The organism is Streptomyces sp. CA2R106 (genome assembly GCF_037034245.1).
In the GTDB taxonomy this organism is placed as follows: domain Bacteria; phylum Actinomycetota; class Actinomycetes; order Streptomycetales; family Streptomycetaceae; genus Actinacidiphila.
Map to the genome: position 1 here is coordinate 397,868 of NZ_JBAGKC010000001.1, position 323,835 is coordinate 721,702.

A 323,835-nucleotide genomic window follows, 5' to 3' on the forward strand; every position below is an offset into this window, starting at 1 on the left:
CGAGGCGGTGGAGCGGCGGGTGCTGGAGATGCTGCGGCACCCGACCGAGTCGCCGTACGGCAACCCGATCCCGGGCCTGGAGGAACTGGGCGAGACCGCGGAGGCGGACCCGTTCCTGTCCGAGGGGATGGTCAGCCTCAGCGAACTGGAGCCCGGCACCGCGGGGGCCAGCGTCGTCGTGCGCCGGATCGGCGAGCCGATCCAGACCGACGCGCAGGTGATGTACACGCTGCGGCGGGCCGGTGTGCAGCCGGGCGCCGTGGTGAGCGTGACGGGATCGGCCGGCGGCGTCCTGGTCGGCAGCGGCGGCGAGGCCGCGGAGCTGGACACCGAGGTCGCCTCCCACGTCTTCGTCGCGAAGCGGTAGGCGGACCCGCGCGGGAGTGCCCGGCCTGCACCCCCGCCCGGGCGCCCCTCCGCCGTACAGCGCACCGACCGGTGCGCTGTACGGCGTTTCGGCATGCCCGCAGGCAGGGTCCGGTGCCCAGTGGCATGGCGGAGGCCCCGGCGCCGCCACGCGGCACCGGGGCCCATCCCTCCCCTCGCCCCTCCCCACACCCGAAGGACCCGGGACCCCGAGCTTCCCGAGACCTTCCCGCGACCCGCTTCCCCTGCACGCCGCGTCCCGTCCAAGTCCTCCCCTCGGCCCACCCGGCCAATCCTTGAGCGCTGTCACTCGAACGAGCGGTGTTGGGTGCGCAAGCCCCATGTTCGAATAGAAGTTCGATAGCGTGGTGTGCGCAGGGATCAGGACAGCGCGGAAGGAGGTGCGGGATGGCCACACGGCACGACGTCACGGGAGCGGGCGGTCTGCGGCTCGCGGCATGGGAGTACGGCACGTCGGAACCGTCCGGGCCGGCCGGGTCGCCGGGTGCGGGCGGGCCCGGCCGGGTCGGCGCAGGTGCCGGTGCCGGTCGGCCCGCGGAGGCGGACCCGCGCCCCGCGGTGCTCCTGCTCCACGGCCTGCTCGGCCGGGCCTCGCACTGGGCCGCCACCGCCCGGCGCCTCGCCCCGCGCTGCCGGGTGGTCGCGCTCGACCAGCGCGGGCACGGCGACAGCGGCCGGCCCGCCGGCCCGGCCACCCCCGAGGCCCACGCGCAGGACGTCCTCGCCACCGTCGAACAGCTCGGCCTCGGCCCGGTCACGCTGGTCGGACACGCCATGGGCGCGCTGACCGCCTGGCAGTGCGCGGTGCTGCGTCCCGACCTGGTCGCGGCCGTCGTCCTGTGCGACATGCGCGCCTCGGCCCTGGGCGAGGCGGGCCAGCGGGAGTGGGCGCAGTGGCTGGCGTCCTGGCCGCTGCCCTTCGCCACGCTCGACGACGTACGCCGGTGGTTCGGGGTCGAGGACCCGTGGGCCGATCCGCCGGACCCGGTCCGAGGGGACTTCTTCGCCGAGGTGATGAGCGAACGGGCGGACGGCTGGCGGCCGGTGTACGAAGCGTCGCACCTGCTGTGCACCCGCGACCGCTGGATACGTGACGCCCACTGGGACGAGCTGGCCCAGGTCCACTGCCCGGCGCTCGTCGTCCGCGGTCCGGCCGGGGAGCTGGGCCGTGCCGAGGCGCAGGAGATGGTCCGCGTCCTGCCGCGCGGGCGGTACGCCGAGATCGCCGACGCCGGCCACCTCGCCCCGTGGGAGCAGCCCGAGGCCTGGGCGGAGACGCTGGAGCGCTTCGTCGGGGAAGCCGTCGCCGAACGGGAGGCCGCGGGCTCGGCGTGACCTTCGGCTCGGTGTGACCGCCGGCTCGGTGTGGCCCCCGGCTCGGCGTGACCCCCGGCTCGGTGTGGTCCCGGCTCGGTGTGACCCGGGGCGCGCTCTGACCTGGGGCGCGGGGCTGCCCGGCCCCGGTCGGACCGCCCGTCTGCGGGCAACGGCTGCCCGGGTGCGGTACTCGGGCCGGGGCTGCCCAGAGCGGCTGGGCCGGGGCAGGCGCCGGGCGAGCCCTGCCTGTGGCACGGCTGTGACGGGCCTGTGAGCAGTTGTGATGTCTGCGTGTGGCGCGTGTGGAGCTGTACGTGTCCGCCGGTGAGGAGTGCGGGCGGGACGGGGGTTCGGACTGCGCGTAGCCGTTCGGCTGCTGGTAGCTTGCGGTCCGCGGGGTTCCAAATCGCGACATGGGGGAGTGCGGATGCGCTGTCGGAGTCGTATGAGTCGTCGAAGTCCAGCTGGTCCTGAGGGCGGTCGAGGGACCGGCCAGAGCCGGTCGACTGCCGGTGGTCCGCGCCGCCGGTTGGCCGCGGCCGGGTACGCGACGTCGGCGACCGCCGCCGCCGTGGTCGCCGCGGCGCTGATGCTGACCGGGTGCAGCGGCGGCGGCAGCAGCACGGACGCCAAGAAGGAGCCGACCGCGAGCCGGACGGCAAGCCTGCCGCCGGCGCCGGCGCAGGCGCCGTCGGCCAGCGCCGCGGGCAGCAGTACGCCGAGCGCGACCGGTTCGGCGACCGCGAGTGCGAACGGCGACGACGTCGGGGGCGCCTCCACGGACTCCACCCAGACCGTCGAGGGCGTCTGGCTCGCCACCGTCGACGGGGTGAAGGTCCAACTGGTGCTCGGCAAGGGGAAGGCCGCCTTGACCAGCGACCATATGTGCGGGGGCAGCTACACCGACAAGGGCGGCGTGCGCCTGACGATGACGTGCATGGACGGCGACAAGGAGCGGACGTCCGGGCAGGGCGAGATGGCCGCCGACGGCAAGACGCTCACCGTGCAGTGGAAGAACGGCCAGAGCGACACCTTCACCCGAACCGGTCTGCCCAGTAGCTGAATCGGAGGCGCCGCGTCCCGGCCGCGGTCGCGCTGTGCCCCGTGCGTGACGTTCCCGTGGCGATGTCCACGTTCGGCAACAATGCATCGGTGGCTTGGGGCAGGTGCTGCATTCGTTGCCCTCGTTTGCTAGCGTCCCGTCTGGCGAACGAGGTGTTCGCCACGTTTCCTACAACGGGGAGGGACGCTCATGGCAGGCATGCACGGCGCCGATATCGGTCAGCTGACCACGCTGGCGGGCAAGTTCGGGACCGAGGCCGGCAACCTTTCGACGCTGATCAACCACCTGCACTCGGCGACCAACAGCAGCACGGACTACTGGAAGGGCCCGAACGCTGAGAAGTTCCGCAGCGAGTGGACCCAGCTCAAGCCGACCTTCGAGAAGTTCGTGACGACGCTGCAGGAAGCGCAGAAGTCGGCGCAGAACAACGCGACCGCGATCTCGAACGCCACCGGTGGCGGCGGTCACTAAGCAGTCGGCGCGCGGCACGGTCGAGGCACCGTGCTGATGCCCGAGGGCCGGGTGCTCGGAGCATGCTCCGAGCACCCGGCCCCTTTTCGCTGTGCCGGCCCGGCGGCTACGCCGGCTGGGCCGCCTGGATCTGCATGATCGTGCCCCCGCGGATCAGCACACCGCGGCCGAGCGGGCCGCCGCCGATGTCCCGCGGCAACCGGACGTTGAACAGGTCGCCCTCGGAGCCGGTCTGCGGCGACAGCAGCAGCCCGTTGCGCGACTTGCGCGCCTCCACCACGAAACCGCGGTACTGCGAACTCATCGAGTCCGACGACCCGGCCGCGATCAGCGCGTGGTCACCGTCCATACCGCTCTTGACGACCTCCTCCAACGCCGTCTCCAGCATGCTCTCGTAGAGGAGTTCGCTGTCGTCGACGACGACCACGAACTTCTCCCCGGCCGCCTTCGCGGTCAGCTCCGTCAGCTCGTCCGCGGTCGACTCGGTGCCCGTCAGCAGGCCCAACACCCCAGGTGCGTCGGCCAGTTCGCGCAGCGGCGAGCGTCGCGGGGTGACCAGCACCACCGGAGTGCCGTTCGCGAGCAGCGACCGGGCAGCCGTGATCAGCGCCGTGGAGCGGCCCGACTTCGGCGGCCCGGCGATGACGAACCCCGGCCCGGCCTCCTCCAGGTCGATGCCGACCGGTGCCAACTCGTCGCCGCCCACGCCCATCAGCGCCCACAGCGGCGAGGACGGCCGGAAGTCCGGGTCGAGCGCCATCGCGTCGGTCAGCGTCATCCGCGGCGGCAGCGCGTCCACCCGCATCGGCCGCTGCGGCCGGGGCAGCCGCCCGACCCGGCCGATCCGCTCGGTCGCCTGCCGGCCGATCCGCTGCAGCACCTCCACCTGCGCCTGGCCGGCCGGGTCGGCGGCCAGCAGTGCCACCTGGTTCTCCTGCACACCGTGGTCGGTGGGGCGCAGCGCCCGCCCGGACGGCATGTTCTTCGGCACGTCGCGCGGGGCGAGCCCGCCGTTGCCGTAGTCGTTCGGGTCGGCCATCCGCAGCACCAGCTTGTCCGGGAAGACCGAGGAGATCGCCCCGAGGAAGCCGGAGCGGTCCGAGGTCATCACGACCTTCAGCCCGGCCGATCCGCCCTCCCGGAAGATCCGCATGGCGCCCTCGATCAGCTTGCCGTAGTTGTACGACTCGAAGGTCGAGGTGAAGCCCTCCCAGTTGTCGAGCAGCAGCACCATCCACGGCAGCCGCTCCTCCGGGGTGGCCGCCATCGCCCGCTGCTCGGCGGCGCTGGAGGCGCCCTTGACGGCCAGGAGCTGCTGCCGCCGCGACACCTCCGCCGACAACCGGTCCAGCAGCCGCGACAGCCGCTCGGGCTGGTCGCGGGTGACGACGGCGCCGCAGTGCGGCAGTGCCACCAGCGGCAGCAGCGCGTTGGCGCCGCAGTCGATGGCGTACAGGTGCACGTCGGTCGGCGCGGTGTCGCGGGCGAGCGCGCCGGCGATCGTCCGCAACGCGGTGGAGCGGCCCGAGCGCGGGCCGCCGGCGATCAGCACGTGCTCGCCGTGCACCAGGTCGACCGCGAGCCGGGCGCGGGCCTGCTGCGCGGGAAGGTCGGTGATGCCGTAGCCGATGGGCGGCACATCGCCGGACCCGGCGGCGGCCGGCGGCGGCAGTTCCTCGGTGACGATCCGCTCGGGCAGCGGGTCCAGCCACGGCTTGCGCGGCGCGGGGAAGTTGAGCAGGTCGGACGCGTCGCGGATGGCGTCCACCAGCACCGCGAGGTCGGTGACCATGGTGCCGTCGTCCGCCTCCGCCTGCCCGCCGCGCGGCATCGGGCGGCCCAGCGACTGCCAACCCAGCGGTACCACCGCGGCCTTGGCGCGCTCCTGGCCGACCGCCGGGCGGCGGCCACCGATCCGCGCGGACTGCACGCCGACCAGCGACTGGGCGCCGGAACGCACATAGGCGCGGCCGGGCGTGGACTTGGCGATCGCCCCGGAGTCGGGCGCGTCGATGACGTCCCGGGACTCGTCGGCGTCGGTGACGCGCAGCGCGATCCGCAGGTTGGTGTTGGCGCGGATGTCGGCGCTGACCACACCCGCGGGCCGCTGCGTGGCCAGCACCAGGTGCACGCCCAGCGAACGGCCGCGGCGGGCGATGTCGACCAGACCGGCGATGAAGTCCGGCAGTTCGGCCACCAGGGAGGCGAACTCGTCGATGATCAGCACCAGTCGGGGCATCGGCTCCAGGTCGGGCCGCATCCGCCGCGCGTCGTTGTAGTCCTCGATGTCCTTGGTGGCCGCGTTGAACAGGATCGTCTCGCGGTGGTGCAACTCCGCGGCGAGCGAGGCGAGTGCGCGCTCGGTCAGGTGCGCGTCGAGGTCGCTGACCATGCCGACGGTGTGCGGCAGCCGCGCACAGTCCTGGAAGGCGCTGCCGCCCTTGTAGTCGATCAGCACGAAGTTGAGCGCGTCGGGCCGGTTGGCGACCGCGAGCGAGGCGATGATCGTCTGGAGCAGCTCGGACTTGCCCGCGCCGGTGGTGCCGGCGACCAGCGCGTGCGGCCCGTCCTTGCGGATGTCCAGCACGAAGGTGCCGTCCGCGCCGACGCCGATCGGCGCCGCCGTGGTCGAACCGCCGCGCTGCCAGATCCCGGCCACCTGCTCCCCGACCGGGTCGGGCATGCCCAGCAGGTCCAGCAGCCGCGCGGACGTCGGCAGCGCGCTGTCCGCGTCGTCGCGGCTGACGTCGCGCACCGGTGCCATCGAACGGGCCACCAGCTCGCACCACTCCGGGCCGACCTGGTCGGCGAGCACCTCGCCGAGGCGCTCCAGCCCGCCGCCGCGCAGGTGCAGCCGGCTGGCCGCGTGCGGCGACCAGCACACCGCGAGCCGCACCTCTTCCGGCAGCAGCCGCTCGTCCTCGTCGACGCACAGCGCGAACATGCCGAACTGCGGTCCCTCCTGGAGGAGTTGCGGCACGCCCGGCATCCGGCGCAGCAGCCGCGCACCGTCCAGCACCACCAGGACGAACGGGTCCGGCCGCAGCCTCCCGCCCTGGTTGGCGAGGGTGTCGGCCTTGCGCCGGCCCAGCTCCTGGAGGAGTTCGTTGACCCGGCGGCCGGCCGCCTCCTGGTCGGTGCCGATCAACGCCACGCAGTCCTGGCCCTGTTGGGGCGTCAGGTGCGGCAGCCAGTGCGCCCAGTTCCAGGACCGCGCCGCGTCGGGCGCGGAGGACAGCACCACGATCGACAGGTCCCGCGGACTGTGCAGCACCGCGGCCTGCGACACCAGCCAGCGGACGGTGCCCAGCGCCCGGGCCCGCTCACCGGCGATACCGACCACGCCGATCTCCGGGACCGGCAGCGGCAGCGGCACGTCGTACACCAGCGGCGGCTCCGGCGGCACGGCGTCCTCGGCCGTCCGGCCCTTGGGGCGCAGCTCGATGTCGGCGGGCATGTCGGCGACGCCGATCCGCAGCCGCAGCGCGTCGGGGTCGGTGAGCCGCCGCTCCCACAGCCGGCGGCGCGGGCCGGTCGCGAAGAGCAGGATCTCGGCGGCGTCCGGGTAGTTGGCCCGCCGCTCGCGCTGGTCGGAGAGCCGGGCGTTCTCCAGGCTCTCCTCGTACTCGGCCATCGCGGCCTTGTAGCTCTTCGCCGCGTCCTGGTTCTTGCGCTTGCCGGCGCGGTTGTCGCTGATCCACTGGCCGACCATCATCACCGGGCTCATGGCGCAGAACAGCAGCATGTAGATCTGGTGCACCATGAAGTACATCGTCACGCCGACCACAACCGGCGCGATGAGCGTGAGCACCTGGAAGCGGGCCCGGTCGGTCTTGGCGTCCTTCTGCGGTACGTACAGCAGCTGCCGGGGCGGCGGCGCGGTCAGCCGCGGCGGCCGGTTGTACGCGAGTCCGCCCTCGCCCATCGGCGACAGGTGGGCGTCCGGCGCGCTCGGCCGGTCCAGCACCAGCACCGAGTCGCCGGCCTTGAGCTGTGCGCGCAGCGGCCACGGCCGCTCCGCCTCCACCGGCTCGTTCTCCAGCGTCAGGCCCGCGCCGGGCGCGCCGGTCAGCAGCACGGTGCCGTCCATGGCCACCGAGACCCGCGCGGCGGCCGGCGGGATGGACGGGTCCTGCACGGCGACCGTGCTGTTCGGCGCCGAGCCGATGGTCGCGGTGCCGACACCGAGCCGCGCCACCCGGCCCGCGCCCGGCCCGGCGCACACCCGTACCTCGTAGCGCCCGGACGGCTCGCCGGTGCGCATGAACGGGCCGATCGAGTCGTCGACGGTGACGCGCATGCCGTCGCGCAGCACGGACTGCGCCTGCGCCTGCGGGTCGCAGGGCACACCGTCCGCCCACAGCACCGGCACGGCGGCGGGTGCGGGGTCGGCGGGCCGGCCGGCCCACCCGCCGGCCGCGTCGGGCCGGCCCCCGTTCTGGTACTGCCCGGGGAACTGGACGACCACGCCCCCGCCGTGCCCGGCCGGTTCGTGGGCCACCGCGCCCACGGACTGCGCCAGCGCCAGTGCGACGTCGCCCGCGCTCGCGGAGTCGTCGGCCGTGATCAGGACGTCCTGCGCGTCGACGCCCTGCTGTACGACCGTCACGGTCACGCGCATGGCTGTGCCCCTCCCCGTAGGCCCGGACCGGGCCCTGCATTCGCTGTGCCTGTTCCCATTAACCGTCCACTGCTGCCACGAGGCTATAGGCCCGCGGAAACCCCGGGTAAGCCCCGTCGGGCAGCGGAGGGGGCACGGCCGGGCATGCCCGGGTTTCCGCGGGGTACGGCGGCGGCGCCGACTTCCGCAGCACGGAACCGTTCCGCCGCCCTGTGCGATCCTCATTCCTGACACGGGGCCCGGGCCGGGAGCACCCAGGTCGCACGGGCGGGGCCGCCCGCGCGGCGCGAGCGGTCGGCGAACCGGGGCGAAGTACACACGGGAGGAGAAGCGGATGGGGTTTTCCGGGATAGATCCGGACGGCCTGCAGAAGATGACGAGCTCGTTCAAGAGCGACAAGGACCTGCTGCGGTCGACCGCGTCCTCGTACAAGTACCAGTTCGAGGAAAAGGGACTCGACTCCTCTTCTCTCACCCAACTCATCGGCATCTGCGGCTGGCTGGACGACCAGATGCCGATGCTCACCCGCCGCTACCACCTGGCCATCGCCGCGGACAAGCCGTACCCGGACCACAAGGGCATGGTCAGCATCGACGACAGCATGGTGAACACCACCGCCCAGTCGCAGAAGGACGGCAAGGCGCTGGCGGACAAGTACAACGACGCGCTCAAGAAGGGCGACGACCCGTCCGAGGACCTGTTCGCCGATCTGAGCGCCCATTCCGACGACCCGGACTACCTCAAGGCGTTCTACAACCAGCTCGGCTCGAAGAACCTGCTCCAGCTCACCAACGACATGGCCGACGACAACTTCTACGGCCGGTACGGCGACCACCCGGACGAGGCCAAGCACGACCGCGACGTCATCGCCAAGACCTTCGGCACCTTCACGAAGGTCGCCTACGAGGGTCAGACCGCCCAGCAGAAGCAGGCGAGTTGGAGCAAGTGGTTCGACAACTTCAAGGACCCGCGCGGTGTCTTCCGGGCCGACTACCTCACCTCGCTGCTGCCGGGCGGCTCGCAGGACAAGGACTACCTCGTCGCGCTCGGCGACCGCGTCTTCGACAAGGACCCGTCGAAGAACGGCAGCGAGTTCATGAACAGCTCCGGCCTCGACAAGGGCGTCTTCGCCGACGACCACTACACCCAGCTGTTCAACGCGATCGGTAAGAACGCCGAGGCGTCGGGTGAGTGGATGGACCACAACTACGACACGATGCAGACGATCATCTATCCGCACGGCCCCTGGGACCTCGGCCAACCACCCGCCCGTGCCCAGGCGTTCGCGGACCTGATGTCGGCCGGCACGATCGACCTCAAGGCGACGAACCGGCCGCTCGCGGAGAAGCTCACCGCCCGCATCATGATGGACAACTACCGCCACCAGAACGGCGATTCCAGCAAGATCCATCCTTACGACCCGATCGACGTCTACTACGGCAAGCTGGTCACCGCCAACTGGAGCGACATGGTCTACGGGATCACGTCGCCGAGCGGCAACAAGCTGTGGGGCGCGGACGCCACCAAGGGCGGCTTCACCGAGAAGATGTCGCAGTGGGACCAGAAGGCGTTCCTCGACGGGCAGGACCCCGGTCGCCCCGGCCTGGAGGTGGGCGCGCCGCTGTGGCAGGCGCTGCTCAACGAGTCGGCGCGCAACCCCACCGTCGCCGGCCAGGAGAGCGCGCTGTTCGACGCCTTCCGGACCCAGATCACCAACGAGGTCGGCAGCGCGAAGTCCGACACCACCGAGCACGCCCAGGACTACCGCGCCATGCAGCGCGGCATGATGATGAAGGCGTACAGCAGCGCGTTCGAGTACGCCAAGGGCTCGATCGAGACGGACGCCGACGACTGGGCGGAAAGCGTCAACAGCGCCCGCGACACGATGATCGACTGGGCGGCTTCCGCGGTGGAGGCCGGTGCCACCGGTGGCAGTAGCGCCATCATGGAGCTCGGCACCGAGAAGGCCACGGAACTCGGCGGCACGGCCAAGGACCTGATCATCGACTACGCCAAGAACGCTATTCACGTGGACCCGGAGGACGCACCGGGCCTGGCCGCCAAGTACAAGCAGATCAACGATTCCGAACTCGACGTGAGTTGGCAGAACGAGTACCAGAAAGAGGCCAACGCCCAGCTTTCGGGCGGTGGTTTCTCGTCCGACGTCACCGCGCCCGTCACGATCCACCCGAGGAACGGGCCGGCGAAGACGTACACCGGCGACCCGAAGGGCTACATCAAGGCGCCGGCCGACAACTTCCTCGCGTCCGACGGCACCGTGATGGACATCGACAAGATGACGACGCGTCAACGCACCGCGTACACCAACTGGTTGATGGACCCGGCGATCGTCAACCACGTGGATTCCCGGGGCTTCACGCAGGGGCAGCAATTCCAGCACCTGGCGGAGTGAGCCGGCCGCGCGCAGACGGCCGCCCGGTGGTGCGCCGGGCGGCCGGTGGCCCGCTCAGCGGACGAGTCAGCCGCTCTTGCCGACGGGCTCGATCTTCAGCGCGTCGAGGAAGGCCCGGAAGTCGGTGACGGCCTGCGGCTGCTCCTTGACGGTGCGGTGGTCCAGCACCGGGCTGTAGGTGATTTCGGCGGCCTCGGACTGCCAGGCACACGTCGTGATGGTGCGGCCGGCCCCCGTGGTGTCGGCGCACTGGACCTGGCCGTCCTGCTTCCCGGCCGGGTAGCTGGTGATCTTCTGGTCCTTGTCGACCCCCAGGAGATTTTTCGTCTCGCTCTCGGAACCCGGGCCGGTTCGAGTTCCGTCGTCGGCGGTGAAGTCCGGCGGGTCGAGGCGGACGGTGATCACCGCGGCCCGGCCGCCGGCCGCGCGGTAGGTGAGGTGCGCCTCGCCCTTCGCGGGGTCGGTGTTGACGCTCGACAGCGCCGTCCACTCGGTGTCGCCGTCCTTCGCCTCCGTGTACGCCCCGAACGCCTTCGGGATCACGGCGGTGTGCTTCACCGGCTTGCTGTCGCCGCCGTTCGCGGCGACCGCCCACCACGTGATGCCGCCGGCCACCACGACCACGGCGCCCACGACGGCGAGCACCCTCCTGCGGCGCCTGGCGCGCTCGCGGGCGGCGGGGTCGGGCACGGAGATCGGGGTGAGTGCGATGTCGTTGTCGTTGTCGGCGGTGTTGTTCGTCACGTGGTCCTCGTCCTCCTGCGGGGGCTGGCAGATACGATAGAGGCCGAAGGGTCGCGAACACACGGGGGAGAACACGATGGGGAGCAACGACAGCAATCCGCAGGCGACCGTGCCGAATCCGGCGATCACCGACCTGCAGAACCTGAAGACCCAGCTGATCCGGGACCTCGGCACCCTCAAGGAGCCGTTGAAGACGACGTGTTCGGACATGGGCGGCGGAAACGTCTGGGTCGGCACCGCGGCCGACACCTGGGGCGCCGATGTCAAGGGCCGGCACGGCACGATCCAGACGCTGCTCGGCCGGCTCGTCCCGGTGATCGACGCCGAGATCAAGAAGCTGCCGGAGAAGGTCACGCCGGGCGACGCCAAGATGTACAACATGGATCGTTTCCGGTAGTTCCGATCGTTCCGAAACAGGGCAGCGGGACAACGGACCGGCGGCACAGTCGACCGCCGGCGAACGGACCCCGTTTCGTTCTGTTGCCATGCTGTATGCGGGTTGTCACGGGCCACGCCTTGAGGGCATTTGTTGCCCGCTGATAGCGTGCGGTGACTTGACATCGGCCTGCGGGGTCGTCGCCGGACGGGAGAGCGACGGAACTGCCCCGGGTGGCCGAAATGGCTGATGCGAAGCGCCGGCTCGGGGGCAGTGAAGTGAAAACCAGGGAACGTTCCGCCGCGGGCGGCGGCAGTGGCCGTCAGTCCGTTCCCGCACCCAACTTGAACGGACCCGCCGTCGGCAGCCGGCTGCCGGTCGCGCCGCGCGAGCGCAAACCCGCGCTGGCCGCGCTGGCGGTGCTGCTGATCCTGGTGGGCGCGCTCGGCGCCACCGTGATGGTGCTGCGCGCGGGCAACAAGGTGTCGGTCGTGGAGGTCACCGCCGACGTCGCGGTCGGCGACAAGATCCCGCTGTCGGCGATGCGCGAGGTCATGGTCGCGGACGGCACCGACGTCAAGTACATCCGGTGGAACCAGCGCCAGGACCTCGCCAGCAACTGGCGCGCCGCGACCAACCTGACCAGCGGGTCGATCGTCGTCAACTCGATGATCACCCAGAAGTCCGAGGTGCTCGCGGCCGGCAAGACGCTGGTCGGCCTGTCCCTGAAGAAGGGCCAGTTCCCCAGCGGCCTCGCCGACGGGCTGACCGTGGCGGCGTACCTGGTCGGCAACGACGTCAAGTCCTCAGGCGACTCGTCGGGTTCGTCGGGTTCGTCCGGCAGCACCGGCGGCGCCGAGCCGATCAGCGGCAACCTCGTCATCAAGGACATCGACACGGGCAGCAACAGCAGCTTCGGCGACGGCAGCGAGACCATCACGGTCATCGCGGACGCCGCCGACGCCGGTGCGCTGGCGACCGCCTCCGCGGCGGGCGACGTCTCCCTCGTGCTCGTCCCCAGCAAGCACTGAACCAGCGGCGCGGACCAGGCACGGACGAGGCAGACAACATGGCACTGATCGCAATCGCAGCGGACAAGGGCTCCCCAGGCGTCACCACCACGGCACTGGCGCTGGCCGCCGTATGGCCGCGCCGCGTGCTGCTGGCCGAGGCCGACCCGGCCGGCGGCGACCTCGTCTACCGTTCGACGGGCGCGCACGGCGGGGTGCTCAACCCCAACTCCGGCCTGCTGTCGCTGGCCGCCACCGCCCGGCACGGCCTGGCCGCCGAGCAGTTGTGGGACCACGCGCAGCCGCTGGTCGGCGGGCTCGACGTGCTCGTGGGCCTGGCCGGGCCCGAACAGGCCGCGGGACTGTCCGGGTTGTGGCCAGTGCTCGGCCAGGCGTTCGCGACGCTCGCCGAGTCGCCGAACGGCGCCGCCGACGTGATCGCCGACTGCGGCCGCCTCGGCCCGGACTCGCCGAGTCTGGAACTGCTGCCGCACGCCGCGCTGGTGCTGCTCGTCGCCCGTAGCGCGCCCGAGAACCTGGCCCGGGTCAGGGACCGCGCCGGCACGCTGTCGGCGAAACTGCACGGCTCGCAGCGCGGTGCCGCCGCGCTCGGCTACCCGCCGATCGGCGTGCTGCTCGTCGCCGACACCGGGCACAGCGCCAAACTCGCCGCGCAGGTCAACGAGATGCTGGTGGCGTCGCAGATCTCCGCCCGGGTGGTCGGCACCCTCGCGGACGACCCGGCCGGCGCCGAGATGCTCAGCGGCCGGCGCCGCGGCCGCCTCGACAAGTCGCTGCTGATCCGCTCGGCCCGCCAGGTGACCGCCGACGTGCCGCAGCGGTACGGGGTCCTGCGATGAGCGAGGTCGACCACTCGCTGGTCAAACGCTTCCGGCAGGAGGCGGGCGACCGCATCGCCGAGCAGCGGCGGCTGGACCAGGTGGCGGCCCGTACCGCGATGTCGCCGGAGGACGAACGGCACTTCGCCCGGGCGATCATCGCCCAGATACTCGAGGCGTACGCGCGCGCCGAGATCGCCGTCGGCCGCACCCCGCCGGACGCCCACGCGGAGGAGGCGTACGCCGCAGCGGTGCACGCCGCGCTCTTCGGCGTCGGCCGGCTCCAGCCGCTGCTGGACGACCCCGAGGTCGAGAACATCGACATCAACGGCTGCGACCAGGTCTTCGTCGGCTACTCCGACGGCCGGGAGTTGCAGGTCGAGCCGGTCGCGGAGACCGACGAGGAACTCATCGAGCTGATCCAGGTGCTCGGCGCCTACTCCGGTCTGTCCTCGCGCCCGTTCGACACCGCCAACCCGCAGCTCGACCTGCGGCTGCCCGACGGCTCCCGGCTCTCGGCCGTCATGGACGTCACCCGCCGGCCCGCGCTGTCCATCCGCCGGGCGCGCCTGGGCAAGGTCTTCCTCGCCGACCTGATCGGCAACAACACCGTCACCCCCGAGGTCGGCTCGTTCCTGTCCGCGGCGGTCCTCGCCCGCAAGAACCTGATGATCGCCGGGGCCACCAACGCCGGGAAGACCACGCTGCTGCGGGCCATGGCCAACGTGATCCCGCCGCACGAGCGCCTCATCACCGTCGAACGCGCCCTGGAACTCGGCCTCGACCAGTTCCCCGACCTGCACCCCAACGTCGTGGCGTTCGAGGAGCGGCTGCCCAACTCCGAGGGCTTGGGCGCCATCTCGATGGCCGAACTCGTCCGCCGCAGCCTGCGCATGAACCCCTCCCGGGTGATCGTCGGCGAGGTGCTCGGCGACGAGATCGTCACCATGCTCAACGCCATGTCGCAGGGCAACGACGGCTCGCTGTCCACGATCCACGCCAACGGCTCCGCCGAGGTCTTCAACCGCATCTCCACCTACGCGCTCCAGGCGCAGGAGCGGCTGCCGGTGGAGGCGTCGCAGATGCTGGTGGCCGGCGCCATCGACTTCGTGGTCTTCATCCAGCGCCGCAACGACTTCCAGCGCGGTGGCACCCTGCGCCGCGTCGTGACCTCCGTCCGCGAGGTGAACGGCGTGGACGGCCGGGTCCTTTCCAGCGAGATCTTCGCCGAGCACCCGGACGCCGGTGTGGCGCTGCCGCACGCGCCCATCTCCTGCCTCGACGAACTGCTCGCCCACGGTTACCAGCCCACGGGGGTGTGGCGGTGATGTCCGGCTTCTTCTCGATGACCGCGTTCTACGGGCTGCTCGCCGGGGCGGTGGGCGGCGGCGGCATCGCGCTGTTCATCGCGGCGATGCGCGGCTGGGCGCCGAAACCGACCGCCCCCGGGCAGTCCGGCGCCGAACGCGCCTCGGAGATCGGCCGGTTCCTCACCCAGCGCGGCTCCATCGCGATCGTGGTCGGCCTGGCGGTCCTCGCCGTCACCCGCTGGCTGGTGCTCGGCGCGGCCACCGCGGTGCTCGTCTTCGCCTGGGACCGGCTCTTCGGCGGGGCCTCGGAGGAGCGCGCCGCGATGAAACGGGTGGAGGCGCTGGCCGGTTGGACGGAGTCGCTGCGCGACACCATCGCCGGCGCGGTCGGCCTGGAGCAGGCCATTCCGGCCTCCGCCCGGGCCGCCGCACCCGCGCTGCGGGTCCATCTGGAGTCCCTCGTCGACCGGTTGCGGGCGCGCTGGCCGCTGCCCGACGCGCTCCAGATGCTCGCCGACGAGATCAACGACGCGTCCGCCGACATCATCATCGCCGCCCTCATCCTCAACGCCCGGCTGCGCGGCCCCGGTCTGCGGGACGTGCTCGGCGCGCTGGCGAAGTCCTCCCGCGAGGAAGTGGACATGCGCCAGCGGGTCATGGCGCAGCGCGCCAGCACCCGGCGCAGCGTGCAGATCGTGGTCGTGGTCTCCGTGGTGTTCGTGCTGGGCCTGGCCGTCTTCAACCGCGGCTTCGTCAAGCCGTACGGCACGCCCGTCGGGCAGTTGATGCTCGCCATCGTGTGCCTGCTGTTCGCGGCCGGGTTCTGGTGGCTGCGCAAGCTGTCGAAGATCGAGACCCCGGACCGGTTCCTCGTGCACGCCCCCGAGCGGGTCGCCCAGCAGCCGGTCGTCGGACAGTTCCCGTCCGGCCCGCAGGGCGCGGTCGGCCGGCAGGGTCCGCCCGGCGGGCAGAGCGGACCGTACGGCGGCGGACCCCAGCAGGCGCCGGGCGCGGCGCGGGGCGGGTACCGCGGAGCGGGGGCGCCGGGCACCACCGCCGGACCGGGCGGGCCGGGTGGACCTGCCGCCCCGGCCGCACCTGCGGCACCGGGGAGCGCGGGGGCACCGGGCGCACTGGGTGGTCCGGGCGCGCCGGGCTCGCCGGGTTACGGCGCCCAAGGGCCGCAGGGCACACCGGGTTACGGCGCCCAAGGCGCCCAAGGTGCCCAGGGCCCGCAGGGTTACGGAGCGCAGGGCCGTCCGGCCGTGCCGGGACAGGGGGCCGGCAACCGATGACCACCACCATCGTCTTCGCGTGCCTGGTCGGCGGCGTCTTCGGCCTGGGCGTCTTCGCCCTGGTCCGGGCGCTGACGCCGACCCGGCGCAGCGCGGTCTCCACCATCGCGCAGATCGACGCGCTGCGCGCCGCCGGCGTCACCACCGACAGCGCCGCCGCCACCGACGCGGCCGAGGGCTGGCGCGCCCGGCTCGGGCAGCGGATCGCGGCCTTCTACCTCCAGCAGGGCTGGGAGCAGCGCTCGCTGCGCGCCGACCTGGCGGTGCTGGACCGCAGCTGGGAGGCGTTCCTCGCCACCAAGACGGTGCTGGCCGCGGCCGGTGTCGTCTTCGGCCCGGCGGTGTTCGCGGTCGCGGCGGAGGTCGGTTTCGGCGTCAACCCGATCATCCCGGTCTGGCTGGCGCTGCTCTTCGCCGCGGTGTTCTTCCTGCTGCCGGACCTGGAGGTACGGCGCGACGCCGCGACCAAGCGCAAGGACCTGCGGCGGGTGATCGGCGCCTACCTCGACCTGGTCGCGATGAACCTGGCCGGCGGTCGCGGTCTGCCCGAGGCGCTGATGGCCGCCGCGGAGATCAGCGACGGCTGGGCGCTGATGCGTATCCGCAACTGCCTCGCCGACGCCCGGATCACCGGCACCAGCCAGTGGGTCGCGCTGGGCCGGCTCGGCGACGAACTCGGCATCGAGGAGTTGCAGGACCTCGGTGTCACCCTCGCGCTCGTCGCCGACGACGGTGCGAAGGTCCGCGACTCGCTGGCCTCGCGCGCCGAGACGATGCGCCACCGCGAACTGTCCGAGATCGAGGGCCAGGCGGGTGAGCAGTCCCAGTCGATGCTGGTCGCCCAGATGCTGCTGGCCGCCGGCTTCCTCGTCTTCCTGATCTACCCCGCCGCGATGCGGGTCTTCCAGGTCTGATCACCACCGTGCCGCCCCACCGACGACCGTTCCACCGAGAGGACCGAGCCATGAACCGCATGGACAAACTGACTTCCTTCGACCCCGGCCTGAGCTTCCTCCACACCTACCTGCGCGCCCGGATCGACCGCGTCCGCAACGAGGACGACCTGTCCCGCGGCGCCTCGGCCGTCGAGTGGGTGGTGATCTCCGCGATCGTGGTGGCCATCGTCGCCGCGGTCGGCGTCATCATCAAGAACGCCCTGAACAGCAAGGCCAACGGCGTCAGCAACTGCATCGCCAACACCAACGGCGACAACGGCTGCTGATCGGCGGACCGGGGGAGAGCAGCGATGGGACGGACGACCCGCAGCCTGCGCCGCGCCGTGCGCCGCAGGCTCGACGCGGCGCACGGCGACAGCGGCGTCGGCAGCCGCGCGGCGGCGCCGGGGCGGGCCGGCGGCGACCGCGGGATGACCGCCATCGAGTTCGTCCTCCTCACCCCGGTGCTGTTCTTCATGATCTTCGCGACGGTGCAGTTCGGCATGTACTACTTCGCCGATCACGTCGCGCAGGCCGCCGCCCGGGCGGGCGCCCGCAAGGCGCGGGACGAGGCCGCGACCGGCGAGGACTGGTCCGGTGACGCGAGCAAGGCCGCGAGCGACTACATCAGCCAGCTCGGGCCGGAACTGCTGATCGACCCGCAGGTCTCGCCGAGCCGTGACCCGCAGGACGCGGAGACGGTCCAGGTCCGGGTGACGGCGACGGTGCCCAAGGTCTTCCCGCTGCCCGGTTTCTCCTTCAGGGTGAACGAGACGTCGTCGGGTCCGGTCGAGCGGTTCGTGCCGGACAACGGGGGATGAGGGGAATGGAGTTCGCGCGCAGAGCACGCGCCGCGGCCGCCCGGCGGGCGCGCGGCGACGGGGGGCTGTCCACCATCGAGGTGGTCATCCTCGCCCCGATCATCATCATGTTCGTGCTGATGCTGGTCGCGTTCGGCCAACTCGTCGACGGGCGCGGGGCGGTGGACGGCGCGGCACGCGACGCCGCGCGCGCCGGATCGATCGAGCACAGCCGCTCGGAGGCGATGCAGCAGGCGGTCAAGGCCGCGCACGACGACCTCGACGGCACCTGCACGGCGCCGGCGACGGTCACCGCGGTCGGCGACACCAGCTTCCAGCCCGACACCCTCTTCACCATTGAGGTCACCTGCACCGTTCGGGGCCTGAGCTTCCTCGGGCTGCCCATCAACAAGACCGTCACCTCCACGTCGGCGTCCCCGCTCGACCCGTACCGCAGGTCGGCGACATGAGGACGGCGACGGACGTGACGACGGCGGAAGTGACGACGGCAGCGACGGCGCAGGCGGCGACGACGGCCACGGTGAAACGGCTGGGTGCGACCGCGGCCGGCCGTACCCTCACCGCCCGGCTGCGGGCGCTGCGCGGCGACGACCGCGGCTCGGGCGCCGCCGCCGTGGTGATCTTCGCGCTGGTGTTCATGGCACTCGCCGCCTTCGTGGTGGACGGCGGGCTGTCCATCGCCAAGCGCGAGCGCGCCGCCGACATCGCCGAGCAGGCCGCGCGGTACGCCGCCCAGGACATCGATGTGGCCGCGCTGCGCAACGCCCAGGCCAGCGGCGCCCAGCCGGTCATCAACTACCAGCAGTGCACCGCCCGGGTGCAGCAGTTCGCCCGCGACGTCAACCTGCCGGCCGCCGACTGGCGCCGCTCCGGCTGCCCGACGCCGCCGACCGGGCCCGACCGGGTCGAGGTGGTGGTGTACGTGACCTACAGACCGATCCTCAGCGGCTTCTTCTACCACGACTCGATCACCGTCGAGGGCCGGGCGGACGCCGTGTCGATCACCGGCCCCTGACCGCGAGCGCGGCAGGCGAAGCACGCACCGTCGTACGTACGACAAGGACCCGTAGCACCACCGAAGGCAGAGGAAGCAGCCATGGCACGCACGACCGCCACGGGACGTAACCGGGCACAGCACGGCGGGGGAGCGCCCCGACAGCCGCGCAGGCAGCGTACGTTCGGTGACCTGCTGCGGGCCTTCGGGGCGTTCCTGGCGCTGCTGGTGCTGGTGGTGGCGGTGCCCGCGGCGCTGCTGGTGTACATCGGCTCGCCCTTCCCGCACCACTTCGACTCCGAGGTGCTGCAACAGCCGATCACCTCCGAGACGTTCGTCAACACGCTGGCGGTGCTGGTGTGGGTGGCGTGGGCGCAGTTCACCGCGTGCGTGCTGGTGGAGGCGAAGGCGGCGGTGTCCGGGGTCGGCATGCCGACGCGCGTGCCGGGCAGCGGCCCGAGCCAGCTGCTGGCCCGCCAGTTGATCGCCGCGCTGCTGCTGATCGGCGTCAGCACCGCGGGCCTGGTGCCGGGCCTGGCCCAACTCGGCCAGCAGCACTCGATGGAGAGCCAGGCGCGGCCCGGGGTGGCCGCCACCGCCCAGGCGACGCCCGGCCAGCAGACGACCCACCAGACCGCCGTGCAGCACCAGACCGGGACGGGCGGATCCAGCGCGCAGGGCGGCGGGCAGTCCACGCAGCAGGCCACGAAGTTCTACCGGATCAACCCCCCAGAGGGCCGCCACCACGACTCGCTGTGGGAGATCGCGCAGCGCCACCTCGGCGACGGCCGCCGCTACAAGGAGATCTACCAGCTCAACAAGGACCGGGTGCAGCCCGACGGTTCGCAGCTGTCGCAGGCGAGCCTGATCCGGCCCGGCTGGGTGCTGGAGATGCCCGCCGACGCGCACGGCGGCGACCTCGTCGAGATGCCGGTGGCCGCCCCGCACACCGCGCCCGACATCCTGCACTACGCCCAGCACGGCGGCGCCAAGGACACCGCGGCCGAGGGCGCGCACGCCGCGCACCAGACCCCGGCCGGGGAGCAGGGCGGCTCCGGCGGTACGGGCGGCTCGGGCGGCGGCGCCCACCAGGGTGCGGCGGCCGGTGCGAGCGAGGTGGTCACCGGAATGTCGGCCTCGCACGGCTTCGACCTGTCCGACGCCCTGATCGGCGCGCCGCTGCTGGCCGCCGGGCTGCTCGCCGCGCTCGGCCGGCGGCGCCGCACCGCACTGTGGCAGTCGCTGTCCGCGGGCGCGCTGCGCACCCCGCGCACCCCCACCGGCGCGGAGGCCGACGTCGCCGACGCGCTGCGCATCGGCGCCGACCAGGACGCGGTCGACTTCCTGGACCGGGCGCTGCGTTCGCTGTCCGCACGGCTCGACGCGGACGGCCGCAAGCTGCCGGTGGTGTACGCCGCCTGGCTCACCGACGACGCCCTGCACCTCCAACTGGCCTGGCCGGACGGCGAACCGCCGGCGCCCTGGCACACCGGGCAGGACGAGACGTTCTGGCAGTTGGAGCGGGCCGCGCTGGTCGACGACGTGGACTCCTCGGCCGCGGCGCCCTACCCCGGGCTCGCGGTGCTCGGCACCCTGGACAGCGCGCGGCTGCTGCTCAACCTGGAGGCGGTGCCCGGGATCGTGGCGCTCAGCGGCGCCGCCTCGGACCGCGAGGCCGTACTCGGCTCGGTGGCCGCGGAGTTGGCGACGAACGGCTGGTCGGACCGGATGACGGTGACGCTGGTCGGCTTCGCCCAGGACCTCACCGCGCTGGCGCCCGCCCGGGTGCGGCACATCGCCACGGTCGCCGAGGCCGTGGAGCTGATGGCCGCGGAGACGCGGCAGCGCGTCGGCGCCCTGCGCACCGCGGGCCAGGACAGTGTGCTCACCGGCCGTACCGGCCGCGCCCAGCACACCCAGTGGGCGCCGCATCTGGTGCTGCTGGCCGCCGAGCCCACGCCGGAGGAGGCGGAACGGCTGGCGGAACTGGCCGCGGACTCCGGGCGGTTGGGCATCGGCTACCTGATCGGCTCCAGCCGCAACGACCTGCCGGGCGCGGCATGGGAGTTGGAGATCACCCCGGCGGGGCGGCTGCTCGCGCCGCTGCTCGGCCTGGACATGAAGGCCCAGCTGCTGCCGAAGGCGCAGTACGAGTCGGTGCTGCGGCTGTTCGCGGAGGCGGGCGGCGACGACCCGGGCCCGGACGCGCCGCCGTTCCTGGTGGACCTGAGCGACCAGGGCCGGCCCGGGGTGTACGCGCGGCTGCTCGGCCCGTTCGAGGTGGTCGGCATCGACGCGCCCGACCGGGAGCGCAGCGGTCTGCTGCACGAGGCGCTGGCGCTGCTGCTGCTGCACCGCGAGGGCGTGCACCCGCGGGTGCTGGCGTCCGCGCTGTGGCCGCGCGGGGTCACCGAGGATGTGCGGGACGCGCTCATCGGGCGGCTGCGGGAGTGGCTGGGCACCGACCCGGACGGCGGGGAGCGGCTGACCATCGACACCACCGGGCGGATCGTGCTGAGCACGTCGGTCGTCTCGGACTGGGACGTCCTCCAGACGCTGCACCACGAGGCCACCGAGGGGCGGGCGGCCGGCGACCCGGTGGCCCGCCGCCGGCTGCTCACCGACGCGCTGTCGCTCGCCCGCGGGCGGCTCTTCGAGGACCGTGCACCGGGCCGCTACGCCTGGCTCGGCCACGAGATCGTGGACGCCCAGCACCCGGTGCTGGTCGCGGAGATCGCGCTCGCGCTGTCCTCGCTGCACCTCGACGCGAACAAGCCGAAGGCGGCGGTCGCCGCGATCGAGACCGGCATGGCGATCTCGCCGGACGACGAGCGCCTGTGGCTGGCCTACCTGCGGGCCGCCAACGCCACCGGGGACGCCGGCCGGCTGGAGGCGGCCGCCTCGGCGCTGTTCGCCCGGGCGGCGGAGACCGGTCCGGGCCGGGGCATGCCGCCGCGGGTCGAGGCGCTGCTGGACGAGCTGATGCCGACCTGGCGGGGCAGCATCGCCAACTGACGTGCGGGGGCGGGCCGGTGGGCCGGCCCGCCCCGGGGTCCGGTGCGCGGCCGGTCGGTGCGCGGCCGGTTCAGGGCACCGCCACCGCGCTGAGGATCTCCGGCAGCCGGTCGAGCAGCCGGGGCGCGGTGAACCGCAGGCTCGCCACCGACAGCGCGGCCGCGTACACCGCGCCGAGCGGCAGCACCGTCCACAGCAGGGCGTGGTGGCCGGTCAGGTGCAGCGCGAGATCGAGGCCGAGCACCGGCAGGCAGAACGCGGACGCGACCACGGAACCGCCCAGCGCGTTGAACGCCACCATCGAGCCGTTGCCGGGCGCGGCGTTCCCGAACGCGTTGTCCTGCGTGACCGCGTACGGGAAGCGGACACTGGCGTAGCCGCCGGTGGAGATCAGCGCGCCGAGGAACGCGTAGGCCATGCCGAGCACTTCGGGGATGGTGCCCGCCCGGCCCAGCAGGAGCGCGGTCGCGTACGTCACCACGGTGACGTACGGGAGGGCGACGGCCGTGAGCATCAGGGCCCGGCCGCGCAGCTCGGCCTCGGCCTCCTTGCGGGTGGCGGTGGTCGCGACGACGGTCCAGAACGCGGAGTGGTCCATCCCGAACTGGTTGTACATCTGCATGCCGAGCAGTCCGGCGGTCCACAGGCACTGGTAGACCGAGCCGTGCTGGACGACCGCGACCAGCGGCAGCAGCAGGCCGACCGCCAGCCCGGTCGCCCAGGACGCGCGCAGCTTGGGGTCGCGCCCCACGTAGCGGAACTGGCGCTCCATCACGGTGGCGGTGCGGCCGGAGAGTATCCGCTCGGGCAGCAGCCGCGACAGCAGCGGGCGGCGGCCGCCCTTGCGTTCGGTGCCGCCGGCCGCGGGCTGGAGGGTGGAGGAGTCCGGCGACATCATCAGCCGGTCCAGCGAGCGGTACCACCAGCGCAGCAGGACCGCCAGCAAGGCCGCCGCGAGCGCGAGTTGGGCGGCGGCCTGCCCGTAGGCGCCGGTGGAGACCGAGCGCACCGCGTCGACGGCGGAGGCCGGCGGGACCCAGCGCAGCACCGAGGCGACGGAGGTGACCCGGTGCAGGCCGTGGTGGGAGGAGAGCGAGCTGAGCGCGAGGTTGGCCAGCTGCGCGCCGACGGCCACGACCAGCCCGCTGAGCAGGGCGAGGTCGCGGCCCTTGCGGCTGGTCAGCAGGCGGGTGTTGGCCGCCGCGACGCCCCGGGAGGCGGCCGCGCACACCGCCAGCAGCAGGACGACCGCGGGCACCGCGACGACGACGGCGGCCGCGCCGTGCGCGAGGGCCGCCACCGAACCGGCGCCGATCAGCAGCGTGAACAACGGGCCCGGACCGACCAGGGACGACACCAGCAGCGCGGTGACGAGCGGTCGGGGCCGCAGCGGCAGCATCGCCAGCCGGGTCGGGTCGAGGGTGTCGTCGCCGCCGAAGAAGAACAGCGGCATCACCGTCCAGCCGATGGCCACCGCCGTGACGAGTGTGGTCGCGGCGGCCGGTGCGTACGCGTCGCCGCGCAGTGCGATCATGCCCGCGCCGTTGGCGAGCGCGCACAGCAGGGCGAGGCCGACACCTAGGCACCAGCTGACGGTGCGGCCGGTGGACTGCCGGACCCCGTTGCGCAGCACAGCGAGTTTGAGGCGGACGAAGGTCGCGGTGACAGGGGCGGCACGGTCCGCGGCGCGGTCTGCGGCACGGTCTGCGGCGGGGGGAGCGGGGGAAGGGGCGGCAGGCGCGGCGGGGGATGCGCCGGCAGGGGCAGCGGTGGGCGCGGGTTCTGACGGGGCGCCGGGCCGGGTGCCGGTCGGGGCGATGCGCGGCGCCTCGGGAGGCAGGGGCTGCGGCAGCGGGGCGCTGGTGGCACGGGCGTCGTCGCGGGTCACTTCGCGCCCCCGCCCAGCCAGTCCAGGTCCCCGCCGGAGCCGCGGTCGGCGCCGACCAGTGACAAGAACGCGTCCTGGAGCGTCGCCGCCTCGCCGCGCACCTCGGCGAGCGCGCCGTGCGCCACGATCCGGCCGGCCGCCATCACCGCGACCCAGTCGCACAGGCTCTCCACCAGCTCCATCACGTGGGAGGAGAACACCACGGTGCCGCCGGTGGCGGTGTAGCGCACCAGCACCCCGCGGATCACCTGCGCAGACACCGGGTCGACGCCCTCGAACGGCTCGTCCAGGAAGAGGACTTCGGGGTTGTGCAGCAAGGCCGCGGCCAGGCCGATCTTCTTCCGCATACCCGTCGAGTAGTCCACCACGAGCTTGTGCTGCGCGCCCGACAGGTCGAGCACGTCCAGCAGTTGGGTGGCGCGCAGGTCCACGTCCTTCACCGGCAGCCCGCGCAGCCGCCCGGTGAACGTGAGCAGTTCGCGGCCCGACAGCCGCTCGAACAGCCGCAGCCCCTCCGGCAGCACGCCGATCCGCGCCTTCACGTCGACCGGGTCGCTCCACACGTCGCGGCCGACGATCCGCACCAGCCCCTCGTCCGGGCGCAGCAGCCCCGTCACCATCGACAGGGTCGTGGTCTTCCCCGCCCCGTTCGGCCCCACGAGACCGGCGAAGCGGCCGGCGGGCAGCTCCAGGTCGATGCCCGCGACGGCCTCCTGGTCACCGAACCGCTTGCGCAGGCCGCGCACCAGCAGCGCGGGCGGCGGCCCGGCCGCAGCACCCGCACCGGGCCCGGCTCCGTAAGCGGCCCCGCCCGCCTGGGCGGACCGGTCCCCGTAATACGACGGCAGCCGGCGGCTGTCCGCCTCCGGCCCCGCACCGCGCTCCTCGCCCATCGCACCGCACCTCTCGCTCCCCGTCCACCGACCACCGATCCCCGTCCACGGCCACCGCACGCCGCGCCGGCTGCCCGGCCGCGCCGTCCCGTGTACGGACACCCTATGTGCGACCACTGACAGTGACGGCTGGTCGGGTCGTCGCAGGGACGGCTACGGGTACGGCCGTGGAAGCAGCCGCGCACGCCGCGGGAAGAACCGCCCGTAGCGGGCCATTCCGTGCGGTGACCGTTCGACGTCCCGTCAGGCGGGTGACTCACGGTCATCGGCCGGGCGCCGACGCCGTTCAACGCACCGCGCGGGCCTCCGCCGCCGCGCGCCCGCACGCGTACGCCAGCGGACTCAGCAGCGCGCCGATATCCGGCAGCCACCGGTTCGCGGCCGTCGGGCGGCGCACCCACTGTGCGCGGCCGCCCCTGCCCATCCGGGTCGGCGGGGCCGCGACCCAGTCGCCCTCGCCGCGCACCGTCAGGTCGAGCGCGCCCGGCGGCCAGCCGAGGGCGGCCAGCAGTCCGGGCGCCTTCGCGCGCGCCCCGGGCAGCACGAAGAACGCCATCCGCCCGGTCGGCGCGGCGATCACCGGGCCGAGATCCACGTCCATCCGCTCGGTCCTGGCCAGCGCGTGGCAGCCCGCGCTCTCCGGCACCTCCAGCACGTCGAAACCGCGGCCGGTGGCCAGCAGCACCGACGCGCGGGGCTGCCGGTCCCACATCCGGCGCACCTCCGAGGCACTGCCGCTCGCCCGGACCGCCCAGTCCGCCCGGGCCGGGTGCGCGCCCGGGGAGGGGCACGCCGCCGAGGCACACGAACAGCGCGGTGCGCCCCCCGCGTCGGCCTCCAGCCACGTGCCGGGCAGTACCTCCCAGTGCCGCCACCGCGCGTACGAGACCGCCGCGTCGAGCAGGTGCGTGCCGCTGAGCTGGCCCGGCAGCGGGAGGGCGTCGTCCACGCGCTGCACAACTGCCCCGCGGGGCCGCGGTTACGGGGCACCGGCCGTGGCTCACCGCCGGGCGCACGGAAGCATCCGCGGGGGCGCGTACGGGCGCCCCGGGCCGGAACCGGGTATCAAACGAAGGAGCACCGGCCGACCGCGGGCACACCCCGGCCCGGCCCGGCGCCACGAGCCGGCCGAAACGGGTGAATTGCCGCCAATGCGGGGTTCATCGGCGGAGGTTGGGGAAGAAACACTCACTAAGGACGACAAGGGGGGATCGATGGCCGCACGACCACTCGTGGCGCGGCAGCCGAACGAGAGGCTCCAGGCACTGATCCAGGAGGCCGGCTGCTCCAACGCCGGCCTGGCGCGCAGGGTGAACATGTGCGGGGCCGAACACGGCCTCGACCTGCGGTACGACAAGACGTCCGTGGCCCGCTGGCTGCGCGGCCAGCAGCCGCGCGGACGCGCCCCGGGCATCGTCGCGGAGGCGCTCGGCCGCAAGCTCGGCCGCGCGGTCTCCATCGAAGAGATCGGCATGGCCAACGGGCGGAACCTCGCCACCGGCATCGGCCTGCACTTCGCCCCCACCGTGCTCGGCGCGATCGAGCAGGTCTGCGAGCTGTGGCGCAGCGACGTCGGCCGGCGCGACTTCCTCACCGGCTCCACCGTCGCCGCCTCCGCGCTCGTCGAGCCCAGCCGGGACTGGCTGATCACCCGCCCCGACCAGGGCGTGGCGCGCAACGGCGGGGCCCGCGTGGGCATGTCGGACGTCGAGGCGGTCAAGGCGACCACCCAGGCACTCACCGACCTCGACCACCGCTTCGGCAGCGGCCACGTCCGCCCGGTGGTCGTGCACTACCTCAACAGCGTGGTCTCCGGGCTGCTCGCCGGCAGCTACCGCGAGTCGGTGGGGCGCGAACTGTTCTCCGCCGTCGCCCGGTTGACGGAACTGGCCGGCTACATGGCGGTCGACACCGGCCAACCCGGCCTCGCCCAGCGGTATTACATCCAGGCGCTGCGGCTGGCCCAGGCGGCCGGCGACCGTGCGTACGGCGGGTACATCCTGGCCGCGAGCATGAGCCACCTCGCCGCCTCGCTCGGCAACCCCCGCGAGATCGCCCAACTCGCCCGCGCCGCCCAGGAAGGCGCCCGCGGCCAGGTCACCGCCACCGCCGAGGCGATGTTCCACGCCGCCGAGGCACGCGGCCACGCCCTGCTCGGGGACGCCCGCACCTTCGCCACCGTCGCCGGGCTCGCACTGGAGGCCATGGACCGCTCCGACCCGGACCAGGACCCGGCGTGGATCGCGCACTTCGACCGCGCCTATCTGGCCGACGAGTTGGCGCACTGCCACCGCGACCTCGGCCAGGCCGACGCGGCCGCCCGCCGCGCGCAGGAGGCGCTGGCCGCCCACCCGGCCGGCCGGGCCCGCCGCCGCGCCATCGACCTGCTGCTGCTCGCCGACACGCAGGTACAGCAGCGCGAACTGGACGCGGCCTGCCACACCGGGGAGCAGGCCGTCACCCTGCTCTCGGGCCTGCGCTCCAACCGCGGCGCGGAGTACCTGGACGACTTCCGCCGCCGGCTGGAGCCCTTCGCCGCCGAACCGGTGGTGCGCGCCTTCCACGCCCGGCTGGACGAACTGGAGGCGGCCTGAAGGTGAAATAGCGGCACCGCCGGCCGGTGTGCACCGAATCGTTACCGGACCGACACCCCGGGCCCACACGTCGGCCAAAGCGCTGCGCAGGCCCGCCCGGGCCGACCGCGGCGCCGCCGGCCGCCCGCCCGCCCAAGTGTGAGGTGACGCTCACCCGTTCGGGTGCGTGGGCGGCACCTGGCGGGACCCGGTAGCGTGGGCCGACGGTTTGCACGGTAGGCCAGAGTCAGGAGTGGGGCGGCGATGCACAGCAGCGGACGCGGCGAGGATTCGCCCGAAGCGTACCGGGGCGTCGTACTCCCCGCGGGCCGGCAGCAGCCGCCGCTGTCGTACGGCGAGCACGTCCAGCCGGCCGGCGGCACCCCGTGGGGCGCGCCCGACGGCCAAGGCGCGGTCCCGCCCGGCGCGGTGGAGCCGGCCGACGCGACGCAGATGCTGCCGCCGTACCCGGGCGGCGACCCGCAAGGCCCGCACGCCCCGCACGGCCTGCCTCCGGCCGGTCCCGGCCCGATGCCGCTGCCCGCGGCCCCGGGCGCCCCCGAACCGGCGGACGCGACGCAGATGCTGCCGCCCTACCCCGGCGGCGACCCCGTACCGCAGATGCCGCCGATGCCGCCCCAGGCACCTCCGGCGCACCAGCCGCACCAGCCGCAGCACCAGGCCCCGCCGGCCGCGCACATAGCCGACCCCGGCGCGGCCGACGCGACCCAGGCACTGCCTTTCTTCCAGGACCACCAGGACCCCCAAGGCCCCCAGGGCCAGGGCGGTTACGACCAGCAGGGGTACGGCCAGGCGCCGTACGGGCAGCCCGCCGGTTACGACCAGTACCCGGCCGCCGGCGGCCCCTCGTATGGCGGCCAGGAGCAGCCCCCCGTCCAGTACGGCGGGTTCGAGGAGGAGCCGCCCGCGTCCGGCCCCGGGCACGACAGCGACTACGACCACCTCTTCCGCAACGACGTGCCGAGCCCGGCGCCCATGCGGCCGCGCATCATCCAGCCGCCGGACCGCGGCCAGCCCGCCCGCCCCGGCTACCCGCAGGGCCCCGCCGGCGGCCCGCAGGACCCCGGTTACGGCGCCGAGCGCGGCTACGGCTACGACGACGGCGGCCGCAAGCGGGGCCTGTCGCCCAAGGCGCTGATCGGCATCGTGGTCGCCGGGTGCGTGGTGGCCGGCCTGGTGGTCGGCGCGCTGCTCAGCTCCGGCGGGGGCGGCGGCAACACCGGCACCGTGGCCGACTCCTCCAGCGCCACGCCGCAGGCCGGCACCTCCGCGGACGCCCAGCCCGGCGCCACCGACACCGTGGACGCCGTCGCCAAGCAGCAGGCGTCCGCGCTGGACTCCCTGCTGAGCACCAGCGACGCCAGCCGCAGCTCCGTGGTGAGCGCGGTCGCGTCGATCCGCGGGTGCAGCGATCTGTCCGGTGCCGCGAGCGACCTGAACACCGCAGCCACCAAGCGCAAGGCCCTGGTCACCCAGCTCGGCAAGCTCCAACTGGACAAGCTCGCCGACCACGAGGCGCTGAGCACCGCGCTGACCAAGGCGTGGCAGGCGTCCTCCGCCGCTGACACCCACTACGCGAACTGGGCCGGCCAGGCGCAGAAGAACAAGAAGGTCTGCCACGGCGGCCACGCCAAGAACACCACGGAGACCTCCGCCGGCGACCGCGAGAGCGGCACCGCGACCGCCGAGAAGAAGAAGGCGGTCAAGCTGTGGAACGCGATCGCCCAGAAGTACGGCCTCACCCAGCGGCAGTACACCCAGCTCTGACGGCTCTGGTGGCTCTGACGGCTCTGACGGCTTTGACGGCTTTGACAGGCGCTGATCGCGTAGGCCGCCCGGGGGCGGACCGCCTCAGTCGCCGTCGCGCGGCAGCGGGGCGTACGACGACGGCTTGAGCGTCTTGGTGACGTTCACGAAGCCCGACTGCGCCTGCACCAGGCGGCCTTGGCGGACCTGCTGGTAGACGATGTCCGCGTTGACCATCCTCGGGTGGTCGGGGACGCCCAGCAGGTCGGCGTCGGTCCAGCCGAGGTCGGGGGTCAGGCCGCCGGTCGACAGCTTCGTGGTGGCGTCCATCGCCCGCCGTACGCTCGCCGCGTCGATCTTCGTGCCGTCGTCCATCGCGCGCACCACCTTGGTGAAGACCTGGTAGGCGATCCACGTGGTCTGCACCCCGGGGTCGGCGACGTCGATCGTGTCGTCGCCGAAGGCGTACTTGGTGATCACCGACTTCATCTCGTCCCACTTCGGGTCGGACGCCGGCGGGTACCAGTCGGCGATCTTCGCGCCCTCCAGCGGGCTCTTGGCGCCGCCGCTGGCGTCCACCACCGACTGCTGCACGCTGCCGATCACCGAGGACAGCTGCACCTTCGGCTGCTCGTCGCCGACCCGGCGCAGGGAGTCGAAGAAGGTGCTGGTGTGGTCGCCGAGGACCGCGGACACGCAGGTGGTCGCCTTGTCGTCGCCGACCGCCTCGGTGGCGGCGTCGGTGTAGTCGGTCGAGGTGTCCTTGGCGAGGATGTCCTCGACCGGTTTCCTGCCGCCGGCCCCGAGCCCCTGGTCGAGGAAGATCGGGAACTGGTCGCCGGTGATCGAGTCCGGCCGTACCAGGGCGACCTTCTTGCAGGTCTGCGCGAGTTGCAGCCCGCTGCCGGCCAGCAGCGCGGGCAGCCCGCCGTTGACCGGGTAGGACATCAGGCTCTGGTACTCGTCCTCGGTGATCCCGTAGCCGCCGATGTAGGGGATGTCGTCGCCCTCCAGCGCCGAGACGAAGCTGCTGCCCTCCTCGCTGTACGACCCGACGACGGCGACCGCGCCCGCGTCTGCGGCCTTCTTCTCGCAGTCGGTGACGGCGACCGCGTCGTTGCGCTCGTTGCAGGTGAGCACCTTCAACTTGCGGCCGTGCAGCCCGCCCTGGTCGTTGACGTAGGTCTCGACCGCCTTGGCTATGCCCAGCATGCCCGGCATGTTCGTGGCACTGGTGCCCACCGGCGCCCATGTCATCACCACGATCGGGCCCGATGAGCCACCCGAGCCGCCTGGGATGACGCCGCACCCGCTGACCAGCGCGGACACGGCGAGCAGCGGGACGGCGGCACGTCGCAGCGCGCCCGAGCGGCGGTCAGTCATATCAGGAGAAGATTCCGCTTCCGTCCCAACTCGGGGGTGCCCGGATGCCAATGAGCGGCCACTTTCAGGTGAATTACAGGTGTCGCCGGCCGGGTGCGTACGATCGTGCGCTGTGCAAGGTTCGGAGAAGTCTTCCCGTCGTGCCCGTCACTCCTCCACGATGGGTGGCATGCCCCTCAACGACATGCCGTGGTGGCGCTGGCGCAGCAATGTGCGCTCGGCGCTGCACATGATCAGCGACCCCGTCTTCCAGATGGAGGTGTGGCGGACCGGACGCGAGGGATACGGCGATGTCACCGACGCCGTCTACCGCCTGGTCGAGGACACCTGGCTGGACAACTGGTCCGCCGAGAAGTACGTGGGCACCATCTTCCGCGACGCGCAGGAGGCCGCGCTCGTGGACGTCGCGGTGCTGCGGGTGCTGAAGATCCTGCACCAGGTGGGCGCCGACGCCCCCGCGGTCGCCTACCTCGACCACCCGGCGTGGCCGGAGGCGGTCACCGCCGCCCGCGAGGCGCACGTGCGGATGGCGTCGTCCGACGGCGAGGACCCGGACGCCCCGCCGCGCACGCTGGAGATCCTGGCGATCTACAACCGGACGGCGTGACGGCCCCTCGCGGGATCGGCCCCCGGGGACTGTCCTCCGGGGATCGGCCGCCTGGGATCTTCCTCCGGGGATCGGCCTCGGGTGGTCGGCGTGATCAGGTCCGTGTGCCGGACAACGGCTCCGCCGGGCGCCGCGCTGTGCCAGGCTGGCGGCGTGAACGAACAGCAGTCGCAGCCGCCGCAGTACGTCCTCACGCTGTCGTGCCCCGACAAGCAGGGCATCGTGCACGCGGTCTCCAGCTACCTCTTCATGACCGGTTGCAACATCGTCGACAGCCAGCAGTTCGGCGACCAGGGCACCGGGCTGTTCTTCATGCGCGTGCACTTCTCCGCCGAGCCCGAGGTGACCGCCGACAAGCTGCGGGCGAGCTTCGCGGCGGTGGGTGACGCCTACCACATGGACTGGCACATCGACCCCTCCGCGGAGCGGATGCGGATCGTGCTCATGGTGAGCAGGTTCGGGCACTGCCTCAACGACCTCCTCTTCCGCGCCAGTACCGACGCGGTCCCGGTCGAGGTCGCCGCGGTGGTCTCCAACCACACCGACTTCCGCGCCCTCGCCGAGTCCTACGGCGTCCCCTTCCACCACATCCCCGTCACCAAGGACACCAAGGCCGAGGCCGAAGCGCGGCTGCTGGAGATCGTGGCGGCGGAGGGCGTCGAACTGGTCGTCCTCGCCCGCTACATGCAGGTCCTCTCCGACGACCTGTGCCGGCGGCTGTCCGGGCGGATCATCAACATCCACCACTCCTTCCTGCCGAGCTTCAAGGGTGCCAAGCCCTACCACCAGGCCCACGACCGCGGGGTGAAGCTGATCGGCGCGACCGCGCACTACGTGACCGCCGACCTCGACGAGGGTCCGATCATCGAGCAGGAGGTCGAGCGGGTCGGCCACGAGGTCACGCCGGAGCAGCTGGTGGCGATCGGCCGGGACGTGGAGTGCCAGGCGCTGGCCCGCGCGGTGAAGTGGCACAGCGAGCACCGGGTGCTGCTCAACGGCCGCCGGACCGTGGTGTTCGCGTAGCGGGAGCGGCCAGGAGGACACGAGGAGCTGAGATCATGTCCTCCTGAGGACCTGAGGACCTGAGGACTTCGGGCCGCCCTACATCCGGGACAGCGAGGCCGTCGCGTACAGCACGTCCCGGACGGCCGCGCGGTCACCGGCTGAGCCCGCCGCCACATCCTCGGGCACCACATGCCCCGTGGCGAGCCGGCAGAACTCCTGGTTGTCCATGACCACGTGCGCCACCTGGTGGTCGGCCGAGGGGACCGCGCCGGGCGAGTCGAGCGCCAGCAGCCATTCACCGCCGCCCTCGCCCTCGATCTCCAGCTTCAGCGAACGCCCGGGTGAGCCCGCGGCGACCAGCCGGGACGGCGAGGTGGCCAGCCCGGCTCTGCGCCGCGCGGCGAGCACATCCGGCAGCTTGTCCGCGGTCAGCCGGATGATCCGCCGCAGATGGCTGCCGGCGGGCGGGCCGTAGGGGTAGTCGACCGCCTCGGCGATGTCCGCGGCGTGCGTCCAGCACGCGAAGGCGCGGTCGACGAAGGCGTCCTGGAAGGGCAGCTCGAAGTCGCCGTAGTCCACCGGCAGACCGGCGACCCCTTCGCCGGCGAAGGCGACCGTGCGCACCAGGCGGTGGCTCTGCTCGCGCCAGAGCAGGCGCAGTGTCGCACCCGGCAGGTGCCGGTGGGCGGCCCAGTGCGCGTCGGTGCGCTCGACGGGCGAGCGGGGCAGCTCGACCTCCTCGGCGGCGCCGTCCAGGCGCACCGGGCGCGGGCGGTCCAGGCCGTACCGCTCGGTGGCGTCCTCGGCGGCGGTGTCGACGCCCTGCTGCGGCAGCCCGAGGGCGCGGCCGACCAGCCCGTCCACGGCGATCAGGTGCGCGATGACCTGCCCGACGGTGAACTGCCGGGTCACCGGGGCGCCGTCGAACCACTGCAACCGCACCGGCTCGGTCCAGTAGCCGTCGCCCAGGTCGCGCAGCAAGGCGTCGAGCCGGGCGGTCTCCGCGTCATAGGGCCCGGCCCACTCCGGCACCGGGATACGCGCCGGGCGCCGCCCCAGGCACCCTTCGAGCACCCGGGCCCGCAGCAGCGGGTCGAGGTCCAGCGACTCGTCCTGGTGCAGCAGCCCGACCGCGTTCCGCAGCCGCAGCGCCTCCTCGGCGCAGGCCGCGCAGTCCGTCAGGTGCACCTCGACCGCGAGGGTCTCGTCGCGCGAGCAGGCGGCCAGGGCCCAGGCGCCGAGCAGTGACTTGAGGGTGCCGTGGTCGTACGGCTGCGGCATGCGGACGCTGGTCATGGACGAGGCCGTTCCGGGGCTGACACGTGGGAGAGGGAGTTCGGCCGGGGCGGCCGGCGCGTCGGGCGGCTCGGAGACCTCCGGGGATTCGGCCGGCAGCGCCGAACCGCAGGAGGGGAGCACGGCCTCGGCCTCGGCGGAGCCCCCGGCGGCGGCCTCGGCGGTGGAGTCGGCCGGCTGCCGCCCGTAGGACAGGCCGCGTCGGGGGTCCTGCTGTTCGCGCTGGGCAGGGACTCGGGGGAGGCGCTCATCGCCGCCCGAGCCGTTGCCGTCGCGGGCGTCGTCGTCGGGCGGCCCGTCGCCGTCGCGGTACATCGGCCCGCTCACCGATCGCCCCGCGCGCCGTCCGCGTCGAACGGCGGCTCGGGCGGGTTCTCGGGCTCCATCGCGGTGGACAGCAGTTGGAGGCCGAGCCGCAGCCGCCGGCGCGCCTCGTCCTCGCTCACCCCGAGGTCGGCCGCCGCGGCGCGGTAGTCCAGCCGCTCCCGGTAGGCGAGTTCGAGCGCCGTACGCAGCGGGGCGGGCATCGACGTCACGATGAAGTCGGCGCGGGCCGCGGTGTTCGCCTCGCGCACGCGCGCTTCCACCACATCGGGGTTGGCGCTGCCGCCGTGCTCGTACTGCCGCAGTCGGTGCACCGCGTGGCGCTGGGTGAGCGCCGCGATCCAGGACCGCAGCGACCCGTACCGCGGTTCGTAGGCGTCCGGGTTCTCCCAGACGTACCCGAACACCTCGCGGGTGATCTGGTCCGCGGCCCGGTCGTCGTCGGTCACCCGGTGCGCGAGTCCGTGGACGAGGGAGGCGTAGCGGTCGTACAGCTCACCGAGCGCCGCCTCCTCGCCCCGCGCCAGCCGCTGCTGCATCTTGCGGTCCCAGCGCGGCGGTGCGGGTGTCGCCATGCCCTGGCCCCCTTGCTCCGTCCGGCCCGTACGCTGCCTGCTCTGCCCTGTCTCGCTCTGTCCGGTCCTGCTCGGTCGTGCCCGGCCTGCCCGGGCCGTGCTCGGCCCGGCTCCGCGCCGTCGTGCGCCGTATCCACGGCGGGGCGCGGGCACCTGCCGGTCCGACGTTACCCGGCACCCGGGAGGGTGTACGCGGCTTTGCACCAACCTGACACCGGATGTGACCGCTCCTGTCCGTCTGTTATCCGGGTGTGACCAGAAGATTGCGGGGTCACGACCGGGAGCGGGCATAGGGTCGTAGGACGGGAGAATCCGAGTCGACGGCGAGGCGAGGTGGGTACCGGTGCTGGTGACCCAGGCCGAGCGGGACGGCTGGGCGGTGGTCACGGTCGCGGGGGAGATGGACCTGACCTCGTCGCCCGCGGTCCGGCAGAAGGTGCACGAGGCGGTCGCCGACGGCCGGCGCAGTCTGGTGCTGGACCTCGCCGGCGTACGCTTCTGCGACTCCAGCGGGGTGGGCGTGCTGATCGGCGCCCGCCGGCTCATGCGGTCGTGCGCGGGCCGGCTGCGGATCGTGCTGCCGCAGGAGGGTGCCCAGCCCGGACCGGCGGGCGGGGCCGAGGCCGCCGCCGGCCACGGTGGGGAGGCGCACGTCAACCGGGTGCTGGCCGCGCTCGGCGTACGGCGGCTTTTCGAGGTCTACCCGGACCTGGACGCGGCGACCGACGACACCGCCCGGCCGCTGTCCGCCTGAACCGGAATCGGCCCTGAACCGGGCCGGACCCTGAACCGGGCCTGGGCGCCGGAGCGGCGGGAAAACCGGTGCACCCGCGGCGCGGGGTGCCCGAGGATGGGCCCATGACCCGACTCACCTTCGTACGCGGCGACATCACCGAGGCGCCGGTCGACGCGGTGGTCAACGCCGCGAACTCCTCCCTGCTCGGCGGTGGCGGCGTGGACGGCGCCATCCACCGCAAAGGCGGGACCGAGATCCTGGCCGCCTGCCGCGACCTGCGGGCGTCGCGCTACGGCCGCGGCCTGCCCACCGGCCAGGCCGTCGCGACCACCGCCGGCCGGCTGCCCGCGCGCTGGGTCATCCACACCGTCGGGCCGGTCTGGCAGCCGGACGAGGACCGCTCCGGACTCCTCGCCTCCTGCTACCGGGAGTCGCTGCGCGTGGCCGACGAACTCGGCGCCGCCACCATCGCCTTCCCCGCCATCTCCACCGGGGTCTACGGCTGGCCGATCGACGACGGCGCCCGCATCGCCGTACAGACCGTGCGCGCGACACCCACCTCCGTCACCGAGGTGCGCTTCACCCTCTTCAGCGAAGTCGCTTACGAGGCATTTGTCACTTATGAGTAGTGCATGGGCGAGGCTGGGGCGGTGATCACGGAGCGTCCGCGGCGGGTTGTGTCCGATGCGTGACTTGTCAGGCGGTGGAGTCCGGGTGGTCCTCGGGTAACCTCCATCGGGTGCGCGTACGTTCCAGGCTTCCGCAGGAGGCTGCTCCGACCATCCGGAGCGGTGACGTGCCTGGCTGCGCGTCTCCCGGCCGGGGTCGGGGCGCAGTATGCGGTACGTCGGCCCTCCCGCGGGTGAATATGCCCGAAGCGCTTGTCGGTCAACCGGTCATCCGGCCAAGCTTGGTGACGCCTGTGTCACATACGGTGACGGCAGGCAGGCGCGAGGCGTCGGGTCAGCCGGTTCGGATGGTGTGAGCAGTGCAGATGCTTCAGATGCAACTGGAGGTCGGGGTCGACCCGGCGGAGGTCGGGCGCGCCCGGCGCTGGGCGCGGTCGCGACTGGTGGGCTCCGGGATAGGAGCCGACGAACCGGTCGCCGAGACGCTGCTCCTGCTCATCTCCGAACTCGTCACCAACGCCGTGGTCCACACCGGCTGCCCGGCGGTGCTGCGCATGCTCTTCCCAACCGCGCCCGCCGCCCCGGTACGGGTCGAGGTCGCCGACGCCAGTGTCCTTCCGCCCGCCCCGCGCCACGCCGACCGTGACGAGACCGGCGGCCGCGGCCTCGAACTCGTCGACGGCCTCGCCGACCGCTGGGGCTGGCACCCCGAAGGCGCGGGCAAGCAGATCTGGTGCGAGGTCGACCGCTCCACCGCCGGCGCGCTCCTCACCTGACCTGGCTCGCCCCGCCCCGCCCCACCCCGCTCCTCCACACCAACCGCCCGGCCCCAGACCGCCCTTCAGCCGCGCGACGCCGCCCGGAACGTGCGCCGGTACGCCGTCGGGGACACCCCCAGCGCACTGTGGATGTGCTGCCGCAGCGACGCCCCGGTGCCGAACCCCGCCTGCCGCGCCACCTGGTCCACCCCGAGGTCGGTCGACTCCAGCAACTGCCGCGCCATCTCGATCCGCTGCTGCGTCAGCCACTGCCCCGGGCTCATCCCCACCTCCTCCCGGAACCGCCGCGTGAACGTCCGCACGCTCATCGCCTCCCGCTCCGCGAGCTGCCGCAACGTCACCGGCTCCGCCAGCCGCTCCAGCGCCCACACCCTGGCCCGCTCGGTGCCCGCCAACTGCGGCTCGGGCAGCGGCCGCCGCACGTACTGCGCCTGACCGCCCTCCCGGTGCGGCGGCACCACGGTCCGCCGGGCCACCCCGTTCGCCACCGCGCTGCCGAAGTCCCGCCGAACGATGTGCAGGCACAGGTCGATCCCGGCCGCCACCCCCGCCGACGTGAGCACGTCGCCGTCGTCCACGTACAGCACGTCCGGGTCCACCCGCACCCGGGGGAAGAGCCGTTGGAAGTGGGCCGCGCTGCTCCAGTGCGTGGTCGCCGGCCGCCCGTCCAGCAGCCCCGCCGCCGCCAGCAGGAACGATCCCGTGCAGATCGACACCACCCGCGCGCCCGGCCGGATCGCGTCGAACGCCGCCACCAGCTCGTCGCCGAGCCGACCCTCCTCGTAGACCTCGCCCCACTCGTGCGACGCGGGCACCACCACCGTGTCCGCCTCGGCCAGCGCCTCAACGCCGTGCTCGACGGTGATCGCGAAGTCCGCGTCCGTCCGCACCGCGCCCGGACGCACGCTGCACGTCACCACCTCGTACAGCCCCGCGCGGCCCGGGTCCTGCTCCGGACGCCTCGCGGCCCCGAAGATCCGCAGCGGGATGCCGAGTTCGAACGGGATCACGCCGTCGAGCACGAACACCGCCACCCGGTGCCGCCCGCTGTCCCCGAAGACCCGCGCCCGCCCCGGCGCCGGAGATATCGCCATGGCCCGATCCTTTCACACCATGGCCCTCGGGCCACTCGTCGCCGGGGAACGCGCCTTCGACACTGAGCAACGTGACGCAGACATCCCGCACTTCCGCGACCGTGGCAGCGACCACGGCACCCGCCCCGCCCGCAGGCGGCGCCGGACCGCGCCGCCGCGCCCGCCCGCACCGTGCCTGGACCGTCGCCGCCGTCACCTTCGTGACCATCGTCGGCTCCGCCGCGTTCGCCTCCCTTCCCGGACTCCTGATCGACCCGCTGCACAGCGAGTTCGGCTGGTCGCGCGCCACGATCGGCTTCGCGGTCTCCGTCAACCTCGCGCTGTACGGGCTGACGGCGCCGTTCGCCGCCGCGCTGATGGACCGCTTCGGCATCCGGCGCGTCGTCGCCTGCGCGCTGCTGACGATCGCGCTCGGTGCCGGACTCACCATCTCGATGACCCAGGCATGGCAACTGGTGCTGTGCTGGGGCGTCCTGGTGGGCCTGGGCAGCGGTTCGATGGCGCTCGCGTTCGCCGCGACCGTCGCCAACCGCTGGTTCGTCGCCCGCCGGGGTCTGGTCACCGGCATCCTCACGGCCGGCGGCGCGGCCGGCCAACTGGTCTTCCTCCCTCTCCTGTCGTGGATCACCGAGCACCACGGCTGGCGTCCCGCCGCCGCGACGGTCTGCCTCGCGGCGCTCGCCGTCGTGCCCTTCGTCTGGCTGCTGCTGCGCGACCACCCCGCCGACGCGGGCGTGGCTCCGTACGGCGCGGCGGAGTTCGTCCCCAAACCCGCACCGGTCACCGGGGCGGCCGGGCGTGCGCTGCGGGCCCTTCTCCACGCGGCACGCGGCGGTACCTTCTGGCTGCTGGCCGGCAGCTTCGCGATCTGCGGTGCGTCGACCAACGGCCTGGTGAAGACCGACTTCGTGCCCGCCGCGCACGACCACGGGCTGCCCGTGACGACCGCGGCGTCCCTGCTCGCCGTCATCGGGATGTTCGACATCGCGGGCACGGTGGCCTCCGGATGGCTCACCGACCGTCTGTCGCCGAGGCGGCTGCTCGCGATCTACTACGGACTTCGCGGACTGTCGCTGATGTTCCTCCCCATGCTGTTCTCGGACACCATCCATCCCTCGATGGTGCTGTTCATCGTCTTCTACGGCCTGGACTGGGTGGCGACGGTGCCGCCGACGGTCGCGCTGTGCCGTGAGCACTACGGCGAGAACAGCGCGATCGTCTTCGGCTGGGTGCTCGCGGCGCACCAGATCGGTGCGGCCCTGGTCGCCTACCTCGGCGGGGTGGCGCGTGACGCGCTCGGCTCCTACGACGTCGTCTGGTACACCTCCGGTGCGTTGTGCGCGGTGGCCGCGCTGATGTCCCTGGTCGTCCGCCACCGGCCGGTCGCCGCGCCCGTGGTGGCGGTTACTGTGTGAACGCCCCGAATTTCAGTTCTAGTTCCGATTCGTGCCGAGTTAACCCGCTTGGCCGAACGCCGTGCGCGGGGCCTGCCCGGCGCGGGCCGCGCACACCCCGCTTACCGCGCGCGTGCGGCCGCGCGCGCGATACGGCGGGCGTCGATCGCCATCTCCCGGAACATCCCGCTGATCGGATTGGTGAACCCGGTGAAGTACAGCCCGGGCGCGTTCGCGGGCGTCCTGGCCCCGTGCACCACCGGACGGCCGCGGCCGTCGAGCACGCCGAGGTGGCCCACGAGCGGTTCGAGGCCCCGCCGGTAGCCGGTCGCGGCGATCACGGCCTCCGGCTCGATCCCGGAGCCGTCGGCGAGCTTCACCGTCCCGCCGTCGAACTCGGCGACGGCCGCGACGGGTTCGACCCGGCGCGATCGGACCGCCGCGATCAGGCCGACGTCCTGCACCGGGATGGAGCCCTCGCGCACCCGCGAGTACAGCCCGGTCACGGGTCGGGGCAGACCGTACGCCGACAGGTCGGGGACGCCGGCCTTCGCGACGTACGGCGCGAGGCGGTCCACCAGCCGCGTCGGCAGCCGCCGGCAGACGATGCCGCTGGCCTGCGCGGGCCAGCCGAACGTGGAGCGGCGCAGGATGTGCGGCACCGTCCGCACCGCCAGCCGCACCCGCCCTGCCCCGCCCTCCGCCAGGTCGACGGCGATCTCCGCGCCGGTGTTGCCCACGCCGACCACGAGCACGTCCCGCCCGGTGTAGGGGGCGGCGTTGCGATAGCGGGAGGCGTGCAGAAGATCACCGGGGAAGGTGTTCCGTCCCGGCCAGTCGGGTATGTACGGACTGTGGTTGTGGCCCGTCGCCACCACGACCACCGCCGAGGACAGGACGCGGCCCCCGGTCGCGGGCAGTTCCCAGCCCCCGTTCTTGCGCACCACGCGGCCGACTTCGATACCGGTCGCGATCTCGAGTTCGTGGTGTTCCGCGTAGGACTCGAGGTAGCGCACCACGTCGTCGCGGCTCACCCAGCGGCCGTAGCGGCGCGGGATGGGCAGCCCCGGCAGAGCGGACAGCCGCCGTGTGGTGTGCAGGTGCAGCCGGTCGTAGTGGCCGCGCCAGGACGCCCCCACCTGTTCCGCGCGCTCCACCACGAGCGGCCGCAGCCCCTGCTGACGCATGGCCGCGGCCGCGGCCAGTCCGCCGGGTCCGGCGCCGATGACGATCGCGTCGGGTGCGGCGGTGGGTGGGGGGACCCGGTCGGTGGCGGTCGTGGGGTCGGCCATGGGGGCACTCCTGGAGCCTGGGTACGTCTGTCGGGAGCAAGGCGGTGACAGCCGGCAGGTGCGTTCCTGCGGGCGGGTGCGAGCGTAACCCCCGATGCCGGTCGAGCGGCATGGGGCGTTCCCCCCAGCCCACCTGCCCCCTTGCCCACCTTCCCTATGGCGCCTGCCACTTGGCCCGCACCGGAGCCCCGGTCCCGGGCGCCGCCTGGGCTTCGTCCGGCCGCTGCCGCGCGCGTACGGTGCGCGGAACGCGACGACGCGGGCGCCAGCGGCCTCCCCCGAGACCTCGTGGCGCCCGCGTCGGGGCGTGGTGTTGCGGCAGGACTGGCGCGTGCGGGCCGAACGCCCGTGGCGGCGGCCGGCGTTGAGCCGCGGCTACTTCGGCGGTTTCTTCCCGGTGACACCGAGGTGCACCAGCAGCGCCAGGTTCGGCTTCAGGTCGGCCTGCTTGACGCCGGACCCGGTGAAACCTTTCTGGTGGGCGGCGACGGCGGCGAGCATGGCCACGAGCGAGCCGGCGACGGCCGGTGCGCTGACCTGTTTGTCGACCCTGCCCTTGCTCTGCAGCTCCTTGATGGACTCGGTGAGCGAGCCCGTCACGGAGTTGAGGATGCGGGTGCGAATCCGGTTGAAGCGCTTGTCGCCTTCGGCGGCACCGAGGTCGATCACCCGCAGGATGGCGTCGTTCCTCCGCCAGAAGGACAGGAAGCCGTCGACGAGTTCGTCCGCGGCCTGCGCGCCGGACTTGCCGACCCAGGAGCGGCCCGCGACCAGTTCGGTCAGGCTCGCCCCCTCCTTGGCCATTTCGTCTGCGAGTTCGAGGACGGCGCCTTCGACGTCGGGGAAGTACTGATAGAACGTTGCGGGGGAGGTGCCCGCCATCCGGGCGACGTCAATCACCTTGACATCCCGGTACGGCGACGTGCTGAGCATCTCGCCGAGGCAGTCCAGCAGCTTCTGCCGCGTGGCTTGCCCGCGGCGGCCCGCAACACGGCCGTCGACGGTGCGAACTTGTCCTGTCATGCCGTCAGTTTACCGACCCGTGATCGGCGCGCGATTTGGCGGCGTGCAAACGGGGACGCACTCGTTCCGCTTGGCGAACCTCCAGTTCAACGGCGCTTTCTCGCGCCCCGGGAGCCTCATCGAAGCGCGGCGGTATTGTGGCAAATGGGTGTTTTGAACCCCCGGAGTCGGGCGCTCGAATAATTGACCATATGTTCGAATTGAAGCGCGCGTAGTGGGGAAGATCACTGATGACGGTGGCGCCGACAGCATGTCGCGGACACGCCGCGGGCCATCGCGCGGAGAGGAGAGGAACTGATCATGTCGGCATTCGGAGAAGGCGCCCCCTGCTGGGCTGACGTTTCACTGCCCGACCTCGCCGCGGGCCGGTCCTTCTACGGCGAGCTGCTCGGCTGGACCTTCCAGGACCAGGGCGAGGAGTTCGGCCACTACACGATGGCCCTGCGGGACGGCGTCAAGGTCGCCGCCCTGATGGAGCGGAGGGAGCCGTCGGTGCCCCCCGCCTGGGGCGTCTTCCTCGCGGTCGCCGACGCCGCCGCTGCCACCGAGAAGGTCAGGGCGGCCGGCGGCCAGGTCGCCTTCGGGCCGGACCCGGTGCCGGACGCCGGAGTGATGGCCGGCGTCGTCGACCCGGGCGGCTCCTTCGTCGGACTCTGGCAGCCCGGCGGACACGAGGGCTTCGGCCTGGTCGGCAAGCCGGGGGCCTACGCCTGGTCGGAGAACCACACGCGGGACACCGGTCCCGTCGACTCCTTCTACGAGGAAGTGTTCGGATTCGAGTCCCAGCAGGTCGGTGACGGCGCCCACTTCGACTACAAGGTGTGGTCCGTGCCCGGCGCCGAGAACCCCTCGCTCGGCCGGCTGGGACTGGGCGGCCCCGCCGAGGACGCCCCGGTCGGCTACCAGGTCTACTTCGCGGTCGGCGACTGCGACGACGCGGCGGCCACGGTGCGCCGGCTGGGCGGCCGTGTGCTGGTCGAGCCCACGGACTCGCCCTACGGCCGCACCGCGATCGTCGCCGACGACCAGGGAGCGCGGTTCGCCGTGATCGACCCGGAGCGGCGGTCGGACGCCATACCCGGCCGCTAGCACCCCGCCGCAGCCCCCGCGTGCCCGCCCGCCGGAGCCGGCCCGGCGCGGCGGATGGCCGCCGTGTGCGCGGGAGCGGATGATAACGACTTCGCTTACCGGGCGTGTCGTGAAGGCCGCGGGTTCGCAACCGGCGCCCATCCCAGGAAGAATCGGGTCCGTACCCTGGCACGGGAGCCAGCGACCGGCCGGACGAGGCCGGGAAGCACGGGGAACGGCCCGCGGACACCGCGGGCACGGGGAGGTGGCAGGGCAAGTGGTGGAGCAGCTTACGCAGCATGACCCGAGACGGATCGGCCCTTTCGAGGTGCTGGGACGGCTCGGCGCCGGCGGCATGGGGCTGGTCTATCTCGCCCGCTCGGCCTCCGGTCGGCGCGTGGCGATCAAGACCGTGCGCGCGGAGCTCGCCGAGGACCAGCTCTTCCGGGTGCGCTTCACGCGTGAGGTCGAGGCGGCCCGCGCGGTGTCCGGGTTCTACACCGCCGCCGTCGTCGATGCCGACCCGCGGGCCGCCGTGCCCTGGCTCGCCACCGCGTACGTCCCCGCGCCCTCGCTGGAAGAGATCGTCAACCAGTCCGGCCCGCTGCCCGCCCAGGGCGTGCGCTGGCTCGCCGCCGGGATCGCCGAGGCGCTCCAGTCGATCCACGCCGCGGGCCTGGTGCACCGGGACATGAAGCCGTCGAACGTCCTGGTCGTCGAGGACGGGCCCCGGGTGATCGACTTCGGCATCGCCTCCGGGGTGTCCAACACCCGGCTGACGATGACCAACGTCGCCGTCGGCACCCCCGCCTACATGTCGCCCGAGCAGGCCCGCGACTCCCGCAGCGTGCGCGGCGCCAGCGACATCTTCTCGCTCGGCTCCACCCTGGTCTTCGCCGCGACCGGGCACGCGCCCTTCCACGGGGCCAACCCGGTCGAGACCGTCTTCATGCTGCTGCGCGAAGGCCCCGACGTGACCGGCCTGCCCGAGGAGCTGCGCCCGCTGATCGAGTCCTGCATGCGGATGAAGGCCGAGGAGCGCCCCACCCCCGCCGACCTCCAGGCGCAGCTCGCCCCGCACCTGTTCTCCTCCGGCGGCGACGACACCGGCACCGCCTCCGCCTGGCTGCCGCCCGGCGCGGTCGCCCTGATCGAGGACCGGCACCGCAGCCGGATCGGGCCGGTGCAGAACGGCGGCCGCCCCGCCCGCCAGCCCGGCGCACAGGTCTCCGGCCCGCAGGTGCCCGTGCCGCCGCGGGCCCCCGGCGGCCGGCCGCCCGTACCGCCGGCGGCCCCGCAGGGCCCCGGGCAGCAGCAGTCCGGGCTGCTGCCGCCGCCGCCCACGTCGCCGCCCCGCCCGCAGCAGCCGCCCCGCAGCCCCGCTCCGCAGCACGCGGCCGCGTCCGTCCAGCTCGCCGGGTCCGCGCCGATCGGGCCCGGGCTGCGGCTAACGCGGGCGGCCGACCTCAAGGCCACGGCCGGGCCGGTGCCCGGCACCGAGTGGGTGCGCCCCCGCGGCGGCAGCCACCAGCAGGCGGAGGCCCCGCCCGCGTCCGTGGCCGGCATGCCGCGGCCGGCCGGCCCGCCGGGGGAGTGGCGGCCGTGGCGGTTCCGGATGTCGAACGACGTGTGGGGCACCCCCGTCGTGGCCGGCGGCCTGCTGTACGTCACGTCCTTCGAGGTGCACGCCCTCGACGTGGCCAGCGGGCGGCGGCAGTTCAAGACCCGGGACGTGGCCTGGACGATGGCGGTCGCCGGCGGCCGCATCCACGCCTCGGACGGGCCCAGCCTGTTCGCGCTCGGCGCGACCGACGGCGGCGAGCGGTGGCGTACCCCGATCGACGGCTGGGTGTACGCCGCGCAGGCCGACGCGGGCACTGTCGTGACCGGCATCCGCGGCGGCGTGGTGCAGGCGTGGGACGCCGAGCGCGGCACCCTGCGGTGGGAACGGGCCGGCGCGCAGACGGAGTTCGAGTCCCCCGACGCCGGGCCGGCCATCGCCGACCGGGTGGTCTACTACCAGGGCGGCGGCCTGCTGCACGCGGTGGACGCGCTCAGCGGCGCGGAGCTGTGGTCGTATCCGGTGGGCGAGCCCGGAGCGGCCGGTTCCGTGGTCACCCGGCCGGTGGTCGCCGACGGCGTCGTCCACCTGACCGCCGGCACCCGCGTACTGGCCCTCGACGCGCGTAACGGCGCGGAGCGCTGGCACTTCGAGGCGCCCGCGGTGATGTTCGCACCGCCCGCGCACGTACCCGGCCCGGGCCCGACCGGCGGCGGGATCTACGTCGCCGACCACCTCGGCACGGTGTACGCGCTGGACCCGGCGGACGGCCGGGACCGCTGGCGGGTCGCCACCGAGCCGCGGCAGTCCCTGGAGCCGGTGGTGGTCGCCGCCGGCGGGGTCCACCTCGGCGCGGGCAGCGCCCTGTACACGCTGGACGCGGTGAGCGGGGCGCCGCGCTGGCGGTTCGCCGCGCAGAACGAGATCACCGGGTCGCCCGCGGTCGCCGACGGCCGGGTGCACTTCGGATCGAAGGACCACTGCCTGTACACGGTGGACGCGCAAGGCGGCCAGTTGCGCTGGCGGCTGGAGACCGGCGGCGAGATCACCGGCTCGCCGGTCACCGCCGACGGCGTGGTCTACGCCTGCTCCAAGGACCGCTGCGTGTACGCCCTGGACGCGGCGAAGGGCACCGGTTCGAGCTCCCGCCGGGCCTGAGGCTTCCGGCCTGACAGCCTGACTGCCGGGCCGCCTGACCGGTTACCGCCTGACCGTGCCGAGCCCGCGCAGCAGCCCGCTCACGGCTCGGGCACCTCGTCCCGGGACAGCGGCTCGCCGGACGCCACCGCGTCCGGCGGGAGCTCCTGATCCGGGCTGCCGTAGCGGGCGCGCCGCAGCCCCGAGAACAAGAAAGCGCCGGCGAACAGCAGCAGCCCGCTGCCGACCGCGATGCCCGCACCCGAGCCCAGCCCGCCACCCCCGGTGGCCGGCCCGCCCGGGAATTGCGCCTGCCGCACCATCCACAGCACCGTGACACCCAGCACCAGGCACCCCGCCAGCCCCACGGCCACCCACGACTGGGAGAGCACACCCAGCAGCGTCAGCAGCGCGGCGAAGCCCATGGGCAGGAAGAGGGAGCCGAGCAGGGCCGCGTCACGATCGGTGACGCCGACCCCCGTGAAGAGGTCGTCGACCCGGATGCCGGACCCGTGACGGCCGTCGTACCAGGCTCGGAAGGGGCACCAGACGGCGGCCGCCGCTCCTGCGAGCGCGAGCAGTGACCCCAGGATGTTGCGGACCATCGGGGTGCCACCGCCTCGTGTCGCTCACTCGGCCCCCACGTGGCCGACGGTACGCCGGGCGCGGCAGCCGTGCCAGGCGAGCGGGCGGCGGGGCGGCACAGGCGCGGGCGGGGGCGGTACACGCAGATCGGAACCCGCAGGTCGGACACGCGGCCCGGCGCCCGCAGGCGGGCACACGCAGGCGGGCACACGCAGGTCGGCCGCAGCGCCCCCTCCGCGCTGCGGCCGACCTGCCGCCCGGGCAGTGAGCCGGCCCCCTGAGCCGGCTCGTGCTGCCCCCCTTCCGGGCGGTTCCCCCTTTTTCTCTCGCAGGCCTGGAGACCCCCATCCCCAGGCTTACGGGACCATGTCCGCGTCGGGCGGCCAGCCCCGGCACCCCGTTTCCGTACCGGGCGGGGCGCCTCGCGCGGATCAGTTCGCGGGCTCGGACTCGGTGTGCCAGTTGTTCGGCTTGACGAGAGCGGGCTTCTTGGGCGTGGACTCGTCCGCCAGCAGACCGTCCACCGCGTCCTCGGTCGTGCCCTCCGTGTGCCAGTTGTCCGGGTCGACCGCGGCGGCGGTCGGCGCGGTCGGCGGTACAGGATCAGTCGACTCGGTCTGCTGGTTGTCGGTAGTCATGGTCGTTCTCCTGCACTTGGGGACTGCTGTGGTGAAGCCCACCCGGCGACGACCCCCGTGCATCACCGGGCGGGCGGCTCGTGCGGTGAATCGAATCGTGGCAGGCGCCGATAATCAACCGATAAACGGTATCGACGAGTTGCCGTTCAGATGGATGTGCCCACCGTTCCAGCCCGCCCCTGGCGCCACTTCGGCCCCGGTCGTCCGGACGGCCGCCGCCGGCCGGGACAGCCCCGCCGCTCCCGCAGCGGTCAGCCCGCCATCCGGATCACCGACGGCGCGGAGTCCTCACCGAGCAACTGCCGTACCTCGTCGGCCTCCGGGGAGCCGAGCGCCGCGTACATACCCAGCGCGTCGTGCCAGCACGCGTGCGCCCGGACGAGCTGGCCCATGTCGGCGAGCGCGCGGCCGAGGACGGTCAGGACGTTGGCGGTGCGCCACTCGCCGCCCACCTCGCGCTGGATGACCAGGGCCTGTTCGGCCGCGGCGGCCGACTGGAGGCTGCGCCCGGCCGCGCGGTGCGCCTCGGCCAGCCGGTACAGCGTCATGCCCTCCCAGAACTGCTGCCGTGCGTCGCGGAAGATCTCCAGCGCCTCGTTGAGCCGCGCCACCGCGTCGTCGGCGCGGTCGGCCGCGGTCAGGGCGACGGCGACCGCGTACAGGCCGTTGCCGAGGCGGAATCCGACGTTCAGGTCGCGGTAGATGGCCAGCGCCTGCCGGCTCGTGCTGACCGCCGCGTCGGGGTCGCCGAGGCTCAACTGGGCCCGGGAGAGGTTGCTCAGGGCCGACGCCTCGCCGTGCCGGTTGCCGTCCGCGCGGAACGCCTCCAGGGCGGCTTCGTGGTACTCGGTGCAGTCGTCGAAGCGCTGCGCCTGGTGCGCGATGATGCCCCGCAGGTTCGGCGCGTAGCAGCAGGTGACGGGGTCCTCGGCGGCGAGCCCCACCACCATCGCGCGCCGTGCCTCCTCGTCCGCGGCGGTGAACCGGGCCGTCATCCGCAGCAGTTGGGCGACGAGCACCCGGGCCCGGCCCTCGACCAGCGCGTCCCCGCAGGTGTTCGCGGTGGCCACGACGGCGTGCGCGGCCTGCTCGTATTGGCGCGCGTAGATCCCCGACTCCATCAGGTCCTGGGCCGCCCACAGCAGGTCGGCGGCCTTGCGCATCAGGCCGCCGCAGCCCTCGCCGGCCGACTGCTCGACCGCCGCGAGCAGCACCTGCGCCTCGGCGAACAGCCACTCCAGCCCGGCGTCGCGGGAGTCGAAGGACAGGCCCGGGCGCGAGGTGCCGGCGAGGTGGTCCAGCACCCGGTCGCCGGGGTTCTCCAGCGCGTAGACCGCCTCGGCCGAGGCGAGGTAGAAGTCCAGCAGCCGGGACAGCGCCGAGCAGCGCGCCTGCTCGGTCTCGTCGCGCTCGGCGCACTCGCGGGCGTACAGCCGCAGCAGGTCGTGGAAGCGGTAACGCGCGGGCGCGGCCGACTCGATGAGGCTTATGTCGACCAGCGTCTCCAGCAGCTGCTCGGCTGTGTACGGGTCGAGGTCCAGGACGGCGGCCGCCGCGTCCAGCGAGATGTCCGGGCCCTCGGGCAGCGACAACAGCCGGAAGGCGCGGGCCTGTTCGGGTGACAGGTGCCCGTAGCCGAGGGCGAAGGTGGCCTTGACGGCGAGGTCGCCCGCCCGCAGCTCGTCCAGCCGGCGCCGCTGGTCGGCGAGTTTGCGGGCCAGTACGGACACCGTCCAGGTCCGGCGCGCGGCCAGCCGGGCGGCGGCGATCCGGATCGCCAGCGGCAGGAAGCCGCAGGCGCCCACCACCGCGAGCGCCGCCTGCCGTTCGCCGGACATCCGCTCCTCGCCGACGATCCGGCCGAAGAGCCGCAGCGCCTCCTCCGGCGACATCACGTCGAGGTCGACCAGGTGCGCGCCCTCCAGGTCGACCATCCGCATCCGGCTGGTGACCAGGGCCGCGCAGCCCGGCGTACCCGGGAGCAACTGCCGGATCTGGGCGGCGTCGTAGGCGTTGTCGAGCAGGGTGAGGACGCGGCGGCCGTCGAGGGTGGAGCGGTAGAGCGCGGCGCGCTCGGCGAGCGAGTCGGGGATGGCGGGGTTGGGCACGCCCAACGCCCGCAGGAACGCGCCGAGTACGGCCTCGGGCTCGGCCGGGCGCGGCTCGGTGCCTTGCAGGTCGACGTACAACTGCCCGTCGGGGAAAGCGTCGCGGACGGCGTGCGCGACGTGCACGGCGAGCGTGGTCTTGCCGACGCCGCCGATCCCGGCCACGGCGGAGACCGCCATCACCCCGCCGTCCCGCCCCTGTTCGGTGGCGAGTGTCAGCTGGCTGCCCAACTCCGCGACGGCGGCGCGGCGGCCGGTGAAGTCGGGGACGCTCGCCGGGAGTTGCGCGGGCCGGGCGACCTCGGGCGGCGCGGCGACCTCGGTGGCCGGCGCGGCCAGGTCCGGGTCGGCCTCCAGGATGCGCTGGTGCAGGTCGCTGAGCTCGGCGGAGGGGTCGATGCCGAGTTCCTCGGCGAGCAGGCGGCGGGTGTCGGCGTAGACGCCGAGCGCCTCGGCCTGCCGGCCGCTGCGGTACAGCGCGAGCATCAGCAGGATGCGCAGCCGCTCGCGCAGCGGGTGCTGGGCGGACAGCGCGGTGAGTTCGGAGACGGCGTCGGCGTGCGCGCCCAGTTCCAGGTCGAGTTCGAGACTGGTCTCCGACAGGCCCACCAGCCACTCGATCAGCCGGGAGCGCTGCGTCTCCGCGTACGGTCCGGGCAGGCCGGCCAACGGCTCGCCGTGCCACAGTTCCAGCGCGGACTTCAGCAGGCTGCGGGCCTTCTCCGGGTCGGTCGCCCGGATCTTCTCCGCGCCGGCCGCCAGGCGTTCGACGACGGCGTAGTCCAGGTCGTCCGGTCCGACCCGCAGCGCGTATCCACCCGAATCGGTGACCAGCGACTCGGGGCCGAGCGCCTTGCGCAGCCGGAAAGCGTACGAACGAAGCGCCGCGAGCGCGGTGTTGGGCGGGTTCTCCCCCCACAGGGCGTCCAGCAGCTCCGGTGCGGAGGCGGTACGGCCGCCGCGCAGCAGCAGTGCGGCGAGCACGGCCCGCTGCTGTGGTGCCCCGGTGGCGATCGGCTCGTCGCCGCGCCAGGCACGCACCGGGCCGAGAACCGCGTAGCGCAGGCCGCCCGGTTCCGTGCTGCTCTCCATCGTCTGCCCCCTGGATCGCCCATGCGCACCGGCCGGGCGCGTCCCCGGGCCTGGCGCTCCGCGCGTATATCTATCGTTCATCGCTGGACGGAACAGTTCTCTGCATGACATGCGGAGCCGAGAGTTCGGCCCCGTCCGTGCCAGTTTGCCGTGTCGGGCGGCCGAGGTCACCCCGTGCATGGCGCCGATCCGGCCTTGGGCCGAATGTTGGGCCGAATTCGAGGTTCTGTCTGTGCGTGCGCGGAGGTTGTGTTGTGTGGGACGGGTTCACACCTGTGTGTGTCCTGCGAGCGGATGGGTGACGAGGACGTGCGGGTGTCCGGAAAAAACGATTCGGCGGATTCCCCGGTTTTGGCCGGTTTGCGCGGGGAAAGATCATCTGTGTTCGGTGCGGTGCTCTCCTGGCCGTCGCTGCACAGGACATCCACGCTCCCGGGGACGGGACCCGTACCGCCCGCACCCTCCGGGACGGACACGGTGACCCGCGGTGGCGGGAAGCACAGCCGGCCCCGGCGCGGGCGCGGCGGTGGTTTCCGCGGCACCCCGGGTGAGAACGGGCGCCTGCCCGGCCCGCTGCTGCGGCAGCGGGCGGAGCAGCAGCCGCAGGGCATCCCCGCACTGCCCTACGGCGACCTTGCGCCCCTGACCGGGACTGCCGGGTGCAGCTTCGCCGAGCTGGACCGCCGGGCCCGGGCCGTCGCCGCGCGACTGGGCCGTGCGCTCCAGCCGGGCAGCCGCGTCCTGCTCGTGTACCCGCAAGGGCCGGACCTCGCGGGCGCGTTCCTCGGCTGCCTGTACGCGGGGATGGCCGCGGTGCCGCTCGTGCTGTCCGCGCCGGGCGCGACCAAGTCGGTGGCGCACGCCGCGCTGCGCTGCGACCCGGCGATGGTGCTCACCGGCACCGACACCTGGACACCGCTCGCGGTGGACCGGACGCGGGTCGAGGTGGTGGAGGCGGACGGGCTGCATGTCTCCGGCGAGCCCGCCTGGCGGCTGGCGCAGCACTGGCGGCCGGTGGGTGTGCTGCGCGGTGCGCCCGCCTACTACCGCTACCACGACGACGGCGCGGTCGGCGGCCGGATGGAGTCGGCGATGTCGCACGCCGATCTCGCCGAGGTGATGGACGAGTTGGCGCAGGCCGTACGGCTGGGCACCGACGAGGAGAACGTCGGCTGGATCGCCGCGGTGCACGGGGTGGAGGACGCCGTGTGGCGCATCCTGCTGCCCATTCGCGTCACGGTGTAGCGGCCGCGTGCCCGTGCTCCCGCGTTCCCGCGTGCCTGCCCGCGTGCCCGTGGCCCGGGCTCGGATACGGGTGCGGCGCCGCGCGGGGTGCGGAGTGCGCGGCGCCGCGGAAGGCGGGCGGCAGGAAGCGGGAAGGGGCCGGCGGTGCCGACCGCTGGCGGCCCTATGCCCGGCCGAGCCAGATCGGGTTGGTGAGGGCGGCGGCGGGTCCGGGGAGCCCGGAGGTGTCGCCGGACCCGGCGGGGTGGCGCACCTCGGCCCGTACGTAGGAGGAGTAGGACGCGGTGGTGGTCCACTCCAGGACCCCGGAGGCGGGCAGGGCCTGGGTGACGGTGGGGCCCTCGTCGGTGAGCAGGCGCAGTACGCAGTCGGCGGGCACCCCGCCGACCTCGAGGCGGACGGTCACATCGGCGTCGTCGGCGACCGCCAACCGCTCGCCGATGCCCGCGTGTTCGCCGTGCGGGCCGGATGCGGAGAAGGCGAGCCGGACGTCGGCGTTCTCGGCGATCCAGGAGTGGCCGGCGCGGATGCCGGCCTGGAGCGAGCGGCGGTCGAGGCCATCGGCGAGCACCACGGTCTGCGGCAGGCCGACGACGTCGGGGTCGCGGTGCGCGTCGGAGTTGCCCATCGCGGGCACCCACTGGCCGTCGCCGCGGCGGGCGGCGCCGGTGAGGAGGTTGTCCCAGGTGAGCAGGGACGCCTCGTCGTCGGCGGTCCAGGGGCCGTTCCAGACCTCGATGGCGTCCACGTTGTCGTAGCCGAACTTCCACTGGCTGGCCAGGCTGGTGCCGTACGGGTGGGCGGGCACCACGATGCCGCCGGCCCGGCGGATCTGCCGGGCGAAGCGGTCGAAGGCGTCGTCGCGCGCCCGGTAGCGCCAGTCGATCCACTCGCCGCCGTCCACGCCGATGGCGAGGTAGTGGCCGTTGCGGGTGGTGATCTCCTCGCCGGTCAGGATGAGCAGGTCGTCGCCGGCCAGCGGGCCCAGCAGCGGGTGCGCGGAGGAGGTGTTGTGGTCGCTGGAGTTGATGAAGTCGAGCTTCGCCGCCCGGGCGAGCGCGGCCAGTTGCTCCAGGGTGCGCTTGCCGTCGGAGTGCACGGTGTGCAGGTGGCAGTCGCCGCGGTACCAGCCCCGGCCGCGGCCGGGGACCTGCTCCGGCGGGTAGTCGGGCGCGGGGGTGGTGCCGGGCTCGCCCGGGGTGAGGGTGACGGTCACCGAGTAGTCCAGGCCCTGGGGCGCGACCGTGTACGGGCCGAGCACCACGTGCCAGGTGCCCGCCTCGACCGGGCCGGCCAGGTAGCCGGGCGTCGCCTGCTCCGCGCTGATCGAGAACTCCGTGCGCGCGCCGCCCGACCAGCCGCGGAAGCCCCGCCCGCCCACGTCGGTGCCGCGCTGGTCGAAGATGCCGATGTCGCAGGCGTTGCCGAGGACGCCGGCCGGCACGGCCGGCCGGTCGTAGGTATACGACACGTCGATCTGCCGTATCCCGCCGGGCACCTTCAGCGGCAGGTACACGAAGTCGGCGGTGCCCGTCGGCAGATGGCCGCTGAGCGTACGGGTGACGGCGGCCGCGGCGCCCCGGCCGGGGCCGGGGTCCGCGCCGGAGTCCGAGGCGGCGGCGAAGTCCACGGGGGCCAGCGTAAGGACGCCGGCCGCACCCGCGCTCGCGGAGAGCTTCAGTACATCTCGTCGGTCCATGGCCTCCACGGTCGCGCCCCCGGGTGACGCGCGCGTGGCCGCGCCCTGTGCGGACGGGGGCGGAAAGCCGAGGGAACGGTGGGGCGGCTGGGCCGTACGGGTGAGGGCGGGCGGTTGCAAGTGCATTCCGGCGGACCGCCGTACGTGGGCTGTCCGCCGGCGCCGGACGGCCACGGTCGGCGCCGGTCCGGCGGGTGTCCGGCGGGGGTGAATTCGCGGCGGCGCCGCCGCCCGGTTCCTCGCGGTTCACCGTGCGGCCCGCGCGGGGGTGGTGAAGTCCTCTGCGAAGCACGTGAGTTGCGGTCCGAGGAGCGGCAGAGGGGACGACGGTGGGCGGTCGCGCAGGGGCACAAGGGGCACAAGGGGCACACATGAAGGCGCGGCTCGGGCTGCGGGCCGGCGGCGCGGCGGTCGCCGCGCTCGGCGCACTGGCCGGCAGCCTGGCGGGAGCGTCGGCGGCTGCCGCACAAGGCGGCGGCCTGCCGTACTCCCGGGTGGAGCAGGTGGCGCGCGGGGTGACGTACGGCCAGTTCTCGGTGGACGGCGGGAAGGGCGCCGTGACCGGCTACTTGCTCACCGTCGACCTGGCGGAGCCGCGGGTGCGGGTGGACCTGCTGACGCCGGGTGCGGTGGCCGAGCGCGCGCCGGTCTCCCAACTCGCCGACTCCGCCCGGGCGGTGGCCGCGGTCAACGGCGACTTCTTCAACATCACCGAGGAGCACGCCGGGGTCGCCCCCACCGGTTCGTCCGACGGGCCGGAGATCTCCGGCGGCCGGGCGCTGAAGGCGGCGGTGCCCGACGCGCAGCGCTTCGGCCCGGCGATGCCGCCCGGCGGGACCACCCGGGACGTGCTCGGCGTCGGGGTGGACCGCAGGGCCCGGCTGGACCGGCTCACCCTGGCCGGCAGCGTCCGCACCGCGCACGGCAGTTACCCGCTCGGCGGCTTCAACCAGTACGCCCTGCCCGAGGGCGGCATCGGCGCGTACACGGCCGGCTGGGGCACCGTCTCCCGCGAGCGCGCCGTCTGCGGCTCCGACACCTCCCGCGCCGCGGCGTGCAGCACCGACACCTACGAGGTGACCGTCCGCCACGGCCGGGTGACCGCCGCGGCGAACACCCCCGGGCAGGGCGCGATCGCCCCGGGCAGCACCGTGCTCGTCGGGCGGGACGCCGGCGCCGACACCCTGCGCGCGCTGCGCGTCGGCGACCGCGCGGACGTCGCCGAGCACCTGGCCCCGGCCGCCTCCCATGTGCCCTACACCTTCGCGGTGGGCGGCTTCACGGTGCTGCGCGACGGCGACCCGCTGCCCGGGCTCGACACCAAGACCGCCGCGGTCCGTACCGCCGCGGGCTTCGGTGCCGGCGGCCGCACGCTCTACCTGCTCGCCCTCGACGGCACCGCGGCCGCCGACCCCGGCCTGACCGTCGCCGAGGTCGCCGACGTGATGCGGCGGGCCGGCGCCGACGACGCGGTCAACCTCGACGGGGGCGGCTCCACCACGCTGGTCACCCGCGGCCCCGGCGACCCGGACGCCATCGTGCGCAACAACCCCTCGGGCGTCGCGGAGCGCCCGGTGGCCAACGCCGTCGGGGTGTTCAGCACCGCCCGGAGCTGAGCCCGGCGGGACACCGGAGGGACCCGGTCAGGGACACCGGCAGGACCCCGGCAGGACCCCGGCGAGGCACTGACAGGACACGAGCGGCGACCCGCGCACCCGGGCGCCGCCCGCCCCGCCCTCACCGGCTCTCCACCGCCCGCTCACCGCCGCTCCACCGCCCCCGCACAGCTCCCGCATGGCCCCTCCACCGACCGCCTGCCACACGCCCCGACCGACCCACACGCCTCACCTCCCTCACCCCGAACCACCGCAAACCCCGGAAAACGTCGGAAAAGACGGCCCATCGCGGACAAGCCCGCACCTACCCTCGGCCCCCCTTCCGCTCTCGGTTTCGTCGGATATCGTGCGGCGCAGCACGGATCGGATCGGGGGATGTTCGAAGGAGAGCGCTTTGACCGCTGTCTGGGGACGCGCGCAGCAACAGGACTTCCGCAGCCGGGTACGCGGCTGCCTGCTCGGTGGCGCGATCGGCGACGCGCTGGGCGCCGGCGTGGAGTTCGAGTCGCTCGACGCCATCCTCGACAGCCACGGCGCCGACGGGGTCACCGACTACGTCCCCGCGTACGGCAGGCGCGGCGCGATCACCGACGACACCCAGATGTCGCTGTTCACCGTCGAGGGCCTGATCCGCGCCCAGGTCCGCCGGGACACCGGCGCCTGGCACCCGCCGACCGACATCCACCGCGCCTACCTGCGCTGGGCGGCCACCCAGAACGAGTGGGGCCCCGACGAGCGCCGCCGGGACAGCGGCTGGCTGGCCCGCGAGGAGTGGCTGTACGCGCGCCGCGCGCCCGGCGGTGCCTGCCTCAGCGGCCTGTCCGACGACCGGATGGGCACCCTGGAGGAGCCGAAGAACCCCGGCTCCAAGGGGTGCGGTGCGGTGATGCGCTCGGCGCCGTTCGGCCTGCTGGTCGGCTGGGAGCCGCAACTCGTCTTCCAGCTCGCGGTCGAGTGCGCCGCGCAGACCCACGGCCACCCCACCGGGCAGCTCGCCTCGGGCGCCTTCGCGGTGATCGTGCACGGCCTGGCCCGCGGCGAGGCGCTGGACGGCTCCGTGCAGCACGCCCTCGCCCTGCTGGGCACCCGCCCCGGCCACCAGGAGACCACCGACGCCCTCCAGGGCGCCCTGGGAGCGGTGCGGCAGGGCATGCCGTCCCCGCAGCGCGTCGAGGCGCTCGGCGAGGGCTGGACGGCCGAGGAGGCGCTCGCGATCGGGGTGTACTGCGCGCTGGTCGCCGAGGACGTCCGGCACGGGCTGCTGCTGGCCGTCAACCACTCCGGCGACAGCGATTCCACCGGGTCGATCTGCGGCAACCTGCTGGGCGTCCAGCACGGCGAGACCGCACTGCCGCCGGCCTGGACGGCGGAGCTGGAGGGACGGGCCACGATCCTCCAACTCGCCGACGACTTCGCCATGGAGATGACCCAGTCCCCGGCGCTGCACGGCCCCGCGGGCGCCAGCCCGGCCTGGCTGGACCGCTACCCCGCCTCCTGACCGCTCTCCGGCCGTCCTGACGGCCCCCGTTGCCTCCGGTGCTCCCGGTCCGCCCCAGTCGCCCCCGCCGCCCCTGCCACCCCGCCTGTCGCGCCCTGCGCGGCCGCCGTCCGGGCCCACCGCCCGCATCGTGGAAAGTACCTGGACACCACAACGATTCTTCGTAGGCTGCACGCCATGACGACCAGCCTCCGCGGAGCACTCCCCGAACTCGCCGGCCGCGCACGCTCGGTGGGTGCGTCGCCGGTACGCGAGATCCTCGCGCTGACCGCGCGCCCGGAGGTGATCTCCTTCGCCGGCGGGCTGCCCGCGCCCGAGCTGTTCGACGCCGAGGGGCTGCGCCGGGCGTACGACCGGGTGCTCGCCGAGCGCCCCGGCACGGTGCTCCAGTACTCCACCAGCGAGGGCGACCCGGCGCTGCGCGGCGCGATCGCGGCACGCCTGGTCCGGCGCGGACTGCCGACCGACCCCGAGGAGCTGCTGGTGACCGGCGGGTCGCAGCAGGGGCTGAGCCTGATCGCCACCGCCCTGCTGGAGCCGGGCGACACCGTGCTGGTGGAGAACCCGACCTACCTCGCCGCACTCCAGTGCTTCGGCTTCGCCGGTGCCCGGGTGGTCCCGGTGCCCACCGACGCCGACGGGGTGCTGCCCGACGCGCTGGAGGAGCTGGTCGTGCGCGAGCGGCCCAAGCTGCTCTACCTGGTGCCCAACTTCCAGAACCCCACCGGGCGTACGCTCCCCGCCGACCGCCGCCGCGCGGTCGCCGGGACCGCGGCGCGGCACGGGCTGTGGATCGCCGAGGACGACCCCTACGGCGAGCTGCGCTTCGAGGGCGCGCACACGCCGCAGATCGCGTCGTACGAGGCCGCGGCCGACCGCACCGTGCTGCTGGGCAGCTTCTCCAAGGTGATGGCGCCCGGGCTGCGGCTGGGCTGGCTGCGCGCCCCGGCCGGATTCCGCCGGGCCTGCGTGATCGCCAAGCAGGCGGCCGACCTGCACACCTCGACCGTCGACCAGGCGGCGGTGGCCCGCTATCTGACCGACAACGACCTGGACGCGCACCTCGAACGGGTGCGCGCGGCCTACCGTACGCGGCGCGACGCGCTGCTGGCCGGGCTGCCGGACGCGCTGCCGGCCGGCTCGGCCTGGAACCGCCCCGAGGGCGGCATGTTCGTGTGGGTGCGGCTGCCCGGCGGCCACGACGCCACCGCGCTGCTGCGCGTCGCGGTCGGCCACGACGTCGCCTACGTGCCCGGGGCGCCGTTCTTCGCCGCCGACCCGGACCCGGGGGCGCTGCGGATGTCGTTCACCACCCACACCCCGGCGCAGATCGCCGAGGGCCTCGCGCGGCTGGCCGAGGTGTTCCGCACCCCCGCCTGACGCGCCGCGCGGGGCCGTGCCACGGCCCCGCGCCCGTGCTCTCCCTCCCTTGCGGCCGCCCGGAACTCCCGCGTTCCGGGCGGCCGTTCCGTCGTGCCGCGCCGCCGGGGCGCGGGAATGCGGACGTCCGGCGAAGTGCCCGCTCATCGTCGGTTCGGCAGACGGGTCGTCACAATGCCAAGTTTGGCAAAGAAGAGGTAAAATCGTTCGGCTTTCTGACCTGGGTTCAGGTTCGTGAACGACGGAGCCCTTGACCGGTTCGCCGCAGCAAGGGTTCAATCCCCGAAGTCCCCACTCCCGCAAGGGGGCGACCCGCCCGAGCGAGCGGTACGGCGAAGTGCCTCACGTTCACCAGGCGGACCCCCGGGAGGGGACATGAACAGTCTCGACTGGACCGTTCTCATCGCGTACTTCGGCGTGATGGTGGCGATCGGCCTGTGGTCCCACAATCGCGTCGACGACGTCGGCGACTACTTCACGGCCGGCGGCCGGATGCCCTGGTGGCTGTCCGGCATCTCGCACCACATGTCCGGCTACAGCGCGGTGATGTTCACCGGCTACGCGGGCATCTCCTACCAGTACGGCTTCACGTCCTACGCCACCTGGGCCTTCCCGATCGCGATCGGGGTGGGCCTGGGCGCCAAGCTCTTCGCGCCGCGGCTGAACCGGATGCGCTCCCGGCTGCACGTCGCCTCGCCGCTGGAGTACCTGAAGGACCGGTACAACCTCACCACCCAGCAGGCGCTGGCCTGGTCCGGGGTGCTGCTGAAGATCGTGGACGTCGGCGCCAAGTGGGCCGCGATCGCCACCCTGCTGTCGGTCTTCACCGGCATCACGATCACCCAGGGCATCGTGATCACCGGCGCGATCACCGCGGTCTACTGCACGGTCGGCGGCCTGTGGGCCGACGCGCTCACCGAACTGGGGCAGTTCGTCATCCAGTTGATCGCCGGGCTGGCCATGCTGGTCGCCACGCTGCGGCACATCGGCGGGATCAGCGGCGTCTGGAACGTCTGGGACGAGCCCGAGCTGCACCACCACGGCCACCCCACCGCAGGCCCGTACACGACCGTCTTCCTGCTCGCGTACCTGTTCATCAAGACCTTCGAGTACAACGGCGGGATGTGGAACCAGGCGCAGCGCTACATGGCGACGCCCTCCGCCCGCGCGGCCACGCGCTCGGCGATGCTCTCCTCGGCGCTGTGGCTGGTCTGGCCGCTGGTGCTCTTCTTCCCGATGTGGGTCGCGCCCCTGCTGGTGCACGCGAACAAGGCCGACGCGTCCGACTCCTACGCGCTGCTGAGTGAACGGCTGCTGCCGCACGGCCTGCTGGGCCTGGTGGTGGTCGGGTTCTTCTCGCACACCATGGCGATGTGCTCCTCGGACGCCAACGCGATCTCCGCGGTGATCACCCGGGACATCGCACCCGCGGTCGCCAAGGGAGCCCGTACCTGGAGCGACCGGATCGGGCTGATCGCGGCGCGCACCACCACGCTGGTCTTCCTCGGGCTGTCCATGGCGGTGGCGACGCAGGTGAACTCGCCCACCTTCAAGGACATCATCACCGTGGTGATCAAGTGGGTGGCCGGGCTGGTCGGGCCGATCGCCATCCCGTTCATGCTGGGCCTGATGACACGCTTCCGCAGGTCCGGCCCCACCGCGGCGCTCACCAGCTGGGCGCTGGGCCTGCTCGCCTTCTACCTGCTCAACTACCCGGTCAACGACGCGGTGTCGGGCGGGGTGCCGCTGCAGTACCAGATCGCCGGCCCGGTCGCGGTCTCGCTGGTGCTGTTCGTGGTGATCGGCTGGATCAAGCCGGAGGACACCCCGGAGCGGGACGCGCTCATCGCGAAGGTGGACGCCGAGGGAGCGGCGGAGCCCGCCGAACGGCCCGCGGAGTCAGGGGGGTTCGGCGAGTTCGGTACGCCCGCCGCGAAGTGACCTGCCGCACATGGAGCGAGCCCTCTCGGCCAGGACGGCGGCCAGTCGAGAGGGCCCCTCTGCGGTGTGAGCGACGCGTGCGCGGACGGCGTCAGCGCAGGTCGAACGCTCCGCCGTCCACGTCGGCGACGAAGGACGTCCACTCCTGCGGGGAGAAGGTGAGCACCGGACCCTGCGGGTCCTTCGAGTCACGGACCACCACGGCTTCCACGGCGGGCGACTTGACCTCGACGCAAGCGCCGTTGCCCGTCGAACGCGAGGACTTGATCCAGGCGGGGGTGCTGCCCAGCTTGATAGCCATCTCTGCTCCGGTCTGTACTGGTGAGGACGGCGCGGTAGCCACGCCACTGACTGACGTCTTCGACGCTACCGGTCAACTTCAGCCAGAGGAGGGGGCGTTCACCCATCCGGATGGCATATCCCCGGCAAAGGTTCCGCAGTGACTGGGCAAGGGCGTATTCTGCCTCCCCACCACCTCGCCATCATGCGTAGCGCGCGGCCGCCTCGGTGATGAAGGCCCGGGTCAGCTCGGCGCTCAGCGCCTGCGCCCGCAGATGCTCGTACATCACGCTGTACGCCTGGACGTCGGTGTCCTTCTCCAGGTACAGGTCGCTGTTGACGCCCTCCAGGTACACCACGGTCGCGTCCGTGGTGTCGGTGAACTCCAGGACCGCGAACTGCCCGCTCAACCCCGGGTGCGCGCCCGCGTCGAACGGCAGCACCTGCACGGTGACGTGCGGCAGGTGGCTGAACTCGACCAGCCGGAGCAGCTGTTCGTGCATCACATGGTCGTCGCCCACCCGGCGGCACAGCGCGGCCTCGTCGATCACCGCCCACATCCGCAGCGGCGCCTCCGGGTCGGTGATCCGCTCCTGGCGGCGCATCCGCACGCTCACCCGCTTCTCGACCTGCTCGCCGGACGCCTCGGGCAGGTTCCCCGCGATCATCGCGGCGGCGTACGCGGGCGTCTGCAACAGGCCCGGCACCACCTGGGGTTCGAAGACCCGCAGGCTCGCCGCCTCGGTCTCCAGCCCGATGTAGACGCTGTACGGGATGTCGCCGAAGGCATGCCACCAGCCCTGCTGCCGGGACTCCTTGGCCATCTGCATCAGCGAGTCGACGATCCGCACGTCCTCGACGCCGTAGACGCCGCACAGGTCGCGCACGTCGCGCTGGCTGATGCTGCGGCGGCCGTTCTCGAGTCTGCTGATCTTCGACTGGGAGACCAGCAGCCGGGCCGCGACCTCCTCGGCCGTCATCCCCTTCTGCTCGCGGAGCTTGCGCAGCTCCGACCCCAGCCGGCGGCGCCTGACGGTGGGGTTCACGTTCGCGACCACAGGGACTGCACCTCCACGCTGAACCGTACTGATGGTCAGCAGCCTGCCACCACCGGTCATCACCGCGCTGGCGAATGGACGGACAACCTTGCAGTCATGGCACGCTACTTGGCGCGGACACGGCGGCGCACGGGGCGGTGGCGGAACCGGAACACCTCCGGAACGCCGCCACCCCGCGCGCCATGTCACCCCGCGATGTGCACGGGTAGCGACAAGTTGTGTACTCTGTGTCGTGTGAACGACATATGCTGTCGGCCTGTTGCCGGTCGGATCACCGGGCTCCGGCCCGTGCCATCCCGCTGTGCCCCGCGGAGCGCTGTGCTTGGGCCGGCGGCCGCTTGGGCTGTGCCGCCACCCCGTTCTGCACGTCCATGACGGCGTGCGCCACGAGACCGCCCATCGGGTCGTACCTGATCAGGTCACGCAGACGCGATCGCGACGACCGGCCCTCGTTGCCCGGGTACAGGTGCTTGCCGAGGCCCACGGCATGGGCGAGCGCGGCGAGCGCGGCGGTCCGCGGGTCCGGCGGTACGCCGGTGCGGATCGCGTTGTCCAGCCGGGCCCTGATCTCCCGGCTGACCGCGCTGTCGGTCGCCTGGTACCGCGTGGTCGGCAGCACCCCGCACATCTGACCCGGTACGGCGTGCACCATGCCGCACCGCTCCAGGTGTGCGAGATACGTCTGGCGCAACCCCAGCCGGGGCCCGCCGATCCAGTGGACGGCCCGCACCGGACTGCCACGGCGTCGCAGCAGTTCGAGCGCGGAGTCCAGAGTCGGATCTCCTGTCGGCCGTGGGTGCACCACGGCTATACGATCCCCGTCAGGGGCTATCCGTCCGGCCAGGGCCAGCTCGACGAGCTGGGCCCCGGCGAGGCCGAGGTCGAGCGACTGCGGCTGCGCCGTGGTCCCGGTGGTCGGGTCCAGGGCGAGCAGCAACAGCTCTTCCGGAATTGTTCTGCGGCTCTTGCCCATCCATGCCTCCCCGCGTGGATGAATGACAGGGTGACGCCTCTCACACGGGCCTGTCGAGAGTGCCTTTTCCATATCGACGGGAACCGGGTGGTATGTCGTTCTCGTCTACGGGGGGGGATGGGGTGTCGCAGACGGACCGCGTCCTTCTCGCGGGACACTTGCCTGTGTAGTCCAAGACCGCTAAGGGCACAAGGTCTGCGCGTTTTTGCCCGAGTGTGTGCATGAGTCATCACGATGTGTGGAGGAGGTCTGCGTGGCGGGCGACGCCCCCGGCAGGGAGCAGCAGCACGAGACGTCGGGGGAGCCGGGTATCCGCCCGGCCAAAGATCCGAGGCTGGCGGTGTTCCGACTGCCTCCGGAGGCTGCGGAGGCGCGGGTGACCGAGGGCGGCGCGGGGCGCCCGGCCGCGGAGGGTGAGGCCGCAGCCCCAGGTGCGCACACGCAGGACGACATCGACGACGCCGGATCGGAGCCCCGTCCGCACCCCGACGCCGACAGCGGGCCCGCGGCGTCGGCGGATCGGGCGTCCGGACGTACGCCGACGGGCGCCGCGGCTACGACAGATGACGTAGCCGACGTGGACACCGCGACCGATCCTGCTCCCCCCGCCGCGCCTCCTGCGCCCCGTACGGCACAGGAGAAGCACGGGAAAACGGAACCGAATCGTGACCGGAATGAAGGGGCCGGGGAGGCTGCCGGGACTTCCGGTACGGGCGGGTCGGATGGGGTTGGGCCCGGTTCGGGCGAACCGGAGGCGGAACCGGGCGAGGCCGCGGACGAAGCGGCGGACGGGGCTGCCGACGAATCGGCGGACGGGGTCGTCGGGGAGGACACCTCCGAAGACGCCCGCGTCGAGGAGGACGGTTCATCGGACGCCGAGGCGGATGAGGACGCCGAGGCCGCGACCGCGGAGAGCGGTGCGGACGAGACCGCTGCTGCCGCTGCCGAGGACGAGGGCGGTTCCGCCGACGCGGACGGCGCCGCTGCCGCCGCTGCCGAGGAGCCCCCCGCCGGCACCGCGCCCGAGGCCGCCACGGAGTCCGCCGCGGACTCCGATGCCGATGCCGAGGCCCGCCCCGTCACACGAACGGATGCCGAGGGCTCCCGGAAGGACGGCGCCCAGGACGGTGAAAGCCCGTCTGGCGACGAGGACGCCCCGAAGCGCCCCGGCCCGACCGTGAAGCCCCTCGTCTCGGACATCCCCGCGGAGTGGCCCGAGGGCCCCCAGGGCGGCCGTCAGAGGCCCTCCGGGGACTCCACGGTGGTCTTCGGCACCCCCGGCCGTCCGACGCGCGCACAGGCCGCTCCGCCGCCCCCGCCGCTGCCTCCTGCCGTGCCCGCCAAGCCGGCCGGGAAGCCGGCCGACGCACCGGCCGCCGAGCCGTCCGCGAAACCGGCCGGGCAGCCCGCGGACGAGGGCGGTGCCTCCGACGGCGCCACCGTCCGCGAGCCGGAGGGCCCCCAGGGCACCCGCCGCATGCCGCTGCCGCTGCCCCCCGACAAGCAGCCGCTGAAACTGCTCGCCGAACTGACCAACACCCCGCCGCCGCCGGAGACCCCGCTGCGCACGGTGCTGCGCCGGTTCAAGATCTGGACGCCGCTGGTCGTGCTGCTCGCGGTCGTCTTCGTGGTGGTCCAGGCGGTGCGCCCGCTGCCGTCGCCGCACCTGACGCTGACCGCCTCCCCGACGTTCACCTTCTCCGGCACTCCGCTGACCCGGACCATGCCGTGGCCGTCCGAGGGCCAGTCCGTCGCCGAGGTGGAGGGGCTGGGCTCGCTCGGGGTGCACGGCAAGCAGACGCCCGTGCCGATCGCCAGCCTCACCAAGGTGATGACGGCGTACGTGATCCTGCACGACCACCCGCTGAGCGGCAGTCAGGGCGGGCCGACGATCACGGTCGACGCCCAGGCGGCGAAGGAGGCCGGTTCCGACGACCAGTCGACGGCGCCGGTCAAGGAGGGGCAGCGCTTCGACGAACGGCGGATGCTGCAACTGCTGCTCATCCCCTCGGGTAACAACATCGCCCGCCTGCTGGCCCGTTGGGACGCCGGCACGCAGGAGGCGTTCGTCGCGAAGATGACCGCGACGGCCAAGCGGCTGGGCATGGCGCAGACCACGTACACCGGCGCCAGCGGCATCGAGGAGACCACGGTCAGCACCTCGGTCGACCAGCTCAAGCTGGCCCGCGAGGTGATGAAGAACGACGTGTTCCGCTCGGTGGTCGCGCTGCCGAACGTGGACATCCCCGGCGTCGGCCGCATCTACAACAACAACAACGACCTGGTGAAGGTCGGCGTGGTCGGCATCAAGACCGGCTCCAGCACCCCGGCCGGGGGCGCGCTGATGTGGGCGGCGCACAAGACGGTCGACGGCAAGCAGCAGTTGGTGCTGGGCGTGGTGCTCCAGCAGCGCGGCGGCACCACGGTGGACGACAGCCTCCAGACCGCGCTCACCCGCAGCCAGGCGCTGATCGAGTCCGTGCAGGGCGGCCTCGGCTCGGCGACGGTGGTCAAGAAGGGCACGGTCGTCGGCACCGTGGACGACGGACTCGGCGGCAGCACGCCGATCGTCACCACCAAGGACCTCACCGCGATCGGCTGGGCGGGCATGAAGCAGGAGCTGACGCTCACCGCGGCCGACGGCGGTGTGCCGCACCACGCCGCGGCCGGCACCGAGGTGGGCACGCTCAGCCTGGGCACCGGCGCGGCCCGTACGACGGTGCCGGTGGCGCTCGGCAGCGACCTGTCGGAGCCCGGCTTCGGCGCGAAGCTCACCCACTTCTGAGCAGCGCCCGCGCGAACGTCCCCCGCCCCGCCGGTGACTGCCGGCGGGACGGGGGACGTCGCACGTCAACGGGCCGCTCGCGTACGGCCGATACGGCCGACCGGGCCGCCCCCGCTCAGCCGAGCGGCCTGAACCGGCGCAGCCGCAGGCTGTTGGCCACCACGAAGACCGACGAGAAGGCCATCGCCGCCCCCGCGATCATCGGGTCCAGCAGCCCGGCCGCGGCCAGCGGGATCGCCGCGAGGTTGTAGGCGAACGCCCAGAACAGGTTCGCCTTGATGGTGGCCAGGGTGCGCCGCGCCAGCCGGATCGCGTCCGCCGCCACCCGCAGGTCGCCCCGTACGAGGGTCAGGTCGCCCGCCTCGATGGCGGCGTCGGTGCCGGTGCCCATCGCCAGTCCGAGGTCCGCCTGCGCCAGCGCGGCCGCGTCGTTGACACCGTCGCCGACCATTGCCACCACCCGGCCCTGCTCCTGCAACCGCCGTACGACGGCCGCCTTCTCCTCGGGCAGCACCTCCGCGTGGACGTCCGCCGCGGCGATCCCCACCTGCGCGGCCACGGTGTGCGCGACCCGGGCGTTGTCCCCGGTCAGCAGCACCGGCCGCAGGCCGAGCGCGCGCAGCCGTCCGACCGCCTCCTGGCTGCTGGGCCTGACCGTGTCGGCGATGGTGAGCACCGCCCTGGCGCGCCCGTCCCAGCCGACGGCGACCGCGGTGGCGCCGCCCTCCTCCGCGGCGGACGAGGCCGCGGCCAGCTCCGCCGGCAGTTCCTGCGCCCACGCGCGCAGCAGCCGTGCGCGGCCCACGAGTACGGCGTGACCGTCGACGACGCCCTGCACGCCGAGCCCCGGCACGTTGGCGAAGTCCGCGACGGCCGGCAGGGCGCCGAGCCGCTCGGCGGCACCGGCCGCGACCGCGCGGGCGACCGGGTGCTCCGAGGCGTGCTCCAGGGCGCCGGCCAGCCGCAGCACCGCCTCCTCGTCCTCACCGGCCGCGACATGGACGCCGGTCAGCGCCATCGCGCCGCTGGTGACCGTGCCGGTCTTGTCGAGCACCACCGTGTCGACCGCCCGGGTGGACTCCAGCACCTCGGGGCCCTTGATGAGGATGCCGAGTTGGGCGCCGCGCCCGGTGCCGACGAGCAGCGCGGTGGGCGTGGCCAGGCCGAGCGCGCACGGGCAGGCGATGATCAGCACGGCGACCGCCGCGGTGAACGCCGCCGTCGCCCCCTCGCCGAGTGCGAACCAGACCGCGAGCGTGCCGAGCGCCAGCACGATCACCGCGGGCACGAACACCGCGGAGATCCGGTCGGCGAGCCGCTGCGCCGCGGCCTTCCCGCTCTGCGCGTCCGCCACCAGCCGGCCCATCCGGGCGAGTTGGGTGTCGGCGCCGACGCGGACGGCCTCCACCACGATCCGGCCGCCCGCGTTCACCGTCGCGCCGGCCACCGGGTCGCCCGGGCCGACCTCGACCGGCACGGACTCGCCCGTCAGCAGTGAGGCGTCGATGGCGGAGCCGCCCTCGCGCACCACCCCGTCGGTGGCGACCTTCTCGCCCGGCCGCACCACGAAGCGGTCCCCGACCGCCAACTCGCCGATCGGCAGCCGGACCTCGGCGCCGTCGCGGAGCACCGCCACGTCCTTCGCGCCGAGTTCGAGCAGCGCGCGCAGGGCGGCACCGGCGCGGCGCTTGGCGCGGGCCTCGAAGTAGCGTCCGGCGAGCAGGAAGGCGGTGACCCCGGCGGCCGCCTCCAGGTAGATCTGGCTGCCGCCGTCGCCGCGGGAGACGGTGAACGCGAAGGGGTGGCTCATGCCGGGGTGGCCGGCCGTACCGAAGAACAGCGCCCACAGCGACCAGCCGTAGGCCGCGAGGGTGCCGACCGACACCAGGGTGTCCATCGTGGCGGCGCCGTGCCGGGCGTTGGTGAGCGCGGCGCGGTGGAAGGGCCAGCCCGCGTACACCACCACGGGCGAGGCGAGGGTCAGCGCGAGCCACTGCCAGTTGGTGAACTGCCACGCGGGCACCATCGACAGCAGTACCACCGGCAGGCCGAGGACGACCGCGGTGGTCAGCCGCTGGCGCAGCGTGGTGAGCTCGGTGTCGGGGGCGGCGGCCGGGTCGCCGCCGTCCGCGGCGCGGGGACCGGCCGTGGGCGCCGGGGCGGCAGGGGGCGGCGGCAGTTCGGCGGTGTACCCGGTGGCCTCGACCGTCGCGATGAGGTCGTCCACCGCCACACCGCCCGCGTACTCGACCCTGGCCTTCTCGGTCGCGTAGTTGACGCTGGCGGTGACCCCGTCCATCCGGTTGAGTTTCTTCTCGATCCGGGCGGCGCAGGACGCGCAGGTCATGCCGCCGATCGCCAACTCCACCCGGTTCTGCGCGGGTCCGCTGTGCGGGTGTGCCGTACTGGTTGCCACTGCTCGCTCCCTGCTGCTCCTCGGCTCGTCGTCCGGCCGGCCCGTGCGGCGCTTCCGGCGCTCCCGGTGCTTCCGGCGCGGGGCCGGCCCGCCGGTGGTGCCGTCCGCTCAGGCGCGGCCGACCAGTTCGTAGCCCGCCTCGTCCACGGCCGCGCGCACCGCCTCGTCGTCGAGAGGCCGCTCGGACGCGATCGTCAGCAGGCCGCTGCTCGCCACGGCGGTCGCGGAGGTGACACCGGGGATCGCGCCGACCTCCTTGCTCACCGCGGACTCGCAGTGCCCGCAGCTCATCCCGGACACCGAGTAGACGGCCTCGCTCATGCTGTGCTCCTCCTCCACGGGTACGCGTCACACGTACCGCAGGTGCGGCCGCGGTCTGTCGCGCGCGGCCCGGCGGGCGGATCGTCCGTCCCCACCACCGTCAACCTTATACCCCCTAGGGGTATTCCCAGCGGCTGGTGCGGCCCGGGTCGGGTACTGAGATCTTCCGCACTCCGCCCGGCCCCCCCGGCCGGGTCCGCCGCGGGCGGCCCTACCCTGGAGGCGACGGCGCGTATCCCGCCAGGGAACGCGACCCACTCACCCGCCAGGAGGCGACGTCGTGCTGCGCACCATGTTCAAGTCCAAGATCCACCGGGCCACCGTGACCCAGGCGGATCTGCACTACGTGGGTTCGGTGACCGTGGACGCCGATCTGATGGACGCCGCGGACCTGCTGCCGGGCGAGCTCGTGCACATCGTGGACATCACCAACGGCGCCCGACTGGAGACCTATGTGATCGAGGGCGAGCGCGGTTCGGGCGTCATCGGCATCAACGGTGCCGCCGCCCATCTGGTGCACCCCGGCGACCTGGTGATCCTCATCAGCTACGCGCAGGTCGAGGACGCCGAGGCCCGCGCGCTACGCCCGGCCGTGGTCCATGTCGACGCCGGCAACCGGATCACCGGACTCGGCAGCGACACCGCCGAGCCCGCTCCCGGTACCGACGCCCTGCGCCCCCCGCACGCCGTCGCGCACCTCTGAGCCGGACCGCGTGCCCGCGCACGTGTCCGCGCGCGGAGTCTCGCTTCAAGCCGCGGTGACCACCGCGGCGCCGGAGACCGGACCGGACACCGGACGTATCTCCAGCCGGACGCCGCGCGCCGCGGCCGTCCACTGGGCGCGCAGCCGCGCCAGCTCCGCGAGCTGCTCGGCCGTCCACGGCCGGTCGCCGTGCGCCTGCACGTAAGCGCGCAGCGCGGCGTTCGCCTGATCGAGAGTGCCCCCAAACATGTGATCCACCCTAGACCGCGCCACTGACAATGCCGAACCGATTGACCACCGGGCGTACCCGGTGTGCGCCGGCGCGAAACCGTCCGCCCTGCCGTGACCTGGCACGAACGGCGCACGCCGGCGCAGGGTGCGATGCTGAGTGTGAGGGAGTACACAGCGGCCGGATCAGCTGCATATCCCACGAAACCGGACACCCTGCGCATTCCGTACGAGCTTCCCGCGGGCCCGGCCGGTGGCGCGGACCACAGTGCGCGGGCATACCTTCACGCATACGTTGAGGCCCACGACCACGCCCACGGAGGACCGCACCATGCTCACCAACGACTATGTGCCCGGCGCACCGAGCTGGATCGACCTCGGCAGCCGCGACACCGCGCGCGCCGCCGCGTTCTACCGCGCGCTGCTGGGCTGGGAGTTCCGGCCGGCCGGTCCCGACGCGGGCGGGTACGGCGTGTTCGAGCTCGACGGTCAGAGCGTCGCCGGCCTCGGCCCGATCACCGACGAGGGCGCCGCCTCCGCCTGGACGCTCTACTTCGAGACCGCCGACGCCGACGCGACCACCAAGGCCGTCGAGGAGGCGGGCGGCAGCGTGCGGTTCGCCCCGCTGGACATCGGCGGGGGGACCCGTATCGCCGGGTACTGCGACCCGTCCGGCGCCGAGTTCGCGGCCTACGAGCCGGGCGCCGTCAAGGGCCTGGACCGCACCGGCGCGGGCGGCCTGTGCTGGGCCGAGCTCTACACGACGGACGCGGCGCAGGCCACGGGCTTCTACCGCACCGTCTTCGACTGGGAGACCACGGACATGCCGCTGGCCGGCAACACGGGCGTCTACACGGTGGTGGCCCGCTCCGGCGGTGGGCAGGCCGGTTCGCACGGCGGCATCATGCAGCTCACCACCGAGCAACTGCCGGACGGCCTGTGCTACTGGCAGCCGTACTTCGGCGTCTCCGACACCGACGGGGTGGTGGCCGCCGCCTCCTCGCACGGCGCGACGGTGCTGATGCCCAGCACATACGTCGCCGGCATCGGCCGGATCGCGCTGCTCAGGGACCCCGAGGGGGCGTTCTTCGCGGTGCTCCAGCCGGACCCGCGGGCGGCCTGAGCCGGACCGTACCGGCGGCGCCCACCCGCCCGGCGCGGCGCCGCTCAGCTGTCCGCGGGCGGCCACGCGGCCAGGCGGCGCGCGCTGTCGAAGCGCAGCTCGCGCCCGGTCCGGGGGTCGGTGAACTCCAGGGTGCGCGCGAGCAGTTGCAGCGGCCGCGCATACGGGTCGGCCGGGTCCTCGGGCAGCACCGCGGGGTAGATCGGGTCGTTGAGCAAAGGCAGACCCAACGCGTGCATGTGCACGCGCAGCTGGTGGGTGCGGCCGGTCAGGGGCCGCAGCCGGTAGCGGCCGAGCCCGCCGCGGTGCTCGGCCAGCTCCACGGTGCTCACCGCGTTCTCCGGCCCCGGCACCTCCCGCGCCGCCATCTCCCCGCGCTCCTTGACGATGCGGCTGCGGACCGTGGCGGGCAGCGCGACCAGCGGGTCGTACGGCGCGACCGCCTCGTACTCCTTGCGGGTGCGGCGGTCCCGGAAGAGCGTCTGGTAGGCGCCGCGGTCCTCGGGGCGTACGACGAACAGCACCACGCCCGCGGTCAGCCGGTCGAGCCGGTGCGCGGGCGTGAGGTCGGGCAGGCCGAGGTCGCGGCGCAGCCGGGCGAGCGCGGTCTCCGTGACATGGCTGCCGCGCGGGGTGGTGGCCAGGAAGTGCGGCTTGTCCGCGACCACGATCCGCTCGTCGCGGTGGAGCACCTCGACCGGGAAGGGCACCGCGGGCTCCGGCGGCCGGTCGCGGTGGAACCACACGAAGGCGCCGGGCACGTACGGGGTGGCCGCCCGGACCGGGCCGTCCGCGGTGACGAAGGCGCCCGCCGCGAGCATCGCCTCGATCCGCTCCCGGCCGACCGCGGGCCCGTAGCGGGCCAGCAGGTAGCCGCCGACGGTCGTCCAGGGCGGCTGCTCCTGGCCTCGCCCCTGCCCCGTGGCGCCGTCCGCCGCGCCGGGCCCCGGCAGCCGTACCCGGACCGGGTCGATGCCCTCGCGCTGCTCCAGGGGTGCCACGGGTGCCCGGCGGCCCGGCCTGCGCGCCATGGTGACTCCCCGCTTCTACCGTCCTGACCGGGCGGTTTCCCAGTCGGCCCGCCCGTTGCGCACTGCCAGGCTACGACGTGCGCGCCGGGCGGCGGGCTCGGCTGGGGTACGGGCGCCTGGGAGTCAGCCCTCCCCGCCGTCGGCGATCTCCCGCAGCCGGTCCAGGTGTCCGCCGCGCTTCTCCCATGCCGCGAGGGCCGCCTCGATCTGGTCGTGGGTGGCGTCCGGCTTCCCCTTGACCACCACGACCATCTCGGTGTTGGGCGACAGCGCCACGATCGCGGTGTCCAGGGTGACGCCCTCGGCGAGCGCGCGGGAGATCCGCACCGGCAGCTCGCCGCCGGCCTCCGGCCGGACGTGCCGGGTGTAGTAGCGGTTGTTGGGGGAGTCCGGGGGCAGCGGCTCGCCACCGTCGAGGATGTGCTCGATCGAGCCCTGGCCCCACTCCAGAATGCGTTCGATGTCGCGCAGGGTCGCCGTGACGCTCTGGAACTCGTGCCCGCGCTCGATCGTCTGGATGACGGTCCGCTTCACGCCGATCGAGTCCCCGAGACGTACCTGGCTGAGTCCCTTGCGCTTGCGTGCTGCCCGGATGACACCGCCCAGCCGCAACCAATCTCCGTCCATGGCCCACATCATGCCGCACTGCACGCAACCACGCAGCCATCTTCCGAGCCCTCGACCTGCGGCCGATACGGCCGGAACTCGCCCATTGGTTGCGCGAGATGGCGGCACGGAAGCTCGTGCGAATGTACCCGAGTCCCACGCCAAAGCTCTTAAGGCTCTTATTTTTGATCTTCTTGGCTTGCGGGCGGGGCGGCGGGCGGATACTTTCGAGACGTGAGACCGAACGGCGCGGCAATCAGGGCACTTCGCACTGCTCGGAAGATGAGCCTTCGGCGGATGCAGGCCCTGACCGGCCTGGACCGGGGCCATCTCTCCCGGCTGGAGCGCGGGTTGGCCGGCGCCAGCGACGAGACGATCCTGCGCTGCGCGCGCGTGCTCGACGTCCCGGTCGCCGCCATCACCCACGAGGACCGCTGACCGCGGGCGGGTTGACGCCTGCCGGGCCCCGCCCCGGGCGTCCCCGTCCCCGACCCGTCCCCTGCCACGGCGGCCCGCCCCGCTCAGTCCGTCAACTCGCCCAGCTCCACCGTCAGTCCGTACTCCCGCAGCCGGGCCAGCTGCGCCTCGGTCGCGTTGTCGCCGACGATCAGCAGGTCCAGGTCGCTGAGCGGGCAGACCGGCGCGAGATCGGTGCGGCCGAGCTTCGTGGAGTCGGCGAGCAGGATGTGCCGGGTGGTGGCCCGCAGCATCCTGACCTTCATCTCGGCTTCCTGGATGTTGATGTTGGTGACACCGGTGTCGGGGTGGATGCCGCTGCACGACAGGAACGCGGTGTCGGCGTGGATGTGCTCCAGGATGCGCCCGCCCATCGGGTCGACCAGCGACCGCTGCAACGGGCGCAGCGTCCCCCCGGACAGCACCACCGTGAAGCGCGGGATGGCCGGTTCGAGCTGGTGGGCGACGCTGGTGCTGTTGGTGAACACCATCAGGTCGGTCAGGTCGCGGCGCGCGACCAGCTCGCGGGCGAAGAACGTCGTGGTGGTGCCGGCGTCCACCACGATGGACTGGCCGCTGCCGACCTGCCGCGCCGCCGCCTTGGCGATCGCGGCCTTCTCCAGCGCGGCCGAGCCCAGCGACTGCTCGTAGGACGGCTCGTTGCCGCTCTCCAGCGGCGCGGCCCGGGCGCCGCCGCGGACCCGGCGGATCAGGCCGTGCTCCTCCAGGGCGTCCAGGTCGCCGCGGACGGTGACCACCGAGACGCCGAACGCCTCGGCGAGGGCCGCGATCCGTACGAAGTCCTGCTCCTGGACCAGCGTGAGCATCCGCTCACGGCGGACCTCGGCCGGCATCGGCTCATGGTTGTTCGTCACGCCTGGCCCTTCCGGTCCGCGAGACCGGCAGGCAGCAGGTCGCGGTGTGCTTCGGTCATCTCGTCGCAGAGCTGTGCGATCGCGGCGAGCGGGAGCGTCGCCGCGGTGTTCGGGTCCAGCATCGCAGCGTGCCGCACATGGCGGGGTTCGCCGTCCAGCGCGGCGCGCACGGTCAGTTCGGCGACGTTGACGTAGGCCCGGTTGAGGGCGGCCAGTTGCGCGGGGTAGCGGTCGATCGGCGCGGCCGTGATCCCGGTGGCGTCGACGTCGGCGGGCACCTCGACGAAGCACTCGGTCGGCAGCGCGGGGATCAGCCCCTCGTTGGGGAGCGTGAGGTTCACCCGGCGCGGCTCGCCGGTGATCAGCGCGCGCAGCACCTCGGAGGCGATCTCCGGGTCCTGCCAGCGCGTCAGCATCGGCCGGCCCTGGGCCAGCCCGCGGCGGATCTCCTCGTACGCGTGCAGCCGCTGGCCCAGCCGCCCCAGCTCCTCGCCGACGGGGATGCCCAGCCGGGCCACCTCCTCGTCGTGGCGCAGGAACCAGGGGACGTACTCGGCCGCGTGCTCGCTGGACTCGGTGGGGAAGTAGCCGAACCGGCGCCACATCTCCATCCGCACATGCCGGCCCAGCTCCGGGTCGGCGCGCACGGCGGCCTCCAGCTCCGGGTAGAGCGACCGGCCGCCGGCCTCGAAGCGCAGCACGAACGCCTGGTGGGTCAGGCCCGCGGTCTGGAAGGTGAGGTCCTCGAAGTCGCGGCCGACCACGTCGGCGAGGTAGGCGTGGGTGTCGCGCACGGCGTGGCACAGGCCGACCACCCGGCTCATGCCGGTGACCTCGCGCAGCGCCCACAGCGTCATCACCAGCGGGTCGGTGTAGCTCAGCAGCCAGGCGTCGGGGCACTGCTCGGCCATGTCCTGGGCCAGGCCCACCATGACCGGGATGGTGCGCAGCCCGCGGAAGATCCCGCCGATGCCGATGGTGTCGGCGATGGTCTGGCGCAGCCCGTGCCGGGCGGGGATCTCGAAGTCCCGCAGCGCGGTGTCGTAGCTGTCGACGTTGAGCTGGCAGACCACGTGGTCTGCGCCGTACAGCGCGGCCCGGCGGTCGGTGTACGTCTCGATCACGGCGCCGGCGCCGGCCTCCGCGTCCAGCTGCCGGGCCAGGGTGAGCGCGGTGTCCAGCCGGTCGGGGTCGATGTCGTGCAGCCGGATGCGCAGCGTCCCGGCCAGGGCGGGGACGAGGAACAGGTCGGACAGGATGCGCCGGGTCATCTTCACGTTGCCCGCGCCGGTCAGCACGATGTCGGTCATGCTCCCGTCCTCCTCCGGCTGTGTCGTCGGTGTGTGGCGTGGTCGTGGTGCGGTGGGAAAGCGGTGTGGTGCGAAAGCTGTGCGGTGCGAAAGCGGTGCGGTGCGAAAGCGGTGCGGTGGGAAAGGCGGCATTCAGGGTACGCCGAGCGGGGCGCCGGCCATGCGGTCCGCGTCAGGGACCGCGGCCGGCGCCCCGGCCGGTCAGCCGACGGTGATGCGGTCGATGTCGGGTGCCCAGTCGCCGGGATTGGCGATGGTGACGGTGTTGGCGCTGCCCGCGGCCAGGTTCAGGGTCGCGGTGGCGGTCGCCGTGGTCTGCCAGTCGGCGGTCGGGGTGACGGTGACGCTCACCGGGGTGCCGCCGTTGGCGCTGATCCGGAAGGTACGGGCGACGGCGCTGGTGTAGGCGACGGTCACCTTGGTGGCACCGCCGCTCCCGCCGGCCACGCCGTTGAACGTCAGCGTGGCGCCGTTGCCGACGTATCCGACCTTGCGGCCGCCGGAGCAGCCGGTGCAGTCGGCGACGGTCGCGCCGCCGGCCAGGGTGTTGCCGGCGGCCTCCGCCTCGTACGAGGTGGCGCCGCCGTTGCCGCCGCCGGTGGAGCCGGAGCCCACGGCGATCGAGCCGAGCCCGAGCCAGCCGTCGGCGTTCTGGGTGGCGTTGGCGAACCGCAGCGGCTTGGCGGCCGAACTCACCGCGGACAGCGGGTTCACCACGTCCATCACCAGCTGGTACGAGCCGGCGGCCACGGACGAGGTGTCCACGCTGGTGTCGAAGTACTCCGGGTAGCCGTAGTCCAGGTACGTCGGGTCGCTGCCCTTGTTCCAGTCCGGGTAGGCCCGGATCTTCAGCGGCATGACCTTCGTCAGGTCCCAGGAAGTGTCCCAAGTCTTGACGACGTTCCCCGAGGAGTCCTTCAGGCCCAGCCGTACGGTCCAGGGGTGGTAGATGGGCGCCACCCCGTCGTTGGAGATCTTCACGCCGATCTTCGTGGTGCCCGACACGGAGTTGTCGTAGTACGCGTCCGGCACGGTGAAGTCGTAGCCCATCTCGCGGACCGCGGCCCCCACGTCGGCGTCGCTCGCGCTGTAGGACGTGCTGCCCTGGTCGAGCTTCCAGGTGGTGTGCTCCATCTCGATGCACGCCTTGATGTCGTCGTTGTCGCCGCTGGCGCCGGTGCCCCAGGTGCCGAAGACCGAGCCCTGGATCTCCGGGCGCACCTCACCGCCCATGGAGTCGGTGATCCACTTGTTCTCCACGCCCTCGTTCAGGGCGTACTGGAGCTGCGAGTAGTCCGCCCCGCCCATGGACTGCGGCAGGGTGATGCCCGCCAGCGGGCTGCCCTCGCGGTAGCAGAACGAGTCGTCGTGGTAGCCGACGTCGAGGTTGTTCGCGGCGCCGCCGCCCGACGTCGGGTAGCGGACCTCGATCTTGGTGGTGTGGAACGCGTTCGCGTACGCCTTGACGATCAGTGCGGCGTTGGCGTCGGTGGCCATGAAGTCCGCGTAGCCGCCGGTGCCGTTCTCCGGCCAGGTGTGCCACTCGCCCCAGTAGCCGATCAGGCCCATCTGGATGAAGCCGATCCGCGGGTCGCCGTCGTACTTGGCGCCGAACGCCGCGATGAACGTCTGGAGCGAGCTGAGCAGGTACGCGTTGTTGTAGTCCGGGCTCTGGGTGTTCCAGTACGTGTCGTTGTTGGTCGGCACCTTGCCGTTCCAGCACGCGGGCATGCCGTTGGTCGGGTTGCCGTCGGGGTAGTCCAGGTAGAAGCGGATCGCGGCGGTGTTCCCGTACGACGCCGTCTCGTTGAGCATCTTCTCCACCGGCGACCAGTCCAGCTTGGTGCAGTCGCCCGCGTCGGTCATCACCGCGTTCAGCGGGAAGTAGCTCCAGGTCAGGCTGTGCGGGTAGCCGGTGTTCTGGTCGCTGCCCGCGTTGTAGTACACGGCCAGGCCCTTGTCGGGGTTGTCCAGGGGCCCTGCCGCGTACGTGAGCTGGTGGTCGGTCAGGGACGGGTCCGGGGAGGCGGGCGCCGCCGGGCGGGCCGGGGCGCCGCCGGCGACCGGCGTGGCCGCCGCCGCGCCGTGGGTGCCGGTCAGAGCCGCGGCCAGCAGCGCGAACAGCGCCGCGAGCGCCATCGCCAGGCGCGCCCTGGTGGCCCCGGTCGGTCTCGTGCGTAGGTGCATCGTGTCGACCTCCGTTGGTCGATCGCAGTGAACATCGCAGTGAACGGGGCGCACCGCCGCGGTGCACGGCGCGCCCTGGTGCCATCCGGCCCGACCCCGGAAGAATCGCCCCCTGTTACCTGACGGCCGTGAGTTCACAGCCGCCAGCTCGCAGTCATAACCTCACAGCCGTAAGGCGGCGGCCGTCAGCTCACGGCCGCCATCTCACGGCCGTCAGTCCCCCTGGCGCAGCGCGGCCGCCGTGAAGTCCACCTCCTGCGACCCGATCGCGAACCGGTAGCGGTCCAACTGCCGGACCGCGGGCCGCGACCCGAGGAAGTCGGCGAGCGCCGCACGCTCGGTGTCGCCCAGCCACGCCGGCGGGTCGGAGGTGGCCCGGAAGTCGCAGACGTGCGCGAGGTCCACCAGCATCCGGCGCTGGGCCGCGGTCAGCAGGCTCTGCTTGTCGCGGAAGTAGGCCGCGTCCGGGTCAAGCTCGACCAGTCCCTTGAGCCACAGCCGGTTCACCGAGGCGACCAGGGCGTTCTCCGCGGTCGCGTCGGAGGGGTCCTCGGTGGCGTAGTTGGTCCAGAACGGCGCGACGTCGGGCCCCACCCGGATGCCGTCGCACACCCCCAGCGAGGGCAGCACCGGCGCGCCCGAGCCGAGCAGGTAGACGTCGTCGCCCGCGGTCTCGCGGATCAGCCGCATCGCGTCGCGGTAGGCGCTCTCGCGGCCCACCGAGGGGTCGTGGCGGCGCGCGGTGATGGCGGCGGCGTTGACGAAGTCCAGCTTGAGGTAGCGGAACCCCCAGCCCACCACGGTCTCGATGATCTGCCGCAGGTGCTCGCGCGCCTCGGGCAGGGTGACGTCCAGCGCGTGGTACGGGCCGCCCCAGTTGTAGCCGGCCGGCACCGGGGTGCCGTTGGCGTCGGACAGGAACAGGTGCGGCCGCTCCCTGACCACGCGCGACTCGGGCCGGGCGATGAAGGGCGCTATCCACAGCCCGGCGGTGAGCCCGGCGTCGTTGATCCGCGCGGTCAGGTCGGCCATCCCCGAGGGGAACTTGGCGTTCGGCTCCCAGTCGCCGACGATCCGCTCCCAGCCGTCGTCGACCTGGAACACGTCGAACGGCAGCCCGGCCAGCCCCGCGAGGTTCGCGTGCAGGGTGCGCTCGTCGATGTCCTCGTAGTACGCGTACCAGCTCGACCAGACGTTGCCGGCCCGGCGGCCGGTGCGGCCCAGGTGCTCGCCGAGCAGTTCGGCGTAGCGGGCGAAGACCTCCAACTCGGGGCCGTAGCCGCAGAACCAGGGGGCGCCGTCGCCCTCGTACCAGCCGGTGACGGTGTCGCGGTCCACGCTCAGCCGCGGCACGTCCAGGCCGAGCGAGCCGAGCAGCAGGACGTTGCCGTCGCCCGCGGTGAGCGCGGTCACCGCGGCGGAGTGGTGGCGGCCCTCCTCGTCCCAGACGGTGTCGTCGGCGGTGAGGCGGCGGATCGGGTTGGCGATGCGCAGCGGTGGTTCGTCCATCGCGCGCCAGCCCGAGGGGCTCCAGGAGTTCCAGCCGTGGCGGTAGACCTGGGCGTCGGGCAGGCCGTGCAGCAGGGCCACCCGGCCCGCGGGCAGCAGCAGGCCGCCCGGCACGGGCTGCGGCGGGCCGCTGAGCTGCGCGGGGATGTGCAGTGGACCGAGGTCCAGGAGGTGGGGCATGGGGTCCCTTCACTTCGGGGGAGGGCCGGGGCGCCGTGGTCGGGACGGCGGCCCCGGCCCGGTCACGGGTGCGTCGTGGCAGCGGAGATCAAGGTGCGGTCAGGGCTGGGAGAAGTACCCGTCGACGGCCTTCTGCGCCTTCTTCAGCGCGGCGGTGGCGTCCGACTGGCCGAGCCAGACCCGCTCCAGGTCGGTCTGGACCTCCTGCGTGACCTGGTCGGCGTGGTCGGTGATGGGGTAGGTGAAGGTGCCGCCCGAGGCGGCGGCCTCGTCGGTGAAGACCTTCACGTCCTGCCCGGCCTTCTGGTGCGTGGCCAGCGCCTTGGCGCTGTCGGTCTTGATCGCCGGGAAGACCACGCCCTTGGCGGCGATGATGTCCTGGCAGCCGGTCGAGCCGAGGAACTTCACCCACTGCCACGCCTGGTCGGGGTGCTTGGTGCCGGCGTAGATCGCGTCGGACAGCCCGTTGATGAAGGTCTTGCGGCCCGTCGGGCCCACCGGCAGCGGCGCGAACGCGAACTTCTGCGTGGCGGTGGAGCCCAGGTAGGTGTTGATGTTCCACGAACCGGTCATCGTCGTCGCGGCCTTGCCGGCGTTGAGGACCGCGTCCGGGCCGAGGCTGGAGTTCTTGTCGTACGCCGGGGCGTAGCCCTTCTTCGCCAGGCTCGCCATCCAGTCGATGGTCTTGGCCAGCGCCGGGTCGTCGTAGTGGTACTTGGTGCCGAACGGGTTCTTGTCCAGGAAGGTGAAGCCCGCCTCGGCGGCGAGGTTGCCCCAGCTGCTCTGCCCGGTGGAGCCGTCGTCGTAGGTCAGCTCGATGCCGTAGGTCTTGACGTGCTTCTTGTCGAACTTCGGGTCCAGGCCGTTGCGGCCGCTGGTGTCGACGGTCATCTTGGCGATGAACTTCTCGAAGGTGCCGCCGTCGTCGGGGTTCCAGGTCAGCTTGGCCAGGTCCGCCGCGGTGTAGCCGGCCTTCGCGGCCAGCGTGGTGTTGTACGCGATCGCCTCGGTGTCCCAGTCCTTGGGCAGGCCGTACCGCTTGCCGTCCTTGACCCAGGCGTCGGCCAGGCCGCTCTGGTACTGCGACAGGTCGACGTGGTCGGCGGCGACCTGCTGCGAGATGTCCAGGATCTGGTTGTTCTTCACCAGGTTCGGGTAGTAGGCGACGTGGTCGGTGAAGACGTCCGGCGCGTTGCCCGCGGTCATCTCGGTGGTGAGGTTGGTCCAGTACTGGCCCCACGCGGTCTGGGTGATCTTGATCTTGATGTCCGGGTTGGCCTTGGTGAAGGCCGTCGCGCACGCCTGGTAGGCGGGCAGCTGGGAGCTGTCCCACAGTGCGTAGTTGAGGGTCACCGGGCCGTTGCCACCCCCGGAGGAGTCACTGGAGCAGGCCGTCAGACCGACGGGGAGGGCGGCGGCGAAGAGGGCGACCGCGACACGGACGTTGCGTCTCATGGAGATTCGTTCCTTCCTTACTTGATACCGGTGAAGCCCATGGACTCCACCAGCCGCTTGCCGAAGAAGATGAGAAGCAGTGCCACGGGCACCACGGTCAGCACGGACGCGGCCATCAGCCCGGTCCAGTCCGGTGCGGTGTTCGGCGACTGCTGGAGGAAGATCCCCAGCCCCGCGGTCAGCACCCGGGTGCTCGGGTCGGGCCCGACCAGCAGCGGCCAGAGGTAGTCCTTCCAGGCCCAGACGGCCGTGATCAGGCCGATGGTGAACAGCGGCCCGCGGCTCATCGGCACGATCACCCGCCAGAACTGCAGCCACCGGCCCGCGCCGTCGATGGTGGCCGCCTCCTCGATCTCGCGCGGGATCGACAGGAAGAACTGGCGCAGGAAGAACACCGAGAACGGCGTCATCAGCAGCGTCGGCGCGACCATGCCGGCGAACGAGCCGAGCCAGCCGAGGTTCTTCATCAGCGCGAAGTTCGGCAGCAGCGTGAAGATCGGCGGGACCATCAGCGACAGCACGAAGAGCGTGAAGAGGAACTCGCGGCCCCGGAAGCGGAGCCGGGCGAGCGCGTAGCCGGCCATCGCGCAGCAGAACGTCTGGACGGTGGCGATCAGCGCGCAGTAGATCAGCGAGTTGCGCAGGTAGAGCAGGAAGTTCAGCTGCGCGCCCGACCCGCCGGCGGCCTGGTTCTGCGCCAGGCTGGTCAGGCCGATCACCCGGCGGAAGTTGATCAGCGTGGCGTGGTGCGGCCACAACCCGGTGTTGTCGGAGAGCAGTTGGTGCGCGGGGGTCAGCGCGGTGCGCAGCATCCAGTAGAACGGGAAGACCGTCAGCAGCAGCGCCACGACCAGGACGGTCCAGGCGAGCACCCGGCCGGGGTGCAGGCGCGGGACGGTGGAGCGTTGGGGCATCGTCGGTCCTCCTAGGCCAGGTCCGAGCGCGATGCGCGCAGCAGCCGCATCTGCACCATGGTCAGCACGCCGAGGATGAGGACCAGCGTCATCGCGACCGCGCTGGCGTAGCCCATTTCGAAGTGTTTGAAGGCCAGTTCGTAGATGTAGTAGTAGATGACCCGGGTGGAGTTGACCGGGCCGCCGGGACTGGGCGTGATCGCGACCGTGTCGAAGATCTGGAACGAGCCGATCACTGACACCACCAGCACCAGCGCGAGCACCGGCCGGATCAGCGGCAGGGTGAGCCGGAAGAACATCCGCAGCTCCCCGGCGCCGTCCAGCAGCGCGGCCTCGTAGATCGGGTCGGGGATCTGCAGCATGCCCGCGTACAGCAGCAGCGCGGTGTAGCCGGTGTACGCCCAGGTGTTGGTCAGCGCGATGGTCGGCATCGCCCAGGTGGTCGAGGTGAACCAGCCGTGGGTGCCGATGCCCACCGAGCCCAGGACGTGGTTGACCAGGCCGAGGTCGGCGTCGAACAGCCACAGGAAGAGCAGCCCGACGGTGACGTTCGGCACCAGCCAGGGCAGCAGCAGCATCACCCGGATCGCCACCGAGCGGGTCAGCCGGAACATCAGCCCGGCCAGCACCACCGCCAGCACCGTCTGCCCGCCGACGTTGAGGACCACGTAGTAGGCGCTGACCTTCAGCGAGTTCCAGAACAGCGGGTCGTGCAGCAGCCGCGAGTAGTTGGCCGTGCCCACCCCGTGCGGGCTGGAGAGCAGGTTGTAGTCGGTCGTGGAGAAGTACGCACCGCGGATGGCCGGGTACACGTAGAACACCGCGAAGCCGATCAGCACCGGCGCCAGGAACAGCAGCGCGACCGGCCCGTCCCCGAGGCGCCGCGGCCCGTGCCGCGCCTTGCGCCCGGTGCGGCCCGAAGCCGCGGCTCGCGCCTCCCGCGCTGTGCCCGCCCGTTCGCGGGTCTGCGACGCACCACCGGCCACGAGGACTCCTTCAGTACGACTTTCCATAACTTTCTCTTCTCATCGCTTGGAGAGAAGTAACGACCCTCCGTCCAGGCTTGTCAAGGCTTCGGACAGCAACGATGGCCTGCAACCGCTCGCCTTGACTTTCTAAAACTTTCCATCGATGCTCCCTGCGGGGAAGTTCGCGGCACCCACGCGAACGTGCCCGGCCGCACCCCGGAAACCGGGGTACGACCGGGCACGTGGGCTCGGTTGCGGTCGGCTCGACCGCGGGGGCGGACGGGTCAGCAGGGCCCGCCCACGTACAGCGCCACCGCGTCGCCGGCGCCGATCGTCGCGGTGAACTTCCCGTCGGAGCCGACGGAGTAGGAGGTGCCGCTGTGCTGGGCGTCGCAGTACGTGCCCGCCGGCAGCGACGTGGTGAAGGTCGACGTGAGCGAGCCGCTCTCGTGGTTGATCGCCACGAAGCCCTTGCTGCCGCGCCCGAACGCGATGGCGTTGCCGCCGTCGTCCCACCAGTTCGTCACCGCGGTGCCGGCCACCGCGTTGCGGAAGCCCACCATGTGCGCGATCTGCGGCCAGGCGTGCTGGCACTTCCAGCCGTCGCTGTAACAGGCGCTGACCTGCCCGTTGTTCGGCGGGCCGGCGTCGGTGTCGGAGAACTCGTAGCCGGAGTACACGTTCGGTGAGCCGTACGGCCAGGCCAGCAGGAAGACGTTGGCCAGCGTGTAGGTGGCGTTGTCCTTGTAGCTGAGGGTCGAGCCGTTGCGCTCGGTGTCCCAGTTGTCCACGAAGGTACGGGCGTCGGCGCTGGGCAGGTAGCCCGCGCCCCACGACGGGCCCCACTGGCTGAGGTAGGAGAGCTTCTCCGAGGTGAAGATCCGCTTCAGGTCGTACGCGCCCTGGAACTCGTCGACATCGCCGGTGCCTTCGTACTCGGTGGGCTGGACCGCCTCCCCGGCGCCGTAGATGACCTCCTGCGCCCAGTAGGCGTTCGGGTTGCTCAACTTGGCCTTGATCGCGGCCAGGTCGCTCGCGGCGATGTGCTTGGCCGCGTCGATCCGGAAGCCGTCGACGCCCAGCGACAGCAGGTGGTTGAGGTAGGCGGCGATGGTGGAGCGGACGTAGTCGCTGCCGGTGTCGAGGTCCGCGAGCCCGACCAGCTCGCAGTTCTGCACGTTCGAGCGGTCCTGGTAGTTGCTGATGTCCTGCCGGCAGGTGTGGAAGTCCTGGTCCTCGTAGTAGCCGGGGTAGTTGTACTTGGTGTACGAGCTGCCGGCGGTGCCCGTGCCGGAGCCGGCGGACATGTGGTTGACCACCGCGTCCGCGATGACCTTCACGCCCGCCGCGTGGCAGGTGCTGACCATCTTCTGGAACTCCGCCTCGGTGCCGAGCCGGTTCTGCAACTTGTAGCTGACCGGCTGGTAGGAGGTCCACCACTGGCTGCCCTGGATGTTCTCGGTGGCGGGGGAGACCTCCACATAGCCGTAGCCGGCCGGGCCGAGCTGGTTGGTGCAGGCGCCGGCGACGCTGTTCCAGTTCCACTGGAAGAGCGTCGCGGTGACGTCCTTCGTGCCCGGCGGTGTCGCGCTCGCCGGGGTCTGCGCGGCGGCGACCAGCCCCGCCGCGCAGACGACCGCGGCGAGGACGCCGTTGAGGACCCGGGATCTCATGGGCGGCTCCTTCAGTCGGTGGGCACACCGGTGCCCTGTGAAGGCGGCCACGCGCCAGGCCGCCGGCGAGAGGGGAGCCCGGGGCAGCCGGGCTCCGCGCAGGAGCTTGCTGCCGCCACACCCGTCACGTCAATGTCCCTGACAAAAGATTTCTGCGGCTTGCCGAAAGAGCTTGCAGGGTGGGCGGGGGCGGTTCGCCGGGCCGCCCTTACGACGCTCGGGCCGTAAGGGCGGCGGCCGTACGGCCGGTCAGCCGGTGTTCGCGGCCCGGTGCTGCCACCGCCGGGTCGGTCACGTCCTGGGCGACGACGGTCAGGGTGCCGTTGTAGCCGGCCTGCTGCGCGACTTCTTCAAGGGCGACCCGGAACTGTCCTTCGCCGACGGGGCGGCCGCTGGCTCGCCTCCGAACGCGACTACGTCGGCCCCGAGTTGATGGCCTTGGCCGCGGCGATGTACGACGTGAACCCCGGCCTGCGGTCGCTGGGCGGCGGATGCTGCGGACACTGATGGCGTCGGGGCGCCGTCCTATCGTGGGCTGATGAGCCCACAGCACAGTGAACGCCGCGGGGACGAGCGGCATACGGACGAGCAGCATAAGGACGGGCGTTGTACGGACGGACGCCGTACGGATGAGTGTCGTACGGATGAGCACAGTACGGACGGGATCGGCGAGCAGCGCGACGGGACCGGTGCGAGGGGCGGGCCGGCTCGCGACGGGCGCCGGATCGACCGGCCGGCCGACCTGGACGCGGTCCGCGACTCGTACGACAAGGTCGCCGACAACTACGCCCGCATGGTGCGCACCACCGGGCTCGGCGACATCCGCCGCCACCCGTGGCTCAAAGCGGCGATCGACGCCTTCGCCGACTCCGTGGGCGATCTCGGGCCCGTCCTCGACGTCGGCTGCGGGCCCGGCACCGTCACCGGCTACCTCGCCGAGCGCGGCCTCGACGTCTCCGGGGTGGACCTGTCCCCGCGGATGGTCGCCAACGCCCGCCGGCTGTACCCGCGCTGCCGTTTCGAGGTCGCCTCGGCCACCGAACTCGACCTGGCGGAGGCGTCGTTCGGCGGCCTGCTCGGCTGGTGGTCGCTGTTCAACCTCCCGCGGGCGATCCTCCCCCAGGTGTTCGCCCACTTCGCCCGGGCGCTGAAGCCCGGCGGGTACCTCATCACCGCGACGCACGTCGGCGACGAGGACGCGGCGCGCACCGAGGCGTACGGCGGCGTCCCCGTCCGCTGGACGACCCACAAGTGGCGGCCGGCGGACTACGTGCGGCTGATCGAGGAGGCCGGGCTGCACCCGGTCGCCGAACTGCGCCTGCCCGCGGACGAGCAGGTCGGTCCGGGGCTGGTGGTCATGGCCCGGCGCCGGCGGTAGGGGCCCGGCGCGTGTGGCGGGGGAGGGGCGCGGGCGCGCCGGGCGGTGGGTGGTGGACGCGCCGGGCGATGGGCGGTGGGTGGCGGGCGTCCGGGCCGAGGGCGCCGCCGCGGCGTTTCAGCCCTGCACGGTGGGCCGTACGACGACCTCGCTGACGTCGACGCCCTCGGGCTGCCCGATGGCGTAGCCGATCGCCGAGGCGACCGCGGTCGGCGGCATCGCGATCTCGTCGCGCTGCCGCACCAGATCGGCCGCCGCTTCGGGGGACGCCCCCTTGCCCACGCCCTCGGTGTGGGTGAAGCCGGGCGAGACGAGAGTGACGCGCAGGTCCGGGCCCGACTCCTGGCGCAGGCCCTCGGTGAGTACCTTGACCGCCGTCTTGGTGGCCGCGTACACCGCCTGGGGGCTCTTGACGACGTAGGCGGCGGTCGAGCCGACGTTGACGAAGTGGCCGGAGCGCTGCCGGCGGAAGACCGGCAGGGCGGCGCCGATACCGTTGAGCAGGCCGGTGATGTGGGTGGCGACCATGGCGTCCCAGTCGTCCTGGCGCAGGTCGTCGAAAGGGGACACGGCCATGGTGCCGGCGTTGGAGACCAGGACGTCGAGGCGGCCGTGGCGGTCGACGGCGGTGTCCGTCAGGCGGCGCAGGTCCTCGCGGCGGGTGACGTCGACGACGACCCCGACGGCGCTGTCGCCGCTCGCCGTGATGCCGTCCACGACGGCCTTCAGCCGGTCCGCACGCCGGGCACCGAGCACCAGCTTGGCGCCCCTGGCGGCCAGGTGGACCGCCGTCGCCTCGCCGATGCCGCTGCTGGCGCCGGTGATCGCGATGACCTTGCCTTCGATGCCCTCGATACCCTTGATGCCCTCAATACGCTCAATACCCGACATGATCGGTGTCCTCTCGCGGGCCGGGCCGCGAGCGGTCCGGCGTCGTGGCGCCGCCGAGCCGTAAACGGGGGCGCCTCCGGTTGTGTAAGCTAAGCGGGGACGCCTCCACTTGGCAAGTCGAGGCAGTGGAAGAAGGGGACGGCAGGCAGGATGACCAGCGAAGGAGCACGGCCGCTGCGGGCCGACGCGCGGCGGAACCGGGAGAAGATCCTCGACGCCGCGGTACGCGTCTTCACCACCGAGGGGCTGGACGCGCACCTCGAGCGCATCGCCAAGGAGGCGGGCGTCGGCAGCGGCACCCTCTACCGCAACTTCCCCACCCGGGAGGCGCTGATCGAGGCGGTCTACCGCAACGAAGTGGCCCGCCTGTGCGACGCCGTCCCCGAGCTCCTGGCCCGCCACCCGCCCGAGCAGGCGCTGCGCGTCTGGACGCGCCTCTTCCTGGACTACGTCACCGCCAAGTACGGCATGATCGACGCGCTGCGGGCCATGGTCGCGACGGGCGCCATGCCCTACGGCCACAGCCGCGAACTGGTCCAGGCCGCGGTCGCCCAGCTGATGGACGCGTGCGTACAGGCCGGGGTGATCCGTACGGACATCCGCCCCACCGACCTCAGCACGGCCCTGGAGGGCATCGCCCTCACCTCGGCGGGCGCCGAACACCGCGAACAGGCCGAGCGCCTGCTCGACCTCACCCTGGACGGCCTGCGCATATCCCCCGGCGGCGCCTGACCCCTGGACGGCCGCCCGGGCGGCCGCCTCATGGGCGGCCCGTCGTCGGCGGCGATGTGCCCCAGGCAGGATTCGAACCTGCGACACCGGCTTTAGGAGAGCGACAGGGTTCATGATCTCGGCTGTTTGACGGTGCCGGGTGGTGCTGGCCTTGCTGGCCAGCACCACCCAGCGGGTCGCGGGGTCCGGCCCCCACCGGATGTTGTCAGACCGTCCGCTCACGCAATGCTCACGCTCGGGTGGGTCCGTTCCGGTCGCGATCGGACTCTTGGTCTGCGGGAACCCTGAACGGTGAATTCCCCTTCTCCGGCTCCGACGCGGATGAGTGTGGCTGCAGATCGGCAAGCTTGGGTTGGCCGGTCCGCGTCGCCGATAACGTTTCGCGCATGGTTCAAGTCATGGTGGCACTTCTGACAGTGGCCGGCTCGGCATCAACGATCGGTGGCCTGGTGTGGGGTGTTCGGAAGCTCATAGATGAGCGTAGACAGCTTGTGATCAAGCTGTCCGAGATCAAGCGCATCAATAGCGACACGTCGCTGACCACCCAGGAGAGATCGGTTCAGAAGGAAGCTGTTCTCCCCAACACGTCCAGTTGGGGAGACGTTGAATACATCCGGGATTGGATTCGTCTCTTCATCCTCGAACAGGCTGTGTCGGGTTTGGGCTGGCCGGCGGCGCTTACGGTCGGGGGTGTGGTGCTCTCAACTGCGGCCAGTGTCTGGAGCATCTGGGCCTGATGCCCTTGGGCATCGGCCCCATCGGCACCGGCATGTTGCTTATCCGGATGAGCTGACGGGAGAAGACCTCACTTGTCGACGGCGGATCGAGTTCGCCAGTGCGCAGGTGGAGGGTTACGGCGCACCGGCAGCTCCTCCCCCTGTATGCAAGACCCAGTCCTCGCGGGCGGTGGTCAGTTCGGGGAGGACGGTGTTCTCGAAGTAGTCGGCCTGGGTGCGGATCTGGGTGGCGAAGCGGGCGAGGTCGGTGGGGGTGAGGCCCTCGAAGTCCCACGCGTCGACGATCGTGAGGCTCGCGGTGGGAACCTGCTCGTGCGGGTGCGGGGCGTAGGGGTGGCAGGCGATCTGGGCGGCGAACAGCGCGCTGGTCGACTCGCGGTAGCGGGTGCCGTTGATGTCGATGTCGAGGGTGGCGGGCGGAAGGACCGGGTCGACGGGGAGCATCGTGTAGTGGGCGTAGCCGCGCAGGTAGTTCACGGCTTGGTCCAGCGTGATGCCGGTCTGGCTGGGGTTGTCCATGGACCAGTCGGGCTGGTGGCCGGTCAGAGTGATGCCCTCGACTGTGGTGACGGTCCAGGTGGTCGGCGGGGTCGGTTCCGGCGGCCGCGCGGTGGGCTCGGGGGAGGTGCTGGTGGGCTTGGTGAGCAGGATCGTGGGGCTCATGGGCGACAGCTCCTGTTTGGGCATACGGAAGTTGGTGGGTCAGCGGGTGGGGTTGCGGAGGGTGTGGAGGTGTTCGATGGTTTGGGCGGGGGTGAGGGCGAGGTCGCGCAGTTCGTCGTACTGCCGGCTGAGGTGCTCGATGTCGTCGGGGTCATCGGTGATGTGGTCGGTGAGGGTGCCGTGCACGTACGCGAGGGTGGCGCCGACGCGGAAGGACAGCAGCTGCACGGGCCCGCGTAGGTCGTGGGGGCCGGCGTGGAGCGGGAGGAGTTGGAGGGTGACCGCGGGCTCGTGGGCCGTGGTGATGAGGTGGTCGAGTTGGCCGTCCCAGGTGGCCTTGTTGCGGGCGCCGCGGTGGAGGACGAGTTCGTCGAGGACGGCGCGGTAGCGGACCGGATGGGGTGTGGTCTCGGTGAGGCGGGCTTGGCGTTCACGGAGTTGGTTGATCTGGGCGGCGAGGACTTCTGGTGACTGTGGGTGGGTGGTGGCGAGGTGTTCTTCGGCGTAGGCGGGGGTTTGGAGGAGGGCGGGGATGGTGGTGAGGGCGTATGCGCGGATGCTGGTTGCGGCTGCTTCCAGGGCGGTGAGTCCGCCGGCCGCGCGTTTGGCTTCGCGCTTGGCCAGCAGCCACAGTCCGGCGAGCAGTTCCCCGGTGCCGTAGAAGCGGTCGAGGGTCTCGGCGACGAGCATGTTGCCCAGCCGCCCGCCGGTTTCCAGGCGGTGGAGGTAGGACTGCTCGTAATGGCACCGGTCAGCCAGCTCGACCAAGGACAGGCCGGCCTTCGCGCGCAGGAACGCGAGATGGTGGGCATACAAGGCGCGAGCGCTCACCTGGCCGGAGGCGATCGCGGCGCGGAAGGCGGCGAGTCGATCAGCGCTGGTGGTCACGGGGTCCACGACGGGCGTCGTGTCGGTGGTCACGGGCGGGCCCCCGTACCGGAAGCGTGATGAGCAGCCCACTCGGCACGGATGTCGTTGAGCTGGGGAATGACGACACCGTCGAGCCGGTCGGCCACCGCGCGCAGGCCCTGGATGACCTCGGCCAGACCCGCCGGGTCGAGATCGGTCATCCAGTACTCGCCGGCGACACGCACCGTGGCAACCGGGAGGGCCAGTTCGGGAGCTGGAGTGTAGGGCGCGCAGGTGATGCTGGAGGACATGACCTCCAGTTCCTCGGGGGCATCGCTGGGGTTGCCGGGCGAGTACGCCTGCAGGGCCTGCCCGGGGAACTCCCTGTAGTGGCAGACGTCCGCAAGCCGCGTGGCCAACTCCTCCGCCGGCACATCCTGTTCGCTGGGGTCCTCGGCGGCCCAGTCCGGCAGGTAGCCGGAGACCTGCTCGCCAGCGGTCGTGGTGATCACCCACTTCCGCGCCGGGCTGGCGGCGCCATCGGGCTCGGTGGTGGGTAAGGCGGCGGGTGAGGGGACCGTGGACTTCATCGTGCGGGGTTCTTCCTGTTCGTGGTCGGGCGGTGGAATCGGGTGGCGGCGTCGAGCACGCGTCCGTCGGGCGGCCGGTCCCGCTCGGCGAGGAGCGGACCGAAGGCCATGAGGAGCGCGGACGGCAGGACCGGGTCGGCCAACTCCCAGCTGTGGGACCCGGGGTGCCCGGCGAACTCGCTGCACGCCTCGTCGCCGTCGGCGGTGGTGACGGGGCAGTCGGGAAGCAGGACGGCGAGGCAAGGCTCGACGCCGTCACGCCAGGCCGCCCAGACGGTGCCGGTGTCCGGGCCGCGCAGGTTCAGCACCACGCCGTGGTGGACGCGACCGCGGTGGGCCTGGAGCGTGCAGACCAGCAGCTTGCCGACGTCGTCCGCGCTGTACACCAGCCCGTCCCAGGCCGGAGGCACGCTGTTGGCCATGCCCAGTGCCGCGATGACGAGGCCGGGCGGCACGAAGGAGCGTCGGCCGCAGGTGAAGCCGCGAGGGTGACGGCTGGGCATCCGGATCGACTCCTTCGTCGGATCACTGCGCACGGGGGTTGGGTGGGGCCCGCTCCGGCCACGGGCAGGTGCCGTGAGTCCGTCACGCCCGCGGGGAGTTGGGGGCGTGGATGCCTGCTTGACTCGGCGTGGCCGGAGCGGGGAAGGGGCCGCTCCAGCGGCACAGGTGCCGCTGCCGCCCGCACGGGGACGGGAGTGCGTACGGGCGACGTGGGTGACGCCTGCGGGCATGCCGCTGAAGCGGAGCAGAGGGGCGTTACGGCTACCCGTGTGGGTCTGCCGTTGCCGTGCTTCCGTGGTCGGTCACCACGGTCATCGCGCGGCAGGCGCGGGCACTGCTCGACAGCTCAGAAGAGGAGGTCGGACCAGAAGGTGCGAGGTTCCTCTTCGTAGCTGGATCTCCGTTGCCTTCGTGATGATGAGGACGTGCCGTTGACGGAATGGTCCGAGCGACAGAAACAGTCGTGCCTTCGCTGCCCGCGCGAGCACGCGGGCGCGAGCGATGCGACATCGAGTGTGGGGGGTCCCACAACTCGTCAGGGCGCACCGGCGGGGCTGCCGGTAACAGCAGCCGGAGTTGGGCCCAGACGACCTTGCCCTTCCCGTGCGGCACCAGGTGGTAACCCCAAGTACCGTGGCTGAGCGCGGCGACGAGATGCAGTCCCCGGCCGTCTTCAGCCTCGCCGGACAAAATCCGAAGGGTGGGCGGTTGGTCGCTCTCATCGTGCACGGTGATGTGGAGGCTATCCCGGCTGGCGCGCAGCGCGAGCGAACACTCGCGGACGCGTCGCCCATCAGTCCGCGACTCCGGCGGGCGGCAGAAGCCGCCCGCGTGCCGCACAGCGTTGCCGGTCAGCTCGGACACGATCGTCAGCACGTCCGCCACGACCTCGGGGACTGCGCCCCATCTCTCAAGGACTTCCCGCGCGTGAGCCCTGGCGTACCGGACGGCGGACGGCTCGCAGGTGAGATTCAGCCTGCTCCAGTGGATGCTGCTGGGGTTCAAGGTCACACCTCCTGACGCGTGAAAGCGCGGCGCCGGAGTTCGGCGTCGGCCTCTTGCCTGCTCTACGCAACCGTGTGTGCACGCAAAGCGGTACTGCACGGGGAGGTGCGGGGCATGAAAGCCATGAAAGCCCGGAGCGTCGCCGACGCTCCGGGCTATGACCTCGTAGGAGTGGCTCTCGTGCACGTTCCGCGACGGCTCTATACGACGGTGCCTTTGCGGGCGGCGACCTGGCGGGCGCGCTCGTGCAGGGCCCGTACGGGGCGGGCGGTGCGGTGGGTGCGGATCATCGTGCGCATCGTGTCGAAGTGTTCGTCGCCGCGTGCGGAGGAGACCTGTTCGTAGTCGCCGAGGAAGGCGGTCCAGGTGGCGCAGGCGGCGTCGAGGTGGCCGAGTTCGGACTGCCGCGCGGCGAGGAGGCCGTTGGCGTGGACGCGTCCTTGCCGTTCCTGCTCGGGTTGGGTGCGCAGGCAGTCCTGCATGGCCTTGATGGAGCCGGGCAGGTCGCCGAGGTGGTACAGGACGGTGCCGGTGTGGAAGAGGTACGCGGACAGGTCGTATCCGCCGACGGCGTCCTTGCGGGAGTCGGCCTTGGACAGTGCGGTCTCGGTTTCGGCGAGCCGGGAGAAGGCGGTACCGCGGTCTCCGGTCATGGCGGCGGAGGCGGCCTGCTGGCCGGCGAGGAAGGCGTGCAGCCGGGGGCCTGCCTTGGGGGAGGCTTCGGCTGCGGCGTCGGCGAGTTGGAGCGCTTTGGTGCCGTGTCCGAGGTTGCCGGCTTGCAGGCTCATCCCGCGCAGGGTGCGGCAGTAGGTGATGTGGTCCTCGGCGGCGCCGGCCAGGGCGAGCGCTTTGACGTAGTAGCGCTGGCCGAGGCCGTGCTCGCGTTCGTACATCGCCATCCAGCCGGTCAGGTAGACCAGGTCGGAGGCGGCCGAGAGCAGGTCCGCGCGGACCGCGGAGGTCGCATCCGCCCGCAGGTACGGCGCGACGGTGTTCACCAGGAAGGCCGCGGCCATGGGGCGTGCGTGGCCGCCGCCGAACAGGTCGAGGATGTCGGCGATCCGCTCGGTCATCGACCGGACGGTCTCCACCTCGCCCGCGCCGACCCGGGCCGTGCGCCGGGCGGTCGCGGCCCGGTCGGAGCCGGCGAGTTCGGGGTATCCGGGCACGACGAGGGCGGCGGAGTACAGCGCCTTGGTCAGCACGCCCCGGCGGGAAGGGTCCATGTCCGCCTTTCCGAGTTCGAGGAGATCGTCAACAGTCTCTCCGCTTCCGGGGTTCGAGGAAGGGCCGATATCCGCCAAACCGGCCTCGGCAGGCGTGACGGGCCGCTTCAGCTTCCGGGCGAACGCCTCGACGATGATCGGCCGCACCTTGGCGCGCGGCATGGTTCCGCTCACCCAGTGGCTCACTGCGCTCTGGTCGTAGTGCAGCGACAGGCCGGCCTCCTGGCCGGCGCGGTTGACCGCCCGGGCGCACTGGGTCAGTGACCAGTCGGCCTCGTCGAGCAGTGCCGCCAGACCGGTGTTGCGTGGAGTCTGCTGAGCCATCCCGGTCAACTCCTGCGAGATCCGCGGGTTTTCAAGGGTTTCATGCTCGCCCACCGCTTTCACGGTACCGCTCAGCGTAGCCGCACGGTTGCCTGGTGCGTACAGCAGACGTCCACCGGGCCGCTTCGCCCGGCCGGTCGGCCTTCGGCTCCCGGTTTTCCGCGCATCGATCACGGGCGCCGTCGGCGTCGGTCCGTTCGCCGGGCGGGGTCCGCTGTCAGGATGCCTGCCATGGGCGCCGCCCCGGCGTCACCGTAGGAGGAGTACCCGCACATGTCCGCAACACCCGTTCCGCAGGCGCTGATCCTGGCAGGCGGCCAGGCCACCCGCATGCGCCCCTACACCGACGACGCCCCCAAGGCGATGGTGCCCGTGGCCGGCGCACCCATCGTCGGCTACCAACTCGTGTGGCTCGCCCAGCACGGCATCACCTCCGTGACGATCAGCGGTGGCTACAAGCACGAGATGATCAGCGACTACGTCGGCGACGGTGCCCGCTTCGGCCTGAAGGACGTCCGCTACGCCATCGAAGCCGAACCGCTCGGCCGGGGCGGGGGGTTGAAGTTCGCCGCACGCCACCTGCCGGAGCCCGAGGCGCCGTTCTACGTCCTCAACGGCGACGTCATCAGCTCCTTCTCCCTCACCGAGTTGTCCGACTACCACGAGGAGAACCACGGCGCGGTCACCGTCGCGCTGTCGCCGTACCGCTCCAACTGGGGCGTCGCCGACCTCGTCGACGGCAACCGCATCCGGGGATTCAGGCAGTCACCGGAACTGCCGTACTGGATCAACGCAGGCATCTACGTCTTCAACCCCGACGTCGTGCCCATGCTCCCCGACCTGGGCGACCACGAGGACAGCACCTTCCCCGAACTCGCCCGCGACGGCCGCCTCGTCGGCTACCGCCTGTCCGGCTACTGGCGCGGCATCGACACCGTCAAGGACGTCATCGAAGCCAGCCGCGAAGTCCGCGCCACCGGCGGCCTCCTCCCGCCCGAACTCCAGACCACTTCGCCCGAGAACTAACGCCAGAACCGAGGAACACCGGCATGGTGATCAACGCCAACGACGTCGTCGGCACCCACCACATCCTGTTCGTCACCTTCGACTCCCTCCGCTACGACGTCGCTCGCGCCGCCCTCCATGCCGGTCAGACCCCGCACCTCGCGGCCCTGTTACCCGGCGGGAAATGGGAGGAGCGGCGCACCCAGGGATCGTTCACCCTGCCCGCGCACATGTCCTTCTTCGCCGGCTTCCTGCCCGTGCCGTCCGGCCCCGACCGGCCCCACCGGCTCTTCGCCTGCCAGACCCCACGCGGCACCACCATCGGCCCACGCACATATGTCTTCGACGCACCCGACATCGTCACCGGCCTGGCCGCCGCCGGATACCGCACCGTCTGCATCGGCGGTGTCGGCTTCTTCTCCCGGCAAACCCCGCTCGGCAGCGTGCTGCCCGCCCTGTTCCAGGAGAGCCACTGGAATCCGGACACCGGCCCCGACAGCCCCGACTCCACCCGCCACCAGACAGACCTCGCCCTCAAAGCCCTGCACAACCGCGACCCGGCCCAGCCGCTCTTCCTCTTCCTCAACATCTCCGCCACCCACACCCCCACCCACGGCTACCTCCCCGGCGCCACCACCGACTCCTGGGAGAGCCAGTGCGCCGCCCTCGCCTACGCCGACACTCACCTCGGCCGCCTCTTCCGCGCCCTCCCCGATGCCGGACCCTGGCTCCTCGTCCTGTGCGCCGACCATGGCGATGCCTTCGGCGAGGACGGCCACCACGGCCACGGCATCACCCACCCCACCGTCTGGAACGTCCCCTACGCCGAGCTGCTCCTGCCCGGCCGAGCCGGAGACACCGTGTGAGCGGCCACGGGCTGCATACGCCTATGTCGGCTCTCTCGGCGTCAGCGACGGCGAGTGCGCTCGTTCGTAGGTGCCTGGGCTTCTCCTCGGATGGCGGGTTCCGGCGCCCAGACGGTCCGGCTGTTGGCCGCGGTGGTGCGGGCCTTGGCCGCGTTTGTGCGGCGGTTGGGGGCGGTGGTGAGGCGCCAGGTGAGGACTTCGGCGGGCGAGTGCGCGGTGTCGAGTTCGCGTTCGGCGGCTATCTGCTGGAGGAGGGTGGGGAGGTGGTGGCCGGCGGTTTCGGTGTGGGCGAGGGTGGTGGCCAGGGCGGGCCAGGCGGGGTCGGCCAGGATGCGGTCGGCGTGGTCGGGGACGGCCTGGCGGACAGTGGCTTCGAAGCGCTGTGTGGTCTGGGGGCGTGGGGTGCTGCGGGTCAACTCGGTCAGGACGGGGGCTGCGGCCTGCTGGTAGCTGCTGCGGAGGTAGAGGACGGTCTGCTGGGCTGCGGCGGCTTGTTGCTGGTAGCCGCGTTGCTGGTACCAGTGAGCGGCGGCTGCGGCGGTGTGGATGAGGGCGAAGAGGACGGCGACGGCGAGCCCGCCGGCGTCGGATGAGGCGTAGATGAGGTCTTTGGCGGCGTTGCGCAGGGCGGTGGCCTTCTGGTGGTCGGCGCGGATCGCGGAGCGGCGGGCCCGGTTGAAGTCGGTCGCGGCGGCTTTCAGTTCGGCCTTGGCCCCGGGTGGTGCGGCTAGGGCGGTGTTGTGCAGGAAGGTGCTGAAGGCGGCGAGGTGGGCTTGGGCCGTCGCGTCGTCGTCACTGTTGAGGATGGCGGCTGTCTCGCGTAGAGCGGTGTCGGCCTGTCGCCAGATGTCCTCGGTGCGGGCCCGGGGGTTCTTGGGCGACCGAGGGACGGGGTGGGTGAGGGTTTCGCGGATGCGGCCGATGGACAGGTCGGGGGCGAGCTTGGAGCCGCCGAAGTAGACCGGTTCGCCGTGGGTGTTGGTGTCGTCGGGGGCGGCGAGGCTGTAGCCGGTGACTTCGCCGGTTTGGGTTCCGATGCGTAGGTTGACCTTGATGCCTAGGTTGCCGAGGACGTCGAAGTATTCCTGCTCGGTGCGCACAGCAGCCAGTACGGCGTAGGCCTGGTCACGCAGCCACTCCCGGCTGGTGACGGTGTTGCCCATGCGTTCGGCCTTGGCCTGCTCGGCGCTGGTAGGGGTCTTGGGCGCGGTCAGGTCACCGGACTTGAGCTGCCGCAGTCCGAACTCCGCCTCAATCAAACGGCACTCCTTCTGGGCGCGCCAGCCGTCCCGGTTGGTGCGGGCTCGGCGGCCGTCGGCGCGTACGGAGACCGCGGCGATGTGGATGTGGTCGTCCGCGTGGCGTACGGCGATCCACCGGCAGGCCAGGTCGTCGCCTTCGGGAGCGATCCCGGTGGCAGCGACGATACGACGGGCGACCTCAGCCCATTCGCTGTCGGTGAGATAGCGGTCGCCAGGCGCGGTGCGCACGGGGCAGTGCCACACGTGCTTGACCGGCATCTTCCCGGTCTCCTTCGCGCGCAGTCGGGCGTGCAGATCAAGGCGATCTGCCAGGCGCGCGATGGTGGCGTCGGGGTCGCGGCCAGGATCGGGAGCACCGGCGGGGTCCCACGCGGCGACGATGTGTGCGTCCGTGTGCTCGTCTCGCCGGCCGGGGCCGAACAGGTAGTAGAGCAGTCCGGTGGTGTGGGAGCCGGTGGAGACGTCGGGGACCATCAGGCCGCCCCGTCCTTGCTGACGAACCCGTCGAGCAGGATGAAGGCGTTCTCGACGGCTTCCTCGACACGGTCCAGGACGCGTTCGGTGTGATCGGGAATGGTGCCGGAGTGGATTGCGTGGGTGATCTGGTTGAGGTTGTTGCCAGTCCGGCGTAGCTGCGCGATCAGCCGCTCGACGTTCTCGACGATCGGGCGGGCCGGATCGTCCTCCGGGCTGCCGGTGGCGGTGTTGCCGAGGGCGTGGGCGTACGCGGCGTCACCGACGTACCCGGCGAAGTACTGACCGCGCTCATGCGCGGCGGCGTCGATGACGCGTTCGGCGGTCGGCGTGAAGCGGATACTGCGTACACGGTCGCGGGTCTCCTTGGCGCGCTTGCGGTAGAGCGGTGCGGGCAGCGGCGGGTCATTCGGCTCCCGCCCGGACAGCGGCTCGCTCTGCGCGGCTGTGGGGGCAGGGTGGCCGCAGGACGGACACACGGTGGCGACCGGGTGCGGTGGGTTGTCCTGGGTGAGGCCGCGCTCGGCCTCACCCATACGGTCCGGCGCCCCCTGGCGATGGTTCTCCTCCGCCCCGGCCGGGGCGGAGGCAAGCGCGGACGAAACCCGATAGGAGTTTCGACCGCTCCAGCTTGCTCCGTCTGAACGGCCGGTGGCCGTCTGGCTGATCCGCGTGAAGATCCCCGGCTTCTTCTGGGGCTGCTCCATGGTCGTACGGCTCCTGAACGTGGTTGCGGCGAAGCGGCGTGGGGGTGTGTGACTCGTCCCACCCGTTGCATGGCTGGTCAGCCAGGTACGGGTCGGGTCGGTGGTGCGGGTCGACTCGTCACGGGGAAGTGACCCGTCCCCGCGCTGATCTGCGCGGGGACGGGTGGTACGGGTCGGTGCGGGTCACCGCCCGGTAGGGGATGCCGGTTCGGGGCGGGGGCAGTAGCGGGCCCAGGCGTCGGTGAACTGGTGGCGGGTGAAGCCCCGGCGCTGGGTGTCCCCGGGGAAGCGGCGGTTGGCCGCGCTGATCCCGTAGTCCTTCAGGAGCAGTTGCAGGCCCCGCGGGGTGAGGCCGCTGGTGCCGTACTCCCGCCACGGGCCCTCCGGGTCCGCGTTCAAGGCGCTGAGCAGGGACTGCGTGGACAGGGCGTCGGGGTTCCCGTATCCGGCGAAGGCGGCGCGGATGTCGGTGAGGATGCGGGTCTTCAGCCCGGTGTCCTGGTCCTGGCCCTCCTCGTGGGCGGTCATCACCCGGCACGCCGCCCGCGCCCGATCCGGCCATACGCCGCCGGCCAGGTCGGCGACGGCCACCAGCGGCTCCCAGGTGTCCGCCGCCCGGTCCTCCACCGGCATCACCGGCTCCCACCCGGCCGCCGGATCGGTCAACGGCACCAGCCACCCCGCCAACCGGTCGCGCAGCGCGTGCAGGATCGGGGTGTCCCGGCGGGCACGGAAGGGCCGCACGCTTTCCCCCGGGCCCCGGCGGCGCATCCGCACCACGACCGCCCGGTCCATGATCGTGTCGGGCAGGTCCCCGATCCCGGCCAGTGCCGCCATCGCGAACGTCGCGAACTTGGTCGGCTTGTGCTCCGGCCCGACGACCCGGGTGGTGGGGCGGTTGCGCTGGTGACCGGAGTTGAGCAGGCCGCGCATCTCCTCGTTCTTCTCCGCCACCTTCACGCTGCCGAAGATCGTGTCCGCCTCGTCCACCAGCAGCGTCGGCGGCCGTTCCGTGATCGACCGGAAGATCGCCGCCGGGGTCGAGTTCACCGTGATGAACGGGTCGTGGACGGTGTCGTGGAGGACGTCCAGCAGCCGCGACTTCCCGCACCGCTTCGCCGGACCCACCACCGCCAGACGCGGCGCGTGCTGCCACGCGGGCTGGAGGTGGGTGGCTGCTATCCACAAGGTGACCGCGTCCAGGGCCTCGCTGGACGGCATGATCACGTACCGGGCGACCGCTGACCGCACCTCGGTCAGCAGGTCAGCGCCCTCCGTCGCCGGGACACTGCCCTCCAGACCAACCGGACCGACCGGCTGACCGGGCCCGGTGACCGGCTCCCGGTCAGTGACCGCGGTCACCCGGTCACCCACCCCGGCCGGTTGACCGGGCGTCGCGGTCAGCCGGTCAGACGCGTCCGCCGCCCGGCCAGCGGCCGACAAGGCACGCGCGGTCAACCGTTCACCGGAAGACGGCGAACCGGCCTCCCGGACAGGGTGCGCGGCGGCGTGCTGCGCCTGACCGGGTACCGCGACCGGAGGCCACGCCGTTTTCGGGGATGCGCTGCTGACAGTGGGGGTCGTAGGCTGCATGGTGAATCTCCTCGACCGGCGGCGCCGGGCTGGCAGGCCCGACACCGCCTGGGTTGATCGTTCATGGCGTACAGGGGAGTTCGCTCGGCCCTCGGCGTGGCAACCGCCGGGGGCCAACTTCTCGGGGTGAATCGCTGCGGGCGGGCACAGGCCCGGCAGCGACCGGGAACACTACGTCCAGCGTGTGCCGCCGTCCATGGGATTGTGCTCACCGGACACAGTTTCCGAACGGGTGGCCGCCTTCAGGCGGCCTCGCGCGCGGCGTCGGCGACTCCGAGAACCGCGTGCAGGTCGGCGGTCACCACTCGGTAGGCATTTCCCAACCGCAGCACTCGGCACGGATACAGTCCGCGCCGGGCGAGTTCGTATCCCTTGCTGCGGCCGAGTGCTAGAGCCCTATTGCTGGTCTCCAGGTCGATCGCGGCGGGAAGGGAGAGAAGTTCCGCTCGGCTCATCCCTGTCGTGAGGCGGCTCTGGTCCTTGTTCATGTGCTGCTCCATTCGTCGAAGCGGTCGTCGGCGGGCACGGAAAATGCGCCTGCTCCGGACTACGACGATGAGGATGCGCCAAGCTAATGTGTCGCCATGACACAAGATGACGTTGCAGAGTGGCACGTCCAGGTTGCCGCCACCGTGGCGGCAGAAGTGCGACGGCGGCGGAAGGAGTTGGGCATGAGCGCCCAGGACCTGGCCGACGCTTGCGAGGAGATCGGCTATCCGATCCCCCGCAATGTGCTCGCCAACATGGAGTCCGGCCGCCGCACCATGATTCCCGTGCCGGACGTCATGGTGCTGGCCGAGGCCCTGCACACGCACCCGATCTGTCTGCTCTTCCCCATCGGCTACACGGCGACGGCGCCCATGCTGCCCGACCGCGACCGGGTGGACACCTGGACGGCACTGAGCTGGTTCACGGGCGAACTGGATTCAGGCAATGAGGAGTTGCTCCGGATCTACCGCCTCCACCACGCGGCCTTGGACAGCGCCGAACGTGCCCGCGCAAAGGCCCTCCACCACCGTCGCCAAGCCGCTGCCACTCAAGACCCCGGTGAACGCGCGGAGGCCCTCCGCTCCGCCGAGCAGTACGAGAGACGCGCTGCTGACGATCACGCCTACCTCGGCCGCCTGCGCACTGTCCTTCGCGAGGACGCGCTTCTCCCGCCGTTCCTTCCCCCCGAACTGGCCTTCATCGACGCCGAGTCGACCACTCCGCGAGACCGTGAGGAGAACGATCAATGAAGGGCTCCACCTACCGCCGCTGCTACTGCCGCGATTCCGAGACCGGCAAGCCACTCGGCAAGTCCTGCCCGAAACTCGCCACCCGCAAGCACGGCACCTACTCCATTCGCCAGGAGCTGCCGCAGCGTACCGACGGCTCCCGCCGCGCTTTCAACCGTGCCGGCTACACCACCCTCAAGGAGGCGCAGACCGACCTCGACCGGATACGCGCCCTGCTCGGCGTGCCCCGCGCCGACGACCCCGAAGGCATCGAGCAGATCACCGACCTGCTGGAGCAGGTAGCGGACGAGAAGGCGCCGATTCCGGACGCCGAAGAGGTCCGCCGACGCTTCCGGTCCGGCCAGGACCTCACCGGTCGCCTCACGGTGGGGGAGTGGCTGGACCTCTGGCTCCGGGGCAAGAAAGGGCGCCAGAGCGCGATCAGCCGTGACGAGAGGTGCATTCGGGTCCACCTGAAGCCGAGGATCGGCAATCTTCGCCTGGACCGGCTCCGGGTCGCGCATCTGTCGGAGATGTTCGAGGCCATCGCGGACGCCAACGTCGAGATCGCGGAGAGCAACGCGGCCCGGCATCGAGCGATTAACGACCTTGCCCGAGTCCCCTGGAAGGGGGCTGAGAACCGCGCACGCCGCAAAGACATGAAGGCCGCCATCGCAACGATGCAGCCGTTCCGTCACACGGTCGGCCCCTCCACCTGCCAGCGCATCCGATCCACGCTCAGGGCCGCGCTCAACTCCGCCATCGCCCAGCAGCTCATCACGTTCAACCCGGCGGCCCACGTCGAGTTGGCGGCCGGTAAGCGGCCCAAGGCGCAGGTGTGGTCCGAGGAGCGGATCGCGCACTGGGAGCGCACGGGCGAGAAGCCCTCTGCCGTCATGGTCTGGACACCTGAACAGACAGGTGCGTTCCTCGACCACGCGGCAGGCGATCGGCTTTACGCCCTCTTCCACCTCATCGCCTTCCGGGGCCTGCGGCGCGGCGAGGCGTGCGGTCAGCTCTGGACCGACACCAAGCTGGCAGCCTCCCTCATCACCGTCGCCAAGCAGCTCGTCGTCGACGGCTGGGAGGTATACGAGGACGATCCGAAGACAGACGCCGGTGCACGGACGATCGCCCTGGACTCGGAGACGGTCGCTGTTCTGGAACGGCACCGCGAACGGCAGGACAAGGACCGAGAGGAATGGGGCGCCGGGTGGGTCGAGACCGGTCGGGTCTTCACGTGCGAGAACGGTGCCTGGCTCCACCCGGCCAAGGTCACCCGTCGCTTCAATGAACTGCGTGAGGAGATCGGGTTGCCGCCGATCCGACTCCACGATCTGCGGCACGGCGCGGCGACCCTGGCCCACGCGGCGGGAGCCGACCTTAAGGACATCCAGGAGATGCTCGGGCACTCCTCGATCACCATCACGGCGGACACGTACACGAGCCTGCTGCCCGAAACCGACCTGGCCATCGCTGAGGCTGCGGCCCGCCTCGTACCGCGAGCCCGACCCCTGTCCGACGGGGGCAAGGCGGCAGGTTCGGCGCCGCAGAGCAGGGGGGATGCAGACGGACCCGGCGGGGATGACGTGCCGGACGGTGCTGATCATTTGGGGGGAGTATCGGAGATCATCGAGCCGTCCGCTCACGCAAACGGCCCCGGACGATGAGTCCGAGGCCGCGTAATCGACCGTCGGGCCGACGAAGATGCAGGTCAGAGCAGGTCTGACTCTGTGCCCCAGGCAGGATTCGAACCTGCGACACCGGCTTTAGGAGAGCCGTGCTCTATCCCCTGAGCTACTGGGGCAGTGCTCGATCGCTAGGGTAGCGGATCGGGGGTCCGGCGGGCGCCGCAGGTTGGGGTGGCGGGTCGGACGGCGGGCCGGGATACGGCGCGGCCGGTGCCCGTGCCGCGCTCGTGCGCGGTTGCGAGCCCACCGGAACGCAAGTCCTGCCGCGCGCACGGCATTCGGAAGCCGTCGGCGTCGGAGTGCGTGGTGTCGTCGCTCGTGCCGAGCAGCCGTCGCAGGCGGTCCGCGGTGGTCATGACGCGGTGATGATGACCGCGATGACGAAGCCGGAGAGGACCAGCAGCGCCGACATGAGGACGGCGGGGCCCACGATGCGGCCCAGCGGGCGGCCCTCACGCATCCGGGCCTGCCGGGAGCGCCACTGGGCGTAACCGGCGATGGTCACACCGCCCGCCAGGGCCACGAGGTAGCCGGCCATGGCCAGCCGCAGGGCGCGCGGGGTGACGTCGGTGAGATGGACGACGGCGAACGCGGCGGCCAGGAAGGCCAGCGCCGTACGGGACCACGCCAGCAGGGTGCGCTCGTTGGCGAGGGAGGCCCGGTAGTCGGGCTCCTTGCCGCGCGTCCACCAGGCAGTGGAGCGCGAGGCGGGTTCCCCCTCGGGCTCCTGGTGCTGGGGCGTCATTGTCCGCTCCCGACTTTCCACACCTGCGGAGCGCACCGCCCGGCACCCCGCGCGCATGCGGGCAGCTGCCCGATCGCGTCACCCACCGCACTCCACCCCGCCCTCGACCGCCGCTGACAGCACGCTCCCCAAGATCGCCGAGAGCGCGACGGCCCGCCATCCGGCAGACCCGGATGAGTGAGCGGCAACACCCAGTCCGCCCCCCGCCTGCGAACGGGCCAGCCCTGTTCGTGCGGGCGAACGCGCCACCCCGGCTCGCCGGGCGGCGGCGCGCGCTATGCGTCGTAGTCGACGGTGAGGCGGTCGGAGGCGGGGAAGGACTGGCAGGTCAGGACGTATCCGGCGTTGACCTCGGCCGGCTCCAGGGCGAAGTTGCGGCGCATGTCGGCCCGGCCCTCGGTGATCTTCGCGCGGCAGGTGCCGCAGACGCCGCCCTTGCAGGCGAACGGGAGGTCGGGGCGGGTGCGTTGGGCGCCGTCCAGGATCGTCGTGGCGGTGGGCAGGGCTGTGGTCGTGGTGCGGCCGTCGAGGACCAGGGTGACCTCGCTGACCGGACCCTTGGCGGTGGCGTCCGCGTGGCGCAGCGGCGTGATCGGCTCGTCGTCGGCGAAGAACAGCTCCTGGTGGACCCGCTCGTCGGGTATGTGCAGGCCGGCGAGCAGCTGCCGGGCATCGGTGACCATGCCGTGCGGGCCGCACAGCCACCAGTGGTCGACGCTGGGGACGTCGACCAAGCCCGCTATCAGCGCGGCGAGCCGCTGCCCGTCCAGCCGTCCGGAGAGCAGGTCCGCCTCGCGCGGCTCCCGTGACAGCACGTGCCCGAGCTGGAAGCGCGCCGGGTGGAGGTCCTTCAGGTCCGCCAGCTCGTCGGCGAACATCACCGTGTCCGTACGCCTGTTGCCGTAGAAGAGGGTGACCTGCGAGACGGTGTCAGCGGCGAGCACGGACTCGGCGATGGACAGCATCGGCGTGATGCCGGAACCGGCGGCGACGAGCACATGGTGGCCCGGGGTGCCGAGGTCGGGGGTGAACGCCCCGGTCGGCGCCATCACCTCGACCATGTCCCCGGGGCGTACCTCGTGCACCAGCCATGAGGAGAACAGGCCGTCCGGCACGACCCGCACCCCGATGCGCGGCGGCTCGCCCGCGGGCGAGCAGATCGAGTACGAGCGCCGCTCGTCGCGCCCGTCGACCGTCCGCCGCAGCGTCAGCGACTGGCCCGGCCGGTGGGCGAACTCCTCCGCCAGCTCGGCGGGTACCTCGAAGCCGACGGCCGCGGCGTCCTCGCACAGCGGCCGCACCTCGGCGACGCGCAGGGTGTGGAACGCGGGGCGCCGCCTGGCGCGCGCGGTGCCGCCCGCCGCCGCAGCGGTGGCGGCCGCAGCGTCCGTGGTGGCCGCAGTCTCCGCGGCGGCCTCGGTGGTGGGAGCCATCACAACTCCTTGACGTGTTCGAAGGGTTCCAGGCAGCCGTCGCAGCGCCACAGCGACCGGCACGCGGTGGCCGAGAACGCCGATGTCTGCCGCGTGTCGTTGCTGCCGCAGCGCGGGCAGGGGACGGCCTGCCGGGTGGCGCCGAGCACCAGCGGCACCGGGCCGGCCGGCCGCCGCGGCGCGGGACCCGGCGGCGCGATGCCGTGCTCGCGCAGCTTGCGCCGGCCCTCGGGGCTGATCCGGTCCGTGCTCCACGGCGGGTCGAGCACCGTACGGATCTCGACGCGCGCGAACCCGGCCGCCCGCAGCCGCGCCGCCACATCGGCCCGCATCTCGGCCAGCGCCGGGCAGCCGGAGTACGTCGGGGTGAGGCTGGCGACCACCGTGCCGTCCTCGGTGGTGCGCACCTCCCGCAGTACGCCGAGGTCGGCCAACGTGAGCATCGGCAGCTCGGGGTCGGGGACCTCGGCCGCGATCCGGCGCGCCCGCTGCTCGTCGAGCCGGGTGGAGGCGCTCACCACGCCGCCCCCGGGTGGGCGCGGGCCACGCTCTGCAACTCCTCCAGCAGCGGAGCCAGATGGACGGTGTGCTCGCCGCGCCGCCCCCGGTAGGGCGCCGCGGGCCGCTCGGGCAGCTCCAGACCGGCGGCAGCGAGCACCTGGCGCAGCACCTCCGCCGTCTCCTCGCGTACGGTGTCGCCGGCCGGGGCACTCGCGGCGAGGACCTCCTCGAGGTAGGGCGCGAGGTCCGCCAGCGCGGCCCGCATCCTGAGGTGCGACTCCTCGGTGCCGTCGCCGAGCCGCACCACCCAGTCCGCGGCGTACTGCCGGTGGTAGGTCAGCTCGGGCACGGCCTTGGCGGCTATGGCGGCGAGCACCGGATCGGCGTCGCCGGTCAAGCGCGCGAGCAGCGCCAGCCGCCAGGCCGACAGGACCAGCAGCCGGGTGACGGAGAACGCGAAGTCCCCGTTGGGCAGCTCGGCGAGCGCCACGTTACGGAAGTCGGCCGGCCCGCGGAGGTACGCGTACGCGTCCTCGCCACGGCCGGTGCCGTCGACCTGCCCGCAGCGGGCGTACAGCATCCGCGCCTGTCCGAGCAGGTCCAGGCCGATGTTCGCCAGCGCGACCTCCTCCTCCAGCTCCGGCGCCCGGGTGCACCACTCGGCCAGACGCTGGGCCGCGACCAGCGCGTCGTCGCCCAGCGCGAGGCACGTGGCGGCGAGCGTGTCCGCGTCCACACCGTCCGGCAGTGCGGTGTCCACGCCGTGCAGCGGGTCGGCGAACCCGGTGCCGAACGCCCAGCGGGCGTCCGCGCCGCCATGCTCCTCGGTCAGCGAGAGGTAGACGTGGTCGTCGTCGGCCGTCTCGGTGTGCTCCATGGAGTCTGCCTCCTTCACTGCGCGGGCGCGCGGTCAGATGTGGGGAACGTCGTCGGGGATGTCGTAGAACGTCGGGTGCCGGTAGACCTTGTCGGCGCTCGGCGCGAAGAACGGGTCCTTCTCGTCGGGCGTGGACGCGGCGATGTGCGAGGAGCGGACCACCCAGATCGACACCCCCTCGTTGCGCCGGGTGTAAAGGTCGCGGGCGTGGGTGAGCGCCATCGTGTCGTCCGCGGCGTGCAGCGAGCCGACATGCACGTGGTTCAGCCCGCGCTTGCCCCGCACGAACACCTCGTACAGCGGCCAGCCGCCCTTGGCGGCGGGTGCCGGGCCGCCGGTCCCCGTACTCGCCGAGGCTTTGGTGCCGGCAGCGTCCGTTGCGCCGGCGCCCGTGCCGCTTCCGGCGGGCCGGTTGTCGTCCTTGGTGCCGCTCATGCCGCCGCCCCTTCCCGTGTCCCCGCGTCCGCCGCCGCGGAGCCCGCCGCCCGGGCGGCCTGCTTCGCGGCATGGGCCGCGGCCGCCTCGCGCACCCAGGCGCCTTCCTCGTGGGCAGTCGTGCGCCGCTCCACCCGCTCGGCGTTGCACGGTCCGTCGCCGGCTATCACGCGCTGCAACTCCGACCAGTCGGGTGTGCCGAAGTCGTGCCGCCCACGCTCCTCGTTCCACCGCAACTGCGGGTCGGGCAGGGTGACACCGAGCTTCTCCGCCTGCGGGACGGTCATGTCGACGAACCGCTGCCGCAACTCGTCGTTGCTGTGCCGCTTGATCTTCCACGCCATGGAGGCGGCCGAGTTCGGCGAGTCGCCGTCGGGCGGGCCGAACATCATCAGCGACGGCCACCACCAGCGGTCCACCGCGTCCTGCACCATGGCGCGCTGCGCCGGGGTGCCGCGCATCATCGTCAGCAGCAGCTCGTAGCCCTGGCGCTGGTGGAACGACTCCTCCTTGCAGATCCGCACCATCGCCCGCGCGTAGGGGCCGTACGAGCTGCGGCACAGCGGCACCTGGTTGCAGATCGCGGCGCCGTCCACGAACCAGCCGATCACGCCGACGTCCGCGAACGTGGGGGTCGGGTAGTTGAAGATCGACGAGTACTTCTGGCGGCCGGCGACCAGCCGCTCGGTCAGGTCGGCCCGGTCGGCGCCGAGGGTCTCGGCCGCGGAGTACAGATACAGCCCGTGGCCGGCCTCGTCCTGCACCTTCGCGAACAGGATCGCCTTGCGCCGCAGCGACGGGGCCCGCGTGATCCACGCACCCTCGGGCTGCATGCCGATGATCTCCGAGTGCGCGTGCTGCGCGATCTGCCGGACGAGCGTGCGGCGGTACCCGTCCGGCATCCAGTCCCGCGGCTCGATCCGCTGGTCCCTGTCGATCGTCGCGTCGAAGCCGGCCTGGAGACGCTGCCCCTCGGCGTCCCCCTCCTGCGGGCCCCGGCCGTCGTCCTGGTCCGCGGCGCGCGCGGGTACTGCGGTCATCGCTACCTCCCAACCGACCATTCGTTCGGTTTCGAGTCTCGCCGATCGAGGCCGCCCGCGCAAGCACGGAACGGCGGGCCTGTGGACAAGTGCGGGAGCTGTGGAAAACCGCGTCGGCGGGCGGCGCGGGGCGGACGGTCGTCGGGGTGGGGCCGGGGGTGGGGTCCGCGGGAATAGCGCGGTGTGGTGGAATGTTCGTGTGGTTGAACAATCAACCAGATGGGACGGTGGGAGAGCGATGCAGTTCGGAATCTTCACGGTCGGCGACGTCACGACCGACCCGACCACAGGTCGCACGCCGAGCGAGCACGACCGGATCAAGGCGATGGTCGCGATCGCGCTGAAGGCCGAGGAGGTCGGGCTCGACGTCTTCGCGACCGGCGAGCACCACAACCCGCCGTTCGTGCCGTCGTCCCCGACCACCATGCTCGGCTACGTCGCCGCGCGCACCGAGCACCTGATCCTGTCCACGTCCACGACCCTCATCACCACCAACGACCCGGTGAAGATCGCCGAGGACTTCGCGATGCTCCAGCACCTGGCCGGCGGCCGCGTCGACGTGATGATGGGGCGCGGCAACACCGGCCCGGTCTACCCCTGGTTCGGCAAGGACATCCGCGAGGGCATCCCGCTGGCCGTCGAGAACTACGCGCTGCTGCACAAGCTGTGGCGCGAGGAGTCCGTGGACTGGGCGGGCCGCTTCCGCACCCCGCTGCAGTCCTTCACCTCCACTCCTCGGCCGCTGGACGGCATGCCCCCGTTCGTGTGGCACGGCTCCATCCGCAGCCCGGAGATCGCCGAGCAGGCCGCTTACTACGGTGACGGCTTCTTCGCGAACAACATCTTCTGGCCCAAGGACCACTTCAAGCGGCTGATCGGCCTGTACCGCGACCGCTTCGCGCACTACGGCCACGGCACACCCGAGCAGGCGATCGTCGGCCTGGGCGGCCAGGTCTTCATGCGGAAGAACTCCCAGGACGCGGTGCGCGAGTTCCGCCCGTACTTCGACAACGCGCCCGTCTACGGCCACGGCCCGTCGCTGGAGGACTTCACCGAGCAGACCCCGCTGACCGTCGGCTCGCCGCAGGAGGTCATCGAGAAGACGCTGGCCTTCCGCGAGTCCTTCGGCGACTACCAGCGGCAGCTGTTCCTCATGGACCACGCGGGCCTGCCGCTGAAGACGGTGCTCGAACAGCTCGACATCCTCGGCGCGGAGGTCGTCCCGGTGCTGCGTGAGGAGTTCGCGAAGGGGCGCCCGGCGCAGGTGCCGGACGGGCCCACCCACGAGGCTCTGGTCGCCCGCCGCGACCAGGGTGGCCAGGACACCGCGGGCGCCGCGGCCGACAACAAGGAGGTGCGCGCATGACGAAGCAACTGGTGGTGGTCGCCGCGGGCCTCGGCAAGCCGTCGTCCACCCGGCTGCTCGCCGACCGCCTCGCGGACGCCACCACGCGCCACACCGACGTGGACGTCCGGGTGATCGAGCTGCGCGAACTCGCCAACGACATCGCGCAGAACATGGTCACCGGCTTCCCGTCGCCCCGGCTGCGCGACGCCATAGAGGCGGTCACCTCGGCCGACGGCCTGATCGCCGTCACCCCGGTGTTCACCGGCTCCTACAGCGGACTGTTCAAGTCCTTCTTCGACGTCGTCGACAAGGACGCCCTCGCCGGTCTGCCCGTCCTGATCGCGGCGACCGGCGGCACCGCCCGGCACTCCCTGGTGCTGGAGCACGCGATGCGGCCGCTGTTCGCCTACCTGCGGGCCGTGGTCGTGCCCACCGCGGTGTACGCCGCCTCCGAGGACTGGGCCTCGGGCGGCGACGGCGCGCTGGCCGCCCGCGTCGACCGCGCCGCCGGCGAACTGGCCGCCCTCCTGGGCGCGCGCCCGGACCGCCCGGCGTCCCCTGCCGGCGGCATCCCGGGGGAGCGGGCCGCGGCGGACGACATGGAAGTGGTGCCGTTCGCGCAGCAGCTCGCGGCCCTCGCCGTCGACAAGTGACCTCACCGACGGCTGCCCCGTGGCAGGTCACCCACGCGTCTTCGTAAGAGTGACCTGCCGGGCGCCTGGTTGACCGCCCCCAGTGCGGCGGGCAACGCACCGGCACACGCACGCTCCCGTACGCGCTAAGCGGCGCTGCCCGTCGGCCCGCCCGGTCGGCGGCGGTCGTCGAGGAACTCCACGACCGCCAGCGCCCCGAGCGCCGCCAGCGCGATCCAGAAGACGACCATCCCGGTCGGGTACGACCAGAGCACCAGTACGGCAGCCGCCGCCAGGACCACCAGCCAGTGCAGCAGGTGGCGGTACCGGTGCACCCAGGACCCCACCGGCACGGCCCGCACCCCGGCGGCCTGCCTGACCGCCGCGATCCCCGACTCCCACGCCGCCCTGACCCGTACCGCCCACCGGCCGCCGCCGCTCACCCAGGCACCCAGGGCGACGACCACACCCAGCACGACCAGCATGAGCACCGCCTCCCGCAGGAAGCGCACCATCTGGTCGTAGACCGTCCCTGCCGCCTGCTGGTCGATGTTCGTCGGCAGATGGTCGAGGTAGACGATCCGGAACACCGACAGCGCGACACCGAGCGCCGCGATGCCCGCCGCGACCGCCAGCGCCGCCGTCACCACCGCACGCCGCCTGCGGGCCGCCAGCAGCACCCCGCCGCCGGCCAGCAGCAAGGTGATCCAGGGCAGCCAGTTCCCGGCCAGTTGCAGTATCCGGAAGCCGGTCCTGGCCCGCTGCACATCCGCCGACTCCAGCAGCGTGTACTCCACCCGCACCTGCGGGATGTGCGACGCCACTGTGAGCCCGCCGTCCACCAGCCGCTTCTTCACCTGCTCGACGACCGGCGCCAGGTTCAGCTCCACCGCGTCCCCCCGCACCCGCACCGCGCTGCCGGTGTCCCCGGTGAGGACGCCGATGAAGGCCGTGTGCGCCTGGCGGTTGAGCTGCACCCACAGAGTCCTGAACGCGTCACTCGCCACGAACGACGCGACCGTCTGGCGCACAAGGCTCCTGACACCCTCGGTGATCGGACCGCCCAGCGCCCCCAGTGCCGCCTTGACGCCGGGCCGCTTGTCCGGCGCCACCTCCGACAGCAGGGTGTCGATGTCGATCCGCTGCATGATCGCGTCGGTGACATTGGCGGTCACCGCCGCCTGGACGTCAGGCTTCGACGCCAGCGGCGCGACCGTCTGCACATAGCGGCCGGTGTCCGCCATGTCGTCCGCCACCCACACGGCGACCACACTCAGCGGCGCGATCAGCGCGGCCAGGGTGATCAACACGGCCGAGATCGCCGACCGCAGCCTGTGGTGTGCCGGAAGGCGTGCCCGCAGCGCGTCGAGCGCCGCCAGCTCCTCCGCGTCGAGGGGGACCCGGCCGTCGTCTCCGGAGCGCGCGCCGCCCACGTCGCCGGCCATCCGTACGCTCCTTCGCCGCCTCGCCGAACCACTCGGCCCCCGCACCCTCCGCCTTCAGAAAACGGCCTCAGCGCGCTCGCCGCGCGCGCTGTTAGTGCGTACGTGAACTGCCGCGGCCGTCCCCGTACGGGTGACCTGCGCGTCGATCACGCACATCAGCGGATCGAATGCCCGCACACCCGGCGTACCTGGCACGCCTGCACCCTTGCTGCCTCGCTATGGCCCGATCTCGCCATACACGCGGATGCGCCACCACGCCCGTCGAGCCGCGCCATCCGGGTGACAGCGGGTTATGCGCGCGGAGTCGCCGGTTAAAGATCGTTTTGTCGATGCCGTAGGTCCGGCGAAGTCCGGTTCGCGCGGCAGGGTCACACGAAGGGCACACCGGTGCACGTGCGTCTGCTGCTCAGGGCATGCGGGAGTGCGGCGGGAGCGACCCCCTCCGCGCGGGGCGGGTGCATCGCGCCCGTGCGTCCCCTGACCCGCGGGCCGCTCGCGCGCCGCACCGGCCACCGCGCGGCCGACCGCTCCGTGACCGTCATCGCCACCCGGGACGGTCGCCCGATGGCGGTCGCGGGTGATCCCCGCGTCCTCGCCCCGGCCGTAGGCCGCAGGACCGGGGACGCAGGAACTGCCGCCGCGCCCGGGACGGGGCCCGGGCGCGGGCGGCTCCCCGGACCCCTCGCAGCACCGGCCGCGGCGCCCAGTTGGGCCCCGTTGCCGCGCCCCGCCTGACACCGGCACGACCGGCGCCGTGGCAGGGTGCCGTCACTCTCCCGCGTGGCAGCCATCCGGAGCTCCGCCTAGCGTGGAAGCAACCCCGGGGGGTGCGCATTCGCGCTAAGGAGACCACCTCATGGCCCGTGGCACCGAGGACAGCTCCACGGGCTCGGACGTGGAGGGCGGCAGCCAGCGCCGCCGACGTCCGAGCCTCGTCGACAGTCCGAACCACCGCTGGTGGGTACTGAGCGTCATCGCCCTCGCACAGCTGATGGTCGTCCTGGACGCGACCATCGTGAACATCGCGCTGCCGTCCGCCCAGACGGCCCTGGGCTTCAGCAACGGCAACCGGCAGTGGATCGTCACCGCCTATGCGCTCGCGTTCGGCTCCCTGCTGCTGCTGGGCGGCCGGCTCTCTGACCTCATCGGGCGCAAACGGATGTTCCTGATCGGCCTGGTGGGCTTCGCGGTCGCGTCCGCCATCGGCGGCGCCGCCGGGAGCTTCGAGGTGCTGGTCGCCGCCCGCGCCCTGCAAGGCATGTTCGGCGCGATGCTCGCGCCCGCCGCCCTGTCGCTGCTGACGACGACGTTCACCGACCCCAAGGAGCGCGCGAAGGCGTTCGGCATCTATGGCGCGATCGCCGGTGCGGGCGGCGCCGTCGGCCTGCTGCTGGGCGGCCTGCTCACCGAGTACCTGAACTGGCGCTGGTGCCTGTACGTCAACCTGTTCTTCGCCCTGATCGCCTTCGTCGGCGGCTCACGGCTGCTGCACGCGGGCGGCCCGCCGGACCGCCCCGCCCTGGACCTGCCCGGCACGCTCCTGGTCTCCGGCGGCCTGTTCTGCATCGTCTACGGCTTCTCCAACGCCGAACGCCACCAATGGGGCGCGACCAGCACCTGGGGCTTCCTGGTCGCCGGGGGCCTGCTCCTGATCGCCTTCGTGTGGTGGCAGGGACGCGCCCGCCAGCCCCTGCTGCCGCTGCACGTGGTGGGCGACCGCGACCGCGGCGCGTCCTTCCTCGCGATGTTCATCTCGGGTGCCGGCATGTTCGGCGTGTTTCTGTTCCTGACCTACTACCTGCAGCGCACCCTGCTGTACTCGCCGGTGAAGACCGGCCTGGCGTTCCTGCCGATGGTCGCCGTCATCATGATCGTGTCCGTCACCACGACGAACGCCCTCGTGCCGCGCTACGGCGCGAAGCCGATCGTCCCGACCGGCATGGCGTTGGGCGGCGGCGCCATGGTGTGGCTGACGGCGCTCGACGCGCACAGCACCTACGCCGCCCATGTGCTGCCGCCGCTGCTCCTGCTGGGCGCGGGCCTGGGCATGATCTTCGCCACCGGTATGAACCTCGCCACCGCGGGGGTGAAGCCCCGTGACGCGGGCGTGGCGTCGGCGATGGTGAACACCTCGCAGCAGGTGGGCGGTTCCATCGGCACCTCGCTGCTCAACACCCTGGCGCTCAGCGCGGCCACCAGCTACGCGTCGTCCCGGCGCCCCTCGGCGGGGGTCGCGGCCCAGGCCCAGCTGCACAGCTACTCGGTGGCCTACTGGTGGTCGGCCGGCTTCTTCGCGGTCGGCTTCGTGGTCACCTTGCTGCTGTACCGGCGGGGCGTGCCGGCGAGCCTTTCCGACCCGACCGCCCAGGGCGGCGCCCCGATGTGACCCGGCCGCACCGTATCCACATCGCGGAACGCCGCCGCAGGCCGATGGTGCGTACAGCTACCGTTTCTCCATGGCAGCGAACGGCAAGGACACGACCGGTTCCACGCCGCCGGTGGTCGCGGCACTCGACGCGGTCAGCGTCCGCCGATACACCACCGGCCAGGTGATCCTCGACGACATCGACTGGACCGTGCGCTCCGGTGAGCACTGGGCGCTGCTGGGCGCCAACGGAGCCGGCAAGACGACCATGCTCCGGCTGATCGGCGCCCTCATGCACCCGACGACGGGCTCGGTCGAGGTGCTCGGCCACCGCCTGGGCCAGGTCGACATGCGCGAGCTGCGCGCCCACATCGGCCTGGTCTCCTCCGCGCAGAAGGTGCCGCAGGACGCCACCGCGCACACCGTCGTACTGACCGGCCACACCGGCACCGTGCAGCCGCTGTGGCGCAAGTACGACGACGAGGTGCGCGAACGCGCGCACACCCTGCTGTCGGAACTGGAGATCAAGGAACTCGCCGACCGCGCCTACGGAGTGTGCTCGGGCGGCCAGCGGGCGCGCATCCTGGTGGCCCGGGCCCTGATGGCCGACCCGTCGCTGCTGCTGCTCGACGAACCGTTCAACGCGCTCGACCTGCCCTCCCGCGAGGACCTGATCGACGCCATGCACCGCCTGGCGGCCACACGCACCTCGCTGGCCACGATCACTGTGACCCACCACCTGGAGGAGCTGTCGCCGGCGATCGGCCACGTGCTGCTCCTCAAGGAGGGTCGTGTGCTCACCTCCGGCGACGCCGAGCAGGTCCTCACCGCCGAGCGGATGACCGAGTGCTTCGGCCGCCCGATCGAGGTCAGCCGCCACGAGGGCCGGTGGCTGGCCCGCTCAGGGCGCCGCTGACGGCTTGTACGGCCCCGAGAGGCATCCCCGGGCCCCTTTCGGGACGAAAGAGCCGCAGGAGCCCGCTCAGGCGCTTTCTGACGGCCTTTCAGCGCCGCCAGGGCAGGTCGGCGCCCGGCGGGTGGTGCAGTCCGTCCGCGATGATCCGGGAGATCTCGCCGAGCTGCTCCACCTGCTCCGGGCTCAGCCGGTCGAAGATCGCCGCGCGGACCGCCGCGACGTGGCCGGGGGCGGTCCGCACCAGCTCCTGGTGGCCGGCGTCGGTCAGTACGGCGAGCTGGCCCCTGCGGTCGGAGGGGCAGTCCTCGCGCCGCAGCCAGCCGTTGCCCTCCAGGCGCGAGACCGCGTGCGACAGCCTGGAGCGGGTGATCTTGGTCCGCTCGGCGAGCTCGGTCATCCTCATCCGGCGCTCGGGCGTCTCGGAGAGTGTGGCGAGAAGCGCGTAGTACATGTGCGGCATGCCCGCGTCCCGCTGGAGCTGCCGGTCGAGATGGTCCTCCAGCAGGGTCGTCGCCTGCAGGAACGCCCGCCAGGTCGCCTGCTCGTCTTCGGTCAGCCACTCCATGGACACATCATAGGGGAACTTCGTTGAATGTTCAATAAAATAGCTCGATCAATGTGATGCGCGTCACTTTGGCGCGGGAAATATCCGGGGATCAACTCCCCGTTTAACCAGGCGTACGGAAACGGGGACAGCCTCCGTTTCGGCGTCGGGCCGCTCGGACCGGCGTACACCGTGCAACACCAGGACCGGATCGCCGGAAGGAGCTTGGCCGTGACGCTCGACCTCACCACCACCGCCGCTGCCAAGCCGCGCGCCGCGAGGCTGCGTGCCGACGCCACCCGCAACCGCGAGCGGATCGTGAACGCCGCCCGCGAGGCGATCGTGGAGTTCGGCCCCGACGTACCCCTGGACGAGGTGGCGCGCCGCGCCGGCGTCGGCAACGCCACGCTCTACCGCCACTTCACGGACCGCGCCGAACTCGTCCGCCAGGTCGCCCTGGCGGTGATGGCCCGTATCGCGCGGCGCGCCGAGGACGCCCTCGCCGAGGAGTCCGACGCGCTCTCGGCACTCCAGCGCTTCGCCTTCGAAGCGGCCGAGGAGCGCATAGGTGCCCTGTGTCCCATGCTGTCGTCCGCGTTCGACCGCAAAGATCCCGCGGTGGAGCCCGAAGCGCTCCGCATGGAGCACGCGATCACCGAGATCCTGGACCGGGCCCAGCGCTCGGGCCAGGTGCGCGGCGACATCGCGGTCGGCGACCTGACGGTCGCGCTGACGCAGCTGACCCGGCCGCTGCCGGGCAGCGGTTGCGTCGGCTTCGACCGCTTCGTCCGACGCCACCTGCAACTCTTCCTCGACGGACTGCGTGCTCCGGCGCGCTCGACGCTCGAGGGCACCGCCGCGACCCTGGAGGACCTGCAAGGCTGCCATTAACCGTTCGCCCGCGCCCACAGCGGGCACTACCGTTGGCGACTTCGCCTCGTGCCGATCGCTTCGTGGATCGCATCAACCAACGGCCGACAGCACGGCGGCCGACCGGGCGTCGAAGAAGACCGCTCGTCCCCGCATGAACACCCTTGTACGCCGGACCCGGGCCCCTGGATGCCGATCCGGCCCCGGACCGCTTGCTGACAAACGTCCCCACGTCCTGTCACTCCGCAACTCGTTTTGTGAGACCACTCATGTCTGAACAGCTCCAACCCGATCCGAAGCGCTGGACAGCGCTCATATTCATCGCGCTCGCCCAGCTGATGGTGGTGCTCGACGCGACCGTCGTGAACATCGCGTTGCCGTCCGCCCAGAAGGCGCTCGGCATCTCCAACGGCGACCGCCAGTGGGTCATCACCGCGTACACCCTCGCCTTCGGCGGTCTGCTCCTCTTCGGCGGCCGTATCGCCGACCTGTGGGGACGCAAGAACGCCTTCGTCGTCGGCCTGCTCGGCTTCGCGGCCGCCTCCGCCATCGGCGGCGCCGCGGTCAACCCGGCCATGCTCTACGGTGCCCGCGCCCTTCAGGGCGCCTTCGGCGCGCTCCTGGCGCCCGCCGCCCTGTCGCTGCTCGCGGTGATGTTCACCGACGCCAAGGAGCGCGCCAAGGCGTTCGGCGTCTACGGCGCCATCGCCGGTGCAGGCGCGGCGGTCGGCCTCATCCTCGGCGGCGTCCTGACCCAGTACCTGAACTGGCGCTGGGTGCTCTTCGTCAACATCGCGTTCGCCATCGTCGCTGTCATCGGTGCCGTGCTGTACGTCCACGAGCCCGCCACCGGGCGCAACCGCAACCGGCTCGACATCCCGGGCGTCGTCCTCGCGAGCGCCGGCCTGATCTCCTTGGTCTACGGCTTCAGCCGTGCCGAAACCGACGGCTGGACCTCGGCTGTGACGCTGGGCCTGTTCGTGGCAGCTGTCGTGCTGCTGGCCGGCTTCGCCTACCTCGAGGGGCGCGTCAAGGCGCCGCTGCTGCCGCTGCGCGTCGTCACCGACCGCAACCGCGGCGGTATCTACCTGTCGCTCGGCCTGGCCGTCATCGGCATGTTCGGCCTGTTCCTCTTCCTGACCTACTACCTCCAGCAGGTCCAGGGATACTCGGCGCTCAAGTCGGGCTTCGCCTTCCTGCCGATGGTGGCGGGCATGATCGTGGGCTCCACCCAGATCGGCGCGCGCCTGATGCTGCGGGTGCGCCCGCGGCTGCTGATGGCGCCCGGCTTCCTGGTCGCCGCGATCGGCATGGCGATCCTCGCCCAGATCAAGGTCGACTCCAGCTACGCTGAGGTGCTGCTGCCCGGTCTGGTCCTCATGGGCCTGGGCATGGGTACGGCCTTCATGCCGGCCATGAGCCTGGCGACCTACGGCGTGCGGCCGGAGGACGCCGGCGTGGCGTCCGCCATGGTCAACACCTCGCAGCAGGTCGGCGGTTCCATCGGCACCGCGCTGCTGAACACCCTGGCGGCCAGCGCGACCACCTCCTGGGCCACCAGCCACATCCACACGGCTGCCGACCGTAAGAACCCGCTGCTGATCAACGAAGGCGCGGTGCACGGCTACTCGGTCGCCATCTACGTGGCGATGGGCATCCTGCTGGCGGCCTCCGCGATCGCGTTCACCTTCCTGAACGCCGGGGTCCAGAACACGGGCACCCGTGCCGGCAGCGACGACTCCGTCGAGGACATCCCCATCCCGGTCGTCGCACACTGACGCCCGACCAGGCACCCTAGGGTGCCGAACCACGAACGGCAGGTCCCCGCAGCCCCGGATTTCCGGAAGCCGCGGGGACCTGCCGTTCGTCGTGCGCAAGGAGGACGCCGACCGCGTACGCGTGGCGTCCTCGTGCTCAGCCGAACTGGACGGAACGCTTGGCGAGCCCCATCCAGAAGCCGTCGATGACGCTGCGCTGGCTGCCGAGTTCGGCCTCCGCGGCGCCCAGGGTGACGAACAGCGGCGCGAAGTGCTCGGTCCTCGGGTGCGCCAGCCGCCCGGAGGGGGAGGTGCGTTCGAAGTCCAGCAGCGCATCGACGTCCTGGGCGCCGAGCGCCCGGTGCCCCCAGTCGTCGAACTCGGCCGACCAACTCGGCGGTCCGCTGCCCGCATGCCGCAGCGCGGCCAGATTGTGCGTGAAGAAGCCGCTGCCGACGATCAGCACGCCCTCATCCCGCAGCGGCGCCAGCCGGCGCCCGACCTCCATCAGCTTCTCCGGCTCCAAGGTCGGCATCGACACCTGGAGCACTGGGATGTCGGCTTCCGGGAACATCTCCACCAGAGGCACGTAGGCCCCGTGGTCGAGTCCGCGGTCCGGCACGTCCTGCACCGGCCGGCCGGCGCCACGCAGCAGCTTGCGCACATCGTCGGCGAGCGCCGGGGCGCCAGGGGCGTCGTACGTCACCTGGTAGTAGTGCTCGGGGAAGCCCCAGAAGTCGTACACCAGGGGCACGCGGCTGATCGCGCCGATCGCCAGCGGCGCCTCCTCCCAGTGCGCCGAAACCATGAGGATGGCCTTCGGCCGGGGCAGATCGGCCGCCCAGGCGGCGAGTTGGCCCGGCCACACCGGGTCGTCCGCCAGCGGCGGCGCGCCGTGCGAGAGGTAGAGCGCGGGCATGCGCTCAGGGGTCGCCGTGGTCATCGCGCCTCCTTGAAGTTTCAAGCGTCTGCCTCGACGATATCCGATGCGGTTGAGAGTTCAAAGAATCTCGTCGGCTGGCGCCCCGGGGGGCCGGGCGCCGGGGGCGAGCTGTCAGGTGAGCCGCTTCTCGAACCACGCCACGTCGTGATAGACGCCGAACTTGCGGCCCACCTCCTCGTACACGCCGACCTGCCGGAAGCCGAACCGCTCGTGGATGCGCAACGAGGCGTCGTTCGGAAGGGCGATGCCCGCGTACGCCCGGTGCACGTCCTCGCCCGCCAGCGCCTCGAAAAGGCGCCCGTAGAGCAACGTCCCGATACCGCGCCCGCACGCATCCCGCGCCAGATAGATGCTCGTCTCCACCGACGTCGCATACGCCGCCTTCGGCCGGAACGCGCTACTGGTCGCGTAACCGAGAATCCGTCCGCCCGAACCGGGTAGCCGAGCAACCATCAGCCGATGAGGGCCGTCTTCCGGATGGGAGAGCAACCACGGGCGGCGCTCGCCGGGCGTGACGGGAGTGACATCGAACGTGACGGCCGTCTCGCGGACGTAGTGGTTGTAGATGTCCGTCAGAGCTGTCAGATCGGCCTCGCCGCCTGGCCCGACCTGCACGTCCATACGATCTGCCACCGTGCGGCCTCTCTGTGTGGCGAAACAGGGTACTGCATGATCATAAAAAACGGGTGGCGACATGGGAATTGTGTCCGTATTCCAGTCGTTATCCAGAGTGGACGGGGCAGTCGCAGAACTGAGGAAGCCGCGCGACGCGGAAACCGGCGAGGCGGCTGAGCCCATCCGACAAACAGACCGACCGCACCTTCGAAAGGGAGCACGCATGGCAACCCGTGCCGTCGCCCGTCGTCAAGCAGGTGGGACCAGCAGCGTTCGCGCCGCAGGCGGGGAAGTCGCCGACCGCGACCTCGTCGGCATGTACCTCGACGAGATCGCGCGCACCCCGCTGCTCGACGCCGCCCGGGAGGTCGAACTCTCCCGCGACATCGAAGCGGGCGTCTACGCCGAGCGCATACTCGCCGCCGACGCCGACCTTCCCGCGTCCGCGGGCAGCGACGCCAAGCGGGAGGAACTCGAAGCGCTCGTCGCCGCAGGCGAACGCGCCAAGGACATCTTCATCCGCTCCAACCTGCGCCTCGTCGTCGCCGTGGCCCGCCGCTACCCGCGCAGCGGCCTGCCCCTGCTCGACCTGATCCAGGAGGGGAACGCCGGCCTGGTCCGCGCGGTCGAGAAGTTCGACTACGCAAAGGGCTTCAAGTTCTCCACCTACGCGACCTGGTGGATTCGCCAGGCCATCACCCGCTCCATCGCCGACCAGTCCCGCACCATCCGGCTGCCCGTCCACCTCGTCGAGGAACTCGGCCGCATCCGGCGCGTGCAGCGCGAATTCAACCGCGAGAACGGCCGCGACGCCGAACCCGCCGAGATCGCCACGGAACTCGGCTCCACCCCCGAGCGGGTCTCCGACGTCCTCGACTGGGCACGCGACCCGGTGTCGCTGAACATGTCGGTCGATGCCGAGGGCGAGACCGAATTCGGCGACCTCGTCGAGGACGGCGCCGCGCCCTCGCCCGAGGACTCCGTCCTCGTCATGCTGCGCCGCGAGGAACTCGACGGCCTCATCGACCGCCTCGACGACCGCACCGCGTCCATCATCCGGGCCCGCTACGGCATCGTGGACGGCCGCGAGCGCACCCTCACCGAGGTCGGCAAGGAACACGGCCTCACCCGCGAGCGCATCCGCCAGATCGAGAAGCACGCCCTGGCCGACCTGAAGCGCATGGCCCGCGCCACCGGACTGGACTACGAAGCGGCGTAACCACCACCGTCACGCACCGCGTGACCCACAGACCCGGACCCCGGTGCATCCCCCCCGCGCCGGGGTTCGGCCTGTCCTGCTGCCCGCGGGCGGGCCCTGAATGAGACGCTGCCTGCCATGAGCGACGACCGCGCCGGCAACGACGAAGAACCCGACGCACCGGAAAAGCCCGGCCACCGTGGTGAACACCCCGGTGAGCCGCACCACACCGGTCTCGGAACCCGCCTGAACTGGCTGAGAGCCGCCGTCCTCGGCGCCAACGACGGCGTGGTCTCCACCGCCGGCATCGTCGTCGGCGTCGCCGGAGCCACCGACTCCCGTTCCGCGCTGCTGACCGCGGGCCTCGCTGGGCTGCTCGCCGGCTCGCTGTCGATGGCAGCCGGCGAGTACGTCTCCGTCAGCACCCAGCGCGACTCCGAACGGGCGGCCCTCGCCGTCGAACGCGAAGAGCTCGCGACGACTCCCCAGGCCGAACTCGCCGAACTCACCGGCCTGCTCGAAGAACGCGGTATCACTCACGACCTCGCCCAAGAGGTCGCCGAACAGCTCACCGCCCGCGACGCGCTGGGCGCCCACGCCCGCGTCGAGCTGGGCATCAATCCCGACGAACTCGCCAACCCCTGGCATGCGGCATGGGCGAGCTTCGTGTCCTTCACCGTCGGTGCCCTGCTGCCCCTGCTCGCCATCGTGCTGCCCCCGCAGGGCTGGCGCCTGGCCGTCACCGTCGTGTCCGTGGTCGTCGCGCTGGTCGCGTGCGGCAGGATCAGCGCCGACCTCGGTGGCGCTCCGGCGCGACCCGCTGTCCTCCGCAATGTTGCGGGCGGTGTCATCGCCATGGCCGTCACCTACGCCGTCGGCACACTCCTCGGCGCCACGGGAGTCTGACACCCACCCAGACGTGGGCGTGCGCGCGTGTCGGTACGCCACCTACCGACGCGGCCACCGCGGGCCGACATGAAGTTCAGCCGCGTGAGTCCTCCGCGCCGGGACTGTCCAGCCGCCCGGTACGCAGGAAGTTCTCCAGGCACTCCAGATACGGCGAGATGTCCATGCCCTGCTCCAGCAGCCACGCATCGGCGTAGTACTTCTCCACGTAGCGTTCTCCCGGATCGCACAGCAGCCCGACGACGCTTCCGCGCTCGCCGCGCTCACGCATCTGGGAGATGATCCGGAACGCGGCCCACAGACCGGTTCCCGTCGACGCGCCCGCGCGCCGCCCCAGGAGCCTCTCCAGGACGCGGACAGCAGCGACCGAGGCCGCGTCCGGGACCCGCATCATCCGGTCGATCGCGCCCGGCACGAAACTCGGCTCCACCCGCTGCCTGCCGATCCCCTCGATCCGCGAGCCGGCCGCGGTCGTCACGTCCGGATCGCTGTCCCGCCAACCTGGGAAGAAGGCCGAGTTCTCAGGATCAGCCACGCAGATGCCCGTCGTCGCCTGCGCGTACCTCACGTAGCGGGCCAGCGTCGCCGAAGTTCCTCCCGTCCCCGCCGTCGCCACGATCCAGGTCGGGATCGGATGGCGTTCCGACGCCATCTGCCTGAAGATCGACTCCGCGATGTTGTTGTTGCCCCGCCAGTCGGTCGCCCGCTCCGCGTAGGTGAACTGGTCCATGTAGTGGCCGCCGGTCTCCTTGGCCAGCCGGGCGGCTGCCTCGTACACCTCGCTCGGGTTGTCCACCAGGTGGCACTTGCCCCCCTGGAACTCGATCAGGTCCACCTTCGCCCGTACTGTCCCGCGGGCCATAACGGCCACAAAGGGGACACCGATCAGACGGGCGAAGTACGCCTCCGAGACCGCCGTCGAGCCGCTCGAAGCCTCGATCACCGGGCGCCCCGGCCTGATCCAGCCGTTGCACAGGGCGTAGAGGAACAAGGACCGGGCCAGCCGGTGCTTGAGTGAGCCCGTCGGATGAGTCGACTCGTCCTTCAGATAGAGGTCGACGCCCCAGTCCGCCGGGAGCGGAACTGACAGCAAATGGGTATCGGCGGACCTGTTGGCGTCGGCATGGACTTTCGCCACAGCAGTGCTCAACCAGCGACGGTACTGGTGGTCGCTTCGGTCGATGTCCAGCACCTGCGCGGGCCCGCTTCGGGGCGGGGACGCTGGGGACGGAGCCGGCTTCTGCTTCGGAGTGTCCATGAGGCCAGGTATATCCGTCCGAATGCCCCAAACGGACACTTGGGGTATCTCTACGCGCCCTCTTGGGTGGGCGCTGCTCACGTGAGTCCCGCGCAGAGCCGTATCCTGGTGCCATGACCACAGGCGACGAGACCGGAAGCGAGCCGTTGCCGTCGGGCTCCCGGCCGGAAGTCGGCTCCTCCTCGGACGGCCCCTCTTCGGGCGGCGCGTCAACGCCTGCAGGTGCCGGCTTCGTCTTCGACGATCCGCTCGACCGGCCGTCGGCCGACGACACCGACCGCGGCTGGGGCGATGCACCCGCGGACACGGCAGACGACGACTTCACCCGGTTCCTCAACGAGAAGCCGCCGCACCACATCTGAACCAGCCCTGACCCGCCGCCGGAGGTGCCGATCCCCCCGGCCGCCCCGGACAGGCGTCCGTGCCACCGCTTGGTCTGGTTGACGCGCTCAGCGGACGTCGGTGTGCGGTTGTGGCTGTGCTGAGCGGCATCCGGGGCCACCTCGTCGCATGGCGTTTCGCTGAGCGCGCCGGTCCGAAGTGCCTGGGCGTCCGCCGTGGGAACAGCGGCCTTTTCGGGGCGGTCGAGGTGCGGACAATCGAGGTGCGCACGGTCGCTGTCCCGCACGGTCTTCTGCGAAAGGACCAGGACCCAGCGCGGTCCCTCGTATCGAATGCTTCGGCGAGGCGATTGACGTGCCCGCCTGCCACTCAGTTCGCGACAGTTCTGAACGCGGGCGAGTCGGCCGGGGCGACGGTGATCCCGTCCATGTGTCGGGGAATGCCGATCACCCTGAACCCGAGCAGAAGTGCCAGGGTGCTCCTCTCGCGCCGCTGTGGAGAACCGACACGCGTCATGGAGAGCGCCCGCGAAAGAAGCGGTACGACGGTCCTTCGCGAAGAGATTCAGCACAGAGCCACCCCCAACGGAGACGCCGCGGCTGCTCCTGACAGTGCCGCTGCCGTACGGCGGGACACGGCCAGCACGATCAGCGCGCCGTTGCCCACACCGGCGCCCTCCGGCGGGGTGGAAGCCGTCTGCCGCGACTGAGCCGGACTGGGCGGTACCGCTACGACCGTCACACGTGACGCCACCACCCGGGCACCGGCGAGCACGTCCACGCGCGCGCCAGGGCGCAGAAGGGCGGCCGCCTCCGAGTCGGCGATCCGTACGGGCGCCCGCACCAGTTGCTCAGCGGGCCTTGGAGGCGAGGAGGTCGCGGTCGACGGAGTTCCGCGTGGCGCGGCCCGCTCGTGTCGCGGGGAGGTGCCGTGAGTCGAGAGCACGGCGGCCAACACCGCCAGCACACCCAACCCCGTGGCAAGGTGCCGGCGCATGCGGCGCAATGCCGCGCCGAACCTTCCTCCACCGCGTCCGCCGGCGCAGACCGGAGGAAAGTCCGGCACAACGATGCGCGGTGGCGCGTACGGTCGAGGCGTATCCGACGAGGGCTTGGAATAGGGCTCGTCGGGAACGCATGCGGGGGAATCCGTGGGAGAGTTGGGGAAAGGCACGCTCGACACCGTCCTACGTGGAAAGAGGGCGCCGACCGAATCGAGCCGGCCCCTCCACGATGACGCATTTCCCGCAGCGCTGTTTCGACCCCTGTGGACAACTGGTGTCCGGTGGAAAACCGACTTCGTGACGTCTTCCAGCTTGCCGCCGATGAAGAGCGACGACTGCGGGATCGGGGCGCCGCCGTACGCGGCGAGGTCTGCCCGGTCCCGGTCCATGTTCCGCACGGGCACAGGCCGGCACAGCCCGACACAGGCCAGGAGCACCGGGTACACCGGGTACACCGGGTACACCGGGTACGGGCCGGGGATGCTGAGGTACCGGGTTCAACCATGTCGCGCGCTGGGGCTACCTTTTGGGCGGAGGTGGCCATGCTCGAAGTTCTCGGACTCGATCAGCCGGCCGAAGCGCTGTACTTCGCCCTGGTCGACAACCCGCCCCTGCCGATCGAGGAACTGGCCCGCAGGACCGGGCTGGAGCCCGACGTGGTCGCCGGGGCGCTGGTCCGGCTGGAGGACGGCGGGCTGATCTCCCGGCTGCCGGGCACCCCGACCGGGTACACCGCGCTTCCGCCCGGCCACGCGCTGGAGGTGCTGCTGCTGGCCAGGGAGCGGGACATCCAGCAGGTGCGGGCGCTGATCGAGCGGCTGGCCGAGCGGCACCGCGACGCCCGGCGCGACCGGGACTCCGCCTCGCTGATCGAGGTGATCACCGGCCGCGACGGCGTGGCCCGCTGCGGCCAGCAGTTGTTCCACCGCGCCGAGCGCGAGCTGCGCGGCATCGACGCGCCGCCTTACGCCGAGACCCGCGACGGCACCCGGGTGAACTCCGCGACGGTGATCGGCGGCCGCAGCGTGCGCAGCCGCTTCCTGCACGGCCGCGACGCGTTGGACGTGCCCGGCGCGATGGAGCGGGTCGAACTGGACATCGCCGCGGGCGAGGAGGTGCGCTTCCTGCCGCAGGCGCCGATGAAGCTGATCATCGCCGACGACCAGGCCGCGCTGATCCCGCTGCTGGCCACCCCGCAGGTGCTGGACTCCTGCATCCTGGTGCACCCCTCGGCGCTGCTCGACGCGCTCTCGGCGCTCTTCGAGTCGCTGTGGGCGCAGGCCCAGCCGTACATGCCGGACCGGCCGGCGTCGGTCGGGCCGAACGAGTTCGTCACGGAGGAGGAGCGGCGGATCATCTCGATGCTGGCGATGGGGATGGCCGACGAGACCATCGCCCGCCATCTGGGCATCGGCCACCGCACGGTGCAGCGCCGGGTGCAGGCGCTGCTCACCCGGCTCGGCGCGGCGAGCCGATTCCAGGCCGGGGTGCTGGCCGCCAGCCGCGGGTGGTGGCGGCCGGAGCCGCCGGGAGCGCCGCGGGACCCGGCCGGCTGAGCAGCAGCCGTCCGGGCCCCGCGAACCGCCCGTGGCCGGGCGGGTGTTGCGTGATCGGGAACGCCCGACGGACCCGAGTGTCCCGAGGCCCGAGCGCTCGACGGACCGGGCGTTCAAAGGTGCCCGAGTGCTCAGCGGACCTGAGCTTTCAGCGGACCTGAGCGCTCAGCCGACCGGCGCGCTCACAGGTGCGGCAAGGTGAAGTCCGCGCTCACCGCCCCCTGGGCCACCACCCGTACGGTGCTGGTCGCGGGCCGGTAGCCGGCGGCGGCCACGATCACCGTGAGCGGGTTGTCCTTGGCCGGCAGCCACAGTGCGTACCTGCCGTCCGTGCCCGTGGTGAGGGTGAAGTCGCCCTGCGCGGAGTCCACTTCGACCACCGCGCCGGCCAGCGGCGCGGTCGTGCCGTCGGCAGCGCGGCCGGTGACCGTGCCGTCGAGCAGCCCCCAACCGGCCGGCGCCACCACGGACATGGTGACCGGCAGCGACGGCGACCCGTACGGCGTGTCGCTGTCGACCAGCAGCGCCGCCCGGTGGTCGCCGAGGTCCGCGGAGGTCAACGCACTGGCGTCCAGGGTGATTTTGACGGTGACCGAGCCGCCGGCCTTGACCGTCAGCTTCTTCGCCGAGGCCGCCAGCCACGGCACGTCGCCGTGTGCCTGGCCGTAGCCGGCCAGCTCCTGCACGGTCGCCTGCGGGATGTTGCCCGCGATCACGCCGCCGGTCACGTACCAGCCCGGCGCGGACGATGCGCCCAGCAGTGGCTGCGCCAGGTTCGGCAGCGCGGACCAGGAGTCGTCGGTCGGGTCGTACAGGTGCACCTCGTTGGTGAGTGCCGAGGCGCTGATCACCTGGCCGCCGGCCGTCAGCAGGTTGCCGCCCGCCGCGGTGCCGGTGCCGCCCCAGAAGTCGAACGGGGCGTCGGCGACCCGCTGCCAGGAGCCGGTGCCGGGGTCGAGTTTGTAGGTGTGGGCGGTGTCGGTGGGGGCCCCGTCGGCCGGCTGGTAGGCGCCGCCGGCGCAGTACGCGATGCCGTCGGCGGTGCCGCAGGAGGAGAAGGAGATCGGCTCGGGGTAGGGGGCGCCGGCCGACCAGGTGTCGGTGGCCGGGTTGTAGACCTGCACGTCGTTGTAGCCGCAGCCGAGCAGGTCGCAGCCGCCGACGAGGTAGAGCTTGTCGCCGATCACCAGCGAGCCGGGTGCGCCGTAGGGGTGCGGCAGGTCGGCGATCTGCGACCAGGTGTCGGTGGCGGGGTCGTAGACCTCGCCACCGGCGATGGCCGCGCCCGAGGCGTCGCGGCCGCCGGTGACGTAGAGCTTGCCGCGGATGACGCCGTAGGCGGGGTAGATCCGGCCGGTGGTCGGGCTGCTGAGCGCCTTCCAGGTGCCGGTGGCCGGGTCGTAGGAGGAGAAGTCCTTGCTCCAGCGGCCGTCGGCCGTCTCGCCGAGCCCGGTGTAGAGCACGCCCTGGTCCACGGCGGTGAGCCCGCCGTAGACGGCCGTGGGCAGGTCGGCGAGCGGCTGCCACGCCTGGTCCGCGGCCGGCGCGGTGGCGGACGGGCCCGCACCGCCGCTCGCTCCGGCGGTCGTGCCCGCCTTCGTACCGTCCTTCGTCCCGTTCTCCGCTCCGGCCTTCGAAGGTGCTGCCGTGAACAGCCCGTTGGGGGTCATCGCCGACGCCGTGCGGCGCACGGCGGGTCCCGCGGCGGCCGGCTTCGCCGTGCCGAGGTCCTGCTCGCCGAGCGAGAAGGTGGCCGGCGAGCCGCCGGTGTTCTTCACCTGGACCCGCACGGTCCGGCTGGCCCCCCACGGCACGTCGGCGGCCACCGACGAGACGGAGTAGCGCAGTTGGGCCGGGTGCAGTGCGAAGTCCGCGGTGGTGACGGCGTTCGCGGTCACCTTGGCCTTCGCGGTGACGTCCGGGTAGCCGAAGCCCGGTAGCCCCGCGGTGAGTTGCTGCTTGCCCGCGGCGGCGAACAGCCAGTACACGCCGTCCGGGACGGCAGGGTCGCCGGGGGAGGCGACGGTGTGCACGGCGTCCGAGGGCGCGTCCGCGGAGGAGACGGTCGCGCCGACCACCCCGTCACCGGTGTTGGCGTCGGTGACCTGCCCGGCCAGCAGCCCGCCGGGGCGGGTGACCAGCGTCGGGGTGCCGACGGCCACGTTGTCGATCTGCCAGATGCCGGTCAGCGAGCCGGTGAAGTGGAACCGCAGCCGCACCGAGGACTTCCCGGCGTACGCGGTGAGCGGCACCGTCTCGTGCGCGGGCCCGCCCACGACATCGGTGTGCTGCCACAGCGTGGTCCACGTCGACCCGCCGTCGGTGCTGGCGTCCACCGACGCGGTGAGGTCCTCCACCCGGTACAGCGCGGGCAGCGCGGTGTCGAACTGCAACTGCGGGTCCTTCTCCGCGCTGAAGTCGTACGAAGGGCTGATCAGTTCGGTGTCGGCGTCCTTCCAGCCCAGGGCGTAGTCGTCGACCTCGGCGAACCGCCCGGTGCCGCCCGTCTGGTTGCCGCGGTTGAGCGGGTCGTCGAACTGCCAGCCGCCCGCGTCGGTGTTGTTCTTCACCGTCCAGCCGTCAGGGGTCGTGGAGTTGGCGAAGGACTGGAGCCCGCCGCCGTGGTACGCGACCTGGTAGCCCGGTGGCAGCGCGCCGGTGGTGTTCAGGGGCAGCGACAGGTCCGCGGTCTTCGGCCCCGCGCCGACCGCCACGGTGGCGTCGGCGGTCTTGTAGCCGGGGTAGAGGGCAGTCGCGTGCAGGGTGTAGGTCCGGTTCATGGGGACCTTCACCGTGTAGTGCCCGGTGGCCGGGTCGGTGAAGACCGTGCCGGGGACCCCGTCGAGGGTGACCTTCGCGTACACGCCCCAGCCGTGCCCGCCGCCGTCCTTGACCGTGCCGGACAGCGCCTGCGAGGGCACCGCGGCCAGCGCCGCGTCCTTGGTGAGCACGTCCCCGTCGGCGAGGTCCACCGTCCCGCCGTCGTCGTCGGCGTAGCCGAACGCGGTGACCGTCAGCGGGTAGGAGCCGGCCGGGATGCCCAGCGTCCAGCGGCCCTTGGCGTCGGTGGTCGCCTTGTACTGCCCGAGCGAGACCGTGGCCCCGGCGATCGGGTCCTTGGTGGCCGAGTCAGTGACGGTGCCGCCCACCGTGCCGTGCGGGCCGGGCCGGAAGGCCGAGGTGCCCTCGGGCGTACCGAGTCCGGTCGGCCCGTCGTACCCGGGCTGCGCCTGGCAGGTGTAGGCGGGCGTGCACTGCGGGGTGGTGCCGTAGCCGCACAGTGAACTGTCCGCGCAACTGGCGTTGTCGCCGCGGGTCACGTCGTTGAGCGACCCGGACCGCTCGTACGGGTACGACGACGGGTACGTGCCAGTGACAGGGGTGCCGGCCAGTGCGTACACCCCGGCGATGATCGGCGCGGAGGCGCTGGTGCCGCCGTAGACGTTCCAGCCCACGTCGGAGAAGGAGTTGTAGACCGCGACGCCGGTGGCCGGGTCGGCCACCGCGCTGACGTCGGCGACCGAGCGGCCGGCGCAGTCGACCGCCGACTGGGCCGGAGGCTTGGGCTCGACCGCGGAGCAGCCGGAGCCGCCCGCGCCCCAGTGCGGGCCGGCCGCGCCCTGCGTGACGCCGTTCCACACCGACTCGTCCCAGCCGCGGGAGCTGGAGTCGCGCACCAGGGAGGTGCCGCCGACCGCGGTCACGTACGGCGAGGACGCCGGGTAGCTGACGCCGTAGCCGTCGTCGCCCGAGCTGAAGACCACCGCGACACCGGGGTGGTCGAAGTACGCGGAGTCGTACGCCAGATCGTCGGTGCTGTCGCCGTAGCCGCCCCAGGAGTTGGAGACGTACTGCGCGCCGAGCCCGACCGCGGTGTTCTCCGCGGTGCCCAGGTCGTCCGAGCCGGCCGAGTCGGCCTCCACCAGCAGGATGTGGGCCTGCGGGGCGACCGCGGAGATCATGTCGAGGTCGAGCGCGATCTCGGACGCCCAGCCCTCGTCGGAGGCGGGGTAGCCGGCGCCGCCGTACTCGTCCACCTTGCGGAAGCAGCCGTCGGTGCTGGTGCAGGCGGGCAGGCCGTACTGCGCCCGGTAGACCGCGAGGTCCGACTCGGCGTCGGGGTTGTCGTAGGCGTCGACCACCGCGATGGTCGCGCCCGCGCCGCCGTCGGCCGGCAGGTCGTACGCGTCGCGCAGGTCGGCCGGTGCGAAGCCGTCCGGGGCCGCGGCGGCACCCGAACTGTCGCGCCGCACGCCGAGGGAGGGGGTGCGGTCGGTACGGCGCAGCGCGAAGCAGCTGAAGTGGCCCGGCTGCGGGGTGCCGCAGGCCGGTTCGGCGCCGACCGAGCCGGCGCCCGTGCCGGAGCCGGAGCCGGAGTCGGAGCCGGCGCTGGCGCTGGCGCTGGAACCGCCGGCGGTGCCGCTCCCGGCGGAGGCCGGAATGGCGACGGCCTGCTGGGGGAGCAGCACCGCCAGGACTGCGAGGACGGCGAGGAGCGCGGCGGCCGCTGCCGCGGCGGCGGGGCGCGGCCGGGCGGTGGCCGGCCGGTCGGGTATGGGTCTGACTGGCAAGGGGACTCCCGGAGGTGGCGGGGGAAGCCGGCAACGTTGTCGGAGGGGGTGGTGTGGGGGGAGTGGCCAGCACAAAAATCCAGCGCGGGTGATCCGCCGGTCAATGCGGGTCCTTGGCGGCTTGCCGCCGTGTCGTGTTCGCGCCGGGAGCGCTCCCACGACCGGACGCGCGCCGCGCGGCCGGTTGGCCGCGTGGACGGGAGGGCGTCCGGGGAACCGCCTCGGGGTGTCCCGTCGCATTGTCGCATCTTCGTGAAGATCGGCGAAAGTTTCGAGAATTTAGCCCGACGCCGAGTGCGCCATTCGCGAACCATGGATCGCGTCCGCCGTGGCTCGTCTGTCTAATCCGGCCATTGATCAGGGACATTGGCGCGGCCGCGCTGCCGAACTGGCGGCGACTCTTTCGTAAATCATGCCGAAAGTGTTGACAGTCCGATGGGCCGGTTCAACACTGTTCGCCGTCACCGCGGGGCGCCCGTCGCTCCGTCGGGGCCGTGCTGCCTGACCCCCACGCCTTCACAAGGAGGAAGCACGCACATGATGAACCGGACACATGAAGCCCCCGCGGGCGGCGCCGTCGCGCCCCGCCCGGACGGCCGCAAAGCGGGCCTGTTCCGCCTGCTGCTCGGCACTCTGTGCGCCGCCGCGCTCGTCGCCGCGGCCGCGATGATCCTGCCGGGCACCGCCAACGCCGACACGATCATCACTACCAGCCAGACCGGCACCAACAACGGCTACTACTACTCGTTCTGGACCGACGGCGGCGGCTCCACCTCGATGAACCTCGGCGCCGGCGGCTCCTACGGCACCTCCTGGAGCAACAGCGGCAACTTCGTGGCCGGCAAGGGCTGGGCCACCGGCAGCCGCCGCGCCGTCGACTACTCCGGCAGCTTCAACCCCTCGGGCAACGCCTACCTGTCCCTGTACGGGTGGACCACCAACCCGCTCGTCGAGTACTACATCGTCGACAACTACGGCACCTACCGGCCCACCGGCACCTACAAGGGCACCGTCACCAGCGACGGGGGCACGTACGACATCTACGAGACCCAGCGGGTCAACGCCCCCTCCATCATCGGCACCGCGACCTTCAACCAGTACTGGAGCGTCCGGCAGTCCAAGCGCACCGGCGGCACCATCACCACCGGCAACCACTTCGACGCCTGGGCGAGCCACGGCATGAACCTCGGCACCTTCAACTACATGATCCTCGCCACCGAGGGCTACCAGAGCAGCGGCAACTCCAGCATCACGGTGGACAGCGGCGGCGGCACCACTTCCGGCGGTACGAGCACCGGCGGCACCACCGGCGGCACCACCGGTGGGGGCGGCGGCAGCGGCTGCACCGTACAGTTCACGGCGGGCGAGCAGTGGAGCGACCGCTACAACCTCAGCATCGCTGTCAGCGGCTCCTCCGCCTGGCGCGTCACCGTGAACGTCCCCACCCCCGAGAAGATCATCGCCACCTGGAACATCAGCGCCTCCTACCCTGACGCCCAAACCCTCGTCGCCACCCCCAACGGCAACGGCAACACCTGGGGCATCACACTCCAGACCAACGGCACCTGGACCTGGCCCACCGCCACCTGCACCACCGCCTGACCGCTGCCGAACCCTGTCGGACCCCGGCAACTCCGCCTCCCCCGCCCGGATTCCACGGGTGGGGGAGGAACCGGCGAACGGGCGCGGGAGTTCGAGCGGGCCCAGGAACCGTGGACCGGCTGCCGGTCCGGCCGCTGAACCGGCGGCCGGACCGGCCGTCGGTGCTCAGACGCCCGCGCGGACGCCCGCGCGCTCGCCCGGCGGACGGAGTCAGGGAAGCTCGATGCCGGCGTCCTGCCCGCCGAGGGGATCGACGCACAGGCAGTCCCGCTCGCTGCTCTCCGGCAGCGCCCCGACCACGTCGAAGAGGACATCACGCATCCGCCCGACATTCGCCGCGAACACTTCGAGGACCTCCTCGTGCGAGACGCCCTCGCCGGTGTCCGCGCCCGCGTCCAGGTCCGTGACCAGCGTCAACGAGGTGTAACACAGACCGAGTTCTCGGGCGAGAACCGCTTCGGGATGCCCCGTCATCCCCACGACCGACCAGCCCTGCGCAGCATGCCACCGGGACTCCGCGCGCGTGGAGAACCGCGGGCCTTCGACGACGACCAGTGTTCCCCCGTCCACGGCCTCCCAACCGCCGGCCCTCGCGGTGGCGATCGAGGCGCGCCGGCCGACAGGGCAGTACGGGTCGGCGAAGGTCACGTGCACCACGTTGGGTGTCCGGCCGTCGGCACGGGTCTCGCCGTCGAAGTACGTCTGAAGCCGGCTCTTGGTCCGGTCGACCAGCTGGTCGGGGACGAGGAGTGTGCCGGGCCCGTACTCGGTCCGCAGGCCCCCTACCGCGCAGGGCCCGAGTACCTGGCGTACGCCGACCGACGCCAGGGCCCACAGGTTGGCGCGGTAGTTGATGCGGTGCGGCGGCAGGTGGTGCTTGCGGCCGTGCCGGGGGAGGAACGCGACCCGGCGTCCGGCGACCTCGCCGACGAACAGGGAGTCGCTCGGCGCACCATAGGGCGTATCAACAGTGACTTCCGTCACATCATCGAGAAACGAGTAGAACCCTGATCCCCCGATGACGCCGATCTCCGCCAGAGTCTGCGCGCCGCTGTTTTCGACCATGGGGAGCAGCCTAATCGGGCCGAAGACGCAACGAACCCCCGCTGTGTGGACAGCGGGGGCCGTCGGAGCCTTACGAGTGCCGGGCTCGTGCCGGGGCGCCGGTCAGGCGACCGACGCGCTGCTCGACGACGACGAGGAGGAGCCGGAGGCAGGCGTGCTGCTCGAGGTGGACGGCTTGCTGCTGTCGGTGGACTTGGTGTCCGAGGTGCTGCTCTTGGGCGCCGGGGTGCTGCTCGACGAGGAGCCGCGGCTGTCGGTCCGATAGAACCCGGAGCCTTTGAAGACCACGCCCACTGCCGAGAAGACCTTGCGCAGCCGTCCGCCGCAGTTGGGGCACTCGGTCAGCGCGTCGTCGCTGAACTTCTGCACCGCCTCAAGGCCCTCGCCACACTCGGTGCACTGGTACTGGTACGTCGGCACTTGCTCCTCCTGGCACTCTCACTTGTTGAGTGCTAACGACGCTCAATAGTGCAGTATTTCCCGCCGTCAGTCCACTGAGACCGGCGGACGGTGACCGATCCCACCCGTCGCCTTCGCTCCTGCGGGGGGAGGGGCCAGGCGCCCGCGCAGCCCGATCAGCACCGCGAGCGCGGTCACCGTGCCCACCAGTGGCACCGCGAAGCCGGCCGACGAACCGTGTGCGTCCGTCAGCAGGCCTGCGACGGTCACCGCGATCGCCTGACCGAAAGCGACCGCCCCGGTGAGCCACGTGAACGCCTCGGTCCGCGCCGACCGGGGCACCAAGGTGTCGACGAGTGAGTACGCCGTCACGATCGTGGGCGCGATGAACAGACCCGCGATCAAGGGCAGCACACTCAGCGGCGCCAGGGAGTGGGTGGCCCAAAGAGGGCCACAGGCCGCCGCGAGACCCATATAGGCGGCGAGGAGCCGAGTGCGGGGTGTACGGCGCCAGGACACGGCACCGTAGATCGCCCCGGACACCATGTTGCCTGCCGCGAAGGCGCCGTAGAGCACACCGTTCAGACCCGGCCGATCGATCTCCTGGGTGAATGCGGCGAGCGACACCTGCATGCCCCCGAACACTGCCCCGACACCCAGGAAGGCGATCGCCAACGCCTGCACCCCAGGGAGCGACAACGCGGAGGCGTGCTTGACGCCGCCGTCCGCCGACGACCGGTGCGGCTGCGGCTCGGAGCGGCGCTGGGCGGCGAAGAGCGCGCCACCGACCAGAGTCAACCCTGCTTCGGCGACCAGGCCGGCCGCTGGGTGGACGGAGGTGCACAGCGCGGTCGCGATGACCGGCCCCACCACGAAGGTGAGCTCGTCCGTCACGGACTCGAAGGCCGCCGCAGTCTGCATCAGGGGCGACGCGGGGTCATCCAGGGCGACGGACCAGCGGGACCGCACCATGGGCCCGATCTGCGGGACCGTGGCGCCTGCGGGCACGGCGGTAAGGAGCAGCGCCCAGGCGGGCGCCCCGGACACCGCGAGTACGACCACGGCGAGCACGGACAGCGTGTGCAGGGCGGCCCCGGGCAGCAGGACCGCGCGCTGGCCGTAGCGGTCTGCGAGACGGCCGCCCTGAGGCGCGCACAGGGCGCTCGCGGCTCCGGTGATGGCTGCTGCGGCGCCCGCCATCCCGTAGGAGCCGGTCGCGTGCCGGACGAGCAGCACCATGCTGATGGTCAGCATCGCGAACGGCTGCCGTGCGGCGAATCCCGGCAGGACGAACGCCCATGCTCCAGGAGTGCGAAGCAGCCCGCGGTACCCGGTGCTGCGAGCCTTCTGCGCGGTCCGCGCATCGGGCGTCGTCCGCGCAGCTGTGGCCAGGGGCTTCAGGGAAGGCGAGGAAGGCAGGGGGGACGACGAAGATGTCGGCACCTTGGATGCCACGTTCCGGACTTTCTGCCGCCTGGTAGCGCGTGCGCACCATAGGAGGCGCTCGCGCCGAGGACCGTCCGCTCAGCGCGGGCACCCCGCGCCGGTCCTGCGTCAGGCAGGGGTCGTACTCGACAAATACCTCCTCATCATACGTAGCCGCGACCTGTCCTCCTGCGCCTCGAGGTCACCCGCCGCCGCTCAGCCAACCCGCCAGCTTGCCGCCGCGTCCGACGGCGCGAAGGCGGTCCTCTGTCGCATCGCGCACCGGGTCGGTGGCTACGACGAGCAGCTCGTCACCCCTGCGCAATATGGTCGCCGGCTGCGGAACGAAGCTCTTGCCGTCGCGCACCACCAGCGTCACGGCGGCGCCCTGCGGCAGCCGCAGCTCGCCGACTTCGACGCCGTGCATCTTCGAGCCGCCAGGGATCGCGACCGACAACAGGTGCCCTTGCAGACGTTCAAGGGGTGCGGACTCGATGCCGAGATCGGCGGCGTCGGCTCCGTCGGTGTCGCCGAGGTGCAAATGCCGGGCGACCCAGGGCAGCGTCGGTCCCTGCACCAGGGTGTAGATGATCACGAGGACGAAGACGATGTTGAAGATCCGTTCGCTGTCCGCGACGTCGGCGACCATCGGGATGGTCGCCAGGACGATGGGCACGGCGCCTCTCAGGCCGGCCCATGACATCAGCACCTGGTCACGCCAGGAGACACCGAACGGCAGGAGGCTGACGGCCACCGAGGCAGGCCGCGCCACCAGCGTCAGGAACAGCCCGATGATGATCGCGGGCACGATGTCGTCACCCAGTTCGTGGGGTGTCACCAGAAGCCCGAGCAGGACGAACAGGCCGATCTGCGCGATCCAGCCGAGTCCCTCGGCGAAGCCCCTCGTGGCGGGGCGGTGCGGCAGCTTGGAGTTACCCAGGATCAGCGAAGCGATGTAGACGGCGAGGAAGCCCGACCCGTGCACCATGGCGCCGGCGGCGTACGCGGCGACCGCGATGGCCATGACGGCGATGGGGTAGAGGCCGGACGCCGGCAGGGCGACGCGCTTGAGGCCGTACGCGCCGATCCAGCCCACCGCGAGGCCGATGGCGGCACCGATCGCCAGCTCCAGCGCTATCTCGCCGAGCAACCGGTACCAGTGCTCGACGGGACTGGTTGAGGAGAACGCCACCACAAGGATCACCACGGGGGCGTCGTTGAAGCCGGACTCGGCCTCCAGGACGCCGGTCACCCGAGTGGGAAGCGAGATGTTGCGCAGGACGGAGAACACCGCCGCGGCATCCGTCGACGACACCACGGCGCCGACGATCAGCGCCTGTCGCCAGCCCAGCCCGACCAGGTAGTGTGCGGCGGTCGCGGTGACGAACACGCTCGCCAGCAATCCGACGGTGGCCAGGACGGATGCTGCCGGGACCGCGGGCTTGATCTCCTGCCACTTGGTGCCGAGACCGCCCTCGGCAAGGATCACCACCAGTGCCGCGTAGCCCAGCACTTGGGTGAGCTGGACATTGTCGAAGGTGAAGCCGAACAGGCCGTCCTGTCCGATGATCACGCCGATGCCGAGGTAGACGAGCAGCGTCGGCAGGCCGCTTCGTGAGGCCAGCCGCACGGCGACCACGGCGACCAGCAGGACCGCGGCGCCGATCAGCAGGATCTCGTTCAGGTGGTGGACAGTCAGGGGCCCGGTCCTTTCAACTTCGTTGCCTTACCTAATAATTTACCCTCCCTTGACATTCCCTGGTCCGCTGTATGGTCACCCGGACGCCCGGTCTCCCGGCCACAGCCCGTGCGCCTATGGTTGCCCTTGCACAACCAGCACTTGATCATCCGGTCCACCCTGCCCTCGAAGGACAGCGATGCCCGCACGGAAGAAGTCCCGCCGCCTACGCATCATCGTGATTGCGGTCGTGCTCCTGCTCGTGGCGGGCCTCGGCTACGGGTCGTACTGGAGCGTCAGCACAGTGCGCGCCTCCTTCCCGCAGACGTCGGGTTCCCTGAAGCTCAAGGGCCTGTCCGCACCGGTCGACGTCGACCGGGACGCCAACGGCATTCCGCAGCTGTACGCGGACACCCCCGACGACCTGTTCCGCGCCCAGGGTTACGTACAGGCGCAGGACCGCTTCTACGAGATGGACGTACGCCGTCACCTCACCTCGGGGCGGTTGTCGGAGATGTTCGGCAAGAGCGAGGTCGAGACCGACGCTTTCCTGCGCACCTTGGACTGGCGCGGTGTCGCGCAGAAGGAGTACGACACCGAACTCGACGCCACCACCAAGGAGTACCTCCAGGCGTACACCGACGGTGTCAACGCCTACCTGGCGGACCACAGCGGCGCCTCGCTGTCCCTGGAGTACGCCGCGCTGTCGTTGAGCAACAACTACAAGCCGGAGCCCTGGACACCGGTCGACTCCGTGGCGTGGTTGAAGGCCATGGCGTGGGACCTGCGCGGCAACATGCAGGACGAGATCGACCGCACCCTGATGACGAGCCGCCTCAGCCAGGCGCAGATCAAGCAGCTCTACCCGGATTACCCTTACAGCCGTAACCAGCCGATCGTCGAGGCGGGGACGGTCGACCCGACCACCAAGACGTACACCCCGGCGGATTCGGCCGACTCGCAGGACTCCACGAGTTCCAGCAGCCCCCAGAACATCAGCAGCTCGGTCGACACCCAGCTCGCCGGTATTTCTCAGATCATCGACCAGATGCCTACGTTGCTCGGCCCGACCGGCAGCGGCATCGGTTCGAACTCCTGGGTGGTGTCCGGCAAGTACACGACGACGGGCAAACCGCTGCTTGCGAACGACCCGCACCTTGCGCCGCAGCTGCCGTCCGTCTGGTACCAGATGGGACTGCACTGCCGCACATTGAGCAAGTCGTGCCCCTACGACGTCACCGGCTTCACGTTCTCCGGAATGCCCGGTGTGATCATCGGCCACAACCAGGACATAGCGTGGGGCATGACCAACCTGGGTGCCGACGTGACCGACCTCTACCTGGAGAAGGTCACCGCCAAGACGTACCTGTTCGACGGCAAGCAGGTGCCGTTCACGACGCGGCGCGAGACGATCAAGGTCGCCGGCGGCAAGTCGCGCACGATCACCGTCCGGGAGACGAACAACGGTCCGGTGATCTCCGACCGCAGCGACGAACTGCGTACGGTCGGTGAGACCGCGCCTGTCACGGACCCCCCAGGCGGCGTCAACAGCGGCTATGCGGTCGCTTTGAACTGGACCGCGCTGCAGCCCTCGAAGACCATGGACGCGGTGTTCGAGCTCGACAGGGCGACGAACTTCACCCAGTTCCGTGCCGCGGCCGCGGACTTCGCCGTACCGTCGCAGAACCTCATCTACGCCGACACCAAGGGCAACATCGGCTACCAGGCGCCGGGCAAGGTCCCTGTGCGCGCCTCCGGTGACGACGGCACCTACCCCGTGCCCGGCTGGGACTCGCACTACGACTGGAAGGGATACATCCCGACCAAGGCGATGCCGTACGAGTACAACCCGCCGAGCGGTTACATCGTCACCGCGAACCAGGCCGTCATCGACCAGAGCAAGTACCCCTACCTGCTGACGGACGACTGGGACTACGGCACACGCAGTCAGCGCATCAACGACCTCATCGCGTCCAAGATCAAGGACGGCGGCAAGATCTCCATGGACGACATGCAGTCCATGCAGAACGACGACAGCAGCGAGATCGCCAAGCTGCTCGTGCCCTACCTGCTGAAGATCAACATAAAGAACGACAAGGGCAGCTATGTGCGCGACGCACAGAAGCTGCTCGAGGGATGGGACTACAACCAGGACTCCGACTCGGCTGCCGCCGCCTACTTCAACGCGGTGTGGCGCAACGTCCTGAAGCTGGCCTTCGGCAACAAGCTGCCCAAGGAGCTGCGGCCCAAGGGGCAGTGCCTGAGAGTGCCGCCCGTCGGGGCGACGGGGCCCGTCGACGACCTCGACGGCAAGCCGAAGACAGTCGAGGAGTGCGGCGAGCGGGACGCCGACGAGGCGCAGCCCGATGGCGGCGACCGCTGGTTCGAGGTGGTCCGCAACATCCTCCAGGAGCCGAACAGCCAGTGGTGGACGATGTCGACCACCGCGTTCTACGGCGTCGACCAGGACACGTCGCACCGCAGCGACCGCGACCAGCTGCTGCAGCAGGCCATGAAGGACGCCCGCTACGAACTGACCGCCAAGCTCGGCAAGGACATAGACACCTGGAGCTGGGGCCGGCTGCACAAGCTGGAGCTGAAGAACCAGACACTGGGCACCGACGGCCCCGGCATCCTGAAGACGATACTGAACCGCGGACCCTGGCAGCTCAGCGGCGGTGAGGCCGCCGTCGACGCCACCGGCTGGAACGCCGCCGGCGGGTACGACGTCGAGTGGGTGCCCTCCATGCGGATGATCGTCAACCTCCAGGACTTCGACAAGTCCCGGTGGATCAACCTCACAGGAGCCTCGGGCCACGCCTTCAACGCCCACTACACCGACCAGACGAGTCTGTGGGCGGCCGGGAAACTGCTGCCCTGGTACTACTCCGACAAGCGCGTGGACAAGGCCTCCAAGGCGAAGATGGCGCTCACGCCGTAGCCGCGCTGCCGGGGTGACGGAACCGGGAGACACCCTCAGGGGTGATGGCAGCGTCGACGAGGTGGTCGTGCGGCTCGAAAGGAACCGTGTCGACCACCTCGTGCGCGTACAGCAGCACTGCGAGTGCGGGGTGGACGTCAGCCGCGGCCAAGCGCTGCAGCACCCGGTCGTATGATCCGCCGCCGCGGCCCAGGCGCACCCCGCGCCGGTCCACGGCGAGTCCGGGCAGCAGCACCGCGTTCGCCGCGGTGATGGCCTGGGGGCCCAGAAGGTCTCCGGTGGGCTCCAGAAGACCCCGTGAGGCCCTCGCAAGGCTGTCCCGGCCCTCGTAGCAGGCCCAGTCGAGGTCGTTGTCGGGCTGGAGCACCGGGAGCAGCACGCGTGTGCCATCGGCATGGAGGGCGTTGATCAGATCATGTGTTCCGGGCTCGGCGCCGGTGGAGACGTAGGCGGCGATCGTCCCGGGGCTTGCCAGTGGTGCCCAGTCCCGTACCCTCTGGGCAAGCGCCGCGCCTGCCGCCCGGCGTTCACTCGCGGTCAATGCGCGCCTGGCTTCCAGGATTCGTGCGCGCAACTCGGCCTTGTGCATCGGAACGCCGGTCATACTGTGACCGAATTCTGGGTAAGGCCATCAACCGCAATCAACTCTTTCTTCATCTTCTCCACATTCTTCGTCGCTATGGTGCACGGCATGACGAGTACACGTACGCGGACCCGGATCTCCAAGGCTGTCATCCCGGCGGCCGGACTCGGCACCAGGTTCCTGCCTGCCACCAAGGCCACCCCCAAGGAGATGCTGCCGGTGGTGGACAAGCCGGCGATCCAGTACGTCGTGGAGGAGGCGGTCGCGGCACAGCTCTCCGATGTGCTGATGGTCACCGGGCGCAACAAACGGCCGCTGGAGGACCACTTCGACCGCAACTACGAACTCGAAGAGGCGCTCAGCCGCAAGGGCGACGATTCCCGGCTCGCCAGGGTGCGTGAGTCCAGCGACCTCGCCACCATGCACTACGTACGCCAGGGCGACCCGCGGGGTCTGGGGCACGCGGTGCTGTGCGCGGAGCCACACGTAGGGGACCAGCCGTTCGCGGTGCTGCTCGGCGACGACCTCATCGACCCGCGCGACCCGCTGCTGCCTCGGATGATCGACGTCCAGGAGCAGTACGGCGGGAGCGTCGTCGCGCTCATGGAAGTCGACCCGAGCAGCATTCACCTGTACGGGTCGGCCGCCATAGTGCCGACGGCTCACTCCGACGTGGTGCGTGTCACCGACCTGGTGGAGAAGCCGAAAGCCGCACACGCGCCGTCGAACTACGCCGTGATCGGACGGTACGTACTCGACCCCGGTGTTTTCGAGGTCCTCAAGAAGACCCAGCCCGGCCAGGGCGGCGAGATCCAGCTCACCGACGCCCTTCGCGAGTTGGCCCACCAGGAGACGGTTGCCGGCCCCGTGCACGGCGTCGTCTTCACCGGCCGCCGTTACGACACCGGCGACCGAGGTGACTATCTGCGTGCGATTGTCCGACTGGCATGCGAACGTGAAGACCTGGGCCCCGACTTCAGGGCCTGGTTGCGTTCGTACGTCGATGAGGAGATGCAAGAGTGAGTCACGGAGTCGATCGTCTGTGGTCCGTCGCGGAGCACCTGGACAACATCCTGGGGCAGCTCTCACCGCTGGACCCGATCGACTTGCAACTCCTCGACGCCCAAGGGTGCGTACTGGTCGAGGACGTGACGGTGCCCACGTCGCTGCCACCGTTCCCGAACAGCTCCATGGACGGTTACGCCGTACGAGTGGCCGACACCAAGGCGGCGACACGGGAGCACCCTGCCGTGCTCGAGGTGATCGGCGACATCGCCGCGGGCAGCGGTGAGCCGCCCGCTGTGGGCCCGGGACAGGCGGCCCGCATCATGACCGGCGCCCCGCTGCCCGAGGGAGCAGAGGCCGTCGTCCCCGTCGAGTGGACCGACGGCGGCACAGGCGGCGGACCGGTCGACTCCATGACGGCCTTCGGCGACGACCCAGGAGGCGCCAGCGGTGAGGTCCGCGTGCACAGGGCTCCGGAAGCGGGTCAGTTCGTGCGGGCCCGCGGCAGTGATGTCACAGCCGGCGAGTTGGCGCTCGCGGCGGGCACGGTCCTCGGAGCACCACAGATCGGGCTCCTGGCGGCGATCGGCCGCGGAACGGTCACCGTCCGGCCGCGCCCCAGGGTCGTGATCGTCTCCACAGGCAGCGAATTGGTCCAACCGGGTGAGGAGTTGACCCCGGGCCGTATCCACGACTCCAACAGCTTCGCGCTCACCGCCGCCGCCAGAGCCGCCGGTGCCATCGCGTACCGGGTCGGGGCCGTCGCCGACGAGGTCGAGACGCTGCGCGCCACCATCGAGGACCAGCTCATCCGCGCCGACGTCATCGTCACCAGTGGTGGCGTCAGTGTCGGCGCCTACGACGTCGTCAAGGAAGCACTGACGTCATTGGGAGGTTCTTTCGGCGACGACGCGGAGGATGCCGCCGGGCACGTCGACTTCCGAAGGCTCGCCATGCAGCCGGGCAAGCCGCAGGGATTCGGCCGGATCGGCCCCGAACGCACTCCTCTCCTTGCGCTGCCGGGCAACCCGGTGAGCGCCTATGTGTCGTTCGAGATGTTCGCGCGACCGGTGATCCGCACTCTCATGGGCGCGGTTGACGTTCACCGCCGGGTCGTACAAGCGGCTTGCACCACCGCGATCGAGGACTCGCCGGACGGTAGGCGGCAGTTCCTGAGGGCGCAGTACGACAAGCGGTCCGGGACCGTCACTCCTGTGGGTGGTGCGGCGTCCCACTTGGTCAAGGCACTCGCGTACGCCGATGCGCTGATCGTCGTACCGGAAGAGGTCACCTCGTTCGCCGCGGGCAGCGAAGTCGACGTGGTCGTCCTCGACTAGCACTGGCATCCTGGCTTGCGGGCCAACGCGCCGCGCCCCGCTGCAGGCCGATACGGTGTCTGCGCAAGCGACCGCACCAGGAGAACGATGAGCAGCGCTCAGCAGCACCTCAGCCACGTCGACGAGGCAGGCGCAGCCCGTATGGTCGACGTCTCCGCGAAGGACGTCACCGCACGTACCGCGCGTGCCACGGGACGCGTCCTGGTTGCGCCCCGGGTTGTCGAACTCCTGCGTGCCGACGGGCTGCCGAAAGGCGATGCGCTCGCCGTCGCAAGGGTCGCCGGCATCATGGGCGCCAAACGCACCCCCGACCTCATCCCGTTGTGTCACCCGCTGTCGCTGTCCGGTGTGACGATCGACCTGGAGGTGACCGACCAGGCGGTCGAGATCACCGCGACGGTCAGGACGACCGACCGCACAGGTGTCGAGATGGAGGCGCTGACCGCTGTCACGGTCACCGCGCTCACCATCGTCGACATGGTCAAGGCCGTCGACAAGGGCGCCGTTGTCACTGATGTCCGCGTCGAGGAGAAGACCGGCGGCAAGTCCGGTGACTGGCGGCGGTCATGAGTGCACACGGTGCCGACCGGCCAGGTGGCCGCCCGCGCGCCTTGGCCGTCACCGCGTCGAACCGCGCCGCAGCGGGCGTGTACGAGGACCGCGGCGGCCCCTTGATCGTCGCGGCACTGACCGAGTGGGGTTTCGCCGCGGAGGGCCCCCGGGTCGTGCCCGACGGGGAACCCGTGCGTGAGGCGCTTGCCGCCGCAGTGGAAGCCGGTTACGACGTGGTGATCACCACCGGCGGCACCGGGCTCTCGCCGACCGACCGCACCCCCGAGGCCACCCGGACACTGCTCGACTACGAGGTGCCGGGCATCGCCGAGGCGATCCGTGCCGCTGGTACGCGCAAAGTGCCCACCGCGGCGCTCTCCCGTGGCGTCGCAGGGGTCGCGGGGCGCACCCTGGTGGTGAACCTTCCCGGCTCCACCGGCGGGGTGAAGGACGGGCTCACCGTCCTCGCACCGCTTGTCGCACATGCCGTCGACCAGATCCGCGGCGGCGATCACCCTCAAGAGCAGCCGGATCGCCACTCAGGCGACGATCCGCATTCCGTCACTGGGAGACCGAGCTGAACGGGTCCTGGCCGGCCGAGTTGGTGGACGGTGACATCACCCTCCGCCCGATCCGGATGCGCGACCAGCGCGCATGGCGTGAGGTCAACCGGCGCAACCGCGACTGGTTGCGTCCCTGGGAGGCCACCGTGCCGCCCGCACCGCCGGGGCAGGTCGTGCAGCGTCCCACGTACCGTCAGATGGTCAGACACCTTCGCCGTGAGGCGAACGCGGGGCGCATGCTGCCGTTCGTCATCGACTATCAGGGGCGGCTCGCGGGTCAACTGACCGTCGCCGGAATCACCTGGGGCTCCATGTGCTCGGCGCACATCGGCTACTGGGTGGACGAGGCGGTCGCCGGTCGCGGTGTGATGCCGACGTCCGTCGCCCTTGCCGTCGACCACTGCTTCCGGCGGGTCGGACTGCACCGGGTGGAGGTGTGCATCCGGCCCGAGAACGGCCCCAGCCGCCGGGTCGCCGAAAAGCTCGGCTTCCGGGAGGAGGGCCTGCGTCCGCGCTATCTGCATATCGACGGCGGATGGCGCGATCACCTCGTCTACGCGCTCACTGCCGAAGAGGTGCCCGACGGCCTCCTCAACCGGTGGCGGCAAGCAAGGCCGAGCACATCCCAAAAATAAGACTATTGTTCGAAAGTAAAGGCGATGGGGTGCTGATCGCACAAAAATCTCGATCTATCAGCCAGATCGTGCGACACACCGGGCCGAATTGCCAATGGCGTGTCTCGATCGCCCCTACGGTGTAGCTCGTGAGCAGTAGTGGCCTCATCTACGCAGTCATCGTCGGGGCCTGGGCTGCCTACCTGGTGCCGATGTGGCTCCGTAGGCAGGACGAGCTCAACGAAGCGCGTCCGACGGAACGCTTCAGCACCGCCATCCGGCTGCTGTCCGGGCGTGCGGCGATGGAGCGGCGCGTCGCCAGGGCGCGCGGTGAGAACGTCGAGCCCGACGCCGATGCACCGGACGACGACGCCGACCCGGATGAGCAGCCGGACGTGTCGGTCGACGTCCGGGGGCTGGCCGTGCCTGCGACCGAGGTGCGACGCCCGGTTGCCCGTTCCGCACCGCAGGCAGGCCCGGTGGCCGGCCCGGGCGGCGGGAAGGACAAGCGCGCCCAACTGCTCGCACGCCGCCGCCGCATCACCACCTCGCTCTTCCTCGCCTTCACGGCCGGCGCCATCGCCGCTGCCGTCGGCGGGGTCGAGCTGCTGTGGGTCCCGGCGATTCCGGCGGTCCTGCTGACCGTCTACATCGGCCAGATGCGCCGCCAGGAGCGCCGCCGCTACGAGGTGCGCCTCGACCAGCGGCGGGCTGCCGAGGCTGCGCGACGCCTCAGGGCACCGCGACCTGCCGCCCAGGTGACGGACCGCGGCCTCGAAAGCGATGAGCGCCCCGTGCCCGCGCCCAAAGCGGCCCGTCCGGCTCCGCCGCCGGCGCCCGCCCCGGCGCCCTCGCCCCGTTCCGCCGACCGCCGCGCCCTGGTGGAGCAGACCGACCACGCCGAGTGGGTCGACCAGCAGCGCGCCCAGCAGTCCGGTGAGGACGGTTGGGCGCCCGTTCCGGTGCCGTTGCCGACCTACGTGACAGCTCCTGTCGCTCCCCGTACGTCGGAGGGTGTCGACCTCGGTGCTCCCGGCACCTGGAGTTCGGCCCGTTCCGGTACGACGCCTGGCGACGCCGCGGCTGCCCGGGAGCCCCATGAGCGCCGCGAAGGCCAGCAGTCCAAGGGGACGGCTGAGCCCCGCCCCCAGCAGTCTCCGGCGCGCCGCCCGCGCAGCTCCCGGACGCCGCTGTTCGACCAGTACGCCGATCCCGACCGCCCGCGCGCCGCCAACGAGTGAACGTCGTGGACCAGCCGATAACCGGTTCACGACCACCCTCTGCGGGGTGCTAGAGTTTTCCTCGTTGCAAGGGCCTGTGGCGCAGTCCGGTAGCGCACCTCGTTCGCATCGAGGGGGTCAGGGGTTCGAATCCCCTCAGGTCCACAACAACACAACTGCTCTTGGGCTGACTTGGGAGTGGTTGGAGAGATCCCGACCGATCATGACGATCGGTCGGGATTTCATCGTTTCCGGGTTATTGCGGGCGGGCTCTCAACCCCGTTGACGGCTCTGCCGAGGTGGTGGATGTGTCCAGCGCCGGCTGCCGAGCAACACCCGAACCGCTGCTCTTCAGGGCATGGCGAGGAATACCCCCTGGGGGCGGGACCGCAGTTGCACCGTGGTGAACCGCCGCTTGGCCACGGGCTCTTGTCCGCTCGTGACTCGCGGCTTGCGGCTTTCGAGACGTTGAGCAGGCGTTGATGTGCTCCGTCGTCAGGATGTCCACGCGCCACACGGACGTCCGGGGCGGGGCTCGCAGGGCCGCAGCTTCGTGGACGCTCCGGAGTTCGGCCTTACGTGTTCGCGTACCGTATCGGCGATTTTGCGCACGGTGATCGACCGAGAGTCACCTTGGACGATCTCCGTCGAGCCCCCGTCCGGAGCCTCAGGCGGCCCCCTGACGGCCGCACCGGGTCCGCATGGGAAAATCCCCGATGTCGGTTCGCGAGGCCCGCAGGAGCCGGCTCGGTGGTTTTGGCTGTATCGCCGTCGCTGTCGCGGGCTCGTGCCGAGCACGTGGCTCAGCCGACGGAACGTTGACTGATGACGACCGATGCCGAGGAACAGAGCATGCCCCCGAGCGCGTTCGAAGACGGAGATCCGCGCCGCAGGCTCCTGGATGTACTGCGCTGCCCCCTTTGCGGCGGTGGGCTCCATCTGTCGGCGGGCGCTTTGAGGTGCGGCCGGCGGCACACGTTCGACATCGCGCGGCAGGGCTACGTCAGCCTCCTGACGGGAGACATGCGCGCCGGCACGGCGGACACCGGGCCGATGGTCGGCGCCCGGGAAGCGTTCCTCGGGGCAGGGCACTATGCGCCGCTGGCCCGCGCCGTGGCCGGCGTCGCTTCCCGGTGGTGCGGCACACACGGCACCGTCCTGGATGCGGGCGCGGGAACCGGCTACTACCTCGCCGCTGTTCTGGACGCCGCCGCGGAGACGGTGGGGCTCGGTCTGGACGCTTCCAAGTTCGCGTTGCGGCGGGCTGCTCGTGCACACCCGCGGGCGGCGGCCGCCGTGTGGGACGTGTGGCGTGAGCTTCCGGTGCGCTCCGGGGCGGCGGATGTGGTGCTCAATGTCTTCGCGCCGCGTAACGGTTCCGAGTTCCGGCGTGTTCTGCGTCCGGAGGGCGCGCTGGTGGTGGTCACCCCGACGTCTCGGCACCTGGCCGAACTCCGCGGCGCGGCGGGTCTGCTGGAGGTCGACGCGTCGAAGGAGGACCGTCTCGCGCGTACGCTCGACGCCCACTTCACGTTCGAGGGTGGCGGCGCGCAGGAACTGGAGTACCGCCTGAGCCTGACCGCCCAGGAAGCACACGACCTCGTCTCCATGGGTCCTTCGGCCCACCACGTGCGGCCTGAGGAACTGGCCGGCCGTATCGCGGCCATGGGTGAAGCCGTCGAGACGACGGCTTCCTTCGCGGTGGCCGTCTACCGACCGCGGTGAACCGGTGGCGGCATGGCCCCAGACGGTGGCGGCTTCGCGGTGTGACCCGAGCCACGTCGGGCGGGGGAAATATTCGGCGCCAGGCGGGAGCTTGAGAGTTCAAGATCTTGCGAGGGAGTGGCGATGACGGTCAACGCTGGCGCGGCAGTGGCCGCCGCCACCATCCGTACCAAGGTGCGGATTCCGCTGCGGTTCTCGGACGGGTGGGGGACGGGCGCCGATGTGTACACCTTCACCGGTCTGGTCGACGGCAAGGAGCATCTCGCGCTGGGCTTGGGTGATTACCGCACTGCCGAGGTGCCCGTGGTGCGTCCGCACTCGGAGTGCATGACGGGAGACGTGTTCGGCTCGGAGCGCTGTGACTGCGGGCCGCAGTTGAGGGAGTCGGTGGAGCGGATCGCCGCTACTGGCGGCTACTTGCTCTACCTGCGGCAGGAAGGGCGCGGTATCGGGCTCTACGCGAAGCTCGATGCCTATGCCCTGCAGGATGGCGGCCTCGACACCTATGAGGCGAACCTCGCGCTCGGGCGGGCCGAGGACGAACGTGACTACTCCGCTGCCGCGCAGATGCTCGCGGCCTTGGAGGTCGGGGGCATCAGGCTGCTGAGCAACAATCCCGACAAGGCGCGGCAGCTCGCAACCCTGGGTGTCGAGATCGTCGAGCAGATCCCGACCGCTGCCCACGTCTCGGTCTCCAACGTCAGGTATCTGCGTGCGAAGGTCGAGCACACCGGGCACACGATCGCGTTGCCGGCGTGACGGTCGGGCACGAGTCGACGACGGGGTGTGAACGACCGGAATGCGTGCATGGCGCGCTCATGTGTCGGCATTGCGCGAAGAAACAGCCTGATGGGGGCTTGACGGTTGCCTGGAGGGGACGTGATACGGCCCACGATCGAAACGGTGGCGTTTCGATTGCGGGCCGTCTACCCTCTTAGGTGTACGACATCGTTTCGAAGCGCGTTCGTTCCGTGCGGCGAGTCCGTATGATCGGCGCGACCGACCACGCAGGGAGGAGAGGGCATGTCGCCGGAAGCCGGCGCCTCTACGCGGCGCAGCCGCTTGACTCCCGAACGTGAGCAGGAGTTGTACGAGGCTGTGGTCGACCTGTTGCGCGAGGTCGGCTACGAGGCGCTGACCATGGACGCCGTCGCGGCCCGTACCCGCTCCAGCAAGGCCACCCTCTACCGCCAGTGGAAGGGCAAGCCGGAACTGGTCGCGACCGCGCTTCGGCAGTGCAAACCGGTATCCCTCGCGGATATCGACACCGGTTCCCTTGCGGGCGACCTCCACGAACTCGTGCGGCTGCACGACGAGGGCGAGGTCAAGCGCGACCAGGAACTGATGCGAGGACTGTCGCACGCGGCGTTCCAGAACATCGAGCTTTTCCGCGCCCTGCGCGAGCTGCTGATCGAACCGGAGCTGGCCAGCTTCGCCGAACTGGTGCAGCGCGCGGTGGACCGCGGCGAGCTGGACGCGAACAACCCGGCGCGTGACTTCGTGCCGCACATGCTGTTCGGGGGAGCGCTGACCCGCGCCATCATCGAAGGCGTCGACCCCGACCCGGAGTACAGCCACAGATACATCGACGCGGTGGTCGTCCCCGCGCTCGGACTGTCCTGAGCCGAGCGGCACGATGGGCGGCCGGTGAAGTCCGTCCGGCCGCTGACCTGACCGCATCCGCACAACCGAATTATTCGTACCTCCATACCGACTTGCCACGCTCCACCTGACACGCCGCTCTCGTCGTCGGGCTGGTTCCACACGCCCAAGTCCGCCCCCTCCTGACGGGAGCTCATGCCTCCATGGCCACATTCCTCTACAAACTGGGCCGGTTCTCCTTCCGGCAGCGGCGCTACGTCGTCCTGCTGTGGGTGGCGCTGCTCGCCCTGGCCGGCGTCGGAGCAGTGACCGCGAAGTCCGCGCCTGCCGACAACTTCACCGTCCCGGGCACCGAGGCGCAGCAGGCCTTCGACCTGCTTCACGAGCGTTTCCCGGGTACCAATGCCGACGGTGCGTCCGCACGGATGGTCTTCCAGGCGCCGAACGGCCAGAAGATCACCGCGGGACCGAACAAGGCGGCGGTCGAGAAGGTCGTCGAGGATCTGAAGAACAGCCCGCAGAAGGCGACCGTCGCGGACCCGTTCACCGCGAACGCCGTCAGCAAGGACGGCACCACGGCCTACGCGTCCGTCACCTATGTCGCCAAGTCGACAGAGATCACCGACGCGACCCACACCGCGATCGAGGACGCGGCGCAGCACGGTCGTGACGCCGGGCTGACCGTCGAGACGGGCGGTACCGCGCTCCAGGCATCGCCGGAGACCGGAAACAGCGAAGTCATAGGCATCGGCATAGCGGCGGTCGTGCTTTTGATCACGTTCAGTTCTCTGGTCGCCGCCGGGCTGCCGCTTCTGACCGCCATCATGGGTGTCGGGGTCGGTATCGCGTCCATCACTGCCTTGGCGACGACGCTCGGCCTGTCGAGCACCTCGTCGACGCTCGCGTCGATGATCGGCCTGGCGGTCGGCATCGACTACGCGCTGTTCATCGTCTCGCGTCACCGCCATGAACTCATGGAAGGCCGGGACGGCGAGGAAGCGGCCGGCCGGGCGGTCGGTACGGCGGGTTCCGCCGTGGTGTTCGCCGGGCTCACGGTGCTGATCGCATTGGCCGGCCTCGCGGTGGTCAACATCCCGATGCTCACCAAGATGGGGCTGGCGGCGGCCGCCACTGTCGCGCTTGCCGTGCTCATCGCGCTCACCCTCATCCCCGCGCTGCTCGGCTTCGCCGGCACCAAGGTGCTCACCCGCAAGGTGCGCAAGGGCCGTACCAGCGCGAGCGACAAGCCGAACATGGGCACGCGCTGGGCGCGGCTGGTCGTGCGGCGCCGAGTGCCGTTCCTGGTCGCAGCGGTGGTGGCACTGGGCCTCGCGGCCATTCCGATGAGCCGGATGGAACTGGGGCTCCCGGACGACGGTTCGCAGCCGGTGAGCACGACTCAGCGCAGGGCGTACGACATGCTGTCGGAGGGCTTCGGGCCGGGCTTCAACGGGCCGCTGACCGTGGTCGTCGACGCCGCGCACAGCAAGCAGCCGGAGTCCGCCGCGCAGGAGATCAAGCGGACCATCGAGGGCTTCGCCGACGTCAAGACGGTCACGGACCCGGGGTTCAACAAGCAGAAGGACACGGCGACGCTCACCGTGGTGCCCGCGTCAAAGCCGAGCAGCACGCAGACCGAGGACCTGGTGCACACCATCCGCGGTCATGCGGAGGACTTTGCCGACTCCACGGGTGCCAAGGTGCTCGTCACCGGTACCACCGCGATGAACATCGACGTCTCGCAGCGGCTGAACGACGCACTGGTGCCGTATCTGGCGCTGGTCGTGGGGTTGGCGTTCCTGCTGCTGATGATCGTGTTCCGGTCGGTGCTCGTGCCGTTGAAGGCGGCCCTCGGCTTCCTGCTGTCGGTGCTCGCCGCGCTCGGTGCGGTGGTGGCCGTCTTCCAGTGGGGCTGGCTGTCCGGTCTCCTGGGTGTTCAACAGACCGGACCGATCATGAGCATGATGCCGATCTTCATGGTCGGCGTGGTCTTCGGGCTGGCCATGGACTACGAGGTGTTCCTGGTCACCCGGATGCGCGAGGCGTATGTGCACGGCGAGTCGCCGCGGCAGGCGGTCGTCACGGGCTTCACCCATGGTGCGCGGGTGGTGTCGGCGGCCGCGGTCATCATGATCAGTGTGTTCGCCGGGTTCATCGGATCGTCGGAATCGATGATCAAGATGATGGGCTTCGGGTTGGCGATCGCGGTCGCGTTCGACGCTTTCATCGTGCGGATGACGATCGTGCCCGCGGTGCTCGCGCTGCTGGGCCGGTGGGCTTGGTGGCTGCCCGGCTGGCTCGAGCGCGCGCTGCCCAACGTCGACGTCGAAGGTGAGCAGTTGCGCAAGAACCTCGCCGAGCGCCCGAGCCTTGTCGCGTCCTCGGACGACGACGAGGACCTGGAGGGCGTGCGGGTCTGACGGCCTTGCCGCCGTAGTGCACTGAGCCATGGGCCCGGTAGGTCGATACGGCCGACCGGGCCCATGCTTGTGCGCGGGGACGATGGCGTCATGTCACCCGCGCGGGTGACTTCACGTCAGGGTCGGCTGCTGCGTGCCGCGTTCGAGGTCCAGCAGCCACCGCTTGCGGGTGAGGCCGCCGCCGTAGCCGGTGAGGCTGCCGTCGGAACCCACGACGCGGTGGCAGGGCACGATGATGCTGATCGGGTTCTTGCCGTTGGCCAGGCCGACCGCGCGGGAGGCGGTGGGGTTACCCATCGCCGCGGCCAGCTCGCCGTAAGTGGCGGTCTGGCCGTACGGGATGTCGCACAACGCTGCCCACACGCGCTTCTGGAAGGGCGTGCCTGCCATGTTCAGTGGGAGGTCGAAGGCGCTGAGGTCGCCGTCGAAGTAGGCGGCGAGCTGCTCCTCGACACGGTCGAACGCCGGCAGGTCGGCGCGCGGGCCGAAGCTCTCCGACGGTGGTCGGTGCCGTTGGTCGGTCATATACAGGCCGCTGAGTTCACCCTCCCGGGCGACGAGCGTCAGCAGACCGCAGGGGCTGTCCACCACGGTGTGAACGGTGGATGCCGTCGGTTTTATGGTCGCGGTACTCATTGGTGTGGTGCCTTCTGTGACTCAAGCGCTGCGAACGGCGGGTGGGTTTGCGGAAACTGCGATGGTCGGGTGGTCGTCGGCGGGGAGGACGTTGATCGGGTGGCTGCCCGTCGCCCACAGGTACTGCGTCGCGTATGCGCGCCATGGTTGCCATGCGGCGGCGTGGCGTGTCAGTGCGGCGGGGGTGGTCGGCAGGCCGAGGTTGTGGGCCGCGTTCCTGATGCCGAGGTCGGTCGGGAGGAACGCGTCGGGGTCCCCGAGCGCGCGCATGGCGATGCTCTCCACCGTCCATGGCCCGAAGCCGGGAAGGGCCGTGAGACGGGCTCTGGCGCGCTGCCAGTCGCTGCCCACGTCCAGGTCGAGCTCGCCGTCCACAAGGGCCCGTAGCAAGGCTGTGAGGGTGTCTTTCCGGGTCCGCGGCATCGCCAGGGACTCGGGAGCGCGCTCGATGAGCGTCTCGGGTGACGGGAACAGGTGGGTCAGGCCGCCGCCGGGGTCCGCCACGGGCTCCCCGTACGCCGTCACGAGGCGCCCCGCGTGGGTGCGCGCCGCCGACGTCGAGATCTGCTGCCCGAGCACTGCGCGTACCGCGAACTCCGGTCCGTCGGCGACACGCGGCACCCTGCGGCCGGGCGCCTTGGCGACCAGGGGCGCAAGGAGCGGGTCGGAGGAGAGCAGCGCGTCCACGGCGAGGGGGTCGGCGTCCAGGTCGAGCAGTCGGCGGCAGCGGCTGATTGCCTGGCCCAGATCGCGCCAGTCGGTGAGGGACAGCAGGCAGCCGATGTGGTCGGGGTGGGGCCGCAGCGCGACCGTACCGGGGCCGTGCGGCAACCGCAGAGTGCGCCGGTACGCGCCCCCGCGCCACTCCTCGACACCGGGGACCGCGGTGGCCGCGAGGTGGCCGAAGAGGTTGTCCGGGTTGAGCGGTCGGCGGAACGGCAGCCGTAGGGAGATCGAGCCCGCGGTGGCCGCCGGCCGGCCCTTGGCGACCCTGGCACGCAACTCGCCGGGGGACAGGGCGAACACCTCCCGCACGGTGTCGTTGAAAGTGCGGATGCTGGCGAAGCCTGCCGCGAACGCCACGTCGCCCATCGGCATGGCCGTCGTCTCGATGAGCAGCCGAGCGGTCTGCGCGCGCTGCGCCCTGGCCAGCGCCAAGGGGCCCGCGCCCAGTTCGGCGAGCAGTTGGCGCTCGACCTGCCGTGCGCTGTAGCCGAGGCGGGTCGCGAGGCCCGGCACACCCTCCCGGTCGACGACGCCGTCGCTGATCAGCCGCATGGCGCGGGCCACGAGGTCGGCTCGCTCGTTCCATTGCGGCGAGCCGGGGCTCGCGTCAGGGCGGCAGCGCTTGCAGGCGCGGAACCCGTCTTGCTGGGCGGCCGCCGCACTGGGGTAGAAGGTCATGTTCTCGGCCTTCGGCGGTACGGCGGGGCAGCTCGGCCGGCAGTAGATACGCGTGGTCAGCACCGCGGTGAAGAACCACCCGTCGAAACGGGAGTCCTTCGACTGCACGGCGCGGACGCAGGCGTCGAAGTCCGTATGCACACGACCAGTGTCGCCCCTCGTCAGGGCGTCGGTCTGGCAGAAATCCGACACTGACCTTCGGGCGGTCGACCGGCGCGGCCCCGTATGCGGCCCGCGTATCCCAGTCCCAGGAGGCGGACCGCGCTGGAGATGCTAGTCCGCCACCTTGCTCTCAGGTGTGTGGCGCAGGTCCTCGTACTCGGGATGCTTGCCGATCCAGCCGTCGATGAACGGACAGATCGCCAGGACGCCGAGCCCGCGGGCGCGCGCGTCGTCCAGGGCTGCCCGGGCCAGCGCCGAGCCGACGCCGCGACCTTCGTACCCTTCCTGCACCTCGGTGTGGACGAACGCGATCACCGAGTCGCCGCGCAGATAGGAGGCGACACCGGCGAGGTTGTCGCCGGCGCGGGCCTCGTAGCGGTGGGCGGCGGGGACGTCGATGACGGTGAGGTCGCTGTCGGCGGCCCGGCTCATGAGCGGTAGCCCTCCACGGTCGAGGAGGGCCGTACGCGGGCGCCCCCAGGGTCCTCGCCGGCCTCGGTCAGGGCGCGGCGCTGGCGCAGCAGGTCCCAGCACTGGTCGAGTTCGCGCTCCAGGGAGGCGAGCCGCTCGCGCTGGTCCCCGCCCTCGTCGCCTTCTTCCGCGAGCAGGTCCCGCAGGGCCTTCTCATCGGAGACCATCTTGCTGATGCGGCCCAGGATGGCCTGCTCGGCATTGGCGTCATGAGGCTGTTGCACGGGGCACCTCCTGATTGATGGGCCCTATCCACTCTCTCAGGTCGTACGGTACGACGCTCGCGGGGCCGGGTCAGGCCTCCTGGCCGGCGGGGTCGGGGTCGGGATGCTCGCCGACCGCCGGATCGGGGTGGCTGCGCATCCAGGTGTCGATCTCCGCGCGCACCCTGCGGTCCATGGCGAGCGACATCTCCGCGTCGACGATGTTCTTGGCCAGCGGGCGAAGGCGGTGCAAGGACTCGGTGATGCGGTGGGCGTCGTCAGGTGTCAAGGCGCCCAGGTCGCCGATGACGTGCGTTTTGATCACCTGGGTGAACAGGTCGGCCATGGCGTCGACGTGGCTGCGTACCTCGCGGCCGGCGGCCAGCACCGCCGACAGGGGCACTCCTTCGTGGACAAGTGCGGCCGAGGCGTCCAGCAGGCGGCGGCTGACATGCACGACGTACTCGCCGTCGACCGCGATGTAGCCGATCTCCAGGGAGTTGGTCAGGTTCTCCGGGCTGATGTCTTCGCCGAAGTAATCGGCGAGTTCCTGGGGGCTGAGCCTTACCGGTGTCTCCTCCGACCAGGGGGAGGTGAGGGCGCCTTCCAGCCCGAGGCGTTCGGCGACCCCGTCCAGGGTGCGGCCCTGCTCCCAGGCGGCGATCAGCTCGGCGATGCCGCCCAGGGTGTGGCCGCGTTCCAGGAGGGCGGAGATGGTGCGCAGCCTCGCGAGGTGGTCCTCGGAGTACCAGGCGATCCGCCCTTCGCGGCGCGGGGGTGGAAGAAGGCGCCGCTCGCGGTAGAACCGCAGCGTCCTGACGGGGATGCCGGCTGCTTCGGCCAGTTCCTCGACGCGGTACTCGCGCGGCCCGGTCTCGTTGTCGTCCACGTGGTCAGCCTAGGGTGCGCGGAAAACGCCCTGAGCAGCCCTCTCGCCTTCTGTTGCCCGGCGGCGGTGTTCCTGGACGGGATCACACCCTGCGGGCGTCCAGTCGGCGTGCAAGGCGCGCTTCGGGGGTTTTCCGCGGCGATCCGGGCGGGCGAAATCCGGACCTACCCCTACCGGAGGTAACGGTAGGTGCCCTACAGTCCAACTGTGCCAGTGATTGCTGGCGCGATTGGCGACGTGGGAGGCGGTGCCATGGACGACGACATCGAGCACGTGCGGGTGGCGGTGATCGGGTCCGGCTTCGGCGGCCTGGGGGCCGCGGTCAGGTTGCGTCGGGAGGGGATCACCGACTTCGTGATCCTCGAGCGCGCGGACGCGGTGGGCGGCACCTGGCGCGACAACAGCTACCCGGGCTGCGCCTGCGACGTACCGTCGCACCTGTACTCGTTCTCCTTCGCCCCGAACCCCGACTGGCCACGGGCCTTCTCCGGTCAGGAGCACATCCGCGCCTACCTCGAACGGGTCACCGACACCTTCGGGTTGCGGCAGCACCTGCGCTTCGGCGCGGAGGTGCAGCTGGCGCGCTGGAACGCCGAGGCGCGGCACTGGCACCTGAAGACGGCCCGCGGCGAGCTGACCGCCGATGTCGTGGTCTCCGCGACCGGCCCGCTGTCCGACCCGAAGATCCCCGATGTGCCCGGCATCGAGAGCTTCCCCGGGAACGTGTTCCACTCCTCGCGCTGGGACCACGACTTCGACCTCAAGGGCAAGCGCGTCGCCATGGTCGGCACCGGTGCTTCGGCGATCCAGATCGTGCCGTCGATCCAGCCGGAAGTAGGGAAGCTGACTGTCATCCAGCGCACCCCGCCGTGGGTGATGCCGCGGGTGGACCGTCCGATCGGTGCGGCGGAGCGGTGGCTGCACGGCACGGTGCCCGGTACCGCCAAGATGCGCCGGGCGGTGCTGTGGCTGATCCGGGAGTTCCAGGTCGGCGCGTTCGTGAAGCAGCCGAAGCTGATGAAGGCTGCCGAGCGGATCGCGCGCGGACACCTGAGGCGGTCCGTCAAGGACCCTGGGCTGCGCGCTCGCCTCACCCCGGACTACACCATCGGATGCAAGCGCATCCTGCTGTCCAACGCCTACTATCCGGCGCTCGCGCAGCCCAACACCGAGGTGGTCACCTCGGCGCTCGCCGAGGTGCGGGGGTCGTCGGTGGTCACGGCCGACGGCACCGAGCGCGAGGTCGACGCGATCATCTTCGGGACCGGGTTCCACGTCACCGACATGCCGATCGGCGACCGCGTCATCGGCGCGGACGGCCTCAGCCTGAAGGAGCACTGGAAGAACGGCATGGCCGCCCTGCGCGGCTGCACCGTCGACGGCTTCCCGAACTTCCTGTTCATCATCGGGCCGAACACCGGCCTGGGGAACAGTTCGATGATCCTGATGATCGAGTCGTCCCTCAACTACGTCGCGGACTACATGCGCACGCTGGAGCGTTCGGGCGCCGCCGCCCTGGATGCGAAACCGGCGGCGGTCGCCGCGTGGAACGAGGAGATGCAGCGCCGTGCGGCGCGCACCGTGTGGAACACCGGTGGCTGCAAGAGCTGGTACCTGGACGCCAACGGCCGCAACACGACGGCCTGGCCGGGCACCACGGCGGAGTTCCGGCGCGCCACCAAGCAGTTGAAACTCTCCGAGTACGACCTACTGGCACCCGCGGGCCGGCCGATCGCCGGGTCCGCTTCCGGGCGAGCTGTGGAGGTGGCGTCATGACGACGCTGTACGAGGCGGTCCAGCCGCGCAGGACCCTGACCGCGGTATCCGCGGACGGGACCCGCCTGAACGTCGAGGAGTACGGTCGCAGCGACGCGCCCCCGGTGGTGCTGGCGCACGGGTGGACGTGCTCGACGCTGCTGTGGGCGCCGGTCGTGCGCGCCCTGGCGTCGGACTTCCGGCTGATCGCCTACGACCAGCGAGGCCACGGCCTCAGCGGCTCGTCCGCGGTGCGCGAGGGCTACGACACGAGCATGCTGGCCGACGACCTGGAAGCCGTACTGGAGACGACCTTGTCGAAGGGCGAGCGCGCGCTGCTCGTCGGCCACTCCATGGGCGGCATGACGATCATGGCGGCCTCCGACCGTCCCGCCGTGCGCGAGCACGCCGCCGCGGTGCTGCTGGTGAGCACCGGCGGCAGCCGGCTGGTCCGCACGACGCAGGTGCTGCCGCCGCGACTGAGCGCCCGCTGGCTGCGTGACGTACTGCACCGCCAGATCCTCGTCTCCAGGCTGCCTCTGGGCCCGGTGACGCCGGCTGCCAAGGCGGCGCTGAAATACGGGGTGATGGGCCCGGGGTCGTCACCCGAACAGGTGACGTCCTGTGCGCGCATGGTGCACGCCTGCCGGCCGCGGCAGCGTTCCGAGTGGGGCAAGGTGCTGGCCGCGCTGGACCTGGACACCCAGGTGCCCAAGTTGACCGCGCCCACCGCCGTCATCGTCGGAACTGTCGACAAACTGACTCCCAAGGTGCACACGTACCGCATCGCCGCCGCGCTGCCGCACTGCGTCGGGGTGACCGAGCTGCCCGGCCGCGGCCACATGACGCCGCTGGAGGACGCGGGCAGCGTGGAAGCGGCGATACGTGGCATGGCGTCCGATCACCTGACGGGCGCCGCGGCGCCCGAAGGTGTGGAGGCCGGCCGGGTGGCGGCCGACGGCGTGGAGGAGAAGAGCGCATGAGCGCAACGTCGTTGAACGGCCGGGTGGTGGTGGTCACCGGCGCGGCGCGCGGCGTCGGTGAACTGCTCGCCCGCAAACTCGCCGCGCGCGGCGCCCGGCTGGCGCTGGTCGGCCTGGAGCCCGACGAACTGAAGAACGTCGCCGCGTCACTGGGAGGAGAGGCCGCCAGTTGGACCGCCGACGTCACCGACCGGGCGGCGATGGCCGAAGTGGCCGCGGAGGCCCGCGCACACTTCGGGCGGATCGACATCGCCGTCGCCAACGCGGGCGTCGCCACCGGAGGGCCGTTCCTCGAGTCCGACCCCGACGCCTTCGATCGGGTGATCCAGGTCAACCTGCTGGGCAGCATCTCGACCGCGCGGGCGTTCCTGCCGGCGCTCGTCGACTCGCACGGCTATTTTCTGCAGATCGCATCACTCGCGGCGATCACCCCCGCACCCTTGATGGCCGCCTACTGCGCGAGCAAGTCGGGGGTCGAGGCGTTCGCGCACAGCCTGCGCGCCGAGATGGGCCCCAAGGGTGTCAAGGTCGGAGTGGGGTACCTGAGTTGGACCGACACCGACATGGTGCGCGGCGCCGACGAGGACGACGCCCTGCGTACCATGCGTGCGCGGCTTCCCTGGCCGACGAACCGAACGTATCCCCTGGAACCGGCGGTTGACCGGCTGGTCGCCGGGATCGTACGGCGCTCGCCTCACGTGTACGCGCAGTGGTGGCTGCGCGGCATGCAACCGGTGCGCGGCTATCTTCCGTCGGTGATCGGCGGCGCGCTGGGGCAGCGGGAGATGCGCCGGGCCGGCGCGGCGCTGGACCGCGCGCCGGGGGCACGGCGCGGACTGGTCGGCAAGGGAGGCGCCGCGGACGAGTCGGCGAGGACGTCCGCCCACACCGCTCCGTAGCTGTAACCGCGCGCTGACCTGAGGTTATTTGTCCAGGATGCGAGGGGTGTCCGGTCATGTAACTCTTGTCGAGGCCCCATTCCCCAACTCCACAGGAGGAGTCACCATGGGTGCTTTCGATCAGTTCAAGGACAAGGCTGAGGACTACGCCGAGCAGGCCAAGGGCGCGCGTGGCGACCGGCGGGACAAGTCCGCCGATGCTCAGAACCCCGAGCAGGCCCAGCGCGGCATGCGCCAGGAGGCGCAGGAGCGCCGTTCCGACCTCGAGGACCAGGTGTCGCGTCGCATGGGCCGCGAGTCCGAGGACGGCAGCCAGGACGACCAGGCCTGACGTTCTTGAGCTGACACCGGCGTCGCGCAGCGCGCGGACGCCGTGACACGGAAGGGGCGCCCCCTGCGGGCGCCCCTTCTGCGTTGCCGGTCCGCACCCTAGGAGCGCGGGGGCAGCGGCGGGCGGGCGCGGTTGGGGCGGGACGACAGGTCGGGCGGTACCGCCGCCGGGTGTTCGCCGAGCAGCGACAGTGCCTCGCGGACGGCGACGGCGAGTTGGCCGTGCCTGCCTTCCGCCCAGTCCAGCGGGGTGCGCAGGCACTCGATGTCGGGTGCGACGCCATGGTTCTCGATGGACCAGCCGTAGGCGTCGAACCAGGCGGCGTTCATCGGGACGGTGATGACGGTGTTGTCACCTAGGCGGTGGCGGCCGGTCATCCCGACGACGCCACCCCAGGTGCGCAGGCCGACGACCGGGCCGAGCCGCAGCAGTTTGAACGCGGCGGTGATCATGTCGCCGTCTGACGACGTGGCCTCGTCGGCGACCGCGACGACCGGGCCGCGCGGGGCGTTGCCCGCGTAGGACACCGGTTGGGCGTTGCGGGTGACGTCCCAGCCGAGCACCGTGCGAGTGAGCTTCTCGATGACCAGTTCGCTGATGTTGCCGCCTGCGTTGCCGCGTACGTCCACCAGCAGGGCGTCGTAGGCGACTTCCTTGCGCAGGTCGCGGTTGAACTGTGCCCAGCCCGAGCCGCCCATGTCGGGGATGTGCAGGTAGCCGCAGCGGCCGCCGCTGAGGTGCCGGACGACGCTGCGCCGTTTGGCCACCCAGTGCTGGTAGCGCAGCGGACGGTCGTCCACGAGCGGCACCACGGCGATGCGGCGGGGCGCGCCGCGGCCGCCGGGCGGGGAGAAGGTGAGTTCCACGCTGGTGCCGCCCGCGCCCGACAGCAGGGGGTACGGGCCCGCTTGGGGGTCGACGCGGCGGCCGTCGACGTGGGTGAGGACGGCACCCTCGCGGATACCCGTGCCGGCCAGCGGCGAGCGCGCCTTGGAGTCCGACGACTCGCCGGGCAGGATGCGGGCGACCGCCCAGTCGCCTTCCTTGGTGCGCTGGAAGTCGGCGCCGAGCAGCCCGATGGGCCGCTGGTAGTGCGGGGGGCCTTCGTTGCGGCGGGCGGGCTGCACGTAGGCGTGCGAGGTGCCCAGCTCGCCGAGCACCTCGCGCAGCAGGTCGGCGAACTCGTCCGGTGTGGCGACGCGTTCGACCAGCGGCCGGTACTGGTCGAGGACCGCGGGCCAGTCGACGCCGCACATGTCCGGTGCCCAGAAGAAGTCGCGGATGAGGCGGCCGGCCTCCGCGTACGACTGGCGCCACTCGGCGGTCGGCTCCACCTCGTGCAGGATGCGGCGCATGTCGACGTAGACGGTGGAGTCGTCGTCGCCCCGTTCGTTGGCGGGCAGCACGGCGAGTTCGCCCTCGTCGAAGACGGCCAGGCGCTGGCCGTCGCCGCTGACGGCGTACCAGTCCATGTGGCGGACCAGCTCGACGCGCTTGGACTTCCCGAGGTTGAAGTACTCCAGGCTCGGGCGGGCCGACGGGTCGGTCGGATTGACGAACGTCTCGCCGAGCGCACCAGAGATCGGCCACCGGAGCCACACCAGACCGCCCTGGACGGGCTCCAGAGCGCTGTACTTCGACGCGGGGACCGGGAAGGGCGTCACCCGGCTGGGAAGCCCCTCAGCCTCCACCACGACCGGTCCGTCGCTGCCGCCCTCGCCCGGGTCCAGGCCGCTGCCGACGGGGCTGCCGTCGACCCGCAGCGCGAACGGCGAGGGCGTCGCGGAGTTCAGCGGCACCAGGTAGGGGCGGCAGCCCAGGGGGAAGGACAGGTCGCCGGTGTGCACGTCGTACACCGGGTCGAAGCCGCGCCACGACAAGAAGGCCAGGTAGCGGCCGTCCCGGGTGAAGACCGGCTGCTCGTCCTCGAAGCGGCCGTTGGTCACGTCGATGATGGTGTGGTCGGTGAGCCGGGCGATCTTGATGGAGCGCAGCGAGCGCCCGACGCCTGGATGCGACCAAGTCAGCCACGCGGAGTCGGGGGAGAAGGCGAGGTCGCGGACCGGGCCGTTGGTGGAGCGGACGAGTTCGTCGACGGTGCCTGTCGCGACGGGCGGGCGGGGCGGACCGTACTCGTCGTCGGGGTCGCCCTCGCCGGTCGCCACCAGCAGCAGCCGCCCGTCGTGGGCGGCGACGGCGAGGACGGCGCCGTCGGGCGAGGAGACCAGTTCCGTGACGCGCCCCAGGCGGCCGACCGCCAAGCGCGCGTGCGGGGTGTCGGGCGCGTCGCCGAAGGGGCTCGGGCCTGTGGTGCCGTCGGCGCCGTCGCCCCGGTCGCCGTCGCCGCCGGCAGGGGCGTAGGACAGGGGGCCCGCATCACCCGGGCGGGTGACTTCGCCCGGCGTCACCTTTGCGCCCGCCGACCCACCCGCACGGGTGAGGTCGCTGGTCCAGCGGACCGCTCCGGTGACGGCCGGCCCGCCGACCGGGACGACATCGGCGGCGATGTCGCCACTGACGCCGTTGCGCGGGGCGAAGACGAGGTCGGCCGCATAGTCGCCGGGGATGTCGCCGACGCTCTCGGGGCCGCGGGTGAGGGCGCGGGAGGCGTGCCCCGGCAGGTGGGCGAGTTCGATGCCGTCCTCGCCCTCGATGTCGGTGACGTAGGCGACCAGGCCGGTGTCGCCGAGCATCTCCGGCAGCCGCACCCGGGCGCCGGGGACGTCGCTGATGGTGCGGGCGGGGCCGTCGCGGTGGGTGAGCCAGTACAGGCTGCCGCGCACGCAGACGGCGCTGGCGCGTCCGGTGCGGTCCATGGCGAGGCCGTCGAGGTTGGAGGCGGCCGGCACCTGGTAGGGGCGGCGGCCGCTGCGCGGCCCGCCCAGGCGCACATCCAGGCGGCGGGGGGCGGCGTCGGCGGACAGGTCGTCGACCAGCCACAGGGCGCCCGCGCACTGGTAGACGACGCGGCTGCCGTCCGTGGCGGCGGACCGGGCGTAGAAGTCCGCGTGGTCGGTGTGGCGGCGCAGGTCGCTGCCGTCGGGGCGGCAGGAGTACAGGTTGCCGATGCCCTCGTGGTCGGAGAGGAACGCGATGCGTCCGGCGACGAACATCGGTGACGACAGGTGACCGTCGAGTTCGGCCACCAGGCGCTCGCCGTGCAGCCACAGGCGGCCGGTGGCACCGCCGCGGTAGCGCTTCCAGGCGTGCGGTTCGTGCGGCGGGGTGCCGGTGAGCAGCAGGGTGCGCCGCTCCCCGTCCTCGCAGTCGTGCACGGCGATGTCGGAGACCGGCCCCCAGGGCAGCGGGGCGCCGGGCTCGTGCTCCGTCGGCACGCTGTGCGCCCAGGTGTGATAGGCGAACGGCTGGCCGTGTGAGGAGACCGCGAGGATGTGGCCGTCAGGCGTCCAGGAGCACACCCGGGTGTCGGAACTGCCCCAGTAGGTGAGGCGGCGCGGGGAGCCCCCGTCCACGGGGACGACGTACACCTCGGGGTCCAGGCTGCGCCAGGTGGTGAAAGCGATGGAGGCGCCGTCGGGTGAGATGCGGGGCACGCCGACCCGGGTGCGGTCGGCGGTCACCCGCCACGCGCGCCCGGGAGCGCTGCCCGGCGGCCCGAGCGGGGCCACCCAGATGTCGTCCTCGGCGGCGAAACTGAGCAGGTCGCCGTGCAGGTGGGGGAACCGGAGGTACGCGCCGTCGCTCACCCCTCCCATGGTTCGGGGCGCCCGCGGGGCGGGCAACTTTTCACGCCGCCGCGCGCCCCCGCCCTGCACCAGTACGCCCCACACGGATACCGCGCGCCCGGGCGCGGGCCGCCTCGCGCCCGGCGCCCGGACGCACTTGCGCTCACGCCGTGGCGCGAGCCGCCGCGCGCCCCGCCGTACGCCCCGAGAACAGGCAGCCGCCGAGGAACGTGCCCTCCAGGGACCGGTAGCCGTGCATCCCGCCGCCGCCGAACCCGGCCGCCTCGCCGGCCGCGTACAGGCCCGCCAGAGGCTCGCCGCGGCCCGCCGCGCCCTCTTCGCCGCCGGGGGCGGCTCCGGCCAGCACACGGCCGTCCAGATCGGTTTCCAGGCCGCCCAGCGACTTGCGGGTGAGGATGTTGAGCCGGACCGCGATGAGCGGGCCGGCCTTGGGGTCGAGCAGGCGGTGCGGGGCGGCAGTGCGCACCAGTTTGTCGCCGATGTAGTTGCGGGCACCGCGGATCGCGGTGACCTGGAGGTCCTTGGTGTAGGTGTTGGCGATCTCCCGGTCGCGGGCCTCGATCTCGCCGCGCAGCGCGGCCTCGTCGATGAGGCCGTCGCCCGTGATCGCGTTCATGCCGCGCACCAAGGCGCCCAGGTCGCGTTCGACGACGAAGTCGACACCGTGCTGCTTGAACGCCTCGACCGGCCCCGGGGCGCCCGGCAGCGCCCGCTTGAACACCTCGCGCACGCTCTTTCCGGTCAGGTCCGGGTTCTGCTCGGAGCCCGACAGCGCGAACTCCTTCTCGATGATCTTCTGGGTGAGGACGAACCACGTGTACTCGTGCCCGGTGCTCATGATGTGTTCCAAGGTGCCCAGGGTGTCGAAGCCGGGAAAATACGGCACCGGCAGGCGCTTGCCGGTCGCATCCAGCCACAGGGAGGACGGGCCGGGCAGGATGCGGATGCCGTGCCGGGCCCAGATCGGGTTCCAGTTCTCGATGCCCTCGGTGTAGTGCCACATCCGGTCGCCGTTGATGAGGCGGCCGCCCGCGGTCTCGGTGATGCCGAGCATCAGGCCGTCGACGTGCGCGGGGACGCCGGACAGCAGCTTGGCGGGTGCGGTGCCCAGACGCTTCGGCCAGGCGGCGCGCACCAGGTCGTGGTTGCCGCCGATGCCTCCGGATGTGACCACCACGGCCTGGGCGCGGAGTTCGAAGTCGTCCACGACCTCGCGGGAACTGGCCACGCCGCGGGCCACGCCGCTCGGCGCCAGCACCTCGCCCGCCACGCCGTCCACGGCGCCGTCGGTCTTCGTCAGGGACGTCACCCGGTGCCGGAAGCGCAACTCGACACGGCCGCGGGCGACCGCGTCGCGCACCCGCTGCTCGAAGGGCGCGACGACACCCGGGCCGGTGCCCCAGGTGATGTGGAAGCGCGGCACCGAGTTGCCGGGGCCGGTCGCCAGGAAGCCGCCGCGTTCGGCCCAGCCGACCACCGGGAAGACCCGCAAGCCGCGGTCGTGCAGCCAGGCGCGCTTCTCGCCGGCGGCGAAGTGCACGTAGGCCTCCGCCCAGCGGCGCGGCCAGTGGTCCTCGGGGCGGTCGAAGCCCGCGGTGCCGAGCCAGTCCTGCCAGGCGAGGTCCGCGCTGTCCTTGATGCGCATCCGGCGCTGCTCGGGGGAGTCGACGAAGAACAGCCCGCCGAACGACCAGAAGGCCTGCCCGCCCAGGGACGCTTCCGGCTCCTGGTCGAGGAGGATCACCTTGCGGCCCGCCTCGGCCAGTTCCACCGTGGCCACGAGTCCGGCCAGCCCCGCGCCCACCACCACGACGTCCGCGTCCAGCGCCATCGGCCCGCTCCCTCGGTCATCCTTACTCGCCGGTAGAACCTCAGGGGAGCACGTTACGCGACCGTGTCGGCGCGGCAAGGGGTTGCGTACGAACCGGTTCCCCGGCCTCCCCGGCGAGCAGCACCAAGGCGGCGGACAGCCGCCCCGACAGCAGGTGAATGTGCGTTCACCCTCCCGCCCCCTTCGCGCTGCCGCGCCCCGCACCCCATGCGAACTCACCCGTTCAGGTGACTGCGCCTCGCCGCCCGGTGCCCGCTGCCCAGCGTCTGCGACCTCACCTGTACGGCCCCAGCAGTCACCCGTACGAGCAGTCGAAGCACCATGGCACGTCAATAAGCGGTTCTGTACATCACTTGACGGCATGTCAACGACAGGTGGTCGGAGTGCGCGACATCGCCCGCGCCCGCCCGCCGGAGCAACGCGACCCTGAGCTGGGGGTCTTGCGGAGCCTGTGCCCGGGTTGTGTTTCAAGCATTGACAGGGATAGGGAGGCTCCTCACTATGGGAGCGCTCCCACGTTAAGAGCGTGTAACTGCACCACGCACCAACGGCACCACCTCCCATGACCTTTCGACGGAGTGTCGAGGGTCCATCCCCCCAATGGAGGGTCGTTCGCATGGCAGTTCCGATCATTCGAAGGAGAACGGCCGCACTGGCCGCAGGGGCGCTCGTCGTCGCCTCCGGCGCTGTGGCGGCGGCGTTGAGCAGCACCACCGCCCAGGCGGCGTCCAGCGCCTGCTCGGTCGACTACACCGTGTCGTCCCAGTGGGACAGCGGCTTCACCGCGTCCGTGACGGTCACCAACAACGGCGCGGCGGCCACGAGCTGGAAGGTCGGCTGGTCGTTCGCCGGCAACCAGAAGGTGACGCAGGGCTGGAGCGCGGACATCAGCCAGAGCGGCGCGGCCGTCACCGCGTCGAACCTGTCGTACAACGGCGCGCTGGCCGCCAACGGCACGGTCAGCTTCGGCTTCAACGGGTCGTACAGCGGCACCAACGCGGTGCCCACCGCGTTCACGCTGAACGGCGTCGCGTGCGGCACCGGCAGCGGCGGCACCACCGGCAGCACCACTGGAGGCAGTACCACTGGCGGTAGTACCACCAGCGGTAGCACCACTGGCGGCACCACGACCACCCCGCCGACGGGCGGCGACGGCCAGCGGGTGGACAACCCGTACGTGGGTGCGAAGGGGTACGTCAACCCGGAGTGGTCGGCGGAGGCGTCCGCCGACGGCGGCTCGGCGATCGCCGGCCAGTCGACCGCGGTCTGGCTGGACCGGATCGCCGCGATCGACGGTGCCGACGGCGCCATGGGCCTCAAGGACCACCTCGACGAGGCGGTCGCACAGGCGGGCGGCCAGCCGCTGACGGTCGAGTTCGTCATCTACGACCTGCCCGGCCGTGACTGCTCCGCGCTCGCCTCCAACGGCGAGCTGGGCCCGGACGACCTGTCGACGTACGAGACGCAGTACATCGACCCGATCACGTCGATCATGTCGGACCCGGCGTACGCGAACCTCCGGATCGTCAACATCATCGAGCCGGACTCGCTGCCGAACATCGTCACCAACGCCAGCGGTGAGGCGGGCTCGACGGCCGCCTGCGCCACCATGAAGGCCAACGGCAACTACGAGAAGGGCGTCGGGTACGCGCTCGCCAAGCTCGGCGCGCTGCCGAACACCTACAACTACATCGACGCCGGCCACCACGCGTGGCTCGGCTGGGACAGCAACTTCGTCCCCGCCGCGCAGGAGTTCCTGAAGGCCGCCACCACCAGTGGCGCGACCGTCCACGACGTGCAGGGCTTCATCACCAACACGGCGAACTACAGCGCCACCGTGGAGCCCAACTTCAAGGTGACCGACAGCGTCAACGGCACGACCGTGCGGCAGTCCAAGTGGGTCGACTGGAACAACTACGTCGACGAGCAGTCGTACGCCACCGCCCTGCGCACCGAACTGGTCAGCGTCGGCTTCGACAGCAATATAGGGATGCTGATCGACACCGGCCGCAATGGCTGGGGCGGATCGGCGCGGCCCACCGGGCCGGGTGCCACCACCAGCGTCGACACCTATGTGGACGGCGGCCGGATCGACCGGCGCATCCACGCCGGCAACTGGTGCAACCAGTCCGGCGCCGGCATCGGCGAGCGCCCGACCGCGGCCCCGGCCGCAGGGCTGGACGCCTACGTGTGGATCAAGCCCCCGGGTGAGTCGGACGGTTCGAGCAAGGCCATCGCCAACGACGAGGGCAAGGGCTTCGACCAGATGTGCGACCCGACCTACGGCGGCAACGCGCGCAACGGCAACAACCCGACCGGCGCCCTGCCGGACTCGCCGCTCGCGGGCCACTGGTTCTCGGCACAGTTCCACCAACTCCTGCAGAACGCCTACCCGCCGCTGTCGTAGCCTCCTGACCGTCCTCGGCAGGTAAGGCGGCGAATCCCCCCACCAGGCCCGCGGTGGGGCCGCTCCCGGGTCACCACGACCGGGACGGCCCCGCCGCGGGCCCGCTGCGTGCCGCCCGCCGCCGGTTCGTACGATCGGGGGGTACGGGGCAGGTGTGCGGGGGTGTGTTCCGGGAGGGCACGGAGGATGAGCGGCGACGGCGCGCAGGACGCGTACGGTGGGCACGAAGGCGCGGACGGCGCCACGACGGTGCATGGGGCGGTCGCGGACGGCTGGGAGCCGGTGCGGGAGACCTTCGCGGAGAACTTCGGGCGGCGCGGGGACGTCGGGGCCGCCGTGGCGCTCTACTACGACGGCCGGCCGGTGGTGGACCTGTGGGCCGGGCGTACGGGCTTCGACGGCGGCGGGCCGTGGCGGCGCGATACCGCGCAGGTCGTCAGGTCGGCGGGCAAGGGGGTCGGGGCGGTGTGCCTGCTGCTGCTCCACCAGCGCGGGCAGTTGGACCTCGACGCGCCCGTGTACACGTACTGGCCCGAGTTCAAGGCGGCGGGCAAGGACCGGGTAACGGTGCGGGACGTGCTGGCGCACCGGGCCGGGGTCCCCGCGCTGGACACGCCGCTCACGCCGCAGGAGGCGGTCGACGGGGTGTCGGGGCCGCGGGCGGTCGCCGCCCAGGCGCCGCTGTTCTCGGTGGGGCGCGAGCACGGCTACCACGCGCAGACGTTCAGTTGGCTGGTCGGGGAACTGGTGCTGCGGGTCAGCGGCCGGAGCATCGGCCGGTACGTCGCCGAGGAGCTGGCCGGGCCGCTCGGCCTCGACCTGTGGATGGGACTGCCCGACGACCAGGCGCACCGCGTCGGCCGGATCGGCCCCGTCAGCACTCCCGAGCCGCCCGCGTCCGGCGGGCTGCGCGCCCGCCCCAAGCGCAGCGTCAAGGACGCCTACGGCGACCCCGAGTCGCTCACCAGCCGGGCGTTCGCCGCGATCACGCCGCCGCCGGACGAGAACGACCCCGGCTACCGGGCCGGCGAGCTGGCGGCGTCGGGCACCATCACCACGGCGCGGTCGCTGGCGCGCTGCTACGCGGCGCTGCTCGGCGACGTGACGGCCGAAGCGACAACCGAAGCGACAACCGAAGCGGCGGACGGCGGGGCCGGCGGCGGCTTGGCCACGGGCGTGGGGCGGCGGCTGTTCGACCCTGACACCCTGGCGGCGGCGCGCACCATGGAGGCGGACGGGCCGGACCGGGTGCTGGTCGTCAACACCCGCTTCGGGCTGGGCTTCATGCTGCACGGGCCGGCCTCGCCGCTGCTGGCCGCGGGGTCGTTCGGGCACCCGGGGCGCGGCGGGTCGCTCGGTTTCGCGGACCCGGAGAGCGGGATCGGCTTCGCGTACGTCACCAACGGGCTGCAGCGCAACGTCACCGCGGACCCCCGGGCCCAGGCTCTGGCCAGGGCGGTTCGCCAGTGCCTACGCTGAACGGGTGACTGGACGCTTTGACGGGTACGGCGTGGTGGTGACCGGGGCGGCTCGCGGCATCGGTGAGGCGACGGCGCGCAGATTCGCCGACGAGGGAGCGGGGGTGCTCATCGCCGACCTGGACGGAGTGGCGGCGTCGCGTACGGCCGCTGCGATCCGGGCGGACGGCGGCCGGGCGGAGGCGGTGCGCTGCGACGTCGCGGAACGCGCCTCGGTGGACGCGGCGATCACCCGCGCGGTCGACGTGTTCGGCACCCTGGATGTCCTGGTGAACAACGCCTACTCGTGCGGTGAGCACCATGACGACTTCACCCTTGAGACTGACGAGTCGTGGCAGCACGACCTCAATGTCACCCTCGGCGGTGCGATGAGATGCTCGCGCGCCGCTCTTCCGCACCTCATGAACGCGCCCCGGCGGCGCGGCGCGATCGTCAACATCGGTTCGGTCAACGGCTTGTCGTACTTCGGCAACCACTCCTACAGCGCGGCCAAGGCCGGCCTGGTGTCACTGACCCGCACCCTCGCGGTGCATGCGGCGCCGGACGGGGTGCGGGTCAATCTCGTGGCGCCCGGCACGATCCGCACCCCGGCGTGGGCGGGGCGCGAGGCATCGCTCGCCAAGGCCGCGGAGGTGTATCCGCTGGGGCGGATCGGTGAGCCGGCCGACATCGCCGCGGCCGTCGCGTTCCTCGCGTCGCGGGACGCCTCCTGGATCACCGGGGTCACCCTCCCGGTGGACGGCGGCATCCTGCCCAGCAACCCGGGTTTCACGAACGCCCTCGCGGACGAGTAGGGCAGCACCTCGGCATCTGAGCACGTCAGCACGTCTTCCCCTCTGGTCCTCAAGAGGACTTGAGGACCAGAGGGGAAGAGGTCATGACCTGATACCGGTCAGATCCAGGAGTCCAGCCACATCCTGGCCTGCCAGGAGTGGTAGGGGATCGTCATGCCCGTGTAGATCGGGAAGAAGTAGATGAAGTTCCAGATGATGAGGAGTACGAGGGTGCCGGCGCCGACGGCGCCCCACATGCGTCTGGTCTCGGTGGCTTCGCGTGGGCCGAGGAAGGCGCCGATCATCATGGTGACCGCGAGGCAGAGGTAGGGCACGAAGGCGACGGCGTAGAAGTAGAAGATGGTGCGGTCCTGGTAGTGGAACCAGGGGAGCAGGCCGGCGCCCGCGGCGCAGAGGATCGCGCCCGCGCGCCAGTCGCGGCGGGCGATCCAGCGGTAGAGCAGGTAGACGAGGGCGAAGCAGGCCGACCACCACAGCAGCGGGGTGCCGAGGGCGAGGATCTCGCGGGCGCAGCCTTCGGTGGCGGTGCAGCCGTCCTGCCCGATCTTCGGGGACTCGAAGTAGTACGAGACCGGCCGGCCCAGGACCAGCCAGCTCCAGGGGTTGGACTGGTAGGGGTGGTAGGTGTGCAGGCCGACGTTGAACTTGTACACGTCGTGCTCGTAGTGCCAGAGGCTGCGCAGCGGGGCCGGGATGAAGGACCAGAGTCCGCCGCGGCCGTCGGCCCAGTGCCGGTCGTAGCCGTCGCTGGACAGGAACCAGCCGGTCCAGGTGAGCAGGTAGGTGACCACGGCGATCGGCAGCATCGTGAGCACCGACCAGCCGAAGTCCTTGCGCAGGACGGCCAGGTAGGGGCTGCGGGAGCCGGCGACGCGCCGTGAGCCGACGTCCCACAGCAGCGTGAGGATCATGAAGAAGGCGAGGAAGTACATGCCGTTCCACTTGCTGGAAGCGGCGAGGCCGAGGAGCACGGCCGCGGCGACGCGCCAGGGGCGCCAGCCCATGCCCTGGCGGGAGCCGACGGTGTCGTCGGGCCCGGCGAAGCCGTCACCGTCCACCGGGAGGGCCGCGGCCAGGCGGGCGCGGGACCAGTCGCGGTCGACCAGCAGGCAGCCGAACGCGGCCAGCGCGAAGAACATGATGAACAGGTCGAGCAGCGCGGTGCGGCTCATCACGAACTCGAGCCCGTCGACTGCCATCAAGGTGCCCGCGATGCAGCCGAGCGCGGTGGAGCGGAACAGCCGTCGACCGATCCGGCAGAGCATGAGCACCGCCAGGGTGCCGATCACGGCCGTCATGAAGCGCCAGCCGAAGGGGTTCAGACCGAACACCCACTCGCCCGCGCCGATCAGCCACTTGCCGGCGGGCGGGTGCACCACATAGCTGCCGATCTTGGACAGCGGGATGACCTGCGGGTGCGCGAGGATCTGCGGGTTGGAGACCTTGCCGTCCGGCCACGTGCCCTCGTAGCCGTACTTGATCATCGACCAGCCGTCCTTGGCGTAGTACGTCTCGTCGAAGACGACTGCGCGCGGGCTGCCGAGGTGCCAGAAGCGGAGGCCGCCCGCGAGGACGGCGACCAGGAGGGGGCCGAGCCAGCCGGACCACTTCGCCGCCAGGTGGGCCAGGCGCGGGCTCAGCCCGAGCCGTTGCCAGATCCTGGTCCCGGGTTCGGGGAACGGGGGGACCAGGCGCTCGCGGGTGTCGGTCCGGGGCGTTCCGACGTGCCCGAACCCCCGCAGCCGCCGCGCCCACGCGCTCGGCTCCGCCGTTGCCCGGACGCCCTTTTGCGCACGGTCCTGCGCCACGGTCTCACTCGTCACCGGGCCATCGTAGGGAAAGCGTCTGAGATTGCGATGAGCTGTACGCACCGGGAGGCGGCTTTGTCCGGTAATCCGAGCGCGCGATCCGTGTGCGTGATCCGCGCGCCGGTCCGTCTGCCGGTCCGCGGGGCGGGCCGGCGGGCCGGGCCGCGTACGCGGCCGCACCTAGACTCGGTCCGTGACCAGCTCCTCCGAAGATCCGTCCCAAGATCCCTCCGAAGGCCCCTCCGAAGGCCCGTCCGAAGACCGGGCCGAAGACCCGTCCGAAGGCCCGGCCCACCCCGTCGCCCGGCCCGAGGCCGCCCCCGGGCAGGGCCTCCTGGTCCTGGCCGGCACCCCGATCGGCGACGTCGCGGACGCCCCGCCCCGGCTGGCCGCCGAACTCGCCGCGGCCGACGTCGTGGCGGCCGAGGACACCCGGCGGCTGCGCCGGCTGACCCAGGCGCTCGGCGTGGAACCGGCCGGCCGCGTGGTGTCGTACTTCGAGGGGAACGAGGCGGCCCGTACCGGCGAACTGGCCGACGCGCTGGAGGGTGGCGCGCGGGTGGTGCTGGTGACGGACGCGGGCATGCCGTCGGTGTCCGACCCGGGCTACCGGCTGGTGGCCGCCGCCGTGGAGCGCGGGGTGCGGGTGACGGCGGTGCCGGGGCCGTCGGCGGTGCTGACCGCGCTGGCGGTCTCGGGCCTGCCGGTGGACCGGTTCTGCTTCGAGGGCTTCCTGCCGCGCAAGCCGGGGGAGCGGCTGACCAGGCTCAAGGAGGTCGCGGCCGACCGCCGCACGCTCGTGTACTTCGAGGCGCCGCACCGGATCGACGACACCCTGGCGGCCATGGCGGAGGTGTTCGGCGCCGAGCGGCGCGCCGCGGTGTGCCGGGAGCTGACCAAGACGTACGAGGAGGTGCGGCGCGGCCCGCTCGCGGAGCTGGCGCGCTGGGCCGCCGAACGGGTGAGGGGCGAGATCACCGTGGTGGTCGAGGGCGCCCCCGCCCCGGACCCGGGCGACGTGGCACCCGAAGAGCTTGTACGGCGGGTCGCGGCCAGGGAGGCGGCCGGGGAGCGCCGCAAGGAGGCGATCGCGGCGGTCGCCGTGGAGGCGGGCGTGCCGAAGCGGGACGTGTTCGACGCGGTGGTGGCGGCCAAGCACGCGAAGACGTGAAGGCGGGCGGAGTCCGCCCCCTTAAAGAACCTGCGGATACGAGCCCGCCTCCTTAAAGAACCTGCGGACACGGGTCCGCCTCTTAAAGAACCCGCGGGTACGAGCACGCCGGTGACGTATACGGCGCGCACCCGGCGTGCGGCCCGGCTGACACGAAGGGCCGGGCAAGACGACCCCGCCGATCTCCCACAAACACGCCAAATCTGACCCAAGTCTCGTCCCGGAGTGCTGCGGCCGGGCCCGGCCGGGCGTTCGCTGGTAGGTGGGAAGTCCCGGTCGGGCAGGGTGCCCGGCGGGCCCAGGAGTTGCCATGAGCGACACCGTCGGAAGCGGAAGCGGAAGCGGAAGCGGAAGCGGAATCGGAAGCGGGCCCGCAGACGGGCGTACGGCCGGGTGGGCTGCCGGGCGCACGGACCCGGCCAACGTCAGGGAGGCGTACTCCTTCGCGTGCATGCGCTGCGGCCACGGCTGGGAGCAGGCGTACGAGATCGAGCACCATGTCGACACCTCGGGCCGCCCCTACGTGACGTACCTGGCCGACGGCGCCGCGGTCCCCTCGCCGCTGACCCGGCCCAGCTGCGGGAACTGCGGCGGCCACCTGGTGCGCATCATGCGCGCCGGCCAGGTCGACGAGGCGGTGTCGCGCTGGCACGCGCACACGCACGCGTCGAGCTCCGGGCACACGCCGAGCTCCGCGCACACGTCGAGCGCCCTGCACACGTCGGCCGCCGCACACCCGCAAGCGAAGCAGGAGCAGCCGCCCGCCGCACCGCACGCGCGCCACTGGTCGCTGCTCGCGCTGCTGCACCGCGGGCACGCCGCCCCGCCGCGGACCGCCCGCCGCGCGGCTCCCTAGGATCGGACGCATGCCGACGAAGAACAACGCCGAGCCCGCGCCCGCCCCCGAGCCGCTGCGCGTCCCGGTCGCCGACTCCCACACGCACCTGGACATGCAGTCGGGCACCGTGCAGGAGGCACTCGAGGCGGCCGCCGCGGTAGGGGTGCGGACCCTGATCCAGGTCGGCTGCGACCTGGAGGGCTCGCGCTGGGCGGCGCGCACCGCGGCGCAGTACGAGCAGATCTGGGCGGCGGTGGCGCTGCACCCCAACGAGGCGCCCCGGATCGTGCACGGCGACCCCGACCACTGGTCGCGCCAGGGCGACCGGGAGCCGGGCGGGACGGCGGCCCTGGAGGCGGCGCTCGACGAGATCGACACCCTGGCCGCGCTGCCGCAGGTGCGGGGCGTGGGCGAGACCGGGCTCGACTACTTCCGCACCGGGCCCGACGGCGCGCAGGCCCAGGCGCACTCCTTCCGCCGGCACATCGCGATCGCCAAACGGCACCGCAAGGCGCTGGTCATCCACGACCGGGAGGCGCACGACGACGTACTGCGCATCCTCCAGGAGGAGGGCGCCCCCGACACGGTGCTCTTCCACTGCTTCTCCGGAGACGCGGCCATGGCGCGGCTGTGCGCCGAGCGCGGCTACTACATGTCCTTCGCCGGGAACGTCAGCTACAAGTCGGCGCAGAACCTGCGGGACGCGGTGGCCGCCGCACCGCTGGACCTGCTGCTGGTGGAGACCGACGCGCCGTTCCTCACCCCGGTGCCGCACCGCGGGCGGCCCAACGCGCCCTACCTGATCCCGGTCACCCTGCGCGCGATGGCCGCGGCCAGGGGCGAGGACGAGGACACCGTGGCGGCGGCGGTGGCCCGGAACACGGCGCGGGTCTTCGGGTACTGACGGCTGCGGATAGCCTTGCGGGTGTGAGTACGACAGACCCCGAAGCGCCCGGCGCCCTGCTCGGACCGGCCGACGTGCGCGCGCTGGCCACCGCGCTGGGGGTGCGGCCGACCAAGCAGCGCGGCCAGAACTTCGTGATCGACGCGAACACCGTACGGCGGATCGTGCGCACCGCGGAGGTCGGGCCGGACGACGTGGTGGCGGAGGTCGGGCCGGGGCTCGGGTCGCTCACGCTGGCACTGCTGGAGACCGCGGGCAAGGTCACCGCCGTCGAGATCGACGACGTGCTGGCGGGCGCGCTGCCCGCGACCGTCGCCGCGCGGCTGCCGGCGCGGGCCGGGGACTTCACGCTGGTGCACAGCGACGCGATGGCCCTCGCCGAGCTGCCCGGCCCGCCGCCGACCGCGCTGGTGGCGAACCTCCCCTACAACGTGGCGGTGCCGGTGCTGCTGCACATGCTCGCCACCTTCCCGAGCATCCGCAGGACGCTGGTGATGGTGCAGGCCGAGGTCGCCGACCGGCTCGCGGCGACGCCCGGCAACAAGGTGTACGGGGTGCCGTCGGTGAAGGCGAACTGGTACGCGGAGGTACGGCGCGCGGGCTCGATCGGGCGCAACGTCTTCTGGCCCGCGCCGAACGTGGACTCCGGCCTGGTGTCCCTGGTGCGGCGCGACCCGCCGAAGACCACGGCGACCCGGGCGGAGGTGTTCGCCGTGGTGGACGCGGCCTTCGCGCAGCGCCGCAAGACGCTGCGGGCCGCGCTGTCCGGGTGGGCCGGGTCGGCGGCGGCCGCGGAGGCGGCCCTGGTCGCCGCGGGGGTGCCGCCGCAGGCGCGCGGCGAGGCGCTGACGGTGGAGGAGTTCGCGGCGATCGCCGAGCACCGCGCGGTGTGACGGCCCCGCGCCCCCGGACCTGCCCCGGACCCGACCCGACCCGCCCCGACCCGCCCCGCCCGACGCGAACTTCGAATGTCGTACGAACCGAGGAGAATCTGATCGTGACCGCCGTGACCGTCCGTGTGCCCGCCAAGGTCAACGTGCAGCTCGCCGTCGGCGGGCGGCGGCCGGACGGCTTCCATGACCTGGCGAACGTGTTCCTCGCGGTGGGCCTGTACGACGAGGTGACCGCGGCGCCCGCGGACGGGCTGACGGTCACCGCGCAGGGGCGGGACGTCGAGGGCATCCCGCTGGACCGTACGAACCTCGCCGCGCGGGCCGCGATCGCGCTCGCCGAGCTGCACGGCATCGAGCCGGACGTCCATCTGCACATCGCCAAGGACATCCCGGTGGCCGGGGGGATGGCCGGGGGCAGTGCCGACGGGGCGGGCGCGCTGCTGGCCTGCGACGCGCTGTGGGGGCTGGACACGCCGACCCCGCAGCTGCTGCGGATCGCGGGGGAACTCGGCAGCGACGTGCCGTTCCCGCTGCTCGGCGGCGCCGCGCTCGGGGTCGGGCGCGGGGAGCGGCTGACCGCGCTGGAGGTCAGCGGGACGTTCCACTGGGTGTTCGCGCTGGCCGACGGCGGGCTGTCGACGCCCGAGGTGTACCGGGAGTGCGACCGGCTGCGCCGGGCGGGCGGCAGCGGGGACCTGGCCGGCGAGGTGGCCGAGCCCGCCGCGGACCCGGCGCTCGTGGCCGCGCTGGCCGCGGGGGACCCGCACGCGCTCGCCCGGGTGCTGGTCAACGACCTCCAGGACGCGGCGCTGTCCCTGCGTCCGGCACTGGCCGACACGATCGCCGCAGGGCGCGGGGCCGGGGCGCTGGCCGGGATCGTCTCCGGGTCCGGGCCGACCGTGGCCTTCCTCGCCGCGGACGAGGCGGGCGCGGTGAAGATCGCCGACGCGCTCGGCACGTCCGCGCGGATCGCCGCCGCTCCGGCTCCGGGCGCCACCGTCCTCCCGTGACCGGCCCGGGGGCATGTTCCTCACCCGCATTACCCTTGACCCCGCTGTCCCCGCACCCATAGACCCCCGCATCCCCCGCCTCTCACCGCCCCGCACCCATAGACCCCCCGTACCGTCCCCAAGGAAGAGCCGTCCGTGGCCGTCAACCTCGTCAATGTCGAAAGCGTCAGCAAGACCTACGGGACGCGCATGCTGCTCGAAGGGGTGTCGCTCGGGGTCTCCGAGGGGGACCGGATCGGGGTGGTCGGCCGCAATGGCGACGGGAAGACGACGCTGGTGCGCATGCTGGCGCGCCTGGAGGACCCGGACTCGGGGCGCGTGACGCAGCAGGGCGGCCTGCGGCTGGGCGTGCTCACGCAGAACGACTCGCTGGACCCGGCCGCGACCGTGCGCCAGGAGATCGTCGGGGACCGCCCGGACCACGACTGGGCCGGGGACGCGCGGATCAGGGACGTGCTCACCGGACTGTTCGGCGCGCTGGACCTGCCCGGCTTCCAGGACGGCCTGGACACCGTGATCGGCCCGCTGTCCGGCGGCGAGCGGCGCCGGATCGCCCTGGCGAAGCTGCTCATCGGCGAGCAGGACCTGATCGTCCTCGACGAGCCCACCAACCACCTGGACGTGGAGGGCATCGCGTGGCTCGCCGGCCACCTGCGGGCCCGCCGCGCCGCACTGGTCTGCGTCACCCACGACCGCTGGTTCCTGGACCAGGTCTGCACCCGGATGTGGGACGTGCAGCGCGGCAGCGTCTACGAGTACGAGGGCGGCTACAGCGACTATGTGTTCGCGCGCGCCGAGCGGGAGCGGATCGCCGCCACCGAGGAGGCCAAGCGGCAGAACCTGATGCGCAAGGAGCTGGCGTGGCTGCGCCGCGGCGCCCCCGCGCGCACCTCCAAGCCGCGGTTCAGGATCGAGGCGGCCAACGCGCTGATCGAGGACGTGCCGCCGCCGCGCGACAGCGCCGAGCTGATGCGGTTCGCCAACTCCCGGCTCGGCAAGACCGTGTTCGAGCTGGAGGACGCGACGATCACCGCGGGCCCCAAGACGCTGCTGGAGCACATCACCTGGCAGCTCGGTCCGGGCGACCGGATCGGCCTGGTCGGGGTGAACGGCGCGGGCAAGACCTCGCTGCTGCGCGCCCTGGCCGAGGCGGCGGCCAGCGACGGCGAGCGGCAGCCGGCCCGCGGCCGGGTCGTGGTGGGCCGCACCGTCAAACTCGCCTACCTCTCCCAGGAGGTGGCCGAACTCGACCCCGCGCAGCGGGTGCTGCAGTCGGTGGAGTCGGTACGGCAGCGGGTCGACCTCGGCAAGGGCCGGGAGATGACCGCGGGCCAGCTGTGCGAGCGGTTCGGCTTCGGCAAGGAGAAGCAGTGGACGCCGGTCGGTGACCTGTCCGGCGGTGAGCGGCGCCGGCTGCAGATCCTGCGGCTGCTGATGGACGAGCCGAACGTGCTCTTCCTCGACGAGCCGACCAACGACCTCGACATCGAGACGCTGACCCAGCTGGAGGACCTGCTCGACGGCTGGCCCGGCTCGATGCTGGTGATCAGCCACGACCGGTACTTCCTGGAGCGCACCACCGACCGGGTGTTCGCGCTGCTCGGCGACCGTACGCTGCGGATGCTGCCGCGCGGTGTGGACGAGTACCTGGAGCGCCGGCAGGCCCTGCTGGCGGCCGCGGCGCCGCCGCCCGCCGGGCAGAAGCAGGCGAACCGGCCCCCGGGCGGCGCCGGTTCGGCGCCGGGTGCCGCCGCAGGTTCCGGCGCGGCCGCCGGTGCGGGCGCCACCGCCCGCGACACCCGCGCGGCGAAGAAGGAACTCCAGCGCGTGGAGCGGCGGTTGGACAAGGTCGGCGAGCGCGAGGGCGAACTGCACGCCCAGATCGCCGAACACGCCACCGACTTCGAGAAGGTCGCCGCGCTCGACGCGGAACTGCGCGCGCTGCGCGAGGAGCGGGAGGACCTGGAGACGCGCTGGCTGGAGCTGGCCGAGGACGCGTAGCCGGGCGCGCGGGGTGCCCGGGAGCGGGCCGGAGTTGCCGCATCGGTGGGGGACGTGTAGCGGGCTGATAACGGAACAGCGGCGGCCCGCGGCGTCAAGTGGGCCGGGTGATAGAAAGAGTTTCCGCTCCTCCGAAGCGCATTCGCCCGAAGTGCGTCCGCCCGGACCGCGGCCGTCGCCGCCGTGTCCGTTCGGACCGTACCGGAGCGGATGGCTCGCGCTTCGCGCCCCGCACGCCCGCAGCCCGCACGCCCTTTCGCCCGGCCCGAAGAAGGACCTGCTGATGTCGCAGCCGCCCCCGCCCCCCGGCAACCCGCCCCCGTACGGGAGTTCCGGCGGGGCAGTGCCGCCGCCCCCTTCGCAGCCGGACAACCCCTACGCGTCGCCGCCGCCCCCGGGCCAGAACCCGTACGCGGCGCCGACCCAGCCCGCGTTCCCCCAGCAGCAGGCGCCTCAACCCCCGCCCCCGGCGGCGCCCGCCCCGGGCTACGGCTACCCCGGCCCGCCGCCGCAGCAGCCCGCCGCCGGCCAGGGCTACGGCCAGCCCGGTTACGGCCAGCAGCCCCCGCCCGGCCAGCCCGGTTACGGCCAGCAGCCCCCGCCGGGCCCGTACGGCTACCCGCAGCAGGCCCCGCCGCCGCAGTACGGCCAGCAGCCCTACGGCGGGCAGCCCCCGTACGGCATGCAGCCGGGCGGGCCCGGCACCGGCGGGTCGAAGAACAAGCTGTTCGTCATCGTGGCGGCCGTGGTGGCCGCGGTGCTGGTGATCGGCGGCGGCGTGTACCTCGCGACCAGGGGCGGCGGCAAGGACAACCCGGACCCGCAGGCCAGTTCCAGCGGCCCCAGCGGCGGTCCGACCACCGCGGCGCACAAGTCCGAACTGGACTTCAAGTGGGACAAGGACGCCGACACCGTCGCGGAGAAGGACAACCTCAAGGACTCGCTGGGCATCTGGTTCACCGACAAGTACGTGGTGAAGAACCAGATCGGCAAGGTGGTCGGCTACGACGCCGCCACCGGCGCCCAGGCGTGGACGATCCCCGCGGCGGGCGGCTCGGACTGCACCGCGGCGCGTGACTCCTACCAGGACATGACCGCCATCCAGTACGGCGCCAAGTGCGACAAGATCATGGCGATCGACCTGGCCACCGGCAAGTCGCTGTGGACGGCGACGCTGCCCGGCACCACCTCGACGTTCACCTACGCCGAGATGGCCGTCAGCGGCGACGCGGTCGGCATCACCTGGGGCGAGGGCTCCGTCGGCTACAAGCTCAGCGACCAGACGAAGCTGTGGCAGGCCGGCGACGGCGACAGCGGCGACAACTGCCGCGACTCCGGGTACGCCGGCGGCGCGCAGTTCGTCGCGGTCCTGGACTGCGACTACGACGCCGCGTACAAGGTGCAGGTCGTCGACCCGGCCAAGTCCGGTGCCCCGAAGTGGACCTGGAACGCGCCCGACGGGCTGCGGGTGAGCGCGGTCGTCTCCACCGACCCGGTGGTGGTGCTGCTCGGCACCGAGGACACCACCTACACCGACGTGGCCTCGCTCGTCGACGGCAAGCTCCAGTCGCGGGTCTCGCTCGGCACGAAGAAGTACCACGTCGACGACGACGGCATCGAGGTGCAGTCGGTGCACAACGTGCTCGTCGACAAGGACACCGTCTACCTGACGCTCGACGGCGCCACCTCCGGCTCCGGCAACGTGCTCAGCGGCATCGCGGCGTTCAACCTGTCGGACGGCAAGCAGAAGTGGGTCGCCAAGCCGACCGGCAACTACGACATCACCGGCATCGGCTTCCAGGACGGCAAGGTCCTCGGCTACGAGGAGCCGCAGTACGACAAGGCGGGCCGGCTGGTCACCCTCGACCCGTCGAGCGGCGCGATCAGCACCTACGCCACGCTCGGCAGCGACGCCTACCAGCGGCTGGAGTCCGTCGGCGACTCCCGCTACCTGGTGTGGCACGACGGCGTCCTCTACCTCGCGTCGAAGACCGTCTACGCCGGCGAGTCCGGCCAGAAGTACCTGGTGACGTACAGCTGACCGAGGCGCGCCCGGCTCGTCCGGGCGCGCCGGCCGACCGGGTGTTCCCGCGGCGGCCCGTGCTTCCGCACCACGGGGTGCGGTTGGGACCGGCCCGGTCGCGGTATGGACTGGGGACCGGTACCGGCGGCCGTGGGGGCCGCGGGGGGATGGGGGAGACCCGAGATGGGTGTACGGCTCGTCGTGGTCGACGACCACCGGCTGCTGGCCGAGGCGCTGGCCTCGGCGCTGAGGCTGCGCGGGCACCGCGTGCTGGCCGCCGCGGCGCCGGCCGCGGGCGCTGCCGACCTGGTGCTCAGCAGGACGCCCGAGGTCTGCCTGTTCGGCACCGCGGCGCCCGCGGAGCCGGGCGCCTTCGACACGGTCGCGCGGATCAAGCGGGAGCGGCCGACGGTGGCCGTGGTGGTGCTGGGCCCGGTGCCCGACCCGCGCGGCATCGCCGCGGCCTTCGCCGCCGGCGCGTCCGGCTACGTCCGGCACGACGAGCGGATCGAGGGCGTCGAGCGGGCCATGGCCAAGGCCAGGACCGGCGAGGTGGCGGTGGCGCAGCAGCTGCTCCAGGGCGCGTTCGCCGAACTGCTCAACCCGGCCCGGCAGCCCGACGACGAGGGCGCCCGGCTGCTGGAGATGCTCACCCCGCGCGAGGTCGAGGTGCTGGTGCGCGTCGCCGAGGGCGAGGACACCCGGGTGATCGCGGCGGGCATGCGGATCGCGCCGAGCACCGCCCGCACGCATGTGCAGCGGGTGCTGATGAAGCTGGGCGTGGGCTCCCGGCTGGAGGCGGCGGCGCTGGCGGCGCGGACCGGGCTGCTGGAGCGCGCGGCGGACGACCCCGCGCGTTGAGCGCGCCCGGCGCCTGAGCCCCGGCGCCCGCGGCTCCCGGACCCGAAAGGCCCGCACTCAGCACGCCCGCGCGGCCCGTCACGCCCGGAAACCCGTACGGCCCGGCGCCGAACGCCCCCTGCCCGTCGGTCGTTTCGCCGTTTTGCGTCGTGATCTGTTCGGCTTTGTTTGGTTGTGCCCCGCGGTGCCCCGCCCCGAGCCCACGCGCCCATGAAGACGAACCTGTGTGAGTTCATCGGCCCCTGGCATTGACTGTGCTGTTGTGTTGTGATTCATTGTGTTCGGTTCTGTTGGAAGCGTTGAGTGATCGTGGCAAGAGGTGCCGTAGGTGAAGAAGACGTCGACCAGGCTCGCGGACGGCCGTGAGCTGATCTATTACGACTCGACCGACGCCGTGGTCCGCGACGCCGTCGACCACCGCCCGCTCGACCCGGTGGCCACCACCTCCGAGACCCGGTTCGACCGGCTGCTCGGCGACACCGTGGCCATCGCCTCGCACCGGCAGGGCCGCACGTACCACCCGCCGGCCGACCAGTGCCCGCTGTGCCCCTCGCGCGAGGGACGGCAGACCGAGATCCCCGACAGCGACTACGAGGTCGCGGTCTTCGAGAACCGCTTCCCGTCGCTCGCCGGCGACAAGGGCCGCTGCGAGGTGGTGTGCTTCACCTCCGACCACGACTCGTCGTTCTCCAAGCTCACCCCCGAGGCCGCCCGCCTGGTGCTGGACGCGTGGACCGACCGCACCAGCGACCTGTCCCAGCACCCCGGCGTCGAGCAGGTCTTCCCGTTCGAGAACCGCGGCGAGGAGATAGGCGTCACCCTCGCCCACCCGCACGGGCAGATCTACGGCTACCCGTCCGTCACCCCGCGCACCGCGCTCATGCTGCGCTCGCTGGCCGAGCACCGCGCCGAGACCGGCCGCAACCTCTTCGACGACGTGCTCGCCGACGAGCGGGCCGACGGCAGCCGGATCGTGCTGGCCGGCGAGCACTGGACGGCCTTCGTCCCCTACGCGGCGCACTGGCCGTACGAGGTGCACCTCTACCCCAACCGCCGGGTGCCGGACCTGCTCGGCCTCGAGGAGGACGCGCGCGCGGAGTTCCCGCACGTGTACCTGGAGCTGCTGCGCCGCTTCGACCGGATCTTCGGCCCCGACCAGCCGCCCACCCCGTACATCGCCGGCTGGCACCAGGCGCCGTTCAGCGCGCCCGACCGCCGGGAGTTCGCGCTCCACCTGGAGCTTTTCACCATCCGGCGGACTTCGGGCAAGCTGAAGTTCCTGGCGGGCTCCGAGTCCGGCATGAGCGCGTTCGTCAACGACGTGCCGCCGGAGGCCGCGGCCCAGCGACTGCGAGAGGTGGCCACCAAGTGACCGAATCCACCGGGACCCCGCGCCCCAAGAAGCTGCTGGTCACCGGAGGCGCCGGCTACGTCGGCGGGGTCGTGGGCGCCTACCTGCTCGACGCCGGCCACCAGGTGACGGTGCTGGACGACCTGTCCACCGGCGTACGCGAGGGCGTGCCGGAGGGCGCGGAGTTCGTCGAGGGCCGCATCCAGGACGCGGGCAAGGTGCTCGACGGCTCCTATGACGCGGTGCTGCACTTCGCCGCCTCCTCCCAGGTCGGCGAGTCCGTCGCCAACCCGGAGAAGTACTGGCGCAACAACGTGGCCGGCACCCTCGAACTGCTCGCCGCCATGCGCACCGCCGGGGTCCGCAAGCTCGTCTTCTCCTCCACCGCCGCCACCTACGGCGAGCCGCAGACGGTGCCGATCACCGAGGACGCGCCGACCGCCCCGACCAACCCCTACGGCGCCACCAAGCTCGCCGTCGACCACATGATCACCGGCGAGTGCGCCGCCCACGGGCTGTCCGCGGTCTCGCTGCGGTACTTCAACGTGGCCGGCGCCTACGGCCGGCAGGGCGAGCGCCACGACCCCGAGTCGCACCTCATCCCGCTGGTGCTCCAGGTCGCCCAGGGCCGCCGCGAGTCCGTCGCCATCTACGGCGAGGACTACCCGACGCCCGACGGCACCTGCCTGCGCGACTACATCCACGTCGCCGACCTCGCCGAGGCCCACCTGCTGGCGCTGGACAAGGCACCGGCCGGCGAGCACCTGATCTGCAACCTCGGCAACGGCAACGGGTTCTCCGTCCGCGAGGTCATCGAGACCGTCCGCCAGGTCACCGGCCACCCGATCCCGGCCGTCTCGCAGCCGCGCCGCCCCGGCGACCCGGCGGTGCTGGTCGCCTCGGCCGACCGCGCCCGCGAGCGCCTGGGCTGGCAGCCGAGCCGCGCCGACCTGGCCGGCATCGTCCGCGACGCATGGAACTTCGCTCAATCGCTCGGGGAGGGCGACATACGATGACCGACTCCGCACTGCCGGACGCCGCCGCGTTCGAGGCCGCGTTCAAGGACACCTTCGGGCGCGCCCCCGAAGGCGGGTGGGCGGCGCCCGGCCGGGTCAACCTGATCGGCGAGCACACCGACTACAACGACGGCCTCGCCATGCCGTTCGCGCTGCCGCACATCACCCGCGCCGCGGTCGCCCGCCGCGACGACGGCCTGCTGCGGCTGCGCTCGGCGGACATGGAGGACGGCGTCGTCGAACTCGCCGTCGCCGACCTCGCCCCCGGCACCACCCCCGGCTGGGTCCGCTACCCGGCCGCCGTGCTGTGGTCGCTGCGCCAGGCCGGCCACGACGTCGGCGGCGCCGACCTGCTCTACGACAGCAACGTCCCGGTCGGCGGCGGCCTGTCCTCCTCCGCGGCGCTCCAGGTCGTCACCGCCCTGGCGCTCACCGAACTGCACGGGGTGCGGGGCATGTCCCGGCAGGACCTGGCGCTGCTGTGCCAGTCCTCGGAGAACACCTACGTGGGTGCGCCCGTCGGCGTGATGGACCAGACCGCCTCGGCCTGCTGCACCGACGGCCACGCGCTCCACCTGGACGTGCGCGGCCTCGGCCAGCGGCAGGTGCCGCTGGACCTGGCCGCCGCGGGCCTGGCCATGGTGGCGGTGGACACGCGCGTCAAGCACGCGCACGCCGACGGCGCCTACGGCGAGCGCCGCGCCGGGTGCGAGGCCGCCGCCGCGGCGCTCGGCCTGCCCGCGCTGCGCGACGTGCCCTTCGAGGGCCTGGCCGACGCGCTCGCGGCGCTGCCCGACGACCGGCTGCGCCGGCTGACCCGGCACGTGGTCACCGAGAACCAGCGGGTCGAGGAGGTGCTCGCGCTGTGCGACGCCGGCCGGGTGCGCGAGATCGGCCCGGTGCTCACCGCCGGCCATGTCTCGCTGCGCGACGACTTCCAGGTCTCCTGCCCGGAACTCGACCTCGTGGTGGACACCGCGCTGGCCGCGGGCGCGCTCGGCGCCCGGATGACCGGCGGCGGCTTCGGCGGCTCGGCGATCGTGCTGCTCGAAGCGGGCGACCTGGAGCGGGTCACCGACGCGGTGGCGGCGGCGCTCCCGCAGTCGCGGCACTTCGCCATCTCCCCGTCGGCGGGGGCCCGCCGCCTCTGGTAGCGGGGGGAACGCGCGGAACCCGGGAGCGCGCGGAACGCGGGGAACCCGGGGAACACAGAGCACGCGGGACACGCCCTGACACGTGGACCGCGCACACGGGCGGGCGGCACCGGTCGGCTGACGGCGCCGCCCGCCCGTGCGCGCCGCCCGGACCCGCGGGCGGTCAGCTCCTGCGGTGGCCGATCAGCCGCGGCCGCTGCTCCAGGCCGGACAGGCCGTTCCAGCTGAGGTTCACCAGGTGCGCGGCCACCTCGGCCTTCGGCGGGCGGCGCGCGTCCAGCCACCACTGGCCGGTCAGCGCGACCATGCCGACCAGGGCCTGCGCGTACAGCGGGGCGAGGGTGGGGTCGAAGCCGCGCTGGTCGAACTCCTGGCCGAGGATGTCCTCCACCTGCGTGGCGATGTCGCTGATCAGGGAAGCGAAGGTGCCGGTGGACTGCGCGACGGGGGAGTCCCGGACCAGCACCCGGAACCCGTCGGTGTGCTGCTCGATGTAGTCGAGCAGGGCGAACGCGGCCTGTTCCAGGAGTTCGCGGGGGTGCCCGCCGGTGAGGGCGCCGGTCACCATGTCGAGCAGGCGGCGCATCTCGCGGTCGACCACGACCGCGTACAGCCCCTCCTTGCCGCCGAAGTGCTCGTAGACGACCGGCTTGGAGACCCCCGCCTGGTGCGCGATCTCCTCCACCGAGGTGCCCTCGTACCCCCGTTCGGCGAAGAGCGTCCGACCCACGCTGAGGAGCTGCTCGCGCCGCTCCTTCGCGGTCATCCGCACCCGCCGGGCGCGCCGTGCCCCCGCCGCCGCACCCGGGTGCCGGGCCGTTCTTCCGTCCTCGCCGTCGCTCACCTGGTCATCATGCCGCTGCGTCGACGTCCTGGCGGTCCGGCTCCTGGCGGCGGGCGGCGATCCTGGCAGCGTCCGGCCATCGGACGTCGGAGGCCCAGCCGGCGAGTTCGAACCACCGGATCAGCCGGGCGCTGGAGTCGACCTGGCCGCGCAGCACGCCGTGCCGGGCGGAGGTGGGGTCGGCGTGGTGCAGGTTGTGCCACGACTCGCCGCAGGACAGCACGGCCAGCCACCACACGTTGCCCGAGCGGTCGCGGGACTTGAACGGGCGCTTGCCGACCGCGTGGCAGATGGAGTTGATCGACCAGGTGACGTGGTGCAGCAGAGCCACCCGGACGAGTGACCCCCAGAAGAACGCGGTGAACGCGCCGTACCACGACATGGTGGCCAGCCCGCCGACCAGCGGCGGCAGCAGCAGCGAGATCGCCGTCCACAGCCAGAAGTCGCGGGAGATCCGGCGGATCGCCGGGTCCTTGATCAGGTCGGGCGCGTACTTCTGCTGCGGGGTCTGCTCCTCGTCGAAGAGCCAGCCCATGTGCGCCCACCACAGGCCCTTGAGCAGCGCGGGGACGGTCTCGCCGTACCGCCACGGGCTGTGCGGGTCGCCCTCGGCGTCGCTGAACCTGTGGTGCCGACGGTGGTCGGCGACCCAGCGCACGATCGGGCCCTCGACGGCCATCGAGCCGGCGATGGCCAGCGCCACCTTCAGCGGGCGCTTGGCCTTGAACGAGCCGTGGGTGAAGTGCCGGTGGAAGCCGATGGTGATGCCGTGGCAGCCGAGGAAGTACATGACGACCATCAGCCCGACGTCCAGCCAGCTCATCCCCCGTCCCCACGCCAGGGGGACCGCCGCGGCGAGCGCCACGAAGGGGATGCAGATGAAGAGCAGCAGGGTGATCTGCTCGATGGACCGCTTGCTCTCGCCGCCGCGGGTGGCACTGGGCAGCGGCGATCCCTGTCCTGCGGGCCCGGGTTCCCGGGCCTCGGTGATCACGTCCGTCTGTGTGGTCATATGCGTCCCTTGTGCAGAGGAGGGGGACTGAAAGGGGCTGGTGGGAGAGGTTGTCGGAAAGTCGCTTGCACGGCGCGGGGGCCGCGTGCCGCACAACCTACGCCGCCGTAAGTATTGCAGCGGCGCCCGGCGGGCGACAGGACCGGTCGGGTAAGGGTTACCTTCCCTCGCGGGGTCCTGAGAATGGATCTTTACCCCACAACGGCGTCGCGTCCACCCCGTGTCGTACGGCATGATGGGTGCGGTACGGCCCGGTGGGCCCCGACTGCGGGGCTGCCGCGTCGAGTTGATCCGCCGTGGTGTAATTGGCAGCACTGGGGCTTTTGGTGCCTTAAGTCCGGGTTCGAGTCCTGGCGGCGGAGCGGATCGGGAGAAGTCCCCCACCCCTCGGTAAGCTGCGGTTGTCCGCCACCCGAAGCCCACAAGCCGAGGAGTCTCCGCGTGAGCCCCAACCGCCCGGCTGCCGTCGTCATCCTCGCCGCGGGTGAGGGCACCCGCATGAAGTCGGCCACCCCCAAGATCCTGCACTCGATCTGCGGCCGTTCGCTGATCGGGCACGCCGTCGCCGCGGCCCGCGCGCTGGACCCCGAGCACCTGGTGGTCGTCGTCGGCCACGGGCGCGAGCAGGTCACCGCGCACCTCGCCGAGCAGGACCCGCAGGCGCTGACCGCCGTGCAGGAGGAGCAGCTCGGCACCGGCCACGCGGTGCGCGTGGGCCTGGCCGAACTCACCCGGGGCGGCGGCGCCGTGGACGGCACCGTGGTGGTGACCTACGGCGACGTGCCGCTGCTGACCGCCGAGACGCTGGCCGACTTCACCGCCGCGCACCGCGCCGAGGGCAACGCCGTCACCGTGCTGACCGCCCAGGTGCCCGACCCGACCGGCTACGGGCGGATCGTGCGCGGCTCGGACGGCCAGGTCACCGCGATCGTCGAGCAGAAGGACGCCACCGAGGCGCTGCGCACGGTCAAGGAGATCAACTCCGGTGTGTACGCCTACGACGGGCGGCTGCTCGCGGAGGCGCTGGGCAAGCTCACCACCGACAACGCGCAGGGTGAGGAATACCTCACCGACACCCTGGCGATCCTGCGCGACGCCGGCCACCGGGTCGGCGCCTACGTCGCCGCGGACCACCACGAGATCGCCGGGGTCAACGACCGGGTGCAGCTCGCGCGGGCCCGCCGGGCGCTCAACGACCGCCTGCTGGAGGCGGCCATGCGCGCCGGGGCCACCGTCGTGGACCCCGCCAGCACCTGGATCGACGTCACCGTCACCCTGGAGCCCGACGCGCTGGTGCACCCCAACACGCAACTGCTGGGCGCCACCAGCATCGCGGCGGGCGCCGAGGTCGGCCCGGAGTGCACGCTCACCGACACGTCGGTGGGGCCGGGTGCGAGGGTCACCCACGCGGTCGCCGACCACGCCGAGATCGGCGCCGGGGCGTCCGTCGGCCCGTACGCCTACCTGCGGCCGGGCGCGAAGCTGGGCGCGAAGGCCAAGGCGGGCACGTACGTCGAGATGAAGAACGCCTCCATCGGCGAGGGCACCAAGGTGCCGCACCTGAGCTACGTGGGCGACGCGACCATCGGCGACCACACCAACATCGGCGCCGCCACCGTCTTCGTGAACTACGACGGCGAGCACAAGCACCACACCGTCATCGGCAGTTACTGCAAGACCGGCGCGGACAACATGTTCGTCGCCCCCCGGGTGATCGGCGACGGCGTCTACACCGCGGCCGGCTCGGTGATCACCAAGGACGTGCCCTCCGGTTCGCTGGCCGTCGCCCGCGGCCAGCAGCGCAACATCGAGGGCTGGGTGGCCCGCAAGCGCCCTGGCAGTGCCGCTGCGCAGGCGGCCGAACGCGCACAGCAGCAGGGCGAGGAGCCCGGCGCACAGGACTGAGTGAGGGTCGTCTCATCGGCCGGACGTGAGGTGCACAGGTGCGCCGGATGGGGCGTACCGTGTGTGGTGCACACAATTCCGCCAGCCCGTCCGACACTGGGCGGCGCTGTGCCGAACACCAGTCGAACACCAAGGAGACGGTGCAGTGACCGGGATCAAGACGACCGGTGAGAAGAAGCTGATGCTCTTCTCCGGCCGCGCCCACCCCGATCTGGCGGAGGCGGTGGCACACGAGCTGGGGGTCGAGCTCGTGCCCACCCGGGCTTTCGACTTCGCCAACGGCGAGATCTACGTGCGGTTCGAGGAGTCGGCCCGCGGCGCCGACTGCTTCCTGATGCAGAGCCACACCAGCCCGATCAACCAGTGGATCATGGAGCAGCTCATCATGGTGGACGCGCTCAAGCGCGCCTCCGCCCGGAGCATCACCGTGATCGTGCCCTTCTACGGTTACGCCCGGCAGGACAAGAAGCACCGCGGCCGCGAGCCGATCTCGGCCCGGCTGATGGCCGACCTGTTCAAGACCGCGGGCGCCGAGCGCATCCTCACCGTGGACCTGCACACCGACCAGATCCAGGGCTTCTTCGACGGCCCGGTGGACCACATGATGGCGCTGCCGGTGCTGGCGGACTACGTCGGCGCGAAGGTGGACCGCGCCAAGCTCACCGTGGTCTCCCCGGACGCCGGTCGGGTGCGGGTCGCCGACCGCTGGTGCGACCGGCTGGGCGCGCCGCTGGCGATCGTGCACAAGCGCCGCGACCCGGACGTCGCCAACCAGGTGAAGGTCCACGAGGTGGTCGGCGACGTCAAGGGCCGGGTGTGTGTGCTGGTCGACGACATGATCGACACCGGCGGCACCATCTGCGCCGCCGCGGACGCGCTGTTCGCCAACGGCGCGGAGGACGTCATCGTCACCGCCACGCACGGGGTGCTGTCCGGTCCGGCCGCGGACCGGCTGAAGAACTCCAAGGTCAGCGAGTTCATCTTCACCGACACGCTGCCGACGCCGGCGGAGACCGACCTCGACAAGATCACCGTGCTGTCGATGGCGCCGACCATCGCCAACGCGGTGCGCGAGGTCTTCGAGGACGGCTCGGTCACCAAGCTCTTCGAGGACGCGCACTAGTCCGTCGCCGCTGCACAGCGTCGTCCCGCCTGCCGGGCGCCCGCGGATTTCGCTCCGGGCCCTTCCCACCGTTACGCTGTCGAGGTTGCTCGGCGAGGGAAGGGCCCGGACGCATGTCCGCCGCACCTCCGTTATCGACGCGCTCCTCGTGCAGGATCGGCCCGTCGCGGCCGGGCGACCGTACTGCCCGCCCTTACGAGGAGCCGATTCCCATGGCTGAAGTGAAGATCCCCGCCCAGGTGCGTACCGAGTTCGGCAAGGGCGCCGCCCGCCGGGTGCGCCGCGCCAACCAGGTCCCCGCGGTCGTCTACGGCCACGGCGCCGACCCGCGGCACGTCACGGTCCCCGGCCACGAGCTGCTGCTCGCGCTGCGCACCCCGAACGTCCTGATCGCGCTGGACATCGACGGCTCCTCCGAGCTGGTCATCCCCAAGGCCGTACAGCGCGACCCGCTGAAGGGCTTCATCGAGCACGTCGACCTGCTGGCCGTCAAGCGCGGCGAGAAGGTCACCGTCGAGGTGCCGGTCACCGCCGAGGGCGAGCCGGCCCCGGGCGGCAACCTGCTGGAGCACGTGCTCAACACGCTGTCGGTCGAGGCCGAGGCGACCCACATCCCCGAGGCGTTCACCGTCTCCGTCGAGGGTCTGGAGGCGGGCGCGTCCATCCTGGCGAAGGACGTGGCGCTGCCGAAGGGCACCTCGCTGGTCACCGAGGAGGACGCCGTGGTGATCCAGGTCGTCTCCGCGCAGGCCGAGGCGCCCGCCGAGGGCGAGACCGAGGCCGAGGGCGAGGGTGCCGCCGAGGCGCCCGCCGCGGACGAGAGCTGAACCAGATCGCGTCGGCCGCCGTCGTACCTCCGGGTGCGGCGGCGGCCGTTTGCGTGCGGTGTCCATGCGGCGTCCATGCGGTGTGTAAGGACCGCCGGCCAGGGTGTGCGCCCCTTACGGTTCTACGGTGTACGGCGACTGCTTTCGGAGATGTGGATGAGCGACAGCACAGGGCCCTGGATGGTGGTGGGCCTGGGCAACCCGGGGCCGGAGTACGCCGGCAACCGGCACAACATCGGCTTCATGGTGGCGGACCTGCTCGCCGAGCGGATGGGCGGGAAGTTCAAGCGGGCCCACAAGGCGCAGGCGCAGGTGGTCGAGGGCAGGATCGGGCCGCCCGGTCCGGCGAGCGCGCGGGTGGTGCTGGCCAAGCCCATGTCGTACATGAACCTGTCCGGCGGGCCGGTCACCGCGCTCAAGGAGTTCTACAAGGTGCCGACCGACCGCATCATCGCGGTCCACGACGAGCTGGACATCGACTACCCCACGCTGCGGCTCAAGCTCGGCGGCGGTGACAACGGGCACAACGGCCTGAAGTCCATCACGAAGTCGCTCGGCGCGAACTACCTGCGGGTGCGGGCCGGGATCGGCCGTCCGCCCGGGCGGATGGACGTGGCGGCCTTCGTCCTCAAGGACTTCTCCTCGGCCGAGCGCAAGGAGCTGGACTGGTTCGTGGACCGGGCCGCCGACGCGGTCGAGGAGCTCGTGACCGAGGGGCTGGAGCGCGCGCAGAGCCGCTACAACAACTGACCCCCGTACCGGCCCCGGCCCGGCCGCCGTCGCACACGGCGGCCCGGCCGGACCGGAGGGGGAGCGGTCAGGGTTCAGACGGTGGTCGGCTCCAGGAACTCCAGCCGGTTGCCGACCGGGTCCTCGGTGTGGAACCGCAGGTGTCCGGGCAGGTCGTAGTCCCATACGACCGGCACGCCGTGCTCCTTGAGGGTGGCGGCGAGGTCGTGGATGCGGTCGACGCGCAGGCCGGGGTGCGCCTTGCGGGCCGGCCGGAACTCCTCCTCGATGCCCAGGTGCAGCACCGCGCCGCCCGCCGAGAACCAGCAGCCGCCGCGCCCGGCGAGCACGGGGGGCTTGGCCAGTTCGGTCATGCCGAGGACGCCGGTGTAGAAGGCGCGCAGCCGCGGTTCGCTGCCGGGCGGCGCGGCCAGTTGGACGTGGTCGAGGCCGACGATCACCGGGCGGCCTCCGGGGCGCCGGCGCGGGCGATGGCGAAGATCCGGCGGAACGGGAAGACCGTGCCGTGCGGGCCGGCCGGGTACGCCTTGCGCAGCAGGTCGCGGTACTGGGCGACGAACTCGCGGGCGGCGGCCGGGTCGTCCTCCAGCGCGGTGAGCACCGGGCGCAGCGCGGTGCCCTTCGTCCAGTCCAGCACCGGGTCCTCGCCCTGGAGCAGCTGGACGTAGGTGGACTCCCAGGCGTCCACGTCGGTGCAGCCGATCTCGGTCAGGCGCTCCAGGTACTCCGCGGGGGAGAGGATGTGCACGTAGCGGCGGCCGTGTCCTTCGAGGCGGGCACGCCAGCGCGGGGTGTCGCACAGCTCGGCGAGCAGGGCGTGGCTGGGCGCGGTGAAGTTGCCGGGCACCTGGAAGGCGAGCACGCCGCCGGGGGTGAGGTGCGCCAGCCAGGAGGGGAAGCGGTCGGCGTGCCCGGGCACCCACTGGAGCGCCGCGTTGGACACGATCAGGTCGAACGGCTCCTCGGGTGTCCACACCGCCGCGTCTGCCCGCCGGAAGTCGAGTGCGCCGCCGCCGGGGGTCGGGCCGGCGTGTTCGCGGGCGGCTTCGAGCATGTCGGGCGAGCTGTCGAAGCCGGTGATGTGCGCGCCGGGCCAGCGGTCGGCGAGCAGTGCCGTCACGTTGCCCGGCCCGCAGCCGATGTCGGCGATCCGGGGCGCGTCGCCGCCGGGCACGTCGGTGATCCGGGCGAGAAGATCGAGGAAGGGGCGGGTGCGATGGGTGGAGTGCCGGAGATACTGGTACGGGTCCCACGTCGGAGCTGCTGGCATCGTTCGTACTCCCTGGATGGTGCGGAGCCGGCGAAAACGGAGAGCAAGGTTCTGCCCTTCACCTTCAGACTGCTCCCAGAGATATCTTGATGTCAAGAGACTTCATGTCGACAGACCTACTACACTGAGCGCATGGAGGACGAGGTCGACCGGCTGGTCGCTGCATGGCGCCGAGAGCGCCCCGACCTCGACGTGGAGCCGCTCGAGGTGCTCAGCCGGGTCAGCCGGCTCGCCCGGCACCTGGACCGCGCCCGGCGGATCGCCTTCGCCGAACACGGGCTGGAGCCGTGGGAGTTCGACGTGCTGACCGCCCTGCGCCGGGCCGGCGAGCCGTATCAGCTCTCGCCGGGGCAGCTGCTGACCCAGACCCTCGTCACCTCCGGCACCATGACCAACCGGATCGACCGGCTCGCCAAGAAGCAGCTGGTCGAGCGGCGGCCCGACCCCAACGACCGGCGCGGCGTGCTGGTCCGGCTCACCCCGCAGGGCCAGGACCGCGCCGACCGCTCGCTGGCCGGACTGCTCACCCAGGAGCGCGCGATCCTGGGCGACCTCACCGACCGGCAGCGCGTGGAACTCGCCGGGCTGCTGCGGCAGCTAACCGCGCCGTTCGACAACGTCCCCGGCTGACGGCAGCAGCTCCACCGGCCCCACCCCGGCCCGCCGGGCCAGCGCGACCGCGGCGAGCGTGGAGTGCACCCCGAGCTTGCCCAGCACGTTCTGCATATGGGTGCGGACCGTGTGCGGAGACAGGAACAGCCGCTCGGCGACCGCCTTGCGCCCCAGCCCCGCCACCATGCAGCGCAGCACCTCCTGCTCGCGCGGCGTCAGCGACTCCACCAGCTGCTCGCTCTCGGTACGGTGCCGGCGCGCCGCGGTCAGCTCCCGCAGCACCCCGGTCAGCAGCGCCGGCGGCAGGTGCGTCTCGTCGCGCAGCACCCCGCGGACCACCGCGAGCAGCCGCGACAGCGAGCAGTCCTTCGCCACCCAGCCGGACGCGCCGGACTGAAGGGCCCGCGCGGCGCGCACCGGGTCGTCCCGCTCGGCGAGCACCACGGTACGGGTCCCCGGGTAGGCGGCCCTGATCCGCTCCACCAGCGCGAGGCCGTCGAGCACCGGATCACGCGGCTCCAGCGGCCGCGGCTGCGACGGCACGGCCGGCGGCACCGCCGCCAGCGTCACCGGCGGGGGCTGACCCGCGCCGAGGTCCGCGTCGACCAGCAGGACGTCGTAGCGCCGCCCGTCGGCGGCCGCCCGGTCCAGGCAGCGCTGTGCCGCGGCACCGCTGCCGGCGGCGGACACATCGACGTCGGGCTCGGCCGCGAGCGCGGCTGCGAGCGACTCGGCGAAAATACGATGGTCGTCGACGACGAGGACCCGGATACGACCCACGGACACCACTCCCGATTCACGGCGCTCCCCCAAGTGGCGGTGGGCAACCGCCTCGCGTGGAGCCCGGCGCCCGGGCACGGACCGCCGTCCCTGCCCGGGCGCCGGACCCCGTGCGTCTCGCCCCCTGATACCCGCCGGCCCCCACCGGCGTTGTTGAAAAGCGTAGGGGCTCATCCGGGTTATGGAGCCGCCTTGACCGAAGTTACCGGTCGGCATTTTTAGCTACGCGCGTCACCCGGGAAAGGCGGAGTGCCGCTGGTCGCGGCCCCGCCCCGCCCCGCCCGCCGTCCGGGCCGGTGCGGGGCGAGGCCGCGCGCCGGGCGGTCAGCCGGTGTTGCGCAGCCCCGCGGCCACCCCGTTGACCGTCAGCAGCAGGGCGCGGGCCAGTAGCGGGTCCGGCTCCTCACCGCGGGCGGCCGCCGCGCGCTGGCGGGCCAGCAGGGTCACCTGGAGGTAGGAGATCGGGTCCAGGTACTGGTCGCGGATGTGGAACGTCTGCGCCAGCTCCGGGCTCCCGGCGAGCAGTTCGGACTCGCCGGTGAGCCGCAGCACCTCGCGCACCGTCAGCTCGTGCTCCGCCTCGATCGTGGCGAACACGTGCTTCAGCTCGTCGGGCACCAGGGTGTCGACGTAGTGGCGGGCGATCCGCAGGTCCGTCTTGGCCAGCGTCATCTCGACGTTGGACAGGAAGTTGCGGAAGAAGTGCCACTGGCCGTGGGCCTCCTCCAGCACCGCGTCCAGGCCCGCCTCGCGCGCCGCCTTCAGGCCGGAGCCGACACCGAACCAGCCCGGCACGATCTGCCGGGACTGGGTCCAGCCGAAGACCCACGGGATGGCCCGCAGCCCGTCCAGCCCCGCGCCGGAGTCCGGCCGGCGGGACGGGCGCGAGCCCAGGTGCAGCTCGCCGAGCTGGTCGACCGGGGTGGAGGCGAAGAAGTACGGCGGCAGGTCCGGGTCCTCGACCAGCTCGCGGTAGGCGGTGTGCGCGGCGTCGGAGACGATGTCCATCGCCGCGTCCCACCGCGCCAGCGCCTCGTCGGACTGCCGCGGCGCGGTGTGCAGCGCCGACGCCTGGAGGGTGGCCGCGACCGTCAGTTCGAGGTTCTCCCGGGCGAGCGAGGGGATCAGGTACTTGTCCGAGATCACCTCGCCCTGCTCGGTCACCTTGATCTCGCCCTCCAGGGTGCCCCACGGCTGGGCGAGGATCGCGGTGTGCGAGGGGCCGCCGCCGCGGCCGACGGTGCCGCCGCGGCCGTGGAAGAGCCGCAGCCGCACCCCGTGCCGGTGCGCGACGTCGCGCAGCCGGCGCTGCGCGCGGTGGATCTCCCACTGCGAGGTGGTGATGCCGCCGAACTTCGAGGAGTCGGAGTAGCCGAGCATGACCTCCTGCACGTCGCCGCGCAGCGACACCAGCCGCCGGTAGGAGGGGTCGGAGAGCATCTCGTCGAGCAGCTTGTCGGCGATCTTCAGCTCGTCGGTGGTCTCCAGCAGCGGCACGATGCCGATCTTGGCGACCCCGGCGTGCAGGTCGATCAGCCCGGCCTCGCGGGCCAGCACCGCGGCGGCGAACACGTCGTCCGAGCCCAGGCACATGGAGATGATGTACGACTCCACGACCTCCGGGCCGAACCGCTCGAACGCCTCGCGGATGGTGTGGAAGACGCCCAGCGTCTTCGCGCCCGCCGCGTCCAGCGGTGCCGGGCTCGGCGCCAGCGGGCGGCGCGAGCGCAGCTCCTTGGCGAGCAGCTTGCGGCGGTAGTCGCGCGGCATGTCGGCGTACCGCCAGGACTCCTCGCCCAGCCGGTCGAAGAGCTGGCCGAGCGCGTGGTGGTGCGCCTCGGCGTGCTCGCGCACGTCCATGGTGGCCAGCTGGAGGCCGAACGCGGCCAGCGTGCGGATCGTCCGGTCGGTGCGGCCGTCGGCGATCAGGCCGCCGCGGTGGGCGCGCAGCGAGTCCTGGATCAGTTGCAGGTCGGTCAGCAGCTCGGTGCTGCCCAGGTAGTCCCGCCCGGGCACGTGGGCGGTGCCGCCGGCCAGCCGCTCGCGGGTGTTGACGAGCTTCTGCCGGATGCAGGTGGCCTTGAGCCGGTAGGGCTCCTCGGCGTTCAGCCGCTTGTAGCGCGGGCTGATCTCCGGCAGGGCCACCAGGTCGTTGGAGAGCGAGTCCAGCAGCTCCTGGCTGGCGCCGGAGTTGCGGATGGAGTTCGACAGCGCGCCGCGCAGGAAGTCGACCAGCTCCAGCGCGTCGGTGATGCCGTGCTCGTGCTGGAGGATCAGCACGTCCCACGTCACCTCGGGCGTGACGTTCGGGTTGCCGTCCCGGTCGCCGCCGATCCAGGTGCCGAAGGTCAGCGGGCGGGTCTGCGGCGGCAGCGGCACACCGACCCGCTCCAGCTCCGCGGCCAGGTCCTCCAGCACGTCGCCGACCGCGACGGCGTGCAGCTCGTCGAGGTAGTAGATCGCGTTGCGGGCCTCGTCGGCCGGCTCCGGGCGGACCACCCGCAGCTCGTCGGTCTGCCACAGCAGGTCGATGTTCTCGGCCAGCCGCAGGTCCGCGCGCCGCCGGTCGCCGGAGGAGACCGGGGCCTCGTCCAGCAGCTCCGCGATCCGGCGCAGCTTGTTGAGCACCGAGCGGCGGGCGGCCTCGGTGGGGTGCGCGGTGAAGACCGGCCGCACGTTGAGGTTGCGCACGCTCTCGCGCACGTGCTCCGGGTCGCCGTCCTTGAGCAGGTCGGCGGTCTGGGCGAGCAGGCTGCCCTCGTTGGCCCGGCGGGCGCGCAGGTCGCGGCCGCGGTGCACCTGCTCGGTGACGTTGGCCAGGTGGAAGTAGGTGGAGAAGGCGCGGACCAGCTTGGCCGCGGTCTCCAGATCGGTCTCGCCCAGCAGGGCGGCGGCGGCCTCGCCGTCGCTGCGGGTCAGTGCGCGTACCTTCTCGACCAGGTCGAGAAGTTCCTGGCCCTCCTGCCGGACGAGCGTGCCGCCCAGCAGCTCGCCCAGGCGTCGGATGTCGGCGCGCAGGGCGGTGCTGCTGGCCGGTGGGGTGTCGGCGCTGCTCACAGGTGCGGCTCCTTGTGCAGTGGAATGGGCGACGGCTTGGGATACGAGTGGGTACGAACTCGGGGTACGGGGACTCGCGGACCGCGCTGTCCGACCGCTCCAGGATAGGTCTCGGGGCACTCGGCGAGACGGCCGGCCCATCAGGCGGACACTCGGGGCGCCCGGGCTCCACCGCCCGCTCACCGCCTACGCTGGACGCCATGAGTACGACGGGGGCGCGCGTACCGGGCGAGGAGGCCGAGCCGGGACAGGCACGGGCCTGGTCCGGCCTGTGGTGGTGGACCAGGCGGCGCAGTGTCGTGCTGGACGTGTCGCTGGCGGCGGCCTCGGCCCTGGAGTCTGCCTTCGAGGGCGCCGAGTTCACCGCGAAGGTCGGCATCCCCACCGGACTGGGCGCGCTGGTCGGGCTGCTGGTGGGCGCCACGCTGGTGCTGCGCCGCCGCTGGCCGATCGCGGTGGTACTGGTGGCGATCGCGGTCACCCCCGCGCAGACCGGCCTGATCCTGTCGCTGGTCGGCTTCTACACCCTGGCCGCGTCCGAGGTGCCGCGCCGGCTGACGGCCCTGCTGGCCGGCATGTGCGGCCTGGGCACCATGCTCGTCGCGTTCGTGAGCATCGAGTCCAGCGTCCGGCACTCCAGCAGCCGGCTCGGGCTGCCGCTGGTGCTGGCCATCTCGATCCTGGTCGCGGCCGGCCTCATCGCGCCGCCGGTGCTCTTCGGCCTGTACGTACGGGCCCGCCGCCGGCTGGTGGAGAGCCTGCGGGACCGGGCCGACGGCCTGGAACGCGAGCTGGAGCTGCTGGCCGAGAAGGCCGCAGAGCGGGCCGAGCGGGCCCGCGCCGCCGAGCGGGCCCGGATCGCCCGGGAGATGCACGACGTGGTCGCGCACCGGGTGAGCCTGATGGTGGTGCACGCGACCGCATGGAAGTCGGTGGCGCTCAAGGACGGCCGGAAGGCGTCGGAGAGCGCGGAGCTGGTGGGGGAGATGGGGCGGCAGGCGCTGACCGAGCTGCGGCAGATGCTCGGGGTGCTGCGCTCGGAGCCGGGGCCGTCCGCGGCGCCCCCCGCCGCGCCGCCCGTGGCCGGTGCGGTGGCCGGTGCGATGGCCGGTGTGGATGGCGGCGCCGACCACGAGGCCGACACCGGGCCGAGCCTGGCGGAACTCGCGCAGCTCGTCCAGGAGTCGAGGGCGGCCGGGATGGGCGTCGAGCTGGCGGTCGAGGGCGAGCAGCGGCCGTGCGGGCGGCGGATCGAGGCGACGGTGTACCGGGTGGTGCAGGAGGCGCTCACCAATGTGCGCAAGCACGCGGCCGGGGCGACGGCGCAGGTGCGGCTCGCCTACCGCGAGGCCGAGGTGGCCGTCCTCATCGTCAACGGCCCGGCCGAGCAGGCCGCCGCGGCGATCCCCGGCGGCGGGCACGGGCTGACCGGCATGCGGGAGCGGGTCACCGCCCACGGGGGCGGCTTCGCCGCGGGCCCCACGCCCGACGGCGGCTTCCGCGTCTCCGCGATGGTCCCGACGGCGGGCTGACGCGGCACGGCGGTTGGTGCGGCGGCTCATGCAGCGGTTCGTATGGCGTTTCCCCGCGGCACCCGGGCGGGGGCGCGAACAGGTGGACCGCGGTGCGGGTCGGGAACGGCGGGCCGTGGTGCGCGTCAGGGGCGGCCGGTGAGGTCCGAGAGGGTCGCGCGGATGTGCGCGAGGTGCGCGCGGACCTCGTCGCGGTGCAGTTCGTGCTCCCGCAGCACCCGCTCCGCGTCCCGGCGCACCCGCTCCTCATGGCTGCGGGCCTCCGCGATCAGCGTCTCGGCCCGGGCCTCCGCCTCGGCCTGCTGCGTCCGCAGCGCCGCCTCCGCGTCGGCCCGCTCCTGCTGCGCCTGCGCCAGCCGCCGTTCGGCGTCGGCGAGCAGGCCGGACAGCCGGCTGTCGATCACGGCCTGCTGCTCGGCGAGGTCCTGCTCCATGCCCGCCGTCCGCTCGCGCTGCTCCGCTTCGGCGGCCGCCCGGTCCCGGTCCACCTGCTGCCGCATCGCGTCGAGCGCCGCACCGGCCTCGCCCCGTACGGCGTCGGCCTCGGCGCGGGCGGCGCCCAGGATCTCCGCGGCGCGCCCGCACGCCTCGTCCAGGACCTGCTGGGCCTGGTCCTCGGCGGCGGCCAGCCGGGCGGACGCGGCCGCGCGGGCCTCGTCCTGGAGGGTGCGGCGGGCGGTGTCGGCGGCGTCCTTCGCGTACTGCGCCTCGACTTCGGCGCGTTCGCGTACCGCGGCGGCCTCCTCCTCGACCATCTGGAGCAGTTCCTGCGCGCCGGCGCCGAGCCGGGTGAAGTCGGTCGGCCCGAGCGCGGCGACCTGGCGGCGCAGGGCCTCGCACTCGGCCTCCATCTCGTTGGCGAGGACGGTCAGCCGGGCCGCCCGCTCCCACGCGGCGTCGCGGTCCTCCGACAACTCGTCCAGGAACCGGTCCACCTGGTCCGGCCGGTAGCCCCGGCCGCGCGCGGCCGCGAACCCCTCCCGCTCGCGCGGTCGCGCCGGACTCTGCGTCGATGCGGACGTATCACTGCTCATGGCCACTGCCCCTCGCGACGTCGGGCCGTTCCCGTGTTCCCATTTATCGCTTATGACCGAATTGTACGGTCCTCGACACTCCGACGGTCTCCGCCGCCCGGACTGTCTTCTACCCCGGAAACACGGACGGGCCGGGTGGAAGGCGCACCTTCCACCCGGCCCGCACGAAACGGCCGCGAACGGGCCACCTCAGCGACCCGCTCCCCGCCCTGCGCGAACGGCCCCTACAGCAGCCCGTCCCACATCTGCTCGATCAACACCGACCACCAGTTGTCCGGCGAGGCGATAGCCGCCGGGTCCTGCGCGGCCAACTGCGCCTGGAAGTCCACCGTCCAGTGCCCGGCCTGCTCCGGCGTCAGGCCGATCCGCAGCCGCCACATCCGCCCGAGCAGCGCCATGCAGCGGGCGAACTCCGGCAGGCTGGAGTTGACGAACTGCGGCGGCGCCGGCTGCCCGCCCGGGCCCGCCTCCAACGGCACCGCGACGATGTGCGCGGTGCCGTACTGCACACACAGCTGGCGGCCGAAGTCGTTGCCCATCACCAGGTACGAGCCGGCGTCGGCGGCCGGCTGCACCCCGCGCTGCGCGGCCAGCTCGGCGAGCGTCGGCACCGGCTGGCCGGGCTGGGCCTGCGCCCAGAAGAACGGCGAGAAGTCGGTCGGCAGCCCGGCCCACACCAGCGTCTGGGCCACGATGTCCGGCACGCCCTGCCGGGAGACCGCGCGCTGGTCGAACCGGAACACGCCCTGCGGGCCGAACGCGCCCGCCACCTCCTGGCCGATCACGTCCAGACCCACCGGCGGCACCCGCAGCACACTGTGCGGGTCGGGCATCGGCACCCGCTGCGGCTGCGGGCGGGCGGGCGCGCCGGCCACCTGATGCAGCTCGCCCTGGTGGGTGAGGAGGTGCTGCACACCCTGGCGGCGGCTGGCGTGGTCCCGCCCGTACGGCGCGGTGTGGCTGATCCGCACCTGCGGCCAGGTCTCCCGGATCATCCGGGTGCAGTAGCCGCCCGGCAGGTCGCAGGACTCCAACTCGGTGTGGAGTTCGAGCACCTGCTCGGGACGGATGCCCAACGACCGCAGCTCGTGCAGGATCTGCCACTCCGGGTGCGGGGTGCCCGGTGCCGAGCGCCGGATGAGCTGCTGCTCGCTGCCGTCCTGGCCGCGGTAGCGCAGCACCGCCATGTAGCCGGGGCCGACCGTGGGCACCGCGCCCTGCTGCGGATAGCCGTATCCGGGCGGTGCGGGCGGGCCCATCGCCGGGCCGCTCATGCCGGGCGGCGGCGGGGGCGGGGTGCCCATGCCGGGCGGCGGCATGCCGGGGCCGGCGAGCATCGTGGCCGCGTAGTGCGGGTCGTTGCCCGCCGGGGGCGGTGGGGTGGCCGGGCCGGGCGCGGGCGGCGGTGCGCCCGCGCCGGGGGGCGGCGGGGGCGGCGCGCCGGCGCCGGGCGGGGGCAGGGTGGGGCCGGCGAGCATGGTGGCCGCGTAGTGCGGGTCGCTGCTCGCGGGCGGGGGAGTGCCGGCGCCGGGGGCGGGCGGGGGAGTGCCGGCGCCGGGCGGCGGGGGCGGGGTGCCCGTGCCGGGCGGGGGCGTCCCGGGGCCGGCGAGCATCGTGGCCGCGTAGTGCGGGTTGCCACCCGCGGGGGGCGGCGGGGTGCCCTGACCTGGCGCCGGGGGACCGGAGTACGGCGGGGGCGGCGGGGTGCCCTGGCTCGGCGCGGGGGGACCGGAGTACGGCGGCGGGGGCGGGGTGCTGTGAGCCGGCGCGGGGGGTGGGGGCGGGGTGCCCTGGCTCGGCGCGGGGCCGCGGCCGGGCGGCATGGCCCGCGACGTCTCCAGGTCGGCGATGTCGGCGGCGCCGGGACTCAGTGGGGCGGGGCCGGCCGGGCCCGCCAACCCGCTCGGCGGCGGCAGCGGCACCGACGGGCCGCCGGGCGGCGGGAACTCGGAACCACCGATGGTGTGCGGCACTCCCGGCCGGGGTGGCGCGGGCGGCTCCTGCTGCTGGGGGGCGAGCATGGTGCGCGGCAGCCCGCTCCCGCCGGGCAGCAGCTCCGTCCTGGCCTCGGCACCGGCCGGCTGGCGGTCGGGCAGGTCGGCGTCGCTGATCGGCGGCGCGAAGACGGTCTCGGGGACCGGGACGGACTGGCCCTCACCGGAGTCGCTGACCGTCTTGCCGGCCCAACTGCCGCCGCCCGAGCTCTGCGCGGGCACCGGGGCCGGAGCCGGAGCGTCGGCCGCGGAACCGGTGTTCGGAGCACCGCTGTCGTCGGGGCGGCGGTAGTCGACGCGGCCACCCGACGACGGAGCAGGCGCGGGCGCGGACGCGGGCTCGGGTTCACCCGCCGCGGGGGCGGCGTCGGCGGGCGCCGGTGCCGGGTCGGCCGAGGCACCGCTGGCGGACCCGGACCCGGACCCGGACCCGGACCCGGATTCGGACCCGGAGCTGGACCCGGACGTCCGGCGGTCGGGGATGCCCATCCGGTCGGCGGCGTCCTGGAGCCACTGCGGTGGGCTGAGCAGGAACGAGGTCGCCTCGAGGTCGACTCGCTGGGGCGGCTCGGGCACCGCGTCGTTGGCCACCTGGCCGTACTCCTCCTCGTAGCGGCGGATGACTTCGCCGATGGGCAGGGCCGGCCACAAGGTGGCCTCGCCGCTGTCCCGGGCGATCACCACGCGGACCGCTCCGTCGTCGGAGGACGGGCCGTCCTCCCGGGCCTCGGACCAGACCACGAAGCCGAGGTCGAACTCGCGGACGTGGACCTCGCGGGCCGCGTACGCGGGGACGTCCGCGTTGACCCAGCGCTCGGCGCGCTCCTGTGCCTGCGCGAAAGTGACCATGTGTCTCACCCCTCCACGGACGCGGCGCTGGCGAAGCCGCCGTCGACCATCAGATTCGCGACCGTGTCCAACTCGGGCGGATTGCCGACCAGTCTCAGCAGGAAGGCGTCGAGCGAGTCGCCGCAGGGCAGCAGCAGCTCGGCCACCCGCTCGGCCGGGGTGGCCCAGCGGTCGCCGTCGCGCGCGTCGTCGTAACCGAGGAACCAGACCGAGCCGGCGCCCTCGCCCTTCACCCGCACCGCGAGCAGGCCGCCCTGGATGTAGCCGATCGCCAGGTAGTCCTTGGTGAGGTGGTCGCGCAGGCACTTGTTCACGTACACCAGGTCGTTGGTCGCCGCCTCGTCGCGGACGGTGAAGAACGGCTGGTCGAGCAGCAGGCCGAGGTCGGGGTCGAGGGCGACGCCCTTGGGGGCGCAGCCGCCGGCCGCCTTGAGGAAGGTGCGGTAGGAGCCGGGCAGGCGGTACCCCAACTCCTCCTCGACGTCCCGCACTTGCTGCTCGGTGACCGCGACCGGCTCCTTGGGCAGCCCGAAGTGCACCGGGCGGGTCTCCTGGAGCGGACGGGTGCCGCGCTTGGCGTGGTCGGCCACGGAGGCGGCCAGGCCGCCGTGGTGCCGCAGCAGCGCCTTGACCTCCACCGGCACCAGTTCGAGCCGGCGGCTGCCGTGGACGTGGTGCCAGGTCCAGCCGTGCGGGGTGGCGACCGGCGACAGGCTGCCCCATAGTTCGTGGCCGGAGGCGTGCAGCGCCGCGTTGGCGGACACGTAGTCCGTCAGGCGCAGTTCGTCCACGCCGAAGCCCTCGGGCGGCTCGGCTATCTCGGCCGCCGCGCGGGCGTACGGCGAGAAGTCGGGGTAGCCCGCGTCGTCCACCCACACGCCTTGCGGGTGGCGGGCGGCCCGGATCGGGTCGGGAAAGTGCACGACCTGTCCGGCGTAGGCCGCGTTGGGCGGCGCGGTGCGCGCGGCGGCTGCGGGTCCGGGAGGTGATCCCAGCCCTTGCGGGCCTGTGGTCATGGCGATTGCCCCCTGCTGCGTCTGAGCTGATGACGACAGCCTAGGGGGTCGTGCAAGAGCCCCGCGGGTCCCGTCCTCGCGCCTGTGGACAACTCGCTCCCCGCGCCCGGTTCGCCCCGATCGCCCGCTTCGGCGCAGCCAGCTGGGGCGGACCGGGACAGACCGGGGTGGCCGCGGGGCTGCCTGCGCGGCCTGTCCGCCCCGGCCCGGGGTCACTTCGTGCCGGCCGCCGCCCGCAGCTTGTCGACCTGCTTGCTCGCGATCTCCGCCCGCAGCGCCGCGGTCTTGTGGTCCGCGCGCACCGTCTCGAAGGCCGCCACGAAGTCGCCGACCCGGACCACGGTGACCAGCGCCATCCCGGAGGCGCCGAGCGCGGGGTCGGAGACGGTGTAGGTCACCTGCTGGTCGCCGAAGGTGCCGCCGACCGCTGCGGACGCGGCGACGCTCTTGACCGTGAAGGCGGACGTCCGGCCGTTGCGGGTGACCTTGTAGCCGGAGCAGTGGGCGACCGCGGCCGACAACTGGTCGAGCACCTGCTTCGCGCGCCCGGCCCGGTAGGAGGCCACGACCTCCAGCGAGATCGTCTTCGCGCCCGCCTCCGCGGCCGCGGTGTCGGTGACCAGCGCGCCGGTGTAGACGGTCCTGGCGAGCTTCGGCTCCAGGCTCCACTGGTCGGCCACCGGCTGGCACGCCGCGGGATCGGTGGTCTGCTCGGCGCCCAGCAGCTGGCTGTCATCGGTCGCGGGCACCACCTTGAGATGGTTCACGTCCTTCGCGGTGATCACCGAGCCGGTGAGCTTCTTGGACGCCGCGCTGCCGCTGTCCTTGCTCTTGCCGCCGCCGCAGGCCGCGGTGAGTGCCAGCGCGGGCACCAGGACGGCCACGGGCAGCACCCTGCGGCTACCGGTCAGTAGGCGACGGCGTGGGCGTATCCGCATCTATGGCTTCCCCTGTGTCGTGTGCGGGCCCGGCGCCGCGGCGCCGCCCTTGCCCGCGCGCCGCGTCCGGTCCGTGGCGTCCCGGCCCGGCCCTCGCGGGCGTCCGCCCGCTGCCGCGCGACTCTACGGCACCGGGCCCGCCCCGCCGCCTATGGCGCTGCTCACAACACGGTCACCGCACGGTCACGATGAAGCCCCGTCAGCCCGGCGCCGCGCGAACCGCCCCGCGCCCGCGGCGCCGTACGGACCCCCCGCGGCGGCGCACCCGTTCCCGCCGCACGGCCGCCTCGTGACGGCGACGGCGCGGCGGCGGATGTGTGCGCTCCGTGTTCGAAGCACGGCGGTGACGTCACAGGACGGTGACATGGCCCACACAGAAGGGTCGCCACATCGTGATCCGCTTCCCTCCCGGATGGCGTCTTTGGCACTCTGATCCGGCAGACGGGGGAGCTGCCGCCTTGGGGCGGGTGAACGACGGAACGGGGCAGGATATGACAACTCGGCTACCAGCGGCGGACACCGCCGACCCCAGGCTGAGCTGGAGCGCTGCCCGCGACGGGATGGCGGCCCCGGTGCTGCGGCACCGCCGGGACGGCATCCTGCCCGCGATCGCGGCCGCGCTGTCCATCCGGGACGAGGTGCTCACCTGCACCGGCGCCAAGGGCGAGCAGCCGCCCGTGCTCCACCCGATCGTGCAGGACTTCCTGGACGCCCTCCCGGTCGCCCAGCGTGAACGGTTCACCGGCCGCTGCCCGGAACCGGTGCTCCTCTCACGGCACTTGACGGCGGTCGAGGCGAACCGCAGCAAGCGGGCCTCGCGCCGGCCGCTGACTCAGGGCGAGGCGCGCAAGGCGCTGCGCGGCGCCAAACTCACCGCGCGCCGCATACGCGAGGACGGCGACCCCGCGCACGGCAGCTACGCACCGCCGTGCCGCTCCTGCGCGCCCCTGCTCGCGCACTTCGGGGTGCGGCCCTTCGATCCCGCGGCGGCGGGCGCGTGAGCGCGGGCACGGCGGGCGGCACCCGCTTCCCGATGGGCGTCGACGCCGCGCTGCGCACGGCCGGCTGGCAGCCAGGGCGCTGGGACATCAAGCAGGCCGAGGTGTGGGCGGACCGGCTGCGCGGGCACCTCTCGCCGGGCGGCCACCGGCACGCGGTCTTCCCGGCGGCGGTCGAGGCGTGGGCGGAGTTCGGCGGTCTGGAGATCCCGCCCGCGGCCGGCCCCGGCCGCCAGGTGGCGCCTTCCGCCGTCGTCGTCGACCCGCTGCGCGGCCTGCACCTGGCCCGTACCTTCGGCGACCTCGGGCGGGCGCTGGAGACCGAGATCAGCCCGCTCGGCGAGGAGCCGGGGTCCGGCGCGCTGCTGGCCATCGACCCCGACGGGCGGGTCTACGCGGTGGACCACACCGGCGACTGGTACGTCGGCCCGGACGTCGACCGGGCGCTGGCCGCCCTGCTCGGCGGGGCACGCCCGGTGCGCCTGACGATGGGCTGAAACCCGTACGACCCGGCCCCGCGTGCGGCCCGCACCGCCGGCACCTCCCGTGCTGTCGGCGCCTCCCGCACCGCTCACACCGCGGTGAAGCCGCCGTCCACCGGCAGGATCGCCCCGTGGATGTGCGTCGCCTCGTCGCTGGCGAGGAAGGCCACCGCGGCGGCCACCTCGTCCAGGCGGCCCATCCGGCGGGCCGGGCTGGCCGCCAGCAGGGGTGCGATGACGTCCGCGTGGGCGGCGTTGCCCTCGGTCTCGGTGGGGCCCGGGGCGACCGCGTTGACCCGTACGCCGCGCGGACCGTACTCCGCCGCCCAGGACTTGGTCAGCGAGTGCACCGCTGCCTTGGTCATGCTGTACAGGGCGGAGTCGGCCATGCCGACCGAGCCGTTGATGGAGCCCATGTTGACCACCGCGCCGCTGCCGCGCTCGGCCATCGCCGGCACCAGCAGCCCGGTGAGCTGGAAGGGGGCCTTCACGCTGACCGCGAAGGCGGTGTCCAGGGTCGCCTCGTCGGTCTGCTCGGTGGGGAGCAGGCCCAGCAGCTGCGCCGCGTTGTTGACCAGGATGTCCAGCCGGCCGCCGGCCGCCTCCAGTGCCGCGTCGGCCAGGCTCCGCACGGCCGCGCCGCCGGCGGCGAGGTCGGCTGCCACGAACACCGCCCGGCCGCCGGCCGCCTCGATCTCCTCCACCACCGCCTCGCCGCGCTCGGCCCGCCGCCCGCTGAGCACGACCAGCGCGCCCTGCGCGGCCAGGGTGCGGGCCACCTCCGCTCCGATGCCCGAGGTCGAGCCCGTGACCAGGGCGGTCCTGCCGTCGAATCGCCGTTCCATGACCTTCTCCTCCTGGGTGCCGCTGTCGTGTGGCGCGCCCGGGGCTCCGCGGTGTCCGGCGGTGCTCCCTGGCGGCGTGGTCGAGAGTGGCACCCAGAAAATGGACCAGCAAGTCCACAAATGGCGCCGTGCTGTGCGACGCTGGAGGCATGACGCAGCAGCCGGTGAAACTCACCGCGAAGGGCCGGGCCACCCGGCAGCGCATCGTCGAGGGCGCCGCCGCCGAGATCCGCGCCCGGGGCGTGGTCGCCACCACCCTGGAGGACGTGTGCCGGGCGACCGCGACCAGCAAGAGCCAGCTCTTCCACTACTTCCCCGACGGCCGTGAGCAGTTGATGTACGCCGTCGCGCAGTACGAGGCGGACCGGGTGCTGCACGACCAGGAGCCGTTCCTGAGCGACCTGACGTCCTGGGCGGCATGGGACGCCTGGCGCGAGGCGGTGCTGGCCCGCTACCGCGAGCAGGGCATGACCTGCCCGCTGGGCACGCTGATGACGCAGCTGACCCGGACCACGCCCGCCTCCCGCGAGGTCACCGCACGGCTGCTCCAGCAGTGGCAGCGCAAGCTCGCCGACGGCATCCGGGCGATGCGCGAGCAGGGCGCGACCGCACCCGGCACCGACCCCGAACAGGCCGCCGCGGCGCTGCTCGCAGGTGTCCAGGGCGGCGTGGCGATCCTGCTCCAGACCGGCCGGACCACCCACCTCGAAGCCGCCCTCGAGCTGGGCGTCTCGGCCCTGCGCGCCGACTCCTGACGGGGCGTCGGAGCAGGTCCGCGCCACCGACCCTGAGCCGCATGTCCCCCTCGGGTAGCAGACCCCTAGGGGGACACACCTACTTGCGGCGCCCGCCGGTTCGTACCGCCGGATGACGATCGCGCCGTCCGCGCTGTCTACCGTCGAAGGGCGGGCTGGAACCCCCTCGCCGTCGCGGCGGGGTGGGGATAACCCCACCCCGCGAACGGATAGTTCCACCATTGTCCGCCGACACCGGCTCCGGCAGGCTCAAGGGCATCAGGCGACCGGTGCCCGGCGCACCGCGACCGACGGCCGCGCGGACCACGACGGCCGCGCGCACCAGCGAGAACAACCAACGGGAGACAGAAGTGACGACGGCTACGACGGTTCCCACAGCCGGGGGCAGCGGAGAACGCACGGCCGTTGCCGCCGCGGGCCGGGCAGTGACGAAGGCGTACGGCTCCGGTGAGACCCGCGTGGTCGCGCTGGACGCGGTGGACGTGGACATCGCCCGCGGCCGCTTCACCGCGATCATGGGCCCCTCCGGCTCCGGTAAGTCCACCCTCATGCACTGCCTGGCCGGGCTCGACACGGTCAGCGAGGGCCGCATCTGGATCGGCGGGACCGAGATCACCGACCTGAAGGACAAGAAGCTCACCCGGCTGCGCCGGGACAAGATCGGCTTCATCTTCCAGTCGTTCAACCTGCTGCCGACGCTGAACGCGGCGGAGAACATCACGCTGCCGATGGACATCGCCGGCCGCAAGGTCGACCGCGAGTGGATGGACCGGGTGGTGGAGACCGTCGGCCTGGCCGGGCGGCTCAAGCACCGCCCGACCCAGCTGTCCGGCGGCCAGCAGCAGCGCGTCGCGGTGGCCCGGGCGCTGGCCGCGCGGCCGGAGATCATCTTCGGCGACGAGCCGACCGGCAACCTGGACTCCCGGGCCGGCGCCGAGGTGCTCGGCTTCCTGCGCCGCTCGGTCGACGACCTCGGCCAGACCATCGTGATGGTCACCCACGACCCGGTGGCCGCCTCCTACGCCGACCGCGTGCTCTACCTCGCCGACGGCCGGATCGTGGACGAGATGGCCGACCCGACCGCCGACTCGGTGCTGGAGCGGATGAAGTCCTTCGACGGTCGCGGGAGGACCTCGTGACCGTCTTCAGGACATCGGTGCGCAACTTCTTCGCGCACAAGGGCCGGATGGCCCTGTCCGGTGTCGCGGTGCTGCTGTCGGTGGCGTTCATCTGCGGCACCCTGGTCTTCACCGACACCATGACCGCCACCTTCGACAAGCTCTTCGGCAACTCCGCCTCCGACGTCACCGTCAGCGCCAAGGAGGTCAAGAACGCGCAGGACACCGGTATCCCGGACACCCTGCCGGCCTCCCTCCAGGCCAGGCTCGCGCACGTGACCGGGGTCGCCGCCGCGGTGCCCGACGTGACCAGCGAGGAAGTCACCGTCGCCGACGCGCACAACAACAAGATCAGCCCGTCCTCCGGCGCCCCGACGATCGTCAGCAACTGGGACACCACCGAGACCAAGGCGGTCGAACTCAGCTCCGGCCACCTGCCGGCCACCGACCACGACGCGGTGATCGACGCCGACACCGCCAAGGCCAAGCACCTGAGGATCGGCGACACCCTGCGCGTCATCGCGCAGCCTGGCGAGTTCAAAGTCACCATCACCGGCATCGTCTCCTTCAAGGAGACCAACCCGGGCGCCGCGGTGGTCTACACGGACACCGCCGTCGCCCAGGCCAAGCTGCTCGGCCGCACCGACGCCTACACCGGGTACGGCCTGACCGCCGCCAAGGGCGTCACCAACGACCAGCTCAAGGCGAACGTGAAGGCCGCGATCGGCGGCAACTACACGATCGACACCGCGGCCGAGACCGCCAAGAAGGAGAAGGACCAGGTCGGCGGCTTCCTGAACTTCATGAAGTACGCGATGCTCGGCTTCGCCGGGATCGCGGTCCTGGTCGGCGTCTTCCTGATCGTCAACACCTTCTCCATGCTGGTCGCCCAGCGCACCCGGGAGATCGGCCTGATGCGGGCGCTCGGCTCCAGCCGCCGCCAGGTCAACCGGTCGGTGCTGATCGAGGCGGTGATGCTCGGCACCGTCGGCTCCGTGGCCGGTATCGGCGGCGGCATCGGCCTGGCCGTCGGGCTGATGAAGCTCATGGGCAAGGCCGGTCTGAAGCTGGACAGTTCGGAGCTGACCATCAAGGCCACCACCCCTGTCGTCGGCCTGGTCGTCGGCGTCGTCGTGACGGTGGTCTCGGCCTACATCCCGGCCCGCCGCGCCGGGAAGATCTCCCCGATGGCCGCGCTGCGCGACGCCGGGACCCCGGCCGACGGCCGGGCCGGGAAGGTCCGGGCCGCGCTCGGTGTACTGGTGTGCGCCGCGGGCGCGTTCGCCCTGGTCGCCGCCGCGCACACGGACAAGGCGTCCTCCGGCGGCGGCCTGCTCGGGATCGGCGTGCTGCTGTCCCTGGTCGGCTTCGTGGTCGTCGGCCCGCTGCTGGCCGGCGTGGTGGTGCGCGCCGTCAGCGCGGTGGTGCTGCGCTTCTTCGGCCCGATGGGGCGGCTCGCCGAGCGCAACGCGCTGCGCAACCCGCGCCGTACCGGCGCCACCGCCTCCGCGCTGATGATCGGACTGGCGCTGGTGGCCGGGATGTCGGTGGTCGGCTCCTCCATGGTGGCCTCCGCCACCGACCAGCTCGACAAGTCGGTCGGCGCGGACTTCATCGTCGAGGTCGGGGGCGGCGCCTCGCAGCCCATCACCCCGGCCGCCGCCAAGGCGATCAAATCGGCGAAGGACCTCGACCACCTCACCGAGTACACCCTCGTCAGCGCCACCCTCACCACGCCGTCCGGCAAGCAGGTCAAGGAGAAGCTCAGCGCCGCGGACCCGACCTACCCGCAGGACGTACAACTCGCCACCACCCAGGGCAAGCTCCAGGACGCCTACGGCAAGGACGCGATGTCCGTGCCGGAGGGCTTCGCCAAGGACAACCACGTCAAGGTCGGCGACGTGCTGACCGTCGCCCTGGTCGGCGGCCGCACCGCGCACCTGAAGGTCGCCGCCGTCACCAGCGACGACACCGCCCTGGAACACGGCAGCCTGTTCACCAGCATCGACACCGCGCGCGCCTACCTGCCCGCCGACAAGATGCCCGGCGACTTCATGATGTTCGGCAAGGCCGTCTCCGGCAAGGAGAAGGAAGCGTACGCATCCCTGAAGGCGAAGACGCACGCCTACCCGCAGATCGACGTGCGCGACCAGGCCGACTACAAGCACCTGATCAAGAGCCAGGTCAACCAGCTGCTCTACATGATCTACGCGTTGCTGGCGCTGGCGATCATCGTGGCGGTGCTCGGCGTGGTCAACACCCTGGCGCTGTCGGTGGTGGAGCGCACCCGGGAGATCGGCCTGATGCGGGCGATCGGCACCTCCAGGCGCCAGCTGCGGCGGATGATCCGACTGGAGTCGGTGGTCATCTCGCTCTTCGGGGCGCTGGTGGGCCTGGGCCTGGGCCTCGGCTGGGGCTCCACCGCCCAGCAGGTGCTGGCCACCCAGGGTCTGCACATCCTGCGCATCCCGTGGAGCACCATCGTGATCGTCTTCCTGGCGTCCGCGGTGGTGGGCCTGCTGGCCGCGCTGCTGCCGGCCTTCCGGGCCGCGCGGATGAACGTGCTGAACGCGATCGCCACCGACTGAGCGACCCGGCGGCGACCCGCCGGCCCGCACCCCGGCCGGCACCCCAAGCGGCGGCCCCGGACACGCGAACCTTCCTCGCGTGGCCGGGGCCGCCGTGTCGTGCGCGTCTGGGCGGTCAGGACGTGAAGTAGCCGGTGATGTCGGCCAGCAGGTTGACGCTGCCGGCCGAGTTGTAGAAGTCCAGCTTGCCGTCCGTCACCGGGACCACCACCAGGTTGGGGATGGTCTGCCCGGCGGGGAAGTTGAGGCTGGAGGTGTCCGGCCGGGTCGCGCCGTCGGGGTAGACGATGACGTGCCCGGTGGTGGTCGGGCTGACCGCGGTGACGTTCATGACCACCGCCGTCACCCCGCTCGCGGGCAGCCCGCCGTGCCCGGCGAGCGCCAGCGTGAGGGTCTTGCCGCCGGCGAGAGCGCCCTTGGTGCCGCCGGTGCCGTTGCGGGTGTCCATCAGCCGGGTCGGCCCGGTGGAGTGGAAGAGCGAACCATCCGTCGACGAGGTGTAGTAGCCGGTGATGTCGGCGAGGACGTTCACGCTGCCCGCCGAGTTGTAGAAGTCGACCTTTCCGTCGACCACCGGCACCGTCACCAGGTTGGCGATGGTGGTGCCCGCCGGGAAGTTCAGGCTTGAGGTGCCCGGCTGGGTGGTGCCGTCGGGGTAGACGATCAGGTGCCCGGTCGCGGTGGGGCTGACCGCGGTGACGTTCATGACGACTGCCGTCACCCCGTCCGCGGGGATACCGGTGGAGCCGCCGGTGACCTGGAGGGAAACGGTTTTGCCCGCCGCCACCGGACCGGTCACCCCGCCGGTGCCGTTGCGCGTGTCCATCAGCCGCGCGGGCCCGACCGGGGCGAACCGGGAACCACCGGTCGACGAGGTGTAGTAGCCGGTGACGTCGGCGAGGACGTCCACGCTGCCGGCCGAGTTGTAGAAGTCCACCTTGCCGTCCGCCACCGGCACCACGACCAGGTTCGCGATCGTGCGGCCGGCCGGGTAGTTGAGGCTGGAGGTGCCCGGCTGGGTGGTGCCGTCGGGGTAGACGATCAGGTGCCCGGTGGTGGTGGGGCTGACCGCGGTGACGTTCATGACGACCGCCGTCACCCCGCTGCTGGGCACCCCGCCGCTGCCCGCGACCTGGAGGCTGATCGTCTTCCCGGCGCCGACCGCGCCCTTGGCGACCCCGGTGCCGTTGCGGGTGTCCATGATCCGGGTCGGGCCCGCCGGGGTGAACGTCCCGGCCGGCGGGGTGACCGCCGAGGACGCCGTGACGTCGCTCGCCTTGACGTACCCGAGCCGGTGGTTGAAGCGGATCGGGTAGTAGACGGTGCTGCCCACCACCCGCGTCTGGTCGCCCGGCGCGCTCTGGTCGATGTTCTTCGCGTAGTAGTAGTCGGCGTTCACCGGGTCGTCGGCGACGTAGGACTGGCCGGCCGGGATCGTGTAGCCCAGCGGTGCCACGATCTGGGTGGCCTGGCTCGCCACGTCGGCGATCACCGAGGGGTACGCCGACGCCTCCGGGTAGGCCCGCCCGTACACCGGGACCGCGCTGCTGCCGGCCGGGGTGACCACATGCCGCGCGGTGCTGCCGTTCGCGACGGCGAACCGGCCGCCGGGGTTGTAGAACCACGCCTTCTGGCCGCCGTACCAGATCGCCGTCCAGTCGCCCTGGACGCCGGCCACCACGAAGGACTGCCCGGCGACCGCCTTGTCCGTGAGGTCGGCCGCCTGCGTGGTGCCGTTGGCGACCTTGTCGGCCGCCAGCACCGGGTCGCCGATCAGCGCCGCCGTCGTGGACGGCGAGGTGCGCAGGTAGACGAAGCTGGTCGGCTGCGCCGTGCACGGGTCGGGGCTGCACCCGGTGACGGCCGGCTCGTTCGCCGAGGTGAACGGCGGGTCGATGGTGATCTCGCCGCCCACCACCGGGGTGCCGCCGCCACCAGGGGTCGCGCCCAGCAGGTCCAGGTAGTGCGACCAGTTCCAGTACGGGCCCGGGTCCCAGTGCATGCTGGTCAGCTGGGCGGTCTGCGGCGAGGGCACGTCGTCGTGGCCGAGGATGTGCTGGCGGTCCAGCGGCACGCCGAACCGGTTCGCCAGGTAGCGCACCAGCGCGGCCGACGACTCGTACAGCGACTCGCTGTACCAGGACGCGCCGGAGATCGCGATGCCCTCGTGCTCGATGCCGATCGAGTGCGCGTTGACGTAGTAGTTGCCCGCGTGCCAGGCCACGTTCTTGGTCTGCACGACCTGGGTGACCAGGCCGTCGGACGAGCGCACGATGTAGTGCGGGGTGGCGTACTGGTTCGGGTCCTGGAATATCCCGAGCGCGCTGCTGTAGCTGCCCTCGGTGTCATGGATCACGATGTACTTGATGGTGTTGCCGTCGGCCGGGCGGTTCGCCAGGTCGTAACTGCCGTACTTCGACTTGTCGCTCGGGTCGGTCTGCGCGTAGGCGGCCGGCACGTAGTTGCACGTCAGGCCGGACGGGCACTCAGGCGTCGGGTTCGCCGCGGCGGCGGCGGGCGCACCGGCGACCTCGGTGGCGGCCCGGGTCTCCTGCGCGGCCTCCGCGGTCGCCGACGGCAGCCCGAGGTCCGCCAGCTCTGAGGTCTGCGGCGCCACGGACGGCTCGGCCGCGAGCGCGACCTGCTGGCCGTCGGCGGTGGTACGCGTCACGCCGGCCCGCAGCGTGCTGTAGACGCGGTCGGCGTACTGCCCCGCGCCCTGGGCGTCGGTGGACTGGCTGAAGCGCGCCACGGCGCCGTACCAGGCCCCCGGGTCGGCCGGCAGCGCGCCGGCGAGCTGCCGCTCGTAGTGCGCGAGGAGCGCGGCGCCGCCGCGGACGCTCTGCGCCGCGTCGGTGCGCAGCTTCGCCTGGGAGGCGCCGGTCAGCTTCGCCGCCGCGTCCAGGGTGCGGTAGGCGGCCGTCGGGCCGCTCGCCTCCTGGGTGGCGGCCTTGGCGCGCGTGGCGGCCGGGGCGGAGCTGCCGCCCGCGCCGCGCTCGTCGGTGTCCGGCGCCGTGCCCGCCGCCTGGAGGGCGGCGGTGTCCACATGGGTCAGGCCCATGACGTTGTAGTTGCCCGTGGTGCTGGGCGCTCCGGCGTGCGTGTCCCACAGCGACTGGTGGTACGCCACCGCCATGAGCAGGCCCTGCGGTACGTGGAACTCCTGCGCGGCGCGCGCGAAGTCCTCCTGGAGCGTCCCGTGCGCGGCACCGGACGTGCTGCCCGCGGCCCTGCCGCCGCCCGGCTCGGCCTGCGCGGCCCCCGCCCCGGACAGCGACAGCGACAGCGCGCCCGCCACGAGCGCGGCCACCGCCGCGCTGCGTGCCCCCCGTGACCCTCTTCGGTGTCCCTGATCTGACTTCCTCAAGGTCCCTCCCCACCGTGTTCGGTTGTCCGGGCCCGGTCTGCCGGGCCCGAAGCTACGCAACGTAGCAGGCCCCTCCCTCAGGACGGCGCCGACGGCAGCGGTCGGGCGGTGGCTGTCACCGGTACGTCGTACGCTGGAAGGACCCCCGGCCCGTGCGACGTGTCGGGCGCTTCGCGTTGCTCTGCTCACCTTTCGGGACGGAACCCTGATGAGTCTGAACGGTCTGGTCGACGTCGTCGTCGAGGACACCGCTCTCGCCGAGGCGGTCGAGTCCGCCGCCGCGGGCAACCGGCCGCAGGTCGACCTGGTCGGCCCGCCCGCCGCGCGCCCCCTGGTGGTCGCGGCGCTGGCCGCCCGCGCGCGCCGTACGGTGCTCGCGGTCACCGCCACCGGCCGCGAGGCCGAGGACCTGGCCGCCGCGCTGCGCTCGCTGCTGCCGCCGGACACGGTGGTGGAGTACCCGTCCTGGGAGACGCTGCCGCACGAGCGGCTCTCCCCGCGCAGCGACACCGTGGGCCGCCGGCTGGCGGTGCTGCGGCGGCTGGCGCACCCGGACGCGGACGACGTGGCGGCCGGCCCGGTCCAGGTGGTGGTCGCACCCATCAGGTCGGTGCTCCAGCCGCAGGTCAAGGGGCTCGGCGACCTGGAGCCGGTGGCCCTGCGCAGCGGCGGCACCGCGGACCTGGACGAGGTGGTCGACGCGCTCGCGGCGGCCGCCTACGCCCGGGTGGAGCTGGTCGAGAAGCGCGGCGAGTTCGCGGTGCGCGGCGGCATCCTGGACGTCTTCCCGCCGACCGAGGAGCACCCGCTGCGGGTGGAGTTCTGGGGCGACGAGGTCGAGGAGATCCGCTACTTCAAGGTCGCCGACCAGCGCTCCCTGGAAGTCGCCGAGCACGGCCTGTGGGCGCCGCCGTGCCGTGAACTGCTGCTCACCGAGGAGGTCAGGGCGCGCGCGGCGGACCTGGCGGCCGAGCACCCCGAACTGGAGGAGCTGCTCGGCAAGATCGCCGAGGGCATCGCGGTCGAGGGCATGGAGTCGCTGGCCCCGGTGCTGGTCGACGACATGGAGCTGCTGCTCGACGTGCTGCCGGCCGGCGCGATGGCGGTGGTCTGCGACCCGGAGCGGGTGCGCACCCGGGCCGCTGACCTGGTGGCGACCTCCCGGGAGTTCCTGGAGGCGTCCTGGGCCGCCTCCGCGGGCGGCGGCGCCGCGCCGATCGACCTGGGCGCCGCCTCCCTGTGGTCCATCGCCGACCTGCGCGAGCATGCCCGTACGCTCGGCACCCCGTGGTGGTCGGTGAGCCCCTTCGCAGCCGACGAGGAGGGCGCGGCCGCCGGGGCGTACGGCGACGCGGCGCGGGGCGCCGAGCCGGAGTTCGGCGACACCCTGCGGCTGGGCATGCACGCACCGGAGCTGTACCGCGGGGACACCGCCCGCGCGCTCGCCGACACCAAGGGCTGGCTCGCCGACGGCTGGCGCGCGGTCTACGTCACCGAGGGCCACGGCCCGGCCGCGCGCCTGGTGGAGGTGCTGGGCGGCGAGGGGATCGCGGCCCGGCTGGACCCGGAGCTGGCCGGCCCGGCGCAGCTGGCGCCCTCGGTGGTGCACGTGGCGACCGGTTCGCTGGAGCACGGCTTCGTGGACACCGCGCTGAAGGTCGCGGTGCTCACCGAGACCGACCTGTCCGGGCAGCGCTCCACCGCCAAGGACATGGGCCGGATGCCCTCGCGCCGCCGCAAGACCATCGACCCGCTCACCCTCACCGGCGGCGACTACATCGTGCACGAGCAGCACGGCGTCGGCCGCTACGTGGAGATGGTGCAGCGCACCGTCCAGGGCGCCACCCGCGAGTATCTGGTGGTGGAGTACGCCCCGGCCAAGCGCGGCCAGCCCGGCGACCGGCTCTTCGTCCCCACCGACCAGCTCGAACAGGTCACCAAGTACGTGGGCGGCGAGGCGCCCTCGCTGCACCGGCTGGGCGGCGCGGACTGGACGAAGACCAAGGCGCGGGCGAAGAAGGCCGTCAAGGAGATCGCCGCCGACCTGATCCGGCTGTACTCCGCGCGGATGGCCGCCCCCGGCCACACCTTCGGCCCCGACACGCCCTGGCAGCGCGAGCTGGAGGACGCCTTCCCGTACGCGGAGACGCCCGACCAGCTCACCACCATCGCCGAGGTCAAGTCGGACATGGAGAAGTCCGTGCCGATGGACCGGCTGATCTGCGGCGACGTCGGCTACGGCAAGACCGAGATCGCGGTGCGCGCCGCGTTCAAGGCGGTCCAGGACGGCAAGCAGGTGGCGGTCCTGGTGCCGACCACCCTGCTGGTGCAGCAGCACATGGGCACCTTCACCGAGCGCTACTCCCAGTTCCCGGTCAACGTCCGCGCCCTGTCCCGCTTCCAGAGCGAGACCGAGGCGAAGGCGGTGCTGGAGGGGCTGCGGGACGGCAGCGTGGACCTGGTGATCGGCACCCACCGGCTGTTCTCGTCGGAGACGAAGTTCAAGGACCTCGGCCTGGTCATCGTGGACGAGGAGCAGCGGTTCGGCGTCGAGCACAAGGAGCAGCTGAAGAAGCTGCGGGCCAATGTCGACGTGCTCACCATGTCGGCCACGCCGATCCCGCGCACCCTGGAGATGGCGGTCACCGGCATCCGCGAGATGTCCACGATCACCACTCCGCCCGAGGAGCGCCACCCGGTGCTCACCTTCGTCGGCCCGTACGAGGACAAGCAGATCGGCGCCGCCATCCGGCGTGAACTGCTGCGCGAGGGCCAGGTGTTCTACATCCACAACCGGGTGGAGTCCATCGACCGGGCCGCCGCGCGGCTGCGCGAGATCGTCCCCGAGGCGCGGATCGCCACCGCGCACGGGCAGATGGGGGAGTCGCAGCTGGAGCAGGTGGTGGTCGACTTCTGGGAGAAGCGCTTCGACGTCCTGGTGTCCACCACCATCGTGGAGTCCGGGATCGACATCGCCAACGCCAACACCCTCATCGTGGAGCGCGGCGACACCTTCGGGCTCTCCCAGCTGCACCAGCTGCGCGGCCGGGTGGGCCGCTCCCGGGAGCGCGGCTACGCGTACTTCCTGTACCCGCCGGAGAAGCCGCTCACCGAGACCGCGCACGAGCGGCTGGCCACCATCGCCCAGCACACCGAGATGGGCGCGGGCATGTACGTCGCGATGAAGGACCTGGAGATCCGCGGCGCGGGCAACCTGCTCGGCGGCGAGCAGTCCGGGCACATCGCCGGGGTCGGCTTCGACCTGTACGTGCGGATGGTCGGCGAGGCGGTCGCGGACTACCGCAACGCGATGGAGAACGGCGGCGCGGCCGAGGAGGAGCTGCTGGAGGTGAAGATCGAGCTGCCGGTCGACGCGCACGTCCCGCACGACTACGCGCCGGGCGAGCGGCTGCGCCTCCAGGCGTACCGCTCGATCGCCGCCGCCACCAGCGAGGCGGACATCGCGGCGGTGCGCGAGGAGCTCACCGACCGCTACGGCAAGCTGCCCGAGCCGGTGGAGAACCTGCTGCTGGTCGCCGCGCTGCGGATACTGGCCCGCAAGGTCGGCGTCAGCGACATCACCCTCCAGGGCGCCAACATCCGCTTCGGGCCGGTGGAGCTGCGCGAGTCCCAGGAGCTGCGGCTGAGCCGGGTCTACCCGCGCTCGGTGGTCCGGCAGGCCACCAAGCAGGTGCTGGTGCCCCGCCCGGCGACCGCCCGGATCGGCGGGAAGCCGGTGGTGGGCCGCGAACTGCTCCAGTGGACCGCGGAGTTCCTGACCACGGTGCTCGACAACTGACCGGCCGCGCGAGGGCGGCTACTTCGTGCCCGCGGCCAGCGCCAGTACGACGTAGCCCTGGTCCTCGCCGACCAGGGTGTAGGTCGCGGCCGGGTGCAGCTGCTTGGCGTACGTCAGCGGGTCGCCGGCCCAGCCGGAGGTGTTGTCGAGGGCGATGTACTGCGGGGTGACGCCCTCGGTGTCGCCCACCCAGTACACGGTGGTGCGGTGCACCAGGTGGCTGATCGGGCCGACGTTCGCCTCCACGGTGGCACCGTCGGGGATCTTGTCGAGGGTGTGCTCGATCGCCTTGGTGCGGGCGTCGACCTTGTAGGTGGCGGTGTGGGCGAGCGACTCCAGGGGGAGCGTCATGGTCAGCGCCAGGGCGGCGCCGGCCGCGGCCGCCGGCAGCCCGGAGGCGTAGGAGCGAAGCCAAGGGCGCGGGCTGCGCCGGGCGGAGGCGGCGGCGTCCACCAGGGCCAGCATCACCACGGGCATCAGCACGGCGCTGTAGTGCCAGTCGGTGCCCCAGTAGTGGTCGTCGTGGGAGACGAACCGCCAGCCGATGGTGGGCAGCGCGGCCAGGATCAGCGGGGAGCGCAGCGCCAGCAGCCCGGAGGTGGGCAGCAGAATCCACAGCAGGGTGTGCAGGGCGGTGTCGAACGGGATGTGGCCGGGCATCGGGGCGCCGTTCCCGTTGAGCTTGTTCCAGTAGTCGTAGCCGCCGGTGGAGTTGAACGCCGGGATGATGACGGCGAAGGCGAGCGCGGACATGGCGACGCCGAAGCCGGCCAGGCCGAGCGCCCAGGGGCCGAAGCGCAGGGAGTCGGGCAGCGGCCCGCCGTGGGAGCCGTCTGCGCCGCTGCCGTCCCGGCCGCCGTCCGTGCTGCCGTCCCGGCCGTCGTCCTCGGCCGCGCTCGCCGTCGCCTCCGGGACGCCGCCCGGCGCGGTGCCCGACCCCGTGTCCGGCGCGTGCGCACCGCTCCTGGTGCGCCACCACACGATCACGCCGATCGCGGCGGCCGTCACCCCCATGTCCTCCTTGACGAAGACCAGTGGCACCGCCCACCACATCGCCGCCGCCCACCTCCTACGCAGCACCGCCTCCAGGGAGAACGCCAGCAGCGGCATCGCGAAGGCGATCTCGTGGAAGTCGAACTGGACGGCCTTCTGCACCCCCCACGACAGGGCGTACGCCACCCCGACCGCGATCCCGCGGCCGCGCCCGAGCAGCAGCCCCGCGACCCGCGCCACGGGGATCACCGACACCGCGAACAGCAGCGCCTGTGCGACCAGCAGCGTCACCGGGGTCGGGAAGACCCGGTAGAAGGGCGCCAGCAGCGCGGTGATCGGGCTGAAGTGGTCGCCGAGGATGTTGAACCCGGGGCCCTTCAGATCGGCGACCGGCGCGTGCAGGTGGGCGTAGGACTTGACGGCCTGCTCGAAGATGCCCAGGTCCCAGGACATGGTCAGCAGCTGCCGGTAGCGGGTCACCGACAGCGCGGTGTAGGCGGCGAAGAAGACGACCGCGAGCACGTACGGGTCCGCCCCGCCGCCGGACAGGTGCTGCCGCAGCCGGGCGGCGGCACCGGTCCGCGCCTCGCCGGGCGCGGCGCTGTCGGCCCCCTGCGCCGGGATGACCGCCTCGGCCCTGTCCATGGTCGTCCTCCAGCGGCAGCGGGGTGGGTCGGGTCTGCCGGAAAAGATACGGGACGACGCTGTGCCGGCGCCGCCCCGCGCGCTCGCGAGCGCGCCCTTGAGCAATGCCGCGGGAAGTTGTCCACAGGTCCGGGGCCGGCGGGGGACGGCCGCGCGCCGCGGCCGATACGCTCACAGGGTGTTCGCCGGAAGGGTGGGCGCACGGGCGCACCGCTGCCCGTGCGGCGGCGGACGTCGAGCGACCCCGCCCGCCGTCCGTGACCCGACGAACCAGGAGCAGCCACATGTACGGCCCAGGTCCGGTGCCGCAGCGGCCCAAGCCCGCCGCCCCCGCGGTCGCCGTCGTGCTGCGGGTGATCCTCACCGCCGTGCCCGTGATCACCCTCGGCTTCCTCGCCTGGGTCTCGATGCTGTATCTGGCGGTGCTGCGCAAGCGCTTCGCCGACTGGCTGGTCCTCGCGGTGACGGCCGCCATGGCCGTGCTCGCCGTCGTCTGCTTCGGGGTGTCCCAGGATGACGACGACATGGCCTCCGACCTCGGCGCCACCCTCATCCTGATCTGCATGTTCGGCGGCGCGGTGTACTTCCTGATCGCCGACATCGTCCGGTACAGCGCCGCCCGCCGCAGCCTGCCCGGCCCGGCCGGCTATCCGCCGCAGCACCCGTACGCGACCGGCTTCGGCGGCGCCGGCCCGATACCGGCCCCGCACGCGCAGGGCTACCCGGCCCACCAGTCGTACCCCGGTCCCGCCGTCGGCACGGCCGTCCCGCCGCCGACGAACCGCCCGAACACCCCGCCCCCGACGCCCGTGCCGACGCACGTCCCGACCCCGCCGCCCGCGCCCCGCATCGACCAGGTGCGGGCCGAGCTCGACGAGCTGAGCGACTTCCTGCGCAAGGAGCGCGACGCCGGCCAGGACAGCGGTGAGGGCGGGGCGGCCAGATGACCGGTCGGCTCATCGCCGGGCGGTACGAACTGGCCGCGGTCATCGGCCAGGGCGGCATGGGCCAGGTGTGGACCGCGTACGACCGGCGGCTGGACCGCAGGGTCGCGGTCAAGCTGCTGCGCCCCGACAAGGTGGCCGGCGGGGAGAACGTGGCCGAGCTGCGGCAGCGCTTCGACCGCGAGTGCCGGGTCACCGCCCAGGTCGACCACCCGGGCCTGGTCACCGTCCATGACGCCGGCGCCGACGGCGACGAGCTGTACCTCGTCATGCAGTTCGTGGAGGGCATCGACCTCGGCGCGCACCTGGCCGGGCACACGCCCTACCCGTGGCCGTGGGCGGTCGCCGTCGGCGCGCAGCTGTGCGCGGCCCTGGCGGCGGTGCACGCCGTCCCGATCGTGCACCGCGACCTCAAACCGCGGAACGTGATGATCAGGACCGACGGCACCGTCACCGTGCTCGACCTCGGTGTCGCCTCCGTGATGGACACCGACACCACCCGGCTGACCCACACCGGCACCCCGATCGGCAGCCCCGCCTACATGGCGCCCGAGCAGGCGATGGGCGGTGCGGTCGGCCCGCGCACCGACCTGTACGCGCTCGGCGCGGTCCTGCACGAACTCCTCAGCGGCGAGGTGCCCTTCAACGCCCCCACCGCGCTGGGCGTGCTGCACGGCCACCTCTACGAGCCCCCGACGCCGCTGCGCCGCATCCGCTCCCAGGTGCCCGAGCCGCTGGAGTCCCTCGTGCTGCGGCTGCTCGCCAAGGACCCCCAGGACCGCCCGCAGGACGCCCAGGACGCCTTCCGGCAGCTCGCCGCCCTGGTGCCGCCGCCCGGCGGGGACCGCGCCGCGCCGCTCGGCCCGATGGACCCGACCCGGCCGTTCCTGCGCCCGCACGCCCCGTGGCCGGACCGGCCCGCGCCCGCGCCGCTGCCCGAACGCCCCGCCCACCCGCCCGCGGTGGCGTCCGCCGGCCCGGACCTGGCCACCGCCGTCGACGAGGTGCGCCGGCTGCTGGCCGCGGGCCGGATCACCCAGGCCGTCGACGTGCTCGGCGCCCTGCTGCCGGCCGCCGCCGAGAAGCACGGGGAGCACTCCACGGTGCTGCGCAGCCTGCGCCGGCAGTACGCCGCCACCTTGATGGAGGACGGCCAGTACCGCCGCGCGCTGCCCGAACTGCGCCGCCTGTCCCAGGAGTTCGCCTCGCAGTACGGCGGCGCGGACCGCACGGCGCTTCAGTACCGCTACGAAGCGGCGCAGTGCCTGGAGCAGTTGGGCGAGGCGGCCACCGCGCTGTCGGAGTACCGCGTCCTGCTGCCGTACTTCGAGAGCTGGGCGTCCGCCGACCCCGGGCCGCCGCTGGAGATCCGGCGGCGGATCGCGCACCTGCTGCTGTCCGTCGGCGACCGGCGGGCGGCCCACGACGTGCTGACCCGCCTGCTGTACGACGCCGAGCGGGTGCGCGGCCCCCACCACCCCTTCCCGGCGGAAGTCCGCCGTACCCTCGCCTGGTTGGGGCATGTCCAGGGGTAAGGGACATGGTGGCAGGGGCGGTTGGCGCCCCGACGACTTCTTCGAAGGTGTGTGATGGGGATACGTACGACGCAGGCGCTGCTGGCCTGCACCGCGGTGGCGGCCGCGACGCTCTCGGTCGCCGGATGCAAGGCCACCACCCAGGGCGCGGACCCCACCGGCGGCACCACCGCCACCGGCAGCGCCGCCACCAGCGCCGCCCCCGGCAGCGCACTGGCCGCCGCGGACGCCCTGACGGTCAAGGGCCGCGCCCCGAAGACCGGTTACTCCCGCGAGCAGTTCGGCCCCGCCTGGGCGGACGTGGACCACAACCACTGCGACACCCGCGACGACATACTGACCCGCGACCTCACCCAGCGGACCTACCGGGTCGGCACCAAGGACTGCATCGTGACCGGCGGCACCCTCGCCGACCCGTACACGGGTACGCGGATCGTCTACAAGCGCGGCGCCAGCAAGGTGGACATCGACCACGCGGTGGCGCTGTCCGACGCCTGGCAGAAGGGCGCGCAGCAGTGGTCCAAGGACCGCCGCGAGCAGTTCGCCAACGACCCGCTGAACCTGCTCGCCGTCGACTCGTCCACCAACCGCCGCAAGAGCGACGGCGACACCGCGACCTGGCTGCCGCCGAACACCGCCTTCCGCTGCCCGTACGTGGCCCGCCAGGTCGCGGTGAAGAAGAAGTACGGGCTGTGGGTCAGCTCGGCGGAGAAGGCGGCCATGCGCAAGGTGCTCGGCACCTGCCCGAAGGAGGCACTGCCCGCCGGCTGAGCGGCGGCCGGACGGTGGAGCACAAGGCGCCCGGCGGGCGAGGCGGTGACCTCCCGGCGTGGATCACGTTGTGCACAGTGCTGGATATCGGCCGCAGTTGGTCAATATCCTCGTGCCCGATCATCCGTCACGCCAGGAACGCGAGACGCGGGACGCGGGGACGACCTCCCCGCGGCGCTCCGCCGTCACCCGCCGGGAGGCACACATGGTCCGCCGCCGCACCGCCGCCGTCTCCACCGCCGCAGTCGCACTGCTGCTCGCGTCGCCCGCCCTGACCGCGTGCGGGTCCGGGCCCAACCGCACGGGCGCCGCCGCGGTCGTCGGCGACCAGCGGATCGCCGTCTCCAGCGTGCAGGCGCGCGTCGCCGACCTGCGCACGGCCGCGAGCGGCGACCCGCAGGCCGCCCAGGCCGTGGCCGCCGCCACCCAGTTGCCCACCCAGGTGCTCAACGTCATGGTGCAGAACCAGGTCGTCGACAAGGCGCTCGCCGGCAAGCACCTGACGGTGACCGCGGGCGAGGTGCAGCGGGAGTACGACGCGGAGGTGCGGCAACTCGCCGGCGGCAGCCGCAAGAGCTACGAGGCGGGCATGCTCGCGCAGTACGGCACCCCGCCGGACCAGATCGACAGCTACCTGCGCGAGAAGATCGGCATCACGAAGATCATCTCGGCGCTCGGCTACCAACCCGGCAGCGACGGCGGTGAGAAGGCGCTGGAGGACTACATGGTGACGACCGCCAAGTCCCTCCATGTGCACATCAACCCGCGGTACGGCGCCTGGGACGGCAAGAGCGCGTCCATCGGCAAGGTCAAGAACCCCTGGGTGGTCGACAAGACGCCGGTGGCGGGCACCGAGGACACCGCCGCGGCCACCGGCCTCGCCTGACGGGCCGCCCGCCGTCCGCCCGGCGCCGCGAGGTACGTTCGTGGGGTGACCGAAGAACCCCACGCCGTGCCCGCCGGACGCCTGGTGCTGCTCACCATGAGCCACCGGGTCGCGCCCGGCCTGCTGTCCTGGCCCGCCTGGCAGGTGCTGCGCGCGGCCGACCGCGTGCTGTGCGCCGACCCGGAGCACCCCCAACTGCCCTACCTGCGGCAGGCCGGGATCGCCGTCGAGACGGCGACGCCCACCGGGCAGCAGCTGGTGGACGCCACCGCGGGCGGCCGCACCGTGGCGTACCTGCCGCCCGACGCCGGCGCGGACCGGGCCGTCACCGACGAACTGGCCCGGTTGGGCGGCTCCGGCCGCGTCGCGATGCCCGAACTGGAGCTGCTGCCCGGGTCGTACGACCTGCCCGGCGCGCGCCTGCTCGACCTGGTGCAGGTGATGGACCGGATCAGGGCCGAGTGCCCGTGGAGCTCGGTGCGCACCCATGAGGACCTCGCCCCGTACGCCGTCGAGGAGGTGTACGAACTCGTCGAGGCGATCGAGGAGGGCGACCGGACCGCGGTCCGCGAGGAGTTGGGCGACGTGCTGCTCCAGGTCGCCTTCCACGCGGCCATCGCCGCGGACGACCCCGAGGACCCGTACGACATCGACGACGTCGCCGCCGGCCTGATCACCAAGCTGGTCCACCGCCACCCGCACGTCTTCGGCGACGAGACCGCGCACACCCCGCAGGAGGTGCGGGAGATCTGGATGCGGCGCAAGCACGCGGAGAAGGGGCGGCAGTCCGTCACCGAGGGCGTGCCGCTCGCGCAGCCCGCCCTCGCGCTCGCCGCGAAGCTCGCCGCCCGGGCGGGCGCGGCGCGGCTGCCGCTGCCCGCCGCGCCCGAAGGGCCCGTGCCGGACGGCGAGGAGGCGCTCGGCGCGCAGCTGCTGGCGCTGGCCGCCGCGGCCCAGGCGGCCGGCCTCGACCCGGAGCGCGCGCTGCGGGAGGCCGCCCGCCGCTACCGGGCGGCGACCCAGGAGGCCGAGACGGCACGGGCGGCGCAGGAGGCGGCGGGACCGCGGGACCGTACCGCCGAGAGCGGCTGACGCCGGTGCGCGTGGACGTCCCCTACGCCTGGCCGGCGGACGAGGCCGAGGCGCTGGCCCTCCAGGCCCGGCTGCGGCCGCTCGCCGACCACCGCGGCCCCGGCCCGGCCGCACCCCGCCTCGTCGCGGGCCTCGACGTCGCCTACGCGGGCGACGGGCGCGGCACCGGCGACCTCGTCGCGGCCGCCGTCGTGGTCGTCGACAGCGCCACCCTCGAGGTGGTCGAGCGCGCCACCGCCACCGCGGCCACCACCTTCCCCTATGTGCCGGGCCTGTTCGCCTTCCGCGAGCTGCCCGCCCTCGTCGCCGCGCTGCGCGAGCTGACGGCCGTCCCCGACCTGCTGCTGTGCGACGGGCACGGCCGGGCGCACCCGCGCCGCTTCGGCCTCGCCTGCCACCTCGGCGTGCTGACCGGCCTGCCGACCGCGGGCGTCGCCAAGACCCCCTTCACCGGCCGCCACGACCCCGCCGCCCTCGCCGGGCACCGCGGCGCCCACGCCGACCTGCTCGACGACGGCGAGGTCGTCGGCCGCGCGCTGCGCACCCGCGCCGGCGTCAAGCCGGTCTACGTCTCCACCGGCCACCTCATCGACCTGCCCACCGCCTGCGCCCGCGTCCTCGACCTCGCCCCCCGCTACCGCCTCCCGGAGACCACCCGCCAGGCCGACCACCTCAGCCGCGAGGCGCTGCGCGCGGCGACGGCTGGCTGACGCGCCCGGTTCAGTTGCCCTGCCCGGTCCCGTCGCCGCGGGGCTGCCGCCGGAGCCTGGTCAGGTCGGCGTCGATGACGAAGGGCACCGCGACCTTGAGCCGGTCGTGGTGGATGCCGGTGATCGCGTAGGAGGCGGTGGCGGGGTCGATCTCGTAGACGTACACGACGGGTGCGCCGTCGTTCTCCTCCACCCGCCAGAAGTGGCGGATGCCGGCCTTCGCGTACTTCCTCGGCTTGATGTCGCGGTCGCGGTCGACGGACTCGGGCGAGACGACCTCGATCGCCAGCAGGATCTGCGCGGGGTCGAAGGACGTCTGCCGCAGCTGGTTCAGCGCGGAGTACGGCACGACCATCAGATCGGGTTCCGGCCGGTCCCGCCCGTCCAGCGTGACGGTCATCTCCCGGACCACGTCGTACTCGTCGGGCGCCTGGTCCAGCAGCGTGGTCTCCAGGAGCCGGAGCACGGCCATGTGGAAGTAGGTCTGCGGAGTCACGAAGAACAGCCCTCCGTCGATCATCTCGGTGTGTGACGGGAGGCCCGGAATGCTGTCCAGGTCATCCGCGGTCCACCCACCGGACGGAGGCATGGGCCACGTGAAGCCCGTGCTCTGATCGCCTTCGGCTGCGGTACTCATCAGCGCTCCCATGCGACGGATTGTGGCGCGTACCAGAAGCGTACCCAGACGAAAAGAAGAGCGATCGCTCGAAAGGGTGAATCCCTCCTCGGGGAACCGCTCTGACCTGCGGTGACGCGACCGCGGCAGGGGCGTCCGCCCGGGTCGTACCGGGGCGCGCCGGCTGACGGGCACCCCGGTAGCGTCAGGGGGTGAGCGATATGACGCGGCCGTCGCCGGACCTGTTCTCGTGGGAGTTCGCCACCGACCCCTACCCCGCGTACGCGTGGCTGCGGGAGCACGCGCCGGTGCGCTGGACGACGCTGCCGAGCGGCGTGGAGGCGTGGCTGGTGACGCGGTACGCCGACGCGCGGCAGGCGCTGGCCGACGGGCGGCTGAGCAAGAACCCGGTGCACCACGCCGGGGAGGCCGGGGCGAAGGGCCGGACCGGCATCCCGGGGGAGCGGACCGCCGAGCTGACGACGCATCTGCTCAACATCGACCCGCCCGACCACACCCGGCTGCGCCGGCTGGTGTCGAAGGCGTTCACCCCGCGCACCGTGGCGCTCTTCGAACCCCGGGTGCGCGAGCTGACCGACGGCTTCATCGACGCCTTCGCCGGCCGCGGACAGGCCGACCTCATCCACGAGTTCGCCTTCCCGCTGCCCATCTACGCTATCTGCGACCTGCTCGGGGTGCCGCGGGAGGACCAGGACGACTTCCGGGACTGGGCCGGGATGATGGTGCGTCACGCCGTGCCCGGCCAGGGCGGCGGACCGCGCGGCGGGGTGGCCCGGGCGGTGAAGCGGATGCGCGCCTACCTGGTGGAGTTGATCCACCGCAAGCGCGGCGACCTCGGCGACGACCTGATCTCGGCGCTGATCCGGGCGAGCGACCACGGCGAGCACCTGACGGAGAACGAGGCCGCCGCAATGGCGTTCATCCTGCTCTTCGCGGGCTTCGAGACCACCGTCAACCTGATCGGCAACGGCGTGCACACCCTGCTCGCCCACCCCGCCCAGCGCGCCGCCCTCCAGGACGCGCTGGCCGCCGGCGAGACCGACCTGCTGGAGACCGCGGTCGAGGAACTGCTGCGCTACGACGGCCCGGTGGAGATGGCCACCTGGCGGTACGCCACCGAGCCGCTGGAGATCGGCGGCAGGGCCGTGGCGGCGGGCGACCCGGTCCTGGTGGTGCTGGCGGCGGCCGACCGCGACCCGGCCAGGTTCACCGCGCCGGACACCCCCGACCTCGCCCGCCGGGACAACCCGCACCTCGGCTACGGCCACGGCATCCACTACTGCCTGGGCGCTCCGCTGGCCCGGCTGGAGGCGCGCACCGCGTTCGCCGCGCTGCTGACCCGGCTGCCCGACCTGCGGCTCGCCGTCGATCCGGCCGAGCTGCGCTGGCGCGGCGGCTTGATCATGCGCGGGCTGCGTACGCTGCCGGTGGAGTTCACCCCGGCGGCGCCGCAAGAGAAGTGACGCCGCGTCAGTGCCGTGATCGCGACGTGATGAGCGCTACATCGACTTGTGACGCATGGCCAAGGCCGCTACGTTCTGCGGTCAACGCAAGGACGTTCACGGCGCGGCCCATGGCACGACGCGTGGCCGGGCGCAGCGAACGGCCTACGGCTTGAACGAAAGGCGACCGCATGCTCTCGTCCGGTAACGGCCGGCACCGACGCCCCCGGCAGGCCCCGGCGGCAGTGGTGACCGTGGCAACCGCCGCCGCGACAGGTGTCGGCATCGCGCTTCCGCTGATCAGCGCGGGCTCCGCCCAGGCGGCCAGCGCGAGCACCTGGGACAAGGTCGCCCAGTGCGAGTCGGGCGGGGCGTGGAGCGCGAACACCGGCAACGGGTTCTTCGGCGGCCTGGCGATCACCCAGGCCACCTGGGACCAGTACGGCGGCGACGCCTACGCCAGCCGTCCCGACCTCGCCACCCGCGACCAGCAGATCACCGTGGCCGAGAAGGTCCTCGGCGACCTCGGCGCCAACGCCTGGCCGGGCTGCGAGATCACCACCGGCCTGCTCCTCGACACCTCCACCCCCGACGTGGACCCGAGCACCACCCCGGCGCCCGACCCCTCGGGCCCCACCGGCATCCAGCCCAGCGCCGGTTCGACCACCGCGCCGACCGACTCCGGCACGGCGACCGCGACACCCACGCCGACCACGACCGACGGCTCGACCGCCCCCTCGGACCCGGCCACCCCCTCGGACCCGGCCACCCCGTCGGACCCGACCGGCTCCGGCACCCCCAGCGCCACCCCCACCCCCACCACCACCGACGGTTCGGCCACCACCGGCTCCGGCCGGCACGGCAAGCCGTACGACCCGACCGACGAGGAACTGGCGGCTAAGGACCGGGCGACCCGGACCGAGGTGCTCTCGACCGTCGGCGCCGCGACCGGCAGCGGCGCCAAGAGCGGCCACCGCGCCAAGTCGTCCGGGAACGCAGGGGACGCAGGGGACGCAGGGTCGGGCGGATCGGGCGGGAAGGCCGCCGGCGGTTACCGGGTCGGCTCCGGCGAGTCGCTCTCCGGCATCGCCTCCGCCGAGCACGTCGCGGGCGGCTGGCGGGCGCTGTACGAGGCCAACCGCGACCTCATCGGCGACGACCCCAACCTCATCAAACCGGGACAGATCCTCAACCTCGCGTGAGGCAAAGGCGCGTGGCGGCCGGAAGACAAACCGGACGTATCAACTCCCGGCCGCCGCCGCCGATGTGACAAGGGTCTCCCGCCCCGCGGCGGGCGGCTGTCCGTCAACTCGCGAATGCCACCCTTCCGACCTGGGCCGATGTCCACCGGCCGAGCGCGCGGGCACAGTTGGCGCTCAGCATCGGAATGTTTGAAGAACCCGCCGCGGTGTGCTTACCGTCTTACCGCTCGCCACAGCGGGCCCCGTCCGGAGCGGAACGCCGAGTCCTGCCGCCGCCCGACGGGAACGGTCGACGCGAAAGCGCCGCAGGCAGGAGCGGGGGACCCAAGGTCTTCCGCCGGACCGGCCGCACGCCGCGGCGACGGACAGCAACCGTCGCGGCCCTTGCGGCAGCACGGTCCGGCTCGGGGTGAAGCCGATACGCCGCCTGGGGCGGCCCGGCCGGGCAACTCACGTCCGAACCCGACAGCTCACCTCGTAGGCGTCGGTGAGGGCTGATATCAACATGGGTAAGCACCGTCGTGCCTCGAAGAGGTTTGTCCGCATCGCCACGCTCGCCGGAGTCGCCGGCACCGCGATCACCGTTCCGCTGATCGCCAGCACGTCCGCCTCCGCCGCCTCGGTCGCCACCTGGGACAAGGTCGCCCAGTGCGAGTCCGGCGGCGACTGGTCCATCAACACCGGCAACGGCTACTACGGCGGGCTGCAGTTCTCGCAGTCCAGCTGGGAGGCCGCGGGCGGTCTGCAGTACGCGGCCCGCGCCGACCTGGCCACCAAGGACCAGCAGATAGCCGTCGCCGAGAAGCTGCTCGCCCTCCAGGGCCCGAGCGCCTGGTCCTGCGCGTCGGCCGGCGGCCTGACCGCCGGCGGCCCGTCCCCGGACATCAACCCGTCCGGCTCGTCGTCGTCCTCGACCTCCTCGTCGAGCACCTCCTCGTCGAGCACGTCCACCCCGAAGTCGACGTCGGGCACCTCGACCACCGCGCACACCGGCACCACGCACAGCACCCGCAGCACCCCGCGGCACGCCGTGCCGACCGCCATCCCCAAGGGCGACGGCGAGTACACCGTGGTCAAGGGCGACAGCCTCGCCAAGATCGCGGCCGCGCACCACGTGTCCGGCGGCTGGCACAAGCTGTTCTCGCTCAACAAGGACATCGTCAAGGACGCCGACCTGATCTACCCGGGCCAGCACCTGCACCTGAGCTGAACGCCCGGTAACGCCGCGGCGAAGGTCCCCACCGCACCGGCCGGGCGCGCGCACCCCAGCGCGCGCCCGGCCGGTGCCGTTCCGGTGACACCGCCGCGCCGGGCCGTCTCAGGTGCCGGGCCCAGCGCCGATGCGGGCCCCGGAGCCGGTTAGGCTCGTCCTGATAAAGACGAGAAGACATCTCAGAAGGAGACAACGTGCCGTCCATCGACGTCGTCGTAGCCCGGGAAATCCTCGACTCGCGAGGCAACCCCACCGTCGAGGTCGAGGTCGGCCTCGACGACGGCAGCACCGGCCGCGCCGCGGTCCCGTCCGGCGCCTCCACCGGTGCCTTCGAGGCCCTCGAACTGCGGGACGGCGACAGCGACCGCTACCAGGGCAAGGGCGTGCGCAAGGCCGTCCTGTCGGTCAGCGACCAGATCGGCCCGGAGCTGGTCGGGTACGACGCCACCGAGCAGCGCCTCATCGACCAGGCCATGCTCGACCTGGACGCCACCCCGGACAAGTCCTCGCTGGGCGCCAACGCCATCCTGGGCGTCTCGCTGGCCGTCGCCCACGCCGCCTCCGAGGCGTCGGACCTGCCGCTCTTCCGCTACCTCGGCGGCCCGAACGCGCACGTGCTGCCGGTCCCGATGATGAACATCCTCAACGGCGGCTCGCACGCGGACTCCAACGTCGACATCCAGGAGTTCATGATCGCCCCGATCGGCGCCGAGTCCTTCTCGGAGGCCGTCCGCTGGGGTGCCGAGGTCTACCACACCCTCAAGGGCGTGCTGAAGTCCCGCGGCCTGTCCACGGGCCTGGGCGACGAGGGCGGCTTCGCGCCGAACCTCGGCTCCAACCGCGAGGCGCTCGACCTCATCGTCGAGGCCGTCAAGCAGGCCGGCTACGTGCCCGGCCAGGACGTCGCGCTCGCGCTCGACGTGGCCGCCTCCGAGTTCTACAAGGACGGCAAGTACCAGTTCGAGGGCGGCGAGAAGTCGGCCGCCGAGATGACCGAGTACTACGAGGAGCTGGTCGCCTCCTACCCGCTGGTCTCCATCGAGGACCCGCTGTTCGAGGACGACTGGGACGGCTGGAAGGTGCTCACCGACCGCCTGGGCACCAAGGTGCAGATCGTCGGCGACGACCTGTTCGTCACCAACCCCGAGCGCCTCCAGAAGGGCATCGACAACGACACGGCCAACGCGCTGCTGGTGAAGGTGAACCAGATCGGCTCGCTGACCGAGACGCTGGACGCCGTCGAGCTGGCGCAGCGCAACGGCTACAAGTGCATGATGTCGCACCGCTCCGGCGAGACCGAGGACGTCACCATCGCCGACCTGGCCGTCGCCACCAACTGCGGCCAGATCAAGACCGGTGCCCCGGCCCGCTCCGAGCGCGTCGCGAAGTACAACCAGCTGCTGCGCATCGAGGAGATCCTCGACGACGCCGCGGTCTACGCCGGCCGCAGCGCCTTCCCGCGCTTCAAGGGCTGAGCCGGCGGCCGGCCGCGGGCCGGCCGCCGTGGGGCTGACGATCCGTCAGCCTGCGGACGTCCCCGCACCCGGTCCCGTACCGTGGGGCGGGGACGTACGCATCTGACCGTCAGCAGGACGGCGAGGGGAGTCACGGCGTGGGGTCGGACCGCTTCTCTGACCGCTTCACCACCGCGGCCCGGCTCAAGGCCATCGGCCAGGAGGCGCAGGCGCGCGTCTACCGTGCCGCGGCCCGCCGCCCGGTCCGGCGCAACAAACTCACCGGGCGCGCGGCGCTGCTGGCGCTGGTGCTGTGCGCGCTGGTGGTCGCCCTGGCCTACCCGACCCGGCAGTACATCGCCCAGCGCGCCGACATCGCCGACCAGCGGCGGGCGGCGCGGCAGGCGAAGCAGAAGGTCGAGGAGCTGCGCGAGGAGAAGGCGCGCTGGCAGGACCCGGACTACGTCCGCACCCAGGCCCGCGCCCACCTGCACTTCGTGCTGCCCGGCGAGACCGGCTACTCGGTGGCGGGCGGCGCCGCAGCCGACTCCGACCCCGCCGCCGAGCGCCGGGCCACCGACGAGGCGGCCGCGCACCGCCCGTGGTACGACAACATGTGGGACGGCGTCGACCAGGCCGACGCGGCCGCCGCCCCCCGGCACTGACCGCGCCCGGCCCGTACGCCGCAGTCCGGCACTTCCGCACCCCGTATGCCCGTACGTACTCCGCACTCCGTACTTCCGCACCCCGTAGAGCAGAACGGTTCATGGACACCACCCCGGAACACACCCCGCCCACCGAGGCCGATGTCGAGGCCGTCCGCGCGCAGCTCGGCCGCGAGCCGCGCGGGCTGCGCGCCGTCGCGCACCGATGCCCCTGCGGCAACCCGGACGTCGTGGAGACGGCGCCCCGGCTTCCGGACGGCAGCCCCTTCCCGACGACGTACTACCTCACCTGCCCGCGCGCGGCCTCCGCGATCGGCACCCTGGAGGCGGACGGCGTCATGAAGCGGATGACCGCCCGGCTGGCCGAGGACGAGGAGCTGGCCGCGGGCTACCGCGCCGCCCACGAGGACTACCTCGCCCGCCGCGACGCCATCGAGGTGCTGCCGGGCTTCCCCAGCGCGGGCGGCATGCCCGACCGCGTCAAGTGCCTGCACGTGCTCGCCGCCCACTCGCTGGCCGCGGGCCCGGGCGTCAATCCGCTCGGCGACGAGACGCTGGCGATGCTGCCGGAGTGGTGGGCCAGGGGCTCGTGCACCGCGGGCACGGCCGCCGCGCCCGCCGCCGGGGAAGGGGCCGCGCAGTGACCGTACGGGTGGCCGCCGTGGACTGCGGCACGAACTCGATCAGGCTGCTGGTCGCCGACATCGACCCGGCCACCGGCGCTTTGACCGACCTGGACCGGCGGATGCGGATCGTCCGGCTCGGCCAGGGCGTGGACCGCACCGGCCGGCTCGCGCCGGAGGCGCTGGAGCGGACCTTCGCCGCCTGCCGGGAGTACGCCGAGGTGATCGCCGGGCACGGGGTGCCGCCGGAGCGGGTCCGCTTCGTGGCCACCTCCGCGTCGCGTGACGCGGAGAACCGCGACGAGTTCACCGCCGGGGTGCTCTCGATCCTCGGGGTGCGCCCCCAGGTGATCTCCGGCGCCCAGGAGGCGGAGTACTCCTTCACCGGCGCCACCCGGGAGCTGACCGGCTCCGGCGGCCCGCAGCCGCCGTACCTGGTGGTGGACATCGGCGGCGGCTCCACCGAGTTCGTGCTCGGCGAGCGCGAGGTGACCGCCGCCCGCTCGGTGGACATCGGCTGCGTACGGCTGACCGAGCGGCACCTGGTGTCCGGCGGCGTGGTCGCGGACCCGCCGACCCCGCAGCAGGTCGCCGAGGTCACCGCCGACATCGACGCGGCGCTCGACCAGGCGGCCGCCGCGGTGCCCCTGGACCGTGCCCGCACCCTGGTGGGCCTGGCCGGCTCGGTCACCTCGATCTCCGCGATCGCCCAGGACCTGCCCGGCTACGACCCGGCCGCGATCCACCACTCCCGGGTCGGGATCGAGCAGGTCCGCGAGATCACCGCCCGCCTGCTGGCCGCCACCCACGCCGAGCGCGCCGCGATCCCCTCGCTGCACGAGGGCCGGGTCGACGTGATCGCCTCGGGCGCGCTGATCCTGCTGCGCATCATGGAGCGCACGGGCGCGAAGGAGGTCGTGGTGAGCGAACACGACATCCTCGACGGGATCGGTTTCGCCGCAGCGGGGTAAGCAAGCGCTCGGAAAGTATTCCGCATCACAGCGGGCGGCTGGTGACTGGCTGCGCTACGTACGGGTAACTTCAGCAGTCCCGCCGCCTCGAAGAGGAGTGTCGCGATGCCCGAAGCCGTCATCGTCTCAGCCGCCCGCTCGCCCATCGGGCGCGCCTTCAAGGGCTCGCTCAAGGAGCTGCGCCCGGACGACCTGGCCGCCACGATCATCAGGACCGCGCTGGAGAAGGTGCCCCAGCTCGACCCGCGGGACATCGAGGACCTGATGCTCGGCTGCGGCCTGCCCGGCGGCGAACAGGGCTTCAACATGGCCCGGATCGTGGCGGTGCGGCTGGGCATGGACCACCTGCCGGGCTGTACGGTCACCCGCTACTGCTCCTCCTCGCTCCAGACCACGCGGATGGCGCTGCACGCCATCAAGGCGGGCGAGGGCGACGTCTTCGTCTCGGCGGGCGTGGAGATGGTCTCGCGGTTCACCAAGGGCAACTCCGACACCCTGCCGGACACGATGAACCCGCTCTTCGACGAGGCGCGGGCGCGTACGGACAAGCGGGCCGAGGAGGGCGGCGGCCACTGGCACGACCCGCGGGAGGACGGCGCGGTCCCGGACGCGTACATCGCGATGGGCCAGACCGCCGAGAACCTCGCGGCGCTCAAGGGCGTCAGCCGCCAGGAGCAGGACGAGTTCGGCGTGCGCTCGCAGAACCTCGCCGAGCAGGCGCTCGCGAACGGCTTCTGGGAGCGCGAGATCACCCCTGTGACGCTCCCGGACGGCACCGTGGTCGCCAAGGACGACGGACCGCGCGCGGGGGTCACCATGGAGGGCGTGGCGGGCCTGAAGCCGGTCTTCCGCCCCGACGGCACCGTCACCGCCGGGAACTGCTGCCCGCTCAACGACGGCGCCGCCGCCCTGGTGGTCATGTCCGACACCAAGGCGCGCGAGCTCGGCATCACCCCGCTGGCCCGGGTGGTCTCCACCGGCGTCTCCGGGCTCTCCCCGGAGATCATGGGGTACGGCCCGGTGGAGGCGTCCAAGCAGGCGCTGAGGCGGGCGGGCATGTCCATCGGCGACATCGACCTGGTGGAGATCAACGAGGCGTTCGCCGCCCAGGTCATCCCCTCCTACCGCGACCTGGGCATCGACCTGGACCGGCTGAACGTCAACGGCGGCGCGATCGCGGTCGGCCACCCCTTCGGCATGACCGGCGCCCGGATCACCGGCACGCTGCTCAACAGCCTCCAGTTCCACGACAAGCAGTTCGGCCTGGAGACGATGTGCGTCGGCGGCGGCCAGGGCATGGCGATGGTGATCGAGCGGCTCAGCTGAGGTGAGGGGCGGCCGCCGAGCTGCGCGTTGTGACCGTGCGCGACGAAACGGCTTCCTTGGGTACACAGTGTGATATAAGTCGCAACCAAATTGCCCCCGGGACGTGATTTTCCCGGGGGCGTTGGCATTTCACCTGGTCACCGATGGTGTGTCGGGAACGGGCGGGCGGGCAGAACCGGTCAATCCATGACGTTCCGCACTGCAAAGGCCAGGGGTTTACCGGCAGAGTGAGGGAGAGGGAAGTTTCGCCCGCCTCCCCGGTGGGCATTGCTCGGGTCGCATCAGTCGGGAGTAGCTCAGTGAATGTGAACTTCACCGTCCTGCTGGTTGCCGCGGGGCTCGCCGCGGCCGCGGGTGCCGCAGCCCTGCTCACCGCCCGCGGTACGCGCCGGGAGCTGTCCGCCCTGCGGCGCGAGCTGGCCGGGCTGAGCGTCCCGGCCCCCCGCGACAGCACGCGGGACATCCGCACCGCCGTCGCCGAGGCGCTCGCCGACGAGCGGGAGCGCGAACTCGCCGAGGCGCGCGCCTTCTGGGCCGAGCAGGAGGCCCGGGACAGCGCCGGCGACAGCGTCCTGCCGCGCGGCCCCTACGGCGCGTCCGGCGACCCGGCCGCACCGCGCGACTACGAGGTCCCGCCGGTGCTGCCCTACCTGCCGCGCCAGTCCGACTTCGCCGGGATCGAGCCCGGCGGCCCGGACCCGGTGGCCTACGAGGCTGCCCTCGACGCGGTGGCCGACGCGGCCGCCGACGCCGAGGCCGCGGACGCCCCCGAGGCCGTGCGCCCGGCGCCCGGCGCCATCCCGCACCCCTCCGGCCCGGACTTCGCGCCCTCCCCGGTGGTCGCCTCGCCGGACCAGACCGCGGACCGCCTCTCCGACCTCGCCGACGGCCGTATCCCGCTGTCCGACGTCCGCCCCGGCCCGCTCGGCACCCTCGACGTCTACGTCTTCGCCGACGGCACCACGCTGTGCATGACCCCCGGCCACCGCGAGACCGCCCTGAAGCTCTCCGAGGCCCTCGACCGCGGCGACACCCCGGTGCTGCGCGGCGGCTCCGCGATAGCCGGCGCCTACGCCCTCACCTTCGCCTACGGCGACGACCAGGCCGTGTACGTCCTGGCCGACCGCGTCGTCGCCTCGCTCTGACGCCCGCCGGCCGGACCGGGTAGGGCCGCCGGGCGCGGGGCTCAGCCGATCCGGCGCGCGGCCGCCGCCACCTTCTCCCGCGCCTCCGCGGTGACCGCCGCCGCCCGCTCGGGCCCGACCGCGTCCAGCGCCGCCGCCAACTCATGGCCGGCCACCGCGAGTTGGTCGCCCACCACGAACATCCCGTCGTTCGGCATGAGGTGCGGCTCCCGGTCGGGGAACTCCAGCGCCTCGGCCTGCGCGGCCAGCCAGCGGGCCAACTCCAGCCCCTGCGCGGCGGCTCCGCCCTGGAGCTTGCGTTGCGGCAGCGACCGCAGCCGCCCGGCGAGGCGGTCGACGGCGGCGGACAGCGCGGTGCGATCGGACATGCCCGCGACCCTACCCGCCGCATCCGCTCGTCCCGGACGGTTGTCAACGCCCCGCCGCTGCGGCACGGTGGGGTGACCGGAACCCCGACCGGAGGCGCTATGTACCTGACGCACTTCTCCGAGGAAACCCACCGGAACCTGCTCGACCACATCCCGCAGTGCACCGGCCGCGAGGTCGGCGACTGGCTGCGCACCCTCGCCGACGGCCCCTCCCTGCTGCGCTTCGACGAACGGGTGAGCTGGCTGCGCGGCGAGCACGCCCTGTCCTACGGCCACGCCAAGGCCCTGGTCCACGAGTTCGACCTGCGCCGCGCCCGCCGCAACCTCGGCTAGGAGCCCGGCCCGGGAGCGGACCGGTTCCGAAGCGGACCGGCCCGGGCGCCCGGTCGCTGCGGCGTCAGTCGCGCAGCAAGGAGACCAGGCGCAGGAGTTCGAGGTAGATCCACACCAGGGACAAGGTCAGCCCGAACGCGGCCAGCCAGGCGTGCTGCCGGGGCACCCCGCGGCGGACGCCCTCCTCGACCTGCTGGAAGTCCAGCGACAGGAAGAAGGCGCCCAGCAGGATGCCCAGCACGCAGAAGGCGATGCCGAGCCCCCCGGTGCGGATGCCCAGCGTGTCGCCGCCGCCGAAGGCGGAGAAGAGCAGGTTCACCACGATCGCGATCAGGAAGGCGACGGCGACGGCCATCCCGATCCTGCGGTAGCGGGCGGTCACCCGGACCAGCCGGGTCCGGTACGCCACCAGCATCCCGCAGAAGACCGCCGCGGTGCCGAGCACCGCCTGCACCGGCGCGCCCTGCCACTGCTCGTTGTAGGTGCGGCTGAGCACGCCGAGGAAGACGCCTTCGAAGAGGGCGTAGCCGACGATGAGGACGGGCGACGGGGACCGTTTGAAGCTCTGCACCATGGCGAGGACGAACGCGACGAGTGCGGCGCCGACCGCCAGGCCGTACCGCTCGGGCAGCGCGAACCAGCCGGCCAGCACACCGGCCACGACGGCGCCGAGCGTCACGGAGGTACGGGAGACGACGTCGCCCGTCGTCATCCGGCCGGTGCGCGCGGGCCCGGCGGCCGGGCGGGCGTAGGCCGCCTCCAACTGGTCCGCCGTCAGGTCCCGCGGCTGCGCGGCCGCGCCGCCGCCCTCGGTGAAGCCGCGGCCGGTCAGCACGGGGTTGCTGCTCTTCATCACGGTCCTCCGCTGCCGCGCGGTGCGGCTGCCCCCAGGCTAAGCGGACGCCATGGGGGCCGCACGGCGGTGCTGCTCAGCGGTGGTGCTCAGCGGTGGTGCTCAGCGGCGGCGCCACCGCCAGGGCAGGCGCCGGCGGGTGCTGGGCCGCGGCCGCGGGGCCGCCTCCTCGGGGCCCGCCGCCGAAGCCGCGCCGTTCGGCGGGCCGCCCGCACGGCCGACGACGGCGCCACCGTCGTCGTCGCCCTGCCCGATCGCGGTGAGCAGGTCGCGCGCCAGGTCGGTGTACGTCGGGTCCAGCCACGGGCACAGCAGCACCAGTCGGCAGAGCGAGCCCAGCACCGTCACCTCGCGGGTGCGGTGCGCCTTGGCCGCCGCGAGCATCCGCTCGGTGACCCGCAGCCCGACGTCCTCGCGCACCGCCGGGTCGACCCAGGCGGTCGCCACCATCGCGAACGCCGCCGCCTCGGCGAGCCAGTCCTCCGGGCCGCCGAGCAGGTCCAGCAGCACCGAGCGGCGCTCCGAGCCCGGCCACGGCTCGTCGGCCCGGTGGTGGGCGAGCCCCAGGCACGCGGACGTCTGCACCGCGCGCACCCACAGCTCGGGCCGGTACGCGCGCAGCCGGCGGCCCTGCGCGTCCTCGCGCGGCTCGGGCGGGTGGACCATCACGCCCAGCAGGTCCGCGAGCGGCAGCCCGGACAGCCGCACCCCGTGGTCGTAGGCGGCCGGGATGTGCGGCCAGGACACCACCGCGGTGTCCCGCACCAGCCGGGCGGCCTCCGCCGACGGCGCGGGCACCGCCGGGCGGGCCACCAGCCCGTCGTACGCCCACAGGGTGCGGCCGACCGCGCCGACCGGTTCGCGCGGGTCCGGCTCGCCCGCCGCGCGCTGCACCACCTCGCCGTAGGGGAAGGACATCAGGAAGGCCAGCACCGCGCTCGGCGGCTCGACCGCCGAGGAGGCCAGCCGCACCTGGCGGGTCCTGGCCCCCTCCGCGTCGGGGCTGCGCAGCAGTTGGTGCAGCACGTCGACGGTCGCCTCGGTGGCGTCCGCGACCGCGCCGAGCCACGGCTGCCCCTCGCTGTGCCGGGCCAGCACGGTCGCCGCGTAGGAGTGCTCGGGCCGCGTGCGCAGGAGGTCGGCGAGGGCCAGCAGGTGGGCGGGGTCGCGGTCGGCGGCGTAGCGCACCCCCAGCAGCGCCGGGGCGGTCTGCGGGTCGTCCGGGCCCGCGGCGGCCGCCCGTTCGGCCCAGGGCAGGCCCTGCGCGGCGCGCCCGGTGGACGCGTACAGCTCGGCGATGTCGACCATCAAGGACACGTCGGAGGCGTCCCGGGCGATCTCCGCGCACCACACCCGCAGCGCGTCGTCGGGCCGCCCGGCCGCCCGCAGCGCGTAGCCGAGCATGATGCTCGGGATGTGGTCCGGCTGGAGCCGGTGCGCCTGGGCGGCCCAGCGCACCGCCTGGCCGGTGTCCCCGACCCGGCGGGCCAGCGCCGAGCCGATCGCGGCCAGCCGCGCGTCGCCGGGGTGGCGCGCGACCACGGCCGCGACCAGTTCGTGGAAGGGCCGCACCGCCTCCCGGCCGGCCGCGTCCAGCGGGTCGGGCAGCGCCGTCACCATGTGCGCGAGCGCCTGCGTCACCTGATCCGGCGACAGCCGCCCCGGCAGCGCGTCCTGGGTGAGCCAGGCGACGTGCGACCAGGGCCGGTCGTGGCGGGCCCGGATCGCCTTCGCGATCAGCAGCAGCGCCTCGCCCCACTCCCCGCAGGCGGCCAGCAGGTGCGCCCGGCAGACCGCCGCGCCGACGAACGGCCGGTCCGCCGGGAAGAGTTCCAGCGCCGCGGCCGGTCCGCCCGCGTGCCGGGCCAGCTCGGTGAGCGCCTCGTGCGCCTCGGGCAGCCGCGGGTCCGCGGCGAACGCGTTGCCCAGGTGGTCCGCGGCGTGCGCCAGCCCGCCGCCGTCCATGACCAGCCGGGCCAGCGCCACCTCGCCCTCGGCCGCGAGCCGTTCCTCGCCGCCGTCCTGGTACGGGTCCGCGCCCTGCGTGTGCTGCTCGTCCATCCGCCCCCACCCCTCGCTCCCCGCGCGGGCCCCGCACCGTACGCCGCCGGAACTCCGCCGGGCCGCACCCTCGGCCGCGCCCCCCTGGCGCCGCCCGTGCGGTGTCCCCGGCGGTCCCGTGACCCGTGCGCGCCCACGATGCCGCCGGTGCAGACCGTAATACCCGCCCGCTCCGCCCCCGCACCGGGGTGGCCGTAAGCGCCACAGCGGTGGCCTCACAGGTGTACGACCCGCCGGCGCCTGCCGGTATGAGGTGGACGCCGAGGGCCGGGCGCGGTATCACTGAGGAGTGGATACGAACACGCGTTCGAGCATCAGGGAGCAGGTCATGCCACGCCCCGACCACATCCGCGCCCTGCACACGGCGCTGCTGACCGCCCTGCGCGGGCTGCCGGTCTTCCCGCTGTCGCGCACCAAACTCCCCGCCGTCCGCTCCCCGCACCGCGACGAGCCCCGCGCCGCCGACTGCCGCGGCGCGTGCGGCCGCCCCGGCCACGGCGTGTACGACGCCACCACCGACCCCGACCGCATCCGCGCCCTGTTCGCCCTCGCACCCTGGGCGACGGGCTACGGCATCGCGTGCGGCCGCGCCCCCCACCACCTCATCGGCCTCGACCTCGACGTCAAGCACGGCGCGGACGGCCCGGCCGCCCTGCGCGCCCTCGCCGCGCGGCACGCCTTCGCGATCCCGCGGACCGTCACCGTGCTCACCCCGAGCGGCGGCCGCCACCTGTGGCTGACCGCGCCCGGCCCGGTGCCCAACTCCGCCGGCCGGCTCGCCCCGGGCATCGACATCCGCGGCGCCGGCGGCTACGTCGTCGGGCCCGGTTCGCGCACCGTCGCCGGCCACTACCTGCTGGAGCCCGGCACCGCCCAGCACCCGCTGGCGGCGGCGCCCGCCGCGCTGCTGCTGCTCGCCGACCCGCCCCCGTCCCCCGAACCCCAGCCGGCGGCCCCGCCGCCGCCCAGCCCGCGCCACCCGGCCGAGAAGCGCGCCGCGGCCCTCGTCCGCTTCGTCCTGGACTCCCAGGAGGGCGAGCGCAACGGCCGCCTGTTCTGGGCGGCCTGCCGCGCCTACGACGCCGGTCTCGGCGACGCGCTGGCCCCGGCGCTGGTGACGGCCGCGGTCCACACCGGCCTGGGCGAGCGCGAAGCGGCGGCGACGGTGGCCTCAGCGGGCCGGCTGCGCGCCTCCGCGCAGCCGTGAGCCGCGCCGGTGCGGGTCGTTCAGGGGCCGGCTGCGTCCGCGGCGGCCCCGTCCGCGGGGATGCGGCGGTGGATGTCCGCCAGCATGCCGCGCATCGTCACACGGAAGACCTCCGCCTGGTGGTCGCCGATGAAGGAGGTATGCCCGAAGACCTCCAGGACGACCATGCCGTGCAGGCGCCCCCACGCGCCGAGGAACAGGGCGATCGCGGCGGGCGGCAGCTCTCCCGGGCCCACCGGCGGCAGGTCGCCCAGGTGCGCCAGCAGCCCCGCGGACAGCGCCGAGGCGTCGGCTGCGGCGAGCCGGTCCCGGCTGAAGCCGTGGAACAGCTCGCGGTGGAAGAGGGTGGCCATCCGGCGCACCGCCCGGGTGGTGTCGCCTTCGGCGGGAGCCGCGTAGCCCCGTAGCGGTGTACCGAACAGGAGCTGGAACCGCTCGGGGTGCGTCACCGCCCAGCGGCGGTAGCCCTCGGCCGCCACCACCAGCCGCGGCAGGTCCGCAGGGTCGGGCGCGCCGTCGAGGGCGGCCTGCACCGCGTCGGCCAGGTCCTCGTACTCCTTGGCGATGAGGGCCGTGACCAGGGCGTCCCGGTTCGGGAAGTAGTGGTAAAGCGCCTGCACGGTCATGCCCAGGCCGCGCGCGACCGCCCGCAGGGACAGTGCCGCGGGACCCTGCTGGTCGATCTGCTGCTCGGCGGCCGCCAGGATCTCCCGGACCGCGGTGGTCCGCCGCCGTTCGCGCAGCGAGCGCGGGGCCGGCGCGGATGAGTCGTCCACGGGCATGGCGCGACCCTACCGCGCAGCCGGCCCGGCGATCCGCCGGGACGACCGGGGCCGGACCAGGCCCGGACCCCGCGCGGACCGAGCGCGGACCGAGCGCCGATCTGACACTGTCAAGGAAATCTCACACTGCCAAAGCCGCCGCCCGGTCCTCTACGGTCGTCGCGGCGACGGAGAAGTGCGGCGTCGACACCGCACACGGCCGCGGCAGGGTCCCGACCCGCGTCGGCCACCGCGCCGGCCCCGCGTGCCCGGCGGCGCCGCTCGCCGCGCCCGGCCCGGCCGCTCGATCCTTCCGTGCGCCCGGCCGCTCCCGCGCCTTTTCACCGCACGTACCCAAACAAGGAGATCTCGCGTGTTCGAACGCATAGCCGAGCTGGCGATCCGCCGGTCCCGGCTGGTCCTCGTCGTCGCCGTCGTGGTGACGGCCCTCATGGGTGCCGCGGGCAGCGGCGCATTCGCCAAGCTGCTGGGCGGCGGGTTCGACGACCCCTCCTCCCAGTCCACCCGGGCACGCGAGGTGATCGACCAGAGATTCGGCGGTGAGACCAACCTCGTCCTGCTGGTCACCGCCGCCGGCGGCGGGCGGGTCGACACCCCCGCGGCGGAGAGCAGCGGCCGGGCACTGGAGGCCGACCTGAAGCAGGAGAAGACGCTCGCCGGCGTCGTCTCGTACTGGGACAGCCGCAGCCCCCAACTGCTCTCGAGGGACGGCCGCGAGGCGATGGTGGCCGCCCACGTCAAGGGCGACGAGACGCAGCAGAAGAAGAGCGCCGACCACCTCGTCGACACCTACAGCGGCACCTTCGGGCACACGCTCACCGTCCGGGCCGGCGGCTCCGCGGCCGTGAACGCCGGCATGTCGAAGCAGGTGGAGAGCGACCTCTTCCTCGCCGAGAGCATCGCCATCCCGCTGACGCTCGTGCTGCTCCTGCTCGTCTTCGGCAGTGTGGTCGCGGCCCTGCTGCCGCTGGCCATCGCCCTCGTCGCCGTGCTGGGCTCGTTCGCCCTGCTCTTCCTCCTCGGCAGCGTCACCAGCGTCGCCGATACCGCGACCAACCTCACCACGGCCCTCGGCCTGGGCCTGGGTATCGACTACTCCCTGCTGATGGTCAGCCGCTTCAGGGAGCAGCTCGCCACCGGGGCGAGCGTGCCGGACGCGGTCCGGCGCACGGTGCACACCGCCGGCCGCACCGTCGCGTTCTCCGCCGCGACGGTGGCCGCCGCGCTCGCGGCGCTCCTGGTGTTCCCGCAGTACTTCCTGCGCTCGTTCGGGTACGCCGGAGTCGGGGTCGTCGCCATCGCGGCCCTCAGCGCGCTGTTCGTGATGCCGCCGCTGCTCGCCGTCCTCGGCCACCGGGTCAACAGCGGGCGGCTGCCGTGGGCGCGGATCGCGCCGGCCGTCACCCGCACCTCGATGTGGGCGCGGCTGGCGCGCGCGGTCATGCGGCGGCCTGCGCTCACCGCGCTGCCCGTGCTCGCGGTCCTGCTGGTCGCGGCGAGCCCGCTGCTGGGCATCTCCTTCGGCACACCCGACGAACGGGTGCTGCCCACCGGGGCCGAGAGCCGCCAGGTCTCCACGGCGCTGCAGCGGGACTTCGACGGCAACGACGACACCGCCCTGCAGATCGTCATCGACCGGCAGGTGGCGCAGGCGCCCCTGGCGGCGTATGCGGCGCGGCTGTCCCGCCTCGACGGGGTGGCGCGGGTCGAGACGGCCGCGGCGACCTACTCCGGCGGGCGGCGCTCGGCGGCTGCCCCCGGCAGCACCGGCCTCGGCCGGGCCGACGCGCAGCGGATCACCGCGGTCACCTCCGTGACGCCGCGGTCGGACGACGCGCAGCGCCTGGTCCGTGCGGTGCGGGCGCTGACCCCGCCCGAGGGGACGCATCCGCTGGTCGGCGGGCAGGACGCCGAACTGGTCGACGCCAAGCACGCCATCAGCAGCCATCTGCCGCTGGCCATCGGCCTGGTGGCCCTGACCACCTTCGTGCTGCTCTTCCTGTTCACCGGCAGCGTCGTGCAGCCGCTGCGCGCCCTGGTCCTCAACCTGGTCACCCTGGTGACGACCCTCGGCGCGATGACGTGGATCTTCCAGGACGGACACCTGTCCTCCCTGTTCGGCTTCACCGCGCAGCCGATGGAGGTGTCGATGACGGTGCTGATGTTCTGCATCGTCTTCGGCCTGTCGATGGACTACGAGGTGTTCGTCACCAGCCGGATCAAGGAACTCCACGACCAGGGCGCGGACACCGCTTCGGCCGTGGCCGACGGCCTGGGGCACACCGGGCGGATCGTCACCGCCGCGGCCTGTCTGCTCGCGGTGAGCTTCTTCGCGTTCGGCACGGCGAAGGTCAGCTTCATGCAGATGTTCGGCCTCGGCAGCGGGCTGGCCATCCTCGTCGACGCCGTCGCCATCCGCGGCGTCCTGGTCCCCGCCGCGATGCGCCTGCTCGGCGGCTGGGCCTGGTACGCGCCGGGGTTCCTGCGCAGGGTGCACGACCGGATCGGCCTCAGCGAGGGGGAGCCCGCCCCCGTGCCCGCCGCACCGGCCCCGTACGCGAGGGAGACGACGGGGGCCTGACGCACGGGTCCCGCTGCCCGCGGTGGGGGAGTGCGGTGGTCGTCGATGCCCGGTTTCCGGCCCCCTTCTCGCTGGTCCATCGGCCAGCGAGAGGTGGTGCCCGGAGCCGGACTTGAACCGGCACGCCCTCAAAGGGCAGCGAGGTTTAAGCTCGCCGTGTCTGCGTTCCACCATCCGGGCCGGCGGGGCGCAGACAAAAGCGTATCCGGGTTGCGGGACGTGAACAGGGCGTCTAAGTAGCCATGTTGTCTTATTTTAGGGGTTACTGACGTGGCGTCAGGGTGGTGCCCGTGGTCCCGCCGCACCACAGACGCCTTCCCATCAGCATCAGACCTCACGCACAAGTGACGTGAAATCGCTCTCCGCAACCGGGGGCCCGGGGATCGCCCCCGGGCCCGGTCGGGGGAAGCGGCGCCGGACGGCGCCGCGGATGTCACCGCGGCGCGGCCCGCCTCAGGAGATCCACGCCGAACGAGTGGCGGGCAGGCCGGCCCTGCCCGCCGCGTCGGTGCGCACCGCCATCACCTGGTTGACGCCGATCCGGTTGCGCTCGAAGGAGAGCGCGGACGCGGCCATGTAGAGCCGCCACACCCGGGCCCGCCCGGCGCTCGTCGCGGCGACCGCCTCCTTCCAGTGCGCCTCGAGGTTCGCCACCCAGGTGCGCAGGGTGCGCCCGTAGTGCTCGCGCAGGGCCTCCACGTCGCGCACCTCGAAGCCCGCCTCCTCCAGCCGGCCCACGGTGGTGCCCACCGGGGAGAGCTCGCCGTCGGGGAAGACGTAGCGGTCGATGAACTCGTCGATCCGGTACTCCTCCTCGCTGCGCAGCGGGCGGCGGGCGATCTGGTGGTTCAGCAGCCGGCCGCCCGGCTTGAGCAGGGCGTAGAGGGTCTGCGCGTACTCCAGGTAGCGCGCGCTGCCGACGTGCTCGGCCATCCCGATCGACGAGATCGCGTCGTAGGGGCCGTCCTTGACGTCGCGGTAGTCCTGCACCCGGATCTCGATGCGGTCGGTCAGGCCGGCCGCCGCGATCCGCTTGCGGGCGAACGCCGCCTGCTCGACGGAGAGCGTGATCCCGGTGGCCCGGACGCCGTAGTGCCGGGCGGCGTGCAGCACCATGGCGCCCCAGCCGCAGCCGACGTCCAGCAGCCGCTGCCCCTCGCGCAGGCCCAACTTGCGGCAGACCAGGTCGAGTTTGGCGTACTGCGCCTGTTCGAGGGTGACCGCGGCGGCGCCCACCGGCTCGGTGCCCTCCGCGGCGGAGCCCGCCACCGAGGCGGCGGCGGCCACGCGCTCGTCGGTGGCGGCCTCCGCGCCCGCCGCGGCGGCGGCCCCGGCGCCCGCCTCGTCGCCCCACAGCGCGCAGGAGTACACCATGGACGGGCCGAGCACGATCTCGTAGAAGGCGTTGCCCACGTCGTAGTGGTGGGAGATCGCCTCCTTGTCGCGCCGCTTGGTGTGCGCGAGGCCGGTGCGGCGGCGCACCTCCTCCGGCGGCGCGGACGGCGGCAGCCCGGGCCCGGCCAGGGAGACCACACCGCGCAGCAGCCGGTAGGTCGCCGGGTCGCGCATGGCGAGCGCGATCTGCCGCACCCCCTGGCCGCGCGGCGCCGCCGGGTCCGGCTCGCCGCGCTCCCAGATCAGGCCGGACAGCGTGTCGAGCGCGGTGTACAGGTCGCCGTCGACGTCGAGGTCGCCGGCCACCCACGCTCTGGCCAGACCGAGTTCGCCCGGCCGCCACAGCAGCCGGCGCAGGGCCCGCCGCTTCCGGAAGACGAGTGCGGGTGCGCCGGCCGGTCCCGCCTCACTGCCGTCCCACGCGCGCACGCGCAGCGGGAACGGTCCGGGGAGAACGCGTTCGGCGATGTCGAGGATGCGATGAGCCGCGTCAACCATGGATCTGAGCGTACGACTGAAAATCGCACTTGAGGCGCCTGACGCGGAAAATTAGGTTGTGGATACACGGAGTTGGGCCGGAAGGGGTGGAATGCCCGCCGACCTGCGTGTCGTCATCGCGCGCACGGCACGCGGCAGGCACGGCGAAGGGCGCACGGCCAGGCACGGCCAAGGGCGCACCCGCGCACAGCACACGGCGCAGAGCGCACCGCGCAGAACGCACGGCGAAGGGCGCCCGCACCACGGATGGCGGGCGCCCTTCGGATCGCGCTGCTGCTCCTGCCGAGCCCTGCTAGGAGGCGACCTTCTCCGCGCCCTCGGGGCGCTTCTCGGCGGCCGGTGCCGGGATCGGCCGCGCGGCCTCGTAGAACTCCTCGCGGGGGTTCTCGATGGCGCCGAGCGCGACGACCTCGCGCTTGAGGAACATGCCGAGCGTCCAGTCGGCGAAGACCCGGATCTTGCGGTTCCAGGTCGGCACGGCCAGGCCGTGGTAGCCGCGGTGCATGTACCAGGCGAGGCGGCCCTTGAGCTTGATCGTGGTCTTGCCGAACACGATCATCGCGACGCCCTTGTGCAGGCCCAGGCCCGCGACCGCGCCCTTGTTGGCGTGCTTGTAGTCCTGCTGCGGGAAGCCGCGCATCCCGGAGACCACGTTGTCACCGAGCACCTTGGCCTGGCGCAGCGCGTGCTGCGCGTTCGGCGGGCACCAGGCGCCCTCGCCCTTGGACAGGTCCGGCACCTGGGCGTTGTCGCCCGCGGCCCAGATGTAGTCGGTGCCCTGCACCTGGAGGGTCGGCGCGGTGTCCACGTGGCCGCGCGGGCCCAGCGGCAGGCCGAACTTCGCCAGCACCGGGTTCGGCTTCACACCGGCGGTCCACACGATGGTGGAGGCGTCGACCTCGAGCCCGTTGGCGAGCACCACGTGCTTGTCGACGCAGGACTTCATGGAGGTGCCGAGGTAGACCTCGATACCGCGCTCCTTGAGGTGCTCAAGACCCCACTTGCCCAGCTGCGGGCCGACCTCGGGGAGGATCTTGTCCGCGGCGTCCACGAGGATGAAGCGCATGTCCTCGCGCTTCACGTTCGGGTAGTACTTCGCCGCGTCGCGGGCCATGTCCTCGACCTCGCCGATCGTCTCCGCGCCGGCGAAGCCGCCGCCGACGAAGACGAAGGTGAGCGCCTTGCGGCGGATCTCCTCGTCGGTGGTGGAGTCGGCCTTGTCGAGCTGCTCCAGCACGTGGTTGCGCAGGCCGATCGCCTCCTCCACGCCCTTCATCCCGATGCCGTTCTCGGCCAGGCCGGGGATCGGGAAGGTGCGGGAGACCGCGCCGAGCGCGATCACGAGGTAGTCGAAGGGCAGCTCGTACGCCTCGCCGACCAGGGGCTCGACCGAGGCGACCTTGCGGTCCTGGTCGATGGTGGCGACCCGTCCGGTGAGCACCTCGACCCCGGGCAGCACGCGCCGCAGCGGGACGACGACGTGCCGCGGGGAGATGCTGCCCGCTGCGGTTTCGGGAAGGAAGGGCTGGTACGTCATGTACGAGCGCGGGTCGACGACCGTGACGGTCGCCTCGCCGTACCGCATCTTCTTCATGATGCGGCGCGCCGCGTACAGGCCGACGTAACCGCCGCCTACTACGAGGATCCGTGGACGCTCCGTGGTGCTCATGCTTCGAGTATCCAGCACACTCCGGGGTGCCCCTCGTGAGCCCCTTCACAAGGGTATGGACACCCCCTGCTACACTGCGCGCCTTCATGGACGGGGGCAAGGCTGCCTCGGCCGGTCCGGAGTGGCCACCCGTAGTTGTACACGGCGCTGAACAGCGTCGATCGCCGCTGCGCCGGTACGGCCGGCCCGCCGCCCGGCGCCCCGGGAGCGCGGACGGCCCCTGCGCACAGGGGGATTCGGCCCCCCGGGGCGCGGAAAGTTGACCCGCCGGGCGGGAACTTCATGTGAAGAGTTTCACAAAGGATGTCGGGGAGCTGTGGACCGAGTGCCCCGGCAGCCTCTCGCGGCGCGCTCACCAGGCATGATCGCCCTCTCAAGTGAGCGCGTACGGGCACCGTTTCCGGGTGAGGTTACAGGAGTAGGTGAACCCCTGGGCGGACGCGCGGCACCGGGCGCGCCGCCCGCGACAGCCCGCCCGCACGCCGCCCTCACGCTGCCCGCACGCCGCGCCCTCACGCGCCGCGCCGGGCCGCACCCTCCGCCGAGGTGCCGGCCGCCGCCCCGCTCTCCTCCTGCGGGTGCTCCTGCTCCACCGGACGGCGCCGCCGCCGTTTCAGCAGCGCCCACGGCCCGCGCGGGCCGGAGGACACGGTGCGGGCGGCCGTCACCTCCGTACCGCCCTCCTCCGCGGCCTCCGCCGCCGCCTGCGCGACCGGCAGGAAGCCCTCGCCGCGCCGCGCGTCCGGCCGCTCGTCGGCCTCCGGCCACAGCCCCAGCGAGGCGCACAGGGTGGGCAGGAGCGCCATCGCCGCCGTCGCGTAACCCTCCGCGGACGGATGGAAGTTGTCCGGCCCGAACAGCTCGCGCGGCCGCGCCTCGAACTCCGGGCCCAGCAGATCGCCGAGCGAGACCGTACGCCCGCCCAGGTCCACCACCGCGATGGTCTGCGCCGCCGCGAGCTGCCGGCTCGCCCGCCGGGCCAGCCACCGCAGCGGCTGGTAGACCGGCTCCACCGACCCCAGGTCCGGGCAGGTGCCGACCACCACCTCCGTACCGGCCTCGCGCAGCCGCCGCACCGCGTCGGACAGCAGCCGCACCGAGGTGGACAGCGGCATCCGGCGCGTCACGTCGTTCGCGCCGATCATCAGCACCGCCACGTCCGGCGGCGGCAGCGCCGGGTCCAGCAGCAGCGACACCTGGCGGTCCAGGTCGTCGGACTTGGCACCGGACAGCGCCACGTTCGTCAGCTTCACCGGGCGCTCGGCCACCGCCGCCAGCCCCGAGGCGAGCAGCGCCCCGGGCGTCTCCCGGGCCCGCCGCACCCCCTGCCCGGCCGCGGTGGAGTCGCCCAGGAAGCCCAGCCGCAGCGGCGGCTCGCCGGTGCGGTGCGCGAACGCCGAGCCGTACCGGCCGTCGGCCCGCGGCGGCACGTCGCCCGACCCGCCGACCACCCGCTTCGCCAGCCGCGCCTCGGTCAGCAGCAGCCCGACCGCGGCCCCGCCCAGCAGGCTGATCCCGCCGCCGCCGAACGCCGCCGCGGTCGCGATCCGCCGTGCCACCCTCGCCCTGGACATCAAGCCGGCCACCTCCCTGGACTGTCCGTACCCACCATGCGGCACCGCGCGCACCCGCCACCCCGCCACACGCCGAAGACCGGGCAGCGGCCCCCCGCGGCTTCGCCGCCTCCGCGGCTTCTCTACCCACCGGGGTGCCGGCCCATCGCGGCGCCGGCCCGCGCGGCGCTGACCCGCCGGGGCGCAGACCGCATCGTCCGGGTTTCCCCCAGGCTCTAATCTGTTGCCACCATTACGGAGAACCCGGAGACAACGGTGCAGTTTCACGACTCGATGATCAGTCTCGTCGGCAACACCCCGCTGGTGAGGCTCAACAGCGTGACCGCGGGAATCAGAGCGACCGTCCTGGCGAAGGTCGAGTACTTCAACCCCGGAGGCTCGGTCAAGGACCGGATCGCCCTGCGGATGATCGAAGCCGCGGAGGAGAGCGGCGAACTGCGCCCCGGCGGCACCATCGTGGAGCCCACCTCCGGCAACACCGGGGTCGGCCTGGCGATGGTCGCCCAGCGCAAGGGCTACCACTGCGTCTTCGTCTGCCCGGACAAGGTCTCGGCGGACAAGATCAACGTCCTGCGCGCCTACGGTGCCGAGGTCGTGGTCTGCCCGACGGCCGTGGACCCCAGCCACCCGGACTCGTACTACAACGTGTCCGACCGCCTGGTGCGCGAGACGCCCAACGCCTGGAAGCCGGACCAGTACAGCAACCCGAACAACCCGCTGTCGCACTACCACTCGACCGGCCCCGAGCTGTGGGAGCAGACCGAGGGCCGGATCACCCACTTCGTGGCCGGCGTCGGCACCGGCGGCACCATCTCCGGCACCGGCCGCTACCTCAAGGACGCCAGCGGCGGCCGGGTGAAGGTCATCGGCGCCGACCCCGAGGGCTCCGTCTACAGCGGCGGCTCCGGGCGCCCGTACCTCGTCGAGGGCGTCGGCGAGGACTTCTGGCCGACCGCCTACGACCGCGAGGTGGCCGACGGGATCGTGGCGGTCTCCGACAAGGACTCCTTCCAGATGACCCGCCGGCTCGCCCGGGAGGAGGGCCTGCTCGTCGGCGGCTCCTGCGGGATGGCGGTCGTCGCGGCCCTGGAGGTGGCCGCCGGGCTCGGCCCGGACGACGTCGTCGTGGTGCTGCTGCCCGACAGCGGCCGCGGCTACCTGTCGAAGATCTTCAGCGACGAGTGGATGGGCTCGCACGGCTTCCTCGACGAGGGCGAGGGCGAGCCGCGGGTGGCGGACGTGCTCGCGCGCAAGGACGGCGGCCTGCCCAACCTGGTGCACATGCACCCGGACGAGACCGTCGGCCAGGCGATCGAGGTGCTGCGCGAGTACGGCGTCTCGCAGATGCCCGTGGTCAAGCCCGGCGCCGGGCACCCCGACGTCATGGCGGCCGAGGTGATCGGCTCGGTGGTCGAACGCGAGCTGCTGGACGCCCTGTTCGCCAAGCGCGCCGGGCTGGACGACCCGCTGGAGAAGCACCTGTGCCCGCCGCTGCCGCAGGTCGGCTCCGGCGAGCCGATCGGCGACCTGATGACGGTGCTGGAGCGCGCGGACGCGGCCATCGTCCTGGTCGAGGGCAAGCCGACCAACGTGGTCAGCCGCCAGGACCTGCTGGGCTTCCTCGCCGCGCACGGCGCCGGCACCGTCTGAGCAGGTCCGGGGCGGGCGGCGGGCCGGTCCGGGGCGGAGCCGCCCGGTCCGGTCCGCCCGGGGGAAGGGACGCGGAGGGACGCGGGCAGCGGAAAAGGCGAGGACCGCCGCACCCCCGGGGCATCGCAGCCCGGGGGGCGGGACGACGGCGGTCCTCGCCTGCGGACGCGGGCCGGGTCAGGGCCGGGCCTGCGCGTCCAGGGTCACCATGGAGTCCGGGAGCCGCTCCGGAAGCCTTGGCGCCACTTGGGTGCCGGCGCGGCCGGCGGAACCGCCCGCGCTTTCGACACCACCCAATGTGCCGGACGCGTGTTAAGCACGTGCTGCGTGGACGTGACGTGGACGTACCAGCTCGCGGAATCCGGCGCGGCGCACCCGCTGTCCGGTTCCGCGGCCCCCGGCGGCCCCCGCTTCCCCTACTTCCACTCGTCCTCGTCGTGCGGGCGGCGGTCCCTGGTGAAGAGGCTGCCCATGCCCTGGGCGACGTTGACCGCCACGATGCCGGCCCAGGTGATCAGCAGCCCGGTGGTGCCCGCGTTGACCGCCCCGATCGCGGAGAGCGGGATGGCCGCGATCATCGTGAAGCCGGCGAAGCCGTAGCGCGCGAAGCGGGGGCTGCCCTGCGGCGGCCCGATCGGGCGGCGGTCGGCGCGCGCCGACGAGGTCTGCTGCTGGGCCAGTTCACGGCGCACCCGCTGCTCGACGTGGCTGTCCACGCGGGTGGCCACCTTCTCCATGAACGAGTCGACGAGGGCCGGCTCGTACTCGTCGCCGAGTGTCCTGCGCGCCTCCAGGGTGGCGGCGAGTTCCTTCTTGAGTTCCGGGTCGCGGGCGTCCATGAAGGCCACCGTAGAGGCGGGGCGGGTGGGCGACACTGGGGCTAACCCCCCGGTTCTCCCGGGGGTTGGACCGTCCAGTAGGAGGATTCCCATGGCATCGGTGCCGCTGCTCACCGCGTTGCAGGAGGGGCCGGACCGCCCCGACGCGCTGCGGGTCGACGGCAGGGCGTGCAGCTACGAGGAACTGCTCGGCGCCGCGGGGGCGGTCGCACGGCGGGTGGCCGGGCGGGAGGCGTTCGCGGTGGAGGCGGGCGCGTCGCTGGAGACGGTCGCGGCCGTGGTGGGCGGGCTGCTGGCCGGGGTGCCGGTGGTGCCGCTCGCCCCGGACGCCGGGCCGGACGAGCGGGCGCACGTCCTGCGGGACTCCGGCGCCGACGTGGTCGCGGTGGACTTCGCCGAGCGCGCGGACTTCACCGAGCGGGCCGACGGCGGGGCGGGTGCCGGGGCGGGGGCGGACGACGAGGGCGGCAGGCCCGCGCTGGTGCTCTACACGTCGGGGACGACCGGCCCGCCCAAGGGCGTGATGATCTCCCGGGCGGCGATCGCCGCGGACCTCGACGCGCTGGCGCAGGCATGGCAGTGGACGGCGGACGACACCCTGGTGCACGGGCTGCCGCTGTTCCATGTGCACGGCCTGGTGCTGGGCGTGCTCGGCGCGCTGCGGGTGGGCAGCCGCCTGGTGCACACCGGCCGGCCGACCCCGGCGGCGTACGCGGCGGCCGGCGGCACCCTCTACTTCGGGGTGCCCACCGTCTGGCACCGGGTGGTGCGCGACGAGGCGGCGGCGCGGGCGCTGTCGGGGGCGCGGCTGCTGGTGTCGGGCAGCGCGCCGCTGCCGGTGCCGGTCTTCGAGTCGCTGGCCCGGCTGACCGGCCGTGAACCGGTGGAGCGCTACGGCATGACGGAGTCGCTGATCACCGTCTCGGCCCGGGCGGACGGCCCGCGGCACCCGGGTGCGGTCGGCACCCCGCTGCCGGGGATCAGCACGAGGATCGCCGAGTCCGCCGACGGCATCGGCGAACTCCAGCTCACCGGCCCGACCCTCTTCGACGGCTACCTCGGCCGCCCGGAGGCGACCGCGGCGTCGTACACCGACGACGGCTGGTTCCGTACCGGCGACATCGCGGCGGTCGACGCGGACGGCACGCACCGGATCGTCGGGCGGGCCTCCACCGACCTGATCAAGTCCGGCGGCTACCGGATCGGCGCGGGCGAGGTGGAGAACGCGCTGCTCGCCCATCCGGCGGTACGCGAGGCGGCGGTGGTCGGCGCGCCGCACACCGACCTGGGGCAGGAGATCGTCGCGTACGTGGTCGCCGACGGGGTGAGCGCCACCGAGCTCACCGACTTCGTCGCCAGCCGGCTGTCCGTGCACAAGCGGCCCCGCCGGGTGCGCTTTCTCGGTGAACTCCCGCGCAACGCCATGGGCAAGCCGCAAAAGCGGTTGCTCCCGCCGATGTGACCGGGGTACTCATACCGGGGTCCCGTTCGCCGCGGCCCGGTGCGGACGGCGGTCGCCCCGGGGTGGCGGTTTGCCCCTAGCCGGGCGGCAAGTAGGATCTGGCTCACAACCCGCCCATATGACAATCTCCGGTCGGCGTGCGCGCCGTCCGGGTCGCCGATACCCGGGTACCGCTCCAAAGGGTGGCGGTGATATGTCCTGCCATGGAGGCAGCACCGCATGTTCCACCGCATCGGACGCGCCGTCGTCCGCCATCCCGTATGGACGATCGTGGCGTGGCTCGTCGCAGCCGTCGCGATCGTCGCCACCGCACCGAGCCTGCCGTCCAACAGTGACGAAAGCAGCTTCCTGCCCAGCAGCTACCAGTCGATCAAGGCGATGGACCTCCAGGAGAAGGCGTTCCCCTCGGCGTTCACGCCGTCGGCGATCGTCCTCTACCAGCGGAACGACAACGGCCCGCTGACCGCTGCTGACAAGGCCGACATCGACACGATCACCAAGGGCCTCGGCGGCAAGCACATCGACCAGGTCCAGAAGGTCGTCGCGGGCAGCGAGTCCAAGGACCACAAGTTCTCCACCGCCTACGTCCAGATGGACAAGAAGTCCGACGGGCAGCCCAAGCAGGCCGACGCGGCCAAGGCGCTGCGCACCGACTCCAAGGACCTCGCCAAGGGCACCGACCTGAAAGTCCAGGTGGGTGGCTCGGCCGCGCAGAACCTCGACCAGTCCGAGGCGGGCAACACCTCGGACGCCGTCGCACTGGTCGGCTCGCTGCTGATCATCATCATCACGCTGCTGATCATCTTCCGGTCCCCGCTGGTCGCGATCATGCCGCTGGTGATCCTGATGGGCCTGGTCTTCACCACGTCCAACGGCCTGATCTCCTACGCCACCAAGCTCTTCGGCCTCCAGGCCAACAGCTCGATCTCCGCGCTGCTGATCGTGGTGGTGCTCGGCGTCGGCACGGACTACTTCCTGTTCCTGATGTTCCGCTACCGAGAGCGGCTGCGGCTGGGCGACGAGCCCAAGGAAGCGATGATCAACAGCGTCACCAGGGTCGGTGAGGCGATCGCCTCGGCGGCCGGCGCGGTGATCATCTCCTTCCTGGCGCTGGCCCTGTCCACCCTGGGCTTCCTCACCCAGCTGGGTCCGGCCCTGGCCATCCTCGTCGCGGTCACGCTGATCGCGGGGCTCACGCTCTTCCCGGCGATCTGCTCGCTGATCCCGCCGCGGGCGCTGTTCTGGCCGGGCAAGAAGTGGAACCAGGAGCCGTCCGGCACCCGCTTCACCTCGATCGGCCGGATGCTGGGCAGCCGGGCGGGGCTGGTGGCGATCGTCTCCGGCCTGGTGATGGTGCTGCTCGCGCTGGGCACCCTCGGCTACAAGGCCGACTACGACCTCGCCTCCGGGTCCATCCCCAAGACCAAGGAGTCGATGGTCGTCCAGGACAGCATGCAGAAGGCGTACTCCGCCGGTGCTGCCGACCCGACCTCGGTCTTCCTCACCAGCACCGACGGCAAGTCGCTGTCCGGTGTGGACTTCACCGCGTACAAGGACAAGCTGGCCAAGGTCGACGGTGTCGCCACGGCGAGCTTCGACCGGAGCACCGGGCTGAACAAGGACGGCACCACGGCCCTGTTCAACCTGACGCTGAAGTACTCCGGCGCCAGTGACAAGGCGATCGCGGCGGTCGGCGACGTCCGCACGGCCGCCAAGGACAACGCCCCGCCGGGAACCGAGGCGGTGGTCGGCGGCACCTCGTCGATCTACCGGGACATCAACGCGGCGGTCAACCACGACTACCGCACGGTCTTCCCGGTGGCCGCGATCCTCATCATGGTGATCCTGGGGCTGCTGCTGCGCAGCGTGGTGGCCCCCTGGTACCTGATCGCCTCGGTGGCCCTCGGCTTCGGCGCGACGCTCGGTGCCACGGTGCTGATCTTCGGCCGCGGCAGCGGGCTGATCTTCATGCTGCCGATCATCATGTACCTGTTCGTGGTGGCGATCGGCACGGACTACAACATCCTGATGATCGCGCGATTGCGGGAGGAGGCCCGCGAGGGCCGCGCCCCGCGGGAGGCCGCCGCCGAGGCGCTGCGGCACGCCGGCCCGACGATCGCCTCCGCCGGGTTCATCCTGGCGGCGACCTTCGCCACGCTGATGCTCTCCGGCAACTCCTTCCTCACCGAGATGGGCTTCGCGATCGCCTTCGGCATCGTGGTGGCGGCGTTCGTGATGGCGCTGTTCTTCACGCCGAGCCTCACCGCGCTGATCGGGCACGCCGCTTGGTGGCCGGGCCACGCGGACCGCGCCACCGGCCCGCGGGGCGGCAGCCCCGCGGTCGCCGCGGGCGGCGGTCAGGACGGCACGCACGGCGCTCCGGAACTGGACGGGACCGGCCGCCGCTAGCCTGCGCACACATCGTCCCCAGGGAGGGCCGGGCGGGCCGCAAGGCCCGTCCGGCCCTTTCCGTTTCCGTTCCCCGCCGGGAGAAGCGCGCCGGAGGCGGGCGGCAGCCCGTCGACCGACCCGGGCTTGACGCGTTCGGTTCCCACGACGCGAGTCGGAGTGGGGAGGCGAACGTTCGTAACCAACTCGGTCACTGGTGATCATCACAAAGTGACGAAACCGCTTCCGGAATGTTCCAGGTCGGCATACCCTGCGGAGATTACCGAGCCTCGGGCCACAGCGGACCGAGGCCCGGCGGAGGTGTCATGGGTGGGGATCCGTATGTGCCGGATGTGCCGGATGTGCCAACGGCGGTTGACGAAACATGGGGGCAGAAAGAGTTACCGACGGCCCGGGGCAAGCTGCAGGTGTCTGACCCATACGGTGACCAGGCGCTGCTGACCCCCGCCATGACAAAGGGTTACGAGGCCGTACCCGCCGAAGAACGCGAGCGGTTGCGACGCTATCTCGAGGCTGTTGTCGCGGTTCGCCGGGCGCCCGTGCACACCACGGTGGCCTTCAACGCCGTGTATTTCGGATACGACCTCGACGGTGACGGCTATGGCGGAAGCCCGCTCCGCCTCGACGACTTTCCGGTGATCACTTCGGGTGAGCGCTCCCCGGCGCTCCCGGTCGGCTCGATGGTGTGTGTGGCCACCGGGTCGGACCCGTTGTACGCCGAGATCGTCTACAGAGAGGGTGCGCACCCGGAGATCGGTGCACTCGGTGACGTGCCGGCATGGGTATCGGGGGCACCGGCAGGAGCCGAGGGCCCAGGGAAGCCCGGAGACGGGTCGACGCCACTGCGAAGAGAACTCCTGGTCCCGGACCCCGACGCCTTCGGTCCGGCTCTGAGCCTGTCACCGGCCCAACTCCACCGTCTGCGCACACGGCGGCGCTGGATCAACGAGGACGGGCATGTCCTCGTGGATGTCCGCTACTCCTCGGCGACAGCGGCCCGACGCGACGAACTGACAGCCTATGCGGACCACCTCCTGACCACGGCACGTGAGCAACTGCTGAGCCCTTACGTCCCGGTGTCCCTTGCCACGCTGGTGGGTGGCACACGTGACCCGGACCTGCGGACAGGGCTGCTCGGCCTCCTCGGAACGGTACGGGATGTGCTCAACTCCAGTGATGCCGTGCGCCTTTGGGGTGACTACGCCATGACCCGGACTTCCCTCGCTGACTGCTGGAAGGACACAGGGCCCCTGGGCGGAGACGACCTCAGGTCACTCGCCGCAGCACTCGAGCGCGCGGCGATCCCAGGGAAGCGCCGCTACGGTTTCACGACTCCGGTCACTGTGTACACCGCCGTCGGACCACGTCTCCGCGCCTTCTCGGGGGCGACGGAGCTCCTCAGGGGACTGGGGTACGCCGCCGCGGTGTGCAGGGCGAACGTGGCGCTCGCGGACATCGTCCGAGGTGACAGCGAACAGGGTCTTTTCGACAACGGCTCCCGCATCACGCTTGACGACGCCTTCGAAGGCGGAGGCGTGTGGCGGTCGCGTCATCCTGGCGACGGGGAAACATCCGGAGATCCCCTCGTCCCTGCCGGAAACGGCTGGGCGTCCACATTGCCCGCTCGTTCGGAACCGGAGTTGGAGCCCGGAACGCTCCCGGTGCCGGTCGATGCGCCATTGGCCGACGACGCATCACTCAGTGCGACCGAACTTCTGCGGAGCAGTGTGCAGGAGATCGTGTGGCGGACGCCTCTCCGGCTGGCCCAGCTCATCGACGGATGGGTACCCGTGCATCCATTCGCCGTCGAGGAACTCCGCTGGCATCATGGTGATCCTGTCACCGTGTGCCTCGAACTCGAACATGTTGACCAGGCATCGGACGCGAGAAGCGCGGCTCAGGAGGTCGTCGCCGAACTCGGTGACGATGCCGGCCGGTTGACCGGAATAACCTGGCCCGACGGCTTCTTCCCCGGACTTGTGCTCGAGCTGCGGCTGCGCCGTGGTGAACCGGTGATCCACCTTGCCACGACGCCGCTCAAGGAGCCGGTGCGGATCGGTGATCGCGAGACCGCACACTGGTACGACCCCCGCGTGCTCACCAGGGAAGATGTCCCGGGCAGCGACCGCCACGGTGACAGTGCAGTCGGGCTCGGCCCGCAGGATCTGGTGATGCGTACCGTGCGTCGTTGCGGTCTGTTGACTCTGGACGGTCATGCGCTGATGGATCCATCGGTCCTACCGAGCGCGGTCTACGGGTGTCGGCCGGCCCGGTCACAGGTCGACGCTCTTGAATCGGCAGTCGCAGAGTTGCTCGCGAGAAGAATCCTGGAACCGGCTCTCGGCAGCCGAGATGCCTGGGGGCAGCCGGTTTTTCCACCACGTGACGGACAGCCGACCATCCCTCTCATCGGCTACCGCCCGGCCCAACCACGACTGATACGTCTGTGGGCGGGCGACGAATCGACAGGTGACGAGTTCAGAGGCGTCCAGTTCGTTCCCGGTCATCTGCGCCGTCTTCGGCCTGACCACTGCCCGAGCGACGTTCAGCGCGCGGCGTTCCGGGAACACTGCCGCCGGCTCGGTAAGGCAGACGGCTGGGAACTCCCCTACGGGTACACCTTCGTCACCGAGCACACACGAGGACGCTGATCTGTGTGCTTTGCGTGCCCCGCAACGGGGCCGTGGCCCTCCTTCACCTCCTTCTCGATGCCCGCAGAAACAGGAACGGAGCATGCGTACATGCAGGATCGCTACCACGTCGTCACGGAGCCACCGTTGTCTCCCCCGAGCGTCTCGGTCCAGAAACTCGGGGGCTTGGCCGACGCACTCAACGCCTTGGAACATCCGGCCATCGCGGCGCTGAGCGACCTCACGGCTGACCTGGTGGAGTTGGCCTTCAACTCCTTGCCGCCTCGGGAGCGACAGCTCCTGCTCGGAAGTCTGAGCATCCGAATGGCTGCCCCTCGGCGGGTGAGCAAGGCCCTGTGCCGGGACGTTCTCGCCAGACTGCGTCGGGAAGCGCGTCAGCACGCTTGCACATGTGGGACCCAGCGGCTCACGGCCACCGTGATCAACCAGGTCGGCGACTTCGTCTTCGCGCAGGACAGCAAGACGGTTCCTGACCCTGTCACCCGGTGGGGCGCGACGCTCGTTCGCGCGACGGTGTTCGCGTGGTGCAACGCGTCTGTCGCCGATGCGCACGTCCTTGCCTGGATGGCGGACCGGGACTGGTTGGCGAAGGCGGTCGACGACAAGGAAGCGACTCTGCTCGCCGCAGTCGGTGCAGCCGCTCATTCCGTTGTCGCGGAGTATCCGGATTTCACACTCCGGCCGACCGAAGACGACGGGCCGCCGCGTGCTGGCAGCGGAGCGCCCGCGCGCTCTGCTGTTGACGCCATATCGAGTACGGATGCCTGCCCGTCCGAGACGGCGGCACCCGACCCGGATGCCTCCGACGAGGCGGCCGAGGCGGTATCCGACGCTGGGGGAACGGACGGCAGCACGGATCCGGAACTGGCTTGCCGACAGTTGGAGTCGGACCTCGTCCCCGCCCGGCAGGCCGCGGAGAGGGTCGCTGCCAGGGTCGCGGACGGTTGTCCTCCACAGGACGAGGATCTTGACCGTCTGACCGCGTTGGGCGTTGCTTTCGACAGCGTCGAGGAGGTGTTCCGCACGGTGGGGATTGTCGGGGTGCCTCGCCGTTTCGAAGACTTGGCGCGCGCCGCACGCACACACCGAGCGGCACATGAGCGCGACGCCCTGGCGCGGACATCACTCCTCGAACTGCAGGACCTCGTCTCCCGTCCCGGCAGCTCTGCTGCTGCCGGAGCGGCCGCGGAGGCGGCCCGCGGCGCGGCCCAACGTCTGCTGGACACACCAGCGTGGGAGGAGGCGCAGCGGGAGGAGAGCGCCGCACTGGCCGCCTTGGTGCAACTGGTCAAGCTGGGGCGACAGGCCCACGCCGCGGCTCAGATCCTGGCGCTGCAGGAGGAGGTCGTGCGTGTCCTGCCCACGTGTGCCATGGCGGCGATCTTGGCTCCTGAGCTGATGCTGTCCCAGCCGGAGGAGGTCGTCCGCGCGCCTGCTGGGACCGGGGAGGTCGCTGTCGCCGAGCCCGGGCCCGAGGTGGATGACGGGACCGTGGAGCCGACGGCCGCACCACAACCCGACCCCGCAGAAGAAACCGTCGGCCACCCCGCCGAGAAGGCAACTTCCCCCACCGTCTCCCCGTCAGGAGAAGCTTCGGTCGCCCGGACAGCGGTGCCCGAGCCGGACGGTGGCACGGGCGTACAGGCAGCACGCCACGCCGACACCGGTCCGGCGCCCGGCACGATCACGGATGCACCTGTCCCCGGGACCGTCGAACCTGCGATCGGTGCGGCCGACGATGCAGCTGCACACGAGGCAGCCCTGTCCGAGAGCGGCTGCACGGGCGACCGTCCGGCCGAGAAAGCCCTGGCGCAACTCATCGCGGAACGTCGCTTCGGCCTGGCGCACCACTTGGCGAAGGCCGCCGGATCGCCCGAGTCGCAAATAGCGGCGCTCCGCCTGGCAGGCGCCGCCGCATTGCTCACCTCTGGTGACAGTCAGACCGCTCGGCTGACGACCGACTTGCTCCAGGAGTACGGCCGGTACGCCGGCCGGGACGCCGACGGCGGTGAACTGCTCCTGCTCCCCGCCCTGCTGCGCATTGCGTTGATCACGGGAGACCACTCGGCAGGTGCCCAGCTCAAGGCGTTGGTGCCCCGGCTTCCGGACACGCTCGGGGAGGCAGCCACAGTTGTCGCCGACCGCGCCCTCAGCGGCGCGCTCATGATGGCTTCTCCACTCGCTGCCCATACGTCCGAAACCGAGGTACGGCTGCGAGAGCTGCGCGATCAGAGCCGGTCCCTCCTCGTGCCTCAGCGGTTGCGGTTCGCACGCGCGACGGAGATCGCGAAACGCTGGCTGGCCCCTGGCGACGGGATGCTCGGCGCACTGCTCACGGCCGTTGCCGGCGACAATCGCGCAGCGATGCAGCAGGTGCGCGAGCAGGCCGAGCGCCTGTCGAAGCTGACCGAAATCAGCAACGAGATCGATCGCATGGACCGCAAGCACCGCCCGTCCAGCGGCAAGCCGCTGCAAGGCTCCGGACGGCAGGACCTCGTGCACTTGGTCGAGCGAGCTGTCGGCCTGGTCAAGGAGTGGTGCCTGTTGGTCGACGGTACCCGCCGTGGCGATCGCTCCGACGTCAATCGTGCGGCCAAGGAGGTGTCGGCCCTGCGCCGCTCCCTGTTGGAGGGAAGAGCGGCCGCGCTGGCCGATCTGGAGCAGTTGACGCGGAGCTCGGACGCCGTCTCGGCCGCCACGGCCTGGGCTGCACGCGCCTCGATGGAGGACCTGTTCGCCCTACTGGCCGGTGAATCCGCGATCACGCGTTCCGGAGCCGCCATCGACCCGGAAATCGTGCTGCACGCGGAACTGCTGAAGGTGTGCGACACCTCTGACGCAGAGCCGACGCTCGACGAACTCCTCGCAGCGGTCGACCGGACGTGGCAGGACGCCATGGCAGAACGGTTGTCACGCGATGCTTTCGGAGCAGCCCGTATCATCGTCGAATTGGCTGGTCGGCGGCTGCTTCCCGCGGCCGGGGACGAGGATTTCGCGGCGTTCGAACACACCGGGATGGACGACCTGGAGGTCGAACGGCGCTCGCAACTGCGTGAGGCACGCGGTGTGCTCGTGGCCGAACTGCACCGCGCACAGGCGGACGGTGCTGTCACCGAGGACCAGGACCTGGGTCTGCAGGAGCTGCTGGCCGATGCCCACGACCGTCTCGAAGGCACTGCCCGTTACGACCTGGTCGATGTGCGCCGGGCGCTCGACAAGGTAAGGAGTGATCTGCCCGCCTTCCGGCAGCAGGCGGCTGATCGGATCCGTGCCCGGCTCGACGCGCTTGACCACACCGCGGAGGAGCGTCTTCAGGTCCTGCGGCGCTTGGAGACGAACGACCTGGCCACCGCTGCCGACCTCGTGTACTTCCTCGAGATCGGTGAGCAGGTCCCGGAGATTGAGGGCGGCGAGTCCCACCTGCCCGACTTCTTCCCGGGCGTACCCCACGGGCTGCCACGAGGCATCGACCACGACCTCGTGCACCTGCTCCGGTCTGGCGGAGAGCATCCGACGCTCCCCGTCCTGGACTACGCAGGCCTCTCCACCGACGAGGCGGCACTCGCGGCCGATGCCCTCGACGAGTGGCGCGCTCTGGCCGCCGCCGAACCGAAGGACCGTCTCCACGTTGCTCCGAAGCGGCAGGTACCGCCGCTTCTCAAGCTCTTGGGCTACGACGCCAAGAGTGCCAGGTCGCTCGACGAACGCTCCCAGCACCGGCGGGAATACCGTCTCTTCGAGGCCATCGGCGTGGAGATCAACGGCAGGGCGAAAGCTCCCGCGTTCGGCTCGGAGATCGTGGAGCACGGAGGCAATCTGCGGGTGATGATGGTCTGGGGCAGGCCCCCCGCCAAGGTGGTCATGAGCTGGGCGGAGCGTGACACGAGCGATGCGAGCCTTGTCGTCATCTACTTCGGCACGCTGAGCGTTGAGGCCCGGGTCGAACTCGCGGTCGGCTCGGATCGGTTGCAGCCGCTCCTGGTCGTGGACGACGCGGCCATTGCCTATCTTGCTGCTCGCGGCAACCGCCAGGTCAGCACTGCCACGCAGACACTGTTGCCCTTCTCCGGCGTCAACCCGTACATCAGGGAGAAGCGTGGGCGCATCGGCGGTGAGATGTTCTACGGCCGTGACGCCGAACGCAAGAGCATCCTTGATCCACGCGGCACCCAGGTCATTTACGGTGGCAGGGGCCTTGGTAAGTCGGCGCTGCTCGCCGACGCCGGGGAACGGTTCACGGAACAACGTCCCGGCTACCACCAGGCCGTGTACGTCAATCTTGATCAGGAGAACATCGGCAAGGGCAGCTCGTTCGGACCGGAGAGGCTGTGGAGCGTACTGGATCGGGAACTGTCCGAGAACCAGGTGCTCGACGGTCGCCCCCAGGGGCGCAAGACCCCGAATCCACAGCAGATCTCCGAGCGCGTGCGCGCCGGCATCCGCACCTGGCTGGACGGTGACTCACGTCGCCGTCTGTTGATCCTGCTCGACGAGTGCGACCAGTTCTTCGAGGCTGACGCCCCGCGCTTCGACCAGACCAAGAAGCTCAAAGGCCTCGGCTCCGACACCAAGGACCGGGCCAAGGTCGTCTTCGCCGGACTGCACTCCGTGCAGCGCTTCTCCAAACTTGCCAGCAACGGGCCGTTCGGCCACCTCGCACAGACGCCTAAGGTGATCGGCCCGCTGGCTCCGCAGTCCGCGGCCGAACTGCTGGTCGAGCCGATGCGGGCACTCGGCTTCGAGTTCAAGGACCTGGATCTCGTCAACCGGGTGCTCGGCTACTGCTCCTACCAGCCCTTCCTGCTGCAGATGTTCGGGCACCGACTGGTCGAGGTGATGCACCGCAAACGGGTGCGGCGCGGAGCCGAAGGCCCTCCCTACAAGGTGGAAGAGGCCGACATTGAGGTCGTGGAGTCGGATGCCGACCTCCGAGACGGCATCTCGGCGGTTTTCAAGGACACGTTGAGCCTCGACCACCGCTACGACGTGATCGCCAACGTCCTCGCCTACCACGCTCGCCACCGCGGCCTGGAGGTGCGGCTCAGTGACACCGAGCTCCGTGAGGAGTGCGAGACCTACTGGCGCAAGGGGTTCGCGGAGCTCGACACGGAGGGTTTCCGTGCCTACCTCTCCGAGATGGTCGGTCTCGGGGTCCTCGCACCCAACCACGACGGGCTGGGATGGCACCTGCGCGGCCCCAACGCGCTCCGCATGATCGGTACCTCGCACGAGGTGGAGGCTCGCCTGCTCCGGGCCGAACAGGACTGCGAACTGCAGGAGAGCATCGTCCAGGAGGGCCGCCCCGAGCTCCCCGACGGCCAGTCCGCGCCGCTGACCAATACCCAGCTGGACGATCTGCTGGGCGAGCGGTCCAATCGGACCAGGGTTGTCCTCGGTACGCCCGCTACAGGAGTCACGGACGTCGCCTGGACGCTGCGCACCGTCGCAGGGCAGATCGACGGCTGGACACTTCCGGCGGTCGGCAGGCGCAGCGTCTACAAACAGGAGCTCACGGGCGGACGCCCTCGCGAACGACGGGTCGTGATCAGTGACTTCGTCAACTACCGGGAGCCGGTACGGCCCGAGACCTGCCGGGAGGCGCTTGACCTCGCTGATACGCTGCTGCCCGTGACCGCGGGAGTCACGCGCGCCGTCGTCCTCGTGGTCGACACCACCCACCTGCCCCTGTGGCGCACGCTCCTGACGGGAACCGAACCCACCTCGGCCGCCCCGGTGGTGTTGCGCCGCCATGATCGCCGCAGCCTGCGCGGCTGGGCTCAGCGCGTCAACATGTTCCAGACCGAAGACCGCCTTGACCGCCTCCACGAGCTGACCGGTGGCTGGCCCCTCCTCGTCGGCCGAGCACACGGTCTGCACGTTGAACTGGGGGATGCAGACGAGGTGTTGCGTCGTTTGGCGGGTATGCGGATGAACACCGCCGAAGCCCGCGCCTTTGCCGAGTCGACCGGCCTGTACACGGACCAGCAGGTCCTCGTCGGGTACCGGGCCATCGAGGACGAGTTCGAGGACCGGCTGTTCGATGTGGACAGCGCGATCACGGCGGTGGCGCTCAAGATCGAGGACGAGGACGAGGCGCGCTGGATCGTCACATTCCTTGATGCGTTGCAGGTGTTCGACAGAAAGGACAATGAACTCTGTCTCGAACCGTTGCTGCGCCACTGCGTGGCCCTCGGCGTCTGACGGAGTGGCCCACGAGTCCGGCCGCGCGGATATGCGGGCGGCCGGACCGTACGAAGGACCGAGGTAGCGTGCCGTTGCTCTCCGGGACGTCGTGTCCATGACCTCTGCGGCCGGACGCCGATACGTGGTCGTCTTGCTCGGCTGCATATGGTCATGCAGAGTCTTGTTCTGATGAATACCGGTCGCCCCGGGGTGGCCGGTGGCGCGGCTGCGGACAGGACGGGGACGGGACGGCGATGAACGGCGGTACGGGCCACCCAGGGGCCGGCGCGGGGAACTCCTCCGCGCGGCTGCTGAAGCTCTTCGAGGCGCACCGGCTGACGCCGACCCAGCGGCGGATCGCGCACTGCCTGGTGCGCAGGGCCGACGAGGCGGCGTTCCTGTCCAGTGTGGAGGTGGCCGAGCTCGCCGGGGTGAGCCAGCCCTCGGTGACGCGGTTCGCGGTCGCCCTGGGCTTCGACGGCTACCCGGCGCTGCGCAGGCACCTGCGCGAGGTGGCGCCGGCGGCCGAACCGGCGGGCGCGAGCACGTACAACGAGTACCAGCAGGCGGTGCACGCGGAGATCGAGAACCTGCGGCACCTGGCCGACCTGCTCGCCGACTCCGGGCCGGTGGCCCGGGCCGGGGCGGTGCTGGCCGCCTCCCGGCCGCTGCCGGTGCTCGGGCTGCGCGCGGCGGGCGCCCAGGCGCGCGGCTTCGCGTACTTCGCGGCGAAGGTGCACCCGGACGTGCGGCTGCTGGACGAGGGCGGCACCATGCTCGCGGACCGGATCGACGCGGCCGTCCGGGCGGGGGCGAGCGCGCTGCTGTGCTTCGCGCTGCCCCGGCACCCGCGGGAGGTGGCCGACGCGCTGCGCCACGCGCGGCAGGCCGGGCTGACCGTGGTCACCGTGGCCGACAGCGCGTTCGCGCCGGTGGCCGCGCACAGCGACCTGCTGCTGCCCGCGGCCGTGGGCACCGGGCTGGCCTTCGACACGGCCTGCGCGCCGATGCTGCTGGGCCGGGTGCTGCTGGAGTCGATGTGCGACGACCTGCCGGACGCGCAGGCGCGGCTGGAGGAGTTCGACGCGCAGGCCGCGGCCCGCGGGCTGTTCATGGAGTGAGCGTCCCCGCGGGCCGCGGACAGTGGTGACCGGGTGCCTGGCTCCCTGGCTCCCTGGGTGCTCAGGCGCCGGTGCCCGCGCGGCGGACCCTGCGGCTGCGGGCGAGGGCGAGCGCCGCCCCGCCGAGGACCAGGGCCGCGGCACCGACGAGCGTGAGGGTGCGGGTGCCGCTGCTGCCGGTCGAGGCGAGCGAGCCGGTGCCGCCGGTGGTGCTGCTGCTGCCCGGGGCGCTGCCGGCGCCGGTCTCGGTGGTCAGCTGCGTGCTCGCGTCGCCGCCCGTCGAGCTGCCGCCGGAGGAGGCGGTCGGGGTGGCGGTCGCGCCGCCCTCGACGTGCACGGTCAGCGCGGCGGTGTTGTCGGTCGGGTCGGTGTCGAAGGGCAGCGGCGAGTCGTAGACGGTGGTGGCCCGCACCGTGCCGGTGGCCAGCGCCGGGGCGTCGGCGTCGATCCGCAGCGTGAACGGCATCTTCACGCTCGCGCCCGGCCGCAGCGGCGGCTTCGTCCAGCAGATGTACTTCGGCGCTCCGGTCTTCTGCGTGCCCGGGCCGGCTTCCGTCGAGGTGTAGCAGGCGTCCGGCACCTTCACCGCGGTGGTGCCCTCGGGCACGTCGACCATGACGCCGAGCTGGTCGTCGCTGGTCTCGTTGTCCACACTGGCCGGGCCGTTGTTCCGGATCGCGGCGACGACCTGCACGGTGTCGCCCGGCTTGCCGCTCGCGGTGTCGCCGACCGCCGCGAGGTCCGCGGTGTTGTCGGTGTCGACGGTCCAGTCCGCGGTCTTCTGCTCGCCGCTGGGCGCGTCGCCGTCCGCGACGAGCGTGAGCACCGGGCCGTCGCTCCGGTCGGACGGGCCGATCACCGGGGTGCCGGGCTCGGGAGCGGCCTTGTAGCGGACCAGGTCCCACATCGCGCTGCTGGTGACGTCGATCCCGATCGGGGCGGACAGCCGGTACTTCGCGCCGGGTTGGAGCGTCGTGTCGAAGTGGCAGACCATGTTGTTGTCGAGCGTGGCGATGACGTCGTCGTTCGACTTCTTGCTGTACGCGCAGTTGGAGAAGTGCTGCGTGTACGCCAGGCCCTCGGTGGTGGCCATCGTCAGGTAGGCGCCGTCGGCGGCCAGTTGGCCGGTGTTGGCGATCGTGACGGGGGCGGTCAGGTGGTCGCCCGGCTTGGCGTGGCCGACCTTGGCGAGCTTGTTCACCACCAGCCCGACGGCGCCGACGGTGACGCGGACCGTGATCGGGGTGATCGTCGCGTTGTCCGCGGTGCCGGACAGCACCGCGGTGCCGGTGCTGCCCAGCGGCGCGTCCGGCTTCGCGTGGAGGTCGACCAGCCCGCCGGTGCCGCCGACGCCCAGATCGCCGCGCTCCCAGGTGACGGTGTCGTCCGGGTAGCCGCTGTCGGCGGTGGCGAAGGAGCTGATCCCGGAAAGGTCCAGCGAGACGACCACGTCGGTGACGGTCGGGCCGCTGCTCGGCGGGGCGAGCGACCAGCTGATCTGGGGCGGGTCGCCCGAGTCGTCCGGCTGCGGCAGCCCGACGCTGGTGCTCTGCACGACCAGCGGCAGTGTGGGCCCGTCGGCGGCCCGCGCGGGCGCCTGGACCGCGACGGCGCCGAGCAGCGCGAGTGCCGCGGCGGTGAGCGCGGCGGCCGACCGCCGCCAGGTGAGATGCAAGGTCACCAGTTCTTCCCCCAAGTTCCTTGGCGCACGCGCTGGCGCACCGGTGTGACGAACACCCCATCTGACTGCCGGTCCTGGTGAAAGGTTGTGCGGGAGTGGATGACATCCGGTTTAACGAAAATCTGAGATTGGCAAAGTAGTGTCCGTGCCCAGCACTTGGCCGGTGCCGCCGTACTGAAGGGACGGCGGGCCGGCGCGACGGCGGAGGGAGCGCGACGTGGTGCGCGGGGCCTACACATTGGCGCGGGTGGCGGTGACGGTGCGCGTGGCGGCGGGCTGGCTGTGGTGGCTGGGCGTGGTCGCCGCGGTGCCCGGCACGGCCGTGACGTTCAGCCCGACCGGCCGACGGATCGGTGTGATGGCCGGCGCGGCCCTGTTCGTCGTCGCGGCGGCGGTGTCCTTCCTCGTCCGCCGCGGCCGGCACGCCGAACGCGCCAAGGGTGCCTCGCGCGCGGCGAAGTCCGTCTTCCTCCAGGACCGCAAGGTCACCGCGCGGGCGTGGGTGCGGCGGCGCCGCTGGTGGCTGCTGGTCGTGTTCGTGCTCGCCGTCGCCTCGAACGCCGTCCTGCCGTGCGCGGCGGGCATGCTGCTCGGCGGGGTCGGCGCCGGCCTGTGGCTGCGCTCGCGCGGGGTGGCCCGGATCGAGCGCTCCCGGGACGCGCTGCTGTGGGTCCGGCCCGACGGCAACCCGGCGCTCTACCAGCTCACCGGTATCGCCGCGGGCGACGCCGCCCCCGGGGGAGGCCGGCGCCGCCGCTGAGCGGCCCACCCGGCTGGAGGCCCCCGCCGGCCGGTCGGGACGGGGGCGGACACGGCCTACGGCTCGAGCCGCAGTGCCGGGAACCCGGCGCCGCTCTCCGCGAGCAGCTCCTCCTCCGACTGGGCCGCCCGCACCTGCGAGAACGCCACGGCGCCGCCCTCCCGTACGCGGTAGCCGTACACCGCCGGGCGCGGCAGCGAGTTGTAGGCGAAGTGGTTGGAGAAGTAGTAGGCGCCGGTGTCGAGCAGCGCCACATGGTCGCCGGACGCCAGCAGCGGCAGCGCGCGGCCCTTGGCGACGAGGTCCCCGGCGAAGCAGCACGGCCCCGCCACGTCCTGCACCACCGGTTCGCCGCGCTTCTCCGCGCCCTCGGCGTCGAGCGCCAGCACCCGGATCGGCCAGGAGTCGGGCACGAACACCGTACGGGTGGCGACCTGCGCGCCGGCGTGCGTGACGGCGATCGGCCGGCCGCCGGCGGACTTGGCGTACTCCACCCGCGCCAGCACGGTGCCGTTCTTGGCGAGCAGGGAGCGGCCGAACTCCGTGACGATGCCGTAGCGGCCGTCGAAGAGCCCGGGGATCTGCGCGCGCAGCAGGTCGGCGTAGTCGGCGAAGGACGGCGCCGTCTCGTCGGAGCCGAAGTTGACCGGCAGGCCGCCGCCGATGTCGAGCGCGTCGACCTGCTGCCGTCCGGCGGCCGCGTTGATCCGCTCGGCCAGCTCGTAGGCGGCCCGGACGCCCGCGACCATGAGTTCCAGCGGCACGCCCTGCGAACCGGTGTGCGTGTGCAGCCGGTTGAGCCAGGGCCTGCGCGCGTAGGCGTCGAGCACCCACTCCAGCGCGCCCGGGTCGCGCAGCGCCACCCCGAACTTGGAGCTGGCGGTGGCGGTGCTCATCGCGCCGATGCTGCCGCCGCCGACCTGCGGGTTGACCCGCAGGCCGACGGGGCCGGCCGGGGAGCCGGCGGGCGCGGCCGCCCGCAGGCGGTCGATCCGCGCCAGTTCCTCGGGGTTGTCGGCGTTGACGGCGATGCCCAGGGCGAGCGCCTCGCGCAGTTCGGCGACGGTCTTGGCGGGGGAGTCGAGCACGGTGCGCTCCGCCGGGACGCCGGCCGCGCGGGCGAGCGCCAGCTCGCCGGGGCTCGCCACCTCCGCGCCGAGCCCGCACTCGGCGAGCAGGCCGAGCACCGGCACCAGCGAGGCGGCCTTCACCGCGAAGGTGTGCGTCACCGCCACCCCGGGTGTGGCGAACGCGGCGTGCAGGGCGCGCGCCGACTCGGCGATACCCGCGACGTCCAGCAGCCCGACCACCGGTTCGGCCTCGCCGGCCAGCCCCTGCTCCACCGCGGCACGCAGCGCGAGCGCCCGCCGTATTCCCAGCTCATCCGTCATGTCCGCCATGACACCACCTCCACCCGCGGGACTTCCACCCGGGGCCTGTTGACTAGGGGTATTCAGCAGACGAGGATGTGAATATCCAGCTGCGCCACGTGTACGACCCCCATTGACGCCGCCACCAAGGAGGCTTGCCCGATGACCGGACCGAGGCCGGTGCGCGCACCGCGCGGCACCCAACTGAGCGCCCAGGGCTGGCAGCAGGAGGCCGCGCTGCGGATGCTCCAGAACAACCTGGACCCCGAGGTCGCCGAGCACCCCGACAAGCTCGTCGTCTACGGGGGCACCGGCAAGGCGGCCCGCGACTGGAACTCCTTCGACGCCATGGTGCGCACCCTGCGGGGCCTGAAGCAGGACGAGACGATGCTCGTCCAGTCCGGCCGCCCGGTCGGCGTGATGCAGACCCACGAATGGGCACCCAGGGTGCTGATCGCCAACTCCAACCTGGTCGGCGACTGGGCCACCTGGGAGGAGTTCCGCCGCCTCGAAGCGCTCGGCCTGACGATGTACGGGCAGATGACCGCCGGCTCCTGGATCTACATCGGCACCCAAGGCATCCTCCAGGGCACCTACGAGACCTTCGCCGCCGTGGCCGCCAAGCGCTTCGGCGGCAGCCTGGCCGGCACCATCACGCTGACCGCCGGGCTCGGCGGCATGGGCGGCGCCCAGCCGCTCGCCGTGACGATGAACGGCGGCGTGGTCATCTGCGTCGACTGCGACCCGCGCGCCATCGACCGCCGCATCGAGCACCGCTACCTCGACGTGCGCGCCGACTCCCTCGACGAGGCGCTGCACCTGGCCACCGAGGCCCGCGACGCCCGCCGCCCGCTGTCCGTCGGGGTGCTGGGCAACGCCGCCGAGGTGCTGCCGCGGCTGCTCGCCATGGGCGCGCCGATCGACGTCGTCACCGACCAGACCTCCGCGCACGACCCGCTCGCCTACCTCCCGCTCGGCATGGACTTCGCCGACATGGCCGCCTACGCGGCCGACAAGCCCGCCGACTTCACCCAGCGGGCCCGGGAGTCCATGGCCCGGCACGTCGAGGCGATGGTCGGCTTCCAGGACGCCGGCGCCGAGGTCTTCGACTACGGCAACTCCATCCGCGGCGAGGCCCAGCTCGCCGGATACGAGCGGGCGTTCGCCTTCCCCGGCTTCGTGCCCGCGTACATCAGGCCGCTGTTCTGCGAGGGCAAGGGCCCCTTCCGCTGGGCGGCGCTGTCCGGCGACCCCGCCGACATCCACCACACCGACAAGGCGATCCTCGACCTCTTCCCCGAGAACGAGTCGCTGGCCCGCTGGATCAAGCTCGCCGGCGAGCGCGTGCACTTCCAGGGCCTGCCCGCCCGCATCTGCTGGCTCGGCTACGGCGAACGCGACCGCGCCGGCGAGCGGTTCAACGAGATGGTCGCCGACGGCACCCTCAAGGCGCCGATCGTCATCGGCCGCGACCACCTGGACACCGGCTCCGTCGCCTCCCCCTACCGGGAGACCGAGGGCATGCTCGACGGCTCCGACGCCATCGCCGACTGGCCGCTGCTCAACGCGATGGTCAACGTCGCCTCGGGCGCCTCCTGGGTCTCCATCCACCACGGCGGCGGCGTCGGCATCGGCCGCAGCATCCACGCCGGCCAGGTCACCGTCGCCGACGGCACCCCGCTCGCCGCGGAGAAGATCCGCCGCGTGCTCACCAACGACCCCGGCATGGGCGTCATCCGGCACGTGGACGCCGGGTACGACCGCGCCGAGGAGATCGCCGGGCAGCGGGGCGTGCGGGTGCCGATGCGGGAGGGCGACGGAGCGTGAGCGACGCCGCGAGGAAGCAGGGCGGCGGCTTCGGCGGCGGACCGGGCGGACCGGACGGACCGGGCGGCGCGGACCGGCCGGCGGCCGGTGCCCGGGCCGCCGGCCGGGCCCCTTCGGCGCCCGGCTTCCAGACGATGTGGCGCGAGCTGGCCGCCGTCGGCCGCCACGCCGCCAGCGGCGGCTACCGCCGCTACGCCTGGACGCCCGCCGACACCGACTGCCGCGCCTGGTTTCGCGAGCAGGCCGCCGCCCGCGGCCTGGCGTACGAGACCGACCGCAACGGCAACCAGTGGGCCTGGCTCGGCGACCCTTCGGCCGGCGACGCGGTGGTCACCGGCTCGCACCTGGACTCCGTGCCCGACGGCGGCGCCTTCGACGGGCCGCTGGGCGTCGTCTCCGCGTTCGCCGCGGTCGACGAGCTGCGCGCCCGGGGCGCGCAGCCGCGCCGCCCCCTCGCCGTGGTGAACTTCGGCGACGAGGAAGGCGCCCGCTTCGGCCTGGCCTGCGTCGGCTCCCGGCTGACCGCGGGCCGCCTGACGGCCGAGGACGCCCGGCAGCTGTGCGACGCCGACGGGGTGACGCTCGCCCGCGCCATGGAGCGCGCCGGGTACGACCCCGACGCGATCGGCGCCGACCCCGAACGGCTGGCGCGCGTCGGCGCGTTCGTCGAACTGCATGTCGAGCAGGGCCGGGCGCTGGACCTGACCGGCCACCCGGTCGGCGTGGCCTCCGCGATCTGGCCGCACGGCCGCTGGCGCTTCGACTTCCACGGCGAGGCCAACCACGCCGGCACCACCCGCCTCGCGGACCGGCACGACCCGATGCTGACCTACGCCGGCACGGTGCTCGCCGCCCGCGAACAGGCCCGGCTGGCCGGCGCGCTGGCCACCTTCGGCAAGATCGCCGTCGAACCGGGCGGCGTCAACGCCATCGCCTCCCACGTCCGCGGCTGGCTCGACTCCCGCGCCGCCGACGAGGAGACGCTCGCCGCCGTCGTGGCCGGGATCGAGCGCGCCGCGCGCGAGGGCGGCCTCCGCGACGGCGTCGCCGTGGACGTGGTCCGCGAGTCCTTCACCCCGGAGGTCGAGTTCGCGCACGCCCTGCGCGACCGGCTCGCCGCCCTGCTCGGCACCGACGCGCCCGCCCCGGTGCTGCCGACCGGCGCGGGACACGACGCCGGCATCCTCGCCACGGCGGTGCCGACCGCCATGCTGTTCGTACGCAACCCCACCGGCGTCTCGCACGCGCCGGCGGAGTTCGCGGCCGAGGACGACTGCGCCGCGGGCGTCACCGCGCTCGCCGACGTACTGGAGGGGCTCGCGTGCCGGTGACGTACTGGCTGGAGCACGCCTGGCTGGACCCCGCGGTCGAGCCGGGCGTGCTGCTGACCGCGGACGGCGGCCGGATCACCGCGCTGCGCACCGGCACACCCACCCCTCCGCCCGGCGCCGTCGCGCTGCGCGGCCTGACGCTGCCGGGCCTGGCCAACGCGCACAGCCACGCCTTCCACCGCGCCCTGCGCGGCACCGCCCAGCGGGGCGGCGGCACCTTCTGGACCTGGCGCGAGACCATGTACGCCACCGCCTCCCTCCTCACCCCCGACTCCTACTTCGACCTGGCCCGCGCGGTCTACGCCGAGATGGCGCTCGCGGGCATCACCTGCGTCGGCGAGTTCCATTACCTGCACCACCAGCCCGACGGCACGCCTTACGCCGACCCCAACGCGATGGGCCGGGCGCTGATCGCAGCGGCCGCCGAGGCAGGTATCCGGATCACCCTGCTCGACACCGCCTACCTGCGCGGCGGCCTCACCGAGCGCGGCCACCTGCCGCTGGACGGCGCGCAGCGGCGCTTCGGCGACGGCACCGCCGACCAGTGGTACGACCGCTGGTCACTCCTGGCGGACGCCGAGGACGCGACCGGCGCCGGGCACGCCCGGATCGGCGCGGCCCTGCACTCGGTACGGGCCTTCGCGGACAGCGACGGCTACACCGCCTTCGCGGAGCGCACCCGGCACGTGCCGGTCCACATCCACCTGTCCGAGCAGCCCGCCGAGAACGACGCGTGCCTGGCCGTGCACGGCCGCACCCCGGCCCGGCTGCTCGCCGACGCGGACTTCTGGGGCCCGAACACCACCGCGGTGCACGCCACCCACCTCACCGGCGAGGACATCGCGCTGCTGGGCGGCGCGCGGTCCGCGGTGTGCATGTGCCCCACCACCGAACGCGACCTCGCCGACGGCATCGGCCCCGCGCCCGCGCTTCAGCGGGCCGGCAGCCCGCTCGCCCTGGGCAGCGACAGCCACGCCGTGGTGGACCTGCTGGAGGAGGCCCGCGCGATGGAGCTGAACGAGCGGCTGCGCACCCGCACCCGCGGCCACTGGACCGCCGCGGAGCTGCTGCGCGCGGCCACCGCCGACGGGCACGCCAGTCTCGGCCGGCCCGACGCGGGCCGGCTGGCGCCGGGCGCGCTCGCCGACTTCACCACGATCGCGCTGGACTCGGTCCGCACCGCGGGGCCGCCGCCCCGGCTCGGCGCCGAGACCGCGGTATTCGCGGCGACCGCGGCGGACGTGCGGCACACCGTGGTGGCGGGGCGGCAGATCGTCGCGGACGGGCGGCACCTGCGAGTGCCGGACGTGGCGGGCGCGCTGGCCGCGGCGATCGCCGCCGTGCGCGGCTGAGGGCAGCCGGCACCCGTGCGCGGCGCGGCAGGCGTACGAGCAGGCGTACAAGCACGCCTACGAGCAGAGGGACGAGTGGGGCGGGCCGCGCCGCGGGCGCACGGCGCGCCGCCGAACCGGCGCGCAGCCGGCCCCCGGGACGGGACCGTTTCGCGGAGGACCCCCGTACTCCCGCGAAACGGTCCCGAACCCCGGCGGGCAGCCGCGCCGCCGCGGGCCCCCGTGTCCACGCGAGCACCACGAAGGAGCAGGCCATGACCGTCAGTACGGCCATCACCGGCATCGGCAGCCTGGTCACCAACGATCCCTCCCTCAGCAGCGCGGACAACCCTCTCGGCACGGTCCGCGACGCCGCCGTCGTCATCGAGGGCGACCGCGTCGTCTGGACCGGTGCCTCCAGCAAAGCACCCACCACTGACAACCGGGTCGACGCCGGCGGCCGCGCGCTCCTGCCCGGCTTCGTGGACTCCCACGCCCACCTCGTCTTCGCGGGCGACCGCGCCGCGGAGTTCGCCGCGCGGATGTCCGGGCAGCCGTACGCGGCCGGCGGCATCCGCACCACCGTCGCGGCCACGAGGGCCGCCTCCGACGCGGAACTGGCCGGCAACCTCGCCCGCCTGCTCGCCGAGGCCCGGCGGCAGGGCACCACCACGGTCGAGGTCAAGTCCGGCTACGGGCTGACCGTCCACGACGAGGCCCGGGCGCTGCGGATCGCGGCCGGGCAGACCCCGGAGACGACATACCTCGGCGCCCACGTGGTCGCCCCGGAGTTCGCCGACGACCCCGCCGGGTACGTCGCGCTCGTCACCGGCCCGATGCTCGACGCGTGCGCGCCGCACGCGCGCTGGGTGGACGTGTTCTGCGAGGAGGGCGCCTTCGACGGGGACCAGGCGCGGGCGGTCCTCGAGGCGGGCGCCGCCCGCGGGCTGACCCCGCGGGTGCACGCCAACCAGCTCGGCCACGGCCCGGGCGTGCGGCTCGCGGTGGAGCTCGGCGCCGCCTCCGCCGACCACTGCACCCACCTCACCGATGCCGACGTGGACGCCCTGGCGAGCGGCGGGACCGTGGCCACCCTGCTGCCGGGCGCCGAGTTCTCCACCCGCGCCGCCTACCCCGACGCGCGGCGCCTGCTCGACGCCGGGGCGACGGTGGCACTGTCCACCGACTGCAACCCCGGGTCGTCGTACACGTCGTCGATGGCCTTCTGCGTCGCCGTCGCCGTCCGCGACATGGGCATGACCCCGGACGAGGCGGTCCGCGCCGCCACCCTCGGCGGCGCGCGGGCCCTGCGCCGTACCGACGTCGGGACGGTCGCCCCCGGCGCCAGGGCGGACCTGCACCTGCTGGACGCCCCCACGCATGTGCACCTCGCCTACCGCCCGGGTGTGCCGCTCACCGCGGCCGTGTGGCAGGCGGGCGAGCGGGTCCGCCCGCAGTACCCGGCCGGGTGAGCGCGCGGCTCTGCCGCGCCCCGGCCCGGCGGCCGGTCAGGTCCGGGCGGGCGGCACCCGCAGGATGCGCAGCAGGGTCGAGGCCAGCACCTCGTACAGTTCGCCGTCGGGGAGGTCGGTCAGTTCGGCCAGGCGGTCCGGCACAGTGAAGACCACGCCGTACGCGAGGCGTTCGGCGCCGGTGGGCCGCTCGCCGAAGATCAGCCGCAGCCCGCGCTCGTGCAGGGCGGTCACATGGGACTTGTCCGGGTGCTCGTGCCATTCGGGGTCGGTCGCGGCCATCACCATGTTCTGCCGGTTGGCGACGAGGAAGGCCACGAAGCCGTGCACGAGGTGCTCGGTCCTGGCCCGCCGGCCCCTGAGGGCCGCCGCCTCGTCCAGCAGCGCCTTCAGCCGCTCCATCCCGGGTTGCATCGCCGCGTGCAGGATGTCGTGCTTCGCCCGGAAGTGGTAGTAGACCGCCGCCTTCGTCAGTCCCAGCTCGTCCGCGATCATCTGGAGCGAGGTCGCGCTGTAGCCGAGTTCCGAGAAGAGCCGCTGGGCGGTGTCGAGGATCTGCTGCCGGGTCTGCTCGGCCTGCGCCGCGCGGCTGGTCAGGCCCCTGGCCGACGTCGCCATGGCTGCTTTCCTCCTTCGTCCCCCGTGATTTGCGCAGCATACAAGCCACCGGACACAGCGTCACCAGCTCGCGCACCGGGCCCGTGCGCGGTCGGTCCGACCCGCGGTCCGACCTGGTGTTCGGCCGGGCCCATCGCGCCGCGAGTGCCTTCCGGCATGGCGGTTTCACTGGCCTACGGCCGGTGAATCACCTGCCGATCGGCCAGTGGTTCGCTTGACGGGCGGCTAGTGAAAGCCTAGCGTCGTCGAGCGGGACGGCAACCGCGCCGACCCGACGCCGGATGCACGGGAGACGTGGGGAAAGACACTTATGTCCAGTTATCTGTACCGCCTGGCCCGCTTTTCCTATCGGCGACGCGTCCTCGTTCTCGTGCTGTGGCTGGTGGCCGCGATCGCCGCCGTCACGATCGCCCAGCTCAGCGGCGGCAAGACGAACGACGACTTCACGATCCCGGGCACCGAGGCGCAGAAGGCGTCCGACGTGCTCAGCGCCAAGCTCCCCGCGTTCAGCGGCGGGCAGAGCACCATCGTCTTCGCGGTGAAGAGCGGCACCACGGTGACCTCGCCCGCCACGCAGAAGCAGATCCGCACGGCGATGGCCAAGGTGTCGTCCGTGCCCCAGGTGTCGAAGTCGGTGGACCCGTTCACCAGCCGCCTGGTCTCCAAGGACGGCCGGATCGCGCTCGGCCAGGTCCAGTGGACCGCCAAGCCGCCGGACGTCAAGGACGCCAACCTCGACGCCGTGCAGGACGCGATGAAACCGGTGCGCGCCGCCGGCGTGCAGGTCGAGTACAACGGCAGCGTCTACCCGGGCTGGCGCTTCGAGATCTCCGAGACGCCCGAACTGGTCGGCCTGGTGATCGCCTTCGCGATCCTGATGATCACCTTCGGCACGTTCGCCGCCGCCGGCATGCCGATCATCAGCGCGATCATCGGGGTGATCACCACCTTGATGGGGGTGACGGCGGTCGCCTCCGTCATCACCATCGCCTCCGCCTCCACCACCGTCGCCCTGATGCTCGGGCTGTCCTGCGGCATCGACTACGGCCTGTTCATCCTGTCCCGGCACCGCGCCAACCTGCTGCGCGGCGTCTCGCCGGAGGAGTCGGTGCCGCTGGCGATGGGCACCGCGGGCAGCTCGGTGGTCTTCGCCGCCCTCACGGTGATCATCGCCCTGTGCGGCCTGACCGTGGTCGGCATCCCGTTCCTGACGATCATGGGCCTGTCCGCGGCCGCCTCGGTCGCGGTGGCACTGCTCATCGCGCTGACCCTGCTGCCCGCGCTCCTCGGCTTCGCCGGGCCCCGGATCGCCCGCTTCAGCCGGCTGCCGAAGTTCGGCGCGCACGCCGAGCGGGTGGCGCGCCGTACCGCCGCCGACCCGTACAGCACCGCGGGCGCCCGCTGGGCGCGGTTCGTCGTACGGCACCGCGTGGTGGTCGCCGTGATCGGCGTGGTGCTGCTGGGCGTGCTGGCGATCCCCGCCGCGAGCATCCGGCTCGGCCTGCCCTCGGGCGCCTCCCAGCCGACCGACAACACCCAGCGCAAGGCGTACGACCTGACCACCGAGGGCTTCGGCGCCGGGTTCAACGGCGCGCTGCTGGTCGTCGTCGAGGACGTCTCCGCGCCGGCGGACACCGCGAAGATCGCCGCCTCGCTCGGCCGGCAGGCGGACGTCGCCCAGGTCACCCCGCTCGCCGGGCAGCACAGCACCTCGCTGATCCGGGTGGTCCCGAAGTCGGGGCCGAACGACGCCGCCACCCAGGACCTGGTGCACCACCTGCGCGACAACCGGACCGCGATCGAGTCCGGCACCGGCGCGCACATCCTCGTCGGCGGCACCACCGCCTCCAACATCGACGTGTCCGCCAAGCTCTCCAGCGCGCTGCCGGTCTTCCTGATCGCGGTCGTCGGCCTGGCGTTCGTGCTGCTGACCTTCGCCTTCCGCACGATCCTGGTGCCGCTGAAGTCCATCGTCGGCTTCCTGCTGTCGATGGCCGCGGCCCTGGGCGCCCAGGTCGCCGTCTTCCAGTGGGGCTGGGGCAAGCACCTGTTCGGCATCACCCCGAGCGAGACGATCAGCTTCCTGCCGATCATCATGCTCGCGATCATCTTCGGCCTGTCCAGCGACTACGAGGTGTTCGTCGTCTCCCGCATCAAGGAGGAGTACACCCGGCACGGCGACGCCCGCGCCGCGGTGCAGCGCGGCACCTCACTGTCGGCCCGGGTGGTCACCGCGGCCGCGCTGATCATGTTCTCGATCTTCGTGGCCTTCACCTTCACCTCCAACCCGACCATCAAGGCGATCGGCTTCAGCTTCGCCGTCGGCGTCTTCCTCGACGCCTTCGTGGTGCGGCTGACCCTGGTCCCGGCGGTGATGGCCATCGTCGGCGGCCGGATCTGGTACCACCCGAAGTGGTTCGGGCGCTTCGTGCCCGACCCGGACATCGAGGGGCAGCGGCTGGAGGAGCGGCTGGCCGAGGGCGCCTTCGGCGCCGAGGCAGCGAAGGCGGCGTCGGCCGCGAACACCACCGTCGGCTAGCGCGGGCGGCCGGCAGGCCGGGGACACCTCCGGGCCGGGTACGGGCAGGGCCGGTACGCCGGTACGCAGAGGGCCGGTGGGGGCGCGCGGGCGCCACCACCGGCCCTCTGCCGCGGCCCCGGGTCACACCAGGGACGCGGCCGCCCACGCGGCCACCGCGGCCACCACCAGCAGGGCGACGTTGAGTCCGATCTCCCGCACCTCCCCGCGCGACAGGTGCAGCGCGCCGGCCCCGACCTGCACCAGGGCCAGGCCGATCGCGGCCGCGACCGCGAGCCCGACCGCCACACCGGTCAGCGGCGGCAGCAGCAGCCCGAGCGCCCCGAGCAGCTCCACCGCCCCGATCGCCCTGACCCGCGCCATGGGCACCTGGTCGACCCACCCCATCATCGGCCGCAGCCGATCCCGGTCCTGCACGAGCTTCTTGCCGCCCGAGTAGGCGTAGAACACCGCGAGCAGCACCGCCAGCACCCAGTACGCGACATGCACGGCAACCCCCAATGGTTACGAACCGTAAGTTGCCCCATCATGGGTGACTGTCGGAGGCCCTACAAAAGGCACACGCGTGTGCTCAACGCACACCGGACGTGCCCCGCACGACACCTGGAGGAGCGCCTTGGCGCGCTACGAGCACACCTGCATGATCCGCGGCGACGGCGGCCGGGCGATCCGCGCGATCCTGGACCGGATCTGCGACAAGTGGACGATGCTGGTCGTGGCCACGCTCGACGGCAACCGGATGCGCTTCACAGAGCTGCACCAGCACATCCCCGGCATCTCCCAGCGGATGCTGACCCTGACGCTGCGCAACCTGGAGCGCGACGGCCTGGTCTCCCGCACCGCCTACGCCGAGGTCCCGCCGCGCGTGGAGTACGCCCTCACCGACATGGGCAAGAGCCTGATCCCGCCCGCCCTGACCCTCGCGAGCTGGGCGATCGAGCACAACGCCGCCATCGAGGAGAGCAGGACCCAGTACGGCGACCGGCCCCGCTGAGCACCTCGACGGCGGCGTGCGGACTGCTTCCTGCCGGGGAGACCTCGCGCTACTCCTCCACCATCAGGCCGCGGCGCAGCCTGGCGAGGGTGCGGCTGAGCAGCCGGGAGACGTGCATCTGCGAGATGCCCAGCTCCTCGCCGATCTCCGACTGCGTGAGGTTGCCGACGAAGCGCAGCGACAGGATGGTCCGGTCCCGCGCGGGCAGCTTGGCGATCAGCGGCCTGAGCGACTCGACGTACTCCACGCCCTCCAGGTCGTGGTCGTCGTACCCGATCCGGTCCGCGAGCGCGCCCTCCGGGTCGTCCTCGGCGGGCTGGGCGTCCAGGGAGCTGGCGGTGTAGGCGTTGCTCGCCGCCATGCCCTCGATCACCTCGTGCTCGGGCAGGTCCAGCCGGTCGGCCAGCTCCCGCACGGTCGGGGTGCGGTCGAGCTGCTGGGCGAGCTCGTCACCGGCCTTGGCCAGATCCAGCCGCAGCTCCTGAAGCCGCCGCGGCACCCGGACCGACCAGGAGGTGTCCCGGAAGAACCGCTTGATCTCGCCGACGATCGTCGGCATCGCGAAGGTCGGGAACTCCACCCCGCGGGCCAGCTCGAACCGGTCGATCGCCTTGATCAGGCCGATCGTGCCGACCTGGACGATGTCCTCCATCGGCTCGCTGCGGCTGCGGAAGCGGGAGGCGGCGAACTTCACCAGCGCGAGGTTCAGCTCCACGAGCGTGTTGCGGACGTAGCTGTACTCGCCGGTGCCCTCCTCGAGGGCCTGCAACCGGCCGAAGAGCGTCTTGGACAGCGCCCGGGCGTCGACCGGGCCGATCTCCTCGTAGGGCGGGATCTCGGGCAGCCCGTCGAGCTCGAGGTCGAAGTGACCGGGGTCGAGATGGCCTGGGCCGCCCCCCTGCTGCTCCTGGTCCTGGTCCGGGCCGAGCCGGGGTGTCATGCGCTCATCCCTCTCTTGCGGCGCGGGTGGTCTTTCCTCTGCCGTACTCCAGCCCTACCGCCATTCGGCGGTATGCCGCAAGTCCGGGGCCTGCACGGCCGACTACCGCGCGCAACCCGGAACGGTTATGGTCAGGCTCGCGTCACCCCAGGGACGCAGGGTGTGTGACCAGGGACGCGGCGAGGAGAACAGATGGACCACGAGGCGGTGGGCACCGCCGATCTCGGCCGAAGGCTGCGCGTCGACGTACGGCAGCACGGCAGCAGTACGGTCTTCACCCCGTCGGGAGAGCTCGACCACTACACCGCCGACCTGCTCGCCGGGCCGATCACCACGGCCGTCGAGCAGGGCGCGACCCGGCTGGTGGTGGACTGCTCGGGCCTGGAGTTCTGCGACTCCACCGGGCTCAACGTGCTGCTCGGGGCACGGCTCCAGGCGGAGGCGGGCGGGGGTTCGGTGCACCTCGCGGCCATGCGGCCGACGGTCGCGCGGGTATTCGAGATCACCGGCGCAGACGCGGTGTTCAGCGTGCACGAGACACTCGACGAGGCACTCCAGGAGTAGCCGGGCGGGGGAGGGGGGCAAGCTGCATGAGAGGGATCAGCCGGTTCGCAGACGCATTGGTCACGCGGGAGGCGTGTTCCCGGAGATCGACCGGGCAGAAGAACGTTCGGACCCAGCCGGACATCCGTGAGGTGAGGCCAAGATGAGCACCACCCGGCCGTACGCCGCGGGTGACCGCGCTCCCGACGCGGGCGACGGCGAGAGCGGCGCCGAAGCGCGGTCGACCGCACCCGAGCCGGTGCGGCGGCTGGCGCTCTCCGGGGAGAGCGGCATCGTGCCGCGCGCCCGGGACTTCACTCGCCAGGCGCTGCGCGAGTGGGGCTGGCTGCCCGGCTCCACCGCGGACCGCCGGGCCGCCGCCGAAGACGTGCTGCTCGTGGTCTCGGAGCTGGTCACCAATGCGTGCCTGCACGCCGGCGGCCCCGACGAGCTGCGGCTGCTGCGCAGCGGCAAGGCGCTGCGGCTGGAGGTCACCGACGGCGGCCGCGGCGAACCCGCGCCGCGCTCACCGCACCGCGCGGGGCGCCCCGGCGGCCACGGCATGTTCATCGTGCAGCGGCTCTGCCTGGACTGGGGCGTGGTCCGCGACGGCGACCGCCCGGGCAAGACCGTGTGGGCGGAGCTGGCGGCCCCGCAGTAGCCCCTCCGGCGCGCTGTAGGGCGGTCGGCGGCATCCGTGCCCACTGCGGGGCCGCCGGGCCGTCAGAAGGGCGGCCAGGCCCCTTCCTGCGGCCGGTCGGGCCGCCGGGCGCGGGTGTGCCCGACGGCCCGCGTCGGGCTCACCCGTCGAGCTGCCCGATCGTGGCCACCGACGGGCCCCGCTGCGTGCGCAGGGCGGCGGCCGCCGACTCCGCGTCGCGCAGCACCCGTACCGCGTTGTGCCAGGTGAGCTTCGCGATGTCGGTGTCGGACCAGTTGCGGCCGAGCAGTTCGGCGACGAGGTGGGGGTAGCCGGCCACGTCGGCGAGGTCGGTGGGGGTGAACGCGGTGCCGTCGAAGTCGCCGCCGATGCCCAGGTGGTCGATGCCCGCGACCTCGCGCATGTGGTCGAGGTGGTCGGCGACGGTGGCCGAGGTGGCGGCCGGCCGCGGGTGCACCGCTTCGAAGGCGTGCTGCACCGCCATGCCCGCCGGGGTGGTGTCCAGGGGGTGCAGGCCGTGGGCGCGCATGTTCGCGTCCGCTTCCTGGGTCCACTCGATCGCGGCGGGCAGGATGAACTTCGGCACGAAGGTGGCCATCGCCACACCGCCGTTGCCGGGCAGCAGGGCGAGCACGTCGTCGGGGATGTTCCGCGGGTGGTCGCAGACCGCGCGCGAGGAGGAGTGCGAGAACAGCACCGGCGCCTGCGCCACCCGCAGCGCGTCGCGCATCGTGTCGGGGGAGACGTGCGAGAGGTCCACCAGCATGCCCAGCCGGTTCATCTCGCGCACCACCTCCTCGCCGAAGGCGGTCAGGCCGTGCGCGGCGGGCTCGTCGGTCGCCGAGTCCGCCCAGGGGGTGTTGTCGTTGTGGGTGAGCGTCATGTAGCGCACCCCCAGCGCGTACAGGGCGCGCAGCGCGGCCAGCGAGCAGTCGATGGAGTGCCCGCCCTCGGCACCCATCAGGGACGCGATCCGGCCCGAGGCGCGTGCCGCCTCCATGTCGTCGGCGGTGGTCGCCAGCAGCAGGTCGTCGGGGTGGCGCTCGGCCAGCCGGCGCACCACGTCGACCTGTTCGAGAGTCGCGGTCAGCGCGGCACCGCCCTTGAGCGACACCGACACGTAGACCGACCAGAACTGCGCGCCCACCCCGCCGGCCCGCAGCCGCGGCAGGTCGGTGTGGGTGCGGGCGCTCTGGTCGGCGGTGAGGTCGAACCGGTCCAGGTCGTACGCGACCTGCTCGCGCAGCGCCCACGGCAGGTCGTTGTGGCCGTCCACCACGGGGTGGGCGGCCAGCAGGTCACGGGCGCGGTCGAGGCGGCGGTCCACAGGGGCTCCAAGTGCGTTGCGGGGGTGCGCGCCCACCGGGCACGCACCCCTCGACGGGCGGCGGTCCGCGGCTGCTACCGGGCGAAGCCGAAGCCCGCGGTCCCCTTCACCTTCGCACGCAGCCGGTCGCCCTTCTCCGTGGCCTGCTCGGTCAGCGACATCTGGAACTCGGTCATCCGCGCGCGCAGCTCCGCGTCATGGGCGGCCAGGATGCGTACGGCCAGCAGCCCGGCGTTGCGCGCACCGGCCACCGACACCGTGGCGACGGGCACGCCCGCGGGCATCTGCACGATCGACAGCAGGGAGTCCATGCCGTCCAGGTACTTCAGCGGCACCGGCACCCCGATCACCGGCAGCGGGGTGACCGCGGCCAGCATCCCCGGCAGATGGGCGGCGCCGCCCGCGCCCGCGATCAGCGCCTTCAGGCCGCGGTCGGCGGCCTGCTCACCGTAGGCGACCATCTGGTGCACCATCCGGTGCGCGGAGACCACGTCGACCTCGTAGGGCACCGAGAACTCGTCCAGGGCCTCGGCCGCGGCCTCCATCACCGGCCAGTCGGAGTCGGAGCCCATCACGATGCCGACGGCGGGGGACGGCGCTTCACTCATCGATGGTTCCTCGCAGGTAGCCGGCCGCGTGGTCGGCGCGCTCGCGCACGTCGGCCAGGTCGTCGCCGTAGGTGTTCACGTGGCCGACCTTGCGGCCGGGCTTCACGTCCTTGCCGTACATGTGGATCTTCAGGCCCGGGTCGCGCGCCATGCAGTGCAGGTACGCCGGGTACATGTCGGGGTAGTCGCCGCCCAGGACGTTGGCCATCACCGTCCAGGGCGCGCGGGGGCGCGGGTCGCCGAGCGGCAGGTCGAGCACGGCACGCAGGTGGTTGGCGAACTGCGAGGTGACCGCGCCGTCCATGGTCCAGTGGCCGCTGTTGTGCGGGCGCATGGCGAGTTCGTTGACGAGCACCTCGGAGCTGCCGTCCGGGCGGCGCACCTCGAACAGCTCGACCGCCAGGTGCCCGACCACGCCCAGTTCGGCGGCGACGGTCAGCGCCAGCTGCTGCGCGGCGGCGGACAGCGCGTCCGGCAGCCCGGGCGCCGGCGCGATCACGGTGTCGCACACGCCGTTCACCTGGATCGACTCGACCACCGGGTAGGCGACCGCCTGGCCGTGCGGCGAGCGCACCACGTTGGCGGCCAGCTCGCGGACGAAGTCCACCTTCTCCTCGGCGAGCACCGGCACCCCGGCCTTGAACGGCTCGGCGGCCTCCGCCTCGGAGCGGACGACCCACACGCCCTTGCCGTCGTATCCGCCGCGGGCGGTCTTCAGCACCACGGGGAAGCCGTCGCCCTCGGCGGCGAAGCGCACCACGTCGGCGGGGTCGGCCACGACCCTGTTGCGCGGGCAGGGCACGCCGATCTCGGCGAGGCGGCGGCGCATGACCGCCTTGTCCTGGGCGTGCACCAGGGCGTCGGGCCCGGGCCGCACCGCGATGCCGTCCGACTCCAGGGCGCGCAGGTGCTCGGTGGGCACGTGCTCGTGGTCGAAGGTGATCACGTCGCAGCCCGCGGCGAAGGCGCGCAGGGTGTCCAGATCCCGGTAGTCGCCGACGGTCACGTCGGACACCACCTGGGCGGCGGAGTCCTGCGGGGTGTCGCTGAGCAGGCGGAAGCGGATGCCGAGGGGGATGCCGGCTTCGTGGGTCATACGGGCGAGCTGGCCGCCGCCGACCATGCCGACTACGGGAAATGTCACGGTGAGGGTCCTGCCGGTGGTACGGGGGCTGGGTGCTGTCCAGGATATCCGCCGGCCGCCGGACGGAACTCACGGCCTTCGCAGGCCGTCTTCCTCCCCGAGGCAGCTAGGCTGTGGTCGAACCGTCGCCATCCGGCGCCCCGATCCCACCAGGAAGCCGAGTCCCCAGACCCCGACAGAACCAGGCCCAGCGACATCATGAGCGGACTGCGCGCACTGCGATCGAAGCTTGCCCTGATCTACCGCGAGATCGCCAAGTTCGGCGCGGTCGGCGCGGCGGGTGTGCTCGTCAACATCGGCGTGTTCAACCTGGTCCGGCACAACACGGGGTTGCAGACGGTACGCGCCAGCATCGTGGCCACCATGGTGTCGATCGTCTTCAACTACGTCGGCTTCCGGTACTTCACCTACCGCGACCGGGACCGGGCGGGCCGCACCAAGGAGCTCAGCCTCTTCCTGTTCTTCAGCATCATCGGCCTGGTGATCGAGAACGGCGTGCTCTACGCGGCGACGTACGGCTTCGGCTGGGACACCCAGTTGCAGAGCAACGTCTTCAAGTTCGCCGGTATCGGGGTGGCCACCCTCTTCCGCTTCTGGTCCTACCGCACCTGGGTGTTCCGGCGGCTGCCGGCCCGCGAGGCGGTGGAGCAGGCGGAGTCGTTCCTCACCGCGGCCGGGCCCGCGAAGCGGGACAAGGTCGGCAAGCAGAAGCGGGCGGCCGCCGACCGGATCGGCTAGGGTCCCGCGATCGCCGCACCGAACCCCCCGGGCCGCCGCCTGCCCCAGCGCCTCAGCTGATGACCTCCTCGCGCGGTGGCGGCGGGGTGATCTCCTGGGCGAGGAAGAGGGCGAAGACCGGCGGCCGCTGCTGGAGCAGTTCCAGCCGCCCGCCGTCCGCCTCGGCGAGGTCGCGGGCCACCGCGAGGCCGAGCCCGGTGGAGTTGCGGCCGCTGACGGTCCGCTCGAAGACCCTGGCGCCCAGGTCCGGCGGCACCCCGGAGCCGTCGTCCGACACCTCCACCACGGCCTGGTTGCCGGTCACCCGGGTGTGCAGGGCGAGGGTGCCGGCGCCGTGCATCAGCGAGTTCTCGATCAGGGTGGCGAGCACCTGGGCGACCGCGCCCGGGGTGCCGACCGCGCGCAGCCCGCGGGTGCCGGACAGCTCCACGGCGCGCCCCTCGTTCTGGTAGGCCGGCCGCCACTCCTCGACCTGCTGCCGGATCACCTCGTCGAGTTCGAAGTCGACCGCGGAACCGCTGCGCGGGTCGCGTGAGTTGGTCAGCAGCCGCTGCACGACGTCGGTGAGGCGCTCGACCTGGCCCAGCGCGATCGCCGCCTCCTCCTTCACCGCCTCGTGGTCGTCGGCGCTGTCCATGATCTCCTCCAGCCGCATGGACAGCGCGGTCAGCGGGGTGCGCAGCTGGTGGGAGGCGTCGGCGGCGAGCCGGCGTTCCGCGGTGAGCATCCGGCCGATGCGCTCGGCGCTGGCGTCCAGGACGTCCGCGATCCGGTCGAGTTCCGGCACGCCGTAGCGGCGGTGGCGGGGGCGCGGATCGCCCGAGCCGAGGCGCTCGGCGGTCTCCGCGAGGTCGGTGAGCGGGCTGGCCAGCCGCCGTGCCTGGCGCATCGCCAGCACCACCGCGGCCAGCACCGCCAGCAGCGCCACCGCGAGGATCACCAGCAGGGTGCGGCCGATCTGCCGGCTGACGGTGGAGCGCGACTCCTCCACGGTGACGGACTCGCCGTGGTCGCCGCGCTGCGTGGACTTCAGAACCGCGCCCGAGGGCCGGTCGCCGAGGTGCACCTCGGGCCGTCCGGGCACCCGGACGAGCGCGTACCGGTTGTCGGCGATCTGCCGGTCCAGGCCCTTGGCGTCGACCGACTCACCGGCCAGGATGCGGTTCTCCACGATCCCGGTGAGCCGGACCGCCTCGGACTGCACGCCGTCCTGGGCGCTGCTCTGGATGGTCCGCGCCTCCACGATCACCAGGGAGATGCCGAAGACGGCGATCACGACGAGCACCACGGCCAGCGTGGAGGTGATCAGGCGGCGGCGCATCGAGCGGGCGGGTCAGTTCTTCTCGAAGCGGAAGCCGACGCCGCGGACGGTGGCGATGTAGCGCGGGTTGGCCGCGTCGTCGCCGAGCTTCTTGCGCAGCCAGGAGATGTGCATGTCCAGGGTCTTCGTCGACGACCACCAGGTGGTGTCCCACACCTCGCGCATCAGCTGCTCGCGGGTGACCACCCGGCCGGCGTCCCGCACCAGGACCCGCAGCAGGTCGAACTCCTTGGCGGTGAGCTGGAGTTCGTCGTCGCCCATCCAGGCGCGGTGCGACTCGACGTCGATCCGCACCCCGTGCGTGGAGGGCTGGGCGGACTCGGTGGTGCCGCGCCGCAGCAGGGCCCGGACCCGGGCGAGCAGTTCGGCGAGGCGGAACGGCTTGGTGACGTAGTCGTCGGCACCGGCGTCCAGGCCGACCACGGTGTCCACCTCGTCGGCGCGCGCGGTGAGCACCAGGACGGGGAAGGCGTGTCCCTCCGTGCGGATGCGGCGGCACACGTCCAGACCGTCCATACCGGGCAGGCCCAGGTCGAGCACCACCAGGTCGACCGCGCCGAGCAGCGCGGTCTCCAGCGCGGCGGGTCCGTCCTCGCGCACCTCGACCTCGTAGCCCTCGCGGCGCAGGGCGCGTGCGAGCGGTTCCGAGATGGATGCGTCGTCCTCGGCGAGAAGTACGCGGGTCATGGGCTTGATGGTAGTCCGCGCCGGGCCCTGGCGGCCCGGTGGTCCACAGACCCGTGGCGGCGGCCGGTCAGAGCACCTTGCGGCGGATCAGGGCGCTCAGGGTCAGGGCGGCGGGCAGCAGCGGCAGCCACACGGTGACGATCCGGAAGGCGAGCACCGCCGACGCGGCCGCCCCGGTGGGGGCGCCCGCGGCGACCAGGGCGACGGCCAGGGCCGCGTCCACCGAGCCGATGCCGCCGGGGGTGGGCACCAGGGCGGCCGCGCAGGTGGCGGCGAGGTAGGCGAGCGCGACGGGCACCGGCGCGACCGGCAGGTCGAGGGCGCGGGCGACGGCGGCCATCGATGCGGCCTGGATCAGCGGGAAGACCAGCGAGCCGCCCCACAGCGCCAGTGCGCGCTCCGGCCGCGCGTGCAGGGTGCGGGCGTCGGCGAGCGCGTCGGTGACGAACCCGGCGGCCGCGCGGCGCAGCGAGCCGGCGAGCACCAGGGTGAGGACGGCCGCGGCGGTCACCGCGGCGGCCGCCGCGGCCAGCAGCAGGAGCCCGTCCCCGTCCGGCAGCAGGCCCTTGGCGTGCAGGGCGTGCGGATTGGCGGCGAGCAGCACCAGCAGCAGGCCCACGCGGCAGCAGGACTCGGCGAGCGAGTACAGCGCGAGGGCGGCCGTCGCGCGGGCCAGCGGCACCCCGTTGACACGCAGGAACCGCAGGTTGACCGCGCTGGCGCCGAGCCCGGCGGGGGCGAGCTGGCCGGCGGCGGTCGCCGCGAACTGGGTGGCCAGCAGCGGGAGCCGGGGCAGGGGTTCCAGGACGGTGCCCTGGCGGGCGACGGAGTTGGCGGCCCAGCCGAGGCCGGTGCAGGCCAGCGCCGCCAGCAGCCAGCCGGGGTCGGCGGCGACCAGGTCGTGCACGCCCGACGCCATCAAGGAGCGGTGCGCGAGCGCCCACACGCCGACCAGGACGGCCGGCACGAGCCCGGCGGCGGTACGCAGCGGCAGGCGCCGCCACAGGGCCCTGCCGGCCCGCCCGGGCTGGTCGTGGGCCTCCTCCTCGGCGGCGGTGTCCGCGCTGCTCGTGCCGGCCGCGGGCGGGCCGGGCGCCGGGACGCGCGTCCTGCGGCGGACCCTGGCAGGCGTCCGCGGCATCGCACCCGCCCCCCGCCCCGCTCGTCACCGGCCCGGCGCCGGCCGGTCGCCGGCTGCCGGACCCGGCCGGGCGGCCGGGTCCGATCGCAGCATCGCGGGGCCGGGCTACGGCGGGGATACGCCCAGGCCACGGATGGGACACGTCCTGGCGTCGGGCGGGCTGGGTGCGGCGCGGCCGGGTCCTACTGATGTCTGACGGGCGCCGACGAGTGCCCGGTCAGCAGGCGCACAGGCAGAAGGGGTGGCCCGCCGGGTCGGCGTACACCCGCCAGTTGCGCGTGCCGCCCTGGTCGCCCTCGAGCAGGGTCGCGCCCAGCGAGAGGACCTGCTGCTCGGCGGTGTCCATCTGCTCGCGCGGCACCGCGATGTCCAGGTGGAACTGCTGCGGCCGCTCCGGGTCCGGCCAGGCCGGCGCCCTATGGGCGGGGGCGAGCTGGAAGGACAGCCGCTGCCCGTCCTCGCGGTTGAGGTCGACCCAGGTGCTGTCCTCGGCGTCGACGGTGCCGCCGACCAGTTCCGCGTAGAAGGCGGCGAGCGAGGCGGGGTCCGGGCAGTCGAGGACGACAGCGCCGAGGGTGCCGATCATGCGGGCTCCATAAGGTGTCAGGCGGGCCGGGAGCGTTACCTGCTCCCGGCCCTTGCTGGTAACCGTTACCTCATGATGGCGGTATTGAGGTAACGCTGCAAGGCTGATTCGGCAGTAACGTTGCGGGGGTGGAGCAGCCCGGAGACCGCCATGCCGCACCCCAGTCGCTTCGGCTGGTGCAGGACCTGGTCAACACCGTCGACCTGGAGGACGCGGAATCCGACGCGCTGGGCAGCCCGGAGGCGCTGGCGGCATGGGCGCGCGAGCACGGGATCACCGAGGGCGGCGGCTTCGACTGGGCGGGGCTCGACATGGTCCTGACGCTGCGCGAGGCGCTGCGCGACGCCTGCTCCGCGCACGCGGGCACCGACATGGCGCCGGAGGCGGTCGCCGCGCTGGACGGGCTGCTGGCCGCGGCCCCGCTGCGGCTCGCGGTCGATCCGGCGGGCGCCGCCACGGTGGTGCCGGGCCCTACGGACGACGGCGTCGCGGCCCTGACCGCGCAGGTGGCCGCGGCGATCGCGGCGGCCGCCGCGGACGGCACCTGGCACCGTCTGAAGGCGTGCGCGGCCGACACCTGCCGCTGGGCCTACTACGACCGCAGCCCGGCCGGCCGCGGCCGGTGGTGCTCGATGGCGGTCTGCGGCAGCCGGGCGAAGATGCGGGCCTACCGCGGCCGGAAGTGAACGCGGCGGCGCACAGGGCCCCCTGACACGCAGTCAGGCGGCGTCTGGGGCGGACGGGGCCGCGTGCCCCGCGTCGTTACGCGTTGGGGCGGCCCATCGCGCGGAAGGTCCAGCCCGCCTTGCGCCACAGCTCCGCGTCGAGCGCGTTGCGCCCGTCGAGGATGTGCAGCTGCCCGGCCACGTCGGCCAGCGCGACCGGGTCCAGGTCGCGGAACTCGCGCCACTCGGTGAGGTGCAGGACGATGTCCGCGCCGCGGACCGCGTCCAAAGCGCTGTCGGCGTACCCCAGGGTCGGGAAGAGCCGCCGGGCGTTGGCCATGCCCTTGGGGTCGTAGACGGTGACCTGGCCGCCCTGGAGGTGGATCTGGCCCGCGACGTTCAGCGCGGGGGAGTCGCGCACGTCGTCGGAGTCGGGCTTGAAGGCGGCGCCGAGCACCGCGATCCGGCGCCCGAGGAAGCTGCCGCCCAGCGCCTCGCGGGCCCACTCCACCATGTGGGTGCGGCGCCGCATGTTGACGGAGTCGACCTCGCGCAGGAAGGTCAGCGCCTGGTCCGCGCCCAGTTCGCCGGCCCGCGCCATGAACGCGCGGATGTCCTTGGGCAGGCAGCCGCCGCCGAAGCCGATCCCGGCGCGCAGGAACTTCTTCCCGATCCGGTCGTCGTGCCCTATGGCCTCGGCGAGCACCGCGACGTCGCCGCCGGCGGCCTCGCACACCTCGGCCATGGCGTTGATGAAGGAGATCTTCGTGGCGAGGAAGGCGTTCGCGGCGGTCTTGACCAGCTCGGAGGTCGGGTAGTCCGCGACGATGAACGGCGTCCCCTCCGCGATCGGCCCGCCGTAGACCTCCCGCAGCAGGGACTCGGCGCGCTCACTGGCCACGCCGACCACGATCCGGTCCGGGTGCAGGGTGTCCTGCACCGCGAAGCCCTCGCGCAGGAACTCCGGATTCCAGGCCAGCTCGACGCCGTCGCCCGCCGGTGCCAGCTCGCGCAGCATCCCGGCCAGCCGGGCGGCGCTGCCGACCGGCACGGTGGACTTGCCCACCACCAGCGCGGGCCGGCGCAGGTGCGGCGCGAGCAGGCTGACGGCGCTGTCCACGTAGCTCATGTCGCAGGCGTACTCGCCCTGCTTCTGCGGGGTGTTGACGCAGACGAAGTGCACGTCGCCGAAGTCGGCGACCTCCTCCCACGACGTGGTGAAGCGCAGCCGCCCGCTGGAGCCCTCGATCCCGGCCACGTGCTTGGCCAGCAGGTCCTCCAGGCCGGGCTCGTACATCGGCACCCGGCCCTGGGCCAGGGTGGCGATCTTGCTCTCGTCGATGTCGAGGCCGAGCACCTCGAATCCCAGCTCGGCCATGGCGGCGGCATGGGTGGCGCCGAGGTAACCGGTGCCGATGACGGTGAGCTTCAGAGGCATGCGCCGAAGCATAGTCCGGACCGGCTCGGCCGAATCCAGCGTGCGGCGGCGGCCGAGGGGCCACAATGCGTCCATACGGCCACAGGCCAACCGGGGTGGGGGTGCGTCATGGCGTACGAGGCTGGACCGGACGGCACGGGCGAAGATCCGAACGCCTCCTCGGGCCCGGAGCAGGCACCCTCCGAACCCGCACCCTCAGACCCCCGAGGCCGGCCCGCCGAGCCCGACCCCGCACCCATGGACCCCCAAGGCGGGTCTGCCGGGCCCAGCCCCGAAGACCCCGCACCCAAGGACCCCGGCCCCAAGGGCCCCGGCCCCAAGGACCCCGCGCCCGACCGGCGGGCGCGGCGGCGGCGCCGAACCCGCCGGGTGCTCTACGCCGCCCTGAGCCTGCTGTGCGTCGGCGCCCTGCTGATCGTCGGCACCGGCTACTGGGCCTACCACCACTACACCGGCCGGGTGCAGCGCATCCCCAACGCCTTCCCCACCGACGTGCCGCAGTCCGCGGTGCCGCAGCCGTCCCGCAGCGGCAGCCAGACGTTCCTGCTCGTCGGCCTGGACGCGCGGTCCGACCTGCCCACCACCGGCAAGGGCGCCAAGGCGCCCGAGTGGAAGCCGGGAGCCCAGCGCAGCGACACGATGATGCTGGTGCACATCCCCGCCGACCACAAGAACGCCTACGTCGTCTCGCTGCCCCGCGACTCCTGGGTGGACGTCCCCGGCCACGGCAGGGCCAAGCTGAACGCGGCCTTCTCCTGGGGCGGCCCGCCGCTGCTGATCGACACGGTGCAGCGCCTGACGAAGGTGCGGATCGACCACCTGATGGTGATCGACTGGAGCGGCTTCAAGAAGCTCACGGACGCGATCGGCGGGGTGGACATCACCGTCGACAAGACCGTCTCGCGGCGCAACGGCCCCGGCGGCGTGTGGACCGCGGGCACCCACCACATGGACGGCGCCGAGGCGCTGGACTACGTCCGCGAGCGCTACGGGCTGCCGCGCGGCGACCTCGACCGCACCCACCGCCAGCAGAACTTCCTGCGCGCCGTGCTCGGCAAGCTGCTGTCCACCGGCACCTTCACCAACCCGCTGAAGCTCAAGCGCACCCTCGACCAGGTCACTTCGGTGGTCAGCTTCGACGACCGGCTGACCGACGGCGACCTGCGCGACCTGGTGTGGCACCTGCGCGGGGTGCGGTCGAAGGACATGGCGTTCATGAACGCGCCGGTCGCGGGCTTCGACACCGTCGACAAGCAGTCGGTGGTGCTGCTGGACGCCAACGCCTCGGACGAGCTGTGGGAGGCGATGCGCAACGACACCATGGCGCACTACCTGGCGACCACCGACGGCGTCGACACCCTGGGCAAGAACGTGTCGTGATCGGCGCGGCCCGGTGTCGCCAACGTCACGCGGGGGAAAGATCACAGGCGCGGGCCCGTTGGCACCCGCCGCCCCGCAACCGTAGGGTTGCGGAGTTACTGAACGGTAGCAAACACTCGGGAGTGAGACTTCATGGCCGCAGCCGACTTCGACCTGTTCCGGACCTCTGAGGAGCACGAGATGCTCCGCGACGCCGTCCGGTCGCTCGCCGAGGCCAAGATCGCCCCCTTCGCCGCCGAGGTCGACGAGCAGTCGCGCTTCCCCCAGGAGGCGCGCGACGCCCTGGAGGCCAACGACCTGCACGCCATCCACGTACCCGAGGCGTACGACGGCTCCGGCGCCGACGCGCTGTCCACCGTGATCGTGATCGAGGAGGTGGCGCGGGTCTGCGCGTCGTCCTCCCTCATCCCGGCGGTCAACAAGCTGGGCTCGCTGCCGGTCCAGCTGTCCGGCTCCGAGGAGTTGAAGGCGAAGTACCTCGGCGCGCTGGCCCGCAAGGAGGGCATGTTCTCCTACGCGCTGTCGGAGCCGGACGCCGGTTCCGACGCCGCGGGCATGAAGACCCGCGCGGTGCGCGACGGCGACACCTACGTCCTCAACGGCGTCAAGCGCTGGATCACCAACGCCGGCGTCTCGGAGTACTACACGGTGATGGCCGTGACCGACCCCGAGAAGCGGTCGAAGGGCATCTCGGCGTTCGTGGTCGAGAAGGGCGACGAGGGCGTCTCCTTCGGCGCGCCCGAGAAGAAGCTCGGCATCAAGGGGTCCCCGACCCGCGAGGTCTACTTCGACAACGTCCGCATCCCCGCGAGCCGGATGATCGGCGAGGAGGGCACCGGCTTCGCCACCGCGATGAAGACCCTGGACCACACCCGCGTCACCATCGCCGCCCAGGCGCTCGGCATCGCCCAGGGCGCGCTGGACTACGCCAAGGGATACGTCCAGGAGCGCAAGCAGTTCGGCAAGGCCATCGCCGACTTCCAGGGCATCCAGTTCATGCTGGCCGACATGGCGATGAAGCTGGAGGCCGCCCGGCAGATCACCTACGCCGCCGCCGCCAGGTCCGAGCGCTCCGACGCCGACCTGACGTTCTTCGGCGCCGCCGCCAAGTGCTACGCCTCCGACGCGGCCATGGAGATCACCACCGACGCCGTCCAGCTCCTCGGCGGCTACGGCTACACCCGGGACTACCCGCTGGAGCGCATGATGCGCGACGCCAAGATCACCCAGATCTACGAGGGCACCAACCAGGTCCAGCGGATCGTGATGGCCCGTCAGCTCCTCAAGGGCTGAGCCCGCCGGCAGGAGTGGGCGCCACCGCGGGCCCGGCCGTTCCCGGCCGGGCCCGTGTGCAATTGCCGCCGGACCGGCGGGTGCGCTCGCGGGCGCGGCGGCCCGCCGGGCGGTGCGCGCGTAGGACGCCGTCGAGGGGTGCCGGGGTTCCCCGCGTCTCAACTCTGTAATAAACCCACACGGGGTCGCGACGGTTTGTGTGAACTTTGTGCACGTGGACAGGTTTAGCGGTCGGTTTGCGACCAATTGACAAGCGGTTGCGGTCGCTTGTAGAGCTGTGTGGGCCATTGGCGGTGACCGGGGGGTCACTGTGTCACATGCCTGATGGCCATCCGCACTTCTGCTCCGATTTCTGTGAAGGGCAAACGTGTCCATATCCTCCCGCCGCACCTCCCTGACGGTGCGTTACGTAGGCGTTGCCTCCGCCGCAGTCGCGCTCGCGCTCGGCGTCGCAGGCACCGCGTCAGCCTGCAACATCAAGGACTTCTCGTTCACCGGCTCCGCCACCTGCGACCAGCAGAGCGGCAACGGCGTCATCACCGTGCACGACACCGACCGCACCCGTCCGGTCACGATCACGGTCAAGGACGACAGCGGCAAGCAGGTCGCCCAGCAGAAGTACACCGACAGCGGTGACTTCACCATCTCGGTGCCGTGGTCCGCGGGCGCGCACTACCAGGTGCTCGCGTCCGTCCAGGGGTACTTCGACAACCAGTCGGTGGCCAACGGCGTCACCCTGCCGAACACCGAGTGCGGCGCGTCGGCGCCCACCTCGCCCGCCTCCCCGTCGGCGCCCGCGACCGCTCCCTCGGCCTCGCCCTCCACCTCGCCGTCGACGTCGGCCTCTTCCCCGGCGGCGTCCGACAGCCCGAGCGCCGTGGCGAGCACGTCCGTCGCCGCGGTGGCCGACACCAGTTCCCCGTCGCCGAGCGGCAACCTCGCCGAGACCGGTGGCGGTAGCAACACCGGGATGATCGCGGGCATCGCGAGCGCCCTGGTCGTCGTGGGCGGCGGCGCCGTCTTCGGTCTGCGCCGGCGCAGCGCTTCCGCGCGCCACTGATCCGAAGTCCGGTCACGGGTTCGTCCCAAGGACGCTCCGTGCATGTCCCCGACACGTTCGAGGGCGATACGCTGCGACGCCGCCGCCGGTCCGCCGGCGGCGGCGTCTTCGCATGTCAGCACGTCGAACACAATGGGGGTACGTCCATGGCCATTCGCAAGTCCACCATGCAGGAGCAGGTGGCGCAGGCCATCGCGCAGATCAACCCGGCCGACCGGCCGATCGCCACGATCCACGTCCAGACCGGCCCGAGCCCGTGGTTCATCGCGGCCATCGGCGCCATGGGGACGCTGTTCGTGAAGTACTACTTCGTCACGGTCACCGAGCAGGCCGTGGTCTTCCACAAGGCGGGCCGGATGAGCGCCCGTCCCAAGGAGCTGGTCGCCGCGATACCGCGGCAGGAGGCCGCCCGCCTCATCAGCGAGGTCCACCGCAACACCATGTGGAGCTCGCTGAAGTTCCAGCTGCCCGGCCAGCAGAAGCCGACCCGGCTGAACGTCGCCCGCTACTGGCGCAACGAACTGGACCAGTGGGTGCCCGCGGCCACCGGGATGCGCGCCGCGTGACGCACGGCAGCGGCCCCGGTACCCCCTCTCTGGCTCAAGGGGCCGGGGCCGCTGCCTGTGGGACTCCCGTACGAGGCGGGGCGCCGGTCAGCCGGTGGTGGTGCCGACGTCGACCTTCTCGTCCTGCTGGAGCTCGCCGAAGAGCTGCTTGGACTTCGTCTTGTCCCACAGCACCGAGTCGCCGTCGCCGGTCTGGTAGTTGGCGTTGGCTATCGGCACCGTCAGCTGCTTGCCGTCGCCGCCGCTGACGCCCTTCATCGCGAAGAACATGTGCGTCAGGTCGAGCAGGCTCATGTTCTTGTCCACCACCAGGGTGTCCAGACCCGAGCCGATCACCGGGTAGAGCTTGAACGGGTTCAGGATGGTGGACGGCGACGCCGCCTGGTGCGCCAGCGTGGACAGGAACTGCTGCTGGTGCTTCATGCGCCCCAGGTCCTGGTCCGCCTCCTGGTGCCGCTCGCGGACGTAGGCGAGGGACTCCTTGCCGTTGACCTTCTGGCAGCCCTTCTGCAAGTCAGCGCCCGACGCCTTGTCCTTCAGCGGCGCGTCCAGGCACAGCCGCACCCCGCCCAGGGCGTCGACCAGGTTCACGAAGCCGGAGAAGCCGATCTCCGCGTAGTGGTCGATGTGGATGCCCGTGTTGTACTCCACGGTGCGGGTCAGCAGCTCGGGGCCGCCGTCCGCGTACGACTTGTTGAGCTTGTGCGTGGAGGCCGGGTACTGCTTCTTGGTCTCCTTGCCGTAGAACGACGGGATCGTCACGTAGGAGTCGCGCGGCAGGCTCAGCATCGTGGTGCCGTTGCTGCCGGTGTGCAGGATCATCATCGAGTCGGTGCGCTGCCCGGAGTCGGAGCCGGTGTGCAGCTCCTTCTCCTGGGCCGCGGTCAGGCCCTCGCGGCTGTCGGAGCCCACGATCAGGTAGTTGGTGCCCTTGCCCTTGGCAGGAGCGCCCGCCTCCTTGTTGATCGCGCTCAGGTCCACCTCGCGGCGCACCTTGGAGTCGGCCCAGAAGTACGTGGAGACGGACACCACGAGCAGCACCACGACCAGGCCGAGCGCGGTGTAGCCGATCTTCCTGCGGGTGCTCCAGCGCGGCCCGCGCGGCCCCCGGCCGCCCGGTCCACCCGTGCTCGGCGGCCCGTAGCCGCCGGAGCCGGCGCCGGCGCCGGGCTGCGGGCCCGGCTGCGGCCGCCGTGCCTGCTGCGGCGGGACACCGCCGTGGGCGGCGGCTCGACGCGGCGACAGTTCAGGGGGCAGCGGCGGCTCGGAGAGCCTGCGCTGCTCGGTGTCATCGCTCCAACCGTTCATGCCCGCCAGTGTGCCCGGCCCCGGCGCGGGACCGGCAATCACCGGCGGTTCTGTGGCAGACCCGATGCATTCGGCCACCGGCCGTAGCGCTCCCGCGACAGAAGGGCACACGACCGCGACAGTCTTCACCACCGGCATACAGTTGACGGCGTGATCGACTCATCCGCGCCGGGACCCCTGCCCACCCCGCAGGTCCCGGTCCTCCCGGGGAAGCCCACCTCCGCCTCCCGCATCACGCTCTCCCACATCATGAGCGCGCACGACACCAACCTGCTGGGCACCGTCCACGGCGGCGTGGTGATGAAACTGGTGGACGACGCGGCCGGCGCCGTCGCGGGCCGCCACTCCGAGGGGCCGGCGGTGACCGGCGCCATGGACGAGATGGCCTTCCTCGCCCCGGTCCGGGTCGGCGACCTGCTCCAGGTGGAGGCCCAGGTGAACTGGACCGGCAAGACGTCCATGGAGGTCGGCGTCCGGGTCGTCGCCGAACGCTGGAACAAGGCCGGCCCCGGTGAGCAGGTCGCGACCGCCTACCTGGTCTTCGTGGCCGTCGACGCCGAGGGCAAGCCGCGCCCGGTGCCGCCGCTGATCTGCGAGAACGACCGGGACCGGCGCCGCTGGCAGGAGGCCCAGATCCGCCGCACCCACCGGCTGGCCCGCCGCCGCGCGATCCTGGAGCTGCGCCGCGAGCGCGCCGCGGAGGGCCTGGACGGCTGAGTCAGCAGCCCACCGGATCGGCGCTCTGACCCGATCCCGCGGCCTGCGGTGCCGGCTGTGTGGAGGCGGCCGGCTGCGGCGCCAGCGTGGTCACCGGCCGCACCGTACGGCCCTTGAAGTCCATGCCGAGGGTGACCTGCATCACCGGGCCCCGGCCCTTGTCCGGCACCAGCCGAGCGCCGGGCAGCGCGGCGGCCAGCGTCTTCACCGAGCGGTCCCACCGGGGGTCGTAGCGGATGGTGGTCTGCGCGGGGTGGCCGTCGGCGGTGGTGGCCAGCCCCGGGGTGACGAAACCGGTCGCGCGCAGGGCCCGCTGCACGGTGCCGGCCAGGCCGCTGACGCCGGTGGCGTTGGCGACGGTGACGCTGATCCCACCGGGGGCGACGTCGACCTTGACGGCCTTGGGGGAGGAGGAGCCCGCGGCGGACCCGTTCGCGCCGCCGGTCCCGGCGGAGGCGACGGTCCCGGTGGGCCGCGGCGCCGCGGACGGCTGCCGGGCCCCGGCGCGGTCCGCGGTCAGCGGCTGGTCGGCGCGGACCGCGGCCCACAGCTTCCCGGCCTTCGCGGTGTCCCACTTCACGGTGGAGCCGACCCCCGGCACGTGGTAGCTCAGGTCGCTCAGCGGCACCGAGGCGTACTCCGACGACTTGGAGGTGAAGCCCTTCATGCTGCGGGCCAGCGAGATCAGGTCGGTCGGCCGCAGTCCCTCGTCGGCGCGGACCGAGCCGAGCACGGTGCCGGCCACCTTCTCCAGCCGCATCGGGTTGGCCAGGGTGCCGCCGGAGGTGATCTTGTGGATGACCTGGGAGACGAACTGCTGCTGGCGCCGCATCCGCCCGAGGTCGGAGTCGGCGTCGATGTGCCGGGAGCGTACGTACTGAAGGGCCTGGCCGCCGTTGAGCGTGGTGGTGCCCACCGGCAGGTTCAGCCCGCTGTAGGAGTCCTTCAACGGGCGGGTGGTGCACACCGGGACCCCGCCGAGCACGTCCACGGTCTTCATGAAGCTGACGAAGTCGACTTCCAGGTAGTGGTCGATGTGCACCCCGGTCAGCTTCTCGACCGTGCTGACGGTGAGCTTGGGGCCGCCGTCGGCGTACGCCTCGTTGATCTTCGCCGGGTGCGTCGGGACCAGCGGCCTGCCGCCCGCCGAGGTGGCGGTGGCGGTCGCCGCGGCCTTCCCGGCGCCCTGCCCCCGCTTCGCCAGGACGGCGGCCGGGCCCACGTCCGGCAGCTGTACGTAGGTGTCGCGCGGGATGGACACCACGCTCGCCCGGTCCCGGTCCTGCGAGAGGTGCACCAGCATGATCGTGTCGGTGCAGTGGCAGGGCGCTCCGCCCAGGTGGTACTGCTTCTTCTCCTGCGGGTCCAGCCCGTCCCGGCCGTCGGTGCCGACCAGCAGGAAGTTGGTGCCCTTGCTGCCGCCCGGCCGGTTCTGGATGCCGCCGAAGGCGTCCACCCGGTTGATCGCGCCGTTCAGCCCGGCCACCATCGCGTGGCCGACCCCGCTGGCGGTGATCACCAGCAGCGCCACCCCGCCCGCGATCCTGGTGCTCAGCCGCACCGGCGGCCTGCGCCGCGGCCGCCGCGGGCCCGCGGGCTGCGCGGCTGCCCTCCTCGTACCCGTCGTACCCGCCGGAACCCGCCCCGCCGGGCCGCGCCCCTGCCCGGTGGCCGGCGCCGGCGTCGGCGCCGGGACCGCGGCGCTGCGGCGGACACCGGACGGCGACTGGCGGCTTCGGGTGGGCGGCACGGGCGACCTCCGAACAGTTGCGGTGCGGCCGTCGCGACGGGGGCGCCGCCGGCGCGCTGCGACCCGGTTGGCCGCCTGAAGACCCGATCAGGCTAGAGACAAATAGGACTGTCAGTCTTCACCCCACGCGCTGGTGTCCCCCGTTAGCGGTAACGTTTGCCGGAATGAACGCTGTCACCCCCGCCGCGCTCCCGGCCGTCTCCGTGATCATGCCGGTGCTCGACGAGGAGCGCCATCTGCGCAACTCCGTCCGGCACATCCTGGCGCAGGACTACCCGGGCGAGCTCGAGGTCGTCATCGCGCTCGGCCCGTCCACGGACCGGACCGACGCGATCGCCGCGGAACTGGTCGCCGAGGACCCGCGCGTCCACACGGTGCCCAACCCCACCGGCCGCACCCCCGCCGCCCTCAACGCGGCGATCAAGGCGTCCCGGCACCCGGTCGTGGTCCGCGTCGACGGCCACGGCATGCTCTCGCCGGACTACATCGCCACCGCCGTCCGCCTGCTGGACGCCACCGGCGCGGCGAACGTCGGCGGCCTCATGCACGCCGAGGGCGAGAACGACTGGGAGCGGGCGGTGGCCGCCGCCATGACGTCGAAGATCGGCGTCGGCAACGCGGCCTTCCACACCGGCGGCGCGGCGGCCCCCGCCGACACCGTCTACCTCGGCGTCTTCCGCCGTGAGGTGCTGGAGCGGCAGGGCGGCTACAACGAGGAGTTCGTCCGCGCCCAGGACTGGGAGCTGAACTACCGCATCCGCGAGGTCGGCCACCTCATATGGTTCTCGCCCGAACTGCGCGTCTCCTACCGCCCCCGGCCCAGCGTGCGGGCCCTCGCCAAGCAGTACAAGGACTACGGCCGCTGGCGCCGGGTGGTGACCCGCTACCACCGCGGCTCGGTGAACCCGCGCTACCTCGCCGCCCCGACCGCCCTGGTCGCCAACGCGGCCGGACTTCTGCTCGGCGGCACCACCCCGTGGGCGCTGCTCGTCCCGGGCGCGTACGTGGCGGGCATCACCCTCGGCTCGCTGCCGGCCGGCCGCGGCCTGCCGATCGGCGCCCGGCTGCGTATCCCGCTCGCGCTGGCCACCATGCACATGTGCTGGGGCTACGGCTTCCTGACCAGCCCGCGGTCGCTGGCCCGCCGGGTCGTCGCCAGCCGCCGGCCCGCCGTGACCGAGCCGGCGCCGGCCCAGCCGGCCGACGTGTAAACCCTCGGCCTTCCCTCAGCGGCGTACGGCGAGGGGCCCACCGGTTCCGGTGGGTCCCTCGTGCGTGCAGGTCGAAGAGCCCCCAGGTGCCCGGGGCCCGCGGTCAGAACTGGTAGACCGGCAGGATGTCCATGCAGCCCGTGGTGTCGGCGCCGTTGATCACGTCGGCGTCGTCGGGCACCGAGCCCGCCTTCGGCAGGGTCGCGCTGTAGTCGGTGCCGCTCTTCCAGTCCGAGCCGACGGTCAGGGTGATCGTCTGCACGTCGGAGGAGGCCTTGACGTCGTTCGACGGGATCTTCAGCGCCTTCGCCACCGACAGCGCGTCGGACTTGCTCTGCGCGCCGCCGCTGGAGGGGTAGTTCAGCACGGTGCTCTCGCGCGGCCCGGTGTCCTGGCTGGCCGCCGCCTGGGTGAAGCCCGCGGTGCCCAGCGCCTTGGCGAGTGCGCCGGCGCGGCCCGGGGTGGCGACGCCGTCGGCGCTGCCCGCGGTGCCGTTGACCACGGTGACCGGGATGCTCGCGGGCGCCTGCGCCGCCGGGCCGGTGGTCGCCGAGGGGGTCGGCGTGGCCGACGAGGTGCCGGTCTTCGCCTTGCCGTTGGCGTCCATCGCCACGTCGTTGCGCAGCAGCGACCAGACCGTCGAGGCGCTCGGCGCGGGCAGATAGTGCGCGTTCGGGTCCTGGGGGTCCTCGATCCGCGGCATGGTCAGCATCGTGATCCGGTCCGGCGGGATCGTCTTGAGCTGCATGCCGAGGTCGTAGAGCTTTTTCGGGGTGCCGATCTCGGAGGACACCGAGAACGCGGACATCGCGGTGGTGGCGATCTTGTTGAGCTTCGCCGGGTCGGTGAAGAGGTTCTGCCCGCGCAGCTTGCGGATCAGTGAGCTCATGTACATGTGCTGCGCCTTCGAGCGGCCCGCGTCGCTGCCGAACGCGTGCCGGGTGCGCAGCCACTGGAGCGCCTGCTGGCCCTTGACGGTGTGGGTGCCCGCGGTCAGGTGCAGGTGCGAGCCGCCGGGCTGGGCCGCGGTCGCGTGGTCGTCGACGTTCTCCTTGACGCAGACGTCGACGCCGCCGACGACATCGGCCATCTTCACCACGCCCGCGAAGTCGATGGTCAGCCAGTGGTCGATGTAGACGCCGGTGAGGTTCTGCACGGTGGCCAGGGTGCAGCCCGCGCCGCCGCGGCTGAGCGAGGCGTTGATGATGTCGTTCGTCTTCGCGTAGACCTTGTGCGTCTTGGGGTCGGTGCACTCGGGGATGTCCACCCGGGTGTCGCGGGGGATGCTCACCACCGACATGTTGCTGCGGTCGGCCGACAGGTGGGCGATCATGATCACGTCGGCCCGGGCGCCGGCCGCGTCCGCCGCGCCGCCGAGCTTCGCGTCCTCGGGGTCGGAGCGGGAGTCGGAGCCGAGGATCATGATGTTCATCGGGGTCTGGCCCGCGGAGTTCGCCTTGGACTTGGCGACGTTCGTCTTGCCGCTGCTGCGCTCGCCCTTGCGGATCTTGCCGGCGAGGTACTCGTAGTAGCCGTAGGCCGCGCCCGCGGTGCCGAGTACGGCCACCGCGACCACGATGGCCACCCAGCGGAACACCTTGCGCTTGCGGCTCCTGGTCTTGCGCCGCCCGCCGCGCCGGTGCCCGCCGCCGTGACCCGCGGCGCCGGCCGCGGCACCGGACGGGGTGGGGCTGTCGCCGGAACCGCCGGGGCCGTCGAAGCCGCCGGAGCCGCTGGCACCTCCGGGGTCGCTGGCACCACCCGAGCCGTCGAAATAGCCGGAGCCGCCCGAACGCGGCCCGGGTATCGCGCCGTCGTGGAAGGAGCCCTGGCCCCAGTCCGGGCCGCCGGGGTCGGAAGCAGCCCCGTAGCCGGGCTCTCCCACCCTGCCGTCGCGCATACGGACTCCTCCGCTCACCGGTCCGGCTGGGGCAGCCGTCATCCCGTCTTCGTCGTCTGCTTATCAGACCGTCGTTTCGGATAGTCGTTTCAGACCGTCCATGACCGTCTCCTCAGACCGTCCTTATGTCAGACGGTCGGATGGCGGACATAGTTGCATGCGGGGGGCAGGACATACCGGGCCCGTCATCGCGGTGACGCGGTGACCTACCCCACGCAGGAGGTGTCGTCCGCCGTGATCGACTTCAGGCCCTTGGGTGGGGTGGTGGGCGGGGCGATCGGTGTGCCCGGTTTGGTGTAGTCCGCGCCCAGGGTGAGCGACATGTACGTCAGCGGCGGCACGTCCTTGGTGCCCTCGATCAGCGCGGACGCGGGCAGGCCCATCATCGCGGCCAGCGAGCGGGCCTGGTCGGCCTGGTTCGGGGCGTAGCGCAGTGTCGTCTTCGCCGCGCGCGTCGCGGAGTCGCCGCCGTTGGCCGAGCGGTTGACGCCCTCGTCGTTCTGGAGCCAGAGGAGCACGTCCTGCGAGGCGCCGAACGAACCGGTGCCGTTGTAGACGGTCACACGGGTGTTGTGCGGGGTGGCCTTGGTGCCGACCAGCTTGGGGTCCGTCCGGGCGGCGCCGTCCGACAGCGAGATGTCCTGCTTGACCACGCCGAACAGCTGCGTGGACTTCGCCTGGTCGATGACGACGGTGCGGTGCGTGCTGTCGTCCGGGTTCTGCTCGACCGGCAGTTCGGCGAGTGTGAAGTGCTTGCCGGCGACCTTGCCGAACTGGCCGGCCAGGGTGTCGAGCGCGCTGACGCTGCCGATCGGGGTGTCCACGGTCAGCACGTCCGCGGCCGTGGTGGCCAGCGCCTTGAGCTTCTTCGGGTCGGTCAGCGCCGAACCGGAGGTGGCGGTGCGGAAGAGCGCGGCCAGGAACTGCTGCTGGACCTGCACCCGGGCCAGGTCGCCGCCCGCGGGCACACCGGAGGAGCCGGGCAGTTCCTGTTCCGCGCGCACCAGCGCCAGCGCCTGCGCACCGGCCACCTTCTGCCGGCCCGCGCCGAGCGAGAGCCCGGTCGAGGCGTCGCGCAGCGGCTGCTTCAGGCACATCTCCACACCGCCGAGCGCCGTGGTCAGCCGCTGCACCGCGGCGAAGTCCACCATCACGAAGTGGTCCACGTGCAGCCCGGTGAGCTGGGAGACCAGCCGCATCGCGCAGCCTGCGTCGCGTCCGGCGAGCACCGTGGCGAACCGCTGCCCGCTCGCGCCCTTGACCACGGTGTCGCCCACCGGGCACTCGGGCACGTCGGTGACGAGGTTGGGCGGGATGCTCACCGCGGTGGCGTTGCTGCGGTCGGCCGACAGGTGCAGCAACACCGCGGTGTCGGCCTGCCCGGTCGCGGCCGCGGTGCCGGACTCGTGGCCGATCCCGGCCCGGCTGTCGGTGCCGAGCATCAGGATGTTCATCTGACCGGTGGCGGAGAAGGTGGAGGTGCCCGCGTTGCCGACGTCCAGGGTGTGCACCACCGCACCGGACTTGTGGAACGCGGCGTAGCCGCCGACCCCGCCCGCGACGACCGCCAGGCCGATGACGCCGGCCGCCCACACCGTCGTCATGCTCCGGTGCTGCTTGGGCTTGCGGCGGCTGGGTGCGGCGGTGGCTCCGGTGGTGCCCGCGGCGCCCGCGGCCCGGGTCCCGCCCGCGCGCCGGGAGCCGCGGCCGGCGGCGGCCCGGCGGCTGCCGGGCGGGCGCGGCGCGGCGGGCGGTGGTACGGGACCGGGTGCGGCCGCAGGTGCGGGCTCGGGTGCGGGTTCCGTCGCCGACTCGGCCGGTTCCAGCCGCAGTTGGTAGGTGCCCGTGACCGGGTCGAGCACCCATTGGTCAGCGGGGTCGACGTACTCGGAGCCTTGCGTGTCCACGGTCGCTCGGGACCTCCATCCGCAGTGGCCTTAAGCGCCCTACCTTAGTTCATCGGCCTTTGCCGCAGATGTCTCGGTCGGCCGTCGTTCCCTTGAAGGTCGGAGCGTTCGAAGGGCTGGTCGAAGGGGTGCTCGACGGGGTGCTCGACGGGGTCGAGGAGCCGGTGGCCGAGGGGCTGTCCGACGGGCTGTCCGAAGGCGAAGGCGACGCGCCGGCCGTACTGCTCGTACTGCCGCTCGTACCGCTGTCGTCGCTGCTGCTCGTGCCGTCGCTGCTCACCCGCACCGGCTGGTCGGCCCGTACGGCGGCGAAGAGCGTCTCGGCGTCGGGCTGCACCAACTGGTCGCGGTTGCGGTCCTGCACGTAGGGCTCGACGGGCGCGGTGACGAAGTGGATCGAGCCGGCGGGTATCTTCTGGAGGCGCTGCGCCAGCGCGTACAGGTCGCTGAGCGAGTTGAGGCCGGGGTCGGCCGTCAGCGACTTGGTGGCCGCGTCCAGCAGCGGGTACACCTTGCCGGGGTTGAGCAGCACCCCGTTGCTCTGCACCTTCTTGATCAGCGACGCGAGGAAGTCCTGCTGGCGGCTGATCCGTTCGGTGTCGCTGCCGTCGCCGATTCCGTGCCGGACCCGTACGTAGCCCAGCGCCTGTTCTCCGTTGAGCTTGTGCTTGCCCGCGGACAGGTTCAGGTGCGAGTAGGTGTCATGGATGGCGACCGGGGTGCACACCTCGACGCCGCCGACCGCGTTCACCATGTTCTTGAAGCCGCTGAAGTCCACGATCAGGTGGTGGTCGACCCGTACGCCGGTCAGCTCCTCGACCGCGCGGATGGTGCAGGCCGCGCCGCCGAACTCGAAGGCCCAGTTGAACTGTTCGAACTTCGCGGCGACCGTGCTGCCGTCGGACTTGGTGCACTTGGGCACGTGCACCATCAGGTCGCGCGGGATGCTCACCGCGGTGGCGTTGCTGCGGTCGGCCGACAGGTGCAGCAGGATCGTGGTGTCCGAGCGCTGGGTGCCGGTGTCCTGGCCGTACTTGTCGTTGCCGCCGCTGCGGCTGTCCGAGCCGATCAGCAGGATGTTCTCGGTGGAGGCCGGGCCCTCGGGCGGGCGCTGCGACGCCTGCGCCTTCAGCTCGTTCTCGGTCACCGTGTCGGTGGTGATGTTGCCGTTGAGGTGCTGGTAGACGTACCAGACGCCGCCGGCACAGGCGAGCACGAGCACCGAGGTGGCGATGGCGGTGTACTTCAGCCACCGGAAACGGCGCCGGGGCGCGGGGACTTCGGCATCGGAGTCGGGTGCGGGTGCGGGTGCAGGTGCGGGCACCTCGGCGGGTTCGTCGGGTGCGGGTGCGGTTTCGGCCTTCACGGGTGCTTCGGCGGATTCGCCGGCTTCCGGCGCTTCGTCCTCCGGGTCCGCGGCGGAGTCGTCCCGCGATGGCTGCGCTGGCGTGGTCACGTCGTGCCCGTCCCTAGGTCAGGGGCCCGGCGGGCGGTGCCGGGCGTCATCCAGTCGCCGGAGGGATCGGACCCGAGTACCCGCGCGGCATTCGTTCAGACAGTCGAAATACCGCAAGGGTTGCCCGGAGCGCGCATTCTGTGCGGGAGTTGAGGAAATTTTCATGCAGGATCGGCACCTGCGTGATCAGTGGTGCTCAGGCGGCGCCCGGTGCGACCGTGCGGGTCACGCGCTCCGCGTCCTTGCGGCGCTCCAGCGCGTCGGCCGGCAGTTGGTCGAGGTGCCGGCACAGGACGACGGAGGCGCCCGCGGCGAGCGGTGCCAGCAGACCCGCGGCCAGCCCGTGCCAACCGTCGTACGGCAGCCCGGACAGCAGCCGCGCACCCGGCGCCAGCCCCAGCGCCTCGGCCTCGGCGCGGGCCCTGGCCACCACCTCCGCGCCGGTGAGGGTCTCCCCGCCCGTCAGTTCGAGCGCCGGGTCGTCCGGCCCGACCGGCACGTAGGGCGTGAACCGGTCGCTCTGGGAGGGCACTTCGACCGCGTAGTCCAGGAACGGCTGCGGCGGCGGCTGGAGGAACCGCCCGCCGAGCGGCCGCAGCGCCATCGCCACCCGCGGGCCGGCGCAGCGCGCGGCCTCCTCCAGGACGTCCGGGCCGCTCACCACCAGGTCGGCCGCCGCCGGATCGCCGCCGGGCACCGCGACGACGCCGGTCGCGGACGCGGCCACCAGCCACACGGCGGTCTGCCAGTGCGCGGGCAGCAGCAGCGCGACCCGGTCGCCGGGTTCGGCGCCCAGCTCGTCCTGGATCAGGTTCGCCGTCTTCGCCACCCAGTTGGCGAAGGTCGCCACCGACAGCTCGACCCGCTCGCCGGTCGCGTCGTCGTAGAAGGTGATCAACGGGCGGCCCGGGTCGGCGCGCAGCGCGTCGGCGAGCAGTCCGGCGGGGGTCAGTGCGCTGGAGGTCACACGGCCCAGGCTACCTGGGGCGATACGCGGGCCCGGCCCGGTGCGCCGGTTCGCCGCAGCGGCCGACGTGCTGACGAGTTATCAGGTGGTGGTTTATCGGGTTTACCGCTTATGCCACTATCGTTCCCATGCGAGCACACCCCGCCTCCGCGGCCGGTACAGCCGACCCGACCCGCCGTCCCGCCACCGAGGCGATCCTGCTGGTCGGCGGCAAGGGCACCAGACTGCGCCCGCTCACCGTACACACCCCCAAGCCGATGGTCCCGGCCGCGGGGGTGCCGTTCCTCACCCACCAACTGGCCAGGGCCCGCGCCGCGGGCGTCGAGCACGTGGTGATGGCCACGTCCTACCTGGCCGAGGTCTTCGAGCCGTACTTCGGCGACGGCTCCGCGCTCGGCCTGCACCTGGAGTACGTCACCGAGACCGACCCGCTCGGCACCGGCGGCGCCCTGCGCAACGTCGCCCACCGGCTGCACTCCGCGCCCGGCGAACCGGTCCTCGTCTTCAACGGCGACATCCTCACCGGCCTGGACATCGGCGCCCTGGTCGCCGCCCACCGCGCCGGCGGCGCCGACGTGTCGCTGCACCTGACCCGGGTCGAGGACCCGCGCGCCTTCGGGCTGGTGCCCACCGACCCGGACGGCCGGGTCACCGCCTTCCTGGAGAAGCCGCAGACGCCCGAGGAGATCGTCACCGACCAGATCAACGCGGGCGCGTACGTCTTCACCCGCGCCCTGCTCGACGAGATCCCCGCCGGCCGTCCGGTCTCCGTCGAGCGGGAGACCTTCCCCGGACTGCTCGCCGAGGGCGCTCACTTGCACGGCATGGTGGACTCCACGTACTGGCTCGACCTCGGCACCCCGCAGGCGTTCGTCCGCGGCTCCGCCGACCTCGTCCTGGGCCGCGCCCCCTCGCCGGCCGTCCCCGGGCGCCGCGGCGAACGGCTCGTGCTGCCCGGCGCCGAGGTCGCCGAGGACGCCAAGCTCTTCGCCGGCACCTGTGTCGCCGAGGGCGCGGTCATCGGGTCCGGCGCCCTGGTGGAGGGCAGCGCCGTACTGGCCGGCGCGCGGATCGAGCCGGGCGCGGTGGTGCGCGACAGCCTGATCGGGGTCAACGCCCGGGTCGGCAGCCGCGCGGTCCTCGTCGGGGCGGTGGTCGGCGACAACGCGGAGGTCGGCGCCGACAACGAACTGCTCGGCGGCGCCCGCGTGTGGTGCGACGCACGTATCCCGGCGGGGAGCGTGCGGTTCTCCTCCGACCAGTAGCGGGAGCGGGGGACCGGGGGCGCGGCCCGGGGCGCGGCCCGGGGCCGGGGGGCGGGGGCGCGGTGCGGCCTGGGCCCGGCCGGTCCGGGCCGCCGGGGCTCTGTCAGCGGTGGAACCGGGGGCTGCGCCGGGGCTGTCAGGGGGAAGCGGAATCCGTGGGGCGAGGGCGCCGACGAGCCTTCGCAGTCGCCCGCTATACCCTTCCGGGGTGCCCGAAGACACCGCGTCCCCCAGGCCCGCCGCCGCGCAGGCGCCCCGGGGCCGCACCCGCGCCTGGGCACCCCCCTTCCCCCTCGACGTGCGCCGCACCCTCATGCCGCTGCGCCGCGGCGGCGGCGACCCCGGCTTCCGGATCACCCCCGACGGCACCGTGTGGCGGGCCAGCCGCACCCCCGCGGGCCCGGCCACCCTGCGCCTGACCGGCAGCCCCGCCGCGATCGAGGGCACCGCCTGGGGCCCGGGCGCGCAGTGGCTGCTCGACGGCCTGCCCGCGCTGCTGGGCGCCGACGACGACCCGTCGGCGTTCGTCCCGCGGCACCGCCTGGTGCACGCCGCGCACCGGCGGCACCCCGGGCTGCGGCTGACCCGCACCGGGCTGGTGCTGGAGTCGCTGATCCCCTCGGTGCTGGAGCAGAAGGTCACCACGATCGAGGCGTACCGCGCCTGGCGGCTGCTCCTGCTCCAGCACGGCGAGGCCGCCCCCGGGCCACGGGACGCCGGGGCGCCGCCCGGTATGCGGGTCATGCCCGACGCGGCCGGCTGGGCCCGGGTGCCGTCCTGGGACTGGCGCGGCGCCGGCGTGGACAACAAGCGCGCCTCCGCCGTCCTGCGCGCGGTGCGTCTGGGCGGCCGCCTCGACTCCCTGGCCGCCCGCCCCGCCGAGGAGGCCGCGGCTTTGCTCACGACGGTCCCCGGCATCGGCCCGTGGACCGCCGCGGAGACCCTCCAGCGCAGCCACGGCGCCCCCGACGCGGTGACCGTCGGCGACCTGCACCTGCCGCACCACATCGGCTACGCGCTGACCGGCGAACCGCGCTGCGACAACGAGACGATGCTGCGGCTGCTGGCGCCGTACGCCGGGCAGCGGCACCGCGCCGCCCGGCTGATCCTGCTGGCCGCGCCCGCCCCGCCACGGCGCGCGCCGCGGATGGCGCCGGCTCGGCACCGCTGAAGCGGAACCCGAACCCGAAGCGGAACCCGAACCGGAATCCCGCGGCGCCCGCTGGCGCGGCGCGGGCGCCGGACCGGCCGCCGGCTGACGTGACCGCCGGAGCCCGCGCGGTCAGCGCACCGCGAGGAACGGCTCCGCCGCGCGCTCGGCCCTGGGTGCGGGTGCCGCCGCGGGGTGGCCGACCGCGATGGTGCCCAGCGGGTCCCACGACGGCGGCAGGTCGAGCACCTTGCGCACCACGTCGCGGCAGAACAGCGCGGAGGACACCCACGCCGACCCCAACTGCTCCCCGGCCAGCGCGACCAGGAAGTTCTGCACCCCGGCGCCGCCGGAGACCAGGAACATCTCCCGCTCGGCCGTCGCCCGCCGCTCGTCCGGGTACGTGTGCGCGCCGCCCTCGGTGACCAGGCACGGCACCACCAGATACGGCGCCCTGCGCAGCACCTCGCCGCGCCGCAGCCGCTTGGCGACGCTCGCCTCCGAGAAGCCGTCACCGCGCAGGTCGGCGGCCCACGCGTCCCGCATCGCGTCCAGCAGCCGCAGCCGCGCCTCCGGCGTCTCCAGCAGCACGAACCGCCACGGCGTGGTGTGGTGCGGGGCGGGCGCGGTCACCGCGAGGGCGACGGCGCGCCGCACCGCCTCCGGGTCCACCGGCGCGTCGCTGAACTCCCGCACGGTGCGCCGCAGCGACACCGCTTCCCGTACGGCCTCGGACGTGCCCAGCCGGAACATGTCGCTGGCCGCCGACCGCACCAGGGCCCGGGCCCCGATGTCCTCCGGGTCGTCGGCCCCGTCCGCCTCCTGGGGGCGCAGGACGTGTGCCAGGCCGCGGACCACCGCGACGGGCATCCCGGTGGCCTTGCCCTTGACGAGGTCCCCGGCCGCGGCCAGCTCGTCCGCGGTCGCGGTGATCGTGACGTTCAAGGGGTTGCCGTGGGAGTCCTCGCCGCCCCGCAGGTCGTCCAGTACCTGCACGCCGGCCGCGCCGATCGCCACATCGGTGAGCCCGGAGCGCCAGGGCCGCCCGAAGGTGTCGGTGACGACGATGCCGACCTGTACGCCCAGCGCGTCCCGCAGCCCCTGCCGGATGCGCCGGGCGGAGGCGTCGGGGTCCTCGGGTAGCAGCAGTACGGTGCCCGCCGGGGTGTTGGACGCGTCGACCCCGGCCGCGGCCATCACGAAGCCGTGCCGGCTCTCCACGATCCGGGTGTTTCCGCGCCGGGCCACCAGCCGCACCGTTTCCGCGTCGATCGCGGCCTCGCGGTCGTCCGCCTCCACCAGCCGCCCTTCGGCCTTGCTGACGATCTTTGACGTGACGACCACCACGTCGCCGTCGGCCAGGGCGACGCCGGTGGCGACGATCAGCTTGGCGATGTCGGCGCCGGGCTGCACCTCGCCGATCCCGGGGACGGCGAACACCTCGTAGCGGGGGGCGGTCGCGGTCATGCCCGCACCTCCTCGGCCAGCGCGAGGGCCTCGCGCGCCATCTGCGTGGTCGCCGCCAGGTCCGTCATGAGCAGCGGCACCGCCCGGCAGCGGATGCCGGCCGCCTCGACCTGCGGGGCGGCTCCCGCGTCCACGGTGTCCACCAGCCACCCGTCCAGCAGCCCGCTGCCGTAGTGCGCCGCCACCGCCGCCGCGGTGGACTCCACGCCCACGGCCGCCAGCACCTTGTCGGCCATCCCGCGCACCGGCGCGTCGCCGACGATGGGCGACAGGCCCACCACCGGCACCCCCGCCTCCGCGATCGCCTCGCGTACCCCCGGTACGGCCAGGATGGTGCCGACGCTCACCACCGGGTTCGACGGCGGGAACACGACCAGGTCCGCGCTGCCGATCGCCTCCAGCACCCCGGGTGCGGGCTTCGCGTTCTCCGCGCCGACTGGCACCACCGCGTGCGCGGGCACCGACGCGCGCAGCCGCACCCAGTACTCCTGGAAGTGGACCGCCTTGCGCTCCCCGTCGACCTCCACGAGCACATGGGTCTCGACCCGGTCGTCGGACATCGGGATGAGCCGCACCCCGGGTTGCCAGCGGGCGCACAGCGCCTCGGTGACCGCGCTGAGCGGATAACCCGCGCCGATCATCTGGGTCCGGACGATGTGGGTGGCGAAGTCCCGGTCGCCCAGGCCGAACCACTCCGGTCCGACGCCGTAGGCGGCGAGTTCGTCCTTGACCGCGAAGGTCTCGTCGGCCCGCCCCCACCCCTGCTCCTCGTGGATGCCGCCGCCCAGGGTGTACATGACGGTGTCGAGGTCGGGGCAGACCTTCAGCCCGAACAGGTGGATGTCGTCTCCGGTGTTGCCGATGACGGTGATGTCCGCCTCCGGCGCCGCTGCCTTGAGGCCGCGCAGGAAGCGCGCTCCTCCGATACCTCCGGCCAGAACCACGATTCGCATGGCCCCAGTCTGTCAGCCCCGTGACGTGCGGTGCCCGGGCCTCGGGCCGACTACGCCTGCGCGGGTGTAAGGGCGCCCGGGGTGCACGCGTACGGGGTCATCTCGGTCAGCCCGGGGAAGTACACGTGCAGGCTGACGGCGCCGTCCAGCGACTCGTTGACGACGTCGTGGACGTAACCCGGGGCGAACACGCGCTGGTGACCGGGCGTCAGGACGCGGCGGGTCTCACCGCGGGGGGTCAGCGCGCGCTCGTGCAGGGTGCCGTCCAGGACGGTCAGCACGCCGCTGGAGCGGCCGTGGTCGTGCAGCCCGCTGCCTTGCCCGGGCAGCCAGCTCAACAGCCACACTTCGTAGCCGGGTCCGGTTCGCAGGCGCGCGTACCAACGGGTGGTGGCGTCGTAGCGCACCTGCGGGGCCCACTGCGCGCGGTCGGCGGCGATGGAGCGGGCGAGTCCGGCGAACTCCGCGACGGTGCTGGGGTGTCGGGGCACCGGCGGGAGCAGGTGGGGCAGCTCGAGTGGGTCACCGGCGATCGAGACGTCGGAGTACATGAGGGGCGTGTGTTCCTTGGGGTGCGCATGATGCGGAAAGGTGCCGGCGGCCGTGGCGGCCGGACAGGGGATCAGCGGCAGCGGAAGGAACAACAACAGCTCTGGGCGAGCGCGACGCAGCAGGACTCGGGGCGGCGAGTCCGGAAGGGCGCGTGGTGCTCGGCGTGCATGGGGACAAGCAAATCGGTTCGAGCGGCGCCCTGTCAACCGAATGTCCGAAATGACCGATTGGTTTCCCCCGATCCGGTGGGCTCCGGTGGTGAAAGGTTTGTGTGTGGAGGGGTGCGGATAGGAGGTGGCGCAACCGTGCAGATCTGATGGGGATCTCCATTCGGATCTGGGAAAACACGCGGCCCCGGTATGACCTTGTGCTCCTGTGATCGAAATGTGATTCCCGGTGCGTCGCTCGAACGAGTGGAACGCCGCCCGTCACCGCAGCGTCTGGCGGGGTGTGAGCGTTTGGCCGGTGGGGCCACGGTTGACGGATGCGGTCATTCAGGCCGATATCAACACTATCTGTCACTCCTTGGTTCAGCGGAGTGAATAACGGGCTCAATAGCAGATCTCGGCTTGACTGGCCCGGATCGGCACACTTGTAATTTCACTCGTGTCGTTCTGCCGGACCGCCGGACATGACGGCAGGTACCACCACGGGGAACATCACGGGGAAGCACGACAGACAGGGGCGCGCATGACCGAGCAGTTCCAGTTGCTGCTGGCCGAGGAGGCCGACGAGGAACTCGGCTGGCAGGAGCGCGCGCTGTGTGCGCAGACCGACCCCGAATCCTTCTTCCCCGAAAAGGGCGGTTCCACCCGTGAGGCGAAGAAAGTCTGCCTCGCCTGTGAAGTCCGTTCCGACTGCCTTGAGTACGCCCTCGCCAACGACGAGCGCTTCGGCATCTGGGGCGGCCTGTCCGAGCGCGAGCGGCGCCGCCTGAAGAAGGGCGTCGTCTGACCCGCGCCCCCGGCCGGCACCTCGCCGTCCCCCGGCCGCCACTTGCCCGCGGCCCCGCATCCGGCCCGTCTCCCGCGCCCTCCGGCACGGCAGGCGGGCCGCTGTTGTGCCTACGCCCGGACGGCCGCGCCGCTGCGAGCCGTTAGTGTGGGGGGCCGTCCGAGATGCATGCCCCGCCGCCGGCGGGTTGATGCGTCCACCGCAGTCCAGCGAACCGGGGCCCGAACCTCGATGTCCGTGAACAGCCCAGCACCGGCCGTCCATCCGTCCGGGACCCCTGAGTTCCCGCACCACGTCGTCACCGCCGTGCTCGTCGCGCACGACGGCGCGCGCTGGCTGCCCAAGGCCCTCCAGGGGCTGCTCGCGCAGGACCGCCCGGTCCAGGACGTCGTCGCCGCCGACACCGGCAGCGCCGACGACTCCGCCCGCCTGCTCGCCGAGTCCCTCGGCGACCAGCGGGTGCTGCACCTCGCTCGCCGTACCGGCTTCGGCGCCGCCGTCGACGAGGCCGTGCGCTCCACCACACCGCTGACCGCGGACGACCTGCCCTACCTCCGGCGCCGCACCAGCGGCTGGGACCCCGTCAACCGCACCTGGAACGACGACGCGTACGACGAACCCGCCGAGCCGCCGGCCGAACCCGTCCAGTGGCTGTGGCTGCTGCACGACGACTGCGAGCCGGAGCCCGGAGCGCTGGCCGCCCTCCTGCGCACCGTCGAGACCTCACCGTCCACCGTGATCGTCGGCCCCAAGCTGCGCAGCTGGTACGACCGCCGCCAACTCCTGGAGACCGGCGTCTCCATCGCCCGCAGCGGGCGCCGCTGGACCGGCCTGGAGCGCCGCGAGCAGGACCAGGGCCAGCACGACCAGGTCCGCCCCGTGCTGTCCGTCTCCTCCGCCGGCATGCTGGTGCGCCGCGACGTGTGGGAGGAACTCGGCGGCTTCGACCGCCGCCTGCCCCTCATGCGCGACGACGTCGACTTCTGCTGGCGCGCCAACGCCGCCGGCCACACCGTCCTGATCGCCCCCGACGCGATCATGCGGCACGCCGAGGCCGCCTCCCGTGAACGCCGTCCCGTCGACTGCGCCGGCCGCTCCGCGGTCAACCCGCACCGCGTCGACAAGGCCGGCGCCGTCTACACCCTCCTGGCCAACACCCGCGGCGCACTGCTGCCCTACGTCATGGTGCGGATAGTCGTCGGCACCCTGCTGCGGACCCTCGCCTACCTCGTCGGCAAGGTGCCCGGCCAGGCCGTCGACGAGATCGTCGGACTGCTCGGCATCCTGCTGCGGCCGGGGCGGGTGCTCGCCGCCCGGCGCCGGCGCGGCAGCGGCGCGGTGGCGCCCTCCGAACTGCGGCCGCTCTTCCCGCCGCCCGGCGCGACCGTCCGCGCCACCGTCGACCAGGTGGTCAGCAACTTCGCCGGCCGCGCCGACGCCTCCACCGCCGCGGCCGGCCGCCATGGCGGCGCCGTCGAGTCCGGGCCCGGCGACGACGACGGCGACTTCCTGGAGGTCGAGCAGTTCGCCCGGCTGAAGCGGATCGCCCGCAAACCCGGCCCCGTGCTCTTCGCCGTCCTGCTCGTCGTCTCCCTGGCCGCCTGCCGCGGCCTGCTCGGCGGCGGCTCGCTGGCCGGCGGCGCCCTGCTCCCCGCCGACCCCGGCGCCTCCGACCTGTGGTCCACCTACGCCGGCTCCTGGCACACGCTCGGCACCGGCGGCACCCAGGCCGCGCCCCCCTACATCGCGGTCCTCGCGCTCTTCGCCACCGTGCTGTTCGGCTCCACCGGCCTGACCCTGACGCTGTTCCTGGTCGCCTCCGTGCCGCTGGCCGGCATCGCCGCCTACTTCGCGTCCCGGCCGCTGGTCGAGTCCCGCCTGCTGCGCGCCTGGGCGTCGGTCGCCTACGCCTTCCTGCCCGCCGCGACCGGCGCCCTGGCCGGCGGCCGCCTCGGAACCGCCGTACTGGCGATCCTGCTGCCGCTCATGGCCCGCGCCGCCGTCTCCGCCGCGGGCCTGCAACTGACCGACTCCGCCATCGAGCGCGGCGCCCGCCCCGGCTGGCGCGCCACCTGGGCGCTGGCCCTGATGCTCACCTTCACCACCGCCTTCACGCCCGTCACCTGGCCGATCGCCCTGGTGCTGGCCGCGGGCGCGATCGGCTGGCGCCTGGTGCGCCGCCAGCAGCAGCTCCTGGTGCCGCAACTGCTGCGCGCGGCCGCCCTGGTCGTCACCCCGCTGGTGCTGCTCGCCCCCTGGTCGCTGACCCTGCTCTCCCACCCGGGGCGCATGCTCGAGGAGGCGGGCCTGCCGTACTCCACGAAGACCGCCTCCGGGCTCGACCTGCTCCTGCTCAGCCCCGGCGGTCCCAAGGCGTCCGGCGGCTTCCTGCTGATCGGCGTCGTGCTCGCCGCGCTCGCCGCCCTGATGCGCGGCAGCCGCCGCCCCGCCATCGCCGTCGCCTGGGGCGCCGCCCTGACCGGCATGCTCTTCGCGGTCGTCGAGAACAGCAAGGACTGGGCCGGCCCCGCCACCCTGGTCTACGGCCTCGCGCTGCTGGCCGCCGCCGCGATCGGCGCCGAGGGCGCGAACGAGCGGATCGCCGCCAGTGGTTTCGGCTGGCGCCAGCCGGTCGCCGCCCTGATCGCCTTCGCCGCGGTCGCCGCCCCCCTGCTCGCCGCCTTCACCTGGATGATCGACGGCGCCGACGGCCCGCTCAAGCGCACCGACCCGACGCAGGTGCCCGCCTTCGTCGCGGAGGAGGCCACCACCTCCGACCAGCCCCGCACCCTGGTGATCGGCGGCACCCAGAGCCAGGTCCAGTACGCCATCGTGCGCGGCTCCGGCGTCCGGCTCGGTGACGCCGAACTCGCCGCCGAGGCACCCCACGACCGCGCCCTGGACAAGGTGGTGGCCAACCTCGTCGCGGGCTCGGGCGCCGACCAGGGCAGCCGGCTGGCCGGATACGCCGTGCGGTACGTCCTCGCGCCCAAGGGCGCGCCCAAGGAGTTCGGCAAGGTGCTCGACAGCACCCCGGGCCTGTCCCGGCTCAGCCAGTCCGACGGCACCGAGTTGTGGCAGGTCAACCAGAACGTCTCCCGCATCACCATCACCAGCAAGGGCGCCCAGCCCGTCGGCGTCCCCGCCGGCCGCATCCAGGCGCACACCAAGGTGCCCGCCGGCCCGTCCGGCCGCGTGCTGCGGATCGCCGACACCGCCAACTCGGGATGGCACGCGACCCTCGACGGCACCGCGCTCACCCCGGTCACCGTCGACGGCTGGGCCCAGGGCTTCGACCTGCCCGCCACCGGCGGCCGGCTGGACGTCACCTACAAGGAGCCGCTCACCCACATCGGCTGGCTCGGCGTCCAGGCGCTGCTGCTGCTCGTCGTGATCGTGCTGGCGCTGCCGGGCCGCCGCCAGGAGATCGACGACGACCTCCCGGAGGCGGACGGCGCCGCCACCGCCGACCTCCCCGGCCAGCCCCTCGGCGAGGGCCGCCGCGCCCGCCGCCTGCAAGCCGCCGCGGAAGCGGAGGCGGCCGAGGCAGCCGCCGCCGGCGCCACCGCGGCGAACGCGCCCTCCGGCACCGAGCCGCCGGACGCTGCCGCCGAGCCGCTCGAAGCCGGCATCCCTGCGCCCCGCGAAGAGGCCCAGGAGGCCCAGGACGGCGACTACGAGCAGGCGCCCGCCTATTCGGCCCCCGCTGGCGGGTACGACCCGTACGCGGCCGCTGAGGGCGCCGACGGCTACACCTACCAGGACACGGGTTACCAGGAAGGCGGCTACCAGGAGGGCGGCTACGCCGATCCCGCCTACGCGCAGGCCGCCCCCGGCTGGGAGAGCGCCCCGGCCGCCCAGCAGCCCTACCCGGCCGATCCCGCCGGATACGACCAGCAGGCGTACGGCTACGGCTACCCCGCCCAGCCCGGCTACGACCCCTACGCGCCGCCGCAGCCCGCGCCGGACGGCCAGGCCCCCTACGACCAGGGCTACGGCGAGCAGCCCGACCAGGACGAGCAGGGCCGGGCCGGCTACCCCGACCCCGCGCCGTACTACGCAGACGGCGACCAGCGCCGTGATGGGAGCGAGTACCAGTGAACCGCAGCACCCTGTCCCTGGCCGGTGCCGTGGTCGCGCTCGCCGTCCTGACTGGCGCGGCCTCCATGACCGGGGGCGACGACTCCCACGCCGCCACCGCCGGCTCCTCCTCGCGCCTGCCGGTCCAGCGCAGCACCCTGCTGTGCCCGGAGCCGTCGACGTCGGAGTTCGCCGACACCACGTACACGTCCTTCACCCCGACCGGCAGCGGCACCTCCGGCGGCAAGGCCACCCTGGTGCCGGCCACCACCAAGCCCACCGCGCTCAAGCCGCTCACGTCCACCGGCAAGCCCGTCACGTCGGGCACCGACAAGTCGGACTCGCCCGCGCTGATCGGCACCGCGGACGGCGCCGTGGCACCCGGGTGGAGCGTCTCCCAGACGACCGTCGTGAGCGACGGACCCGGCCGCGGCCTGCTCGGCACCTCCTGCGTCGCCCCCGACAGCGAGTTCTGGTTCCCGGGCGCCAGCACCCAGGACGGCCGCCAGGACTACGTGCACCTGGTCAACCCCGACGACACCCCGGCCGTCGTCGACATCGACCTGTACAGCAAGGACGGCCAGCTCAAGGGCTCCACCGGCGACGGCATCACCGTGCCCGCGAAAAGCTCCAAGCCGGTGCTGCTGTCCACGCTCATCGCCGACAAGGTGCAGGACCTGACCGTGCACGTCGTCGCCCGCAGCGGCCGGGTCGGCGCCGCCGTGCAGGCCACCGACAACGCGGCGGGCACCGACTGGCTGTCGGCCGCCGCCCAGCCGGCCGGGGACCTCGTCATGCCCGGTATCCCCGCCGACGCCACCGACGTGCGCCTGATCACCTATGTGCCCGGCTCCGACGACGCCGACCTGACGCTGAAGCTCGCCACCCCCAGCGGCTCGATCACCCCGGCAGGCAACGAGACGCTGCACGTCAAGAGCGGCATGACCACCTCCGTCGACCTCGGTGACCTCACCAGGGGCGACGCCGGGTCGCTGATCATCGGTTCGAGCAGCTCGCACGACCCGGTGCCGGTGGTCGCCGGGCTGCGCATCACCCGCGGCAAGGGCAGCGACCAGGAGATCGCCTTCCTGCCCGCGACCGCCCCGATCGACCGGCAGGCATCCATCGCCGACAACCGCAGCAAGGGCTCCACACTCGCCCTGACCGCCACCGGCAAGGACGTCAGCGTCAAGATCACCTCGTCGGCGGGCTCCACGGCGGGTACCTCGGTCAGCAAGACCGTCACCGTCAAGGCGGGCACGACGGTGTCCACGGCCCCGCCGCAGCCCTCCGGCCTCAAGGGCGCCTACGCGGTGACCGTGCAGCGCCTGTCCGGAGGACAGTTGTACGCGTCGCGGATGCTCGCACTGCCCCTGGACGGGGTGCCGATGTTCACGATCCAGCCGATGCCCGACGACCAGGGGCTGGTCGAGGTGCCGCAGGCCGCGGACGACCTGCGCGTCCTGGAACCCTAGGGTCCCCGGCCCCACTGGGTGTCACCCAGCGTCCCAGGGCGCCGGCCGCCCTCGCCTCCAGGATGCGAATCCAGGGTGCGAGGGCGGCCGGCTCACTCCTCGCCGTACTTCGGATCGACGTTCTCCGGTGACAGCCCGAGCAGTTCGGCGACCTGCTCCACGACGACCTCGTGCACCAGCAGTGCGCGCTCGTCCCTGCCCTTGGCGCGGATCTCGACCGGGCGCCGGTAGACCACGATCCGGCTCGGCCGGTCCTTGGCCGCGCCGATCAGCCGCCCGAGCGGCACCGGGTCGCCGTCGGACGCCGGGGTGTCCTGCGGCCAGGGCACGTCCTGCACGGCGAACTCCACGTCGGCCAGCTGCGGCCAGCGCCGCTCCAGCCGGTCCGCGGCATCCCGTACCAGGTCGTCGAAGGCGTCGGCCCGGCTGAGCGCGAGCGGCACCTGCGGGGGCGCGATGGGCCCGCGCATGCCGCGGCCGTGCCGGTCGCGGTGCCGCGGCCTGGGCGCGGGCTGGGGCGGGGGTGTGGGGGCCGAGCTGTCCATCATCGTGAGCCTAGCCCCCGACGCGGGCGCGCACAGCAGGGCGTCGCCTGCGTACCGCGCCCTGCCCGCCGTACGGCGCAGCGTCCGGGCAGCCTCCGCACCCCGCCCGCCAGGCGCGCGGCACCCGCCGCCGTGGCTGCTTGGCGCCTCCACCGAGCCGCCGCCGGGTTCGGATCGGGCCACAGAAGTGACGGATATCCGCCACCTGACGTGCTGTGCCGCCCCGCCCGGCGCCGGCGGCCGCGGCGTTACTGTCGGTAGGCGCATTTGCTGCTCCGACGGTAGCCGCAGGTCAGCGTCGTACGTCCGGCGCGGTGGGCGGCAGGGGCCACGAGCGACACGACCGAGTGACCTGGCGGAGAGTCGTCGCAGCCCGCTCAAGAGTGCGGTACCGTCCAACCTCGTGAGCCCTGTACGTCGCTGTTCGCGCACCGCTTGCGGCCGTCCCGCCGTCGCGACACTGACGTACGTCTACGCGGACTCCACGGCCGTCCTCGGCCCGCTGGCCACCTACGCCGAACCCCACTGCTACGACCTGTGCTCGGAGCACTCCGAGCGGCTCACCGCCCCCCGCGGGTGGGAGGTCGTACGCCTGGCCACCGACACCGGTCCGGTCCGCCCCGTCGGCGACGACCTCGAAGCCCTCGCCAACGCGGTCCGGGAAGCGGCCCGCCCGCACCAACGCGGCCCGGGCGGCGCGGCCACCGCGCGCGACATCGACCCCGTGGAGGTCGCCCGGCGCGGGCACCTGCGGGTCCTGCGGTCGCCCGACCAGTAGCCCCGCCGGACCCGCGCGGCGTCTCGGATAGGTTGGTCGCGACCTGACCGCCCGGGACCGTAACGCAGAGGTGTGCAGTGCCCCAATCACCGGGTTCTCCGGCATCCCCCGACCTGTCGCAGATCGTCAAGGCGTACGACGTGCGCGGCGTCGTCCCCGACCAGTGGGACGAGGCGCTCGCCGAGGTCTTCGGCGCCGCCTTCGCCACGGTCACCGGCGCCTCCGCGCTCGTCGTCGGCCACGACATGCGGCCCTCGTCGCCGGGCCTGTCCCACGCCTTCGCGCGCGGGGCCGCCGCAAGGGGCGCGGACGTCACCGAGATCGGCCTGTGCTCCACGGACGAGCTGTACTTCGCCAGCGGTCGGCTGGACCTGCCGGGCGCGATGTTCACCGCGAGCCACAACCCCGCCCGCTACAACGGCATCAAGATGTGCCGGGCCGGTGCCGCGCCCGTCGGCCAGGACACCGGGCTCGCCGAGATCCGCGCCCTGGCCGAGCAGTGGTCCGCGACCGGAGCGCCGCCGGCCGCCGCCACTCCAGGCATCATCACCGCGCGCGACGTCCTCGGCGACTACGCCGGGTTCCTGCGCTCGCTGGTCGACCTGTCCGGCATCCGCCCGCTGAAGGTCGTGGTGGACGCGGGGAACGGCATGGGCGGCCACACCGTGCCGACCGTCCTGGACGGCCTGCCGATCGACCTCGTGCCGATGTACTTCGAACTCGACGGCACCTTCCCCAACCACGAGGCCAACCCGCTCGACCCGAAGAACCTCGTCGACCTCCAGGCGAAGGTCCGCGAGACCGGGGCCGACCTCGGGCTCGCCTTCGACGGCGACGCCGACCGCTGCTTCGCGGTCGACGAGCGCGGCGAACCCGTCTCCCCCTCGGCGATCACCGCGCTGGTCGCCGTCCGCGAACTGGCCAAGCACCCGGGCGCCGCCGTCATCCACAACCTGATCACCTCCCGGTCGGTGCCCGAGGTCATCGCCGAACACGGCGGCACCGCGGTCCGCACCCGCGTCGGCCACTCGTTCATCAAGGAGCGGATGGCGCAGACCGGCGCCGTCTTCGGCGGCGAGCACTCCGCGCACTACTACTTCCGCGAGTTCTGGAACGCCGACACCGGCATGCTCGCCGCCCTCCACCTGCTGGCCGCCCTCGGCGCCCAGGACGGCCCGCTGTCCGCCCTCGTCGCGTCCTACGAGCGCTACGCGGGCTCCGGCGAGATCAACAGCACCGTCGCCGACCAGGCCGGGCGCACCGCCGCCGTGCGGGCCGCCTTCGCCGCCGAGGACGGCGTCTCCTTCGACGAGCTCGACGGACTGACGGTCTCCACGCCCGGGTGGTGGTTCAACCTGCGCGCGTCCAACACCGAGCCGCTGCTGCGGCTCAACGTGGAAGCGCGCGATGACGCCGAGGTGGGGCGCCTGCGCGACCGGGTGCTCGCCATCGTCCGCGGCTGACGGCCGGGCGAAGGGCCGGGACCCTGCCCGGCCCTTCGGCAGGCGCGGCCCGTGCGGGTTGGTGCGCCGGCGGGCGTCGGCCGGCGGGTCGTCCGTTGACGGGTTGTCCACAGGCGGGTCGGCCCCGCCGCCGGGTACGGCGATAGGCTGAACCCGCAGGCCGCAACGGCCCTACACCGCCGCACCCCGCACGGAGGACCACCTTGCCGCTCGTCGAACCCAGCCTCCTGGAGATCCTCGCCTGCCCGGCATGCCACGCGCCCCTGCGCGAGGACGACGCCGCGGCCGAGCTGCTGTGCACGTCCGACGCCTGCGGCCTGGCCTACCCCGTGCGCGACGACATCCCCGTACTGCTCGTCGACGAGGCACGCCGTCCCGCCTGACCCAGGCCGAATCCGCACCCGACCGGGAGGTCGTGTTGTTCGACGAGTCGCTGTTGGAGGACCCCGACGCGCTCGCCCGCGCCGACGTCCACGGGCTGCTGCGCGGCGTCGCCGCGGCCGGAGCACGAGTACGCACCGCCCTGCGACTCGCCGACGAAGCAGGCCTGGCCGACATGCGCCCCGACGGGCGGCCGCGCGCAGTGCTCCTCGCGGGCAGCGGTCCCGAGGCCGCCGCCGTCGCCGACCTGCTCGCGGCACTCGGGTCCGGGGCGGCCCCGGTCCAACTGCTCACCCCGGCCGGCCCCAGACCGGAGCAGGCCCTCTGGACACTGCCCGGCTGGAGCGGCCCGCTCGACCTGCTCCTCCTGCTCAGCGAGCAGGGCACGGAGCAGGGCCTCACCGACCTCGTCGAGCAGGCATACCGCCGCGGCTGCACCGCCGTCGCCGTCGCCCCGGCCAAGACCCCGCTCGCCGAAGCCGTCGGACAGGTCCGCGGCATCGCCCTGCCCTTCGCCGGCCCGGTCGGCGCCGCCGCCGTATCCGCGGCCACCGACACCGGCGCCTTCTGGGCACTACTCACCCCCGTGCTGGACCTCATCGGCCGGATCGGCCTGATCAGCGCGCCCGGCAGCGCCCTCGACGCCGTCGCCGACCGGCTCGACGAGATCGCCGCCCGCTGCGGACCCGCCGTCGCCACCTACACCAACCCCGCCAAGACCCTCGCCGCCGAACTCGACGGCTCCCTGCCCCTGCTGTGGAGCCAAGGTCCCGTCGCGGCCGCCGCCGCGCGCCGCTTCGGCACCGTCCTCGCCACCCTCGCCGGGCGCCCCGCCCTCGCCGCCGAACTGCCCGCCGCCCTCACCGCCCACGGCCCCCTGCAGGCAGGCGCCCACACCCTGGCCGGCGACCCCGACGACTTCTTCCGCGACCGGGTCGAGGACACCGAGACCCTGCGCCTGCGCATCGTCCTGCTCCAAGAAGCCCCCGACCAGCCAGGTTCCGCCGCGCCCGCCGCACGCGAGCAGGCATACGCCCACGACACCCCGCTCAGCGAGATCACCGCTCCCGGCGGCGCCCCGCTGGACACCGCCGCGGAACTCCTCGCCCTCACCGACTTCGCCGCCGCGTACCTGGCCGTCGCCTCGACCGAGAGACCCTGACCGGAATGAACCGCCTCACCAACACCATCCGCCCCTACGCCTGGGGCTCCACCACCGCCATCCCCGAACTCCTCGGCACCCCGCCCACCGGCGAACCCCAAGCCGAGATGTGGATGGGCGCCCACCCCGGCGCACCCTCGCGCATCGACCGCGGCCAGGGCCCCGTCGCCCTCGACACCGTCATCGACGCCGACCCGGCCGCCGAACTCGGCGAAGCCGCCGTCAAGCGCTTCGGACCGCGCCTGCCCTTCCTGTTCAAGGTCCTCGCCGCAGGCGCGCCCCTGTCCGTCCAGGTCCACCCCGACCTCGCCCAGGCCGCCTCCGGATACGCCGACGAGGAAGCCCGCGGGATTCCCCTCGACGCCCCGAACCGCAACTACAAGGACGCCAACCACAAGCCCGAGATGATCGTCGCGCTGTCCCCCTTCGACGGCCTGTGCGGCTTCCGCCATCCCGCCGAGGCCGCGGACCTCATCGACGCGCTCGGCGTCCCCGCCCTGACCCCCTACGTCGACATCCTGCGGGCCCAGCCGGAGGACCAGGCCCTGCGCGAGGTGCTGTCCGCCGTCCTCGGCGCAGAACCCGACGCCATGGCCGAGACCGTACGCGCCGCCACCGAAGCCGCCACCCGCCTGGCGCAGACCCCCGGCTCCGAGCACGCCGCCGCCTACGCCGCCTACGCCAAGGCCGCCCACAGCTTCCCCGGCGACCGCGGCGTCATCGCCGCGATGCTGCTCAACTACGTACGCCTGCAACCCGGCGAAGCGCTCTACCTGGGTGCCGGCATCCCGCACGCCTACCTCGACGGCCTCGGCGTCGAGATCATGGCCAACTCCGACAACGTGCTGCGCTGCGGCCTCACCCCCAAGCACATCGACGTACCCGAACTCATGCGCATCGTCCGCTTCGAGGCCGGCGACCCGGGCGTGCTGCGCCCCGAGGCCGGACCCGACGGCGAGGAGCTGTACCCAGCCCCCATCGACGAGTTCCGGCTCTCCCGCTACCTGCTCGCTCCCGGCGCCGACCCGCGCAACCTGCCGGCCGGCACCCCGCAGATCCTGCTGTGCACCAGCGGCCAGGTCCGCCTGCGCACCCTCGGACCCGCGCGGACCGCCGCCGACGGCACCGAACTGACCCTCGCCCAGGGCGAGTCCGCCTACATCCCCGCCGGCGAGCACACCGAGCTCACCGGCCAGGGCACCCTGTTCCGCGCGACCGTGACCGTCTGACCCCGACCGAAGGGACACCCACCACCCATGAGCGCGTCAGGCGGCAGCAGGGCGATCATCGCGGCCCTCAGCGCCAACCTCGCGATCGCCCTCGCCAAGTTCGTCGCCTTCGCGTTCAGCGGGTCGTCCTCGATGCTCGCCGAAGGCGTGCACTCCGTGGCCGACTCCGGCAACCAGGCGCTCCTCCTCATCGGCGGCAAGAAGGCCAAGCGCGCCGCCAACGAGGAACACCCCTTCGGCTACGGCCGTGAGCGCTACATCTACGCCTTCCTCGTCTCGATCGTCCTGTTCTCCGTCGGCGGCATGTTCGCGCTCTACGAGGGCTACGAGAAGGTCAGCCACCCGCACCCCGTCGACCACTGGTACTGGCCGGTCGGCGTCCTCGTCTTCGCGATCATCGCCGAGGGCTCCTCCTTCCGCACCGCGATGAAGGAGTCCAACCACACCCGCGGCGACCTGTCCTGGGCCGAGTTCATCCGCCGCGCCAAGGCACCCGAACTCCCCGTCGTCCTGCTGGAGGACTTCGGCGCGCTGATCGGCCTCGCCCTGGCCCTGGCCGGCGTCGGTATCGCCATCGGCACCGGCAACGGCGTCTGGGACGGCGTCGGCACCCTGTGCATCGGAACCCTCCTCATCTGCATCGCACTCGTTCTCGCCGCCGAGACCAAGTCCCTGCTGATCGGTGAGGGAGCCAGCACCGACCTCGTCGCCCGCATCCGCGACTCCATCGCCGACGGCGACACCGTCACCGGCGTCATCCACATGCGCACCCTCCACCTCGGCCCCGAAGAACTCCTGGTCGCCGCCAAGATCGCCGTCGACCACGACGACACCGCCGCCCAGGTGGCCGCCGCCATCGACGCGGCCGAAGAGCGCATCCGCGCCGCCGTGCCCATCGCCCGGGTCATCTACCTCGAACCCGACATCTACAGCGCGGCCGCCGCGGCGGCGGGCCCCGACCCCGACCAGACGCCCGGCGGCCGCTGACCGCGAGGCCCTGCGGCAGACAGGCCGCCCGGTGTAGATTCATTCGTAGCCAGACGTCGCTGCTGATGGCGGTCGGGCGGTCAACGCACCACGACCGGCCGAGGGAGAGAGGGCCTCCGACGGATTGCGCTGCCAACGGGACAGGTGTGTCCGTAGCGCTCGACACGCCATACCGCGCGGTAGCGCCTGTCCAAGTCCACCTCGACCACCACGAGGAGCAGCCCGTATGACCACCACCGCCACCGACTTCAAGGTCGCGGACCTTTCTCTTGCCGCGTTCGGCCGCAAGGAGATCACCCTCGCCGAGCACGAGATGCCCGGCCTGATGTCGCTGCGCACCGAGTACGCCGCCGCCCAGCCGCTGGCCGGCGCCCGCATCACCGGCTCGCTGCACATGACCGTGCAGACCGCCGTCCTCATCGAGACCCTCGTCGCCCTCGGCGCGCAGGTCCGCTGGGCGTCCTGCAACATCTTCTCCACCCAGGACCACGCCGCCGCGGCCATCGCCGTCGGCCCCGAGGGCACCGTGGACAACCCGCAGGGCGTACCCGTCTTCGCCTGGAAGGGCGAAAGCCTCGAAGAGTACTGGTGGTGCACCGAGCAGGCCCTGACCTGGCCGAACACCCCCACCGGCGGCCCCAACATGATCCTGGACGACGGCGGCGACGCCACGCTCCTGGTGCACAAGGGCGTCGAGTTCGAGAAGGCCGGCGCGGTCCCGGCCACCACCGCCGACGACAGCGAGGAGTACGGCCACATCCTCGACCTGCTGCGCCGCACCCTCGCCGCGAGCCCGCAGAAGTGGACCCAGCTCGCCTCCGAGATCCGCGGCGTCACCGAGGAGACCACCACCGGCGTCCACCGCCTGTACGAGATGCAGCAGGACGGCACGCTGCTCTTCCCGGCGATCAACGTCAACGACGCGGTCACCAAGTCGAAGTTCGACAACAAGTACGGCTGCCGCCACTCGCTCGTCGACGGCATCAACCGCGCCACCGACGTCCTCATCGGCGGCAAGGTCGCAGTGGTCTGCGGCTATGGGGACGTCGGCAAGGGCTGCGCCGAGTCGCTGCGCGGCCAGGGCGCCCGCGTCATCATCACCGAGATCGACCCGATCTGCGCCCTCCAGGCCGCGATGGACGGCTACCAGGTCGCCACGCTCGACGACGTCGTCGAGACCGCCGACATCTTCGTCACCACGACCGGCAACCGCGACATCATCATGGCCTCCGACATGGCCCGGATGAAGCACCAGGCGATCGTCGGCAACATCGGCCACTTCGACAACGAGATCGACATGGCCGGCCTCGCCAAGATCCCCGGCATCGTCAAGGACGAGGTCAAGCCGCAGGTCCACACCTGGACCTTCCCCGAGGGCAAGACCCTCATCGTCCTCTCCGAGGGCCGCCTGCTGAACCTCGGCAACGCGACCGGCCACCCCTCCTTCGTGATGTCCAACTCCTTCACGGACCAGACGCTGGCCCAGATCGAGCTGTTCACGAAGCCCGAGGAGTACCCGATCGGCGTCTACGTGCTCCCGAAGCACCTCGACGAGAAGGTCGCCCGCCTCCACCTGGACGCGCTCGGCGTCAAGCTCACCACGCTCCGCCCCGAGCAGGCGTCCTACATCGGCGTCAAGGTCGAAGGCCCCTACAAGCCGGACCACTACCGCTACTGACCGGTACGGTCGCGCGCCCGCGCGGCCGACCGAGCGGCCTGAAGATCCACCGCGCACCGGCCCCCGTCTCGCCTGCGAGGCGGGGGCCTTGCCAGACCCCGGAACCGAACGATGCCCCGCGGCCGATACTCCTTCTACGACACGCATGACCACACTCCCCTCGGTGCAGAGCACTTCCACTGCGCCACCGGCCCTTCCGGCTGGCGCTACACCGCGCAGACCACCACGCCCGAAGGCGCGCACGCGGGATCGATCGACCTCACCATCGACGACCTGGGCCGTCCCATCCGCCTGGAGTTGCACGCGGCGGCATGGCAGGTCCGCGCCGCCGCACTGGACGGCGTCACCTGGGTCAGGACGGACCCGTCGGGCGAGCACGCGCAAGAAGGAAACGCGCCCGCGCACGCGTTCACCGGCGTATCGCCGGCGTTCCTGATCGCCACCGCGCGGCTGCTCCGCCTCGAACCGGGCGGCCCGGCCATGCGCGTACGTCTCGTGTCATTCCAGGCCCCCGTCCTCGCACCGCTCACCGTCGACCAGTCGTGGTCGCTCCTCACCAGGACAGCACATTCCACGGACAGCGGTTTGCTGCCTGTGGACAACTTCCGCGTGGACGACCTCGCCACCGGCGACCAGCACGACGTCCACATCGCCGGCGACGTGGTCCTCGCGGCGCCGGGCGTCGAGCTGGAGGACCTCGACACGCCCCCGTCCAGCTTTGGCTGATTTGACGCTCACCTGGGTGGGATGTAGGTTTGAACGGTTGTCGCGAACCGGACTCGTCCGGAGTGAGCGCGAGAACCTGCTACCTCGCTCGTCGAGGGCACCAACATCCGTCCGAGAGAAATCTTGAGTCGGGTACGCGTGTCTGCGAAAGGCGGG

General features: G+C 72.5%; 259 protein-coding genes, 4 tRNA genes and 1 pseudogene (1 of these 264 running past the window's edge). 150 read left to right on the forward strand and 114 right to left on the reverse strand.

Going from position 1 to position 323,835, the window contains the following annotated elements; translation table 11 throughout:
• From WA788_RS01795 to WA788_RS01810, 4 genes are all read left to right on the forward strand, one after another.
• On the forward strand, positions 1-367 hold the 3' portion of the coding sequence (locus tag WA788_RS01795) for a metal-dependent transcriptional regulator (protein ID WP_335970802.1). Its footprint begins 326 nt before the window's first position; the window shows 367 of its 693 coding nt (coding positions 327-693); the start codon falls outside the window, past its left edge; it ends in the stop codon at positions 365-367.
• Between the two features lie 407 nt (positions 368-774).
• Complete coding sequence (locus WA788_RS01800; protein WP_335970804.1) at positions 775-1,722, forward strand: alpha/beta fold hydrolase; 948 nt, start codon at positions 775-777, stop codon at positions 1,720-1,722.
• Between the two features lie 511 nt (positions 1,723-2,233).
• On the forward strand, positions 2,234-2,767 hold the full coding sequence (locus WA788_RS01805; RefSeq protein WP_335970806.1) for a hypothetical protein: 534 nt from the start codon (positions 2,234-2,236) through the stop codon (positions 2,765-2,767).
• A 189-nt stretch (positions 2,768-2,956) separates the two neighbouring features.
• Positions 2,957-3,238 carry a WXG100 family type VII secretion target gene (locus WA788_RS01810; RefSeq protein WP_335970808.1) on the forward strand — a complete coding sequence of 94 codons (282 nt, stop codon included), beginning with the start codon at positions 2,957-2,959 and terminating at the stop codon, positions 3,236-3,238.
• 106 nt (positions 3,239-3,344) lie between these two features.
• Here the strand turns inward: WA788_RS01810 and WA788_RS01815 are convergent, their stop codons facing one another.
• Positions 3,345-7,859: an FtsK/SpoIIIE domain-containing protein gene (locus WA788_RS01815; protein ID WP_335970810.1), complete on the reverse strand. Its 4,515-nt coding sequence runs from the start codon at positions 7,857-7,859 to the stop codon at positions 3,345-3,347.
• 334 nt (positions 7,860-8,193) lie between these two features.
• Between WA788_RS01815 and WA788_RS01820 the strand changes: the two genes are divergently transcribed.
• Positions 8,194-10,272, forward strand: a complete 2,079-nt coding sequence (locus WA788_RS01820) for a DUF6571 family protein (RefSeq protein ID WP_335970812.1) — start codon at positions 8,194-8,196, stop codon at positions 10,270-10,272.
• 66 nt (positions 10,273-10,338) lie between these two features.
• Here WA788_RS01820 and WA788_RS01825 read toward each other — a convergent pair whose 3' ends face one another.
• Positions 10,339-11,016, reverse strand: a complete 678-nt coding sequence (locus WA788_RS01825; RefSeq protein WP_335970814.1) for a hypothetical protein — start codon at positions 11,014-11,016, stop codon at positions 10,339-10,341.
• A gap of 76 nt (positions 11,017-11,092) precedes the next feature.
• Here WA788_RS01825 and WA788_RS01830 point away from each other — a divergent pair, with 76 nt between their 5' ends.
• The 11 genes and pseudogenes from WA788_RS01830 (at position 11,093) to WA788_RS01880 (ending at position 21,611) form a co-directional block, all read left to right on the forward strand.
• A complete protein-coding gene (locus tag WA788_RS01830; RefSeq protein ID WP_335970816.1) occupies positions 11,093-11,413 on the forward strand; it encodes a hypothetical protein in 321 nt (106 codons plus the stop codon).
• Positions 11,414-11,736: 323 nt separating this feature from the next.
• Positions 11,737-12,423, forward strand: a complete 687-nt coding sequence (locus WA788_RS01835; protein WP_335970818.1) for a hypothetical protein — start codon at positions 11,737-11,739, stop codon at positions 12,421-12,423.
• Positions 12,424-12,461: 38 nt separating this feature from the next.
• On the forward strand, positions 12,462-13,262 hold the full coding sequence (locus WA788_RS01840) for a hypothetical protein (protein WP_335970820.1): 801 nt from the start codon (positions 12,462-12,464) through the stop codon (positions 13,260-13,262).
• Positions 13,259-14,569, forward strand: coding sequence for a CpaF family protein (locus WA788_RS01845; RefSeq protein ID WP_335970822.1), 1,311 nt, complete (start codon positions 13,259-13,261; stop codon positions 14,567-14,569). Before WA788_RS01840 ends, WA788_RS01845 begins: the two co-directional genes overlap by 4 nt.
• Positions 14,569-15,552: pseudogene (locus tag WA788_RS01850) on the forward strand (type II secretion system F family protein); the annotation flags it as partial. The gene WA788_RS01845 and the pseudogene WA788_RS01850, both read left to right, overlap by 1 nt.
• Before the next feature lie 290 nt (positions 15,553-15,842).
• Positions 15,843-16,760, forward strand: coding sequence for a type II secretion system F family protein (locus WA788_RS01855; RefSeq protein ID WP_335970823.1), 918 nt, complete (start codon positions 15,843-15,845; stop codon positions 16,758-16,760).
• A 59-nt stretch (positions 16,761-16,819) separates the two neighbouring features.
• Entirely contained in the window at positions 16,820-17,068 is a 249-nt protein-coding gene (locus WA788_RS01860) for a hypothetical protein (RefSeq protein WP_335970825.1), read from the forward strand.
• A gap of 24 nt (positions 17,069-17,092) precedes the next feature.
• Positions 17,093-17,602: a TadE family protein gene (locus WA788_RS01865; protein WP_443033944.1), complete on the forward strand. Its 510-nt coding sequence runs from the start codon at positions 17,093-17,095 to the stop codon at positions 17,600-17,602.
• A 5-nt stretch (positions 17,603-17,607) separates the two neighbouring features.
• On the forward strand, positions 17,608-18,051 hold the full coding sequence (locus WA788_RS01870) for a TadE/TadG family type IV pilus assembly protein (RefSeq protein ID WP_335970827.1): 444 nt from the start codon (positions 17,608-17,610) through the stop codon (positions 18,049-18,051).
• On the forward strand, positions 18,048-18,617 hold the full coding sequence (locus WA788_RS01875) for a TadE/TadG family type IV pilus assembly protein (RefSeq protein ID WP_335970829.1): 570 nt from the start codon (positions 18,048-18,050) through the stop codon (positions 18,615-18,617). The genes WA788_RS01870 and WA788_RS01875 overlap by 4 nt, the downstream gene beginning before the upstream one ends.
• An 81-nt stretch (positions 18,618-18,698) precedes the next feature.
• Positions 18,699-21,611, forward strand: a complete 2,913-nt coding sequence (locus tag WA788_RS01880; protein ID WP_335970831.1) for a hypothetical protein — start codon at positions 18,699-18,701, stop codon at positions 21,609-21,611.
• 70 nt (positions 21,612-21,681) lie between these two features.
• Here WA788_RS01880 and WA788_RS01885 read toward each other — a convergent pair whose 3' ends face one another.
• From WA788_RS01885 to WA788_RS01895, 3 genes are all read right to left on the reverse strand, one after another.
• The gene (locus WA788_RS01885) at positions 21,682-23,499 is read right to left on the reverse strand and encodes a transporter (protein ID WP_335970833.1); all 1,818 of its coding nucleotides are present in this window, start codon (positions 23,497-23,499) and stop codon (positions 21,682-21,684) included.
• The gene (locus tag WA788_RS01890; RefSeq protein ID WP_335970835.1) at positions 23,496-24,392 is read right to left on the reverse strand and encodes an ABC transporter ATP-binding protein; all 897 of its coding nucleotides are present in this window, start codon (positions 24,390-24,392) and stop codon (positions 23,496-23,498) included. Before WA788_RS01890 ends, WA788_RS01885 begins: the two co-directional genes overlap by 4 nt.
• A gap of 286 nt (positions 24,393-24,678) precedes the next feature.
• Entirely contained in the window at positions 24,679-25,341 is a 663-nt protein-coding gene (locus WA788_RS01895) for a bifunctional DNA primase/polymerase (protein ID WP_335970837.1), read from the reverse strand.
• A 265-nt stretch (positions 25,342-25,606) separates the two neighbouring features.
• On the opposite strand from WA788_RS01895, the gene WA788_RS01900 reads away from it, so the two are divergent.
• Together WA788_RS01900 and WA788_RS01905 are read left to right on the forward strand one after the other, a co-directional pair.
• On the forward strand, positions 25,607-26,986 hold the full coding sequence (locus tag WA788_RS01900) for a transcriptional regulator (RefSeq protein WP_335970839.1): 1,380 nt from the start codon (positions 25,607-25,609) through the stop codon (positions 26,984-26,986).
• Between the two features lie 243 nt (positions 26,987-27,229).
• Positions 27,230-28,753 (forward strand): hypothetical protein, encoded by a 1,524-nt coding sequence (locus WA788_RS01905; RefSeq protein ID WP_335970841.1) that lies wholly within the window; start codon positions 27,230-27,232, stop codon positions 28,751-28,753.
• An 84-nt stretch (positions 28,754-28,837) separates the two neighbouring features.
• Here WA788_RS01905 and WA788_RS01910 read toward each other — a convergent pair whose 3' ends face one another.
• Positions 28,838-30,115 (reverse strand): ABC transporter substrate-binding protein, encoded by a 1,278-nt coding sequence (locus WA788_RS01910; RefSeq protein WP_335970843.1) that lies wholly within the window; start codon positions 30,113-30,115, stop codon positions 28,838-28,840.
• A gap of 160 nt (positions 30,116-30,275) precedes the next feature.
• On the opposite strand from WA788_RS01910, the gene WA788_RS01915 reads away from it, so the two are divergent.
• Positions 30,276-30,722 carry an SCO4402 family protein gene (locus WA788_RS01915; RefSeq protein WP_335970844.1) on the forward strand — a complete coding sequence of 149 codons (447 nt, stop codon included), beginning with the start codon at positions 30,276-30,278 and terminating at the stop codon, positions 30,720-30,722.
• 153 nt (positions 30,723-30,875) lie between these two features.
• On the forward strand, positions 30,876-31,745 hold the full coding sequence (gene purU / locus WA788_RS01920; RefSeq protein ID WP_335970845.1) for a formyltetrahydrofolate deformylase: 870 nt from the start codon (positions 30,876-30,878) through the stop codon (positions 31,743-31,745).
• Between the two features lie 78 nt (positions 31,746-31,823).
• On the opposite strand, the gene WA788_RS01925 is transcribed toward purU, so the two are convergent.
• Both WA788_RS01925 and WA788_RS01930 read right to left on the reverse strand, forming a co-directional pair.
• Positions 31,824-33,338 (reverse strand): hypothetical protein, encoded by a 1,515-nt coding sequence (locus WA788_RS01925; protein ID WP_443033957.1) that lies wholly within the window; start codon positions 33,336-33,338, stop codon positions 31,824-31,826.
• An 8-nt stretch (positions 33,339-33,346) separates the two neighbouring features.
• Entirely contained in the window at positions 33,347-33,922 is a 576-nt protein-coding gene (locus WA788_RS01930) for a sigma-70 family RNA polymerase sigma factor (protein WP_335970848.1), read from the reverse strand.
• Between the two features lie 349 nt (positions 33,923-34,271).
• Between WA788_RS01930 and WA788_RS01935 the strand changes: the two genes are divergently transcribed.
• The 3 genes from WA788_RS01935 (at position 34,272) to WA788_RS01945 (ending at position 36,063) form a co-directional block, all read left to right on the forward strand.
• A complete protein-coding gene (locus WA788_RS01935) occupies positions 34,272-34,676 on the forward strand; it encodes an STAS domain-containing protein (protein ID WP_335971260.1) in 405 nt (134 codons plus the stop codon).
• Between the two features lie 104 nt (positions 34,677-34,780).
• Complete coding sequence (locus tag WA788_RS01940; RefSeq protein WP_335970849.1) at positions 34,781-35,287, forward strand: O-acetyl-ADP-ribose deacetylase; 507 nt, start codon at positions 34,781-34,783, stop codon at positions 35,285-35,287.
• Between the two features lie 359 nt (positions 35,288-35,646).
• Positions 35,647-36,063, forward strand: coding sequence for an ATP-binding protein (locus WA788_RS01945; RefSeq protein WP_335970851.1), 417 nt, complete (start codon positions 35,647-35,649; stop codon positions 36,061-36,063).
• A gap of 65 nt (positions 36,064-36,128) precedes the next feature.
• Here the strand turns inward: WA788_RS01945 and WA788_RS01950 are convergent, their stop codons facing one another.
• The gene (locus WA788_RS01950) at positions 36,129-37,160 is read right to left on the reverse strand and encodes a GlxA family transcriptional regulator (protein WP_335970853.1); all 1,032 of its coding nucleotides are present in this window, start codon (positions 37,158-37,160) and stop codon (positions 36,129-36,131) included.
• Positions 37,161-37,231: 71 nt separating this feature from the next.
• Between WA788_RS01950 and WA788_RS01955 the strand changes: the two genes are divergently transcribed.
• A complete protein-coding gene (locus tag WA788_RS01955) occupies positions 37,232-38,575 on the forward strand; it encodes an MFS transporter (RefSeq protein WP_335970854.1) in 1,344 nt (447 codons plus the stop codon).
• Between the two features lie 101 nt (positions 38,576-38,676).
• Here WA788_RS01955 and WA788_RS01960 read toward each other — a convergent pair whose 3' ends face one another.
• Both WA788_RS01960 and WA788_RS01965 read right to left on the reverse strand, forming a co-directional pair.
• Positions 38,677-39,846, reverse strand: a complete 1,170-nt coding sequence (locus WA788_RS01960) for a flavin-containing monooxygenase (protein ID WP_335970855.1) — start codon at positions 39,844-39,846, stop codon at positions 38,677-38,679.
• 375 nt (positions 39,847-40,221) lie between these two features.
• Complete coding sequence (locus WA788_RS01965) at positions 40,222-40,869, reverse strand: TetR/AcrR family transcriptional regulator (protein WP_335970856.1); 648 nt, start codon at positions 40,867-40,869, stop codon at positions 40,222-40,224.
• A gap of 300 nt (positions 40,870-41,169) precedes the next feature.
• Between WA788_RS01965 and WA788_RS01970 the strand changes: the two genes are divergently transcribed.
• The gene (locus WA788_RS01970; protein WP_335970858.1) at positions 41,170-41,958 is read left to right on the forward strand and encodes a VOC family protein; all 789 of its coding nucleotides are present in this window, start codon (positions 41,170-41,172) and stop codon (positions 41,956-41,958) included.
• A gap of 256 nt (positions 41,959-42,214) precedes the next feature.
• Entirely contained in the window at positions 42,215-44,656 is a 2,442-nt protein-coding gene (locus WA788_RS01975; protein ID WP_335970860.1) for an outer membrane protein assembly factor BamB family protein, read from the forward strand.
• An 80-nt stretch (positions 44,657-44,736) separates the two neighbouring features.
• Here the strand turns inward: WA788_RS01975 and WA788_RS01980 are convergent, their stop codons facing one another.
• From WA788_RS01980 to WA788_RS01990, 3 genes are all read right to left on the reverse strand, one after another.
• Positions 44,737-45,240: a hypothetical protein gene (locus tag WA788_RS01980; RefSeq protein ID WP_335970861.1), complete on the reverse strand. Its 504-nt coding sequence runs from the start codon at positions 45,238-45,240 to the stop codon at positions 44,737-44,739.
• Between the two features lie 411 nt (positions 45,241-45,651).
• Positions 45,652-45,858: a hypothetical protein gene (locus WA788_RS01985; protein WP_335970863.1), complete on the reverse strand. Its 207-nt coding sequence runs from the start codon at positions 45,856-45,858 to the stop codon at positions 45,652-45,654.
• Positions 45,859-46,109: 251 nt separating this feature from the next.
• Entirely contained in the window at positions 46,110-49,058 is a 2,949-nt protein-coding gene (locus WA788_RS01990) for an AfsR/SARP family transcriptional regulator (RefSeq protein WP_335970865.1), read from the reverse strand.
• 477 nt (positions 49,059-49,535) lie between these two features.
• Between WA788_RS01990 and WA788_RS01995 the strand changes: the two genes are divergently transcribed.
• Positions 49,536-50,303: an AMP-binding protein gene (locus WA788_RS01995; protein ID WP_335970867.1), complete on the forward strand. Its 768-nt coding sequence runs from the start codon at positions 49,536-49,538 to the stop codon at positions 50,301-50,303.
• A gap of 163 nt (positions 50,304-50,466) precedes the next feature.
• On the opposite strand, the gene WA788_RS02000 is transcribed toward WA788_RS01995, so the two are convergent.
• Positions 50,467-52,002 (reverse strand): CehA/McbA family metallohydrolase, encoded by a 1,536-nt coding sequence (locus WA788_RS02000; RefSeq protein ID WP_335970869.1) that lies wholly within the window; start codon positions 52,000-52,002, stop codon positions 50,467-50,469.
• Between the two features lie 371 nt (positions 52,003-52,373).
• Here WA788_RS02000 and WA788_RS02005 point away from each other — a divergent pair, with 371 nt between their 5' ends.
• The 4 genes from WA788_RS02005 to WA788_RS02020 all read left to right on the forward strand — a co-directional run bounded on the left by WA788_RS02005 (position 52,374) and on the right by WA788_RS02020 (position 58,437).
• A complete protein-coding gene (locus WA788_RS02005; protein WP_335970871.1) occupies positions 52,374-53,618 on the forward strand; it encodes a phosphodiester glycosidase family protein in 1,245 nt (414 codons plus the stop codon).
• A gap of 394 nt (positions 53,619-54,012) precedes the next feature.
• Entirely contained in the window at positions 54,013-55,116 is a 1,104-nt protein-coding gene (locus WA788_RS02010) for an ADP-ribosylglycohydrolase family protein (RefSeq protein WP_335970873.1), read from the forward strand.
• 177 nt (positions 55,117-55,293) lie between these two features.
• Entirely contained in the window at positions 55,294-56,496 is a 1,203-nt protein-coding gene (locus WA788_RS02015) for an aminotransferase-like domain-containing protein (protein WP_335970875.1), read from the forward strand.
• A gap of 375 nt (positions 56,497-56,871) precedes the next feature.
• Positions 56,872-58,437, forward strand: a complete 1,566-nt coding sequence (locus tag WA788_RS02020) for a sodium:solute symporter family protein (RefSeq protein ID WP_335970877.1) — start codon at positions 56,872-56,874, stop codon at positions 58,435-58,437.
• A gap of 91 nt (positions 58,438-58,528) precedes the next feature.
• On the opposite strand, the gene WA788_RS02025 is transcribed toward WA788_RS02020, so the two are convergent.
• The 3 genes from WA788_RS02025 to WA788_RS02035 form a co-directional block, all read right to left on the reverse strand.
• Complete coding sequence (locus WA788_RS02025; protein ID WP_335970879.1) at positions 58,529-58,738, reverse strand: DUF397 domain-containing protein; 210 nt, start codon at positions 58,736-58,738, stop codon at positions 58,529-58,531.
• A 181-nt stretch (positions 58,739-58,919) separates the two neighbouring features.
• Complete coding sequence (locus WA788_RS02030) at positions 58,920-59,774, reverse strand: helix-turn-helix domain-containing protein (RefSeq protein WP_335970881.1); 855 nt, start codon at positions 59,772-59,774, stop codon at positions 58,920-58,922.
• Between the two features lie 271 nt (positions 59,775-60,045).
• The gene (locus WA788_RS02035; RefSeq protein ID WP_335970882.1) at positions 60,046-60,747 is read right to left on the reverse strand and encodes a GOLPH3/VPS74 family protein; all 702 of its coding nucleotides are present in this window, start codon (positions 60,745-60,747) and stop codon (positions 60,046-60,048) included.
• A 253-nt stretch (positions 60,748-61,000) separates the two neighbouring features.
• Between WA788_RS02035 and WA788_RS02040 the strand changes: the two genes are divergently transcribed.
• A complete protein-coding gene (locus WA788_RS02040; protein WP_335970883.1) occupies positions 61,001-63,532 on the forward strand; it encodes a D-alanyl-D-alanine carboxypeptidase family protein in 2,532 nt (843 codons plus the stop codon).
• Between the two features lie 115 nt (positions 63,533-63,647).
• Here WA788_RS02040 and WA788_RS02045 read toward each other — a convergent pair whose 3' ends face one another.
• Together WA788_RS02045 and WA788_RS02050 are read right to left on the reverse strand one after the other, a co-directional pair.
• Positions 63,648-65,879 (reverse strand): heavy metal translocating P-type ATPase, encoded by a 2,232-nt coding sequence (locus WA788_RS02045; RefSeq protein WP_443033958.1) that lies wholly within the window; start codon positions 65,877-65,879, stop codon positions 63,648-63,650.
• A gap of 177 nt (positions 65,880-66,056) precedes the next feature.
• Positions 66,057-66,269, reverse strand: a complete 213-nt coding sequence (locus WA788_RS02050; RefSeq protein WP_335970887.1) for a heavy-metal-associated domain-containing protein — start codon at positions 66,267-66,269, stop codon at positions 66,057-66,059.
• A 280-nt stretch (positions 66,270-66,549) separates the two neighbouring features.
• Here WA788_RS02050 and panD point away from each other — a divergent pair, with 280 nt between their 5' ends.
• Positions 66,550-66,972 (forward strand): aspartate 1-decarboxylase, encoded by a 423-nt coding sequence (panD, locus tag WA788_RS02055; RefSeq protein ID WP_335970888.1) that lies wholly within the window; start codon positions 66,550-66,552, stop codon positions 66,970-66,972.
• Positions 66,973-67,017: 45 nt separating this feature from the next.
• Here panD and WA788_RS02060 read toward each other — a convergent pair whose 3' ends face one another.
• Complete coding sequence (locus WA788_RS02060) at positions 67,018-67,221, reverse strand: hypothetical protein (RefSeq protein ID WP_335970890.1); 204 nt, start codon at positions 67,219-67,221, stop codon at positions 67,018-67,020.
• Positions 67,222-67,531: 310 nt separating this feature from the next.
• Between WA788_RS02060 and WA788_RS02065 the strand changes: the two genes are divergently transcribed.
• Positions 67,532-68,323: a VOC family protein gene (locus WA788_RS02065; RefSeq protein ID WP_335970892.1), complete on the forward strand. Its 792-nt coding sequence runs from the start codon at positions 67,532-67,534 to the stop codon at positions 68,321-68,323.
• 44 nt (positions 68,324-68,367) lie between these two features.
• On the opposite strand, the gene WA788_RS02070 is transcribed toward WA788_RS02065, so the two are convergent.
• Positions 68,368-69,354 carry a pseudouridine synthase gene (locus tag WA788_RS02070; RefSeq protein ID WP_335970894.1) on the reverse strand — a complete coding sequence of 329 codons (987 nt, stop codon included), beginning with the start codon at positions 69,352-69,354 and terminating at the stop codon, positions 68,368-68,370.
• 123 nt (positions 69,355-69,477) lie between these two features.
• Complete coding sequence (locus tag WA788_RS02075) at positions 69,478-69,981, reverse strand: helix-turn-helix transcriptional regulator (RefSeq protein ID WP_335970896.1); 504 nt, start codon at positions 69,979-69,981, stop codon at positions 69,478-69,480.
• 213 nt (positions 69,982-70,194) lie between these two features.
• Here WA788_RS02075 and WA788_RS02080 point away from each other — a divergent pair, with 213 nt between their 5' ends.
• Positions 70,195-70,398, forward strand: coding sequence for a helix-turn-helix domain-containing protein (locus WA788_RS02080; protein WP_335970898.1), 204 nt, complete (start codon positions 70,195-70,197; stop codon positions 70,396-70,398).
• A gap of 83 nt (positions 70,399-70,481) precedes the next feature.
• On the opposite strand, the gene WA788_RS02085 is transcribed toward WA788_RS02080, so the two are convergent.
• The 8 genes from WA788_RS02085 to WA788_RS02120 all read right to left on the reverse strand — a co-directional run bounded on the left by WA788_RS02085 (position 70,482) and on the right by WA788_RS02120 (position 81,487).
• On the reverse strand, positions 70,482-71,291 hold the full coding sequence (locus WA788_RS02085) for a DeoR/GlpR family DNA-binding transcription regulator (RefSeq protein ID WP_335970899.1): 810 nt from the start codon (positions 71,289-71,291) through the stop codon (positions 70,482-70,484).
• Entirely contained in the window at positions 71,288-72,601 is a 1,314-nt protein-coding gene (locus WA788_RS02090; RefSeq protein ID WP_335970901.1) for a family 4 glycosyl hydrolase, read from the reverse strand. Before WA788_RS02090 ends, WA788_RS02085 begins: the two co-directional genes overlap by 4 nt.
• Positions 72,602-72,802: 201 nt before the next feature.
• Positions 72,803-74,788, reverse strand: coding sequence for a DUF4832 domain-containing protein (locus tag WA788_RS02095; RefSeq protein ID WP_335970903.1), 1,986 nt, complete (start codon positions 74,786-74,788; stop codon positions 72,803-72,805).
• Between the two features lie 213 nt (positions 74,789-75,001).
• Entirely contained in the window at positions 75,002-76,477 is a 1,476-nt protein-coding gene (locus WA788_RS02100; RefSeq protein ID WP_335970905.1) for a glycoside hydrolase family 36 protein, read from the reverse strand.
• 99 nt (positions 76,478-76,576) lie between these two features.
• Positions 76,577-77,932, reverse strand: a complete 1,356-nt coding sequence (locus WA788_RS02105) for an ABC transporter substrate-binding protein (protein WP_335970908.1) — start codon at positions 77,930-77,932, stop codon at positions 76,577-76,579.
• A 17-nt stretch (positions 77,933-77,949) separates the two neighbouring features.
• The gene (locus WA788_RS02110; protein WP_335970910.1) at positions 77,950-78,846 is read right to left on the reverse strand and encodes a carbohydrate ABC transporter permease; all 897 of its coding nucleotides are present in this window, start codon (positions 78,844-78,846) and stop codon (positions 77,950-77,952) included.
• An 11-nt stretch (positions 78,847-78,857) separates the two neighbouring features.
• On the reverse strand, positions 78,858-79,832 hold the full coding sequence (locus WA788_RS02115) for a carbohydrate ABC transporter permease (protein WP_335970913.1): 975 nt from the start codon (positions 79,830-79,832) through the stop codon (positions 78,858-78,860).
• 266 nt (positions 79,833-80,098) lie between these two features.
• A complete protein-coding gene (locus WA788_RS02120) occupies positions 80,099-81,487 on the reverse strand; it encodes an alpha-amylase (RefSeq protein ID WP_335970915.1) in 1,389 nt (462 codons plus the stop codon).
• Between the two features lie 538 nt (positions 81,488-82,025).
• Here WA788_RS02120 and WA788_RS02125 point away from each other — a divergent pair.
• On the forward strand, positions 82,026-82,865 hold the full coding sequence (locus WA788_RS02125) for a methyltransferase domain-containing protein (protein ID WP_335970916.1): 840 nt from the start codon (positions 82,026-82,028) through the stop codon (positions 82,863-82,865).
• Between the two features lie 117 nt (positions 82,866-82,982).
• On the opposite strand, the gene WA788_RS02130 is transcribed toward WA788_RS02125, so the two are convergent.
• Entirely contained in the window at positions 82,983-83,720 is a 738-nt protein-coding gene (locus WA788_RS02130) for an SDR family oxidoreductase (protein WP_335971262.1), read from the reverse strand.
• Between the two features lie 186 nt (positions 83,721-83,906).
• On the opposite strand from WA788_RS02130, the gene WA788_RS02135 reads away from it, so the two are divergent.
• The gene (locus WA788_RS02135; protein ID WP_335970917.1) at positions 83,907-84,488 is read left to right on the forward strand and encodes a TetR/AcrR family transcriptional regulator; all 582 of its coding nucleotides are present in this window, start codon (positions 83,907-83,909) and stop codon (positions 84,486-84,488) included.
• Between the two features lie 398 nt (positions 84,489-84,886).
• The gene (locus WA788_RS02140; RefSeq protein WP_335970918.1) at positions 84,887-85,225 is read left to right on the forward strand and encodes a hypothetical protein; all 339 of its coding nucleotides are present in this window, start codon (positions 84,887-84,889) and stop codon (positions 85,223-85,225) included.
• 114 nt (positions 85,226-85,339) lie between these two features.
• Here WA788_RS02140 and WA788_RS02145 read toward each other — a convergent pair whose 3' ends face one another.
• From WA788_RS02145 to WA788_RS02165, 6 genes are all read right to left on the reverse strand, one after another.
• Positions 85,340-85,888 carry a DUF6907 domain-containing protein gene (locus WA788_RS02145; RefSeq protein WP_335970919.1) on the reverse strand — a complete coding sequence of 183 codons (549 nt, stop codon included), beginning with the start codon at positions 85,886-85,888 and terminating at the stop codon, positions 85,340-85,342.
• A 39-nt stretch (positions 85,889-85,927) separates the two neighbouring features.
• Positions 85,928-86,809 carry a helix-turn-helix domain-containing protein gene (locus WA788_RS02150; protein WP_335970920.1) on the reverse strand — a complete coding sequence of 294 codons (882 nt, stop codon included), beginning with the start codon at positions 86,807-86,809 and terminating at the stop codon, positions 85,928-85,930.
• The gene (locus tag WA788_RS02155) at positions 86,806-87,327 is read right to left on the reverse strand and encodes a DUF6907 domain-containing protein (RefSeq protein WP_335970921.1); all 522 of its coding nucleotides are present in this window, start codon (positions 87,325-87,327) and stop codon (positions 86,806-86,808) included. The genes WA788_RS02150 and WA788_RS02155 overlap by 4 nt, the downstream gene beginning before the upstream one ends.
• Positions 87,324-87,830, reverse strand: a complete 507-nt coding sequence (locus tag WA788_RS02160) for a hypothetical protein (protein ID WP_335970923.1) — start codon at positions 87,828-87,830, stop codon at positions 87,324-87,326. Before WA788_RS02160 ends, WA788_RS02155 begins: the two co-directional genes overlap by 4 nt.
• A 262-nt stretch (positions 87,831-88,092) precedes the next feature.
• Entirely contained in the window at positions 88,093-89,022 is a 930-nt protein-coding gene (locus WA788_RS36010; protein ID WP_443033945.1) for an ATP-binding protein, read from the reverse strand.
• 14 nt (positions 89,023-89,036) lie between these two features.
• Complete coding sequence (locus WA788_RS02165; protein WP_335971264.1) at positions 89,037-90,386, reverse strand: hypothetical protein; 1,350 nt, start codon at positions 90,384-90,386, stop codon at positions 89,037-89,039.
• 273 nt (positions 90,387-90,659) lie between these two features.
• Here WA788_RS02165 and WA788_RS02170 point away from each other — a divergent pair, with 273 nt between their 5' ends.
• Together WA788_RS02170 and WA788_RS02175 are read left to right on the forward strand one after the other, a co-directional pair.
• On the forward strand, positions 90,660-91,412 hold the full coding sequence (locus tag WA788_RS02170; RefSeq protein ID WP_335970924.1) for a nucleotidyltransferase family protein: 753 nt from the start codon (positions 90,660-90,662) through the stop codon (positions 91,410-91,412).
• 23 nt (positions 91,413-91,435) lie between these two features.
• A complete protein-coding gene (locus tag WA788_RS02175; protein WP_335970926.1) occupies positions 91,436-92,257 on the forward strand; it encodes an STM4013/SEN3800 family hydrolase in 822 nt (273 codons plus the stop codon).
• A gap of 41 nt (positions 92,258-92,298) precedes the next feature.
• On the opposite strand, the gene WA788_RS02180 is transcribed toward WA788_RS02175, so the two are convergent.
• The 4 genes from WA788_RS02180 to WA788_RS02195 all read right to left on the reverse strand — a co-directional run bounded on the left by WA788_RS02180 (position 92,299) and on the right by WA788_RS02195 (position 96,781).
• Complete coding sequence (locus tag WA788_RS02180) at positions 92,299-93,993, reverse strand: relaxase/mobilization nuclease domain-containing protein (RefSeq protein WP_335970929.1); 1,695 nt, start codon at positions 93,991-93,993, stop codon at positions 92,299-92,301.
• Entirely contained in the window at positions 93,993-94,700 is a 708-nt protein-coding gene (locus tag WA788_RS02185) for a MobC family plasmid mobilization relaxosome protein (protein WP_335970931.1), read from the reverse strand. Before WA788_RS02185 ends, WA788_RS02180 begins: the two co-directional genes overlap by 1 nt.
• Before the next feature lie 183 nt (positions 94,701-94,883).
• The gene (locus tag WA788_RS02190) at positions 94,884-96,293 is read right to left on the reverse strand and encodes a DUF3631 domain-containing protein (protein ID WP_443033946.1); all 1,410 of its coding nucleotides are present in this window, start codon (positions 96,291-96,293) and stop codon (positions 94,884-94,886) included.
• 242 nt (positions 96,294-96,535) lie between these two features.
• Positions 96,536-96,781, reverse strand: a complete 246-nt coding sequence (locus WA788_RS02195; RefSeq protein WP_202234088.1) for an integrase — start codon at positions 96,779-96,781, stop codon at positions 96,536-96,538.
• Between the two features lie 96 nt (positions 96,782-96,877).
• Here WA788_RS02195 and WA788_RS02200 point away from each other — a divergent pair, with 96 nt between their 5' ends.
• A complete protein-coding gene (locus WA788_RS02200; protein ID WP_335970934.1) occupies positions 96,878-97,531 on the forward strand; it encodes a helix-turn-helix domain-containing protein in 654 nt (217 codons plus the stop codon).
• Positions 97,528-99,180 carry a site-specific integrase gene (locus WA788_RS02205; protein WP_335970936.1) on the forward strand — a complete coding sequence of 551 codons (1,653 nt, stop codon included), beginning with the start codon at positions 97,528-97,530 and terminating at the stop codon, positions 99,178-99,180. Before WA788_RS02200 ends, WA788_RS02205 begins: the two co-directional genes overlap by 4 nt.
• A gap of 64 nt (positions 99,181-99,244) precedes the next feature.
• Here the strand turns inward: WA788_RS02205 and WA788_RS02210 are convergent.
• The 7 genes from WA788_RS02210 to paaA all read right to left on the reverse strand — a co-directional run bounded on the left by WA788_RS02210 (position 99,245) and on the right by paaA (position 104,232).
• Positions 99,245-99,317 (reverse strand) — tRNA-Arg (locus WA788_RS02210).
• A gap of 236 nt (positions 99,318-99,553) precedes the next feature.
• On the reverse strand, positions 99,554-99,946 hold the full coding sequence (locus tag WA788_RS02215) for a YidH family protein (protein WP_335970938.1): 393 nt from the start codon (positions 99,944-99,946) through the stop codon (positions 99,554-99,556).
• 275 nt (positions 99,947-100,221) lie between these two features.
• Positions 100,222-101,379: a 1,2-phenylacetyl-CoA epoxidase subunit PaaE gene (paaE, locus tag WA788_RS02220; RefSeq protein WP_335970940.1), complete on the reverse strand. Its 1,158-nt coding sequence runs from the start codon at positions 101,377-101,379 to the stop codon at positions 100,222-100,224.
• Positions 101,379-101,897 carry a 1,2-phenylacetyl-CoA epoxidase subunit PaaD gene (gene paaD / locus WA788_RS02225; protein WP_335970942.1) on the reverse strand — a complete coding sequence of 173 codons (519 nt, stop codon included), beginning with the start codon at positions 101,895-101,897 and terminating at the stop codon, positions 101,379-101,381. Before paaD ends, paaE begins: the two co-directional genes overlap by 1 nt.
• Positions 101,894-102,757, reverse strand: a complete 864-nt coding sequence (gene paaC / locus WA788_RS02230) for a 1,2-phenylacetyl-CoA epoxidase subunit PaaC (RefSeq protein ID WP_335970944.1) — start codon at positions 102,755-102,757, stop codon at positions 101,894-101,896. The genes paaD and paaC overlap by 4 nt, the downstream gene beginning before the upstream one ends.
• 33 nt (positions 102,758-102,790) lie before the next feature.
• Complete coding sequence (gene paaB, locus WA788_RS02235; RefSeq protein ID WP_443033947.1) at positions 102,791-103,192, reverse strand: 1,2-phenylacetyl-CoA epoxidase subunit PaaB; 402 nt, start codon at positions 103,190-103,192, stop codon at positions 102,791-102,793.
• Positions 103,189-104,232 (reverse strand): 1,2-phenylacetyl-CoA epoxidase subunit PaaA, encoded by a 1,044-nt coding sequence (gene paaA, locus WA788_RS02240; protein WP_335970945.1) that lies wholly within the window; start codon positions 104,230-104,232, stop codon positions 103,189-103,191. The genes paaB and paaA overlap by 4 nt, the downstream gene beginning before the upstream one ends.
• Positions 104,233-104,470: 238 nt before the next feature.
• Between paaA and WA788_RS02245 the strand changes: the two genes are divergently transcribed.
• Together WA788_RS02245 and WA788_RS02250 are read left to right on the forward strand one after the other, a co-directional pair.
• Positions 104,471-105,598: an LLM class flavin-dependent oxidoreductase gene (locus WA788_RS02245; RefSeq protein WP_335970946.1), complete on the forward strand. Its 1,128-nt coding sequence runs from the start codon at positions 104,471-104,473 to the stop codon at positions 105,596-105,598.
• Positions 105,595-106,233 carry an FMN reductase gene (locus WA788_RS02250; protein ID WP_335970947.1) on the forward strand — a complete coding sequence of 213 codons (639 nt, stop codon included), beginning with the start codon at positions 105,595-105,597 and terminating at the stop codon, positions 106,231-106,233. Before WA788_RS02245 ends, WA788_RS02250 begins: the two co-directional genes overlap by 4 nt.
• A gap of 125 nt (positions 106,234-106,358) precedes the next feature.
• Here the strand turns inward: WA788_RS02250 and WA788_RS02255 are convergent, their stop codons facing one another.
• Positions 106,359-107,657, reverse strand: coding sequence for a hypothetical protein (locus WA788_RS02255; RefSeq protein WP_335970950.1), 1,299 nt, complete (start codon positions 107,655-107,657; stop codon positions 106,359-106,361).
• A gap of 856 nt (positions 107,658-108,513) precedes the next feature.
• Between WA788_RS02255 and WA788_RS02260 the strand changes: the two genes are divergently transcribed.
• Positions 108,514-110,043 (forward strand): MFS transporter, encoded by a 1,530-nt coding sequence (locus WA788_RS02260; protein ID WP_335970951.1) that lies wholly within the window; start codon positions 108,514-108,516, stop codon positions 110,041-110,043.
• Between the two features lie 70 nt (positions 110,044-110,113).
• Positions 110,114-110,938 carry an ABC transporter ATP-binding protein gene (locus tag WA788_RS02265; protein WP_335970952.1) on the forward strand — a complete coding sequence of 275 codons (825 nt, stop codon included), beginning with the start codon at positions 110,114-110,116 and terminating at the stop codon, positions 110,936-110,938.
• 88 nt (positions 110,939-111,026) lie between these two features.
• On the opposite strand, the gene WA788_RS02270 is transcribed toward WA788_RS02265, so the two are convergent.
• Positions 111,027-111,503, reverse strand: coding sequence for a MarR family winged helix-turn-helix transcriptional regulator (locus tag WA788_RS02270; RefSeq protein WP_335970953.1), 477 nt, complete (start codon positions 111,501-111,503; stop codon positions 111,027-111,029).
• Between the two features lie 210 nt (positions 111,504-111,713).
• On the opposite strand from WA788_RS02270, the gene WA788_RS02275 reads away from it, so the two are divergent.
• Positions 111,714-112,373, forward strand: a complete 660-nt coding sequence (locus tag WA788_RS02275; protein WP_335970955.1) for a TetR/AcrR family transcriptional regulator — start codon at positions 111,714-111,716, stop codon at positions 112,371-112,373.
• Positions 112,374-112,621: 248 nt separating this feature from the next.
• Positions 112,622-114,130, forward strand: coding sequence for an MFS transporter (locus tag WA788_RS02280; protein WP_335970956.1), 1,509 nt, complete (start codon positions 112,622-112,624; stop codon positions 114,128-114,130).
• 136 nt (positions 114,131-114,266) lie between these two features.
• On the opposite strand, the gene WA788_RS02285 is transcribed toward WA788_RS02280, so the two are convergent.
• Positions 114,267-115,052, reverse strand: a complete 786-nt coding sequence (locus tag WA788_RS02285) for a dioxygenase family protein (RefSeq protein ID WP_335970957.1) — start codon at positions 115,050-115,052, stop codon at positions 114,267-114,269.
• Positions 115,053-115,163: 111 nt separating this feature from the next.
• A complete protein-coding gene (locus WA788_RS02290) occupies positions 115,164-115,673 on the reverse strand; it encodes a GNAT family N-acetyltransferase (protein WP_335970958.1) in 510 nt (169 codons plus the stop codon).
• Between the two features lie 217 nt (positions 115,674-115,890).
• On the opposite strand from WA788_RS02290, the gene WA788_RS02295 reads away from it, so the two are divergent.
• Positions 115,891-116,886, forward strand: a complete 996-nt coding sequence (locus WA788_RS02295) for a sigma-70 family RNA polymerase sigma factor (protein WP_335970960.1) — start codon at positions 115,891-115,893, stop codon at positions 116,884-116,886.
• 117 nt (positions 116,887-117,003) lie between these two features.
• A complete protein-coding gene (locus WA788_RS02300) occupies positions 117,004-117,771 on the forward strand; it encodes a VIT1/CCC1 transporter family protein (protein WP_335970962.1) in 768 nt (255 codons plus the stop codon).
• A 76-nt stretch (positions 117,772-117,847) separates the two neighbouring features.
• Here WA788_RS02300 and WA788_RS02305 read toward each other — a convergent pair whose 3' ends face one another.
• Positions 117,848-119,029, reverse strand: a complete 1,182-nt coding sequence (locus WA788_RS02305; RefSeq protein WP_335970965.1) for a PLP-dependent cysteine synthase family protein — start codon at positions 119,027-119,029, stop codon at positions 117,848-117,850.
• A 113-nt stretch (positions 119,030-119,142) separates the two neighbouring features.
• Here WA788_RS02305 and WA788_RS02310 point away from each other — a divergent pair, with 113 nt between their 5' ends.
• Both WA788_RS02310 and WA788_RS02315 read left to right on the forward strand, forming a co-directional pair.
• A complete protein-coding gene (locus WA788_RS02310) occupies positions 119,143-119,391 on the forward strand; it encodes a hypothetical protein (protein WP_335970967.1) in 249 nt (82 codons plus the stop codon).
• A 1,525-nt stretch (positions 119,392-120,916) separates the two neighbouring features.
• Positions 120,917-121,930 (forward strand): helix-turn-helix domain-containing protein, encoded by a 1,014-nt coding sequence (locus WA788_RS02315; protein ID WP_335970968.1) that lies wholly within the window; start codon positions 120,917-120,919, stop codon positions 121,928-121,930.
• A 182-nt stretch (positions 121,931-122,112) separates the two neighbouring features.
• On the opposite strand, the gene WA788_RS02320 is transcribed toward WA788_RS02315, so the two are convergent.
• Complete coding sequence (locus WA788_RS02320; protein ID WP_335970969.1) at positions 122,113-126,501, reverse strand: carboxypeptidase regulatory-like domain-containing protein; 4,389 nt, start codon at positions 126,499-126,501, stop codon at positions 122,113-122,115.
• Between the two features lie 666 nt (positions 126,502-127,167).
• Here WA788_RS02320 and WA788_RS02325 point away from each other — a divergent pair.
• Positions 127,168-128,103: a glycoside hydrolase family 11 protein gene (locus WA788_RS02325; protein ID WP_435131346.1), complete on the forward strand. Its 936-nt coding sequence runs from the start codon at positions 127,168-127,170 to the stop codon at positions 128,101-128,103.
• Positions 128,104-128,313: 210 nt separating this feature from the next.
• Here WA788_RS02325 and WA788_RS02330 read toward each other — a convergent pair whose 3' ends face one another.
• From WA788_RS02330 to WA788_RS02345, 4 genes are all read right to left on the reverse strand, one after another.
• A complete protein-coding gene (locus WA788_RS02330; protein ID WP_335970971.1) occupies positions 128,314-129,168 on the reverse strand; it encodes an S-methyl-5'-thioadenosine phosphorylase in 855 nt (284 codons plus the stop codon).
• A gap of 102 nt (positions 129,169-129,270) precedes the next feature.
• Positions 129,271-129,588 (reverse strand): FmdB family zinc ribbon protein, encoded by a 318-nt coding sequence (locus WA788_RS02335; protein ID WP_335970973.1) that lies wholly within the window; start codon positions 129,586-129,588, stop codon positions 129,271-129,273.
• 66 nt (positions 129,589-129,654) lie between these two features.
• Complete coding sequence (locus tag WA788_RS02340; RefSeq protein ID WP_443033959.1) at positions 129,655-130,959, reverse strand: MFS transporter; 1,305 nt, start codon at positions 130,957-130,959, stop codon at positions 129,655-129,657.
• Between the two features lie 235 nt (positions 130,960-131,194).
• The gene (locus WA788_RS02345; protein WP_335971277.1) at positions 131,195-132,691 is read right to left on the reverse strand and encodes a potassium/proton antiporter; all 1,497 of its coding nucleotides are present in this window, start codon (positions 132,689-132,691) and stop codon (positions 131,195-131,197) included.
• 178 nt (positions 132,692-132,869) lie between these two features.
• Here WA788_RS02345 and WA788_RS02350 point away from each other — a divergent pair, with 178 nt between their 5' ends.
• Positions 132,870-135,611: a penicillin acylase family protein gene (locus tag WA788_RS02350; RefSeq protein WP_335970974.1), complete on the forward strand. Its 2,742-nt coding sequence runs from the start codon at positions 132,870-132,872 to the stop codon at positions 135,609-135,611.
• Here the strand turns inward: WA788_RS02350 and WA788_RS02355 are convergent.
• Positions 135,601-136,215 carry a 5-formyltetrahydrofolate cyclo-ligase gene (locus tag WA788_RS02355; RefSeq protein WP_335970975.1) on the reverse strand — a complete coding sequence of 205 codons (615 nt, stop codon included), beginning with the start codon at positions 136,213-136,215 and terminating at the stop codon, positions 135,601-135,603. The genes WA788_RS02350 and WA788_RS02355 overlap by 11 nt on opposite strands.
• Before the next feature lie 87 nt (positions 136,216-136,302).
• Here WA788_RS02355 and galU point away from each other — a divergent pair, with 87 nt between their 5' ends.
• From galU to WA788_RS02410, 11 genes are all read left to right on the forward strand, one after another.
• Positions 136,303-137,217, forward strand: a complete 915-nt coding sequence (galU, locus tag WA788_RS02360; protein ID WP_335970977.1) for a UTP--glucose-1-phosphate uridylyltransferase GalU — start codon at positions 136,303-136,305, stop codon at positions 137,215-137,217.
• Positions 137,214-138,536 carry a molybdotransferase-like divisome protein Glp gene (glp, locus tag WA788_RS02365; protein ID WP_335970979.1) on the forward strand — a complete coding sequence of 441 codons (1,323 nt, stop codon included), beginning with the start codon at positions 137,214-137,216 and terminating at the stop codon, positions 138,534-138,536. Before galU ends, glp begins: the two co-directional genes overlap by 4 nt.
• An 87-nt stretch (positions 138,537-138,623) precedes the next feature.
• Entirely contained in the window at positions 138,624-139,106 is a 483-nt protein-coding gene (moaC, locus tag WA788_RS02370; protein ID WP_335970980.1) for a cyclic pyranopterin monophosphate synthase MoaC, read from the forward strand.
• On the forward strand, positions 139,103-139,669 hold the full coding sequence (locus tag WA788_RS02375; RefSeq protein ID WP_335970981.1) for a MogA/MoaB family molybdenum cofactor biosynthesis protein: 567 nt from the start codon (positions 139,103-139,105) through the stop codon (positions 139,667-139,669). Before moaC ends, WA788_RS02375 begins: the two co-directional genes overlap by 4 nt.
• A complete protein-coding gene (locus tag WA788_RS02380) occupies positions 139,666-140,286 on the forward strand; it encodes a GNAT family N-acetyltransferase (RefSeq protein WP_335971279.1) in 621 nt (206 codons plus the stop codon). Before WA788_RS02375 ends, WA788_RS02380 begins: the two co-directional genes overlap by 4 nt.
• A 128-nt stretch (positions 140,287-140,414) precedes the next feature.
• Complete coding sequence (gene sepX / locus WA788_RS02385) at positions 140,415-141,506, forward strand: divisome protein SepX/GlpR (RefSeq protein ID WP_335970982.1); 1,092 nt, start codon at positions 140,415-140,417, stop codon at positions 141,504-141,506.
• 70 nt (positions 141,507-141,576) lie between these two features.
• Positions 141,577-141,650 (forward strand) — tRNA-Ala (locus WA788_RS02390).
• Positions 141,651-142,337: 687 nt separating this feature from the next.
• Positions 142,338-143,210: a putative RNA methyltransferase gene (locus WA788_RS02395; RefSeq protein WP_443033960.1), complete on the forward strand. Its 873-nt coding sequence runs from the start codon at positions 142,338-142,340 to the stop codon at positions 143,208-143,210.
• 123 nt (positions 143,211-143,333) lie between these two features.
• Entirely contained in the window at positions 143,334-143,969 is a 636-nt protein-coding gene (locus WA788_RS02400; RefSeq protein ID WP_335970984.1) for a GTP cyclohydrolase II, read from the forward strand.
• Between the two features lie 264 nt (positions 143,970-144,233).
• Positions 144,234-144,833: a TetR/AcrR family transcriptional regulator gene (locus WA788_RS02405; RefSeq protein WP_335970985.1), complete on the forward strand. Its 600-nt coding sequence runs from the start codon at positions 144,234-144,236 to the stop codon at positions 144,831-144,833.
• Between the two features lie 182 nt (positions 144,834-145,015).
• On the forward strand, positions 145,016-147,232 hold the full coding sequence (locus WA788_RS02410) for an MMPL family transporter (protein WP_335970986.1): 2,217 nt from the start codon (positions 145,016-145,018) through the stop codon (positions 147,230-147,232).
• A 111-nt stretch (positions 147,233-147,343) separates the two neighbouring features.
• On the opposite strand, the gene WA788_RS02415 is transcribed toward WA788_RS02410, so the two are convergent.
• From WA788_RS02415 to WA788_RS02435, 5 genes are all read right to left on the reverse strand, one after another.
• Positions 147,344-147,868 carry a methylated-DNA--[protein]-cysteine S-methyltransferase gene (locus WA788_RS02415; protein WP_335970987.1) on the reverse strand — a complete coding sequence of 175 codons (525 nt, stop codon included), beginning with the start codon at positions 147,866-147,868 and terminating at the stop codon, positions 147,344-147,346.
• A 21-nt stretch (positions 147,869-147,889) separates the two neighbouring features.
• Positions 147,890-149,413, reverse strand: a complete 1,524-nt coding sequence (locus tag WA788_RS02420; protein ID WP_335970988.1) for an AlkA N-terminal domain-containing protein — start codon at positions 149,411-149,413, stop codon at positions 147,890-147,892.
• A 132-nt stretch (positions 149,414-149,545) separates the two neighbouring features.
• The gene (locus tag WA788_RS02425; RefSeq protein WP_335970989.1) at positions 149,546-149,866 is read right to left on the reverse strand and encodes a GNAT family N-acetyltransferase; all 321 of its coding nucleotides are present in this window, start codon (positions 149,864-149,866) and stop codon (positions 149,546-149,548) included.
• Positions 149,863-150,129, reverse strand: coding sequence for a DUF2630 family protein (locus WA788_RS02430; RefSeq protein WP_335970991.1), 267 nt, complete (start codon positions 150,127-150,129; stop codon positions 149,863-149,865). The genes WA788_RS02425 and WA788_RS02430 overlap by 4 nt, the downstream gene beginning before the upstream one ends.
• A gap of 70 nt (positions 150,130-150,199) precedes the next feature.
• Positions 150,200-150,997 carry a MerR family transcriptional regulator gene (locus WA788_RS02435; RefSeq protein WP_335970992.1) on the reverse strand — a complete coding sequence of 266 codons (798 nt, stop codon included), beginning with the start codon at positions 150,995-150,997 and terminating at the stop codon, positions 150,200-150,202.
• A 252-nt stretch (positions 150,998-151,249) separates the two neighbouring features.
• Between WA788_RS02435 and WA788_RS02440 the strand changes: the two genes are divergently transcribed.
• From WA788_RS02440 to WA788_RS02455, 4 genes are all read left to right on the forward strand, one after another.
• Positions 151,250-152,773 carry a flavin-containing monooxygenase gene (locus WA788_RS02440; protein ID WP_335970993.1) on the forward strand — a complete coding sequence of 508 codons (1,524 nt, stop codon included), beginning with the start codon at positions 151,250-151,252 and terminating at the stop codon, positions 152,771-152,773.
• Positions 152,770-153,735, forward strand: a complete 966-nt coding sequence (locus WA788_RS02445; protein WP_335970994.1) for an alpha/beta fold hydrolase — start codon at positions 152,770-152,772, stop codon at positions 153,733-153,735. Before WA788_RS02440 ends, WA788_RS02445 begins: the two co-directional genes overlap by 4 nt.
• The gene (locus WA788_RS02450; RefSeq protein ID WP_335970995.1) at positions 153,732-154,634 is read left to right on the forward strand and encodes an SDR family oxidoreductase; all 903 of its coding nucleotides are present in this window, start codon (positions 153,732-153,734) and stop codon (positions 154,632-154,634) included. Before WA788_RS02445 ends, WA788_RS02450 begins: the two co-directional genes overlap by 4 nt.
• Before the next feature lie 106 nt (positions 154,635-154,740).
• A complete protein-coding gene (locus tag WA788_RS02455; RefSeq protein ID WP_335970996.1) occupies positions 154,741-154,965 on the forward strand; it encodes a hypothetical protein in 225 nt (74 codons plus the stop codon).
• Positions 154,966-155,063: 98 nt separating this feature from the next.
• Here WA788_RS02455 and WA788_RS02460 read toward each other — a convergent pair whose 3' ends face one another.
• Positions 155,064-158,681 carry a S41 family peptidase gene (locus WA788_RS02460; protein ID WP_443033948.1) on the reverse strand — a complete coding sequence of 1,206 codons (3,618 nt, stop codon included), beginning with the start codon at positions 158,679-158,681 and terminating at the stop codon, positions 155,064-155,066.
• A gap of 133 nt (positions 158,682-158,814) precedes the next feature.
• The gene (locus tag WA788_RS02465) at positions 158,815-160,503 is read right to left on the reverse strand and encodes an FAD-binding dehydrogenase (protein WP_335970998.1); all 1,689 of its coding nucleotides are present in this window, start codon (positions 160,501-160,503) and stop codon (positions 158,815-158,817) included.
• Positions 160,504-161,119: 616 nt separating this feature from the next.
• On the opposite strand from WA788_RS02465, the gene WA788_RS02470 reads away from it, so the two are divergent.
• The 3 genes from WA788_RS02470 to WA788_RS02480 all read left to right on the forward strand — a co-directional run bounded on the left by WA788_RS02470 (position 161,120) and on the right by WA788_RS02480 (position 165,182).
• On the forward strand, positions 161,120-162,910 hold the full coding sequence (locus WA788_RS02470; RefSeq protein ID WP_335971000.1) for a glycoside hydrolase family 6 protein: 1,791 nt from the start codon (positions 161,120-161,122) through the stop codon (positions 162,908-162,910).
• Between the two features lie 186 nt (positions 162,911-163,096).
• A complete protein-coding gene (locus WA788_RS02475; protein ID WP_335971002.1) occupies positions 163,097-164,389 on the forward strand; it encodes a serine hydrolase domain-containing protein in 1,293 nt (430 codons plus the stop codon).
• 4 nt (positions 164,390-164,393) lie between these two features.
• Positions 164,394-165,182 carry an SDR family NAD(P)-dependent oxidoreductase gene (locus WA788_RS02480; protein WP_335971004.1) on the forward strand — a complete coding sequence of 263 codons (789 nt, stop codon included), beginning with the start codon at positions 164,394-164,396 and terminating at the stop codon, positions 165,180-165,182.
• Positions 165,183-165,280: 98 nt separating this feature from the next.
• Here WA788_RS02480 and WA788_RS02485 read toward each other — a convergent pair whose 3' ends face one another.
• Positions 165,281-166,990 (reverse strand): dolichyl-phosphate-mannose--protein mannosyltransferase, encoded by a 1,710-nt coding sequence (locus WA788_RS02485; RefSeq protein ID WP_443033961.1) that lies wholly within the window; start codon positions 166,988-166,990, stop codon positions 165,281-165,283.
• A 334-nt stretch (positions 166,991-167,324) separates the two neighbouring features.
• On the opposite strand from WA788_RS02485, the gene rsmI reads away from it, so the two are divergent.
• From rsmI to galK, 11 genes are all read left to right on the forward strand, one after another.
• Complete coding sequence (gene rsmI / locus WA788_RS02490; RefSeq protein ID WP_335971283.1) at positions 167,325-168,161, forward strand: 16S rRNA (cytidine(1402)-2'-O)-methyltransferase; 837 nt, start codon at positions 167,325-167,327, stop codon at positions 168,159-168,161.
• Between the two features lie 310 nt (positions 168,162-168,471).
• A complete protein-coding gene (locus tag WA788_RS02495; protein ID WP_443033949.1) occupies positions 168,472-169,017 on the forward strand; it encodes a hypothetical protein in 546 nt (181 codons plus the stop codon).
• Positions 169,018-169,027: 10 nt separating this feature from the next.
• On the forward strand, positions 169,028-169,903 hold the full coding sequence (locus WA788_RS02500; protein ID WP_335971006.1) for a TatD family hydrolase: 876 nt from the start codon (positions 169,028-169,030) through the stop codon (positions 169,901-169,903).
• A 23-nt stretch (positions 169,904-169,926) separates the two neighbouring features.
• Positions 169,927-170,796 carry a 16S rRNA (adenine(1518)-N(6)/adenine(1519)-N(6))-dimethyltransferase RsmA gene (gene rsmA / locus WA788_RS02505; RefSeq protein ID WP_335971008.1) on the forward strand — a complete coding sequence of 290 codons (870 nt, stop codon included), beginning with the start codon at positions 169,927-169,929 and terminating at the stop codon, positions 170,794-170,796.
• A gap of 101 nt (positions 170,797-170,897) precedes the next feature.
• Positions 170,898-171,806, forward strand: a complete 909-nt coding sequence (locus WA788_RS02510; RefSeq protein WP_335971288.1) for a 4-(cytidine 5'-diphospho)-2-C-methyl-D-erythritol kinase — start codon at positions 170,898-170,900, stop codon at positions 171,804-171,806.
• Positions 171,807-171,941: 135 nt separating this feature from the next.
• Complete coding sequence (locus WA788_RS02515; RefSeq protein ID WP_335971010.1) at positions 171,942-173,807, forward strand: ABC-F family ATP-binding cassette domain-containing protein; 1,866 nt, start codon at positions 171,942-171,944, stop codon at positions 173,805-173,807.
• Positions 173,808-174,090: 283 nt separating this feature from the next.
• Positions 174,091-175,848 carry an outer membrane protein assembly factor BamB family protein gene (locus WA788_RS02520; protein WP_335971012.1) on the forward strand — a complete coding sequence of 586 codons (1,758 nt, stop codon included), beginning with the start codon at positions 174,091-174,093 and terminating at the stop codon, positions 175,846-175,848.
• A gap of 165 nt (positions 175,849-176,013) precedes the next feature.
• The gene (locus WA788_RS02525) at positions 176,014-176,691 is read left to right on the forward strand and encodes a helix-turn-helix transcriptional regulator (RefSeq protein ID WP_335971014.1); all 678 of its coding nucleotides are present in this window, start codon (positions 176,014-176,016) and stop codon (positions 176,689-176,691) included.
• Positions 176,692-177,019: 328 nt separating this feature from the next.
• Complete coding sequence (galT, locus tag WA788_RS02530; RefSeq protein WP_335971016.1) at positions 177,020-178,063, forward strand: galactose-1-phosphate uridylyltransferase; 1,044 nt, start codon at positions 177,020-177,022, stop codon at positions 178,061-178,063.
• On the forward strand, positions 178,060-179,058 hold the full coding sequence (gene galE / locus WA788_RS02535; RefSeq protein WP_335971017.1) for a UDP-glucose 4-epimerase GalE: 999 nt from the start codon (positions 178,060-178,062) through the stop codon (positions 179,056-179,058). The genes galT and galE overlap by 4 nt, the downstream gene beginning before the upstream one ends.
• Positions 179,055-180,212 carry a galactokinase gene (gene galK, locus WA788_RS02540; protein WP_335971018.1) on the forward strand — a complete coding sequence of 386 codons (1,158 nt, stop codon included), beginning with the start codon at positions 179,055-179,057 and terminating at the stop codon, positions 180,210-180,212. The genes galE and galK overlap by 4 nt, the downstream gene beginning before the upstream one ends.
• Before the next feature lie 163 nt (positions 180,213-180,375).
• Here the strand turns inward: galK and WA788_RS02545 are convergent, their stop codons facing one another.
• Both WA788_RS02545 and WA788_RS02550 read right to left on the reverse strand, forming a co-directional pair.
• On the reverse strand, positions 180,376-181,056 hold the full coding sequence (locus WA788_RS02545; RefSeq protein ID WP_335971019.1) for a TetR/AcrR family transcriptional regulator: 681 nt from the start codon (positions 181,054-181,056) through the stop codon (positions 180,376-180,378).
• Positions 181,057-181,063: 7 nt separating this feature from the next.
• Positions 181,064-182,068 carry an acyl-CoA desaturase gene (locus WA788_RS02550; protein ID WP_335971020.1) on the reverse strand — a complete coding sequence of 335 codons (1,005 nt, stop codon included), beginning with the start codon at positions 182,066-182,068 and terminating at the stop codon, positions 181,064-181,066.
• Positions 182,069-182,358: 290 nt separating this feature from the next.
• Between WA788_RS02550 and WA788_RS02555 the strand changes: the two genes are divergently transcribed.
• The 5 genes from WA788_RS02555 to pth all read left to right on the forward strand — a co-directional run bounded on the left by WA788_RS02555 (position 182,359) and on the right by pth (position 186,673).
• Positions 182,359-182,430, forward strand: a tRNA-Gln gene (locus WA788_RS02555).
• A gap of 79 nt (positions 182,431-182,509) precedes the next feature.
• Complete coding sequence (gene glmU / locus WA788_RS02560) at positions 182,510-183,973, forward strand: bifunctional UDP-N-acetylglucosamine diphosphorylase/glucosamine-1-phosphate N-acetyltransferase GlmU (protein ID WP_335971022.1); 1,464 nt, start codon at positions 182,510-182,512, stop codon at positions 183,971-183,973.
• 145 nt (positions 183,974-184,118) lie between these two features.
• Positions 184,119-185,096: a ribose-phosphate diphosphokinase gene (locus WA788_RS02565; RefSeq protein WP_335971024.1), complete on the forward strand. Its 978-nt coding sequence runs from the start codon at positions 184,119-184,121 to the stop codon at positions 185,094-185,096.
• A gap of 212 nt (positions 185,097-185,308) precedes the next feature.
• Positions 185,309-185,923, forward strand: coding sequence for a 50S ribosomal protein L25/general stress protein Ctc (locus WA788_RS02570; RefSeq protein WP_335971025.1), 615 nt, complete (start codon positions 185,309-185,311; stop codon positions 185,921-185,923).
• Positions 185,924-186,079: 156 nt separating this feature from the next.
• On the forward strand, positions 186,080-186,673 hold the full coding sequence (pth, locus tag WA788_RS02575; RefSeq protein WP_335971027.1) for an aminoacyl-tRNA hydrolase: 594 nt from the start codon (positions 186,080-186,082) through the stop codon (positions 186,671-186,673).
• Positions 186,674-186,747: 74 nt separating this feature from the next.
• Here pth and WA788_RS02580 read toward each other — a convergent pair whose 3' ends face one another.
• The gene (locus tag WA788_RS02580) at positions 186,748-187,113 is read right to left on the reverse strand and encodes a VOC family protein (RefSeq protein ID WP_335971030.1); all 366 of its coding nucleotides are present in this window, start codon (positions 187,111-187,113) and stop codon (positions 186,748-186,750) included.
• On the reverse strand, positions 187,110-187,943 hold the full coding sequence (locus WA788_RS02585; RefSeq protein ID WP_335971032.1) for a trans-aconitate 2-methyltransferase: 834 nt from the start codon (positions 187,941-187,943) through the stop codon (positions 187,110-187,112). The genes WA788_RS02580 and WA788_RS02585 overlap by 4 nt, the downstream gene beginning before the upstream one ends.
• 132 nt (positions 187,944-188,075) lie before the next feature.
• Between WA788_RS02585 and WA788_RS02590 the strand changes: the two genes are divergently transcribed.
• Positions 188,076-188,573 (forward strand): MarR family winged helix-turn-helix transcriptional regulator, encoded by a 498-nt coding sequence (locus WA788_RS02590; RefSeq protein ID WP_335971034.1) that lies wholly within the window; start codon positions 188,076-188,078, stop codon positions 188,571-188,573.
• Here the strand turns inward: WA788_RS02590 and WA788_RS02595 are convergent.
• Both WA788_RS02595 and ppc read right to left on the reverse strand, forming a co-directional pair.
• Positions 188,541-189,335 carry a response regulator transcription factor gene (locus WA788_RS02595; protein WP_335971035.1) on the reverse strand — a complete coding sequence of 265 codons (795 nt, stop codon included), beginning with the start codon at positions 189,333-189,335 and terminating at the stop codon, positions 188,541-188,543. The genes WA788_RS02590 and WA788_RS02595 overlap by 33 nt on opposite strands.
• A gap of 324 nt (positions 189,336-189,659) precedes the next feature.
• Positions 189,660-192,392 (reverse strand): phosphoenolpyruvate carboxylase, encoded by a 2,733-nt coding sequence (gene ppc, locus WA788_RS02600; RefSeq protein WP_335971037.1) that lies wholly within the window; start codon positions 192,390-192,392, stop codon positions 189,660-189,662.
• A gap of 200 nt (positions 192,393-192,592) precedes the next feature.
• Here ppc and WA788_RS02605 point away from each other — a divergent pair, with 200 nt between their 5' ends.
• The gene (locus tag WA788_RS02605) at positions 192,593-193,924 is read left to right on the forward strand and encodes a sensor histidine kinase (RefSeq protein ID WP_335971038.1); all 1,332 of its coding nucleotides are present in this window, start codon (positions 192,593-192,595) and stop codon (positions 193,922-193,924) included.
• A gap of 125 nt (positions 193,925-194,049) precedes the next feature.
• Here WA788_RS02605 and WA788_RS02610 read toward each other — a convergent pair whose 3' ends face one another.
• The 4 genes from WA788_RS02610 to WA788_RS02625 form a co-directional block, all read right to left on the reverse strand.
• Positions 194,050-194,958: a DivIVA domain-containing protein gene (locus WA788_RS02610; protein WP_335971039.1), complete on the reverse strand. Its 909-nt coding sequence runs from the start codon at positions 194,956-194,958 to the stop codon at positions 194,050-194,052.
• Between the two features lie 224 nt (positions 194,959-195,182).
• Positions 195,183-197,801: an SUKH-4 family immunity protein gene (locus WA788_RS02615; protein WP_335971041.1), complete on the reverse strand. Its 2,619-nt coding sequence runs from the start codon at positions 197,799-197,801 to the stop codon at positions 195,183-195,185.
• A 5-nt stretch (positions 197,802-197,806) separates the two neighbouring features.
• Entirely contained in the window at positions 197,807-198,817 is a 1,011-nt protein-coding gene (locus WA788_RS02620; protein ID WP_335971043.1) for an HNH endonuclease, read from the reverse strand.
• Between the two features lie 212 nt (positions 198,818-199,029).
• Positions 199,030-199,701, reverse strand: coding sequence for a hypothetical protein (locus tag WA788_RS02625; protein ID WP_335971044.1), 672 nt, complete (start codon positions 199,699-199,701; stop codon positions 199,030-199,032).
• A gap of 545 nt (positions 199,702-200,246) precedes the next feature.
• Here WA788_RS02625 and WA788_RS02630 point away from each other — a divergent pair.
• Both WA788_RS02630 and WA788_RS02635 read left to right on the forward strand, forming a co-directional pair.
• On the forward strand, positions 200,247-200,756 hold the full coding sequence (locus WA788_RS02630) for a YwqJ-related putative deaminase (protein WP_335971045.1): 510 nt from the start codon (positions 200,247-200,249) through the stop codon (positions 200,754-200,756).
• Between the two features lie 32 nt (positions 200,757-200,788).
• Positions 200,789-201,250, forward strand: coding sequence for an SUKH-3 domain-containing protein (locus WA788_RS02635; protein WP_335971290.1), 462 nt, complete (start codon positions 200,789-200,791; stop codon positions 201,248-201,250).
• Positions 201,251-201,324: 74 nt separating this feature from the next.
• Here the strand turns inward: WA788_RS02635 and WA788_RS02640 are convergent, their stop codons facing one another.
• Positions 201,325-202,080: an SDR family NAD(P)-dependent oxidoreductase gene (locus WA788_RS02640; protein WP_335971047.1), complete on the reverse strand. Its 756-nt coding sequence runs from the start codon at positions 202,078-202,080 to the stop codon at positions 201,325-201,327.
• A gap of 149 nt (positions 202,081-202,229) precedes the next feature.
• Here WA788_RS02640 and WA788_RS02645 point away from each other — a divergent pair, with 149 nt between their 5' ends.
• The 3 genes from WA788_RS02645 to WA788_RS02655 all read left to right on the forward strand — a co-directional run bounded on the left by WA788_RS02645 (position 202,230) and on the right by WA788_RS02655 (position 206,541).
• Complete coding sequence (locus WA788_RS02645; RefSeq protein ID WP_335971049.1) at positions 202,230-202,835, forward strand: TetR/AcrR family transcriptional regulator; 606 nt, start codon at positions 202,230-202,232, stop codon at positions 202,833-202,835.
• Positions 202,836-203,185: 350 nt separating this feature from the next.
• Entirely contained in the window at positions 203,186-203,974 is a 789-nt protein-coding gene (locus WA788_RS02650; protein ID WP_335971051.1) for an ABC transporter ATP-binding protein, read from the forward strand.
• Positions 203,971-206,541, forward strand: a complete 2,571-nt coding sequence (locus tag WA788_RS02655) for an ABC transporter permease (RefSeq protein ID WP_335971052.1) — start codon at positions 203,971-203,973, stop codon at positions 206,539-206,541. Before WA788_RS02650 ends, WA788_RS02655 begins: the two co-directional genes overlap by 4 nt.
• A gap of 115 nt (positions 206,542-206,656) precedes the next feature.
• Here WA788_RS02655 and WA788_RS02660 read toward each other — a convergent pair whose 3' ends face one another.
• Entirely contained in the window at positions 206,657-209,851 is a 3,195-nt protein-coding gene (locus WA788_RS02660; RefSeq protein ID WP_335971055.1) for an N-acetylmuramoyl-L-alanine amidase, read from the reverse strand.
• Positions 209,852-210,116: 265 nt separating this feature from the next.
• On the opposite strand from WA788_RS02660, the gene mfd reads away from it, so the two are divergent.
• Positions 210,117-213,707, forward strand: coding sequence for a transcription-repair coupling factor (mfd, locus tag WA788_RS02665; RefSeq protein ID WP_335971057.1), 3,591 nt, complete (start codon positions 210,117-210,119; stop codon positions 213,705-213,707).
• Positions 213,708-213,725: 18 nt separating this feature from the next.
• On the opposite strand, the gene WA788_RS02670 is transcribed toward mfd, so the two are convergent.
• The gene (locus WA788_RS02670; protein WP_335971059.1) at positions 213,726-215,345 is read right to left on the reverse strand and encodes a DUF2079 domain-containing protein; all 1,620 of its coding nucleotides are present in this window, start codon (positions 215,343-215,345) and stop codon (positions 213,726-213,728) included.
• A gap of 284 nt (positions 215,346-215,629) precedes the next feature.
• On the opposite strand from WA788_RS02670, the gene WA788_RS02675 reads away from it, so the two are divergent.
• The 6 genes from WA788_RS02675 (at position 215,630) to WA788_RS02700 (ending at position 221,283) form a co-directional block, all read left to right on the forward strand.
• The gene (locus WA788_RS02675; RefSeq protein ID WP_335971062.1) at positions 215,630-216,292 is read left to right on the forward strand and encodes a hypothetical protein; all 663 of its coding nucleotides are present in this window, start codon (positions 215,630-215,632) and stop codon (positions 216,290-216,292) included.
• Positions 216,289-217,824 carry a serine/threonine-protein kinase gene (locus tag WA788_RS02680; RefSeq protein WP_335971063.1) on the forward strand — a complete coding sequence of 512 codons (1,536 nt, stop codon included), beginning with the start codon at positions 216,289-216,291 and terminating at the stop codon, positions 217,822-217,824. Before WA788_RS02675 ends, WA788_RS02680 begins: the two co-directional genes overlap by 4 nt.
• A gap of 54 nt (positions 217,825-217,878) precedes the next feature.
• The gene (locus tag WA788_RS02685) at positions 217,879-218,595 is read left to right on the forward strand and encodes an HNH endonuclease family protein (protein WP_335971065.1); all 717 of its coding nucleotides are present in this window, start codon (positions 217,879-217,881) and stop codon (positions 218,593-218,595) included.
• Between the two features lie 205 nt (positions 218,596-218,800).
• Complete coding sequence (locus WA788_RS02690; protein ID WP_335971067.1) at positions 218,801-219,481, forward strand: SurA N-terminal domain-containing protein; 681 nt, start codon at positions 218,801-218,803, stop codon at positions 219,479-219,481.
• 96 nt (positions 219,482-219,577) lie between these two features.
• On the forward strand, positions 219,578-220,573 hold the full coding sequence (locus tag WA788_RS02695) for a MazG family protein (RefSeq protein ID WP_335971293.1): 996 nt from the start codon (positions 219,578-219,580) through the stop codon (positions 220,571-220,573).
• 5 nt (positions 220,574-220,578) lie between these two features.
• Positions 220,579-221,283, forward strand: a complete 705-nt coding sequence (locus tag WA788_RS02700) for an endonuclease V (RefSeq protein ID WP_335971069.1) — start codon at positions 220,579-220,581, stop codon at positions 221,281-221,283.
• A 10-nt stretch (positions 221,284-221,293) separates the two neighbouring features.
• Here WA788_RS02700 and WA788_RS02705 read toward each other — a convergent pair whose 3' ends face one another.
• A complete protein-coding gene (locus tag WA788_RS02705) occupies positions 221,294-221,932 on the reverse strand; it encodes a Uma2 family endonuclease (RefSeq protein WP_335971071.1) in 639 nt (212 codons plus the stop codon).
• A 188-nt stretch (positions 221,933-222,120) separates the two neighbouring features.
• Here WA788_RS02705 and WA788_RS02710 point away from each other — a divergent pair, with 188 nt between their 5' ends.
• The 9 genes from WA788_RS02710 (at position 222,121) to WA788_RS02750 (ending at position 231,961) form a co-directional block, all read left to right on the forward strand.
• Positions 222,121-223,383: a cytochrome P450 family protein gene (locus WA788_RS02710; protein WP_335971295.1), complete on the forward strand. Its 1,263-nt coding sequence runs from the start codon at positions 222,121-222,123 to the stop codon at positions 223,381-223,383.
• 227 nt (positions 223,384-223,610) lie between these two features.
• A complete protein-coding gene (locus tag WA788_RS02715; RefSeq protein WP_335971072.1) occupies positions 223,611-224,564 on the forward strand; it encodes a transglycosylase family protein in 954 nt (317 codons plus the stop codon).
• Positions 224,565-225,069: 505 nt separating this feature from the next.
• The gene (locus WA788_RS02720; protein WP_335971074.1) at positions 225,070-225,774 is read left to right on the forward strand and encodes a transglycosylase family protein; all 705 of its coding nucleotides are present in this window, start codon (positions 225,070-225,072) and stop codon (positions 225,772-225,774) included.
• A 197-nt stretch (positions 225,775-225,971) separates the two neighbouring features.
• Positions 225,972-227,252, forward strand: a complete 1,281-nt coding sequence (gene eno, locus WA788_RS02725; RefSeq protein ID WP_335971076.1) for a phosphopyruvate hydratase — start codon at positions 225,972-225,974, stop codon at positions 227,250-227,252.
• Between the two features lie 137 nt (positions 227,253-227,389).
• Entirely contained in the window at positions 227,390-227,896 is a 507-nt protein-coding gene (locus WA788_RS02730) for an FtsB family cell division protein (RefSeq protein WP_335971078.1), read from the forward strand.
• A 101-nt stretch (positions 227,897-227,997) separates the two neighbouring features.
• Entirely contained in the window at positions 227,998-228,540 is a 543-nt protein-coding gene (locus tag WA788_RS02735) for a DUF501 domain-containing protein (protein ID WP_335971080.1), read from the forward strand.
• Positions 228,537-229,490, forward strand: coding sequence for a Ppx/GppA phosphatase family protein (locus tag WA788_RS02740; protein ID WP_335971082.1), 954 nt, complete (start codon positions 228,537-228,539; stop codon positions 229,488-229,490). Before WA788_RS02735 ends, WA788_RS02740 begins: the two co-directional genes overlap by 4 nt.
• A 105-nt stretch (positions 229,491-229,595) precedes the next feature.
• A complete protein-coding gene (locus WA788_RS02745; protein ID WP_335971084.1) occupies positions 229,596-230,816 on the forward strand; it encodes an acetyl-CoA C-acetyltransferase in 1,221 nt (406 codons plus the stop codon).
• 299 nt (positions 230,817-231,115) lie between these two features.
• Positions 231,116-231,961 (forward strand): hypothetical protein, encoded by an 846-nt coding sequence (locus WA788_RS02750; RefSeq protein ID WP_335971086.1) that lies wholly within the window; start codon positions 231,116-231,118, stop codon positions 231,959-231,961.
• Between the two features lie 41 nt (positions 231,962-232,002).
• Here WA788_RS02750 and WA788_RS02755 read toward each other — a convergent pair whose 3' ends face one another.
• Positions 232,003-232,329, reverse strand: a complete 327-nt coding sequence (locus WA788_RS02755; RefSeq protein ID WP_335971088.1) for a hypothetical protein — start codon at positions 232,327-232,329, stop codon at positions 232,003-232,005.
• A gap of 99 nt (positions 232,330-232,428) precedes the next feature.
• Between WA788_RS02755 and WA788_RS02760 the strand changes: the two genes are divergently transcribed.
• Entirely contained in the window at positions 232,429-232,662 is a 234-nt protein-coding gene (locus WA788_RS02760; protein ID WP_335971089.1) for a DUF4287 domain-containing protein, read from the forward strand.
• A 64-nt stretch (positions 232,663-232,726) separates the two neighbouring features.
• Here the strand turns inward: WA788_RS02760 and WA788_RS02765 are convergent, their stop codons facing one another.
• Together WA788_RS02765 and WA788_RS02770 are read right to left on the reverse strand one after the other, a co-directional pair.
• Positions 232,727-233,515, reverse strand: coding sequence for a Bax inhibitor-1/YccA family protein (locus WA788_RS02765; RefSeq protein WP_335971090.1), 789 nt, complete (start codon positions 233,513-233,515; stop codon positions 232,727-232,729).
• Between the two features lie 102 nt (positions 233,516-233,617).
• Positions 233,618-235,576 (reverse strand): hypothetical protein, encoded by a 1,959-nt coding sequence (locus WA788_RS02770; protein WP_335971091.1) that lies wholly within the window; start codon positions 235,574-235,576, stop codon positions 233,618-233,620.
• 328 nt (positions 235,577-235,904) lie between these two features.
• Between WA788_RS02770 and WA788_RS02775 the strand changes: the two genes are divergently transcribed.
• Positions 235,905-236,783 (forward strand): bifunctional DNA primase/polymerase, encoded by an 879-nt coding sequence (locus tag WA788_RS02775; protein ID WP_335971092.1) that lies wholly within the window; start codon positions 235,905-235,907, stop codon positions 236,781-236,783.
• A gap of 20 nt (positions 236,784-236,803) precedes the next feature.
• On the opposite strand, the gene WA788_RS02780 is transcribed toward WA788_RS02775, so the two are convergent.
• The gene (locus WA788_RS02780) at positions 236,804-237,565 is read right to left on the reverse strand and encodes a TetR/AcrR family transcriptional regulator (RefSeq protein WP_335971093.1); all 762 of its coding nucleotides are present in this window, start codon (positions 237,563-237,565) and stop codon (positions 236,804-236,806) included.
• 352 nt (positions 237,566-237,917) lie between these two features.
• On the opposite strand from WA788_RS02780, the gene WA788_RS02785 reads away from it, so the two are divergent.
• On the forward strand, positions 237,918-240,146 hold the full coding sequence (locus WA788_RS02785) for an MMPL family transporter (RefSeq protein WP_335971094.1): 2,229 nt from the start codon (positions 237,918-237,920) through the stop codon (positions 240,144-240,146).
• 94 nt (positions 240,147-240,240) lie between these two features.
• Here the strand turns inward: WA788_RS02785 and WA788_RS02790 are convergent.
• From WA788_RS02790 to WA788_RS02805, 4 genes are all read right to left on the reverse strand, one after another.
• Positions 240,241-240,326, reverse strand: a tRNA-Leu gene (locus WA788_RS02790).
• A gap of 273 nt (positions 240,327-240,599) precedes the next feature.
• A complete protein-coding gene (locus tag WA788_RS02795; protein WP_335971097.1) occupies positions 240,600-242,039 on the reverse strand; it encodes a cyclopropane-fatty-acyl-phospholipid synthase family protein in 1,440 nt (479 codons plus the stop codon).
• 292 nt (positions 242,040-242,331) lie between these two features.
• The gene (locus WA788_RS02800; protein WP_335971098.1) at positions 242,332-243,708 is read right to left on the reverse strand and encodes an NAD(P)/FAD-dependent oxidoreductase; all 1,377 of its coding nucleotides are present in this window, start codon (positions 243,706-243,708) and stop codon (positions 242,332-242,334) included.
• 512 nt (positions 243,709-244,220) lie between these two features.
• Complete coding sequence (locus WA788_RS02805) at positions 244,221-245,282, reverse strand: SGNH/GDSL hydrolase family protein (protein WP_335971100.1); 1,062 nt, start codon at positions 245,280-245,282, stop codon at positions 244,221-244,223.
• Between the two features lie 255 nt (positions 245,283-245,537).
• Here WA788_RS02805 and WA788_RS02810 point away from each other — a divergent pair, with 255 nt between their 5' ends.
• Complete coding sequence (locus WA788_RS02810) at positions 245,538-246,932, forward strand: cystathionine beta-synthase (RefSeq protein ID WP_335971102.1); 1,395 nt, start codon at positions 245,538-245,540, stop codon at positions 246,930-246,932.
• A gap of 416 nt (positions 246,933-247,348) precedes the next feature.
• Here WA788_RS02810 and WA788_RS02815 read toward each other — a convergent pair whose 3' ends face one another.
• Positions 247,349-247,771 carry a hypothetical protein gene (locus WA788_RS02815; RefSeq protein ID WP_335971104.1) on the reverse strand — a complete coding sequence of 141 codons (423 nt, stop codon included), beginning with the start codon at positions 247,769-247,771 and terminating at the stop codon, positions 247,349-247,351.
• A 91-nt stretch (positions 247,772-247,862) separates the two neighbouring features.
• Here WA788_RS02815 and WA788_RS02820 point away from each other — a divergent pair, with 91 nt between their 5' ends.
• From WA788_RS02820 to WA788_RS02840, 5 genes are all read left to right on the forward strand, one after another.
• Positions 247,863-249,233, forward strand: a complete 1,371-nt coding sequence (locus WA788_RS02820; RefSeq protein WP_335971106.1) for an AMP-binding protein — start codon at positions 247,863-247,865, stop codon at positions 249,231-249,233.
• Positions 249,234-249,452: 219 nt separating this feature from the next.
• The gene (locus WA788_RS02825) at positions 249,453-251,642 is read left to right on the forward strand and encodes an MMPL family transporter (RefSeq protein WP_335971108.1); all 2,190 of its coding nucleotides are present in this window, start codon (positions 249,453-249,455) and stop codon (positions 251,640-251,642) included.
• Positions 251,643-251,947: 305 nt separating this feature from the next.
• Positions 251,948-254,293 carry a hypothetical protein gene (locus tag WA788_RS02830; RefSeq protein ID WP_335971110.1) on the forward strand — a complete coding sequence of 782 codons (2,346 nt, stop codon included), beginning with the start codon at positions 251,948-251,950 and terminating at the stop codon, positions 254,291-254,293.
• 165 nt (positions 254,294-254,458) lie between these two features.
• Positions 254,459-260,494, forward strand: coding sequence for a hypothetical protein (locus WA788_RS02835; RefSeq protein ID WP_335971112.1), 6,036 nt, complete (start codon positions 254,459-254,461; stop codon positions 260,492-260,494).
• 236 nt (positions 260,495-260,730) lie between these two features.
• Positions 260,731-261,597, forward strand: coding sequence for a MurR/RpiR family transcriptional regulator (locus WA788_RS02840; RefSeq protein ID WP_335971113.1), 867 nt, complete (start codon positions 260,731-260,733; stop codon positions 261,595-261,597).
• 61 nt (positions 261,598-261,658) lie between these two features.
• Here the strand turns inward: WA788_RS02840 and WA788_RS02845 are convergent, their stop codons facing one another.
• Entirely contained in the window at positions 261,659-263,278 is a 1,620-nt protein-coding gene (locus WA788_RS02845; RefSeq protein ID WP_335971115.1) for an LPXTG cell wall anchor domain-containing protein, read from the reverse strand.
• 217 nt (positions 263,279-263,495) lie between these two features.
• Between WA788_RS02845 and WA788_RS02850 the strand changes: the two genes are divergently transcribed.
• A complete protein-coding gene (locus WA788_RS02850) occupies positions 263,496-264,038 on the forward strand; it encodes a hypothetical protein (protein ID WP_335971116.1) in 543 nt (180 codons plus the stop codon).
• Positions 264,039-264,094: 56 nt separating this feature from the next.
• Here the strand turns inward: WA788_RS02850 and WA788_RS02855 are convergent, their stop codons facing one another.
• Positions 264,095-265,429 carry a diaminopimelate decarboxylase gene (locus tag WA788_RS02855; RefSeq protein ID WP_335971297.1) on the reverse strand — a complete coding sequence of 445 codons (1,335 nt, stop codon included), beginning with the start codon at positions 265,427-265,429 and terminating at the stop codon, positions 264,095-264,097.
• 141 nt (positions 265,430-265,570) lie between these two features.
• Between WA788_RS02855 and hutU the strand changes: the two genes are divergently transcribed.
• From hutU to hutI, 4 genes are all read left to right on the forward strand, one after another.
• A complete protein-coding gene (gene hutU, locus WA788_RS02860; protein ID WP_335971117.1) occupies positions 265,571-267,235 on the forward strand; it encodes a urocanate hydratase in 1,665 nt (554 codons plus the stop codon).
• Between the two features lie 134 nt (positions 267,236-267,369).
• Positions 267,370-268,566, forward strand: coding sequence for an allantoate amidohydrolase (locus tag WA788_RS02865; RefSeq protein WP_335971299.1), 1,197 nt, complete (start codon positions 267,370-267,372; stop codon positions 268,564-268,566).
• Positions 268,557-269,918: a formimidoylglutamate deiminase gene (locus tag WA788_RS02870; protein WP_335971118.1), complete on the forward strand. Its 1,362-nt coding sequence runs from the start codon at positions 268,557-268,559 to the stop codon at positions 269,916-269,918. The genes WA788_RS02865 and WA788_RS02870 overlap by 10 nt, the downstream gene beginning before the upstream one ends.
• A 254-nt stretch (positions 269,919-270,172) precedes the next feature.
• Positions 270,173-271,369: an imidazolonepropionase gene (gene hutI / locus WA788_RS02875; RefSeq protein WP_335971120.1), complete on the forward strand. Its 1,197-nt coding sequence runs from the start codon at positions 270,173-270,175 to the stop codon at positions 271,367-271,369.
• A 36-nt stretch (positions 271,370-271,405) separates the two neighbouring features.
• Here hutI and WA788_RS02880 read toward each other — a convergent pair whose 3' ends face one another.
• The gene (locus tag WA788_RS02880) at positions 271,406-271,987 is read right to left on the reverse strand and encodes a TetR/AcrR family transcriptional regulator (protein ID WP_335971122.1); all 582 of its coding nucleotides are present in this window, start codon (positions 271,985-271,987) and stop codon (positions 271,406-271,408) included.
• A gap of 310 nt (positions 271,988-272,297) precedes the next feature.
• Between WA788_RS02880 and WA788_RS02885 the strand changes: the two genes are divergently transcribed.
• The gene (locus WA788_RS02885; RefSeq protein WP_335971124.1) at positions 272,298-274,526 is read left to right on the forward strand and encodes an MMPL family transporter; all 2,229 of its coding nucleotides are present in this window, start codon (positions 272,298-272,300) and stop codon (positions 274,524-274,526) included.
• Between the two features lie 123 nt (positions 274,527-274,649).
• On the opposite strand, the gene WA788_RS02890 is transcribed toward WA788_RS02885, so the two are convergent.
• Complete coding sequence (locus WA788_RS02890) at positions 274,650-275,015, reverse strand: DoxX family protein (RefSeq protein WP_335971126.1); 366 nt, start codon at positions 275,013-275,015, stop codon at positions 274,650-274,652.
• Positions 275,016-275,142: 127 nt separating this feature from the next.
• Here WA788_RS02890 and WA788_RS02895 point away from each other — a divergent pair, with 127 nt between their 5' ends.
• Positions 275,143-275,520 (forward strand): winged helix-turn-helix transcriptional regulator, encoded by a 378-nt coding sequence (locus WA788_RS02895; protein WP_335971128.1) that lies wholly within the window; start codon positions 275,143-275,145, stop codon positions 275,518-275,520.
• 49 nt (positions 275,521-275,569) lie between these two features.
• Here the strand turns inward: WA788_RS02895 and WA788_RS02900 are convergent, their stop codons facing one another.
• Positions 275,570-276,460, reverse strand: coding sequence for an RNA polymerase sigma factor SigF (locus tag WA788_RS02900; protein ID WP_335971130.1), 891 nt, complete (start codon positions 276,458-276,460; stop codon positions 275,570-275,572).
• A gap of 192 nt (positions 276,461-276,652) precedes the next feature.
• On the opposite strand from WA788_RS02900, the gene WA788_RS02905 reads away from it, so the two are divergent.
• Both WA788_RS02905 and WA788_RS02910 read left to right on the forward strand, forming a co-directional pair.
• A complete protein-coding gene (locus tag WA788_RS02905; protein ID WP_335971132.1) occupies positions 276,653-277,024 on the forward strand; it encodes an STAS domain-containing protein in 372 nt (123 codons plus the stop codon).
• Between the two features lie 142 nt (positions 277,025-277,166).
• Positions 277,167-277,664 (forward strand): ATP-binding protein, encoded by a 498-nt coding sequence (locus tag WA788_RS02910; RefSeq protein ID WP_335971133.1) that lies wholly within the window; start codon positions 277,167-277,169, stop codon positions 277,662-277,664.
• A 139-nt stretch (positions 277,665-277,803) separates the two neighbouring features.
• Here WA788_RS02910 and WA788_RS02915 read toward each other — a convergent pair whose 3' ends face one another.
• The 3 genes from WA788_RS02915 to WA788_RS02925 form a co-directional block, all read right to left on the reverse strand.
• Positions 277,804-278,991 carry a dipeptidase gene (locus WA788_RS02915; protein ID WP_335971135.1) on the reverse strand — a complete coding sequence of 396 codons (1,188 nt, stop codon included), beginning with the start codon at positions 278,989-278,991 and terminating at the stop codon, positions 277,804-277,806.
• Positions 278,992-279,065: 74 nt separating this feature from the next.
• Positions 279,066-279,599 carry a 5-(carboxyamino)imidazole ribonucleotide mutase gene (gene purE, locus WA788_RS02920; protein WP_335971137.1) on the reverse strand — a complete coding sequence of 178 codons (534 nt, stop codon included), beginning with the start codon at positions 279,597-279,599 and terminating at the stop codon, positions 279,066-279,068.
• Positions 279,592-280,722 (reverse strand): 5-(carboxyamino)imidazole ribonucleotide synthase, encoded by a 1,131-nt coding sequence (locus tag WA788_RS02925; protein ID WP_335971300.1) that lies wholly within the window; start codon positions 280,720-280,722, stop codon positions 279,592-279,594. The genes purE and WA788_RS02925 overlap by 8 nt, the downstream gene beginning before the upstream one ends.
• A 219-nt stretch (positions 280,723-280,941) precedes the next feature.
• Between WA788_RS02925 and WA788_RS02930 the strand changes: the two genes are divergently transcribed.
• Entirely contained in the window at positions 280,942-281,481 is a 540-nt protein-coding gene (locus WA788_RS02930) for a GtrA family protein (RefSeq protein ID WP_335971139.1), read from the forward strand.
• Between the two features lie 52 nt (positions 281,482-281,533).
• On the opposite strand, the gene WA788_RS02935 is transcribed toward WA788_RS02930, so the two are convergent.
• The 4 genes from WA788_RS02935 to WA788_RS02950 all read right to left on the reverse strand — a co-directional run bounded on the left by WA788_RS02935 (position 281,534) and on the right by WA788_RS02950 (position 285,216).
• Entirely contained in the window at positions 281,534-282,802 is a 1,269-nt protein-coding gene (locus WA788_RS02935; protein WP_335971141.1) for an ATP-binding protein, read from the reverse strand.
• Between the two features lie 12 nt (positions 282,803-282,814).
• Positions 282,815-283,489, reverse strand: coding sequence for a response regulator transcription factor (locus WA788_RS02940; RefSeq protein ID WP_335971143.1), 675 nt, complete (start codon positions 283,487-283,489; stop codon positions 282,815-282,817).
• Positions 283,490-283,556: 67 nt separating this feature from the next.
• Positions 283,557-284,630, reverse strand: coding sequence for a lysylphosphatidylglycerol synthase domain-containing protein (locus WA788_RS02945; protein ID WP_335971145.1), 1,074 nt, complete (start codon positions 284,628-284,630; stop codon positions 283,557-283,559).
• Positions 284,631-284,847: 217 nt separating this feature from the next.
• On the reverse strand, positions 284,848-285,216 hold the full coding sequence (locus WA788_RS02950; RefSeq protein WP_335971146.1) for a VOC family protein: 369 nt from the start codon (positions 285,214-285,216) through the stop codon (positions 284,848-284,850).
• A gap of 128 nt (positions 285,217-285,344) precedes the next feature.
• Here WA788_RS02950 and WA788_RS02955 point away from each other — a divergent pair, with 128 nt between their 5' ends.
• Positions 285,345-285,902: a CGNR zinc finger domain-containing protein gene (locus WA788_RS02955; protein WP_335971147.1), complete on the forward strand. Its 558-nt coding sequence runs from the start codon at positions 285,345-285,347 to the stop codon at positions 285,900-285,902.
• A 76-nt stretch (positions 285,903-285,978) separates the two neighbouring features.
• Here WA788_RS02955 and WA788_RS02960 read toward each other — a convergent pair whose 3' ends face one another.
• Positions 285,979-287,319, reverse strand: a complete 1,341-nt coding sequence (locus tag WA788_RS02960) for a UDP-glucose dehydrogenase family protein (RefSeq protein ID WP_335971149.1) — start codon at positions 287,317-287,319, stop codon at positions 285,979-285,981.
• A 237-nt stretch (positions 287,320-287,556) separates the two neighbouring features.
• Here WA788_RS02960 and WA788_RS02965 point away from each other — a divergent pair, with 237 nt between their 5' ends.
• The 4 genes from WA788_RS02965 (at position 287,557) to WA788_RS02980 (ending at position 291,618) form a co-directional block, all read left to right on the forward strand.
• Positions 287,557-288,699, forward strand: a complete 1,143-nt coding sequence (locus WA788_RS02965; protein WP_335971150.1) for an LCP family protein — start codon at positions 287,557-287,559, stop codon at positions 288,697-288,699.
• A 132-nt stretch (positions 288,700-288,831) separates the two neighbouring features.
• Positions 288,832-289,992 (forward strand): acyl-CoA dehydrogenase family protein, encoded by a 1,161-nt coding sequence (locus WA788_RS02970; protein ID WP_335971152.1) that lies wholly within the window; start codon positions 288,832-288,834, stop codon positions 289,990-289,992.
• A 367-nt stretch (positions 289,993-290,359) separates the two neighbouring features.
• The gene (locus WA788_RS02975) at positions 290,360-291,052 is read left to right on the forward strand and encodes an LAETG motif-containing sortase-dependent surface protein (protein WP_335971154.1); all 693 of its coding nucleotides are present in this window, start codon (positions 290,360-290,362) and stop codon (positions 291,050-291,052) included.
• Between the two features lie 146 nt (positions 291,053-291,198).
• Complete coding sequence (locus WA788_RS02980) at positions 291,199-291,618, forward strand: hypothetical protein (RefSeq protein WP_335971156.1); 420 nt, start codon at positions 291,199-291,201, stop codon at positions 291,616-291,618.
• Between the two features lie 87 nt (positions 291,619-291,705).
• On the opposite strand, the gene WA788_RS02985 is transcribed toward WA788_RS02980, so the two are convergent.
• Complete coding sequence (locus tag WA788_RS02985; RefSeq protein ID WP_335971158.1) at positions 291,706-292,926, reverse strand: LCP family protein; 1,221 nt, start codon at positions 292,924-292,926, stop codon at positions 291,706-291,708.
• Between the two features lie 249 nt (positions 292,927-293,175).
• Here WA788_RS02985 and WA788_RS02990 point away from each other — a divergent pair, with 249 nt between their 5' ends.
• Positions 293,176-293,643 (forward strand): acyl-CoA thioesterase, encoded by a 468-nt coding sequence (locus WA788_RS02990; protein ID WP_335971301.1) that lies wholly within the window; start codon positions 293,176-293,178, stop codon positions 293,641-293,643.
• A gap of 1 nt (position 293,644) precedes the next feature.
• Here WA788_RS02990 and WA788_RS02995 read toward each other — a convergent pair whose 3' ends face one another.
• Positions 293,645-295,393, reverse strand: coding sequence for an LCP family protein (locus WA788_RS02995; RefSeq protein WP_443033950.1), 1,749 nt, complete (start codon positions 295,391-295,393; stop codon positions 293,645-293,647).
• A 164-nt stretch (positions 295,394-295,557) separates the two neighbouring features.
• On the opposite strand from WA788_RS02995, the gene WA788_RS03000 reads away from it, so the two are divergent.
• On the forward strand, positions 295,558-296,604 hold the full coding sequence (locus tag WA788_RS03000) for a glycosyltransferase family 2 protein (RefSeq protein WP_335971162.1): 1,047 nt from the start codon (positions 295,558-295,560) through the stop codon (positions 296,602-296,604).
• 103 nt (positions 296,605-296,707) lie between these two features.
• Here the strand turns inward: WA788_RS03000 and WA788_RS03005 are convergent, their stop codons facing one another.
• The 4 genes from WA788_RS03005 to WA788_RS03020 form a co-directional block, all read right to left on the reverse strand.
• Positions 296,708-298,504 (reverse strand): LCP family protein, encoded by a 1,797-nt coding sequence (locus tag WA788_RS03005; protein WP_335971163.1) that lies wholly within the window; start codon positions 298,502-298,504, stop codon positions 296,708-296,710.
• Positions 298,505-298,710: 206 nt separating this feature from the next.
• The gene (locus tag WA788_RS03010) at positions 298,711-300,411 is read right to left on the reverse strand and encodes an LCP family protein (RefSeq protein ID WP_335971166.1); all 1,701 of its coding nucleotides are present in this window, start codon (positions 300,409-300,411) and stop codon (positions 298,711-298,713) included.
• 49 nt (positions 300,412-300,460) lie between these two features.
• Positions 300,461-301,867: an LCP family protein gene (locus WA788_RS03015; RefSeq protein ID WP_335971168.1), complete on the reverse strand. Its 1,407-nt coding sequence runs from the start codon at positions 301,865-301,867 to the stop codon at positions 300,461-300,463.
• A 196-nt stretch (positions 301,868-302,063) separates the two neighbouring features.
• Positions 302,064-302,834, reverse strand: coding sequence for a TIGR03089 family protein (locus tag WA788_RS03020; RefSeq protein WP_335971170.1), 771 nt, complete (start codon positions 302,832-302,834; stop codon positions 302,064-302,066).
• 128 nt (positions 302,835-302,962) lie between these two features.
• Between WA788_RS03020 and WA788_RS03025 the strand changes: the two genes are divergently transcribed.
• Together WA788_RS03025 and WA788_RS03030 are read left to right on the forward strand one after the other, a co-directional pair.
• Complete coding sequence (locus WA788_RS03025; RefSeq protein ID WP_335971173.1) at positions 302,963-304,099, forward strand: NDP-sugar synthase; 1,137 nt, start codon at positions 302,963-302,965, stop codon at positions 304,097-304,099.
• Positions 304,100-304,307: 208 nt separating this feature from the next.
• A complete protein-coding gene (locus WA788_RS03030; protein WP_443033951.1) occupies positions 304,308-305,270 on the forward strand; it encodes a DNA-3-methyladenine glycosylase family protein in 963 nt (320 codons plus the stop codon).
• A 111-nt stretch (positions 305,271-305,381) separates the two neighbouring features.
• Here WA788_RS03030 and WA788_RS03035 read toward each other — a convergent pair whose 3' ends face one another.
• From WA788_RS03035 to WA788_RS03045, 3 genes are read right to left on the reverse strand one after another with little or no spacing between them, the layout of a single operon-like run.
• On the reverse strand, positions 305,382-306,716 hold the full coding sequence (locus WA788_RS03035; protein ID WP_335971175.1) for a coenzyme F420-0:L-glutamate ligase: 1,335 nt from the start codon (positions 306,714-306,716) through the stop codon (positions 305,382-305,384).
• On the reverse strand, positions 306,713-307,669 hold the full coding sequence (cofD, locus tag WA788_RS03040) for a 2-phospho-L-lactate transferase (RefSeq protein ID WP_335971177.1): 957 nt from the start codon (positions 307,667-307,669) through the stop codon (positions 306,713-306,715). The genes WA788_RS03035 and cofD overlap by 4 nt, the downstream gene beginning before the upstream one ends.
• Before the next feature lie 50 nt (positions 307,670-307,719).
• A complete protein-coding gene (locus WA788_RS03045; protein WP_335971179.1) occupies positions 307,720-308,220 on the reverse strand; it encodes a cysteine dioxygenase in 501 nt (166 codons plus the stop codon).
• Between the two features lie 691 nt (positions 308,221-308,911).
• Between WA788_RS03045 and WA788_RS03050 the strand changes: the two genes are divergently transcribed.
• From WA788_RS03050 to WA788_RS03060, 3 genes are all read left to right on the forward strand, one after another.
• A complete protein-coding gene (locus WA788_RS03050; RefSeq protein ID WP_031519519.1) occupies positions 308,912-309,175 on the forward strand; it encodes a WhiB family transcriptional regulator in 264 nt (87 codons plus the stop codon).
• Between the two features lie 231 nt (positions 309,176-309,406).
• A complete protein-coding gene (locus WA788_RS03055; RefSeq protein WP_335971184.1) occupies positions 309,407-313,276 on the forward strand; it encodes a glycosyltransferase in 3,870 nt (1,289 codons plus the stop codon).
• Entirely contained in the window at positions 313,273-314,730 is a 1,458-nt protein-coding gene (locus tag WA788_RS03060) for a DUF5719 family protein (RefSeq protein ID WP_335971186.1), read from the forward strand. The genes WA788_RS03055 and WA788_RS03060 overlap by 4 nt, the downstream gene beginning before the upstream one ends.
• Positions 314,731-314,822: 92 nt before the next feature.
• On the opposite strand, the gene WA788_RS03065 is transcribed toward WA788_RS03060, so the two are convergent.
• Positions 314,823-315,275 (reverse strand): metallopeptidase family protein, encoded by a 453-nt coding sequence (locus WA788_RS03065; protein WP_335971188.1) that lies wholly within the window; start codon positions 315,273-315,275, stop codon positions 314,823-314,825.
• 352 nt (positions 315,276-315,627) lie between these two features.
• Here WA788_RS03065 and WA788_RS03070 point away from each other — a divergent pair, with 352 nt between their 5' ends.
• The 8 genes from WA788_RS03070 to WA788_RS03105 all read left to right on the forward strand — a co-directional run bounded on the left by WA788_RS03070 (position 315,628) and on the right by WA788_RS03105 (position 323,679).
• Positions 315,628-316,053 (forward strand): DUF3499 domain-containing protein, encoded by a 426-nt coding sequence (locus WA788_RS03070; RefSeq protein WP_335971305.1) that lies wholly within the window; start codon positions 315,628-315,630, stop codon positions 316,051-316,053.
• 77 nt (positions 316,054-316,130) lie between these two features.
• Positions 316,131-317,516, forward strand: coding sequence for a phosphomannomutase/phosphoglucomutase (locus WA788_RS03075; RefSeq protein WP_335971190.1), 1,386 nt, complete (start codon positions 316,131-316,133; stop codon positions 317,514-317,516).
• Positions 317,517-317,719: 203 nt separating this feature from the next.
• Complete coding sequence (locus tag WA788_RS03080) at positions 317,720-317,899, forward strand: Trm112 family protein (RefSeq protein ID WP_335971192.1); 180 nt, start codon at positions 317,720-317,722, stop codon at positions 317,897-317,899.
• Positions 317,900-317,934: 35 nt separating this feature from the next.
• A complete protein-coding gene (locus WA788_RS03085; RefSeq protein WP_335971308.1) occupies positions 317,935-319,059 on the forward strand; it encodes an SIS domain-containing protein in 1,125 nt (374 codons plus the stop codon).
• Positions 319,060-319,064: 5 nt separating this feature from the next.
• The gene (gene manA, locus WA788_RS03090) at positions 319,065-320,288 is read left to right on the forward strand and encodes a mannose-6-phosphate isomerase, class I (RefSeq protein WP_335971194.1); all 1,224 of its coding nucleotides are present in this window, start codon (positions 319,065-319,067) and stop codon (positions 320,286-320,288) included.
• A 27-nt stretch (positions 320,289-320,315) separates the two neighbouring features.
• Positions 320,316-321,275, forward strand: a complete 960-nt coding sequence (locus tag WA788_RS03095; protein WP_335971196.1) for a cation diffusion facilitator family transporter — start codon at positions 320,316-320,318, stop codon at positions 321,273-321,275.
• A 226-nt stretch (positions 321,276-321,501) separates the two neighbouring features.
• Positions 321,502-322,953: an adenosylhomocysteinase gene (gene ahcY, locus WA788_RS03100; protein WP_335971199.1), complete on the forward strand. Its 1,452-nt coding sequence runs from the start codon at positions 321,502-321,504 to the stop codon at positions 322,951-322,953.
• A gap of 111 nt (positions 322,954-323,064) precedes the next feature.
• Positions 323,065-323,679 (forward strand): hypothetical protein, encoded by a 615-nt coding sequence (locus tag WA788_RS03105; RefSeq protein WP_335971201.1) that lies wholly within the window; start codon positions 323,065-323,067, stop codon positions 323,677-323,679.
• Positions 323,680-323,835 lie beyond the last annotated feature (156 nt).

Excerpts from the sequence above, each read along its gene's own strand:
- hutU (WP_335971117.1), top strand. The coding sequence starts at position 265,571 with ATGACCGGACCGAGGCCGGTGCGCGCACCGCGCGGCACCCAACTGAGC.
- WA788_RS02095 (WP_335970903.1), bottom strand. The coding sequence starts at position 74,788 with ATGCACCTACGCACGAGACCGACCGGGGCCACCAGGGCGCGCCTGGCG.
- WA788_RS02910 (WP_335971133.1), top strand. The coding sequence starts at position 277,167 with ATGAGCACCACCCGGCCGTACGCCGCGGGTGACCGCGCTCCCGACGCG.
- WA788_RS02180 (WP_335970929.1), bottom strand. The coding sequence starts at position 93,993 with ATGGTCCCCGACGTCTCCACCGGCTCCCACACCACCGGACTGCTCTAC.
- galK (WP_335971018.1), top strand. The coding sequence starts at position 179,055 with ATGACCGACTCCGCACTGCCGGACGCCGCCGCGTTCGAGGCCGCGTTC.
- galU (WP_335970977.1), top strand. The coding sequence starts at position 136,303 with ATGACGAGTACACGTACGCGGACCCGGATCTCCAAGGCTGTCATCCCG.
- WA788_RS02070 (WP_335970894.1), bottom strand. The coding sequence starts at position 69,354 with ATGGCGCGCAGGCCGGGCCGCCGGGCACCCGTGGCACCCCTGGAGCAG.
- WA788_RS02680 (WP_335971063.1), top strand. The coding sequence starts at position 216,289 with ATGACCGGTCGGCTCATCGCCGGGCGGTACGAACTGGCCGCGGTCATC.
- WA788_RS02720 (WP_335971074.1), top strand. The coding sequence starts at position 225,070 with ATGGGTAAGCACCGTCGTGCCTCGAAGAGGTTTGTCCGCATCGCCACG.
- WA788_RS01840 (WP_335970820.1), top strand. The coding sequence starts at position 12,462 with ATGGCACTGATCGCAATCGCAGCGGACAAGGGCTCCCCAGGCGTCACC.
- WA788_RS02195 (WP_202234088.1), bottom strand. The coding sequence starts at position 96,781 with ATGAACAAGGACCAGAGCCGCCTCACGACAGGGATGAGCCGAGCGGAA.
- WA788_RS02045 (WP_443033958.1), bottom strand. The coding sequence starts at position 65,879 with ATGACCTGCGCGTCCTGCGCCGCCCGGATCGAGAAGAAACTCAACCGG.
- WA788_RS03045 (WP_335971179.1), bottom strand. The coding sequence starts at position 308,220 with ATGTACTCCGACGTCTCGATCGCCGGTGACCCACTCGAGCTGCCCCAC.
- WA788_RS02610 (WP_335971039.1), bottom strand. The coding sequence starts at position 194,958 with ATGAGCAGTGATACGTCCGCATCGACGCAGAGTCCGGCGCGACCGCGC.
- WA788_RS02290 (WP_335970958.1), bottom strand. The coding sequence starts at position 115,673 with ATGGACGTGCAGGTCGGGCCAGGCGGCGAGGCCGATCTGACAGCTCTG.
- WA788_RS02755 (WP_335971088.1), bottom strand. The coding sequence starts at position 232,329 with ATGTCCGATCGCACCGCGCTGTCCGCCGCCGTCGACCGCCTCGCCGGG.
- WA788_RS03000 (WP_335971162.1), top strand. The coding sequence starts at position 295,558 with ATGAACGCTGTCACCCCCGCCGCGCTCCCGGCCGTCTCCGTGATCATG.
- WA788_RS02590 (WP_335971034.1), top strand. The coding sequence starts at position 188,076 with ATGGAGGACGAGGTCGACCGGCTGGTCGCTGCATGGCGCCGAGAGCGC.
- WA788_RS01815 (WP_335970810.1), bottom strand. The coding sequence starts at position 7,859 with ATGCGCGTGACCGTGACGGTCGTACAGCAGGGCGTCGACGCGCAGGAC.
- WA788_RS02840 (WP_335971113.1), top strand. The coding sequence starts at position 260,731 with ATGAACGGCGGTACGGGCCACCCAGGGGCCGGCGCGGGGAACTCCTCC.
- WA788_RS02440 (WP_335970993.1), top strand. The coding sequence starts at position 151,250 with ATGGACGACGACATCGAGCACGTGCGGGTGGCGGTGATCGGGTCCGGC.
- WA788_RS02685 (WP_335971065.1), top strand. The coding sequence starts at position 217,879 with ATGGGGATACGTACGACGCAGGCGCTGCTGGCCTGCACCGCGGTGGCG.
- WA788_RS02990 (WP_335971301.1), top strand. The coding sequence starts at position 293,176 with ATGAGCGCGCACGACACCAACCTGCTGGGCACCGTCCACGGCGGCGTG.
- WA788_RS02105 (WP_335970908.1), bottom strand. The coding sequence starts at position 77,932 with ATGAGACGCAACGTCCGTGTCGCGGTCGCCCTCTTCGCCGCCGCCCTC.
- WA788_RS01810 (WP_335970808.1), top strand. The coding sequence starts at position 2,957 with ATGGCAGGCATGCACGGCGCCGATATCGGTCAGCTGACCACGCTGGCG.
- WA788_RS02795 (WP_335971097.1), bottom strand. The coding sequence starts at position 242,039 with ATGGTTGACGCGGCTCATCGCATCCTCGACATCGCCGAACGCGTTCTC.
- WA788_RS02325 (WP_435131346.1), top strand. The coding sequence starts at position 127,168 with ATGATCCTGCCGGGCACCGCCAACGCCGACACGATCATCACTACCAGC.
- WA788_RS01980 (WP_335970861.1), bottom strand. The coding sequence starts at position 45,240 with ATGGTCCGCAACATCCTGGGGTCACTGCTCGCGCTCGCAGGAGCGGCG.
- WA788_RS02965 (WP_335971150.1), top strand. The coding sequence starts at position 287,557 with ATGGACCCCCAAGGCGGGTCTGCCGGGCCCAGCCCCGAAGACCCCGCA.
- WA788_RS02425 (WP_335970989.1), bottom strand. The coding sequence starts at position 149,866 with ATGAGCCGGGCCGCCGACAGCGACCTCACCGTCATCGACGTCCCCGCC.
- WA788_RS01860 (WP_335970825.1), top strand. The coding sequence starts at position 16,820 with ATGGACAAACTGACTTCCTTCGACCCCGGCCTGAGCTTCCTCCACACC.
- WA788_RS02525 (WP_335971014.1), top strand. The coding sequence starts at position 176,014 with ATGGGTGTACGGCTCGTCGTGGTCGACGACCACCGGCTGCTGGCCGAG.
- manA (WP_335971194.1), top strand. The coding sequence starts at position 319,065 with ATGAACCGCCTCACCAACACCATCCGCCCCTACGCCTGGGGCTCCACC.
- WA788_RS02455 (WP_335970996.1), top strand. The coding sequence starts at position 154,741 with ATGGGTGCTTTCGATCAGTTCAAGGACAAGGCTGAGGACTACGCCGAG.
- WA788_RS02630 (WP_335971045.1), top strand. The coding sequence starts at position 200,247 with ATGACAACTCGGCTACCAGCGGCGGACACCGCCGACCCCAGGCTGAGC.
- WA788_RS01925 (WP_443033957.1), bottom strand. The coding sequence starts at position 33,338 with ATGTACCGCGACGGCGACGGGCCGCCCGACGACGACGCCCGCGACGGC.
- WA788_RS02495 (WP_443033949.1), top strand. The coding sequence starts at position 168,472 with ATGAGCGACACCGTCGGAAGCGGAAGCGGAAGCGGAAGCGGAAGCGGA.
- WA788_RS02450 (WP_335970995.1), top strand. The coding sequence starts at position 153,732 with ATGAGCGCAACGTCGTTGAACGGCCGGGTGGTGGTGGTCACCGGCGCG.
- WA788_RS01880 (WP_335970831.1), top strand. The coding sequence starts at position 18,699 with ATGGCACGCACGACCGCCACGGGACGTAACCGGGCACAGCACGGCGGG.
- WA788_RS02825 (WP_335971108.1), top strand. The coding sequence starts at position 249,453 with ATGTTCCACCGCATCGGACGCGCCGTCGTCCGCCATCCCGTATGGACG.
- WA788_RS02200 (WP_335970934.1), top strand. The coding sequence starts at position 96,878 with ATGACACAAGATGACGTTGCAGAGTGGCACGTCCAGGTTGCCGCCACC.
- WA788_RS03050 (WP_031519519.1), top strand. The coding sequence starts at position 308,912 with ATGACCGAGCAGTTCCAGTTGCTGCTGGCCGAGGAGGCCGACGAGGAA.
- WA788_RS02695 (WP_335971293.1), top strand. The coding sequence starts at position 219,578 with ATGAGCCACCGGGTCGCGCCCGGCCTGCTGTCCTGGCCCGCCTGGCAG.
- WA788_RS02245 (WP_335970946.1), top strand. The coding sequence starts at position 104,471 with ATGCAGTTCGGAATCTTCACGGTCGGCGACGTCACGACCGACCCGACC.
- WA788_RS02930 (WP_335971139.1), top strand. The coding sequence starts at position 280,942 with ATGAGCGGACTGCGCGCACTGCGATCGAAGCTTGCCCTGATCTACCGC.
- WA788_RS03065 (WP_335971188.1), bottom strand. The coding sequence starts at position 315,275 with ATGGACAGCTCGGCCCCCACACCCCCGCCCCAGCCCGCGCCCAGGCCG.
- WA788_RS01870 (WP_335970827.1), top strand. The coding sequence starts at position 17,608 with ATGGAGTTCGCGCGCAGAGCACGCGCCGCGGCCGCCCGGCGGGCGCGC.
- WA788_RS02375 (WP_335970981.1), top strand. The coding sequence starts at position 139,103 with ATGAGTGCACACGGTGCCGACCGGCCAGGTGGCCGCCCGCGCGCCTTG.
- WA788_RS02205 (WP_335970936.1), top strand. The coding sequence starts at position 97,528 with ATGAAGGGCTCCACCTACCGCCGCTGCTACTGCCGCGATTCCGAGACC.
- WA788_RS02090 (WP_335970901.1), bottom strand. The coding sequence starts at position 72,601 with ATGACCGACATCGTGCTGACCGGCGCGGGCAACGTGAAGATGACCCGG.
- WA788_RS01865 (WP_443033944.1), top strand. The coding sequence starts at position 17,093 with ATGGGACGGACGACCCGCAGCCTGCGCCGCGCCGTGCGCCGCAGGCTC.
- WA788_RS02405 (WP_335970985.1), top strand. The coding sequence starts at position 144,234 with ATGTCGCCGGAAGCCGGCGCCTCTACGCGGCGCAGCCGCTTGACTCCC.
- paaC (WP_335970944.1), bottom strand. The coding sequence starts at position 102,757 with ATGGAGCACACCGAGACGGCCGACGACGACCACGTCTACCTCTCGCTG.
- cofD (WP_335971177.1), bottom strand. The coding sequence starts at position 307,669 with ATGCGAATCGTGGTTCTGGCCGGAGGTATCGGAGGAGCGCGCTTCCTG.
- WA788_RS02615 (WP_335971041.1), bottom strand. The coding sequence starts at position 197,801 with ATGGTCACTTTCGCGCAGGCACAGGAGCGCGCCGAGCGCTGGGTCAAC.
- WA788_RS02900 (WP_335971130.1), bottom strand. The coding sequence starts at position 276,460 with ATGACACCCCGGCTCGGCCCGGACCAGGACCAGGAGCAGCAGGGGGGC.
- WA788_RS01855 (WP_335970823.1), top strand. The coding sequence starts at position 15,843 with ATGACCACCACCATCGTCTTCGCGTGCCTGGTCGGCGGCGTCTTCGGC.
- WA788_RS02355 (WP_335970975.1), bottom strand. The coding sequence starts at position 136,215 with ATGACCGGCGTTCCGATGCACAAGGCCGAGTTGCGCGCACGAATCCTG.
- WA788_RS01965 (WP_335970856.1), bottom strand. The coding sequence starts at position 40,869 with ATGACAGGACAAGTTCGCACCGTCGACGGCCGTGTTGCGGGCCGCCGC.
- WA788_RS02020 (WP_335970877.1), top strand. The coding sequence starts at position 56,872 with ATGAACAGTCTCGACTGGACCGTTCTCATCGCGTACTTCGGCGTGATG.
- WA788_RS02315 (WP_335970968.1), top strand. The coding sequence starts at position 120,917 with ATGCTCGAAGTTCTCGGACTCGATCAGCCGGCCGAAGCGCTGTACTTC.
- WA788_RS02185 (WP_335970931.1), bottom strand. The coding sequence starts at position 94,700 with ATGGAGCAGCCCCAGAAGAAGCCGGGGATCTTCACGCGGATCAGCCAG.
- WA788_RS02570 (WP_335971025.1), top strand. The coding sequence starts at position 185,309 with ATGGCTGAAGTGAAGATCCCCGCCCAGGTGCGTACCGAGTTCGGCAAG.
- WA788_RS02140 (WP_335970918.1), top strand. The coding sequence starts at position 84,887 with ATGGTGGCACTTCTGACAGTGGCCGGCTCGGCATCAACGATCGGTGGC.
- WA788_RS02255 (WP_335970950.1), bottom strand. The coding sequence starts at position 107,657 with ATGGCCGGCGACGTGGGCGGCGCGCGCTCCGGAGACGACGGCCGGGTC.
- WA788_RS02015 (WP_335970875.1), top strand. The coding sequence starts at position 55,294 with ATGACGACCAGCCTCCGCGGAGCACTCCCCGAACTCGCCGGCCGCGCA.
- purE (WP_335971137.1), bottom strand. The coding sequence starts at position 279,599 with ATGAGTGAAGCGCCGTCCCCCGCCGTCGGCATCGTGATGGGCTCCGAC.
- mfd (WP_335971057.1), top strand. The coding sequence starts at position 210,117 with ATGAGTCTGAACGGTCTGGTCGACGTCGTCGTCGAGGACACCGCTCTC.
- WA788_RS02165 (WP_335971264.1), bottom strand. The coding sequence starts at position 90,386 with ATGGCTCAGCAGACTCCACGCAACACCGGTCTGGCGGCACTGCTCGAC.
- WA788_RS01905 (WP_335970841.1), top strand. The coding sequence starts at position 27,230 with ATGCACAGCAGCGGACGCGGCGAGGATTCGCCCGAAGCGTACCGGGGC.
- WA788_RS02800 (WP_335971098.1), bottom strand. The coding sequence starts at position 243,708 with ATGAGCACCACGGAGCGTCCACGGATCCTCGTAGTAGGCGGCGGTTAC.
- WA788_RS02330 (WP_335970971.1), bottom strand. The coding sequence starts at position 129,168 with ATGGTCGAAAACAGCGGCGCGCAGACTCTGGCGGAGATCGGCGTCATC.
- WA788_RS03105 (WP_335971201.1), top strand. The coding sequence starts at position 323,065 with ATGCCCCGCGGCCGATACTCCTTCTACGACACGCATGACCACACTCCC.
- WA788_RS01800 (WP_335970804.1), top strand. The coding sequence starts at position 775 with ATGGCCACACGGCACGACGTCACGGGAGCGGGCGGTCTGCGGCTCGCG.
- WA788_RS02550 (WP_335971020.1), bottom strand. The coding sequence starts at position 182,068 with ATGACCACACAGACGGACGTGATCACCGAGGCCCGGGAACCCGGGCCC.
- WA788_RS02520 (WP_335971012.1), top strand. The coding sequence starts at position 174,091 with ATGTCGCAGCCGCCCCCGCCCCCCGGCAACCCGCCCCCGTACGGGAGT.
- WA788_RS01960 (WP_335970855.1), bottom strand. The coding sequence starts at position 39,846 with ATGGCCGACCCCACGACCGCCACCGACCGGGTCCCCCCACCCACCGCC.
- WA788_RS02925 (WP_335971300.1), bottom strand. The coding sequence starts at position 280,722 with ATGGTCGGCGGCGGCCAGCTCGCCCGTATGACCCACGAAGCCGGCATC.
- WA788_RS02675 (WP_335971062.1), top strand. The coding sequence starts at position 215,630 with ATGTACGGCCCAGGTCCGGTGCCGCAGCGGCCCAAGCCCGCCGCCCCC.
- WA788_RS02065 (WP_335970892.1), top strand. The coding sequence starts at position 67,532 with ATGCTCACCAACGACTATGTGCCCGGCGCACCGAGCTGGATCGACCTC.
- WA788_RS02000 (WP_335970869.1), bottom strand. The coding sequence starts at position 52,002 with ATGGACCGACGAGATGTACTGAAGCTCTCCGCGAGCGCGGGTGCGGCC.
- WA788_RS02775 (WP_335971092.1), top strand. The coding sequence starts at position 235,905 with ATGCCACGCCCCGACCACATCCGCGCCCTGCACACGGCGCTGCTGACC.
- WA788_RS02780 (WP_335971093.1), bottom strand. The coding sequence starts at position 237,565 with ATGCCCGTGGACGACTCATCCGCGCCGGCCCCGCGCTCGCTGCGCGAA.
- WA788_RS02100 (WP_335970905.1), bottom strand. The coding sequence starts at position 76,477 with ATGCCCCACCTCCTGGACCTCGGTCCACTGCACATCCCCGCGCAGCTC.
- WA788_RS03035 (WP_335971175.1), bottom strand. The coding sequence starts at position 306,716 with ATGACCGCGACCGCCCCCCGCTACGAGGTGTTCGCCGTCCCCGGGATC.
- WA788_RS02110 (WP_335970910.1), bottom strand. The coding sequence starts at position 78,846 with ATGCCCCAACGCTCCACCGTCCCGCGCCTGCACCCCGGCCGGGTGCTC.
- WA788_RS02470 (WP_335971000.1), top strand. The coding sequence starts at position 161,120 with ATGGCAGTTCCGATCATTCGAAGGAGAACGGCCGCACTGGCCGCAGGG.
- WA788_RS02295 (WP_335970960.1), top strand. The coding sequence starts at position 115,891 with ATGGCAACCCGTGCCGTCGCCCGTCGTCAAGCAGGTGGGACCAGCAGC.
- WA788_RS02620 (WP_335971043.1), bottom strand. The coding sequence starts at position 198,817 with ATGACCACAGGCCCGCAAGGGCTGGGATCACCTCCCGGACCCGCAGCC.
- WA788_RS02805 (WP_335971100.1), bottom strand. The coding sequence starts at position 245,282 with ATGTCCAGGGCGAGGGTGGCACGGCGGATCGCGACCGCGGCGGCGTTC.
- WA788_RS02635 (WP_335971290.1), top strand. The coding sequence starts at position 200,789 with ATGGGCGTCGACGCCGCGCTGCGCACGGCCGGCTGGCAGCCAGGGCGC.
- WA788_RS01820 (WP_335970812.1), top strand. The coding sequence starts at position 8,194 with ATGGGGTTTTCCGGGATAGATCCGGACGGCCTGCAGAAGATGACGAGC.
- WA788_RS02395 (WP_443033960.1), top strand. The coding sequence starts at position 142,338 with ATGCCCCCGAGCGCGTTCGAAGACGGAGATCCGCGCCGCAGGCTCCTG.
- WA788_RS02670 (WP_335971059.1), bottom strand. The coding sequence starts at position 215,345 with ATGGACAGGGCCGAGGCGGTCATCCCGGCGCAGGGGGCCGACAGCGCC.
- WA788_RS02170 (WP_335970924.1), top strand. The coding sequence starts at position 90,660 with ATGTCCGCAACACCCGTTCCGCAGGCGCTGATCCTGGCAGGCGGCCAG.
- WA788_RS02585 (WP_335971032.1), bottom strand. The coding sequence starts at position 187,943 with ATGCCAGCAGCTCCGACGTGGGACCCGTACCAGTATCTCCGGCACTCC.
- WA788_RS02125 (WP_335970916.1), top strand. The coding sequence starts at position 82,026 with ATGAGCCCACAGCACAGTGAACGCCGCGGGGACGAGCGGCATACGGAC.
- WA788_RS02300 (WP_335970962.1), top strand. The coding sequence starts at position 117,004 with ATGAGCGACGACCGCGCCGGCAACGACGAAGAACCCGACGCACCGGAA.
- moaC (WP_335970980.1), top strand. The coding sequence starts at position 138,624 with ATGAGCAGCGCTCAGCAGCACCTCAGCCACGTCGACGAGGCAGGCGCA.
- WA788_RS03055 (WP_335971184.1), top strand. The coding sequence starts at position 309,407 with ATGTCCGTGAACAGCCCAGCACCGGCCGTCCATCCGTCCGGGACCCCT.
- WA788_RS02035 (WP_335970882.1), bottom strand. The coding sequence starts at position 60,747 with ATGGGCAAGAGCCGCAGAACAATTCCGGAAGAGCTGTTGCTGCTCGCC.
- WA788_RS02770 (WP_335971091.1), bottom strand. The coding sequence starts at position 235,576 with ATGGACGAGCAGCACACGCAGGGCGCGGACCCGTACCAGGACGGCGGC.
- WA788_RS02735 (WP_335971080.1), top strand. The coding sequence starts at position 227,998 with ATGGACACCACCCCGGAACACACCCCGCCCACCGAGGCCGATGTCGAG.
- WA788_RS02950 (WP_335971146.1), bottom strand. The coding sequence starts at position 285,216 with ATGATCGGCACCCTCGGCGCTGTCGTCCTCGACTGCCCGGACCCCGCC.
- WA788_RS02815 (WP_335971104.1), bottom strand. The coding sequence starts at position 247,771 with ATGGACGCCCGCGACCCGGAACTCAAGAAGGAACTCGCCGCCACCCTG.
- WA788_RS02460 (WP_443033948.1), bottom strand. The coding sequence starts at position 158,681 with ATGGGAGGGGTGAGCGACGGCGCGTACCTCCGGTTCCCCCACCTGCAC.
- WA788_RS01910 (WP_335970843.1), bottom strand. The coding sequence starts at position 30,115 with ATGACTGACCGCCGCTCGGGCGCGCTGCGACGTGCCGCCGTCCCGCTG.
- WA788_RS02705 (WP_335971071.1), bottom strand. The coding sequence starts at position 221,932 with ATGGGAGCGCTGATGAGTACCGCAGCCGAAGGCGATCAGAGCACGGGC.
- WA788_RS02985 (WP_335971158.1), bottom strand. The coding sequence starts at position 292,926 with ATGAACGGTTGGAGCGATGACACCGAGCAGCGCAGGCTCTCCGAGCCG.
- WA788_RS01890 (WP_335970835.1), bottom strand. The coding sequence starts at position 24,392 with ATGGGCGAGGAGCGCGGTGCGGGGCCGGAGGCGGACAGCCGCCGGCTG.
- WA788_RS02960 (WP_335971149.1), bottom strand. The coding sequence starts at position 287,319 with ATGCCTCTGAAGCTCACCGTCATCGGCACCGGTTACCTCGGCGCCACC.
- WA788_RS01970 (WP_335970858.1), top strand. The coding sequence starts at position 41,170 with ATGTCGGCATTCGGAGAAGGCGCCCCCTGCTGGGCTGACGTTTCACTG.
- WA788_RS02215 (WP_335970938.1), bottom strand. The coding sequence starts at position 99,946 with ATGACGCCCCAGCACCAGGAGCCCGAGGGGGAACCCGCCTCGCGCTCC.
- WA788_RS02760 (WP_335971089.1), top strand. The coding sequence starts at position 232,429 with ATGTACCTGACGCACTTCTCCGAGGAAACCCACCGGAACCTGCTCGAC.
- WA788_RS02175 (WP_335970926.1), top strand. The coding sequence starts at position 91,436 with ATGGTGATCAACGCCAACGACGTCGTCGGCACCCACCACATCCTGTTC.
- WA788_RS02935 (WP_335971141.1), bottom strand. The coding sequence starts at position 282,802 with ATGCGCCGCCGCCTGATCACCTCCACGCTGGCCGTGGTGCTCGTCGTG.
- WA788_RS02415 (WP_335970987.1), bottom strand. The coding sequence starts at position 147,868 with ATGAGTACCGCGACCATAAAACCGACGGCATCCACCGTTCACACCGTG.
- paaA (WP_335970945.1), bottom strand. The coding sequence starts at position 104,232 with ATGACCGCAGTACCCGCGCGCGCCGCGGACCAGGACGACGGCCGGGGC.
- WA788_RS02475 (WP_335971002.1), top strand. The coding sequence starts at position 163,097 with ATGAGCGGCGACGGCGCGCAGGACGCGTACGGTGGGCACGAAGGCGCG.
- WA788_RS02645 (WP_335971049.1), top strand. The coding sequence starts at position 202,230 with ATGACGCAGCAGCCGGTGAAACTCACCGCGAAGGGCCGGGCCACCCGG.
- paaE (WP_335970940.1), bottom strand. The coding sequence starts at position 101,379 with ATGGCTCCCACCACCGAGGCCGCCGCGGAGACTGCGGCCACCACGGAC.
- WA788_RS01950 (WP_335970853.1), bottom strand. The coding sequence starts at position 37,160 with ATGGCGATATCTCCGGCGCCGGGGCGGGCGCGGGTCTTCGGGGACAGC.
- WA788_RS02820 (WP_335971106.1), top strand. The coding sequence starts at position 247,863 with ATGGCATCGGTGCCGCTGCTCACCGCGTTGCAGGAGGGGCCGGACCGC.
- WA788_RS02945 (WP_335971145.1), bottom strand. The coding sequence starts at position 284,630 with ATGCCGCGGACGCCTGCCAGGGTCCGCCGCAGGACGCGCGTCCCGGCG.
- WA788_RS02280 (WP_335970956.1), top strand. The coding sequence starts at position 112,622 with ATGTCTGAACAGCTCCAACCCGATCCGAAGCGCTGGACAGCGCTCATA.
- WA788_RS02980 (WP_335971156.1), top strand. The coding sequence starts at position 291,199 with ATGGCCATTCGCAAGTCCACCATGCAGGAGCAGGTGGCGCAGGCCATC.
- WA788_RS02050 (WP_335970887.1), bottom strand. The coding sequence starts at position 66,269 with ATGAGCGAGGCCGTCTACTCGGTGTCCGGGATGAGCTGCGGGCACTGC.
- WA788_RS02060 (WP_335970890.1), bottom strand. The coding sequence starts at position 67,221 with ATGTTTGGGGGCACTCTCGATCAGGCGAACGCCGCGCTGCGCGCTTAC.
- WA788_RS01990 (WP_335970865.1), bottom strand. The coding sequence starts at position 49,058 with ATGGAGAGCAGCACGGAACCGGGCGGCCTGCGCTACGCGGTTCTCGGC.
- WA788_RS02310 (WP_335970967.1), top strand. The coding sequence starts at position 119,143 with ATGACCACAGGCGACGAGACCGGAAGCGAGCCGTTGCCGTCGGGCTCC.
- WA788_RS02970 (WP_335971152.1), top strand. The coding sequence starts at position 288,832 with ATGGCCGCAGCCGACTTCGACCTGTTCCGGACCTCTGAGGAGCACGAG.
- WA788_RS02160 (WP_335970923.1), bottom strand. The coding sequence starts at position 87,830 with ATGCCCAGCCGTCACCCTCGCGGCTTCACCTGCGGCCGACGCTCCTTC.
- WA788_RS02605 (WP_335971038.1), top strand. The coding sequence starts at position 192,593 with ATGAGTACGACGGGGGCGCGCGTACCGGGCGAGGAGGCCGAGCCGGGA.
- WA788_RS03005 (WP_335971163.1), bottom strand. The coding sequence starts at position 298,504 with ATGCGCGACGGCAGGGTGGGAGAGCCCGGCTACGGGGCTGCTTCCGAC.
- WA788_RS02270 (WP_335970953.1), bottom strand. The coding sequence starts at position 111,503 with ATGGAGTGGCTGACCGAAGACGAGCAGGCGACCTGGCGGGCGTTCCTG.
- WA788_RS02250 (WP_335970947.1), top strand. The coding sequence starts at position 105,595 with ATGACGAAGCAACTGGTGGTGGTCGCCGCGGGCCTCGGCAAGCCGTCG.
- WA788_RS02465 (WP_335970998.1), bottom strand. The coding sequence starts at position 160,503 with ATGGCGCTGGACGCGGACGTCGTGGTGGTGGGCGCGGGGCTGGCCGGA.
- WA788_RS01830 (WP_335970816.1), top strand. The coding sequence starts at position 11,093 with ATGGGGAGCAACGACAGCAATCCGCAGGCGACCGTGCCGAATCCGGCG.
- WA788_RS02905 (WP_335971132.1), top strand. The coding sequence starts at position 276,653 with ATGGACCACGAGGCGGTGGGCACCGCCGATCTCGGCCGAAGGCTGCGC.
- WA788_RS03025 (WP_335971173.1), top strand. The coding sequence starts at position 302,963 with ATGCGAGCACACCCCGCCTCCGCGGCCGGTACAGCCGACCCGACCCGC.
- ahcY (WP_335971199.1), top strand. The coding sequence starts at position 321,502 with ATGACCACCACCGCCACCGACTTCAAGGTCGCGGACCTTTCTCTTGCC.
- WA788_RS02265 (WP_335970952.1), top strand. The coding sequence starts at position 110,114 with ATGGCAGCGAACGGCAAGGACACGACCGGTTCCACGCCGCCGGTGGTC.
- pth (WP_335971027.1), top strand. The coding sequence starts at position 186,080 with ATGAGCGACAGCACAGGGCCCTGGATGGTGGTGGGCCTGGGCAACCCG.
- WA788_RS02075 (WP_335970896.1), bottom strand. The coding sequence starts at position 69,981 with ATGGACGGAGATTGGTTGCGGCTGGGCGGTGTCATCCGGGCAGCACGC.
- WA788_RS03095 (WP_335971196.1), top strand. The coding sequence starts at position 320,316 with ATGAGCGCGTCAGGCGGCAGCAGGGCGATCATCGCGGCCCTCAGCGCC.
- WA788_RS01900 (WP_335970839.1), top strand. The coding sequence starts at position 25,607 with ATGGCCGCACGACCACTCGTGGCGCGGCAGCCGAACGAGAGGCTCCAG.
- WA788_RS02885 (WP_335971124.1), top strand. The coding sequence starts at position 272,298 with ATGTCCAGTTATCTGTACCGCCTGGCCCGCTTTTCCTATCGGCGACGC.
- WA788_RS02445 (WP_335970994.1), top strand. The coding sequence starts at position 152,770 with ATGACGACGCTGTACGAGGCGGTCCAGCCGCGCAGGACCCTGACCGCG.
- WA788_RS02940 (WP_335971143.1), bottom strand. The coding sequence starts at position 283,489 with ATGACCCGCGTACTTCTCGCCGAGGACGACGCATCCATCTCGGAACCG.
- WA788_RS02830 (WP_335971110.1), top strand. The coding sequence starts at position 251,948 with ATGGGTGGGGATCCGTATGTGCCGGATGTGCCGGATGTGCCAACGGCG.
- WA788_RS02865 (WP_335971299.1), top strand. The coding sequence starts at position 267,370 with ATGTGGCGCGAGCTGGCCGCCGTCGGCCGCCACGCCGCCAGCGGCGGC.
- WA788_RS01875 (WP_335970829.1), top strand. The coding sequence starts at position 18,048 with ATGAGGACGGCGACGGACGTGACGACGGCGGAAGTGACGACGGCAGCG.
- WA788_RS02765 (WP_335971090.1), bottom strand. The coding sequence starts at position 233,515 with ATGAAGAGCAGCAACCCCGTGCTGACCGGCCGCGGCTTCACCGAGGGC.
- WA788_RS01915 (WP_335970844.1), top strand. The coding sequence starts at position 30,276 with ATGGGTGGCATGCCCCTCAACGACATGCCGTGGTGGCGCTGGCGCAGC.
- WA788_RS01930 (WP_335970848.1), bottom strand. The coding sequence starts at position 33,922 with ATGGCGACACCCGCACCGCCGCGCTGGGACCGCAAGATGCAGCAGCGG.
- WA788_RS02135 (WP_335970917.1), top strand. The coding sequence starts at position 83,907 with ATGACCAGCGAAGGAGCACGGCCGCTGCGGGCCGACGCGCGGCGGAAC.
- paaB (WP_443033947.1), bottom strand. The coding sequence starts at position 103,192 with ATGAGCGGCACCAAGGACGACAACCGGCCCGCCGGAAGCGGCACGGGC.
- WA788_RS02305 (WP_335970965.1), bottom strand. The coding sequence starts at position 119,029 with ATGGACACTCCGAAGCAGAAGCCGGCTCCGTCCCCAGCGTCCCCGCCC.
- WA788_RS02745 (WP_335971084.1), top strand. The coding sequence starts at position 229,596 with ATGCCCGAAGCCGTCATCGTCTCAGCCGCCCGCTCGCCCATCGGGCGC.
- WA788_RS02155 (WP_335970921.1), bottom strand. The coding sequence starts at position 87,327 with ATGAAGTCCACGGTCCCCTCACCCGCCGCCTTACCCACCACCGAGCCC.
- WA788_RS02005 (WP_335970871.1), top strand. The coding sequence starts at position 52,374 with ATGAAGGCGCGGCTCGGGCTGCGGGCCGGCGGCGCGGCGGTCGCCGCG.
- WA788_RS02690 (WP_335971067.1), top strand. The coding sequence starts at position 218,801 with ATGGTCCGCCGCCGCACCGCCGCCGTCTCCACCGCCGCAGTCGCACTG.
- WA788_RS02640 (WP_335971047.1), bottom strand. The coding sequence starts at position 202,080 with ATGGAACGGCGATTCGACGGCAGGACCGCCCTGGTCACGGGCTCGACC.
- WA788_RS02410 (WP_335970986.1), top strand. The coding sequence starts at position 145,016 with ATGGCCACATTCCTCTACAAACTGGGCCGGTTCTCCTTCCGGCAGCGG.
- WA788_RS02120 (WP_335970915.1), bottom strand. The coding sequence starts at position 81,487 with ATGAGATCCCGGGTCCTCAACGGCGTCCTCGCCGCGGTCGTCTGCGCG.
- WA788_RS02855 (WP_335971297.1), bottom strand. The coding sequence starts at position 265,429 with ATGACGGATGAGCTGGGAATACGGCGGGCGCTCGCGCTGCGTGCCGCG.
- WA788_RS02350 (WP_335970974.1), top strand. The coding sequence starts at position 132,870 with ATGCCCGCACGGAAGAAGTCCCGCCGCCTACGCATCATCGTGATTGCG.
- WA788_RS02260 (WP_335970951.1), top strand. The coding sequence starts at position 108,514 with ATGGCCCGTGGCACCGAGGACAGCTCCACGGGCTCGGACGTGGAGGGC.
- WA788_RS02710 (WP_335971295.1), top strand. The coding sequence starts at position 222,121 with ATGACGCGGCCGTCGCCGGACCTGTTCTCGTGGGAGTTCGCCACCGAC.
- WA788_RS02025 (WP_335970879.1), bottom strand. The coding sequence starts at position 58,738 with ATGGCTATCAAGCTGGGCAGCACCCCCGCCTGGATCAAGTCCTCGCGT.
- WA788_RS02285 (WP_335970957.1), bottom strand. The coding sequence starts at position 115,052 with ATGACCACGGCGACCCCTGAGCGCATGCCCGCGCTCTACCTCTCGCAC.
- WA788_RS01845 (WP_335970822.1), top strand. The coding sequence starts at position 13,259 with ATGAGCGAGGTCGACCACTCGCTGGTCAAACGCTTCCGGCAGGAGGCG.
- hutI (WP_335971120.1), top strand. The coding sequence starts at position 270,173 with ATGACCGTCAGTACGGCCATCACCGGCATCGGCAGCCTGGTCACCAAC.
- WA788_RS01940 (WP_335970849.1), top strand. The coding sequence starts at position 34,781 with ATGACCCGACTCACCTTCGTACGCGGCGACATCACCGAGGCGCCGGTC.
- WA788_RS02190 (WP_443033946.1), bottom strand. The coding sequence starts at position 96,293 with ATGCAGCCTACGACCCCCACTGTCAGCAGCGCATCCCCGAAAACGGCG.
- WA788_RS02400 (WP_335970984.1), top strand. The coding sequence starts at position 143,334 with ATGACGGTCAACGCTGGCGCGGCAGTGGCCGCCGCCACCATCCGTACC.
- WA788_RS02145 (WP_335970919.1), bottom strand. The coding sequence starts at position 85,888 with ATGAGCCCCACGATCCTGCTCACCAAGCCCACCAGCACCTCCCCCGAG.
- WA788_RS02880 (WP_335971122.1), bottom strand. The coding sequence starts at position 271,987 with ATGGCGACGTCGGCCAGGGGCCTGACCAGCCGCGCGGCGCAGGCCGAG.
- WA788_RS01985 (WP_335970863.1), bottom strand. The coding sequence starts at position 45,858 with ATGACTACCGACAACCAGCAGACCGAGTCGACTGATCCTGTACCGCCG.
- WA788_RS02500 (WP_335971006.1), top strand. The coding sequence starts at position 169,028 with ATGCCGACGAAGAACAACGCCGAGCCCGCGCCCGCCCCCGAGCCGCTG.